Source organism: Sutcliffiella horikoshii, assembly GCF_008180725.1.
Lineage (GTDB): Bacteria > Bacillota > Bacilli > Bacillales > Bacillaceae_I > Sutcliffiella_A > Sutcliffiella_A horikoshii_B.
Window position 1 is genome coordinate 114,373 of sequence record NZ_VTEV01000003.1, and the last position, 461,373, is coordinate 575,745.

General features: G+C 40.9%; 441 protein-coding genes, 1 tRNA gene, 1 other RNA gene, 2 pseudogenes, 2 riboswitches and 9 other annotated features (2 of these 456 cut by a window edge). Of the genes and pseudogenes, 82 read left to right on the forward strand and 363 right to left on the reverse strand.

The features are described 5' to 3' along the window. The 25 genes from FZC76_RS07450 to FZC76_RS07575 form a co-directional block, all read right to left on the reverse strand. Positions 1-154 carry the beginning of an acyl-CoA dehydrogenase family protein gene (locus tag FZC76_RS07450; RefSeq protein ID WP_148987634.1) on the reverse strand. It extends 986 nt beyond the left edge of the window, so only the first 154 of its 1,140 coding nucleotides appear in the window; the start codon lies at positions 152-154; the stop codon falls past the left edge of the window. Between the two features lie 148 nt (positions 155-302). Next, positions 303-830, reverse strand: a complete 528-nt coding sequence (locus FZC76_RS07455; RefSeq protein ID WP_148987635.1) for a hypothetical protein — start codon at positions 828-830, stop codon at positions 303-305. A gap of 127 nt (positions 831-957) precedes the next feature. Next, positions 958-2,082 carry an RNA polymerase sigma factor RpoD gene (gene rpoD / locus FZC76_RS07460; RefSeq protein WP_060665046.1) on the reverse strand — a complete coding sequence of 375 codons (1,125 nt, stop codon included), beginning with the start codon at positions 2,080-2,082 and terminating at the stop codon, positions 958-960. A 45-nt stretch (positions 2,083-2,127) separates the two neighbouring features. Then, positions 2,128-3,942, reverse strand: a complete 1,815-nt coding sequence (dnaG, locus tag FZC76_RS07465) for a DNA primase (protein WP_148987636.1) — start codon at positions 3,940-3,942, stop codon at positions 2,128-2,130. Positions 3,943-3,973: 31 nt separating this feature from the next. After that, positions 3,974-4,444, reverse strand: a complete 471-nt coding sequence (locus FZC76_RS07470) for a YaiI/YqxD family protein (RefSeq protein WP_148987637.1) — start codon at positions 4,442-4,444, stop codon at positions 3,974-3,976. A 681-nt stretch (positions 4,445-5,125) separates the two neighbouring features. After that, positions 5,126-5,935 carry a pyruvate, water dikinase regulatory protein gene (locus FZC76_RS07475; RefSeq protein WP_148987638.1) on the reverse strand — a complete coding sequence of 270 codons (810 nt, stop codon included), beginning with the start codon at positions 5,933-5,935 and terminating at the stop codon, positions 5,126-5,128. Between the two features lie 14 nt (positions 5,936-5,949). After that, entirely contained in the window at positions 5,950-6,579 is a 630-nt protein-coding gene (locus FZC76_RS07480; protein WP_082380827.1) for a helix-turn-helix transcriptional regulator, read from the reverse strand. Between the two features lie 221 nt (positions 6,580-6,800). Continuing rightward, a complete protein-coding gene (gene glyS, locus FZC76_RS07485) occupies positions 6,801-8,882 on the reverse strand; it encodes a glycine--tRNA ligase subunit beta (protein ID WP_148987639.1) in 2,082 nt (693 codons plus the stop codon). Further along, positions 8,875-9,762 (reverse strand): glycine--tRNA ligase subunit alpha, encoded by an 888-nt coding sequence (glyQ, locus tag FZC76_RS07490; protein ID WP_148987640.1) that lies wholly within the window; start codon positions 9,760-9,762, stop codon positions 8,875-8,877. Before glyQ ends, glyS begins: the two co-directional genes overlap by 8 nt. Positions 9,763-10,031: 269 nt before the next feature. Beyond that, positions 10,032-10,209, reverse strand: a binding site (T-box leader). 40 nt (positions 10,210-10,249) lie between these two features. Continuing rightward, complete coding sequence (gene recO, locus FZC76_RS07495) at positions 10,250-11,026, reverse strand: DNA repair protein RecO (protein ID WP_148987641.1); 777 nt, start codon at positions 11,024-11,026, stop codon at positions 10,250-10,252. A 111-nt stretch (positions 11,027-11,137) separates the two neighbouring features. After that, complete coding sequence (locus tag FZC76_RS07500) at positions 11,138-11,278, reverse strand: YqzL family protein (RefSeq protein ID WP_082380828.1); 141 nt, start codon at positions 11,276-11,278, stop codon at positions 11,138-11,140. A 148-nt stretch (positions 11,279-11,426) separates the two neighbouring features. Next, on the reverse strand, positions 11,427-12,344 hold the full coding sequence (gene era / locus FZC76_RS07505; RefSeq protein WP_148987642.1) for a GTPase Era: 918 nt from the start codon (positions 12,342-12,344) through the stop codon (positions 11,427-11,429). Then, positions 12,337-12,735: a cytidine deaminase gene (locus FZC76_RS07510; protein ID WP_060665055.1), complete on the reverse strand. Its 399-nt coding sequence runs from the start codon at positions 12,733-12,735 to the stop codon at positions 12,337-12,339. Before FZC76_RS07510 ends, era begins: the two co-directional genes overlap by 8 nt. A 581-nt stretch (positions 12,736-13,316) precedes the next feature. Next, entirely contained in the window at positions 13,317-13,721 is a 405-nt protein-coding gene (locus FZC76_RS07520; protein ID WP_148988020.1) for a diacylglycerol kinase family protein, read from the reverse strand. Continuing rightward, positions 13,702-14,178: an rRNA maturation RNase YbeY gene (ybeY, locus tag FZC76_RS07525; protein ID WP_148987643.1), complete on the reverse strand. Its 477-nt coding sequence runs from the start codon at positions 14,176-14,178 to the stop codon at positions 13,702-13,704. The genes FZC76_RS07520 and ybeY overlap by 20 nt, the downstream gene beginning before the upstream one ends. Beyond that, a complete protein-coding gene (locus FZC76_RS07530; protein WP_148987644.1) occupies positions 14,172-16,385 on the reverse strand; it encodes an HD family phosphohydrolase in 2,214 nt (737 codons plus the stop codon). Before FZC76_RS07530 ends, ybeY begins: the two co-directional genes overlap by 7 nt. Positions 16,386-16,463: 78 nt before the next feature. Beyond that, positions 16,464-17,429 (reverse strand): PhoH family protein, encoded by a 966-nt coding sequence (locus FZC76_RS07535; protein WP_148987645.1) that lies wholly within the window; start codon positions 17,427-17,429, stop codon positions 16,464-16,466. 3 nt (positions 17,430-17,432) lie between these two features. Further along, positions 17,433-18,620: a sporulation protein YqfD gene (gene yqfD / locus FZC76_RS07540; RefSeq protein ID WP_148987646.1), complete on the reverse strand. Its 1,188-nt coding sequence runs from the start codon at positions 18,618-18,620 to the stop codon at positions 17,433-17,435. Between the two features lie 15 nt (positions 18,621-18,635). Next, positions 18,636-18,920, reverse strand: a complete 285-nt coding sequence (yqfC, locus tag FZC76_RS07545) for a sporulation protein YqfC (RefSeq protein WP_060665060.1) — start codon at positions 18,918-18,920, stop codon at positions 18,636-18,638. 134 nt (positions 18,921-19,054) lie between these two features. Beyond that, entirely contained in the window at positions 19,055-19,645 is a 591-nt protein-coding gene (locus FZC76_RS07550; RefSeq protein WP_148987647.1) for a hypothetical protein, read from the reverse strand. A 75-nt stretch (positions 19,646-19,720) separates the two neighbouring features. Beyond that, positions 19,721-20,710: a flotillin-like protein FloA gene (floA, locus tag FZC76_RS07555; protein ID WP_060665062.1), complete on the reverse strand. Its 990-nt coding sequence runs from the start codon at positions 20,708-20,710 to the stop codon at positions 19,721-19,723. Between the two features lie 20 nt (positions 20,711-20,730). Next, complete coding sequence (locus FZC76_RS07560) at positions 20,731-22,065, reverse strand: NfeD family protein (protein ID WP_148987648.1); 1,335 nt, start codon at positions 22,063-22,065, stop codon at positions 20,731-20,733. Between the two features lie 219 nt (positions 22,066-22,284). Further along, entirely contained in the window at positions 22,285-22,728 is a 444-nt protein-coding gene (locus FZC76_RS07565; protein WP_148987649.1) for a GatB/YqeY domain-containing protein, read from the reverse strand. Positions 22,729-22,743: 15 nt separating this feature from the next. Beyond that, a complete protein-coding gene (gene rpsU, locus FZC76_RS07570; protein ID WP_010196218.1) occupies positions 22,744-22,917 on the reverse strand; it encodes a 30S ribosomal protein S21 in 174 nt (57 codons plus the stop codon). Between the two features lie 156 nt (positions 22,918-23,073). Then, positions 23,074-23,637 (reverse strand): flavin reductase family protein, encoded by a 564-nt coding sequence (locus tag FZC76_RS07575; protein ID WP_148987650.1) that lies wholly within the window; start codon positions 23,635-23,637, stop codon positions 23,074-23,076. 73 nt (positions 23,638-23,710) lie between these two features. Between FZC76_RS07575 and FZC76_RS07580 the strand changes: the two genes are divergently transcribed. Next, a complete protein-coding gene (locus FZC76_RS07580; RefSeq protein ID WP_148988021.1) occupies positions 23,711-24,637 on the forward strand; it encodes a Na/Pi symporter in 927 nt (308 codons plus the stop codon). 656 nt (positions 24,638-25,293) lie between these two features. On the opposite strand, the gene deoC is transcribed toward FZC76_RS07580, so the two are convergent. From deoC to gpr, 13 genes are all read right to left on the reverse strand, one after another. After that, positions 25,294-25,965 carry a deoxyribose-phosphate aldolase gene (deoC, locus tag FZC76_RS07585; protein WP_148987651.1) on the reverse strand — a complete coding sequence of 224 codons (672 nt, stop codon included), beginning with the start codon at positions 25,963-25,965 and terminating at the stop codon, positions 25,294-25,296. A 150-nt stretch (positions 25,966-26,115) separates the two neighbouring features. Further along, complete coding sequence (mtaB, locus tag FZC76_RS07590) at positions 26,116-27,480, reverse strand: tRNA (N(6)-L-threonylcarbamoyladenosine(37)-C(2))-methylthiotransferase MtaB (protein WP_148987652.1); 1,365 nt, start codon at positions 27,478-27,480, stop codon at positions 26,116-26,118. 10 nt (positions 27,481-27,490) lie between these two features. Continuing rightward, positions 27,491-28,243 (reverse strand): 16S rRNA (uracil(1498)-N(3))-methyltransferase, encoded by a 753-nt coding sequence (locus FZC76_RS07595; protein WP_148987653.1) that lies wholly within the window; start codon positions 28,241-28,243, stop codon positions 27,491-27,493. 15 nt (positions 28,244-28,258) lie between these two features. After that, positions 28,259-29,200, reverse strand: a complete 942-nt coding sequence (prmA, locus tag FZC76_RS07600; RefSeq protein WP_148987654.1) for a 50S ribosomal protein L11 methyltransferase — start codon at positions 29,198-29,200, stop codon at positions 28,259-28,261. 45 nt (positions 29,201-29,245) lie between these two features. Then, positions 29,246-30,373 carry a molecular chaperone DnaJ gene (dnaJ, locus tag FZC76_RS07605; protein WP_148987655.1) on the reverse strand — a complete coding sequence of 376 codons (1,128 nt, stop codon included), beginning with the start codon at positions 30,371-30,373 and terminating at the stop codon, positions 29,246-29,248. Positions 30,374-30,693: 320 nt separating this feature from the next. Beyond that, positions 30,694-32,532: a molecular chaperone DnaK gene (gene dnaK / locus FZC76_RS07610; protein WP_148987656.1), complete on the reverse strand. Its 1,839-nt coding sequence runs from the start codon at positions 32,530-32,532 to the stop codon at positions 30,694-30,696. A gap of 188 nt (positions 32,533-32,720) precedes the next feature. Beyond that, positions 32,721-33,320 carry a nucleotide exchange factor GrpE gene (gene grpE, locus FZC76_RS07615; protein WP_148988022.1) on the reverse strand — a complete coding sequence of 200 codons (600 nt, stop codon included), beginning with the start codon at positions 33,318-33,320 and terminating at the stop codon, positions 32,721-32,723. Positions 33,321-33,368: 48 nt separating this feature from the next. Next, positions 33,369-34,400, reverse strand: coding sequence for a heat-inducible transcriptional repressor HrcA (gene hrcA, locus FZC76_RS07620; RefSeq protein ID WP_148987657.1), 1,032 nt, complete (start codon positions 34,398-34,400; stop codon positions 33,369-33,371). Between the two features lie 81 nt (positions 34,401-34,481). Beyond that, positions 34,482-35,621, reverse strand: coding sequence for a radical SAM family heme chaperone HemW (hemW, locus tag FZC76_RS07625; protein ID WP_148987658.1), 1,140 nt, complete (start codon positions 35,619-35,621; stop codon positions 34,482-34,484). A 99-nt stretch (positions 35,622-35,720) separates the two neighbouring features. Then, positions 35,721-37,556 carry a translation elongation factor 4 gene (lepA, locus tag FZC76_RS07630; RefSeq protein ID WP_148987659.1) on the reverse strand — a complete coding sequence of 612 codons (1,836 nt, stop codon included), beginning with the start codon at positions 37,554-37,556 and terminating at the stop codon, positions 35,721-35,723. A 153-nt stretch (positions 37,557-37,709) separates the two neighbouring features. Further along, the gene (locus tag FZC76_RS07635) at positions 37,710-38,060 is read right to left on the reverse strand and encodes a DUF3679 domain-containing protein (RefSeq protein WP_148987660.1); all 351 of its coding nucleotides are present in this window, start codon (positions 38,058-38,060) and stop codon (positions 37,710-37,712) included. Positions 38,061-38,085: 25 nt separating this feature from the next. After that, positions 38,086-39,276, reverse strand: coding sequence for a stage II sporulation protein P (spoIIP, locus tag FZC76_RS07640; protein ID WP_148987661.1), 1,191 nt, complete (start codon positions 39,274-39,276; stop codon positions 38,086-38,088). Between the two features lie 69 nt (positions 39,277-39,345). Continuing rightward, positions 39,346-40,536, reverse strand: coding sequence for a GPR endopeptidase (gene gpr, locus FZC76_RS07645; RefSeq protein ID WP_148987662.1), 1,191 nt, complete (start codon positions 40,534-40,536; stop codon positions 39,346-39,348). Between the two features lie 218 nt (positions 40,537-40,754). On the opposite strand from gpr, the gene rpsT reads away from it, so the two are divergent. Beyond that, the gene (gene rpsT / locus FZC76_RS07650) at positions 40,755-41,021 is read left to right on the forward strand and encodes a 30S ribosomal protein S20 (RefSeq protein ID WP_010196181.1); all 267 of its coding nucleotides are present in this window, start codon (positions 40,755-40,757) and stop codon (positions 41,019-41,021) included. A 521-nt stretch (positions 41,022-41,542) separates the two neighbouring features. Here the strand turns inward: rpsT and holA are convergent. Beyond that, positions 41,543-42,568: a DNA polymerase III subunit delta gene (gene holA, locus FZC76_RS07655; protein WP_148987663.1), complete on the reverse strand. Its 1,026-nt coding sequence runs from the start codon at positions 42,566-42,568 to the stop codon at positions 41,543-41,545. A 322-nt stretch (positions 42,569-42,890) separates the two neighbouring features. Here holA and FZC76_RS07660 point away from each other — a divergent pair, with 322 nt between their 5' ends. Continuing rightward, the gene (locus tag FZC76_RS07660) at positions 42,891-43,025 is read left to right on the forward strand and encodes a YqzM family protein (RefSeq protein ID WP_010196171.1); all 135 of its coding nucleotides are present in this window, start codon (positions 42,891-42,893) and stop codon (positions 43,023-43,025) included. Between the two features lie 139 nt (positions 43,026-43,164). On the opposite strand, the gene FZC76_RS07665 is transcribed toward FZC76_RS07660, so the two are convergent. The 3 genes from FZC76_RS07665 to FZC76_RS07675 all read right to left on the reverse strand — a co-directional run bounded on the left by FZC76_RS07665 (position 43,165) and on the right by FZC76_RS07675 (position 46,789). Next, positions 43,165-45,474, reverse strand: a complete 2,310-nt coding sequence (locus FZC76_RS07665; protein WP_148987664.1) for a DNA internalization-related competence protein ComEC/Rec2 — start codon at positions 45,472-45,474, stop codon at positions 43,165-43,167. A gap of 6 nt (positions 45,475-45,480) precedes the next feature. Continuing rightward, positions 45,481-46,050 (reverse strand): ComE operon protein 2, encoded by a 570-nt coding sequence (locus FZC76_RS07670; protein WP_148988023.1) that lies wholly within the window; start codon positions 46,048-46,050, stop codon positions 45,481-45,483. A gap of 76 nt (positions 46,051-46,126) precedes the next feature. Further along, the gene (locus FZC76_RS07675; RefSeq protein WP_148987665.1) at positions 46,127-46,789 is read right to left on the reverse strand and encodes a helix-hairpin-helix domain-containing protein; all 663 of its coding nucleotides are present in this window, start codon (positions 46,787-46,789) and stop codon (positions 46,127-46,129) included. Positions 46,790-46,871: 82 nt separating this feature from the next. On the opposite strand from FZC76_RS07675, the gene comER reads away from it, so the two are divergent. Continuing rightward, a complete protein-coding gene (gene comER / locus FZC76_RS07680) occupies positions 46,872-47,690 on the forward strand; it encodes a late competence protein ComER (RefSeq protein ID WP_148987666.1) in 819 nt (272 codons plus the stop codon). Positions 47,691-47,772: 82 nt separating this feature from the next. Here the strand turns inward: comER and FZC76_RS07685 are convergent, their stop codons facing one another. Genes FZC76_RS07685 through FZC76_RS07720 form a run of 8 tightly spaced genes read right to left on the reverse strand, consistent with a single transcriptional unit; the run spans position 47,773 to position 52,804 of the window. Beyond that, positions 47,773-48,525: a class I SAM-dependent DNA methyltransferase gene (locus FZC76_RS07685; RefSeq protein WP_148987667.1), complete on the reverse strand. Its 753-nt coding sequence runs from the start codon at positions 48,523-48,525 to the stop codon at positions 47,773-47,775. Between the two features lies 1 nt (position 48,526). Beyond that, on the reverse strand, positions 48,527-48,877 hold the full coding sequence (gene rsfS / locus FZC76_RS07690; protein WP_148987668.1) for a ribosome silencing factor: 351 nt from the start codon (positions 48,875-48,877) through the stop codon (positions 48,527-48,529). Next, on the reverse strand, positions 48,878-49,456 hold the full coding sequence (gene yqeK, locus FZC76_RS07695; protein WP_148987669.1) for a bis(5'-nucleosyl)-tetraphosphatase (symmetrical) YqeK: 579 nt from the start codon (positions 49,454-49,456) through the stop codon (positions 48,878-48,880). After that, positions 49,449-50,015, reverse strand: a complete 567-nt coding sequence (locus tag FZC76_RS07700) for a nicotinate-nucleotide adenylyltransferase (protein ID WP_148987670.1) — start codon at positions 50,013-50,015, stop codon at positions 49,449-49,451. The genes yqeK and FZC76_RS07700 overlap by 8 nt, the downstream gene beginning before the upstream one ends. Before the next feature lie 18 nt (positions 50,016-50,033). Beyond that, positions 50,034-50,327, reverse strand: a complete 294-nt coding sequence (gene yhbY / locus FZC76_RS07705) for a ribosome assembly RNA-binding protein YhbY (protein ID WP_010196148.1) — start codon at positions 50,325-50,327, stop codon at positions 50,034-50,036. Beyond that, complete coding sequence (aroE, locus tag FZC76_RS07710) at positions 50,321-51,157, reverse strand: shikimate dehydrogenase (RefSeq protein WP_148987671.1); 837 nt, start codon at positions 51,155-51,157, stop codon at positions 50,321-50,323. Before aroE ends, yhbY begins: the two co-directional genes overlap by 7 nt. Before the next feature lie 22 nt (positions 51,158-51,179). Continuing rightward, the gene (yqeH, locus tag FZC76_RS07715; RefSeq protein WP_148987672.1) at positions 51,180-52,283 is read right to left on the reverse strand and encodes a ribosome biogenesis GTPase YqeH; all 1,104 of its coding nucleotides are present in this window, start codon (positions 52,281-52,283) and stop codon (positions 51,180-51,182) included. 5 nt (positions 52,284-52,288) lie between these two features. Beyond that, complete coding sequence (locus FZC76_RS07720; protein WP_148987673.1) at positions 52,289-52,804, reverse strand: YqeG family HAD IIIA-type phosphatase; 516 nt, start codon at positions 52,802-52,804, stop codon at positions 52,289-52,291. Positions 52,805-53,278: 474 nt separating this feature from the next. Here FZC76_RS07720 and sda point away from each other — a divergent pair, with 474 nt between their 5' ends. Continuing rightward, on the forward strand, positions 53,279-53,419 hold the full coding sequence (gene sda / locus FZC76_RS07725) for a sporulation histidine kinase inhibitor Sda (protein ID WP_010196138.1): 141 nt from the start codon (positions 53,279-53,281) through the stop codon (positions 53,417-53,419). 200 nt (positions 53,420-53,619) lie between these two features. Here the strand turns inward: sda and FZC76_RS07735 are convergent, their stop codons facing one another. The 5 genes and pseudogenes from FZC76_RS07735 to FZC76_RS07755 form a co-directional block, all read right to left on the reverse strand. Further along, entirely contained in the window at positions 53,620-54,402 is a 783-nt protein-coding gene (locus FZC76_RS07735; protein ID WP_148987675.1) for a phosphatidylserine decarboxylase, read from the reverse strand. 145 nt (positions 54,403-54,547) lie between these two features. After that, positions 54,548-56,323, reverse strand: a complete 1,776-nt coding sequence (locus FZC76_RS07740; RefSeq protein ID WP_148987676.1) for a M3 family oligoendopeptidase — start codon at positions 56,321-56,323, stop codon at positions 54,548-54,550. Positions 56,324-56,863: 540 nt separating this feature from the next. Next, positions 56,864-57,250: pseudogene (locus tag FZC76_RS07745) on the reverse strand (sigma-70 family RNA polymerase sigma factor); the annotation flags it as partial. A 197-nt stretch (positions 57,251-57,447) separates the two neighbouring features. After that, positions 57,448-58,314 carry a DUF7687 domain-containing protein gene (locus FZC76_RS07750; protein ID WP_262372485.1) on the reverse strand — a complete coding sequence of 289 codons (867 nt, stop codon included), beginning with the start codon at positions 58,312-58,314 and terminating at the stop codon, positions 57,448-57,450. Continuing rightward, positions 58,311-58,562 (reverse strand): helix-turn-helix domain-containing protein, encoded by a 252-nt coding sequence (locus FZC76_RS07755; protein ID WP_148987677.1) that lies wholly within the window; start codon positions 58,560-58,562, stop codon positions 58,311-58,313. The genes FZC76_RS07750 and FZC76_RS07755 overlap by 4 nt, the downstream gene beginning before the upstream one ends. A 124-nt stretch (positions 58,563-58,686) precedes the next feature. On the opposite strand from FZC76_RS07755, the gene FZC76_RS07760 reads away from it, so the two are divergent. Beyond that, a complete protein-coding gene (locus FZC76_RS07760) occupies positions 58,687-59,565 on the forward strand; it encodes a DNA adenine methylase (RefSeq protein WP_148987678.1) in 879 nt (292 codons plus the stop codon). A 72-nt stretch (positions 59,566-59,637) separates the two neighbouring features. On the opposite strand, the gene FZC76_RS07765 is transcribed toward FZC76_RS07760, so the two are convergent. The 3 genes from FZC76_RS07765 to FZC76_RS07775 all read right to left on the reverse strand — a co-directional run bounded on the left by FZC76_RS07765 (position 59,638) and on the right by FZC76_RS07775 (position 61,624). After that, positions 59,638-60,153: a hypothetical protein gene (locus tag FZC76_RS07765; protein WP_148987679.1), complete on the reverse strand. Its 516-nt coding sequence runs from the start codon at positions 60,151-60,153 to the stop codon at positions 59,638-59,640. A gap of 98 nt (positions 60,154-60,251) precedes the next feature. Then, complete coding sequence (locus FZC76_RS07770) at positions 60,252-60,644, reverse strand: BRO-N domain-containing protein (RefSeq protein ID WP_148987680.1); 393 nt, start codon at positions 60,642-60,644, stop codon at positions 60,252-60,254. 101 nt (positions 60,645-60,745) lie between these two features. After that, positions 60,746-61,624 carry a hypothetical protein gene (locus FZC76_RS07775; protein WP_148987681.1) on the reverse strand — a complete coding sequence of 293 codons (879 nt, stop codon included), beginning with the start codon at positions 61,622-61,624 and terminating at the stop codon, positions 60,746-60,748. Positions 61,625-61,903: 279 nt separating this feature from the next. Here FZC76_RS07775 and FZC76_RS07780 point away from each other — a divergent pair, with 279 nt between their 5' ends. Further along, complete coding sequence (locus tag FZC76_RS07780; RefSeq protein ID WP_148987682.1) at positions 61,904-62,188, forward strand: helix-turn-helix domain-containing protein; 285 nt, start codon at positions 61,904-61,906, stop codon at positions 62,186-62,188. 65 nt (positions 62,189-62,253) lie between these two features. Here FZC76_RS07780 and FZC76_RS07785 read toward each other — a convergent pair whose 3' ends face one another. The 8 genes from FZC76_RS07785 to FZC76_RS07820 form a co-directional block, all read right to left on the reverse strand. After that, positions 62,254-62,568: a hypothetical protein gene (locus FZC76_RS07785; protein WP_148987683.1), complete on the reverse strand. Its 315-nt coding sequence runs from the start codon at positions 62,566-62,568 to the stop codon at positions 62,254-62,256. Positions 62,569-62,583: 15 nt separating this feature from the next. After that, complete coding sequence (locus FZC76_RS07790; RefSeq protein WP_148987684.1) at positions 62,584-63,027, reverse strand: hypothetical protein; 444 nt, start codon at positions 63,025-63,027, stop codon at positions 62,584-62,586. Next, on the reverse strand, positions 63,027-63,446 hold the full coding sequence (locus FZC76_RS07795) for a phBC6A51 family helix-turn-helix protein (protein WP_148987685.1): 420 nt from the start codon (positions 63,444-63,446) through the stop codon (positions 63,027-63,029). The genes FZC76_RS07790 and FZC76_RS07795 overlap by 1 nt, the downstream gene beginning before the upstream one ends. A gap of 3 nt (positions 63,447-63,449) precedes the next feature. Continuing rightward, positions 63,450-63,749: a hypothetical protein gene (locus tag FZC76_RS07800; RefSeq protein ID WP_148987686.1), complete on the reverse strand. Its 300-nt coding sequence runs from the start codon at positions 63,747-63,749 to the stop codon at positions 63,450-63,452. A 54-nt stretch (positions 63,750-63,803) separates the two neighbouring features. Beyond that, positions 63,804-64,196 (reverse strand): hypothetical protein, encoded by a 393-nt coding sequence (locus tag FZC76_RS07805; RefSeq protein WP_148987687.1) that lies wholly within the window; start codon positions 64,194-64,196, stop codon positions 63,804-63,806. Positions 64,197-64,242: 46 nt separating this feature from the next. Continuing rightward, entirely contained in the window at positions 64,243-64,836 is a 594-nt protein-coding gene (locus FZC76_RS07810) for a hypothetical protein (protein WP_148987688.1), read from the reverse strand. A 13-nt stretch (positions 64,837-64,849) separates the two neighbouring features. Then, the gene (locus FZC76_RS07815; protein ID WP_148987689.1) at positions 64,850-65,080 is read right to left on the reverse strand and encodes a helix-turn-helix domain-containing protein; all 231 of its coding nucleotides are present in this window, start codon (positions 65,078-65,080) and stop codon (positions 64,850-64,852) included. Positions 65,081-65,360: 280 nt separating this feature from the next. Further along, positions 65,361-66,437: a helix-turn-helix domain-containing protein gene (locus FZC76_RS07820; protein ID WP_148987690.1), complete on the reverse strand. Its 1,077-nt coding sequence runs from the start codon at positions 66,435-66,437 to the stop codon at positions 65,361-65,363. 484 nt (positions 66,438-66,921) lie between these two features. Between FZC76_RS07820 and FZC76_RS07825 the strand changes: the two genes are divergently transcribed. The 3 genes from FZC76_RS07825 to FZC76_RS07835 all read left to right on the forward strand — a co-directional run bounded on the left by FZC76_RS07825 (position 66,922) and on the right by FZC76_RS07835 (position 69,457). After that, positions 66,922-67,491, forward strand: a complete 570-nt coding sequence (locus FZC76_RS07825; RefSeq protein ID WP_148987691.1) for a recombinase family protein — start codon at positions 66,922-66,924, stop codon at positions 67,489-67,491. A 324-nt stretch (positions 67,492-67,815) separates the two neighbouring features. Then, the gene (locus tag FZC76_RS07830) at positions 67,816-68,778 is read left to right on the forward strand and encodes a Kiwa anti-phage protein KwaB-like domain-containing protein (RefSeq protein WP_148987692.1); all 963 of its coding nucleotides are present in this window, start codon (positions 67,816-67,818) and stop codon (positions 68,776-68,778) included. 19 nt (positions 68,779-68,797) lie between these two features. Beyond that, positions 68,798-69,457 carry a hypothetical protein gene (locus FZC76_RS07835; protein ID WP_148987693.1) on the forward strand — a complete coding sequence of 220 codons (660 nt, stop codon included), beginning with the start codon at positions 68,798-68,800 and terminating at the stop codon, positions 69,455-69,457. Positions 69,458-69,488: 31 nt separating this feature from the next. On the opposite strand, the gene FZC76_RS07840 is transcribed toward FZC76_RS07835, so the two are convergent. From FZC76_RS07840 to FZC76_RS23430, 5 genes are all read right to left on the reverse strand, one after another. Beyond that, on the reverse strand, positions 69,489-71,009 hold the full coding sequence (locus tag FZC76_RS07840) for a recombinase family protein (protein ID WP_148987694.1): 1,521 nt from the start codon (positions 71,007-71,009) through the stop codon (positions 69,489-69,491). Continuing rightward, the gene (locus FZC76_RS07845; protein ID WP_148987695.1) at positions 70,966-71,154 is read right to left on the reverse strand and encodes a hypothetical protein; all 189 of its coding nucleotides are present in this window, start codon (positions 71,152-71,154) and stop codon (positions 70,966-70,968) included. Before FZC76_RS07845 ends, FZC76_RS07840 begins: the two co-directional genes overlap by 44 nt. Further along, a complete protein-coding gene (locus FZC76_RS07850; protein WP_262372488.1) occupies positions 71,138-71,632 on the reverse strand; it encodes a sigma-70 family RNA polymerase sigma factor in 495 nt (164 codons plus the stop codon). The genes FZC76_RS07845 and FZC76_RS07850 overlap by 17 nt, the downstream gene beginning before the upstream one ends. A gap of 229 nt (positions 71,633-71,861) precedes the next feature. Continuing rightward, the gene (locus FZC76_RS07855; protein ID WP_060665104.1) at positions 71,862-72,098 is read right to left on the reverse strand and encodes a hypothetical protein; all 237 of its coding nucleotides are present in this window, start codon (positions 72,096-72,098) and stop codon (positions 71,862-71,864) included. A gap of 30 nt (positions 72,099-72,128) precedes the next feature. Next, positions 72,129-72,251: a hypothetical protein gene (locus tag FZC76_RS23430; protein ID WP_262372489.1), complete on the reverse strand. Its 123-nt coding sequence runs from the start codon at positions 72,249-72,251 to the stop codon at positions 72,129-72,131. Positions 72,252-72,449: 198 nt separating this feature from the next. On the opposite strand from FZC76_RS23430, the gene FZC76_RS07860 reads away from it, so the two are divergent. Further along, a complete protein-coding gene (locus FZC76_RS07860) occupies positions 72,450-73,337 on the forward strand; it encodes a helix-turn-helix domain-containing protein (protein ID WP_148987696.1) in 888 nt (295 codons plus the stop codon). Positions 73,338-73,371: 34 nt separating this feature from the next. On the opposite strand, the gene FZC76_RS07865 is transcribed toward FZC76_RS07860, so the two are convergent. Both FZC76_RS07865 and FZC76_RS07870 read right to left on the reverse strand, forming a co-directional pair. After that, positions 73,372-74,895: an ABC transporter permease/substrate-binding protein gene (locus FZC76_RS07865; protein ID WP_148987697.1), complete on the reverse strand. Its 1,524-nt coding sequence runs from the start codon at positions 74,893-74,895 to the stop codon at positions 73,372-73,374. After that, positions 74,895-75,848 carry an ABC transporter ATP-binding protein gene (locus FZC76_RS07870; RefSeq protein ID WP_148987698.1) on the reverse strand — a complete coding sequence of 318 codons (954 nt, stop codon included), beginning with the start codon at positions 75,846-75,848 and terminating at the stop codon, positions 74,895-74,897. The genes FZC76_RS07865 and FZC76_RS07870 overlap by 1 nt, the downstream gene beginning before the upstream one ends. Before the next feature lie 171 nt (positions 75,849-76,019). Between FZC76_RS07870 and FZC76_RS07875 the strand changes: the two genes are divergently transcribed. Then, a complete protein-coding gene (locus tag FZC76_RS07875) occupies positions 76,020-76,838 on the forward strand; it encodes a thermonuclease family protein (protein WP_148987699.1) in 819 nt (272 codons plus the stop codon). Positions 76,839-76,887: 49 nt separating this feature from the next. On the opposite strand, the gene FZC76_RS07880 is transcribed toward FZC76_RS07875, so the two are convergent. The 6 genes from FZC76_RS07880 to FZC76_RS07905 all read right to left on the reverse strand — a co-directional run bounded on the left by FZC76_RS07880 (position 76,888) and on the right by FZC76_RS07905 (position 82,439). Further along, positions 76,888-77,121 carry a YrhC family protein gene (locus tag FZC76_RS07880; protein ID WP_148987700.1) on the reverse strand — a complete coding sequence of 78 codons (234 nt, stop codon included), beginning with the start codon at positions 77,119-77,121 and terminating at the stop codon, positions 76,888-76,890. Positions 77,122-77,251: 130 nt separating this feature from the next. Beyond that, complete coding sequence (locus FZC76_RS07885; protein WP_148987701.1) at positions 77,252-78,787, reverse strand: carboxypeptidase M32; 1,536 nt, start codon at positions 78,785-78,787, stop codon at positions 77,252-77,254. A gap of 135 nt (positions 78,788-78,922) precedes the next feature. Then, positions 78,923-80,059: a bifunctional cystathionine gamma-lyase/homocysteine desulfhydrase gene (locus FZC76_RS07890; RefSeq protein WP_148987702.1), complete on the reverse strand. Its 1,137-nt coding sequence runs from the start codon at positions 80,057-80,059 to the stop codon at positions 78,923-78,925. A gap of 1 nt (position 80,060) precedes the next feature. Beyond that, positions 80,061-80,984, reverse strand: a complete 924-nt coding sequence (locus tag FZC76_RS07895; RefSeq protein ID WP_148987703.1) for a PLP-dependent cysteine synthase family protein — start codon at positions 80,982-80,984, stop codon at positions 80,061-80,063. 33 nt (positions 80,985-81,017) lie between these two features. Continuing rightward, positions 81,018-81,719, reverse strand: coding sequence for a 5'-methylthioadenosine/S-adenosylhomocysteine nucleosidase (gene mtnN, locus FZC76_RS07900; protein WP_148987704.1), 702 nt, complete (start codon positions 81,717-81,719; stop codon positions 81,018-81,020). 78 nt (positions 81,720-81,797) lie between these two features. Beyond that, positions 81,798-82,439 (reverse strand): class I SAM-dependent methyltransferase, encoded by a 642-nt coding sequence (locus tag FZC76_RS07905; protein WP_148987705.1) that lies wholly within the window; start codon positions 82,437-82,439, stop codon positions 81,798-81,800. 210 nt (positions 82,440-82,649) lie between these two features. Between FZC76_RS07905 and FZC76_RS07910 the strand changes: the two genes are divergently transcribed. Next, positions 82,650-82,859 carry a YrzA family protein gene (locus FZC76_RS07910; protein ID WP_148979855.1) on the forward strand — a complete coding sequence of 70 codons (210 nt, stop codon included), beginning with the start codon at positions 82,650-82,652 and terminating at the stop codon, positions 82,857-82,859. Between the two features lie 64 nt (positions 82,860-82,923). Continuing rightward, on the forward strand, positions 82,924-83,337 hold the full coding sequence (locus tag FZC76_RS07915; protein ID WP_148987706.1) for a hypothetical protein: 414 nt from the start codon (positions 82,924-82,926) through the stop codon (positions 83,335-83,337). Positions 83,338-83,418: 81 nt separating this feature from the next. Here the strand turns inward: FZC76_RS07915 and FZC76_RS07920 are convergent, their stop codons facing one another. The 10 genes from FZC76_RS07920 to mltG all read right to left on the reverse strand — a co-directional run bounded on the left by FZC76_RS07920 (position 83,419) and on the right by mltG (position 93,164). Then, positions 83,419-83,625 (reverse strand): hypothetical protein, encoded by a 207-nt coding sequence (locus tag FZC76_RS07920; protein WP_148987707.1) that lies wholly within the window; start codon positions 83,623-83,625, stop codon positions 83,419-83,421. Between the two features lie 61 nt (positions 83,626-83,686). Beyond that, positions 83,687-84,652, reverse strand: a complete 966-nt coding sequence (locus FZC76_RS07925) for a nuclease-related domain-containing protein (RefSeq protein WP_148987708.1) — start codon at positions 84,650-84,652, stop codon at positions 83,687-83,689. A 429-nt stretch (positions 84,653-85,081) separates the two neighbouring features. Beyond that, on the reverse strand, positions 85,082-85,780 hold the full coding sequence (locus FZC76_RS07930) for a YrrS family protein (RefSeq protein ID WP_148987709.1): 699 nt from the start codon (positions 85,778-85,780) through the stop codon (positions 85,082-85,084). Positions 85,781-85,873: 93 nt separating this feature from the next. Beyond that, on the reverse strand, positions 85,874-87,649 hold the full coding sequence (locus tag FZC76_RS07935; RefSeq protein ID WP_148987710.1) for a peptidoglycan D,D-transpeptidase FtsI family protein: 1,776 nt from the start codon (positions 87,647-87,649) through the stop codon (positions 85,874-85,876). A gap of 54 nt (positions 87,650-87,703) precedes the next feature. Continuing rightward, a complete protein-coding gene (gene greA, locus FZC76_RS07940; protein ID WP_060665120.1) occupies positions 87,704-88,177 on the reverse strand; it encodes a transcription elongation factor GreA in 474 nt (157 codons plus the stop codon). A gap of 162 nt (positions 88,178-88,339) precedes the next feature. Beyond that, a complete protein-coding gene (udk, locus tag FZC76_RS07945) occupies positions 88,340-88,975 on the reverse strand; it encodes a uridine kinase (RefSeq protein WP_148987711.1) in 636 nt (211 codons plus the stop codon). Between the two features lie 4 nt (positions 88,976-88,979). Then, entirely contained in the window at positions 88,980-90,251 is a 1,272-nt protein-coding gene (locus tag FZC76_RS07950) for a peptidase U32 family protein (RefSeq protein WP_148987712.1), read from the reverse strand. 22 nt (positions 90,252-90,273) lie between these two features. Then, a complete protein-coding gene (locus FZC76_RS07955; RefSeq protein WP_148987713.1) occupies positions 90,274-91,200 on the reverse strand; it encodes a peptidase U32 family protein in 927 nt (308 codons plus the stop codon). After that, positions 91,197-91,862, reverse strand: coding sequence for an O-methyltransferase (locus FZC76_RS07960; RefSeq protein ID WP_148987714.1), 666 nt, complete (start codon positions 91,860-91,862; stop codon positions 91,197-91,199). The genes FZC76_RS07955 and FZC76_RS07960 overlap by 4 nt, the downstream gene beginning before the upstream one ends. A gap of 162 nt (positions 91,863-92,024) precedes the next feature. Continuing rightward, positions 92,025-93,164, reverse strand: coding sequence for an endolytic transglycosylase MltG (gene mltG, locus FZC76_RS07965; protein ID WP_148987715.1), 1,140 nt, complete (start codon positions 93,162-93,164; stop codon positions 92,025-92,027). A gap of 244 nt (positions 93,165-93,408) precedes the next feature. On the opposite strand from mltG, the gene FZC76_RS07970 reads away from it, so the two are divergent. Then, positions 93,409-93,888 (forward strand): RrF2 family transcriptional regulator, encoded by a 480-nt coding sequence (locus FZC76_RS07970; RefSeq protein ID WP_148987716.1) that lies wholly within the window; start codon positions 93,409-93,411, stop codon positions 93,886-93,888. 20 nt (positions 93,889-93,908) lie between these two features. Here the strand turns inward: FZC76_RS07970 and FZC76_RS07975 are convergent, their stop codons facing one another. From FZC76_RS07975 to FZC76_RS22955, 19 genes are all read right to left on the reverse strand, one after another. Then, positions 93,909-94,196: a DUF1292 domain-containing protein gene (locus FZC76_RS07975; protein ID WP_148987717.1), complete on the reverse strand. Its 288-nt coding sequence runs from the start codon at positions 94,194-94,196 to the stop codon at positions 93,909-93,911. A gap of 16 nt (positions 94,197-94,212) precedes the next feature. After that, positions 94,213-94,629, reverse strand: a complete 417-nt coding sequence (gene ruvX, locus FZC76_RS07980) for a Holliday junction resolvase RuvX (RefSeq protein WP_148987718.1) — start codon at positions 94,627-94,629, stop codon at positions 94,213-94,215. Positions 94,630-94,632: 3 nt separating this feature from the next. Then, positions 94,633-94,899: an IreB family regulatory phosphoprotein gene (locus FZC76_RS07985; RefSeq protein ID WP_010196077.1), complete on the reverse strand. Its 267-nt coding sequence runs from the start codon at positions 94,897-94,899 to the stop codon at positions 94,633-94,635. Between the two features lie 268 nt (positions 94,900-95,167). Further along, a complete protein-coding gene (alaS, locus tag FZC76_RS07990; protein ID WP_148987719.1) occupies positions 95,168-97,801 on the reverse strand; it encodes an alanine--tRNA ligase in 2,634 nt (877 codons plus the stop codon). Between the two features lie 53 nt (positions 97,802-97,854). Beyond that, positions 97,855-98,064 (reverse strand) — a binding site (T-box leader). 47 nt (positions 98,065-98,111) lie between these two features. Beyond that, a complete protein-coding gene (locus FZC76_RS07995; protein WP_262372492.1) occupies positions 98,112-99,170 on the reverse strand; it encodes an AI-2E family transporter in 1,059 nt (352 codons plus the stop codon). 60 nt (positions 99,171-99,230) lie between these two features. Beyond that, positions 99,231-100,589 (reverse strand): aspartate aminotransferase family protein, encoded by a 1,359-nt coding sequence (locus FZC76_RS08000; protein ID WP_187441991.1) that lies wholly within the window; start codon positions 100,587-100,589, stop codon positions 99,231-99,233. Positions 100,590-100,812: 223 nt separating this feature from the next. Next, positions 100,813-102,279, reverse strand: coding sequence for a CoA-acylating methylmalonate-semialdehyde dehydrogenase (locus tag FZC76_RS08005; protein ID WP_148987720.1), 1,467 nt, complete (start codon positions 102,277-102,279; stop codon positions 100,813-100,815). Positions 102,280-102,443: 164 nt separating this feature from the next. Further along, positions 102,444-104,051 (reverse strand): PucR family transcriptional regulator, encoded by a 1,608-nt coding sequence (locus FZC76_RS08010; RefSeq protein WP_148987721.1) that lies wholly within the window; start codon positions 104,049-104,051, stop codon positions 102,444-102,446. 166 nt (positions 104,052-104,217) lie between these two features. After that, a complete protein-coding gene (locus FZC76_RS08015; protein ID WP_010196066.1) occupies positions 104,218-104,451 on the reverse strand; it encodes a hypothetical protein in 234 nt (77 codons plus the stop codon). A gap of 68 nt (positions 104,452-104,519) precedes the next feature. Next, positions 104,520-104,756 (reverse strand): hypothetical protein, encoded by a 237-nt coding sequence (locus FZC76_RS08020; protein ID WP_262372493.1) that lies wholly within the window; start codon positions 104,754-104,756, stop codon positions 104,520-104,522. Between the two features lie 17 nt (positions 104,757-104,773). Beyond that, entirely contained in the window at positions 104,774-106,240 is a 1,467-nt protein-coding gene (locus FZC76_RS08025) for an NCS1 family transporter (protein ID WP_148987722.1), read from the reverse strand. A 492-nt stretch (positions 106,241-106,732) separates the two neighbouring features. Next, on the reverse strand, positions 106,733-108,157 hold the full coding sequence (hydA, locus tag FZC76_RS08030; RefSeq protein ID WP_148987723.1) for a dihydropyrimidinase: 1,425 nt from the start codon (positions 108,155-108,157) through the stop codon (positions 106,733-106,735). A gap of 15 nt (positions 108,158-108,172) precedes the next feature. Continuing rightward, positions 108,173-109,459 (reverse strand): NAD-dependent dihydropyrimidine dehydrogenase subunit PreA, encoded by a 1,287-nt coding sequence (gene preA, locus FZC76_RS08035; protein WP_148987724.1) that lies wholly within the window; start codon positions 109,457-109,459, stop codon positions 108,173-108,175. 25 nt (positions 109,460-109,484) lie between these two features. Continuing rightward, the gene (locus FZC76_RS08040; RefSeq protein ID WP_148988028.1) at positions 109,485-110,843 is read right to left on the reverse strand and encodes an NAD(P)-dependent oxidoreductase; all 1,359 of its coding nucleotides are present in this window, start codon (positions 110,841-110,843) and stop codon (positions 109,485-109,487) included. Between the two features lie 132 nt (positions 110,844-110,975). Continuing rightward, positions 110,976-111,866: a nitrilase-related carbon-nitrogen hydrolase gene (locus tag FZC76_RS08045; RefSeq protein ID WP_148987725.1), complete on the reverse strand. Its 891-nt coding sequence runs from the start codon at positions 111,864-111,866 to the stop codon at positions 110,976-110,978. Positions 111,867-112,371: 505 nt separating this feature from the next. Then, complete coding sequence (locus FZC76_RS08050; protein WP_148987726.1) at positions 112,372-112,578, reverse strand: hypothetical protein; 207 nt, start codon at positions 112,576-112,578, stop codon at positions 112,372-112,374. Positions 112,579-112,784: 206 nt separating this feature from the next. Then, complete coding sequence (locus tag FZC76_RS08055) at positions 112,785-112,940, reverse strand: YrzQ family protein (protein ID WP_148987727.1); 156 nt, start codon at positions 112,938-112,940, stop codon at positions 112,785-112,787. A 22-nt stretch (positions 112,941-112,962) separates the two neighbouring features. Next, the gene (locus FZC76_RS08060; RefSeq protein WP_047969446.1) at positions 112,963-113,157 is read right to left on the reverse strand and encodes a hypothetical protein; all 195 of its coding nucleotides are present in this window, start codon (positions 113,155-113,157) and stop codon (positions 112,963-112,965) included. 15 nt (positions 113,158-113,172) lie between these two features. Further along, positions 113,173-113,646 carry a PRC-barrel domain-containing protein gene (locus tag FZC76_RS22955; protein ID WP_187441992.1) on the reverse strand — a complete coding sequence of 158 codons (474 nt, stop codon included), beginning with the start codon at positions 113,644-113,646 and terminating at the stop codon, positions 113,173-113,175. A 186-nt stretch (positions 113,647-113,832) separates the two neighbouring features. On the opposite strand from FZC76_RS22955, the gene FZC76_RS08070 reads away from it, so the two are divergent. After that, positions 113,833-114,432 (forward strand): hypothetical protein, encoded by a 600-nt coding sequence (locus tag FZC76_RS08070; RefSeq protein ID WP_187441993.1) that lies wholly within the window; start codon positions 113,833-113,835, stop codon positions 114,430-114,432. A gap of 76 nt (positions 114,433-114,508) precedes the next feature. Here FZC76_RS08070 and recD2 read toward each other — a convergent pair whose 3' ends face one another. The 6 genes from recD2 to FZC76_RS08100 all read right to left on the reverse strand — a co-directional run bounded on the left by recD2 (position 114,509) and on the right by FZC76_RS08100 (position 121,250). Continuing rightward, positions 114,509-116,911, reverse strand: coding sequence for an SF1B family DNA helicase RecD2 (recD2, locus tag FZC76_RS08075; protein WP_148987730.1), 2,403 nt, complete (start codon positions 116,909-116,911; stop codon positions 114,509-114,511). A gap of 18 nt (positions 116,912-116,929) precedes the next feature. Beyond that, positions 116,930-117,586, reverse strand: a complete 657-nt coding sequence (locus FZC76_RS08080) for a tetratricopeptide repeat protein (RefSeq protein ID WP_148987731.1) — start codon at positions 117,584-117,586, stop codon at positions 116,930-116,932. Positions 117,587-117,672: 86 nt separating this feature from the next. Next, a complete protein-coding gene (gene mnmA / locus FZC76_RS08085; RefSeq protein WP_148987732.1) occupies positions 117,673-118,788 on the reverse strand; it encodes a tRNA 2-thiouridine(34) synthase MnmA in 1,116 nt (371 codons plus the stop codon). Between the two features lie 175 nt (positions 118,789-118,963). Then, on the reverse strand, positions 118,964-120,115 hold the full coding sequence (locus tag FZC76_RS08090) for a cysteine desulfurase family protein (RefSeq protein WP_148987733.1): 1,152 nt from the start codon (positions 120,113-120,115) through the stop codon (positions 118,964-118,966). 47 nt (positions 120,116-120,162) lie between these two features. Continuing rightward, positions 120,163-120,579 carry a cysteine metabolism transcriptional regulator CymR gene (cymR, locus tag FZC76_RS08095; RefSeq protein WP_047969452.1) on the reverse strand — a complete coding sequence of 139 codons (417 nt, stop codon included), beginning with the start codon at positions 120,577-120,579 and terminating at the stop codon, positions 120,163-120,165. 32 nt (positions 120,580-120,611) lie between these two features. Beyond that, the gene (locus FZC76_RS08100; protein ID WP_262372494.1) at positions 120,612-121,250 is read right to left on the reverse strand and encodes a YczE/YyaS/YitT family protein; all 639 of its coding nucleotides are present in this window, start codon (positions 121,248-121,250) and stop codon (positions 120,612-120,614) included. A 208-nt stretch (positions 121,251-121,458) separates the two neighbouring features. Between FZC76_RS08100 and FZC76_RS08105 the strand changes: the two genes are divergently transcribed. Further along, positions 121,459-122,730: a replication-associated recombination protein A gene (locus tag FZC76_RS08105; protein ID WP_148987735.1), complete on the forward strand. Its 1,272-nt coding sequence runs from the start codon at positions 121,459-121,461 to the stop codon at positions 122,728-122,730. A 111-nt stretch (positions 122,731-122,841) separates the two neighbouring features. Beyond that, on the forward strand, positions 122,842-123,543 hold the full coding sequence (locus FZC76_RS08110) for an RsfA family transcriptional regulator (protein WP_148987736.1): 702 nt from the start codon (positions 122,842-122,844) through the stop codon (positions 123,541-123,543). Positions 123,544-123,592: 49 nt separating this feature from the next. On the opposite strand, the gene FZC76_RS08115 is transcribed toward FZC76_RS08110, so the two are convergent. Beyond that, positions 123,593-124,360, reverse strand: a complete 768-nt coding sequence (locus FZC76_RS08115) for a tRNA threonylcarbamoyladenosine dehydratase (RefSeq protein ID WP_060665145.1) — start codon at positions 124,358-124,360, stop codon at positions 123,593-123,595. A 200-nt stretch (positions 124,361-124,560) separates the two neighbouring features. Here FZC76_RS08115 and FZC76_RS08120 point away from each other — a divergent pair, with 200 nt between their 5' ends. Further along, positions 124,561-125,016 carry a sunset domain-containing protein gene (locus tag FZC76_RS08120; protein WP_148987737.1) on the forward strand — a complete coding sequence of 152 codons (456 nt, stop codon included), beginning with the start codon at positions 124,561-124,563 and terminating at the stop codon, positions 125,014-125,016. An 830-nt stretch (positions 125,017-125,846) separates the two neighbouring features. Here the strand turns inward: FZC76_RS08120 and ssrS are convergent. The 4 genes from ssrS to FZC76_RS08140 form a co-directional block, all read right to left on the reverse strand. After that, a non-coding RNA gene (gene ssrS / locus FZC76_RS08125) (6S RNA) lies at positions 125,847-126,036 on the reverse strand. Between the two features lie 64 nt (positions 126,037-126,100). Continuing rightward, positions 126,101-127,873, reverse strand: coding sequence for an aspartate--tRNA ligase (aspS, locus tag FZC76_RS08130; RefSeq protein WP_148988029.1), 1,773 nt, complete (start codon positions 127,871-127,873; stop codon positions 126,101-126,103). Positions 127,874-127,879: 6 nt separating this feature from the next. Next, entirely contained in the window at positions 127,880-129,160 is a 1,281-nt protein-coding gene (gene hisS / locus FZC76_RS08135) for a histidine--tRNA ligase (protein ID WP_148987738.1), read from the reverse strand. A 556-nt stretch (positions 129,161-129,716) separates the two neighbouring features. After that, positions 129,717-129,893, reverse strand: coding sequence for a hypothetical protein (locus tag FZC76_RS08140; RefSeq protein ID WP_060665182.1), 177 nt, complete (start codon positions 129,891-129,893; stop codon positions 129,717-129,719). 132 nt (positions 129,894-130,025) lie between these two features. Here FZC76_RS08140 and FZC76_RS08145 point away from each other — a divergent pair, with 132 nt between their 5' ends. After that, entirely contained in the window at positions 130,026-131,813 is a 1,788-nt protein-coding gene (locus tag FZC76_RS08145) for an SH3 domain-containing protein (RefSeq protein ID WP_148987739.1), read from the forward strand. Between the two features lie 265 nt (positions 131,814-132,078). Here FZC76_RS08145 and dtd read toward each other — a convergent pair whose 3' ends face one another. The 8 genes from dtd to FZC76_RS08185 form a co-directional block, all read right to left on the reverse strand. Next, positions 132,079-132,519: a D-aminoacyl-tRNA deacylase gene (dtd, locus tag FZC76_RS08150; RefSeq protein WP_148987740.1), complete on the reverse strand. Its 441-nt coding sequence runs from the start codon at positions 132,517-132,519 to the stop codon at positions 132,079-132,081. Between the two features lie 20 nt (positions 132,520-132,539). Continuing rightward, positions 132,540-134,738: a RelA/SpoT family protein gene (locus FZC76_RS08155; RefSeq protein WP_148987741.1), complete on the reverse strand. Its 2,199-nt coding sequence runs from the start codon at positions 134,736-134,738 to the stop codon at positions 132,540-132,542. A gap of 383 nt (positions 134,739-135,121) precedes the next feature. Next, on the reverse strand, positions 135,122-135,634 hold the full coding sequence (locus tag FZC76_RS08160) for an adenine phosphoribosyltransferase (protein ID WP_148987742.1): 513 nt from the start codon (positions 135,632-135,634) through the stop codon (positions 135,122-135,124). Between the two features lie 14 nt (positions 135,635-135,648). Further along, on the reverse strand, positions 135,649-137,994 hold the full coding sequence (gene recJ, locus FZC76_RS08165; protein WP_148987743.1) for a single-stranded-DNA-specific exonuclease RecJ: 2,346 nt from the start codon (positions 137,992-137,994) through the stop codon (positions 135,649-135,651). Between the two features lie 652 nt (positions 137,995-138,646). Next, the gene (locus tag FZC76_RS23675) at positions 138,647-138,844 is read right to left on the reverse strand and encodes a hypothetical protein (protein ID WP_392396820.1); all 198 of its coding nucleotides are present in this window, start codon (positions 138,842-138,844) and stop codon (positions 138,647-138,649) included. Between the two features lie 144 nt (positions 138,845-138,988). Further along, entirely contained in the window at positions 138,989-139,879 is an 891-nt protein-coding gene (locus FZC76_RS08175) for a cation diffusion facilitator family transporter (protein WP_148987745.1), read from the reverse strand. 118 nt (positions 139,880-139,997) lie between these two features. Continuing rightward, entirely contained in the window at positions 139,998-142,247 is a 2,250-nt protein-coding gene (gene secDF, locus FZC76_RS08180) for a protein translocase subunit SecDF (protein ID WP_148987746.1), read from the reverse strand. 178 nt (positions 142,248-142,425) lie between these two features. Continuing rightward, the gene (locus FZC76_RS08185) at positions 142,426-142,707 is read right to left on the reverse strand and encodes a post-transcriptional regulator (RefSeq protein ID WP_148987747.1); all 282 of its coding nucleotides are present in this window, start codon (positions 142,705-142,707) and stop codon (positions 142,426-142,428) included. Between the two features lie 166 nt (positions 142,708-142,873). On the opposite strand from FZC76_RS08185, the gene spoVB reads away from it, so the two are divergent. Next, positions 142,874-144,430 carry a stage V sporulation protein B gene (gene spoVB, locus FZC76_RS08190; RefSeq protein ID WP_148987748.1) on the forward strand — a complete coding sequence of 519 codons (1,557 nt, stop codon included), beginning with the start codon at positions 142,874-142,876 and terminating at the stop codon, positions 144,428-144,430. Between the two features lie 52 nt (positions 144,431-144,482). On the opposite strand, the gene FZC76_RS08195 is transcribed toward spoVB, so the two are convergent. After that, a complete protein-coding gene (locus FZC76_RS08195; protein ID WP_148987749.1) occupies positions 144,483-145,145 on the reverse strand; it encodes a DUF421 domain-containing protein in 663 nt (220 codons plus the stop codon). Between the two features lie 132 nt (positions 145,146-145,277). On the opposite strand from FZC76_RS08195, the gene FZC76_RS08200 reads away from it, so the two are divergent. After that, positions 145,278-145,667, forward strand: a complete 390-nt coding sequence (locus tag FZC76_RS08200; protein ID WP_148987750.1) for a TIGR04086 family membrane protein — start codon at positions 145,278-145,280, stop codon at positions 145,665-145,667. A 462-nt stretch (positions 145,668-146,129) separates the two neighbouring features. Here the strand turns inward: FZC76_RS08200 and yajC are convergent, their stop codons facing one another. The 15 genes from yajC to nadB all read right to left on the reverse strand — a co-directional run bounded on the left by yajC (position 146,130) and on the right by nadB (position 160,741). Continuing rightward, positions 146,130-146,393: a preprotein translocase subunit YajC gene (yajC, locus tag FZC76_RS08210; RefSeq protein ID WP_010195975.1), complete on the reverse strand. Its 264-nt coding sequence runs from the start codon at positions 146,391-146,393 to the stop codon at positions 146,130-146,132. Between the two features lie 44 nt (positions 146,394-146,437). Continuing rightward, on the reverse strand, positions 146,438-147,577 hold the full coding sequence (gene tgt / locus FZC76_RS08215) for a tRNA guanosine(34) transglycosylase Tgt (protein WP_148987752.1): 1,140 nt from the start codon (positions 147,575-147,577) through the stop codon (positions 146,438-146,440). A gap of 116 nt (positions 147,578-147,693) precedes the next feature. Beyond that, a complete protein-coding gene (locus FZC76_RS08220; protein WP_148987753.1) occupies positions 147,694-148,221 on the reverse strand; it encodes a GNAT family N-acetyltransferase in 528 nt (175 codons plus the stop codon). Between the two features lie 29 nt (positions 148,222-148,250). Continuing rightward, positions 148,251-149,279: a tRNA preQ1(34) S-adenosylmethionine ribosyltransferase-isomerase QueA gene (gene queA / locus FZC76_RS08225; protein WP_148987754.1), complete on the reverse strand. Its 1,029-nt coding sequence runs from the start codon at positions 149,277-149,279 to the stop codon at positions 148,251-148,253. Positions 149,280-149,608: 329 nt separating this feature from the next. Next, complete coding sequence (locus FZC76_RS08230) at positions 149,609-149,806, reverse strand: DUF2905 domain-containing protein (RefSeq protein WP_148987755.1); 198 nt, start codon at positions 149,804-149,806, stop codon at positions 149,609-149,611. After that, positions 149,806-150,807 (reverse strand): Holliday junction branch migration DNA helicase RuvB, encoded by a 1,002-nt coding sequence (ruvB, locus tag FZC76_RS08235; protein WP_148988030.1) that lies wholly within the window; start codon positions 150,805-150,807, stop codon positions 149,806-149,808. The genes FZC76_RS08230 and ruvB overlap by 1 nt, the downstream gene beginning before the upstream one ends. A 43-nt stretch (positions 150,808-150,850) precedes the next feature. Beyond that, positions 150,851-151,462, reverse strand: a complete 612-nt coding sequence (gene ruvA / locus FZC76_RS08240; protein ID WP_148987756.1) for a Holliday junction branch migration protein RuvA — start codon at positions 151,460-151,462, stop codon at positions 150,851-150,853. 166 nt (positions 151,463-151,628) lie between these two features. Further along, a complete protein-coding gene (locus FZC76_RS08245) occupies positions 151,629-152,195 on the reverse strand; it encodes an intercompartmental signaling factor BofC (RefSeq protein ID WP_148987757.1) in 567 nt (188 codons plus the stop codon). Positions 152,196-152,844: 649 nt separating this feature from the next. Continuing rightward, entirely contained in the window at positions 152,845-153,600 is a 756-nt protein-coding gene (locus FZC76_RS08250) for a YhcN/YlaJ family sporulation lipoprotein (RefSeq protein ID WP_148987758.1), read from the reverse strand. Between the two features lie 100 nt (positions 153,601-153,700). Further along, complete coding sequence (gene nadE, locus FZC76_RS08255; protein ID WP_148987759.1) at positions 153,701-154,441, reverse strand: NAD(+) synthase; 741 nt, start codon at positions 154,439-154,441, stop codon at positions 153,701-153,703. Positions 154,442-154,473: 32 nt separating this feature from the next. Continuing rightward, positions 154,474-155,496, reverse strand: a complete 1,023-nt coding sequence (locus FZC76_RS08260; protein ID WP_187441994.1) for a phosphotransferase — start codon at positions 155,494-155,496, stop codon at positions 154,474-154,476. Beyond that, positions 155,438-156,859, reverse strand: a complete 1,422-nt coding sequence (safA, locus tag FZC76_RS22960) for a SafA/ExsA family spore coat assembly protein (protein ID WP_187441995.1) — start codon at positions 156,857-156,859, stop codon at positions 155,438-155,440. The genes FZC76_RS08260 and safA overlap by 59 nt, the downstream gene beginning before the upstream one ends. 343 nt (positions 156,860-157,202) lie before the next feature. After that, positions 157,203-158,306 (reverse strand): quinolinate synthase NadA, encoded by a 1,104-nt coding sequence (gene nadA, locus FZC76_RS08270; RefSeq protein WP_148987761.1) that lies wholly within the window; start codon positions 158,304-158,306, stop codon positions 157,203-157,205. Between the two features lies 1 nt (position 158,307). After that, positions 158,308-159,153 carry a carboxylating nicotinate-nucleotide diphosphorylase gene (gene nadC / locus FZC76_RS08275; protein ID WP_148987762.1) on the reverse strand — a complete coding sequence of 282 codons (846 nt, stop codon included), beginning with the start codon at positions 159,151-159,153 and terminating at the stop codon, positions 158,308-158,310. Next, positions 159,110-160,741 carry an L-aspartate oxidase gene (nadB, locus tag FZC76_RS08280; RefSeq protein WP_148987763.1) on the reverse strand — a complete coding sequence of 544 codons (1,632 nt, stop codon included), beginning with the start codon at positions 160,739-160,741 and terminating at the stop codon, positions 159,110-159,112. Before nadB ends, nadC begins: the two co-directional genes overlap by 44 nt. Before the next feature lie 143 nt (positions 160,742-160,884). Between nadB and FZC76_RS08285 the strand changes: the two genes are divergently transcribed. Together FZC76_RS08285 and FZC76_RS08290 are read left to right on the forward strand one after the other, a co-directional pair. Next, the gene (locus FZC76_RS08285) at positions 160,885-162,027 is read left to right on the forward strand and encodes an IscS subfamily cysteine desulfurase (protein WP_148987764.1); all 1,143 of its coding nucleotides are present in this window, start codon (positions 160,885-160,887) and stop codon (positions 162,025-162,027) included. A gap of 4 nt (positions 162,028-162,031) precedes the next feature. After that, the gene (locus tag FZC76_RS08290; protein WP_148987765.1) at positions 162,032-162,568 is read left to right on the forward strand and encodes a transcription repressor NadR; all 537 of its coding nucleotides are present in this window, start codon (positions 162,032-162,034) and stop codon (positions 162,566-162,568) included. Positions 162,569-163,375: 807 nt separating this feature from the next. Here the strand turns inward: FZC76_RS08290 and pheA are convergent. The 12 genes from pheA to FZC76_RS08350 form a co-directional block, all read right to left on the reverse strand. Then, positions 163,376-164,236: a prephenate dehydratase gene (gene pheA / locus FZC76_RS08295; protein WP_148987766.1), complete on the reverse strand. Its 861-nt coding sequence runs from the start codon at positions 164,234-164,236 to the stop codon at positions 163,376-163,378. A 56-nt stretch (positions 164,237-164,292) separates the two neighbouring features. Then, entirely contained in the window at positions 164,293-164,736 is a 444-nt protein-coding gene (locus FZC76_RS08300) for an ACT domain-containing protein (RefSeq protein ID WP_010195933.1), read from the reverse strand. A 252-nt stretch (positions 164,737-164,988) separates the two neighbouring features. Next, positions 164,989-166,272: a GTPase ObgE gene (gene obgE, locus FZC76_RS08305; RefSeq protein WP_148987767.1), complete on the reverse strand. Its 1,284-nt coding sequence runs from the start codon at positions 166,270-166,272 to the stop codon at positions 164,989-164,991. A 56-nt stretch (positions 166,273-166,328) separates the two neighbouring features. Beyond that, complete coding sequence (locus tag FZC76_RS08310; protein ID WP_148987768.1) at positions 166,329-166,859, reverse strand: Spo0B C-terminal domain-containing protein; 531 nt, start codon at positions 166,857-166,859, stop codon at positions 166,329-166,331. Between the two features lie 223 nt (positions 166,860-167,082). Next, on the reverse strand, positions 167,083-167,373 hold the full coding sequence (gene rpmA / locus FZC76_RS08315; RefSeq protein WP_148987769.1) for a 50S ribosomal protein L27: 291 nt from the start codon (positions 167,371-167,373) through the stop codon (positions 167,083-167,085). Between the two features lie 12 nt (positions 167,374-167,385). Continuing rightward, positions 167,386-167,712, reverse strand: coding sequence for a ribosomal-processing cysteine protease Prp (locus FZC76_RS08320; protein ID WP_148987770.1), 327 nt, complete (start codon positions 167,710-167,712; stop codon positions 167,386-167,388). Positions 167,713-167,727: 15 nt separating this feature from the next. Then, the gene (gene rplU, locus FZC76_RS08325; RefSeq protein ID WP_148987771.1) at positions 167,728-168,036 is read right to left on the reverse strand and encodes a 50S ribosomal protein L21; all 309 of its coding nucleotides are present in this window, start codon (positions 168,034-168,036) and stop codon (positions 167,728-167,730) included. A gap of 15 nt (positions 168,037-168,051) precedes the next feature. Continuing rightward, positions 168,052-168,140 (reverse strand) — a sequence feature (ribosomal protein L21 leader region). Between the two features lie 58 nt (positions 168,141-168,198). Next, the gene (locus FZC76_RS08330; RefSeq protein WP_148987772.1) at positions 168,199-169,650 is read right to left on the reverse strand and encodes an Rne/Rng family ribonuclease; all 1,452 of its coding nucleotides are present in this window, start codon (positions 169,648-169,650) and stop codon (positions 168,199-168,201) included. A gap of 31 nt (positions 169,651-169,681) precedes the next feature. Beyond that, positions 169,682-170,551, reverse strand: a complete 870-nt coding sequence (locus FZC76_RS08335) for a M50 family metallopeptidase (RefSeq protein WP_316246598.1) — start codon at positions 170,549-170,551, stop codon at positions 169,682-169,684. After that, positions 170,544-171,326: a M23 family metallopeptidase gene (locus FZC76_RS08340; protein WP_148987773.1), complete on the reverse strand. Its 783-nt coding sequence runs from the start codon at positions 171,324-171,326 to the stop codon at positions 170,544-170,546. Before FZC76_RS08340 ends, FZC76_RS08335 begins: the two co-directional genes overlap by 8 nt. A gap of 107 nt (positions 171,327-171,433) precedes the next feature. After that, a complete protein-coding gene (locus FZC76_RS08345) occupies positions 171,434-172,279 on the reverse strand; it encodes a hypothetical protein (RefSeq protein ID WP_148987774.1) in 846 nt (281 codons plus the stop codon). A gap of 14 nt (positions 172,280-172,293) precedes the next feature. Further along, on the reverse strand, positions 172,294-172,803 hold the full coding sequence (locus FZC76_RS08350; protein ID WP_148987775.1) for a prepilin-type N-terminal cleavage/methylation domain-containing protein: 510 nt from the start codon (positions 172,801-172,803) through the stop codon (positions 172,294-172,296). 48 nt (positions 172,804-172,851) lie between these two features. Between FZC76_RS08350 and FZC76_RS08355 the strand changes: the two genes are divergently transcribed. Then, positions 172,852-174,102 (forward strand): PulJ/GspJ family protein, encoded by a 1,251-nt coding sequence (locus tag FZC76_RS08355; protein ID WP_148987776.1) that lies wholly within the window; start codon positions 172,852-172,854, stop codon positions 174,100-174,102. 79 nt (positions 174,103-174,181) lie between these two features. Here the strand turns inward: FZC76_RS08355 and minD are convergent, their stop codons facing one another. The 20 genes and pseudogenes from minD to FZC76_RS08455 form a co-directional block, all read right to left on the reverse strand. Next, positions 174,182-174,982 carry a septum site-determining protein MinD gene (gene minD, locus FZC76_RS08360; protein ID WP_148987777.1) on the reverse strand — a complete coding sequence of 267 codons (801 nt, stop codon included), beginning with the start codon at positions 174,980-174,982 and terminating at the stop codon, positions 174,182-174,184. A 3-nt stretch (positions 174,983-174,985) separates the two neighbouring features. Next, positions 174,986-175,705, reverse strand: a complete 720-nt coding sequence (minC, locus tag FZC76_RS08365) for a septum site-determining protein MinC (RefSeq protein ID WP_148987778.1) — start codon at positions 175,703-175,705, stop codon at positions 174,986-174,988. Between the two features lie 527 nt (positions 175,706-176,232). Next, entirely contained in the window at positions 176,233-176,757 is a 525-nt protein-coding gene (gene mreD, locus FZC76_RS08370; protein WP_148987779.1) for a rod shape-determining protein MreD, read from the reverse strand. Continuing rightward, positions 176,754-177,635, reverse strand: coding sequence for a rod shape-determining protein MreC (gene mreC, locus FZC76_RS08375; protein ID WP_148987780.1), 882 nt, complete (start codon positions 177,633-177,635; stop codon positions 176,754-176,756). The genes mreD and mreC overlap by 4 nt, the downstream gene beginning before the upstream one ends. A 14-nt stretch (positions 177,636-177,649) precedes the next feature. Next, positions 177,650-178,666, reverse strand: coding sequence for a rod shape-determining protein (locus FZC76_RS08380; RefSeq protein WP_010195904.1), 1,017 nt, complete (start codon positions 178,664-178,666; stop codon positions 177,650-177,652). A gap of 193 nt (positions 178,667-178,859) precedes the next feature. Continuing rightward, positions 178,860-179,531, reverse strand: a complete 672-nt coding sequence (gene radC / locus FZC76_RS08385) for a RadC family protein (RefSeq protein ID WP_034774828.1) — start codon at positions 179,529-179,531, stop codon at positions 178,860-178,862. Between the two features lie 72 nt (positions 179,532-179,603). Further along, positions 179,604-180,161 carry a Maf family protein gene (locus tag FZC76_RS08390; RefSeq protein WP_148987781.1) on the reverse strand — a complete coding sequence of 186 codons (558 nt, stop codon included), beginning with the start codon at positions 180,159-180,161 and terminating at the stop codon, positions 179,604-179,606. A gap of 186 nt (positions 180,162-180,347) precedes the next feature. After that, a complete protein-coding gene (locus FZC76_RS08395; RefSeq protein WP_148987782.1) occupies positions 180,348-181,469 on the reverse strand; it encodes a hypothetical protein in 1,122 nt (373 codons plus the stop codon). Positions 181,470-181,634: 165 nt separating this feature from the next. Further along, positions 181,635-182,345 carry a pilus assembly protein PilO gene (locus FZC76_RS08400; RefSeq protein WP_148987783.1) on the reverse strand — a complete coding sequence of 237 codons (711 nt, stop codon included), beginning with the start codon at positions 182,343-182,345 and terminating at the stop codon, positions 181,635-181,637. Next, on the reverse strand, positions 182,342-182,995 hold the full coding sequence (locus tag FZC76_RS22965; protein WP_187441997.1) for a PilN domain-containing protein: 654 nt from the start codon (positions 182,993-182,995) through the stop codon (positions 182,342-182,344). Before FZC76_RS22965 ends, FZC76_RS08400 begins: the two co-directional genes overlap by 4 nt. Next, complete coding sequence (gene pilM, locus FZC76_RS08415; protein WP_148987786.1) at positions 182,992-183,975, reverse strand: type IV pilus biogenesis protein PilM; 984 nt, start codon at positions 183,973-183,975, stop codon at positions 182,992-182,994. The genes FZC76_RS22965 and pilM overlap by 4 nt, the downstream gene beginning before the upstream one ends. 29 nt (positions 183,976-184,004) lie before the next feature. Continuing rightward, complete coding sequence (locus FZC76_RS08420) at positions 184,005-184,547, reverse strand: prepilin peptidase (protein WP_392396826.1); 543 nt, start codon at positions 184,545-184,547, stop codon at positions 184,005-184,007. A gap of 3 nt (positions 184,548-184,550) precedes the next feature. Then, positions 184,551-184,760: pseudogene (locus FZC76_RS23680) on the reverse strand (prepilin peptidase); the annotation flags it as partial. A 22-nt stretch (positions 184,761-184,782) separates the two neighbouring features. Then, positions 184,783-185,181, reverse strand: a complete 399-nt coding sequence (locus FZC76_RS08425; RefSeq protein ID WP_148987788.1) for a type II secretion system protein — start codon at positions 185,179-185,181, stop codon at positions 184,783-184,785. A 95-nt stretch (positions 185,182-185,276) separates the two neighbouring features. Further along, positions 185,277-186,485, reverse strand: coding sequence for a type II secretion system F family protein (locus FZC76_RS08430; protein ID WP_148987789.1), 1,209 nt, complete (start codon positions 186,483-186,485; stop codon positions 185,277-185,279). Beyond that, entirely contained in the window at positions 186,478-187,524 is a 1,047-nt protein-coding gene (locus FZC76_RS08435; protein ID WP_148987790.1) for a type IV pilus twitching motility protein PilT, read from the reverse strand. Before FZC76_RS08435 ends, FZC76_RS08430 begins: the two co-directional genes overlap by 8 nt. 10 nt (positions 187,525-187,534) lie before the next feature. Further along, on the reverse strand, positions 187,535-189,202 hold the full coding sequence (locus FZC76_RS08440) for a GspE/PulE family protein (RefSeq protein WP_148987791.1): 1,668 nt from the start codon (positions 189,200-189,202) through the stop codon (positions 187,535-187,537). Positions 189,203-189,224: 22 nt separating this feature from the next. Continuing rightward, positions 189,225-190,697, reverse strand: a complete 1,473-nt coding sequence (locus FZC76_RS08445) for a VanW family protein (RefSeq protein WP_148987792.1) — start codon at positions 190,695-190,697, stop codon at positions 189,225-189,227. A 708-nt stretch (positions 190,698-191,405) separates the two neighbouring features. Continuing rightward, positions 191,406-193,139 (reverse strand): sensor domain-containing diguanylate cyclase, encoded by a 1,734-nt coding sequence (locus FZC76_RS08450; protein ID WP_262372527.1) that lies wholly within the window; start codon positions 193,137-193,139, stop codon positions 191,406-191,408. A 108-nt stretch (positions 193,140-193,247) separates the two neighbouring features. Next, the gene (locus FZC76_RS08455) at positions 193,248-194,525 is read right to left on the reverse strand and encodes a bifunctional folylpolyglutamate synthase/dihydrofolate synthase (RefSeq protein ID WP_187441999.1); all 1,278 of its coding nucleotides are present in this window, start codon (positions 194,523-194,525) and stop codon (positions 193,248-193,250) included. Positions 194,526-194,706: 181 nt separating this feature from the next. Here FZC76_RS08455 and FZC76_RS08460 point away from each other — a divergent pair, with 181 nt between their 5' ends. Genes FZC76_RS08460 through FZC76_RS08470 form a run of 3 tightly spaced genes read left to right on the forward strand, consistent with a single transcriptional unit; the run spans position 194,707 to position 197,818 of the window. Then, positions 194,707-195,612: an ATP-grasp domain-containing protein gene (locus FZC76_RS08460; protein ID WP_148987795.1), complete on the forward strand. Its 906-nt coding sequence runs from the start codon at positions 194,707-194,709 to the stop codon at positions 195,610-195,612. Then, positions 195,609-196,487 carry an ATP-grasp domain-containing protein gene (locus tag FZC76_RS08465; protein ID WP_148987796.1) on the forward strand — a complete coding sequence of 293 codons (879 nt, stop codon included), beginning with the start codon at positions 195,609-195,611 and terminating at the stop codon, positions 196,485-196,487. The genes FZC76_RS08460 and FZC76_RS08465 overlap by 4 nt, the downstream gene beginning before the upstream one ends. After that, positions 196,484-197,818, forward strand: coding sequence for a bifunctional folylpolyglutamate synthase/dihydrofolate synthase (locus FZC76_RS08470; protein WP_148987797.1), 1,335 nt, complete (start codon positions 196,484-196,486; stop codon positions 197,816-197,818). The genes FZC76_RS08465 and FZC76_RS08470 overlap by 4 nt, the downstream gene beginning before the upstream one ends. A 355-nt stretch (positions 197,819-198,173) precedes the next feature. On the opposite strand, the gene FZC76_RS08475 is transcribed toward FZC76_RS08470, so the two are convergent. Next, positions 198,174-200,822, reverse strand: a complete 2,649-nt coding sequence (locus FZC76_RS08475) for a valine--tRNA ligase (protein ID WP_148987798.1) — start codon at positions 200,820-200,822, stop codon at positions 198,174-198,176. A 214-nt stretch (positions 200,823-201,036) separates the two neighbouring features. Continuing rightward, positions 201,037-201,283: a binding site (T-box leader), on the reverse strand. A 182-nt stretch (positions 201,284-201,465) separates the two neighbouring features. Between FZC76_RS08475 and FZC76_RS08485 the strand changes: the two genes are divergently transcribed. Next, positions 201,466-201,654 (forward strand): hypothetical protein, encoded by a 189-nt coding sequence (locus tag FZC76_RS08485; RefSeq protein ID WP_010195840.1) that lies wholly within the window; start codon positions 201,466-201,468, stop codon positions 201,652-201,654. Positions 201,655-201,803: 149 nt separating this feature from the next. After that, a complete protein-coding gene (locus FZC76_RS08490; RefSeq protein WP_148987799.1) occupies positions 201,804-203,111 on the forward strand; it encodes a globin-coupled sensor protein in 1,308 nt (435 codons plus the stop codon). 19 nt (positions 203,112-203,130) lie between these two features. Here FZC76_RS08490 and ysxE read toward each other — a convergent pair whose 3' ends face one another. The 8 genes from ysxE to hemA all read right to left on the reverse strand — a co-directional run bounded on the left by ysxE (position 203,131) and on the right by hemA (position 212,428). Continuing rightward, positions 203,131-204,171: a spore coat protein YsxE gene (gene ysxE, locus FZC76_RS08495; RefSeq protein ID WP_148987800.1), complete on the reverse strand. Its 1,041-nt coding sequence runs from the start codon at positions 204,169-204,171 to the stop codon at positions 203,131-203,133. Positions 204,172-204,255: 84 nt separating this feature from the next. Then, positions 204,256-205,506: a stage VI sporulation protein D gene (gene spoVID, locus FZC76_RS08500; protein ID WP_187442000.1), complete on the reverse strand. Its 1,251-nt coding sequence runs from the start codon at positions 205,504-205,506 to the stop codon at positions 204,256-204,258. A 455-nt stretch (positions 205,507-205,961) separates the two neighbouring features. Next, positions 205,962-207,251 carry a glutamate-1-semialdehyde 2,1-aminomutase gene (hemL, locus tag FZC76_RS08505; protein ID WP_148987802.1) on the reverse strand — a complete coding sequence of 430 codons (1,290 nt, stop codon included), beginning with the start codon at positions 207,249-207,251 and terminating at the stop codon, positions 205,962-205,964. Positions 207,252-207,516: 265 nt separating this feature from the next. Beyond that, positions 207,517-208,497, reverse strand: coding sequence for a porphobilinogen synthase (gene hemB / locus FZC76_RS08515; protein WP_148987803.1), 981 nt, complete (start codon positions 208,495-208,497; stop codon positions 207,517-207,519). 1 nt (position 208,498) lies between these two features. Beyond that, a complete protein-coding gene (locus tag FZC76_RS08520; RefSeq protein WP_148987804.1) occupies positions 208,499-209,245 on the reverse strand; it encodes a uroporphyrinogen-III synthase in 747 nt (248 codons plus the stop codon). Then, positions 209,245-210,177 (reverse strand): hydroxymethylbilane synthase, encoded by a 933-nt coding sequence (gene hemC / locus FZC76_RS08525; protein ID WP_148987805.1) that lies wholly within the window; start codon positions 210,175-210,177, stop codon positions 209,245-209,247. Before hemC ends, FZC76_RS08520 begins: the two co-directional genes overlap by 1 nt. A 31-nt stretch (positions 210,178-210,208) precedes the next feature. Further along, on the reverse strand, positions 210,209-211,042 hold the full coding sequence (locus FZC76_RS08530) for a cytochrome C assembly family protein (RefSeq protein WP_148987806.1): 834 nt from the start codon (positions 211,040-211,042) through the stop codon (positions 210,209-210,211). Between the two features lie 15 nt (positions 211,043-211,057). Next, on the reverse strand, positions 211,058-212,428 hold the full coding sequence (hemA, locus tag FZC76_RS08535; RefSeq protein WP_148987807.1) for a glutamyl-tRNA reductase: 1,371 nt from the start codon (positions 212,426-212,428) through the stop codon (positions 211,058-211,060). A gap of 250 nt (positions 212,429-212,678) precedes the next feature. Between hemA and FZC76_RS08540 the strand changes: the two genes are divergently transcribed. After that, entirely contained in the window at positions 212,679-213,161 is a 483-nt protein-coding gene (locus tag FZC76_RS08540) for a LiaF transmembrane domain-containing protein (protein ID WP_148987808.1), read from the forward strand. 238 nt (positions 213,162-213,399) lie between these two features. Here the strand turns inward: FZC76_RS08540 and FZC76_RS08545 are convergent, their stop codons facing one another. From FZC76_RS08545 to FZC76_RS08650, 22 genes are all read right to left on the reverse strand, one after another. Continuing rightward, positions 213,400-214,131, reverse strand: coding sequence for an amino acid ABC transporter ATP-binding protein (locus tag FZC76_RS08545; RefSeq protein ID WP_148987809.1), 732 nt, complete (start codon positions 214,129-214,131; stop codon positions 213,400-213,402). Between the two features lie 12 nt (positions 214,132-214,143). Next, positions 214,144-214,806, reverse strand: coding sequence for an amino acid ABC transporter permease (locus tag FZC76_RS08550; protein WP_148987810.1), 663 nt, complete (start codon positions 214,804-214,806; stop codon positions 214,144-214,146). Positions 214,807-214,924: 118 nt separating this feature from the next. Next, positions 214,925-215,704 carry a transporter substrate-binding domain-containing protein gene (locus FZC76_RS08555; RefSeq protein ID WP_148987811.1) on the reverse strand — a complete coding sequence of 260 codons (780 nt, stop codon included), beginning with the start codon at positions 215,702-215,704 and terminating at the stop codon, positions 214,925-214,927. A gap of 296 nt (positions 215,705-216,000) precedes the next feature. Continuing rightward, positions 216,001-217,203, reverse strand: coding sequence for an alanyl-tRNA editing protein (locus FZC76_RS08560; RefSeq protein ID WP_148987812.1), 1,203 nt, complete (start codon positions 217,201-217,203; stop codon positions 216,001-216,003). Positions 217,204-217,274: 71 nt separating this feature from the next. Beyond that, entirely contained in the window at positions 217,275-217,859 is a 585-nt protein-coding gene (gene yihA, locus FZC76_RS08565; protein WP_148987813.1) for a ribosome biogenesis GTP-binding protein YihA/YsxC, read from the reverse strand. Next, positions 217,856-220,180: an endopeptidase La gene (gene lon, locus FZC76_RS08570; protein WP_148987814.1), complete on the reverse strand. Its 2,325-nt coding sequence runs from the start codon at positions 220,178-220,180 to the stop codon at positions 217,856-217,858. Before lon ends, yihA begins: the two co-directional genes overlap by 4 nt. Before the next feature lie 235 nt (positions 220,181-220,415). Then, a complete protein-coding gene (gene lonB / locus FZC76_RS08575) occupies positions 220,416-222,101 on the reverse strand; it encodes an ATP-dependent protease LonB (protein WP_148987815.1) in 1,686 nt (561 codons plus the stop codon). A 157-nt stretch (positions 222,102-222,258) separates the two neighbouring features. Further along, positions 222,259-223,527 carry an ATP-dependent protease ATP-binding subunit ClpX gene (gene clpX / locus FZC76_RS08580; protein ID WP_148987816.1) on the reverse strand — a complete coding sequence of 423 codons (1,269 nt, stop codon included), beginning with the start codon at positions 223,525-223,527 and terminating at the stop codon, positions 222,259-222,261. 306 nt (positions 223,528-223,833) lie between these two features. Next, the gene (tig, locus tag FZC76_RS08585) at positions 223,834-225,120 is read right to left on the reverse strand and encodes a trigger factor (RefSeq protein WP_148988032.1); all 1,287 of its coding nucleotides are present in this window, start codon (positions 225,118-225,120) and stop codon (positions 223,834-223,836) included. Between the two features lie 217 nt (positions 225,121-225,337). After that, a complete protein-coding gene (locus FZC76_RS08590; RefSeq protein WP_148987817.1) occupies positions 225,338-226,342 on the reverse strand; it encodes a tetratricopeptide repeat protein in 1,005 nt (334 codons plus the stop codon). A 512-nt stretch (positions 226,343-226,854) separates the two neighbouring features. Continuing rightward, positions 226,855-226,931, reverse strand: a tRNA-Arg gene (locus tag FZC76_RS08595). A gap of 321 nt (positions 226,932-227,252) precedes the next feature. Next, on the reverse strand, positions 227,253-227,756 hold the full coding sequence (locus FZC76_RS08600; protein ID WP_148987818.1) for a metallophosphoesterase: 504 nt from the start codon (positions 227,754-227,756) through the stop codon (positions 227,253-227,255). Between the two features lie 10 nt (positions 227,757-227,766). Next, entirely contained in the window at positions 227,767-228,369 is a 603-nt protein-coding gene (locus FZC76_RS08605; RefSeq protein ID WP_148987819.1) for an XTP/dITP diphosphatase, read from the reverse strand. Further along, positions 228,362-229,132, reverse strand: coding sequence for a ribonuclease PH (gene rph, locus FZC76_RS08610; protein ID WP_148987820.1), 771 nt, complete (start codon positions 229,130-229,132; stop codon positions 228,362-228,364). The genes FZC76_RS08605 and rph overlap by 8 nt, the downstream gene beginning before the upstream one ends. A gap of 94 nt (positions 229,133-229,226) precedes the next feature. Continuing rightward, positions 229,227-230,315 carry a GerMN domain-containing protein gene (locus FZC76_RS08615; RefSeq protein ID WP_148987821.1) on the reverse strand — a complete coding sequence of 363 codons (1,089 nt, stop codon included), beginning with the start codon at positions 230,313-230,315 and terminating at the stop codon, positions 229,227-229,229. A gap of 139 nt (positions 230,316-230,454) precedes the next feature. Next, on the reverse strand, positions 230,455-231,264 hold the full coding sequence (gene racE / locus FZC76_RS08620; protein ID WP_148987822.1) for a glutamate racemase: 810 nt from the start codon (positions 231,262-231,264) through the stop codon (positions 230,455-230,457). Positions 231,265-231,273: 9 nt separating this feature from the next. Continuing rightward, the gene (locus FZC76_RS08625) at positions 231,274-231,729 is read right to left on the reverse strand and encodes a MarR family winged helix-turn-helix transcriptional regulator (RefSeq protein WP_148987823.1); all 456 of its coding nucleotides are present in this window, start codon (positions 231,727-231,729) and stop codon (positions 231,274-231,276) included. A gap of 407 nt (positions 231,730-232,136) precedes the next feature. Further along, positions 232,137-232,361, reverse strand: coding sequence for a spore germination transcription factor GerE (gerE, locus tag FZC76_RS08630; protein ID WP_047972062.1), 225 nt, complete (start codon positions 232,359-232,361; stop codon positions 232,137-232,139). 117 nt (positions 232,362-232,478) lie between these two features. Beyond that, positions 232,479-232,943, reverse strand: a complete 465-nt coding sequence (locus FZC76_RS08635) for an acyl-CoA thioesterase (RefSeq protein ID WP_148987824.1) — start codon at positions 232,941-232,943, stop codon at positions 232,479-232,481. Positions 232,944-233,369: 426 nt separating this feature from the next. Continuing rightward, positions 233,370-234,137, reverse strand: coding sequence for a succinate dehydrogenase iron-sulfur subunit (gene sdhB / locus FZC76_RS08640; protein ID WP_148987825.1), 768 nt, complete (start codon positions 234,135-234,137; stop codon positions 233,370-233,372). Further along, the gene (gene sdhA, locus FZC76_RS08645) at positions 234,134-235,894 is read right to left on the reverse strand and encodes a succinate dehydrogenase flavoprotein subunit (protein WP_148987826.1); all 1,761 of its coding nucleotides are present in this window, start codon (positions 235,892-235,894) and stop codon (positions 234,134-234,136) included. Before sdhA ends, sdhB begins: the two co-directional genes overlap by 4 nt. 28 nt (positions 235,895-235,922) lie before the next feature. Then, entirely contained in the window at positions 235,923-236,531 is a 609-nt protein-coding gene (locus tag FZC76_RS08650) for a succinate dehydrogenase cytochrome b558 subunit (RefSeq protein ID WP_060664849.1), read from the reverse strand. A gap of 353 nt (positions 236,532-236,884) precedes the next feature. On the opposite strand from FZC76_RS08650, the gene FZC76_RS08655 reads away from it, so the two are divergent. Then, positions 236,885-237,316 carry a YslB family protein gene (locus FZC76_RS08655; protein WP_148987827.1) on the forward strand — a complete coding sequence of 144 codons (432 nt, stop codon included), beginning with the start codon at positions 236,885-236,887 and terminating at the stop codon, positions 237,314-237,316. A gap of 306 nt (positions 237,317-237,622) precedes the next feature. On the opposite strand, the gene FZC76_RS08660 is transcribed toward FZC76_RS08655, so the two are convergent. From FZC76_RS08660 to zapA, 15 genes are all read right to left on the reverse strand, one after another. Beyond that, on the reverse strand, positions 237,623-238,864 hold the full coding sequence (locus FZC76_RS08660; protein WP_148987828.1) for an aspartate kinase: 1,242 nt from the start codon (positions 238,862-238,864) through the stop codon (positions 237,623-237,625). Positions 238,865-239,060: 196 nt separating this feature from the next. Continuing rightward, positions 239,061-239,247, reverse strand: a riboswitch (Lysine riboswitch). A gap of 70 nt (positions 239,248-239,317) precedes the next feature. Beyond that, positions 239,318-241,090, reverse strand: coding sequence for an excinuclease ABC subunit UvrC (gene uvrC / locus FZC76_RS08665; RefSeq protein ID WP_148987829.1), 1,773 nt, complete (start codon positions 241,088-241,090; stop codon positions 239,318-239,320). A 344-nt stretch (positions 241,091-241,434) separates the two neighbouring features. Further along, on the reverse strand, positions 241,435-241,749 hold the full coding sequence (gene trxA, locus FZC76_RS08670; RefSeq protein WP_060664845.1) for a thioredoxin: 315 nt from the start codon (positions 241,747-241,749) through the stop codon (positions 241,435-241,437). Positions 241,750-242,152: 403 nt separating this feature from the next. Beyond that, positions 242,153-243,130, reverse strand: a complete 978-nt coding sequence (locus tag FZC76_RS08675; RefSeq protein ID WP_148987830.1) for an electron transfer flavoprotein subunit alpha/FixB family protein — start codon at positions 243,128-243,130, stop codon at positions 242,153-242,155. A 58-nt stretch (positions 243,131-243,188) separates the two neighbouring features. Then, entirely contained in the window at positions 243,189-243,962 is a 774-nt protein-coding gene (locus FZC76_RS08680) for an electron transfer flavoprotein subunit beta/FixA family protein (protein WP_148987831.1), read from the reverse strand. Positions 243,963-244,027: 65 nt separating this feature from the next. After that, positions 244,028-244,801, reverse strand: a complete 774-nt coding sequence (locus FZC76_RS08685) for an enoyl-CoA hydratase (RefSeq protein WP_148987832.1) — start codon at positions 244,799-244,801, stop codon at positions 244,028-244,030. A gap of 37 nt (positions 244,802-244,838) precedes the next feature. Beyond that, positions 244,839-245,426, reverse strand: coding sequence for a TetR/AcrR family transcriptional regulator (locus FZC76_RS08690; protein WP_060664841.1), 588 nt, complete (start codon positions 245,424-245,426; stop codon positions 244,839-244,841). A gap of 156 nt (positions 245,427-245,582) precedes the next feature. Next, positions 245,583-247,271, reverse strand: coding sequence for a long-chain-fatty-acid--CoA ligase (locus FZC76_RS08695; protein WP_148987833.1), 1,689 nt, complete (start codon positions 247,269-247,271; stop codon positions 245,583-245,585). A gap of 132 nt (positions 247,272-247,403) precedes the next feature. Further along, a complete protein-coding gene (locus tag FZC76_RS08700; protein WP_148987834.1) occupies positions 247,404-248,582 on the reverse strand; it encodes a cation:proton antiporter in 1,179 nt (392 codons plus the stop codon). Then, positions 248,582-249,076, reverse strand: coding sequence for a cation:proton antiporter regulatory subunit (locus FZC76_RS08705; protein WP_148987835.1), 495 nt, complete (start codon positions 249,074-249,076; stop codon positions 248,582-248,584). Before FZC76_RS08705 ends, FZC76_RS08700 begins: the two co-directional genes overlap by 1 nt. Positions 249,077-249,676: 600 nt before the next feature. Next, positions 249,677-250,084 (reverse strand): DUF350 domain-containing protein, encoded by a 408-nt coding sequence (locus FZC76_RS08715; RefSeq protein ID WP_148987837.1) that lies wholly within the window; start codon positions 250,082-250,084, stop codon positions 249,677-249,679. Positions 250,085-250,098: 14 nt separating this feature from the next. Then, positions 250,099-252,456: an endonuclease MutS2 gene (locus FZC76_RS08720; protein WP_148987838.1), complete on the reverse strand. Its 2,358-nt coding sequence runs from the start codon at positions 252,454-252,456 to the stop codon at positions 250,099-250,101. A gap of 28 nt (positions 252,457-252,484) precedes the next feature. Next, complete coding sequence (gene polX, locus FZC76_RS08725) at positions 252,485-254,206, reverse strand: DNA polymerase/3'-5' exonuclease PolX (RefSeq protein WP_148987839.1); 1,722 nt, start codon at positions 254,204-254,206, stop codon at positions 252,485-252,487. 131 nt (positions 254,207-254,337) lie between these two features. Beyond that, on the reverse strand, positions 254,338-254,883 hold the full coding sequence (locus tag FZC76_RS08730) for a CvpA family protein (RefSeq protein WP_148987840.1): 546 nt from the start codon (positions 254,881-254,883) through the stop codon (positions 254,338-254,340). A gap of 5 nt (positions 254,884-254,888) precedes the next feature. Beyond that, on the reverse strand, positions 254,889-255,158 hold the full coding sequence (gene zapA, locus FZC76_RS08735; RefSeq protein ID WP_060664833.1) for a cell division protein ZapA: 270 nt from the start codon (positions 255,156-255,158) through the stop codon (positions 254,889-254,891). A 94-nt stretch (positions 255,159-255,252) separates the two neighbouring features. Between zapA and rnhC the strand changes: the two genes are divergently transcribed. Then, entirely contained in the window at positions 255,253-256,209 is a 957-nt protein-coding gene (gene rnhC, locus FZC76_RS08740; protein WP_148987841.1) for a ribonuclease HIII, read from the forward strand. Positions 256,210-256,830: 621 nt separating this feature from the next. On the opposite strand, the gene pheT is transcribed toward rnhC, so the two are convergent. The 3 genes from pheT to FZC76_RS08755 form a co-directional block, all read right to left on the reverse strand. Next, on the reverse strand, positions 256,831-259,245 hold the full coding sequence (gene pheT / locus FZC76_RS08745; protein ID WP_148987842.1) for a phenylalanine--tRNA ligase subunit beta: 2,415 nt from the start codon (positions 259,243-259,245) through the stop codon (positions 256,831-256,833). 14 nt (positions 259,246-259,259) lie between these two features. Beyond that, the gene (gene pheS / locus FZC76_RS08750; protein ID WP_148987843.1) at positions 259,260-260,294 is read right to left on the reverse strand and encodes a phenylalanine--tRNA ligase subunit alpha; all 1,035 of its coding nucleotides are present in this window, start codon (positions 260,292-260,294) and stop codon (positions 259,260-259,262) included. A 219-nt stretch (positions 260,295-260,513) separates the two neighbouring features. After that, positions 260,514-260,758 (reverse strand) — a binding site (T-box leader). Between the two features lie 51 nt (positions 260,759-260,809). Continuing rightward, positions 260,810-261,568: a TrmH family RNA methyltransferase gene (locus FZC76_RS08755; RefSeq protein WP_148987844.1), complete on the reverse strand. Its 759-nt coding sequence runs from the start codon at positions 261,566-261,568 to the stop codon at positions 260,810-260,812. Positions 261,569-261,686: 118 nt separating this feature from the next. Here FZC76_RS08755 and sspI point away from each other — a divergent pair, with 118 nt between their 5' ends. Next, positions 261,687-261,893, forward strand: coding sequence for a small acid-soluble spore protein SspI (sspI, locus tag FZC76_RS08760; RefSeq protein ID WP_010195705.1), 207 nt, complete (start codon positions 261,687-261,689; stop codon positions 261,891-261,893). A gap of 487 nt (positions 261,894-262,380) precedes the next feature. Here the strand turns inward: sspI and FZC76_RS08765 are convergent, their stop codons facing one another. Together FZC76_RS08765 and FZC76_RS08770 are read right to left on the reverse strand one after the other, a co-directional pair. Next, on the reverse strand, positions 262,381-263,466 hold the full coding sequence (locus tag FZC76_RS08765; protein WP_148987845.1) for a M42 family metallopeptidase: 1,086 nt from the start codon (positions 263,464-263,466) through the stop codon (positions 262,381-262,383). 72 nt (positions 263,467-263,538) lie between these two features. Further along, the gene (locus FZC76_RS08770) at positions 263,539-264,030 is read right to left on the reverse strand and encodes a dUTP diphosphatase (protein WP_148987846.1); all 492 of its coding nucleotides are present in this window, start codon (positions 264,028-264,030) and stop codon (positions 263,539-263,541) included. Positions 264,031-264,145: 115 nt separating this feature from the next. Here FZC76_RS08770 and FZC76_RS08775 point away from each other — a divergent pair, with 115 nt between their 5' ends. Beyond that, positions 264,146-264,538 (forward strand): sigma-w pathway protein ysdB, encoded by a 393-nt coding sequence (locus tag FZC76_RS08775; RefSeq protein ID WP_148987847.1) that lies wholly within the window; start codon positions 264,146-264,148, stop codon positions 264,536-264,538. Positions 264,539-264,550: 12 nt separating this feature from the next. Here FZC76_RS08775 and FZC76_RS08780 read toward each other — a convergent pair whose 3' ends face one another. The 26 genes from FZC76_RS08780 to FZC76_RS08905 form a co-directional block, all read right to left on the reverse strand. Beyond that, positions 264,551-265,138: a TVP38/TMEM64 family protein gene (locus FZC76_RS08780; RefSeq protein WP_148987848.1), complete on the reverse strand. Its 588-nt coding sequence runs from the start codon at positions 265,136-265,138 to the stop codon at positions 264,551-264,553. A 62-nt stretch (positions 265,139-265,200) separates the two neighbouring features. Further along, positions 265,201-265,467: a DUF1294 domain-containing protein gene (locus tag FZC76_RS08785; protein WP_148987849.1), complete on the reverse strand. Its 267-nt coding sequence runs from the start codon at positions 265,465-265,467 to the stop codon at positions 265,201-265,203. 115 nt (positions 265,468-265,582) lie between these two features. Then, positions 265,583-265,942, reverse strand: a complete 360-nt coding sequence (rplT, locus tag FZC76_RS08790) for a 50S ribosomal protein L20 (RefSeq protein WP_148987850.1) — start codon at positions 265,940-265,942, stop codon at positions 265,583-265,585. A gap of 24 nt (positions 265,943-265,966) precedes the next feature. Further along, positions 265,967-266,167: a 50S ribosomal protein L35 gene (rpmI, locus tag FZC76_RS08795; protein ID WP_010195692.1), complete on the reverse strand. Its 201-nt coding sequence runs from the start codon at positions 266,165-266,167 to the stop codon at positions 265,967-265,969. 21 nt (positions 266,168-266,188) lie between these two features. Beyond that, positions 266,189-266,707: a translation initiation factor IF-3 gene (gene infC, locus FZC76_RS08800; RefSeq protein ID WP_148988033.1), complete on the reverse strand. Its 519-nt coding sequence runs from the start codon at positions 266,705-266,707 to the stop codon at positions 266,189-266,191. A gap of 56 nt (positions 266,708-266,763) precedes the next feature. Next, positions 266,764-266,902 (reverse strand) — a sequence feature (ribosomal protein L20 leader region). Between the two features lie 521 nt (positions 266,903-267,423). Beyond that, on the reverse strand, positions 267,424-269,355 hold the full coding sequence (gene thrS, locus FZC76_RS08805; protein WP_148987851.1) for a threonine--tRNA ligase: 1,932 nt from the start codon (positions 269,353-269,355) through the stop codon (positions 267,424-267,426). Positions 269,356-269,574: 219 nt separating this feature from the next. Next, positions 269,575-269,808 (reverse strand) — a binding site (T-box leader). Positions 269,809-269,877: 69 nt separating this feature from the next. Next, the gene (ytxC, locus tag FZC76_RS08810) at positions 269,878-270,714 is read right to left on the reverse strand and encodes a sporulation protein YtxC (RefSeq protein ID WP_148987852.1); all 837 of its coding nucleotides are present in this window, start codon (positions 270,712-270,714) and stop codon (positions 269,878-269,880) included. A gap of 121 nt (positions 270,715-270,835) precedes the next feature. Continuing rightward, positions 270,836-271,735 carry a diacylglycerol/lipid kinase family protein gene (locus FZC76_RS08815; RefSeq protein WP_148987853.1) on the reverse strand — a complete coding sequence of 300 codons (900 nt, stop codon included), beginning with the start codon at positions 271,733-271,735 and terminating at the stop codon, positions 270,836-270,838. Between the two features lie 128 nt (positions 271,736-271,863). Then, a complete protein-coding gene (locus FZC76_RS08820) occupies positions 271,864-273,318 on the reverse strand; it encodes a replication initiation and membrane attachment family protein (RefSeq protein WP_148987854.1) in 1,455 nt (484 codons plus the stop codon). A gap of 75 nt (positions 273,319-273,393) precedes the next feature. Beyond that, positions 273,394-273,855: a transcriptional regulator NrdR gene (gene nrdR / locus FZC76_RS08825; protein WP_060664819.1), complete on the reverse strand. Its 462-nt coding sequence runs from the start codon at positions 273,853-273,855 to the stop codon at positions 273,394-273,396. 24 nt (positions 273,856-273,879) lie between these two features. Beyond that, positions 273,880-274,284: a cytosolic protein gene (locus tag FZC76_RS08830; RefSeq protein ID WP_148987855.1), complete on the reverse strand. Its 405-nt coding sequence runs from the start codon at positions 274,282-274,284 to the stop codon at positions 273,880-273,882. Positions 274,285-274,398: 114 nt separating this feature from the next. After that, positions 274,399-274,773 carry an adenosylmethionine decarboxylase gene (gene speD, locus FZC76_RS08835; RefSeq protein WP_010195679.1) on the reverse strand — a complete coding sequence of 125 codons (375 nt, stop codon included), beginning with the start codon at positions 274,771-274,773 and terminating at the stop codon, positions 274,399-274,401. A gap of 488 nt (positions 274,774-275,261) precedes the next feature. Further along, positions 275,262-276,293 carry a glyceraldehyde-3-phosphate dehydrogenase gene (locus FZC76_RS08840; RefSeq protein ID WP_148987856.1) on the reverse strand — a complete coding sequence of 344 codons (1,032 nt, stop codon included), beginning with the start codon at positions 276,291-276,293 and terminating at the stop codon, positions 275,262-275,264. 200 nt (positions 276,294-276,493) lie between these two features. Next, a complete protein-coding gene (gene coaE / locus FZC76_RS08845) occupies positions 276,494-277,093 on the reverse strand; it encodes a dephospho-CoA kinase (protein ID WP_148987857.1) in 600 nt (199 codons plus the stop codon). A gap of 56 nt (positions 277,094-277,149) precedes the next feature. Beyond that, the gene (gene ytaF, locus FZC76_RS08850) at positions 277,150-277,791 is read right to left on the reverse strand and encodes a sporulation membrane protein YtaF (protein WP_148987858.1); all 642 of its coding nucleotides are present in this window, start codon (positions 277,789-277,791) and stop codon (positions 277,150-277,152) included. A gap of 230 nt (positions 277,792-278,021) precedes the next feature. After that, positions 278,022-278,852, reverse strand: coding sequence for a DNA-formamidopyrimidine glycosylase (mutM, locus tag FZC76_RS08855; protein ID WP_148987859.1), 831 nt, complete (start codon positions 278,850-278,852; stop codon positions 278,022-278,024). Positions 278,853-278,867: 15 nt separating this feature from the next. Continuing rightward, positions 278,868-281,501 carry a DNA polymerase I gene (gene polA, locus FZC76_RS08860; RefSeq protein WP_148987860.1) on the reverse strand — a complete coding sequence of 878 codons (2,634 nt, stop codon included), beginning with the start codon at positions 281,499-281,501 and terminating at the stop codon, positions 278,868-278,870. Between the two features lie 287 nt (positions 281,502-281,788). After that, positions 281,789-282,721: a protease modulator HflC gene (gene hflC / locus FZC76_RS08865; protein ID WP_148987861.1), complete on the reverse strand. Its 933-nt coding sequence runs from the start codon at positions 282,719-282,721 to the stop codon at positions 281,789-281,791. Further along, positions 282,714-283,679 (reverse strand): FtsH protease activity modulator HflK, encoded by a 966-nt coding sequence (hflK, locus tag FZC76_RS08870; RefSeq protein ID WP_392396827.1) that lies wholly within the window; start codon positions 283,677-283,679, stop codon positions 282,714-282,716. The genes hflC and hflK overlap by 8 nt, the downstream gene beginning before the upstream one ends. 777 nt (positions 283,680-284,456) lie before the next feature. Next, positions 284,457-286,226 carry a two-component system histidine kinase PnpS gene (gene pnpS, locus FZC76_RS08875; protein WP_148987863.1) on the reverse strand — a complete coding sequence of 590 codons (1,770 nt, stop codon included), beginning with the start codon at positions 286,224-286,226 and terminating at the stop codon, positions 284,457-284,459. Continuing rightward, positions 286,219-286,947: a response regulator transcription factor gene (locus FZC76_RS08880; RefSeq protein WP_148987864.1), complete on the reverse strand. Its 729-nt coding sequence runs from the start codon at positions 286,945-286,947 to the stop codon at positions 286,219-286,221. Before FZC76_RS08880 ends, pnpS begins: the two co-directional genes overlap by 8 nt. Positions 286,948-287,136: 189 nt before the next feature. Beyond that, positions 287,137-287,613, reverse strand: coding sequence for a MaoC/PaaZ C-terminal domain-containing protein (locus FZC76_RS08885; protein WP_148987865.1), 477 nt, complete (start codon positions 287,611-287,613; stop codon positions 287,137-287,139). Between the two features lie 297 nt (positions 287,614-287,910). Then, complete coding sequence (gene mdh / locus FZC76_RS08890) at positions 287,911-288,849, reverse strand: malate dehydrogenase (protein WP_060664807.1); 939 nt, start codon at positions 288,847-288,849, stop codon at positions 287,911-287,913. Between the two features lie 229 nt (positions 288,850-289,078). Next, the gene (icd, locus tag FZC76_RS08895; protein WP_060664806.1) at positions 289,079-290,347 is read right to left on the reverse strand and encodes an NADP-dependent isocitrate dehydrogenase; all 1,269 of its coding nucleotides are present in this window, start codon (positions 290,345-290,347) and stop codon (positions 289,079-289,081) included. A 114-nt stretch (positions 290,348-290,461) separates the two neighbouring features. Continuing rightward, entirely contained in the window at positions 290,462-291,580 is a 1,119-nt protein-coding gene (gene citZ / locus FZC76_RS08900) for a citrate synthase (protein ID WP_148987866.1), read from the reverse strand. 354 nt (positions 291,581-291,934) lie between these two features. Next, entirely contained in the window at positions 291,935-292,396 is a 462-nt protein-coding gene (locus tag FZC76_RS08905) for a DUF441 domain-containing protein (protein WP_060664804.1), read from the reverse strand. 179 nt (positions 292,397-292,575) lie between these two features. On the opposite strand from FZC76_RS08905, the gene ytvI reads away from it, so the two are divergent. After that, positions 292,576-293,697 (forward strand): sporulation integral membrane protein YtvI, encoded by a 1,122-nt coding sequence (gene ytvI, locus FZC76_RS08910; protein ID WP_148987867.1) that lies wholly within the window; start codon positions 292,576-292,578, stop codon positions 293,695-293,697. 668 nt (positions 293,698-294,365) lie between these two features. On the opposite strand, the gene FZC76_RS08915 is transcribed toward ytvI, so the two are convergent. From FZC76_RS08915 to dnaE, 13 genes are all read right to left on the reverse strand, one after another. Next, positions 294,366-294,824, reverse strand: coding sequence for an SMI1/KNR4 family protein (locus FZC76_RS08915; RefSeq protein ID WP_148987868.1), 459 nt, complete (start codon positions 294,822-294,824; stop codon positions 294,366-294,368). Between the two features lie 171 nt (positions 294,825-294,995). Next, on the reverse strand, positions 294,996-295,505 hold the full coding sequence (locus tag FZC76_RS08920; RefSeq protein WP_148987869.1) for a hypothetical protein: 510 nt from the start codon (positions 295,503-295,505) through the stop codon (positions 294,996-294,998). A gap of 369 nt (positions 295,506-295,874) precedes the next feature. Further along, positions 295,875-296,777 (reverse strand): NAD(P)/FAD-dependent oxidoreductase, encoded by a 903-nt coding sequence (locus FZC76_RS08925; RefSeq protein ID WP_148987870.1) that lies wholly within the window; start codon positions 296,775-296,777, stop codon positions 295,875-295,877. Between the two features lie 142 nt (positions 296,778-296,919). After that, positions 296,920-297,318: an Rrf2 family transcriptional regulator gene (locus FZC76_RS08930; protein ID WP_148987871.1), complete on the reverse strand. Its 399-nt coding sequence runs from the start codon at positions 297,316-297,318 to the stop codon at positions 296,920-296,922. A gap of 265 nt (positions 297,319-297,583) precedes the next feature. Further along, complete coding sequence (locus tag FZC76_RS08935) at positions 297,584-298,498, reverse strand: DUF1002 domain-containing protein (RefSeq protein ID WP_148987872.1); 915 nt, start codon at positions 298,496-298,498, stop codon at positions 297,584-297,586. 39 nt (positions 298,499-298,537) lie between these two features. Further along, positions 298,538-298,933, reverse strand: a complete 396-nt coding sequence (locus tag FZC76_RS08940) for an FxsA family protein (protein WP_010195639.1) — start codon at positions 298,931-298,933, stop codon at positions 298,538-298,540. A 126-nt stretch (positions 298,934-299,059) separates the two neighbouring features. Next, positions 299,060-300,814 carry a pyruvate kinase gene (pyk, locus tag FZC76_RS08945; protein ID WP_148987873.1) on the reverse strand — a complete coding sequence of 585 codons (1,755 nt, stop codon included), beginning with the start codon at positions 300,812-300,814 and terminating at the stop codon, positions 299,060-299,062. 131 nt (positions 300,815-300,945) lie between these two features. Continuing rightward, complete coding sequence (pfkA, locus tag FZC76_RS08950; RefSeq protein WP_148987874.1) at positions 300,946-301,905, reverse strand: 6-phosphofructokinase; 960 nt, start codon at positions 301,903-301,905, stop codon at positions 300,946-300,948. A gap of 353 nt (positions 301,906-302,258) precedes the next feature. Further along, positions 302,259-303,245 (reverse strand): acetyl-CoA carboxylase carboxyl transferase subunit alpha, encoded by a 987-nt coding sequence (gene accA / locus FZC76_RS08955; protein ID WP_148987875.1) that lies wholly within the window; start codon positions 303,243-303,245, stop codon positions 302,259-302,261. After that, positions 303,239-304,102, reverse strand: a complete 864-nt coding sequence (gene accD / locus FZC76_RS08960) for an acetyl-CoA carboxylase, carboxyltransferase subunit beta (RefSeq protein WP_148987876.1) — start codon at positions 304,100-304,102, stop codon at positions 303,239-303,241. The genes accA and accD overlap by 7 nt, the downstream gene beginning before the upstream one ends. 186 nt (positions 304,103-304,288) lie before the next feature. Further along, on the reverse strand, positions 304,289-304,903 hold the full coding sequence (locus FZC76_RS08965; RefSeq protein WP_148987877.1) for a FadR/GntR family transcriptional regulator: 615 nt from the start codon (positions 304,901-304,903) through the stop codon (positions 304,289-304,291). A 3-nt stretch (positions 304,904-304,906) separates the two neighbouring features. Next, a complete protein-coding gene (locus FZC76_RS08970; RefSeq protein WP_148987878.1) occupies positions 304,907-306,145 on the reverse strand; it encodes an NAD(P)-dependent malic enzyme in 1,239 nt (412 codons plus the stop codon). A gap of 159 nt (positions 306,146-306,304) precedes the next feature. Continuing rightward, positions 306,305-309,631, reverse strand: coding sequence for a DNA polymerase III subunit alpha (dnaE, locus tag FZC76_RS08975; protein ID WP_148987879.1), 3,327 nt, complete (start codon positions 309,629-309,631; stop codon positions 306,305-306,307). A 151-nt stretch (positions 309,632-309,782) separates the two neighbouring features. Here dnaE and FZC76_RS08980 point away from each other — a divergent pair, with 151 nt between their 5' ends. Next, positions 309,783-310,118 carry a YtrH family sporulation protein gene (locus tag FZC76_RS08980; RefSeq protein ID WP_010195627.1) on the forward strand — a complete coding sequence of 112 codons (336 nt, stop codon included), beginning with the start codon at positions 309,783-309,785 and terminating at the stop codon, positions 310,116-310,118. 1 nt (position 310,119) lies between these two features. Then, positions 310,120-310,620: a sporulation membrane protein YtrI gene (gene ytrI / locus FZC76_RS08985; protein ID WP_148987880.1), complete on the forward strand. Its 501-nt coding sequence runs from the start codon at positions 310,120-310,122 to the stop codon at positions 310,618-310,620. A 49-nt stretch (positions 310,621-310,669) separates the two neighbouring features. Here ytrI and FZC76_RS08990 read toward each other — a convergent pair whose 3' ends face one another. Continuing rightward, positions 310,670-311,620 carry a DHH family phosphoesterase gene (locus tag FZC76_RS08990; RefSeq protein WP_148987881.1) on the reverse strand — a complete coding sequence of 317 codons (951 nt, stop codon included), beginning with the start codon at positions 311,618-311,620 and terminating at the stop codon, positions 310,670-310,672. A 181-nt stretch (positions 311,621-311,801) separates the two neighbouring features. Here FZC76_RS08990 and FZC76_RS08995 point away from each other — a divergent pair, with 181 nt between their 5' ends. Next, positions 311,802-312,134: a YtpI family protein gene (locus tag FZC76_RS08995; RefSeq protein ID WP_148979694.1), complete on the forward strand. Its 333-nt coding sequence runs from the start codon at positions 311,802-311,804 to the stop codon at positions 312,132-312,134. A gap of 48 nt (positions 312,135-312,182) precedes the next feature. Here FZC76_RS08995 and FZC76_RS09000 read toward each other — a convergent pair whose 3' ends face one another. The 4 genes from FZC76_RS09000 to FZC76_RS09015 form a co-directional block, all read right to left on the reverse strand. Continuing rightward, positions 312,183-313,151, reverse strand: a complete 969-nt coding sequence (locus tag FZC76_RS09000; RefSeq protein WP_148987882.1) for a nuclease-related domain-containing protein — start codon at positions 313,149-313,151, stop codon at positions 312,183-312,185. A gap of 374 nt (positions 313,152-313,525) precedes the next feature. Next, a complete protein-coding gene (locus FZC76_RS09005; protein WP_148987883.1) occupies positions 313,526-314,833 on the reverse strand; it encodes a CBS domain-containing protein in 1,308 nt (435 codons plus the stop codon). Positions 314,834-314,902: 69 nt separating this feature from the next. Further along, positions 314,903-315,145 (reverse strand): hypothetical protein, encoded by a 243-nt coding sequence (locus FZC76_RS09010; protein ID WP_187442002.1) that lies wholly within the window; start codon positions 315,143-315,145, stop codon positions 314,903-314,905. A 92-nt stretch (positions 315,146-315,237) separates the two neighbouring features. Further along, entirely contained in the window at positions 315,238-315,921 is a 684-nt protein-coding gene (locus tag FZC76_RS09015; protein ID WP_148987884.1) for a metal-dependent hydrolase, read from the reverse strand. A 172-nt stretch (positions 315,922-316,093) separates the two neighbouring features. Between FZC76_RS09015 and FZC76_RS09020 the strand changes: the two genes are divergently transcribed. Beyond that, positions 316,094-317,197 (forward strand): M24 family metallopeptidase, encoded by a 1,104-nt coding sequence (locus FZC76_RS09020; protein WP_148987885.1) that lies wholly within the window; start codon positions 316,094-316,096, stop codon positions 317,195-317,197. A 48-nt stretch (positions 317,198-317,245) separates the two neighbouring features. Here FZC76_RS09020 and ald read toward each other — a convergent pair whose 3' ends face one another. Both ald and FZC76_RS09030 read right to left on the reverse strand, forming a co-directional pair. Then, positions 317,246-318,367 (reverse strand): alanine dehydrogenase, encoded by a 1,122-nt coding sequence (ald, locus tag FZC76_RS09025; protein WP_148987886.1) that lies wholly within the window; start codon positions 318,365-318,367, stop codon positions 317,246-317,248. A 161-nt stretch (positions 318,368-318,528) separates the two neighbouring features. Next, positions 318,529-319,347, reverse strand: coding sequence for an SDR family oxidoreductase (locus tag FZC76_RS09030; RefSeq protein WP_187442003.1), 819 nt, complete (start codon positions 319,345-319,347; stop codon positions 318,529-318,531). 78 nt (positions 319,348-319,425) lie between these two features. On the opposite strand from FZC76_RS09030, the gene FZC76_RS09035 reads away from it, so the two are divergent. Further along, a complete protein-coding gene (locus tag FZC76_RS09035; protein ID WP_148987888.1) occupies positions 319,426-320,742 on the forward strand; it encodes a purine-cytosine permease family protein in 1,317 nt (438 codons plus the stop codon). Between the two features lie 15 nt (positions 320,743-320,757). Here FZC76_RS09035 and FZC76_RS22970 read toward each other — a convergent pair whose 3' ends face one another. After that, a complete protein-coding gene (locus FZC76_RS22970) occupies positions 320,758-320,925 on the reverse strand; it encodes a hypothetical protein (RefSeq protein WP_187442004.1) in 168 nt (55 codons plus the stop codon). 152 nt (positions 320,926-321,077) lie between these two features. On the opposite strand from FZC76_RS22970, the gene FZC76_RS09040 reads away from it, so the two are divergent. Then, a complete protein-coding gene (locus FZC76_RS09040; protein WP_148987889.1) occupies positions 321,078-321,392 on the forward strand; it encodes a hypothetical protein in 315 nt (104 codons plus the stop codon). An 83-nt stretch (positions 321,393-321,475) separates the two neighbouring features. On the opposite strand, the gene FZC76_RS09045 is transcribed toward FZC76_RS09040, so the two are convergent. The 8 genes from FZC76_RS09045 to sppA all read right to left on the reverse strand — a co-directional run bounded on the left by FZC76_RS09045 (position 321,476) and on the right by sppA (position 328,623). Next, positions 321,476-322,336: an EcsC family protein gene (locus tag FZC76_RS09045; RefSeq protein WP_187442005.1), complete on the reverse strand. Its 861-nt coding sequence runs from the start codon at positions 322,334-322,336 to the stop codon at positions 321,476-321,478. Between the two features lie 110 nt (positions 322,337-322,446). Then, positions 322,447-323,634 carry an acetate kinase gene (locus FZC76_RS09050; RefSeq protein ID WP_148987891.1) on the reverse strand — a complete coding sequence of 396 codons (1,188 nt, stop codon included), beginning with the start codon at positions 323,632-323,634 and terminating at the stop codon, positions 322,447-322,449. A 198-nt stretch (positions 323,635-323,832) separates the two neighbouring features. Next, on the reverse strand, positions 323,833-324,828 hold the full coding sequence (locus tag FZC76_RS09055; RefSeq protein WP_148987892.1) for a class I SAM-dependent methyltransferase: 996 nt from the start codon (positions 324,826-324,828) through the stop codon (positions 323,833-323,835). Positions 324,829-324,965: 137 nt separating this feature from the next. Then, on the reverse strand, positions 324,966-325,466 hold the full coding sequence (tpx, locus tag FZC76_RS09060; RefSeq protein WP_148987893.1) for a thiol peroxidase: 501 nt from the start codon (positions 325,464-325,466) through the stop codon (positions 324,966-324,968). A gap of 300 nt (positions 325,467-325,766) precedes the next feature. Beyond that, entirely contained in the window at positions 325,767-326,246 is a 480-nt protein-coding gene (gene ytfJ, locus FZC76_RS09065) for a GerW family sporulation protein (protein ID WP_148987894.1), read from the reverse strand. A 20-nt stretch (positions 326,247-326,266) separates the two neighbouring features. Next, complete coding sequence (locus FZC76_RS09070; protein WP_262372503.1) at positions 326,267-326,968, reverse strand: DUF2953 domain-containing protein; 702 nt, start codon at positions 326,966-326,968, stop codon at positions 326,267-326,269. Positions 326,969-327,054: 86 nt separating this feature from the next. Beyond that, positions 327,055-327,600: an RDD family protein gene (locus FZC76_RS09075; RefSeq protein WP_148987896.1), complete on the reverse strand. Its 546-nt coding sequence runs from the start codon at positions 327,598-327,600 to the stop codon at positions 327,055-327,057. Positions 327,601-327,612: 12 nt separating this feature from the next. Continuing rightward, positions 327,613-328,623 (reverse strand): signal peptide peptidase SppA, encoded by a 1,011-nt coding sequence (gene sppA / locus FZC76_RS09080; protein WP_148987897.1) that lies wholly within the window; start codon positions 328,621-328,623, stop codon positions 327,613-327,615. A gap of 177 nt (positions 328,624-328,800) precedes the next feature. On the opposite strand from sppA, the gene FZC76_RS09085 reads away from it, so the two are divergent. Next, a complete protein-coding gene (locus FZC76_RS09085; protein ID WP_148987898.1) occupies positions 328,801-329,601 on the forward strand; it encodes an NAD kinase in 801 nt (266 codons plus the stop codon). Positions 329,602-329,830: 229 nt separating this feature from the next. Here FZC76_RS09085 and FZC76_RS09090 read toward each other — a convergent pair whose 3' ends face one another. The 5 genes from FZC76_RS09090 to FZC76_RS09110 form a co-directional block, all read right to left on the reverse strand. Next, positions 329,831-331,423, reverse strand: coding sequence for an amidohydrolase (locus FZC76_RS09090; protein WP_148987899.1), 1,593 nt, complete (start codon positions 331,421-331,423; stop codon positions 329,831-329,833). Positions 331,424-331,575: 152 nt separating this feature from the next. Then, a complete protein-coding gene (gene mbcS, locus FZC76_RS09095) occupies positions 331,576-333,165 on the reverse strand; it encodes an acyl-CoA synthetase MbcS (RefSeq protein WP_148987900.1) in 1,590 nt (529 codons plus the stop codon). A gap of 639 nt (positions 333,166-333,804) precedes the next feature. Continuing rightward, a complete protein-coding gene (locus FZC76_RS09100; RefSeq protein WP_047972144.1) occupies positions 333,805-334,008 on the reverse strand; it encodes an alpha/beta-type small acid-soluble spore protein in 204 nt (67 codons plus the stop codon). Between the two features lie 91 nt (positions 334,009-334,099). After that, complete coding sequence (gene thiI / locus FZC76_RS09105) at positions 334,100-335,308, reverse strand: tRNA uracil 4-sulfurtransferase ThiI (protein ID WP_148987901.1); 1,209 nt, start codon at positions 335,306-335,308, stop codon at positions 334,100-334,102. A gap of 5 nt (positions 335,309-335,313) precedes the next feature. Further along, the gene (locus tag FZC76_RS09110) at positions 335,314-336,450 is read right to left on the reverse strand and encodes a cysteine desulfurase family protein (protein ID WP_148987902.1); all 1,137 of its coding nucleotides are present in this window, start codon (positions 336,448-336,450) and stop codon (positions 335,314-335,316) included. A gap of 316 nt (positions 336,451-336,766) precedes the next feature. On the opposite strand from FZC76_RS09110, the gene brnQ reads away from it, so the two are divergent. Further along, positions 336,767-338,101: a branched-chain amino acid transport system II carrier protein gene (gene brnQ / locus FZC76_RS09115; RefSeq protein ID WP_148987903.1), complete on the forward strand. Its 1,335-nt coding sequence runs from the start codon at positions 336,767-336,769 to the stop codon at positions 338,099-338,101. A gap of 519 nt (positions 338,102-338,620) precedes the next feature. Here brnQ and FZC76_RS09120 read toward each other — a convergent pair. Continuing rightward, on the reverse strand, positions 338,621-338,926 hold the full coding sequence (locus FZC76_RS09120) for a hypothetical protein (protein ID WP_148987904.1): 306 nt from the start codon (positions 338,924-338,926) through the stop codon (positions 338,621-338,623). A 3-nt stretch (positions 338,927-338,929) separates the two neighbouring features. After that, complete coding sequence (ezrA, locus tag FZC76_RS09125; RefSeq protein WP_187442006.1) at positions 338,930-340,621, reverse strand: septation ring formation regulator EzrA; 1,692 nt, start codon at positions 340,619-340,621, stop codon at positions 338,930-338,932. A gap of 220 nt (positions 340,622-340,841) precedes the next feature. On the opposite strand from ezrA, the gene hisJ reads away from it, so the two are divergent. Beyond that, positions 340,842-341,645 (forward strand): histidinol-phosphatase HisJ, encoded by an 804-nt coding sequence (hisJ, locus tag FZC76_RS09130; protein WP_148987906.1) that lies wholly within the window; start codon positions 340,842-340,844, stop codon positions 341,643-341,645. 38 nt (positions 341,646-341,683) lie between these two features. On the opposite strand, the gene refZ is transcribed toward hisJ, so the two are convergent. Beyond that, positions 341,684-342,313: a forespore capture DNA-binding protein RefZ gene (gene refZ / locus FZC76_RS09135; RefSeq protein WP_148987907.1), complete on the reverse strand. Its 630-nt coding sequence runs from the start codon at positions 342,311-342,313 to the stop codon at positions 341,684-341,686. A 152-nt stretch (positions 342,314-342,465) separates the two neighbouring features. On the opposite strand from refZ, the gene FZC76_RS09140 reads away from it, so the two are divergent. Continuing rightward, positions 342,466-342,954, forward strand: coding sequence for a GAF domain-containing protein (locus FZC76_RS09140; RefSeq protein ID WP_148988034.1), 489 nt, complete (start codon positions 342,466-342,468; stop codon positions 342,952-342,954). Positions 342,955-343,410: 456 nt separating this feature from the next. Here the strand turns inward: FZC76_RS09140 and megL are convergent, their stop codons facing one another. From megL to FZC76_RS09155, 3 genes are all read right to left on the reverse strand, one after another. Next, positions 343,411-344,598: a methionine gamma-lyase gene (gene megL / locus FZC76_RS09145; RefSeq protein ID WP_148987908.1), complete on the reverse strand. Its 1,188-nt coding sequence runs from the start codon at positions 344,596-344,598 to the stop codon at positions 343,411-343,413. 143 nt (positions 344,599-344,741) lie between these two features. After that, on the reverse strand, positions 344,742-346,547 hold the full coding sequence (locus FZC76_RS09150; protein WP_148987909.1) for a sensor domain-containing diguanylate cyclase: 1,806 nt from the start codon (positions 346,545-346,547) through the stop codon (positions 344,742-344,744). Positions 346,548-346,617: 70 nt separating this feature from the next. Next, entirely contained in the window at positions 346,618-347,235 is a 618-nt protein-coding gene (locus FZC76_RS09155; RefSeq protein ID WP_148987910.1) for a hypothetical protein, read from the reverse strand. A 334-nt stretch (positions 347,236-347,569) separates the two neighbouring features. Here FZC76_RS09155 and rpsD point away from each other — a divergent pair, with 334 nt between their 5' ends. Next, entirely contained in the window at positions 347,570-348,172 is a 603-nt protein-coding gene (rpsD, locus tag FZC76_RS09160) for a 30S ribosomal protein S4 (RefSeq protein WP_148987911.1), read from the forward strand. Between the two features lie 46 nt (positions 348,173-348,218). Here the strand turns inward: rpsD and FZC76_RS09165 are convergent, their stop codons facing one another. Together FZC76_RS09165 and tyrS are read right to left on the reverse strand one after the other, a co-directional pair. Next, on the reverse strand, positions 348,219-348,884 hold the full coding sequence (locus FZC76_RS09165; RefSeq protein ID WP_148987912.1) for a GNAT family N-acetyltransferase: 666 nt from the start codon (positions 348,882-348,884) through the stop codon (positions 348,219-348,221). 524 nt (positions 348,885-349,408) lie between these two features. Then, positions 349,409-350,668: a tyrosine--tRNA ligase gene (gene tyrS, locus FZC76_RS09170; RefSeq protein ID WP_148987913.1), complete on the reverse strand. Its 1,260-nt coding sequence runs from the start codon at positions 350,666-350,668 to the stop codon at positions 349,409-349,411. A gap of 57 nt (positions 350,669-350,725) precedes the next feature. Then, positions 350,726-350,957: a binding site (T-box leader), on the reverse strand. 158 nt (positions 350,958-351,115) lie between these two features. Between tyrS and FZC76_RS09175 the strand changes: the two genes are divergently transcribed. Further along, positions 351,116-354,067, forward strand: coding sequence for a transglycosylase domain-containing protein (locus tag FZC76_RS09175; protein ID WP_148987914.1), 2,952 nt, complete (start codon positions 351,116-351,118; stop codon positions 354,065-354,067). 54 nt (positions 354,068-354,121) lie between these two features. Here FZC76_RS09175 and FZC76_RS09180 read toward each other — a convergent pair whose 3' ends face one another. The 3 genes from FZC76_RS09180 to acsA form a co-directional block, all read right to left on the reverse strand. Continuing rightward, positions 354,122-355,345: an MFS transporter gene (locus FZC76_RS09180; protein WP_148987915.1), complete on the reverse strand. Its 1,224-nt coding sequence runs from the start codon at positions 355,343-355,345 to the stop codon at positions 354,122-354,124. 72 nt (positions 355,346-355,417) lie between these two features. Continuing rightward, complete coding sequence (locus FZC76_RS22975) at positions 355,418-355,561, reverse strand: hypothetical protein (RefSeq protein WP_187442007.1); 144 nt, start codon at positions 355,559-355,561, stop codon at positions 355,418-355,420. Between the two features lie 108 nt (positions 355,562-355,669). Further along, positions 355,670-357,388 carry an acetate--CoA ligase gene (acsA, locus tag FZC76_RS09185; RefSeq protein WP_148987916.1) on the reverse strand — a complete coding sequence of 573 codons (1,719 nt, stop codon included), beginning with the start codon at positions 357,386-357,388 and terminating at the stop codon, positions 355,670-355,672. Positions 357,389-357,619: 231 nt separating this feature from the next. Between acsA and FZC76_RS09190 the strand changes: the two genes are divergently transcribed. Genes FZC76_RS09190 through FZC76_RS09200 form a run of 3 tightly spaced genes read left to right on the forward strand, consistent with a single transcriptional unit; the run spans position 357,620 to position 360,117 of the window. Then, positions 357,620-358,252: a GNAT family N-acetyltransferase gene (locus tag FZC76_RS09190; protein ID WP_148987917.1), complete on the forward strand. Its 633-nt coding sequence runs from the start codon at positions 357,620-357,622 to the stop codon at positions 358,250-358,252. Positions 358,253-358,297: 45 nt separating this feature from the next. Further along, positions 358,298-358,942: an acetoin utilization AcuB family protein gene (locus FZC76_RS09195; protein WP_148987918.1), complete on the forward strand. Its 645-nt coding sequence runs from the start codon at positions 358,298-358,300 to the stop codon at positions 358,940-358,942. Continuing rightward, on the forward strand, positions 358,939-360,117 hold the full coding sequence (locus FZC76_RS09200) for an acetoin utilization protein AcuC (RefSeq protein WP_148987919.1): 1,179 nt from the start codon (positions 358,939-358,941) through the stop codon (positions 360,115-360,117). Before FZC76_RS09195 ends, FZC76_RS09200 begins: the two co-directional genes overlap by 4 nt. Positions 360,118-360,168: 51 nt before the next feature. On the opposite strand, the gene motS is transcribed toward FZC76_RS09200, so the two are convergent. The 4 genes from motS to FZC76_RS09225 form a co-directional block, all read right to left on the reverse strand. Further along, complete coding sequence (gene motS / locus FZC76_RS09205) at positions 360,169-360,933, reverse strand: flagellar motor protein MotS (RefSeq protein WP_148987920.1); 765 nt, start codon at positions 360,931-360,933, stop codon at positions 360,169-360,171. Beyond that, complete coding sequence (motP, locus tag FZC76_RS09210) at positions 360,930-361,745, reverse strand: flagellar motor protein MotP (protein ID WP_148987921.1); 816 nt, start codon at positions 361,743-361,745, stop codon at positions 360,930-360,932. The genes motS and motP overlap by 4 nt, the downstream gene beginning before the upstream one ends. A gap of 293 nt (positions 361,746-362,038) precedes the next feature. Further along, positions 362,039-363,037: a catabolite control protein A gene (gene ccpA, locus FZC76_RS09215; RefSeq protein WP_148987922.1), complete on the reverse strand. Its 999-nt coding sequence runs from the start codon at positions 363,035-363,037 to the stop codon at positions 362,039-362,041. A 412-nt stretch (positions 363,038-363,449) separates the two neighbouring features. After that, on the reverse strand, positions 363,450-364,526 hold the full coding sequence (locus FZC76_RS09225) for a bifunctional 3-deoxy-7-phosphoheptulonate synthase/chorismate mutase (RefSeq protein WP_148987924.1): 1,077 nt from the start codon (positions 364,524-364,526) through the stop codon (positions 363,450-363,452). 142 nt (positions 364,527-364,668) lie between these two features. Between FZC76_RS09225 and FZC76_RS09230 the strand changes: the two genes are divergently transcribed. Next, positions 364,669-366,861, forward strand: a complete 2,193-nt coding sequence (locus tag FZC76_RS09230) for a cell division protein FtsA (RefSeq protein WP_148987925.1) — start codon at positions 364,669-364,671, stop codon at positions 366,859-366,861. A 48-nt stretch (positions 366,862-366,909) separates the two neighbouring features. Here the strand turns inward: FZC76_RS09230 and ytxJ are convergent, their stop codons facing one another. The 3 genes from ytxJ to FZC76_RS09245 all read right to left on the reverse strand — a co-directional run bounded on the left by ytxJ (position 366,910) and on the right by FZC76_RS09245 (position 368,288). After that, the gene (ytxJ, locus tag FZC76_RS09235; protein ID WP_148987926.1) at positions 366,910-367,236 is read right to left on the reverse strand and encodes a bacillithiol system redox-active protein YtxJ; all 327 of its coding nucleotides are present in this window, start codon (positions 367,234-367,236) and stop codon (positions 366,910-366,912) included. Between the two features lie 91 nt (positions 367,237-367,327). Then, complete coding sequence (locus FZC76_RS09240; RefSeq protein WP_148987927.1) at positions 367,328-367,840, reverse strand: YtxH domain-containing protein; 513 nt, start codon at positions 367,838-367,840, stop codon at positions 367,328-367,330. Between the two features lie 13 nt (positions 367,841-367,853). Then, complete coding sequence (locus tag FZC76_RS09245) at positions 367,854-368,288, reverse strand: DUF948 domain-containing protein (RefSeq protein ID WP_060664737.1); 435 nt, start codon at positions 368,286-368,288, stop codon at positions 367,854-367,856. Positions 368,289-368,514: 226 nt separating this feature from the next. Between FZC76_RS09245 and FZC76_RS09250 the strand changes: the two genes are divergently transcribed. Continuing rightward, entirely contained in the window at positions 368,515-369,630 is a 1,116-nt protein-coding gene (locus tag FZC76_RS09250; protein WP_088019218.1) for an aminopeptidase, read from the forward strand. Positions 369,631-369,921: 291 nt separating this feature from the next. On the opposite strand, the gene murC is transcribed toward FZC76_RS09250, so the two are convergent. The 5 genes from murC to FZC76_RS09275 all read right to left on the reverse strand — a co-directional run bounded on the left by murC (position 369,922) and on the right by FZC76_RS09275 (position 376,980). Continuing rightward, positions 369,922-371,232, reverse strand: coding sequence for a UDP-N-acetylmuramate--L-alanine ligase (murC, locus tag FZC76_RS09255; protein WP_148987928.1), 1,311 nt, complete (start codon positions 371,230-371,232; stop codon positions 369,922-369,924). A gap of 313 nt (positions 371,233-371,545) precedes the next feature. Continuing rightward, positions 371,546-372,631 carry a nicotinate phosphoribosyltransferase gene (locus tag FZC76_RS09260; RefSeq protein ID WP_148987929.1) on the reverse strand — a complete coding sequence of 362 codons (1,086 nt, stop codon included), beginning with the start codon at positions 372,629-372,631 and terminating at the stop codon, positions 371,546-371,548. 129 nt (positions 372,632-372,760) lie between these two features. Next, positions 372,761-375,154 (reverse strand): DNA translocase FtsK, encoded by a 2,394-nt coding sequence (locus FZC76_RS09265; protein WP_148987930.1) that lies wholly within the window; start codon positions 375,152-375,154, stop codon positions 372,761-372,763. Between the two features lie 108 nt (positions 375,155-375,262). After that, entirely contained in the window at positions 375,263-375,874 is a 612-nt protein-coding gene (gene ytpR / locus FZC76_RS09270) for a YtpR family tRNA-binding protein (protein ID WP_187442018.1), read from the reverse strand. A 296-nt stretch (positions 375,875-376,170) separates the two neighbouring features. Beyond that, positions 376,171-376,980, reverse strand: coding sequence for a DUF1444 domain-containing protein (locus FZC76_RS09275; RefSeq protein ID WP_148987932.1), 810 nt, complete (start codon positions 376,978-376,980; stop codon positions 376,171-376,173). A gap of 660 nt (positions 376,981-377,640) precedes the next feature. On the opposite strand from FZC76_RS09275, the gene FZC76_RS09280 reads away from it, so the two are divergent. Further along, entirely contained in the window at positions 377,641-382,026 is a 4,386-nt protein-coding gene (locus FZC76_RS09280; protein ID WP_148987933.1) for a S8 family peptidase, read from the forward strand. A gap of 58 nt (positions 382,027-382,084) precedes the next feature. Here the strand turns inward: FZC76_RS09280 and FZC76_RS09285 are convergent, their stop codons facing one another. Both FZC76_RS09285 and FZC76_RS09290 read right to left on the reverse strand, forming a co-directional pair. Further along, a complete protein-coding gene (locus FZC76_RS09285) occupies positions 382,085-382,396 on the reverse strand; it encodes a thioredoxin family protein (RefSeq protein WP_060664732.1) in 312 nt (103 codons plus the stop codon). 7 nt (positions 382,397-382,403) lie between these two features. Further along, positions 382,404-383,417 carry a PTS transporter subunit IIC gene (locus tag FZC76_RS09290; RefSeq protein ID WP_148987934.1) on the reverse strand — a complete coding sequence of 338 codons (1,014 nt, stop codon included), beginning with the start codon at positions 383,415-383,417 and terminating at the stop codon, positions 382,404-382,406. Between the two features lie 205 nt (positions 383,418-383,622). Here FZC76_RS09290 and FZC76_RS09295 point away from each other — a divergent pair, with 205 nt between their 5' ends. Then, positions 383,623-385,776, forward strand: coding sequence for a methyl-accepting chemotaxis protein (locus tag FZC76_RS09295; RefSeq protein ID WP_148987935.1), 2,154 nt, complete (start codon positions 383,623-383,625; stop codon positions 385,774-385,776). A gap of 470 nt (positions 385,777-386,246) precedes the next feature. Here the strand turns inward: FZC76_RS09295 and FZC76_RS22980 are convergent, their stop codons facing one another. Next, positions 386,247-386,765, reverse strand: a complete 519-nt coding sequence (locus tag FZC76_RS22980) for a hypothetical protein (RefSeq protein ID WP_187442008.1) — start codon at positions 386,763-386,765, stop codon at positions 386,247-386,249. Positions 386,766-386,941: 176 nt separating this feature from the next. On the opposite strand from FZC76_RS22980, the gene FZC76_RS09305 reads away from it, so the two are divergent. After that, on the forward strand, positions 386,942-387,382 hold the full coding sequence (locus FZC76_RS09305) for a YtoQ family protein (RefSeq protein ID WP_148987937.1): 441 nt from the start codon (positions 386,942-386,944) through the stop codon (positions 387,380-387,382). Positions 387,383-387,393: 11 nt separating this feature from the next. Here the strand turns inward: FZC76_RS09305 and FZC76_RS09310 are convergent, their stop codons facing one another. Both FZC76_RS09310 and FZC76_RS09315 read right to left on the reverse strand, forming a co-directional pair. After that, positions 387,394-387,930, reverse strand: coding sequence for a DUF84 family protein (locus FZC76_RS09310; RefSeq protein WP_148987938.1), 537 nt, complete (start codon positions 387,928-387,930; stop codon positions 387,394-387,396). A 67-nt stretch (positions 387,931-387,997) separates the two neighbouring features. Next, positions 387,998-389,068 carry a M42 family metallopeptidase gene (locus FZC76_RS09315; protein WP_148987939.1) on the reverse strand — a complete coding sequence of 357 codons (1,071 nt, stop codon included), beginning with the start codon at positions 389,066-389,068 and terminating at the stop codon, positions 387,998-388,000. A gap of 245 nt (positions 389,069-389,313) precedes the next feature. Between FZC76_RS09315 and FZC76_RS09320 the strand changes: the two genes are divergently transcribed. Next, entirely contained in the window at positions 389,314-389,625 is a 312-nt protein-coding gene (locus FZC76_RS09320; protein ID WP_148987940.1) for a PepSY domain-containing protein, read from the forward strand. A gap of 37 nt (positions 389,626-389,662) precedes the next feature. Here the strand turns inward: FZC76_RS09320 and FZC76_RS09325 are convergent, their stop codons facing one another. Together FZC76_RS09325 and trmB are read right to left on the reverse strand one after the other, a co-directional pair. Further along, positions 389,663-390,511: a YtnP family quorum-quenching lactonase gene (locus FZC76_RS09325; RefSeq protein ID WP_148987941.1), complete on the reverse strand. Its 849-nt coding sequence runs from the start codon at positions 390,509-390,511 to the stop codon at positions 389,663-389,665. Positions 390,512-390,989: 478 nt separating this feature from the next. Next, entirely contained in the window at positions 390,990-391,631 is a 642-nt protein-coding gene (gene trmB, locus FZC76_RS09330; protein ID WP_148987942.1) for a tRNA (guanosine(46)-N7)-methyltransferase TrmB, read from the reverse strand. Positions 391,632-391,774: 143 nt separating this feature from the next. Here trmB and FZC76_RS09335 point away from each other — a divergent pair, with 143 nt between their 5' ends. Next, positions 391,775-392,053, forward strand: coding sequence for a YtzH-like family protein (locus FZC76_RS09335; protein WP_148987943.1), 279 nt, complete (start codon positions 391,775-391,777; stop codon positions 392,051-392,053). Here FZC76_RS09335 and FZC76_RS09340 read toward each other — a convergent pair. From FZC76_RS09340 to thpR, 6 genes are all read right to left on the reverse strand, one after another. Then, on the reverse strand, positions 392,048-392,848 hold the full coding sequence (locus FZC76_RS09340; RefSeq protein WP_187442009.1) for a phosphotransferase family protein: 801 nt from the start codon (positions 392,846-392,848) through the stop codon (positions 392,048-392,050). The genes FZC76_RS09335 and FZC76_RS09340 overlap by 6 nt on opposite strands. Positions 392,849-393,017: 169 nt before the next feature. Next, positions 393,018-395,168 (reverse strand): type I pullulanase, encoded by a 2,151-nt coding sequence (gene pulA, locus FZC76_RS09345; protein WP_148987944.1) that lies wholly within the window; start codon positions 395,166-395,168, stop codon positions 393,018-393,020. Positions 395,169-395,274: 106 nt separating this feature from the next. Next, positions 395,275-396,216, reverse strand: a complete 942-nt coding sequence (locus FZC76_RS09350; protein WP_148987945.1) for an NERD domain-containing protein — start codon at positions 396,214-396,216, stop codon at positions 395,275-395,277. A 16-nt stretch (positions 396,217-396,232) separates the two neighbouring features. Further along, positions 396,233-396,922, reverse strand: coding sequence for an LrgB family protein (locus FZC76_RS09355; protein WP_262372510.1), 690 nt, complete (start codon positions 396,920-396,922; stop codon positions 396,233-396,235). Further along, positions 396,912-397,307 carry a CidA/LrgA family protein gene (locus tag FZC76_RS09360; RefSeq protein WP_148987946.1) on the reverse strand — a complete coding sequence of 132 codons (396 nt, stop codon included), beginning with the start codon at positions 397,305-397,307 and terminating at the stop codon, positions 396,912-396,914. The genes FZC76_RS09355 and FZC76_RS09360 overlap by 11 nt, the downstream gene beginning before the upstream one ends. Positions 397,308-397,322: 15 nt before the next feature. Continuing rightward, a complete protein-coding gene (thpR, locus tag FZC76_RS09365; protein WP_148987947.1) occupies positions 397,323-397,880 on the reverse strand; it encodes an RNA 2',3'-cyclic phosphodiesterase in 558 nt (185 codons plus the stop codon). A gap of 182 nt (positions 397,881-398,062) precedes the next feature. On the opposite strand from thpR, the gene cysK reads away from it, so the two are divergent. Further along, positions 398,063-399,001, forward strand: a complete 939-nt coding sequence (cysK, locus tag FZC76_RS09370) for a cysteine synthase A (protein ID WP_148987948.1) — start codon at positions 398,063-398,065, stop codon at positions 398,999-399,001. A gap of 288 nt (positions 399,002-399,289) precedes the next feature. On the opposite strand, the gene FZC76_RS09375 is transcribed toward cysK, so the two are convergent. The 3 genes from FZC76_RS09375 to FZC76_RS23435 form a co-directional block, all read right to left on the reverse strand. After that, on the reverse strand, positions 399,290-400,468 hold the full coding sequence (locus FZC76_RS09375; protein ID WP_148987949.1) for an MFS transporter: 1,179 nt from the start codon (positions 400,466-400,468) through the stop codon (positions 399,290-399,292). Between the two features lie 107 nt (positions 400,469-400,575). Then, positions 400,576-401,991, reverse strand: coding sequence for a dipeptidase PepV (gene pepV / locus FZC76_RS09380; RefSeq protein WP_148987950.1), 1,416 nt, complete (start codon positions 401,989-401,991; stop codon positions 400,576-400,578). 235 nt (positions 401,992-402,226) lie between these two features. Continuing rightward, positions 402,227-402,436 (reverse strand): hypothetical protein, encoded by a 210-nt coding sequence (locus tag FZC76_RS23435; protein ID WP_262372511.1) that lies wholly within the window; start codon positions 402,434-402,436, stop codon positions 402,227-402,229. Between the two features lie 297 nt (positions 402,437-402,733). On the opposite strand from FZC76_RS23435, the gene FZC76_RS09390 reads away from it, so the two are divergent. Beyond that, positions 402,734-402,955 carry a DeoR family transcriptional regulator gene (locus tag FZC76_RS09390; RefSeq protein ID WP_010195377.1) on the forward strand — a complete coding sequence of 74 codons (222 nt, stop codon included), beginning with the start codon at positions 402,734-402,736 and terminating at the stop codon, positions 402,953-402,955. 72 nt (positions 402,956-403,027) lie between these two features. Here FZC76_RS09390 and FZC76_RS09395 read toward each other — a convergent pair whose 3' ends face one another. The 3 genes from FZC76_RS09395 to FZC76_RS09405 form a co-directional block, all read right to left on the reverse strand. Continuing rightward, positions 403,028-403,738, reverse strand: a complete 711-nt coding sequence (locus tag FZC76_RS09395) for a pseudouridine synthase (RefSeq protein ID WP_148987951.1) — start codon at positions 403,736-403,738, stop codon at positions 403,028-403,030. Positions 403,739-403,789: 51 nt separating this feature from the next. After that, positions 403,790-405,403, reverse strand: a complete 1,614-nt coding sequence (locus FZC76_RS09400; RefSeq protein WP_148987952.1) for a putative polysaccharide biosynthesis protein — start codon at positions 405,401-405,403, stop codon at positions 403,790-403,792. Between the two features lie 77 nt (positions 405,404-405,480). Continuing rightward, entirely contained in the window at positions 405,481-405,861 is a 381-nt protein-coding gene (locus tag FZC76_RS09405; protein ID WP_148987953.1) for a hypothetical protein, read from the reverse strand. A 125-nt stretch (positions 405,862-405,986) separates the two neighbouring features. Here FZC76_RS09405 and FZC76_RS09410 point away from each other — a divergent pair, with 125 nt between their 5' ends. Next, positions 405,987-407,264: a BaiN/RdsA family NAD(P)/FAD-dependent oxidoreductase gene (locus FZC76_RS09410; RefSeq protein WP_148987954.1), complete on the forward strand. Its 1,278-nt coding sequence runs from the start codon at positions 405,987-405,989 to the stop codon at positions 407,262-407,264. Here the strand turns inward: FZC76_RS09410 and FZC76_RS23440 are convergent. Together FZC76_RS23440 and FZC76_RS09415 are read right to left on the reverse strand one after the other, a co-directional pair. Continuing rightward, positions 407,250-407,372 carry a hypothetical protein gene (locus FZC76_RS23440; RefSeq protein WP_262372513.1) on the reverse strand — a complete coding sequence of 41 codons (123 nt, stop codon included), beginning with the start codon at positions 407,370-407,372 and terminating at the stop codon, positions 407,250-407,252. The genes FZC76_RS09410 and FZC76_RS23440 overlap by 15 nt on opposite strands. A gap of 156 nt (positions 407,373-407,528) precedes the next feature. Then, positions 407,529-407,708 (reverse strand): sporulation protein Cse60, encoded by a 180-nt coding sequence (locus FZC76_RS09415; protein ID WP_148987955.1) that lies wholly within the window; start codon positions 407,706-407,708, stop codon positions 407,529-407,531. A 213-nt stretch (positions 407,709-407,921) separates the two neighbouring features. Between FZC76_RS09415 and FZC76_RS09420 the strand changes: the two genes are divergently transcribed. Beyond that, the gene (locus tag FZC76_RS09420) at positions 407,922-408,533 is read left to right on the forward strand and encodes a hypothetical protein (RefSeq protein ID WP_148987956.1); all 612 of its coding nucleotides are present in this window, start codon (positions 407,922-407,924) and stop codon (positions 408,531-408,533) included. A 39-nt stretch (positions 408,534-408,572) separates the two neighbouring features. Here the strand turns inward: FZC76_RS09420 and FZC76_RS09425 are convergent, their stop codons facing one another. The 12 genes from FZC76_RS09425 to FZC76_RS09480 form a co-directional block, all read right to left on the reverse strand. Then, positions 408,573-409,211, reverse strand: coding sequence for a hypothetical protein (locus FZC76_RS09425; RefSeq protein ID WP_148987957.1), 639 nt, complete (start codon positions 409,209-409,211; stop codon positions 408,573-408,575). 67 nt (positions 409,212-409,278) lie between these two features. Next, positions 409,279-410,268, reverse strand: coding sequence for a nuclease-related domain-containing protein (locus FZC76_RS09430; RefSeq protein WP_187442010.1), 990 nt, complete (start codon positions 410,266-410,268; stop codon positions 409,279-409,281). Between the two features lie 389 nt (positions 410,269-410,657). After that, positions 410,658-410,963: a rhodanese-like domain-containing protein gene (locus tag FZC76_RS09435; protein WP_148987959.1), complete on the reverse strand. Its 306-nt coding sequence runs from the start codon at positions 410,961-410,963 to the stop codon at positions 410,658-410,660. A gap of 106 nt (positions 410,964-411,069) precedes the next feature. Next, the gene (gene leuS, locus FZC76_RS09440; protein WP_148987960.1) at positions 411,070-413,487 is read right to left on the reverse strand and encodes a leucine--tRNA ligase; all 2,418 of its coding nucleotides are present in this window, start codon (positions 413,485-413,487) and stop codon (positions 411,070-411,072) included. Between the two features lie 51 nt (positions 413,488-413,538). After that, positions 413,539-413,782 (reverse strand) — a binding site (T-box leader). Between the two features lie 107 nt (positions 413,783-413,889). Continuing rightward, positions 413,890-414,666 (reverse strand): 3-hydroxybutyrate dehydrogenase, encoded by a 777-nt coding sequence (locus tag FZC76_RS09445; protein WP_148987961.1) that lies wholly within the window; start codon positions 414,664-414,666, stop codon positions 413,890-413,892. Positions 414,667-414,695: 29 nt separating this feature from the next. Then, complete coding sequence (locus FZC76_RS09450) at positions 414,696-416,018, reverse strand: GntP family permease (RefSeq protein WP_148987962.1); 1,323 nt, start codon at positions 416,016-416,018, stop codon at positions 414,696-414,698. 251 nt (positions 416,019-416,269) lie between these two features. After that, positions 416,270-417,640 carry a sigma-54 interaction domain-containing protein gene (locus FZC76_RS09455; protein WP_148987963.1) on the reverse strand — a complete coding sequence of 457 codons (1,371 nt, stop codon included), beginning with the start codon at positions 417,638-417,640 and terminating at the stop codon, positions 416,270-416,272. A gap of 129 nt (positions 417,641-417,769) precedes the next feature. Beyond that, on the reverse strand, positions 417,770-418,150 hold the full coding sequence (locus tag FZC76_RS09460) for a VOC family protein (protein ID WP_148987964.1): 381 nt from the start codon (positions 418,148-418,150) through the stop codon (positions 417,770-417,772). A gap of 509 nt (positions 418,151-418,659) precedes the next feature. Further along, entirely contained in the window at positions 418,660-420,540 is a 1,881-nt protein-coding gene (gene htpG, locus FZC76_RS09465; RefSeq protein ID WP_148987965.1) for a molecular chaperone HtpG, read from the reverse strand. Between the two features lie 167 nt (positions 420,541-420,707). Continuing rightward, on the reverse strand, positions 420,708-421,907 hold the full coding sequence (locus FZC76_RS09470; RefSeq protein ID WP_187442020.1) for an MDR family MFS transporter: 1,200 nt from the start codon (positions 421,905-421,907) through the stop codon (positions 420,708-420,710). A gap of 416 nt (positions 421,908-422,323) precedes the next feature. Then, on the reverse strand, positions 422,324-422,488 hold the full coding sequence (locus FZC76_RS09475; protein ID WP_148987966.1) for a glycogen biosynthesis protein GlgD: 165 nt from the start codon (positions 422,486-422,488) through the stop codon (positions 422,324-422,326). Between the two features lie 15 nt (positions 422,489-422,503). Next, on the reverse strand, positions 422,504-422,767 hold the full coding sequence (locus FZC76_RS09480; protein ID WP_010195299.1) for a YtzC family protein: 264 nt from the start codon (positions 422,765-422,767) through the stop codon (positions 422,504-422,506). Positions 422,768-422,932: 165 nt separating this feature from the next. On the opposite strand from FZC76_RS09480, the gene FZC76_RS09485 reads away from it, so the two are divergent. After that, the gene (locus tag FZC76_RS09485) at positions 422,933-423,892 is read left to right on the forward strand and encodes a TIGR01212 family radical SAM protein (RefSeq protein ID WP_187442021.1); all 960 of its coding nucleotides are present in this window, start codon (positions 422,933-422,935) and stop codon (positions 423,890-423,892) included. Beyond that, a complete protein-coding gene (locus FZC76_RS09490) occupies positions 423,889-424,461 on the forward strand; it encodes a class I SAM-dependent methyltransferase (RefSeq protein ID WP_148987968.1) in 573 nt (190 codons plus the stop codon). The genes FZC76_RS09485 and FZC76_RS09490 overlap by 4 nt, the downstream gene beginning before the upstream one ends. Positions 424,462-424,562: 101 nt before the next feature. Here the strand turns inward: FZC76_RS09490 and FZC76_RS09495 are convergent, their stop codons facing one another. Further along, positions 424,563-425,633, reverse strand: coding sequence for a tetraprenyl-beta-curcumene synthase family protein (locus FZC76_RS09495; protein WP_148987969.1), 1,071 nt, complete (start codon positions 425,631-425,633; stop codon positions 424,563-424,565). 2 nt (positions 425,634-425,635) lie between these two features. Continuing rightward, on the reverse strand, positions 425,636-426,427 hold the full coding sequence (locus FZC76_RS09500; protein WP_148987970.1) for an alpha/beta hydrolase: 792 nt from the start codon (positions 426,425-426,427) through the stop codon (positions 425,636-425,638). A gap of 81 nt (positions 426,428-426,508) precedes the next feature. On the opposite strand from FZC76_RS09500, the gene FZC76_RS09505 reads away from it, so the two are divergent. The 5 genes from FZC76_RS09505 to abc-f all read left to right on the forward strand — a co-directional run bounded on the left by FZC76_RS09505 (position 426,509) and on the right by abc-f (position 431,199). Further along, entirely contained in the window at positions 426,509-427,027 is a 519-nt protein-coding gene (locus tag FZC76_RS09505) for a gamma carbonic anhydrase (protein WP_148987971.1), read from the forward strand. Positions 427,028-427,227: 200 nt separating this feature from the next. Continuing rightward, positions 427,228-427,770 (forward strand): phosphatase PAP2 family protein, encoded by a 543-nt coding sequence (locus tag FZC76_RS09510; protein WP_392396825.1) that lies wholly within the window; start codon positions 427,228-427,230, stop codon positions 427,768-427,770. A gap of 17 nt (positions 427,771-427,787) precedes the next feature. Beyond that, complete coding sequence (locus tag FZC76_RS09515; protein WP_148987972.1) at positions 427,788-428,930, forward strand: glycosyltransferase family 4 protein; 1,143 nt, start codon at positions 427,788-427,790, stop codon at positions 428,928-428,930. A gap of 122 nt (positions 428,931-429,052) precedes the next feature. Further along, positions 429,053-429,184 carry an RAxF-45 family protein gene (locus tag FZC76_RS23625; protein WP_316246599.1) on the forward strand — a complete coding sequence of 44 codons (132 nt, stop codon included), beginning with the start codon at positions 429,053-429,055 and terminating at the stop codon, positions 429,182-429,184. Between the two features lie 131 nt (positions 429,185-429,315). After that, a complete protein-coding gene (gene abc-f / locus FZC76_RS09520; RefSeq protein ID WP_148987973.1) occupies positions 429,316-431,199 on the forward strand; it encodes a ribosomal protection-like ABC-F family protein in 1,884 nt (627 codons plus the stop codon). A gap of 71 nt (positions 431,200-431,270) precedes the next feature. Here abc-f and metK read toward each other — a convergent pair whose 3' ends face one another. Beyond that, positions 431,271-432,470, reverse strand: coding sequence for a methionine adenosyltransferase (gene metK, locus FZC76_RS09525; protein ID WP_148987974.1), 1,200 nt, complete (start codon positions 432,468-432,470; stop codon positions 431,271-431,273). 177 nt (positions 432,471-432,647) lie between these two features. Further along, positions 432,648-432,814: riboswitch (SAM riboswitch) on the reverse strand. Positions 432,815-433,217: 403 nt separating this feature from the next. Between metK and pckA the strand changes: the two genes are divergently transcribed. Beyond that, positions 433,218-434,804, forward strand: coding sequence for a phosphoenolpyruvate carboxykinase (ATP) (pckA, locus tag FZC76_RS09530; RefSeq protein WP_148988038.1), 1,587 nt, complete (start codon positions 433,218-433,220; stop codon positions 434,802-434,804). A gap of 700 nt (positions 434,805-435,504) precedes the next feature. Here the strand turns inward: pckA and FZC76_RS09535 are convergent. Then, entirely contained in the window at positions 435,505-436,275 is a 771-nt protein-coding gene (locus FZC76_RS09535; RefSeq protein ID WP_148988039.1) for an alpha/beta hydrolase family protein, read from the reverse strand. Positions 436,276-436,398: 123 nt separating this feature from the next. On the opposite strand from FZC76_RS09535, the gene FZC76_RS09540 reads away from it, so the two are divergent. Genes FZC76_RS09540 through FZC76_RS09550 form a run of 3 tightly spaced genes read left to right on the forward strand, consistent with a single transcriptional unit; the run spans position 436,399 to position 438,969 of the window. Beyond that, positions 436,399-437,394, forward strand: coding sequence for an ABC transporter substrate-binding protein (locus tag FZC76_RS09540; protein WP_148987975.1), 996 nt, complete (start codon positions 436,399-436,401; stop codon positions 437,392-437,394). A gap of 11 nt (positions 437,395-437,405) precedes the next feature. After that, on the forward strand, positions 437,406-438,185 hold the full coding sequence (locus FZC76_RS09545) for an ABC transporter ATP-binding protein (protein WP_148987976.1): 780 nt from the start codon (positions 437,406-437,408) through the stop codon (positions 438,183-438,185). Further along, on the forward strand, positions 438,163-438,969 hold the full coding sequence (locus FZC76_RS09550; protein WP_148987977.1) for an ABC transporter permease: 807 nt from the start codon (positions 438,163-438,165) through the stop codon (positions 438,967-438,969). The genes FZC76_RS09545 and FZC76_RS09550 overlap by 23 nt, the downstream gene beginning before the upstream one ends. Positions 438,970-438,986: 17 nt before the next feature. Here the strand turns inward: FZC76_RS09550 and ytkD are convergent, their stop codons facing one another. The 3 genes from ytkD to FZC76_RS09565 form a co-directional block, all read right to left on the reverse strand. After that, complete coding sequence (ytkD, locus tag FZC76_RS09555; RefSeq protein WP_148987978.1) at positions 438,987-439,460, reverse strand: RNA deprotection pyrophosphohydrolase; 474 nt, start codon at positions 439,458-439,460, stop codon at positions 438,987-438,989. Positions 439,461-439,565: 105 nt separating this feature from the next. After that, complete coding sequence (locus tag FZC76_RS09560; RefSeq protein WP_148987979.1) at positions 439,566-439,886, reverse strand: hydrolase; 321 nt, start codon at positions 439,884-439,886, stop codon at positions 439,566-439,568. 73 nt (positions 439,887-439,959) lie between these two features. Beyond that, complete coding sequence (locus FZC76_RS09565) at positions 439,960-440,358, reverse strand: phage holin family protein (RefSeq protein ID WP_148987980.1); 399 nt, start codon at positions 440,356-440,358, stop codon at positions 439,960-439,962. A gap of 146 nt (positions 440,359-440,504) precedes the next feature. Between FZC76_RS09565 and FZC76_RS09570 the strand changes: the two genes are divergently transcribed. Beyond that, positions 440,505-440,741, forward strand: a complete 237-nt coding sequence (locus FZC76_RS09570; RefSeq protein WP_148987981.1) for a DUF6154 family protein — start codon at positions 440,505-440,507, stop codon at positions 440,739-440,741. Between the two features lie 66 nt (positions 440,742-440,807). On the opposite strand, the gene FZC76_RS09575 is transcribed toward FZC76_RS09570, so the two are convergent. Further along, entirely contained in the window at positions 440,808-441,248 is a 441-nt protein-coding gene (locus FZC76_RS09575) for a Dps family protein (RefSeq protein ID WP_148987982.1), read from the reverse strand. 159 nt (positions 441,249-441,407) lie between these two features. On the opposite strand from FZC76_RS09575, the gene ytzI reads away from it, so the two are divergent. Next, complete coding sequence (gene ytzI, locus FZC76_RS09580; protein ID WP_148987983.1) at positions 441,408-441,563, forward strand: YtzI protein; 156 nt, start codon at positions 441,408-441,410, stop codon at positions 441,561-441,563. A gap of 112 nt (positions 441,564-441,675) precedes the next feature. Here ytzI and FZC76_RS09585 read toward each other — a convergent pair whose 3' ends face one another. After that, positions 441,676-442,680, reverse strand: a complete 1,005-nt coding sequence (locus FZC76_RS09585; protein WP_148987984.1) for a TIGR03943 family putative permease subunit — start codon at positions 442,678-442,680, stop codon at positions 441,676-441,678. An 18-nt stretch (positions 442,681-442,698) separates the two neighbouring features. Continuing rightward, complete coding sequence (locus FZC76_RS09590; protein WP_148987985.1) at positions 442,699-443,703, reverse strand: permease; 1,005 nt, start codon at positions 443,701-443,703, stop codon at positions 442,699-442,701. Between the two features lie 225 nt (positions 443,704-443,928). Here FZC76_RS09590 and FZC76_RS09595 point away from each other — a divergent pair, with 225 nt between their 5' ends. Continuing rightward, entirely contained in the window at positions 443,929-445,101 is a 1,173-nt protein-coding gene (locus tag FZC76_RS09595) for an FAD-dependent oxidoreductase (protein ID WP_148987986.1), read from the forward strand. A 34-nt stretch (positions 445,102-445,135) separates the two neighbouring features. On the opposite strand, the gene FZC76_RS09600 is transcribed toward FZC76_RS09595, so the two are convergent. Next, positions 445,136-445,609: an S-ribosylhomocysteine lyase gene (locus FZC76_RS09600; RefSeq protein ID WP_148987987.1), complete on the reverse strand. Its 474-nt coding sequence runs from the start codon at positions 445,607-445,609 to the stop codon at positions 445,136-445,138. A gap of 140 nt (positions 445,610-445,749) precedes the next feature. Here FZC76_RS09600 and yidD point away from each other — a divergent pair, with 140 nt between their 5' ends. Then, positions 445,750-445,977, forward strand: coding sequence for a membrane protein insertion efficiency factor YidD (yidD, locus tag FZC76_RS09605; RefSeq protein WP_148987988.1), 228 nt, complete (start codon positions 445,750-445,752; stop codon positions 445,975-445,977). On the opposite strand, the gene FZC76_RS09610 is transcribed toward yidD, so the two are convergent. Beyond that, positions 445,974-446,540: a beta-class carbonic anhydrase gene (locus FZC76_RS09610; protein WP_063559789.1), complete on the reverse strand. Its 567-nt coding sequence runs from the start codon at positions 446,538-446,540 to the stop codon at positions 445,974-445,976. The two genes, yidD and FZC76_RS09610, sit on opposite strands and share 4 nt — an antisense overlap. A gap of 168 nt (positions 446,541-446,708) precedes the next feature. Here FZC76_RS09610 and FZC76_RS09615 point away from each other — a divergent pair, with 168 nt between their 5' ends. Both FZC76_RS09615 and FZC76_RS09620 read left to right on the forward strand, forming a co-directional pair. Further along, the gene (locus FZC76_RS09615; RefSeq protein ID WP_148987989.1) at positions 446,709-447,893 is read left to right on the forward strand and encodes a GTP-binding protein; all 1,185 of its coding nucleotides are present in this window, start codon (positions 446,709-446,711) and stop codon (positions 447,891-447,893) included. 92 nt (positions 447,894-447,985) lie between these two features. Then, entirely contained in the window at positions 447,986-449,197 is a 1,212-nt protein-coding gene (locus FZC76_RS09620) for a metal ABC transporter solute-binding protein, Zn/Mn family (protein WP_148987990.1), read from the forward strand. A 53-nt stretch (positions 449,198-449,250) separates the two neighbouring features. Here FZC76_RS09620 and FZC76_RS09625 read toward each other — a convergent pair whose 3' ends face one another. Further along, the gene (locus tag FZC76_RS09625) at positions 449,251-450,219 is read right to left on the reverse strand and encodes a CobW family GTP-binding protein (RefSeq protein ID WP_148987991.1); all 969 of its coding nucleotides are present in this window, start codon (positions 450,217-450,219) and stop codon (positions 449,251-449,253) included. A 242-nt stretch (positions 450,220-450,461) separates the two neighbouring features. Between FZC76_RS09625 and FZC76_RS09630 the strand changes: the two genes are divergently transcribed. Together FZC76_RS09630 and FZC76_RS09635 are read left to right on the forward strand one after the other, a co-directional pair. Beyond that, positions 450,462-451,814 (forward strand): cytochrome ubiquinol oxidase subunit I, encoded by a 1,353-nt coding sequence (locus tag FZC76_RS09630; RefSeq protein ID WP_148987992.1) that lies wholly within the window; start codon positions 450,462-450,464, stop codon positions 451,812-451,814. Positions 451,815-451,828: 14 nt separating this feature from the next. After that, on the forward strand, positions 451,829-452,857 hold the full coding sequence (locus FZC76_RS09635) for a cytochrome d ubiquinol oxidase subunit II (protein WP_148987993.1): 1,029 nt from the start codon (positions 451,829-451,831) through the stop codon (positions 452,855-452,857). Positions 452,858-452,886: 29 nt separating this feature from the next. Here FZC76_RS09635 and FZC76_RS09640 read toward each other — a convergent pair whose 3' ends face one another. Beyond that, positions 452,887-453,171, reverse strand: a complete 285-nt coding sequence (locus tag FZC76_RS09640; protein WP_010195229.1) for a DUF2325 domain-containing protein — start codon at positions 453,169-453,171, stop codon at positions 452,887-452,889. 185 nt (positions 453,172-453,356) lie between these two features. Here FZC76_RS09640 and FZC76_RS09645 point away from each other — a divergent pair, with 185 nt between their 5' ends. Beyond that, complete coding sequence (locus FZC76_RS09645) at positions 453,357-453,512, forward strand: DUF1540 domain-containing protein (RefSeq protein ID WP_082380952.1); 156 nt, start codon at positions 453,357-453,359, stop codon at positions 453,510-453,512. 351 nt (positions 453,513-453,863) lie between these two features. Here FZC76_RS09645 and FZC76_RS09650 read toward each other — a convergent pair whose 3' ends face one another. The 7 genes from FZC76_RS09650 to menB all read right to left on the reverse strand — a co-directional run. Further along, positions 453,864-454,757, reverse strand: a complete 894-nt coding sequence (locus tag FZC76_RS09650) for a metal ABC transporter permease (RefSeq protein WP_148987994.1) — start codon at positions 454,755-454,757, stop codon at positions 453,864-453,866. After that, positions 454,757-456,112 (reverse strand): metal ABC transporter permease, encoded by a 1,356-nt coding sequence (locus tag FZC76_RS09655; RefSeq protein WP_148987995.1) that lies wholly within the window; start codon positions 456,110-456,112, stop codon positions 454,757-454,759. Before FZC76_RS09655 ends, FZC76_RS09650 begins: the two co-directional genes overlap by 1 nt. Before the next feature lie 10 nt (positions 456,113-456,122). Then, entirely contained in the window at positions 456,123-456,869 is a 747-nt protein-coding gene (locus FZC76_RS09660; protein ID WP_148987996.1) for a metal ABC transporter ATP-binding protein, read from the reverse strand. 43 nt (positions 456,870-456,912) lie between these two features. Then, positions 456,913-457,839 carry a metal ABC transporter solute-binding protein, Zn/Mn family gene (locus FZC76_RS09665; RefSeq protein WP_148987997.1) on the reverse strand — a complete coding sequence of 309 codons (927 nt, stop codon included), beginning with the start codon at positions 457,837-457,839 and terminating at the stop codon, positions 456,913-456,915. 388 nt (positions 457,840-458,227) lie between these two features. After that, positions 458,228-459,340 (reverse strand): o-succinylbenzoate synthase, encoded by a 1,113-nt coding sequence (gene menC, locus FZC76_RS09670; protein ID WP_148987998.1) that lies wholly within the window; start codon positions 459,338-459,340, stop codon positions 458,228-458,230. Then, positions 459,330-460,826 carry an o-succinylbenzoate--CoA ligase gene (locus FZC76_RS09675; protein WP_148987999.1) on the reverse strand — a complete coding sequence of 499 codons (1,497 nt, stop codon included), beginning with the start codon at positions 460,824-460,826 and terminating at the stop codon, positions 459,330-459,332. Before FZC76_RS09675 ends, menC begins: the two co-directional genes overlap by 11 nt. A 96-nt stretch (positions 460,827-460,922) precedes the next feature. Next, on the reverse strand, positions 460,923-461,373 hold the 3' portion of the coding sequence (menB, locus tag FZC76_RS09680; protein ID WP_148988000.1) for a 1,4-dihydroxy-2-naphthoyl-CoA synthase. Its footprint extends 371 nt past the window's final position; the window shows 451 of its 822 coding nt (coding positions 372-822); its start codon lies off the right edge, out of view — the gene reads right to left on this strand; the stop codon is at positions 460,923-460,925.

The following is a 461,373-nucleotide window of genomic DNA, read 5'->3' on the forward strand; positions in this document are numbered from 1 at the left end:
CCATCATTCCTAATTGTGATAACTGTTGAAACACCTCAACAGGGAATTTTTTATCCCGATCTCGTTGGAGAGCCCCCGGTGCAACCACTTCATCTGAAAACTCTCTAATTGTTTTCTTAATCATCGCTTGTTCTGCCGTTAAATCAAAGTTCAAAATCTTTCCCCCCTTGTTGTTTGGAAAACATTAGCAAGAGCTAGTATTTTTCTTCCATCCTACAATACATTGAATACGCTTTCATTTGTATTATAATAGATATAAGGGAATTTTCACAACTTTTAAAAATAACTTAATAATCAATAAGTTACATTAAAATAATATTTGCGACCAGTAAAACCATCGTTATGATCGCTGAAATGTTTAAATAGTACCATTTCTTTACATAGCCGATAAAAAACCAGATAAGGGTCTGAAAGGTGATGATAATAAAGGTTAACGGCAATTGAATAGATAAAATTTCAAGTAATTTTATGGAAAGAATAAGTATGAGCAATGCGAGCACAAAGACTGGTATATGTATGAAAGATTCTTCTTTTCGAAAAATAAAATATCCGAATATAGAAAGAAGAACGAAAAAAGTTACAAGGAGCATTTGCAAATGAACTGGCATTTCAGTAAAATAAATGACAAGAAATGTTATCGGAACGAGTAAAGAAATTAGACATGCAAAAAAGAGAGGAAATAACTTTTTGCTTCCTTTAGCTGTTTGGTTCACAGCTTCCCCTTCTGTATATAGCGCCAACAGATAGTCACAGTATTGATCTGGCAGGAGACGATTTCTTTTCCAATAGTCAATTTCTTTAATAATGGTTTCTTTTCGATGATTATTCACTTTTGTTAACACTCCAATTACAGGTGTAAATATTAAAAACTGAATATTATAAAAGTATTGAATTGAAAAAAAAGAGAAATAGCTTACTCTTTTCAAGAAAAAGCAAACTATTTCTATATGCCTGATTCTATTCTAGAAAATCCTTCAGACGTTTGCTGCGGCTAGGATGTCTCAGCTTACGAAGAGCTTTTGCTTCAATTTGGCGGATCCGCTCTCTAGTCACTCCAAATACTTTTCCTACTTCTTCAAGAGTACGAGTGCGTCCGTCATCTAAGCCGAATCTTAGTCTTAATACATTTTCTTCACGGTCAGTAAGTGTATCAAGAACATCTTCCAATTGTTCTTTTAATAATTCATATGCCGCATGATCAGAAGGAGATGTTGCGTCTTGGTCTTCAATAAAGTCTCCAAGATGTGAATCATCCTCTTCACCAATTGGTGTCTCAAGAGAAACAGGCTCTTGGGCAATTTTGAGAATTTCACGTACTTTGTCCGGTGTCAGATCCATGTCTTCTGCAATTTCTTCCGGAGAAGGTTCGCGGCCTAAATCTTGTAACAGTTGGCGTTGAACACGGATAAGTTTGTTGATGGTTTCCACCATATGCACAGGTATACGAATCGTTCTTGCTTGGTCAGCAATTGCACGGGTAATCGCTTGGCGAATCCACCATGTCGCATATGTAGAAAACTTGAATCCTTTACGATAATCAAATTTTTCTACTGCTTTAATCAGACCCATATTTCCTTCTTGGATCAAATCAAGGAACAGCATTCCGCGGCCCACATAACGCTTAGCAATACTTACAACTAGACGAAGGTTAGCTTCTGCCAGACGACGTTTCGCCTCTTCGTCACCTTCTTCGATTCGGTTTGCAAGACTGATTTCTTCCTCAGCAGAGAGAAGATCCACACGGCCTATTTCTTTTAGGTACATTCTAACCGGGTCATTGATCTTCACACCAGGCGGAACAGTTAAATCATTCAGGTCAAACTCTTCTTCCTTTGCAAGTTGCTGAGTGTTCGGGTCATCATCAGATTCTGTTTCTCCGATAATTTCTACGCCCTGTTCACCAAGATATTCGTAGTATTCGTCCATTTGATCGGACTCTATTTCAAAGCCAGCCATTTTTTCGGCTATCTCCTCATACGTTAGGACACCACGCTTTTTACCTACTTCGGTGAGTTGTTCTTTTACTTGTTCGATGGTCAATTCTGTTTCCATCTCTTTTGATTGTGCTGATTTTTCAGCCATCAACTGTCCCCTCCTTCCAACATTGAACGCGATAAAGAGGTATATTTATTGTTTTAACTCTTTTTTCATTTGGATTATTTCCATCGCGATTTGTGCAGCACCAAGATAATCGTTTTGTGCTTCTGCTTGTTTCTTTTCTTGTTCTTTTTCTTTTATTGTTAACAATTTTGGGTAATTAAACACCTGTTTCATATAATCATGTAGCACAGCATCACTTAATTCTTCTTCAAGTGTTAGCATACCTAGTTCAGAAATAATTTTCTTGAGCGATTGCTCAGGTATACGCTCCATGAAAATACTGATATTGGGCTCATACCCTTCTTCGTAAAAAGCATATAGATAGGTGGCAATCGCACGGTGCTCTTCTATGATAAAGGAGCCTTCAATGGAAGCTTGCACCTTTTCAGATACTCCCCTATCTTTAAGCATATGTGCCAGCAAATAGCGTTCTGCATTTAAATAAGCAGGTTTTAGCGCTTGCGTAAAGATTTTGGGTTTGTTAGGTATATTTATTCTATTCTGCTCGTTATAATCCTTTTTTTGCATTAAAGATTTATATACTTGAAATTGCTGCTGTTTTAAAGCTTCCAAAGAGATGGAAAATTCATCAGATAACTGACGAAGATAATGATCCCTTTCAACCGCCTTTGACAGCATGCTAATCTCTTTTAGAACATCTTCCACATACCGCATCCGTTCGCCTTCGTCTTTCATATTCCTACCCTTGCGTAAGTACCTGAGCTTAAATGACATGAACGTTAAACTTGCCCCTATTACATCCTGCTTAAATGATTCTGAGCCTTTACTACGGATATAGTCATCAGGGTCCATTTTATCTGGCATCATGGCAATTCTTACGTAACATCCTTGTTGAATGAGGATGTTCGCTGCCCTGTATGCTGCTTCAATTCCGGCATTGTCTCCGTCATAACAGATGGTGACATTTTCAACATGCCTTCTTATAATTTTGGCCTGCTCTTCAGTCAAGGATGTCCCCATCGTAGCAATTCCATTAGGTAATCCAGCAGAGTCTGCAGCAATGACGTCGGCAAATCCTTCAAAAAGAATAACCTGTTCCTGCTTTCTTATATGAGGACGGGCCTGATGAAAGTTGTAAAGAATCTTACTTTTATTAAACAGTGGGGTCTCTGGTGAATTTAAATATTTTGGTTCACCTTCACCAAGCACTCTTCCAGAAAAGGCAATAACATTTCCTTTATGATCGTGGATCGGAAACATAATACGGTTTCTGAAACGATCAAAATATTCAGCTGTATGCTCCTTTTCAATTAAAAGGCCGGCCTTCTCCAACAGTTGCTGGTTGTAGCCCCTTTTCGTCAGAAATTTTAAAGCAAAGTCCCAACTGTTAAGTGCATAGCCAACGCCGAATTTCTTTAACGTATCGTCGGTAAACCCTCTTCCTGTCACATAATCATATGCTTCCTGGCCCTCTTTTGTATTTAACAGTAAATGATGGTAAAATTTATGCAAAAGCAAATGTGCATCCATCATCCATTTCGTTTCTTTCGACTGGCCTGACTGTTCTGTTGCAGTATATTCCGGTACTTCCACTTCTACATTGGAGGACTTGGCAAGTTTTTGGGCAGCTTCTACAAAACTGACACCCTCGATCTCCATGACGAAATTGAAAGCATTACCGCCGGCACCACAACCAAAGCAGTGATAGATTTGTTTGTCTGGGGCAACAGAGAAAGAAGGAGTACTCTCCCCATGAAAGGGACAAAGTCCAAAATAGTTGCGACCTTGCTTTTTCAATTGCACATATTCACTTATTACATCAACAATGTCGGTAGACTGTCTAATTTGATCAATGGTTTGTTCAGGAATTCGATAATTCATAACAACACTCCGTGACTTACTATTTCTATCTCTATTCGGGAATTCCTGCAATTTTCGACAAAGTTTTTTTAAGTGATTGAACAAATCTTTCTCTGTCTTTCATTGAGAAAGCTTTTGGGCCCTTGGAATAGTTCCCTTTTCTCCGTTCTTTCGCAGATAGAAATCTCATATGCAAGCTCAATTCCATTTCACTCTCTTCATACTGTTTTCCACGAGGAGTGAGAACATAAACGTTTTTGGACACAAGCATGCTTGCTAGACCAATATCTTGAGTGACTACTACATCATCCTTCTTTGCATGATTCAAAATATAAAGGTCGGCAGATTCTTTTTCATCATCCACATAGACCCAATTACCTTCTGTTTGATTGGTCATTACATGGGAGTAAGAAGCTACGTAGCACACATCAACTTTATATGTATGACTTACTCTACTTATTTCTTCTTTAACAGGACACGCATCTGCGTCCACCAAAATAATAGGTTTGCGATTATTTTGCATGTTAAATGGTTTCTACATCCCTTCCCAAAAACCTTCTTTTTTCGATATGTTTTTTTGTAGTTGTCGAACGAATTTGTTATATTGCCCTTGACTTATTGCTATTTTTAGTTTATTCGATAATCCATCACTCTAAACCCTATTGAGGAATTTTTTATCACAATTTTTTATTATAATATAAACTTTTCAAATTGACTACTGTTTCACATCGAATATTGAGTAATCTGAAATCATAAAAAAACTGGGCAAAAAAACCGCCCGGTCTTATAGTCGATTGTTTTATAGTCGCTGTTGATTTCCGCAAATGGCTTCGCTTTCCTAGGGGCTGACGAGAGCCTCCTCGGCAAGCCTGGGGGTTCTCCACCTAGCGCTATCTCCCTTGGGACAAGGAAGTCTTCGCCTTTTGCTCCAATCAACAGCTATAAATTACGAGAACGTAAAATTAATGCTTTCTCTAACCTGGATAAATGCCTTTCATAAACCTTTAGGTGAATGAAATAACTTTGTTGATTGAAGCCGAAGGTGCGTAGACGCCCGCGGGAGGAAGGGACAGGTGAGACCACACAGGCTGAAAGCCGAGGAGGCTCACGGACCGCCCGCAGGCAAGCGAAGCGCCTGGAACGGAAATCAACAGGATTTTATTCTTTCTTCCCTTTAGAAAAAGAGCACTTCTAAAAGCGCTCTTTACTTCAGTCGGTTATTATAGATGTTAGAGATAAGGTTCGCCGTTTCTTCTACGGCTTTGTTCGTAACATCTATCACTTCACAACCTATTTTATTTACAATTGTTTCAAAAAATGCCAACTCTTCTTTTATTCTTTCAAGGTTGGCATAGGCAGCTTTATCATTCAGCCCCAATGCTTTCAACCTTTCTTTTCGGATATCATTTAACTTTTCAGGTGAGATCTTTAGACCAAAGCATTTTTCAGGATTCACTTTAAAAAGTTCTTCTGGTGGGTCTACCTCTGGAACTATTGGTACATTTGCCACTTTTAGGCGTTTATGGGCAAGATATTGGGATAAAGGTGTTTTAGACGTTCTAGAAACCCCCACTAATACGATATCTGCTTTAATAATACCCCTTGGATCTCTTCCATCATCATATTTCACAGCAAATTCTACTGCTTCGATTTTTTTGAAATAATCATCGTCCAATTGTCTTACCAACCCAGGCTGGTACTTAGGTTTAACCCCGTATTCCTGCTCCATCAAGTCCACAAGAGGTCCGATGATGTCATACACCTTTACGCCTTCCATTTTTGCCAAATCTACAAGGTGCTTCCTCATTTCAGGGACAACAAGTGTAAAGGCGATAATACCCTGATTAAGTTTTGCAATAGAGACTACTTCCGATAATGTTGCAATGTCTTCTACATAAGGAATTCGTTTGAGATGGAAGTTCGCCCCATTAAATTGGCTGATAGCCGCTTTTACTGCCAGCTCTGCAGTTTCTCCGACGGAATCAGATACGATATATACGGTACGCTTCTCCATAATTCTCCTCCAATCTAGATAATTTCATCGTGTGCCAAGGCAACCAGCACTTTTGTAATATTCGTCTTTGTAATTCTACCAATTACTTCATAACCTTTATCCGTTTGCTTAACGACTGGAAGAGCATCTATTTGTTTTTCAATCAGTTTTTTTGCTACATCAATGATCAAGTCTTCTTTAAAGCAGTACGTAACATTAGGCATTCTTGTCATAATGATATTAACCGGTATAGAAGTAAGCTCCTGTTTACCGATACTGGCCCTTAAGAGATCCTTTCTTGAGAGCACTCCCACTATAATAGAGAAGTTGTCCACTACAAATAGGGTTCCCACATCTTCTAGGAACATGGTGCAGATTGCGTCATAAACGGAAACACTTTCATGGACAACAACCGGTATGGACTGATGGTCATTCACTTGAATTTTATTTATTTTATCGGATAAAAGTTGAGATCCCGTTTTTCCAGTGTAGAAATAACCAACTCTAGGACGGGCATCTAAATATCCGGCCATGGTCAAAATAGCTAGGTCGGGACGAAGGGTTGCCCTGGTCAAGTTTAGTTGATCGGCTATTGCTTCTCCGGTAATCGGTCCTTGTTCTTTGACTATTTGCAAAATAGTTTCTTGCCGTTTATTCAGTTCGATTTTTGTTCACCACCTAATAGGTTATAAGGTGCACTTAGCTGAACGGGTGCCCTCCGCTTTTCTATTTGTGACATACTGTATATGTAAATAATATATACTAATTATACTGATAAACAGAAGAATTGGAAAGAGGCTGACTAAATATTGTGAGGAATGCATTAGTCAGCCTCTTTTGTGTGTTTAACTATTTTACCATAGGGTATTTGGTTTGTCTTTTTTTATCACTTAACGATGATGCCATTTACATTTCCGAAAATGGATATAACTTTTGCCATATCATCCATGAGGGCGAGGCGATTTGTCTTAATTGCTTCATCATCTGTCATTACCATGATGTTATCAAAAAAGGCATCAATAGCAGGTCTTAAGGAAGCCAGTTCCTCATATGCTACGGAGAAATCCTGTTCTGCCGCAGCACGTAGCACAAGATCCTTTTTGTTTATAAATTGTTTATAAAGCTCTTGTTCTTGCGCTTGACTTAGTAAGTTTTCTTGTACTTCAGCAGCAAGAGTTGCTTTTTTGGCAATATTACATACACGACTTAATGATTCCATCGTTTCTTTAAAATCTGCTTCGTTTTTCTTTGATTCAAGCGTTTCTGCTTTTTTTACAGTAGAGCAAACATTCTCAAGTGGCAGCTCCAAAAGCGCATCCACAATGTCATATCGCACGCCACGTTCGGAAAGATTGTTCTTAAGTCGTAATGTAAAGAACACTAAGAGGTCTTCCATGATGGCAGTTGCATCTTTCTTTGCAATACCTTTTTCTACATAGCGTTCAACTACTGAGCGCATGAATGCCTCTACAGAGAAGGTCCACTCTTTGTTCAAGATTGTTTGAATGATTCCCGATGCTTGGCGCCTTAATGCATAAGGATCCTGTGACCCTGTAGGAATAACTCCTATAGCAAAGAAACCAACAATAGTATCCATTTTTTCTGCGATGCTTAGGATTGCACCTACATCAGAAGATGGGGTCTTGTCATCTGCTGATCGTGGCATATAGTGCTCATTAATCGCCTTAGCAACAATTGGGCTTTCCCCTTTAGCCAATGCATACTTTTCCCCCATAATTCCTTGCAATTCAGGGAATTCATAGACCATATGGGAAACGAGATCGAATTTATAGATAGATGATGCACGTTCAACATGTGTTTGCGTTTCGTTGTTCACTTTCACAATTTGCGCCAGGTCAGCTGCAATGGCCTGAACACGTCTCACTTTATCGCCGGTTGTTCCGATTTCTTCATGGAATACGATTTTATCCAACTTTTTAATAGCATCGTCTATTACAAGCTTTTCGTCTTCCTTAGAGAAGAATGCAGCATCAGAAAGTCTTGCTCGCAGTACTTTCTCATTCCCTCTTGCAACATTATCTAAGTTCTCGTGGTTACCGTTTCGTACAGTTATAAAATAAGGCAAAAGCGTTCCCGCTTCACTTTTTACTGGAAAATAACGTTGATGTTCTTTCATAGATGTAATTAATACTTCTTCAGGCAATGTTAGATAGTCAGATTCAAACGTTCCAAACAATGCTGTTGGATACTCTACTAAGTTGTTTACTTCTTCTAGAAGTTCTTCATCCACAGGAATGTTCCAACCATTCTCTTCTCCTATGATGGCTAGTTGTTTCCTGATCGCTTCTTTTCGTTCCACAGCATTCACAATTACATAGTTAGAAAGCAACTCTTCCACATAGCTACCAGCGTCTTTTAATTCGATTTGACCACCAAGGAAACGATGCCCGGTGGATACTCGGTCCGCCTTTACCTTTGCAATCTCTACCGGAATAATCTCTTCGCCAAATAGAGCAATTAACCATTTGATTGGTCGAACATACCTTAGCTCTTCATCAGCCCAGCGCATATTCTTCGGAAAGTGCAGGCTAGTAGCAACAGAAGCAATACTGCCAAGAATTTCCTTCGTTTCTTTTCCTTTTACATGCTTCTCAACATGCACATATTCCACACCATTGATTTCTTTAAAATAAATATCTTCCACTGTAAGTCCTTGGCCTCTAGTAAAACCTTGAGCGGCCTTTGACCACTCACCATCAGCTGAAAGGGCAACCTTTTTGGCAGGACCCTTTGCTTCTATGGTAACATCTTCTTGTTTTTCTACTAGGCCTTCAACCAGCACTGCAAGCCTTCTTGGAGTAGAGTAAGCTTGGATGTTATCATAGGCCAGTTGGTTCGTTTCAAGCCAAGATTTCACTTTATCCTGAAGCTGATTCATAGAATCCGTTACAAAGCGAGCCGGCATCTCTTCTAAACCGATCTCAAATAAAAAGTCTCTCTTACTCATTGGTGCTCTCCTCCTTTTTCAAGATTGGGAAACCTAGCTTTTCTCTTTCCTCATAGAAGGTTCTTGCTACTTTACGGGCTAGATTTCTTACACGTCCGATATAACCAGTTCGTTCGGTAACAGATATAGCACCGCGGGCGTCCAATTGATTGAATGTATGGGAGCATTTTAATACATAATCATATGCCGGGTGAACAAGTCCGTGATCCATCTGGCGGTGTGCTTCTTTTTCATAGATATCAAACAATGAGAACAGCATATCAGGATCAGAGGTTTCAAATGTGTATTTAGAGTGTTCATATTCTGGTTGAAGGAAAATATCACGAACAGTGAATCCTTCTGTCCATTCCAGGTCAAATACATTTTCTTTGTCTTGAATATAGGACGCAAGGCGTTCAATACCATAAGTGATTTCTACAGACACCGGTTTGCATTCAATTCCGCCAACTTGTTGGAAATAAGTGAATTGCGTAATTTCCATTCCATCTAGCCAAACTTCCCAGCCAAGTCCTGCAGCCCCAAGTGTTGGAGCTTCCCAGTTATCTTCTACAAATCGGATATCATGTTTAAGCGGGTCAATCCCTAGTTTCTTGAGTGATTCCAAGTATAGTTCTTGGATGTTGTCAGGTGATGGCTTCATGATTACTTGGAATTGGTGATGTTGGTATAAGCGGTTTGGATTTTCGCCGTAACGGCCGTCTACAGGCCTTCTGGATGGTTCCACGTATGCTACGTTCCATGGCTCTGGGCCGATGCTTCTTAGGAATGTATAGGGGCTCATTGTTCCGGCACCTTTTTCTACGTCGTAGGCTTGCATGAGGATACAGCCTTGTTCTGACCAGTGGTTTTGCAGGGTCAGGATCATGTTTTGGATGTTCATTTTGACACCTTCCTTTTTTTAGTTGTTGCTGGTGACCCTTTCGATTTCCGTTCCAGGTGTTCGCTTTCCGCGGGACGGTGCTTGAGCCTCCTCACAACACTTCAGGGGTCTCAACCAACCGTTATTCCCCCGCTGGAGTCTCACACCTTGCACTCCAATCTACAGGGAAACTAATTCATCGTTATGCCACCACTAATATAGATTTTCTTTTGTTGGCTTAAGGACAAAAAGGAAGAACCTCTTGTCTCTATGCCAACAGTTGTTGTCAGCATAGGGACGAGAGGTTCTCCCGCGGTTCCACCCTATTTGTAAAAAGGGATGCCCTTTTTACCACTTTATCCGTATTGCTCCAGAACGCCTTCCTTACCTCTTGATTCCCTAGCTCTCACCATCCTAGGTTCGCTTTAATCGAGTTTGATAAGTACTACTTTCCTTCAACGCAATCTTTATGAATGTAATTGGATAATAAATGATTTCTTTTGCAAAGTCAATCAGGTTTTTCTTTTTTTTCAGGAAGACTTGCTTTCAATGAGCCTATTTGCTTCAAAAAGCGCTTGGATTTTAACATTATCCCAGAATAGGCTTCATAATATTCATCAATAATGAATCGCAGCTCTTTTCGCGTTTCTTCTTTTAGCGACAGGTTTCCAATTCTATTCAGATCATAATAGTAAAATGTCCGTAATAGTCTCAAGGTAGCTGGAGAGACTTTTATTAGGTATGGGTCCTTGTGAAAGCATCTGTTGCAAAGGAAGCCTCCTTCTTTTATAGAAAAGGCAAATGTTCCTTCTGTTGCACCACAAGAAGCACAGCGATTTAATTCCGGTGTAATTCCGATGACATCACACATCTTCATTTCAAAAATGAACGTCAATATTTCTGCATCGTACCCATCATCAATAAAGTGAAGCACTTGGTATAATAGCTCATAAAGTGCTGGATTCCGCTTCCCTTCATCTGTGGTTTTATCCATCAATTCTACAATGTAAGAAGCATAGGCTGTCAGGAAGATATCCTCTCGAATAGATCTCATGGATTCCAAGATTTCACCTTGCTGAAGACTTCCTAGTCCTGTTCCCCTTTGGAAGACAAAGGTCCCATGGGAAAACAGCTGGGAGACAGCGGTAAATCGGCTGCTAGGCTTGTTGGCACCTCTTGCCATTACCCCTACTTTTCCAAGCTCTTTTGAATAGATGGTAACAATCTTATTATTTTCACCATAGGCATTTGTTCGAATGACAATGCCTTCACATTTATGTAGCAAATCGTACACCGTCCATTTTTCTGTGTTTAATTAATTGTACGTTCTACAAAATAAAAAGGCAATCTACAACACTTACGTGAGTAAACTGCCTTAATAATTGGTCATCTGTCATTATGAAATTGGTAAGTCACGATTCGCTAGCTCTTCTGTCTGTTCGGGTAAATCGCCATTCTCTTTCTCAAGCTCTTTGAAAAGAAGATAGGTATCAATATTACCTGTTTCTTTAAAGACCTTCCAGGTAAAATCCAACATTGTAAACTCCACCCTTTCTGTAGTAAAGACCAGCATGCCTATTCCAATTCCTATATGACTATGATGACCGTAGAAGGGTCAAAACATGTTAGATAAATTTTGTAAATTCAATGCTACGAATTGACTATATTCCGCTCGTCTTTCTGATTTAGTATTCGTCTTCATTAAAACCAAAATCTCTAAGTTGCGACTGCTTGTTACGCCAATCCTTCTGAACTTTCACCCACAGTTCTAAAAACACCTTCGATCCTAGCAATGCTTCAATGTCCACTCTGGCTTTTTGTCCCACTTCTTTTAGGACTTTTCCCTGCTTGCCGATGACAATTCCTTTTTGTGAATCGCGTTCTACTACGACAGTAGCCTGGATATCGACCATGTCTTTGTTTTCTCGCTTCTTCATGGAATCAATTGCTACAGCAATGGAGTGTGGAACTTCTTCTCTTGTGAGATGAAGCACTTTCTCCCTGATTAGCTCCGCAACAATAAAACGCTCAGGATGATCGGTAACTTGGTCGGCCGGGTAATATTGGGGGCCTTCTGGAAGGAATTGCTTAATTTGTTCTAATAAAACTTCTACATTGTTCCCTTGTAAAGCAGAAATCGGAACTATTTCTTTGAAAGGATACAACGCTTTGTAGGTTCCCATCAAGGGCAATAGGTCATCTGGGTGTACTTCGTCAATTTTATTTATTACCAAATAAACTGGGGTTGAAGTCTCCTTCAATTTTTCGATAATAAATTCATCGCCTTTTCCTAGACCTTCTTTTGCATTGATCATAAATAAAACTAGATCAACTTCTTTTAACGTATTTTGCGCCACCTTCATCATAAAATCGCCAAGTTTATGCTTTGGTTTATGAATGCCTGGTGTATCGATGAAAACAATTTGTGCATCGTCTTGCGTATATACACCCTGAATTTTATTTCGAGTTGTTTGTGGTTTGTCACTCATTATCGCAATTTTTTGGCCGATTACTCTGTTCAAAAATGTTGATTTTCCAACATTCGGCCTGCCAATAATGGAGACAAACCCTGATTTATAATTGGTAGTTGTATTGTTATGCATTCAGATCCTCCGGTGAAAAAGCGCCAGGCAGTAATTCAGCTACTGTTAATTCCTGTATATCACCGTGAAGGTTTGTCAGGATTACTTTCGTTTCAGGTGCACATAGCTCAGATATTACTTGACGGCAAGCTCCACAAGGTGGAACAGGTCGTTTCGTATCGGCTACAACAGCAATCGCATCAAATTCTTTGATACCATCTGAATACGCTTTAAAAAGCGCTGTTCTTTCTGCACAGTTACACATACTATATGCAGCATTTTCAATGTTGCATCCGCGATAGACCTTCCCGTCTTTTCCTAATAATGCCGCGCCTACTTTAAACTTGGAGTAGGGTACATAAGCCATTTCTCTTGCTGCTTTTGCTTCTTGGATTAAAGCTTCGATGTTCACAGTTACTCTTCCTTTCTTCTGTAAGCTTCGGGTGCGCGTTACTTATATTTTACCTCAAATCACTTTTTAAATCACCCTTAAATTTTAAAAAATTTTAAATTTTCAATTTATTTAGCGGTAATATGGTGGTGAGTTATTTTTAACCAAATATTGAATACTTATCCACCTGTTGACTGCAGTGCAAGGTGAGAGACTCCAACGGGGGAGAAACGATTGTCTTGAGACCCCGCAGGCAAAGCGAGGCCACTGAAAAACTGATAACGTAAAGTTTTTACGATTCCTAGCTGGTGATTGGAGCAAAAGGCGAAGACTCCTCGAAAATGCTACGCATTTTCTTCGTGCGATGTATCGCTGTCGGAGCCTTTCTTGTCCTGAGGGAGATAGCGCTAGGTGGAGACCCCGCAGGCGTAGCCGAGGAGGCTCTCGTCAGCCCCTAGGAAAGCGGAGCCATTTGCGAAAATCAACAGCGGTGTTTAACAAAACTCTAAAATCAATGGCTTTTTCAGTGGCCTCGGCAAAGCCGAGGAGGCTCAAGCACCGTCCCGCGGAAAGCGAACACCTGGAACGGAAGGAAACAGGAGTTATGGTAATTCACCTATTAAAAAAATTGTAATATAAGGGCCAAATAAGATTACACCAATTATAACAGAGATACAAGCAAAAACTAAGGCCGCAGAAGCAGCGACATCTTTTGCCGTTTTTGCAAGAGGGTGATACTCCTCTGTCACAAGATCTACCACATTTTCGATAGCCGTATTAATAATTTCAATGACAAACATCCCGCCAATTACAAGAAACAGGATGAGCCACTCCACTTTTGTAATCTGAAAAAATAATGACATTCCAATCATTACAACAGCTATAAAAACATGAAACTTGATGTTTCTTTCCGTTCGAAGGACAAACATCAGCCCCTCAAACGCATAGGAAAAACTAGAAGTAAATGACCCTCTGTATCCTTTTCGGTTACAATCGCGTGAGTCCATAGGCATCCAGGATTTCTTTCTGTTTATCAAACATAACTTTTTCATCTGATTCGTTTTCATGATCATAACCTAACAAATGCAATAGGCCATGTAAGGCAAGAAATCCAAGCTCCCGTTTTACGGAATGACCATACTCTTCTGCTTGTTCTTCCGCTTTAGGAATGGAGATGATGATATCCCCAAGCATACGAGGTGCATCTTCATCATAATGGATTTTGATTTCTCCTTCTCCCATCTCCTCCATTGCAAAAGAAATAACATCTGTAGGCTGGTTCTTGTCACGATATTCTCGGTTAATCTCCTGAATCCTGTCATTATCTACAAAAGTCACGGAGAGTTCAGCACCGGTTTGAATAGATTCTTTTTCAGCAGCAAATATCAATAAATTTTTTATATCAACCCACTGTTCCTCTGTCAGTCTTGTTGTTTCATCTAACATATCGATTTCTATCATGATTCTTCTTCCTCTCCTTTCGGGTACTCAATTCTTGAATGGAAAATTCCTTGCAATGTTTCACAGAAGGATTTGCCGATTTCTTCAAGCTCTTTGAATGTCAAATCACAGTCACTATATTGTCCATCTTGAAGACGATCTTTAATGATAGCCTTTACAATTGTTTCAATTTTATCGGGGGTCGGATTGTTCAATGACCTTACCGCCGCTTCTATGCTGTCGGCAGTCCCAACGATTGCTGCTTCCTTGGAAGTAGCTTTTGGCCCTGGATAGCGATATTCTTCTTCTTTAATATTTTCGTTTTGTTCTTTTGCCTTATGATAGAAGAATTTCAATAGTGTCGTACCATGATGCTGTGCTGCAATATCAACGATCTCTTTTGGCATATTATGATCCTTGAGAATTTGAGCTCCATCCGTTGCATGAGCAATAATAATGTTCTTACTCGTCTGAGGGGGAAGCTTATCATGAGGGTTAGCTCTTCCCATTTGATTTTCAATAAAATAATGTGGCCTCTTTGTTTTGCCAATATCATGATAATAAGATGCAACCCTTGCAAGCAGTCCATTAGCACCAACTGCTTCACATGCAGATTCCGATAGATTGGCCACCATTACACTATGGTGATACGTGCCTGGAGTTTCCATTAGTATTTTTCTCAGCAATGGATGATTAGGATTGGAAAGCTCAAGCAACTTCATGGTTGATAGCATTCCAAAGCCCACTTCAAAGAATGGGAGAATACCGATAGTAAGAACAGCTGAAACCACACCGGACCCGACTGCCATCGTCCCATTGATACCAAGTTCTAATAATTCGTTCATGCCAGTTAAGTCTCTGTTTGTCAATAGAATCAACGCAATGACCGTTACCACGTTTATGAATGACACAAAGAGTCCTGTCTGAAGAATTGTAAGTCGTCTGTTATGCTGATTTAAGAATAATACCGATGCCACAGCGGAAATAATCAGATAGGACCCGACTGTATAGTTCATGGCTCCTGGTACCATATTAAAAATAAAACTTCCACAAATCCCAAAAATAATACTTGAAAATATGGCGATGCGATCGTTAATCAGCATTTTTATAAGCATGGCACCCATAGCAACCGGGGCAATATAACCAATTTCAGTCGTATTAAGGGTTTGAAAGAAACTAAAGATTTTGAGTAAGATTAACGTGATGGAAAAAATTAATAAATACATGGTTAAATACGTATTTTTACTGTGGATCGCAGTATCAATGTTTTTAAACAAGTACACCAGCGCAAAGATCATTAAACCAATAATGATTAATAATCCAGCATACGGTGCCACATTGTCAGATTGATCGACAAATCCGGCTGCGGTAAGAAGCCTGTATGTTTCCCGGTCAATAAATTGGCCGGCCTTTACAAGTGTATCACCTTGTGAAATTCGAACAGGTTCAACAGCGTCGATGGCCTGTTGCTTCTTCTCCTGCGTTTGGGCAGAATCATAAATTACATTTTGGATAACGGAAATGCTAGAAATATTAATAATAACACTAGGCACATTGCCAGACTGTGAGAGCTCCGTTCTAGCAAGGTTTTTTGCTTCACTTGCATCTTCGGTTGTATGTATATCTCTAGACATAGCGTTATTAATTGCTGTGACGGATGCGTTTTTATACCTAGTGAGGTCCGCTTCCTTAGAACCAAGCAAGAAGAGCAGATTTTCATCTTCCAGCTCTTTTTCCCAACGGTCTGGGACTTGTCCTTCAAGTGCTTCTTTTAAGAGTTTTAACTTTTCCGCGTCTGTAAGCGTAATCGACTCAGGTTTTTCTTCAGTCTCCGTGGAGTTTGTCTCTCCCTCAGGAGGAGGTGAAGCTTCCGGGACTTTTTCAAGGTCTGCGATCTGATTTTTCGTATCAATCAGTACTTCAAAAAAGTTCTCAACTCTTGCAATTTGCTGATAAACTTTATCCTTGTCTCGAATAAATTGATCAGGGACTTTATCTGCCGCTTCTTTTCTTAATATTTCTGTAGCTTCTCTGTCTTCAAAACTGTGAGGTGCCACAATCGTTTTTTCAGCAGTGCTGAATAATTGTACATTTATCTTCTCAGGCTTAACATTACTAAACATAATACCAAACATGATAAGTCCCAACAGTACATAAATAATGACATGGTAAAACTTAAAAGCCTTTAAGTGTTGAAAAGAAATTTTCCAGGATTTCGATTTCTTTTTCACTGTTATTTGACTCCCTCCATAAACGACATCCCCAAAAATAAAATCCTTTACAAGTGAAATAGCCCCATTAAAGGGGCTTTATTTTGATTCCAGCTTTTCGTAGGCATCGATAATTCTCGCAACCAACGGATGACGGACGACGTCTGATTGTTCGAGTTCGATAAATTGAATGCCTGATGTATTTTTTAAGATATCCCTCACTACTGCGAGGCCTGATTTCATTCCTTTCGGCAAATCCACTTGGGATATGTCACCGGTAATGACCATTTTCGATCCAAAACCAAGTCTTGTTAGGAACATCTTCATCTGGGCTGCTGTTGTATTCTGCGCTTCATCGAGAATGACAAATGCATCGTCCAATGTACGGCCCCTCATGTAAGCTAAGGGAGCAATTTCAATGGTCCCTCTTTCAATTAACCTTTGGGTATGTTCGGAACCAAATACATCGTGCAGCGCATCATATAAAGGTCGTAAATATGGATCCACTTTCTCTTTCAAGTCTCCCGGCAGAAAACCTAAGCTCTCCCCAGCTTCCACGGCAGGGCGAGTAAGGATAATCCGTTTCACCTGCCCGTTTTTTAATGCAGTAACTGCCATAACCACGGCTAAGTATGTTTTCCCTGTTCCTGCAGGACCAATCCCGAAAACAAGATCTTTTTTCCTGATTGCAGAAACATACTGTCTTTGTCCTAATGTCTTTACACGTATAGACTTGCCTTTTACATTCTTTGTTAACTCTTCATCGTATAGTTCTTGAAAAGAGTGCATCTTGTCTTCCTTAGCAAGCTGAATGGCATAGATGACATCTCTTTCACTGATTGTAATGCCTTTTCGTATAACTTCTAATAAATTTTGTATGACGCTATCGACCATTTCCACTTGTTTAACGTCACCGGATACATTGACTGTTTCTCCGCGAGTCACAATGGACACGTTTAATTCTTCTTCAATTCTTTTCAGGTTGACATCTTGATTCCCAAAAAGAGCAATAGCTTCGTTTGGATTAGTTAGTTGTTGATTCATCATCACTAGTTCTTCTGACATTCATTAGTCTCCTTGAATAATTGGTTCGATTTTTACAATATTTTCAATGACTTGGTAATGTATATCTACACTTACTTTACCATTCTCCTTATGAGTGCGCAAAACTTTTTCACCTTTTATCTCTGCATCTTCACCAAGATTGGAAAGGACCTGATTTCTTCCAATCTCCAGAGCTTCCTCGATGACTTCCTCGTCATCATAAATTCGTTCCACAATCTCTTGTTCGTGGACAGTCTTTCCGACATAGGATAATGGCAATTTCCACTTCCAAAAATAGAATGGACGCTCCGCTTCATATTCCTCCTGGCGCTCGAAATCCTCTTGGAAGAAACCCCATACTGGAATTTCCACACTTCCCACCCTCAGGTAATGCTTATTATATGCTTCTCCAGTCAATACAGGGAGTGTGGTCTTAACTGGTACATCCACACTAGTAAGATACCATGTTTCTCCTAGAACCTCTCCAACAGCCGCAATGGATCTTTTGTTATCCTCTCTTCCAATCAATCCAGAAACCAATACTTGCCCTTTATCCACATAATCATTTACTTGAACGAGTGGTTGTCCTTTTTCAACGTAAATCTTTGCGACCATTGCTTTTTTCTTCGCCACCAAGCTTCTCGGGGACAATGCTTCCAACTTTTCTGGTTCATTCTTCTCTACCACTTCAAAATGGTAGGATGTCCCATTTAATACCACACCAATCCAAGTTATTTCACTTATTGTGTCCGTTAAATAGCGTTGAATACTTTCCACATCTTTTATGAAAAATTGAAATTTACCCTTTTTAACCCCGAGCTTGTCTAATTCTTGCATAATCTTGTGCTCTGTAGCAGGTTCTGCACCTTTGATTTCAATACCCCAGACCATATTAGATAATAAGAAAACGGTAAGGAAAGCCGCTATGATTCCAACTATCAACCCACTGTTCTTTAGGGAATACTGAGTTAGAAAAGGCAATCCTTTTCTCGTCAGAAAACGGAATTTGCAATCCTGCTTTTTGATTAATCTCCTCAGTTTACGGACATCTTTCAGAAGCACATGACAAGTGTATGCCTCTTCTCCCAACTTCTTCACTTGCCATACCTGTATCCCGCTTCTTGTGCAGTCGTTAAGGAATCTCTCTACCCCTTTACCATGAATAATTATTTTTACGGTACCAGAAAAAAAGTTCATCCATTGATTTTTCATGCGTATCCTCCTAATTTATTCTTCCAGATACATCACTTGACTAATTTTACCTTCAAGTAAAATTTCTTCTGGCAAGATGGTCCTGATAACAAAAGACTCTCCTTTAACAAGCAGCTGTCCTTGCTTCAATAACAATCGAATTTCTTTATCGGTAAACGTTAATAAACCTCGGTGATTTTCAATATATATATGTATTTGTCCAATCATTGTAATTCGCGGCAGATCCATCATGACATCTGCGGGTAATTCCATATTGTTGGTGATCCAATTATTCATGCGGGAACGAAACTTCTTGAGCATGGAAAAACCCCCTTTCCTTTCATATGTATGAAAGAAGCAGAGGGTTTAATACAGAATTTTTCCGGGGAGGAAGACTGCGGAGGAATAAAAAATCCCTGCACAAAGTTTCCTTCATGCAGGGATTTTCAGATTGATTATTTTCTTTTTGAAAAATGTTCGGTATAAACAGGACGATGAGGATTCCTTGAGCGAGGCTGGCCAAGAATTTCCGACCACATAACCCCTTCCACCACTCTGTTTGGCTTTATGCGGTGCCGGGAAGAAACTACTTTCCCTTCTGAAAGCTGTAGCTCCTGTTTTAGGATTGGACTGTCTTTGGAGATTTCTTGTCCTTTTATCGACAACTCCTTAACTTCGTCTTTCACCTGCTTCTGTATGGAGGTAACTTGTTCTTTCTTTTTTTCTACTTTCTCCCGATAAGGGTTCACTTTGTCCCGGATTTTTTGCTCCAGTTCTTCAAGTTTCCCTTCACCAAAGATATCTATGTCCCAATCGAAACGGGGCTTTTCTTCTTTTTTTGGAGATGGTGCACTTTCACGCCGATAATCTTCATAATCTTCCTGCCTTTGTGGTACCTGTGTGGCAGTTTGCTGTCGCTGGCGTTGCTTTTGCCTTTGTTGCTGTTGTTCTTCTTGTTTACCACCTTTAAATAGGGTAGAGAAGATACCAAGCAAGACAAATATTAGCCAAGGAGCCTGCTGAAGAATATCAAAAATCCATTCCATTTGCACATCATCCTCCCTTCCTTAAAAGGAGTTGCAGGAAAAGCATTAATCTTCTCCCGCTTCATCTTTCCTTGCTTATTTTTCACCGTCTTCTGGCTGATCTGTCAGCTTGCCAATAGAATCTCTCATATCCGTATCAGCAGTAATATTCTTGATATTCATATAGTCCATTACTCCGATGTTACCAGAGCGCAATGCTTCAGCCATCGCAAGTGGTACTTCTGCTTCTGCTTCCACAACTTTCGCACGCATTTCCTCTACACGGGCGCGCATTTCTTGTTCTTGTGCAACAGCCATTGCACGACGTTCTTCGGCTTTTGCTTGTGCAATTTTCTTATCTGCTTCTGCTTGGTCAGTTTGTAATTCTGCTCCAATGTTTTTCCCGATATCAATATCAGCAATATCAATGGAAAGAATCTCAAATGCAGTACCTGCATCCAACCCTTTTGACAAAACGGTTTGTGAAATCATATCAGGATTCTCAAGTACTTTCTTATGATCTGATGCAGAACCAATTGTACTTACGATACCTTCACCAACACGAGCAATAACTGTTTCTTCACCAGCACCCCCGACAAGACGTTCGATGTTTGCACGGACCGTGATACGAGCTTTTGCTTTTACTTCAATCCCGTCCATCGCCACACCGGCAATGAATGGTGTCTCAATTACTTTGGGGTTAACGGACATCTGTACCGCTTCTAAAACGTCACGACCTGCAAGATCAATCGCAGCTGCGCGTTCAAATGTTAATTCAATGTTTGCACGTTGAGCCGCGATAAGGGCGTTTACTACACGGTCAACATTACCACCAGCTAAGTAGTGACTCTCTAATTGATTCGTTGAAACTGCTAAACCTGCTTTATGTGCTTTAATGAGCGGGTTAATTACACGACTTGGAATAACACGTCTTAATCTCATCCCTACAAGTGTGAAAATACTTACTCTAACTCCTGCTGCTAATGCGGAAATCCATAGCATGACCGGCACAAAAGTAAGTAAAACAGATAAAAAGATAATCCCTAGAACAACTGCTAACAAAATAATTAAAGTACCTGGATCCATAGTAAAATTCCTCCTAAATATTATTCAACAGAATGGATTTCCCGTACGACAATACGAGAGCCTTCCGCTTTTACAATCGTTACTTTTTTGTTTGCCCCGATAAAGTTACCTTCTGTCACAACATCAATTCTTTCTTCGTTAATGACAGCGGTACCTGAAGGCCTTAACGGAGTTAATGTTACCCCATGCTGCCCTACCAATTCAATTCGTGATACATTTGATACATATCCTTGCTCTGTATTGGTGGAATCACGGAGTATAATCCGGTCAAATAAACGGATTTTCTTGCCGAATACTGTAAACAACAATACCATCGCAATAATTGTTACAAGCATAGCAATCAATAAGGATAACCCCATTCCTGCAATATCATCTGTTGCCAAAAAGAAACTTGTCACCACAGCACCAAGGCCAAGTATACCAAGTATCCCTCCCGGCACAAAGAGCTCTAAGACAATGAGCACTACTCCTACCACAAACAGAATAATCGTTTCCATTCCAGCAAGCCCAGCTACCATATGTCCATAAAAGAACAACAGCAAGGCACTGATTCCCATCGCACCAGGTATCCCGAATCCAGGGGAGTATAGTTCCAAGACCAACCCTAGCGAACCTATTGATAAGAGAATTGGAACAACAACCGGATTGGTTAAAAACCTAGCCACATTTTCTGCAAATGTAACTTCTGAGGTAACAACTTCGGCATCCTCATAGCCTAATTCACTAAGTAAAGCATCCAAATCGGCTACGGTCCCTTCTGAATATTTAACATCAAGTGCAGAAGATGCCCCAAGAGTGACTAAGTCTCCTTTAGGCGCTCCAACTTCAGGAAGATCTAAATCTTTGTCCGCCATTCCAAGCGCATATTTAGGATCCCGTCCATTAGATTCGGCTGCATTTTGCATTTCTCTTAACCAAAAAGATTGAGCTTTATCCTCTGCTGCACTTCCATCTCCCGTAATAACAGCCGCTGCTCCCATAGAAGCATTCGGCGTCATATAGATTTGATCAGCGTACAAAGCCAAATAAGCTCCTGCAGACAACGCCTGACTGTTGACAAAAGCAACCGTCGGAACAGATGTCCCTTCGAATTTATTTGCTATTTCAGTTGCAGCATCCACTAATCCACCCGGTGTATGGATATCAAAAACTATTAAGTCCGCTCCATCTTCCTCAGCAGTTTGAATGGACCTGTTAATAAATGATAAAAGGCCCTTTTCAACCGTGCCATTTACCGGTATAACATGGACCAGTTTCTCGGCACTGCTTGTGTGTGATGGCAAAAGCGGCAATACCGATAAAATAAGTGCCAGAACAAAAGCGCTAACATAACTAATACGAAGAACTTTTTTCATCGTGTCCTCCTCTCCAAAACCTATTCATTTTATCATCACCGTAACCAGTATGTAATACGCACGATAAATCTCAAAGTTTCACGATGTTGATTTTTTTTGTAAGAAAAATTAAAAAGTGTGGCGGTTATGTGACAAAATGAAGAAGAAATGATAGGGAATATTGTAGTCAACTTGCTTAAAAAATAGCACCTTACATAGGTAAGGTGCTATTTTGGGTTTTTATGAAAGATGTTGTTGTACAAGTTTGTTAACAAGGCTACCGTCCGCTTTGCCTTTAACTTTAGGCATAAGTGCTCCCATTACTTTGCCCATGTCAGCTTTCGAAGTAGCGTTCACATCAGCAATCGTCTGTTGGACAATTGCTGAAAGATCGTCTTCTGATAACTGCTCAGGCATATAATGTTCAACTATTGCAATTTCACCCTGTAATTTATGAACCAAGTCTTCACGACCGGCTTTATCAAATTCTTGGAGGGAGTCTTTACGTTGCTTTAATTCACGAGACAATACGGTAAGTTCTTCCTCTTCAGATAAGTCTCTGCCGTGCTTGATCGATTCGTTCTGAATCGAAGACTTAACCATTCGGAGTACGGAAAGCTTCTCTTTGTCCTTATCCTTCATAGCTTGCTTAATATCGGTATTTAAACGCTCGAGAAGACTCATTCTTACACCCTCTTGTTAAAATTTACGCTTTCTAGCAGCTTCAGACTTCTTCTTGCGTCTTACGCTTGGTTTTTCATAGAATTCACGCTTTCTTGCTTCTTGCAACGTTCCAGTCTTTGAAACTGAACGTTTGAAACGGCGAAGAGCATCTTCAAGCGATTCGTTTTTACGAACAACTGTTTTTGACATTCTAATTCCCTCCCTCCAGAACAACCACTAACATTTTCAGAAAAAACATGATCCCATAAATGCAAAAAAGCATGTATAGAACATGTACTTACCAATTATAATATATTCACTATTGCTGGTCAACAATTATAAGGAAATGCTTTAAAACAATCTTGTTTAACTATTATTTCGATATAGGTTTATCACGTTGGAATCCTTATTTGCCAGCATATATTGAGATCTACCGAGGTATAGGGGAATCGAAAGTTTTTCCCAGTCCGGCAGTCCATTTTCGGCAAATAGACCTTTATCCTTGTAAAATCCGGTCATCTCTCCCACAAACCAGTCATGATCCCCATATGTTTGCTGGTCCATCAATTTGCATTCATAAGCAATATACGCCTCTTTTAAGATAGGTGCCGAAACTGTTTTTCCTTGTTCATACTCTATATTGAGTTCTTTAAATTTATTCTGCTCTTTTCCTGTAAGCATGCCAGACTGTTGTATGTAATGAGCGAATTTTTCAGGTACAAAGTTGATCGCGAAGTCTTTAGAGTTTTCAATAAGGTGATGCGTATATCTTTCCTTTGCAATGGCAACCCCATAGATTGGGGGTTCATATGATATGTAGCTATGCCATCCTGCAGCCATAATATTCTGTTCACCATTCCATTTAGCTGTTACCAGAGCAACCATGCCTGGGTAGCTATGCATGACGGTATTTGTCGTCCACTCCCTCATGTGCGTAATCTCTCCTTTTCTTCTCCTACTTGTCATTCTTGTCCATCACCCGCCATATATTGAGATAGAGGTGATGGGCTTGTTTTCTATTATAACGTTATTAGCTGTTTATTTAGCGATATTTTTAATTGGCATGACCGTTATGAGGTCAGGGTTGCTTCAATTATCCGAGGAGAGGACAAAAGGGTACCTCACCAAATTCACAGATATGCCTTGGAAAGGTTTGTTGATCGGGATATTAATCACTGGACTATTGCAGAGTAGTTCTGCAGTGATGGTTATTACTGTCGGTTTGGTGGCGGCAGGCTATCTAACCTTTTATCAGTCCATTGGCATCATGCTCGGCAGCAACATCGGGTCTACTTTCATAACAGAGCTCATTACTATAGATATTTCACAGCTGATTTTCCCCATGCTCATTATCGGATTCATATTTTTATTTTCTAAAAAGAAATTGCCTTTCAGTTTTGGATCCAGCTTGTTTGGGCTTGGATGTTTGTTTGTGGCGATGAATGGATTTGAATCCCTGGCTATACCCTTGGCTGGTTTTCCTTCGGTGCAGGATATGCTTGCGATGACAAATGACCACCATCTATTTGGTGTAGGGATCGGGACACTCCTTACAGCCATCATCCAATCAAGCTCAGCTACGACGGGGATTAGCATGAGCTTTTTAAATAATGACTTATTATCTCTTTCTGCAGGAATTGCGATTATGCTCGGAGCTAATATCGGAACTTGTGTGACTGCTTATTTGGCTAGTATTGGTTCTATCCGGGAAGCAAAGTTAACGGCGTATGCACATATATGGTTGAATGTGATTGGAGTGGCAGTGTTTTTCCCTTTAATTCCTTGGTTGGGTGGGTTTGTGTCCATGCTTGCTTCTAGTGGGGATGTTCAGTTGGCACACTCTAGCTTGATTTTTAATGTGATTAGTTCTGCTTTGGCGTTGCCGTTTGTGCGGCCTTTCGCGAGGTTTGTGGAGAGGGTGCATGGGTGACTTAGCTTTGTAGAGGGTGGGACATGGGGGCGTTCTCTTTGACCGTTTGTAGAGGTTTGTTGCCTGTTGGGCTTAGAGGATTGTTCTCTACGACTGTTTGTAGAGATATTATAACTATTCGGGCGTTGAGTTTCCTTTTATTTACTTCTATACAACCGTTTGTAAGAGCTCCTCTATACGACCGTTTGCCTTGATTTATGACCTGTTCGGGCTTTTAGAGCTCCTCTATACGACCGTTTGCGTTGATTTATAACCTGTTCGGGTTTTTAGAGCTCCTCTATACGACCGTTTGCCTTGATTTATAACCTGTTCGGGCTTTTAGAGCTCCTCTATACGACCGTTTGCCTTGATTTATAACCTGTTCGGGCTTATAGAGCCCACCTATACGACCGTTTGAGTAGACTTCTACCTTGTTCAGGCTTATAGAGCTCCTCTATACGACCGTTTGCCTTGATTTATAACCTGTTCGGGCTTTTAGAGCTCCTCTATACGACCGTTTGCCTTGATTTATAACCTGTTCGGGCTTATAGATTCCTTTTTTTTCCTACCACGCAACCACCCCAAGGGTTATTTAAACTTCCGGTTAAATAGAACAAGAAAACTAAAAAAGCACTCCCCCAAGCAAAAATGCTCAAGAGAGTGCTTTTTCACACATCTTAGTAATCCGTATCAGCTGTTAATCCTTTAACAATAGCGATACCAGAACTTGCTCCGATACGTGTAGCTCCAGCTGCGATCATTTCTTCGGCACCTTTAGCATCACGTACACCACCGGAAGCTTTCACTCCGATTTCAGGTCCTACAGTTTGTCTCATAAGAGCGATGTCAGCAACAGTTGCTCCTCCTGTAGAGAAACCAGTGGAAGTTTTCACATAGTCAGCTCCAGCTTTTACAGCCAGTTGGCATGCTCTTACTTTTTCTTCGTTTGTAAGCAGGCAAGTTTCGATGATAACTTTAGTCAAAGCGCGACCTTTTGCAGCGTCTACAACTGCGCGGATGTCTCTTTCTACTAGCTCATCGTCACCGTCTTTAAGTGCGCTGATGTTGATAACCATGTCCACTTCAGTGGCACCATTCTCAATGGCGTTAGTTGTTTCAAATGCTTTCACTTCTGGAGTGTTTGCTCCAAGAGGGAACCCAATTACTGTACAAACTTTAACATTGCTTCCTTCTAAAAGTTCTGCAGATGTTTTTACCCAAGTTGGGTTAACACAGACAGATGCAAAGTTGTATTCTCTCGCTTCTTGGCAAAGTACTTCTACTTGTTCTTTTTTTGTATCGGCTTTCAATAATGTATGATCAATCATTTCTCCAATGTTTGTATGCATGTTCATACTCCTTTCAAGTTAAGAGGTCTGACCTCTAACATCATAACATGTTTCAATTACTTTGGCGAGTACAATGTTAGTATTGCCTGCAACTTTTTCTTCACGACAAAAAAGTGACTCCATAATAATGGAATCACTCTCTATATTTTCTTATGAACTGAGACGAATATTTTCTTCTTCAAGTCGTGGCGCATCTTCAAGGACACGAACGAATTGTCCCTCGTTGTAAGGATATCCAGCTTTTACAATTTTTACTTTTACAAGCTTTCCTACCATTTCTTCCGTTGCAGGGAAAACAACCTTTAGATAGTTGTCTGTGTAGCCAACATATAAGCCTTGGTCTGGTGCTTCTTTGTAGATTTCTTCCGGAATCACTTCTAACACTTCGTCTTCAAAAGTGGAAGCATATTCTTTTGCCAGTTGATCAGAAAGTGCAATTAAGCGGTGAACTCGCTCATTTTTCACTTCTTCATCCACTTGGTCCGTCATTCTTGCAGCTGGAGTTCCTGTTCGTTTAGAATACGGGAATACGTGCAGTTCAGAGAATTTATGCTCTTTAATGAAATTGTACGTTTCCATGAACTCTTCTTCAGTTTCACCAGGGAATCCAACGATTACATCGGATGTGATCGCCAGACCAGGTAAGGCTTCTTTCAATCGGTCCAAACGCTCAGCGAAGAATTCCATCGTATATTTACGACGCATTCTTTTCAAGACAGTGTTGGAAGCGGACTGAATTGGAATATGAAGGTGGCGGACAATTTTATCTGAATTGTTCAGTACTTCAATTACCTCATCCGTGATTTGGCTCGCCTCAATGGAAGAGATTCGGATACGCTTTAAGCCTTCCACTTTTTCATCCAATTCACGAAGAAGCATGGCAAAGTTGTAATCCTTCATGTCTTCTCCGTAACCGCCTGTGTGAATTCCAGTTAAGACAATTTCCTTATATCCTGCATCTACCAATTGTTGTGCTTGTGTAACAACCTCTTGCGGGTCACGGGAACGCATAAGTCCACGAGCCCAAGGGATGATACAGAATGTACAGAAATTATTACAACCTTCCTGGATCTTCAGGGAAGCACGTGTACGATCAGTAAATGCCGGCACGTCTAACTCTTCATAGACACGAGCTTTCATGATGTTACCGACGCCGTTGATTGGTTGGCGCTCCTGTTTAAACTGCTCGATATAATCAAGCATCTTCACGCGGTCTTGCGTACCAACGACGACATCGACTCCGGGAATCGCCATGATTTCAGCAGGAGAAGTTTGTGCGTAACATCCAGTCACACAGATAACAGCGTCAGGATTTTTACGGATGGCACGACGGATCACCTGACGACTTTTCTTGTCTCCAGTATTTGTAACGGTACAAGTATTGATGACATACACATCTGCCGTACCTTCAAATTCTGTACGTTCATAATTATTTGCTTTGAAAAGCTGCCAAATAGCTTCTGTTTCATAATGATTCACTTTACACCCTAGTGTGTGAAAGGCAACAGTTGGCATGTTTTCCACCTCACATTAATTCAAAATGATACGAAATTGCGGCAAGCGCATAAAGCGGCGCCGTTTCCGTTCTTAATATTCTAGGCCCGAGCGCACAAGGAACAAATCCATGCTCCACCAGTTTATCTATTTCCTTATCAGTAAGGCCCCCTTCAGGACCGAACACACAAAGAATTGATTCGCCGTGTTGCAAGCTTTTTAACATGTTCGCAAAAGAGGAACGCTCCCCTTGTTTTGCACTCTCTTCATAGGCAACCATTTTATAAGTATAGTCTTTACTTTTCTCTAGAAGTTGGGATAAAGAAGCGGGTTCCTCAACCACTGGCACCATGGAACGATGAGACTGCTCAGCCGCTTCCTTAGAGATCTTATTCCAGCGTTCTACTTTCTTTTTGCCCTTCTTTTCGTCCCACTTTACAATCGAACGAGCAGCATTAAAAGGGATAAACGATTCTGCTCCGAGTTCCGTTCCCTTTTGTATCACTAGCTCCAATTTATCCCCTTTAGGCAGCCCGTTCGCAATCGTAACACGAACTGGAATTTCCGTTTCAGCCTTTATCCATTCTACAATATCTGTTACTACCATATCATTGGTAATTTCAGCAATTTTGCAAAGGGCCGTTTGCCTCGTTTCTGAACAGCTGCATAGGAGTTGATCGTCCTCGTTCATCCTCATAACCCGTGTGATATGATGAACATCCTCCCCTGTTATGGTGATGGATGTTTCATCTATTTGATTGGAGTTAACAAAATAACGTTGCACGATCTTCACCCTCGCTTATTCTTCTTTTTTGGCAATAAATGCGACCCAATCTTCCATCATCATCGTTTCTTGTATTTTAAAACCTGACTTAATAAGGGCATCTTTTACTTCTTGCTTTTTCATACTGATAATTCCGGAAGAAATAAATGTCCCACCATTCTCCAATACGCGGTAAACATCATCAGTGAAACGGACAATAACTTCTGCCAAAATATTAGCAACAACCACGTCAACTGGGCCTTCTACATTTTTAAGCAAGTTGTTCTGTTTCACCGTCACTGTTGGATGTACTTTGTTGAGTTTGATATTAAGTTTAGCAGACTCCACTGCTACATCATCCAAATCCAGAGCAAGTACTTCCTTTGCGTCTAGCATGGCTGCTGCAATACTTAAAACTCCAGAACCAGTCCCTACATCAATGACTTTATCTTGAGGCTTGACCGTTCTTTCAATTGCTTGGATGCAGAGTACCGTTGTTGGGTGGGTACCAGTTCCAAACGCCATTCCCGGGTCAAGCTCAATGATTTTCTCATCGGAGCTGACTGGCTCATAAGTTTCCCAAGTAGGGACGATCGTGAACTTCTCAGAAATCTTGACTGGATTGTAGTACTTTTTCCATGCTGTAGCCCATTCTTCTTCGTTCACTTCACTGATGGAAATGTTGTTCAGTCCAAGATCAATATCATAGACCAAAAGGTTATTGATTGCATCCTTTATGCCCTCTACTGTTTCACCTAAAAAGCTGTTTACAGGCAGGTAAGCTTTCATTACAACGCCTTCTTCAGGGTAATCATCTGGATTGAGTTGGTATATCTCTCCGAATTGATCTTCTCTTTCTTTCGTAAGTTCGAATGGATCCTCAATGACGACCCCACTTGCACCTGCTTCGTGAAGAATATGGGATATCGGTTCCACTGCCTCATTTGTTGTATGGATACTAATTTCTGACCATTTCATACATACCAACTCCAATCCTAGCTTACTGAAAGCTATTGATACTTTTTATTCACCTTTGAGAACACGTTTCACTTTTGAGAAAAAGCTATCTTCTTGTTCGTCCGGAGCTTGCCCGCTTGTTTCGGCAAATTCACGGATTAATTGTTTTTGTTTTTCTGAAAGTTTTGTAGGGGTTACCACTCTGATCTTGATATGTTGATCCCCTTGACCATAGCCACGTACATTGGCAATTCCTTTGCCTTTTAGGCGGAAGTTCGTACCAGTTTGTGTTCCGGCTGGTACTTTCAGTTTCACTTTTCCGTGCAATGTTGGAACTTCTACTTCGTCACCTAAAGCTGCTTGCGCAAAAGTAATAGGCATTTCACAATATACATCATCGCCGTCACGCTCGAAAAATTCGTGTCTGCGTACATGGAAGACTACGTATAAGTCTCCAGCAGGTCCACCGTTCACACCAGCTTCTCCTTTACCTGCTACGCGTAATTGTTGACCTTCGTCCACACCAGCAGGGATGTTGACTTTGATTTTATTGCGTTTTTTCACGCGACCTGCTCCATGGCATGTTGTACATTTGTTAGGGATGGATTTCCCGGAGCCGTTACATTTGGAACACGTTCTTCTGTTAACGATTCGACCAAATGGAGTGTTCTGCTCTACACTTTCCTGACCTGTTCCACGACATTGAGAACATGTTTCCACTTTCGTACCAGGTTTTGCACCTGTACCTGAACATGTATCACATGTCTCTTCCACAGGAATTTCAATGGTCGTTTCTTTTCCGAATGCTGCTTCTTCAAAAGAAAGTGTCATTGTGTATTGTAAATCAGCCCCTTGTCTTGGAGCGTTTGGATCACGACGCCTTCTTCCTCCGCCTTGACCACCAAAAAACGTTTCAAAAATATCTTCAAAGCCGAAGCCTCCGTCAAATCCAGCGCCACCGCCAAAACCTTGGTTAGGGTCTGTATGTCCAAATTGGTCATAGTGCGCTTTCTTTTGGTCGTCGCTTAGTACTTCGTAAGCTTCTTTGATTTCTTTGAATTTGTCCGCTGCATCGTCTGCTTTATTGATGTCCGGATGGTATTGTTTGGATAGCTTTCTATAAGCTTTCTTTATTTCATCTTTCGACGCGCTTTTACTGACGCCAAGCACTTCATAGTAATCGCGTTTACTCATTAAATACCCACTCCCGTTTCATTCACATAAAGGTTATTGTATCACCTGAAAGAGGGAAAAAGCAATAAAAGTTATGTGCTTTAACCCTGTATCTGGTTAACTCCTTGGTACCTTCCGTTTCAGGTGGTCGCTTTCCGGGGGGCGGTGTTTGAGCCTCCTCGGCAAGCCTGCGGGGTCTCAACCTACCGCTACCTCCCGCCGGAGTCGACCACCTTCCACTCCAGGCACCAAGGGAAATTCTTATTTACATAAAAAGAAAGCCAAAGCCATGGCTTCGACTTTCTTTTTATCTTTATCAGAAAAGCCCTAGGACTTTATCTTCACTTTTTATCGTCGTTTACTTCTTCGTATTCTGCGTCGACTACGTTGTCGTCGTTGTTCGTAGCGCCTTCTGCACCTTCTGCTCCTTGAGCGGCTTGTTGTGCTTGTGCAGCCTGCTCATAAAGTTTCATGGAAAGCTGTTGGACGATTTCTTGAAGAGCATCCTTTTTTGTACGGATTTCTTCTAGGTCGCCTTTTTCGATAGCAGCCTTCAATTCTTCTTTAGCGTCTTCTGCTTTTTTCACTTCTGCTTCTTCCACTTTACCTTCTACTTCTTTAAGTGTTTTTTCAGTTGTGAATACAAGCTGATCTGCTTCGTTGCGTAATTCTACTTCTTCTTTACGCTTTTTGTCTGCATCCGCATTCTCTTCCGCTTCTTGAACCATGCGGTTGATTTCGTCCTCGGATAGACCTGAAGAAGATTTGATAGTGATTGCTTGCTCTTTGTTTGTTCCAAGGTCTTTCGCACGAACGTTTACGATACCGTTTTTATCGATGTCAAAAGAAACCTCGATTTGTGGAACGCCACGCGGTGCTGGCGGGATATCCGTCAATTGGAAACGACCTAATGTTTTATTGTCGCTTGCCATTGGACGCTCCCCTTGAAGTACGTGAATGTCTACCGCTGTTTGGTTGTCAGCAGCTGTAGAGAATACTTGTGACTTACTTGTAGGAATAGTTGTGTTTCTTTCAATAAGCTTCGTGAACACACTGCCCATTGTTTCGATTCCTAAAGAAAGTGGTGTTACGTCAAGAAGTACTACGTCTTTAACATCACCAGTAAGTACTCCACCTTGAATAGCAGCACCTAGAGCAACTACTTCATCCGGGTTAACCCCTTTGTGTGGGTCTTTACCAGTTTCTTTTTTGATTGCATCTTGTACAGCAGGAATACGAGTAGATCCACCTACAAGGATAACTTTGTCAAGTTCAGAAGCAGAGATACCTGCATCTTGTAATGCTTGACGAACAGGACCCATTGTACGTTCTACAAGTCCAGCAGTTAAATCATCAAATTTTGCACGGGACATGCTAACTTCTAAGTGAAGTGGTCCAGCTTCTCCAGCTGTGATAAATGGTAGAGAAATTTGTGTACTAGTTACACCGGAAAGATCTTTCTTCGCTTTTTCCGCTGCGTCTTTCAAGCGTTGTAATGCCATTTTATCCTTAGAAAGGTCAATGCCGTTCTCTTTTTTGAATTCTGCTACAAGGTAGTCAATGATCACTTGGTCAAAGTCATCTCCACCAAGACGGTTGTCACCAGCTGTAGAACGTACTTCGAATACGCCATCTCCTAGCTCTAGTACAGAAACGTCAAACGTTCCGCCACCAAGGTCATAAACAAGGATCGTTTGATCTTCGTCCATTTTATCAAGACCGTATGCTAATGCTGCTGCAGTTGGTTCGTTGATAATACGTTCTACTTCAAGACCAGCGATCTTTCCAGCATCTTTTGTAGCTTGACGCTCTGCATCATTGAAGTATGCAGGAACAGTGATAACAGCTTTTGTAACTGTTTCTCCAAGATATTCTTCTGCATAACCTTTTAAGTGTTGAAGAATGATCGCAGATACTTCTTGTGGAGAGTACTCTTTTCCTTCTACTTCCACTTTGTAGTCTGTACCCATGTGACGTTTAACAGACATGATGGTGTTAGGGTTTGTGATGGATTGACGTTTTGCCACTTCCCCTACTTGGCGTTCGCCGTTTTTGAAAGCAACAACAGATGGAGTTGTTCTGTTACCTTCTGGATTTGGAATTACTTTTGGTTCGCCGCCTTCAAGCACAGCTACACATGAGTTTGTTGTACCTAAGTCAATACCGATGATTTTACTCATTTTGTTTTTCCTCCTATTGCAACTTACATTAATATGTAGTTATTTTTATGTTCCATTCACAGTTGATTTCCGTTGCAGGCACTCGCTTTCCGCGGGGCGGACCTTGAGCCTCCTCGCTTCGCTGCGGGGTCTCAACATTGTCGCTACTCCCCCGCAGGAGTCTCGTGCCTTACACTACAATCAACAAGTTATTGCTTTACTTTTACCATAGATGGTCGGATTACGCGGTCTTTGAGTTTATACCCTTTTTGGAACTCTTCCAAAACAGTGTTGGATTCCGCTTCTCCTTCTTCCACCTGCATGACTGCCTGGTGTAGGTGTGGATCAAAAGACTGTCCAATTGCTTCGATGGATTCTAAACCTTCTGATTTAAGTGCCTCCACTAACTGACGGTGCACCATTTCCATGCCTTGTAAAAATGTTTTGATTTTCTCATCCTCTGAATCGACTTTAAGCGCTCGCTCAAAGTTGTCTAAGGCAGGAAGTATATCTGTAACAAGATTTTGTGCACGATATTTCTGTGCAGCTTCTTGGTCAAGTCTCACACGACGACGGTAGTTATCAAAGTCGGCTTGCAAGCGAAGTAGGCGATTTTCCGATTCTTCAAGCTTAGCTTCCAATTCGGAGATTTTTTGCTGTTCAGCAGAAACTTCTACTTCTTCTACTTTTTCCGTCGTTTCTTCCGTTGCTTCTGTTGTTACTTCTTCATTTTCAACTGTTGCTTGTTCGTTCTCGTTTACCAATGGTTTCACCTCCCTCAAAGTGTAAAAATCATGTTGTTTTTCCATGGCGATAGGACGGAGCAAGAACTCCATCCTCTAACAATATTTCCATGCTCAGTCCTTTTGATACAGTTTATTGACGGCCTGTGAAAGGTCGGAACTAACAAGCTGCAAGAGACTGATGACGCGGGAATATTCCATTCTGGTAGGTCCAAGTAATGCGATCGTCCCAAGCTGTTCGGGTCCAATGGAATAACTGGCTGAAATAATGCTGCAGCCCTCCATACCTGGGATATTATTCTCGCTGCCTATCTTAATATGGATGCCAGCTTCTTTTGCACGAATATGCTGAGACAGATCCTTACCTTGGTCGATCAATAACATCAATGAACGAATCTTATTGATGTCATTAAATTCGGGTTGGGCAAGCATATTCGTTTTGCCTCCGAAAAACACCTTATCTTTTTCTTCCATGTAAAGAGTGGAACTCAAGGATTGAAGTATGTTTTCGTAGTTTCCAATATGTGACCTTAAAAGGGTTGCCACTTCTTTATAGAGCTTGTTGATAAGCTCTGAGAGAGGCACTCCGACTAAGCGTTCATTTAAGATATTGACCATTTTTTGTATGTCGGATGAATCCATGCTTGCCGGAAAAGAAAACATACGATTCTCTACATGACCGGTATCCGTTACAATAATGGCAACTGCCTGTTCTGTATTTATAGGGATGATTTGAAGGTTCTTAAGCCTATGATCCCTGACACCCGGTCCAAGGACAATGGATGTGTATTTCGTCAGATCCGAAAGAATCTGCGCTGATTTTTGAACCGTTTTTTCTAATTCATATATTTGCTCGCGAAAGATGGATTTAATTTCAAATACATCCCTCTTTGTGAGCCTTTCTGGAGAAAGCAGGTGATCAACATAATAGCGATACCCTTTTTCTGACGGTACTCTTCCTGAGGAAGTATGAGTTTTTTCGATAAATCCTAATTCCTCCAAATCTGCCATCTCGTTTCGGATAGTGGCTGAACTGAACGAAATTTCATCTTTCTTTGAGAGCGTTCTGGAGCCAACAGGTTGTGCAGATCGGATAAAGTCGTCAATTATGACTTGCAATACTAACAACTGTCGTTCTGTAAGCACTCAGCATCACCTCTGTTAGCACTCCTATTCATCGAGTGCTAATTCTATAAATAAATTACCAAATACCTATTCACATGTCAATCAGATCGCACCAATAAAACCTTGAAAAACTTCATTACCTAAAAATTTTCCTTTTCTTGTAAGGCGTATATGATCGTTTAAATGTTCTAGTAGGCCTTTTTTAAGATTTTCTTCAATCGGATCTTTAAATATTGTGAGCAAATCTTCCTCAAATTTTCGCTTGAATATGGAACAAGAGACTCCCTCATTTTTCCTAAGTCCAAGGAACATTTCTTCTTCCATTTTTTCCGTTTTTGTTACCTTATGCTGATCCTTATACGGAAACCTCATATCTTCTATAGAGTCCATGTACTTTTTCAACGGACCATGATTGGCAATTCTCACTCCATCCATATATCCGTGAGCACCTGCTCCAATTCCATAATAAGCTTCATTGTCCCAATACGTAATATTATGTTTGCTTTCATAGCCCGTTTTAGCAAAATTAGAGATTTCGTATTGCTGATAGCCGTTTTTCGCCATCTCATCCAATAGCACTTCGTACATTTCGGCTTCTTCTTCTTGAGTTGGTAAAGGAAGCTTCCCTTTGTTCATCAGATTATAAAAAACAGTTTTGGGTTCAATAATCAAGGAATAAGCAGAATAATGCTCCATCTCTAAGGAAAAAGCAGTATGCAATGTTTCCTTGAAATCAGCCACTGTTTGATCTGGGAGACTGTAAATTAAATCAATACTGATATTTTTGAAACCTGCTTGTCTGGCATGTTCGATAGACTTAAAAACATCCGCTTTTCTATGGGATCTCCCGATTCTTTTCAAAAGATCATCATTAAAGCTTTGCACACCAAAACTAAGCCTGTTAACACCACCTTCTTTTAGGAGACGGAGTTTATCCAGTGATAGATCACCAGGGTTGGCTTCGAATGTGTATTCCATTTCAGGTTTTACCGGAAAATGCTTTTGAACCGATTCTAGCAAATATGCCAATTGCTTCTCATTTAAAGCAGTAGGCGTTCCCCCGCCGACAAAAATGGTTTGTAGTCCAGTGGCAGGGTGTAATTCTATCGTATTTTTCATTTCTGTATCCATATATGCCAAGTACTCATCAACCGGCTGGTTTTTCAGAAATACTTTGTTGAAATCACAATAGTGACAAATATGTTCACAAAAAGGGATATGGATATAGGCTGATTTAATCATAAGATCACACTTTCGTTTGTTTACTTCGTATCTGTTAGCTTATCACATGTGGCGGTTGTATGAAAAAATACCGCAGATTAAGCTGCGGTATTTTTGTTATTATTTTTTGTTGGCATTGTCGTCCATTTTCAAAACGGCCATAAATGCTTCTTGCGGTACTTCTACAGAACCGACTTGCTTCATGCGTTTTTTACCTTCTTTTTGCTTATCTAAAAGCTTACGTTTACGAGAAATATCTCCACCGTAACATTTTGCAAGAACGTTTTTACGCATTGCTTTAATGTTTGACCTTGCAACAACTTTCTGACCAATTGTCGCTTGGATTGGTACCTCGAATTGCTGTCTTGGAATAAGTTCCTTTAACTTTTCCACAATGATTTTTCCGCGGTCATAAGCAGAATCACGGTGAACGATAAAGGACAGGGCATCGACTTTCTCAGCGTTAAGCAAGATATCCATTTTTACAAGATGTGACGGTTTGTAGCCGATCAATTCATAATCAAATGATGCATATCCTTTTGTATTGGATTTCAATGCATCAAAGAAATCATAAACAATTTCCGCTAATGGAATTTCATAAATAACGCTTACGCGAATATCATCAAGATACTGCATATCAATAAAGTTTCCGCGCTTCTCCTGGCACAGTTCCATAACTGCACCTACGTAATCATTAGGTACCATGATTGTAGCTTTTACATAAGGCTCTTCTACTCGATCGATTGTCTGAGGATCCGGCATGTTAGACGGGTTGTCCACACGCAATTCCTCCCCATCAGTCAAATGTACATGATAGATAACGGAAGGAGCTGTAGTAATCAAATCAATATTGAATTCACGCTCAATACGCTCTTGGATGATTTCCATGTGTAGCAGTCCAAGGAATCCGCAACGGAAACCGAAACCTAATGCTTGGGACGTTTCTGGCTCATATTGAAGCGCAGAGTCGTTTAGTTCAAGCTTTTCAAGGGCTTCTCGCAAATCATTGAATTTTGCAGAATCGATTGGATAAAGTCCACAGAATACCATAGGGTTGAGTTTACGGTAACCTGGAAGTGGTTCTGCAGCTCTATTTTTCGCATGTGTGATCGTATCACCAACACGAGTGTCTCCAACATTTTTGATGGATGCAGACAAGAACCCAACATCTCCGACTGTCAGCTCTTTAAGTTGAACAGGTTTTGGTGTGAATACCCCTACCTCATTCACCTCAAACTCTTTACCTGTAGCCATCATACGGATCTTATCTCCAACTTTGACTGTCCCTTCCACGATACGGATATATGCTACAACCCCGCGGTAAGGATCGAATAAGCTATCGAAAATAAGTGCTTTCAAAGGTGCGTCTGGATCGCCTTGAGGGGCAGGGATTTTCTCCACTACCTGTTCAAGGATTTCACTGATACCAATACCAGCCTTGGCACTTGCCAATACTGCATCTGATGCATCAAGTCCGATTACATCCTCAATTTCCTGACGTACCCTCTCAGGCTCGGCACTTGGAAGGTCAATTTTATTGATGACAGGCATGATCTCGAGTTCGTTATCAAGTGCCAAATACACATTTGCTAATGTCTGAGCTTCAATTCCCTGTGCCGCATCCACAACAAGAACCGCTCCTTCACATGCAGCCAAACTTCTGGAAACCTCATAGGTGAAATCGACGTGTCCAGGTGTGTCAATAAGATGGAAAATATATTCTTCGCCATCATTTGCTTTATATCGTAATTGAACGGCATTCAATTTAATCGTAATCCCGCGTTCACGTTCAAGGTCCATGGAATCAAGCAATTGATTCTTCATTTCCCTTTGTGTCAATGCAGACGTTTTTTCTAAAATACGGTCTGCTAGTGTTGATTTCCCATGGTCAATATGGGCGATGATGGAAAAGTTTCTTATCTTTGATTGTCGTTTTAACCGTTCTTCTCTGTTCATTATCTGTTTCACTCCTACACTTTCGGCAACGTACACTATTTCTGATTATATCAATACGGACAAGAAGATTCAATGAAATTTGAAGGGTTTGGGTTTTCACAGATAAAAAGAAGCTTCCACCTAGGGGAAATGGTGGAAGCTGCACTTTTTATATCATCCTGTTTTCTCTTCGACGGTGTCTTGGACTTTGTTGAAGAGTCCACTCATTATTCCAGAGACTCCGTCCGCTAACTTTTTGCCGGCGGATGAGAAGACATTGTAGGCTTTGATACCTTCTAGCTTTTCTTGTTTTTCTTTCATATCTTGGGTGTCTAGTTGACGACCCAGGATTGTTCCATTATAGCCTTCAGCGGATTCCGCCACATGAAATACTTCTTCTTGAAAAGCAGGATCATCGTATCCCTTCATCTTCCGCATCCCGTCATTGGCCTGTTGCATTCCCAAAAGTACTCCAAGAAACAGCACCAGAGAAATGAATAAACATTTGACCATAAACCTCTTCATCGCACTTTCAGCTCCTTACTATTTATCATTGGGCGTCCCCTTCAGGTGTCCCGTCTACCTTTTCAGCCTGCCAGTAGATTTCACCGAAAACTTCTGCAAAAATCTCAAGGGTTCGGTTCATTTCTTCAAACGTATTATCCACTCCACCAACCTCTATCAACATAGAATTAGGAGAAAGATCTTGATTGTATATGCCATTACGAGTTTCGACAGCTGGTGGAACAAATATACCCTTACTTAAACCAGGGTGCAGCTTTTCCAGTTTATTATGAATCTGCTCAGCTAAGTATTGGTTCTTTTCATAGTTTTGGTTTTTCTTTCCTATTACAAAATACAAACGAGCGTGAGGGACACCGTTAATGTCCATCGTTGTACTTTTTCTCCTACCGGAATCTCGGTGAACGTCAATCAAGTAATTCAGGTCTTGATTGCCTGCCATAGCTTCTTCCACGATTGGCCTTGTTACATCATAGGATTGTCCATACACCCATCCTCTATTTTTCAACGCCAACGCCGTATCAGTTGTATCTATGTCAGTCCCAATTCCACGCCGAATCAATTCCTCCTGAAGTTTTTTGCCAAGCCGTGTCACATTGACTTCAGGGTGACTTGCAGCATTTGGACTTGTCACTCCTTCCAAATATGGCAAAAATGATTCCCTTGAGTGAGAGTGATAGATGAGAACAGTCCTCTTATCTCCTGTTGTCTGAGCAGGCGGAGGTGTATCTTCCCCTTCTTCTTCTTCTTCTACTTCAATAATGGAAGCTTGTCTCTCTTCAAGCAACACTTCCATCGGAGGGGATGATTCCACCGGCATATCTGTGTAATTGACACCTGACCCTGCAACTAGAATTTCTCCATCATAATGAGCAAAACCTGGGATTTCATTACGAATTAGGCTGCGCGGGTCATCTAAGTTGAGACTTGTTGTAAGCTCAAACAAGGCGGAAGCATAATTCGGCGCCTTTGCTTCACTTGAAAGCCCTTGGGTAAAATAGGCGTTAGTATACCCGAATATATGTAACAGCGACTCCCCTGAGAATCGTTTGGAGAACTCATGAATGGAGCTCGAGCTGACTCGATATTCTGGTTTTAGAGAGGTCATGACACCGGATACCGCAAATACGAGAATAAATCCTAAGATCACTGCTACGACTGATTTTTTTAAGCTTGTCCCATTTAATATGATGATGTGTGAGGAGCGGTAGCCCTTCATTTTCTCACCCTTTCACATACTTGTTGCTACTATATGTATGCGAAAGGGAGAAAAGTAGAACTATGCCGTCTAATGAGTATATGCGTCAACATTATCTTGATTCACATGGTAGTGCAGAGCAGCGTTTAACCCTTCTGCTATAACATTTGCCATATCTTCTATAAAATCATCCACTTCTTTTGGCGTTACCATCAAATTATGACCCAGCGGCGAGAGAACCTCGTGGATTAATCTCCTCTTCTCTTCTTCTTCAAGCGTCCCCACAATTCCAAGGAAATTCTTCCGGTGTTCCTCCCCTGGAAGATCCTCTTCGGTAAGCTTCCTTTTTTCTCCGAACGTCATACCAGCAGGTGCAAGAGACCTTGAAGGACTATCTCCTTCTTTCATCTCTTTGCCAAAGTGCTTCAAAATGAAATCAATCGTATCACTTGCCATTGATACAGCATCCACTACAGTCGGAATACCAATAGCAATTACCGGAATTCCCAGCGTTTCCAAACTTAGTTCTTTACGTTTGTTACCAACACCGGATCCTGGATGAATCCCAGAATCGGAAATCTGAATAGTCGCATTTACACGCTCAATTGATCGGGCAGCCAATGCATCAATGGCAATGACAAAATCAGGTTTCGTCTTTTCCACCACACCGACAATAATGTCACTCGTTTCAATTCCAGTAATCCCCATAACACCAGGGATAATGGCACTTACCGGCCTAAATCCATCTTGAACTGATTCTGGCTGCAGTTTAAAAAGATGTCTTGTAATTAATAGATTTTCACATACTAAAGGTCCAAGTGCATCGGGCGTCACATTTGAATTCCCAAGCCCCACGACTAGACAGGTTGCATCCTTAGAGATATTAAGCGAGTTTAAAAAGGCACTAAATTCTTTAGCAAAAACTACCTCTACCTTCTTTTGGAGGTCACTGTCCTTCTGGCGAATCCCCGTTGTTTCAAGCGTGAGATAATTACCAGGTTTCTTTCCAGTCATCTCTGCCCCTTTGTCAGATATGGTGACAGTGGTAATATTAACTCCATCTGTTTGCCTTTCCTTTACCACCACACCCTCAATAGTTGAAACTGGTTGTGATGTTTGATTGCTTTCGTTAGTTTCATTTTGATTTTGCTGGTTCTGGTTTTTCCCATTTTGACGGTTTTGTTTTTCAATCGCCATCTGATTGGCTTCAATCGCCAGATCGGTTCTTACTTCATATTTACTTAAATCCAAAGGTTGTTGTTGGGGTTGTTGTTGAGTCATTTATGCACGCCTCCAGCATTGCCAAATTTTAGTTTTATTTTGACCTTACATTCTTTTTTCATGCATAGGAAAACCCCTGTAATTAACATTCAAGAAAATTCCCTTGACTCCCTATTGCATAATCATTATGGATTTGATAAAATATCACTTGTTCTCATAAGTATAGAAATGTCGAGTTTATATATTCTCGATCGTTGAATTGTATGGAGGTGAAAGATATGCCAAACATTAAATCTGCTATCAAACGTGTAAAAACTAACGATGTACGTCGTGCTCATAACGCTACTATCAAGTCTTCTATGCGTACTGCTGTGAAGAAAGTAGAAGCTTTTGTTGCTAACAACGATGTTGAAGGTGCAAAAACTGCTTACCTAGAAGCTGCTAAACGTTTAGACAAAGCTGCGCAAAACGGTATCATCCACAAAAATGCAGCAAACCGTCAAAAATCTCGCCTAGCGAAAAAAGTAAACGGAGCTACTGCATAATAAAAGGGCGATCCGGACGGGTCGTTTTTTTATTTTTTGTCCTTTGGGGGTCAGACCCCCAAAGGATTTTTTCTATTTATGTCGAATACCTTATGATACTGCGGTTTTCTGCTATTTCAGGTGGTGAGAAGTCCAAATGTCCGAAGAATTTTGGTTTTTGACCGAAGTTTCCGCGAAGTTGGCCGAAGTTTTTGCAAAGTTGACCGAAGATTGGAGCTATTTGACCGAACCGATTTTTTAAATGGCCGAACCCCCATTAATCTTGACCGAACAAGGTGGTGTAATTGTCCGAAGTTCCTTAGAAATAGTTAAATTGTTGACCGAACCAACGAAATATTTGTCCGAACACTTCCAGAGAAGCTCAAAATGACCAAAAACCACCCTCTTTTGTTAAAAAAACGTGTCTCAGCACTCAAATTTAGAATAGCAGTATACACAGTACCCCTAAACAACAAAAAAACCACCGAACACCTAATTGTTCGGCGGCTAGCAGTTATCTTCTTATTCTTATTCCATTTAGTTCATTTCACCGGCGCAAGTTTAATCAGCAGCATTTCCATCGCCAGCTGTTTATCTATTTTCCCGCTCTTCATCAAATAATCAGCCTCAGCCAGGTCGTCGACCATTTTCATTAGTTCCTCTCGATCAAAATATCTTCCTTGTTGGGACGCTAACTTTACACGATACGGATGCACCCTTAAGATCCCAGCCATCTTTTGCTGACTATATCCTTGCTCACTTAAATCTTTCACCTGATACAGCAAACGGAACTGATTGGCAATCAACGCGTGCAATTTGATTGGCTCTTCATTGTTGCGCACCAAATCATAAAACAGCTCCAACGCTTCGTCCACTCGCCTATGTACCATTTTTTCAATCAATTCGAAAACCGAATGTTCAATGGATTTGGCTGCCAACATCTTGACTGTATCAACGGAAATTTCCTGCTCAAATGCGCCAATATACATCGCCATTTTATTAATTTCCTGTGAAAGCACGGACAAGTTGACACCTGCGATCTTCAGTAGTTCATCAGCGGCCGCATCACCAAGATCGGCACCGTTTCGCATCGCTTTTTCCTTCATCCACGCCTTAAGATCCCGCTCCCCCAAAGGTTGAACTTCAATTACCTCTGCCTGCTTTTTCAACTGCTTGAAAATCTTTTTCCGCTCATCCAACTTCTCATAAGATGCCTGTATAACAAATATGGTATAAGGTGCAGCTTCTTGTATGTATGCAAGAAATCGGTCTGTATTATGTTCGACTTTACTTTTGCTTTTTTCTGCAGTCAGAAAGAAAGGATTTGATAAAACCACCACTCTTCTTTCCCCCATGAAAGGCAATGTTTCTGCATCTTCAATAGCCACATCCACTGGTTGTTCTTCCATATCATAAAAAGAAAGATTAAAATCATGCTCTTCCGCGTTTAGTGCAAGCTCTATAATGGAGTCTCTAATTTCTTTCATTAAGAATGTTTCCGTTCCCAATAATAAGTATATTGGCGCAAAATGTTTGGCCTTTATTTTTTTCATTGCTTCGATTCCCATTTTTTTGCTCCCGTCATCTGTTTCTATACACCCTTATCGTACATGAGAATTATGTAGATTGACAAGCATCAAAGCCGTAGGAAAATGCAAAGGAGACTAGTTCTCACCTACAAAGAACTAATCTCCATTTTATATAAACGTTAACGATGCAAGCCCCAGGTAACTCGCCCGTCAACGATTGCCCCGTTTGGGTGTAATACTATGTTCTCCCCTAAATTGCGAACTATTTGTGACAACTCTTGTCAATGGAGGAAAAGCAAAAATGTCTGGTGGATTTTTTTTGCTGTATAGCTTATACTAATGTGTGATAGGAGGGATACTTATGAACGAATTTGAGAAAAGCGTCCAAAGTAAACGTAACGATGCAGTTGATTCTGGTGTCGGTTTTATCGTATCCTTCGGTTTTTTCGCAACAATCTTTGCAATGGCAACATTGATTCAGTACTTAGGATCTTAATGACGGCATAACGATACATACCGTCGCGATTCTTTTCCAAAGCCAGTTGTGAAAAGAATGAGGATAACTCAAAAGCTTCGCTATAAAAGAGACTGCGTCTAACATGGTGCAGTCTCTTTTTCTTTTTTGATACTGTATCCTATGGGATTAGAGTGGAAAACGTTCCTCCCCGATGTGTAAAATCAAAGAGAATTGCACCTTGGAGGTCTGTCCTATACACTTTTGCATCCACCTGTGATAATCGGTCCAGCACCTTTTGATGCGGATGTCCAAACCGATTATTTCTTCCTACAGAGATAATGGCAACATCCGGACTAATAGTATCCAGAAAACTGGCAGTTGAAGAGGTGTTACTTCCGTGGTGACCAACCTTCAGTACATCCACATTAAGGTTTGGATAGTGATGTAATAAATCCCGCTCTCCTTCCTCCCCCATATCACCTGTAAAAAGCCATTTTTTTTTACCCAACACGGCAAAAAGCACGATAGATCCTTCATTTTTACTCTCATAAAATTTAGTCGGATGCAAATATAAAAAGCTCGCTTCGCCCTCCTTCCACCCTGTGTTAGAAACAGCCATTCCAATACTTACTCCCCTGCGCTGCGCTTCTTTTATTATCTCCTGCTCCACTTCATCTTCACCAAACCCTTTAGGAACAATGACCTCCTTTATTCCTACTTCTCCCCAAAGACTTTCCACATTGCCTGTATGGTCAAAATCCCCATGCGTAAGAATCAATTTATCAAGACGCCTAACTCCTTCTGCTTTTAAAAACGGGACCAGAATATCTGAACCGCTATGAAATTCCCTCTTCTTCTTTTCCCATTCTTCTTGAGGAAAATTAAACGCACCGCCAGTATCAATCAGATACTTGCCTTTATTAAACGGCAGTCTTATAAAAATCGCATCCCCTTGACCGATATCCAACACCACTACCTTTCCAAAAGGATTAAAGTAATTGATATTCCAATGAAAAACCATACACAGTAAAAGAACAATCACAGCAGACCGTCGTTGATTCAATTCCCATTTGTAAAAAAAGAAGATGACAGAGAAACCATAGGCTGCCAATAAAAGGATGGGAGGCTTTCCGAACACTAACGTCCCTATTGGAAATTCAGCCATTCGAACTGCAAAAGAATTCATCAACTCTAACGGGTAGGATAAAAAGGGAACAAAGAGGGAGACATGATCTGGAGAAAGTAAAAGGATAAAAAACAGCAAAAATGAAACCGGAAGCACATAAAGGGAATAAAAGGCTACAAATAGTAGATTTAGAAGCGGGCTCCACAAAGAGAATTGGTAAAAGTGGTATAGAAGTAAAGGCAAGGAGGCAACTTGGGCAATTATGGAGACAAAAAATAATTGAGCAACGCCATTCTGTACTTTTTGAAGGCTACCTGATGCCAAAAGTAACGACAGACTGACGGAAAAGGAGAGCTGAAAGCCTATATGATAGAGATAGTATGGACTTAAAATTAAAACAAAGATACACGCCAAACCAATAGTATCAATGGAAAAGACCTTCTTTTTCATCAATAATAAGGTAAGGGCCACTCCTGTCATGGTTGCAGCTCTCATCACAGATGGTGCTCCGCCTGCAAGCAGAACATACAAGGGCAAAAGTAAAAGCAAAAACAGATTCATCCACTGCCTGCTAAGTCCAATTCTGATTCCAAGGTAAAATGTCGCCGCAGTGATGATTCCAACATGCAACCCGGAAATCGCTAACAGATGGACTAGTCCCAACTGCTGATAGGCATCAAGTATGCTTTCATTAAGACTGCTGCGGTCTCCGAAAATTAATGAAATCATAAAACTAGCATTTGTCTGATCCACATAGTTGCTTATTAAATTTATCCCTTGTTGCCTAATTTGTTTCATTGATGTTAAAAAGGATGTTTTTGTTGGTGAGAGGCAGGTTTGCGGAAGTGCATTTAAAGATAGGATCCAGTGGATTTTTTGTTCATATAAATATTTTTTATAGTTAAAAGCGTGAGGGTTACTTGCTCGTTGGGGCTGCTTTAATATTCCTGACCATACACATTTGTCCCCTACTGCCATTTCATTGAGCTGAGATGATTCTTCCTCCCGTTCCAAATAATATTCTACCATCAACACTTCATGAAGATTGCTCTTCATTTGAAAACTAGCCTTGTTTCCATCCATTATAAGTGGGGAATGGACTGTGCCTTGGAATTTAGTTTCATCTTTAACATGCATGGAGAAATTATGATGGTCCACGTAAGTCATATAGCTAGAAAAACCAACAGTGAAAAGGATGGTCAGAAAAAACAATCTTTGCGGTTTTTCATCAATACAATAGATTAGAGAAAAAAATAAAAGAGCAAGGGTGAGCAGCCCCCAATGGAAACCTGACCTGGAGACTGCAATGCCCAAACAGCTGGCAATGGCTAAATAGGCATAAAAGCCTGTCCTTTGTTTCATCGCGCGCTATCCTTTTTTGCTGAATAGATCAGTAGAACGCTCGTACCAACTTTTAATTTCTTCATCACTCGCACCGGAATCCTCCAGTCTTTCAATCAGACTGTTAATGAATCCTAATTTCTCCGGGTCATTCAAACTTACCGCCATTTCAGCCAACTCCACTTGCTCCACTCTCACATCGGCTTGTTCAAACATTTCCAATGCATATGGATGATTTTTGTATTCCATTGCGTAATAGACCGTTTTGATTCCTGCTTGAATGATGGCCTTACAGCAGTGAAGGCATGGAAAATGAGTGACATAAATTTCGGCTCCACTTGTAGGTACACCAAACTTGGAGCATTGAAGCAACGCATTCATTTCAGCATGGATCGTTCGTACACAATGATTGTCAATGACATAACAGCCTTCATCGATGCAATGCACGCCCCCTGCTATTGATCCGTTATATCCCCCTGCAATAATACGCTTATCACGTACAATGGTTGCTCCAACGGCAAGTCTTGTACATGTACTGCGCAATGCCAGCAAATGGCTTTGTGCCATAAAGTATTGATCCCATGATATTCTCGTCATCATCCATCAAGCCTCCAATTTCTTATAACAACTTGCAATAACTCTAGTGTATCGACTCTACTCGAATTTCGTCAATTCAATTCGCAACAGTAATTTCATTTCTTAACTTTTCAAAAGATTTTTGCCCGATTCCGGTGACCTGCATGATATCTTCTTTACTTTTAAACAAACCATTTTCTTTCCTGTAGTCTACAATGGCTTTAGCTTTGGCAGGACCAATTCCGGTTAAGTTTGTCAACTCTTCCTCCGATGCTCTATTAATATTGACCAGCCCGTCAGAGGTTCCAGATTCTCCGCTTTCATTCGTCACTGGTTGCTGAATCACTTCCTTTATCACTTCGCCCTCTTTGGGAACATGAATAACCATTTCATCTACCAACAAGGCTGCTAAATTAACCTTATCTGAATCGGCTCCCTCCACAAAACCACCTGCCTTTTCTACCGCATCGATGATTCTGTCTCCTATTTTCATTCGATAAACGCCAGGATCCATGACTTGACCTTTGATATCAATTAGAATTACTTGATTGACAATCTCCTCTTCCTCAAGCTTGTCCACTTCATCTGAGCTAATTGATTCATTTTCTTCCCCTTGCACTTCCTCAATAAAGCTTATTTGCTCCATAGAAGACACTGCTTCACTCTCACTCAGACTTGACCAACCAAGTATGGAAATCAGCGCTAACACACTGATTGATACTAAAACTTTAATTTTATGGACAGACCATAATTCTTTCATTGCTTTCACCTTATATTCATAATAGTAAGTCTAAAAACATATAGTGTATGAGAAACTTTTTTGGATGGAGGAGGGAATAAACATGAAGATTGGAATGATCGGCACAGGCAACATGGGGAGAATCTTGGTTGAATCATTTGTCGACTCGAAAGCAGTACCTCCTGAGAATATAACGATTACTAATCGATCAATAGAGAAGGCGTTTAAAATACAGAGAAAATACCCTGATCTCCATGTTGCAGAGACCGCCGAAGAGGTGGTTAGAGCATCTGATATTATTTTTTTATGTGTAAAGCCATTGGATATACACCCCCTTTTAACAAAGATCAACAAGAACCTTACTGGCGATAAATGTGTTATTTCCATTACCAGCCCAGTATCTGTAGCACAACTGCAAACATTGGTCACTTGCCAAGTAGCGAGAATAATTCCGAGCATCACCAACCGTGCATTAGCTGGTGTCACTTTAGTGACGTTCGGTGATAATGTAGAACAAGAGTATAGAGAATATTTACTTTCCATATGTTCGCAAATATCTACTCCGATTCATATTAAAGAAAATGTTACAAGGGTTGCCTCTGACATAGTGAGCTGCGGGCCAGCATTTTTCAGCTACATTCTACAAAGATTCATTGACGGAGCAGTAAGCGAGACGGCTATTTCTAAGGAGCAGGCAACGGATTTGGCAAGCCAGATGATCATAGGAATGGGAAAGTTAATTGAAAAGGATATTTATACATTACAGACTTTACAAGAAAAGGTTTGTGTAAAGGGCGGTGTCACCGGAGAAGGGATCAAGGTGTTAGAAAACGAGCTGGGTGATGTGTTTCATCATGTGATTCAGAAGACGCATGAGAAGTTTGATGAAGATATTTCAGAGGTAAAAAAACAGTTTCATTAACTAAGGTATTCGTTACCAATCGACAAATTCCTTTAAGTTTTTATAAATTTTTCATAAAAAAAGGCGTCCTATAAATGGACGCCTATTTTTGTGCCACAAAGAACACTCTTTCTGTATGGTCAGCTATATGGTCGGTAGAATAATCCCCAGTTATAGATTTGACGGTAAATCCTACTTCTTCTAACCACTTTTTATATGTTTCAACATCGAAAGTCCTTTGGAAATGCAATTCGTCAAAACGCAAATAGCGGTCAGTTTCTTCTTCTTTAACAAAAAAGGATAGCTCATGTTCGACACTATTTGGATGCTCTCCAGGAAAACTGTTCCAAATATAAGATACATCCTCTTCTACACTCGTAAAGGTGTTGTTCATGAACACTTGTGTAATTTTATAAAGAGAATGAACATCAAAAAGCAGCAGCCCGCCTTTTTTCAATTGTTTGAAAGTTGATTGAAACGTTTTTCTTACGTCTTCCTCTGACTCTAAGTAATTTAATGAATCGCAAAAAATCGTGATGCAATCTACCTCTTCAAAGCCTTCTAACTCCGCCATATTTTGCTCAAAAAGTGGGATGGAAAGCCCAGAAGCCGAAGCTTTTTCATGAGCGATGGCCAACATGCTTTCTGATAGATCAACCCCTGACACTTCCCATCCTTCTTGGGCAAAACGAATCGCAAGTTCCCCTGTGCCACAACCAACATCTACGACTGAAAAACGATTAGAATCATCAGCCATATACCTTTGTTTAACAGTTTGGACAAAGGAGACCCACTTTTCATAAGGAACATCTTGCATCAATTGATCATATATATGGGCAAATTGTCCGTAAGCCATGTTACGTTAACTCAATTTGAATATCTTCACGAGGAGCGTCTCCCCAAAGACGTTCTAAATTATAATAACCACGTTCATCTTTATGGAATACATGCGCAACGACGTCACCTAGATCCACAAGAATCCAGCGAGCTTCATCAAAGCCTTCCATTCTGCGAACGTGTTGTCCATTTTCTTCTGCAGCTTCTTTAATGGCACGGGCGATTGCCTGTACTTGTTTGTCTGAGTTACCGTGGCAAATCAAGAAATAATCTGAAACAAGGGAAATCCCTTGCATATTTAAAGCTACCAATTCTTCTGCACGTTTATCATCTGCAGCCTTTGCTGCAAGTTGTAATAATTCGTTTGACATTTATGTTAACTTCCTTTCTTTTACCTTCATAGTCATATCATTATAAGCATGAAACGTATCGGGATAGACTGGTTGATTTCGCGTAATTAAGTATGTGATCGTATTCTTCATGGCTTGAATTAGGGCTATATCTAGCGAGCTCTTTGCAGATTCCCGAACTTGATCAACCCCAGGAAAGTCCCTGCCAGGCTCAATATAATCTGCTACATACAAAACTTTGTCAAGAGTACTCATGTTTATCTTACCCGAAGTATGGCAGCGTATCGCTTCAAGAACATCGTTATCAGCAATTCCTGCTTCTTTTTCTACTAGGTACGCGCCTACAGGGGCATGCCATAACTCATCATGATATTGCAATAAATCTTGTGGCATCTTCTGATCGATGATGATTCTGCGCATTTCTTCTTTATCCCGAAACTTGGCGTAATCATGAAAAATTGCTGCAAGCTCTGCTTTTTCCTGATCAACACCATAGCGCTCCGCAAGTTCTATTGCGGTTTCCATGACACCGATTGTATGAACATAACGACGCTCTGTTAGTTGTTCTTTGACCAGTCTTAACGCTTTTTCTCTATTCATATAGGCGTTTCTCCTCTATGATTTCTTTTACCTTATCCGGAACTAAGTATTGAGAAGTCCACCCATCTCGCACACGCTTCCTTATTAAGGTGGAGCTTATGTCCATTTGCGGGGTTTCCACCTCTAGCACAGGGTATGGTGATGAGAAAGAATAACCGGGACGCTTTACTCCTACAAATGTGACGAGTTCAAGCAACTTTTCTATGTTGTGCCATTTAGGCAAGTACTCGACCATATCTGCCCCTATGATAAAATAGAAGCTAGTATCAGGGTACTTTTTTGCTAATAACAATATTGTATCATATGTATAGGAGGGACCCTCCCTTTGAAGCTCAATGGTTTCCACCCGAAAGCTTTTGTTGGACGCAACAGCAGCTTCAATCATTTTAACCCTAATGGAAGTAGGGGTTAAGGATTTATTTTGCTTATGGGGAGGAATATGATTTGGCATAAACCATATCTCATCTAACGCAAGCTTTTGCCTGACATCATTTGCAATCAGAAGATGACTGACATGAGGCGGATCAAAGGTCCCGCCGATTATGCCCACTTTCTTCACGAAAATCCCTCCATCTCATTATCTTGGCAAGACTATTTGTTTGTTTTCTTTGGATTCTTTGTAAAGAATGATTGTACTTCCGATAACTTGTACTAGTTCAGCTTTCGTACCGGCAACAAGTTCTTGGGCCACATCTTTACGGTCTTCATCACAGTTTTGCAACACACTTACTTTCAGTAGTTCCCTTACTTCTAAAGCTTCTGAAATCTGCTTTGTCATATTTTCATTTACTCCGCCTTTTCCTACTTGAAAGATCGGATCAAGATGATGTGCCTCTGCTCTTAAAAATCTTTTTTGTTTACCTGTTAACATGTTTTTCCTCCTAGATGTTCTTTTACTAAGTTTTTCATTCTATCTGTATCGGGTAACTTCCCTGTCCAAAGTTCAAACGCTAAAGCTGCCTGATAGGCAAACATATGGATGCCGTTTTGCGTAACAGCGCCAAGGTCTTTTGCTTCCCGTAATAATTTTGTTTCTAAAGGATTATAGATGATATCACTAAAAACTGCATGTTGTTTAATAGAGTTCAACGCTAGTGGAATATCATTGATTTTAGGGAACATCCCCACCGAAGTGGTTTGAACTACCACATCATACCTATCCAGCTCTTTTGCAGCTTGTTCCACAGTGATACTTCGTGAAATCTGCTCTAATGAAAATTCTCTCACTAAATCTTCTGACTTAGATACGGTTCGATTACAGATATCAACATGTATACCTTCTTCAATAGCCAAAGTGTAAAATATGGCCCTTGCAGCCCCACCGGCACCGATAATAAGTATATGCTTATTTTTAAGCTCCACCACTTCTTTTAGAGCCTCGACGAAACCTCTACCGTCGGTGTTGTAACCAATAAGCTTGCCATTTTTATTTACCACCGTGTTAACAGCGCCAATTTTCAGAGCTGCCTCTTCCACACTATCTAACAATGGAATGATCGCTTCTTTATGGGGAATGGTTACATTGAATCCATTAACACCAAGGGCACGCATACCAGCAACCGCCGTCTCTAACTCACCGGCATCTACATGAAAGGCATGATAATGCGCGTCCATTCCGTTATGAAGAAACGCGTCATTATGGATGAGGGGAGACATGGAATGTGCAATGGGAGACCCGATTACTCCGTAAAGACTCTTCATCAGCCATCCTCCCTTTTAGATTTTAGATCAACGATTTTCTTACCATAACTCCTACGCCTTTTGGTACATGAGCCACCACTTTAATTCCAGGCTCATTGATCGTAACCCAACCAAGACCTGAGAAGACAATATCCGTTTTTTCATCTTTAATTGTAAATTCATGCGCAACAAGTTCAGGGAATGAATCTACAAATTCGTTACCTGGCGGCTGCAATAAATCCCCTAAGTGCTCTTTATATACATTGTCTGCATTCTCAAGCTTGGTACGATGAATATAAAGGTCATTGGACACGTAGCATGTAAAAGAGTTACGCCCGCCTTTTACATAATCAAACCGTGCCAAACCTCCAAAGAATAACGTTTGAGCTTCATTTAATTGAAAAATCTTTGGTTTGATTTCTTTCTTAGGCGAGATGACTTTCAGTTCCTTTTTATCAACAAAATGTGCCATTTGATGACGATTGATAATTCCCGGTGTATCAAACAACGAAGCGCCGTTGTCCAGTGGAATGTCAATCATATCAAGCGTTGTTCCGGGAAACTGAGAGGTTGTGATAACATCTGCCTCGCCAGAGAACTCACGGATAATGCGGTTGATGAAGGTCGATTTTCCGACGTTCGTACAACCAACCACATACACGTCCTTTCCATCCCTGTAGTCTTCAATTGCCTGTGCCAATTCTTTGACACCTGTTCCTTTATCCGCACTGATTAAAAAAACATCTTCCGGCTTCATGCCGAGCTCTTTTGCTGCTTGTTTCATCCAATTGATTACTTTATTTGGCTTAACGGACTTGGGCAGCAAGTCCACCTTGTTTCCAACTAATAATACTTTATTATTGCCGACAAACCGGTGTAAGCCCGGCAACCAGCTGCCGTCAAAATCAAAAATATCTACAATCTTTACCACAAGTCCTTGTGTCTGACCTATGGAGTTCAATATCCGGATAAAATCGTCATCTGTCAAGGAAACATCTTGAATTTCATTGTAATGTTTCAGGCGAAAGCACCTCTTACAGATCACCGCTTCTTTGTTTAAAGAGGAAGGAGGTGCATATCCCAATCCTTCTGGGTTCTCTGTCTGAATGGCCACTCCGCACCCGATACATACTATTTGTTCTTCCATATTCGTTAATCCTCCCAATTAATCATGCCTTTTTGCTTCATCCACGAAAGGATTCGTCTTTCTACACGGCGATTAAATTTTGTAACAAACCCGTCCGTTTGCGCAACCGGAACAACAAGAATGGTGTGTAAACCAATCCGATTGCCTCCAAGCACGTCTGTCAAAAGTTGATCTCCAATCACGACCACTTCTTCTTTTTGAAGCTTCATATCTCTTAGTGCTCTTCTGAAAGCACGTCCCATCGGCTTCCTTGCTCCATAAATATAGTTGATACCAAGTGGATCAGAAAACATCTTCACCCTTTTTAACTTATTATTGGAAACAATCGTTACTAAGATGCCAACCTCTTGCATTTCTTTAAACCATTCAATCAATGCAGGTGTCGCTTCCGGTCGATCCCATTCCACAAGCGTATTGTCTAAGTCCGTAATGATTCCTTTAATTCCCTTTTCTTTCAAGTCCATCGGCTTTATTTCAAATACACTTTTTACGTGCTGTGCAGGCAGAAAATACTTAATCATTTAATCACCCTCAATTTGTTTCTATAGTTATCGTTGTGAACATATATAATAGGACATTTTACGTTCAAATTAACACTTTACCATCTTACCTAAATTCCTTCTCCGTGTTAAGCATATTATTGATATTTCTAGTGTTAGCATGCTTCTGTTTTCAAATAAAAAGTATTGAAAATAAAAATTTTTCGACAAATTCCTGTCGATTTCAACACCTGTGGATAAACTTATCTACATTATACAGTATGCCCTATAACGTTTACTGGTAATTATAAACAATATACCCACATGTTATCCACCGCTAACTGTGGATAACAGAACGGTTGTTCTAACAAAAAATACATGGTAGAGTAATCGTACAACCTACAGAATTTACAATTATATGCATTACAAATGTTGAAAAGAACTAAACCTAAACATAATACTTACAACCATACATAGTGACGTAATAATAGGAGGTGTAGGGCAGAGGCCAATCTGATGAGAAAACTTTCTGATGAACTTTTACTAGAATCCTATCACAAAGCGACCGAGTTGAAACTAAGCACAGATTTTATTTTACTGATCGAGTTAGAGATTAAACGCCGTTCCCTCAGCTACAAAATAAAAGCAACTTCCTAAAAGAGCCAATCATCTGGCTCTTTTTTGTATAAATAGGTTTCTAGCTGTCGATTAGAGCAAAAGGCGAAGACTCCAACGGGGAGTAGGGACATTGTTGAGACCCCGCAACGAAGTGAGGAGGCTCAAGGTCCCCCCGCGGAAAGCGAAGCCATTTGCGGAAATCTACAGCGGTGAAAAAAGAAAGAAAGCTAGTGCTCTCACTAGCTTAGCCATGTGCCGATCTTTTGACCGACCTTTACCTCTTCCTTCTCTTTCAAAGTATCCTCTATCATAAACCCATCTTTCTCAAACAATAAAATAACCGTGGAGCCAAATGAGAAGTATGCCATTTCTTCTCCCTTTACAAGCTGCTCGCTTTCATGTGTCAACTCGATACTATTAACAAACATAGCCCCAACTTTTACAACGACAACATGTTTACCTTCGTGTTCAATTTCTGTCAACCTACGATAGTTTTTTGCCAGAGGTTCTTTTCCGTACTTTAATCCCATCTGATTAACAGGATAAGATTTCCCTCCAAGTGTCCACTGTTTGGTGACATTCCCTGATATCGGTGTATGAATTTTATGATAGTGGCTTGGACTTAAATAAAGAACCATATAGGAGCCACCCATATATTTTTCTGCTAACTTCAGATCTGAAAGCATTTCTCCAACAGAGTAATCGATCCCTTTTGCTCTCAGTTGCAGAGAATCTGTAATAAGCCCTTTCTTTTCGACTACCGCATCAACCGGGCTAACTACTGAGCTTTTTCCAGAATCTATCGGTCTGACATGAGGCTTTAAGTTTCGAATGAAAAATTGTTGCAGGGTTGGAAATGTATCCATCTGTTCCTGCATTTCTTCGGTATTTATATTATATACCTTCGCAAACGAAGGGATAAACCGCTTGCTAAGCTTCGAACTGGCAAAACGCTTAACAGCCATTGAAGAGAGTTTATGATTGGTCAATTCAATAGCCAGTCTGTATATACTTTTCAACAAATTGCATTCCTCCAAGATAATAATCCTATATATAAATGAGTTAATCTGCAGTGTGTGTTCGTCTACCTAAACTCCATGAGTGATATTATAACATTTGAGCACCAGAAAAGGCATCCCTATATTCAGGGATGCCTCTACTATCTACCTATTTGTTTGTAAGTTGTAAAAACTCTTCTACATCTTCAAGCGATTTTTTAACTGCTTTTTCCCAGAAGTCTCGTTGTGTCAGATCGACACCTAAATGCTTCATTGCTAAGTCTTCCACTGTCATGGAAGCTGTATCTTTTAAAAGGGCAATGTATTTTTCTTCGTAGTTCGTACCTTCTTCTAATGCTTGGGAGTAGATGCCCAATGAGAACAAGTATCCAAACGTATAAGGGAAGTTATAGAACGGAACTTGCGTAATAAAGAAGTGCATCTTGGAAGCCCAGAACGTTGGATCATATTCCCCTAAAGCATCGCAATATGCTTCTTTTTGCGCTTCTACCATTAGATCGTTTAACTTTTCCACACTTACCAATCCGTTTTTACGCTCTTCATAGAATCTAGTCTCAAATAAGAAACGAGCATGGATATTCATGTAAAATGCTACACTGCGCTGTATTTTATCTTCTAAAAGAGAGATCTTTTCCTGTTCATCCTTTGCATATTTAACGGCAGCATCGGCCACAATCATTTCAGCAAAAGTGGAAGCTGTTTCAGCAACATTACTTGCGTAAAAACGGTTCAATGTTGGAACTCCGTGCATAGCATGTTGATGGAATGCATGTCCTAATTCATGTGCCAATGTGGAGACATTAGAAAGTGTTCCAGAGTATGTCATAAAAATTCTCGATTGACCGGAAACAGGGAAGCTTGTGCAGAATCCACCTGGTCGCTTTCCTGCTCTATCCTCCGCCTCAATCCAACGGTCTTCAAATGATTTCTTTGTAAATTCTGTTAGTTCCGGGCCGAATTTGGAGAACTGTTCTATTATGAATTCTGCTCCTTCTTGGTAAGAAAGAATGGTTTCTTCAGAAGATAAAGGAGCGGACACATCATACATGTTCAATTTATCAAGTCCTAATAGTTCCGCCTTGCGTTCAAGATACTTCTTCAACGTGCCTTTATGATCCGTAATTACTTGCCACATAGTATCTAACGTTTCTTGCTTCATTCTATTGTTCTCGAGTGGCTCTTTTAATACAGAATCCCAGCCTCTTTGCTCATATACTTGCAGTCGGAACCCTGCGAGATGGTTTAAAGCAGAAGCAATGGTTTCGGCCTGGCTTTCCCACGCTTTTTTCCATGCATCAGAAACATTCTTGCGAACACTTCGGTCTCCATTTGAAAAACGGTTATGAGCTTGCCCAACAGAAAGCTCCTTCACTTCTCCGTTTTCTTCCACCGGTATTTTTATAGTACCAACGATAGAGTTATATAGCTTGCCCCAAGCATGATACCCGTCAACAGCTAATGAAGTTACCAGTTTCTCCTGTGCTGCCGGTAATTTGTCACCAGCTCTGCGTCTTCTTTCATTTAAAACGTATTCTAATGGTTGAAACACGTCTCTTTGGATTAGACTCGCCCACGCTGCTTCATCAATATCAACCAGCTTTTCATCTAATGCACCAAGCTGAACCTGTAATTTGGCATGCAGTTGTGCTACTTTCCCTTGTAGCTGTGAAGCAGTTTTGTCTTTAACATCCTGTGCAAGAAGACAACCGACGAAAGCAGATGCTTGTACCACTTTTTTGACGACGTTCTCATAGGAAACCAAAATACCTTCAAGATTTTCGGTTGAGAAAGCTTCTATTTGTTGCTCAAATGTATGAAGTTCTGATTGTATTTCTTTTAAATATGTATGAAAAGCTTCTGAATTGCTTCCTCCTTGGAAAAATACATCTAAATCCCAAGTTTCACTATATGTTTTCGTTGTCACGTTGTAACTCCCCCTTTTAGTTTCATAGATTAATTATAAACGAAGAGTGTAAATATTTCTACAATTCCAAACTATTTGATTGGCGTAAATTTCGCATTGCGAAGTTTTTCTTTTGAAGAAAAGAAAAAAGCCCATGCTAGAAAGCATAAGCTTATCTGTATAAGTGGTTTTTGCAATAATATGCGCCGCCAATTAGTAACAAGATAAACAGAATCACTAGAAGGCCATATACCCATCCACCATAATAACCAGGTCCGCATGGTCCAGGATAAGGAGGAGGACAACACCCAAAACCTCCGTAAGGGTACCCGTACATACCAACAACCCCTTTCTCCAACTAGGTATCTACACTACTACCATATGCACATCCCACAAAAGAGACAGGGCAAACGCGGAGAAAACCACAATTAAATTTGGGAAAGTTCGTGATATTTTTGTTACAGTAATATTAAATTCCTGTGTGGGGGTCAGACCCCCACAGGTTTTTCGCCCTCCATGCCGAAACCCCTTGGCCGGTTTGATCGCCAAGGGGTTTTTATGTTATTGTTTTTTCTTTTCTTTTTCAGCACGGTAGAATTCGTGGAACATTTTCATGAGGGCACGCTTTTCGATCCGTGATACGTAACTTCTGGAAATGCCTAGTTCTTTCGCTATTTCGCGCTGCGTCTTTTCATCTTTAAGATCAAGGCCAAAGCGACCGACGATAACCTCACGTTCCCTTTCATCAAGCACGTCTATATAAACTTTTATTTTCTCCAATTCCATATTAAGCTGTATGGTATCAATGACATCTTCTGATTCTGATTTCAGCACATCAATCAAACTGATTTCGTTCCCTTCCTTATCTTGACCGATTGGATCATGTAAGGAAACATCCTTCTTCGTTTTCTTTAACGCCCTTAAATGCATCAATATTTCGATTCTAATGTCAATAGAGTGCTAAGTCAACCCCTAAGGTTTGAACAAGCTAAACGTACTTTTTTGCGTACTTATTTAATAACCTATTTGCATTTTTCAAGGCTTGTTGGGAAGGTTCACGTTCAATTGTAACCGTCACGTTTAAATTCTCGAATTTTAATACCTTTCTATTCTGGGTTTTCTCAATAACTTCATATTTCATAAAGTCACCTCTTAAAATAGATTATAAAGTAATTATAAACAAAAAAATGACGCCAAATAATATGACGTCTAAAGATTACTTCGTCAACCAATCCTTTGTGAAGCATATCAATTGTTCTACAAAGATATGAACGTCCCATGTTCCACCAAGTATTATAATCGTCAATAAAGTATATGTGTTTGATATCTCTGTTTGTTTCTCTGCTTATGTCATTCAATTCAAATCCATCTAATTGAGTTTCGTAAATTCCATCAGAAATACGACTTCCAAAAGTTGTTGTATAATAGTATTCTTTGATCTCCCATATTGCTAAAGGATTTTGTGTGCTTGGATAAGCACCGTCAAATCTTCTTGAGAGTGCACCGATCAATTTTTTATCGTCATCTAAAATATAACTTAAACTCATTGGATTATCGTCAAAAAGAACGTCTTTTCCGTATATTAATTCATTATCATTTGCATATCTTCGCAGTGTTCTTTCAGTAATAATATTAATAATTCCCGTAAAATAAGAATAATCTCGTTTTTCGTTTTTTTGTTTATTTAATGGTAATGAACAAGTATAAGAATTTTGCGTATGATATAAAGCTAATTTGCGGAATTCTTCTTTTGCGATATCTTTATCCATGAATTGTTTTTTTACAAATGTGTTCAAAACTGTGGATCTATAATTTAGATATTCAAGCACGTCCTGAATAATATCTGTATCATAGTTTATATCTAAATCTTCCAACTTCTTTTCTGCTTCATGAATGCTATAAAGTCGTAATTCACCACTACCTCTTTTGGAATATCCAAGTTTCTCGGATATTATTTTTACATACGCCCAAAAGGACGAATCTCTTTCTAAAAAACTTGCATTAGCTTTCAAATGAACTTTTCCTCCTCCATCATTTTAAAAAAATTTGCAAGCGAAATTTCTAATGCTTTACAAAATTTATTAATGTTAATCAAAGATAGGTTACGTTCTCCTTGTTCAACGTCACTAATGTATGTTCTATGTAGACCCGTTCTTTCGGCGAGAACTTCTTGGGAGAATCCCTTTTGTGTTCTTAACTTTCTTACAGTTATGCCAAATTTTTTCTTGATTAGTTCATCACTTAAATGGTTAGTCATCATAGGAAAAAAATACTATTTTGCAGAGTATAAGTCCACAGACTATAAGTGACATTTTTTTCTTTTAGTAATATAATTGTTTATGCTATTATGGTATTAATAACTTTGGTTTTGAAAGGAATACATTATGGCATTAAACAAAATTAGTTCTCCTCCGCAGTTATTAAAATGGGTAGGGAACAAACATAAATTTGCAGAAGAAATTGTATCCCATATGCCCGACGAAATAAATACTTACTATGAACCGTTCATGGGTAGTGGTGCAGTTTTGGGAACACTTGCTTCAATGAATCAAAATAGCTTATTTCAAAAATATAAAAAAGCCGTGGGTTCAGACATTCTACCTTTTTTGATTGGTGTCTTTGAATATGTTAAAAACGATCCTCAAACACTTATTCAACACTATCGTGATTGTATAACTAATTACGAGGAAAACCGAGTAGAAAACTATCTTGAAATTCGTGAACGTTTTAATCAAAACTTTAATCCATTGGATTTCGCTGTAATTTCAAGAACCTGTTATTCAGGTATCATTCGCTTTAGAAAAGCGGATGGCTATATGAGTACACCAATCGGACCACATAAGCCGATTTCGCCCGAATCATTTGCAAGTCGTGTTATGGTTTGGAATGAATTAGTAAAAGACGTAGAATTCGTAAATAAGGATTTTAGAGAAGTAATGAAGAATGCAAAAGAGGGGGATTTGGTGTACTGTGACCCTCCTTATACTCATAGTCAAGGGATTCTATACGGGGCACAAGCGTTCAAGATTGAAGAACTTTGGGAAGCTATTGAAGGTTGTAAACAACGAGGGGCTAAAGTTATGCTTTCAATTAATGGAAAACGCAGATCAAAGTCCGAAGATATAAGTGTGGAATTCCCAGAAGATTTATTTGAACGTAAATTATATGTGAATTGCGGAATTTCAATGGTAAATCGACTGCAACGTGCTGGAAAAGCCATGGAAAACGAAGAAGTACACGATAGATTATTATTTACATGGTAATTGTAAAGTCGTCAGTTATGACGGCTTTTTTCATATACAAAAAAAACGCCCCAAATTGGGACGCCGTTATAGTTAAAACTTCGAATGAATTTCCGTTAATTGTTCGCCTAACTTTTCATATAACTTCGCAACTTCTTCTTCCTTGTCGGGATTGCCGTCATTCTTCATGATTTCGTATGCGGTCGTTTGGAACGCTTTGAATTCTTCCGTCATTCCTTTTTCCACAATTTCGTCTTTGAAGTAATTTACATAATGAAGGACGCCATTTGCAATCGTGAAATTAGCGGTTGCGTCGTCTTGATAGCTTCTATATTCTGAATTTGGTTGCCATATGTCGTAATAATAATTGACAAACGTCTCAAGTTCCGTGAATTCGGTTTTCGTTACCGTGAAATCTTCCATTGATAAATTGGGATTTTCGTCTTCCTTCACTATTTCAACTTCTTCTTTTGTTCCAATGTTTTCTTCGGCTTGAACGATCGTTGGCGTAGTATCTTCTGAGAATAGGAACGTAAAGAATAATATTGACATACTAATCATTGAAACACCGACAATACCAACGAACGACCAAATGATTTTACTTTTCATTGCTTTTTGTTTTCACTTCCTTTTCGATTTTCACTTTTATGGTAACATATGACATTATATTTTTGTATATGTAAAAAAAACGTCAATCCCCGAAGGGATTAACGCCTTGCAAGTTCTTCAAGAAATTCTTTGCGATATTCTTCGTCTTCTAATAGTTTATCAATCAATTCGTCGTCCATATACGCCCCATACTTTTCGAGTGAAGGTATTACTTCGTTTTCATAAAAATCCTTATAAAGACTTGCAATTTCGCTTTCACTTTCTAATGCTAACGAATAAAGACCCACTTCATTTATTAGAGTTATCTTACGTTTAGGATTGTTAGGTTTATACATATAAATCTTTTCGTCTTTGTTTAATTGATTGACCGTGAAGAATGGTATTTCTAATAATTCGCAAACGTCCTTCGCAAAAAACAACGTTTCGCCGTCAATTTTGATTGTTTCCACGTTATTAGCAACGAAATTATAAAAAAATTGAACTTTGTTCATAGATATCGACCCCCGTTTTAAATTTAACTTACACTATTAAATGTGCGGTGAAATTAACGATTTGTGACGCCTATAATAAAAAAACGCCCGAATTTGGACGTTTAATTCAATAAAGTTTCGATTGTTTTCTTTCCGTTCATATATCCCTCAATAAAGAACGTCCCAACCTTGCGAACATATTCATGTGAACCATTTTCCGTATATCCGATTATTCTAATTAGGTCTGGACGATTATGACCCGTGACAAAGGGAAGTTCCCAATTCCCAAATATACGGCTTCCTTTTGGTAATTCCCCGATAACATTTCCCTTCATATCGTGAAGGGTAACATTATGTTTCAACGTAGTTCCATAGAAGCCGCCTTTCGTATATGAGAAGTTGCCTATTCGAATATTGTCACAACCATTCCAACCATTTTCTTTTAATTCCGTCCATATCCACGAAAGAAGGGTAGAAGAACGAAGAAACAAATATCCTCGACTTTGATACGGCTGGACGTCGTGGAAAGTATCTTTTTCTTTCATTACATAATATTCTTCGCTAATCAATCCGACTAATTCCGATTGAAGTTTACCTTCAACGAACTTATTTATTTGTTTGAATCTATAACGGGTAACGTTATCTTTCGGATAGTTGTCTATACGTTTAATAGCTTCATTGTTCTTGAAATTCGAAACAAAGAATATATCCCCGTGTTTCAAAGTCGTCGCTACATTATCCGCATTGAATTTGAAGTTTGGTGACGTTCTTAAGTTCATTTCATTCGGTGAATGATATACAAATAATTCGTGATTTCCTTTTTCGTATGGTTTAAATACAAATTCACCTTCGGAAGCATTCGCAATGATCGTTCTTGATCGGTCAAACTGAAAATAAGCGAATAACAACGCAAGTATTACCCAAAATACAAATGCTCGGCGAAAGTTTTTGTCATGCAATTCTAAACGTAATCTTCTATATTTCTGCAAACGGCTCTCCATATATTCAACCCCCAAAAAAATAAAAGATTGTAATAATCGGGAAGACCCCAACGCTTAGAAATGGAAACACATACAAACTATTAAATAACTTTAACCTTTAAAATAATCACCCCTGGTAAACTTGAAAACATGTTTACATTTGACATTTTAATAATTGAACGAAAAACGGTCAATTAATTTATTCCATTTTTTAAACTGGTTTCTTTCGACAAAATCACCTTGAATCTGAACGATATTCGTTTTATCTTATAAGAAAAGACAAGAGAAAGGGGGTCTTTTGTGGTAAACACCTATGAAGTTCGAAGTAATTTGAAGCAACTGATTGAAGAACGTGGGATTTCTGCGAATAAATTAGCGGCGGAATTAAATGAACGACGTTCCACCTTAAACGACCTAATCGCTAACAATAACATGAACAACCGACACATACCCGCACGCCTTATTGCGAAGCTATGTATTTTCTTTGACGTATCTCCTTCGGTTTTATTTTCAATCGTGGAAGTAAACGAAGAAACGGGAGAAGAAGTTATTGTTATCGCAAAGATAAATGATACTAATAAATAAAAACAGAAGCGACAATCTATAATGAATATAGAAAGTCGCTTTTTTCTTATGCTTTCTCAATTAAATTAGTGTGCAATCAATTCTAGAACTACGTCAGCCGTTCCAGCGTTTGTTACGGAATAACCTATTTCAAACGTTCTTTCGTGTAATGGAAACGGCTTTGTTGTGAACTTAAATGAATGTTTTCCGTCTGCGTTAGCAACAAAGACTTCCTTTTGGTCAACTGAAATCGATACGGATTCCCCGACAGTTAAATTCACAATTTCAATCGTGCCTTCAACAGTTAAGCCGTAAGCACCGGTATTTTCGGGAATCTTGTTTAAAATTTCAAAAGAACCATTTCCATCGATCTTTGTTGTAGCCTTAAATAATTTCTTCATAATATTTTTTCCTCCTTAAATCTCAATTGAATTTAGTCGGTCAAGAAACGAATGAATTTCCCGTAGTTCCTTATCGGACAAATTTTCTCCTTCAAGAAATGCGACAACCTTAATTCCCGACAATGCTTCGAATTTGGTTGGCGTTGTTCCGAAGTACTCTAGGAATCGGGAAAGGCGTTCCCGTGCCGATTTATTTCTGTCATGAATTTCTTTCAAGTATTTGGCTTCAAGATCGCAAACAGTCATAATAGGAAGTTTGCAAACGTCCGCAATTTTAAATACGGTATTCCTTGAACGATTCCTTTCCACTTGTTCACGAAACATTCCCAACGCTTGCCGCTTGCGAAGTTCAAAATCTTCCTTTATTTTTTTATCCCAATACTTTCCCCGAACTTTATGAACGGCTTCGTCTATTGGAAAGGTGAAGTCTTCGCTATTAAAAGAAAAAAGACCGTACATTATTCTGCACCGCCTTTGATTACTCGTAATTGACTTTCAATTTCTGCGATTTCTCGGTCAATATCTTCCTGCGTCATATCCTTAAAACGATTGTCTTCGATCGTAGTCGTTTGTTTAACTTCGCTTCTATCGACTAGCATACCAAGCATTTTTACAATTAGCTCGATTGAACGGAAATCACCTTTCTTTGCGTTTCGACGTAAAGCCCCTAAAATATCTGGAACGTCTTCTTGTAACACTTGTAAGGTTCTTTCTTTAATTGCATTCTTTACTATCGGGTTTTGCCTAATTCGATAAAGGTGGCGGTCAGAAATACCTAGTTTATTTGCGATTTCTTCGTAACTTCGACCGCCTTTATTCGCTAATTCTTCGACGACCCTAATTTCCGTTTCATTTAATCCTTTAAAAATATCGTCCATACTTTACCACCCCCATTTTGTTTGTCGTTCTAACCGTTTATCTTGGTCGTCAAGTTCCTTTTGAAGTTTTGCAAGCTGCAATTCAAAACGCATTACTTCAAGTTGTTCTTCCTTTATAAGTGGTCTTGGATTTCTTCGTTCAAGTTCCGCTTCAAGTTCCCAACGTCTTTTTGTCGCTTCAATTACCGCTTCTTGTTCACGAACATTTAATTTTGAAATATCGAAGCCAAATAACATAACATTCGCACGGCTTATAGTTTCTCTATCTTCGTTCCAACGTTTCATATCGTCCTTTGTTGGCATTTGAAATCCTCCAATAAACGTAATAGGCATAACAAATAACAACAGCGACAATCATTAGTTATCGCCGCCGTTTAATTCTGCGAATGCTTTTTGAAGTTCCGCCATGTTTTTTGCTAATTGCTCGAATTTTTCGGAATTAGTTGAAATATATTCTTCGTTTTCCTTCTTCGCTTCGTTATATGGCTTCATATATTCGTTGACTGCTTTTTGCTTTTCTTTGCTTTCCGAATAGTTCTTTGCGTTCAAATTTGCCATTCCAAGCGACAATAATTCGATAGGACTTAAAGAGTTCGGGTCTTGAACGTATCTACTTCTTAACGCTTCAACGCTATCACTTGGAGTATCTTCTTTTACTGGGCTATTCTTTGCGTACCAATCCGCTAGATCATTAAGAGGTTGACGTTTTGCCTTCTGATAATTTAAGTTATCGAATTCGTTATTTCTCATTAGATAACCCCCTTAAAACTTTTTATAATATGGTTAATATCCTCCGTTACTTTTGCAACCAATTCGGAACGCTACCCGCATATATTTGCCTTTGAACATTTTCTTCAACGCCAAGACAATCTCTTTCTAACGTATATCCACCGCTAATAACTGCGATTTCATTAATTGTCGCACCATAAACCGAAGGTTGCTCACCCATTTCAACCATGACGGCATTGAATTCTGCATTTGCTTTGCCTACTTTGTTTTTAACCGTTCCAAGTTCCGCAAGTTTACGAAGGAATTCGTTTCTTGCTTCAATAACTTCCTTTGCCTTGTCGTCATATTCCTTTTGAATTTTTTCTACTTTCTTTTTGCGAGCTTCTTTTACGAATGGAATGGATTCAACAACAACTGTTTTTCTTACAGCCTTAACCTTTGCAATCATTTCTTCTACTTCTTCAATTTCCTTTGTCTTTGCTTCTAGCAACGCTTTTACTTTTTCAACATCCTTCTCGTCAATTTCGCCAAGTGCATAAGCTTCAACAGAACTTTCAACGGCTTCAAGAATTTCGTTTACTTCATTTTGAAGCGTTTCTTTTTTCGCTTCTAATTCACTAATTCGTTCATTTACCTTTGTTAGCTTTTCGTTCTTAAACATATAACCGCCTCCCTTATTGACCTACAATCTTACAAAACTCTTTCGCTTCTTCTTCCGACACTTCAATAAAATCAAGAAATTTCTTAGTGTTTTCTTCCGTTAGTTGTCGAACACCGTTTTCGCAATTCGTAATGAACGGTAATGAAACGTCTAAGGCGTTTGCAACTTCCTTGACCTTCTTACCTTTGGTAATCCGTAAAAGTTTCATAGGCTTTCCATACAATCTGAAACTTGCTTTGTTCACCACTATCACCACCTCTTGAAATTGTTAATATATTTACTTCATATCCAAAAAATAAAAGACGCCTTTTCAGCGTCCTAATTAAGAGAATATAGACCACCACAAGTTCAATAGAGGGTTGCCCGTTTATTGTCGGTATAATTGAAAGAGGTGTTGAAAGGTACACAACCTAGAATGAAGAACGAAGAAGGTAACGGGCGAATCCCTTTCTTCGTCCTTCATGTTAATAATTTTACTGTGACCTAATATGACAAGGTGATAGAGTAAATTTTTAATTTTTTTCTTACAAACTCAATTCCTTATATTCAGCTTCAACCTCATTCAGCAATGCAATAAATTCATCATTGTCGGCTTTATTTTTGCTTTCTAGGCTTATTTTCTGCCCTTCATGACTTTCACCTTTCGGAGAGTTTTGTGACGCCATATCGGGCGAATATTGCGTCCTAAATGCAACAATTTCATGCTCTTTTAAGCCTTTCTTTACCGCTTTTTCTTCACTTTTTTTCGCTTGTTCACGTTCCCTTGCTCTTTGATTTTCTTCGGATATTAGCGCAGCTATTTCCGACAATGATAATCCGTTAGATCGTGCCGCCGTGTCCACTCCTTGCCCCGTATCTTTGATATCGTTTTTATCGGTATTCTTTTCGGTATTATTCGCAACAATATCATTCGGGGTAATTGCGGTATTATCGTTAATTTTATCGCCTTTATATTCGGGTAATTTATTCGTCTTTAAATCTATATTTATATTATCTTTGTTGTCTTTTTCTTCAACAAGATTAGTATTGTCAAAATCTAAATGGTCGCCGCTAGGCGTACTTATATCTTGTTCTATATGGTTTTTGTTAATATTGATTTCGTTAATGGATTTAGTTAGGGTGACATTTTTGTCACTACCTTTTGCCAATTTTGCCACTACCTCTTTACCAGTTTTGTCACTACCTTTGAAGTCTTTTTCACATTGTGAAGCAGATTTCACATTCCTATTTTGACGTGGTGACAAATTTGACACTACCTTACTATCTCCGAAAACCATTCCAGACAAAGGAAGAACCGTGTAATAATTTTTCGTTATCTTTTCACCTTCTCTTTTTGTTTCACGAATTAGAACGGGTTTTCCGTCCACCTTAAAAGCACATATATTATCAATCAATCGAATGATTGTTCGTTTACTAACGCCACAAAGTTCCGCAAGTTTTTCCTGACTTGGGAAGCACTTTCCGTATTTGTCGGCATGAGAAGCGATAACTTGAAGAACTGCGTATTCACGAAGACCAAGTTCCGCAACGATCCCCCCGTGAATGTTCTCAATAGAAACCTTCAAAAATAAATCGTCTTTAATTTCTTCATTCTTTCTCATTGTCGTTACCCCCTTTCAATTTGTATTTTGTTGTAAGAACGACCCGACAATAAATCGTTCTTGGTTAATAATTTATCTAAACTACCTTTTGACAAGGGGTAAATCGAAATTTTCTTCCGTAGACAAAAAAATACCCGCAAGGCTCGAAACCTTACGGGCAAATAAAAACGACCTTCGGCTAAAAGTCGCAAGAAAAAATAACAGCTACATTATACAATATTTGTCATTCGTTGTCTTACGTTTGACCGTACTTTTTCAATTTTGTAGCGTGTATTTTCGAAGGGCATTCTTCGCCGCCAGCTACCCCCTAGCCCCCTCGGTAGTGGGGTCAAATACTTCCGTACCTTTCCGACTTCATATACATATTTTGTTCGATACTTTTTCGTACTCATAACTTTTAAGTTTTGACACCGCATTGACAATGTAATAAAATCAAGGTATCAAACGTATTCATAACTTATACTCATAAGTAAGGGGCGATAATATGAAGTATGGTTACGCTAGAGTGTCAACGAGAGGACAAGACTTAAAGGGTCAAGTTGAAACGTTAAAGGCGGAAGGTTGCGACAAGATATTTCAAGAGAAATTCACGGGAACAACGAAAGATAACCGTCAAGAATTTAATGCTTTGTTGGACGTTATAAAAGAAGGTGATACGTTAGTTGTTACGAAGTTAGACCGCTTTGCTCGTTCTTCAAAGGACGCATTAGAAGTTATTTCTGACCTATTCGAAAAAGGCGTAAAGGTTCACGTTCTGAATATGGGGATTGTCGAAGATACACCAACGGGAAGACTTATCTTTACGATTATGTCGGCATTCGCACAATTCGAAAGGGATTTAATTGTTGAAAGAACACAAGAAGGAAAAGAAATAGCAAAACAACGTGAAGATTTCCGTGAAGGTCGTCCGAGGAAATACAACAAGAAGCAAATAGAACACGCCTTAACTTTGTTGGAAACTCATTCCTACACGCAAGTTGCGGAAATGACGGGAATATCGAAATCAACGCTTATCCGTGCTAAACAAAAAGAAAAAGCAAAGGCGAAGAATTAAGTCGTTCCAAACGAACGGTACGGCTATTATTTTATGTCCGATTGTGATGAATGCTTTCGCCTTATAAACGCTTGATATTATTGGGATTGTTCGTGTTTTATTGATGTGATTTTTCGGACAAAATAGGACGAAAAAAGGGCATTCAGCGGGGATATTAACGTTACTTTAACGTCACCGCTGCTAAAATGAAACGTGATTTCACGAAAATTTTCGCCCTATGGCATAATTTCCATAAAAATTACAATTATACTTGTACACCATTGACGTTTTCTATGATATGGTATAAGTAGTCCGAAAATTATGTCGAAATGAGGGTGAGAAGAATTGGCTGAAAATAGACTTACGAATAAAGTTGACGATTTTTTCAGTAAGGAAATTACTGATACAAAAATATATCTAATCTTTAGAAGTGTTGATGATGAAACAAATGAATATCTATATAGAAGTTCCTACTTCGGCTTTAAAGGGAAGGACTATAAAACCTTTAAAGACGATTATAAGGAATATCTTACGGAATTGGTTAAGAATAGAGAACTAACCGAATATGATATTACCGTTACAGAAAAAGGGTCGATTGAAACAATTCCATCTACTCAAGTACCTAATATCAGTAAGGTTAAAGAAGTGTTGACGCCAGCAGAAAGCCAAACGATTACAGATGATCGAGATTTCGATCCCGTTAGTATCTGGGGATATATTATTGTCATGAAAAATAAAGATGACAAGGTAATGAGGACTTATCGTAAACAAGTCAATGCTAAGCTAATGAAGGAAAGTAAAGTCTTAAACTTTCTTCAAGGTGAGGTAAAAATCATTAAGAGTGATGATAGGCTTATCTTAGATTTTAAAGCTGACGCTATCGAGTTTGATGATGAGTGCTTTGTTACCAACAATCATTATTTCAATCAATTCTTCTCCTATACAGAGGCACATGTGAATTATGCAAATGCTAATTTTGACGAGTTGAAGGAAATTGATATAATCGAAAACTTTGACGACTTCCATTCAAGGTGTGTTGAAAGTGTTACGCTTGTAAAACGTTTGGTTGCAGTTATCAAGGAAGATAGACTAACATGGCTTAAAGATAATTTTAGTAAAGCCAAAAAAGTCGCTACCGATTATGGGCTTAAAATTGACTTTGATGGGGATAAAATAAATTATACAAACAAGAACTGTAATATATCTGACGTTATTACTCTTATTCGGGGTGGTTGCGTAACAGACGCCGTCGATATGGAACGTTATATTGCTTCGTCAGTAAGAAAGGTTGGTAGTACAACGAATTAGTTAAAGGGGAGGGGTGGAGGTGTTAAATAAAAAGAAGCTAAAAGCAAATATTATTTTATTATTAAGTGCTTATATCCCTCTTTATTTAACCATTATTGTCCAAAACTCCTTCTCTTTATGGGATAAACTAAATGCGAAGTATGATATCACTTTTGGCGATTTTCTTGACTTTAGGAAAATAAAAAGTAATATCGGCGAAGTCTTTACATTTCCAGAAGCATGGATTACATCAATATTTATCGCATTTATACTTTTGTTATTTGGTTTAATTTTTCTAATGTTAACAAACACATATAGAACCAATAGTAGCCTTAGCTATGAAATAAAGGTAGTAAATGTTGAAGATAAGAACCACGAATACCTTACGAGTTATATAGCCGTTTATATTCTGCCCTTTATCACATTAAACCTAACTACATATAGCGGATTAGCTCAATTTATTATATTGTTCTTATTTATTGGTTACATTTATTTGAAGTATGAAATGATTTACATTAACCCTATTTTAAACATATTTTTCCGTTTAAATGCCTATGACGTTCATTATGAGGTAGAGGACAATGACAAGACGTATAACACGGTCTTATTATCCAAAAAGGACAACGAGGGATTAACAAAAGGGAAGATTAGGGTAAAAGGTTCGAATGGAATCCTAATTGATCTCGACAAAGTGAAATAAAAAACGTCCCCTTATATAGGTAGGGGAACGTCTATAATCGAATAAACTCTACTTTTCCATTTGAATATATCCTAATTTCTCGGAAAACTTTGCGAAGATAATCTTGTTTACGTTCAATCGTTAATAATTGAGGATTATCTTCACGAAGGTATTGTTCAATCGTTTCGTTTAGAATTTCCTCATTAAATTCTTCGTGTTGACGGTTTTGAAGCATTTCAATAACTTCTTCCTTTAATTTCGTCAAATGTTCCTCTTTACTCTTTAGTTCCTTCATTTGGTTACGAATGTCTTCTTCGTCAACAATATCGGCATTATTAACCATGAAGTTGATAAGGCGTTGTCGTGCCATTTTAATTCGTTCTAATTCAGCTTCAATTCTTTCCAATTCGCCTTGTTCAAACGATTGAGTTTCTTCTTCCTCAACGGTTACCGCCGCTTCTGCAACTACTTGACCTTTTGTTGTCATTAGATTCACGAAAGTATTCCATACAAATTCGTCAAGTTCTTCACATTTTATGCGATTACCACAACCAGGATTTTTTGCACCAGCCGTATTCTTGATATCGGTATATTCTAAGACGTATTTGCCCCAATTCTTTGTACGTCGTCCCGTTAAGGTATTACCACAATCGCCACAACGTAAAAGACCGCTTAACAAATACTTATTCTTGGAATGACCCGCCCAACGTCTTCGAGATTCTTTTAATAGTTTTTGAGCATATTCGAATGTTTCCTTTTCAACAATAGGCGGAACTTCAACGGGAATCCATTCTTCTTTAGGTCTTTTTGTCATTGGAATTCTTTCGTCCTTACCCTTATATTTATTTCCAAGCATTCCCTCGGTGTTCCATTTATTATGATAGTAAACGCCTGAATACGTTTCATTCATTAGAATTTGGCGAACTACTTGCCTATGCCATACGCCTTTACCTTTCTTTGTCGGAATACCCTTATCCATAAGATAGTGTGCTATTCCGTTAATACCTTTAACACGACCCATAGGGTTGGTGAATAATTCGAAAATTAGACGTACCACTTTCGCTTCGGGTTCATAGATTTCTAATTCACCTTTATCTTTATTAAACTTGTAGCCGTAAACTTTGGCGTCCTTTACGACCTTTCCTTGTTTTGCCTTTTCACGTCGTCCCCGTGTCATTCGTTCATTGATTTTTGCTTTTTCGAATTCCGCAATAGCCCCTCGCATTTGATAGAACAACATGCCTTCGGGAGATTTTTGATATTCTGAATTAACGAAAATGAGTTCTGCACGTTTTTCAATTTCATCTGATAATATAAGTTGATTTTTTAACTTACGGGAAAGACGATCGGGGTCATAACAAATGACCTTGTTAATTAAACCTTCCCGAACGTCATTTCGAAGTTTAGTTAAGGCTGGACGTTCGAGGAATTCCCCCGAATATCCATCATCAACGTATTCCATAATTTCATCATTCTTGCCAGCTTTGTCACGACATTGGCGAATTTGGTCTTTAAGGGAATAGCCACTTTTAGCTTGTTCTTCGGTCGATACCCTTGCGTAGAGTGCTATCATTTAAGAATTTCTCCTTTCTGATTAAATCTTTTATAGATTGATAGCAGTCAACTAAGGTTTTGTCTGTTGCATTATCATCAATTATGACGGAGTGTAATTTACTACCAGAAATGAATCCCTTTTTTCGGTTATCTCCATTCTTCATAAACAACGTCCCCCCATACTCTTTTCTTGTTGGTTACATCTAAAAATGTGGTTAGAGTAGGTTGATTTGTGACATTGTTTATTAGATTTTTTTCGTGATTGCAACTTGAAATTGTAACGCAACCTTTTGACTTTACAATTTCATTTTCAATACACCTGGCAGCATAGGTTGCTAGCTTCGTCCCCTTTCCAGAGTGGAAACTTTCAATTGCTTTAATCAATCCGATTGTCCCGATGGAAATTAAATCCTCTGAATCTTCCCCCGTATTTTCAAACTTTTTGACAATATGCGCCACAAGCCTCAGGTTATGCTCAATAAGTAGATTCCTTGCCTCTTCATTCCCTTCTGCCATCAACTTTAGGTATTTCGCCTCATCACCTGATGACAATGGTTGTGGAAATGCATTGTTCTTGACGTAAGAAACTAGAAAAACTAGTTCTTTGATTAAGTATCCTACTGATGCTAATATGCTTGACACACTTTCACCTCCATAAGAAATGCTTAGGCAAGAGCCCAGTAATAATTCTTATGTAGGAAAAGGCCATCATGTGCAAGTACACTTCAAAATAAATCCAAATTTAAATGGCATATTATCAAGTCGTTAAAATGTTATATTTATGTTACAATTCTGACGATTAATGGTACAATTTGATAAAGAGGAACAAATGTTCAAGAAACAAAAAATCTCCCTATTAAATAGGAAGATTTTAATACTTAATATAAGGATACTTTTTCAACTTGGAAGGTATGGTACCTTTACCGACTTTCACCACACTGTACTCTTGGAACAATGTTTCAAACCACTTAGAAACTTCTGCATATGTTTTATTTTTGTAATCTACAAGCTGGGCAACACGGTAATGCCTACGCGCCTTTTGCTCACGATCAACAACGATAAACCAAAAGCATGTAAGCTCAAAAGTGTTTGTGCTAGTAGCCGACATGGTATCAACCTTCCTTTGTTAATTTATTTATTAATATAAAGGCGGTAACTCATTCGTTTTGTAATCATCAGAAGAAACTGCATTAGAAGTAACTGCACTTGCACCAAACAAAGTCAAGGAAACTACTAGAAACGTTAAGATAAACTTCTTCATTATCATTACCTCTTTCTAATTTTTATTTGGATTACTAATAAGCTATCTTTATAAGTATTTTACACTATAATGAAAATTCATATTTTCCTCAATATTGAATGTTATGCCCATATAATCTATGATTTTCTTCTGTTTCCTACGGTTTTCGCTTCAAATTATAACTCTAGGAATATTTTATTAGATAGGATGTGATATATTGTGGATTTTTCTTTAATTGGAAAAGAGATAAAAGTCCTGCGGTCTGCACTAAACTTATCACAAGCTGAGTTGAGTGAGGGGATTTGTACGCAATCACAGATCAGTAAAATTGAGAAAGGAGAAGTATTTCCACTTGCTAATACCTTATATTATATAGCAGAAAGACTTGGTGTGGATATAAATTATTTTTATGATTTAGCAACTAACCCCCAACTATCATATGTAAAAGAGGTTTTTGCACAAGTTAAGGAACTATTAAACCAAAGTGAATTTGAAGAAGTTTACAATATTGTAGAAAACGAAAGAAAAAACCCTTTATTCGTTAATAATAGAAAAAACAAACAGTTCCTCTTGTCTACTGAAGGAGTTTGTGTTTATCATTTAAAAAAGAATAAACGCGAGGCTTTAAGACTATTACAAAGTGCTCTGGACTTAACTAAAATGACTTCTAAGTTGTTAGGAGAGAGAGAAATAGAAATTCTTAATAGTATGGCTATTGTTCATTTTGAAACCAAAAATTGCGAAGAGGCATTAAGAATTTTTAATTATGCCATTAATTGTTACATGAAAATACCTTATCATCATGACCCAACTATTAAAACGAAAATATTATATAATAAAGCAAAAACCCTAACAAGATTAAACAAACTTGAAGAATCTAATGACACATGTAAACTTGCGGTAAAATGGTGTGTAAAACAGAATAGTCTCTATGGTTTGGGTAACTTATATTATCATATAGGTTATAATTATAGTTTATTAGACCATCATGACATAGCAATCGAATACTACAACAAGTCCATTCAAATATTCATGATTCAAGAGAATAAAATTTTCGTCAAGCACATTAAAGAAAAAATAGATGAATTATCTGTCTTGATTGATTAAAAAAACTAGGCCATGCAGCCTAGTTTTTTCATATTTATTCCCCAATCAAGCCTTTCTTCTCTAAAAATTCCTTGGCCACTTCAAAAGTGGTCTTTCCTTCAACGGTTACCTGGTAGTTCATGTCACGCATTTCGTCATCATTTATTTGGTTTTCCAATTGATTTAGTATTTCTTCTAGTTCTGGATGCTCATCAAGGGTATCTTTTCTGAGTAGTGCCGCTCCTTGATAAGGGGGGAAAAGGTTTTTATCGTCTTCAAGAACTCGCAGATTGAATTGCTTAATTTCGGCATCTGTGGAGTAGGCATCCACTAAGTTTACATCGCCATTTTCCACTGCCTGATAGCGCAGTTTTGCTTGCATGGTGGTCAGGTTCGGGAAGGTGATGCCATACACTTCTTGAATTCCTCGATACCCGTCTTCACGGTCAGAGAATTCCAATGTGAACCCTGCTTTAATTTCATTTTTGGCACCGTTTAGATCAGATATTGTATTAATATTATTTTGTTCTGCAAAGTCCTCCGGGATAGCTAGCGCATAAGTGTTATTAAAGCCCATTGGTTGTAGATACACTAGCTCATCTTGTTCCAGCAAGCCTTTTTTGGCCTGCTCAAACACTTCCTCATCATCAATGCTGACAGGTTCCTGTTCCAATAAGGTGACAATGGCTGTACCCGAATACTCAGGGTAGATGTCAATGTCTTTATTTTTCAACGCCCGGTACACAAAACTTGTGTTTCCAAGTGAAGGGCGCAATTCAACACGGAGATCTGTTTCTTCTTCAATCAACAATTTGTACATGTTAATAATGATATCGGGTTCTGCCCCAATCTTTCCACTGATAACAAGATCCGCTTCAGTCGCTTTCATCACTGCAAAAGGAGAAAGGAAAAGAAGAACGACAGCAATTCCTATGATGAGTGCTTTCTTACCCGATCCTTTTCTTGCAGCCGTTTCAATCATACGTAGAATGATATCGAACAATATCGCAAGGAGTGCTGCAGGTATTGCTCCTAGTAAAATTAACGCATTATCGTTCCGGTCAATTCCAAGAAGAATGAGACTTCCTAATCCTCCTGCTCCAATTAATGCGACAATGGTCGCAGTACCGATAATCAATACCATTGCTGTCCGTATACCTGCCATAATAACAGGCAAGGCTAGCGGTAACTCCACTCGAAATAACCTTTTCATAGAAGTCATTCCCATCGCTTTTGCCGCTTCACGCAAGGAAGGATCTACTTCTTTTATTCCTGTATAGGTATTTCTTAAAATCGGGAGCAATGCATAGAGAAATAATGCAATGACTGCTGGAACAAATCCAATCCCAACAAGAGGAATTAATAGCCCTAACAAAGCAAGAGAAGGGATCGTCTGCATGACCGCTGTTATACCAATTATAGGCTCTGCAATACGCTCTTTTCTCGTTAATAACACACCTAGTGGTACAGATATGAACACTGCTATTGCCAGTGCAATTACCGATATTTGAATATGTTCTAATAGCGCGGTCCAAAGCTGATCGCCACGGGCTGCATATAGTTCTTTAAGAAATGTCATTACACTAGCCCCCCTTCTTCGCTGTGCTCATGAAGAAAGTGAAGTACATCTTTCCTAAATAGGACGCCTAAAGGTCGGTTTGCTTGCATAATTGTTACAGCCTCTTCTTCTGCAAAAAATGCAAGGAGTTCTCCAAGTGTTAGCTTACTATCAACTTCTCGGAAAGGCGTTTCTGAAGAACCTATTTTCAAGTCTTCTACTAATTCCTCCAGCGTTTTCCGAAGAACACTGCGTCTATTCCCGATAAAAGATTTCACAAAATCGTTTTTCGGGTTATTGATGAACTCTTCCGGAGTTCCTACCTGTACTGCCTCTCCATCTTTCATAAGGCAGATCCGGTCTCCAAGTGTTAGAGCTTCGTTCATATCGTGTGTGACAAACACAATGGTTTTTTGGATTTTCTTTTTCAAGCTAAGAAAATCTTGTTGTAACTGTTCTCTGCTGAGGGGATCAAGCGCACTAAATGGCTCGTCCATTAAGATGATAGGCGGATTTGCCGCCAAAGCTCTGGCCACTCCTACTCGTTGTTGTTGACCTCCTGATAATTCAGACGGCTTTCGTTTTTTATAGGTTGAAGGCTCCAGTCCTACAAGCTCGAGTAACTCATCCACTCTTTTGGAGATGTCTGCTTTTTTCCAAGATTTAAGCTCTGGAACGATGGATATGTTCTCCTCGATTGTCATATGTGGAAAAAGCGCGATTTGCTGAAGAACATAGCCAATATTCCAGCGAAGTTCATGGATATTATGTTCTGAGATACTCTTCCCGTCAATGAGGATATCCCCATTTGTTACATTATGTAATCGATTGATCATTTTCAATGTAGTTGTTTTTCCGCATCCACTCGGTCCTATTAGGACAAAGAATTCTCCTTCTTTAATTTCTAAATTAATGGATTGGACGGCGGTTGTCCCATCTTCATATGTTTTTGTTACATTCTGAAAGGTTATCAAAACCTTCTCACTCCCCCATACAAGTAATTATTTCTCTACAGTATTTCCTAAAAGCACAAACTATAAATACCCTACTTATTAGAGTGTCAAACTTTGTTTTCAAAATCTCGCAGTACAAGACTTGTTGCATGATATAATGAGGAATACTTTTTGCACCGAAAGGAGACACCTATGAGAATAAAATTATATACATGGTGTTTAATTCTTGTTCTTGTATTGACAGGCTGCTCTTTGGATGATAGTTCCTCCACTTTTATAGAGAATGATTCACCTGAGCAAGTTGATCCATCTGATGAGAGTTCTGTTAAAACCGAAACAGAAAGCCTAGAAAATAAGAAACCTGAATATGAAAGGACGGAGGTTCCTCTCGTTCGTGTCATAGATGGCGATACGATAAAGGTCATAATTAATAACAAAGAAGAGAATATCCGATTCTTGCTTGTAGACACTCCGGAAACGAACCACCCTAGAATGGACGGTCCCCAACCATTTGGACCAGAAGCCAAGAATTTTATGGAGGATTTCATGGAAGGCGGAAAAGTGGAAATAGAATTGGATGTAAGCGAGCGAGACCACTATGGACGAATTTTAGCATACGTATATGTGAATGGTGTGTCAGCTCAGGAAGAGCTTCTCAAGCGAGGTTTGGCGCGAGTAGCTTATATTTTCCCACCTAACACGAGATATGTAGACAGCTATCAAGTTATTCAAAAGAAAGCTCAAACGGAAGGAATAGGCATTTGGAGTGTAGAGAATTATGCACAGGAAGATGGCTTTTATCCTGAATACGTTGAAGACCCTGAAATTAAAGCTCCAGCAGAGGAAAAACCCGTGTCGGACAGCTGTACAATAAAAGGTAATATCAGCTCAAGCGGAGAAAAAATATATCACGTGGAAACAGGAGCCTACTATGACCGAACCATTCCCGAAGCGTGCTTTAACACCGAAGAAGAAGCAAAAAAGGCTGGATATCGGAAGTCGATGAGGTAAGTTTGTGATCAAAGAAGAGGAGCCTCGAAAAAGGCTCCTCTTCATTTTATTATTGTTCATCCTCTTCTTGTAAAATCTTTTTTAACTTTCTCGCTCTCCATACAAAGAACACTGCCCCTCCAAGTAAAACAACAGTGGCACCCATCATCGTAAAGATCTGTAAAGCTTCTTTCCCTGCATGCTGAAAAGCAACTCCAATATATAAAAACACACTGACGGTCGTTAAAATAATGGCATATCTAGTATAATCTTGAATCTTTGCTTGTAATACCTTCGTATTCATCTAGATTCCCCCCATCTACTATTCACTTTAACATAGTTTGCTAGGTTTTCTGGTATGTAATTTCTTCCGGGAAACGTCAAAAGCCTTCTGCAGCTATACAGAAGGCTTTTCCTATTAGTGGATATTATTATTAAAATTGATAGATTGCAGAATATTTCTCTTCTAAGTATCTTACCAAATATTTTGCATCCAGTTCTTCTCCCGTCACTTTCACAATCAATTCGTTTGGAGAATAAAGTTTTCCATATTGATGGATATTCTCTCTTAACCACCCGCGGATTGCCATGAAATCTCCCTGTTCAATCTTGTCATAGAAATCAGGCATTTTCTTGATAAACGTATAGAGAATTTGCGCAGCATACAGATTACCCAGTGAGTAGGATGGGAAATATCCGAAACCACCAAAGGACCAGTGCACATCCTGAAGGACACCAAGCGTGTCTGTTGGTGGCGTAATTCCTAAATAATCTTCCATTTTTTCATTCCATACCTTTGGCAAATCCTTCACTTCATATTCCCCGGCAAATAAACCTTTCTCAATTTCATAGCGAATCATGATATGAAGATTGTATGTTAGCTCATCTGCTTCCACACGAATGAAAGATGGATCTACTCTGTTAGTGGCAGCATAGAAATCTTCCAATGAGACATTTTGCAGCTGCTCCGGAAAATGTTCTTGTAAATCCTTATAAAAATAAGTCCAAAATTCTTTACTGCGTGCTACCATATTTTCTAAGAAGCGAGATTGCGATTCATGAATACCAAAGGATGTCCCTCGTCGAATCACCCTTCCTTCAAATGCAGGATTAACTCCTTGTTCATACATTCCGTGTCCTGCCTCATGGATGGTGCCAAAAATAGCTGAACGAACATTATCTTTTAAGTAGCGGGTAGTGATTCGAACATCTCCAGTATTGACAGATGAAGCAAACGGATGCACTGTTTCGTCCAAGCGACCGCCTTCCATATCAAATCCGATTAGAGGCAAAATATATTGATTAAATCTCTTTTGAGCTTCTATCTCATACTCCTGTGCGAAAATATCTTCTCTGGGTTGGGATTGTGAAGCTTTGATTTTATTTAAAATCTCTACACTTTTTTCACGAAGCTCTTTAAACAATGGATCAAGCTTCTCAACAGTCAATCCCGGCTCAAACTCATTTAGCATCGCATTGTATGGATGCCCTTCATAGCCATAATATTTACCAAACTTTTTCTTGAATGCCAGCACTTTTTCAAGAACAGGTGCGTAAGAGGCGAAATCATTCTTTTCACGTGCTTCTTCCCATGCCTCATTGGCATCATTAACAAGAATGACATATTCTTGATATTCATCTGCAGGGATTTTTATCGATTTGTCATAGTTATTTTTCCTCTCGCCTACACATGCTTTTGTCGCTTCATCCAACTGCTCCCAAACTTTTTCTTCTGTTAAGTATGTTAACAATTCTCCCATTTCTTCTGAGATAGATAGTTTGAAAGCTTCAGTTGATAATGTTCCTCTTGCTTTTCCAAACAAGGAACGTCCTTTTTTAGGTGCTTTTGTTTTAGAATCCCAGCTAAGGAGCCCCAACACATCATTATAATGGCAAAGCTTCTCATCAAGCTTATTGAATGCATCCACTTTTTCTTGAACGTTTTTTTCTAATACAGGTACTGTAGACATGATAATCCTCCTAGTAAAAATAGTATGAAAATTATGTATTATTTTTATATTATATCAGATTTTTACTAGAACGCTAACCACCAGCCGCAAAAAAAGCCCTATAAGAGCAATGCTCTCATAGGACCATAGGTCACTTTAACCTTCAATAGCCTGTTTAAGATCGGCAATAAGATCTTCTACATCTTCAATACCGACTGATATACGTACCAATCCATCAACAATTCCAAGTTCTGCACGACGTTCTGCTGGAATGGATGCATGCGTCATACGTGCTGGAACAGAAATTAAACTTTCTACCGCTCCTAGACTTTCCGCTAATGTGAAGTATTTAATCCTTGCTAACAGCTGATCTGCTTTCTCGGCACTTCCGATATCAAAGGACACCATACCACCAAAACCGCCAGCTTGCTGCTTGGCAACCTCATGGTTCGGATGATCTTCCAATCCAGGATAATAGACTTTTCCTACAAACGGATGGCTTTCAAGGAATTCAACAATACGGTTAGTATTCTTTTCCGTCGCTTCCATACGAAGTCCAAGCGTCTTAATTCCACGCATCAATAACCAAGAATCCTGAGGCCCTAAGATGCCTCCCGTTGAATTCTGAACAAAATGCAGCTCTTCTGCCAATTTCTCAGAGTTAACAACAACAAGACCTGCCACCACATCACTGTGCCCTCCAATGTACTTGGTCGCACTATGAAGGACAATGTCTGCACCAAGATTGATTGGTGTCTGCCAGTATGGTGTGCTGAACGTGTTATCAACAATTGTTAATAGATTATACTTTTTCGCAACTAAACTCGCTTTTTGAATATCTGTCACTTTTAACAATGGGTTAGTCGGTGTTTCAATGAAAAGCGCCTTCGTATTCTCTTGAATGGCAGCCTCAATATTTTCCACCTTACTAGTGTCTACAAAAGTAGAGCTGATCCCCATTCTGTTTAGTACCTTTGTCATAACACGGTATGTTCCACCGTACACATCATCTGTTAAGACCACGTGGTCACCGCTGTCAAACAACATCATTACCGCCGTAATGGCCGCCATACCTGAACCGAATGCAAAGCCGGCTTTCCCATTTTCTAAATCCTTGATTAATTCTTCAAGCGCATGACGTGTCGGGTTTCCGGTTCTGGAATACTCATAACCTTTGAAATTCCCTACACTCTCCTGTTTATATGTGCTCACTTGATAGATGGGAGTGGAAACCGCCCCAGTATGAGGATCACCAAATATTCCACCATGTATCAATTTTGTTTTCTTATGCATATCAAATTCCTCCTTCATAAATCTTTTTGCTTAAATAGCGTTCGCTGCTATCGGCAAAAATCATCACAATGTTGGTTCCCGGTTGGGCTATTTTGGCTTCTTCCAAGGCTGCATGAAGCGCTGCCCCTGATGAACTCCCGACCAACAATCCTTCCTTTTGCGCCAATTCTTTAACGCGTTCAAATGCATCCACATCATACACTGTGTGGATAGAGTTGAAATATGTTTCATCCATGTATCCTGGTAAAAATTCCATCCCGATGCCTTCAGTTTTATGCGGACCGGACTCGCCGCCGTTAAGGATTGATCCCTCCGGCTCCACAATGACCGTTTTCACATCGGGGTTCTTTTCTTTCAGATATTTTGCTGTTCCCATGAATGTTCCACCGGTTCCAGCACCCGCAACAAATACATTCACCTGTCCATCCAATTGCTCCCAAAGCTCAGGACCCAGCGTTTTGTAATAGGTTTCTGGATTAGCAGGATTACCGAACTGCTGTGGACAATAGGAATTAGGAATTTCCTTGTTAAGCTCTTTCGCTTTCTCAATCGCACCCTTCATCCCGAGCGATGTAGGAGTGTGAACAATCGTTGCACCAAGTGCCTTCATGAGCTCTTGTTTTTCCACACTGAACTTCTCTGGCATACATACCATCACCTTATAGCTGGTCCCAACTGCTGCTAGCGCAAGACCAATACCAGTATTACCAGCCGTTGGTTCAATGATGGTTCCTCCTTCTTTCAGCTTACCGGAACGAATCGCATCTTCTAGAAGCTCTTTTCCTAATCGATCTTTAATACTTCCGCCTGGATTGTAAAATTCAAGCTTAGCAAAGAGACGCACCCCTTGAGGCACCTCAAAATTAGTCAACTCCACGACAGGTGTATTGCCTATCAAGCCATGGACATTTTTAAAAACGTTCATCTTTTATCCCCCCGCAGACATAACTTCCGTGTGTTAAGCGTTATTCAGCTCACTCAGCATATTCTCAATCAACATGGAAGAATGCAATGCTGCTTTACTTAGGAATTGATCAAAACTGATATTGGATTCTTTTCCAGCAATGTCAGACAATGCACGAATTACCACAAACGGTACTTCAAACGCATGACAAACTTGTGCAATTGCCGCCGCTTCCATTTCCGCAGCTTGCAGCTCAGGCATCTTTTCACGAACCGCTTCCACACGTACCGGATCATTCATAAAGGAATCCCCTGTTGCAATCAGTCCTTCGACAACCTGCATACCGCTCACATTTTCAGCCGCTTTTTTTGCTACAGCCATAAGCTTTGCATCTGCTTTAAATGCTGCCGGTAAGCCCGGAACTTGTCCGTATTCATATCCAAAAGCCGTCACATCCACATCATGATGACGAACTTCCGTCGAAATAACAACATCTCCAACATTTAATGCTGGCGAGAACCCACCGGCAGATCCTGTATTAATAACTACTTCAGGCTTGAAACGTTCTAAAAGTAAAGACGTACTAAGCGCCGCATTTACTTTCCCAATTCCTGATTTTGAAAGAACAACATCAACGCCATTCAATGTTCCTGTATAATATTCACAACCTGCAACAGTTGTTGTTTCCATACCTTCAATCTTTTCACGCATGATGGTTACTTCTTCTTCCATTGCTCCGATAATTGCTACTTTCATTATGAAATCCCTCTTTTCTTAATATGAGCGGCAGGAACATCCACCTCTTTAGAAAAGAGAACATGTAATGCCCACCTGCTATTGTTTCGTCGCTTCCATTACCCAGACAAAATGATTAAACCGTTGGTACTCCACTTCAAATCCATGCTTTTCAAAAATAGCTGTCAGGACATCTAGTGTTGTATAGTATTCAGTCTTTAAATCATTAGCAAGATTTAAAAACGTATGCTTTTCTGCCTGTTCAATTGTCGCTCTGTACGCCTCTTTATTTTCAAAGACCGTATCAGCAAATACTATTTTACCACCTTTATCAAGTAACTTTCCATAGTGCGCCACCGCTTCTTCCTTTTCTGCGTCCGTTAGATGGTGAAAAGCATACGTGCTGACAATGGATTTAATTGGTTCAGATGGTATTGGAAAGCTTAGAAAATCACCATCTTCAAGGCTGACCGTTTTCGGAAGCTTTTCGGCAGCTTTTTCGCGCATCGTTTTGGAAGGCTCAATAGCAAAAACTTCATGGCCTTTATTAAGCAACTGCGCTGTGAGATTCCCTGTTCCTACACCAAATTCTACGACAGGACTTAATGCCTTAGAGGCCACATCCTTCAAGATATCATCATATCCACGGAAAACCTCCGCATATTCTTGATCCTTCCCGCTTACTGTCGCATCATAATAATTTGCCCAATCATTAAACAGTTCGACGAATTCACGTCCCATAGATGATCACTCCACGAATAATTTATATAATTCCTATAAACATAGTATGTTTTAAAAAAATAACTGTTCTCAATCTAACACATGTTTCTATTTTCTTCAATGAAAATGTTTGGTAGGATATACTTAGATAGTTGGTAGGAGTAGGGTTAGAGCAATTTCAAAAGGGCTACAAAACTATACGAAGTAAACCCGACGAAAGGACTTGGAATGATGAACTTTGAATTTAGTTTATTGGAAGATAAAGTGGAATTCTTTGAAGCGCTTGATTTAAAGACGCTAGAGAAAAAGATAAATGAGCAAATTGATCATAATCGCGCCATTATGCTTGGGGTTCACTCCGTTTCTCATCAGATGCATGTGGATGAGGAAGGCAGACGTTTTTATAGTGCGGTCGTGCATTTTAGGTTGAAGGGAAAATAACTTCTGATTTGTGTAACTTTATGGAAGACCAGTGCGTCTAGTAAGTTAGAAGGAGGCGGACTGAGTGCGTTTATTGGTTTTTGGTTTGGGTGTAGGGATGCTTTTAATTTTGGCCGGATGCGCTGGGATGTCAGGAGCGGTTGACTCAGATCGGATGACACCACCCGAAGCTGTTGTGATAGTTGATGAAGATACATATGAAACGGTGCGAGGGAGCTACTGTTGGAGCAACAATCGTCAAGGAGTGTGTGAAGATCACTCAGGCTCTGTTGACCTATTGGCAGATAAAGAACCAATAATAGTAGCTCCAGGAGAGGAAATAACAATCGACATACCAGATGGACCGGAGCCTAGTGAATATTCGGTGGATTTTTCATTGACTAATCAATATGAGAACTTTGTTGTCTTGGCAGTTAACAACAAGTTCAGTGCACCAACGGAAGAGGGTCTCTATTACTTCTCCTACTTTGCAAGGTGAAAAAATAAAGCATATGACGGAGATGCCTACTACGCATTTCTAATTGAAGTGGACGAAAGCGCTCGAGAGTGAGCGTTTTTTTTAGTAGTAGAGAATTGTAGCTGATAAAAAAATAAAACCCGATAGCAAATATATGTATCCATAGATATTGTTCTTGTTTCTTAACTGATTGATTGCGAACAAAATCAACCCTAAACTTAATAAAAGAACCGCAGATGTAAGATGGAAAAAGACAATGATGATAGATGCAATTGCAAAAAGCAACCCTAATTTGTTGAACATATTCATGTGTGTATAGCCTCCTTTAAACTCCTAGTATTTAATATACGTTTTTATTTTGGTGGAAGTTTCATAGAAAGTATCTCCTATTTTTAAAGCTTCCCTCAAAATTTAACCCCATAGAAACTAAATACTTTGATGTAACTGAAGCAGAAGGTAAATTAAGATAACTTCTTAATTCCCTGTTGTTGATCGTCTCTCCTATTAACAGTTTGTAATCTGTAATCGCCTCTAAATGCGCAGTCTTAGAATAAGCGCTACACATTTGACAACCCCAAACTCCCCTTTTCCTAATCATAGGGGCAGATAAACACACTGTACAGATTACACCTGTTATCAGTTCATTAGCACTTATATTATAATGGTTTAGGAGTAGGAATTGATCTGGCGTATGCTTTTTTATGAGTGTCCTAGAGAGTTTATGGAGGTCTTTAGTACTTAACATGAAGTTTCCTCTAAAGATATTTTGATCAATCTCTTTCAAGCGATTGGGCAAGTTGGTATGGAATGTGACTTTTTTTGTAATAGAAGGAGTTGTCTTTGTGAGGGCGGCGTTATTGTGAGTCAGTACAATTAAACTTACGATAGGAATTGGAGGAAAACCATTCTTTTCTAACCAAAGGGAAAGCTGATGTCGTTGCCTGGAAATCTGTGAAATAGGATCTCCTAGTTTTTCAATATCATCGCTACCTGGCAAATGTCTTAAAAGCTGGTTAGCACTTTCATCAAATTCCAACTTACCAGACATATATTTTGAATCGAGGATAATGCAATGTGTTGGCGCTAGCAATAAACTATCCATTTGAAAATATCTTCTTTTTGGGTCTTCTAGTCTGAGACTATTAAGAATTAAATAGTTATCATTAGGCAGAAAAGTTAAGAAATAATCTAACGCCTCTTCTCCTTTGTGACCGTAAGACAATTTACCGTGTTCTTGCTCTAATATGGGATACTTTGGATGACTTTTAGGAACTCTTCGCATCCCAGCTTCATGGGTCAGTAATTTATGAGATTTTTCTCGTTGTTTTTTTATCATTTTACCCCTCCTTTTTGTCGATTCTTGTTATTTCTCTGTGCGAAGGGTGGTTTCCTGCTAAAAAGTGGATATTTTTTTAAGAAGTTTAGTCACCCGCTTTATGCAGAGATTGTCTTTTGATCAATACTGTCGGAAAACACTCATTTACTGTCGAAGTCAGGGTAAATACAAGCGAAAAATTACGAAATACTGTCCCAAATTTTAAAATACTGTCCAAACAAAGATAAATACATGCCAAACGACAAACTCTATCAAAGTTTGACATCTCTATATCTTGCCTGGTAATCTCACCATGCAACCCATTCCCCTCCCCCACCAAAAGCCCTTCAACACTTCAATCCCTTGACCTCTCCCCCCAAGTTCAAACCCACAAAAAAAAAGACCCACCCCCAATGGGATAGGTCCTCCACCTTTATAAAAATCACATTCTTATAATGCCTTAACCTGCTCCACCTTAGTTGGTTTCCAACCTTTGTTGGTTACCCACTCCAAATAAACTTTGAAGTTCTCGCCGGTGGATTTGTTTTTGATGGACGCTACAGATAAGTGCTCGCTGCCGCCATTACCTAGGAAGTACAATGTGTAATCCCCGCTTTTCAAACGGGTAGCAGCTTCCACGGCTTTCAGCTTTTCATTCCAATCTACATGACCTTCTTCATAGACGGAGGTATGTGGTTCAGATTGGGAAGTTCCAACTGGTCCCCATCCAGGATTGGTCATCGTTTTGATGACATTTGGGTCATCGGAGTTTTCGGAAACCTCTGTCTCGGAATCGTCAGCTTCTTCGGCTTCTTCCTCTTTTTCCTTTTCCTCTTTCTCCTTTTCTTTCTCAGCGGATTCTTCCGCTTCCTCAGATTCTGCTTCTGTTTCTTCCTCGTCAGTTGGAGCAGCTTCCTCGGATTCTTGCTCTGCTTCGTTCTCTTCTGTTTCACTTAATTCCTGTTCCCCTGTAGCCAGCTGATTTTCGTTATCTGTAGCTGGGTCATTCTTTCCGAAGAACAAGGAGGAAGCAAGAACGACGATAAATATGAATACAACACCAATCAGGATGTTCAAGATCATGTTTGTTTTTTTGCGTTTGGTTGTTCGGCCGTAACGTGAGCCACCTTTGTTAAAGTCTAAAGACACGACAGTCCCTCCTAGTCAAAGCCATATATAGTATAATTACAATAGCTTATTGTACCATCAATACTATAAAAAGCACAGTGAAAAGGATTGCCATTATCTTTCTTGGTTTTCCCAATTGTATATTTCTTCGACCATTTTGGAGTACACAGATGAGACATTGTTCTCATCGACCACGTCTAATTCAACCATTACCATGGCATATTTAGGACTTTTGATTGGAAAATAACCTGCAAACCACCTATTTAATAATTCCCGATCATCTTCCGTACGTTTTCCCGTCTGGGCCGTACCGCTTTTTCCGGCAACTTCGTAAGAAAGTCCGTTCATCCTCCAACCTGTCCCTGTTTCCCCTGCCACTACTTCTCTAAGCAAGTGCTGAAGTTGCATAACGGTATAGGATGATAGTTTCTCAATATCTCTATCATGGTCAGGAAAAGAAAATAATGTTGTTCCGTTTTTGTAAAGGATGTCGCTCACTAGCTTCACTTCCTTAGATTCTCCACCACGCGCTATGGTTGCCATCATATTTGCCACAGCGAGCGGAGTTACCTTGACATCTTTTTGCCCAATAGATGTCTGGGCCACCGCGAGGGGAACTCCTTTATCTTCGTCGTTATCCCAAACCACATTCTCTTTTTCACGAGGGATTTGCACAAAATCATTAAAGCCGAACATATCTCCCTTCCATCCAACGGTTCCTGTTAACCCCAACATGGTTGCATACTTATCCAATGTATCTTTATCTTTTTCCACCAACAACTTCCCGATCTCACCAAATGTATAGTTACAACTTTGGGCAAAGCTAGCTTCGAGATTGATCGTACCCATACGCTTCTTTTCATCCTCGAGCAGATCTCCTCTAATATCCAAATCACAATTAAACACCATTTCATTATCCACTAGGTTCTCCTCGATTGCCGCTGCCGTTACGACTGTTTTGAAAACAGATCCAGGAAAATGAGGTTCTAGCATGAAGTTATGTGCACCCGTCCCCTTTGTAGGATTTTCAGGGTCCACCGATGGTTTTGACACCATTGCCACTACTTCATTTGTCTCAATATCAATCACTACCAGCCCGCCCTTTTTCACCTGATATTCATTGAGCGTTTTTTCTGCCAGCTGCTGAATGTTCTTGTCAAGGGTCGTTTGGACAGAAAGAGGATAATAGGGATTGGACGGAGACATATACCGGACATCAATTCCAAATAACGGTCCGCCAAAACGATCGACATGATAGAGTAACTTTGTGGAGCCTTCAGGCAGGATGATTTCATCGAATGCCTCTTCTAAGCCGGAGACCCCAATTGGCGTATGTGGGGAATAGTTTTCTTTCTCCACCTTGTCGGCATAACGCTTCATAAATGTCTCGGCTTTCTCACCAGTAACACCAATAACGTGTTCTGCCGTTTTTTCATTCAGTTCAAACTGGCGATACAGTGCGACTATCCCCGGATATTCAAGGTCGTTAATTTGTTCCATTTTCTCATCAGTTAGACTTTCTGATAAAACGACTGGTTTTTCCGCATCTGCAAGCAGGCTGTCAATCTCGGATGCATTCATCTCCAAAATACCAGCTAGTTCATCCTTTGGCCAATCAAGCCCATTCAGGAATGGAAATAAGATGACACTTGGAAAATAGTCGTGAGTTAGCGGCAGGCCATTACGGTCGATAAATCTGCCACGGCCTTCATCAATCACTAGAGACTGCGTTCTCTGTTTGACGCTTGCTTCAATTAGATTTATATGTTGATCGGTAAAAGATTCTGTGCTGATTAGCTGCACTTGAACAAGCCTTCCGATAAGCAGGCTTAAGAGCAGCACGACACAGATACCGAGTTTATTGATTCTCCCTTTTATTAACCGTTGCATAAAAAAACACCTCATCAACATTGTTGACGAGGTGCCGCTGTTTTAATCAGCTTGTTATTTTACAGAAACAATCTTCACGTTCATTTCTCCGCCTGGAGTTTGGATGGTTACTTCATCGTTTACGCGTTTGCCCATTAGGGAACTTCCCATTGGGGATTCGTTCGAGATGTTACCTTCGAACGGATCAGCCTCTGCGCTACCTACGATGGTGTAAGTTTCTTCTTCGCCGTCTGGCAGTTCAACAAATGTTACCGTTTTCCCAAGGCCTACTGCGTCTGTATCCTTGTCTTCTTGGATGATTTTTGCGTTGCGGACCATTTGCTCAAGAAGCGTGATGCGTCCTTCTACGAATGCTTGCTCTTCTTTTGCAGAATCGTACTCGGAGTTCTCAGAAAGGTCTCCGAAGCTGCGTGCTATCTTAATACGTTCCACTACTTCTTTACGTCTTACGGATTTTAAGTGTTCTAATTCTTGTACAAGCTTGTCTTTCCCAGCTTGTGTCATTGGATATACTTTCTCTTGTGCCATGACTTTTCACTCCTTCTAGTAATTGCATTCCCCAATTTACGTTGTATCTTTATGGCAATATGGTTCAAAGCCTATGTAAATGTGGAAAAAGATGTACCCATTAAATGGAATACATCGTCGCTCCTTCCACAATTGGAAAATTCTCTAGCTTCTCATATGTTATTACAAAATCTCTTTTTGTTCAAGAATTGTTTGAATTTTTGTTACCATCAGGTCGATAGCAACGTGATTTTGTCCACCTTCAGGGATGATGATATCTGCATATCTTTTCGTCGGTTCGATGAATTGATTATGCATTGGACGAACAACTGTCACGTATTGTTCAATGACAGAATCGATCGTGCGTCCGCGTTCTTTAATGTCACGCAGCATGCGACGGATGATGCGCAAGTCTGCATCTGTATCTACAAAAAGCTTTATATCCATTAAGTTACGCAAACGTTCGTCTTCTAATACCAAAATTCCTTCTACAATGATAACATCTTTCGGTTCTACTTCAATTACTTGAGATGATCTTGTATGAATCGTGTAATCGTAGACAGGTTTATTGACTGTATCATAGTTTAATAAATGTTGAATGTGTTCAATCAATAAGTCGTTATCAAATGCCAAAGGATGGTCATAGTTCGTTTGTAACCTTTCTTCCATCGGCACATCTGTCTGGTCTTTATAATAGTAATCCTGTTCCAGCATTAGAATGGATTTCTCGGTAAAATGATCAAAAATAGCTTTTGTTACACTCGTTTTTCCTGAGCCAGATCCTCCGGCTACACCGATTACGATCGGTTTTTTCCCCATGGTATTACTGCCCCTTTCGCATCATGTTGTTCGGATAAATCGGCTTTTCCAATTTAAATTTCACGATTTGTAATGGATGGCGGGCAGCATCTAGCTCATTGCCTTTCTCATCCCAAACCTTCTCTATTTTTTGTGTGAAGTTTTCAATTTCCGGTCCGAAAAATTCTACTACATCGCCTGGTTTAAAAAAGTTTCTTTGTTGCAAGGTCACCATTTGTGTTTCCTTATCATAATCAAGCACCAATCCAACAAAGTCAAAGTCTGTCTTCTTGCTATGGTTGCCAAACATTTGCTCTTTATACCCCGGAACACCTTCAAAGAAAGCAGGTGCTGTTTCCCGGTTTGCACATTTATCAAGCTCTTCCAGCCATTCTTGTTGGATCGTGAAGTTCTCAGGATCTGCACAATAAGCGTCAATTACTTTACGGTACACACTTACTACTGTTGCTACATAGTGGATGGATTTCATGCGGCCTTCAATTTTCAAGCTGTCTATTCCCAATTCAATCATTCTAGGAATGGATTCAATAAGCTTTAAATCTTTTGGACTCATGGCAAATGGTGCATCACCTTCAGCAAAAAGCGCCTTTTCTTTGCCATCATTAAGTTCGTACAAATCGTAATCCCAACGGCAAGACTGGCAGCAGCCACCACGGTTGGAATCTCGTGCTGTCATATGATTACTTAGCGTACAGCGTCCCGAATATGCGATACACATGGCACCGTGAATGAAGGTCTCAATTTCGATGTCCACTTTCTCTTTCATCTCACGAATTTCCTCTGCGCTTGTTTCACGCGCAAGTACGACACGCTCCAAGCCTTCCTCTTTCCAAAACTGAACTGCTTTCCAGTTAGATAGAGATTGTTGAGTACTTAAGTGAACTTCAAGTTTAGGTGCTACTCTTCTACATGTTTCAATGATGAGCGGGTCAGCAACGATAATTCCATGAACCCCTGCCCCTTCAATGCCGCGCAGGTAATCATCAAGTCCGTCCATGTTTTCATTGTGTGCGAAAATATTGGTGGTTACATAGATTCGAGCGCCAAATTTTTCAGCGAATTGAACACCTTCCGCCATTTCATCAAAGGTGAAATTTCCAGCATTGGAGCGCAATCCGTATTCCTGTCCACCGATAAAAACGGCGTCTGCACCATATTGAACAGCTATCTTTAATTTCTCCAGGTTACCTGCTGGTGCAAGTAATTCTGGCTTTTTGACGATTACTCGTCTACCGTCAACTATTTTGGAGATTTTATCATTTACATAGGTTGTCATAAAAGGCTACCTCCTTTTCTTGTTAATAGACTGTTTCTTTAAAGAAGAACCCAGTGTCTAGAGGACGGTGGGCTTGTTGAAGCTCTTCCATTTCGTTTAACAGGTCTTCTTTGATATCTTCGTAGGCTTCTCTGTCATCTGCACAAAGATCGATCGCTTTTCTATATCTTTTTGTTACTTCAACGATATATTCAGGTGGTTGTAGTACCCCGTCAATTTTGAAGCTGTCCACTTCTGCATCCATCATTTCTTCTAGTTCGTCAATGATGCACATGTCATTTGGACTCATGATGTGTGTGCCATTTTCATCTTCATAGACAGGATATTTATTGCTTCTTTCTTTGTCATGAAGGATCATCGCACGCTCTTTGCCTTTCTCCACTTCCATCTGTTTGCCTTGATATTCAAAATAGTGCCCAAGCAATGAACGTTTGGACTGGAACATACAGGTCATGCCATGGACTTGGACTTCTATTTCCACTTCTGCGTTTTCCTTGATTTCAACAATGGCATCCATGTTGATTTCTCTAGCCAACACGGCACGTTTGGAGCCTTTTCTGCCCCAATAATTACAGGTGTAGTAGTTGGTTGCTGTCGTTTCCGTATTCCAATGTAGCGGCATGTTTGAAGCAACTTCTTTTGCTGCCATTAAAACAGCCGGATCTCCGAAGATGACTGCATCCGCCCCTGCTTCATTCAAGAATTGAAGATAGTCGGATAACTCGTCCACTTTTTCATTATGAAACAGTGCATTCATTGCCACATACACTTTTTTCCCGTGTTTATGGGCAAGTTCAATGGCAGCCTTCACTTCCTCTTTTTTGAATTCTCCGGCTAAGCGAAGCCCATAGCGCTCTTCTCCGACAACAAATGCATCTGCTCCTGCATCTATTAAATCCTTTAAATTCGTTAAGTCTAGTGGTGTTACTAACAATTCAGGTTTTTTCAACGTTCTTCACCTCTTTTTTTACTGATTGCAATTCCGTCTCCTACAGGCAAAATTGTGGTGATGTAGTCTGGGTGTTCCATCAACCATCTATTGTATTTGTCTATTTTTTTGACCAGGTTTCTGATTCTTTTCGGTTCGATCGATTCGTGGTCTTCTGCTACCATCCCACGGAAGAGGACGTTATCGGTGATGATGATACCTGCTTGGTTTAAAAGGTTTTCATACATGGTAAAGAACCTTTCATACTGCCCCTTTGCTGCATCAACAAAAATGAAATCAAAAGGCGCTTCCTTTTCCACTTGATCGTATACTTCCAATGCGTCTCCTAAGATCAGTTGAATTCTATCTTGAAGCCCCGCTTGATCTATATGCGCTTTTGCTTGCATGTACCTGTGCTCATCACGCTCTATTGTCACAATGGTCACTTCCGGTAAAGCTTGTGCCATCCTGATAGCGGAATAACCGATAGCTGCTCCTATTTCTAGGATTTTTTTTGGCGTGGAAAGCCTTAAGAGCTGAAGGAGTGTTTCCATTCCGACCAAGTCCATGATTGGGACATTGTCTTTTTCAGCAAGCTTTTCCATTTTGCTGACCAGTTCATTCCTCTGGGGAGTGAGTTTATTTAGGTAGGTAATTACTTTATTTTCATTGGCTTCCAACATTGGACGCCTCCTTTATTCTTGCTAAAAACAAAGAAAATAGAGGTGACCTCACAACGGAGGAACCCTCTTTAAATTTCACATCATTTTAGTTCAAAACAACTCGATATATTTTACCACAAAAAAATAGGGAATGCGAATTAATTTCGCAGTTCCCTATCAGACTTATCCGTTGTCCTGACTTGTAATATATTCATTTTTATCAATGTTGTGCTCTTCTAACGTTTCGTTAAATAACACTTCGCCTTCTGGTGTTGCCAAGAAGTAGTAAAACTCGGTTTCAGCAGGATTCAATGCGGCTTGAATAGATATAAGGCCGGCATTGGCGATAGGTCCAGGTGGCAGACCTTGGTTCTTATACGTATTGTACGGTGAGTCCACTTCAAGGTGCTCGTATAACGTTCGCTCTTTATGTTCACCTAGCGCATATAACACAGTTGGATCTGTTTGAAGCGGCATTCCTACGTCAAGACGGTTGTAGAATACACTTGAAATTTTTTCACGATCTGCTTGCATAGTTGCCTCAGCTTCTATTAAACTTGCCATTGTCAGCAATTCATGTGTTGTTAACTCTTTATTTTCCATACCTATTCGAACTGCGTCATCCTGAAGAACTTCGTTTGTTTTTTGAAGCATTACATCAATAACTTCTTCTGCAGTAGGATTCTCTACATAGAAAGGATAGGTTGCAGGGAACAGATAGCCCTCTAAGGCATATTTTACTTCTTCTTCAAACATTTCATCGGTAATGACTTTCGGATATTTCTTTCTCATTTTATCAAGAAATTCTTTGTCATTTGCTTTTTCCAGAAACTCTTTTTCTGAAAGCCCCATTCTATTTTCAAGGATTACAGCAATTTGCTCCAATTGACGTCCTTCGGGAATGGTAATTTGAAATACCACTTCTTGTTGAACTCGTCCTTCTTTTAAGTGACCGATAATTTCATCCAGATTCATAGATGGACTTAACTCATATTCTCCCGCCATAAATCCTGATTCATTCTTAAACTTTACATAGTAACGGAATACTTTCCCATTATTGATGATACCATTTTCCTCTAGAATCCGACCGATTGAAGTAGGGGACGATCCTATCGGAATTTCCACCGTTTCAGTTTTGGTATCTTCCTTATTCACAGGCTGCAATGCATTTTTTATATAAAAATAACCGCCGCCAATAACTCCAGTCAGGGCTAGCATAAGTATGACAAATACTGTAAAGACAATGCGACGCACAATCTTTGCTTCAAAATGTTTTTCCTTCAATTTTTCTTGAATATAGTCTTTGTTATTTTTTTCAGACAAAAAAATACCCCCTCTCGTACACCTAACAATTATACAACAAATTCTTTATTATTTTGACAAAAAGCATGTATTTTCTCTTTTCCGACACATTCCCACATCATATTTTACCATTTTTTTCGTGATAATCATTACTTTTTTCCTAAATATTTTGAATTTATTAGGTTGTTTGGCTTACAGTCATTTAGTAGTTTTACCATTTTCAATCGGAATAATGGGTATGGTAAAATAAATTTGGAGGTAGAATATGAAACTTACACTATACACTGACTACTCATTGCGAGTTCTATTATATTTAGCAAGTGCACCTGATAACAACAAGCTCATCCAAATTAAAGAGATAGCGCAAGCATATGGGATTTCAAAAAATCACCTTATGAAAGTAACCTTTCATCTTGGAAAGTTAGGATATGTGGAGACGATTCGCGGCCGAAATGGGGGGTTGATGTTAGCACAGGAACCAAAGGAAGTGAATATTGGTGAACTCGTGCGGCAAACAGAAGAAGATTTTCACATTGTGGAATGTTTTCAAGATCATGCTTCCTGCGTAATATCACCTCACTGCAAGCTAAAAGGGGTGTTATATCAAGCGACACAAGCCTTTATTTCCGTGTTGGACCAATATAGTTTAGAGGATTTGATTATCAATAAAGAGCAATTAACCACTCTATTGTTTCCGGATGTAGAAAGTACGGATGGCCAAAATAAAGAGAGCAAACAGGAATAGCCTGCTTGCTCTCTTTTTTCTTACTCTTCTTCTTCTTCTGCTAAGAATGTGTTCAACATTTCTTCAATCATGTCCCACTCTTCATCCGTTTCAACCGGTTGAAGATCGCCACCTTCTTCTGATTCGCTAGGAACAAAGCTTGATGCATGGATTTCGATATCATCCTGGTCATCATTTTCTGCTCCTACTGGGTAATAAAGTACGTAGGATTTTCCAAATTCCTCAGAATCAAATGTGAAAAGCACCTCACATAATTGCTCGTTTCCGTTTTCGTCTACTACTGTAATATTTTGTTCTCCGTGTTCCATTATGCTCACCTCTAATTTATTGTTGGCTGTCCAGATATCCTTGTAAAATGACAACGGCAGCCATCTTGTCTATTACTTGCTTTCTTTTTTTTCTACTTACGTCAGCAGAAAGCAATATTCTTTCTGCTGCTACAGTAGAAAGCCTTTCGTCCCAATAGATGATCGGAAGTCCCGTTTTGGCAGTCAGCATTTCGCCATAATGCTTGCTGGCTTCTCCGCGTGGACCAATGGAACCGTTCATATTCTTTGGTAAGCCGATGACGACTTTTTCAGGCTTATATTCAGCGATGATCTGCTTCAATCGCTTAAAACCCAAGTTTTTTATTGCTTCATCAATTTTTATCGTTTCCAAGCCTTGTGCTGTCCATCCCATTTCATCACTGATGGCAACACCGACTGTTTTGGAACCGACGTCTAAGCCTAAAATGCGCATGTACTACTCCTTGCGGTGCTGTTCTAGGTAAGACTTCACTAATTCTTCAATTAGCTCGTCCCTTTCAATTTTCCGAATAAGCGTTCTTGCTTCTTTATGACGCGGAATGTATGCTGGGTCTCCAGATAGCAAGTAACCAACAATCTGGTTGATAGGGTTATAGCCTTTTTCCTGCAACGCCTCATAAACTGTTATTAATACGTCATCCACATTAGCTTCCAATGCATCTTCCGGAAAGTTAAACTTCATTGTTTTGTCAAAGGAGCTCATCATTTGCACCTCTCTCTTAGACTTCTTTTTATAGACTCCGTCAAAGCCGCTGTTGATTTCCGCTCCGTGCTTCGCTTTCAACTGGGCGCTTGCGGAGCCCCCTCGGCTTTGCTGCGGGGGCTCCTATAAGCGCTACGTCCCGTAGGAGTCTACGCCCTGTGCTTCAATCAACAGCTATGGTATCGAATATCAAGCGATAATCTTTAACTCAGCCTTATCTATCTGCTTGTAAATTGTTACCTATATTGTACACCAAATGTCGGCAATGTTAAACGGATTTTATCCAATCTTCAACAGATTGTAATGCAGAATCGACTTGTTCCGGGTTTTTTCCGCCTGCTTGAGCCATGTCAGGACGACCTCCGCCGCCGCCACCGCAACGTGTAGCCACTTCTTTTACAATCTTGCCGGCATGGTAACCTCTTTCAATTAGATCTTTTGTTACCCCTGCAGAAATGTTTACTTTTCCATCTTGTACACTTGCAAGTACTATGATACCAGAACCAAGCTTATTTTTTAAATCATCCACCATCGTACGCAGGTTGTTCATGTCTGTACCTGCAACCTTGCTCGCTAGCATTGTTACGCCATTGACGTCCTTTGCTTTTGATGAAAGGTTGGATGCTTCAATGTTTCCAAGCTTAGATGCTAAGGATTGATTTTCTCTTTGCAGTTCTTTCATATCGGTTAAAAGAACGTCAATTCTTGTTCCTACTTCCTGTGGTTTCGTTTTCAGCTTAGCTGCTGCTTCTTTTAACAGCTGTACTTGATCATTTAATAAGCGATAAGCGCCTTCACCTGTCACAGCTTCGATACGGCGTGTTCCTGCGCCGATACCAGACTCAGAAACAATTTTGAATAGACCAATCTCTGATGTGTTTGGAACATGGCAACCGCCGCAAAGCTCCAGGCTGTATTCTCCAACTTGAACGACACGAACGATATCCCCGTACTTTTCACCGAACAATGCCATTGCACCCATCTCTTTTGCTTCCGTGATGGATTTGTTCTCAATGACAACATTGATGCTCGCCCATATCTTTTCATTGACAATCGCTTCGATTTTCTCGATTTCCTCTTGTGTCACTTGACCAAAATGTGAGAAGTCAAAACGAAGACGATCAGCCGTCACTTGTGATCCTGCTTGGTTTACATGTGTCCCCAGCACATCTTTTAATGCTTGGTGCAGAATATGTGTAGCTGTATGGTTTTTAATAATCTGTGCACGGTTTTTCGCATGCACTTCTGCTTTAACGGTCTGCTCTCTATTTAACATGCCTTCTTCCACTACAATGGTATGAAGGTTCTGGCCGTTTGGAGCTTTTTGAACATCTTTTACAAATCCTCTTCCAGATTCGGTTACGATGTAGCCGTGGTCAGCAATCTGACCTCCGCTTTCCGCGTAAAAAGGTGTCTCCGCCAACATTACTTGAACCTCATCACCTGTTACAGCTGAATCTGCTAACTCGCCATTTTTAACAATGACAGATAAAGTTGTTTCTGCAGCAAGCTGGTCATATCCGACGAAACTGCTCTCAGTACGGATCTCCCCAAGCACACCTGATTGAACTTGCATGGAACTGGAGTCTTGACGCGCGGAACGAGCACGGTCACGTTGCATTTCCATTTCCTTTTCAAATCCTTCGTGATCAAGCGTCATACCTTGTTCTTCCACATATTCCTCCGTCAGTTCAACAGGGAAGCCGTACGTATCATAAAGTCGGAATGCGTCTGCACCTGAAACTACTGTACTTCCATCCTCTTTAGCTTTTGCAATGACAGTGGAAAGGATCGCCAAACCATCATTCAATGTTTCATGGAAACGCTCTTCTTCGGTTTTCACTACACGTTGGATAAAATTTTGTTTTTCTTTTACCTCTGGGTAGAAATCGACCATGATTTCCGCTACAACTGGTACAAGTTCATACATGAAAGGACGGTTGATGCCGAGTTGCTTAGCATAACGCACTCCTCTTCTTAAAAGACGGCGGAGTACATAGCCGCGCCCTTCATTAGAAGGCAAGGCACCATCACCAACTGCAAATGTCACGGTACGGATATGGTCAGCAATCACTTTAAATGCCGTATCTTTTTCTACGTTTGTGCGGTATTTTTCACCGGACACATTTTCAGTCGCTTCAATAATTGGAATGAAAAGGTCGGTATCAAAGTTTGTCGGCACATCTTGAATAACGGAAACCATACGCTCAAGGCCCATACCTGTATCAATATTTTTCTTAGGAAGCGGTGTGTAAGTATGGTCTGGATTGTGGTTAAACTCAGAGAATACAAGGTTCCAAATTTCAAGGTAGCGCTCGTTTTCTCCACCTGGATATAGTTCTGGGTCATTTAAATCGTTCCCATAACTTTCACCACGGTCATAGAAAATTTCTGTATTTGGTCCACTTGGGCCTTCACCGATATCCCAGAAGTTACCCTCTAAGCGGATGATTCTCTCAGCAGGAACACCAATTACTTCATTCCAGTACTTGTAAGCTTCTTCGTCTTCTGGATGAATGGTGACGGATAATTTTTCAGGTTCAAAGCCAATCCATTTTTCGCTCGTAAGGAACTCCCAAGCCCAGTCAATTGCTTCTTTTTTGAAGTATTCTCCAATGGAGAAGTTTCCAAGCATTTCGAAAAATGTATGATGTCGGGCTGTTTTTCCTACGTTTTCGATATCATTAGTACGAATGGATTTTTGTGCATTGCAAATACGGGGATTTGCTGGAATGACACGGCCATCAAAGTATTTTTTCAGGGTTGCTACGCCACTGTTGATCCATAGTAAGGATGGGTCTTCGTGTGGGACAAGGGATGCGCTTGGCTCTACAGAATGTCCTTTTTCTTTGAAGAAGTCTAGGAACATTTGTCGTACTTGAGCGGATGTTAGATGTTTCATTAGATTTTCCTCCTTTAAATGCTACTAAAAAACAAAAAACTCCCGTCCCTAATAACAGGGACGAGAGTGTTCTCGCGGTACCACCCTGATTATGACAGAGTTCTGTCATCTCTCAGATTGCTTTAACGGTGCAAGCCGGCAGGATTTTACCCTGCTCTCCGGATTAGCTTTCTATTACCCTTCACCCTGGAATTCTTTCAGCCTTGGAATTCCTCTCTTTTCAGGATGGTCTGTAATGTACTTAGATCCTTCTTTGAATTGGTTTATGTAGCTAGTTATGCTTCGATTATATTCAACAGAAAGACCGTTGTCAATGTTTGATGAAATGAGCGGTAAGATGAGTTAGAGTAACTTTCATCACAGCGAATACAGGTACTGCCAAAATCAAACCTACCACCCCTGCCACCTCTCCGCCAATCAATAGCGCCAAAATGATGAATACAGGGTGAATATGGAGACTTTTCCCCACAATTAATGGGGAGAGGATATTCCCCTCTATAAACTGCAGACCAAATATGATGATGATGACTAGAAAGACCATCTTAACAGAAACCGTCGCAGCGATGATTACTGCCGGAAAGGCTCCGATTATTGGGCCAAAATAAGGAATGATGTTCGTAATTCCAATAATTACACCGAGTACAAGTGGATATTTCATGCCAGCCAACCAGAGGCTAGCGGTTGCCAATATGCCTATTATCAAACAAACCGTCAACTGTCCTCGTATATAACTACCCAGTGAGATGTCTACGTCCTTTAAGAAGGCGATTCCGGGCTCCCTCCATTTTCGGGGCGTCAAATACCAGACCGTTTTTTTTACCTGATCATAGTCCTTTAATAGGTAAAACACGATAAAAGGAATGACTATCAAAATAAAAAAGGAGTTCAACAACCCTTTTAATCCGGCTACAACTTTTGTCAGGAGATTGGAAAGCATTGCTTCAAATTCACTAAAGGTCTGATCCACCCTATCGTGTATTCCGTCCGGCCAACCAGATGTAGAACTATGAATCTGCTTGATCCAACCGCTATATGTCTGGGCTAATCGGGGAAAGTTATCTGACAGCTCCCAAAGTTGATCAATAATAACTGGTATCCCTTTGTAGCCTATGAGACCGATTCCACCAAAAAATAAGAGATAGATGATGAGAATAGCTATTGGTCTAGGCATCCCTCGGTTGTGTGTGTATTCTACAACTGGGTGTAACAGGTATGTAATGAAAATGCTGATGAAAAATGGGATACTAATAATAAACAAAACCCTTAAAATGGGCGCCCACAATGGACTCAGTTTCATAAACACATACAAAATAATCATAACGAGTAGAAGTGTACCTAGGCGTAACAGCCATTTCTTCTGATTTTCCAAGAGAAACGCCTCCTACTCGTTATTCTCTATTTAGTTATCACTATTTATACAAGCCTTTTACTACAACTCTGAAATGGAGTCGACCACTGTTTTGATGATAAATTGCAGGTCTTCATCACTTATGGACAATGGTGGTGACAGAGTAAGAACATTATTAAATCCTGCGACAGTCGCTCCGTTCTTCCCGACAATCAAGCCTTTCTTTTTACATGAGGCAATGACACCGTTTATTTTATCTAATTCAATCGGCTCTTTTGTTTCCTTGTTTTTAACAAGTTCCAATCCTACTAGAAGCCCCTTTCCTCGAACATCCCCAACAGACGGATGATCTGATAGACGGGATTTTAGTTCACTTATTAACACTGCCCCTTTTTCTGCAGAGCGTTCTATCAGCTTTTCATTCTCCATTATTTCAAGGTTTTTCAATGCCAAGGCACATGACGCAGGACTTCCGCCAAACGTATTAACATGACGCAAGTAGTCGTACTCCTCAGATCCTTTGAATTGGTCGTAGATTTCTTTTTTAACTGCAGTGGCTGAGAGTGGCAGATAAGCACTTGTAATCCCTTTAGCCATGGTGATGATGTCAGGTTTCACCCCATAATTCATGAACCCAAATGGCTTCCCCGTTCTCCCAAAACCGCAGATCACTTCATCTACTATTAAGAGGGCACCATGCTTTTTACATAATTCAGAGACTGCTCCCATGTAGTTGTCCGGCGGAGTAAGAATCCCTCCACCTGTAATGATTGGTTCCATGATCATCGCTGCAATGGTTTCACTGAGTTCCCATGTCATCACTTGATCCACATCTTTCACGCATCTCATCTGCATAGGATCTTCTGTTTGTGCATCTTCCATCCTATATGTGTCAGGTGGTGGGATGTGTACAAACCCTGGTGCGAGTGGTTCATATTTATATTTCCGTTGAGCCTGGCCTGTTGCTGCTAGGGACCCCATCGTGTTTCCATGATAGGAACGGTATCTGGAGACAATTTTATACCGGTTACTTTCGCCTCGCTGAGCATGATACTGCCTTGCAATCTTAAAGGCGGTTTCATTCGCTTCCGATCCACTGTTGGAAAAGAAAATGACATATTCTTCTCCAAGCCATTCGTTTAGCTTTTCGGCAAGTTTAATGGCTGGGACGTGACTTTGTGTTAGTGGAAAATAAGCCAGTTCTTTCAGCTGTTCGTACGCGGCTTCTGCAAGTTCTGTTCTGCCGTAGCCGACGTTGACACACCAGAGCCCTGACATACCATCTAAATATTGGTTACCTTCTATATCGGTTATCCAAACACCTTTTGCTTCTTTTATTACCATGGTGGAGGAGGGATTGTAAGGTTTCATAGAATGCCATAGATAGCGGTCATCTTGAACCAATAAGTTTTGTTCTTGGGTTTGATTTATTTTAGCCAACGGAAACACCCTTTCTGTATGAGGAGCATTGCTAACTATTCACACTAAGGAATCTTTAAAACACCGCTGGTGATTTCCGCAAATGGCTTCGCTTTCCTAGGGGTGCTGCTGGAGCCTCCTCGGCAAGCCTGCGGGGTCTCCACCTAGCACTAACTCCCTCAGGAGTCTTCGCCTTTTGCTCCAATCACCAGCTAGTAAACTTTTCTATACTCTATACCTTATTTTAAAAATCGAATCTTGATGTGATCATTTTTTTGCGGGTGAAGAAATTGACTCCGTCTTTTCCGTTTACGTGAAGGTCGCCGTAAAAAGAATCTTTCCAGCCGGAGAATGGGAAAAATGCCATCGTTGCAGGTACCCCTACGTTGACACCGATCATTCCTGCATCTGCTTCTTCTCTGAACTGTCTCACTGCCTTGGCGTCTTTTGTATAGATGGTGGCTCCATTACCGAATCGTGATTTCTCGATATGGGACAAGGCTTCATCAAGGTCTTTTGCCCGCAAAAGACTTAGGACCGGTGCAAAAATTTCTTCTTTTGCAATCGTCATTTCAGGGGTAACATGATCAAAAATGGATGGCCCAAGATAATGGCCTTCTGTCATTTCGTCCATTTCTTTTCGACCATCTCGGATTAGAGACGCACCCTCAGAAACTCCCTGTTTGATGTAGCCAAGTACTTTTTCTCTATGACTTTCTCTAATAACAGGCGTCAATAAAACTTCTTCATCCATGCCGTTTCCGATAGTGAGGGAGTTTGCTTTGTTTTTCAGTTCTTCAACAAATTGATCGTTATTTCCAACTACTACAACGGCACTGCATGCCATGCAGCGCTGCCCCGCACTTCCAAAAGCAGATGTCAAAATATGCTGCGCAGCTTTTTCTATATTGGCATCCGGCATCACGACATGGTGGTTCTTCGCACCAGATAGTGCCTGAACCCGCTTGCCATTTTTCGCGGCAGTCTCATACACATATTTTGCAACAGGCTGAGAACCGACAAAGGATATTGCTTTAACATCCTCATGATTTAGCAAACCATTAACCACATCATGTGCACCGTGGACAATGTTCAAAACCCCGTCCGGCGCTCCTGCTTCGGTAAACAGCTCAACCAAACGATTGGCAAGCATAGGCGTCCGTTCAGAAGGCTTTAGGACAAACGTATTTCCGCATGCGATTGCCAGTGGGAACATCCAAAGTGGAACCATCATTGGGAAGTTAAAGGGAGTAATCCCCCCAACCACTCCAAGTGGATATCTATACATACTAGAATCAATATCTTCCGCTATGTTTGATAAGGTTTCTCCCATCATCAATGTTGGAGCACCTGCTGCAAACTCTACACACTCTAACCCTCTTTGGACTTCACCATGCGCTTCCTTAAAAGCTTTTCCGTTTTCAAGTACAATCAGCTTTGCGAGTTCGTCATGATTTTTTGTTAATAGGTGATGGTAGGCATACATAATGCGTGCACGTTTAGGCACGGGCATATCTTTCCATGTTTTAAAAGCTGTTTTGGCTGCCTTGACTGCCTCCGCTACATCTTCTTTGGTTGAAATCGGTACCTTTGCTAAACATTCCTTTGTAGCCGGGTTGATGACTTCCATCTGTTCCGAACCTTTGGAATCCACCCATTTTCCATCTATGAAATTTTGCAATACCCTTGTGTCTTTTGAAGTAATTGTCATGCTTTGTCCTCCTCATCCTTTAATAGAAAAATAGAACTTATGACTATTATCTGACAAAATAGCAAGGCTTTCATTAGACAAAATGTAAAATGGATAAGGTTTCCCTCCTGACATTTTGCCAGAAAAAAAGTTGGCCCCCTTAGGAAACCAACTTTGTCAGCATTTTAAAGACTATACGTTTTACTATCTCCGTCCAAATACGAATTGGTCGTATTCAGATATTCATACACCATAACCATAAATTCAATCACAAGTCTTTTTTCAGAAATCATGAAGTCTTCCCCCAGTAAGCTTTCCAATTTTTGAATCCGGTGATAGAGAGTCTGCCTAACAATATAAAGCTTACTTGCCGTCTCTTTTTTAGAACCATTGCAGGAGAGATAGATTTTTAATGTTTCTAGAAGCTTTCCGTTATGTTTTTGGTCGTAGACAATGACAGGCTCCAAATATTCCATCACGAAATCACGAAGATCATGATGTTTTTGCATAAACGAGATCAAGCGGTAAATGTGAAGGTCCTCAAAAAAAGAGAAATATTCTTCCTTTAGCAGTTGTTCCTGAATTTGCATCGCCTCCCAGGAAGACTGATAACTTTTGGAAAGCTGATCAAGTGGCCACACATATTTCCCTACAGCAAAACGGAGTGAATAATTTCCTTTGTTGTCTTTTTGTTTGCTGTTAATGTTTGCGACTCCTTCTGCTAATCTATCCTTCCAGCCTCGTTCCTCCCTTCTGTTAATGAGAATAACCGTTAACGTATTTTTCATCTCAGTAAAGAATACGGAGAAACCCTGTTGTTCAAAAATGGAGCGAAATAACAGGGTAAGATAGGTTTTATCAAGAGCAGGGGCCTGCTGGTTTTTCTTTTTACAAAGAAGAACCACACCACCTTTATGAAACACCGCATCATTACGACCAAGGAAGTCCCGAATGGATTCTTTGTGCTGACCACCTTCAAGCCAGCTGCGAATCCACTCGCTTTCTTCTAGTCTCCTTTTCTCTTCCACATACAACCCTCTTAAAATATGCTGAGCTAGCGCAGTTATCGTTCGATCTAAAAGTAAATGATCAAACTCGCTCAGTATGCGTTCTTGGGAAAAAATATGAATGACACCATGTTGCTTATCCAGTACCTGAACAGGCTCCATTAAATATTTTTCTTTAAATGAATCAGATTTCATTGAACAGATAATTTTTTTCCGCTCGTGAATAGGAACGTCAGGGATAAAGACCCTCTCTCCTGTTTTATTTTCGTAAATAATTTGAGTTTCCAAGTGTTCTTGAAGATAGTGAAGTATTTCAAATTCGTGGGTAATGGTCAACAGTTTCTTGTTTAACGTTTGAGAGTAGCTTTCTAGTTGAGAAATCATTTGATATTGTTGGTTAATCAACACAGAATGAATATCTTGTGTAATATCTACAAATGACACTTCCTGATGAAAGAGGATGAGAGGGAATGCTCTGGCATTAGCTAGATCAATGATTTCCCGTGGGATGGAGGGGATATAGGTACCTTTTTCAATACATAATCCTGCAGCCTGACAGTTTATGAGTTGCTGGACAAACGACTTGAATTTCTCGGTATTATTTCCAAAAGATACACCGGTCGATAAAATAAGTTCTTGTCCATTCAACAGCTTTTCAATATTGGTTATTTCCACAACATGTACCCATTTTACTTGGCGGTGTATACCTTGTTTTCCTGCTACTACTTCGGATGTTTCAAATTGTTTCCGCTTCATGATCTCCTGTAGAGACAACATGGTTTTCATGTATTCACCTCTTTGTTCAAGATAGATGATCCAATTATGTATGACTAGGTCCTAAAACGATACCTTTATTATAACGTAAGCAGAGTTATAATTTAATTAAATATTCTGACAAAAATACACAAAAGATGACATGTTGAGTAACTATCAACATGTCATCTGTTTTTACTTAATTATTGATTGGAAAATAGAGCTGTATTTCTTGGACCATTTCCTGAAACTCTCCTTCATCGTTGAAATCGCTTGAATCCCAGTTTTCTAAAATCCAATTTACCAGTTCTTCAGGCGAATTAAAGAACTCTCCACTTGAATCTGCTTTACGAATAGTAAACCTGTTGTTATCCTCATCAATTGTTACTTCACAAGGGTAGGCGCTTTCTTTGCATTTCAGTTGATATTCCATAGAATTCTCCTTTCACGATGCAGTTTACCAAATTTTATTCCTAGTAAATTCAAACTATGAAGATTTCGTTAATTTTCTTGCCGTTGCTGTTGCTTGATCAAAAGGGAGGCAAAGTACTTCCTTGAATCTGCATGTTTAATGTGCAGGGTCTCTTCATGGAAAATTTCTTTCTTGCCATCGTGTCGTTCCAGAACAAGAAAGGACCCTTCTAAGTTCTCTTCTACATCTTTAATACGAAACCCTTTATTGATGAAAAAGTCTAACTTTTCTTTTTCTGCTATATATTGTTGATAATCACTCAACATATATTCCTCCTTTCTAATTAGCTCGAAAGCTCTTTAGGTTCCTCAAAAGCATCCGTTTCTTCTACAATCACCCAGTCTCTTCCAACTGTAATACCGAGATACTTCTCATCATCTGGGTCTTCTATTTCTGCCTGCTGATACTTTTTAAAGTACCAATATTTTGCCAGGATGTAATATAACCCTCCACCTACAATAAAGCCGACGATGAAAGAGTAGTTTGCAAGATAATATGCCGCCGCTCCTCCTACAAACCAAGAGATAAATCCTGCTAAATTAAAGCCCTTTGAATATTTGAACTGGCCATCATTTTCGTAAAGGTCATGAACATTCACTCGACGTTTCCTCAATAGATAGTAATCTGCAAACAAAATCCCCACAATGGCAGATAGAATTCCACCGACAATCAATAAAACTGGAATTAATATTCCAAACAAGTTCCACGGTTGTACAACAGAACCTACGATCCCTGCAATGACAACTCCAGCCCAGAACGGAACCTTAGGACCTCCAACATTGGAAAAAATGGTGGCAGCCGGAATAAGGTTGGCTGACGCATTGGTAGACCATTGGGCGAAAATAATCATTAATAAAAGAACACCTAAAACAATACCGCTTGCTGCCTCCTGCAATGCGACAACAGGATCATAGTTTGATACGGCAATATAAGAAACTCCGCCGATGGCTACCATGAAAGTCTGAGTAATAGGCAATGCAATGACGCTTCCAACAATGCTGGATTTGTTCCGTTTTAACCAGTTACGTTCATACTTAGGTGCTTTAATGAAACGTGAGATGGATGGGATATCCGCTGCCAATGTTGCCCAAAATCCCATGTTACTGAATATGACAATCAGGAAAGCCGTTACTGCAGCACCACCTGTTACTGGACTTTCAATCCAAGACCAAACTTCCCTGCCTTGTTCTAACGCTCTGTCAGAAAGCGTAGTGTACATCCATGCAGATATGATGATAATGATAGGTGCCGCAAGATCAGCGAAACGCTCAACCGCTTTAATGCCAAGAGCGGTATTAAGTAGTTGAACAGCTGCAAAAATGAGAAAGCACACAAACCAGTTATCAAAGCCTGTCAGGGTAAAAAGTATGGCATTCATGGCTGTGGCACCGAAATAGGTGTTAATACCAAACCAGAAAGATGCCGCCAAACCACGGATGATGGAAGGGATATGTGTACCTATCGTTCCGAATGGGGCCCTCATATAGACCGGGAATGAGAGTCCGTGTTCAATTCCTATGTCTCCTGTAATGGTCATGAACAAACCAATAGCTATACTACCTATGATGGTAGCAAGTATGACCCAACCGAGGGATAAGCTTTGCACGCCTGCTCCTCCGATTGCAAAAGCTGCAAGTACTACTGCCATGCCGACCCACATGACTGCAAAGCCTAGTGTGCCGATTTTTCTGTTTGAGTGAGAAATTGGCAGCAGGTCTGGTGATTTTAGGTAACTTTCATTCTTTTTCATCACAACACCCCATTTTAATATTTATGGAATCTAGCAACTCTTGCAGATCTCCGTTCCGGGTCAACGCTTTCAGCGGAGCGTGTTCTTGAGCCTCACACTTTGATAGAAGCCACTAAAAAGTCTTGGACTTAAGATGTTGTTTGACTCCGCTGTTGATTTCCGCAAATGGCTTCGCTTTCCTAGGGGCGGTGCTTGAGCCTCCTCGCTCCGCTGCGGGGTCTCAAGCTACCGCTATCCCCCTTAGGAGTCTTCGCCTTTTGCTCCAATCAACAGCTAGAAACTTTTTAGTACATGAGATTTCAATTTTCCGGTCGCCTTTCCAACGCTTCAAGGGACTCAACCTACCTTTACCTCCCGCTGGAGTCTCTCACCCAGCACTTCGAACTGCAAGGGAATAACGCTTATTTTTGATATAACAAATGCTTGACCTAGGGTGATTTTGTAGGTCAAGCATACGGAGGTTGATTGAATAGAATTGTTAGGTTTGTTGGGTTAGATGGACAATGTCTGGTTTTGTTTTAGTTGGGATGTTGCTCCATATTTGTTGCGTTTAATATACTGCCCGTTTCCTGCTTTACCGACAAATTGCTTATCGCGGACGACAAAGTCACCTCGCACCAAGACAGAAACAGGTTCACCGGTTATTTTCATTCCTTCAAACGCATTGTAATCAACGGCCATATGGTGGGTAGAAGCTGATATTACCCTTTCATGGTTCGGATCGAAAATGACGATATCTGCATCAGCTCCAACAGATATGGTTCCTTTTTTAGGAAACATTCCAAACAGCTTTGCGACTCTTGTGGAAACAATGTCGACGAACTGATTGATAGATATCCGCCCTTTTTTCACACCTTCTGAAAACAATATGCTGACTCGGTCTTCAATCATTGGCCCACCATTTGGTATTTTGGTAAAGTCACCTTTTCCAAGGGTTTTTTGACCTTCAAAGTCAAAAGAACATTGATCAGAGCCAAGTGTCTGAAGCTGTCCGCTTTTTAAGGCATTCCATAATACTTCTTGATGCCATTTATCACGCAATGGCGGGGACCAGACATATTTTGCGCCTTCAAAATTCGGTTTTTCTAAATAGGTTTTATCAAGAGCCAGGTATTGCGGACAGGTCTCTCCCCAAATTTCCACCCCTTTGTTTCTTGCTTCAGCAATTTTTTCTACTGCTTCCGCACAGGACACATGAACGACATAAAGCTGAGAATCCGCTAGAGAAGTTAGTTGTGCAGCCCTTCCAGTGGCTTCTCCTTCCACTTCTGGAGGCCTTGTTAGGGCATGGTAGATTGGGTCTGTATTCCCATTTTCCAATGCTTCCTTAGTTAAATAATCAATGACATCTCCGTTTTCAGCATGAACCATGACTAGTGCACCGAGATCCTTTGCTGCCTTTAAGGTATGGAAGAGAGTTGCATCATCTGCTTGGAATACGTTTTTATAGGCCATAAATACTTTAAAAGATGTAATGCCTTCTTTCTCAATTACTTGTGGAAGCTCCTTCAAGACCGTTTCGTTCATTTCACCAATCATTAAATGGAAGCTGTAGTCAATCACTGCTTTATCCTTTGATTTGTCATGCCAAGTTTTAATAGCATCTTGAAGCGGCCGGCCCTTTTCTGTCAGACAGAAATCAATGATGGATGTCGTTCCTCCAAAAGCTGCCGCCATTGTTCCACTTTCAAAATCATCCTTTGTTACAGTGCCTCCGAACGGCATATCCAAATGGGTATGCGGGTCAATTGCACCAGGGAAGATATAACAGCCTTTTGCATCAATCACTTCCGCATCTGCCGAGGAAAGGTTGAACCCGATGGAAGAGATTGTTTCTCCGTCAATTAAGATGTCCGCTTCATACTGATCGCTTGCTGTAACAATAATTCCGTTCTTTATTAATTTTTTCGCTGCCATTTGTTCCATTCCCCCTTATTTAACCGTATCCACTTCACATTGTTTCAATAAACCAAGAGCAGACTGCCTGTCATTCCATGTCATCGGTGGCTGTTCATGCGGAAGCTCCACCATAGTGATTGCATCATCCACCGGACAGACAATAGAACACAGATTACATCCAACACAATCTTCTTCTCTTACCTGTAAGTATGGTTTTCCTGAAGAATCTTTCAGCATATCAATACACTGATGGGAAGTATCCTCACAGGCAATATGACATTTATTGCAGTTAATACAGGTATCCTGATTGATTCTTGCTACGATTTTGTAGTTTAAATCAAGGTTGCCCCAATCCGAATATTTCGGTACAGATTTCCCTACAAGGTCCATGACCCTCGCAATTCCTTTTTCATCTAAGTAATTGTTCAGTCCATCCAGCATGTCTTCTACAATTCGGAAACCATGATGCATGGCTGCGGTACAGATCTGAACACCTGTTGCACCCATTAACATGAACTCCACGGCATTTTGCCAATTAGAGACACCGCCCATTCCGGAAATAGGTACATTTATTCTTGGATTTCTTGCACATTCTCCCACCATATTAAGGGCTATCGGTTTTACAGCAGGTCCACAATATCCACCATGGGCACCTTTCCCGCCTACGTGCGGTATCGTGTTCCAGCTATCAATGTCCACACCAGCGAGGCTGTTTATCGTATTGATCATACTGACAGCATCCGCTCCCCCTCTGACTGCTGCCTCTGCCGTCACCGTAATGTCTGTGATATTTGGGGTCAATTTAACGATGACAGGAGTATTTGCCGCTTCTTTAGCCCAATACGTTTGCTTTTCCACAAGTTCCGGAACCTGACCTGATGCAGAACCCATTCCCCGTTCCGCCATTCCGTGCGGACAGCCAAAGTTCAACTCAAGTCCATCCACACCTACCGCTTCCACCTTTTTCACAATTTCATGCCATTTTTCCTGTTTTGGTTCTACCATCAAAGAGGCAACGACCGCTCGATCTGGATACTTCTTTTTTGTTTCCTCGATTTCTCTTAAGTTCACTTCCAAAGGTCTGTCGGTAATAAGTTCAATATTGTTGAACCCAGCTACTCTCTGTCCATTAAAACTTACCGCTGCAAATCGTGACGACACATTGATGATTGGATCGCCAAGCGTTTTCCACACAGCGCCTCCCCACCCTGCTTCAAAAGCACGCTGTACCTGATAACCAGAATTAGTTGGCGGTGCAGAAGCAAGCCAGAATGGGTTAGGTGCTTTAATGCCTGCCAAATTTATTGATAGATCTGCCAAATGCTTTCCCCCCTCTTATCCTTATTTAGGCCGTCTCCACCTTGTTTTTTACCAGTTTTTCATACAGTGCATATGCGGTAAGTTTTCCTTGTTCCGCAGCAGTTACTACCATGGCCTCCCCTTGACCCTTACCGAACACGACATCACCACAGGCGAATACTTTTTCATTGGAGGTTTGATGGGTATGCTTATCAATTTTCACAACTCCATCGTCGTGAGTGAGACCAAATTCTTCAATTTGACTTGTATATCTTGTCTGACCGATTGCCTTGATGACAGCGTCTACTTGCAGTGTAAATTCGGAGCCTTCCACTTTCACAGGCCTTCTTCTTCCATCAGCACCTGGTGCACCGAGTTCCATCCTTATACATTCAATGGCGGTGACTTCCCCTCTTTCGTTTCCGATAATTTTATTAGGTGCTGTAAGCCAACGGAATTCTACACCATCCTGCTTTGCAAACTCATATTCAAAATCATAGGCAGTCATTTCTTCCTGTGTTCGTCGGTACAATATTTTCACATTTTCTGCTCCAAGCCTAACGGAACAGGTAGCACCGTCAATGGCAGTATTTCCTGCTCCAATGACCACGACATTTTTTCCTTTGAATTTATCTGTAATGCTATTGGTCTTTGTTTCTTTTACAAAGTCAATGGCATCATATACTCCATTCAGATCTTCTCCGTCAATGCCTAGCATCGGAACACTGGCCATGCCAATTGCTAAAATAACACCATCATAATGAGTCAGAATTTCTTTTACTGAAATGTCCACTCCGACTCGTGTATTGGTACGAATCTCCACATCCAAGCTTTTTACCTGTTCAACCTCCCAATAGGAAATACTTTTAGGCAAACGGAAGGAGACTATGCCATACGTATTCAGTCCGCCGGCTTCTTGCTCTGCTTCAAAAACAGTGACTTGGAATCCAAGTAAAGCCAATTCGCGAGCTGCAGAAAGCCCAGCTGGTCCACCTCCGACAATCGCTACTTTTTTTCCATTGGATTTTCCTTTTTGGAAAAGAACTTGCTCATTTCTAATGGCCCAATCAGTTGCATAACGCTGAAGATCGCCAATGATTATCGGTTTTGTATGGTGATTTAGAACGCATGCCCCTTCACAAAGTTCCTCTGTCGGACAAACCCTCGAACAACTTGCTCCGACAGGGTTGGCACTCATAATGGTTTTAGCTGAACCTTTTAAATTACCGGAAGCAATTTTTTTTATAAAAGAAGGGATATCAATACTTGTCGGGCACGCTACAATACATGGTGCATCGTAGCAATATAAACAACGGTTGGCCTCTTCTAGTGCCTCCCTATCTGTCAAACCCGGTTTTGCTTCCATAAAATTAACCGTTAAATCTTCTAAATCAATTCGTTTCATGGCCCCTTTCACATACCCACTCCCCTTTATCCATTTCTCGCAAGAAAAAAAGGTAATCCATATCGACGGATGTGCCCAATATTAAATACTGGAATCAGGTTCACAAACTGCGAATGAATTACCTCTTGTCCTTTACGGCAAAAGTGCGGTCATTTCTTCATATGTCTCCGGTCGTCTGTCACGGTAAAATTGCCACACATCTCTCACTTCACGGATTAATTTTTTATTCATTTCACCTATGATAACTTCATCTTGATCCCTGCTTCCAATGGATACAAACGACCCTCGTGGATCAACTAAATAAGACTGTCCATAAAATTCGCCCATTTTCCATGGACCTTCCACCCCAACCCTGTTGATGGCACCGACATAATAGCCATTTGCTACTGCATGTGCTGGTTGTTCAAGCTTCCACAAATATTCTGATAATCCAGCCACTGTAGCGGACGGATTAAAGACAATCTCAGCACCTTTCAAACCAAGCAGTCTTGCACCTTCAGGAAAATGTCGGTCATAGCATATGTACACACCAACTTTGGCATATGCTGTATCAAAAATCGGATAACCAAGATTCCCTGGTTTAAAATAAAATTTCTCCCAGAAACCATGTCCTTGATCTCCTACCCCAACTTGAGGAATATGTTGTTTGCGGTATTTTCCGAGATATTTGCCGTCCGCATCAATAACAGCTGCGGTATTGTAGTACGTCGCGATGCCTTCTCTTTCATAAATGGGAAGTACAATGACTACCCCAAGCTCTTTAGCAAGGTCTTGGAATAGTTTTGTGGTCGGACCATTGGGAATTTCTTCCGCAGCCTCGTACCACTTAGCATTCTGTTCACTGCAAAAGTATGGACCGTAGAAGATTTCCTGAAGGCAGATAATTTGAGCACCTTTTGCTTTCGCTTCCCTTACAAGTTTAATGTGCTTTTCAATGGCTGCTTTTTTATGTACTTCCACAGCCTCTGAGCCATCCACATCATTGGAAGCTTGAATCAAACCTATCATCACTTTGTCGGACATATATGAACCTCCTTTTGATGATTGCATGCAAAAAATAAATTATTAGAATAATTAGAACTTTATGTATATTTTACTGTCTTTAAGATTCTATTTCACTATACATAATGTCAAATGATACAAGGGTAGGACTGTCCACAATGTAAAATGACAGGAACCTTGTTGATTGGAGTGGAGGAGTGGAGGCGCCCACGGGAGGAAGGGACATGTGGTGCAAAGCCGAGAGAGATGGCTCACGGACCAGACTTGCCCGCAGAAGCGTCTTGAACGGTAATCAATGCTTTTAAACGCTAATAAGCATCTAACCTAAGGTAAATGCCGAAGTGGAAACAGGGTCTCAAATGCTTGAAATATTGGCCTAATCTTGTCTTTACGTTCTATCATGCTTTATGGTTTTTTATCGGCGGAGAAGAATTCTCTTTTCCTTTTTTCTCTTCAATGAGGTCTTCATCACCTCTATGAGGACCTCTCTTCTCTTTTTTTCTCGTTGATGAGGTCTTCATCACCTCTATGAGGACCTCTCTTCTCTTTTTTTCTCGTCGATGAGGTTTTCATCACCTCTATGAGGACCTCTCTTCTCTTTTTTTCTCGTTGATGAGGTCTTCATCACCTCTATGAGGACCTCTATCTTCTTTTTTATCTCGTTGATGAGGTCTTCATCACCTCTATGAGGACCTCTCTTCTCTTTTTTTCTCGTTGATGAGGTCTTCATCATCTCTATGAGGACCTCTCTTCTCTTTTTTTCTATTCGATGAGGTCTTCATCACCTCTATGAGGACCTCTCTTCTCTTTTTTTCTATTCGATGAGGTCTTCATCACGACAATCTAGAAATACCTAACGTTTATACCGCAATTCGATTATATTGTAATTTGCTGCTATACAATGAAAAAACCCGCTCCTGTAAAAGGAACGGGTTCACATTATGAAAACAATCGCTTAGCTCGCTTTCTCATCTTCTTCATATTACGTTTGGAAGTCATATCTCCCAAGAAGTTTTGCACATCATTATTTCGGCTTAGTCGAGTGGCAGCGGCTCCAAGGCCAATCATTAACAAGGATGTCATAGCTCTGTTCATGCGACTCACTCCCAAGTTTTAGTTACATACTAATTTGTCGATCGTCTTCATGAAATAAATCATCCAAAGAACTTAACGTCCCATCCTCTTCCACCTGATGAGTATGGACCATTCCTTTGGATACGGATAGCTCAATAAAACAACCCCAACAATAATACTGATTCACACCGATTTTACCGATATCTTTACTTTTGCAATTAGGACAACAAAGGACCATCATTGACACCTCGCGTTAGGATAGTACAGAAACGACGACGGTATCTTTTCCAATGACAAGATCAGAAGGATTCTTTACAATTTTCTTTCCTTCCGACAAATCTGCAAAAAAACCGTCTGTTACCTCATATCCTACGATTGTGCCCGTTTCCTCCTCGAAATATACATCATCCAACAGCCCAAGCTTATCGCCTTCTCCCGTTATAAAAGATTTCCCTTTTATACCGTGAAAATGATGATAATACACTTGTCCGTCTTTTTTGGTAATTGGGGTAAGAGCATGCTCTCCCACCATGATCCCTTCATCACCAAAGGATTGAATGTATGGAAAGGGTAGAAACTTCGCACGATGGAATATGCCTTTTCCATCGATGATTAGCCCTTTGATGCGCCCTGGTTCTTCGATGCAAAGATCCTTCACTCGGCCTATCTTGTTCCCTGATGCCATATCGTAAATTAGCATCCCAATCACTCGAGAAAATGTTCTCAAAGAATCCACCTCTTTTCGAACATTACTAGCTTTTGTCTGATTGGTTCTCCTGATACGGCGAAAGGTTTTCCATTTTAAAATAGGTGTTTCAATACAAAAACAGGCCAAATTTCTCCACCTTTGACCAAGCAGTATTTCGCACTTCGAATAGTATGTATAGAATTCATTATAAGGAGGTGAAAATGAATGCCAAAATATTATTACTATATGAGTGAACACAGAATGGCTATTGAAGATGACGCAGCAGAATACGACTATAAGTATGATAAAAAAGATCATTGTAAGAAGCATGACAGAAAAGACCATTGTGAGAAACATGACAAAAAAGACCGTAAGAAAGATCGCGCAAAATTTGTGGAATTTGCTTATGAAACATTCGATCCCATTACACCATTAACGTTACCTCTAAACTTCTCACTAAGCACACAACCACAAGTCATTGCAACTGCCACTCTAAAAGATGTCGAAAAAGGAAATGTCGTATGGCTGAATGGACTTTACCACGTGAACAATAACTCGCCTGAATTCGCAGATTTAATAACCAGAATTTATCGTGGCAACATCTCTCCTGGGAATCTTATTTATCAAAGCATTGTAGAAATTGACGCGGAAGGTAACGCTGACGCAACAGAATCAGTTTCTCAGTTCGTGGATGTAATTCCTGGTGATGCAAAAGATGTGACTTATTATCTGACAGCTCAAAAAGGACAGTTTTCTGAAGACTTGAATGTTTTTGTATACGGTCCTATCACCTTCACAGCTGCAGAAATCAAACAAGAAGATTAACTCTAAGAACCCCAAAGAAGCTTGCCCATAGGTGGACAAGCTTCTTTCCCCTTTGTTTTCACCCATTTTTTCCAGACTAATCTTCATCCATAAAATCATATGGACTGACATTTTCCATGCCAATGTTGGCATCTCTCCAAAAAGGGACCTCTTGTAGAACGGGATCAAGGACTTCTTCGTCTGGTAAAGCTTCGGACTGTTTCATTTGAAGCCTTTCTTTTAGAGATGTTTGTCTTGCCATTTCATCTGCACGTTGCACGCCAAGCTTTAATGCTTCTTCCTCGCCACAAAGAATTAAAAAACGCTTAGCACGTGTAACGGCTGTATAGAGTAGATTCCGTCGTAACATTCGGTAATAACTTTTCACTACAGGCAATACGACAATCGGGAATTCACTTCCTTGGGACTTATGTATGGAACAACAATAAGCATGAGTTATTTGTCCGAGATCTTGTTTAGTGTAAGTCACTTCATTGCCATCAAAGGAGACAATGACCATGTCTTGTTTTTCCGTATTTTCTTTTGCATAGAAGATGGATACCACTTCACCAATGTCCCCATTGAATACATTACTTTCTGGTTGATTGACAAGCTGCAGCACTTTATCACCCGTTCGGTATACCACATTCCCGAAACTCAATTCTCGCCGTTGTTCACTTTTGGGATTAAAAAGCTCCTGAAGCATTTCATTTAGTTTATCTATACCGGCAGTTCCTCTATACATAGGGGCAAGCACCTGTATATCACGTGCCGTATAGCCCTTGTTTTGAGCGTTTGCACATACTTTTTTTACAACATCTAATATTTGTGACTGTCCACATTTTATAAAAGAGCGGTCTTTCTGCCCAGATGAAATGTCTGCAGGCACTATACCGTCTTTCATGTCATGGGCTAGCTCAATAATTGAGGAACCATCTGCCTGTCTGTAGATGTCAGTCAGTTGAACGGTAGGGATCACTTTAGATGCGAGTAAATCTTTTAATACTTGTCCGGGACCAACGGATGGTAGCTGATCTTCATCTCCAACCAATACGACCTGTATATCCTCAGGAAGCGATTTAAACAGTTGATTGGCAAGCCAAATATCCACCATTGACACTTCATCCACAATGAGTAGCTTTCCTGATATAGGATTTTCTTCGTCATGTTGAAATCCTTCCGAGCCATTCCAACCGAGTAGCCTATGTATAGTTAACGAAGGAAGCCCAGTTGCTTCGCTCATGCGTTTGGCAGCACGGCCTGTTGGGGCGACAAGCATAATTGGAAATGGATCATCCTTGCTGTAATCATTAGGTTCCAATGAACAACCATGAAGGTCTGCGTACAGTTCTACGATTCCCTTGATAACGGTTGTTTTACCTGTCCCTGGTCCACCTGTCAAAAGAAGCATGGGTGTCATTAATGCTTGCTGAATGGCTTCTTTTTGCGAAGGAGCATACTGAACCTTTAATCTGTCTTCTAATTCACCCAATGCAAGCAAGAACTCTGACTCAGGAAACTGGTCGGCATATTGGGTTTGCTCGAGCACCCTTTTTATATTTGTAACCACTCCTTGCTCAGAAAAATATAGACTTGGTAAATACACTTTTCCTTCTTCCGCTTTAAGCTTTCCTTCTTCGGTCAGTTGCATAATTTCCCGAGAAATGTCAGACTCTGCGACAAGGCCATGCTGCTTTTCATTTAAAAGTCTGACGACCGCTTCCGTAAGCTGAGCCTCATGCACGTAACAGTGACCTTCCTGCATGGAATGCTGTTCAAGCATATACAAACAGCCGGCCCTGATGCGATCTGGATGATTTCCTGATATGCCGAAGTGATTTCCAAGTTCATCTGCTCTGGCAAAACCAATACCCTCTACTGTTTCCACAAGCTCGTAAGGGTTCTTCTGCAATGTTTCAAGCGTTTGATCCTTATAGGCCTGATAAATTTTCATGGACAATTGCGGGCCAAAACCAAACTGGGACAGGGCAATCATGACCTGTTCCAACCCTTGATGTTCCATCAATGTGTCGTAAAGAAGTTTTGCTTTATCACCGGCAAGCTTTGGAATGGAATCAAGTACAGAAGGATTTTCAAGTATTTTTGAAATGGCGTTTTCCCCAAGCGCATCTGCAATTTTCTCCGCCGTCTTCCTCCCGATGCCTGAAAACAGATCACTTGAAAGATACTGGACAATACCGTGTCTTGTTTGTGGAATGTCCTTACGAAAGTGCTCTACATGAAATTGAAGCCCAAACCTGGGATGTTCCTTCATTTGTCCAAAAAATATGTATGTCTCGTCTTCATGAATGCGAGGGAAATAACCAGTGACGACCGCTTCTTTTTCTTTATACGCAACATTCGTCTCTACCACTCTGATCCGCACCACTGAATACATATTAGATTCATTATGGAAGATGGTGACGAGATGCGATCCTTTAATAAATTTTTCATGTTCCTCGAACAAATCGAGGGAGGATTGCTGCTTTTGGTCCTTCATGGGATTTCCCTCCGTTCCCTAGTTTTCTTCTGTGAGAATTTTTTTCGCATGTGCAGCCAGCATGTGATCTGCTTGTACGTCCAATGCTTTATCCAGATTCTCCAACGCTTTTTCCCTGTTTTCTTGGTAAGCATAAGCAACACCCAAGTTGTAATAAGCATCCGCGTGCATTGGATCTGCATCCACTACCTTTTCAAACTCCATTGTTGCTTCTTTAATCAGGCCTTGGCCTGCTAAGCAAAGTCCGTATTGAAATCTTGCCTCCGCATCTTCAGGTTTTAATTCTACAGCACGTTGAAAATATGGCAGAGCAAGCTTCGGCTGTTCAAACTGCAATAAAGTCATTCCAAGCATAAAGAAGATATCACTGTCATTTACACCTTTCTTCATCGCAAGTTCAAACTGATCTTTTGCTTCATTCCATTTTTCAAGCTGATAATAGACATTTCCAAGCCCATAATGAGCAGTTCCGATTGAATCGTCTTTTTCCAAAGCTCGTTCAAAAAACTTCATTGCTTTCTCAAGTTCACCAACAGCACTTAATACATTTCCAAAATTCACATATGCTACCGCATTATCCGGATTCTCTTCAATCTCTTTCGAAAAAGCTGTAAGTGCCTCTTCGTATTTTCCTTCTTGAAGGTATTGAATACCTAATGCATTATTATCTTTCATTGTACGTACACCTCATCTATTTTCTCAGTCTTTTTAGTATATCATAGAGAAAACCTCCATTCCTTATGGAATCGAGGTTTTCTCTTTTATCCTACATACCAAAGTTTTTCATTGTTTTTGAACACATGATCAATCGTTCCCCCACCAAGGCATTCATCACCATTATAAAAGACAACTGCTTGTCCAGGAGTGATCGCTCGAACCGGCTCATCAAAGATAACCTTCACTTTATTATCTTCTAAATGCTGAATCGTCACTTTGTTATCTGCTTGACGATAACGGAATTTAGCCGTGCACTCTGTACCATCTGCCGGTGGGTTGTCAGACACCCAGCTGATATCGGTAGCAGTGATGGAATCAGAATATAACAATTCGTTATGGAAGCTTTGTCCTACATAAAGGACGTTCTTTTCTAAATCTTTTCCGATAACAAACCAAGGATCCCCGCTTCCACCGATCCCAAGACCGTGACGCTGTCCAATCGTATAATACATCAATCCATCGTGCTTCCCTTTCACTTCTCCGTCCATTGTCAACATGTTGCCAGGTTGAGCTGGAAGGTAACCGCTTAGGAATTCTTTGAAATTGCGTTCTCCGATAAAACAGATACCTGTGCTGTCTTTTTTCGTTGCAGTTGCTAAGTTGGCACGTTTAGCAATTTCACGCACTTCAGATTTTTCGATATTGCCAATTGGGAACATTACTTTAGATAGTTGTTCTTGGCCCAATTGATTCAAGAAATAGGTTTGATCTTTGTTGTCATCAAGGCCGCGAAGCATTTTGTATTCGCCATCGCGGAATTCTACTTGCGCATAGTGGCCTGTTGCCAAATAGTCTGCTCCAAGGTCCAATGCATGCTCAAGGAAAGCCTTGAATTTTATTTCTTTGTTGCACATTACATCAGGATTTGGCGTACGTCCTGCTTTGTATTCATCTAAGAAATATTGGAACACTTTGTCCCAGTATTGTTTTTCAAAATTTACCGCGTAATAAGGGATACCGATTTGGTTGCAGACACGGATGACATCATTGTAGTCTTCTGTTGCTGTACAAACTCCGAATTCATCGGTGTCGTCCCAGTTTTTCATGAAAATGCCGATTACATCGTAGCCTTGTTCTTTTAAAAGAAGTGCGGCTACGGATGAATCTACTCCACCTGACATTCCTATTACTACACGGGTATCTTTTGGTGCTTTTGTCATCTTGATCACCCCGTATTTCATTTATTTATTCCGTTTACCTCTGTAGATTTCCGTTCCAGGTGTTCGCTTTCCTAGGGACGGTGCTTGAGCCTCCTCGGCTGCGCCTGCGGGGTCTCAACCTACCGTTTTCTCCCCTAGGAGTCTCACACCTTGCACTCCAATCTACAGGGAGATCTTATCTACTATTTCGTGTTAGCCGTTTTACTACTTTGGCTGTTTCTTTGGCAGCTTGTGTGATGTCTTCGATTGTGTTTCCCAGTCCAAAGCTGAATCGAATGGAGGAAGCAATTTTGTCTGAGTCTTTTCCGAACATGGCTACTAGGACATGAGACGGATCGATGGACCCTGCGGTGCATGCCGATCCGCTTGACACTGCAATACCTGCCAAATCCATATTAACCAATAAGGACTCTACATTGGTCCCTGGAAAATATACATTCAGCACATGGGGTAAAGTTTCTTCTGAACCGCTGTTAACTTCAAAAGACACATCTTCATCGCGCCAAACTTGTAGCATCGTTTTTTTAAAGCTATTATACAAAGCCACTTTTTCTTTGGCTTGCTCCATACTTAATTCAATCGCTGTTTTCAATCCAACGATTCCAGCAACATTTTCGGTGCCTGCTCGTCGTTTGCGTTCTTGTTCGCCACCATAGGTCAAGTTGGAGAATGTTGTCCCAGACCTTGCATATAAGAAGCCGACTCCCTTAGGACCGTTTATTTTGTGGGAGGACATGGAAAGAAAATCAATGCCTTGTTCTTTTACATGGATAGGAAGAAGTCCGAAAGCTTGTACAGCATCTGTATGAAAATAAGCTTGATGTTCCTTCAATAAATCGCCAATTTCGTTAATAGGCTGAACCGTGCCTACCTCATTATTTCCATACATGATGGTGACAAGAATGGTTTGGTCGGTAAGTGCAGCTTTTAAATCAGCTAATTCTATCTGTCCATGTTGGTCGACAGGCAAATACGTTATTTCAAAGCCTTCTTTTTCTAATTGCTCACATGTATGAAGAACCGCATGGTGTTCAATTTGGGTTGTAATGATATGATTACCACGCGTTTTGTTGGCTCGAGCAACCCCGATAATGGCTAAGTTATCCGCTTCTGTTCCGCCACTTGTAAAAATGATTTCTGTTTCTTTCGCACCGATGGAAGTGGCTGCAACGTGCCTTGCTTCATCAACGAGATGTCTTGTTTTTCTTCCAAATCCATGGATACTGGAAGGGTTTCCGAAATCCTCTCTCATGACAGGAAGCATACTATCGAGGACAGCTGGGTGCATGGGTGAGGTTGCCGCATGGTCTAAATAAATCTGTTTCAATGAGGACGCCTCCTTTCCTACTAGTTAATGTTCCCCTGTTCCACTGCTTAGATGTAGAACATATATGCTTCTTGATCTCCGCCTTCATAATTGGCTAAATCATCAAGTGTTGTACTATCCAATACGTCTTTAACCGCATCACGGATCCGAATCCATAGCTCTCGTTTCGCTGGTTCTTCATCGTCAATTACTTCAACCGGGCTAATTGGGCCTTCAAGGACACGAATAATATCTCCAGCCGTAATTTTCGTTGGTTCATCAGCTAAAATATAACCACCATACGCCCCTCTTATACTTTTTACAAGTCCAGCGTTACGAAGTGGTGCAATTAATTGCTCCAAATAATGCTCCGAAAGGTCATGCGTTTGCGCAATCGTTTTTAACGAAAGTGGACCTTCTCCCACATTTTTTGCAAGTTCAATCATAATGGTCAATCCGTAACGTCCTTTGGTTGAAATTTTCATCTCCGAACACCTCTACTCTTTCTATTCAGTTTCTATATTTGAAAAGTTACCTTTTTATCTTTTTTATGTTGAATTTTATCAAGTAATGAGTCCGTAGCCCTTTGACAGGCAGGCAACGTCAGGCCGACGATGCTTCCGATGGTTAGACTGAATAGTATGGTACCGATAAAGACAGGTCCACCTAAAAGCCAACCTAAACATAATACTACTAATTCCATTCCTAATCTAATATATTGCACTTTCCACCCTGTCACTTCCGTCAATGCAATCATTAGACTATCTCTTGGCCCTGCACCACAACGGGAGGAAATGTAGACACCAATTCCAATTCCGATTACTACTACACCTAATAACAGCATGGCAAGCTTCCCGATAAACAGTTCTGGCGTGTGCAATTGTGGGATCATCATATACAAATCAATGAAGATTCCGACCATCAGCATATTCAAAAAAGCTCCTAATGGAGGCAATTTTTTCGTAATCATAGTAGAAATCATCAAAATAAAAAAGCCCACAATAATGGACCAGGTACCAATCGTGAGTCCAATTTGGTAGAAGAGTCCAATGTGAAAGACATCCCATGGCGCACTGCCCAAGTCAGCACGTATCATTAAGACAATTCCAAAGGCCATAATAAACAGCCCGATAAAATAGATGGCCCATTTTGCCATAAACAACCTTCTGCCTTTACTCCGCTCTCCTTGCATGCAGCCTCTACCCTTCTGTCTTTGCTTGTTTCTGTATCTTATTAAAATCTATCCTATTATAGCATAATTGCAAAGGATTTACATTTTGTCTGTTTTGTTTTAATGCATGATACTAATTATGGTACAGTGGGTATGGGACACTAGATGTCATTGTACGCAGGAAGGTGTTTAAATGAACAATAAACCACTGGCCTTTCGGATGAGGCCTCGCACCATAGATGAAATGGTAGGTCAGGAGCATCTTGTAGGAGAAGGGAAAATCATTCAACGAATGGTAAAAGCAAAACATCTCTCCTCTATGATTCTTTACGGGCCACCAGGAATAGGAAAAACGTCCATCGCCACAGCTATTGCCGGCAGTACACAATATGCATTCCGGACATTAAATGCGGTGGTACATAATAAAAAAGACATGGAAATTGTAGCAGAAGAAGCAAAAATGTCAGGCAAGGTCATTCTTATTTTGGATGAAGTGCACCGACTTGATAAGGCGAAACAGGACTTTCTGTTGCCTCACCTTGAAAATGGACGAATCGTATTGATTGGAGCCACTACAAGCAACCCTTATCATGCAATCAACCCTGCCATTCGTAGCAGATGCCAAATTTTCGAGCTGCATCCTTTGTCTGTAGCGGAAATCAAACAAGTCATCACGCAAGCGCTGCAAGACGAGGATCGCGGTTTAGGTGACTATCAAGTTGAACTGGATGACAGTGCATTGGAGCATTTTGCAAATGGTTGCGGCGGGGATGTTCGCTCTGCGTTAAATGCATTGGAGCTAGCCGTACTTTCCACTACTCCAGATGATGATGGAAAAATAATGATTGGGGTTGAAACGGCTGAAGAATGTCTACAAAAGAAAAGCTTCTATCATGACAAGGATGGGGATGGGCATTATGACGTATTATCCGCGTTTCAAAAGTCCATTCGCGGCAGTGACGTAGATGCAGCTCTTCACTATTTAGGGCGTTTGATTGAAGCTGGCGACCTAGTCAGCATAGGAAGACGGCTGCTTGTAATCGCTTATGAGGATATCAGCCTGGCCAATCCGCAAGCAGGAGCACGAACTCTCTCTGCAATTGAAGCGGCAGAAAGACTTGGATTCCCAGAAGCAAGGATCCCTTTGGCAAATGCGGTTATCGAACTTTGCCTGTCCCCTAAGTCAAACTCCGCTTATAAAGCGCTGGATGAAGCCTTGGCTGACATTAGAAAAGGACTAGTTGGCGAAGTTCCTGCCCATCTTAAGGACGCACATTATAAAGGGGCAGCCGCACTTGGCCGAGGCGTTGAATATAAATATCCGCATGACTACCCTAGCGGATGGGTTGCTCAGCAATACTTACCGGACAAACTGAAACATAAATCCTATTACAAACCAAAAGACACGAGCAAATTCGAAACTGCCCTTGGGCAAATATATGAAAAAACGAAGAAGAAAAGATAAGGGGGACGCGTTTTCCCCTTATTTTTTATGTTAATCTAGTAAACTTCCGTATATTCCTCTTCTTTTCTGGAAAAGATGGTAGAAAACGACCGTTTTAAGGAGTGGATTATAATGAAAGTAAGACAAGATGCATGGTCCCATGAAGATGATTTATTGCTTGCTGAGACTGTTTTACGATACATAAGAGATGGTGGTACGCAACTTGCAGCCTTTGAAGAAGTCGGGGATGCCTTAAATCGAACATCCGCCGCATGTGGATTCAGATGGAATGCAGAAGTCAGAAAAAAATATGAACCTGCTGTTGCTATAGCAAAGAAACAACGAAAAGAGAAAAAACGAGCACAAGAAAAGCTAGCAAAGCAACAACCAAAAAGCGAATCTGTTACACAAAAGAAAGCTACCAATCAACCAATTGAAATGGAATGGCTGCCTGCACCAAAATTAGATTCTAATGAAAAGGACAGCCTATCATTTGAATATGAGATGGAAGAAGACGAAGAATACGCACCGCTTCCAGTGCGAAAAGAACAAGCAACTATGGCTGCATCTTCTTCCATTACCCTTGAGGATTGCATTCATTTTTTACAAAATTTTCACCAACACCAGAATTCCGATTATCGCTTGCAGTTGGAAAGTGATAGACTTCAAAAAGAGAATCAATTGCTGAAACAGAAAAACCAATCCCTTGAAAAGCAGCTTAAGAATTTAGAAGAACAACAAGTTGCGATAAACGAAGACTATGAAATGCTTGTCCAGATTATGGATCGTGCAAGAAGATTGACCGGCAACAACGTGCAAGATGAAGTGATGTGAAAATGAAAAGAAGGCCTCGTCATCAGTTGACGAGGCCTTCTTTCTTTTATTATTGCTTTCCACCGACACGTTGAATTTTTACATCTTTCAATATGTCATTGATTACGTATCCACCAAGGATAAGTCCCGCAACAGATGGAACAAATGCATTGGAGGAAGGTGGCATTTTTGCTTTGCGAATTTCTGCATTATCATTTCCTACCGTTTTACGAACATCCTCACGAATCACGATTGGGCTTTCATCTGAAAATACCACTTTGATCCCACGGTGTATCCCTTCTTTACGAAGGCGTGTGCGGATGACTTTTGCAATTGGATCTGTATGCGTCTTGGAGATATCCGCCATTTTGAAACGGGTTGGATCCATCTTGTTTGCCGCTCCCATACTGGAGACCATTGGTATCTTGCGTTTTAGACACTCTTTCATTAAGTGAATTTTATAGGAAATCGTATCAGAAGCATCAATCACATAATCTAGGCCGTAGCTGAAGAATTCTTCGTACGTCTCTTCTGTGTAGAACATTTTAAGTGCTATTACTTCACAGTCAGGATTGATGTCCTGGATACGTGCTTTCATCAGATCAGCTTTTGGTTGACCAACTGTGGACATAAGTGCATGAATCTGACGGTTTACATTGGTGATATCCACATCATCTTTATCGACTAAAATAAGACGGCCTACACCGGAACGCGCCAACGCTTCTGCTGAGAAAGAACCTACCCCGCCAATACCTAAAACTGCAACCGTGCTATTTTTAAGGGTTTCTAAACCTTCTTTACCTATTGCCAATTCGTTTCGTGAAAATTGGTGTAACACTGCATATCAACTCCATTTATCGCTTGTTTCATTTTTCATGTCTTTTAAAGATTGTACCCGAAATCGAATATAACATACTTTGGGTGAAAAGCAAGTAGTCGGATAGGAATTTTTCTTTTTTACGAATTGGGTTTCAATACCTTATAATAAAGGGAATAGTAACTGAATATTATTTTTTTATTGAAAGCGGGGAGTTTGTATTGAAGAATCTATTAAAGGCCTTATCTTACTTCTTAGTTATTGGCAGTGGTTTAGTAACAATCTTTCGCTTGAACAAAACAAATAAGCAGTTAATGGCAAGGGAAACAACATCTTTTCAAGTGAAGCAAACGTTGGAAGCGATCGCTGCAACATTGGAGAAAACTCAGGAAAGCGAGCGCAATACTTTAGCGGAAAGCAAACAAAGTACGTTGGATCCTGTTAAAGATGAAGATCTGACCGTTTTGACTCCAAAAGAAGATTTAGAAAAAGATGACGAAGTAACGGAAGAGGAACAGCAAGAGGCTCCCCCATTAATAAAAGCAAACAAGAATGCGCGTGGTGAATACATTTATCACGTTCCAGGCGGCGTTTTCTATGAGCGCACGACTCCGGTGGAATGGTTTCATACAGAAGAAGAGGCGCAGGCAAAGGGGTACAGAAAGTCGGCAAGGTAGAGTATATGGTACAACCTTCATTTGGAGTGAGGGTTGTTTTTTTTGTACTTTTTGGAAGGCGAAGGTGATATGAGGACAATGTTGTCGGGGTTTCACTGTCTCGGGGAGTCATACGAACCCTATGAGGACAATGTTGTCGGGGTTCCGCCTTCTCCGGGAGTTATAGGGCCCCTTTGAGGACAATGTTGTCGGGATTACGCCTTCTCCGGGAGTCATACGAATCCTATGAGGACAATGTTGACGGGATTCCGCCTTCTCCGGGAGTCATACGAGCCCTATGAGGACAATGTTGACAGGATTCCGCCTTCCCCGGGAGTCACACGAGCCCTATGAGGACAATGTTGACGGGGTTCCGACTTCTCCAGGAGTCATACGAACCCTATGAGGACAATGTTGTCGGGGTTTCACCTTCTCCGGGAGTCATACGAACCCTATGAGGACAATGTTGACGRGATTCCGCCTTCTCCGGGAGTCATACGAACCCTATGAGGACAATGTTGACGGGGTTTCACCCTCTCCGGGAGTCATACGAACCCTATGAGGACAATGTTGACGGGGTTCCGCCTTCTCCGGGAGTCATACGAACCCTATGAGGACAATGTTGACGGGATTCCGACTTCTCCGGGAGTCATGCGAGCGCTATGAGGACAATGTTGTCGGGATTCCGCCTTCTCCGGGAGTCATGCGAGCGCTATGAGGACAATGTTGACAGAATTTTAGCTACTCCGGGATTCGTACAACAAAATAAGCACTTTTTTAAATCACTATAAAGACACAAAAAAACCGGTATGCCGCATTAAAGCGAGTACCGGTTTTTGATCCGTATGTAGGCAAGTCCCAATCGTGCCGTCGTCGATGCCTTCGTTTTGATCCCCGCTCACAGCAGGTGGGTGCTCTGTTTCATGCGTGTAGTAAGTCCTCACGAGGAAGGCATTTACGCAGCGACGAAAACTCTGAGCTCCCGTATAATCTATTGTTCGGTCAAAACAATAGGTTATACGACGAACACATCAGGACTTGCGACTTCTTGAAATAATATTAACACACAGGGTATAGGTTTTCAACTTTTACCGTATGGGAAAATCTACTCTTTTTTGACAGCTAGCGACAAATGTAACTCGTCTAATTGCCCACCTGCAACTGGACTTGGCGCTTCTGTCAGGATGCAGCTTGCACTTGCCGTTTTAGGGAATGCAATCGTGTCACGAAGATTCGTTCTTCCTGCCAACAGCATCACTAAACGGTCTAAACCAAGCGCGATTCCACCATGTGGAGGAGTTCCGTATTCAAATGCTTCTAGAAGGAAACCAAACTGCTCTGTTGCCTCTTCTTTACTGAAACCAAGTACTTCAAACATTTTTTCCTGAATGTCACGTTCGTAAATTCGTAAAGAACCTCCACCTAACTCATAACCGTTCAATACTAAATCGTAGGCTTGAGCACGAACTTCACCTGGGTTTGTTTCAAGCATTGGAAGGTCTTCGCGAACCGGCATCGAGAATGGATGGTGAGCGGCAAAGTAGCGGCCTGCTTCCTCATCGTACTCTAGTAACGGCCAGTCAGTTACCCATAAGAAGTTGAATTTGCTTTCGTCAATCAGACCAAGCTCTTTTCCAAGCTTTAAGCGAAGAGCACCTAGTGCATCTGCAACAACAGATTTTTTATCTGCCACAAAAAGGATCAAGTCCCCTTCTGCAGCATCTAGGGATTGGATGAATCCTTGTTGTTCTTCTTCATTGAAGAATTTTGCGATTGGTCCCTTCAAGCCTTCTGCTTCTACCTTTAACCATGCTAGACCTTTTGCCCCGTAAACAGCAACAAATTCAGTTAAAGCATCAATGTCCTTGCGGGAATATTTGCTTGCCGCATCTTTTACATTGATTGCTTTTACTTGACCTCCATTATTAACAGCTGCGCTGAACACTTTGAATCCACAGTCAGCAACTTGCTCGGACAGGTCAACAAGTTCCATTTCAAAACGAGTATCCGGCTTGTCAGATCCATATCTGTTCATGGCTTCCTGATACGTAATACGAGGGAACGTTTCTGGTACATCCACATTTTTCGTATTTTTCATTACCATTCTCATCATATCTTCCATCATACCGATAATTTCTTCTTGTGATAAGAAGGAAGTCTCAATGTCGACTTGTGTGAATTCAGGCTGTCTGTCTGCACGAAGGTCCTCGTCACGGAAGCAACGGGCAATCTGGTAATAGCGCTCCACACCTGAAACCATCAATAGTTGCTTAAAGATTTGTGGAGACTGTGGCAACGCGTAAAATTCACCTGGGTGTACTCGGCTTGGTACTAGATAGTCGCGTGCACCTTCTGGCGTGCTTTTAGTCAAAATAGGCGTTTCTACTTCCATGAACTGTTGATCGTTCAAAAATTCTCGGATAGAACGTGTTACGTCATGACGCATTTTCAACGTGTCAAACATAACAGGACGGCGAAGATCCAAGTAACGATATTTCAGACGGATATCTTCGTTCACTTCTGTCTTGTTGTCCAATACGAATGGTGGTGTTTTGGCAGCATTCAAAACTTCAATTGCCTCTGCATGCACTTCAATTGCACCTGTTTTCAAGTTAGGGTTTATTGTTGCTTCGTCACGGGCAACCACTTTTCCTTTAATATACAAAACGTACTCGTTACGTACACTTTCAGCAGTTTTTAAAGCTTCTGCGGAAACGTCTGGATTGAAAACAATCTGCACAAGTCCTGTACGGTCACGGAGGTCTAGGAAAATAAGTCCTCCAAGGTCACGGCGCTTTTGCACCCAGCCTTTTAATTCAATTGTTTCACCGATGGATGTTTGTGGAACTTCGCCACAGTTATATGTTCTACCTTGCATCATCATTTATCTCTCCCCACTTTTCTTTGCTGATAGGAATGCTACCGCTTCTTCAAAAGCAACTTCCTGCTGCTCGCCTGTTTCCATTTCTTTGATCGAGACGACGCCTTTTTCTAACTCATCATCACCAAATACGATGGTGTATTTTGCTTGCAGGCGGTCGGCCGCTTTGAATTGTGCTTTCAGTTTTTTATCTTGATAGTCTTTTTCGGCTACAATTCCTGCTCTTCTTAAATCAAAAAGTAGCTTTACTGCAGTTTCTTTTGCTTTGTCTCCAAGTGCGACTACATAACAATCAATAGAATCTTCAAATGGAAACTTCACATTTTCAGCTTCCATAGCAGATATTAAGCGCTCAATGCTTAATGCAAATCCGATACCAGGTGTTTCTGGTCCACCGATTTCTTGGACCAACCCGTTGTAGCGTCCTCCACCACATAAGGTTGTGATGGCACCAAAACCTTCTGATGTGCTCATGATTTCAAATGCTGTGTGGTAATAATAATCAAGTCCGCGGACCAAATTTGGATCAATTTCATATTGAATGCCTAGTGCAGAAAGATAAGCTACCACTTTATCAAAATAAGCTTTGGACTCTTCATTCAAGTAATCTAGGATAGATGGTGCAGTTGCCATCAATTCATGATCGCGGTCCTTCTTGCAATCAAGAATTCTGAGAGGATTTTTCTCGAGTCGTCCTTGGCAATCCCCACAGAACTCGTTGATTCTTGGTTGGAAGTGATTGATCAACGCATCTCTGTGAGCCTGACGACTTTCCTTATCACCTAAGCTGTTGATCACAACTTTTAAGTTTTTGAGACCTAAGCTTTTATATAATTCCACAGCCAAAGCAATCACTTCTGCATCAATGGATGGATCATTGCTTCCAAGTGCTTCAATACCGAACTGAACAAATTGACGGAAACGCCCAGCCTGTGGACGTTCGTAGCGGAACATCTGGCCAATATAATAAAGCTTTGTCGGTTGCGTAGGTGAACCAAACATTTTGTTGTTTACATAAGAACGCGCTACTGCAGCTGTTCCCTCTGGGCGAAGAGTAAGGCTTCTTCCACCTCGATCTTCAAATGTATACATCTCCTTCTGTACCACATCAGTCGTATCCCCAACACCTCTTAAAAACAACTCCGTGCTCTCAAAAATCGGCGTCCTGATCTCCTTAAAATTATATAACTCACAAATCTCCTTCGCCTTCGTCTCAATATACTGCCACTTCTCCACCGTCCCAGGTAAAATATCCTGCGTACCACGCGGTATCTGAATCGCCATTTACGGTTCCTCCTTATAAAGGGGTCAGACCCCTCTTTCGTTATTTAAAGTGGTAAAGAGGGGTCTGACCCTCTCTACGTTAATTCGTTATATCAATAAAGCAATTTACATATAAAAAACTCCCGTCCCTTGTTTAGAAACTAAACAAGGGACGGGAGTTGTATGTCCCGTGGTGCCACCCTAATTGAAGTAGTTTGAAGGCTTAGCATAGCATGTTAATTAAGAATTAAGATGCTGTGTGCCTATGGTTACTTCCACTCAAGCAGTTAACGCCTGCAACGTCCATCTCCTAATAGAGCGTTTTTCACGGCCTGCCTACAATACCAATTCGGCAAACAAGTGAAATGATGCTTTTTCAGAGCGGATCCTACGGAGTGTTCATTCATTAGGTCATCAAGGGGAAATGCTTTCAGCCCAGGGCATTTCTTCTCTTTCCATGTGGTTCCCAACTACTGTTCTCCATCATCGGTATCTTATATTTTAGTCCATTAACGCGACTAGTTGTTATGTAAGATACTTGCTAGTATATATACTTTCAAATCAAATTGTCAAGGCTTTATTGAATTCGGTTCAATTGTTTTTTTAATGACTTAACATCGCGCATCGTAATACCGAACTCTGATGCCAGTTCCACGTATGTGGAATCTTTCTCTTTTTCAATGAAATCATGAAAACTTACCCCAAAAACATCTCTACTTCCATATGCACGATTATGTTTTTCACTAAATTTCATCTTTTTACGCTCCTTTTTTGCTACACTAGTATTTATCCTGTCCCTTTTTTACCTGTTTCTTTCAAAAATAGCAGGAATTTTTTTCACTTTTGTAGAAAAAGACGTTTGAACTATAAATGAGGAGGACAAAATTTGGGTCACAAAGTACATATTTTTCTTATTGCACTCTTATTATTTTCTACCATCTTTTCTTTTTTTGACCCTTCCGATGTGCAAGCAAATAGAACGGTCGTAGTGGCAACCGATGTATTGAACGTGAGGGAAACACCGGATGCAAATGGTACCATCATTTCCAAAGTACAACGTGGTGAATCTTACCCTGTTGTGGAGAGCCAAGGAGAATGGTTAAAGATTCAAGTTACTTCATCCAAAACCGGGTGGGTGGCGTCCTATCTTGTAACTGAAAGCAGTGAAGGCGCTCGCTCCACTGCATCCAGATCAAGCGATGACGCCAATGTACAAATTCTAACCGATGACCTTCGCGTCCGATCAGGTCCAGGTACAAATTTTTCTGTAGTCGGTTTCCTTCATACAAACGCGGCATCGGTGCAATATCTTGAGGAAAATGAAAACTGGGTAAAAGTTCATTCCGATGGAGTAGAAGGTTGGGTGGCAAAAGAATTCGTTACGATTCTTGCTAAAAAGAAGAAAGAACAACAGACCGAAACACCAGAAGAAACAGAACAAACAGAAGAACCAGGAGGGCAAAGTGCCACGATCACAACAGACGGCTTGAACATTAGGAGTGAACCTTCAACCCAAAGCGAAGTGCTTGGCTCTTTATCAAGTGGTCAACAAGTAGAGGTACTTGCCATTCGTGGAGAATGGTTGAATATCTCATATAACGGGACGGTAGGCTGGATACATAGTGATTACGCGAACATCATAAATTCCCCTTCTGGCACACAAAATTCAGGGGGTTCTACAAAAGTGGAAGCAACCATTAAAGTTGCCGGCCTTAATGTAAGAAATGAGCCCACTCTTAACGGTAAAGTGTTGGAACAACTTCCAGAAGGTACAGTTGTCATGATCATCAGTGAGAGAAATAACTGGTGTGAAATAGAATATGATAATGGGAAGACGGGGTGGATTGCTGGTTGGTTTCTAGAAAAAAGCGGTGTTTCATCGCCGCCTTCATCTACAAGCAGCGACGGAACCATTGTTATCGTGGATGACGCCACCAATATCAGAAGTGCGCCTTCCACCGACTCTAAAGTGATATTGCGAGCAGACGAAGGAGAAGAATTCTCTATTGTAGGAGTGGAGGACAACTGGTATAAAATTAAGCTGCAAGACGGATCAGAAGGGTTTGTTGCTGGATGGATCGTGGCAACAAAAGGAAACACCACCAGCATAAATAGAGCTGGTGCTGAACAATATTTATCCAATAAGGTGATAGTCATCGACCCTGGTCACGGGGGACGAGATGTGGGGGCAATCGGAGTGCAAGGAACGTTTGAGAAGGATTTAACACTTCGAACTTCTCTTCTTTTACAAGACAAACTGAAAGCAGCAGGCGCCACCGTGTATATGACTAGAATGTCCGATACATCGGTTCCTTTGCAATCCAGACCGCAAATGGCAAACTATCATGGCGCAGACGTCTTTTTGAGCCTCCATTATGATAGTATTAATGATCCAAGCGTTACCGGAACGACTACTTATTATTATGGCGCATCTGATCAGGACCTGGCGGATAGTGTCCATTCCTCTCTTGTACAATTTACAAATTTACGAGACAGAGAGGTACGCCAAGAAAACTACTTAGTATTGAGAGAAAGCATGCAACCTGCCCTTCTTTTAGAGTTAGGGTATATCAGTAACCGCGGAGAGGAAATTACTATCCTGACAGGTGATTTCCAGGAACGGGCATCCACTGCTATCTATCAGGGGTTGGCTCAGTATTTTAGAGGGAATTGACTAATTATACGGAATGAATGGAGGACCTATAGAAGTGTGGGGTCCTCTTTTTGTTGTTTCAGACGTGTACACTTTTGTTATTGTAACTTTTTCGGAGGTTATTGTAACTTTTTCTTTAGCGATTGCAACTTTTTTCAAGCTTATTGTAACTTTTCCAGCAGTTATTGTGATAATGGTACAATTTGACTACCATCTTGTCCCACAATTCCACAAAAAAAGCCGGCCACTCACCTCCAAATAAAGGCATGCGACCAGCTTCCAATAATTATTTACTTTCCACAATCAATGTAACAGGTCCGTCATTGACAAAATCTACGTCCATCATGGCACCGAACCTACCCGTCTCCACCGTCACACCTTTGCCGCGCAACTCCTCGTTAAACGCTTCATAAATGGTTTCTGCATGATCAGGCCTTGCAGCGTCCATAAAATTAGGACGGCGCCCCTTCCGGCAGTCGCCATATAAGGTGAATTGAGAAACGGAAAGAATTTGACCTTTCACATCAAGTAAGGAAAGGTTCATTTTATCCTGCTCATCTTCAAAAATACGGAGGTTTGCCACTTTTTCCGCAACATATGCCGCATCTTCCGTAGTATCCTCATGCGTGACACCAACGAGTAGCATTAATCCGCGATCAATTTTTCCTACTACATCGCCGTCCACACGTACTTCCGCTCTTTTTGCTCTTTGTAAAACAACCCTCATCCTAACAAAACCTCACTAACTTACTGCATTATTCTTCGAACAGCATAAATATCGGAAATCTGTTTGATTCGCTCAACCACTTTATGCAAATGGTTGATATTATGAATCGCAATAGCCATATGGATGGTTGCCATTTTGTTTCGATCAGAACGGCCGGAAACTGCCGTAATATCGGTCTTCGTTTCGTTAACCGCCTGCAACACTTCATTTAACAAGCCGCGACGGTCGTAGCCTGTTATTTCAATTTCCACATTGTATTCGCGGTTGTCTTTCACATCGCTTTCCCAGTCCACATCGATAAGGCGGTCGTTCGTACCTTCTGCTTCAACGTTTGCACAATCTGCACGGTGAACGGACACACCACGTCCTCTTGTAATGAAACCAACAATCTCGTCTCCCGGGACAGGGTTACAGCACTTCGAAAGGCGTACCAGCAAGCTGTCAATCCCTTGTACGACAACACCTGCGTCTTTGCGCTTTTTGACTGGAGCTGTTTTCTTTTTCTCGGCATTCTCCGTTATATCTGTAATTTGTTGTTCTTTATCACGCTGACGACGCTGTTTTTCAGTCAAACGGTTTGCCACCTGGAGAGCGGTAATTCCGTTATAGCCGACTGCGGCAAACATATCATCTGCTGTCATAAAGTTAAATTTTTCCGATACGCGGGTAATGTTTTCAGCATTCAGAATTTCCTTCAGGTCAAAATCCATTGCCTTGATCTCTTTTTCAACAAGGTCACGGCCTTTTTCCACATTTTCTTCACGGCGCTGCTTTTTGAAGAACTGACGGATTCTGTTTTTCGCCTGAGAGGTCTGGGCAAGCTTTAACCAGTCCTGGCTTGGACCATAGGAATGCTTGGACGTCAGGATCTCAATGATGTCACCAGTTTTTAACTTATAATCCAATGTGACCATTTTCCCGTTCACTTTAGCACCAATTGTCTTGTTGCCAATTTCAGAGTGAATACGATAAGAGAAATCAATCGGTACAGATCCGCTAGGAAGCTCAATTACATCCCCTTTTGGAGTAAAAACGAACACCATATCAGAGAATAGATCAATTTTTAAAGACTCCATGAACTCTTCTGCATTAGTGGCATCATTTTGCCATTCAAGTATTTCACGGAACCATGTTAATTTTTCTTCAAAAGATGCGCGGTCGTCAGCTTCTTTGTCCTCTTTATACGCCCAGTGTGCGGCAATCCCGTATTCTGCTATCTGGTGCATGTCACTTGTGCGGATTTGCACTTCCAAAGGATCTCCCTTGGGACCGATAACGGTTGTATGAAGCGATTGATACATATTCGGTTTTGGCATGGCAATATAGTCTTTAAAGCGACCTGGCATGGGTTTCCAGCATGTGTGAATAATTCCAAGGACGGCATAACAGTCCTTGATGCTGTTCACGATAATCCGCACAGCTAATAAATCGTAAATCTCGCTAAACTGCTTGTTTTGTTTAGCCATTTTACGATAGATGCTATAAATGTGCTTAGGACGCCCAGAAAGCTCAGCAGTAATTTCTACTTCTTCAAGGCGGTCGTTTACTTCATCCATAACCTCGGAAATATACTGTTCACGTTCTGCACGTTTGCGTTTCATCAGGTTAACGATGCGATAGTATTGTTGTGGGTTCAGGTAACGAAGTGCGGTATCCTCCAGTTCCCACTTAATTTTACTAATCCCCAAGCGATGGGCAAGCGGCGCAAAAATTTCAAGGGTTTCGTTGGAGATTCGTCGTTGTTTTTCTTGCGGAAGGTGCTTTAATGTCCTCATATTATGAAGACGGTCTGCAAGCTTAATCAAAATCACGCGGATATCTTGTGCCATCGCTACAAACATTTTTCGATGATTTTCCGCTTGCTGCTCTTCCTGAGACTTGTACTTAATTTTCCCAAGCTTTGTCACGCCGTCCACTAGCATTGCCACTTCAGCATTAAAGGCTTCCTTGATCTCCTCCAAGGAAACGGACGTATCTTCGACAACATCATGAAGAAACCCAGCCGCAATGGTAGATGGATCTAGATCAAGGTCCACAAGGATTCCTGCGACCTGTATGGGATGTATAATATAAGGCTCACCGGATTTTCGATACTGTTCTGCATGAGCGTTTTTCGCAAACTCATACGCTCTCTCTAAAAAGGCAATATCCTCACCCTTTAGATAGCGTCTTGCATTATCTATCACCTGGTCTGCAGTTAATACTTGCTCATTTGCCATATTTCTACTCACCTTTTTGACTTCTTTTTTTATTTTTACTAAACGAATCCTATTAGAAAAGCGCAAGCGCCTAGTGTAATCATTTTAATTTTTCTTACCATTATGGACAGATTTCTTTCGTTCTTTACTTGAATAGAACAAAAAAGTATATTGTTTTTATTATCGTGAAATTTTATGTAGATGTAAAGAGATTATGAGGGAAAAATAAAGATTTGTCGACAGATTTTTCAGGAATTGGTGTAAAAAATATACTTTTCTAATAAAAGCAGTCTTTTTTCCTATCTTTTTATTTTATTTATGAGAGCAGAAAATAGTACTAGGCCGTTATCATCATATATGAAAAAAACTAGAGCAATGCAATTGCCCTAGTCATTTAAAAAAGATTAATATTTCATTAATGTAAGAATATCGAATCCGTCTAATTTGCTGCGTCCATCCAAGTAGGATAACTCGATAAGGAATGCGATACCGGCAACCACCCCGCCAAGCTCTTCAACAAGCTTGATCGTCGCTTCGATTGTACCGCCTGTAGCAAGCAAATCGTCTGTAATCAATACGCGTTGCCCCGGCTTGATCGCATCTTTATGGATAGTCAGGACATCTTTGCCGTACTCTAAACCGTATTCTACACGTGCTACTTCACGTGGAAGTTTCCCTTCTTTACGAACCGGCGCAAAGCCAACTCCTAGAGAATACGCTACTGGACAACCAATGATAAATCCACGTGCTTCCGGTCCAACAATTAAATCTACTTCTTTATCACGAGCATATTCAACAATTTGATCTGTTGCATAACGGTATGCATCACCATTGTCCATTAACGTTGTAATATCCTTGAACTGTATACCAGGTTTTGGCCAATCAGGAACGATTGTTACGAATTTCTTTAAATCCATCTTCTATTTTCCTCCTATGAATGAACAGTGCATTGCTTGGTTAGATGCTGATCAAACCACGCTTTCAATTGTTTATATGATGAGTATAAAAACAAGTTTTCAAGCATCACTTGCTGTTGCTTTTTACGATAAGTTGGAGACTCTTCAAAGTCCCGTTTTTTCGCTGCATGGTTTAATGCGATAAAACCCTTGTCTATTGTAACAAATTCTAAGTCAAAAAACACCTGTGATATGAAATCCACTGTTTCTTTTGACCAGCCGCGGTGCTTAGCAATATCTTCAGCATGCTTTCTCAAGTCAAAAGAACCTTTTTTTGCAAGTAATGCGTAGAACCATTTAAAGTGTTCTCTTGTCGGAATCGTAGAGAAGAAATGATTCTCCTTTTGATAGAAGGAGGCATATATGCGGTCAGGTGTACTGTTGTGTAATAAATGGGACAGGTGCGCTTCTTCAGATGGGATATCCAAAATGACAACGTATTTTTCTGTCAAATCTACATTAGCATCCTCTGTTACCATACTTGCAAATGGACGTAATTCATTGTGCAGATTTATTTCTTCCAAAGTATTTTCATTAAAATATAGGATGTGGAGTTTCGTTTTATCTATTCCATTTAATGTTTGATTTAACTGTTTAATGGAACGAATATCGAAAAGCTGCCAATCTGTCACTCTTATATCTTTCAGGAAAAGTTGAGGCTTGCGGAAATTGTTCCACTCATTAATAGAGAGTTCCCCTAATACGTCAAGGGATGCTCCAGGGGCCACGTGATGATAGGTTTCACCAAAGCCAAAACCCACGCAATCCAGCGAACTTCCTTCCTGTTCAATGACCAGTTTAAGATGGTTGCTCTTGTTTCCAATCTGGCGAATCTGCTGCGGCAGAACATCTTTGACCAGCACTTTCGGTTTCGGATTGGCCACTCCGAATGGAGATAGCATTTCCAACTGCTCAATTGTTGAAAGTGTTACCTCCTCCACCTTGCACTCCATATCCACTTCTGTAATGGGAGTGAAGTCTTCTTCAGTCAGGATTTCTAACGCCTTTTGATTCATTCTTTGTCTTAGTTCTGTTACATCTTCTATTTTTAACGTCATCCCAGCTGCCATTGGATGACCACCAAAATGAGGCAAAATATCACGGCATTTTGAAAGATTCTCAAAAAGATCGAAGCCCGCAATGGAACGTGCAGATCCTTTTGCCAACCCTTTATCCTCATCAAGGCTCAACACGATAGTCGGTCTGTAAAAGCGATCTACTAGACGGGATGCGACAATTCCAATTACTCCTGCATTCCAGTTGTTCCCCTCTACTATAATGAAACCATTATCTTCAGGCGGGTATTTCTCTTCCACTTGTTGGATGGCTTCTTCTGTAATTTGGGTCACTATTTGCTGTCTCTCTTTGTTGTAACTTTCCATTTCCTCTGCAAGCATCTTAGCTTCTTCTGGATCATTTGTCATAAGCAGATGAACCGCCGGGTCTGCATTATCCAGTCTTCCTACCGCATTAATTCGCGGTCCGATCGAGAAACCAACCGTCTCTTCTGTTACCGTATGCAATTCCACTCCGCATTTTTGCAAAAGTGCTTTCAGTCCGACACGTGTGGTCTGTTGCATCTTTTTAATTCCTTTAGAGGCAAGCAATCGGTTCTCCCCTACTAATGGGACCAAGTCTGCAATAGTACCAATAGCAGCCACATCCAGCAGGTGCTCTGGATTTTTACCTAGGAGTGCATGTGCAACCTTATAGGCAACACCAACACCAGCGAGGTCATCAAATGGATAGGAGCAGGTTTCTTTTTTAGGATGAATGATGGCAAAAGCATCAGGCAATTCCGGTCCCGGCTCATGGTGATCGGTGATGATCAAATCCAAGCCTAGTTCTTTGGCAACTTTCGCCTCATAGAGGGCTGAGATACCTGTGTCGACTGTAATAATCAGAGAATACCCGTTTTCTTTTGCCTGTTTGAAGGCATTTTCATTTGGTCCGTATCCTTCTGTAAAACGATTTGGGATATAGAAATCTACCAGCGCGCCGACTTCACGAAGCGCAGTAACCATGACGGTCGTGCTGCTGACTCCATCTGCATCATAGTCACCAAACACAAGAATTTTCTCTTCATTTGCAATCGCTTGATTTACTCTCTCCACAAGCTTATCCATATCCTCCATTAAAAAAGGATCATGAAATTCTTGATCATTTGTATATAAAAATTCTTTTGCTGCATCTATTGTGTCAAACCCTCTGTTCACCAAAAGGGAAGCAATAAGAGGGGCAATTTCCAATGATTCTGCTAGTCGATCAACTAGCTCTCTATTCGATTCACTAATACTCCACCTAGATTTAGAAGCTAACAAACTAATTCCTCCCTTAGCCTAATTAATTATACAAGAGAGTTGTTCTTGCTTCAATGGGTGTAGATAGGGTACCTGACCCCAAAGACTAACAACCTATGTAACTTACTAGACAAAATGCTGGGGTCTGGTACCGCACTTAAGCTCTTAAGTCTATTTTTCAAATTTTTTTGCTGCTTTTGAGCATGCCTTTGAGCAAATGTCCGAAGTTTTTCCGAAGTTGACCGAAGTTTTTTGAAAGTTGTCCAAAGATTCCGCAAAATTGACCGAAGATTTTCAAAAGTTGACCGAACCAAAATTTCAATTGGCCGAACCCCCTACCAATTTTGACCGAACCACCCATCCAAATGTCCGAAGATCCCAAAATCTCAGCAATATATGACCGAACAAAGAACATAAATGTCCGAACCAAATTTCCACAACAAAAAAAGGTGTATTTTATAAAAAAAACACACCTTTTCTTGCACCACCAAGGTACCTGACCCCAAAAACAAACAACCTATGAACTAACCACACCCAATGCTGGGGTCTGGTACCTCCCAAAAACAGATAACTAAAATTTCCACATCACTAATTAGTGGAGTCTGGTACCTCCTCAGGAGTCTGGTACCGCACTTAAGCTCTTGTAACGCACTCACAAAAAAACACAGGCGCTCTACCGCGACCTGCGTCTCTCTCCAACGGTCTCCACCGTATTTTCTTTGTCTGTTACCGGCTCAGAAGATACCGGTTTTTCCGTTGATGTCCCCGCATGCTTCTGCTGCATCCGTCTTTTCACCATAACCACCTGGTAAATTCCAATTGACCCAGCAATAACAATACCCATCAAAGTTGAAAATAATATGACCAACACCAGTGGCCACTCCGCTGTCCCGAATAAATAGTTCACCTCAACCGGTGCAACATTTAATACCGCAAAAATGGCAACAACGATAGTGAAAAGTACTCCCGCTAAAAGATACCATTGCGTCTTTATCTTAATCTCCCCCTTATTTTCTTATTCAGAGTATGGATTGATATGCACAAACACATCCTGAACTTCTTTATTTTCAATGAGTTTTGCCTTCACGTTTTTACCTATTTTATGACCATCTTCCACGGTGATGTATGGGTCCACGGAAATTTTTAAATCAATAATGACATAGTGGCCATGTTCCCTTGCATGCAGACTGTCAATTTTCATAACTCCAGGTACAGTTAGGACAACATCTCTAAACTCTTCCGTGTCTTCTTCATGCATGACATGGTCCATTGTATTGTGTATGGACTCCGAACCAAGCTGCCAAGAAATCTTGATAATCATGAGTGCTACAACAATTCCTGCTACTGGATCGAGATAGACTAACCAATCGACTCCGATATAACCTCCTAAGACCGCTCCGCCAATTCCTATTAAAGCTGCGATGGAGGAAAAAACGTCTGATCGATGTTCATAGGCATTGACAATGATGGCATCGCTCTTTATTCTTTTTCCCAAGTTGTACTTATATCGAAACATAATTTCTTTTACGATGATGGAAAAGACAACTACGTAAATGGCTAGAGCTTTTGGTGCCTTAATCGGTTCGAAGAATGCTTGAAAAGAAGATTTACCAATTTCAAATCCGACAATTAATAAAAGGACCGCGACAATTATTGCAGCAATATTTTCTGCTTTCCCATGACCGTATGGATGATCTTCATCAGGGGGTTGCTTTGCTGCTCTCAAACCTATGTATACAGCCAAAGACCCAGCAACATCTGATGCAGAATGAACAGCGTCTGCAACGAGCGCCCGACTGTTAGCGACAATTCCGGCCCAAGCTTTCAATGCAGCTAATACGACGTTCCCGACTACTCCGACCAATGCTGCAAACTCGGCTTTTTTAAACCGCTCATTATGTTCCATAACGTACACCCCTTTTGCATTCTCTTCTTCTATTGTACCCGAAATAGAGCATATCCCTCTCAAAAACTTAATAAATAAAAATGTCACAGCACCTAAACAGGCACTGTGACAGTAACAATTATACTTCTGGCTCTGGATCTTCTACAGGAGCCTTCTTTGGTTTACTGATTTGTTTATACTTCCAGTTCATCCACAGCTGTGCTGCAATAAATAGCGAAGAATACGTACCAACAATCAACCCTACCAACAGTGCAATGGAGAAATTAGTTATCGATTCACTGCCGAAAATAAGCAAGGCGATGACTGCGATAACTACAGTTCCAACCGTATTTAGGGATCTGACGAAGGTTTGCTGTAAGCTTTTATTCACAATATCTTTTAAGTCTTCATATGTTTTAACCCGTTTTTTCTTTTTCAGGTTTTCACGGATTCGGTCAAACGTAACAATTGTGTCATTGATAGAATAACCAACAATCGTTAACAAGGCAGCAATGAAGGTAATGTCCACTTCAAGCCTTGTTAAACTGAAGAACGCAACGATAAAGAAGGCGTCATGGAACAATGCCACGATGGCAGCAAGTGCGAACATCCACTCAAATCGGATGGTTACATAGATGATGATTCCCACAGCAGCTATCAGAATAGCAAAGAAGGCATTCCTTGCTAGCTCTTGTCCGACAGTAGGAGAGACCGTACTAACACTAGGCTCTGAGCCATACTTATTTTGGACATACTCTTTCACTTCCGCTATCTCAGTCTGTGAAAAATCATCCACATATCTTGCAACGGCAATTTCATTATTGTTTCCTGCAAGTACCACATCTTTTGGCTCCAAACCAATGGATGTCAATTCTTCTGTAATTCCTTCGGCTGTCAGACTTGTCTCACTTAAGATTTCCACCCTTGTCCCGGCTGCAAAATCAATACCAAGATTCAAGCGGAAAACTGCAAGAACAATGATTCCCACAACCACCAAAGCACCTGAGAGCATAAAGAATTTTTTGCGATGCTTCAAGAAATCCCAGTTTTCAAATCTATTAGGAGGCTCTGTATTTTCATCTGTCATATTAATATCAAGGATATCCTCTTTTTTCACACCGAATAGATGTGGCTTATTATTCATAAATCTACTGTTCACCCACAGGCCAAGCAAAAGTCTTGATCCGAAAACAGCTGTAATAAAGCTCAACAGGATACTTACTATCAACATGGTCGCAAAGCCTTTAACAGAACTAGTTCCGTAAACAAACATGACTCCAGCTGCTAGAAGTGTTGTCAGGTTGGCGTCTAGAATAGTTGAAAACGAGTTTCTGCTTCCTGCTCGGAAAGCTGACATGGCAGATCTGCCAAGCTTAAGTTCTTCTTTTATACGTTCATAGGTAATGATATTGGCGTCCACGGCCATACCAACCCCAAGTATCAACGCTGCAATACCCGGTAAGGTAAGAACCCCGTTCATCAATTCGAATACAAGTAGAATTAAGAAAATATACGTACTCAAAGTTACAACCGCCACCAAGCCTGGCAAACGGTAATAGACAAGCATGAAAATTAGGATCGCACTAATACCTATAATCCCTGCTAGTACTGTTTTCTGAAGAGCTGTTTCTCCAAATTTAGCTCCAACTGACGTGGAATAAATCTCTTCCAGCTCTACAGGTAAAGAACCTGCATTAAGAAGGTCTGCTAACTCCTTAGCAGATTCAATCGTAAAGTTGCCCGTAATCTGGACGTTCGTGTCATTAAATACACGATCTACACCAGCAGCAGAAAGGTATTTAGGATCTTCTTTTCCTGCTTCCGCTTGATAAGAGTCCACACCTTCTTCAAAATCCAACCAGATAACCATCAGATTTTGTCCGATCCCCATATCTTTCACCTGACGGGTTACGTCTGCAAATTGTGAAGCAGAACGAAGCGTCAGTGCAACACTAGGTGCATTATTTTGGTCAAAGGACTGACTTGCTCCTCCCTCTGCCAAGGCTGAACCATCCATGAGTAACTTGTCATTTACATCACGGAAGGTTAACTTGGCTTCTGTGGATAAAAGTTCCCTCGCCTTGGACTGGTCTTCTACTCCGGCAAGCTGGACACGGATACGGTCATCGCCTTCAATTTGGATGTTTGGTTCACTAACACCTAAAACGTTGACACGTTTATTCAGTGCACTGACCGTACTTACAAGTAAATCACGATCCACTTCACTATTTTCATTGATAGGTTTTACTTTATAAAGGACCTCAAAGCCCCCTTGGAGATCAAGACCAAGTTTAATATCTTTTGTAATTGGGTTCGTAAACACTCCAATTGTACTTCCAATCAAAATAAGAAGTAAAAAGAATGCTACGATCCGTCCTCTTTTGACCATGCGTGAAAAATCCTCCTTCTGCACTTACAATCGATGAAATAATTTCGGTTTTATGGACACCAGGGCTTCAATCATGATTCCAATAATAATTATGTAAAATGTTTAATAAAAGCCGTTGCAATGCCATCATGTACCATTATGATTCATCCATTAATGCCTGTCAATTTTTGCTGAAAATTTAATCTTTTTGTGAGGTAAAATAGTTTGGAGCTTTGTACGCTTCAATGGTGATGTAGCTCATGTAGTCGGTGACAGATAAGCTGTATACATCATTGACTAGTTCAAACAGTCTTTTGGTTTCGGGACGCTTCCATTTCTTTTTTGTCAAGCATTCCCACAATTCATCCTCTGTAACGGTGTCATAGCCAAAGAGTTGAAATTCCTCCAGCTTGCTTTGCAGTACTGGCCCTAGGTCGTACCGGAAAAGGTCATAAGCATGTTCATTGGTTTCCTTTTTCATTGTTCATTGAACCCCCATTCAATTCACTCTTTCTTTGTAATGCTTATTTCTAAAACCCTCTTTCCCTCTCACTATCACCTTGATAATACTTGTCATGCTTGGCCCACTCCTGTGCATATAGATAATTGTATATGATAAGTCAGTAATTGAGAAGGCAGGGAATGGGATGACAAAGCAAACATTTTTAAGAGGGACCTTAATTTTAATAATTGCCGGATTGATTACAAGGGCTTTAGGTTTTGTCAACCGGATTGTAGTAGCAAGGTTTATCGGAGAAGAAGGCGTGGGACTGTATATGATGGCGGTTCCTACACTTGTACTTACCATAACTATTACCCAACTTGGCTTGCCTGTTGCCATTTCCAAATTGGTCGCAGAGGCCGAAGCCCAAGGGAATCACCGGAAGATCAAAAAGATTTTGGTCGTATCCCTTGCCACGACTGGAGCGCTCAGCATTGTCTTCACTCCCGCCATGATACTCCTCGCTCCATATTTATCCAATCATTTATTTACAGACCCAAGAACCTATTACCCATTGATGGCTATCGCACCCGTTGTTCCCATTATCGCCATATCCTCTGTCCTTCGAGGCTATTTCCAAGGTAGGCAGAATATGAAACCATCCGCCATTTCACAAGTCATTGAACAGGTGGTCCGTATTTCATTAGTTGCCGCTTGTACAAAAGCATTGCTCCCATACGGGATTGAATATGCAGCAGCAGGCGCCATGCTTTCCGCAGTTGTAGGAGAACTGATGTCCTTGCTTTATATGCTATTTATTTTCAAAAATAAAAAATCCTTTCGTTTGCGCCGTAAGTTCTTTAACTATGTTGGCGAAGGAAAAGAAACATTTCGTGACTTGATGCGTATAGCCCTTCCTACAACAGGAAGCAGGATGATTGGATCTGTTGCTTGGTTTTTTGAACCAATTGTCGTTGCACAAAGCCTGGCTATTGCCGGTGTGGCCACAGCCATGGCTACCAAGCAGTACGGGGAACTGGTCGGATTTGCCCTTCCATTGATGATGTTACCGTCCTTTATTACTTATTCCTTATCCACGGCGCTCGTTCCTGCCATTAGTGAAGCGGCAGCTAAAAAAAACAGCATCCTTATCGAGCATCGACTTCAACAAGCATTGAGGCTTTCCTTTGTCACAGGTGGACTAGCAGTGGTACTTCTCTTCGTTTATGCAGAGCCTATTATGTTATTGATGTATGGCAGCAGCAAAGCGGCCATTTATATAAAAGTGATGGCCCCATTCTTTTTATTTTACTATTTCCAAGGACCTCTGCAGGCTACGTTACAGGCATTGGACCTTGCAAAGGCAGCCATGATCAACAGCTTCATTGGTGCGGCGGTGAAAACAGCTGTTATCTTTGTTTTGGCGAGTAAGCCTGCTTTTGGGATAATGGGGGCGGCACTTGGGATTGTCATTGGAATGATGCTTGTCACCTTATTGCATATGGCAACCATTATGAAGGCTCTTAACTACTCGCTATATATCCGTGATTATGTAAAAAGCTTTATTACCATGGGGATATGCGTAATCGCAGGAATGTGGATGGTCGACCATTTCATGCTTGGCTTTGGCGTGGGGCAACGGAGTGGTTTGATGATAATCCTGACATGCCTTTTGTATTTGGTTCTTTTATTGGCTTTTGGATTAGTAAAAAGAGAAGAGCTTGCAAGGTTGCCATTCTTAAAAAAGTGGCTGGCGAGGTAACAATTATACCATTTCGGGGTGTCTGGATTTCATTTCTGGACACCCCATTTGTTTATTCATCAATCAAATCAATAAAAAACACTCCATTATCGTAGCTGCAGTAGGAAATATTTTGAATTTCTTTATATCCAAGCGTTCTGAGTTGTTGTCTAAGCCAAAGATTCGTTTTACCGATATTTTTTAAATGTTCTTCTTGGATGACTCCATCCATCACGAGCGGCAGGTTCATGGAGTCTTCTTCTCCTGCCAATGTCGCCTCTTCCCTCTTTTTTTCAAATACCGATAGTTTTCCTGAAGGTTCAAGAATGGCAAACTCAACATCTGCCACATTTTTCACATTCTTCTCCCTGAGCTGCACAAGGAGGTCATCAAAGTTATATCTTTGTTTCTTCATGGCTTCTTCATCAATCTTCCCCTTATTTATGATCACACTGGGTTTCCCGTCAATCAGATCTCTGACACGTTCGCTTTTGAGCGATACAAAGGCGAGCATAATCTGTATACCCATTAACAAAAACATTGGAAGCAACGAATGGATTAGTGGGTCTTTCGGATTTTCAATTGCCATGACAGCCATTTCAGCAATCATGATAAACACGACCAAGTCCAAGACACTCAATTCTCCTATTTCTCTCTTTCCCATCACTCGGAAGATGAATAGGATAAGGAAATATAGAAATATGGTCCTTGCGATGATCAATATGTATTCTTCCATCACATCCACCTCCCCTGAAAATAGACAATAGTATCTTTAGTTTCCACCCAAAAAATATTTATATTCTATAATGACTCTCTAATGAATATGCTTGTATTACTTAGCATGTACTATGAAAGGGGAAAAGTGCGCATGGAATCAAAACGACTTGGTTTAGCTATCATGTATGGCTTGATAACCGTTTTTATGTTGGCAATTGTCATCAGTTTTATATTTTCTTTACTTTTGCGGTTCACTTCGCTTCAAGAAACTAGCGTAGCATGGATCATTGTGACCTTATCTTTTATTACGCTGTTTATTGGTGGGTTCATTTCAGGAGGGAGAGGAAAAGAAAAAGGATGGCTGCTAGGTGGAGCAACAGGCGGAGCCTACACACTTGTCATTTTTCTTTTTCAGTATTTAGGGAATGATTCCTTGTTTACCCTGCAGCAAATGCTGTTTCACCTTGGCTTTATCGGAATAGCCGCTCTTGGCGGTATTATCGGAGTGAATATCAGCGGGGGACACACATCAAAGGCCTAGTAAGTAAAACCGGGCTAAAACCGCCCGGTCCTTTTTTAGTTGCTTGGTTATTCTCCGCTGTTGATTTCCGCAAATGGCTCCGCTTTCCTAGGGGCACTGCTGGAGCCTCCTCGGCTTCGCCTGTGGGGTCTCCACCTAGCGCTATCTCCCTTAGGAGTCTCCGCCTTTTGCTCCAATCAACAGCTATAGATTACTAGAACCATACGTAAGTGTTCTTAAAGATAACTCAGGTAAATACTCTCCTTCAACCCTTAAGTAAATGCAGTTACCAAGTTGATTGAAGTGGAAGGCGCGTAGACGCCCGCGGGAGGAAGGGACAGGTGAGACCCCGCAACGGAGTGAGGAGGCTCACGGACCGCCCGCAGGCAAGCGAAGCGCCTGGAACGGAAATCAACTAAATTTTTTACTTTCTTATTCTTTAAAAAAGAGCATGAACCCAACAGGGAACATGCTCTTTTTTCATTAGTCTTGAACTACATCTCTAACCGCTTGTCGGTCGTATGTAAGACGAGAACCGTCTCCTGCTTTGATGACAATCTTGTCCTCATCCAATGCATCCACGATACCGTGTAATCCACCGATTGTAACAACTTTGTCCCCTTTTTGCAGGCTAGTTTGCATTTCACGAACTTGCTTTTGACGCTTTTGTTGTGGGCGAATTAACAAGAAGTAGAAAATAGCAAACATTAATACTAAAGGTAAAATAGCACCAGCCATTCCTTCCATGTTGTAACGCCTCCTTTCTCATCAGTCATGTATGGGAAGAGATTTTAGAAGTTCTTAGCATTCGGTTTATTGAATCCATATTTCTCAAAAAACTCTTCTTTGAAGTCCCCCAGACGATCTTCGCGAATCGCTTGTCTGACATTCTCCATTAATTTTACCAGAAAATAAAGGTTATGGTAAGTTGTAAGCCTAATTCCCAAAGTTTCGTCACATTTGATTAGGTGACGGATGTAAGCTCTGGAATAATTTGTACAAGTATAGCAGTCGCACTCTGGATCAAGCGGTCCAAAGTCACGTGCAAACTTCGCATTTTTGACAACCAATCTACCTTCACTTGTCATTAATGTCCCATTTCGGGCAATTCTAGTCGGCAATACGCAGTCAAACATATCAATTCCGCGAATCGCTCCATCAATTAGGGAGTCAGGAGACCCTACACCCATGAGGTAACGCGGTTTGTCTGTCGGCAACCACGGAGTCGTGAATTCAAGTGTGCGATTCATGACATCTTTCGGCTCTCCTACAGATAATCCCCCAACTGCATACCCAGGAAAATCCATAGATACGAGGTCTTGTGCACTTAACTTACGCAGATCCTCATATTCCCCACCTTGAACGATACCAAACAGGCCTTGGTCATGTGGACGCTGGTGTGCTTCTAAGCAGCGTTCCGCCCAGCGAGATGTACGTTCTACTGATTTTTTCATGTATTCATGTGTAGCAGGATATGGCGGACATTCGTCAAATGCCATCATGATATCAGAACCAAGGTCGTTTTGGATGTGCATCGCTTTTTCCGGCGATAAGAAAAGCTTGTCTCCGTTCATATGGTTGCGAAAGTGTACCCCTTCTTCTTCAATCTTACGTAGGTCGCTCAGACTGAATACCTGGAAGCCCCCAGAATCAGTAAGAATGGCGCGATCCCAGTTCATGAATTTGTGAAGCCCGCCCGCTTCTTTGACGATTTCATTACCTGGACGCAGCCATAGGTGATAGGTGTTGCTCAGGATGATTCCTGCACCCATTGCTTTGACGTCTTCTGGGGACATTGTTTTTACGGTGGCAAGTGTTCCTACTGGCATGAATACTGGTGTTTCAAAGCTTCCGTGTGGTGTGTGGACAATGCCAAGGCGCGCGCCTGTTTGTTTACATGTTTTGATTAGTTCATATCTGATTGCTGTCATTGTATTCTCCTTAGGATTTCTATAAAGCATTTCATTGATTTGGCAAACTCCTGTAGAGTTCCGTTCCTGATGTTTTCTGCAGGCAGTATATAAAGCTTTTTGTGACATTGGTCAAACTAAAGCGACACTTCTAGTTGCACATCCTTAGGCTCTCTATCATAAATAGGCTGGTGAATTTCTTGAGCAGGCAAACAGCCCATTTTTTTGTAAAAATGCTGTGTTTCGACCGCTGGATGAGCACCTATATAAAGTTTGTTCGCCCCCATCTCTCTTGCTTTTTCCATCGTTTTTCGGAAAAGCTTTTCTCCTATCTTTTGTCCTCTATAGTCTGCAGAAACATGGATAAAGGATAGTTCCAGATAGGTTGATTCCGTTCCAAATTGATCTGGTTCAATGACAGAAAAGCCTAGTAGCTTTCCGTCTTCTTTCACACAGATTACTGCTCCACCTTTTTCGGCTGTTTTTTTAAGATGTAATGCGATGTTCTGTTTCTGTTGCTCGTTCCAATCATCTACAAAGGCATCCTTTTTTTTCAGCAGTTGATCGTTATCCATCACATAGACATCCTTCGTTTCCTGATACCGCTTAAAGCCTGATAGAAAATTCCCGGTAATCTCTTTTTGATCAAGGATAAATATGTTCATTCTTTCTGCTCCCCTTCAAGAGAGTTCCATTATAAAATCAGCATTGCATCGCCAAAGCTGAAAAAGCGATATCGTTGTTTAACGGCTTCTTCATATGAGTGCATAACGTGTTCGCGGCCGGCAAGAGCGCTGACGAGCATGATTAATGTGGATTTTGGAAGGTGGAAGTTTGTTATCATGCCGTCAATGGCTGCAAACTTATAACCCGGGTATATGAATATGTTTGTCCATCCGTTCGCCTCTTTAAACTCTCCATGATCGCGTGCAATTGTTTCAAGTGTTCGTGTCGAAGTGGTGCCTACTGTGATAATTTTTCCACCATTGCTGCGAACCTCGTTTAAAAGTCTTGCAGTGCCTTCTGACATCTGATAAAACTCTGCATGCATATCATGCTCTTCTACGGAATCCACGCTAACTGGCCGGAATGTACCAAGGCCTACATGAAGGGTAATGAAAGCAGTGTGTACTCCTTTATCCTTCAATGCATCTAGCAGTTCTTCTGTAAAATGGAGACCTGCTGTCGGAGCTGCAGCTGAACCAGTTTCCCTTGCAAAGACAGTCTGATAACGGTCGCGGTCTTCTAGTTGTTCTTTGATATATGGAGGTAGCGGCATTTCACCTAAGCTATCTAATACTTCGTAAAAGATGCCTTCATAGCGGAAATCAAGTTTTCTACCGCCATGCTCGCTTTCACCGGTGCAAATGGCAGTTAAACGACCATCGCCGAAGGATACCACAGTGCCTTCTTTTACACGTTTAGCAGGCTTAATGAGGGTTTCCCATGTGTCACCTTCTATTTGTTTCAATAGTAGTACTTCAATTTTTGCCCCTGTTTCACTTTTGACGCCAAAAAGACGTGCAGGCAATACTCTTGTATCATTAAGGACAAGGCAATCGCCTTCATTTACGTAGTCCAAGATGGAGCGGAAAGTGGGTTCGTGTGTTAGTTCTCCGGTTTGTTTGTTTAGTACCATTAGGCGTGATGCTTCTCTTTGTTCTAGTGGAGTTTGTGCGATCAGTTCTTCTGGTAAATGGAAATCAAATAAATCTATCTTCATAGTGTCACCTTTTCTTGTTTGCTATCTTAGTATATCGTTGACTCCTGTATCCTTCCGTTCCAGGTGTTCGCTTATCCAGAGGACGGTGTTTGAGCCTCTTCATTGCGTTGGTAACCACTGAAAAAAAAACCTAATTAAAGTGTTGTTTATACACAGCTGTGGATTTCCGCAAATGGCTTCGCTTTCCTAGGGGCGCTGCTGGAGCCTCCTCGGCTTCGCCGAAAATGCGTAGCATTTTTGAGTGGCTTCCTTCATTTGTGGGTCTCAAGTAACCGTTTCTCCCGGAGGAGTCTTACACCTTGCACTTCAGTCTACAGGTGGATTCTCTTTTATCTAAAGCGTCCGATGAAATAAAATATAAGACTGAGTACGATGCTGATGATGATGGAGGTTACAATTGGGAAGAAGAAGGTTACATTGCCTTTTTTCACAATGATGTCTCCTGGGATTTTTCCGACCACTTGCCAGAGAAATCCTACGATTAAAAGCGCCGCTCCAATTACCATCAGCATTTTAGGCAATTCCATTATTCTTTTGGCACCTCCATATTAAAATGACGGTACACTAAGTCTGTCACGACCCGGCCGCGTGGAGTTCGTTGGAGAAACCCAATTTGCAGGAGGTAAGGCTCATACACATCTTCAATGGTATGAGATTCTTCTCCTATGGTTGCTGCGATTGTATCCACTCCAACCGGACCACCACGGAACTTTTCAATGATGCCCATCAGTAGCTTATGGTCGATATGATCTAATCCAAGTTTATCTACCTGCAAGCGATCTAACGCTTCTTTTGCTAGAGATGCACTAATTGTATCTTTTCCTAATACTTGGGCAAAATCCCTCACCCTTCGCAGTAGCCTATTAGCAATACGCGGGGTTCCCCTTGCTCTTCTGCTTATCTCTGTTGCGGCGTCCTGCTCTAATCCAATCTCCAGGATCTGTGCAGTGCGAAGGCAGATTTCCGTTAACTGCTCTTCGTTGTAATACTCCAACCTGCTCAGTACTCCAAAGCGGTCTCTAAGAGGTGCTGTAAGTAAGCCCACTCTTGTAGTGGCCCCAACAAGCGTGAAAGGAGGAAGATCAAGACGGACAGATTTGGAAGTTGGCCCCTTCCCTATCACGATATCCAAACAATAATCCTCCATCGCAGGATAAAGAACTTCTTCAATAGAACGATGAAGACGGTGAATTTCATCAATGAAAAGGACATCGCCCGGTTCTAATGCAGACAAAATTGCTGCAAGGTCGCCTGGACGCTCAATGGCAGGTCCTGCTGTGGTGCGAAGTTGAACCCCCATCTCATTCGCTATGATGGCTGCAAGTGTCGTTTTCCCAAGTCCAGGAGGTCCGTAAAGCAGGACATGATCCAAGGTTTCCTGGCGCATTTTTGCTGCTTGTATAAACACTTCCAGGTTTTCCTTCACTTTATCTTGTCCAATATATTGCTGCAGGGTTTGTGGCCTTAAACTATACTCTAAAGAATGCTCCTCTAAGGTTGCATCCTGTGAAACCATCCGATCATCCATCATGTGGTTCCCCCTTTCCTAAGTCAGTGTGTAATGTCCCATATTATTTCAATAGGAGCTGTAATGCTCTTTTTACATATTGATCTGTAGATAGATCTTCTTTTTTCAATGCAGGCACAATTTTTTTGATTTCCCGGTCACCATAACCTAATACTTTCAATGCCTCTAAAGCTTCATCCAATGCAGAGCTGGAAGTTGTCGTGACATTTACCTCTACATCAGGCTGAAAAAGATCTGGAAAAGCACTTGGTACTAGGTCGTTGAGCTTGCCTTTTAGATCTAATATTATTTGTCTTGCTGTTTTTTTCCCCACACCCGGGAATTTGACGAGGAATTTTTCATCTTCATTTTCTATAGCATGTACAACCTGTGCCGGCTGACCAGATGCTAAAATGGCAAGTGCACCTTTTGGACCGATGCCTGTAACGTTTAAAAGCTTCATAAACAGATTTTTATCTTCTCTCGTTTTGAAACCATATAGGGCCAAAATATCTTCCCTGACATGCTGATATGTATAAATGGTCACTTCTTTGTCGCGGTTCACTTGATAAATGAAAGGGTTTGGCGCATTCACCTGATAGCCCACTCCCATCACTTCCACCACAACGTATTCCGGTGACACGTATTCGACAAAACCTCTAATAAAATCGATCAACGTAAAAATACTCCCCTTTTCGTTCAACTTCTACTCTCCATTTTACCATGAATAGAAGAAACTATCGGCTCAAAAGAAAAAGATAGCATATTTTAATGCAATTGTTAAGGTAAATTAACCTTGACCTGACCAATGCGAAAAACAGACCAGCAAGATGCCGGCCTGTTCATTGTTTTTTGGTCGTATAAGGCTTGAATGTCTCCAATACTTGTACATAATCATCTTTGGTGCCCACTTTAATTCCACCTTTTAATTGCTCGTGCTGGTGGCTTTCCAATTTTCCTACATCAATCTGGAAAAAGGATTGGATAATCTTGGATGCCTCTGTTGGCTTTCCTTCATATATGGTTAGAATTCCATCATCGGTGATTCCAAAGTATCCATTGGATTTCAATAAAGGTGATATGTCATCAATGTATTGTTGAAACACAACTTGTTCTCCATCCAGATCGATAACCTGCCAATCTTCGTATTGAGCCCAAAAGTCTTCCATTGCCCAAACGGTCTCATCCAGAATTTCCTCACTGACCTCGCCATCGAGATAGATTCGCTCCAACACAACCTTCAATGTCAATGGACCGTTTACTTCAAACGCATCCTCAAGTACTTCTTCATCCACATATTCATTCTCATCTGCTGCACCTTCATAAGTGGCAAACGTATAAAACAATCCAGATGCGGCAACGAAGACAACTACCAGTAGGATCCACTTTTTAAGTATGATGGGTTTCATTGTTACATTGCCCCCTCACATTCTCTTTAGTTTAATTTCTATCCCAACAAATTATTGGTCTTATCCTTTTTTAGTTTGACCATATTTAGAAATATTAACCATGAGTAAGTGGAAAATTTAATCACAGAAAAAAAGCACTTACCCTCTGGTAACTGCCAAAATGAAATAATGGTCGTCACTAAGGTCTTCATAACCACCATGAGGACCTCTCTTCTCCTTTTTCCTCGTCACTGAGGTCTTCATAACCACCATGAGGACCTCTCTTCTCCTTTTTCCTTGTCACTGAGGTCTTCATAACCACCATGAGGACCTCTCTTCTCCTTTTTCCTCGTCACTGAGGTCTTCATAACCACCATGAGGACCTCTCTTCTCCTTTTTCCTTGTCACTGAGGTCTTCATAACCACCATGAGGACCTCTCTTCTCCTTTTTCCTCGTCACTAAGGTCTTCATAACCACCATGAGGACCTCTCTTCTCCTTTTTCCTCGTCACTGAGGTCTTTATAACCACCATGAGGATCTCTCTTCTCCTTTTCCCGTCACTGAGGTCTTTACATCGTCTATCAAGAATCCCCTGAAGACTATAGATCCATTCAATAATCTCCTATGTAGAAAAAACAGCCCCTATCTTAAGAGGCTGTTCCCAAAAAGTTATCTTGTCATGGTGCGATAAATTCCACGCATTGTTTGATCTAGATCTTGCAAATGCCATTCTCCATTACGCAAGTCATTGTCCACACTTCTGACTGTACTGTACACACTTGCATCAACGGCAACGCGTACGTCTTTATTTTTCAGCAGCGGATTAACTGCTTCACGCACTTCACGTTTTATTTGACGTGTATCATCTGCTCCATTTTCTGGATTTACCGCAACAAGCACTTCATCCCCATTGATTAAAACACGGGCATCATCGACTCCATCCACCTTAGAAGCACGTTTTACGACCCGATTTGCAAGGTTCCCATCATAATTATTGTAATACGAAGGATTCCCGACATTCTCGATCCCGTTTAGATGTCCGTGATAGTTCTGATCTGTCCGACTGTAATGTGGCGTATCATACCCAATATTCAAATCCCCGCCATCAAAATTACGGTTTGTTTCATTTCTGACTCCATTTTCTTTGTTACGTCTTACTCTGGTTTCGTCGTAGATCACAGATCGGTCCAAAATTTCATTCAAAGGACCATCATTATCCTCCAGAAGACGGGCATTTCCCCTTTCTTCCGGTTCGCGACGTGTACGGTCATTGTTTACATAAGGATTGTGTTCGCTTGTATAATACCCAATAGGTCTTGTTTCCTCATAATACCTATTGTCTGTTGCACTTTCCTTTTGGCCGCATCCCGTAAGACCGCCTACTAAAAGTGCCGCAGAGGTTACAGTGAATAGTGACTTCCTCAATGTAAAAACCCCCTAACGAGTCAGTTGAGTACAAAAGATGTACTCTCCATTAGGGTGACATGTTAAGGGGTGTTTTATTTTGTTAGTTCTCTCCAAGCTTTTAAAATTTTGGAGGTCCGTATGCCAGTTGACGTTTATGCTCTGTACGTTTATGCATTCTATCAATGATTTGCTTATCTTTTTCAGGAATTTCCTCGCCCTTAAGATAGCTGTCGATCATGTTGTAAGTTGTACCCATCTCATTTTCATCCGTCTGGCCTTCCCACAATCCTGCACTTGGCGGCTTACTGATGATGCTGTCTGGTACTCCGAGTACTTTCGCCATTTCACGAACTTCGCCTTTGGTTAATTTCACAAGTGGAACTAAGTCTACTCCACCGTCTCCATATTTAGTAAAATAACCAGTATGCCATTCTGCCGCATTATCAGTACCAACTACCAAATAACCATAATTGTTAGCCACTGCATAAAGGGTTGTCATACGAAGGCGTGCACGTGTATTTGCATCACCAAGTCTGGATGTTTCTTCGTTCCATTCGCCTTTTTCCTTTAGCTGTTTTTCCATTGCAGAAAAAAGAACGGTGTGTGTCTCAGAAAGGTCGATAGTCGTATGAGAAATTCCACAGCTCTCGATAACATCTAGCGCATATTCTTGATCTTTCGGATCACTTTTACAAGGCATAATGACGCCTAGAGAATCTTCAGGAAATGCCCTTTTAATTAAATGAGCGACAACAGCGGAATCGATTCCACCGCTTACCCCAACAATTGCTCCATTCAGTCCTGCATCTTTTACTTTTTCTTGTATCCATTGTACCAACTTGGAAATTTTTTCTTCCATTACGTATTCTTCCCTCCAATTAGCAATATAAGTTATTGTATCAGATTGTTGTAATTCGTCAAAAATTGTTTGCGCAAATCCCAAGTAGAAATAAAGTAGGAAAGGTTGGCAAAGCTGCTTGGCATCCTTGTATCGCCGCTTGAGTGTGAAAAGTGGTTCCCTTCTCGTAAAATGTCCATTGGAAAAGACAGCGCCGTCCTAAACCAAGGCTGTCCTTTGCCCAATTCAATTAAAAAGGCATGAGGTTGAAATAAGCTACTATTCCATTTTATAAAAGGAAGTATTCTGCTTGCATATTGGATATAATCCCACTCCGCACTTCCAACTGAAAGTAAATCATAATCAATTAAATACACCTTATTGTCTGCAGCTCTAATAAAATTATGACTCGCCACATCACCATGAAGTACCACTTTCTCTGTTTGCACATATTCTTTCATCAACTCATTCAGTGCAAAATGACTATAGTATACAATTTCACCGATTACATGGGGGTTAAACCACTTTGCTAAAAATGGGACATGACTTTCAAAATTTTCAAGTCGGTTTTGCCATTTGACAACCGTGTTTTCTTGCGGCAACTCAGATGGCAGATTGGATAGGATTGTTTTACTGTATTGATGAAAATTTTGCAGGGTATTCAGTCCATCTGTTCTATCCTCTGTCTTGGAAAAGCTGAACTTTCGCTTAGGAACTATATACTTTAACAACACCCATACTAATCCTTGGTCTACAAGAAAGAATTGACCATCATTAAATTTTTCGTACATAAGCCCCGTATGAAAACCGTTCTTATGTAGAAGATGGCTAAAACGTATGATGGATTCCAGATTGCCAGGTTCCGCGTAGCCCTTTAAAATATATAAACCTTTTTCTGCTTGTATTTTATAGAGATTATTTTTTATTTTACTGTAGGAATGTATTGCAAGCTTTGTTTCCCGGGAGAGACGAAAGAAAAGACGATTTCGATTGAAATCGTCTCTAAAGATCGGTTGATCAGTTTTCATCATCAATTTCTGGACCTTCAAAATCTGATCCTTCATTTCGCTCTTCATTTGAAACCCCGTACCCATAACCTTGAGGATTATAATAGCCCGGAGCAACAGGATAGCCATAAGGAGCATAACCATAAGGAACATCGTTTCGATAACCTTGAGGTGCTCCACAGCCACAATCTCCACCGGAGCTTGCTCCTGCAACTTGCTGCTGATTACCGTCCATTGGTCCGAATCCTGAACCTGGAGATACTGGCCCCATCGGATAGCATGGATACCCTCCCATTGGTCCCATAGGCATTCCTTGTGGCATCATTTGTGGCATGCCCATTCCTGGCATCATTCCTGGCATGCCCATTCCTTGCATTCCTGGCATCATTTGTGGCATGCCCATCCCTTGCATTCCATTTTGAGCCATTTGATCTTGAACACCCATTACGGCACTTTCCATCTCTTCATTGCTCATGTTCGGCATTTGGCCCATCTGTTGCAGCTGTTGCATTTGCTGCATCATTTGTTGTTGCATTTGCCCGTAATCAACATCAGGAGACTCTTCGCCTTGTTGCACTCCCATTACTTGTGATCCATCCATTCCTTGCATTCCAGGCATCATCCCCGGCATTCCCATTCCTTGCATTCCTGGCATCATCCCCGGCATTCCCATTCCTTGCATTCCTGGCATCATCCCCGGCATTCCCATTCCTTGCATTCCTGGCATCATCCCTGGCATTCCCATTCCTGGGCCACCCCATCCTGGTCCCCATCCGTGATGGTGATGATGGTGTGGTGGATATGGAGGGCATAATCCGCTTCCTGGCAATACAGGTGATACTGGATAGCATTCTTCCATAGCTGGTTGTTGCACTCCCATTACCTGTTCAGGACTTTCAGGACTCTCTTCTTTAGGCTTTGGTATGTTTACAGGCATGTTCACATTTGGCATGTTCACATTTGGCATCTTTATGTTCGGCATTTTTGCGTTCGGCATTTTGATGTTCGGCATCTTCGGCATTTTTTCATTAGGCTGCTTGTGCGGAACATTAACCGTCAAATAATTATTTACATCCACTTCGGGAAAATACGGCTTCAATTGCGGCATTTTCGGAGTGTATGGTGTTTTCTGCGCTTCTTTTACTGGTTGCTCTTTTACTGCAGGCTTTTTCGGCATCTCCTTATAAGGATGTTGCGCTTTAGGCGCCTGTACGCCCATTACTTGCTTTGGCGCTTCTTTCGTCACACCCATCACTTGGCTTTCTTTCTTGACAGGTACCCCTGCCATCGGCACTTTTATTTTCATTCCAGGCATAATCATGTCAGGATTGCTTAGTTGTGAATTCGATTTCTTTAGTTCTTCGAAGTTCACATTGTATTTCTGGGCAATCTTCCACAATGTATCCCCTTTTTGGACAATATGGATTTTCAAGGATTTTCCCTCCTTAGCAAAGTCTTTACAGTCTATGAGTTGTGTAGGCATTTTGCCACTATTCTTCAACTCAACTTATGCGTCAAAAGGGGAGTTTATGATAAAAAACATGGACACCGCAGGGAAAAATAAATTTTTTCCGACGGTGCCCATTTTTATGATTTGCTTAAACACCGCTGTGGATTTCCTCAATTGGCTTCGCTTTCCTAGGGGCGGTGCTTGAGCCTCCTCGCTGCGCTTCGGGGTCTCAAGCTACCGCTATCTCCCTCAGGAGTCTCCGCCTTTTGCTTCAATCCACAGCTAGAAACTGCATTCTTTAAAATTAAACCTTAACTGTACTTTTTTATGCGTGTTCGAGCATTTTGTTTAGTGCTGAGATGGATTGTTGTGCTACATCTTGTTCGACTTGGATCCTGTTGATGATTTGTCCGCTTTCAATGGATTCCAGTGCCCATAGTAGGTGGGGAAGGTCGATGCGGTTCATGGTGAGACATGGACACATGTTTGGATTAAGCGAAACAATCTCCTTGTCTGGGTGCTGTTGGATAATTCTGTTTACCAAGTTCATCTCTGTCCCGATTGCCCACTGGCTGCCGGCTTCCGCTTTTTCTATTGTTTCAATGATATATTTCGTACTTCCTGCGAGGTCACTTTTTTGGACCACTTCCCATGTACACTCTGGATGTACGAGAATCTTCATCTCAGGTTTATCTCTTCTCAACTGCTCAATATTGCCAAGGGTGAATTTTTCATGAACAGAACAATGCCCTTTCCAAAGGATTACTTTTACCTTAGATGGGTCACCGTCGTATTCCAGTTCATCTGTTATCGGATTCCAAACAGCCATTTCTTCTAAAGGAATCCCTAAATCATAAGCTGTATTTCTACCCAGATGTTGATCTGGTAAGAATAAGATTCTTTCTTTTTGTGTGAATGCCCATTTCACCATTTTGTGCGCATTAGAGGACGTAACAGTAGCCCCTCCCCTTTTTCCGCAAAAGGCTTTAATGGCTGCAGTGGAGTTCACATACGTCAATGGCAGCATTGTCTCGCCAAAAACCTTTTCAAGCTTTTCCCACGCCCGCTCCGTTTGATGAATATCAGCCATATCCGCCATGGAACAGCCTGCCCTCATATCTGGCAATACCACTACTTGATTTTCATTCGTCAAAATGTCTGCAGTCTCCGCCATGAAATGCACGCCGCAAAAAACAATATAGCTGGCAGTAGTGTCCGCTGCAGCTTGTGCAAGTTGTAAGGAATCCCCTGTCGCATCAGCAAATTCAATTACTTCATCTTTCTGATAGTGATGTCCAGGAATAAAAAGATCCGCTCCAAGCTTCTCCTTTATTTCCTTAACTCTGTTTCTCATTTCCTCTGTCGTCATATCACGATATTTGGCAGGCAACAGCCCGTTATCTTTTTTCACTAAATCTAGTATGTTCATCTTAGTTAACTCCTTTCGCCCCAACGTTGAAACTAATATCTAATGATTTTGCTGAATGGGTCAGCAGTCCTAACGAGATGTAATCAACACCTGTGTCCCTGTAGGATGCGAGGTTTGTTAGATTAATACCGCCTGATGCTTCTGTTGTAATATGCATTGGCACATGCTCGATATAATCTTTTATTTCTTCCGGTGTGCGGTTATCAAACATGATGACGTCTGCACCAGCCTCCACAGCTTCCTGAACCTGTGCCAGCGATTCTGTTTCCACTTCAATTTTGACCATATGGCCGACTTTTTCACGCACACGTTGAACAGCGTTTGTGATGCTCCCGGCAAACTCGATATGATTATCCTTAATCATCACACCATCATACAATCCAAAACGGTGGTTGTATCCTCCACCGCAAGTAACAGCATATTTTTCCAACATTCTTAAGCCCGGAGTCGTTTTTCTTGTATCACAGACTTTTGTATGGTTGCTACTAAGCTCTGAAACCGCAGCTGCAGTCAACGACGCAATTCCACTCATTCGCTGCATCAAATTCAACGTCACTCTTTCTGCACCAAGTAAAGCCCTCATCTTTCCTTCCGCTTTTGCAATTACTTCCCCTTTTTCCAGTTTGTCTCCATCTTGTTTAAAAAGAGTGACCTGGACTGCTGGGTCTAGTAAGCGCATAGCTTCGATAACAATCTGTTCACCTACGAAAATACCATTTTCTTTTGCAATAAACGTCCCTGATCCTATTTCATTTTCAGCAAAAAGCGCCTCAGAAGTTAAGTCTTTTTCCCCTATATCCTCTTTATAAAAATGACGCAGCATCTCTTGCAGCATGATTATATTCATCTATCTCGTTCTCCTTTCCCAATGCGCTCTCTCTCTGTTGAACATGCAAAATCCGGACCTGTCTCCAAGATTCTTTAGCTACTGGAAAATCAGAACGAAAATGAGCTCCTCGACTTTCCTTTCGTTGAAGGGCAGCTTCCGTAATCAAATAGCATAACTGAAGCATGTGGATGGTCTCTATTTCCTTTATTTGTAAAATATCTGTTAGTTGATTTATCGCCTTGCAGTATGGTTGGAAAAGTTCGAGCCAATCCTTTAACTCCACTAACCCTTCCTCATGCCGGACAATTCCAGCGTGCTTCATCATCATGTGTTGAATTTCTTCTTTTGATGGAAGTGGCACTGCCCTCTGCTGAAGCAAATCCGTATCTATTTTGTCCGTAGATGTTTGGTGACAAAACAAATGATGGCTTATGACTTTCCCTGCTAAAAGATGATCGGCAAGCGTCTTTGAAAAAACGATGGTCTCAAGCAAGGAGTTACTCGCCAACCGGTTTGCTCCATGCACCCCATTACAGGCAGCTTCTCCAACAGCATACAAGCCTTGTAGCGTCGTTTCTCCGTGTACAGTTGTATGAATACCGCCCATATAAAAGTGAGCTCCCGGTACGACTGGGATGAGATGGGTCTTTAAGTCGATCCCATGCTTTGTGCATAGCTTCGTGATGGCAGGAAACCTTGTCTGGAATTGCTCCACGTTGGAGATATTCAAATATACTTTTTCGTCATTGTCCAACTCTTGAAAAATGGCACGGGAGACCACATCTCTTGGTGCCAAGTCTTTCATTGGATGTACATGTTCCATGAACCGATGGCCTTTACCATTTTGGAGAAATGCTCCTTCCCCTCGAACTGCTTCTGAAACAAGTCCGACCGCTATTCCGTCTACAGACAGCATCGTAGGGTGAAACTGCATGAATTCCAAATCTGTCAATGTCGCTCCCGCCTGATAAGCGAGTGACAGTGCCATGCCTGTAATGCTCTCATTATTTGACGTATAAGGATACAGGGACCCCGCTCCACCTGTTGCCAAAATCACTTTTGTGGCAAAGTAATTGGTCCGTTCTCCATTAGAATTAAGGGTTTGAACTCCACAGCATTGATCATTTTGGACATGCAACTTGATAACGGTTTCATGTTCTACCATTAATACTTTTTTAGAAAGCTTGGAATGGAGCCATTCCATCAATTCCTTGCCGGTTTGATCTCCACCGGCATGAAGGATTCTTCTTTTTGAATGAGCACCTTCCATACCAAGTGAAAAATCACCAAGAACATCACGATCAAACTGCATCCCATTTTGGATTAATGCCTGCAACTCACCTGGCCCACATTTTGTCAGTAATTCCACCGCATCTTCCTCATTGTGGTAACACCCTGCAGCAAGCGTGTCTTCGTAATGCAATTGCCAAGAATCTGTATGTTCGATAGCACAAGCAACTCCTCCTTGTGCAAGAAAAGAATTATTATCATTTTTACTCGACTTTGTGAAGATAATCACATTCATATGTTCACTTAAATAATTTGCAGTCAACAAAGCAGATAGTCCACTTCCGACTACAATCACATCTCGCTGTAAACTAGACACAAAAAAACCTCCTGTGTATATAAGTGTCTTGACACCTATATTTACATATTTCTATACTAATGACAAGAGATTTTTTCAAAGACCGAAAGATTGCTAGATATTACTAGATTTAGCAGTCATCTAAGGGGAGGGAGTTTTCTAACATGATCTATCTCGATTACGCGGCTACTACCCCCATGAGCAATGAAGCCTTGGAGGCCTATCAGCACGTGGCACGGAATTATTATGGAAACAGCAGCAGTTTACACGACACAGGCACCACCGCAGCGGATTTATTGGAAACCTGCCGAGGCGAGCTTGCAAGGCTGATTTCTGGGCAAAAAGAAGGTATTTATTTTACTAGCGGCGGAAGTGAGGCAAATCTTCTTGCCATACGCACCTTGTTAAAAGGGTGTGGACAAAATGGAAAGCATATCATCACCACCGCAACAGAACATGCTTCCATTCATTCCCTATGCAAGACATTGGAAAAAGAGGGCTATGAAGTTACGTGGTTACCCGTGGACTCCAATGGAATTATTGCTCTTTCCCAATTAAGAGCAGCATTACGCGAGGATACTTGCCTTGTGTCGGTCCATCATGCTAATTCAGAAACTGGAATCTTACAGCCGCTTGAAGCAATTGGGGAACTCCTTAAGGAGAAAAACATCCACTTTCATAGCGATTGTGTCCAGACATTTGGTAAAATACCAATAGACGTGGAAAAGCTCCACCTTACAAGTATCTCGATATCATCCCATAAAATATATGGACCAAAAGGCGTCGGAGCCTTATATATCGATCCAAAAGCAACTTGGAAATCCATTTACGAAGGCGCTAGTCATGAGAAAGGAATGCGCCCCGGCACAGTAGACATCCCGGGTATCGCTTCATTCCTAACTGCTGCCCAACAAATGGAGGCATCCATGGAGGATATAAAAGAAAAATATGAAACGATGCGGATCCACTTTCTCAGACTGATTCAACAATCCTGGCTTCCCGTTGTTGTCGAAGGGGAACGTGTACAAGGCCTTCCACATATCCTCGGCTTGAGAATACCAGGTATCGAAGGACAGCACGTCATGCTTGAATGCAACCGAAGAGGTATTGCGATCTCTACAGGAAGCGCTTGTCAAATGGGATCCCAATCGCCTTCAAGAACAATGATTGCCACCGGTAAAACACCAGATGAGGCACGGGAATTCATCCGCCTTTCATTTGGAAAACAAACCACTATCAGAGACCTTGAACTTGCTTTCGGGGCACTTAAGGAAATCATAGAAGAACAGATGAAAAGGAGCGGCTAAACTTATGACACAAGAAAAGAAAGTACTTGGGGAAGAACGACGAAATCTCCTTTTGCACTGGCTGCAAACAGAAGACAAGCCGCTTACAGGCGGAGAATTAGCGGGCCGAACCAATGTAAGCCGACAAGTCATCGTCCAGGACATCTCTCTCTTAAAAGCAAAAAACGAACCGATCCTTGCAACCAGCCAAGGCTACGTCTACATGAAACCTTTCGGTGAACAGGTAAAAAAAGAGCGAATTATCGTGTCCTTCCACGAACCCCAACGGACGAAAGAAGAACTATATATCCTCGTCGACCACGGCGTAACAGTCAAAGACGTGCGAATCGAGCACCCTGTCTATGGCGATTTGAACGCATCTGTCATGGTGTCTAGCCGCGCGGAAGTAGACGCTTTTATCCGGAAAATTAAGCAAACGAATGCTTCTTATTTGTCGCAGTTGACGGATGGCACGCATTTGCATACGATAGAGGCCGATTCTGAGGAGAAGCTTGATGCAGCGTGTGCGGCGTTGAAGGATGCTGGGATGGTTGTGGAATAGGGAGTGGGGTTATGAAGCTGTTTTAGGGCTTGAAGCAGGATACAAAGAGTCTCTTTTACCTTTTTGCTGTAAGCGCGGTGGGTTCCGGCGGAAAGACAAGTTTCTATTGGACCTTACACCTGCTTTTTCCCCCGCTTCGGGCGTATAGAACCGTTCTATTTGACTTTTCCTCCTGCTTTCACCTCGCTTCGGGCTTATAGAACCGTTCTATTTGACTTTTCCTCCTGCTTTCACCTCGCTTCGGGCATATAGAACCGTTCTATTTGACTTTTCCTCCTGCTTTCACCTCGCTTCGGGCATATAGAACCGTTCTATTTGACTTTTCCTCCTGCTTTCTTCTTGCTTCGGGCTTATAGAACCGTTCTATTTGACTTTTCCTCCTGCTTTCTTCTCGCTTCGGGCTTATAGAACCGTTCTATTTGACTTTTCCTCCTGCTTTCTTCTCGCTTCGGGCTTATAGAACCGTTCTATTTGACTTTTCCTCCTGCTTTCTTCTCGCTTCGGGCTTATAGAACTGTTCTATTTGACTTTTCCTCCTGCTTTCACCTCGCTTCGGGCTTATAGAATCGTTCTATTAGACTTTTCCTCCTGCTTTCTTCTTGCTTCGGGCTTATAGAACGCTTCTATTTGACTGTTTACCCTACTTTCTCCCGGCCTCGGGCGTATAGAACCGTTCTATTTGACTGTTTACCCTGCTTCTTCCTCTCTTCGGTCGTATAGAATGCGCGCCCCCACCAACAACAAAAAACCGCCCAAAGATGCACCTAACTTCAGCACCCCTAGACGGGTTTTCCTAACAAAACAACACTATTTCAATAAATAACTATTATATCTCCCCAACACTTTCACCGAACACCCAAGTGCCTCCAGCTCCTCAATCGCTGGCGGAATCAACGGATGAGCCGCTTCCTCATTAATATCAATAATGAAAAAATAATTACCCAAACCCGTTTTCATTGGGCGGGACTCTATTTTTGACAGGTTAAGCTTTCTCCATGCAAATACGGATAACACTTGGTGAAGTGCGCCGGATTGGTCCGTTGGGAGCGACACCATTAGTGTAGTCTTCTCTCCAACATTACCGTATTCTCCATTTTGAAGCATCACTGTCTCATCGCGATGCAGGATAATAAACTTGGTATGATTGTTGTCATAGTCATGAATGTTTTCTTGCAATACACTTAAGTTATATTCTTTTGCAGCAAGCGAATTTGCGATGCAGGCGGCCTTTTTGGAAAGCCTGTGATCGGAAATCAGTTTTGCGGCAGCGGCAGTGGAGGACGTGGTTTCATACACTGCATTCGGATAGTTTTTATGTAAGAATTTATGGCATTGGGCAATTGCGTGGGAGTGGGAATAGATTACTTCCAGCTCTCCGCCATTTTTTATATGATCAGGATGAACTAATAAATGCTGACTAATTGGAATGGTCAGTTCGCCGACAATCGGCAAAGGACAGTCGTGAATAAGGTAATCAAGCGTCACATTGACAGATCCTTCAATTGCATTCTCAAGTGGAACGACCGCCATGTCGACCTTGCCTTCTAACACTGCATCCATGCACTCAGGTATTGTGGAAAACGCTTTTTTACTAGACTCTGGAAAAAATTTTGTAACCGCCATATCAGTAAAGGTTGCTTTTGGTCCTAAAAATCCAATTCTTGTCATGCTCTCTACTCCCCTATCTCCACTATGCTTCCTTAGGGTAACACATGTACTAAAACTTAAGCGCCTGTCCCTAAGATCTCTACTTTATCTACAAATTCTAATCGCTTCAGCATCGAAAGTAAAGCGTTGATATCACCTTTTAAGCCAGACATATCAAGGGAAAGCGTCACATTTGCCTTTCCTTGCAGTGGAATGGTCTGGTGAATGGTCAACACATTACAGCCGACAGTTGCTACCGTTGCAAGAAGTTGCGATAACGCACCTGTCTGATCTTCTAGGTGAAAAAACAAGGTCATGATTTTTTCTTTTACCATAGTGTGAAACGGAAAAACGGTGTCACGATATTTGTAAAAGGCACTGCGGCTGAGGTCCACTTTTTGAACCGCTTCAGCGATGGAATCCACTTTGCCGCGTGCAAGCATTTCTTTTACTTCAATCGACTTTTTCATCGCTTCTGGCAGGACGTCCTCCCGCACTAAAAAAAACTTCTCCTCTAACATCGGATATCTCTCCTTTTTTTAAGGGATATTCTTTCAATTATCTCGTTAACTTCCTGTTGACTTTAGCTCTAGGTGTTCGCTTTCCTCGGGGCGGTGCTTGAGCCTCCCCGGCAAGCCTGCGGGGTCTCAAATCTACCGCTACCTCCCGCCGGATTCTCACACCTTACGCTACAGTCAACAGGAGGTAATCACTGCAAGTATTATGTATATGTAAAGAAGAGAGGATAAAATGAATTATCCCCTCTGGCCAATCTATTCAACAAATTCGAATTCGTATTTCTGTAGACGTACGATGTCGCCGTCTTTGGCACCGCGTGCACGCAATGCTTCATCAACACCCATACCACGAAGCTGACGGGCAAAACGTTTGATGGACTCTTCATGGTTGAAGTTGGTCATTACAAACAGTTTTTCAAGTTTTTCACCTGACAAGACATAGGCACCGTCCGGATCACGTGTAATCATAAATGGAAGTTCTTCTTCCTCGTGCTTATAAACCACGCGTTGCTCAATTGCTTCTTCTTCATATAATGGATATTCTGGAGCATGTTCAAGCTCATCCGCGACTGCATATAAAAGGTCACGCAGACCGCTGCGAGTTAGCGCAGAGATAGGGAATACTTTTACATCATCGCCTACTTGCTGCTTGAATGTCTCAAGATTTTCTTCTGCATCCGGCATGTCCATCTTGTTTGCTACAACAATTTGCGCACGCTCTGTCAGACGCAGGTTATATTCTTTTAACTCTTCATTAATCGTTTTGTAATCTTCATAAGGATCGCGGCCTTCTAATCCGCCCATATCCACGACATGGATGATGACCCTTGTACGCTCGATGTGACGAAGGAATTGATGTCCAAGCCCCACACCTTCATGTGCCCCTTGAATCAATCCAGGTAGATCGGCCATAACAAAGCTGCGGCCATCTTCGGTTTCTACTACCCCAAGGTTAGGTACGATCGTAGTAAAGTGGTATTCCGCAATTTTCGGTTTTGCTGCAGAAACTACGGAAAGAAGTGTGGATTTCCCTACACTTGGGAATCCTACAAGTCCTACATCCGCAAGCACTTTCAACTCAAGAACAACATAGCGCTCTTGACCTGGTTCCCCGTTTTCAGCAACTTCTGGAGCAGGGTTTCTTGGTGTAGCAAATCGTGTATTACCGCGACCTCCGCGGCCACCCTTTGCTACTACATATTGCTGGCCGTGTTCTGTTAAGTCAGCCAATGTTTCTTTTGTATCATCGTCCATAACGACAGTTCCCGGTGGAACCTTTACAATCATGGCTTCCGAATTTCTTCCGTGCTGGTTTTTGGACATTCCATGTTCTCCACGGTTTGCTTTAAAGTGACGCTTGTAACGGAAATCCATTAGTGTGCGTAAGCCTTCTTCTACTTGAAGAATGACGTCCGCTCCTTTTCCGCCATCACCGCCGGCTGGTCCTCCATCCGGTACATATTTTTCACGACGAAAGGCAACCATTCCGTTCCCGCCGTCGCCACCTTTTACATAAATCTTGACCTGATCGACAAACATTGATTATTCACTCCGATATGTCAAAAGGTTGATAAAACACCTTTTGCGTTCATTTTTTAAAGCTTGTAAGACACTTGGATAGTACTTTGCTCTTGGGTTATTTCTTGTTCAACCACTGAGAAGCTCTCCGGCTGTCTTTGCAGCCACTCCGTTAAAAAGTCTGTATCTTCTAGTATTCCATTTATATCAAAAAAGAAACGAATTTCCGCTTCTTCTATATGCAAACTTAAAAACAAATGGTTATCTGCTTTTTTGTTTACCGCATTTTCCAGGTCGGTAAACAAAGAAGAAATCCATTTGTACAATAGCTCATCCGCTTTTGACAGATTTACAGGCTCTCCGATAATTTCATATTCCAACGAAAATAGTCTTGGTTCCCAATGGAATGTAATCAGATATTCCGCAAATGCAGGGGCTTGTAAATTCGTCAAGTTGGATTCGTGATTGGCCTCAAGCACAATCTCCTCTATCAAATTATTCACTCGCTCCAACCGTCCAAGCGACAAATTCGCCTTAATCAACTGAATCCGATTAAGCCAATCATGCCTCGAATGACGCAACACATCCAACGTCCCTCTATTTCTCATAATACCGTACTCCTAGTCCAAACTTTAATACCAATACCTTCTTGACTATGTCGATTATAGCACAAAAAAAGAAGAAAAGGGGGTCAGACCCCTAAAGGATTTTAGCCCTTTATGTCGAAGGGGATCACAAAGCGCTATATATAATCGCTTATAATCAAATCAACCTAAAATCGCTTGCATTAAAAAAACTCTAACCTAAACATAGGCTAGAGTTCCTTTGGAATTATGCTTCTTGAGCAACAGGATATACGCTAACTTGTTTGCGGTTACGGCCTAGGCGCTCGAAACGAACGATTCCGTCAACCTTCGCGAACAATGTATCGTCTCCTCCACGTCCAACGTTTGCTCCAGGGTAAATTTTAGTACCGCGTTGACGGTATAAAATAGAACCACCAGAAACTTGTTGACCGTCTGCACGCTTAGCGCCAAGACGTTTGGATTGAGAGTCACGACCGTTTTTAGTACTACCTACTCCCTTTTTGGAAGCAAAGAACTGAAGATCTAATCTTAACATGTATTCCACCTCCTACTTAGAAATGGTTATATAATTTCCATAGTCACGTTCAATCGTCTCTAAAGACACAACCATACCTTCTAGCAACAGTTGTACTTTTTCAAATGTCGACTCATCCAAGTCGGATGGGACCGAACACTTTAAAAATCCATCTGCCCCTTGCTCAATATCAGGAGTAACCTGACATAGTGACATAACAGCGTTCACCGCACCGAAAGATACAGCAGAAACACCGGCACACACAATATCTGCACCCTTTTTGGCAAAGTTAGCATGTCCAGTTATGGTAAACGATTGGATCAGCTTGTGATCGTCTCGTTTAATTGTAACTTTAATCATCCGATCACCTTTAAATTACAGGTTGATTGCATCAACAGTAACTTTTGTGTAAGGTTGACGATGACCTTGTTTTTTACGGTAGTTTTTCTTCGCTTTGTACTTGAATACAGTAATCTTCTTCGCACGACCTTGTTTCTCAACTTTAGCCGTTACAGTTGCTCCCGCTACTAGTGGGCTACCAACTTTAACATTGTCGCCACCAACGAAAAGAACTTTGTCGAAAGTTACTACATCTCCAGTAGCACCATCAAGTTTTTCGATGTAGATCGTTTGACCTGCTTCAACCTTGATTTGCTTACCACCTGTTTCAATAATTGCGTACATTCTCTTGCACCTCCTCAATAGACTCAGACTCGCCAGTGTCAGGTATATGTAACGAATTCACGCCCATATTTCATGGAACCTGGACTGTGCGGTTGTAGCACGGGTGCTACAAACTAACAAAGAACATCTTAGCATATTCCAAACCCTTATGTCAATAAGGTTTCACAGCGTTTTTACCCTTTCTTTCGCATCCTCGACAGAACCGGCAAAACGCACTTCAAAACGTGGTACCCCGTCGTTTTCTATAAAATAAATCTGGATACCACTTCGCTCCATTATATCAGGCAACCCCATCAGCTTGTCCACCACTTCCGGACTTGCTTCCACAACAACAGCTTCTACATCGCTTCCTTTAAACTCCAACAGTTCTCGTTCCAGCTGGTAGGTGACGGTATCTACTGAGAATACCACACCTTTCCCATCACAAGGAGAACATGGCTGCAACAGCATCTTCGTCAACGGCTCACGAACTTTTTTACGCGTCAACTGCAGCAAATTTAATTCCGTAAATCCAATTACTCTCACATGTGAGCGGTCTTTCTGTACCGCCCCCTTAACTTGACGTAGCACCTGATCTCGATCCGAACCATTAGCCATATCAATGAAATCAACAATAATGATACCACCGATCTGCCTTAGGCGAAGCTGTCTAGCAATTTCCACTGCAGCCTCGAGGTTGGTTTTCAACACGGTCTCTTGAAGCCCCGTCTTCCCTATGTATTTGCCTGTGTTTACATCAATGACCGTCATCGCTTCGGTATGTTCGATTATGATATATCCGCCGCTTGGCAGCCAAACAATCCGTTTCAACGCTTTCTCAAGCTCCTGTTCCATGCCTCTTCTTTTAAATATGCCTTCTTTACCTTGATAAAATCGGACAGGATAGCCCTTCTTTTTCAAAAACTGCGAAGTCCCCGCATGATCTACCTCCACAAGTTTTACCTCAGCAGGTGGAATCTCCCGAATTATTTTGGATAAAAAATGATCCTCTTCGTGGACTAGTGAAGGCACCTTTACTGATGCACTCTGTTTCTCCAGCACCTCAAGGAACTGTCGCTGTAACTCTAGCAGTTCTGCCTCTACAACATCTGCCGCAACATGCTCGCTTGCCGTTCGTAAAATAACCCCTTCATCCGAAGTCAGCCATTCTTGCAGAAGCTTTCGCCATTCCTGTCTTTTGGCATCCGACATTTTCTTGGAAATTGCTTTGTACATTCCAAAAGGCTGATACACGATATGTGTACCTGGAAACTCTAGAAGCCCAGTTAATTTTGCGCCTTTTGTTCCCTCGCCCTCCTTTACCACCTGCACAAGAATCGCTTCCCCTTGGTGGACAAAATGAGAGATCCCTTTCTGTTCTTTTTCCGCTTTAGAAAGTGTGGAGGTTTGATAGGAACACAAATGGTCGCGGTGAAGATATCCCGGCTTCTTTTGTCCAAATTCAACAAAAGCGGCTTGCATGCCTGGCAGGACATTCACAACGCGACCAATATAAATATTCCCTTCTATCGGATGCGTTGTCGGCCGGTCTATCAGCAGCTCAACAATTTTATCATCCTCTTTTATCGCGACTCTTTTTTCTGTCGCTTTCATATCCATAATTAACTCTATCAATGAAATAGCCTCAGCTTTCGAAGTGAAGTTTTTAGTATGAATACAGGATATCTCCTATATCAATTGTCGTCAACTTCTCCTTGAAATAAGCATGCAGCAGTTCATTTTCATCAAGCGGAGGCTGTTTGTCCTTCCCCTTCATTACAATAATATTATGCTTGCAGTCTCGCTTAAACTTCTGAAGCACCTGGTGAATCTTTTCTTTTTCATCCACAACAATCGGAGTAATCGTTGAAAACGAATTATTCTTTCCATAATAACGTTCCATCAAAAAGCGCATAAAGACAAAGTGCCGCTGCTTCCACTCTGTATATAAGGAAAAAAACAGGAACACTGTGATGATCCAAATATTAATGTGTAACGGGTCAATAACCAGATATGTTGCACAAAAAAGCGCCAAGAACACAAAGGAAGCTTGCAACGTTCGCTCATGAGCCTGTGCAAAAGCGGACGTACGACTAAACAGCAACCCCATGATTTTCCCACCATCCAACGGCCAGATCGGCAATAGGTTCACGAGGAAAATCATGATATTAAAAGTAAAAAACAGTTCCCACATGCCACCAGAAAGATAACCAAGCTTAAAAAGGAGGAATGCGCCTGCTGAAAGCCATACATGCTGCAGGGGACCAGCAAGCGTCACAACCAGCTCCTCTTTTAATGGACGGTTTCCATGCTCCTCCATCTCGGCAACCCCGCCAAATGGCAGCAACAACACCTGTTTGATGCGCCAATTATAGTGAGTTGCCGCAATCCCATGGCCCAATTCATGGATAAATACAATAAAAAATAAAATAAGCAGCTCCCGGAAATTCGCCGTTAAAATGGCCAACCCGGCGAGAAACCACATTAGTGGATGTACATGAATTTTTTGTAATAGCCTCAGCCATTTATTATTCAAATGAGATCACCTGCATAGGGTCGATAAATTCATTATCTTTTTGGATGGCAAAATAAAACATCCCTTTGGAACCATCTTCAAGGACCGTGGTCTTGCCGAGCACATCGCCCGTTTCAATAAAATCAAACAGCTTCACTTCCACTTCTCCAAGCTGACCATACCACGTATAACTATCATCGGGATGCTGGATGATAATCGTCTTGCCTGTATCCTCTCGGTTCCCCACAAACGAAACAAACCCACCATTCATAGCCTCCACATTGGAATGGGCCATCGTTTCCACCATTACACCCTGCCCATTCGCTTCAAAGCTTTCGAAAACTCGTCCAGAAGCCGGTATGACATAATCATCCACATTGACGTTTGGCTGATCGGCACTTTTCGGCAATGGCAACAACGCCAACGATTTTCCAAATTTCTCCTCATACCATGAAGTGAACGCTGCAAATTGAAAACTCTGCTCCATCGTTTTAGAAACGAACTGACGCGGCTTTTCGAAAGTACTCGTAGGATTCTGGAACATAATGGCTACCACCAGCACAAGAATGGCCGATGCCAAAATTTTAAACAGGAAAAGCTCCTTGTTAAATAACGGATGCCCCCCGCCTCCATCTGGTCCCCCTTCATAAGAGGTATAACTAGAACCCCCATATCTTTCCTCATCACGCATTAACTGTTGCGTTGATCCTATGTTGTTCCGTTTCGGCAACTGATTCTGCCGCTGACGTCTTCTCTTTGCGGCCCTTCTTCTTATTTCCGCTATCCGATCATTCATACAAACACCCTTCCCGCAAATAGGTTTGTACCATTTTATGACTTGTCCGGGGAGGATATGACGGGGGTGTTGTGCAAAAAGAAAAACTTTCCCTATGAAGAGAAAGTTTATTTGTATTCTTGTTTATTAACTTTTATACTGCCGTTGCCTTTTCTTGATGGTGGTTTATCAAATTGTACCGAGCCATCAATAATTATTTTTCCATTACCTCTTACAAAGACATTCTCATTAAAATGTATGGATCCGAATATATCTAAATTACCTTGACCTGCAATATCAACTGATTTCCTAAAAACGACGGATCCATCAATCTCAAGCGTAGCCTGACCAGTTATTTTTATCGGTTCATCAATAACAAAGCTGCCTTTTAGATAGCAATATGTTTTTCCTGATAGATGTATTTTTCCGTTTTTACTGTTGAGGTCTAAGCAACCTCTATCATTTCCACCAGAAGGAGGAGGGTTTTCTTCATTTTCTTCTTCTTCCCCACCCTCAGGTGATCCAGTATACTTTAAACGATAAGTTTCCACTTTGTCATCCATAGCATCATTAACAAAGGCTTCACTTTTATAATCTATCAAAATATAGTTGGTATCCTCAGGATCATATCTTACCTCATTTATATACCCCACTCGATACTTCATCGTTCCACTGTCTGTGCCTAATGGAATTAATTCTGCTTCATCTATCTTTTTTAACGCAGCCATAATCTCATCAGGACTCTTCGATGTAGTCATGCCGCCAGCTGTAATATTTTTCGCCACATCATTTCTAAAATAACGAATTCCCATCTCAGTTAGATTCTCAAGTTGCACATTTTCTTCTGTTTTTTGATTTTGAAGGGAACTGCTCATAACGCTGTTAATTAGCGGTGGAGCTATTAGTCCAATTACAACAATTGTAAGAAGAACAATCAGAATGGTATAGCCTTTATCATTCCTAAGTACATTCAACTTAAATCCCCCTTCTATTCAAACAGATTTACATATTGATAGGTCTCATAGATAAATCGATCTTGACTAGCATTATTCATAGATTGATATGTTTTAATATGTACCCGGTGCAGACTTAAATCAGTTTCCTCTGCCGATTGACATATGGTAACATATGAGTAGTAAGTCCTATTATTTTGGGTAAAGAAAAGTTTTGTTAAATCTGGAGGGTAGGTTTGCCATTCATCTTGAGGGTCTTGATCTGCAATGTATGATACTAAAGAATGAGGTTCCGCATCACACGAGTATGTATTGGCACTTAGAACTGATTCTATTGTACTACTTCCTTCGACATAATACAAAATTCTTTCTGAAATATTTACACCAACTAGATTATCCTCTTCTTTGACAGAAAAAAGCAATGCTTGTGAGAAAAAGCTTAAGAATGTTAAAATTATAATGCTTAATATGACAATAGATACCAATACCTCCAACAAAGTGAAACCACTGTCATTATTTATCTTTTCCCTAGTGAATTTCAACATAACCAACCTACTATTCTTTTTAAAATTTGTGGATAAAGTGGTGATAATATGAAAAAGTATGTTCAAAATGAACGTGGCCTAACGCTAATAGAGTTGCTTGCAACCATTGTAATTGGCGCGATAGTTATTGGCCTTGCAACAAGTGTGTTTGTTTCTGCCGCTAAGCAAAACAAAACGACCTATGAGCACAATGCCCTAAGACAAGAAGCTAATTTAATTATTACCAAATTGCGACAAATACATCAAGAGCCAGATTCAAATGAAGGGCCTTATTCCTATTCTTTGTGTTACGAATCTAATGAAAAGATATATTTAGACACTACTTTAACTAATTCTTTAGGAAATGAAAACTATAAATTTAAAAACGTAGAATTTATTAATGCAATTGAGAACCCTGACTCTTACAAAACAATAGATAGCACGAATGATTGTATAAATAGTGTAGATATTTATTCTCCACTCTTGGTGAAATTCACACTCGTAAACGAACATGGCCAAGAATTTAACATGAATACAGCTATTGCGAGGATTACACCTCTAGATGAAGTAATTAGGGAATGGGAGGAAAATGAAGAAGAAAATCAAGTTGAAGCTCCAAATCCAGGAGAACCACCTATGGAAGAGGTGGTATTCGAGGACATTGCAAACGATAATTTTAATCAATATATAAATATTGACAAACCTCAACACTGTCCGTGGAAGGATATTAACAAAAGTTTCAAGTTAAACAGCTCTCTTGATTTTAAACCTAACAACGGTAGTAAGTGCCGTGGTGCTGAGACTTTTTTAAAGAGCTTATATTTGAACGGACTTGTGGTTACATCAGGTGAATCATTAACCATAAAAGAGAGCTTCTTTAATGACGGAAAAACAGAGTTAAAAGAAAATTCAACACTTAATGTTTTGTCTAACGCAAGACTTTCGGGAGACCTCGATATCAAGGATGGAGCCTCCCTGATAGCGGGTAATAGATTGCAGGTCCAAAGAACCACCTTAGAAACAAACGCTGATATATATGTAGGTGATTCTGCAAAGTTTACAAGTGATCTAACGTTAAAAGACAAAACAGAACTTTATGTGGAAAACAACTTATTCGCTCAAAAGACAACAGTTGGAAATGGTGCCAGAATAATTGTAGGAAACTCTGCTATTTTTGAAAAACCTATTACACTGAATAACGGAAGCATATGTGTAGAAGGAAATGTTTCATTTGGGTTCAAGCCAGAACCGACCGTTGTCCAGGCTGACTCATGCGCAAACCCTTCTAAAAATAGTATTACTGTAGTGAAAAAGCTCTGAGGTAAGCCAGCTCTAATTCAGAGCTGGCTTTTTCATTATAAAAAACCGCCCCTAAAAAAGAGACGGCTTCATCATGTCCTTAGCGTACACCAAAGAACTTCTTAATTTTAAACATAACTCCCTTGTTTTCATCTTCAAGGGATTGAAGTGGTACGGATTCACCTAGGATTCGTCTAGCAATGTTGCGGTAGGCAATAGATGCTTTGCTAGTTGTATCCATGACGATCGGTTCGCCACTGTTGGAGGCACGAATGACACTGTCATCGTCTGCCACGATTCCGATAATATCGATTGCCAGGATGGATACAATTTCATCAACATCGAGCATTTCACCGTTCTTCACCATGTGGTTGCGGATACGGTTGACGACAAGCCTTGGTGGTTCCATGTTTTCTTCTTTTTCAAGCAGGCCGATAATACGGTCTGCGTCCCTAACAGAGGAAACTTCAGGTGTGGTCACGACAATTGCTCTGTCGGCGCCGGCAATGGCGTTTTGAAAGCCTTGTTCGATTCCTGCAGGACAGTCTATGATGATATAGTCATAGTCTTGTTTTAGCTCTGCCACCAGTTTCTTCATCTGTTCAGGTTTTACCGCCGACTTGTCACTCGTTTGTGCAGCCGGCAGAAGTTTTAAGCATTCAAATCGTTTATCATTAATTAAGGCCTGGTGCGTTTTGCAACGTCCTTCAATAACGTCCACCAGGTCATAGATAATACGGTTTTCAAGTCCCATGACAACATCGAGGTTTCTTAGCCCGATATCTGTATCTACTAAACATACTCTTTTTCCTTGCAAGGCAAGAGCCGTTCCTATATTTGCAGAAGTTGTTGTCTTGCCGACTCCACCTTTACCAGAAGTAATTACGATAGCCTCTCCCACTTGTTACATTCTCCTTTCAAGCCGTGTTAACATCGGTCTTAGTTGTGAAAGCAATTGTAAGCGGTCTATGACAATTTGATCTTGATCATTTATATAGGCGCACTCCATTTCACTGCTTCCTTCTAGTTGCTCACTTAAATCTGGAGCGCGGTTTATCGTGTTATCGATTGACAGCAATGTTGGCTTCATCAAGCTCGCTGCAATGACGGCATCTTTTTTTCCTTGAAGTCCTGCATACGCGCTGCCGCGCAATGCACCAAGTACAAAGATATTTCCGCCTGCCTTCACTGTTCCACCGGGATTCACATCGCCAATGAGTAGAAGGTCTCCCTCTACCTCAAGGACTTGTCCTGAACGGATCATCCGTGCAACGGGAACAATTTCTGATTCCTTTTTCCACTGAATGGCCTGTTCTTTTGTGACGACATTGCTTTCGATGTCTTCTACGATAAAATTTTTCTTGCTTCGTATTACATCTCGTAGTTTTTCTTGTTGCTTATTGGTTAGAAAACGATTCCCTACTTTTAAACGTACTCCTAGGAGAGGGGTTTCGTCTGGATTGCTATTCGACGTTAGTTTTGCTTCTATTTCAGCTAAAAGCTCTTGAAATGAGCATGTATCATCGAGATGCAGGGTTAGGCCCTCTTTTGTGCCCTTAATGGTTACATACTGTTGTTTTTGTCTATTCACGACGTTCACCTCAACAAGTATATAATTCGACATTGTCCTTCTATTTCCTTTTTCCTATACTCATAAAATAAAAAAAGATTGCTAGAATTAGTATGTAATGGAAAAGCCCGTCCCTTTTTATAGGGATTGGGCTTTTTTAGGAAACTCCTAAATTTATACGATTCCATTTTACTCCTGTAGATTTCCGTTCCAGGGGTTCGCTTTCCACGGGGCGGTGCTTGAGCCTCCTCGGCTTCTCCGAGGACACTGAAAAAGACTTTGATTTTAGAATTTCACTAAAACACCGCTGTTGATTTCCGCAAATAGCTTCGCTTTCCTAGGGGCACTGCTGGAGCCTCCTCGCCTGCGGGGTCTCCACCTAGCGCTAACTCCCTCAGGAGTCTTCCCCATTTGCTACAATCACCAGCTAGGAAACATAATAAACTTTACGTTATCGGTTTTTCAGTGGCTCGCTTCGCCTGTGGGGTCTCAAGTCTACCGCTACCTCCCTTAGGAGTCTCACCCCTTGCACACCAATCTACAGGGGAATCTTTTAAACTTTAATAGAATCACTTAAAAGATCAAGTCAACTCATCTTTCTGCTCGATTGCCAGGCGTTCCATAAACAGTTTGATTGGAAAGAGCAGGAGTAATGCGATGATGGCATTGAAGATGAGTGTTGGTACCATGCGCATGGATAGGAAGTCGGAATGTGTCAGTTCAGTGGTTCCGATTAGGGAGTGAATGCCAAATACAAGATGTTCGGTAATGGAGATGGACACCAGCACCATTAGGAAGGAGATCAAGTAGTTTGTATTCACAAATCGTAAGATACTAGACACGATATAGACGGATATTCCAAATGCAAACAGGTACACACCTAAAATTTCTGTGTAAACCACATCGTACAAAAAGCCAAAGAGCATCGCACAAATCAAACCTACATATGGGCTTGTATAAATGGCACACAAAACAATGACAATCAGCATAAACCTTGGCACAATAATCCATTCTTCATGAAAATTGTGCAAACCAAAGAAGTCGACACTCATGCTTTCCAGGATAAACAAGAAAAGAAGCAGGGCTGGTAAGACGTATTTTCTCACTCAGAGCCCCCCTCTTCAGATGCTTCCCCTGATTCTTCCTCGGAAATTAGTGTTCGCTTAACAATCATTACATGGTTGATGTCATAGAAATCAGCTGCCGGCTTCACATAAGCCATTTGCGTTAATCCATACTCATCTGCCACTACTTCTGTTACTTCCCCAATCATTAAACCTTCAGGGAATACACCACCAAGACCAGAGGATAGAACGGTTTCCCCTTCTTTTACTTCTGCTTGGTGAGGAATTCTTTTTAATAGCAGGGCACCTTTTTCTTCATCATATCCTTCAATCAATCCGAAGATATCTTCTTCCCCTTGTATGTATGCAGAGATTCGATTCTTAGGATCCAATGAACTCAACAATTGCACAGTGGAAGTGAAAGCATTTGCCTGCTTAATTTTACCGATTAGACCGCCTGATGTGATAACGGCCATATCTTTTTCCACGCCATTTTGCTTACCCTTATTCAAAGTAATTTGTTCGACCCACTGGTCTGGATTTCTGCCAATTACTGTGGCTGGTTTTGGTTCAAAATCGCTCAGTGAATCGAGCTCGCCGATTACTTCGCGGAATTCTTCATTTTCTTGTTCTAGCTTTTGGACTTTCGTTTCCAAGAGAGCATATTCTTCTAGTCTAGCACGGAGCACTTTATTCTCTTCATACGTATCCTTTAGATATCCTACATTATCAAAGAAACCCGCGACAACATGTGCGGGCCTATAAAAGATAGATTGAACAAAGCCTGTTGTGTCTTTTACAAACTGTTCAGGCCACGTCAAATCGTCCCGTTCTTTTAAAGAGAAACCAATCAATGCCACCAGAAAAATTAAGCTCACCAACAAAATAATCAACCTTTTATTGAGGAAAAATTGTGGCATGACTTAACACCTACTTAGCGATAATCTCTTGATTTCTTTTTAAACTCATCAATATAATCTAATGCTTTCCCTGTTCCGATAGCTACACAATCCAATGGGTTTTCAGCAATGATAACCGGCATTTTCGTTTCTTCACTGATCACTTTATCTAAGTTGCGAAGTAAAGCTCCGCCCCCAGTAAGAACGATTCCACGGTCCATAATATCAGACGCTAATTCTGGTGGAGTGCGCTCTAATGTCGCTTTTACAGAATCAACGATAGCCGTTACTGTATCTTTTAACGCTTCTCCCACTTCTTTAGCAGTGATTTCTACCGTTTTAGGTAGACCAGTCAATAGGTCGCGGCCACGGATATCCATTGGTTCAATGCCTTCTGGATCTCCTGCAGAACCAACTTCAAGCTTCAATGCTTCTGCTGTGCGCTCCCCGATCATCAGGTTATAATTTTTGCGGATATACGCGATGATTGCATCATCCATTTCATCACCAGCAACACGGATGGATTGGCTGGTAACAATTCCACCTAGTGAAATGATGGCAACTTCTGTCGTACCGCCACCGATATCTACCACCATGCTTCCTGTTGGTTCCCAAACTGGAAGATTGGCACCAATTGCCGCTGCAAACGGCTCTTCGATTGGGTACGCGTCACGAGCTCCGGCTTGGCGAGTCGCATCAATTACCGCTCTTTCCTCTACCGCTGTAATTCCGGATGGTACACATACCATCACATATGGCTTGCGGGAAAAGGAGCTTTTGTTTTTTAACGCTTGTTTAATATAATATTTCATCATCGTTGCCGTTGTTTCGTAGTCCGCAATAACTCCGTCTTTCATCGGACGCAATGCGACAACATTCCCCGGCGTACGACCGATCATGTTCTTTGCGTCGTTTCCGACCGCAACAATGGATCTTGTGTCAGTTTGAAGCGCCACAACCGACGGCTCACGCACAACGATCCCTTTTCCTTTAATAAAAACTAATGTATTGGCTGTTCCCAAGTCAATACCAAGATCTCTCGTTCCAAACATATAAGTGTATCTCCCTTTCTGATACTAATGCGTAATAGTGGTAAATGAAAAGTGATAAAAAGGACGAAGCATGCCCATATATTTTCATTAACATGTGGATAACGTTTATTGTAGAAATTTGATGGATTAAGAAGGTTGTCCTTCCAAACTCATGAGTAATATTATAGCGTAGGATATGAAAAAAGCATAGTACTTACACATAGCCTTTTTCTTTCAAACTGATGAATTTCTGATCACCAATGATTAAATGGTCCAAAAGCTCTATGCCAATTAGCTTTCCGCATTCGCTGAGACGTTTCGTCACGTCTATGTCTTCACGACTAGGAGCTGGATCGCCGGATGGGTGATTATGGATACAAATGAAGGATGCCGCTGACCGTCTGAAAGCTTCCTTGAACACCTCGCGTGGATGGACGATGCTCGCATTTAAACTTCCGATGAACACAGTTTGCTGGTGAAGAACCTGATTTTTTGTATTCAAGTAAAGGCAGACAAAGTGTTCTTGTGATAAAAAGCGCATATCTTCCATGACAAAATTCGCTGCATCTTCAGGCGAACGGATAACATACCTGTCCTCATATTGCAGCCGGTGAATTCTTCTCCCAAGCTCCACCGCTGCCATTAATTGGACAGCCTTTACCTTCCCAATACCTTTTGTGTCCGTAATCTCTTCAATAGAAGCATCTTTTAACAATCTCAGCCCTTCAAAGTTCACCAACAACTTGTTAGCAAGCTGTAGAACCGATTCCTCTTTGGATCCTGTACGAAGCAAAATTGCAAGTAGCTCATGATTAGACAGACTTTTTGGTCCATCCTGAATCATTCTCTCTCTTGGCCGTTGATCTTCAGGGTAATCTTTAATCATCAGTGCTGTGGATTTAGTGGATTCCAATTCATTTTCCTCCTTAAGTAGATGGAGGGTCATGCAACGGTCTATTTATCGAAAACTTTTCAATTCACGAACCGTTCTTGAAAGCGGAAGCCCCACAATAGAAAAGTAATCTCCTTTAATTTCTTTTACAAAAAGAGCTCCTACTTCTTGAATACCGTAAGAACCTGCCTTATCCATCGGTTCTCCTGATTGAATATAGAAATTAATATCCTCATCCGTCAGTTCCCAAAACGTAACAGATGTCTTTTCATAAAAAGTTACATCTTTTTCCTTACTGAGAATAGCCACTCCACTGATGACATGGTGGGTGTTTCCACTTAATGTTCTTAAGGTAGCTCTTGCTTCTTCTTCACTTTCCGGTTTTCCAAGAACTTTATCACCAAGGACGACAATTGTATCAGAGCCGATCACAACGGCTTCTTGATTTTCTTGGAACACACTTTGGGCTTTTTGGTAGGCAAGAGTGGTGGCGATTTCTTCTGGTGTTAATTCTGGGTCAAATGTTTCTTCGATGTTGCTTACCTTCACTGTAAATGGGAGATGTACTTGTTGGAGAAGTTCCTTTCTTCTGGGGGATCCTGAGGCTAAAATAAGAGGTTTCATGTTTTATCACCTTCCGCAAATAGTTAGAAATTTCGAGAGATACAGGTTAATCCTAACACAAAGAAAGTCGTAGGAACAAATATCTTATAGCGTTTTATAAAGATTGTTTTTTGACCAGAAAAAAAGCCTCAAAATTTTGTTTTTGAGGCTTCCCTTATTCGTTAAACACTCCAATCCACTTATTATCTAATATAAAAACGCTGTGGCATCTAAGAGTTTTTGTTGGGCATTCCATAGGGTTTGGGCATCTTTAGAATCTTGGTAGGATTTTAGGTCTTGGTAGGCACCGTCAAGGGATGCTTTCCATCCTTTTGTTGCTTCTGACAGTTCAGCATCTTTAATGGCTGCCACTTTTTCAAAGGAAGCATTTAGACTTTCTGCTGTTGCGCTGTCTAGTGAGCCGCCTTGTAATAAAAGAGCTGTCGCCACCGTTAACTGATTGTACAGTGTCTGTCCCTCTTGCAGTAACTGCGTATCTTGTTGCGTAAGGGAGTCTATTGTTTTTTCTGATAAGGATATTTCTTTTGCAAAAGGTTCAAATCCTTTATCTAGGACTCCAGTTGCAATCTGTTTCATTCCATCTACACTGTGTCCTACCGCCATCAAGACAAAAGTTGGTTCAGACCCGACAGCAACTGCAGGTAAACCAGCAGCTTTCAGTCTGTCCATTTCTGCCTGTGTACCATCCTGAGTAAAAAAAGCACCCGCCTGGAGAACGGAAATATTTTGAGCAGGAATGGTAGCACTGCCATCCCCATTTACAGCTGCTGGAGTGTCTGTTGGTTCATTTGATCCTGTCGGAGCCGGGGCAGCTGTAGGCACTGAAGGATTGACTGGTGATTCTGACATGTTCATGACTCCTAAAATGAGAAAACCGAGACAGGTTCCAATTCCGATTGCCATACCAATGGAAACTAATAATTGTTTAGAGAAAGATGGAGGGACTAATTTTTTCTTTTTTCCAAACGGGGCTGGCCGCGCTTTCGATCCTTTTCCTTTTTCCTTGTTCAGCTGGCGGAGATCTTCAATATAAGAGGGCTTAGTTGAAGAATCTTTACTGTTATTTTTTGGTTTAGCTGGTGTTTCTTCTGGAAGGACCCACTCGAATTCTTCCTCTTTTTTCTCCGCTGCGGCTGCAGTCTCATCTACAATGATGATTGGCCTTTCTTCTTCCGGGAAATCATCTTTTACCGGAACATCCTTTTGCTCTGGCTGTACTTTCTCCTTATTGTGCTTGTTTTTCTTTTTACCATAGCCGTACGAGTTTTCTTTTCCGTTTATTTTTATTTTCACCTGGTGATTGTCCACTTTTCCCACCTCCGTGTACATTTGACAATTTTTGTCTTGGTCAGATTTGTTTCATCCTATCATAGGCCATAAAAAAAAGAACAAGACTTTTGTCGTCTTGTCCTAATTCTTTTCCGACACTTTCTTTGACGGACTTACTATTTCGACCATTTCCACGGAAATAATTTAATCATTGTCGATAAATGGATTAATTCGGTTAGCAGGTTCAGGGACTGATAAAGGAGGAAGTTCCTCCATTAGATCTTCCAACTCTGGATGATAAAAAGCTGAAAGCGTAACTGAATAAGTTAATGGTTGCAGTTCCTGATCTGTTGAAGTGACTTCCGGCTGACCAGTGAAACTTACCGATTCGATCTGTGTAATTCTAGTTAAACTTTCTAATGAACTTAGAAAGGTGGACAAATCTTCATATACTTCCGATTCAACGGACAAGTTGACCGTCACTTTCTTCAATCCTTCCGGAAGATATACCTCTTCTTCTACTGTCTCGTCCTCTTCATCATGCATCGTTTCATACTCTTCTAAGGTAGTAGAAGCAGGGACAAATTCCCCTTCTCCAAAAGACATATTTACAATGGTACTTTCTGATAATACTTCTGCTTTTTCCAATTCCAAAATAAGTTGTTCTAGAAAAGGAGTAACAGGAATTTTTCGTTGCAGCTCCACTGTTGTATTTCCATTTGCCTGTGCGGTTTCTTCTTGTTGTTCCAACACTTGAATAAGCTGCTCTTCAATTGCTTTTTCTTGTTGAAGTTGTTCAGCTCGTACTTCTTTTGGTGCATAGGATAAATAATAGAAGCCTGCAATTCCCAATACAATAAGGAGAACACAGGAGCTAAGAAGAACATAATGTTTGCGCTCTAATTCAATCATCATAGTCCTTCGCCTCCATCCTCGTCCGTTTCTGTATCAGTTTCAGTTTCCGTTCCATCTTCTGTTTCTTCCTCTTCTAATTCATCCATTGCTTGAAATGCAGTTTTGTCAAACCCGAGGGTATATTGACCAACATATCTAGGCAGTACATCGACCGATTCTTCATCGCCTACTTCAACGGTTGAAATAGAAGAAAGATCAATCGAGTGATATTGAGGAGACTCATTTAAATGATAGAGAAAATAGGCCGCGTCTCTTGACTCGTCGAACTGAACGGAAAGATTTAATAATCCTGTTTCATCATAAGAAAAGCTTTGTATAAATCCGCGTTCTGGTAGCAACCTGATCAAGTCCTGCATGACGGGCACCATTTCAAGCGGGTACTCTTCAGCCCAAGCTACCGTATCTTCTAGGCGCTGTGCGGAAGAAGAGTTTTGTGGACGGTTCATCGCCTCTTCTTTTGCAATTCTAAGTTGCTGAGTCATCTCTAAATCCTGTTCAGCGGTCTCCACATCATTATTCACCATATTAGAAAATGTAAAAAGAATGATTGCCACAAACAATAGGAAGAAGGCACAAATCCCATATACTAGAGGTGTGGTGATATTTCGTGATTTTCTCTTTGGTAATAAGTCGATATCAACTAGCATCATTGCACCTCTTTTAATGCCAACCCTAAGGAATAGTAATATTTTGGGTCAACCGTCTCTTGGTCTTGTGTATAAACATCCTGCTCAAACGTATCTACTTTTACAGAAATCTTTTCTCGGAGCTTTGACAATATTAACGGGAAGTTCGGATGATCGCCATGAAGGAGAATTCTGTTAATTTCTTCATTCCCTTGATTTAAGGAGTAACGGAAGAAGTTCATGATTCGCTCTACTTCGACGATGAAATCCTCTAAGAAGACATTAAATTGAACAATATCCCCGGCCCACTCCAGCTGCGTATTGGTAACCGATACTTCCCACACTTTCATGTCCTGAGGAAAAGCCACAGTGCGCATAAACACAGGAACATGGTTCACGAATATGCTTAGAGTAATACAGCTTACATCAAAATGAACGACTAACAAGTGATCCTGTTCATTGCGCTGACCAAATTCATAATAAAGGCGGTACAAACATAGGGCAGAAACATCCGCTGCGGCTGGTTTTAATTTACTTTCTTCCAGTAAGGTGGACATCTGAGTCACGACTTCTTCTGGGGAAGCAAAAAGGACAAGCTCCGTCTTTTCCGAACGATGAAGTACATGTACATCAAATACCGGATCCTCAAAAGGCAAGTGAATGGTGGAACCTAACTCCAAATACAAGTGACCAATAATCTCATCGTCCATAATGTTAGACGGGATGGTCAGTTTTCGTGTGACAACATATTGATCTGGAACGACAAAACGGACATGCTTCCGCTTCAGGCCCCAATCTTCCACACATTCCTCTAAAATCAGACGAAAAATATTTTCATCGACAATCTTTCCATCACGCACAATATTTGGCGGCAAAAATCGCTCATTTGTGCGTTTAACGGTGAGAGGATCCAAACTCTTCAACTCAACCATTCGAATAACATGGTCACGGATAATAATATTTATGAAGTTGTTTTGCTTTGGTTGCAGAAACGAAAATTCCATCCAGAAAGCTCCTTATGTAAGATGATTTACTAGAAGAGTAAAGTAAAATACCAATGCAGTATTTGTTCCCCTTTAAAATATGTAATAAGTGCAGCGAGTGCGATAGAAGGCCCAAACGGAAACGGGACACCCCTTTTGACTTTTCCAAACATCATCCCTACTAGCGCTGCAATCATGCCAATGAGGGAGGATAGGAAAAACGTTAGAATCACAAGTTCCCACCCTAAAACAAACCCCAATACAGCAAACAGTTTGACATCGCCTCCACCCATACCGCCTTTTGAAATGATGGCGACCAAAAAGGGAATCAAGAACCCCACTGCCATTCCAATGAGATGCTCAGGTATAGGTTGGTACGGAATGAAAAAGCGTTCTAAGATGAATAGTCCTAAGAAGAAAAGTAAAATCTTGTTTGGGATAATCATATAATGCAAGTCTGATATAACAATAATAATCAACATAGAAATGAAGGTCCATGCGACGATTAGTTCATACGTCCATCCCATTAGAATCGGAGCTAGGACAAAAAGCACAGCCGTTAAAAGCTCGAATAATGGATAAATAGGAGACACGGACTTTTGACAGTGCCGACATCTCCCTTTAAGAAATACATATGAAAGGACGGGAACTAAATCTAGCCCCGTCAATGTGGTCTTGCAATTCGTACAATGTGATCTTGGTGTGACTATTGACTCACCCTTTGGAATCCGAAGGCCTACTACGTTGTAGAAGGAGCCTAGGAGGAGGGCGAAGACAAAGACTAATAAAGTAGAGTAATTATTCATCAATAATATCCGAATAAAAATATTAATCTTCTTCTATTTCAGTAGTTGTCTTTGGCTCAACAGTAATTGCTGATTTTCCGGTAGGTGTTAACACTACACTTGTAACTTTATCACCTGAAATGTTAATAACAATAGAACTGTATTCAGAGGAATCGAAATTCTCTAGATACTCAGTTATATCTGCAATATCTAAAGTTGTACCTGTAGCTAAAGCTGGTTCATTAATTAAAGCAAGTCTTGCAGCACTCATTACTTGTTGAGCTGAAGCTTCGTGTGCATCTTCTCTTGAATTTTCAATAATGTTACTAATACTAGGTATAGCAATCGCAGCAATAATCCCCAAAATAACAACAACAGCAAGTAATTCGATCAAAGTTAATCCTTTTTCGTTTTTAAGCATTTTTCTACATTTTTGTAACATCGTAATTTTCCTCCCTATATGGAAATATGTAGTATTCGAATCTAATATAATTCTATTATACTATCTTTCAAATTTCAATAAGATTTTACACGTTTCTACATCTGAATGTGGTTAAAAATATCGAACATTGGAACTAGAATGGATGTGACTATAGTCCCTACTATGACAGCGAGCACAACAATCATTAATGGTTCTATTAGACTCTTTAATCTGTCGGTTGCATAGTCTACTTCCTTCTCATAGAACTCAGCGATTTTATCCAGCATGGAATCCAATGATCCCGTGCTTTCTCCGATAGTGATCATTTGCGTAACAAGTGGTGGGAATGCCCAATGATCTTTCATGGGACCTGTAAGAGACTCCCCTTTTTCTAGTTCTATTTTACTAGCAGCTAGCACTCGCGCAATGACTTCGTTCTCGACAATCTTCTCAACAATCGATATAGCCTGTAGAATAGGCACCGAACTGGAAAATAAAGAACTAAGTGTCCTTGTTAATCTGGCAATAACCGCCTTTTGTAACAGCGGCCCGAAGATAGGAATTCGCAGTAAAGCATAGTCAATATAGTATTTGGTCTGTTTCTGTTTACTCATTGCACTTAAGCCCACTACAGCTGCTAACACAATTAGAAGAAACAACCACCAAAAGCTCTGCATCCATTCACTTGCCCCAAGGACAAATCTCGTAATTAACGGAAGATCAGCTCCAAAATCACTGAACATCGCCACGAACGTTGGTACTACGCCTACAAGTAAAAAGATAACGACTCCAATGGCGATAACCCCAAGTACAAGCGGATAAGTTAAGGCAGACACGATCTTTTGTCTTGTCTCGTTCTGCTTTTCAAACTGTGTTGCGAGGCGATCTAACGTATCGTCCAGAGCACCGCTTGCTTCCCCCGCTTTGATCATATTGATGAACATAGTGGAAAATACCTTTGGATGCTTGGCTGCCGCCTCTGATAGCGGATTCCCCTGTTTCATCTCTTCTTCCACATCAAACAATACCCGCTTCAACGCCTTACTGGAAGTTTGTTGTGCCAGAACATTCGTCGCCTCTACCACTGATATTCCCGCACGGATCAGGGTGGAAAATTGGCGCAGAAAGATGACAAAGTCACGAAGCTTAACTGGGTTCCCGATGGTAATTTCTTTTGTAAAAATGGATTCTGGAACTTCCTCGAGATTCATGACTCGAATCCCTTTTTCTTTTAACGTCACAATCGCTTCCCTGCGTGAGCTGCTTGTGATGCTTCCTGTTTGCTTGCCGGCTGTATTTCTGCCGGTATAGGTGAACCTAGGCATGATGCATCGACTCCTGTAAGAAGCTTTCGGCTGATAATCTGCTTATATCGCCTTGTTGGATGAGCCTTTTAATGCTCATATCCAGTGTGTGCATCCCTTGCGCCTTGCTTGTCTGCATCACATTTTGGATTTGATGAATTTTTTCGTTGCGGATAAGATTGGCCACTGCCGGTGTATTGACTAAAATCTCCGTGGCTACCTTTCTTCCCTGTCGGTCAATGGTTGGAAACAAACGTTGGGAAACAATAGAAACCAATACGGACGCAAGTTGAATGCGAATTTGCGCCTGCTGTGGGCCAGGAAATACATCAATAATACGGTCAATGGTGGATGGTGCACTTGTCGTATGTAGAGTACCTAAAACAAGATGTCCCGTTTCTGCTGCCGTTATCGCTGTCTGTATCGTTTCTAAGTCACGTAATTCCCCTACCAAAATGATGTCTGGATCTTGGCGCAGAGATGCGCGTAAACCTGATGCAAAGCTTCCGGTATCAATGCCGACTTCACGCTGGTCAATCATACATTGATTATGGCGATGCAAATATTCAATCGGGTCTTCGAGTGTAATGATATGTTTTTTCTGCGATCTGTTCATAAAATCAATCATCGATGCTAGAGTGGTCGATTTCCCACTACCTGTAGGTCCTGTTACGAGAATCAATCCTTGAGGCTTGTCCATCAATGATTGAAGGATTGACGGCAATTGCAGTTCTTCCAATGACGGAATTCTTGTTGGAATAATACGTATCGCTATCGCTACAGAGTTACGTTGTCTGTAAGCATTCACACGGAACCTCGAAATTCCCGGGACACTATAGGAAAAGTCCAGATCCCCTTTTTCTACAAAGCGGTCCCACATAAATTCGGGAATCATTTGCTTGGCCAATGTTTCCGTGTCTTCAGGAGTCAGGGTATTTTCTCCATATCGCTTTAGCTCTCCATTGATACGAAAGACAGGCGGCACTCCGACCGAGAGATGAATGTCTGACGCTTTGAATTCATATGCGGCATGAAGCCAACTATTTATCTTTTCTATCATCGTCATTCACCTACTCTGATAAAGCGACACGCAAGATTTCCTCTGTTGTCGTTAGTCCCATTTTTACTTTTTCCAACCCATCATCTATTAAAAAGACGGTATCTTGTTCATATGCTAATTCCCGAATGTTGGAAACAGATTCGTTGTTCATGATCATCTTTTTCATTTTGTCATTGATGACTAAAAGCTCATGGATGGCAAGACGACCTTTGTACCCTGTCATATTGCATGTTCCACAGCCTTTTCCGCGCGGTACCTTTTCGACGGTTAAGCCGCGTTTGGCAAAGATCTCAATCTCCCTTGCTGTCGGTTCTTCCATTTTGGCGCAATCACGGCATACTTTTCTTACCAAACGCTGGGCAAGCACTCCATTGATGGAGGAAGCCACAAGGAATGGCTCTACCTTCATATCAATTAATCTTGTGATGGTACTGATAGAATCATTGGTATGCAGGGTGCTCAATACCAGGTGACCTGTTAAAGAAGCACGAATGGCTACTTCTGCTGTTTCTCTGTCTCGGATCTCCCCTACCATGATTACATTCGGGTCTTGTCGGAGAATGGCACGAAGCCCTTTGGCAAAGGTCATGCCGACATTTGTATTCACTTGAATTTGATTGATTCCTTCTAACTGATACTCTACTGGATCTTCGACGGTAATGATGTTGATTTCTTCACTGTTTAAGTGATTTAATGCTGCATAAAGCGTAGATGACTTTCCAGATCCGGTTGGACCGGTAATCAGAATGATCCCAGTTGGTCGATGAATCAAGTCCATAAATCGCTCGTTGTTCTTTTTATTGAACCCCAGCTGAGAAATATCGTTCAATGCGCTGCTCATATCGAGAATACGCATAACGATTTTCTCTCCGAACACGGTAGGCAATGTGGATACACGAACATCTACAGGATGAAAATCAATATTCGTTTTGATTCTACCGTCCTGCGGTACACGGTGTTCGGTAATATCCATTTTTCCAAGTATCTTAATTCTTGCTATCAATACGTTTTGTGTATGTTTTGGTAGTGTCCTCTCGGTGCGAAGTACGCCGTCAATACGGTAGCGAACGACCACTTTCGTTTCATGAGGATCAATATGAATATCACTGGCTCTTTGTTGGACTGCATTTTGAAGGAGCTGATTCACAATTCGTACGATTGGTGAGTCATCCTCTGTAATACTCTCTTCCTGCACCTTCATTTCCACATTAGGTTCGAAACCATCTAAAAGTTCGTCCATGGAGTCAGTTGTTTCATAATATTTATTGATGGATCGCAGTATATCATCCTTGGTTGCAATAACCGGCTCCACTTCAAACCCTGTGGATAAACGCAGGTCATCCATGGCGAAGAAATCCATCGGATCTGCCATTGCAACAAACAGTTTATCTTGTTCTTTTTTCAACGGAATGATTAGGTTTCTCTTTGCAAAATCCTTGGAGATTAAATGAATTAATTTTTCATCTAGCGGATAACGGTATAAGCTGACATGCGGTATTCCTAATTGGAATTCTAACACCTCAATCAGCTGCTGTTCCGTAATATATCCTTTTTGAAGCAGGACATCTCCAATTTTCTGATCACGTGTTTTTTCTTTTAATGCGCTCTGCAATTGACTTTCTGTGATGATCCCGGCATCAACTAGCAGGTCACCAAGTCTTTTTCTGATTTGTACCATTGGATTCATCCTTTTGCGTTACTTATTTACCGTTATAGCCACTGCCAGTTCCCGGATTATTATCATCATCGTTAGAATTCCCGTTACCTGAACCTGTGTTGTTAGTATTGTTCGTGCCACCTGTATTGGTATTACTATTCGTTGTGCCACCGGTGTTCGTATTTTGGTTTCCAGTTGTCTGGTTATTTGTACCAGAAGTATTTGTATTAGTATTAGTATTTGTATTGCCAAGGTTTGTGTTCGTCCCAGTATTGGTATTCGTTCCGGTATTCGTATTCGTCCCGGTATTCGTATTCGTCCCGGCATTATTTCCAATTGTATTCGGATTCGATGTATCCGTTGTAACGACCGGTTTGGTCAATGCGTGTAATTCCACGCGCTGGATTGGGGCATAGAAGTCTTCACTATAAACGATGGTTTCTGTAATCTGCCCTGATGCATCTGTTGCCGTTCGAACGAGCTGAACATATGCACCATTTTTGCCTGACTCTTTTACACGCGTTCCGGATCCCGGTATAGACGCCGAATACTGGACGACCGTTTTAGGTGAAAGAGTCTGCATTTCCACTTGCTCCACTTCATAGGTGTATGGAAGTGGCCCACCCTTTAGTTCCCCTGTAAGGGATGCGCCATTGACTGAGACGGAAATGGTATATTCACTCGTATTTGGGTTAGTAAAAGCAAAATCCATCTTTTCTTTTTGGTAACGTGCTTCATAGCCTTCAGATGCCCAAATAGGAAGTTCTTTGGAAATATGTCGCTCTACTACGTCAAAGTTGGTAGGTGCAATTAATTCGAATAGCATGGAAGCAAACATGCTCGCAGCCTCATCAGATAGAGTAAGCTCTTCATTCTCTAACCAAGTCTCCACTGAGAACCCTTCATTTCCTCGAAGTTTAATTTCCTTTCCGTCCAATGTTTCTTGTAACTCTGTCATACCCGTTTGTCCTGCAATATTCAAAGTGATTTGAAGATTTGTCTGTTCCATCACTTCATCATCCACAAGGTAATCAGAAAATGAAAAAGTATGGTCTCCTTCTTTGAGGTGAGAAGCTACAACTTCTACATCCTTTTTCAGTTTTTCTGTATCCATAGCAGCAAATATATCGGAAGTTTGAGAGAGTAGTTCAATCTGTTCCAGCAATGTTCCATTAGGAAGTTCTACCTTCAACGGATTATGAGAACCATCCTCTGCAAGCTCTATAGATTCAGGAATGTAAAAGGTGAATACTTCTTTTGAAAGAGGTTGCAGCTCTCCCGCCCATTCTAAATAAATCGTTCCATTAGATAACCAACTGTTTTTAGCAGCCTCCACCTTCTCTAATGCATCTGTTTTAGATGTATTGCTCACTTCTGCATTTGCAATAAGCGTTGCTTCAGAAAATGAATTGGTGTGCGGCAACCACTGATTCGTGACCAGGGTTCCCACTTGTGAAAAACCAAAAATAAATAATGTACAAACTAGCAAAGCAACCAAGAGTTTAATACTTTGCATCCCATTCCCTCCAAACAATCACCTAATCTGTTTTATAAATTCTATCAAGAGTTTTCTAGTAGTCTTTCGTTGACCGGCTAGTTATGCTATTTTTTTGATCCATTGTGTGTTGTTTGTCTGTTGTAGTTATGAATAATGGCAATCTTTGAAGAAGAATAGCGGTAAGCAGCAGAAGAAGTATCATTGATAGTATGCTATGCCATAGAGTGAGAAGTTCAAATATGTATATTCCTAACACGCTGACCACAAATGCGATTGTGGGAATGACCCATTTTCCTATTTTAGAAAATTTCTTTGGAAATAAAAAGAATAGTGCCAATAGTAATAGAAGTGCCAGACCGGCAAATAGATAGTCCCCCAATTCGTCACCGCTTTCTGTGTATTTTTACGTATCTTGTAGAAGTTAGTAGACTATTGTAATTGTATAATAAAGCCAGGTAATTTGAAATAGTAGATTACAAGATAAAACATTTTATTGAAAAAATTGTTTATTAGGGATGTTACATTAACGCCCTGTTTCTTTTTGTTTCAGGTGTTCGCTTTCCTAGGGACGGTGTTTGAGCCTCCTCGCTACGCTGCGGGGTCTCAACCTACCGCTTTCTCCCTAAGGAGTCTCCCACCTTGCTCTTCAGTCAACAGGGGAGATTTTTTATAAAATCTCATAATGTAATGAAAAAACTCTCGCCACGATTAACGAGAGTTTTTTATTTATGAAGTTTTCCGATACTCCGCAACTTTATTCCTGCCAGCCTTCTTCGCCCCAACATACATCGCTCTGTCTGCGTGGCGGATCAAGTCAAGTGTGTCTTCGGCATCATCTGGTGCTGTGGCAAACCCGATGCTTGCCGTTACTTTCACCAGCTGAGCTCCCTGGGTTTCTCGGATATGCTGTTTCAATGCAAAGGATCTTGTCGCAAGGTTCAACCTGATGCGTTCGGCGAGTTCAAAGCATTGTCCACGTTCCATGTCAGGGAGTAAAATGACGAACTCTTCTCCCCCATAACGAGCAACTGTCCCTTTACTACCAACAAGAACGGTGAGCCTTTCAGCGACCTGCATGAGAATCTCATTGCCGCTCTGATGTCCATACACATCATTAATTTTCTTAAAGTGATCAAGATCTAACATCATGAGGGACAGAGATCTTGAATGTCCTTTGTTTAGTTTATCGAATTCTTTATCTAGTACACTTTCAAAAAAGCGATAGTTGTATAGTTTAGTTAATGCGCAGCGTTCACTTTTCTGTTTGGTCTCTTGATAGTGGCGAGCTTTTTCCATTGCCACCCCAAAGTAAGAACATAGAATGTCAACAATCATTAATTGCGATTTATCATAAGTCCGTTTGGATGTGCTCGCTAACAACACAAGCCCTTCAATCTTGTGATTTCGGATAACCGGAACACACATAAGACTCTCAATATTTGGGGGAAGATGCGATTTAGACATATGCTTCCACTCTTTTTTAGTCAAATAGCATACGCTTTTTCCACGTTTCAGCATATAAGCCAGAAGTTCTTCATCATCTGTATGCAAAATAGCATTGGTCTCCACACTGTTCTGCTTGTCCATGACGCGAAGGATTTTCATGATTTTTTCTCCATTCACATCAATGATGGCAGCATAGTCCACCTTAAAGAGCGTCGATATTTTATCTAGGAAGACATCTAGAACGCCTTGAGTATCAAGTCTTTCCGTCAACTGATGTCCTACATCCGCTGCTTGCTGTAAGTGTACATTTACCTTTTGACTAGAATGATAGAGTTGAAGAATAAGCGTAAGGATGACAAAAGGCAAACCTACGTATAGTAGTGCTATTGGACCAACTTGTTCATATAGAATGTATAGGATCAAGCCCACCGGCAAGACCATGATACTAGTAACAGCATCCCATTTGGTGTCAGGTGTGATGAATTTGCTTTTACGTTCATAGATTTGTACTTGTATAAAATAAAGTGCCACTGTATTAAGCGTAAAATAAACTAGTTCATGGGCAAGAATCGGAGTGATGACACCGATGTTCAATAGTCTCGTATCTCCCGGGGTCCCCCCAAATAAATAGAATACGAACCCTGCAATTAAGGAAATGCTTGAAAACATGAGCATATTGATAGGAATCCTTAGTCTATTTTCCCTATTAAAGCGCATATAAGCCATCAACGCTAGGACGGAGACTAAGGTCACAATCATTTCAATGAATATACCGAAGGATAAGAGGGCTGCCAAGGAAACACCCTGTGCCAGAAACAAAGGTACCTCTCCGACGACGATTGGGATAAGGGCGAGTATGATAGCCAACGCCAGAAATCCAATAAGATGCCACATCGGCAAATCTTCTAACACAACAGGAGAAAGCTGATATCCGAGCCATAAAAAGATTGGAACCAGGACAACAAAGCTTGTCCAGATTACCACTTCTTTTTGGCGACTAACTGCTTGACCCACCAAACTAACCCCTCCCTTCTTTATCCTTTTTTCGACAACACTTTCACAATAATTAAATATTATCAAATTTTCTAACATTTGTCACAACAAAAATAGGATAATTATCCCTTATTTCTTTTCCCTACCTTTTGTGAGTTTAGTCCTAATTTCTGAGATGAAATATAAGGAACCGGTAATCAGCAACACAGAATTGTTCCCAATCCTTGATATAGCTGTCTGTAACGCCATTCTCCAATCCTCTTCAAACTCTCTTCTATGATGGTCGCTCACTTTACATATATCCTCTGCACGAGCCGCCCTCGGAAAATCAAAGGAAGTGAAAATAATTTCATCCGCGATATGTTCCAATTTTCCAACCATCATTTCAATTGGTTTATCTTTCAAGGCACTGAAAAGTACTACTATCTTTTTTTTGGAAAACTTCCTATCTATTGAATTCACTAACGCGTCAATAGCCTCTTCATTATGGGCACCGTCAAGAATAATAAGAGGTTCTTTTTGGAAGATCTCAAATCTTCCAGGGTGCACAGTTTTCAATAGCCCAGCTTTTAACACACTCTCATCATATTCCAGCTCCAACTTTTCTATTAATAGTGTATAAGCCATGATGGCCAATGAAGCGTTGGCTGCCTGATGATCTCCATACAGCGATAACTCTAATTCCTCCACGCTTTTCCTTGCAGATCTAAAAGAGAGCCTTTCACCTTCTTCCAATTGATAGAAAAAATCTTCTTCCATAAAATAAAGTGGACTTTCTTTCTGCAAAGCTTCTTTTTGAATTACTTCTTTTGCCGCAGACTTTTGTTCCCCGGAAATAATCGGAACTCCGCTTTTGATGATACCTGCTTTATGATAGGCAATTTCTTCAACTGACGATCCAAGGAATCCTATATGGTCATGTCCAACATTAGTGATGATGCTAAGCACTGGGGTCATCACATTCGTGGAATCCTCTCTCCCCCCAAGTCCTACTTCAATCAACGCGATATCGACTTTTTGGATCGTGGCAAAATAATAAAAAGCCATGGCCGTTTGCAGTTCGAATTCCGTTAACCCAGCTTGATCTAACCCATGTTTAGTAAACACCTGAATAATTTCTATCATTTCTTCATCTGTTATGTGTGTTCCATTGACAGAGATTTGATCATTGATGAATTGATAAGCTGGTGAATGGAACACCCCTACCTTTAATTCAGCTTCTATTAATATCCCCTCTAAAAAACGCAAAGTGGATCCTTTCCCGTTTGTTCCTCCGATATGTACCACCTGAATTTGATCTTGCGGATTACCGACTCGCTCTAAAAACTGGACAATTCTGTCCAAACCGAGGTTTATTTCATTTTTTAACGTAAAATTCACTTGCTCTTGCAAATCTTTAAATGACAAAAACATATTAATCTCCTTTTTGCTAATAGGCATATTCTAATCTTCCCTGTTAGGTTAAAATTAATAATAAATATTATCGGGTACTAGCTTTTTATTTTCCTTCTCAAACTATATATTAATAAAACATTTGGATACAACTGTTTTCAAGAATAGTTATTTTAAGAATTTTGGAGGATCACACATGAAACATATAGTATGCTGGATTATTTATAATGGAAATCTCCCTGAGCAAAAATTTATCGAACTGGCAGAATGGTTTGATAAGGAAGCTAGAAAACACCATTTCTCCACTAAGCTATTGAAAAATAATGAACTGTTTCCGAGCGTGACTGATGGGAGAGCAATATTGGAAGGCACTCATAATCAACAGGAGCTGCCAGATTTCGTTTTTTTCCTTGATAAAGATGTGTTACTTGCCCGCCACCTCGAAAAGATGGGTATCCCCGTTTATAACAGTGCTGCCTGCATTGAGATCTGTGATAACAAATCGCTCACATTTCAAACTCTTGCAGATCACGGGATACCTATGCCGAAAACTCTGTTAGCACCAATGGTATTTCACGCTCATGAGAATGTAGAACCCTTTTACCATGCCGCAGAATCTCTAGGTTTTCCACTTGTCGTAAAGGAAGCTTACGGTTCATTTGGCATGCAGGTTTATTTGATTCAAACAATAGATGAACTGCTATTGAAAGTGAAGGAGTTAGGAAATCGACCATTTCTTATGCAAGAATTCATCTCTTCAAGCAAAGGCAAGGACATACGCCTGAATGTTGTGGGAGATAAGGTGGTTGCCTCCATGATGCGTGTCTCCGAAACTGATTTCAGGGCTAACGTGAGTAACGGGGGAAGGATGTTTAGGTATGAACCAACAGACACTGAAAAAGAAGTTGCGATTAAAAGCGCAAAACTTGTCGGTGCAGACTTCGCTGGGGTAGACCTCCTATTTGCTGAAGATGGCTCCCCGCTTGTCTGTGAAATTAACTCCAATGCTCATATCAAAAATATCTTTGATTGCACGGGTATTAATGTTGCGACCTATATTGTTCCGCATATTTTGCAGAAGTGGAGAGAATCCAAGCAATGAGAACGAAAGGCTGGCTTATTTACGAAGCAAAACATGCAAAAAAGAATCAAGGTTTTATTCAATGGTTTTTGGATGAGGCAAAAGAGCTGGAAATGGAGTTAGATTTCATCCTGCAGTCCAGAATATCTTTTGGAGTTCAAAATAATGAATTGGTCATTGTGCTAGATGGAGAAACAATGGCCCCCCCAGACTTTGTCATCATGAGAAACATCGATCCACTTTTTAATGAACAACTAGAACGCATGAACATTCCTTGCTTCAACTCCAACCACGTTTCAGTCATTTGTAATGATAAGGCGAGGACCCATCAATACTTGGCAGGCAAAGGGCTACCGATGTTGGATACGTATTTCACTACAACTGAGGAACTCCTGTCAGGAAACCTGCCTATCCCATTCCCGTTTATCATAAAAGCACGGACAGGCAGGGGAGGCGGGGATGTTTTTATGGTGGAGGGGGTTGAACAGTTGGAAGCAGTCCATACGCAACTATCCGATCGTTCCATTATCCTTCAACCACTTGCCGGATCACCTGGTAAAGATTTACGAGTGTATGTATTAGGGCAGACCATCGTTGGAGCTGTACTTCGATCTAATTCCAAAAGCTTTAAAGCCAACTTCACATTAGGTGGTCAGGCAGAAGCATATACACTGAATGAATCGGAACGTACTATTGTATATAAAATAATTCAACAGTTTGATTTCGGTCTCGTTGGCATTGATTTTTTGTTTGATGAAAACGGTGGTCTCCTATTCAATGAAATAGAAGATGTGGTTGGTTGTCGAACATTATGCTTAACAAGTGACATCAATATTGTCAAAATGTACTTAGAATTTATTTTACAAAAGCTTGGATATAGAGTGGAACCTACATGAAATTTCTAACAATGAAGGAAGCTGTTCCTTATATCTATTCCTCACTGCTTAAAGCAAAGCCCTTTCAACAGGAGGAGAATGATGCGCTAACACGGGCGCCCCACTTAACGAAGGAACTATTGCACACTCTTGACCTTATCCCATCCAGTGACAAAGTAATTCTTGTCACCGGAAGTAAAGGAAAAGGCTCCACCTCACGTATGATGGCTGCCATCCTTAGAAAGATGGGATTGAAAGTTGGATTATTCACCTCTCCCCACCTGATTAATTATAATGAACGCATTCGGGTGAATGGAAAAGCAATATCCGATGAAGCGTTTTTAACCTATTTAAACTCTCATGGATCTACCATTGATAACATTACCGCTTCCATTGAAAATCCCCAACATTACCTTGGGCCGACGGGAATCTTGCTATCTATCGCTCTTGCCCATTTTCAATCAGAAGCCACCGACATCAATGTCATAGAAATAGGCCGCGGCGGCACATATGACGACACGAATGTATTGGAAAATAATTGGGCTGTTGTATCAAAGGTCATGGAAGAACATTTAGGTTTCTTAGGGCACTCTTTGGAGGATATCATTAGGCATAAAGTTGGGATTGTGAAAGAATGTACGAAATATGCGGTGATTGGGAAACAGTCCGAGGAAGCATTGGAGATGATGCGTGAGTTGCTTAGCGAGTCAGCGGCTTTTTGGGGTGAGGAATACATGCCTTCTAATGTGTCTGCTAGCTTAAGTGGAAGTACGTTTACATTACAGACCATGTTTTCGAGGTATGAGGATCTCTCCCTCCCATTATTGGGATCCTTTCAAGTGGAAAATGCGGCACTAGCGATTCAGGCGTGTGAAACAGTGATTGGAAGAGGGCTGCCGAGCGACTTATTGAAAGAAGCATTAAGGGAGTTAAGATGGCCTGGTAGACTAGAAGTGGTTGCTGATAACCCTACTGTAGTGTTGGACGGTTCCATCAACCGTGTTTCTGCTGCCTATTTAAAGGAAATCCTGCCACTCGTAGATTCCAAGAAGGTCGTTACTATCATTGCGGTACCTTCGAATAAAGATTATGAAGGAGTTATAAAGGTGTGCAGTGAGTTTTCGGATGTATTGATTGTGACGACGCCGGATAACTCGCATAAAACGTTTCCTGCTGATGCACTTGAGGTTGCCCGGAAATATCAAGCTGGGGCTATGGAAGTTGGCTTGCTATCAGAAGCTGTTGAGTTGGTGCAGACGTTTGAGCCCACTCTCATCTTCATTGTTGGAACACAGTCGATGATTGGAAGTGCCAAGGAGATTTGGAAGGATTCATTGATGGATATTGGATAGTTTGCCGCTTCGGCTACCTCTTTGAGGGTCGCCGGAGCGTTTTTTTTAGTTGGAGAGTCTTTATAGGAGGAACTTTGGAGACTGAATTTCTTGGTGGTTCTACATTTCCCGGATGACCTTCTACATTTCCCAAAGGAGGTTCTACCGTTTTGACGGAACCTTCGACCATTAACTGGCTAGGTTCTACCGTTTTCCAGCCACCTTCGACCTTTCAACATTTTTCGACACTCCACCACCGACACCCCTTACCGCAGTCAAACCTCCGACAATCCCCACCCTCCCCAAACAAAAAAAATCCTAAGCAGACATCCCATCAAAAAGGACATCCACCCAGGATCTATCTCACAAAAAGCACTTATCCCTTCAACTCATCAATGCGAGCTTGAACAGCATCACGCTTTTCTACATAATCTTTCTCTTTCGCTTTTTCTTCTTCAATAACATTTGCAGGTGCTTTCGCGATGAATCCTTGATTGGAAAGTTTCTTCTGCACGCGCTCTACTTCCTTATCAAGCTTCGCAAGCTCCTTGTTCAGACGGGCAATCTCCTCGTCTATATTGATTAGTCCAAGCAAAGGAAGAATCAATTCCGCTCCAGTAACAACTGCTGTCATCGCCTTCTCGCCGCCATCTAAGGCAACATCCGTTCCTATTAACAGCTCGCTTGGGTTACAGAAGCGCTCTAGGTAAGAACGGTTGCCCTCAAGCTTCTCAGCAATCTCAGAAGTTTTAGCTTTTACAAGCAATTTAACCTGTTTACTCATTGGCGTGTTTACTTCTGCACGAACATTACGTACGCTACGGATGATGTCTACAAGTAAACGCATATCTGCTGCCGCTTCCTTGTCCGTTAACTCATCGCGAACTTCCGGCCATTTTGCAGTCGTGATGGACTCGCCTTCGTGAGGAAGCTGCTGCCAGATCTCCTCAGTGATGAATGGCATGAACGGGTGTAACAGGCGCATGGTGTTATCTAGTACGTAAGCTAAAATAGAACGTGTTGTCTTTTTCGCGGTTTCATTTTCGCCGTACAATGGGATTTTCGCCATTTCGATATACCAGTCACAGAAATCATCCCAGATGAAGTTGTAAAGGGCACGGCCCACTTCACCGAACTCATATTTTTCAGCAAGCTTCGTTACTGTTTCAATTGTTTCATTCAAACGAGTGAGAATCCACTTGTCTGCAACGGATTTTTCTCCGCTCAAATCAATATCCTCAAACTTCATATCGCCCATGTTCATCAAGGCAAAACGGGATGCGTTCCAAATCTTGTTGGCAAAATTCCAAGTGGACTCTACTTTATCATAGCTGAAGCGTAGGTCTTGACCCGGCGAGCTTCCTGTTGATAGGAAGTATCGCAGAGAATCCGCACCGTACTTTTCGATAACTTCCATTGGATCAACACCGTTACCAAGAGATTTACTCATCTTGCGGCCTTCTTCATCACGAACCAGTCCGTGGATGAGAACATCTTTAAATGGACGCTCGCCAGTGAATTCAAGTCCTTGGAAAATCATACGGGAAACCCAGAAGAAAATGATATCGTAACCAGTTACTAAGGTACTTGTCGGATAGTAACGTTGATAGTCCAGAGATTCTGTTTCCGGCCAGCCCATGGTAGAGAACGGCCATAACGCAGAACTAAACCATGTATCAAGAACGTCTGTATCTTGCTCCCAGTTTTCGATATCTTCCGGTGGGTTATGGTCAACATGGATTTCTCCTGTTTCTTTGTGATACCAAGCCGGAATTCGGTGGCCCCACCATAGCTGACGGGAGATACACCAGTCGCGGATATTTTCCATCCAACGCATATATGTGTTCTCAAAACGGTTCGGTACAAAATTAACCTTGTCTTCTTGAGATTGAAGGTCAATCGCTTTATCCGCAAGTGGCTGCATTTTAACGAACCATTGTGTAGAGAGATATGGCTCGACTACTGCGCCGCTGCGCTCACTGTGACCAACAGAATGCATGTGCTCTTCAATTTTGAAAAGAACGCCACTTTCTTGAAGGTCTTTTACAAGCTGCTTACGGCATTCAAAACGGTCCATTCCATTGTACTTGCCGGCATTCTCGTTCATACTGCCGTCTTCATGCATAACCAGGATGCGCTCTAAGTTATGACGATTTCCGATTTCAAAGTCGTTCGGGTCGTGGGCAGGAGTGATTTTAACTGCACCGGAACCGAATTCCATGTCTACATAATCATCGGCAACGATTGGAATCTCACGGCATGTGATTGGAAGTGTTACCATTTTCCCGATTAAGTGCTTGTAGCGTTCGTCTTCCGGATGAACCGCAACCGCTGTGTCACCAAGCATTGTTTCAGGTCGCGTTGTTGCAATTTCAATGTGGCCAGAACCATCCGTCAGCGGGTATCTCATGTGATAGAAGGCGCCTTGAACATCTTGGTGGATTACCTCGATATCAGAAAGAGCCGTCTTTGTAGCAGGGTCCCAGTTGATAATGTATTCACCACGGTAGATAAGACCTTTTTTGTAAAGCGTTACGAACACTTCGTTAACCGCTTTAGATAGCCCTTCGTCCAATGTAAAACGCTCGCGGCTGTAATCGAGGCCAAGTCCTAGCTTGGACCATTGCTCTCTAATATGTTTTGCGTATTCGTCTTTCCACTTCCACGCTTCTTCCATGAATTTTTCACGGCCAAGGTCATAACGATTGATTCCTTGGTTGCGAAGCTTCTCGTCTACTTTTGCTTGTGTCGCGATTCCTGCATGGTCCATTCCTGGTAACCATAGAACGTCAAAGCCTTGCATGCGCTTCATGCGAGTGATGATGTCTTGCAGGGTGGTGTCCCATGCGTGACCTAGGTGAAGACGGCCCGTTACGTTTGGTGGCGGAATAACGATTGTGTATGGTGTTTTGTCTTGGTCGTTTGTCGCTTCAAAAAAGCGGCCGTCCAACCAGTATTGATAACGGTTTTTTTCGATTGTTTGTGGATCGTATTTTGTCGGAAGGTTTACTTCATTCATTTCCATCCTATTTCTCCTCCTGTTCTCATTTGTGGTTCTGTTGGACTCCGCTGTTGATTTCCGCGCCAGGCTTCGCTTTCCGCGGGGCGGTGCTTGAGTCTCCTCGGCTTCGCCTGTGGGGTCTCAAGTCTACCGCTACCTCCCGCCGGAGTCTCCGCCTTTCGCTCCAATCACCAGCTGTGAATCTTTCGAACCAAATAAAAAACTCCCTTCATCCAAATAAAAGGACGAAAGGAGTTAAGTTTCGCGGTACCACCTTTTTTTACAGGGTGAAAATAGATAGACTATCCCCTGTACACTCAAATCTGTTAACGGCTCTCCACCGGTTTCAACTACTAGACGCAGTGCGTTCGCTGAAACTACTCAAGGGCGACCTTCCAATCCGACGTTCCTGAGAAACCTTTCAGCTGATGGTTTCCCTCTCTAAAGGGGTCTGCAATTGTACTCTTCCCTGTCACTGTATTTGATCCTTATCTTATTACCTTACTATGTTACATAAAGGATATGCTAATAGTCAATAAGCTTCTCCAATTTTTTAATAAGTTATGCACAAAAAGAAATATTTGTTCCGAACTGGGCACTATTTTCCGCACCAAATCATATCTTAGGTATATATACATCGAGAAAAGTGTGCTTAAGGAGGTACCATATGCGAAAATATAACCCTTATTCCTTGCCGCCATGGTTGAGACAGGTTCGAGGGGTATGCGCACAATTCATCATTCCTATCTGCGTCTTTCAAGGAATACGTACCATCTTTCTTCCCACTACCTTTGACGTTCTCATACTTGCCATCTGCATCGTGGTTGCCATTTGCTTTCATTTGGAATGGATCTAGGCCACCTGAAAAACTGCCTCCAGATTGTCTGAGGCAGTTTTTATTTGGTTTTTCGACACATTCCCTATAGCTTATTTCCTAAAAATCATCCATAATACTACATAAAGATATGAATTTTCTACCAATTTCGACTTTAAAAGGAGACGTCCATGATTTCATTTATGCAAAAACCTAAAAAGATTCTTTACACTGCTGAGATGCAGTTTCCGGAAAGACAAGAAGTTGTCGGCCATTCAAAGGATACGGATTTGGCAAGCCGACTTTATTATATGGGTTTCACAAAGGAACATCTGCAAGCTTTACAAAATGCAAAACCCGTCATATTTGAACTACTAGATGAAGTACTTGAAAAGGTACTAGAACATTTATATAAACAACCTCCGATGAAACAGGTTGCCACAAGCAACTCTAGTAAGGAAAGACTGAAGGCCGTATTTGTTCTCTATTTTCAAAGTTTGTTAAGCGGAAAACTTGATGAAGACTTCTATAAGATGCGAAAAAGAATCGGACAAACTCACAACGGGGTACATCTGCCTGTCACATGGTTTTTGGCGACCTATTCTGCCATGCAGACCCTTCTCCTTCCGAAAGTGGTGGAGTTGCTTCAGGACAGCCCAAAAGACCTTGTTACTACGCTAACCGCGTTAACACATATTATAAACTTGGACTCACAGCTTGTCGTGGAAGAGTATATCCATGTGCGTATTGACTTGCTTGAACAAGCAAATGAAGCAAACCGGATATTGCAGGCTGAGCTTACTAAAATTAGTGAAGAAGTTGCCGGTACCGTGACAGAAACGGAAGAGACGATTCAAACTGTAACCTTAAAAGCTGAAGAAGTTTTGAAGGACACCGATCTCACACAAAAAAGCAGTCAAAACTTGCTGCACCTAACTAATGACAATGAGATGCAGATGGAGAAAATGGTAGGAAATTTTGAGGAAGTCATGAAGGAAGTCAGTCAGTCACTTGAAGAAATGCACACATTGAAATCGGTATCAGAAGAAATTATCACGATGACACAAGGAATCGACAATATCGCCGATCAAACAAACCTATTGGCACTGAACGCTTCCATTGAAGCAGCACGTGCCGGTGATGAAGGACGAGGATTCGCGGTTGTTGCGAGTGAAGTACGCAAACTTGCCGAAAGCTCGAAGGAACTTAGCAGCAAAATCAAAGTACTTATTGATAAGAGTGATCAGCAAATCACCAATGTGACGAGCATGATGTCATCTATGCACAAAGTGACTGAGCAGTCTCAGCAGAATATCGTCCAAGTGAAGGGTGGCATTGTCACAGTCAAAATGGAGATGGATAACTATTTGGACCGTTTCAACAAAAACAAAGCAGACCTTGATATCATTGTTAATTCTTTTAAAGAAATTAATCAATCGACAGTCAACTTGTCGGTGTTGACTGATGCGTTGCTGGCAAAAGCCGTTCATAAAGCATAAAAAAGCAGGCCCATCCAGCTTAACTGGTTTGGGCCTCTTTGTTTTTATTCTGCTCTTCAATCTGATTGATCCTGCCTGCTACATATTCAATATTTTTGGCAAGCCAATAGCTTCCCTGAATTCTTTTCACTAACTCCCGCTCCGAGTGTGCTCTTCTTTGGTTTGGAATAGGAGGCTGTTGAAACTGCGTTACTGCCTGCATAAAGGACGCGGGATGCGAAAGATAACTGAGCGTAAGATCTTTTTCATAATCTTGCAGGCTGAATCCCTTTTGATATTCGTAGAACCAGTCAATACAGTCGTCACAAAATAGTGGATATGTTCGTAAATATCGTTGATAAAAGGAGATAAGGTCGTTTGCAGGTGCGGCTTGCTTTGCTCTTTCCCAGCTTATAAAATAGCCCCTGCCCTCTGTATCTTTTACAAAGTGGTGAAACGATACCCTACCATGTGTCATAGCCACACGGTGTTTTTTCGTTTCCTTCACCGCCTCCTGCCAGTTTTCCAGTTTTTGCAGGGAAAATTTCTGAGCAAGTGATATTTCATGGGCGTAAGTGCAAACTTGAAGCTCAAACGGGGACATATACAGCTTTTTCTCACATACATCCACAAACTTCTCTAAGTCCTCTTGCTCTTTCGTCCATTCCTCCGAAAGCCGGTCGTAAAATGAGGTAATCTCCTTTTCTGGATACTCCTTTTCTTGAACCGTCATGTTATGAAGTTTGGCAAGTTCTTTGAACATCAAGCTGTCCTTGAAATCCAGCTCCCGCTCCTCATTGTCCTCAATCCAAGGCATCAAGTAGTATGCATCAGAGTAACTTTCAATAAAATAATACCCTTGCCTTGTCTGATAGATGGGAACCACCGTTTTGATTCCACGCTGGAAGAGAGAATGAATATTTCGGAATAATGGATATGCATGTTGTTTCTTAATTTTCTTGAGGGCAAATGCTCCTTTATTCGTTGCAACTCTCCAAACCCCACTATGCTGTTCTATATATTCTGGAACGATGCCATATTGATACACTAACTCTTCTACGCTTTGCTCATTTGTCTGCATCGCGAAAACTCACTTCCTCTGATATTTTCAGGTAAAAAAGAAGTGAGAAAAGGTCACCCCTTCCTCACTTTCCTCCAAAGCCGGTTATTGACTCTTAGAGGAAGCCTTTACCGGAATATATAACAACTGCCCCTCATTGATGTGGTCATCTGTGGAAAGCCTATTGACTCTGATCAACTGCTGAATGGAGACATCGTATCGTTCAGCAATATGGTCCATCGATTCTCCTTGCTGCACAATACATATTTTCAATTTGGTGAAATCATCTCCACCTTCATCTGCAAAAATCTTGGTCAGGGATAAATCATTCTCATCCCTTGGCTCATCGGAATAGTTCTCATATTGCTGCGGATCTGCAACCGCCTGTTGGCCCTGCCTTTTATCAAATAGGGAAACAACGTTTGATGCTTCATCCTCGTTTTGATAGTGTTTACCTGCATGTAAAGAATGTAGTGGGGCATACGCATCCTCTTCTTTATTTTGATAAATAAAGTCTGCAGGATTATATGGTGCTTCTTCTTCTACTGCAGGCGTTTTTCGTGCCTCTACTTCAAACGGGGCATAATCGCCTTCTTCATTGTAATTGTATTGCATGTTTCTATCTATCTCATCTTGATTAAGAATCTCTTCTTCTTCGTCTTCATCGTCCTCTGTATAGTACTGGTAGGTATCTTCTTCGTATTCATTATCGGAGTTTGCACTGCGATACATTGGTTCGTATTCGAAAGCTTCTTCTTGCTCTTCTTGCTCTTCTTGTGTAGCTTCTGTTTCTTGTTCTGTTTCAGTTTCTTCTTCGTAAAGATGTGATTGGTTTTGTGAAGCATATGATTCTTCATGGTCCCGGTTAGGTTCCACTTCATATTCAAATGATTCTTCCTGATCCTCTTCCCAGGCCGGGGCGCTTTGCTGATGCCCGTATATTCCAGAGATGGACAACTCCGCGTCCAATTGCAGGCATCCTCGAGTTGGGACGCTGTAGTCGAATGACTCTATCGCCACATAAATATCGTCTAAACTCTGAATTCTGTTCTTTGGTATCGTAATATCGACCGGAAAACGATGGTTCAATACGCAGACGCCATCTTCTCGCTGCTCTACTTCCTGTACAACACGGGCTTGAGGTTGATACTCTTCCTCATCATCCGCCTCCGCATTCACATGATATTCCCCCGCTAATAATAAAGCTCCACGTATGGAAACATATTGGTCCTGCTCATAAATTTGTATATCAGGATCTAACGCAATGGAGATAAGCTCAGATACTTCCTGTCCCTTTTGAAACCATATCGATTCCTCTACTGAAAACCGCAAGCACGATTGCTGTTCTGAAGACAAAGGGGTTCCTCCTTTCACACCTATCAAAAATTTACTATATCAATAAAGATGTATGATGAGATTTGGGAGAATATGAATAGTTAAGAGAAAAATTTGAAAGGGGGGTCAGACCCTTGCAGGAGATTTGCGGTGTGTGTAGAAGGGAAATTTGAATTTTTGGCGTGTTAGTTAGATTGTATGATTCGGGTGGTGATTTGATGTTAGGTTGTTTGGTCTTGGTGGAATTCTGGTAGGGGGTTTGGGATAAGTGTAGAAGGTTTCGTATAAACGGTAGAAGTGTGGCTGGGAAATGTAGAAAGTGTCTTAGGAAATGTAGAAGGTATCTGGGGAAATGTAGAAGCTCGCCTGAAAAATGCACAACATCTATCTTCAAGAATAAAACAGAAATCAAAAAGCCCACCCCAATGCATTCTCATGCATGGGAGTGGACCTCACCTCAAAAAGAAAATCAATTATTATCCTTTTATCGCAGAAAACGATTTTTCAATCGCTTCTAATGTCTTTTCAATATCCTCATCACTATGAGCTGTGGACAAGAACAATCCTTCGAACTGGGATGGTGGCAGGAATACTCCGTTGTTTGCCATCTCACGGAAAAACTTTGCGAAATAACCTAAATCTGAAGACTTTGCCACATCATAGTTTACTACTTCCTCACTATTGAAGAAGAAACCAATCATGGACCCTGCTCGGTTTACCGATACAGGCACATTGTATTTCTCACCTAAAGCAACAATTCCCTCTTCTAAGCGATCCGCTTTTTTGCCGAACTCTTTATACGTTTCAGGAGTCAGTTGAGCCAAAGTTTCAAATCCAGCTGTCATGGCAAGTGGATTACCAGACAATGTTCCGGCCTGATAGATTGGTCCACTTGGAGCAACCTGTGCCATGATTTCGGCTTTACCGCCATATGCACCAACAGGAAGGCCTCCTCCGATTACTTTACCAAGACAGGTTAAATCAGGTGTTACGCCGTAAAACCCTTGTGCACAATGGTAATCCACACGGAAACCAGTCATTACTTCATCAAAAATCAACACAGCGCCATATTCCGTGGTTACCTCGCGTAAGCCTTCCAAGAAACCTGGTTGCGGTGGAACCACTCCCATGTTACCAGCTACAGGTTCCACAATGACACCAGCGATGTCGTCTCCGAATTCCTTGAATGCATAACGGATGCTCTCCAAGTCATTGTAAGGTACGGTAATCGTGTTTTGCGCGACACCTTCAGGCACACCAGGGCTGTCAGGCAATCCAAGCGTTGCGACACCAGAACCGGCTTTAATCAATAGGGAATCGCCATGTCCGTGATAGCAGCCTTCAAACTTGATGATTTTGTTACGTCCTGTATATCCACGTGCTAAACGAAGCGCACTCATCGTAGCTTCTGTTCCGGAGCTCACCATACGGACTACTTCGATGGAAGGTACTCTTTCAATAACTAGCTTTGCGAGTTCGTTCTCGATAAGTGTTGGAGCACCAAAGCTTGTCCCTGATTCTGTTACTTTTTTAATTGCTTCTACTACGCGGTCATTGGAGTGGCCATGAATTAGTGGTCCCCATGAAAGAACATAATCTATGTATTCGTTTCCGTCCACATCGTATATTTTAGAGCCTTTTCCTCGCTCCATGAAGATTGGGTCCATGTCTACTGATTTAAAGGCACGTACTGGGCTGTTCACGCCGCCTGGCATCAGTTTGGACGCTTCTATAAAAGCTTCTTTAGAATTTTCATAACTTCTCATTCTTCTATCATCCTTTCTTTTTCTGAAATGGATTACAAATTAATTTAATCGTTCATTTACGCTGCAGGCACTGCTTTCCATAGGCGGTCCGGAAGCCTCCTCGGCCTCACCGAAACCACAGAAAAGTCTTTTTACTAAGATATTGTTAAGACACCGCTGTTGATTTCCGCAAATGGCTTCGCTTTCCTAGGGGCGCAGCTGGAGCAGCCTATGGGGTCTTCCCTGTGCCTTCCGCTCCAATCCATCATTCTAGGAAACCAAATTGTTACTTCTCATCCAACCAACGCGCCACGTCTTTTGCGTAGTAGGTGATGATCAAGTCTACACCTGCACGCTTCATGCCGATTAGTTTTTCCATCACCACTTCTTGTTCGTTGATCCATCCGTTCATGGCTGCCGCTTTGATCATAGAGTATTCGCCACTAACATTGTAGGCTACGACAGGAACATTGAAGTTGTTTTTTACATCACGGATGATGTCCAAGTATGCCATGGCAGGCTTCACAATTAGGAAGTCCGCTCCTTCTAGCAGGTCAGACTCTGCTTCGCGAAGTGCTTCTTGACGATTGGCTGGGTCCATTTGATACGTTTTTCTGTCTCCGAATTGAGGAGAGCTGTGCGCTGCATCACGGAAAGGGCCGTAGAATGCGGAAGAATATTTCACTGCATAGGACATGATTGGTACATTTTCAAAGCCGTTCTCATCCAACCCTGCGCGGATTGCCGCTACGAATCCATCCATCATGTTGGACGGAGCAATGATGTCCGCACCTGCACGCGCTTGGCTAACTGCTGTGCGCGCCAACAGATCAAGTGTTGGATCATTTAAAATCCGACCCTCTTCCACAATTCCACAATGTCCGTGAGATGTATATTGGCACAGACATGTGTCTGCAATAATTACAAGCTCCGGGAAGCTTTCTTTAATTTGTGAGATTGCCTGCTGCACAATGCCATGGTCATGGTAGGCTTGCGTTCCTACTTCATCTTTTTCTTTCGGCACACCGAACACGATAACTGATTTGATTCCGAGGTCCGTAACTTCCGCCATTTCAGCATTCAACAGGTCCAAGGACAGGTGGTATACGCCTGGCATAGAAGGAACTTCCTTCTTAATGTTTTCCCCTTCTACCACAAAAATTGGGTAGATGAAGTCTTCCTTATGTAGGTATGTTTCACGCACCAATGAGCGCATGTTATCTGAATTTCTTAATCTGCGATGACGAGTAAATTGCAAGTCTTTCATATTATGTATCCTCCCTTTTAAAATATTGCACAATTTCTTCTAAGAGACCGTCCATTGTATACTCAGATGGACTGATTGCCACATTAATTCCGGCTTTTTCTGCAGCATTTCTGGTTATCGGACCAATGGTTGCCACCGGACCTTTTGGCAGCCCGAAAAGTTTCATATAGTTATGTACGGTTGAAGGGCTGGTAAACGTGTATAGGTCAACTTTTCCCTCTTTCAACCATTTCCATTCCTTTTCCTCTGGTACTCGAATCCTGTTTTCATATACGACTATCTGCTTAACATTGTACCCTATTCTACTAAGTTCTTCACGTAAAAGGGGCCGAGCAAGATTGCCTTGAATGAGCAAAATGGAACTGATTGTCTCTTTTGCAAAACTATCTATCAAATCTTCTGCAGAAAACCTACTTGGGACAAGGTCCACTTTATATCCAAGCACTTCCAATGCTTGTTTTGTTTTTGCTCCGACCACTGCAATCTTGTTTGGCAAGCGACCTTGATAGAGTTCAAAGAAATACTTCACGCCATTTACACTCGTAAATACAATCCACTCATAGTCTGGTAAGTTAGACTTAATATCCTCAGCGACACTTTCGTTATCCGAAACATGCTGAAATTGAATAAGAGGGACTTCAAGCGAGGTCCCTCCGAGTGACTGGATCTGCTTGGAAAAGTACCTTGCCTGCTCTTTGCTTCTTGTAATAAGAATGCGTTTATCGGCTAAAGGCAAAGTACGATCCATTACTGATCCAGCTCCTTTTTCACATCATCAATTAATTTTTTTCCACCCTGTGCAGTCAGACTCTCAGCAGCTTCCAATCCGACCTTCACAGCATCTGTTCCTGTAATTCTTTCTTTATATAGTACAGAGCCGTCTGGGGCACCTACGAGTACTGTCAGCGTGATGTTATCATCCTGTCCAACAGAGGCATATCCCGCGATAGGCACTTGGCATCCACCTTCCATTTTATGAAGGAAAGCACGTTCTGCTGTGACTGCTTTTTGTGTCACAGAATCCGTGAACAAACTTAAAGCTTCAAGCAATTCAGCATCATCTTCACGGCATTCAATGGAAAGAGCCCCTTGTCCAACAGCTGGCAAGCATAGATCTTCATCAAGGAATTCTGTCACCACATCTTTTGACCATCCCATTCTTGCAAGGCCTGCTGCTGCTAAAATAATCGCATCATAGTCTTCATTTTGAAGCTTTGCGAGACGTGTATCAATATTTCCTCGAATCCATTTGATTTCAAGATCCGGACGTTTTGCTAGTAGCTGTGCACCACGGCGCAGGCTACTTGTTCCCACAATAGACCCGCTTGGCAGATCTGCAAATTTCACATGGTCCTTAGAAATAAATGCATCGCGGTGATCTTCACGGAAAGGAATGCATCCAATCGTCAAGCCCTCCGGTAAAACAGCTGGCATATCTTTCATGCTGTGAACGGCCATGTCTATTTCTTTATCAAGCATCGCTTGTTCGATCTCTTTAACGAAAAGGCCTTTTCCACCAACTTTAGATAAGGTGACGTCAAGAATCTGATCTCCCTTAGTGACAATTTCTTTTACTTCAAAATCAAAAGGCGCACCTAATGCCTTCAGTTGATCGATGACCCAGTTCGTTTGGGTTAAAGCAAGCTTACTTCTTCTAGAACCTACAACTATTTTTCTCATATTTCCTCCTTACCCAAAGCCGATGGGATTCCTATAAGATCCAAAAATGAAAATTTGATAATCTGCCAAACAGGAAAAAGTTGATGAGGACGACTAGAAACGCAGCAATATTCCAGTTCGCTATCCCCTTCCCACTAATTCCTTTTGCAAGTCTTTGATAAAAATAATAACTGTATGCTGTAATGACAATGAAAGAGCCAATCACTTTCATGTCATACCATTGAAATTCGGACAATTTAACAGACGCCCAAATGCTACCTAATATTAACGAAAGCAATAGCATCGGCACTCCGATTACATTCAAAACATAGGACATATGATCAAGTTTGGCCAAATCCTGAATCCGCAATAACCGTTTGCCCCACTTTTTCTCCTTTAACAGCCGATATTGAATGACATATAACAAGGAAAATACGAAAGACAGGGAAAAGGCACCATAAGACAGGATTGCCATTGTAATATGAATAATGAGTAACTCGGATACTAAGGCTTGGGCAACCACTTGGGATTCATGCTGTACAGGTGTGAATGTGTGCAATGCCAATACTAAAAATCCTATCACATTTGTAAAAAACACAATGAAGTCAACGCGTAAGATTCTGTTTATGATGAGAGAAAAGGTAATCAATACCCATGTATAGAAATACATCCCCTCATAAAGCGTCAATATTGGGAATCGTCCGGTATCAAGCATACGTAAAAATAAGAAAACCGTTTGCAATACCCATACAATTGCAAGTAACCAGAAGGCTGTTTTATTTGCCTTCTGGTTATGTTGAAGAAAATCAATAAAATATAAGAGCACGCTTAAGGCATAAAGAAGAATCGTTAATTCATATAGCCTTGCGATTGTCATCTCTAGCATAGTTAACAGCCTCTCTTACGACCTGTATGTCGCAGCTTGAGGAAGCGGAATTCCTACAGGAGCCGAAGAACTCTTCTCCTTTTTCACAGTATAGTACTGTGATTGAACTTCTTGTTGAACCGCCTCTTCGATATTAAAGATTTTAGTGAACAGTTCTAGAGATTCTTTTGCGTCAGATTCGGCTGAAAGTTCTTTCGCTCGTAAAATCGGGTCGCGCAACATCTGGTTGATGATGCTCTTCGTATGTTTATTTAAGACCTTAATCTCACGCTCCGAAAGATGAGGAAGTTTTCGTTGGATACTTTGCATCGTTTCGGATTGAATATCCAGCGCCTTTTGACGTAATGCGGAAATGACCGGAACCACACCAAGTGTGTTCAACCAGTGTTTAAACTCCACAATCTCCTCTTCGATGAACAGTTCAATCTCTTCTGCCGCTTTTTTGCGTTCTGCCAAATTGGCATTGACGATTCCCTCAAGATCATCAATATCGTATAAGAAGACGCTCTCTAACTTATCCAATTCCGGGTCCAAATCCCGTGGAACCGCAATATCCACCATGAAAAGTGGACGGCCTTTTCTCATACGCTCAACATAGGTCATATCGTCTTTAGTTAAAACATAGTCTTTGGCACCGGTAGAAGAGATAAGAATATCCGCTTCTACCAACGCACAGGAAAGCTCCTGCATGGACTTTGCCTGGCCTGCGAAACGATTCGCCAGGTTTGTTGCTTTTTCCAACGTACGGTTGATGACCGTAACTTTTTCTACCCCGTTGCTGTGAAGATTCTGGACGGCGAGTTCTCCCATTTTCCCTGCGCCTAAAATTAATACATGCTTGTTTTTCAAATCCCCGAAAATCTTTTTCGCAAGCTCCACCGCTGCATAGCTGACAGAAACGGCATTGGATCCGATATCAGTTTCGGAATGTGCCCGTTTCGCTAAAGTGATAGCTTGTTTAAATAATTGATTAAAAATGGTTCCGACCGTTTTATGTTCTTGTGCGGCAAGAAAACTTGTACGGATTTGACCAAGGATTTGTGTTTCCCCAAGCACCATGGAATCCAATCCACAGGACACCCGGTACAAATGCTCAATTGCCCCGTCATGTTCATATATGTTCAAGTAAGGAGAAAACTCTTCCTTGTCTAAACCGAACCAGTCTGCAAGGAAAGCTTTAATATAATAACGTCCAGTATGCAACTGATCGACTACTGCATAGACTTCCGTACGGTTGCAGGTAGAAACAATGATGTTTTCCAAGATGGACTTTTGGTCCTTCAGAGCTACCATTGCTTTATTCAGATCAGCTGGATTAAATGTCAATTTTTCACGTATTTCAACAGGGGCCGTTTTATAATTAACACCGACTACTATGATATGCACTTGTTCGTACACCCCCACAAAAAATAATATCATCTACTAAAATTATAACATGACTAATGCTAGATACTTTTGTTAAAATGTGAACAAATAGTTTCCAATTTAATAATTAGGATACATGAAAATACACCGTTTTCATGGTTTCTCTTAGTTATATATTACAAACATTACAATTCTTTTATTCACCAACTTGTACATTAACAGAATTTCATTGTAGAATCAAGGTTTCAGCCTCGATCTCAAGGAGGAAAATATGAAGAAAAATAGCTTTCTGCCTGGGTTGCTTTTATTATTTTTTGGTGCATATTTCCTGTTACAACAATTAAACATTGTGTTGTGGGAAGGGATGTTGCACTGGTCCACTATCCTCGTCATTGCAGGAATTGCACTTTTATTACAAGCTTATAAACAGAGTGATTATCCTAACATCCTCCCTGGCTTTGTATTACTAGGTATTGGATTGCATTTTCAGCTTAAGGATAAGGTAGATGTCTGGCCCGATCACTTTGCTGTTATCATTTTGATTATCGGCATTGGCTTTATTCTTCGTTCGCAGAAGACGAAGGGCGGTATGTTTGAGGGAGTCCTGTTGTGCATACTTGCTAGTTTCTTTCTTTTCTACGATACGTTTATGGAGATGCTAGGTGTGGTAGAGACTGGTGTTGCTAGTTTACATACTTTTTGGCCGGTTTTGTTGATTTTGATTGGTGCGTTTTTTGTTTTTAAGAAGAAATAATGGAAGACCTACAAGCAATGGAGTGTTATTCCGTTGTTGTAGGTCTTTTTGTTTGTACACCTATGTTTACTCCCTGTTTTCTTCCGTTCCAGGTGTTCGCTTTCCGCGGGACGGTGCTTGAGCCTCCTCGCTGCGCTGCGGGGTCTCAAGCTACCGTTATCCCCCGTAGAAGTCTCACACCTTGCACTCCAGGGAACAGGGGAAATCTGTATCACCAAATTGCCAATTTGATTACTGGTTACAGAACAGCTTCCAGGAAGTCTCTTGTTCTCTGGTTTTTAGGATTGTTGAAGAGGTCCTGTGGGGGGCCTTCTTCGACGATTTTGCCGTCGTGCATGTAGATGACTCGATCGGCGACTTCTTGGGCGAACCCCATTTCGTGGGTGACGACAACCATGGTCATTCCTTCTTCGGCGAGTTCTTTCATGGTTTTTAGTACTTCTCCTACCAGTTCAGGGTCAAGGGCGGATGTTGGTTCATCAAAGAGCATGACATCCGGTTTCATGGCAAGGGAACGAGCAATGGCCACACGCTGCTTTTGTCCGCCTGAAAGCTTTTCGGGATAAACATTCTCTTTATCTGACAAGCCCACTTTTGCCAAAAGATCGGATGCGATTTTTCTTGCGTCCTCTTTCTTCAGCTTCTCGACCTGTACAGGAGCTTCCATAACATTCTCTAAAACTGTTTTATGAGGGAAAAGATGAAAATGCTGAAACACCATGCCGACTTTTTGACGGACTTTATTTAAATTGTCTTTTTCTACGTCGACTTCCTTGCCGTCTATGACTACAGTGCCGCTATCCTTCATTTCAAGAAAGTTCAAACAACGCAGAATTGTACTTTTACCGGATCCGCTGGCACCAATCAGACAGACAACTTCTTTATTTTTTACGGTCAAAGATATATCTTTTAAAACATGTAGGTCTCCGAACGATTTATTTAAGTTTACGACTTCTATTTTGTTACTCATTATCCCTACCTCCTATCTATCACTAACTGAGAATTTACGTTCTAACAGATTAACAAATATTCCAATCAACCCTACAAGGAATAGGTAGTAAACAGAAACTACCAACAAGTACGTCATATAGTCAAAGCTGTTTGCACCTTGTGTTTGCGCTACATTGAACAGTTCGTAGAAACCGATAAATGCAGCTAAGGATGAATCCTTTAAACAGATGATAAACTGATTTCCAAGTGGCGGCAGTGCCCTTCTGAACGCCTGTGGCAATATAATTCTTCTCATCGCCAGATTGCGTGTCATACCCAATGAGCGTCCAGCTTCCATTTGTCCTTTGTCAATCGATTGAATGGTTCCACGGAATATCTCGGCAATATAGGCACCATTATGGAAGGCCAGCGCCAATGTGACGGACCAGAATGCAGTGATTCCCATCTGCACCAATCCATAGTAGAATACAAAGATTTGAACAATTAATGGGGTTCCCCGTACAAGGTATATGTAAGTATTGGCGATCCACTCTAGTACTATAATCTTGGATATTTTAAGAAAGGCAAAAAATAAGCCGACAAAAAGTGCAATAACAATTGAAATGGCTGTAATTTGAAGGGTTTTTAGCATCCCTCTTAAAAACATGTCATATGAACTGAAGAATACATCAATAAAATGTGCTAAACTGGGCATACTTTGCTTCACTCCCTTGTGCTGATGTGTGCTATTGTGATATTTAATGCTGATAAAAAATGTGTGGTGAGTGAACACCACACATTTCAGAGACAGGATAGATTATTCTAATTCGGTATTACTCACCCGGGTCTGAAGTAATGTCTTCACCAAAGTACTCTTCACTTATCTCTTTTAGTTTTCCGTTTTCACGTAATGTTTCAAGCGCTTCATTAATCGCTTCCAATAGGGCTTCATTACCTTTTGCTACTGCTACAGCCTGTTCACTGCGATCTAATAGCTCGCGAGCCTCCAGTTCCATTCCTGATCCGATTGCTTCACGACCGGTAACAAAATCCGTTACCACTGCATCGTGACGGCCATTGTTAAGTGCCTCTAACGCCACAACATCGCTATCATAGTTTACGATATTATCAGATACACCCTCCACTAAATCTGCATAAGTGGAGCCTCTGGAAACGGCGATTTCCATTCCCTCTAGATCATCCATGGTTTGGATGTCACTGTCAGGACGCACAAAAATTTGGGCGCCAGAATAATAGTATGGTGTGGAGAAGTCCACTTCTTTTAATCTCTCTTCCGTAATGGTATGACTCGCAACCGCAGCATCAAAGCGGCCATTCTTTACTCCTTCAACAATACTCGCAAAAGTGTACTTTTCCTGCTCTGGTTCCAACCCAAGTTCAGCTGCAATAGCTTCCCCGACCTCGATATCAAACCCAGTCATGTTTCCGGAACCATCTGTTACACTAAATGGCGCAAATTCTCCTGAAGAAGCAAATATAAACTTATCTTCCTTTACTAATTCATACCCTTCACTTGTTGTTGTTTTACCACCGCATGCTGCCAGAATGGTAGACAACAAAAATAACGTGACTAACAATACCCTTTTTTTCAATTTCCAAAATCCCCCTTAGTGTCCATTTTTTCGTCTCCCTTTTATGTTAACAATTACGGAAAACTACCACAAATAAGCTTTAAATTCATATTTGTTAATAATTCAGTAAATTCCAACTTTAGAAGACTTCACTACCTATGTATCGTATGTATGCTCGGAATTGCTCCTTGTACATCCTATTCCCTAATTTTCCAATCTAATAAACATATTTTTCGAAATTTTTCTTACTTTTTACTAATAAAAAAATAGATTTCATAGCTACTATTTCATTTAAGCTATGAAATCTATTCTACTCTTTAATCGTTTAATAAAAGATGTGTTATTTTTTCTAACACTTCTTCCCCAGTTAGCGCTGTTTCTCCCCCACCTTGGACGAAGTTTTCTCTACCGCCACCTTTTCCATTTATGAAGGTAAAGACTTTGTTGGCTACATACCTCATATCAAGATTTGAGTTGCTTCCTCTAGCGCCGACAAATTGCAGCTTTCCTCCATTTTCAGCGAAAAGAAACACGTTAATATCGTCTTTAGCTGAAACTAATTTCCGTGCCATACTTTGAAGTTCTGCCATTTCCTTATTTTGAAGCACAGATTTTATTATTGTCCGACCTGCAACTACTTCCGTTTGAGAAGAAAGAGCAGTTGCTTCGTATTCTAGAAGCTTTTCTTTCATGTCTTTTAGCTCTTTTGCCTGTTCTTTACTTTGCCCCAATATTCTTTTCACTGCTTCTGCCATGCCATTCTGAGGAGCATTCAATAAGGAGGATAACTCCGAAACTACCTGCTGTTTTTCATGAAGTTGTTTTAACACTCTATTACCTGCAACAAAGGATACACGGATCATGTTCTTTTGTTTTTCTAAAGAAAGAGTCTTAAGAGAAGCTACTCCGCCAGTTGAATGAGGGTGTGTTCCTCCACAGCCGTTATAGTCAAAATCCGGGATGATGACTAGGCGGATATCTTCCGATACTGACAGTTCTTTTCTTAATGGATAGTCTGATAGTTCTTCTTGTGTTACCCATTTGGTCTCTATTTTACGGTTCTCAAGGATTATTCTATTAACGAGTGTTTCAGCTTCTAGGATTTCCTCGTCCGTCAACTCAGTAGTATCCAAATCAATGGTGCACACTTCTTTGCCCAGATGAAAACTTTTGGTTTTATAGTAAAATAGCTCTTCAAACGCAGCAGATAAAAGATGCTGTCCTGCGTGTTGTTGCATATGATCATATCTTCTTTCCCAATCAATGATGCCCTTAACTTCCTTTGATGTTTCGGGCAGTTTGTCCTTAAGGTAATGTCTGATTTCCCCGTTAATTTCTTGTACCTCTATGACAGTTTGGTCATTTAGGCTACCAGAGTCATACGGCTGCCCTCCGCCTTCTGGATAAAAGGCGGTTTGTTCTAGTATGGCATACCATTTTCCCGATTTGTCTTGTGATTGTCTCACCAGCGTTGTTGTAAATGTCTGTAGGTATGGGTCTTTGTAAAATAATTTTTGCACCTAAGTCACTCCTCACTTTAAACCAAAAAACTGCGTTCAGAGTATTCTTTCTCTGATTCGCAGTTTCGGTTTTACTTCATTCTTTTTTGCAACATGCCCCAGACTTCATCTTTGCCTTGTCCTGTTTCGGAGGAGAAAAGAATTAGTTCGTCTTCTTTATTCATTCCGAGGGTTTCTCTGATTACTTTTAAGTGTTTTTGCCATTTCCCTTTAGGGATTTTATCCGCTTTCGTCGCAATGACTACTACTGGAAGCTCGTAATGCTTCAGGTACTCATACATCGTGACATCATCTTTGGATGGCGGATGGCGAAGGTCCACTATTTGCAGAACGGCACGTAGCTGTTCTCTGCTTGTCAAATAGGTTTCCATCATTCTGCCCCATGCATCACGCTCGGATTTCGGGACTTTCGCGAAACCATAACCAGGCACGTCGACGAAATGCAACATCTCATTGATCAGATAAAAATTCAATGTCTGTGTTTTCCCTGGTTTGGAGGATGTTCTCGCAAGGTTTTTGCGGTTGATCATCTTATTGATAAAAGATGACTTTCCTACATTTGAACGGCCCGCCAAGGCGAATTCCGGCAAAAGCTCACTTGGGTATTGTTCTGGTTTTACGGCACTTATTACAATTTCTGCTTGTGTTACTTTCATTTTTTCTCTCCTGCTAATGCGTGTTCTAACACTTGATCTAAATGTGATACTAAAACAAACGTTAAATCTTTTCGCACACTTTCTGGAATATCATCCAAATCTTTTTCATTCTCTTTAGGTAGTATAACCTTTTTTAAGCCAGCGCGGTGTGCACTCAGGGATTTTTCTTTCAGTCCGCCGATTGGTAGCACACGTCCTCTTAACGTGATTTCACCTGTCATTCCAACATCTCTTCTGACCGGTCTGCCAGTTAATGCTGAGATTAGGGCAGTGGCCATTGTAATCCCGGCGGATGGACCGTCTTTTGGAACAGCACCTTCTGGGACGTGAATATGGATATCATTCTTCTCATTGAAATCAGGGTCAATATTCAATTCGTCCGCTCGTGAGCGGATAAAGCTAAATGCTGCATGGGCTGACTCTTTCATCACATCCCCAAGCTTACCGGTCAACATGAGCTTTCCTTTACCTGGTGATAGGGATACTTCAATGGATAATGTATCGCCACCAACGGTTGTATAGGCAAGGCCTGTTGCCACGCCAACCTGGTCTTCCTCTTCCGCCTGTCCGTAACGGAATTTCGGCTTACCAAGGAATTCGGCAAGGTTTTTATCCGTAATGACTACCCTTTTCTTCTCACCGGAAACGATGAGTTTGGCTGCTTTCCTGCAGATAGAAGCAAGTTGTCTTTCCAAACTACGTACCCCTGCTTCTCGGGTATGGTGACGGATAATGGACATTAGCGCTTCGTCTCTGACTTGCAGAAGATTCTTTTGTAAACCATGCTCCTTTGCCTGACGAGGTAGAAGATGGTCTTTCCCTATATTTAACTTTTCTATTTCTGTGTAACCTGCAATCGTAATGATTTCCATTCTGTCGCGCAGAGGTCCAGGAATGGTAGCCAAGTTGTTTGCTGTGGCGATGAACATGACATTGGATAGGTCATATGGTTCTTCGATATAGTGGTCACTGAAATTAAAGTTTTGTTCTGGATCTAATACTTCCAGTAATGCAGAGGAAGGATCTCCCCTGAAGTCATTGGACATTTTATCAATTTCATCTAAAAGAAAAACCGGATTGATGGTTCCCGCCTTTTTCATACCTTGGATGATTCGTCCCGGCATTGCCCCTACATAGGTTCTTCTATGGCCGCGGATTTCTGATTCGTCGCGAACTCCACCAAGGGAGACGCGGACAAATTTGCGATCCAGTGACTTTGCGATAGAACGTGCCAGAGAGGTTTTACCTACACCAGGAGGTCCTGCTAAACAAAGGATCGGGCCTTTTAAGGATTTCGTCAGTTGTTGGACAGCTAAGTATTCCAACACACGTTCTTTCACTTTTTCCAATCCAAAGTGATCTTCGTTAAGAATTTCTTCCGCTCTGATAATATTCAATTGGTCTTCTGTTGCTTCTGTCCATGGAAGATTCAATAACCAGTCAATATAGTTCCGGATAACAGAACTTTCAGCGGAACTGGAAGGGATCTTTTCATAACGGTCTATTTCCTTCAATGCAGTCTTTTTCACATTTTCCGGCATGCCGATCTTTTCAAGTTTCTCTTTAAGATCCTCAATTTCTCCGCCTTTACCTTCCTTGTCGCCAAGCTCTTTTTGGATTGCTTTCATCTGCTCACGAAGGTAATATTCCTTTTGTGTACGTTCCATGGAACGCTTTACTCGCAAACCGATTTTCTTCTCTAATTGGAGTACTTCTTTTTCATTATTTACATGCTTGATCACTTTGTTCAGACGCTCTTTCACATCTCGCGTTTCGAGAATATCCTGTTTTTCTTTCATGTTAACAGGTAAGTGGGATGTAATGATATCGGCCATTCTCCCAGGCTCTGTTATATCAGAAACGGTATGATATGTTTCGACTGTTGTCTTTTTAGAGAGCTTTGTGTATGTATGGAAATAGTCCAGCAAAGTTCTCATTAAGGCTTCGTCTTCCGGATCTTTCTCTTCTGTATCCGGATAGGTCAAAAGTTTGGCTTCCCAATGTGTATCTTTTTCAATAAACTCTTCTATTTTTGCACGTTCCAGCCCTTCAACCAGGACACGGACCGTTCCATTTGGAAGCTTTAACATTTGTTTTACTTTTGTCAAAGTACCCCAAGTGTAAAGGTCCTCTTTTGTAGGATTGTCGGTTCCCACTTCTTTTTGTGTAGAGAGAACAACAATGTCGTCTCCTAGCATCGCTTGCTCTAACGCCTCTATCGACTTTTCTCTTCCGACATCCAAATGTAACACCATTGTCGGAAAGACCATTAACCCTCTTAAAGGCAATAATGGAACATGATATTCCTTATTTGTTGCCATGGTAACACCCCCGTACGCTCTTCCTTTATGTATCTTTGTTCAATTCTATCCTAATTAAATAGCCCTGTCTAATTAAAGAGAAACTTATAAAAGAGTTTGTTTTATTATCTTTTACAACTTTGCCTAACTTAATATAGAAATGGTAGTAAAAATTTTACCTTTTTCCAGGCATTAGTGCAATCAGTAAGGCTTCGTGATGTAAAACAGGCAGACCATCGCAAGGCCTGCCCACCATTTACATGGATTCTGTTTTCGGAATGCTCATTGGAGCATGCAATATGCTTTCTACGTTCGTTTCCGTAATCTTTTCTCTCAATAAGGTCAGATCCAGGACTTCTTGGAACTCTTTTACTGGAATGACTTCAATGCCGTCGATTTCTTTTATAATCGATTGCATGTTTTCAGCTGGAATGATGACTTTCTTTGCTCCAGCCTGTTTTGCCGCTTTTATTTTCGGAATAACTCCCCCAATTGGTTTAACAGTTCCGTGGATGCTGATTTCTCCTGTCATTGCGACAAGATTGCTGACTGGAATTTTGAAGATGGCAGAATAGATTCCCGTCGCCATTGCAATTCCTGCAGAAGGTCCGTCAATCGGGATACCCCCTGGAAAATTGACATGGATATCATAATCAGCAGCAGGAACGCCTAACTTTCTTAATACGGTAATAACGTTCTCAATGGAACCTTTGGCCATACTCTTTCTGCGGACGGATTTGCCGCCTTGATTGCCCATGCTTTCTTCTTCCACAATTCCTGTGATGTTCACAGTCCCTTTTTTCTCTTCGGTAGGGATTGCTGTCACTTCTATCTCAAGAAGCGCACCTGAGTTTGGTCCGAATACCGCGAGGCCGTTCACAAGTCCAGGCTGTGCAGCTTCTTTGATTTTGTTTTCATATTTCGGCGCCAATTGACTGGAGTGGACCACCCATTCAATGTCAGCCACCTTTACAGTATCGCGGTCTTCTGTGATAGCAAGTCCACATGCTATCTGCATCATATTTACCACTTCTCGTCCATTTCTTGTATAAGAGGCAAGCAGGCTGATACCTTCTTCTTCGACCATCATATTGATTTTAGAAGCCGCATTCCTAGCGACAGCTTCCAACTCCTCTTGATCTAACTCACGGAAGAAAACTTCCATACATCTAGATCGAATGGCAGGAGGTATTTCATTCGGCGTTCTGGTGGTTGCCCCTACAAGGCGGAAATCCGCAGGCAGACCATTTTGAAAAATATCATGAATATGCGTTGGTATTTGGTTATTTTCTTCACTGTAATACGCGCTGTCTAAGTACACTTTCCTATCTTCCAACACTTTAAGTAATTTGTTCATTTGAATAGAATGAAGTTCACCAATTTCATCGATGAAAAGCATTCCTCCATGCGCATGTGTTACAGCTCCTTGTTTTGGTTGCGGTATACCTGCTTGCCCCATTGCGCCAGCACCTTGGTAGATCGGGTCATGTACTGAACCAATTAACGGATCCGCAATCCCTCTTTCATCAAAACGAGCCGTTGTTGCATCCAATTCAATAAAAACGGCAGACCCTCTAAAAGGAGACTTTGGATTCCTTTTGGCTTCTTCAAGAACAAGCCTTGCAGCAGCAGTTTTCCCTACTCCTGGAGGTCCATAAATGATGACATGCTGAGGGTTCGGCCCACAAATGGCCGCTTTTAATGCCTTGATTCCATCCTCTTGCCCGACGATTTCTCTGAAGCTTGTTGGTCTTACTTTCTCAGCAAGTGGCTCTGAGAGTGAAATACTTCTCATTTTTCTTAGTTGTTCCATTTCTTTTTTCGATTCTTTATCAATCGTTACTTTTTGCGTCCGTTGGTTTTTGAGCAGGTTCCAGAAATAAAGGCCAATGATGACCCCGAAGAAAAGCTGTATGAACAGTGCTATACCTGTAAAAGACATAGAAACCCTCCTGCATTCTTGATGTGATTATATGGTAGTATCTCCGTGGGATTGGCTAATAATCCAATAAAAAATATTTGGTTAAAATAGGCTTTTTGCGAAAAGATTGGAGGGTATAAAAAAAAGCACTCTCCCGAAGGAAAGTGCTCTCTTGTGGTTATGCAGAAGTCTTTTCGTCTTGTTTCAACTCAGACCCATCATCTAAAATCAACTTAGGCGCAACATTGTCAGCAACCGTTTCAGCTGTAATCACACACTTCTTGATATCCTCACGAGAAGGTAGCTCATACATAACATCCAGCATAAGTCCTTCAATGATAGATCTCAATCCACGCGCACCAGTTTTTCTTTCGATTGCTTTCTTCGCAATCTCAGATAATGCACCATCTTCAAACTCAAGTTCCACATTATCAAGATCAAGCATCTTTTGATATTGCTTCACAAGTGCATTCTTAGGTTTTGTAAGGATTTCAATTAGCGCATCCTCATCTAGCGGCATTAAGCTCGCTGTAACAGGAAGACGACCGATGAATTCCGGAATTAAACCGAAACGAAGTAAGTCTTCCGGCAATACTTTTCCAAGCAATTCTTTTTGCTCTAGATCATCCGCTTTTGTTTCAGCAGTACCGAAGCCAATAACTTTCTTACCTAGACGGCGTTTGATGATTTGCTCAATTCCGTCAAATGCACCACCGCAGATAAATAAGATATTCGTGGTATCGATTTGAATGAATTCTTGATGCGGGTGCTTACGTCCACCTTGAGGCGGAACGCTTGCAACAGTTCCTTCAAGAATTTTCAATAGTGCTTGCTGTACACCTTCACCAGATACATCACGGGTGATGGACGGATTTTCAGATTTACGCGCTACTTTATCAATTTCATCGATGTAAATGATACCTTTTTCAGCTTTCTCTACATCATAATCAGCAGCTTGAATCAGTTTTAGCAGAATATTTTCTACATCTTCCCCAACATAACCAGCCTCTGTTAAGGAAGTAGCATCTGCAATCGCAAACGGTACATTTAAGATTCTTGCAAGTGTTTGAGCAAGAAGTGTTTTACCGCTACCAGTCGGTCCGATCATCGCAATATTACTCTTTGCAAGCTCTACATCATCAATCTTACTATTGGAGTTAATACGCTTATAGTGGTTATACACCGCTACAGATAAAGATTTCTTAGCAGACTCCTGACCAATAACATATTCGTCTAAAATATCGCGAATTTCTTTTGGCTTTGGAACGTCTTTAAATTCTACTTCTTCCTCTGTACCCAACTCTTCTTCTACGATTTCCGTACAAAGTTCAATACATTCATCACATATGTATACGCCTGGACCTGCTACAAGTTTACGAACTTGGTCTTGTGTTTTTCCGCAGAAAGAACACTTCAATTGTCCTTTTTCGTCATTAAATTTAAACAAATTGTTTCACCCCTTATCATTTCTCTCTTTTCCCATCCATCGGCTGGTTTCCTAAAAAATGAGAAAATCTCATCATTTTAAAAAATAGTTATGTACTGCATTTTACCACATTTAAGCCTAACATTTCTAATAATAATACTTTGGTTATGTATGGATATTTTAGAAGATGGGTCCGTACTATTGTATCCATGAATTCATTTTACTAACACAGTGTTGAATGGAAAAAGCGGAAAACTTTACTTTTAAAAAGGTCTAGATGGTACAAAACAAGGCACGATCAAGTCGCGCCTTGTCTCTTATACTCTATTATGCAACATCTTTGCTGTTTTCTACAAGGAAATCAATTGCTTTTCTGATTTTCAAATCTTCTTTAAGACCTTCCAAGCTACCTAAAGCTTGCTTGATTTGGTCAACAGACATGTTGTACATGCCAGCCATTTTTTCGATCTCTTCGTTTGCTTCTTCATCTGTTACTTCGATGTTTTCAGCTTTAGAGATTGCTTCAAGCGTAAGGTTCATTTTCACACGCTTTTCTGCATCCTCTTTCATTTGAGTGCGAAGAGCTTCTTCATCTTGACCGGAGAACTGGAAGTAAAGCTCCATGTTCATACCTTGCATTTGAAGGCGTTGTTCGAATTCACGAACCATGCGGTCTGTTTCAGTTTTCACCATTGCTTCAGGAATTTCCACTTCTGCATTAGCAGCAGCTTTGTCAACTAGCGTGTCGCGTAGGTGGTTGTCAGCTTCAGTCTTCTTCGCTTCTTCAAGGCGAGCTTTTGTTTTTGCTTTAAGCTCTTCAAGCGTTTCAACTTCTTCATCTACATCTTTCGCGAACTCATCGTCAAGTGCAGGAAGTTCTTTTGTTTTGATTTCGTGTACAGTTACTTTGAATACTGCAGGCTTACCAGCAAGCTCTTCAGCATGGTACTCTTCAGGGAAAGAAACTTCTACTTCTTTCTCCGCTCCAGCTGCAAGACCTACTAATTGCTCTTCGAAACCTGGGATGAACGTGTTAGAACCGATTTCTAAAGAATAGTTCTCTGCTTTTCCGCCTTCAAATGCTTCGCCGTTAACGAATCCTTCAAAGTCCATAACAACAGTATCGCCATTCTCAACAGTTCCTTCTTCTTTCACAGCAAGCTCAGCTTGACGCTCTTGAAGGCCTTTTAAGTCAGCTTCTACATCTTCGTCTGTAACGTTAGCATCTAGACGCTCAACTTCTAATCCTTTGTATTCGCCAAGTTTAACTTCAGGCTTAACGATCACTTTAGCAGTGAAAACAAGCTTTTCGTTTTTAGCGATTGTTTCGATATCGATTTCTGGTTGATCAACAGGCTCAATTCCAGTTTCAACAACTGCGTTAGAGTATGCAGTTGGAAGAATGATATCAAGAGCATCTTGGTATAAAGATTCTACACCAAAACGTTGTTCGAACATTCCACGAGGAATTTTCCCTTTACGGAAACCTGGTACGTTTACTTTAGTAACTACTTTTTTGAATGCTGCGTCAAGACCTTGATTAACTGTTTCCGCATCAACTTCAACTGTTAATACGCCTTGATTACCTTCTAACTTTTCCCATTTAGCAGACATAATTTTCCCTCCAACATCTATTTTCAAAGAAGATAATGATGACACACTATCTAATCTGATTAACCACACATGGTGGTTGTTGTTTTCTACATTTTGCTGCAAGTACACAGTCTTAAACACCCCTTGTTACAAGAGGTTAATCTAAGAACCTATATCGTATATACAGTTTACAACCCTTACATTATAACATAATCCCAGATGAGTTCAACACATAGCCTCATAATCGTAAATATGAAAAATCTTCAAGCTTATTGATCTCGCGTGTGACCAACTTCACTTCTAGACCAGAAACGTGGTATTGCTCTGCCAACTCTTCGTCGCTTGCATCCAAACCAAACAGTTCCACCCCTGCTCTATGCAAGCCAGCGGCCCATACTTCCGGTTTGTCTGGAGTGAAAGGCATCGGAAATTGAACAGTATGTATTCGGACAAGCATTTCTTTTAATCCTTCGTATAATGTGGGGTTGTCACTTTCCACTTTATCTTCCAATATAGAAATTATTTTGTTTAAAAAAGGATCTTCTTCACCACTTTTTAAATTGGATGGAACAACGGTGGTTCGTTGTCCCATTTTGCTTACTTCTGTTTCCTTGTCCCAGCCTTGTTCAATAAGAATGTGAAGCAAGAAGGTTTTTAGGACCGGGTGCTTTAGTTCATCCTCTAAGTATTGTTGAATCTCAGGGATAAGCGGACGAATGTTGCGGTGCTTCAACGATTGGATGAGTTCATATTGTTTTTGGACAGTCCCTTCATGAAGCAAAAACAATTCATCCTCTTGATCGTTATAATCAGGTTCCATTGATTCATTTTCTTCTGAAGGCAGCATCTTTCTAGCAAACTCCAAGAGCTGATAGAAATTTTGCGCATATTGTGCAGGCAGCTTATCTTCTTCAAGGATTGCTTCAATCGTGGATTTGACCTCCGCATACTCTTTTAATTGAATAAGAACTGTTATGTATATCTGAAGCACATGAAAATAATCACCAACATCTTCCCTAAGCATTTTTTTGCATCGGTTTTTTGCCTCTGTTAACTGACCAAGTTCCATATAGCAAACTACCATGCCAAGCTCCACTTCCGCATAGGCATAGTCATTTTCCCGGGCCTGTTCAAATAGTTCCAACGCCTCTGAAAACTTTTTCTCTTTCATCGTTTGCATCGCTTTTTCCAGCAGTCGCTGTTTTAGATTAGGGAACTCTACTATCTTTTTTGGTTTTTTCATATGTATAGCCGTCCTATTTTTATTGTGAAAATATTTGAAACAAGTTTATCAATGTTTGGAGGGGAGCACAAGTGAAAGCGTGGGATAATACGTTTTTGTAGATCTTCTATTGGACAGTTTGGGGTTGGGGGATACTTCTTTGTCTTTGACCGTACGGGTATTTAACACTGCTCTTTTGTCTAATACGAAAGCTCTATTTGACCGTACGGGTATTTGACATTGCTCTTTTGTCTAATACGAAAGCTCTATTTGACCGTACGGGTATTTGACATTGCTCTTTTGTCTAATAGGAGCGCTCTATTTGACCGTACGGGTTTTTAACACTGCTTTTTTGTCTAATAGGAGCGCTCTATTCGACAGTACCCCGATTGTTAAATAGAAGGGCTCTATTCGATTGTCCAAGCTTTGGTTATGGTTTACCAAGGTAAAAAACAAAAAACACCATGCCTCATTTTTATGAACACTCTTCATAGAAAGTGTTCATAAAAATGTACATAGTGTTTTTAAATAAGTGGCGTCCCAGGAGGGATTCGAACCCCCGACACACGGCTTAGAAGGCCGTTGCTCTATCCAACTGAGCTACTGGGACATAATTTAGAATAGGATAACTTTAGTTTTTCTTTATACCGTCGTCCCAATTTTGCTAGGACGATAACTCAGGAAGTGGTCAAAATCGGTACGCTGAAGTTAAATCAGGCAGCATTTTCGATCGTGCTCTATCCAACTGAGCTACTGGGACATAATTAAATTATGTACTAACCGATAAGAAATATTTACTAATTATCAGCAGCGACAAGATTTATTATATGAGATACATACATTAAAGTCAACAGTTTTTAAAAAACTTTTCTTAAATAATTTTAAGCAGCTAATCTTCTTTAATAGAGAGAGAGGAACCCCCTCTCTCTTATCACTTCTCGAATGTGTGGGAAGAAAGTTTTTCTCCCTTTTCATTATAGTAGTGTACAAAATAACATGATTCTTTTGCATCTAGTATAGCATAGGTTTTATTCCGTGTCATACGCGGAAGATCAATGCTTCCTGGGTTGATAAACAGGATCCCATCAAAATATTCTGCCCCGGCAATATGAGAATGACCGAAACATACAATATTTGCACTTTCTTCTTCAGCAGCATACTTTAATGGCAATAAAGAAGATTTCACCTGATACAAATGGCCGTGTGTAGCAAAAAGTCGTTGGTTGCCGATTTCCTTGGTTAATTGTTGAGGATAATCATCGTCAAAATCGCAGTTTCCCCTTACTCCGTAAAAGCCTTTCATTTCTTCGCTTGTAGAAGGAAGTTCAGAATCCCCACAATGGATGAATAAATCCACTTCCCCCTGATGACGGGCTTTTATTTGCCGTAGCACCTCTGCTTGTCCATGATTGTCGCTAACAATTAAAACTTTCATGCTTCCACTCCTAATTTTTGCGGGAAAGCAACTCCCACTGATTGGTTAACTCTTTAATAGCATTTCCCCTGTGACTAATCTCACTTTTTTCAACCTTAGAAAGTTGAGCCATGGTCCTCTGTTTCTCTTTTACATAAAAAATAGGATCATAACCGAATCCATTTTCTCCAATCGGTTCCCTGGCAATGGTTCCTTCACACGTTCCGCGAACAGTAAATTTTTCTCCAGAAGGATCTACAACTGCAAGGACGCAAACAAATCTGGCCGTACGTTTTTCATCCGAAACCCCTTCCATCCCTTCGAGTACCTTTTGAATATTTTTCTTATCATCCTTATCCATACCCGCATAACGTGCGGAGTACACACCTGGTTCACCATTTAATGCATCTACCTCGAGGCCGGAATCATCTGCAAGCACGATCTTTCCAAGGTGTGCTGACACTGCCTCCGCCTTTAATAAAGCATTTTCTTCAAAAGTTATACCAGTTTCTTCCACGTCAGGTATTTCTGGAAAATCAGCAAGAGATTTCACTTTGAATCCTTTTGGTTCCAAAATCACTTGAAAATCCTTTACCTTCCCCGGGTTATTGGTTGCGATAATTATTTCAGTCATCTTTATTTTCTCCTTTTCCATTAACGATGATACTTTGTGCCAAATTTCCCAACGCTTTCTTTTGCTCTTCAACAAGATGTAATACACCTTCTTCAGCCAAGTCCAATAATTCATTAAGCTGTTTTCTTGAAAACGTCGATTCTTCTCCGGTTCCCTGCAGTTCTACCAGATCCAATGAGCCGGTCATGATGACGTTCATGTCCACCTGGGCAGTGGAATCTTCTATGTAGTTTAAATCAAGTAAAGCTTGACCATCTTCCATGACGCCAACGGATGTTGCTGCTAAAAAATTCGTAACAGGGAGACTTGCTATCTTCTTTGCTTCGACTAATTTTTGAAAAGCTAGAACCATCGCCACAAATGCCCCTGTGATAGACGCTGTTCTTGTGCCTCCGTCCGCCTGAATGACATCACAGTCAATCCAGATGGTTTTTTCGCCTATTTTGTCCAGCTCTACAACAGAACGTAGAGCTCTGCCGATCAACCGCTGGATTTCCATTGTTCTGCCGGTTACCTTGCCCTTAGTGGATTCCCGCATCGTTCTTTTTTCGGTCGCCCGCGGAAGCATGGAATACTCCGCTGTTATCCACCCTTTTCCCCCGCCGCGCATAAAAGGGGGAACTCTGTCCTCTATCGTGGCTGAACAGATTACTTTTGTGTCCCCTACACATATTAATACCGATCCTTCAGGATGTGTAATGTAATCTGTAATTATTTCAACCGCTCTTAATTGATTTTGCTCTCTACCATCTGATCTCGACATTCTTACAAGCTCCTTTTGTCTCCAATAAAATAAAGAAGAGGCAGCATAGCACCTCTTCTAATCATTCTTTCCTTAGTATAGCAAATTTCACACGTTAAAACCTGCCTGTGTTCACTTTTTCTGGACGTGCAACAGGCTCTGAAATGTTTGTTCCATCCGTTGCCATCAAATCGCCTTCTCCATCGACAGTAATCGCAATGCTGTCCACTCCAGTTTGTTCTGTTAATGTCAGCACCAGCGAATCTACAATGGATTTTGAGACAATTCTACCTTCAAGTCCAAGGATAGCCTCATTAAAGTTCAATACCAAATTTCCATCAACCAGAACCGGCTCATCCAGAAGTGCCACTTCATTCGACAAGTCATTTGTTAAACCTGAAGTATGGGAAGGACCATTAATCAGCGCATCTACAATCGCAGAAAATTTGTCTTTACCTTCCAAGCTTAGACGTGATGTTACAGGTACATAATACGGCTCTCCGTTACTGCTTTCTGCCATAAAGTACAATGTAACAGCACGTGAACTCATTAGATCTACCGCTTCAGCAGTATTAAAATTGATTCCATTCGCTCTGCTCACGCCATCACCAATTGGCGTTTGATTTACTGGCATCACTGTTTGCTCATGTCCGTTCACCATGATTTGGACTTTTTCCACATTTTCAAACTGCGTCAGCGTCCAAGTGATGGCTTGCAGAATTCTTTCTTCGTCTGCACCATCATAATTAGCGAATTCCTTGGAGAAGTCGGCAACGATGGTTCCGTCTTCTTTAAGGTTTACGTCCACTTCCGTCCCAGCAGGTAATACGGCTCTAAAGCCATTTGGAAGCAATTCATCCACCGGACCTCCGGCAACTAAGTATTCTAATGCCTGCTTCGCGACTTCATTGGTTTTTGGGAGCTCTAATGTTTGCGAAACAACATATCCATTACTATCAATTAAGTATAGTTCTCTTTGCACATTTTCTGAAACAGTCGCCTCTTCCCCATCCGTTTCTTCACCAGTTGTTTCTTCATTCTCTGCACCGGTTTCACTTGCAGCATCATCTACATATGAAACATCTTGCGGAATATCCTCTTCTTTTTCTGCCTGCTCGTCACCTCCAAATAATCCACATCCGGATAACAATACAGAAGAAGCAAGCACAGCAGCAGCAGTCAATTTCACTTTTTTATGAGACATAGGTTTCCCTCCTAAGACGGTTTGTACTACTATGTATACGAGCTATTCCAAAAAATAGACCGAGCTTTAGAAAAAGTTTTGTCCCAAAAATGAGCGCAAAAAAACAGGACGAAAAGTTTGCGTCCTGTTTTCAACATTCTTATATCCCAATCGGATCCAACACAATCGTCTTAACATTCTCAATTGGCTGTTCAAAAAGCTTACTTGCTATCTTTTCAAAAAGCTCTTTTGAACCAGTTGTGTAAAACTGATGATTTTCTGTACGCTGTTTTTTATTCAACAGCTTTTTGAAGTTGAGGATGGTACTCACTTCTCGTGCAGTTTCATCACCAGAACTAATCAATTGAATGCCTTTCCCCATTACCGCCTGAATGGTAGGCGTCAATAACGGATAATGCGTGCAGCCAAGAATTAGCGTATCAATTTTCGATCCTTTAAAAAGGTGAAGGGTATCTTCTACAATTTCCCTTGCACGTTCACCTTCAAATTCGCCACTCTCTACTAATGGTACAAAGTTTGGACACGCTAAGCTTTCTACTTTTACTTCATTGTTAATGGATTTCAAGGCATTGGCATAGGCACCACTGTTGATCGTCCCTACAGTCCCGATGACACCAACCTGATAATTGGATGTAACCTTCAAGGCGGTTCTCGCCCCAGGATCCACTACTCCTATTACCGGTATGTCTAATTGCTCCCGTATCTCATCCAATACGACAGCCGTTGCTGTGTTACAGGCAATAACAAGCATTTTTATATCATGAGTCAATAAATATCTTGTCATCTCCCATGTATAGAGACGAACTTCATCAACAGGCCTAGGTCCATAAGGGCAACGCGCTGTATCTCCTAAGTAAATAATGCGCTCTTTCGGCAACTGACGCATAATTTCCTTCGCAACGGTCAACCCGCCAACACCAGAATCAATAACTCCAATTGGTCTTTGCAACTAAATCCCTCATTCTTTCATTTCTAGATGTAATCGTGCTAAACACTTTTCTAACATGAAAATTTCATCTTTGGAATAGTTCTTTAGTATGTTTTGCAAATAGTCCTGACGTTTTTTTATTACTTCCGCAATAATGCGCTCTCCTTCTTCTAAAAGATGAATTCGAACCACGCGGCGGTCGTTAGGATCTTTCACACGTTGAACAAGTTCATTCTTTTCCATACGATCCACAAGATCAGTGGTCGTACTGCAAGCTAAATACATCTTTGTAGACAATTCACCAATTGTCATATCTCCACCCTCTAAAAGCCATTGCAACGCAACGAACTGTGGAGGGGTAATCGTGTAATTGCTTAATATTTCACGACCTTTTTGTTTCACTAAAGTCGCTATGTATCTTAACGATTTCTCAATATCTGCAACTAATTGTGGATCCTGCAATACTGCTTCATTTTGATTTGTCATTCCCGACCCTCTTTCTTCCCTTTTTCTTTTTATCTAAGCTCTTTTCTTAAGATTTTGTTGCTAATCCTCGTAAAAAGTCGGCAATTGGACTTTTTACCGTATATCTACCTTAATTTAAGCATGCAGCTATTCTCGTTATTAACAAGAAAAGAGCACGACAGTAAGGAGTAGAACGAGTTACTTATTAATGCGACAAACAACAAAGTTACGAAAACAGCCTTATCTGAACATAGATGTCATGTAGTCATTGTGTCAGTTAAGTATATTTTCTTATGTTTTCATATAAAATGCAAGATGTAAAGGCTTATAAACATATTTACCCACATAGAAATACTTGGGTTTGTTCATGAATAAATAACCGACTACCACTCATAACTGTATGGTTAGAAGATAGTCGGCGGTTTAAGTTAAAGCTCTAATTCTCCCATGCGAAGAAGCTCGACAACTGCTTGGGAACGCCCCTTCACTCCCAGCTTTTGCATAGCATTTGAAATGTGATTCCGAACTGTCTTTTCACTGATAAACAACTCACCAGCAATCTCTTTGGTTGTCTTATCCTGAACTAACAGCTCAAATACTTCTCTTTCTCTTTTGGTAAGCAATGGCTTTGGTTGAAACTCTTTCTCCTTCAATAATTGTAACCCTCCTTGCCTTAGCCAGAGCTGAACTAGCGGATGGGTGTATATTTAGTCATGGTATAATATGTTAGAAGGAGGGCGGGAGTTACATGTATTTAGTCGGTTTTCTTATTATTTTTTCAATGTTTCTCGGGAAAGAAAGAGATTTCGTTGTTCGTCACTCCAAGGCTCCCCTTTTCCAGTGTGCTTATTAAGTTGTACCATACGTCCTCTTCCAACAAAACAAGGCTCGCCGTTTCCCTTTTTACCTAGGTAATGCAGATCAACAGAAGAGGTTCCTACTTGCTGTGCTTTCACGCAAACCTCCAGTTCTTCTCCAAAATAAACCTGCTGTAGGAAATCGCATTGCAGGTCCGCTACGACTGGAATGGTGTTGCTGCCTGGTTGTGTCCAGTCTTGCATAAAGCCGAGGCTTTTAAAAAATTCGATTCTAGCTTCCTCGAAATAGACGAATGGTACTGTGTTGTTAAGGTGACCGAACATATCAGTTTCGGAAAATCTAACTTTTACAGCATGACTGAATGAGAACTCATTCATCCATTGTTGCAAATCTTCTATATAAGCTGTTTTTTTCATAACTATTCTCCCCATTATTTAAAAATATTGATGTTCGGTAGAACTCCCTGTTTCCTTTCGTTCCAGGTGTTCGCTTTCCGCGGGACGGTGCTTGAGCCTCCTCGGCTTCGCCTGTGGGGTCTCAACCTACCGTTATCCCCCGCAGGAGTCTCACACCTTGCACTTCAGTCAACATGGGGAACTACTTTAGTGTTATAAAAATTGAAAGGAACAACCTAGTTGATTGTAGTAGAAGGCGCACAGACTTCCGTTGGAGGAAGTGACACGGGAGACCCCGCAGGCTTGCCGAGGAGGCTCCCGGACCGCCTGCAGAAAAGCGATGCGCCTGAAACGGAAATCAACCATCGTTTAGACCATTCTGAATTTTCTAACATATATTTTTGTAAAAAAACGCCCCTTTTAGGTAAGAGGCGTTCTGATAATTTTTTAGCCTTGGTCGGAACCAAAGAAGTTTCTGAACATCTGAACCGTCGTGTCGCGGTTAAGCGCAGCGATAGATGTAGTTAGAGGAATACCTTTCGGGCAAGACTGCACACAGTTCTGTGAGTTACCGCAGTTTGCGAGGCCTCCGTCTCCCATGATTGCTTCTAAGCGCTCAGATTTGTTCATTTCCCCAGTTGGATGCGCATTGAAAAGACGCACTTGGGAAAGTGGTGCAGGACCGATGAACTCGGACTTGCTGTTAACGTTCGGGCAAGCTTCTAAGCAAACTCCACATGTCATACATTTGGAAAGCTCATAAGCCCATTGACGTTTTTTCTCTGGCATACGAGGACCAGGTCCAAGATCGTATGTTCCATCGATTGGGATCCAAGCTTTTACCTTTTTCAAGGAATCGAACATGCGGCTTCTATCCACTTGAAGGTCACGAACAACAGGGAATGTGCTCATTGGCTCAAGAACGATTGGTTGCTCTAATTGGTCCACAAGCGCCGTACAGGATTGACGCGGCTTGCCGTTGATGACCATGGAACACGCACCACATACCTCCTCCAAACAGTTCATATCCCAGTTTACAGGAGTTGTCTCTTTTCCATCTTTATTGACAGGATTACGACGAACTTCCATTAATGCAGAGATTACGTTCATGTTCGGACGGTAAGGTAATTCAAAAGTTTCATAGTAAGGGGTTCCCTCGGGACCATCTTGACGCTTCACTTTAAACGTTACAGTTTTAGTTTGTTCAGCCATCATTCTTTACCCCCTTTTTTCTTAGAGTAGTCACGCTTACGCGGCGGAATCAAGCTTACATCTACATCTTCATAGAAGAATTCAGGTGCAGATTTAGGACCTGTGAATTTCGCCATGGTTGTTTTTAGGAATTCCTCGTCATTACGTTCAGGGAAGTCCGGTTTGTAGTGCGCTCCACGGCTCTCGTTACGGTTGTAAGCACCGATTGTGATAACACGAGCTAACTGAAGCATATGTTGCAGCTGACGAGTGAACGCCGCTCCCTGGTTGCTCCACTTCGCTGTATCGTGGATGTTGATATTATCATAACGCTCAAGAAGCTCTTGGATTTTCTCATCCGTTTGCTTCAGCTTGTCGTTGTAGCGTACAACTGTTACGTTGTCTGTCATCCACTCTCCAAGCTCTTTATGAAGCACATAAGCATTCTCTGTACCGTTCATTGTCATGATCTTGTTCCACTTTGCTTCTTCTTCTTTTACATAGCGATCGAAAAGAGAGGAAGAAAGGGAATCTGTGGATTTTTCCAATCCATTCATATATTCTACTGCTTTTGGACCAGCTACCATACCACCATAGATTGCAGATAGTAAGGAGTTCGCTCCAAGACGGTTTGCACCATGCTGAGAGTAATCACACTCACCTGCAGCAAATAGTCCAGGAATATTGGTCATTTGGTCATAATCGACCCAGATTCCGCCCATAGAGTAGTGAACAGCAGGGAAAATTTTCATTGGAACTTTACGTGGATCGTCTCCCATGAATTTTTCATAGATTTCAATGATTCCACCAAGTTTGATATCCAGTTCTTTGGGATCTTTATGAGAAAGATCCAAGTACACCATGTTTTCACCGTTAACACCAAGCTTTTGATTAACACACACGTCAAAGATTTCACGTGTTGCGATGTCACGTGGAACAAGGTTTCCGTATGCTGGGTATTTTTCCTCAAGGAAGTACCAAGGCTTACCGTCTTTATATGTCCAAACACGTCCACCTTCTCCACGAGCTGACTCACTCATCAGACGAAGCTTGTCATCTCCCGGAATGGCTGTCGGGTGAATCTGAATGAACTCACCATTCGCGTAGTAAGCACCTTGCTGATACACAATGGATGCTGCAGAACCTGTATTAATAACAGAGTTTGTTGATTTACCGAAAATGATACCAGGTCCACCAGTTGCCATAATAACAGCATCTGCAGGGAATGATACAATCTCCATGCTTGTAAGGTTTTGTGCGACAACTCCGCGGCAAACGCCATCGTCATCGATAACAGAACCTAAAAACTCCCAGCCTTCATATTTCGTTACAAGACCAGATACTTCGTGGCGACGAACTTGCTCATCTAATGCGTATAATAGTTGCTGACCTGTTGTTGCGCCAGCAAATGCGGTACGGTGATGCTGCGTTCCGCCAAAGCGTCTGAAATCTAGTAATCCTTCAGGAGTTCGGTTGAACATAACTCCCATGCGGTCCAAAAGATGGATGATTCCTGGTGCCGCTTCACACATAGCTTTTACTGGAGGCTGATTTGCTAAGAAATCTCCCCCATAAACAGAATCGTCAAAGTGTTCCCAAGGAGAATCCCCTTCTCCTTTCGTGTTTACTGCCCCGTTAATTCCACCCTGAGCACAAACTGAGTGAGAACGTTTAACTGGTACTAATGAAAATAGATCAACTGGTACGCCAGCTTCAGCGACTTTGATGGTTGCCATCAAGCCCGCAAGTCCACCGCCGACCACGATAACTTTTTTACTCATGTGTAACTCACTCCTTAATAGTTGCTAATTAGACGAATGCTAGAATTGCACGTACCCCTACGAAAGATAATGCAAAGAAAATCCCGATTGTTACGTAGGTTGCAATAAGTTGAGAACGAGGAGTTACTGTAATTCCCCAGCTTACACAGAAAGACCAAAGTCCATTTGCAAAGTGGAAGATTGTTGCAATTACCCCAACAAGGTAGAACCAGAACATGAACGGACTAGATAAGATGTCTGCCATCATGTTGTAGTTAACGTCCGCACCAAGTGCAGCTGCGATTCTCGTTTCCCATACATGCCATACGATAAAAATTAATGTAACGATTCCTGTAAAGCGTTGAAGCATAAACATCCAGTTACGAACAAATCCATACTTGCTTACATTGTTTTTTGCTGTAAAAGCAATATATAAGCCGTAGATAGCGTGGAATAGGATTGGAAGAAAGATTACAAAAATTTCTAGTGCATAACGGAACGGCAAGCTTTCCATAAAATGTGCCGCTTTGTTGAATGATTCTGGTCCTTTTGTCGCAAAGTGGTTGATAACCAAATGCTGAACCAAGAAAAGACCAACAGGAATGACTCCTAGTAACGAGTGGAGTCTACGAAGTAAAAATTCACGTTCAGTTGCCATCACTTAACCCCCTTTTTCCAAGTAAGAAAATAGATTAGATGTTTTGTAAGTTCTTTTTTTCACTATCTATTATAGTAAAAAATCATTGAACTCTCCATCTTGTTTTTTAAACTTTCAATAAAATGAAAGCCTTTGCAGATTTATCGACAAATATGTGACATATTTATTTTACTCCCCTATATGTGTAGCGTCAAGAAAACGCGACCAAAAATTGCACTTTTAAAAAAACTTCTACAAACCTTTAATTATCAGAAAAATATAAAAATATATTAATAGAATAAAATACTCCATACGTTTCATTTATTAACCCGGTTGGATGGTATATAATGAACGTAGAGAAAGAGGGGAACTAAATGACTGAATCGAACAACCAACAACAAGTGATGGACACACAAATTCAAGTCTCTATCTTCGGGTACGAACTGATCCGCGATATGCTTCTACCTGACCTCTTGGGGAAAGATCATACCCAGGTCATCTATTGGGCAGGCAAACAGCTCGCACGCAAGTTTACCATTGATACTCAAGAGGGAATCGGCCAATTTTTTAAAGAAGCAGGCTGGGGAGAGCTTGAATTATTGGAACAGAACAAGCATGAAGTTAAGTACGTGATCCGCGGGGAAATGGTGACGCGCCGCCTTGACTTGAATAAAGACGCGACTTTCCAACTGGAAGCTGGATTTCTTGCCGAACAGATTCAACGTCTTAAAGGCAAAACTGCGGAAGCGATTGAAGAACAAAAAAAGAAAAAAGAGATACTGATCACAGTACAGTGGGATAAGTAATTATAAGTTTTTATGTTGCTGCCTCCAGGGTGGTTGGCCTAAGCTAGGTTGCTTGGGTGATACTGCCTTACGGGTGGCAATTCAATAGAACATGTCGTTCTTTGTCGAACGGCATGTATTTTTTATTTTTGGACAGTATTTGGGTGAGTTTCGCTCGTATTTTCACTTTATGGACAGTATTTTGCCTAGTTTGGCTCGTATTTTTATTTTACGGACAGTAAATAACCCTTCGCATATTTTAACCCCACAAAAAAGCACCCCCTCCACTAGGAAAAGGGTACTTCACAAACAAAAACTACTATACTCTTAGCTTAATACTCTCTCAACAGACTCTTCTCCTAGCTTAAATGCCACATGAAGTGCCTCAACCGCACGGACCATCTCTGCAACATCCACCACCGTAGAAACTTTGATTTCTGATGTGCTTACCATTTTAACGTGGATGCCCTCTGTAGCAAGGACTTGGAACATTTCCGCTGCGACCCCGGGATTGGAAACCATACCCGATCCAACAATAGAAACTTTCGCTAAACCGCTCTCCTGCTCGATACCAGTGAACCCGAGACGGCCTTGATGCTGTTCTAACACTTCAATTGTTTCTTTTACGTCTACTGTTTTAACAGAGAACGATATATTCGTAGTATCTTTATCCATGCTAGTTTGAATGATAATGTCCACATTCAAACTGTGCTGAGCTAATGTCGTGAAAATGGTGGATAATGTATGTAGTTCATTTGGCAAGCCACATACCGTAATGCGGGTGATTTGGTCTTCGAATGCTATTCCTCTGACAACTAGATTTTTTTCCATGGATACTTCCTCCTCAATGATCGTTCCTTCTTCCTCTTCCATACTGGACCGTACAACCAGCTGTACGCCATAGTTTTTTGCAAATTCAACCGCACGCGGGTGAAGCACACCTGCACCTAAGTTGGCCAGTTCGAGCATTTCATCATATGCAATTGCCGCAAGCTTTCTTGCACCTTTCACAAAACGGGGGTCTGTCGTGAATACTCCCGTCACATCTGTATAAATATCACATTTCTCCGCCTTCAAAGCAGCAGCTAATGCAACCGCTGTTGTATCCGAACCGCCACGGCCTAGTGTCGTAATCTCGTTATTTACAGTGATACCTTGGAAGCCCGCAACAATGACAATTTTTCCAGAATCCAGGTAGCTTTTTAATAGATCTGTTTCAATATGCGTAATTCTGGCGTTTCCGTGTACAGGCTCAGTGCGGATCCCTGCCTGCCAGCCTGTAAGGGACACTGCTTCATGCCCTCTAACTTGCAATGCCATTGCCAATAGGGAGATGGTAATTTGTTCTCCTGTTGTCAAAAGCATATCCATGTCGCGCTTACTTGGGTGGGGGTTAATCGCATTTGCTAGCGTTAAAAGTTCGTCGGTTGTTTTGCCCATCGCTGATACGACGACAACCACTTTGTGTCCGTTTTCCACTTCATTGATGACTCGACTGGCTACGTGCTGAATTCGTTCAACCGAGCCCACTGATGTTCCTCCGAATTTCTGTACAACAATCGTTGACATGTGCACCATTCCTTTTTCATTAGTTAGTTCTGTAAAACGCCGCTGTTGATTTTATTTACAGAATCTGTAGTCTCATCATAATGTTAGATAGTTCTCAGTACGCATTAAGCCATGCAGCTTTTTTTTTGGATATAAAAAAACAGCAATGAGCTAAGGTCTCATTGCTGTGATTGGTAAAATAAAGAATCCGTTCACGCGGTGAGATAGCTCTCCAGGCAGCACAAAGACAACCTGACAGTCCTACATTTCTTAAACGCAGAACCAGTAAAAAAAAGAAAAAGAGACTTTTTTTTACTTCGGCGATCCTCCCCTTTCCGTAATCATCTCGGAAGCTCTTTCTTCTCCGATTACATACTTTTGAAGTTCGCACCTCTATCATCACTTCATCGATTTGAAGTGGCACATTATGAAATTAATAGTGATTATATCAGACAATAAGAATCCTTACAACACCTATTCGTGAAGTTTTTTAAAAATTTCTTCAGCTACCGCTTTCGGTATTTTAGCAGCTTGTATCTCCTCCACCGATGCATCTTTCATTTTTGCAACTGATCCAAAGTGCTTCATCAACGCTTTCTTTCTTGTCGCGCCAACTCCACTGATTTCATCCAAAATTGATTGAAAAACACTTTTACTTCTAATTTGACGATGAAAAGTAATCGCAAATCTGTGAACTTCATCTTGAATTCGTTGCAAAAGATAAAACTCCTGGCTTGTCCTCTCAAGCGGAACAATCATGGCATCTTCGCCTGCAAGAAGGTTGCTCGTTCTATGTTTGTCATCTTTGGCAAGGCCGACAATCGGAACAAATAAGTCCAATTCATTTTCCAAGACGTCCCTTACAGCACTCATATGGCCTTTGGCACCATCGATTACGATCAAGTCTGGGAGCGGTAAAGATTCTTTTAGAACTCGGGTATACCTTCTTCTGACTACTTCTCTCATGGATTCATAATCATCAGGTCCTTGTACGCTTTTGGTTTTATATTTCCGGTATTCTCGTTTCTCTGGTTTTCCATCAATAAATACTACCATCGCAGAAACAGGATCCGTTCCTTGGATATTCGAATTATCAAATGCTTCAATGCGGTGAGGGGTCATAATTCCGAGGATTTCCCCGAGATTCTCGACAGCTTTTATCGTTCGGCTTTCATCCCGTTCGATCAATGAAAACTTTTCTCCGAGGGCCACTTTTGCATTCTTGTTTGCCAGATCCACCAGTTGCTTCTTTTTCCCACGCTGAGGCTGAAGCACATTGGTTTGCAATAGTTCTTGGGCAACCGGCAGATCAATTTGACTGGGAAGCATGATTTCTTTTGGGACAAAATGATTTTGCTTGGAATAGAACTGCCCGAGGAATGTTAGAAAATCCTCTTCCGGTTCGTTGTAAATCGGGAACAACGAGACATCCCGTTCAATCAGTTTACCCTGACGGATGAAAAACACCTGAACACACATCCATCCCTTATCAAATGCAAATCCGAAAACATCCCTGTCGACAAAATCATTCATCTCCATTTTCTGCTTTTCCATTGTCGCTTCAATGTTGATGATTTGATCCCGAAATTCTTGTGCCCGTTCAAATTCCAGGTTCTCAGAGGCTTTTATCATTTTATCCGTAAGCTCGTTTTTGACTTCCTTATAACCCCCGTTAAGAAACCGAACAATTCCATCCACCATTTGTTTGTTCGTTTCTTCAGATACATGTTCCACACATGGTGCAAGACATTGACCCATGTGATAGTAGAGACATACCCTGTCTGGAAGGGTCATGCATTTGCGAAGCGGGTAGATTCGGTCTAGCAGCTTTTTCGTTTCATTTGCCGCTTGAACATTGGGGTAAGGTCCAAAATATTTCCCTTTATCCTTCTGCACTTTACGGGTGATTAAAAGACGCGGATGCTTTTCCGCTGTAATTTTAATAAAAGGGTATCGTTTGTCATCTTTCAGCATGACATTGTATTTTGGGTTATGTTTTTTGATAAGATTCAGTTCCAGTATGAGCGCTTCGATATTGGAGGAAGTCACAATATATTCAAAATCCACAATTTCATTTACAAGCCGAAGCGTTTTTCCATCATGGCTACCTGTAAAATAAGAGCGGACTCGGTTTTTGAGCACCTTCGCCTTTCCGACATAGATGATGGTTCCTTGACGATCCTTCATCAGGTAACATCCCGGTTGGTCAGGCAGTATGGCAAGTTTTTCTTTTAATGATTCGTTCAATGTATTTTTCCTCCCAACCAAAGATTTTTTTGTATGTATACTATTATACCTTGTTTCGTACGTATGTTCCATTTGGAAGTATTAGGATTGTGGGAGAAGGGATGGGACTGGGGTCTAGCATGGGTGGGGAGCGTTTTCTCGATATATCGTGAGTTTTCTTGATATATCACATTTCTTCTTGATATCCCCCTGACTTTTCTTGATATATCACATTTATTCTTGATATCCACTTGACTTTTCTTAATAAATCCTGAGTTTTCTCGATATCAGCCACCTTGCCCTATGAGTAAGACCTAAAATAAGCAAAAAGCCCGGTCACAGGACCGGGCTTTTTCCAAAACGCATTAAGCGTGCTTGTTTAATAGTTCAGCCAAAGCTTCTTTCGGTTGGAAACCTACTGCTTTGTCTACTACTTCACCGTTTTTGATAACAAGTAAAGTTGGGATGCTCATTACGCCGAATTTTCCAGCAGTTTCTTGGTTCTCATCCACATCTACTTTCACGATTTTTACTTTGTCACCCATGTCTTGATCTAATTCTTCAAGAACTGGAGCGATCATTTTACAAGGTCCGCACCAAGGCGCCCAGAAATCAGCAAGAACTAAGCCTTCGCTAGTTTCTTGTGTAAAGTTTTGGTCAGTTGCATTTGTAATTGCCATAATAAATTCCTCCTAAGCCTTTTATCTCACAGTTAACAATATATGCTGTTAATGTGTTCTCTGACAGATGGTAAATCTTTCAGAGTTTTACTATAGCTAAAGTATAGCATCTACGACATAGTGTTGCTAATTATTTGCTTCGTTATAGGTTTACCCTTTTCCGGCCATTTTATTTCAGGCTAAAATTCCTTGAAACACCGCTGGTGATTTCCGCAAATGGCTTCGCTTTCCGCGGGACGGTGCTTGAGCCTCCTCGCTGCGCTGTGGTGTGGGGTCTCAAGCTACCGTTACTCCCCCGCTGGAGTCTACGCCTTTTGCTCCAATCACCAGCTAGGTTATCCCTAATCCATCACATCAAAAACAGCCAAGCACCACACGTGCCTGGCTGTTTGTTGATTTAATCTTAGTTCGTCACCAATAGCTTTTTGAATTCAGCTGTTAACATCGGAACCACTTCAAACAGGTCACCGACGATACCGTAGTCAGCTACTTTGAAAATGTTTGCTTCTGGGTCTTTATTGATTGCTACGATTACTTTGGAGTTGGACATACCAGCAAGATGCTGAATCGCTCCGGAAATACCGCATGCGATGTAAAGGTCAGGAGTTACAACTTTACCAGTTTGACCGATTTGGAGAGAGTAATCGCAATAGTCTGCGTCACACGCTCCACGGGAAGCACCAACTGCCGCTCCAAGTACGTCTGCCAATTCTTTTAGTGGCTCGAAGCCTTCTTCAGATTTCACTCCACGTCCACCAGCTACTACTACTTTCGCCTCAGAAAGGTCTACACCTTCCGTTGCTTTACGAACAACTTCTTTAATGATTGTGCGAAGATCCTTAACATCAACATCAAGGGAAGAAACGTCACCTGTACGTGACTCATCTTTTTCAAGAGATGCAATGTTGTTTGGACGTACCGTTGCAAAAATTACGCCATCCGTTACAATTTTCTTTTCAAATGCTTTTCCAGAGTAGATTGGTCTTGTGAAAACTAAGTTTCCACCAACCTCTTCCACCTCAGTTGCATCAGAAATCAAGCCGGAATTTAATTTGGAAGCCAATTTAGGGGACAAGTCTTTTCCTAAAGCTGTATGTCCGAAAATAATTCCTTCTGGGCTTTCCGAATCAATAACTGCCATTAATGCTTGGGAGTAACCATCAGATGTGTACGCTTTCAAGTTAGCGTGTTCAATTGTTACAACACGGTCTGCACCGTAAGCGATCAGTTCTTGAGCAAGTGATCCTACGCCTTCTCCAACTAGTACAGAAACTACTTCGCCACCTTCTGCTACTGTTTTCCCTGCTGCAATTGCTTCAAATGATACATTACGTAATGCGGAATCACGCACTTCTGCTAATGTTAATACTTTTCTTGCCATGTTTGTCTCCTCCTGTCCATGTATCTATCTATAATGATCTTTCAACGACGGGTTTAATTTAGATTACTTTCGCTTCGTTTCTTAATGCGGAAACCAATTCTTTTACCTGTGCATCTAACTCACCTTGAAGCACGCGACCTGCTTCTTTTTTCGGCGGAAGGTAGATTTCAAGCGTTTTTGTTTTCGCTTCTACATCATCCTCATCAAGGTCTAAATCATCTAATTCTAACTCTTCAAGAGGCTTTTTCTTTGCCTTCATAATCCCAGGTAGAGATGGATAGCGCGGATCGTTCAATCCTTGTTGTGCTGTTACAAGCAATGGAAGGGATGTTCCAATAACTTCGGAATCACCTTCAACATCGCGTACGATAGTAGCTTTTCCGCCTTCGATTTCTAGCTTTGTGATTGTTGTTACGTAAGGAATATCTAATAATTCCGCCACACGAGGCCCAACTTGTCCAGAACCACCGTCAATAGCTACGTTACCGCCGATAATCAAGTCTGCATCTTTATCTTTTAAGAATTCAGCCAAGATTTTCGCCGTTGTAAATTGATCTCCGTTTTCTACGTCATCTTCTGTGTTGATTAGCACCGCTTTATCAGCACCCATCGCAAGCGCCGTACGAAGTTCTTTTTCTGCCTCTTCAGAACCGACTGTCACAACCGTTACTTCTCCGCCATGTGTGTCTCTTACTTGAATCGCTTCTTCCACCGCGTACTCGTCGTATGGGTTGATTATGAATTCTGCACCATCTTCATTTATGCTGCCATTTGAAACGGTTAGTCTTTCCTCAGTATCAAATGTTCTTTTTAATAAAACAAAAATATTCATCACAGTACCTCCTGTTTAAACATTGATTTTATTAGTAATATTCAGATTTTATATTATAAAAAAAATTACTTCCCTTTAAATTCGGGAGCTCTTTTTTCCATAAACGCTGTAATACCTTCTTTGCCATCTTCTGATGTGAAGACTCTCCCAAATAATTGCGCTTCTCTTTCTACGCCTTGATAAAATTCTTCATGCTTTGCAAAGCGGGACAACTCAATGACAGAAGCAACCGAGATTGGTCCTTTTTGTGCAATCTTTTTCGCCATCTTAAAAGCTTCATCCATTAAAACTTCTTCATCGACGGCTTTGTTTGCTAGTCCCCATTGAACAGCTTCTTCCCCTGTTAATGTGTCACTTGTGAACAGCATTTCAAATGCCTTGGCAGAACCAACTAATTTCGGTAAACGCTGAGTTCCAGCAAAACCAGGGATTAGCCCCAACTGCAATTCCGGCAGACCAAGTTTAGCTGTTTTTGTCACTAAGCGGATATGACAACCCATTGCTAGCTCAAGGCCTCCGCCTAAAGCTGCACCATGGATGGCTGCAATTATCGGCTTTGGAAAGTTCTCCATTCTTTCAAAAAGATCCTGACCGAATTTCGCAAGTTCAGCAAATTCTTCACCGGTTTCTACCGTGGTGAATTCTTTGATATCCGCTCCTGCAGAGAAAAATCTTCCTTCTCCGTGAATCAGAACGACCCTAACATCTTCTTGCTTTTCTAAGTCATCCATCAATAATGTAAGCTCTTTCAAAACTGCGGATGACAAAGCATTCGCGGGGGCTTTGTTGATGGTGATGAGAGCAATTCGTTCTTCTACTTTCATTTGCAAAAATTCCATTAATAATCCCCTCCTTATGTATAGAACACAGAGCTACTTAAGGGGTAGCTCCAAACCCTTTGATTAATAGTTCATGTACTCTTGGTGCGATGGAGGTCAGGTCGTACTTTTGATCATTCATGACCCAAGTAGTAATTGTTTCATCGATCGTACCAAACACCATTTGCCTTGCTAGGCGGACATCTAAATCGGAACGAAGCTCACCGTTCTGGGTACCAGCCAGTAGAATTTCATCTACAACATGTAAATACCCTTTTAACACCTCATTAATCTTCAGCCGAAGCTCTAAATTGGATTGTCTTAATTCCAATTGGGTTACAATGGCGAGATGGTGATCTTCAGCTAGCATGGAAAAATGTTTTTCTATCAACGTTAATAATTTCTCTGTTGATGTCGATTTTCCTGCAATTTCTTGACGAATCTTTTCGACGAAGAGTCCCATTTTCTCTTGAAATAGTGAAATCAGGATGTCTTCCTTATTTTTAAAATAAAGATAGATGGTCCCGTCGGCTACCCCGGCTTGTTTGGCGATTTTGGAAACCTGTGCTTGGTGGTAGCCATTTTCCGCAATGACAATGACTGCGGCATCTATTATTTGTTTATATTTAGGTTTTTGTTGTTTCAACCTTTTCGCTCCCTTTTAAAAATGAATGAATAATCATTCATATTTTCATGATACTGTACCATGAATGAACTGTCAATCATTATCTTATCATAATTTTCGTACAAATTACTATAAAAAAAGAGAGAGAGGTAACTTACATCTCCCTCTCTATATTTATCACTTCGCTATTTTCTGCTTTTCTTCTTCCACCAATGCTCTTCTGAGGATTTTTCCGACTGCGGTCTTTGGCAGTTCGTCTCTGAATTCATAGGATCTTGGCACCTTGTAGGCAGCAAGGTGTTTTCTTGTATATTGGTCCAATTCTTCTTCTGACAAATTGGATCCGGCCTTTTTCACGATGTATGCTTTAACGGTTTCACCACGATATGGATCAGGAATTCCTGCGACCACCACTTCTTGAATTTCTTCGTGTTCATATAATATTTCCTCAATTTCTCTCGGGTAGATATTGAAGCCGCCGGCAATAATCATATCCTTTTTGCGATCTACCACATAGAAATAACCGCGCTCATCCATATAACCTAAATCCCCGGTAAGGAGCCAGCCATCTTTCAAGACAGCTTCGGTTTCTTCTTTTCGGTTCCAATACCCTTTCATGATTTGTGGACCTCTTACAGCAATCTCTCCAATTTCTCCGGTCGGTGCCAATTCTCCATTTTCCATGGAAAGAATGACGGATTCCGTATTCGGCCAAGGTATCCCAATGCTTCCTGATACCCTTTCATCCCAGAGGAAATTAGCATGTGTAACCGGCGACGCTTCCGATAGACCATAGCCTTCTACAAGCTTTCCTCCTGTTACACGCTCAAACTGCTCCTGCACTTCAACAGGCAGGGCTGCGGATCCACTGATACATGAATCTATAGAAGATAAATCATACTTCTTAATATCAGGGTGATTTAAAAGGGCAATATAGATGGTCGGTGCTCCTGGGAATAAGGTAGGCTTTTCCTTTTGAATAGTCTTCAATGTGGTTTCAGGGTCGAATTTTGGTAAAAGGACCATTTCAAATGCCTGCATAATGGAAAGGTTCATCACTGCCGTCATGCCGTACACATGGAAGAACGGAAGAATACCGATTACTTTTTCTTGCGCCTTTTTGCATCTATACATCCACTTGACACTCATGATTGTGTTGGAGACAAGGTTCATATGAGTCAACATGACGCCTTTTGGAAATCCGGTGGTGCCCCCCGTATATTGCAATAACGCGAGATCTTCCTTAGGATCGATCGGAACATCAATTGTTTGTGCTTCTGATTGTTTTATGATTTCGGTGAACAAGTGGTTTTGTCCACTATGCTCCACCTTTACTACTATTCCGTACTGTTTTTTCTGAACAAAAGGGTAAAGCATATTTTTTGGAAATGGTAGATAGTCCTTTATCCCCGTAACGATAACATGCTTTAGATTTGTTAGCGCTTTCACTTTGGACACTCTAGGATAGAGGATATCTAACGTGATGATGATCTCGGAACCGGAATCATTGACTTGGTATTCCAGTTCACGTTCCATGTAAAGTGGATTTGTCTGCACAACAATCCCGCCGGCTAAAAGAACGCCATAATAGCTGATGACGGCTTGAGGGCAGTTTGGGAGCATGATAGACACTCTGTCGCCTTTTTCAATTCCAAGTCCTTTTAAGTAGTTTGCCAGTTTTAAAGATTGATCATAAACTTCTTCAAATGTTAATTTTTTGCCGAGGAAGCTGATAGCCGTTTTTGTTGGGTATTCTTCCGCCGCTTGTTTCAAATAAGACTGCAGTGTTCGCTCTTCGAAGTTGATCTCTTGAGGTATTTCTTCAGGATAAAGTGATAGCCATGGCTTATTCACTATTTGCTCCATACCATTCCCTCCTCTTTATCGGCCTGTACTACTACAAAAGGCCCATATCTGTTTGTTATAGTATATCAGCAATTCTATAAAAATTATAACATTTTTTTGATTTTTGCAAAAAATGATGAAATATGACAACACTTAACTAGGAACCTTCAACTTTATGTTCTTTTTTATCCTCTTCTTTTCATAAAACATATTCGTTAATTTTGGCGCTAAAATAAATAGCACGATTCCAAGTATCGCGGAAACCAGGATGAACACGCTACTAAATAATTTGGTAGCTCCAGTAGCAATAGATGCAATAACCACGGAAAATTCTCCTCTTGGTGTGAGTGAAAAACCAGCTCGTAAAGCAACCCTCTTTGTAAGCCCGTACCATCTACCTCCAAGCATTCCGACCAAGATTTTTCCAAGCAAAGCCCATCCAATCAATGTAAGCAATAATCCAACATAGGGAACTCCTTCCCCAAGGTCAATCGTCGTGCCGAAATGCATAAAAAATATTGGTAAAAGTAAATCTCTCACAGGTAAGGTAACCTGCTCGATATCTTCTGAGCGCTTCGTTTCGGCAAGCATGATACCTGCTAAAAATGCGCCTAATACTTCTGACAGCCCAAGTAACAAGGCAATGCCGGCATAACTAAGGGCAATTCCGACTGTAAGCATGATGAAAATATCACTTCCGACCAATCGCTCAAAAAATTTCTCCAAACGAGTGAAGCCATAGCGACCAATGATCATCGCACCTGAGGTTAACAACATGATCTTACCTAAAAGAATCACAAAGTCCATCCCTGTTATCCCGCTGTCCGAGGCCAATCCAATTAGAACTGCAACAATGATGGGTGCCACAACATCTTCAAAGATGAGAATTGCAAGTATGTATTCCGACTCTGCATTGGCCAATCGTTTCGTACTCTCCAGAAGCTTGGCAGAAATCGAGGAACTTGTGGCATATAGGACACCGCCTATTAAGAAGGAAGTTAGAAGATCTAGACCAAAGAAGAGACAAATGAGAGTAGACATTCCAAAATTTAAGGCTACATCCAATAACCCAGGTTTCCATACCTTGAATGCCATATTTTTTAATTTTTTAAGGGGGAAATCTAAACCAAGCAGAAAAAATAATAGTACAATGCCTATTTCACTAGCAGTATGCAATAATTCGTTTTCAGTTATAAATGATCCGATGCCAAGTCCTAAAAATATATATAGTATGACGCCGGGGATCTTCATTTTTCCTCCGACATACCCCATAACAAATAGAACGAGTAGTATGACTCCTATGCTTACAAGTATTGGAGTACCTTCATGCATCAGGTAGCAGTCCCTCCCTCGCAAAGCTTGGTCAGTTTTTCAATTTGCGCTTGTTTGCCACAAACCATCAATATATCCTTTTCATGGAGCTTTACATCGACATCTGGTACAGCGATGTTATCCTCCCCTTTTACAATTCCAATAATGGATGCACCTGTTTTGGTTCTTATTTTCGATTCTCCTATCGATTTTCCGATTAAGGAGGAAGCTTTTTTCACTTCGATCCACTCAATAATGATTTGTTTCTTAAATATTTTCATCTTATCCATATCTACAGGTTGATAAATAGCACCTAGCAGCTGGGCACCAAGTTCTCTTGTTTCATCTGAGGTCAATGAGATGGAGAAATCTGCTTCATCATGATCTGGGTCTTCAAAAAAATACATTTCCCGTTTTCCTGAATGGTGAACAACCAAGACCACCATATTCCCCTCAGCCGTCACAAACGATAGCTTCTTCCCAATCCCCGGTAGCTCTGTCGTTTTAAATTGCATACCAACAACCCCTTCCTTACTACCTATATTCTCCGACTCTATCCATTCTCCCTGCTGAACAACTTTTTAATGTAAGAAAAACTGGGAAAGAAACTCGCCCTGTACTAATACTAATTTGGATAAATTGGTTAATTGCCGCTGTTCCTTTCCGCAAATGGCTTCGCTTTCCTAGGGGCGCTGCTGGAGCCTCCTCGGCTTTCGCCTGCGGGGTCTCCACCTAGCGCTATCTCCCTCAGGAGTCTCCGCCATTTGCTCCAATCCACAGCTAGAAATTACATGGACTTATTGTTGACTCTTTTTCCGGTAACTCTTTTACAACTCTTCTTGTAATACTATTGGTGAATGAAATACCCAAGTTGATTGGAATGGAAGGCGCGCAGACGCCACGCAGGCAAGCGAAGCGCCTGGGACGGAGATCAACAGTATATTATACTTTATTGTCCTTTAAAAAAAGGAAGAAGCAGCAATGTGAAACTTGCTTCTTCTTCCTTACTGTTATTAACTCTTTATGCAATAAAAAGATAAATGATTCCTATTATGACAAACACTATACAACAACCGATCAACACTTTTGCTAAAGTTTCCAAAATTCCCTACTCCTTATCCAATACTTGCCCCAATAATAAAAGACAAACCTACAGAAATAACAAAGGAAATAAATCCGACAGCCCAGTTCCCTTTTTCTATTTCCTTATCAATGTTAAAGCTTGGTGTCAAAAACTCAAAGATAAAGTAGGCAAACAACAACAAGACAAATCCAACCGCTCCCCAGCCAATCATCGTCAACAACGTATCATGATCGCTGATAGAGTACCTGAAAATGTTGGCGATACCGAGTATTTTACCGCCTGTTGCCATCGCTACAGCAAAATTACCTTTTTTAATTTCTTCCATGTTTTTATACTTTGTCACTAGTTCAAAAATAGCCAGAAACAGAACAAGACATAGTACCACCACACTAAAGTTGGCAGCCGTTCTTACTAATTCATTTTCCCAAAAAGCAGACATATCAGGCTCCCCTCTTATTTCAGTTCGACGACGGTAACACCAGTGCCACCTTCAGACGCCTCACCAAATCGATAATTTTTAACGGAGCGGTGGTTCTTCAAGTAATTTTGCACCCCAACTCGCAGTGCTCCCGTTCCTTTACCATGAATGATAGATACACGGTGATAACCTGCTAATGTAGCATCATCCAAGTATTTTTCCACTCTCATGAGTGCATTTTCAAACCGTTCGCCACGCAGGTCAAGCTCTATGCTTACATGATAGTCTTTCCCTTTGATGGTAGCGAGTGGTTTCGTTTCCACAGGCTTTGGCCTGCTCACATATTGAATGTCCTTCGTTTTCACTTTCATTTTCATGATACCGATTTGGACTTGCCATTCTTTGTCTCCCGTTTTTTGCACGAGATGCCCTTTTTGGTTTAGGCTCAATACCTTCACTTCGTCACCAGGCTCCAGCGTTTGATTGCTAGCTTCCTGTTTTTTCGTAGCAGCAGATTTTTTTACAGTAGGCACAGCGCCTTCCAATCGTTTTTTTGCATCGATTAACTCGTGCTCTTTTACATTGGCGTGCTGTTCCATACGCATCTTGCGCAATTCACGGATAACCTTTTCTGCTTCTTCCTTCGCATCCTCCACCATCTTCTCGGCTTTTTCCGCTGCTTTTTCGTACAGTTTATCACGTTGTTCGTTCAGCTCCAGCATTTGCTGTTCAAGATCTTCGTGCAATTGCTGTGATGTTTTTCTTATTTTTTCTGCTTCTTTCCATTCTTCTTCCGCTCTTTTTTGGGAAGCCTCCAAAGAAGCGATCATATTCTCCACTTTGTTACTATCCTCACTGACAAAGCCTTTCGCCCGGTCGATGACTTCCATGCTCAACCCTAAACGTTTAGAAATTTCAAACGCATTACTTCTACCAGGTACCCCGATAAGTAAACGATAGGTAGGACTTAATGTATCCACATCAAATTCGACACTTGCATTTACCACACCTTCCCGGTTATAGCCATAAGCCTTCAGCTCAGGATAGTGGGTGGTCGCAATCACACAAGCCCCGCGTTGATAGACTTCATCCAAGATGGAAATAGCAAGGGCGGCCCCCTCTTGAGGATCTGTCCCTGCTCCTAATTCATCAAAAAGAACAAGGCTTTCATGATCGACCTTTTTAAGGATATCCACAATATTAACCATGTGGGACGAAAATGTACTTAAACTTTGTTCGATAGATTGTTCATCACCGATGTCTGCATACACAGCGTTGAACACACCTACTTCCGATCCGTCTTGAGCGGGTACATACAACCCGGATTGCGCCATAATTGTTAACAAACCAAGTGTTTTTAACGTTACGGTCTTACCACCAGTATTGGGACCAGTTATAACGATAGAGGTATAATCTTTTCCAAGTTCAATGGTGTTCGGGACCACCTCATCCTCATTAATGAGAGGATGTCTCGCCTGGACAAGCCTGATATATTTATCTTCATTAATTTCAGGTTTTGTTCCGCGGATATGCTTTCCATACTTCGCTTTGGCAAACATAAAATCTATTTCCGCTAGTATATGAACATTTCCAAGAAGATCACGGGCAACTTCTGCCACTTCGGCTGACAGTTCAGCAAGTATACGATCTATTTCAAGCTTCTCTTTTACCTTCGCTTCTTGAAGAACATTGTTGAGATCTACCACCTGCTGCGGCTCAATGAATAATGTCGCTCCTGAGGAGGATTGATCGTGCACTATCCCACCATAAGAACCGCGGTATTCTTGTTTTACCGGTATGACATAACGCTCATTGCGGATAGTGATGATAGCATCTGACAACATCTTCTGTGCGTTAGAAGAACGAATCATGCTCTCTAATTTTTCTCGTACCCTGGACTCTGTGGACCTTAATTGCTGACGGATACCTCTTAACTTATCACTCGCCCCATCCAGAACTTCCCCGTATTCGTCTATACAATTTTTAATATTGCGTTCAAGTTCAGGATATATGATTAACTGATCCATATATTCTTTTAAAATAGGAATGGATATATCTTCTTCTAGTACAGATTCCACAAAACGGTCTAGCTTTCGGGCTGCATAAATGGTTCCTGCGATATCCAATAGTTCATGAGTGTTCAATGTCCCGCCAATCTCCGCACGTTTTACATGTGCACGGATATCAGTGATCCCTCCTAGCGGAACTTCCCCTTTTAATCGGAGCACAGTTGCTGCTTCATCTGTTTGCAGCTGTCTCTTTACCACTTCTTCATAATTGGTGGCAGGCGTCAGCTGGGCCACTTTTTCTTTCCCTAAGGAGGAGGCGGTAAAAGTAGCCAATTTATCTTTTACTTTATTAAATTCCAATACCTTTAAAACCCTCGGTTGCACGGTACCATAACTCCCTTCTGTCTTTACATTACGTATGGTGTCGTGTTAAAAATTTCTTTAACTCGTCCAGTGACCATGTATTGATTACATTGTCTTTTTTGATCCAGCCTTTTCTTGCCGCTGCCACTCCCACTTCCATATGATCGAGCATGTCGATGCTGTGGGCATCTGTATTGATGACAAGCTTCACTCTAGCATCTTGTGCGAGTCGAACATAATGGCTAGCAAGATCCAAACGGTTCGGATTGGCATTGAGCTCAAGCGCCGTATCTGTTTCTTTAGCCAGCTGAATCAACATTTCCACATCCACATCATATCCTTCCCTGCGTCCAATCAGGCGGCCTGTAGGATGTGCGATTATATCTACATGATTATTTTCCAACGCTTTTCTCAAGCGGTCCATGATCACTTCTCTTTTTTGTGAAAAACTTGAATGAATCGATGCGATGACAATATCCATCTCTTCCATTAATTCATCATCATAATCAAGAGAGCCGTCTGGAAGGATGTCCATTTCCACACCGGATAAAATCGTAATATCATCATACTTTTCATTCAGTTTCTTAATTTCTTCCTTTTGCTGTCTAAGACGTTCTGGCGTCAATCCGTTTGCTACTTTCAGATATTGGGAATGATCAGTAATCGCCATATATTTATACCCTTTTGCACGGTTTGCTTCTATCATCTCTTCGATTGTGTAGGCACCATCGCTATAAGTGGAGTGCATATGAAGATCTCCTCTGATGTCATCTAGTGACACTAATGGTATCTCACCATGCTCTAATGCATAATCCACTTCCGTCCCATCTTCTCTTATCTCGGGCGGTATAAATGGAAGATTAAAATGACGGAAAAACGCTTCTTCCGTTTTGAAATGTTTCATTTCTCCTGTTTCCACATTTTCCACACCATACTCACTGATTTTCTCTCCGCGGTCTTTTGCAAGCTGGCGCATACGGACATTATGGTCTTTTGATCCAGTAAAATGATGCAGAGTTGTTGGGAAGCTTAAAGGTTCCACCATCCGGAAATCAACGGACACATCATAATCATATTTTAAAATGATGGACACTTTTGTATCACCATTTGCAATGATTTCTATCACCCTATCCATTTTCACAAGCTGCTCCCGTACTTTGGTAGGTTCTGTTGTGGAAATGATAAAGTCCAAATCTTTAATTGTTTCCCTATATCTGCGTAGACTTCCTGCACGCGAATATTCCTCTATTCCATCCACGGTTGCAAGGAAATGTTCGATCTGCTCTGCAATCGGCGTCATAAAGGAGATCGGCAAACGATCTGGACGTTTTCCGACTTCCTCTATTGCAGCAAGGATTTTCTCTTCTGTCTTTTTCCCAAATCCGGCAAGCCCCTGGACTTTTTCTGCTTCACACGCTTCTTTTAAGCTTGTCATATCTACTACGTCTAGCTCTTGATAAAGTTTCGCTATTTTTTTGCCGCCAAGCCCAGGCAATTTTAATAACGGAATCAAACCTTCTGGAACTTCTTGTTGCAGCTCCTCTAAAACGGAGGATTTCCCTGATTCCAAGATTTCATGAATGACAGCTGCAGTCCCTTTTCCGATGCCACTTATTTTTGTGAAATCTTCTATTTGACTTAAGCTTCTCTCATCATTTTCAAGTGACAGCGCAGCTTTTCTGAACGCCGAAACTTTAAAGCCATTCTCGCCCTTTAACTCCATATATGTCGCAATGGTTTCAAGCCATTTTACGATTTGTTTTTTATTCACGTTCTTTCACCTGACCTTATGTAGACTTATCTTATTAAATCATACAAATAAATCAGGCAAATGTACAATCGAACAAACTGTTTCCACAAAAAAACAGGCCCAAAGAAGGCCTGTTTTATCGTTTGTTTGTATTATTGCTTGCTTGCCAAATAACCGGACCATAATTCTTGTAGCTTTTCTGAGAATATCGGTGTATTTTCCACAATTCCCTTTGCCATCGACGAATCGCTGATCGAGGTCTGCACCATCTCCAGAGGAACCAATGCTCCTATGTATAAGAAAATAAACACAATCAAGTAAACTTCCACAAAGCCTAACACTGCACCTGCCCAGCTGTTCACCTGTTTTAAGATCGGCAAGTGGGAGAGGAAATCCAGCATAGATCCGATAATCTGCGCAGCAATCCTTGTTCCAAAGAAAAGAATGGCAAAAGCTACAGCCCTATAATAAGCCGTATCTAGACTAATCGTCTCAAAAAACATGGAAAACTCAGCATTGCCAAAACTTGGCATCGGCACCCAAAGTTTTAATTTAGGTGCTAAGTCAGCATAAAACATATACGCAACCACAAAGGCTGCTATAAAGCCGGAAAGATGGACAATCTGCATAATGAATCCCCTGCGGATTCCAACAATCAGTCCCATAATAAATAGAAAGATAATAATCAAGTCTAACATCGTACTCAACCCTTTTTCTTTAATTCTCTCTCAAGCATATCGTATTCGTCTTTTAATTTGATATAATCATGTACAACATTCACCGCAGTAAGAACTGCCAGTTTACTGATGTCCAAGTTTGAATTTTTGCTATTGATTTCTCTCATTTTTTCATCGACAATGGAAGCAACAAGTCGTATGTGACTAATACTTTCCGTACCAACAATCGAGTATTGTTGTCCATATATGTCGACAGTTGTGCGAGTTTTATGCTCTGACAACGTGTATGCCCCCATTCATTAAAATCCTAATCTTTATAATACCACGAAACGTTCTAAAGTGGAAAAGAAACATGGAAAAATGTAAAAATTTGTAGTAGGAGTGAATTAATTGTCATATCAAGTCATCCAGGTATCTGGAACTATTTTAAACAAAATCGAAAGTTTCTATAAGGAACATAAAATAGATAAACTTCCATCAGGGGCTGTTTTTGTCGCCAAATCGCCTACTTGTAATATTACCGCATACAAGTCGGGAAAAGTGCTATTCCAAGGCAAAGGGGCGGAAGAGGAAGCGAACATTTGGAAGGGATTCGGAGCAACGGACGCGCCGTCTAAATCTAGCAAAAAAGCAACCTCGGTCTCATCTTCAGAAAGCAAAGTGAAATCCTCCTTGCCTGCAGGATTTGCATCCCTTTCTGTCATCGGATCTGATGAAGTGGGGACAGGAGATTACTTTGGGCCGATTACTGTTTGTGCCGCTTATGTAAAAAAAGAGCACATGGATAAATTGAAAGAACTGGGTGTGCAGGATTCGAAAGCATTAAATGATGAAAAGATTGTGCGGATAGCAAAAGCAATCTTGCCGCATGTTCCGTACAGCCTATTAGTTTTACATAATGAAAAATATAATGAACTGCAGCAGAGTGGGATGAGCCAAGGAAAAATCAAGGCGTTGCTGCATAATAAAGCATTGCAACATGTATTAGATAAAATCTCTCCAGAGAAACCTGAGGCTATCTTGATTGACCAATTTGCTGAATCTGGGATCTACTATCGCCATGTGGCTCAGCAGAAGAAAATTGTTCGTGAAAATGTTTATTTTCATACCAAAGCGGAAGGCCTGCACCTTTCCGTGGCAGCGGCGTCCATTATTGCAAGGTACTCATTTTTAAAAGAGATGGATAAGCTGAGCGAATTAGCAGGGATCACGATACCAAAAGGTGCGGGTTCTAAAGTGGATAGTGCAGCTGCAAGGGTCATTGAAAAGCATGGTGAAGGATTTTTGAACAAAGTAGCGAAAGTCCATTTTGCCAACACGTTGAAGGCAAAAAAACTGGTCAGATAACTTTACCAATGGAAAGTTCGTTTACAGTTGGTTGTCTTGTGCTATAATTTGTGTATACACATGATTGAGGAAGCCAAAGTGTTGGACGCACTTTGACTTAACAGTATAAGTTCCGCAGAAGCACGGCTACTGTGGAGTCGAACGTAATAAGTAACTCACCCGACTGCCTAACAGCGAATTAGAAGTCACGGGTGGGTTATTTTTTTGTCATTTCTTTTATTAACACGATTACTAGATTTACAAACGCAAAGAGGAATAGTCCTGATGTGAGGAATAGCTGCATCTCGCTCATACGGTCACCCCCGTTCTCCACAGGGATTCACCGCACCACCCGTTCCTATTATACTGTCCACTCTATTATACCATTCTATCGAAAAAACAGAACACACGTTCTTATAAATCATTCGAAATACCTAGTTTTGCATTAACGGTTGATCTTCGTTCCAAGCGCTTCGCTTTTCTGCGGGCGGTCCGGGAGCCTCCTCACTCCGTTGCGGTGTCTCCCCTGTCCCTTCCTCCCCCGGAAGTCTACGCGCCTTTCACTACGATCAACTAGGGTTTTCCATTTTCAGTTAGACGATAAAAAAAGGGATCCCATTCGGAATCCCTTTTTTGTTTATTTTAGCTTCTTAGTACTGCTTCGAATTTTTCTTCGACTGCTTGAAGCACTTTTGTGTGGACTTTTGTTACTTCTTCATCTGTTAGGGTGTGTTCTGGGTGGTAGTAACGTAGGGCGAAAGCGACTGATTTTTTGGTTGAGTCGATCTTGTCTCCTTCGTATACGTCGAATACCTGAACTTCTTTCAATAAAGAACCACCTGTTGTCTTGATGACTGCTTCTAGTTCACCTGCTGGAGTTTCACGGTCCACTACAAGCGCGATATCCCGGCTGATGGATGGGAAACGTGGAATTGCTTCGTATTGAATTTCTCCGATACTTTCTCCAAGTAGTGCAGATAAGGAAAGCTCGAATACATATGTTTCAGGCAGGTCTAGTTCATTTAATTTCTCTGGATGAAGTTGACCGATGAAGCCGATACTTTCTCCGTTGAGTAAGATTTCCGCTGTACGACCTGGGTGTAAACCGTCTTTTTCAGAGCGAGTGTAAGTAATAGCTTCACTCACACCAAGCATGGAGAATACGCCCTCTAGAATCCCTTTAGCTACGAAGAAATCAACCGCTTTTTTCTCTCCTTGCCATGGATGTTGCTGCCAAAGGCCAGTTAATGCACCTGCAAGACGTTCTTTTTCTTCAGGTAGCACTGCGCCGTCTTTTCCAATGAAAACAGAACCAATTTCATAAACTGCATTTGCTTGTAAAGAACGAGCAATATTGTGTTGAAGCGCTTCTAGAAGGTGAGGCACAAGGCTTAGACGCAACGTGCTTCTCTCTTCACTCATTGGCATCGCCAGGCGAATCGCTTTTCCATCTTCAAGGGCGAATTGCTTCGCGCGCTCATCGCTTGTCAGGGAGTATGTGATGTTTTGGATTAGACCAGCACCCTCCAGGTAACGGCGAACTTTACGACGTTTTGCTTGATATGGCGTCAACACACCAGGCGTTGCAGCACTTACAGGCAATGTTGTTGGGATGTTGTCGTATCCGTAAAGACGTGCAACTTCCTCTACAAGATCCTCTTCAATCGTGATATCCCCACGACGAGTAGGAACCGTTACCGTAAAGCTTCCATTGTCTTCTGTTACATCGAATTTAAGCTTTGTGAAAATATTTTTCACTTCATCAGTACTAATAGAAGTACCTAAAACAGAATTTATCTTTTCTACAGTAGTCGTTACCATTGCAGATTCTACTTTTAATGTGTTTACTTCCACAGAACCTGCGACCACTTCACCGCCAGCATATTCTGCCATAAGTGCAACGGCTCTTTCTGCCGCTTCGTGTGTACGGTTCGGATCAATGCCTTTTTCATAACGGGCACTTGCTTCACTGCGAAGACCGTGGTCTTTCGAAGCTTTACGGACAGTAACTCCGTTAAAGTATGCGGACTCCAATAGGATCGTCGTTGTATCAGATTGAACCTCAGAATTAGCTCCACCCATGACACCGGCAAGCGCAACTGGCTCTGAGCCGTTTGTGATCACAAGATGGTCTTCTGTTAACGTGCGCTCTGCATCGTCAAGGGTAGTGATTTTCTCATCCTTGTAAGCACGGCGTACAAGAATTTCCTTGCTGCCAAGACGATCATAATCAAACGCATGTAATGGCTGACCATATTCTAATAAAATATAGTTTGTGATGTCGACCACATTGTTGTGTGGGCGAATTCCCGCTGCCATCAGACGACCTTGCATCCAAAGCGGTGAAGGACCGATTTTCACGTTTTTCACTACTTTAGCTACATATAATGGGTTGTCTTCAGAAGCGTCCACATTTACGGAAATATAATCAGACGCTTGCTCACTGTTTGCTTCATATTCAGTAGACGGCCATTTTACGTCACGGCCAAGGATAGCGCCAACTTCATAAGCGACACCCAGCATACTTAATGCATCTGAACGGTTTGGTGTAAGCCCTAGTTCCATCACTTTGTCGTTGCGGTTTAAATAATCTAATGCATCTGTACCAACTTCCACATCATTCGGGAATACGAATATCCCTTCAGAAAATTCTTTGGCTACAAGCTTAGAACCAATACCCAATTCCTGCAGAGAACAAATCATTCCATTTGATTCTTCCCCGCGAAGCTTGGCACGCTTTATTTTAAAATTACCAGGAAGCACTGCCCCAACAGTTGCCACTGCCACTTTCTGGCCTTTGTCTACATTTTTAGCTCCACAGACAATTTGTGAAGTCTCTCCGTTTCCCAGGTCCACTTGGCATACGTTCAATTTATCCGCATTTGGGTGCTGTTCCTTTTCTAATACGTGACCGACTACAACACCTTTGATCCCGTCGTTCAGCACTTCCACGCCTTCTACTTCAATACCGCTTCTTGTAATCTTCTCTGCCAAGTCTTCAGCAGAAATATCATCTATATTTACGTAATCTTTTAACCAATTGTAAGATACTAACATGATTTCCCCTCCTCTTAAACTCGATTGAATTGCTTCACGAAACGTTGATCGTTCGTATAGAAATGGCGGATATCGTCAATGCCGTAACGAAGCATCGCAATACGCTCAGGTCCCATTCCAAAAGCAAATCCTTGATATTTTTTCGGATCATAACCCGACATTTCAAGCACGCGCGGATGAACCATACCAGCTCCAAGAATTTCAATCCAGCCAGTTCCTTTACACATGCTGCAGCCCTTACCTCCACATTTCGCACATGTTACGTCAATCTCGACAGACGGCTCTGTGAACGGGAAGAAACTTGGACGCAAACGAATTTCGCGGTCTTCACCAAACATCTTTTTCGCAAACGTTTCAAGCGTTCCTTTAAGGTCGCTCATGCTGATGTTCTCGTCAATAACAAGCCCTTCAATTTGCGTGAACTGGTGGGAGTGGGTCGCATCGTCATCATCACGGCGATACACTTTACCAGGGCAAATGATCTTGATAGGTCCTTTTTCTTTATTCGCTTCCATTGTTCTTGCTTGAACAGGGGAAGTTTGGGTTCTTAAAAGCACCTCATCTGTAATGTAGAAAGAATCTTGCATATCACGAGCAGGGTGATCCTTCGGCAAATTTAATGCTTCGAAGTTGTAATAATCTGTTTCCACTTCTGGACCTTCCGTGATCGTGTAGCCCATTCCCAGGAACAGATCTTCGATTTCTTCAATGACTTTTGTTAACGGATGCGGGTTCCCTGTAGGTGCCGGACGGCCAGGCAATGTTACATCAATTGTTTCAGATGCAAGCTTCTTTGCTACCTCCGCTTTTTCAAGCTCAGCTTGTTTCGCCTCAATTTTCTCCGCAACATTTCCTCGCACAACGTTAGCAAGTGCTCCCATTTTCGGGCGTTCTTCTGCAGACAGCTTACCCATCCCTTTTAAAATTTCCGTGATAGGACCTTTTTTTCCAAGGTACGCCACACGGACTTCATTTAGTGCTTTTAAGTCTTGTGCTTGTTCTACTTGCTCAATGGCAAGTGTCTCTAATTCTTTCAATCGTTGTTCCACATCTATTCCTCCTTGGTTCATTTTTAAATAAGGTTGTTGAAAATTCCAGCTGTTGATTGGAGCACAGGGCGAATACTCCGGAGGGAGGTAGCGGTAGGTTGAGACCCCGCAACGAAGTTAGGAGGCTCAAGCACCGACCCTCGGAAAGCGAAGTCCAGTGCGGAAATCAACAGTGGCGTTTAACAGTTCCTATAAATAAACAAAAAAACTCGCCCCTCAAAAAGGGACGAGATATTCGCGGTACCACCCTAGTTAACAAAGACAAAATTACTCTTTGTTCGCTCTGTTCCAGATAACGGCTATCTAACCGGTCCACCTTTACAGCATCGCTTAAGCCTGCTGGTCCAAGTGTCACTCAAGAGGTGAAATGTTCACTCTTTCTTCCTTAAAGATGCTTTCAGTCTGCGGCACCTTTTCCCTGATAAGGTCTGAAACGAGCTACTTGCCTCTCTCATTGCTTTGTTCAGTATGTAACTATTTTTATATTATATTGAAAACATGTGGCAGATGCAACTCTATCCGCGTAAATAATACATTAAAATTCCCGCTGCTACCCCGACATTCAATGATTCACTTTGTCCATGGATAGGGATATAAAGGTTCTGGTTTGTCATGTCGAGATGTTCTTGGGCCATTCCTTTTCCTTCATTGCCAAGAACAAGCGCAAAACTTTCAGATGGTCGGACTTCTTGAAAAGGCACACCGTTCTGTAAGGAAGTTCCGTAAACAGGTGTGTTAAGCTCTTTACAGTGCTTGATATAGCTTTTGAGATCTCCTCTTACTATTGGCAAGTGAAAAATTGATCCTTGGGTCGAACGAATGACTTTGGAGCTGTAAAGGTCTGCGCATCCCTCTCCTAAGATTACCATGTCCATTCCTGCAGCGTCCGCTGTTCTTATCATGGTGCCCACATTTCCCGGGTCTTGAACATTATCGAGTAAAAGAATTTTTTGGTTAGGTTGGATAGTGTGTGTATGTTGTGCCGGAATTCTGCAAATTGCAGCGACTCCTTGTGGTGTTTCCGTTTCACTGATTTCTTTTAACACATTGGGAAAGGCATATATTAACTCCACATGGTTAAGGTCCCACTCATTCGGGATGATACGATCTTCTGAAATGATGATTTCTTCCACCAGATTGTCCACTTTCAATGCTTCTTCAACCAAGTGAAATCCTTCAATGATGAAAGTTCCGGATTGTTCACGTTCTTTCTTTTTCTGCAACTTTTTCCACTGTTTCACTTTATTATTCTTGATGGATTCTATATGTTTCAATACTTGTTTCTCCTTTTCCGCTACTCAATACTGCTATTATACGCATTTTGTACACATAATTAAACCATCTAATGGACATGCTAGGTGTTGATACTATTTTCCCTACGAGGTGATAAGGATGAATTTAAATTTACGTCATGCGATACGTCAGAATGTGGAAGGAAATTCTCAAGACCAGCTTAGAGAGACAATCTTAGATGCCATTAATAAAGGCGAAGAAAAAATGCTTCCAGGTTTAGGCGTGTTGTTTGAAGTAATATGGGAGAATTCTTCTGAGCAGGACAAAGCTGAAATGCTCTCAACTTTAGAGGATGGATTGAAATAGTATTGGATTGAGGCAGCTCCTTTGTGGGGGGCTGTTTTTTTTGTGTACTTAATAATGAGCATATTAAGACCTCTCTCCTCGCATTTCCACCTAATAGAGGTCCTCATACCATTCATGAAGACCTCTCTACTTGTATTTACACCTGACATAGGTCCTCATACCATCCCATGAAGACCTCTCTCCTTACATTTCCATCTGACAGAGGTCCTCATACCATCTATGAAGACCTCTCTCCTTACATTTTCACCTAATAGAGGTCTTCATACCCTTCATGAAGACCTCTCTCCTTACATTTTCACCTGACAGAGGTCCTCATACCATCTATGAAGACCTCTATCCTTACATTTCCACCTGACAGAGGTCTTCATACCCTCCATGAAGACCTCTCTACTTGAACTTCCACGTGACAAAGGTCTTCATTAACCATGCCTGTTGTTTAATAAAAAAACCGCCCACAAAAGTGAGCGGCGAGCCTTCCAAAAATCTATCAATCAAACGTCAATCTGCTTACAGTGTCCGTATCTAACTTCTTAATAACCTCTGCAATTAACTTCACCGCATTCTCATAATCATCGCGGTGCAACATTGCTGCGTGAGAGTGGATGTAGCGTGTTGCAATCGTGATAGAAAGTGCAGGTACACCTTGAGCTGTCAGGTGGATGGCACCGGAATCTGTTCCGCCTCCTGCAACAGAGTCGAACTGATATGGAATTTCCATTTCATCAGCTACTCCTGTAACGAAGTCGCGTAAACCTTTGTGGGAGACCATGGATGCATCATAAAGGATGATTTGTGGGCCTTTCCCCATTTTGCTTAGTGCTTCTTTTTCGGTAACGCCTGGAGTATCTCCTGCGATCCCTACGTCCACACCGAATCCGATGTCAGGTTGGATTAAGTTTGCGGAAGTTTTCGCACCACGAAGGCCAACTTCCTCTTGTACTGTACCTACTCCGTACACAACGTTTGGATGGTCGGCGTCTTTTAACTGCTTCATCACGTCAATCGCGATGGCACAGCCGATGCGGTTATCCCAAGCTTTTGCAAGTAGCATTTTTTCGTTATTCATGACTGTGAATTCGAAGTAAGGAACAACTTGGTCGCCAGGTCGAACTCCCCATTCTTGTGCTTCTTCACGGCTGGATGCACCGATGTCGATGAACATGTCCTTAATGTCTACCGGCTTTTTGCGAGCTTCAGGAGGCAGGATGTGTGGTGGTTTAGAACCGATCACACCTGTTACGTCGCCTTTAGAAGTTACTATTGTAACGCGCTGTGCTAGCATAACTTGTGACCACCAGCCGCCAACTGTTTGGAAGCGAAGGAATCCGCGGTCATCGATATGTGTAATCATGAAGCCCACTTCGTCCAAGTGACCGGCTACCATCACTTTCGGTCCGTCTGCTTTCCCAACTTTTTTAGCGATTAAGCTTCCCAGTCCGTCTGTGAATACTTCATCAGCGAATGGCGTTATGTATTTTTTCATTACGTCACGTGGTTCTTTTTCGTTGCCGGGAATACCCTTGGCATCTGTTAGATCTTTCAACATTGTTAATGTTTCATCTAGCTTTGTCATGTATTTCGACCCCCTTAATAATTATCAATCCAACAATTATTATACAGAAAACTCTTACTAATGTAAAAAGGATTAGTAACCTTGCTGTTGCCTTTCATGATTGATCTGATTTTTTTCCAAGTAGGCCTGCTCTACTTCCTCCCATACAAACCCTAGCATTTCGCCCAATTGAATATAGGAATCCAGTAATAGATAGTAATTTTCCTCAGAAAGATCGTCTTTAAAAATAGAGACTAACTGAAAAACTCTATTGAATTGTTCTGTTAGCGAGGCTGCCTCTTCCGCAAGCCCTCTAGAAGCTTCTGGACCTTTATATCCAAAGGTCAATCCAAGAGATAAGATAAAATGCAAACCGTCCACATACTCTTCCAGTATTACTCCGCGTTCTGCAGGAGGCTTCACACTCCAGAATTTAAAGCAACGAGTTTCATTGGCCAATTCACCAAGCTCTACAAGCAAAGCCAATATTTTCTCATCAACCAAATCTTCTTTTTTTAACCCATGTTGTGTTTCAATTTTGTCATCAAGTTCTCTTTGCATGTCGTATAAACGTTGTAAATTCAAAAAAATCGCCTTCCTTTTAAAAAAATTTTATAAAAAAATGAAACCTTATGATACCTACACCCGTATATAAGGTATTTTATAATACAAACTGTATTTTTGCGAAGGAGTAGCAAATATGTTTATGATTCTCATTCGTCTTGCTTTACTTGCACTTTTTGCTTTTATTATTTATTCCATTTTTAAGTATCTCTTGAATCCGAAAAGGAAGCTCGAGATTGCGCATGAAAAGAAGAACTTCTACCTTCTTGACCAAAAAAGCAATGTACGGAAGAATTTTCTTCTGACCTATAAAGGGGTCATGTTTGAAGGGGAAAAATATTTGGGGACTACAGATAGAGCGTTTGAAGTCATCTCCATTTTTATCTGGCCTAAGAATCCTGAAAAGCTGCAAGGGTTAAGGAAGCATGACTTTGAATTTATCCAAAAAGAGGTTCGAAAGCAATACCCAGATGCTTTGATTGATTGGAAAAGTCCAATTAAAGAGTTCTTAAAAGAGGAAAGAGGATAACGCTATTACGCGCTATCCTCTTTTATATTGCTTTTCTTTATGAAAGAATTGTTCCCACTTCATGACGACAACTTTTTGTCTCATTACAAGCATTAGGAATAGAAGGCCTATAAGTACTACAACCATGGCAGTTGGGGAAAATTCCGTGATAAATTGGCCAAAGACGGTATAGATAATTGCGAGAGGAATATTGGTCAGGAGAGAAGCTTTTGCATAGCTGGAAAAGCTTTTTGTTGTTTCAATCAAGCAGAGAGAAAGTAAGTGGAAGTGTATGAATGGAACAAGACGCATGACAGTAATCTGTCCAACCGAAAAGTTTGCTCTGTTGCCAAACAGTCGTTCTTTCATTTTTAAAATCTTCCCAAATATGCCGGGAAACTGTTGATATAAAAAGTAGAAAAATAAACTAGATAACGTTAAGCCTGCGACAGAGTAAATGCTGCCGATTACTCCACCAAACAGGGCTCCTCCGGCAATGCAGATGATGACCACCGGAATGAATAAAACTTGTCTTAATATATGAAAAAGAATAAAACCAAGAGAAGCCAGCCACCAGTGACTTTCAATCACGACAAATAGTACGTTCATTTTTTCGTCCATTTTGGCTTGCCTCCTAGTTTTTAATAAAGCTTATTCAACTATCAATAAATTATGTTAACTTATCAGGCTATCAGAATATACCCCCAAAACCCGATATGTATAAACGTTATGAATGGTAGACCTATCCGGAATAACAGGCGCTTTGTTTTATGACGGAAGGTTTGCATTCCCATCCAGGTACCAAGTGCACCCCCAAGCAACGCAATTCCCCATAGGTGTAATTCTGGCACTCTCCAGCGATGCTCGATGGCCCTTTGTTTATCCACTTTCATAATAATAAAACCTACAATGTTGATAAAGATATAATAACCGACGAGTACTTCCATCATATCCTCCGATGTTCGAATGTGTGCACACATTTTGTTGACTGACTTCTCAGTCTCAACAATATTCTATCAAAACACAAAAGAGGCTACCAAATGTTAGCCTCTTTTGTTTAGGTAATTATTTATTTAAGCTGTTTTTCGCAGCAGTTGCCAATTCAGCAAATGCTTTTTCGTCGCTAATTGCTAGCTCAGCTAACATTTTGCGGTTTACTTCGATACCAGCTACTTTCAAACCGTGCATTAGACGGCTGTAAGAAAGACCGTTCATGCGAGCCGCTGCGTTGATACGAGCGATCCAAAGCTTACGGAAGTCGCGTTTTTTCTGGCGACGATCGCGATAAGCGTACATTAGGGATTTCATTACTTGTTGGTTAGCTACTTTATATAAAGTGTGTTTAGAACCGTAATAACCTTTGGCTAATTTAATGACTTTTTTACGACGTTGGCGTGTTACTGTACCGCCTTTAACTCTTGGCATTATGAATACCTCCTATAAAAAATATTATCTTAAGTTGTCTAACATGTGACGGATGCGTTTGAAATCACCTTTGCTGACCATAGCTGATTTACGCAATTTACGCTTTTGCTTTTGAGACTTGTTAGCGAATAAGTGACTTGTGTATGCGTGAGAACGCTTTAAGCTACCAGATCCAGTTTTCTTGAATCTTTTCGCTGATCCGCGATGAGTTTTCATTTTAGGCATTGGAGTTCCTCCTCATATGAATTACTTTTCGTTTTTAGGTGCCAAAATTAAGAACATGCTACGTCCATCCATTTTAGGATGAGACTCAACTGTTGATACTTCTGCACATGCAGCAGAGAAACGATCTAGCACACGCTGACCGATTTCTTTATGTGTAATTGCACGTCCTTTGAATCGGATCGATGCTTTTACTTTGTCTCCTTTTTCAAGGAATTTAATTGCATTGCGAAGCTTCGTGTTGAAGTCATGCTCATCAATTGTAGGGCTTAAACGAACTTCCTTTAAGCTGATTACTTTTTGGTTTTTACGCGCTTCTTTGTCTTTCTTCTGTTGCTCGAAACGGAACTTTCCGTAGTCCATAATTCGGCATACAGGAGGTTTCGCATTAGGCGCAACCATTACTAAGTCAAGGTTAGCACGTGCTGCTATTTCTAGAGCTTCGACTTTTGACTTAATTCCTAGCTGGTCTCCATTTTGACCGATTAGACGTACTTCACGGGCACGAATGCCATCGTTTACCATCATGTCCTTGCTAATAATTAGCCACCTCCAAGGTTTATTCCGAACACCGTTTGACGAACAATTTACTCTTTTGTACAAACAAAAAAGTGTGGATGTACACATACACCCACACTTTACGATTACATAAGTAAAAGATAGAATCTTTCTCGTAAAACCTGCCAACTGCATCAGATGCGTCAATCAGGTGAGAAGCGGGTGCTTCTTCTTGTCCTCAAACAAGTATTCAATTTGACCTTGTATAATATATCATTAATGATGATTGATTGTCAAGAATTCGTATCAAATGAAACAACGTTTTAAATGATATCAGATAAATTGCGATTGTGCAATAGTTTTTTTATTCGAGTGTAAACTCCCTGCCTCCTTTCGTTCCGGGTGGTCGCTTTCCGCGGGACGGTGCTTGAGCCTCCTCACTTCGTTGCGGGGTCTCAACCAACCGTTTTCCCCCTGGAGTCGACCACCCTGCACTTCAGTCGGCAGGGGGAATTTGTAAATACATTCAGGCTTAGCTTACTGTCGAAAACTACCCATTTATTGTCCATTCGGAGGGAAATACTGTCCGAAATGTAAAAATACGATCCAAAGTAGGACATTTACTGTCCAAACCACCTGAAATACATGCAAAACGACAAATTTAGTTGATTTTCGACACGCCAAACGTAGCCAGTAATCACTCGAAAAAAAGGGAATGCCCTGGCATCCTCAGAGCCAAGGCATTCCCCCTTCAAAAAAGCTTATCTCTTTGCTTCTTTCACCAAGTTATCCACAAATTTCTCTAGTGAGATTGTCTCGGATTTTTGTTCGCCGTATTTGCGGACATTTACTGCGCGTTCTTGTATTTCATTGTCTCCTAGCACTAGCATGTATGGAATCTTTTGCATTTGTGCTTCACGGATTTTGTAGCCGATCTTTTCGTTTCTTTCGTCCATTTCCACGCGAATTCCTTTTGATTTTAGAAGGTCTTGCACTTCTTTTGCATAGTCGAAATGCGCGTCAGGTGATACAGGGATCACTTGCACTTGTACTGGCGCCAACCAAGTTGGGAATGCACCTTTGTATTCTTCAATCAGGAATGCTACAAAGCGTTCCATTGTGGATACAACACCACGGTGGATAACAACCGGGCGGTGCTGCTTGCCGTCTTCCCCAACATAAGTGAGGTCGAATTTCTCTGGTAATAAGAAGTCAAGTTGAACTGTGGATAGTGTCTCTTCTTTTCCAAGAGCAGTACGTACTTGAACGTCTAATTTAGGACCGTAGAATGCTGCTTCGTCGATTGCTTCAAAATAATCAAGACCAAGCTCATCCATCGCTTCCTTCAACATGCCTTGGGCTTTTTCCCACATTGCATCGTCATCAAAATATTTCTCTTTATTTTCAGGATCACGGTAGGAGAGACGGAAAGAATAGTCATCCAGGCCGAAGTCTTTATATACTTCAAGAACTAGGTTCACAACACGCTTCAGTTCATCTTTGATTTGATCAGGACGAACAAAGATGTGGGCATCATTCAGAGTCATTCCACGTACACGCTGTAGTCCTGCAAGCGCACCGGACATTTCATAACGGTGCATTGTGCCAAGTTCGGCAATACGTACAGGAAGCTGACGGTAACTGTGGATGCTGTTTTTGTACACCATCATATGGTGCGGACAGTTCATCGGACGAAGAACAAGTTGCTCGTTATCCATTTCCATTGGAGGGAACATGCCGTCTTGATAGTGGTCCCAGTGCCCGGAAGTCTTGTATAGCTCTACGCTACCCATTACAGGAGTGTACACGTGGTCATAACCAAGTTCCACTTCTTTATCGACGATATAGCGTTCGATTACGCGGCGGATTGTTGCACCCTTTGGTAACCATAGCGGCAATCCTTGCCCAACCTTTTGGGAGTTAAAGAAAAGGTCAAGCTCTTTTCCAATTTTACGGTGATCACGTTCTTTTGCCTCTTCCAACAGGCGAAGATGCTCATCAAGATCTGCTTTTTTGAAGAAGGCAGTTCCGTAAATACGTTGAAGCATTTTGTTTTTGCTGTCGCCTCGCCAGTATGCACCTGCAATGCTTAACAACTTGAACTCTTTAATTTTCCCAGTGGATGGTACATGTATTCCACGGCAAAGGTCAAAGAACTCGCCTTGTTCGTAGATAGAGATAGTCTCTCCTTCTGGCAGTTCGCGGATCAATTCAAGCTTCAGCTCATCATTCAGCTCTTCGTAGCGGCGCAATGCTTCTTCTCTGCTCACTTCCACACGAACAACATCCAAGTTTTCGCTGACGATCTTCTTCATTTCTTTTTCGATTTTTTGAAGGTCTTCTGGAGTTAAAGATTCTTCCATGTCGATATCATAGTAGAACCCGTTCTCGATTACAGGACCGATTCCCAGTTTTACGTTGCCGTATAGGCGTTTGATCGCTTGTGCCATCAAGTGGGCAGTACTGTGTCGCATGATTCCAAGCGCTTCGTCGGAGTCTTGCATGATGATGCTGATTTCTCCGTCTATTTCGATTGGGGAACGCAGGTCGATGAGTTCTCCGTTTAGTTTTCCAGCGATTGCTTTCTTTTTCAGACCCGGACTGATGGATGCAGCGATATCTTCTGTTGTCGTACCACGTTCAAACTCCTTTACCGCTCCGTCTGGAAATGTGATCTTCATTAATTCCGACATCTCTGTCACCTCTTCTTTAGAATTTTTTAGGTTCTGTTATACACCGCTGTTGATTTCCGCAAATGGCTTCGCTTTCCTAGGGGCGCTGCTGGAGCCTCCTCGGCTTCGCCTGCGGGGTCTCCACCTAGCGCTATCTCCCTTAGGAGTCTTCGCCTTTTGCTCCAATCAACAGCTAGAGATTAACTGAACCAAAATAAAAAAACCCGCCCCTTATATAATATAAGGGACGAGTTTAATATCCGTGTTTCCACCCAAGTTCCCATCTTTTAAAGATACTAAAAGACGGCTTCATTATTTCATAACGAGGGATTTCCCCGTCAACAGCTACTGCGATGTTCACCGTTGAAGTTCAGAGGTGGTTAGGGTTTTAATCGTGATAGGAAGCTTACAGCCGGTGACTTCCCTCTCTAAAATCCGTTTTTAAAACACTCATGTCCTCATCGATACTTTTTGAGCTATGAAGTTAAAATTGATTATGTAGGTTATTATATTCTCCTGTTAGAGGAAAATCAAGTGGTCACTTTAATCAATTTTACTTTTATTTTGCCCAAAATAGTGAAAAGGTAAAACAACGGCACGCTCTTCAAATATATTTCGGATTGTCTCCACAAGCTGATGCTCTGTATTATCCGTGTAGAGAAACAGTTTTTTAGGCGCAATAGAAACCAGTGGAGCAAGTACGACCGAGTCTATATAATACGAATAATTGTTAAAATGAGTGCGGTTCATAAATTTGATGAGCTGATTTTTTGGAATATGCGAGAAAGACTTATCATAAAAATCGAATTGATATTGATAAACAAGGTGCAATTCGTCAAGCTTTGAATCTGTGGTCGTCAGTAATTCCCGTAGTTGATGGACAAACGATTGATACTCCTGTTCCAGCTTATACTCATCAATTGCCGCTTCCACAAATACTTGCAATCCTTCAAAGTATTCTTTCAACCGGAATGTAATAAAGGAGTCAAATGAAAACGATATGGGCTTTTGAAAAAAGGACTGCATGACAGATTCCAACTGGGCATCACGTTGCTCTAGAGCCGGGAGATTCGGTATATCAGACCGTTCTCCGAGCAGAATGGATTGCAGAATACAGAGAATCTGTTCCTGTTCTTCTTCTTCTTTATAGTAAAACGTATTTGCCAATACCGACAATATCCATTCTTTTTCTTTAGTACGGTGAATGTAATACTTCAGCACCGGGACAATGGTATTTCTGTAAAAATGAACATCCTTTGATTCCACGACGATTTTTTCTTTATGTAAAGAAAGGATAGAATCACTCTCAGGATTTTTCTCTAGTATATTCATATATATAGCAGTTGCGTCCGATTCATTTCGAAAGGAAATCTCAAACAAGTTTGTCCCCCCTTTGGTACACCTAATTCAATGTATATGGGATGGAGGTTGGAAAAATGAATAAATATAAAAAAATATGCGCCATCCCCCCTAAAGAAAGGACTAGCGCATCTCATAAATCTTACGAAAATGGAAAATCACCTACGAGAACTTCCAAATGATTAGGAAGAATGGAGACAGTAGAAGGTGTATGGTAGGTTTTTTCACCGTCTGTATCGATTTCTTGATTGGGAGTTGCCTGTATTCTCAATTCTTTTGCACGGAAGTAGACAAGATCGTCGTTGCCTTCTGCTGGGAACTCTTTTTGAAGTCTGGTCTGCATCCATGTCCAAAGTTGGGCAATGGAGGTTTGCTTTATGATCAACACATCCAGTTCACCGTCCTGTACGCTTGAAGAAGGGAAAAACGATTGAATACCGCCCAGAAAAGAACCATTTCCGATCAGCAGCATGACAGCATCCCCTTTATAGGATTTTGTTTCACTTTCTATTGTAAGCTGAAACGGTTCCTCCTCCATTACCGTTTGTCCAGCACTGATGTAATAAGATAGTTTCCCGAGAAGCTGTTTGGTCCCGCTGTCAATGTTGCCTGAAACCTTGGAAACTAAACCGATTCCCCAGAAGTTCAAGAAATACTGATTGTCACTTTTGCCGACGTCCACTTTTTCTGTACGCTTTTCTAGAATTTGCTCCACTGCTTTTAACGGGTGTTGCGTGATTCCAAGCGTTCGAGAAAAATCATTACAGGTTCCTCCTGGTATGATAGCAAATACCGGCCTTTTTTTAAGAGGAGCCAATGCGTTTATTAATTCGAAGATGGTTCCGTCCCCGCCAGCCCCAATAATAAGGTCTACGTGCCCTGCCAGCTCCTCAACGAGTTTGGCACCGTCACCTTCTTTTTCGGTCGGATGGATGGTGACTTCCTCAAATGTGTTCGATAACATCTCTTCTATCTGTTCGATGGAATTAATTAATTTCTTGTTCCCGGCATTTGGATTAACGATCACCGCTACTCTCTTCAAAGGTTATTTCCCCTTTTCTTTAGTCTTATAATAGACGATACCCTTTTTTTGTAGTATTAACATCTTTTCAACATATAGCATCCAAAAAAGAAGGCCGCATCCCCTAAAAGGTACATGCAGCCTCTTTTTTATGGATCCAACCTTATTTTTTTCTCTTTCATTTTCGCTAAACGTTCCATCAGCTTCTGCTTTTCGTCTTCTTCTACTTCCTTAAACTTATCAGACTGACTACTTGTAGCATCCGACTCCGTCGCCGCTCCATCCGAACTGACAAAACGATTGCGCACCACTTTCCCTGCTTGGGCTTTAGAGGTGCTACCTCCACCAGTACCCTTAGAAGCTGGCTTTGTGTCCGCCCAATTCTGGTACTGACGGTGCTCTTCTTTTGCAAGTTCCATAGCTTCACTGACGGTTTTCACCTGTTTACGTGCCCAGTGACTTGCAATCTTTTCGACGTATTTCCGGTTAAGCTTCATATCTGTTTTCAACAACACATAATAAAGCAACACATTTACGACTCCTGGTGTCAGTTGTTGTTTGAACAGGACGTCTTCAACAATACGAAGGTCAGAGGCAGAAGGTTCCGATCCACCAGAGAGATCCGTTAGCATTTGCTTTGGAGAGACATTCTCCAACTGTTGAATGAGTTGTTCATCCTTTGTGGCAGGCTTTTTGTCCGTAAACTGTCTTAAGTTCAGAGGCTGTGTTTTTTCCACAAGTCCCGGCAATGTATCTTGGTATTCCAGCTGATACCAATCCCTTGCCGCCTTGCGGAGTTTTTCCAGATCTACTTTTTCGTCTACATCAATCACATTCATCATTAGGTTTCGCATGGATATTGGATCAATGGTATAGATGAAAGATAGTTTGACAATCGCTTCCTTCACTTTAGCGGTGATCGATTTTTTTGGAATGACCACTTCTGACAGTCCTGCAAAAAACAGATCAAAGTCAAAGGTTTCTTGGGCTACCTTTGGCTCGCTTCCTTTTTTACGGTCCATCCACTCTTCACCTTCAGCCAACGGCAGTTCTTCCATCATTTCCTCGTTCGCTGCATAGGCCATATTTTCCGACTGAACGGAATGGAAGACATCACTGAAACTTCGTGTCACTTCCTGGTAATCATCTACAGGAAGTACCTTGTCGGAAAAGTATTTCTTTACACTTGCGTATTTATTTTTCCCTAGTCGATTATATAAGTAGATAGTTAGCATTGGTTCTGAAAAGAATGCTTCCGGGGAAAGTGGAGGTTGAAGTTCATAAATGAAAGTGCGAAGCTGATCATCTTCCTTGACCCACGTCTTTAATAGGCCGATGCCTTCAAGTTTTATTCTTTCCTGATGGATATCTTTTAAATTGCATTGCATCGTTGTCATAATTCCATGATGCGTTGTCTCTCCGCCCCATAAGCGATCTTGGTCCAGTTCACTCCAAAGGGTCATGTACAAACTGAATCCCCTGAAACCAAGCAACGGCTGATAAAGCATGGTAAGAATTTTTCGGTCAAACTGCTGGAGCACTCCATTTGAACGGACAATATACCGGTCTACAGGGACCAGCTCTTTCCAATGGCGATCAGACATGATACATCCAAACCTTTCTTTTAAAAAAATAATCGAAAAAGAGAGGCATATGTTTCCTCTCTCACTTAGGGTTGCTTATTTTCGTTCCTTATCAATGATTTCCTTTAATTCATCCAAGAAGACATTGATATCCTTAAATTGACGGTATACAGAAGCAAAACGTACATATGCTACTTCATCTATTTTTGACAATCTTTCCATTACCATTTCACCGACCATATCGCTTTTCACTTCTGATATGCCGATATTTCTTAATTCTTTTTCTACTTCCATCACAATGTCTTCGAGTTGCTTTAGGGCAACTGGTCTTTTTTCGCATGCTCGTATTAAGCCTCTCAGCACTTTTTCCCTGCTGAATTCTTCTCGTATTCCTTCTTTTTTCACAACGATAAGCGGCATTTCCTCCACTTTTTCAAATGTTGTAAAACGGTAGGAACATGACTCGCATTCTCTTCTTCTTCTAATGGATTTTCCCTCTTCTACAGGGCGTGAATCTAACACCTTCGTCCCATTATGGTGACAGGCAGGACATTTCATGATGGTTTCCACTCCGTTTCCAATCTACTTTTTCTCCGAATTCAGCCCGGATCCAATATAGATCATCGATTTATCAATCCGTTCATACATCTGTTTGATCAGCTGACGACTGTATCCAAAATCGAAAGGTAGCTTGGTTTCTGTTGTAACGGAAAAATCAACTGCCGTTTCAAAAGGTCGGACAGATATAACTGTGACAATGACAAATGCTTTTCTGCCTTTGTTCACTTGCAATGCCATTTCCCCGTGCTCTTCAGAGACAGACTTTACCGTTACCCCTTCCATCTTGTTAAACAATTCTTGTAAAGCCTTCATTGCGTTCTTATTGGTAGTTTTATAATACCGGCTACGAAGGGATTCTTCTGTATGATTTTCCCGTGTTTCCGAGTGATTGGTCAATATACCTTTCAGCTTTTGTATCGCTCCCACTTTAGCCTGACAACCCCTTAAATTGTGTTTTTTATGTATGATATATTTTTGAGTATAATAAAAAGAGGTGCATGCTATACACCTCTCTTTATTTTAATGCATTTAGTTATAATTTTAAAGAGCTTTTGCTTTGTTTACTTGAACAGGACCCATTCCACGTGGAAGTTCGATTGTTTCACGCGTCTGAGCATTTAAAGCAGTTGCAATATAGTCAGCTGAAATATTAGGATCTAATTCTCCGCATGTATAAACATCGATACTTGCATATCCGTGCTCTGGGAAGCTATGAATCGTTAAGTGGGATTCGGAAATAATAACTACTCCGCTTACCCCTTGAGGAGCAAATTTATGAAAAGCTACCTCTCTTACTTCTGCACCTGATTTTAATGCAGCATCGACAAAAGTTTTTTCGATGTAATCCATATCATTCAATTTGTCAAAATCGCAACCCCATAATTCTGAAATAACGTGACGACCTACTGTTTCCATCTCACGTTCCCCCTTTTCATTTTTTAAAATACATGAATTCCTCAAAGGTGAAGAGTGATTGATGTATTACTACCACGGGGGAAAGTTAGTCCAGAGAGGTCCTAACCCTTTAAGTAGCCACATAATCGTTTCAAGAAGTTCACGAAAAATAGTATAATGCTTTTATTTTAGATTTGCAACAGGCATTTGAGACTTTTTTTCTTGTAATCTATGAATTTATTAGAAAAACCTAGTTGCTTGGTTATGCACCGCTGTTGATTTCCGCAAATGGCTTCGCTTTCCTAGAGGTACTGCTGGAGCCTCCTCGGCTACGCCTGAGAGGCTCCACCTAGCGCTATCTCCCTTAGGAGTCTTCGCCTTTTGCTCCAATCAATAGCTAGAAATTACTAGAAAAAATAATTCTATTTTCCGACACATGCAAAAAAGCGGTTAACACAAAATGTTAACCGCTTACATTTATTTTAGTATAATATTGTTTCAGGCAAAAATTAACCTGCCATTACTTCTTTAGCTTCTACCATTTTTTCAGCCACGAACTGAACAAGATCTACCACTCGGCAAGAGTAACCCCACTCATTATCGTACCAAGCCAATACTTTTACCTTTGTATCGCCCATCACCATCGTGGATAAACCGTCGATGATTGCAGAATGCGGATTAGTGTTGAAGTCCACAGATACAAGCGGCTCCATTGTAACCCCTAATATACCATCCATAGAACCGATGGAAGCACTCTGGAACGCATCATTCACGTCTTCTACCGTAACCGGTTTCTTTAAGTCTACCACTAAGTCCACAAGCGATACGTTGGGTGTCGGAACACGTAACGCCATTCCGTGAAGTTTACCCTTTAAGTGTGGAAGAACTAGAGATAATGCTTTTGCCGCACCTGTAGAAGTTGGGATGATGGACTGACCGCAAGCTCTTGCTCTGCGAAGATCTTTATGCGGGTTGTCAATATTTTTTTGGTCGTTTGTGTAAGCATGAACGGTTGTCATTAGTCCGTTTTCAATTCCAAATTGTTGATCTAACACTTTTACAACTGGAGCTAGGCAGTTTGTCGTACAAGAAGCGTTAGAGATGACAAAATGCTCATTCATATCTAGTACTTCTTCATTTACACCCATGACAATCGTTACATCTTCGTTTTTGCCAGGAGCTGTCAGTACGACCCGCTTAGCACCTGCTTGAAGATGAAGTGCCGCTTTCTCGCGAGAATTAAATTTCCCTGTTGCCTCGATAACGATATCTATATTCATTTCTTTCCAAGGAAGCTCTTCTGGGTTACGGTTGCTTACTAATTGAATGCGCTTACCATTTACGATTAAGGCATTGTCTTCAGCGTATACATCCGCATCGAAACGTCCATGGTTTGTGTCGTATTTAATAAGGTGAGCTAGCGTTTCCGCTGGATAGCTCGCATTGATTGCAACGATATTTAAGCCTTCTTCTTGGATGGCGCGTCTGAATACCATTCTCCCTATTCGTCCAAACCCGTTAATTGCAACCTTTGCCTTCATGAAAATTCCCCATTTCTGTATATATGTTATACTTATTAATCTGTTATCCTGCAATTAGTATAACATAATTAAATTCTATATGTCATGTGAAAAATAAAAAAAGGGCATATCCCTATTTTTGGATATGTCCTTAGTACTATTAACCTATTAGTTTTTGCATTTACAGTTGATATCCGTTTAGGCACTACGATCAACCGGGGTTACTGGATATGCCATTGTTCTAGTATTTGGTTTAATTGTTTTTTTGTTTTGGTGATGGTTCCGTTGTTGTCAATGACGGCGTGGGAGAGTTTTACTTTTTCAGAAAGGGGCATTTGTGATTGAATTCTGTCTGTTGCTTCCTTTTCGGATAAGTCGTTTCTCTCCATTAAACGTTTCAGTTGTGTTTTTTCCGTAACATAGACGAGTAGTGTTTTATCTACAAGATGGGTCAGCTTGCTTTCGAAAAGTAAGGGAATATCCATGACTACCACATCATGTCCCTTTTCTATGTAGTTTTTTGTCTTTTCTTTCATGCTTGTCCTGATACTTGGGTGCATGATGTTGTTCAGACTTTGCCGCTTTGTTTCATCTTGAAAAATAATGCTACCGAGCTTTGGTCTGTTCAACGTTTTGTCATCATTAAGTATGTCCGTTCCAAACTCACTTACTAGTTTCTTATATGTATCTGTACCAATTTCTACGACTTCCCGAGCCACCACGTCAGCATCCACAATTGGTATGTTTTTTTCCCTCAGCATATTGGCTACTGTGCTTTTACCACTCGCAATTCCGCCAGTAAGTCCTATAATTAACGGCATGTCCACTCCTCCTTTTTAAAAGAGAGGCTGCGCTAAACAACCTCTGGTGTTTCTTTTTACATTTTAATAATCCCGATAACGATAAGTAATACGCCCGGTAAAAAGGAGAACTTATTAATCCACGAAACGGTGGAAAACACCCTTCCCAATTTTATACCGGTGATGACAAATAACGAACTCATCACGGCTACTGAAACTGCCATAACCCCGGGAGAGTAACCAAGCAAAGCTGCACCGATTCCCGCACCAAAAGCATCAAGGGAAAGAGCAATACCTAGAAAAAAAGCCTCTAATCCAGTGATGGATCCGGAACGGTCAAAATCAGCTTCCGTTGGCTTTCTCAAAATGTTGATGACCACACCTAGTGATTTGATTTCAAGATTGAACAGTATACGTTCGTCTGCAAAAGAAGTACTATCTTCGGCTGTACTGGCACGGAAAAACTGGTAGAGAACCCACATTCCTAAAAGAATGAGAATACTTCCACCAACTGTCTCTGCAAAAGCAGGGGAGAGAAATTTCATAAGTATGGTGCCTACTAACATGGCAAGCAGAAGCGAGACGGCCGAACAACACGCAATGATAGTGATTGATTTAAGCGGCATATGCATTTTTCTTAGGCCATATGTCAAGCCAACACTGAAGCTATCCAGACTAACGGCAAAGGCTAGTAGGATAAGTGAGATGTATGGAATCATTAAGAGCTCCTCCCTAACTATCACTACGATAGTATATGGCAGGAGCCCATTCGATGTGTTCTAAATATTTTTTAGCTCTGACTCCCTTTTGCCTTTCGCTCCGGGTGTTCGCTTTCCGCGGGGCGTGTGCTTGAGCCTCCTCGCTGCGCTCCGGGGTCTCAACCTACCGCTACCTCCCGCCGGAGTCTCACACCCTGCTCTTCAGGCAAAAGGGTAGATTAAGTGGACTCTTATGGCTTTGGCTGGCATTTGGGGCAGGTGTGGGTTCCTCTGCCGGCTACGACTGTTTTTTCAATTTCTTGGCCGCATTTTCTGCAAGGTTCTCCTTTTCGGCCGTAGACGAAAAGCTCGAGTTGGAACATACCGATTTGACCTTGGGAGTTTACATAGGAGCGGATGGTGCTTCCACCTTTGTCGACAGCTTCCTGAAGAGTCAGGACTATTTCGCGTTGCAGCTCTATAAGCTCCTCCTCGTTCAAACTGCTTGCCGTTCTTTCTGGATGGATTCCCGCTCTAAATAATGCCTCATCCACATAAATATTCCCTAAGCCCACCACAACTGTTTGGTCTAATAAAACAGCCTTGATGTTTCGGTTTGTTTTAGCAAGTCTTTCTTTAAGGAGATCAAGGTTGAACTCATCCTCAAAAGGTTCTGGTCCTAAACTGGCAAGCGATTTAGCTGCAAGTTCCTCGCCTTTTTTATAAAGATGAAGCGTGCCGAACTTCCGAACGTCCTGGTAGCGAAGTTCGGTGCCGTCTTCAAAATAGAAGAACACGTGGGTATGTTTATTAGCCGGCTCTTCTTTTTGATAAAGGCCATATTTTCCTTCCATTCGCAAATGAGAGACCATGCAATAATCGTTAAGGTAAAAGAGGAGAAACTTTCCTCTTCTGCCGATTTCCACAATCTCTTGGCCAATCAGCATTCCCTCAAAAAGAGCAGCATCATCTGGCTCTTTTATCATTTTAGGCCATAAGACTTTCACGTGTTTGATTTTTTTTCCTTGTACAAGTTCAACCAGTGTTTTTCTGACCGTTTCAACCTCAGGTAGTTCTGGCATGGTAACACATCCTCATTATTTCGCGTCGTACCATGTAGAGCCGTATGAATAATCCACCTTAAGCGGCACCTTCAATTCCACTGCTTGCTCCATTACTTCTGGTACAATCTTCTTTAATTTTTCTATTTCATCTTTAGGGGCCTCAAATACAAGTTCATCGTGTACTTGTAAGAGGACTTTCGATTTCATATTTTCTTCTTCTAGTTTGTTTGCCATGTCAATCATTGCTCTTTTTATGATATCAGCGGCACTACCTTGAATCGGTGTGTTCATCGCTGTTCTTTCAGCAAAACTTCTCAAGTTAAAGTTGCTGCTTGTTATCTCTGGGAGGTAACGGCGGCGATGCAGAAGAGTTGTAACGTATCCCTTATCCTTTGCATCAAGGACGCTATCTTCCATGTATTCTTTCACTCCAGGGAAGCTTTCCAAGTATCGATCGATAAATGTTTTCGCATCTTTTCTTGTAATACCCAAACTCTGTGAAAGACCATAGTCACTAATTCCATAGACAATTCCAAAGTTTACGGCTTTGGCCTGACGGCGCATATTGGAAGTGACTTCATCTTCTGATACATGGAATACATCCATTGCCGTTTTTGTATGAATGTCCGCATCTTCTTTAAATGCTTCAATCAGTTTTTCGTCATTTGCAATATGAGCAAGAACCCTTAGTTCGATTTGGGAATAGTCGGCAGCAAAGATAACCCAATCTTCATGGGATGGAATAAATGCCTCTCTTATCTTTCTACCTTCCTCTAGACGAACAGGAATATTCTGCAGGTTTGGATCAATCGAACTCAAACGACCAGTCTGTGTTAACGCCTGATTAAAGCGTGTGTGTATTTTATGCGAATCCTCATGGATCACTTTTAATAACCCTTCAATGTATGTTGATTTCAGTTTACCTAATTGACGATAGTGTAAGATTTGCTGAATAACCTCATGCTTTTCTGCTAATTTTTCCAACACGTCAGCAGAAGTCGAGTACCCTGTTTTTGTCTTCTTTACAGGCGGTAATCCAAGCTTTTCAAAAAGAATGACACCAAGCTGCTTTGGAGAGTTAATATTGAACTTTTCGCCTGCCAGGTCAAAAATTTTCTCTTCAATTTTCTCTAGCTTCTCGCCAAGTTCTGTTCCCATTTCTTCTAATCGTGCTTTATCTACTTTAATACCGAGCGCTTCCATTTCTGCCAGTACCAATGTCAATGGCATTTCCAGTTCCTCAAATAATTCCAACTGCTCATTGTCCTTTAATTCGTGAATGAAGGACTCTTTCATTTCCTGCATGGCGAAAGTCTTTCTCACCAGATGGTCTGCCACCTTCTGTTGATCCGGTATAGCACGCTTGGCACCTTTTCCGTAAACAGCTTCATCTGTTTCAATCTGATAATAGCCTTTTTTACGGGCAATTTCGGCAAGGTCAGTGGATGTCTCCGACGGATTCACGATATAAGATGCAATGATAAAGTCAAAGTCAATTCCGTTCAGTTCAATCCCTTTCCACTTTAGTGCTACGATTGCTCTTTTTGCATCAAAAACAGTCTTTTTTCTTTTATGATCTGAAGCAAATGCTGCGAACTCTTCTGACTGCAAAGCCACATCTGTAGGGATAAAATAGTTCCCAGTCTCATTCACAAGTGCGATTCCTTGAATGTCTGCACGGTGATAATTTTCATCTAACACTTCTACCATAAAGAAGTTTTCTTTGGCAAAGTGCTCCTCTTTTACTTCATCCAGTATTTCAAAGGAAATATCCTCTAAATCCTCTGATATCGTTTCTCCATCTTCTCCAAGCTTGTCTAAAAGGGAGTTAAAACTAAGTTCTTTGAAGATATCTACGACTTTCTTTTTATCAAAACCTTCATAAACAAGTTCTTCTACCGTAATTTCTACCGGCGCTTCGGTCATGATAGTTGCGAGTTGCTTGCTCATGATTGCCTGCTCTTTATTATCTTCTAGCTTTTCTTTCAACTTCTTCCCACTTACCTGGTCAATGGACTCAAGAAGTGTTTCAATGGTACCAAATTCCTTTAACAGTTTAATGGCTGTTTTTTCACCAACTCCAGGTACACCTGGGATATTATCCGACGAATCTCCCATAAGGCCTTTCATGTCGATGATCTGATCCACATTCAGTCCGTATTTTTCTTCAATGAATGAAGGTGTGTAAGAATCTACATCTGTAATACCTTTTTTTGTGATATCCACCGTGATTTTTTCTGTGGCTAGCTGTGTTAAATCTTTGTCTCCTGATATGATTTTCACTTCATAATCATCTTTGGCAGCTTGTTGAGCCAATGTCCCGATAATATCATCGGCCTCATATTCAGGCAGTTCGTATCTTTTTATGTTGTATGCGTCCAGTAGCTCTCTAAGGAAGGAGAATTGTTCGGACAGTTCAGGTGGAGTTTTTTGACGTCCCCCTTTGTATTCTCCGAACGTTTTATGGCGGAATGTTGTTTTGCCTGCATCGAATGCCACAAGCATATGGGTAGGTTTTTCTTCTTCTAAAATGCGCATCAACATCATGGTAAATCCATAAATAGCATTGGTATGTATTCCTTTTTCATTGCTTAATAGCGGAAGTGCAAAGAAAGCACGATAGGCGATGGAGTTTCCATCAATCAATACTAGTTTGTTTGTTGCCATAGTCATAACTCCTCCTTTGTTTCTTAATCATATTTCTTATGTAAAATCCCAACTATAAAAAGCCACAATTCTTCTTCTATTCTATCATGGATAAGAACAGAAACAAAAATTGTGGCTTTGTTGTTGAAGTGGAGAATCTAGCTTATGAGCTTGGCCGTTCCTTTCCGCTGCAGGCACTCGCTTTCCGCGGAGGGTTGCTTGAGCCTCCCTCACAACGCTTCTGAGGTCTCAACCATCCGCTACTTCCCCGCAGGAGTCGAGTGCCTTCCATAAAAATTTTACTCTTTTTATTCCATTCCGCCCATTAGGAGTTTGGCGTATGGGGAATCCGAAGGAAGGACGATGACAGTTTCTCCATCAATGGTCTTTTTATAGGATTCGAGTGTGCGGTAAAGCTCATAGAATTCAGCATCTTTAGAGAATGCGTCATTGTAAACTTTAGCTGCTTCTCCTTCTCCCTGACCACGGATTGTATCTGCATCGGCTTCCGCTTTCGCTAGTATTTCTTTCACTGCACGGTCTGTATCTGCCATGATTCTGTTTTTATCGGCATCTCCACGAGAAAGGTATTCTTGAGCAGTTGATTGACGCTCTGAAATCATTCGTGTGAACACGGCAGCTTCATTTTCAGGTGGCAGGTCCGTTCTTCTCATGCGCACATCGGTCACGACAATTCCGTAATTATCTCTTGCCAAAAGTTCATTTACTCTATCCGTTACTCTGTCATTCAAGCTTCCTCTTGATGACTTCTCATCATTGATAATATCATCATAATTTAATTGCCCAAGTTCTGTTCTGACAACAGAGAATACAAACTCGGACATCTTGGTTTCTGCATTCACAAGACTCGCTAGGTTACTGATCATTAATTCTGGATCTTCCACTCGCCATACCACATAATTATCAATTAGCATCCGCTTTTTATCGCGAGTGTTTATTTCAGCACCGGCTTCATCATAAAGCATTTGATATTTTGGAACAGTCGTTACGGATTGAATAAATGGAGTTTTGAAATTCAAACCAGGCTCTTCCACAATCTTCACTACTTCTCCAAACTGTCTAACAACCTTATATTCACCTTCTTTTACGACAAAAACATTCGCAAGGATTACACCAAGAACGATAAGTACTACCGCTCCAAATATTCCTCCGCGGATGATGGTTTTCCATTGTAAGTCAGGTTTTTTCTTTTCTAAATTGATGATGTTTTGATCACTCATTGTTCCCACTTCCTTCCGAGTTCGCTGGTGGTTTTGGAGCTGGATTTTCGGTTCGGAGCGGGAAATATTTCATCGTATTGCCATCATCATTCATAATGTAGATCTCGGCATACGGTAATACTTCTTCCATCGTCTCTAAAATAAGACGCTTTTTCGTTAATTCCGGAGCGTTCACATATTCGTTATACAAGGAATTGAATTTAGCTACGTCTCCACGAGCACGCTCAATTCTTGCAGCCTTTTCCCCTTCCGCTTTGGAAATGATGGCATCTTTCTCCCCTTCTGCTTCATTTAGACGTTGGTTTTGATATCTTTTCGCTTCATTGTTCTTCGTGTTTTCCATTTCCCGTGCATCTGTTACATCTGTAAAAGCTTTACGAACCTCATCATTGGGTAATTCCACATCCTGAAGATTGACAGATGTAATGGAAATACCAATATCATAGGTCTCCATCAGGGAAGTAAGTAAGTCATAGACCTCCACTTCAATTTGTGCTTTTCCTGAAGTTAATGCTTCATCTATCTTAGTGCTACCGATAATACTTCGTAGTGAAGCGGATGTAGCATTATAAAGAACAGCCTGAGGATCATCACTATTAAATAAGTATTTTCCTGGATCGGTTATCTTCCACATGACAACCATATCGGCCAATACGATATTTTCATCACCTGTTATCATTTTTGTATCATTCGTGTATTCAACTATCTCTCCATCTTTTTCTTGATAGCCGAACTGTAAACTGAAGGTCTCCTTGGACATTGTTTCAACTGTTTGTATTGGCCAAGGCATCTTAAAATGAAGTCCTGGTTCACTGATTCCTTCTTCTACTTTTCCAAATGTCATAATCACAGCTTGTTCTGATTGATCTACTGTGTACCATGACGTTAAAGCAACTGACCCTATGACAGCAGCAAGTATTACAAGAAAAATGGTCGTGTAAATACGCTTTAAACTCATCAAAGTTGTCTTCTCCCCTTTTTTTGTTCTCCATAACTAATACGTATGAAGGTGGGGAAGGTTTCAGTATTTATATGGGTTTTTAGTTTCTTGGTAATGCTCCGCTATTGATTGAAGGTCTTCCGTATCCGAGAAGAAGACCTCTCTACTCCTTTTTTCTCGTCACTGAGGTCTTCATCCCGTCTATGAGGACCTCTCTACTCCTTTTTTCTCGGCACTGAGGTCTTCATCTCGTCTATGAGGACCTCTCTACTCCTTTTTTCTCGGCACTGAGGTCTTCATCTCGTCTATGAGGACCTCTCTACTCCTTTTTTCTCGTCACTGAGGTCTTCATCTCGTCTATGAAGACTTCTCTACTCCTTTTTTCTCGGCACTGAGGTCTTCATCCCGTCTATGAGGACCTCTCTACTCCTTTTTTCTCGTCACTGAGGTCTTCATCTCGTCTATGAAGACTTCTCTACTCCTTTTTTCTCGGCACTGAGGTCTTCATCTCGTCTATGAAGACTTCTCTACTCCTTTTTTCTCGGCACTGAGGTCTTCATCTCGTCTATGAGGACCTCTCTACTCCTTTTTTCTCGTCACTGAGGTCTTCATCACAAGAATCAAGAAATACCCTACCGAATATCGTTCCATAAATTCTATAATTCCCCAGACAACAAAAAGAAGGAGAGAGCAGGGTAGGCTCTCTCCTCTTCCAAAATTGGCTCCTTGGATGAAGGGGTTTTCATAGATTATATTAACAAAAGTTTGTAAAGTGACTATGAAAGACGTGTAAAGCTATTGTAAATCTTCATTTTCTTTAGACAACTTCACCGTAAAGGCAGTCCCTTTATTCAATTCACTCGTAACAGAAATACTGCCATGATGGGCTTCCACGATATGCTTTACAATAGCAAGACCTAACCCGGTTCCACCTGAATTCCGACTTCGTGCCTTATCCACCCGGTAAAACCGCTCAAAAATCCTTGGTATCTCATGCTGCTCCATACCAATACCAGTATCGGATACAACAATGATTACCTCTTTCTCTACCTCTTCCACCTTCACCTTAACTTCTCCACCGGCTGATGTATAAGCGATGGCATTGTTAATAAGATTAATGAAAACCTGTTTAATCCTAGAGGTATCAGCAAATAAATACAGCTGTTTTTTAGGTTGCGATAAAACAAGATTTATTTCTTTTTCTCTTGCCTTTCCTTCCAATATTACAAAGATTTCTTCCAACAGATCGTTGATTTCCACATACTCAGGGTTTAGTCTAAAACCTTGTTTCTCTATTTTAGAAAGGTCCAGCAAATCTTCAATAAGTGACTGCAGTCTGTCGCTTTCTTTTAGAATGATGGATAAGAAATACTGCAATGTATCTTTATCATTCATCGCTCCATCCAACAATGTTTCTGAAAACCCTTTGATAGATGTGATTGGGGTTTTTAACTCATGAGATACATTAGCAACAAAATCTTTTCTCATTTGCTCAAGCTTCTTTAATTCTGTAATGTCATGGAACACAAGGACAATGCCTTTCCACTCATCATTGATGCCGATGATCGGTGCTCCATACACTTCAAAGTGTCTGCGTTCAATCTTCAAAGGAAGCAAGATTTGCTTTCGCAAACTCACCTCGGTCATAAAGATCTCTTCAATCAACGAGACAACTTCTTTCTGCTCTATGGCTTCATAATATAGCCTATAAAGATATTCTGCAGGATCTGCATCAAATGTATCTTTATAGGCACGGTTGATGAGATTTACGTAGCCTCGACCATCAATTAATATCAATCCACTTCCCATGCTCTCAATAAGAGTCCGGAGACGATCCTGCTGCATTTCTTGCGCTTTGGTCATATCCTGAAGGTTTCGTGCCAATATGTTAATGGACTGACTTAACATTCCTGTTTCATCAACATGTTCCTCAAATGTCCTAGCTTTATAGTTTCCTTTGGCAAGCTCCGTTGCCACTTTGGTGGCAGCTTCAATCGGCCTGGTGTATTGAGATGTAATCCTTACCCCAAGAAGCAAAATAACCACAAACGCTGCACCAAGGCTTGCAATTAATAATCCCCAAATTTGTTGATTGACTCTTTGGAGAGAATCTATTGGGGTACTTAGCATGACATATCCATCTTTAGATCCGTTTCTTGTAATGGAGTTTCCGTAATAATACATTTCATCATTCTGCTCATAGAAAATCCTGTCACGGTTCTTGTTGTTTTTAACCGCATCTTTTATAATCTCCTCTTGAGATTCTATCCCAGATACAGTCGGCCCAGTAGTCTCATATAACACCGTGCCATCCTTATCGGTAATGCTGACCCTTGCTGCTAAAGTGTTGCTAACATCATTGAGATGTTTTTGCAGTATAGGTGTCACACTGGTCTCCTCTTCCACCAGCATCGTTACCAGTTCTGTTTCTTTGATGAGCCTCTGATTAAAGGTATTTAAATAAAAGCTTTTAAAGAGCTGACCAAGCAAAAGCCCTAGGCACACAAGCACCACGATGATTAAGGTGATAAGTGCAAAGAGCAGTCTTGAGCGGAACCTATTCATGTAATTTCTGTTCCTCCAGCTTATAACCTAGCCCTCTAATTGTCTTTATATATGTAGGTTTTTTCGTATCCGTCTCTATTTTTTCCCTTAAGTGACTAATATGAACATCCACAATCCGAGTGTCTCCGGCAAAATCATAATTCCACACCGCGCTCAACAGTTGATCGCGAGTCAACACTCTTCCCTTATTCTTAGATAAGTAGACCAAAAGCTCAAATTCCTTTGGCGTAAGTTCTAATCGTTCATCACGAAAATAGGCTTCATAGTGCTCAGGCAGTATTTTTACATCTCCGATTACAATCTTTTCCGAAGTGTCCTCTTCTACTTTCTGCGCCTCCGTGTTACCTGACATCTGCTGCATTCTGCGGAGGATAGCCTTTACTCTAGCTACGACTTCTCTTGGACTGAAGGGTTTGGTCATATAATCATCAGCACCTAACTCTAGTCCCAACACCTTATCAAACTCATCATCCTTTGCGGTAAGCATGAGGATTGGTGTATGAACTTTGTGCTGTCTTAACTCTTTGCACACTTCTATTCCATCTTTCTTAGGAAGCATAAGATCGAGAACGATCATATCAAATCGTTCTTCCATTGCCTTATTCAGACCTTCTTCTCCATCCATTGCAACGGAAACATCGTAACCTGCTTGCTGTAAATTATACTGTAACAATGTTACGATTGATTGTTCATCATCTACTATAAGAATTTTTTTATTCATTCTTTTCCTCCACCAAACTGTTTTGGAAAACCCATTTTGTTGTTCATCCAACTACCAATTGTTTTTTCTTTATCATTACTTTTCCATTTTACACGTATTCATTATTCATCACAATAAAGAAAAGCTTTCCATTAAGGACGTCATCGTAAGATTTAGTTTTCAAAAATAAAAAAGAGCCTAAGCTCTTTTTTAGAAGTTTTCCATCGCACTGCTCTCCATCGGTTCAAGACGATGAGGAGGACAAACTGTGATGGAGCCTTTTGCAACAGTATGATTTTCTTCATTGGTACCATGAACACTCATTACGATGCAATGGTCTTTTTCGTTGATTTCCACCACTTCAAAAAGAAATTGAACACTACCATAGTGGAAGACTGGTTTTGGAAAAGTAATTTCTTGGTGTACAACATGACTTCCTGGTCCAGGTAAATACTTGGATACGGCTGAAGTAATAATCCCAGTTAACATGATGCTAGGTACGATTGGTTTTTTAAATGGTGTTTGGGACGCGTAGTCGTGCTGAATATAGAGTGGGTTCGCATCATTCGTTAACCCTAGGTATAATAATAGGTCTTTGTCTTCTATTTTTTCGGTTAGCTCAAGCTTTTCTCCCACTTGAATTTCTGCGAGTTTTCTTCCGAGTTTTCTCTTTTTGCCTAGTAACATACATACACCCCCTGATGATGTTGGAAAATACCCCTTGTTTCTTGTAAACGTTTACAATAGTGTTTTTAAAATAAGGGGATATAACCCCCTTATTAGTTACATTTTTGCAGGTGAGATATCCTGCTATACACCGCTGGTGATTTCCGCCTAGGGCTTCGCTTTCCTAGGGGCGCTGCTGGAGCCTCCTCGGCAAGCCTGCGGGGTCTCCAGCTAGCACTATCTCCCTAAGGAGTCTTCGCCCTAAGCTCCAATCACCAGCTAGAAGTTCTTAATACTTTCTACATTTTCTTTAAAGTTTTAGGATAGGACGTTCATGACGTTTTTGACGGATTCGACGGATTTGGAGAGTGCTGCTTTTTCATCTTCTGTTAGTTCTAGTTCGATGATTTTTTCGATGCCTCCAGCACCAAGGATTGTTGGTACTCCAAGGTAGATTCCGTCGTGTCCATATTCTCCTTCAAGATAGGCGATGGAAGGTAGGATGCGGCGTTGATCTTTCAGTATCGCTTCTACCATTTCCACCATCGATGCTGCAGGAGCATAATAGGCACTACCATTGCCAAGCAGGTTGACGATTTCCCCGCCGCCTTTTCTTGTTCTTTCCACAATCGCATCTAGGCGATCTTTAGGAAGTAGTGTTTCTAGCGGGATTCCACCTGCGTAAGAGTAGCGAACAAGCGGCACCATGTCATCTCCATGACCTCCGAGAACGAAGCCAGTAACATCTTTCACAGAAAGATTAAGTTCCTGTGACACAAATGTGCGGAAACGAGCTGTATCTAGCACGCCTGATTGACCGATAACGCGGTTTTTCGGGAAGCCGGACTCTTTGAACACCGTGTATGTCATGGCATCTACTGGATTGGTCAACACGATGATATAGCAATCAGGAGAATGTTTTACCACTTCTCTTGTTACGCTTTTCATGATGTTTTGGTTTGTGGTTACCAGATCATCACGGCTCATACCTGGTTTGCGGGCGATTCCTGCTGTAATGACAACGATATCGGAATTGGCTGTATCTTCATAGTTGGATGTTCCTGTAATGTTTGCATCAAATCCTTGAACTGGACCTGCTTCTAACATGTCTAAAGCTTTCCCTTTAGTAGGGTTCTCCATTTGTGGGATATCTACTAGTACAACGTCTGCGAGTTCTTTTTGTGCTAGTAAGAATGCTGTTGTTGCGCCTGTGAAGCCTCCACCGATTACCGATACCTTTTTACGTCTCATTGTCATATTCATTCCTCCCTAACCCTTTAATGTCTTCCTAACACCGCTGTGGATTTCCGCAAATGGCTTCGCTTTCCTAGGGGCACTGCTGGAGCCTCCTCGGCTTTCGCCTGCGGGGTCTCCACCTAGCGCTAGCTCCCTCAGGAGTCTTCGCCCTGTGCTCCAATTCCCAGCTAGTGTACTGCTTTATTTTCAAAAAGCAAAAACCCATCGAGAGTTTTTGCTTTTTTTGAAATTACATGTTTTTGATTAGTTCGTCACCAAACTCGGAGCATTTTACTTCTGTTGCGCCGTCCATTAGACGTGCAAAGTCGTAAGTTACTACTTTAGAAGCGATGGATTTTTCCATAGCATCTACTACAAGTTTAGCAGCTTCTGTCCAGCCAAGGTGCTCAAGCATTAATACACCGGAAAGGATAACAGAAGATGGGTTTACTTTATCAAGACCAGCATATTTCGGAGCAGTACCATGTGTAGCTTCGAAAATTGCGTGACCAGTTTCATAGTTAATGTTTGCTCCAGGAGCGATTCCGATTCCACCTACTTGAGCAGCAAGTGCATCAGAGATGTAGTCACCGTTCAGGTTCATTGTTGCAACAACATCGAACTCTTTTGGACGAGTAAGAATTTGTTGTAAGAAGATATCAGCGATAGAATCCTTTACTAGGATTTTGCCTTCTGCTTCTGCAGCTTCTTGCGCTTTGTTTGCAGCATCTTTGCCTTCCGCTTCCGCGATACGGTCATATTGTGCCCAAGTGAATACTTTATCGCCGAATTCTTTCTCAGCTAGCTCGTAACCCCAGTTTTTGAAAGCACCCTCAGTGAACTTCATGATGTTTCCTTTGTGTACTAGTGTTACAGATTTGCGGCCATGCTCGATTGCATAATTGATTGCACCACGAACAAGACGGGAAGTACCTTCTTCAGATACCGGCTTGATTCCGATACCGGAAGTTTCAGGGAAACGGATTTTGTTAACTCCCATTTCCGTTTGAAGGAAGTTGATTAGTTTTTCTACTTCCTCAGAGCCTTTCGCATACTCGATTCCAGCATAGATATCTTCTGTATTCTCACGGAAAATAACCATGTCAGTATCTTCTGGACGTTTAATAGGAGAAGGAACTCCTTGGAAATAACGAACAGGACGTAAGCATGTGAAAAGGTCCAACTCTTGACGTAATGCAACGTTAAGAGAACGGATTCCGCCACCGACTGGAGTAGTCAGAGGTCCTTTGATTGCAATTATGTACTCACGGATATCATCAAGTGTTTGACTTGGCAACCATTCACCAGTTTGGTTGAATGCTTTTTCTCCAGCCAATACTTCTTTCCAAACAATTTCCTTTTCACCATTATATGCTTTTTCAACAGCTGCTTCTAAAACACGGGATGCTGATGCCCAAATGTCAGGACCAATTCCATCTCCCTCAATGAATGGAATAATTGGGTTGTTAGGTACGTTTAGTACGCCATCTGTAACAGTAATTTTTGTTCCTTGTGTCAAAGTAAAAACCTCCTAAGAAATATGATGACATTAGATGTTTGGGAAAGGGATTTCCCCTCCCCTTTATTATAGCAAAAATTCAATCAATGTATCTTGTTGTAGCGTGAAGTTCCCTTAGCTACGTTTTTCAAGTGGTACATAGTCCTGCTTGCCAGGGCCAGTATAATCTGCACGCGGGCGAATTAGACGGTTGTTGGAATATTGCTCAAGAATATGCGCCAACCAACCGGATACACGGCTCACAGCAAAAATTGGTGTGAATAAGTCGTGATCGATTCCTAAAGAATGGTACACAGACGCACTGTAGAAATCAACGTTTGGTGGAAGTGGCTTCTCGGAAGTCACGATTTCTTCCACTTTCACGGACATTTCATACCATTTAGGTTGTCCTGTCAGATGAGTAAGTTTCTCTGACATTTCACGCAAATGTTTCGCACGAGGATCTCCCTGACGATATACACGGTGACCAAAGCCCATGATTTTTTCTTTATTTGCAAGCTTTTCACGGATATAGCTTTCCGCGTTTTCTACTTCTCCTATTTCAGAAAGCATCTTCATAACCGCTTCGTTTGCTCCTCCGTGCAATGGGCCTTTTAACGCTCCGATTGCAGCAGTAACACCAGAGTAAACATCAGATAATGTCGCTACACATACACGTGCAGTGAAAGTAGATGCATTTAATTCATGATCAGCATGAAGAACTAATGCTTTATTAAATGCTTCAATCGCAACCTCAGATGGCTCATCTCCAGTTAACATGTATAAAAAGTTAGCTGCCATTCCTAGGTCAGTTCTAGGAGCAATCGGGTCTAACCCTTTACGGATTCTTGAGAACGCTGTCACAATTGTCGGCATTTTTGCTTGCAGGCGAACTGCTTTGTGATAATTTACTTCAGGATCCATGTTATCTGCTTCTGCATCGTAAAGACCTAATAGTGATACTGCCGTACGTAAAGCAGCCATAGGGTGAACTTTATCAATTGGATAAGTTTTAAAGTGATTGATGACTTCATCCGGAAGTGCAGCATTTTCAGCTAATTCTTTCTTCAGTGAAGCCAACTCTTCCTTGTTAGGCAATTTCTGATGCCATAAAAGATAGATTACCTCTTCGAAGCTAGCATGGTCTGCTAAGTCATCAATGTTGTAGCCAACATACGTTAGTGTGTCATCAATAATGGAACTGATAGCGGAAGTTGTTGCTACAATTCCTTCAAGACCTTTAGTTGTTGTCATTTCAAACCTCTCCTTTATGTGAAAATTTCTTCAAATCCTTATCTACCATTGTCCACCCGAACGCTTGCTCACCATAATGATAAAAATTAATGATCTGTATAAATATTAAGAGTAATTCATTAATTCAGAATCTAGCAAACTAAGAAAATGCTTACATTTCCATTCATAAAAATATGCGCCATATCCACTATGTTCATGGGTGTGCGCGCATTTTCGGCGAACAATGTTTCTCTTGCTAAGTAGGAAGGAAGTGTCCTTGTCCCTATTATAAACAATTATCTGACTTTTGTGAATGAAAAGAACGAAAGTCCTGCAAAAAATATTATCACGAAAAAATAATTTGTGAAAAATCCCCTATGTGAAATACTCCACTACCTTCATCGCAAGATAAGCTATTCCTGCACCAATCAACGGGCCTACAGCCACTCCATTAAACAAGGAAACCGCAAGAATCGTACCAAAGACCAATGCTGTTGTAATATGCGGATCATTGGCAAGCAATGTTAACCCGCTTTTTGCAATTAGAGCCACAGCTATACCAGCTCCGAGCGCCACCCATGCATAGGAAGACTTCAACGCTTCTTGTAATTGCTTGAATCCTATATCTCCTGTAGCAATCGGAACTAAAACTGCAATGGTTATGATCGTGACACCCCAATTAATTCCTTTGGACTGTAGATAGGGGAATACTTTATTGTCCAGACCAATAACTTTAATAACAAGCAATACTGCCACAGCAAACATCAATGATGGATTCTTAGCAATAAAGCCGATTAATAGAAGTATTAGTAAGAACACGGTAGCTTGACTTATCATTCTGTTTCATCCTTCCAAAACCAGACCCTTTTTCCATACTACCATAATAAAATACGAAAGAAAAAGAATTGAAACCGTACAGAATTTTCCTAATTTTTAAATATAAAACTATGAAAACAATAAGTCAGGTTGTAAAATATGAAGTAAGGGAATTCCGGTACTCATAAGGGGTGTTATGCTTGAATTGGAATTATGTACATATCGTTTTTCGTCTCCTTCTTGTGCTTCTCATCATCACGATCGGTCTTGTTTCATTTTTTCATCTCTTCTCCATTGCCTATCCTTTCATCATCGCATTAGTTCTAGCTTTCTTAATTAACCCGCTCGTTAATTTACTAGAAAAGAACGGAAAACTTCCAAGAAGTTTAGCCGTTTTCCTCTCCATCATGGCTTTGTTCGCAACGGTTGTAGGTGTCGTCACATTATTAATTGTTGAGATTGTTTCTGGAACTGAGTATTTGGCTAAAGTAGTGCCGGGACATTTTGAAACGTTGGTTGTCTATATGGAGCAGTTTGTCGTAACTAAAATACTTCCTTTGTTCCAGCAGGTTAGTACCATGTTTCATAGTTTGGAGGAGGATCAGCAACAATCTCTATTGACAAATATTGAAGATATTGGCGGAACGGTTGCCAGCACAGTCGGTGAGTTCATCCAATCCTTTTTAACCAATCTTCCAAAACTCATCACATGGATTCCAAGTGTTGCCACAGTCTTGATTTTTTCCTTATTGGCAACTTTTTTCATCAGCAAGGATTGGTACAAGCTTAAAGGAAGACTGAAGAAAATCACTCCAATTAAAGCGCAAGGAAGTCTTACAAAAGTTTTTGTAAGCTTAAAGAAGGCCTTCTTCGGTTTCATGCGGGCACAGGCCACGCTAATTTCGATCACTACCATCATTGTATTAATTGGATTATTAATATTACGGGTTGAATACGCCATTACCGTTGCCTTAATCATCGGATTGGTAGACTTGATCCCGTATCTTGGAACTGGGCTCATTTTTGTTCCGTGGATTATCTTTTTAGCTATTAGTGGGAATTTACCATTAGCTATTGGACTTGGAGTCCTTTATTTAATTGTCATCGTGCAGCGGCAACTTATGGAACCAAAGATATTATCATCCAGTATCGGCCTTGATCCTTTGGCGACATTAGTAAGTTTATTTGTAGGTTTCCAATTGATAGGCTTCCTTGGCCTGATTGTCGGGCCTGTGACAGTAGTCATTTTTAACACCCTTTGGAATGCAGGCGTGATAAAAGATATCTATCTATTCATAGTCGGTAAGAATAGGGTGGTTTAATTTTTGTTGTAAGGTTAACTACCGCTGTTCCTTTTCGCTAATGGCGTCGCTTTCCGCGGACGGTGCTTGACCCTCCTCACTTCGTTGCGGGGTCTCAATCTACCGTTACTTCCCCGCTGGAGTCTTTGCCATTTGCTCCATTACTAGAAAATATGCTAATAACAAAGAACTCAATTAGAGATCAACAGGTTCTGATACTTGTCACAAAAAGAAGCTGCATAAAAAATTTACAAAAAACTAAATTACAGGGCATATCACATTTAAAATCATGACATTTTCCACATCAAAAAGGCTTAGAGAGTTTTCCCCTCTAAGCCCTTTTACTTTATTATATTTTTCAACAACTCCAATATAGCTTAGGTATCAGGTATTTGAAACCTTTCTTTTTTTAAACGATAGTACAATTGCCATAACAAACAAAATTAAAGAAATGAGAATTGTTGTTCCTGAACCAATAGGTGTAGAAATTCCTAGAATTATTATTATGATTCCGAATATAATTAAGCTCGTAACCAATATTATTCCTCCTTCTTCAAATTTGCTTTATATCGTCGTGCAGTTTCACTTCTAATTCTACAATCGCTCCCAGATTATTTATTATTACTGTAAATCACTCTCATATTCAAAAGTCTTTCATGCCATAATAGGTCCATTCTTTAAGAAGTTAACTAGTAATTTCTAACTGTTAAACCATTTAAGAATGCTTCAAAATTAGGAGCTAATTCTATAATCTGTTCATCATCAACATCAATGAAAATAACAGGTGGTTCAATTTTGTTTTTTCTATAATCAAATGCGATCCAAGAATGTCCATCCCCAGAGATTAGTACAACATTCTTGGGCAAACCCCATTCTTGAATTAAATACTCACTTTCTAAAATTCCTTTCTCCTTATCCAGTCCTATCCCAAATATATGGTCAACATTAACATGGTCATCAGCCCATGACGTTGGTTTATTTGTAGGGTGTGAATTGAATTTTATATAACCACCATTTTGTTGTTTTAAGATATTTATGTAGGAATTCGGTAACCTTACTTTTAATTTTTCTTCAGCTTTTTTTAAAGTCTCATCTGTTAAGGGTTTTAATTTGCCATAATCATTATCCTCTTCCCAAATACTTCTCACACTAAAGTCCTCCTTGAAAATTTAATTGGTTACCTTCTATCATTTTACAATTTAAGATTAAATCGTATCATAACGATAAAAAATATTACGAGCGGTGATCCTTATTACAGGAAACTCCTAGATTGTTGAATATAGAATTTGTTATTTTAAGTATCCACCTTACCTCCAAATTTATCTATTTACTAAAGTTAAAGAATTTGCAACCTTAATCAACTCTTCTTGTGAATACAGTTCCTTTCCTTCTTGATGAGTAAAAACAATGATGCTATAGTTTAATCCTTCGTCGTTTAGAGTTAAAGTTTGTTTGTTATTGACGTATGAATATAACCCTTCTCTACCACCACTTAAAACTATTTGTTCTGCACTTAAATGATTTGAATTTCTATTGTTAGGTGGTGTCATTTCTATAAAGATAAGTTCCTCGGAATAACCACCAATTCCAATTGATAAAGCAAAATCATTGGTTTTGGCATCTGCTAATCTTTCAGGCAACTCTTCTATAATTTGAATGTAGTCATACACCCTTACTTCCTTTACATCATAAGGTAAATAAGTCGGTAGTTTAAAATCATATGGAAATTCTTCAATACCCTTTAAATTATGGACTATTGGGTGTTGGGAAACTTCCTGATTACAACCTGATAATATAAATACCAAGGCTATTATTATTTTTATTCGCATAAATACCCCCTAAGAAACCTTTTTCTTCCAAAACCCTTCCCAACTGCTTAATTCCAATTATTTCATAATCTAAAAATTCCTACAATATGAAATTCTTTTGGCCACGACAAAAATGGCGCGGATCCTTGTTCCTGGATCGCGCCTATAATTGTATACCCTTATTCTAAAAGATCGTTAAATAGTTGCTCTGTTGTAAGTATTGTAGCAAATTCATCATCATTGTTATTGTAAAGACCTACTCTTCCTCATATTGATAATGTCCTTTAGCAAGAAAACCAAGGAAATAGATTTTTAATTATACAGTCTAAGAAAGAACAAAATAGTGGGCTAACTTCCATATACTAAAACAAACTTTTAAAGGTTTTGATGTCATTCAAACTCTTCTTCTGTTAAATCCATATTAACAGTCATAGCAGTACGGCTCCCATCAGCTGCTGCAAAAACCACTTGAGATGGTTTTACATAAGAAGCATCTCCAGCAGAATACAAACCAGGTATTGAGGTTCTACCAAATTCATCTGTTTTGATCCCACCAGACTTTGTCATTTCATACCTCAGTTGTTCTCTGAACGGTGCGCTTTGAATAAATTGTGGCATTACAAAGCCACCAGCTCTTGCAGTATGCGTTCCATCAGTAAAGCGAACATATTCCAATCGACTGTTTTGCCCGATAAAGGCTAAAATGGGTTTCTCTATCACAGTAATCCCTTTTGATTGCAGTTGCTTTTTTTGCACTTCCGATAAGAGTGAAAGACCATTTGTACAAACAATCAAATCTTTACTCCAATTGAAGAGAAGTTTTGCCGTATGGAAGATAGACGGATTTTCGGAAATAACGAAAATCGGCTGATCTTGCAGTTCCCATCCATCACAATAAGGACAATTAAACAAACTTTTTCCATATAACGAATCAAAGCCCTCGATGGGAGGAAAAATTTCTTTTAACCCTGTTGCCACAATTAATTTTTTTGTCTGAATACGAATTCCTGATCTATCAAATACATCAAATCCCAAAGCTGTTCTGTTGACTGTGACTATCTCAGTTTGTAGATGATTGACAGAAGGATAATTCAACAATTCTTTATAAGCAATACGACGAAATTCGGTCGGTGATATACCATCTCTTGTAATAAACCCGTGAGAAGCATGTGCAACAGAATTTCTAGGCTGATTATTATCAATCAATGCTACACTTCGTCTGGCTCTCCCTAGTACAAGGGCTGCATTCAAACCTGTTGGGCCTCCACCAATAATTGCACATTCATAAATCATAAACTGCACCACCTAAATAGATAATATAGATGTATTATATCTGTAATTAAACATAAGATTCCGCTTTTGATGAATTAATGGTATTTAGATTGTTGATGCTCTTAAGAGTGTAGAAAGATTCATCATTCTTCCATAAAGCATGTTATACTCCCATTTGCTTTTGAGCTATGTCCACTAAATTTATTTCTTTTAAATGTTTCTTCATCTTCTCTTCTGCTACTTTCATTTCAGCTTGAATTAAGCATTCATCTCCATGAACAAAATCACATTCAAATAAGGAAGCTGTACCTTCTATGGCGTGAATGATATCTAAAAATGTAATATCATCTTTTAGACGAGATAATCGATAACCTCCATGAGCTCCAGAAATTGATTCAATTAATCCTGCTTTTACGAGCTTGGTTAAAATTTTGGACAAATAAGTTGTTGAAACACCTTGGGATTCTGCCAGTTTCTGGACACCTATAGGCTCAATCGAAGAAGCACTAACGAGAGAAAGCATGGTGTGTAAAGCATAATTAGTCGCTTTTGAAAATTTCATGTTAACACCTCTATTATAGATTTATTATATCTACAATATCCTTAAATATATTTATCTGTCAAGACTACTGCATCCTAAATAAAAATGTAGAAGAACAAATCTTCACAATTTTGACCCTATATTTTAGTATAAATCTTCAATCTGGCCCGTTAATGAGGCTCACGGACAGCCCGCAGGCAAGCGAAGAGCCTGGAACGGAAATCAACTAAGCATAACCAATACACAAAAAAGGCTGACCAGAGCGGACAGCCTTTTTCATGTATTCCTATTTAAACAAATCAGCAATAGACTGAAACAGGTTACGGAAAAAGTCTTGAACTCCCTGCCAGAAACCTTCATTTCCGACTACTTCGTCAATTTTATTCTTTATGTCCGTAGAAATTTGCTCTAGTTGATTTTTTACACTATCAAAGTTGATATTCAACTCACGCATTTTTTCAAAGAGATCAATCAATAGCTGTCGGTCTTCTTCACTTAATTCAATATTCAACTTAGCTAATTGTTCTTCTACAATTTGTTCAACATCTTCTCTTGTTGCAGGGTTTTGCTCGGCAATCTGCTTTTTGATTTCCGTCAGTAACTCACTGACTTTTTCACTATCCATGCCTTCTTCTTCTGCAAGCTTAGTTGCAATGGACAATTCTTCGTTTGCCACTTCCATACGGTCTTTATTAAGTGCTTCTCCGCTTACTTCATAAGCTTTGTATATTCCCACAAGTGCAGAATGACCACTAACCTTAACAGGAGATGCAACGATTACTTCTGCATCCTCAATTCCTGCAGTCAATAGGGCATTTGCATACATATCATCTGTTACTTGTGTGATGTTTTCTGGAGTGGCTCTTGTAATTACAAGCCCTTCTCCTTTTTCTTTTCTCGTAATTTTAGCAGAAGAAAACATGCGGGCATTTCTGTCTTCTCCCTCGATATAGGTAACAAGGTCTTCACCAGTTACTGTGATTTCCTCGACCATTTCAGGGTTCTTCACATTTAGATGCTCGCGCACTTCCTGTTTTTGGTCATCATTCAAGGTACCGCCGTATACGACAATAGGAAGACCGAACTTTTCGTTAATGCTCTCCTCTTCATCTTCCCCGCCAGCAGCTTGTACAACATTTGATAATGTAAGGCCAGATAAAACCAAGGTCAACACTAGCAACCATTTTAACCAATGTTTCATTACATTTCCCCCAAACTAATATGATCAATTGCTCTCTCTTTATCTTCTATTAATAACAATAAATTGCCCGCGATCCATTCTGTTTCTAATTGCTCGCATGATGGACGGTTTAATCAAATTCCTTGTCGGTGGCAAAAGCAAAGCAAAACCGATTGCATCGGTGATAAATCCAGGAGTTAACAGAACAACACCACCAACTAAAATACATAAACCGTCGATAATCACATCACCAGGCATCTGGCCGCTGTTCATTTTTTGCTGAGCACTTCTAAGAGCGGAAACACCCTGATATTTTGCAAGCCACGCTCCCAAAACTCCAGTAAGGATAATCAATATGATTGTAGGAATCGCCCCAATCAGCTTACCGGCTGTAATAAGAAGCCAAATTTCCAATGCTGGTACAACTATAATCAACGCTAATAAAATTCTAAACATAATAGGACAACCTCATTTCTAGTAAAAACAAGCTACCAATCAATTATAGCAAATGTGAAAGAATTACTCTAATATAAACAAACCCCTCTCCCAGCATATGCCAGAAAGAGGGGTTTATGTCCTATATTATAATACGTTTGCGTGACCTGTATAAATAGTACCGCGGGAAGAATCAACCGTGATTTCTTGACCGTCTTCTAGAATAGATGTAGCTCCTTCTACTCCAACGATGACAGGAATGCCTAGGCTTAACCCTACTACAGCAGCGTGACTTGTTAGACCGCCTTCTTCTGTGATAAGCGCAGATGCTTTTTCTAATGAAGGCATCATATCTTTATCAGTACCAGTTGTTACGAAAATAGCACCGTGTGTCATTTTTTCAGCAGCTTCTTCTGCAGTTTTTGCAACAACGACTTTTCCGTAAGCAGATTTTCTGCCAATGCCTTGTCCGCTTGCAAGAACGTCACCAACTACATGGATCTTCATCAAGTTTGTTGTACCTTTTTCTCCAACCGGAACACCTGCTGTAATAACAATTAGGTCTCCGTGAGAAACGATGCCAGTGTTTAATGATTCTTCAACTGCTACTTCTAGCATTTCATCTGTTGAAGTTGCTTGACGACCGATGCGAGGGTAAACACCCCATACAAGCGCAAGTTTACGGGATACCGCTTCACAAGAAGTAACTGCAACAATCGGTGCTTTTGGACGGTACTTGGAAATCATGCGTGCAGTATGTCCACTTTCAGTTGGCGTCACGATTGCAGAAACATCCAAGCTGATTGCCGTGTAAGCAACAGATTGTCCGATGGAATCTGTTACTGTAAGCGCAGCTTGCTTGCTGTGCTTTGTAAGGATCTCACCGTATGCTAAAGCTTGTTCTGCTCGGGAAGCGATGTTGTGCATTGTTTGAACAGCTTCGATAGGATAAGATCCAGCTGCTGTTTCACCAGAAAGCATGATTGCATCTGTTCCATCAAAGATTGCGTTCGCTACGTCACTTGCTTCTGCGCGAGTTGGACGCGGGTTGCGTTGCATGGAATCAAGCATTTGGGTTGCTGTGATGACAGGTTTACCAGCAAGATTACATTTTTTGATAAGGTCCTTCTGTACAAGAGGTACCTCTTCTGCAGGAATTTCCACACCAAGGTCTCCACGAGCCACCATCAAGCCGTCAGATACTTCCAAGATTTCGTTGATATTGTCAACACCCTCTTGGTTTTCAATTTTAGGGATGATTTGAATGTCTGTAGCATTATGTGCTTCCAGTAACTCACGAATTTCAAGAACGTCAGACGCACGACGTACGAAAGATGCTGCAATGAAATCAACACCTTGCTCAATACCAAAACGAATGTCGTTAGCATCTTTTTCTGTGATTCCAGGAAGGTTCACTTTTACACCAGGAACGTTTACACCTTTTTTATTTTTTAATGTACCGGAGTTCAGGATTTTTGTTCTGATTTCGTTGTTTCCTACTTCAAGAACTTCTAATCCGATAAGACCATCATCCAAAAGAATGCGGGAACCTGGATGTACATCTTCCATTAGTCCAGGGTACGTAATGGAGAACTTATCAGTAGTACCAATTACTTCTTCCATGGAGATGATAATTTCATTTCCTTGTACTAATTCAATCGCACCATCTTGCATCGTATGCGTTCTGATTTCCGGACCTTTTGTATCTAAAAGAATTGCTACATTTTTCCCTGTGCGTTCTACCGCTTCCCGAATATTACGGATACGAGCTCCATGCTCTTCATAGTCACCATGTGAAAAGTTCAGACGGGTAACATTCATCCCTGCTTCCATCAGCTGAATTAACGTTTCGACACTTTCACTAGCTGGTCCAATCGTACAAACAATCTTGGTTTTTTTCATGTAAAATTTCCTCCTAGTTATATACCGTTCTTTTCAATCGTCCTTTTATATTATAAAGCAATAGAGTGGCATTACACCAACGATAGCCTCAGTAACCTGGTAATGAAAACGATTCCAATGTGCTTATCATATTAAATGGATAGCTCTTTAGAAAGGTCGTACATCTTCTCATCGATTGTGTGTGTTTTAGAAAGTGCTTCAATGATATCATGGTCAACCAGCTCATTACTTTGGATTCCCACACATCTGCCGCCTTTACCTTCCATAAGTAGTTCCACTGCACGTGCACCTAATCGACTTGCCAAAACTCTATCAAATGCCGTTGGTGATCCACCGCGTTGGATGTGACCAAGTACACTTACTCTTGTTTCGAAATTTGTCTCGTCTTCGATTCTCTTTCCGAACTCCACTCCGCTGCCTACTCCTTCAGCAACGACGATGATACTATGCTTTTTCCCTCGCTCCGTTCCGCGTTTCAGTCTTGCAATTACTTCTTGCATATCATCCTTCGCTTCAGGGATAAGAATGGTTTCCGCCCCGCCTGCGAGACCTGCCCAAAGTGCAATATCTCCTGCATGGCGTCCCATTACTTCAATCACGTATGTACGCTCATGGGATGTGGCAGTATCACGAATTTTATCTATGGAATCGATAACTGTATTTAGTGCCGTATCAAATCCAATTGTAAAATCAGTGCCTGGGATGTCGTTATCAATTGTACCTGGCACACCAATACATGGATAGCCGTGTTCCGTCAACTTTTTAGCACCTTGATAAGAACCGTCCCCACCAATTACAACTAATGCTTCAATACCATGCTTTTTCAGGTTTTCAATTCCCTTAAGCTGACCTTCTATTGTTTTAAATTCTTCACATCTCGCAGAATATAACATGGTTCCACCTCGATGGATGATATCACCAACAGAACCTATTTCAAGCTTTTTGATATCTCCATCAATCAATCCAGCATATCCACGAAAGATTCCGAATACCTCGATATCATGAAAAATAGCCTTTCTTACTACTGCACGGACCGCAGCATTCATTCCTGGTGCATCTCCACCACTTGTCAGAACGCCTATTCGTTTCATTCTATTTTCACCTCTTGAGCTAATTTACCTATAAACGTATACCCAAACATATATTTTATTAGAAGAATGAGTATCATGTAAAGCCTCTTTATTCAAAATTAACATGAAGGTATGTCGAAAACAACTGAAAATTGTCAATGAAAAGTTTTGGATGCGCTGTCATTTTCCATTGTTGACATTTTGGTCAATTTTATTATGTATATCTGTATATTCTATAGGTATTCACAAACTTTTAGCTCTTCCATTAAGATACCCAGCTTATTCCTTCCTATCCAAAAGAAAACAGGAGGAAAATAACCTATTCCCTCCTGCTGAAAATTCTTTTGTGTTGTATATGGAATATCTAAGAATATCTACTGGTTGATTTTTTCAGGCTTAAGTTGCTCTTTAAACGAGAATGCACCAATTCGTTTATATTTTGCATAGCGGTGTTCGATTAATTCTTCTGCAGTCAGTGGCATGAGATCTTGAAGGGACTCTTTCAATATCTCTTTAATTCCTTTTGCTTGAACATCTACATTTTTGTGGGCACCGCCCTTAGCTTCTGGAATAATTTTATCAATGATTCCTAAATCGTGCAGATCAGGTGCAGTAATCCTCATAGATTCTGCTGCTTTCTTTGCGAGACTGGCATCTTTCCAAAGAATAGCGGCCGCTCCTTCTGGTGAAATAACAGAATAAGTAGAGTTCTCAAGCATGTGTACATGATTCCCCACACCAAGTGCAAGGGCTCCGCCGCTACCTCCTTCACCGATGACAATACAAATAACCGGCACTTTCAAACCTGCCATTTCAAACAGGTTTTTGGCAATGGCTTCACTTTGTCCACGCTCTTCCGCAGCTTTTCCAGGGTAAGCACCCTTCGTATCAATGAAACACACGATTGGACGATTAAATTTTTCAGCTTGATACATCAATCTTAGTGCTTTGCGATATCCTTCCGGGTGCGGCATACCGAAGTTTCTGCGGATGTTTTCTTTCGTATCCTTTCCACGCTGATGCCCGATGATGGTGATAGGCACGCCGTCAAATTTTCCAATTCCACCTACAATTGCTTCATCATCGCCATAGTATCGGTCTCCATGTAATTCTAGAAAGTTCGTAAAAACACGTTCAATATAATCCAACGTGGTGGGGCGTTCGGGATGTCTGGCTATTTGGACGCGATCCCACGGACTTAAGTTTCCATAGATATCTGATTCTAGTTTTTCTAGTCTTACTTCCAGTTTCTCAATTTCACTAGTAAGATCCATGTCGCTATTTTTTGTGAACTCTTTTAATTCACCTATTTTCTTGCGAAGTTCTACAACCGGTTTTTCGAATTCCATTTCTCCTACCATCTCGTCTCCCCTCCTCCCTGGTGTATATCTAATACATTTGTTAAGGTTTCTTTTAACTCAAGACGAGGAATAACGGCATCTAATTGACCACATTTCAATAAAAATTCCGCCGTTTGAAAGTCTTCCGGAAGATCCTCCCGAATGGTTTGCTCAATGATACGTCTACCTGCAAACCCAATTAAAGCTTTCGGTTCTGCAAAATTATAATCTCCTAATGATGCAAAACTTGCAGATACACCACCAGTAGTTGGATGAGTCATCACCGAAATGATCAACCCGCCACTTTCACTATGAAGTTTTAGGGCACTACTAGTTTTCGCCATTTGCATCAAACTTAAAACACCTTCCTGCATTCTTGCACCACCAGAAGCAGTGAAAATAAGGAATGGCACTCTCTTCTCTTTTGCCTTTTCAATGGCACGGGTGATTTTTTCACCCACTACCGATCCCATGCTTCCCATACGGAAAGTAGAATCCATTACAGCAACGACAAGCGGGAAACTATTAATCGTCCCCTCACCAGTTACAACCGCCTCATTAATTCCGGTTTTCTTCCGGTCACCTTCTAGTTTCTCCAAATAGTTTGGAAAATTTAGAGGGTTTTCAGAAACCATATCCACATCATATGCGGTAAAGCTGCCTTTATCCAATAAGCTTTGAATTCTTTCTTTTGCATTCATAGGATGATGATGGCCACAGTGTAGACAGACCTTCAGATTCTTCATTAACTCTTTTGTATACATTATTTTTTTACAGCTTGGACATTTGGTCATAATTCCTTCTGGTACATCTTGATTTGCTTGTTCCGATGGAATGGATGCATATTTTTTCTTCTTTGTGAACAAATCCTTCAACAAAACAACAGAACCTCCCTTTAATCCAGAAACTTGTTACTTAGTTTTGGTATTTGGTACTAATAACAGGTCAAAATATAGGTAAGTAAGGCTGTTAACATTATTTCAATAAACAAATTCCTTTACTTACCTTTATACTCATACTGTTAATGTAACGGAAACTCCACGATGGATGTTGTAGATTCTTGTCTACTTTTTATCGACAATTTCCGTAAAATGTTTTTCATATAGCTTTATCACTTGTTCCGCTTGCTTCTCTCTCATCGCCTCTAGTAACTCTTCCAAAACACCACTCTCTATCATATTATCCTTTGAGATAATCTGTGCATAACTATTGACAAGCGTCCAAATTCTTAGCATCAAACTGTTGTCTACTATCGTCACAATCCCTTTGAAAAGTTCTGTCCTAGATATGGGAGCTGAAAGCATTTCTCTCAGTTTCTCATGATCTTTTACGGAAGCTTTTTGCATAAATAGCTGGATGCATGATTTTTCTATCTCCAGTTTGGTTTCTATTAAATCATTTTTGGTCTTATCCTGCTCCAAAATGAACGTACCTAATAGCTCTACCAGGTGGTGTTCTTTGAAATCTTTAATAAATGTTCCTTCTCCACGTCTTGTCTCGATAAGGCCCAAGAGCTCCAGTGCCCGAAGTGCTTCTCGAACAGAAGACCGTCCGACATTTAATCTGTCGGACAGTTCACGCTCGGAAGGAATCTTGTCGCCTGCTTTCAAGCCGTCTGCTACAATGATGGCCCGAATTTTTTTGACGATCTCTAGATACATTTTCGTAGGTGTTGTCATAGACTATTCACTTTTTCCAATAATGGCGGTCCGTCTGGTTTTTTCTGCTACCTCTTCTGGATCCACTTTAATACGGGCAACTCCTGTTTCCATTGCAGCTTTTGCGACAGCTGCTGCCACAGCAGGAGCTACACGTGGGTCAAAAGGAGCTGGAATGACATAATCATCACTTAGCTCATCATCAGATACCAGGCTTGCAATGGCTTCGACTGCAGCTATTTTCATTTGTTCGTTAATATGAGTGGCCCTTACATCAAGCGCACCACGGAATATTCCTGGAAAAGCCAAGACATTATTTACTTGGTTAGGGAAATCCGAACGTCCAGTCCCTACCACACTGGCACCTGCAAGCTTTGCTTCTGCCGGCATGATTTCCGGGTTTGGGTTGGCCATGGCAAAGATGATGGCATCCTTGTTCATGCTTTCAATCATCGCTTGTGTCAAAGCACCTTCAACAGACACCCCTATGAACACATCAGCGTTTTTCATAACATCAGCCAATGTCCCTTCCACTCTGCTACGGTTTGTATAGGTAGCCACTTCGGCTTTTACACTATTCATTCCATAAGGGCGCCCCTCATAGATGGCACCTTTAGAATCACACATCGTAATATCCCTTACACCATATCGATATAATAATTTGATGATGGCAATTCCTGCTGCACCTGCACCATTCGCCACCACTTTAATTTCTCCGATATTCTTTTTCACTAGCTTGAGGGCATTTACTAGGCCTGCGACCGTTACAATTGCTGTACCGTGTTGATCGTCATGGAAAATAGGGATATTTGTTTCTTTCTTCAGACGCTCTTCCACAACGAAACAGTTTGGAGCAGCGATATCCTCAAGATTCACTCCTCCAAAAGTAGGCTCAAGAAGCTTCACCGTTTCCACAATTTTATCTACATCCGTCGTGTTCAAGCAAATCGGAAATGCATCCACTCCAGCAAAGCTTTTGAACAATACCGCTTTTCCTTCCATTACCGGTAAAGCTGCTTCAGGACCGATGTTGCCTAGTCCCAATACTGCTGTCCCATCAGAAACGACAGCTACCATATTGCCCTTCATCGTATAATCATAGACTTTGTTTTTATCATCATAAATTGCTTTACACGGCTCAGCTACTCCAGGAGAATATGCCAGGCTTAAATCCTTAGCATTTCTTACGGGAACTTTTGATTTTGACTCCAATTTCCCCTGGTGAATCTTGTGCATATGTAATGCTTCTTCTTTTAAAGACATGATACATGTCCCCCCTGCTATTTTTGTCATCCTCATTACCTTTATTACAGTAGGATCTTGTGATGACTTCCATTTAATATATTTACCATTTCATTATACTAAAAAAAACAAGGAAAAGGTGGTCTGACCACCTCCTTGTTAACTATATCATAATATTAATCATTGTAAAGATTTTTTAAACACTACATTCTCATCGCCAAGGATGGTTTTCAGCTTGAGCAAACATTCTTCGGTAGGTGTTACATACAAGGACGGCTGAAGCTTTATCGTTTTTTTCGCTTGCGTATAATGGACATACACTGTTGATGGGCCATGATGCGTTTTTAGCACTTTTTGCAGATGTTGAAACACTTCTTGCTCATGTTTTTCTTCGTCAATTTGTAAAAAAAGATCACCAATTAAATGTGCATATTGTTCTATCAGTGTATCAATTTCGATGATATTTTTTATGATCAGCTGTACTTTCCCTTCCCGTTCTTCCAGATTTCCTTCTACCATTAACGTTTCCCCAGTTTTCAACAGATGAGAAAATCGTTTATAAAGTTCAGGAAACGCTACAGCTTCTAAGTCACCCGATTGATCAGAAAGAGTAAGGAATGCCATGAGATCTCCCTTTTTCGTTCGAATAACCCGTTCATTTGATATGAAACTTCCGACTCTCACCTTTTTCGATGTTGTGGACGGAAGGTCAAGAATAAGGGACGCACCACCGAGCTGAAAGTAAGCTGCAAAAGGTTCTGTCGGATGTTTGGAAAGATAAAAGCCCAAGGCATCTTTCTCTAATTGCAATTGTTCCGTCAATTGTAACGGTTCCACCTTTACATACTTCGGTTTAATATTGAATTCTTCTTCTAAGAAAAAGTCAATTTGATCGTCATCTGAAGGCATGACAAGTTCTGCATGTTGCATGGCTACATCCAAAGTTGCTAGAAGCGTAGCCCTGTCCTCCCCAAACTCGTCCATGCTCCCACCAAAGATCAGCATTTCGATCGTCTTCCGATTGATTTTGGAAGAAGCCCTGTTGCAAAAATCAAATAGATCACTAAAAGGCTTTTTTCTCCGCTCCTCTATTAGAGCTTTTATAGCCTGCACTCCCACTCCTTTAATCGTTAACAAACTGAAGCGTATACCTGCCTCTTCCACCTGAAATGCAATTCCACTTTTATTGATCGAGGGTGGAAGGACTTGTATGCCTTTCCGTTTTGTTTCCGTGATATATTGAGAGAGTTTCTGCTCACTTCCCATCACACTGGAAAGAAGTGTCGCCATGAAAATTTTTGGGTAGTTTGCCTTTAGGTAGGCAAGCTCATAAGATATCATACTGTAGGCAACAGCATGACTTCGGTTAAATCCATAGTCGGCAAATCGGACAATCAAATCATAGACATAGTTGGCAACCTTCTCCTCATAGCCTTTTTTCAGGCATCCATCCACAAAATGCGCTCTTTCTTTTGCCAAAACTTCTTTCTTTTTCTTTCCTACCGCTCTTCTTAACAAATCTGCTTCGCCTAAAGAGAATCCTGCCATTACGGCCGCGATTTGCATGATTTGCTCTTGATACACAATAACCCCAAACGTCTTCTCCAAAATAGGAATCAGGTCTGGATGCGGATATTCCACTTTTTTCAGTCCGTGCTTACGTTCAATAAACAAAGGAATTTGTTCCATTGGACCCGGCCGGTACAGGGCGTTAACCGCCACGATATCTTCTAGGTTTGAAGGCTTAAGCTTTGTTAGAACCTTTCTCATCCCAGGTGACTCTAGTTGAAAGATCCCGGACGTATCGCCTTCACTTAAAAGGCGGAAGGTTGCTGCATCATCAAGCGGGATTTCTTCCATGTGGTGATTTGTTTCTTTTTTCACTTGATAACGGATGCTTTGAATCATTGTTAAGTTTCTCAGTCCAAGAAAGTCCATCTTAAGCAACCCAAGCTCCTCAAGGGTTTCCATCGTGTATTGAGTGAGGTAAATGTCTTGTTGACCAGCTTGTATCGGAATTAATTCTGTTAGAGGCTTATGGGTAATGACCACCCCTGCTGCATGTGTAGAAGAATGACGAGGTAGCCCCTCCATTTTCTGCGCTGTTTGAAAGGCACGCTTTCTTTCCTTTGTCTCGTTTATCGCTCTTTGCAATTTTTCATTCTCTTGATATGCCTCATCAAGCGTAATACCAGGCCTTGATGGGATCATCTTAGAAATCATCTCAAGTTCTTTCCCTGAAAGGTTTAAAACCTTAGCAACATCCCGCCATGCCGCCTTTGCAGCCAAAGTACCAAATGTGATGATTTGGGCAACATGGAGCTCTCCGTACTTTTCCGCCACATAACGAATGACCTCATCACGCTTATTATCTTGAAAATCGATATCAATATCCGGCATGGTGATACGCTCAGGGTTAAGAAACCTTTCAAAAAGAAGATCATGTGCAATCGGATCCACATCAGTGATGAAAAGGGAATAAGCGACCAATGAACCAGCAGCAGAACCACGGCCGGGTCCAGTCAAGATCCCTGCATTTCTGGCAAAATACATAAAGTCCCAAACAATTAAAAAGTAGTCACTGAACTTCATCCCTTTAATTACTTGAAGCTCATAGGACAGGCGAGCCTTATACTCTTCAGACGGTTCCCCGATCCTTTTTTGAAGTCCTTCCCAGCAGGTCTTTTCTAAATAATCGTCTGCAGTCTCCCCCTCAGGAACCGGATAACTTGGGAGAGCGGCTTGCCCAAACTCCAGATCCACGTGACATTGGTTACTAATCTTCCAAGTATTCTCCAATGCATCCGGGATATCTTCAAATAACTGTGTCATTTCATTAGATGCCCGTAGATAATCTGGAGCCTCTTTAGGCAGGGATTCAAGCTTCGTGCCTTGTTTGATGCTGCGTAAACACTCGTAAACAAAGACATCCTCTTTGAAAAGATAATGCACTTTGCTTAAGGCCACGATTGGCAACTCGCTATGTCTTTTCCGTGTAGCTTCTGAACGTTCATGTGCGAGAATGGAATTGCGATCAATCCCCAGATATACACAATCTTGCTCAAACATTTCAAGGTATTCTTCCGCAGTTTGCGCTTCTTTGTGCGCAAGTTCGGACTCGGAACCAGACAAAATTGCAATCAGTCCTTTGGTATAATGCTTCAACCATCTTTTCGGAACCCCTTGAGGCGATTTGGTCTGCACCACACTTGATAACTTCATTAGGTTCGTAAATCCCTGGTTATTTTTCGCCAAAAGAATGACAGGATACCTTGACTCCTCGTCCTTCTCATCCGACAAGACAGAAAGCGTCAGACCAATAATCGGCTTAATGTTTGCGGCTTTACAAGTTTTATAAAAATCCACAGCCCCATACATCACATCTTCGTCTGTAAGCGTAAGGGACTTTAAACCAAGCTCATTGGCACGTTCAACAAGCTTAGAAAACCGGACAGAACTGTTCAAAAGACTATAACTGCTTTTTATATGTAAATGAACCACACTCATTAATCATCACACCTTATTTAACGCTTCCATTTTATATATTCATTATAGGGTTTATACTGTTCCAAACACAATGAAGAAACTTCTCCATTAACATCACATACTTACAACTTCCTGTCCATATATATGAATAAGGACAGAAAGGATGATGAAAATGGACGTAAAAGATCCATTCGTCGCTACCCTTATTTTCAGTTTTTTCATTGCAGTCGGGGTAATACTTGGAGGAGCAATCATCGGTGGAATTGCCGCATTTCTAGTAGGGGATCCACCCTTGACGAGAATGTGGAGCTTGGCCAAAAGTTTGAAGATATGGGCAATCGTAGCTGCAATCGGAGGTACATTTGATACTTTTTATAATCTGGAAAAAGGATTGTTCAACGGCGAAACAAAATTCTTAGTAAAACAATTGCTATTAATTATCTCCGCAACCGGTGGCGCCCAAACCGGCGCACTCATTATCAGCTGGCTCACACAGGAGACTTTATAACATGAGGGTTCCTCCATATAACCGCGATCCCGGGTGGCAACGTTTTTTTTCCGGAGTGGTGTTGGGTGCAATCGTAGGCTGGCTGATATTCATGCTTATGTACGGCGTCACTTTGGAAAAGAATATCGGCGATCTCATTAAATATAAGGAAGAAGTGAGAAGCTACAAAAACAGAATTCATATTCTGACAGAGGACAATGATAAATTAAAAGAGGAAAAAGACCAATTAAAAATAGAAGATTTTAAAATATCCATCATTAATCATGAAAAGTACATGCTCAACTCGTTCAGCCGTTCCTCCATCATTGCAAGGATTACAGAGGATCTTAACGACCAGGTTTCTAAAGATGTCGCGAGCATTAAAGACAATCGTCAATTGCTTATAAAAGTCATTGAAAACAAAAGCTACACACTTGATGACAAACGATACTACTTCGAGGTCGACTTTCTTTATATAGACACGACGATTGAAATGGACTTGTTAATTGTGAAAATGGAATGAGGAGAGGAAGCGACTGCCTATTGTTGTAGCCACTTCCTCTTTTACTTTCCTACTCCCCTTGCAATTGTGCTCGGGAAGCTTCGATAAGGTCAGCGAGAACATGGTCCGCCTCTTCCCATTTATAGATAGATGCCCCTGACGCCAACGGATGACCTCCACCGTTGTACTTCTTGGCAATTTCATTGACGATCGTCCCTTTCGAACGAAGCCTCACCCTGATCTGATCTGCTTCTTCAATAAAGAAAGCCCACGCCTTAATCCCTTCGATGTTACCAAGCATCCCAACCAATTGTGACGCCTCAGAAGGAAGAGCGTTATATCGTTGCAAAATATCAGGTGTAATCTTCATCGAAGCAATCCCATTCTCATGCATGGAGAAATTCTCAAGCACAAATCCGCTAAGTTTGGCAATGTGCAACTTCGTTCGGTACAGCTCATCATAAAGCTCTGTCATAGAGAATCCGTAGCTCAATAGTTCACTCGCATATTGAAATGTCTTCGTATTGGTGCTTTGGAAAAGGAATCTCCCCGTATCTCCAATTATACCCGCGAATATAAGTCTTGCAGCTTCCTTTGTCATCACCCATCCCTGGTTTTTCCCGGCAAGATACAATTCGTATATCATTTCACTCGTCGAACTCGAATCCGTATCCACCCACATCAAATCCCCGTATCTGTCCTCATTCGGATGATGGTCTATCTTTATCCACTTAGCCGCCAACTTGTAGCGTTTATCACAGATACGATCCGTATTGGCCGTATCACAGACAATCACAAGCGCCCCATCGTAACTGGAGTCCGGGATCTCATCAAGCTTGCTCAAGAAATTTAACGACTCCTCCGCTTCTCCAACGCGATACACCTTTTTTTCCGGATAACTCTCCTTAATCAACTCAGCCAATCCACATTGCGACCCATACGCATCTGGGTCCGGCCTAACATGACGGTGAATAATGACCGTATCATGCGCCTTAATTTCATCGATAATCTGCTGCCTCATCGTATGTAACCCTCTTTCACCTGTTTCTTTTCTTTTATTTAATCACAGTTTCCCTGGTTCTCAAAGAAATATCATTTTCGTGGAAAAGTAGAATTTTGTTCACGAACACGTTACAATATAGCTTGTATGCGTATGGTAAAATATTAACTATCATGTTTGAATTATAAAGGAGTGTGTCCTTTTGGCTATTTTTGTTTTTCTCATTATCTTTTCATTAATGTTCTACTTAATGTATAAAGTAAAATACTTCCGCACCCAATTGCCAGCCGAAAAGAAATGGCTAAGTGCAAAATCCAGCATCGCTCTGGGAAGTTTCGTTTTCTTTTTTGGCGTTAATTCTCTCATTAATCCACTATCCACGGTTGCCATCGTTGTCGGAATAATCTTGTTGGTTGTAGGATTAGGAAGCATCTGGGCGGGCTACAAAGCCTACCGTTTCTACCTGCCATTTGCCATAGAAGAAGCAGAAGCAGTGAAGGAAGCAGAAATGAAAGAGAAGACAGTTACGGATTGAGGTTGAGTGGAGAGTCGTTCCTTTTTGGGGGCGGCTTTTTTGTTTGATTTATAATTTGAACTGAGTCAGTAGGTATTTGCGGCCTTTGTTGGTCCCCTGTACCGGGAGTTCCAAGGAATTTAAAAGATAGTTTGCTACACTTGGTGAAGGAAGCAGAAGGAAGTCTCTTATTATTCTGTTGGTTATCATATTACCAACTAGTAACTTATAATCCATGAGATTCTCTATATGAGCCGTTTTAGAATACAATCCGCAATTTCTACAAATCCAATTCCCTTGTTTTTGTAGCATAGGCAGGTATGCACAACCTGGACAAACAACTCCCTTTTTAAGTTCATGATATGGAATTCCATAGTACTTTAACAAAGAAAATTCATCTGGTGTATGCTTTTTAATAAGAACCTTTGCTATTTTTCTAAAGTTGGATTTGTCAAGTAATGGAGGGTATTTAAAATTATCAATAGTTTGTAGCTTATTTGGAAGGTTTGTATGAAAGGTGACTTTTTTCATTAACGATGGGGTCGCTTTAGTTAAGGTGGCATTCGAGTGAGTAAGAACTATTTGGCTAGCTATCGGTAAGGGTGGAAAATTATTTTTATCCAACCATAGAGAAAGTTGATATCTTTGCCGTTCAACCTGAGACAACGGATCACCAAACTTTTCCTTCTCTTCCCCTCTATGCCTAATCAATTGATTTGTCGTCTCATCAAATTCCAAGGTACCAGAAATATACTTCGAGTCTAAAATTAGGCAATATGCTGGAGTTATCAATAGTGTATCCATTTGAAAGAATCGATTTAGGGGATCCTCTATACGAAGTCCGTGTAATAATTGGGAGTTTTTATTGGGAAGGAAAGTGAGGTAATAATCAAGTGCTTTTTCTCCGACAAATCCGTAATGCAATCTAGCGTGTTCCTTCTCTATTTGTTTATATTGCGGGTGCTCGAGGGGAACTCTTCTCATTGCAGCTTCCAATGTTAATAGTCTTACTGACTTTTCTCGTGGTTTCTTTATCATTTCATCTCTCCTTAATATGACCTGTAGGATATAATTCGATAAAGAGGCATAAAATCCTTCAAGAGTGTGGAATTTGCGGAGAGATATTTGGGATATCGAGAAAAATCGGATTATATCAAGAATTCTAGGGATATATCAATAAATTTTGGGATATATCAATAAATTTCAACTTTTATCAAGAAAAAATACAATATATCAAGAAATCGAGAAGTTACGACAAAATCCGCACCCCTCCCCCAGCCCCACCACCAAAAGCCCTTCAACACTTTAATCTTTGCCCTTGACCTTCGTTCTCCGCCAAACCACAAAAAAGCCCCCACCCCATAAGGTGAGAGCGTTCCACGCCTTTACCGCGCGTCCCTTAATCAAACCAGCTACTGTATCAACTGCACCATCATCATTGCCTTGCCCACAACATTGCCTTCGTGATAAACTTCCACATCTACTTTACCGAACTTACGGCCGACCTCGAGTACTTTCGGACGAATCTCAATCGTGCTGTCAATCTGTACTGGCCTGATAAAATAAATCGTGATGTTCTCCACGACCATATCACTCTTTTTCACATTACGGATCACACGCTTAGCTGCTTCCGTCACAATCGTTGTGAATACTCCGTATGAAATCGTTCCGACCGAGTTGGTCATCTGTGGGGTCACTTCACTTTGGTAAGCCTCTTCCCCTTTTGATTCTGTGACATCCATAAATTGATTGGTCACGATGTCATCAAGGGTTTCACCGACCTGCGGCTGCCTTTGGATCATCTGCAACGCCTTCAATACGTCCTGACGGCTGATGATTCCTAGTAGACGGTGGTTCGGGTCAACAACAGGCAGCATCTCGATCCCTTCCCACACCATGATATGGGCTGCGGATGCGACAGAAGTCTTCCCATTAACGGTAATTGGATTTTTTGTCATTACTTTTTCAATAGGCGTCGAAGAATCCTTCCCTAGAACATCCTTAGAAGTAACCACACCCTGCACCTTCAAGTTTTTATCAATAATTGGAAAGCGGCTGTGCTTGATTTCTTCATTTACCCTATACCACTCTGCAATCGTGTCCTCCGTTGTTAAATAAGTCGTCGCTTCGATTGGTGTCAAAATATCCTCGACCAACACAATTTCCTTTTTGATCAACTGATCATAGATGGCACGGTTAATCAATGTTGCAACAGTGAACGTGTCATAGCTGCTGGAGATGATCGGAAGTTTCATTTCATCGGCTAATCGCTTTACCTCATCATCAGTATCAAATCCACCGGTAATCAACACCGCTGCACCAGCTTCGATGGCAAGCTTATGGGCGTTGTAGCGGTTTCCGACAATCAACAAATTGCCAGCTTCCGTATATCGCATCATCGCCTCTAGTTTCATCGCACCAATGACAAATTTGTTCAATGTCTTATGAAGTCCTTCTCTGCCACCAAGAACTTGTCCATCCACAATGTTGACCACTTCGGCAAATGTCAGCTTTTCGATATTCTCTTTCTTTTTCCGCTCAATACGAATAGTACCAACGCGTTCGATGGTACTAACATATCCTTTATTTTCGGCATCCTTAATCGCTCTGTATGCCGTACCTTCACTCACCGTCAATGCCTTGGCAATTTGTCGTACTGATATTTTTTCTCCAATAGGAAGTTCTTCAATATATTGGAGAATCTGTTCATGCTTTGTCACACTCTTCACCCGTCCACATAGTTATTTGTACCTTTATTATACGGGTGTTAGAGCTTGTATTCAACGTGTTTACTGATATTGACGCAATCGGACCTTTTTGACCTCTGCCAATTTCGCTTTTCGGACCATACGGTTTCGCTTTGGCAAATACATGATTGCTGCAATATTACCTCCAACTGCCATTAAGGCTAGCACCAGCCATGCAACGCCAAACCATCCTGCAAGACCATCTTCGGTCACCGGCAAACGCGGAACTGCAACGTATAGCATGGCACCGATACACAATAACGATAATAAAAGTCTATTCTTCAACACTTGACACTCCTTCCAAACTCGATAGCTTGTATCAAGTATATTCGGCACAATAAAAAAAAGAAGCAAATCTGCTTCTTTTTTAAAAGCCACTATAAATCTATAGCTTCCCCTACTTCTAGCACTCTCCCCACACCTTCAGGAAGTTTGGAAACAAACTCATGTGGATTTTGTTCAATGACAGGGAACGTATTAAAATGAATTGGTACTACTGTTGAAGCATCCAACCACTTTGCAGCCAACACCGCATCATCCGGACCCATCGTGAAATTATCCCCAATTGGAAGGAAGGCCACATCAATATTATTTAACTCGCCGATTAGCTTCATATCAGAAAATAGTGCTGTATCTCCGGCATGGAAAATCGTCTTCCCATCAATGGTCAACAAGATTCCACTCGGCATTCCTGTATAGACAATCGTTTTCGTTTCATAATCTGTATAGCTAGAGCCATGAAAAGCCTGCGTCAGTTTCACCTTACCAAAATCGAACTCATGCGCTCCGCCAATATGCATTTCATGTACCTTCACGCCTTGCCACCCTAAATATTCGGCAAGTTCAAATGGCGCTACCACCAGCGCATCATTCTTCAAGGCAAGGTCAATCGTATCCCCAACATGGTCATTGTGTCCGTGTGTTAAAAGAATTACATCCACTTTTACGTCTTCTGCTGTTAAATTTGTCAAGCCATTTCCCGTAATAAACGGATCAAAAAGAATGGTCTTTCCGTTAGCCTCTACTTTTACTACAGAATGTCCATGATAGGAAACCTTCATTCTAACAACCTCTCCTTCTCCAACTTAAATTCTTCCACCCAGTTAATCTTCTCTTTTTTAACCAAAAATCCTTCTAATAAAATTTACACAAGTATGATTCCCTGATACTCTTAATGTAAACGTATTAAACTTCGTAACTAGAAGTAATTTATCCAATAAAGGAGTGGCTGATTTGAAAGAACATCGTCTGCAACAACTGGTGGAATGGCTGAAACAGGAGGACTTGTCCGGTTGTTTCTTAACGTCTACCCCGAACATATTTTACATAAGTGGTTTTTACACAGATCCACACGAAAGGCTGTTGGGACTAGTTGCTTTCCCAAACAGCGAGCCTGCGATTGTCTGTCCGAATATGGAAGTCGAGCAGGTGAAGAAAACCGGTTGGGCCTACGGCATTGTGGGTTACAACGACACGGACGATCCGTGGCAAAAAGTCCAAGAGTATGTGAATCAACAAGGTTTAAGTATAGAAAAGCTGGCAGTTGAGCAGGAACATATGACTGTGGCTCGTTTACATAAGTTAGAGGAGATTTTCCCGGGCGTAAAACTTGCCGCTGCAGAAGATAAGATGTATCAGCTTCGTCTAGTAAAAGATGAAGAAGAGGTTTCCATCTTGAGAGAAGCAGCTAAACTTGCTGATTTCGGAGTGGAAGTTGGAGTTCATCATCTAAAAAAAGGTGTTACCGAGCAGGAGCTTGTTGCCACCATCGAGTATGAGCTAAAGAAAAAGGGCATCAGCCAAATGTCCTTTTCAACCATGGCGCTGACAGGATTAAAAACCGCCGCTCCTCATGGGAAGCCAGGCTTGGATCAAGTGAAGGAAGGAGACCTTGTGTTATTTGACCTTGGTGTTGTATTGAATGGATATTGTTCAGATATCACAAGAACGGTTGCCTTTGGTAGTGTGGACGAACAACAGCAGGAAATCTATGAAACCGTATTGAAAGCACAGCTTGCTGCCGTGGATATTTGTAAACCAGGAGTGGAAATAGGGCAGATTGATCGAACAGCTCGTTCCATCATAACGGAAAGTGGATTTGGAGAATTTTTCACCCACCGCATTGGTCACGGACTTGGAATTGAAGTACACGAGTATCCATCCATGAATGAAACTAATTCAATGAAACTTCAAAAAGGAATGGCATTTACGATTGAGCCTGGAATCTATAAACCAGGAGTCGGTGGTGTACGAATCGAGGATGATATTCTAGTAACGGACGGCGGAATCGAATTGTTAACAAGCTATCCAAAAGACCTACAAATCATTAAGCCATAATAAGAAAAACAGGTACCCAATTTGAAAGGGTACCTGTTTTTATAATCATTAGTTTTTCACTAAAAGATTACCTGCACTCTCATATGCCAAGCCATGAGACTCTGCCACTGCCGCATATGTTACATAACCGTCAAGCGTGTTAATACCTTTTAGTAACGCTTCATTATCTAAGCATGCTTGTTTGTAGCCTTTGTTTGCAATTTGCACCGCATAAGGTACCGTTACATTCGTTAATGCGATTGTGGATGTTCGCGGAACTGCACCTGGCATGTTTGCAACTGCATAATGAACAACTTCATGTTTCACATATGTTGGGTCATCATGCGTGGTGATGCGATCTGTCGTTTCAAAAATTCCACCCTGGTCGATAGCGATATCCACCACAACAGATCCTGCACCCATGGATTGAATCATTTCCTCTGACACAAGCTTCGGCGCTTTGGCACCTGGAATAAGTACCGCTCCAATGACAAGATCAGATTCTTTTACTGCGATTTCAAGGTTCAACGGGTTACTCATTAGCGTCTGGATGTCTTTACCGAAAATATCATCCAGCTGACGAAGACGATCTGGGTTTAAGTCAAGGATGGTCACATCCGCACCAAGTCCGATTGCCATCTTCGCAGCATTCGTACCAGCGACACCTCCACCGATAATCGTTACCTTCCCGCGGCGAACACCAGGAACACCACCTAATAGGATACCTTTGCCACCTTTGATTTTCTCAAGGAATTGAGCTCCAATTTGTGTAGCCATACGACCGGCTACTTCACTCATTGGTGTTAATAATGGCAGCGAGCCATTTGGAAGTTGAACGGTTTCATAAGCAATTCCCACTACTTTGTTATCAATAAGTGCTTTTGTTAACTCAGGTTCTGGAGCAAGGTGAAGATACGTGAAAAGGATTAACCCCTCACGGAAATAGCTGTACTCAGAAGGAAGTGGCTCTTTCACCTTCATGACCATGTCCATGGACCATGCTTCTTCTGCTGTTTCCACCATTTTCGCACCAGCTTGTACATACTGCTCATCCGTAAAGCCAGATCCGATCCCAGCTTCTTTTTCTATGTATACTTCATGTCCGAAGCCAACAAGGTTCACTACCCCTGCAGGTGTCATCGCAACACGGTTTTCATTGTTTTTTATCTCTCTAGGTACTCCAATTCTCATGGATTAAATACCTCCCTCATCATAATCACAAAGCGTTAAGACGTAACTAATATAACATTAAACTAGAAAATGTAAAATAGTTTTTTAAGCATTTTTGTAAGCGCTTTAAAACAGGCGGAATTATCAATATTATCTAAATTTAATGATGAAAAATACTTGGATTAACGAAATCGGTTGATAACATCTACTCCCCCAGTTACTTCCAGAACGGCTCCTGTAATCATATCAGAGTTTTCTTCACATAAAAATTCAATTGCCCTTGCAATATCTTCCCCTGTCCCGGAACGGCCGACAGGGGTATCCTTAGAATCCTCCAACTCTCTGGACTGATCAATGGTCGCTTCTTTCATTTCCCCCACAATATTACCTGGGCAGACCATATTGGCCGTGATGCCATGTTCTGCTTCTTCAATAGCAATGGATTTTGTCAGCGATACAAGTCCAGCCTTCGCTGCTGCAAAAGCAGATCGATAAATCCAACCTGGAGATGATTCGGCCCCTTGAAAACCGTATGTAATAATGCGCCCGAATCTTTGTTCCCTCATAACAGGGATGGTTTTACGGAAAAGGTGGAAAACGGCACTAAGATTTCCTTCTATCATTTCATACCATTCATCATCCGAGTAATCAGCCAATTTTTTACGTTCAAAAATATAAGGTCCTGCGTTATTGATTAAAAAATCAATTCTACCGAAGCGTTGGATCACTTCGTCTATGAATTGCTGCATCTGTTCTTTTTTCGTTACGTCTCCTTGAAAAAAATGCAGTCTGTTTTCTCCGATGTGGCTCCATTCTTCTTTAAATTTTTCAATAGCTTCTGTGTCATTTCTATAATTTATTGAAACAGAACATCCTTTTATCAACAGCTGTTCCGTCACTTTTTTTCCAAGTCCTTTGGAACCAGCTGTTATTACGGCATGTCTCAAACTGGATTCCCCCTTAATAGAATTGCTTACCTCTATATTTTCTTGTAAATTCATTAAATTTACAACATATAACCCGTTAAGATACGATAAAATGATTGTTAGGTACACGAAAGAAAGGAGTATGACCTTCTCATGTCTAAAGCACAAACTGTGGCACTTCCTCCTCAAAGCCGGATAGAGCGGTTCGGTTTAGATGCCGTTCCACAAGAATTAAGGCAAACACGTTGGTATGAATATTTAATTATACAGGTTGCATTTTCGGTCAATGCGGGAAATTTCCTTGTCCCTGCACTTGCTGTAATTCAAGGGGGTCTCAACTTTTATGCAGCCTTTATCTCCACTATATTTGGCGCAATACTCGCCTTTTTATTTGTTTCTTATTTATCATTGCCTGGTGCGGAGCGGGGAATTCCTTCTCAATTTGCCATACGGTCTATCATTGGCATAAAGGGATCCAGGTATATCTCCTCCCCCATTCGCACCCTCACGTCTCTCTACTGGTTCTCTGTACAGACCATAGGCGGTACGTTGGTGGTACAATTTATTCTTGAGAGAGCATTTCAGTTTTCATTGCCATTTTACATAATTGCCATGTTATTAGCCTTCATCATGAGCGGCCTTGCACTTGTCGGATTTGATGCTGTAAAAAGGGCAACCAAGTACTTTATGCCATGGCTGATTCTCGGGCAGCTAGTAATGCTATATCTTTTGCTCACTAAAGGAATGAGTGTGGAATCTGCTGTAAAAGTAGATGGTGGGTGGAACCTTCCGACCATGGGCTTTTTTGCAAGTCTTGCTTTTGTTCAATATGTATCTGGTGTGTCTTCTTCAGCAGATGTGACGAGGTACGCCATTACTTCCAGACAGGGATTCTGGGGGTTGTTTACCGGAAATGCCCTAGGCTTTATTCTTACTGCTTTTTTCGGAGCTTACACAGCCAGTCTGACAGGAAATTATAATCCGTTTATTGCAACCAGCGAAATGACCAACTCCGGTCTATTAACCGCGATCATTTTAGGTGCGGCCATATTATCGATGGTTTCCATCAACTTAAGCAATGCCTATACAGGTGGATTCAGTTTATTGAATTCTTTACCCCAACTTGGAAGAATAAAAAGTAGCATATTTTTTGGAGCTGCTGGAATACTATTATCCCTATCACCTGCATTGGTGGAAGAAGCAGAAAAATATATATCTTTTATTGGGGCATTCGTCATCCCTTTATCCGCTGTCATTATCACTGATTTTCTATTTATAAAAAGGAAGCAAATTGACATTAGTGAGGGGTTACCTTCCTATAACAAAATCGCTTTTATTTGTATTGGAATTGGAATAGGCGTTTATTTACTTTTGCCCGAAAACTTATCCCCTGGTTTCTTGGCTTTCCTTTTTACAGGAGTTATTTATTTATTCTTTATAAAAAAATCACAAAAACAGGTGCCCTTTTGACGGCACCTGTTTTTCTTATTCGTGGGAAGTATGTTCACTTTCTCCTTCTACCGGTTGGTATGCGTTTGAACTGTATTGCTGTCCAACTACTCCGCTTGAATATGCATCCGTAATTTGATTGTGAACCTCATTTACCGCATTATCATCATAAGAGAAAACTTCTTTTGGATCTTTTTTCTTCATAGTGGTTTCCACCTTTCAACTAAGTATCCATTCTAGTTTGCGTCGCGTGACAAACATTTAAAGGTGGAAAAAATTACAGGGTAAATGGATAGAATGTTCTTGTTAGTTATTATACAATGAGTAAAAACGGGGAGAAAAGGAAGGAAGTAGCGATGTTTTCTTTTGTAAAAGATCCAAGGCTTGGAATATCTTTGCCACAGCTGGATTTAGAATGGACTCAATATAACAAAGAAACACAGCAGGATATCTTATTAAAGTGGGAAAAGATACGCGGGAGTATACCGGACCGGATTAAAGAGTTAGAAGGAGAAATTAATGATAAGCAGGCTCAATTGAATGATGAAGCAGATTTTGAACGGTCATGCGAACTAAATTCGGAGATTGCTGGTCACGCTAGTGTTATCAATGATTTATGGCTTTGGTATCGAATGAACCAGCATGTTTCATCATCTAAAATACACTCATAAAAGACGAATATCCGCTATGGATATTCGTCTTTTTCTTGGACACCTCTTTTGCTCCAAGCAACTGCTATATTTTCCATATTACATTAAAACATCTCACATTCCGATTCATCTAGTTCTCCGTTTTCTACTAGGTGTCTCATCATGTAGTAGTAATGGGAAAATTCTGAGACTTCTTTGGTCCAGTAATAGTTGGTTCCTGCTGCGGTTATCATGCCGAGAAACGGGACATTGTTTACTTTTTTACGTCCTATTATTGCGACAAATAATAATTTAATCAGGTGCATTAAAGGTTGTTGTAGCCATACGGTCGGATGATCTTTATCTGTTAACACGTCAAAATAATGATCAACATCCTGTCCAAGTTCACTTTTCAATGTTTCCCAACGCTCATGCTGATATTTTTTTGGAATGGTCGCACCATAGAATAATTGTAATGACTTTACCATTTCAACCGGCGTACTTGCCCTATAGCCGTAAGACATCGCAATTAGCTGTGTAGTACGAATATTTAGTGCCGCAAAAGCTGGGATGTCAATGGCAAGGGTAGACAGTTTTGCCGTTCCTGTCATCCCACCCTGAACCACCGAATAAAGCTTTTGCGTGGCAATCTGTTGCTCGGCGATGAATGCTTTTTGTGATAAGGGCAGTTCTCGTATATCTTCAATCCTTTTAATGTCATCCCTATAGCTACGTGCCATATGGACAATCCGTTCTTCTGCTTGCTGTTGGAAGGAAGACTGCTGAATGATGCCGTGTAAATGAAATAACCATGTGTCGATTTGGGCAAAAAATACCTGCTTTTTATCGTCTGACAGTAGATCGAAGGCCTTGTCCACCCAATGATCCAGTGTATCTGAAAATTGGGATGGTTCGTATGTATATAGTTTTTCTTCCCATTGTGAAAGTTTATGTTTCCATTGTTCTTCCTGACTTCTATTGGACACAATTCTTCCCCTCACTTTTCCAACTGCTAGTTTTCTCCATTATACCATAGTAATTCTGTACAAAAAAACAGTCCCCGATCTGTTGAATTAAACTGATCGGGGACTGAAAATTATAATGCTATTTTCATTACATCTCTTGCAATCATTACTTCTTCATTCGTAGGAATGACGATGACTTTAACTGGAGAGTGCGGGTAGTTAATAAATGCTTCTTTACCACGAACCTTGTTCAATGCTGGATCCCAGTAAACGCCCATAAACTCAAGTCCTTGAAGAACTCTTGCACGGATAACATCACTGTTCTCACCAATACCTGCAGTAAAGATGATTGCGTCCACTCCGTACATTCTTGCAGCATAGGAACCAATATATTTATGGATACGACCTGCGAATACTTCTAATGCAAGTTCAGCACGCTCGTTACCTTCAGTTGCAGCAGATTCAATATCACGAAGATCACTGGAGAATCCTGAAACTCCAAGGATACCACTGCGTTTGTTCAATACTTCTAATACTTCATCGGCTGTCTTGCCTGTTTTCTCCATGATGAATGGAATCAAAGCCGGGTCAATATTACCAGAGCGAGTTCCCATTGCTACACCTGCAAGCGGTGTGAAGCCCATGGAAGTATCAATGGATTTTCCGCCTTCGATTGCCGCAATACTGGCACCGTTCCCAAGGTGACAAGAAATCAGGCGAAGTTGCTCAACCGGTCTGCCAAGTAATTCTGCAGCACGCTCGGAAACATATTTATGAGAGGTACCATGGAAACCATATTTACGGATGCCATAGTCTTCATAGTACTCGTAAGGCAAGCTATAAAGGAATGATTTTTCCGGCATGGATTGATGGAATGCTGTATCAAAAACAGCCACAGCCGGTACATTCGGAAGAATTTCCTTGAATGCTTTAATTCCTACGAGGTTTGCCGGGTTATGAAGTGGTGCAAGCTCTGAAAGTTCTTCTAATTGACCTAACACTTCATCTGTAATTAGGACAGAATCATTGAACTTCTCTCCACCATGTACAACACGGTGTCCTATTCCTGTGATTTCATCAAAGCTTTTGATGATGTTAAGGTCGATTAGTTTTTTCAATAAAATTTTAACAGCTACCCCGTGTTCTGGAATGTCTGTGATTTCTGTTACTTTTTCACCGTTCACAGAGATGGTGAAAACAGCATCGTTTAAGCCGATACGTTCCACTAACCCTTTTGTAATAACATTTTCACTAGGCATTTCGAACAATTGAAATTTAAGAGAAGAGCTTCCTGCATTTATTGCAATAACTTTTGACATGACGATACGTACAACTCCTTTTATATGGTCACACTTGGATGGATGATTAAATGTTTTTACACTCTACCTATCTTGTGCAAAGTTCCGATATTATATATACCTTTTTCATTTAAACACCGTGATACTGCATTTGCAAGAGGCTTCCCTATATGGTAACGCTTACCTTATATATTCGTTATTTTCTGAAGAATAGCATAGTTATTTTGTATTCTTTTTCTCAGAGAACCAGTGGTTGATTTGAGCCATGATTTTTTCCATTGCCTGCATGTTGGAGAAGCTTGGCAGGTTTACTAATAGAGCTTCTTTAGGAGGCTCAATGCCTATTCCTTTTTTCTGCAAAACAAGGATGCTTTTTGCATGGTTTTTGTTTTGGAACATGGTTTCCGGAAGTTGAAGCATACCTTGAATATACGCTTCATCTTTTATTAGAGAGTTGACTCTTTTGGCTTCCTCTTCTTCAAACATAGAGTTTGGAACCAAGAATAACAGGTGTCCGCCTGGTTTGGTGTAACGCAAACCTTGTTCGATGAAAAGATAATGTGCATAGGAATGGCCTTCTTCTGCTTTTAACTTGAAGTTGGCAGCATTGTTATCGTCAGGATAATAGCCAACCGGAAGGTCACTCACTACCACATCAACTGGCTCTACAAATAAGTTGCTTAAGCCATCTTGGTTGAATAAACTGATTGCCTGCTCTTGCAGGTTGGCGTTATTATAGGCAAGCTTCACTAACAGGTCGTCCACATCCACACCAAATGCCTCTAGTTTTTTGTTAGGCTGGTGGTTAAGGACAGCTGTAAGAAGGTTTCCTGTACCGATGGCAGGATCCAACATTGTCATCTGTTGCAGATGTGAGGTGTATTTTCCGACGAGGTATCCCATAAACATCGCGATCGCATCAGGAGTCATTTGGTGATTAGCTTGAACGGCATCTTTCATTCCTTTAAGGATTGCTAGTTGGAACCCTTTTCTGATTTCTTCTTTTTGAAGGGAAGCGATGTGTTGTTTGCTGTATTCTTTTTCAAGTCTGCGTTTGGTCACTTCTGATACTTCTTCTTGGATGACTGCTCCGTGGAAGAGGTTTTCTGCAGTTTCTGCTAGTGCTTCTAGGTATGTACAGTCTAGTTCTTCTTGTAGGATTTGTGCGGTTGTATCAAATAAGGAAAATGTATTTTCTAGTTTTGTTATGGACATTGTGCCACTCCTTTTCTTGGGGAACTGCTCCCAACCAATTTTCAGTATTCCTATTTTACATGGAGATTGGGCAAAAATAAAGCAGACTGCTATTATCACAGTCTGCTCGTCTTGGTGCAATGATTTTGAGTAAGGTATTATTCAGCGGATTTTACTGCTTCGATTGCCGCTTCGTAGTTAGGGTGGTCAGTACCTTCCCCTACGTATTCAACGTAAGTTACTTTGTCGTTGGAGTCCACAACAAACGTAGAGCGGGCAAGTAGACGTAGTTCTTGCATAAGTACGCCGTATGCTTCACCGAAAGAAGCATCACGGTGGTCAGATACTACCTCAACATTGTCAAGCCCACTAGCTGCACACCAGCGTTTTTGAGCGAAAGGCAAGTCCATGCTAACTGTAATAACTTTAACGTTATCAAGCTTTGCTGCCTCTTCGTTAAACTTACGGGTTTGTTGATCACATACCCCTGTATCAATGGAAGGGACTACGCTGATTAGTTTCTTGAATCCTTTGTAGTTTTCCAATGTTACTGGAGATAGGTCGTTTGCAAGAACGGAGAAGTTTGGAGCCTGGTCGCCCACTTTCACTTCGCTTCCAAGTAGTGTCATTGGGTTACCTTTAAATGTTACGTTTGCCATGTTAATTTCCCTCCTCAAATTGTATGTACACTTGTAATAATAGCTATGTTTTTTTAGTTTTGCAATTAATCAATCTTTATTTGTGTAGAGGGGGAAGTGTTGGTTTTAATAAGGGCTCTAAGTTTGTCAAAATGTGTAGATTTATTGATATTTCTTGAGTTTTCTTGATATCCACGAGAGTTTTCTTGATATATCCCGAAGTTTCTTGATATCCGCCCGAAATCCCTTGATCCCCTCACACTCTCCCAATAACCAAGCAAGCAACCAAACAAAAAGCCAACTGCTGTGCAGCCGGCAATTTTAGAAATCTAAATCCTGTTTATGGTTGTTGTAAGAATGTTCAGAGTGATTTCCACTGTTATGTTTATTGTTATTCAACATTTGTTGCACTTTCTCAACTGCCTGTGGAGCCAGATCCAGTAATCTCTCATAGATACTTGTGCTCTCATCAAGGTGAAGCATTTTCACTCCTTGCGAATTTACAATCAAGAAAGCGATTGGAGTGATGGAAACTCCACCCCCACTACCTCCGCCAAAAGGAAGCTTGTTACCTTGGCTTTGTTGATTGCCACCGCCATCGTGTCTTTCAGGTCCTGAAGAACTCCCGCCTTGGAACTCACTTCCTCCTGCTGCGAACCCAAATCCGACTTTGGAAACAGTCAAAATGACACTTCCATCTGGCGTTTCTACCGGGTCACCGATGATGGTATTAACATCAATCATATCTTTTAAATTTTCCATCGCTGTTGTCATAAGACTCTTAATTGGATGTTCAGACATATTGATCCTCCTTATTGCTGTTACATGGATTTGTGATTATCCTCTTTGGATAACACGGATAAAGGACGAGTTTTAAACTTTGGTCTACCGCCCTTCCAATATTTAACGATTCTTATTCCTGCCAACATAGCATGCCCGATTCGAAACCGAATCATACACTTAAACATTGTCTGGGAAACAGCATATTGGAAATAAGGGGTGATGGAGAGTTCCGGCTGAGCTCGGAAGTCTGTATAATTGCTTAAAAAACCAACAATTCCTCCTTTAATCGACCAACCTGCCCCAACAAACATTCCAGTATGGGCTGCATCCCCTAATCCAACGTTACTATGCCATTCCAAGTGATTCACTTCCATTCTTGAAAGCAGTCTTCTTACAATCTCATGCATCCCCACAACGTGGCGCACCAGTTCGTATGTATCTTCAAAACTCTGCCATATCTCTTTTGGAGAAAAATCTTTCTCTTTTTGTTTTCCTTGAGACGGATTTCCGCCTCCAACTTTGGTTTTTTCCTCGACATGAATGGATGCTGTTTCTTTATCCACACTGATTAAAGGTACATCAATGGTGTACCGCAACAACCCGTACCATGCACTTAGTTTCACTGTCATCTGATCATTATCTTGTTGATGATGGTAGTAAAATTGGATGGTAATTTTAGTGACGAGAACCATGATTAAGAGAAGAATGATGATGGCAAAAATTATTATGGCCCAAATCACACTATCACACCCTTTCCTCCCCCTTCCATTATCTCCTAGCATAAAAAAAATAAACCTAAAGTCACGATGGACTTCAGGTTTATTGGTTATTTTTCATGAACGACTGTCGTGTCAGCAATAAAGTCGTGCACACCTTGCTTTTTGCTTGTAAAAGCTGCCACAAGAAATACGATGTAGGTGATAGGTGCATAGACTAAAGCTATATAACGTCCTACACCTTCTCTAAAGAAAATGGTTTTCCAAGAAAGCTCATCAGCCTTTAGGTCGACCACCCGTAAACCAAACACCATTTTTCCTAACGTCTGTTTAAAATACTTTGTCATAAGAATAAAATATCCATATAGCACAATGGTGGTGGCAATAGTTGCAGGGGAGAACATGAAGCTTTGATTAGTCGATACCCCTAGTAGTCTAAAAATCGGGAATATCACGATAGCTCCGATGCTCCAAATGATTAGTAGATCTAACAGAAATGCCCAAAGTCTCATCCAAAACCCTGCATAGCGATATTCGATGACCGCAACTTCCTTCGAAGGAAAGATCGTATCATTGCTAGTTCTGTGTTCAACTGCGTTCACGTCTTCATCTATTACATTCTCATTTGTATACTCATTATTTTGCTCATCTCTCATTTCTTCTCCCTCCTACTCTGCATACAAGTACATTAGTCTTGGAGAGTTAGGTTGATTGATAAGCCTTGCTAACATCTGCATTTCAGACTCTGGCTTTAATAGAGCTTGAGCGTTCATAACGAATAATGAACCTAAGCCTAGGTTTTCTGTGTATTGAACAACTTGGACGTTCCCCATATCATGGTCTTTCTTCATTGCCTCAATAACGTCTTCAAAATAACCAAGCTCATCGACTATGTTGATATCTTTCGCTTGTTGGCCATCATAGATTCTTCCGTCAGCAATTCTTCTTACTTCCGATTCACTCATTCCTCGGCCTTCCACAATAACCTCTACAAATTGATCATACATATTGTCTACCATTGATTGAAGAATTTGACGCTCTTCCTCAGACATATCTTTTGTCGGGGACATAATATCTTTGTATGGCCCACTCTTGATGGTATCAAATTTCACACCATATTTTTCAGCAAGCTCTTTGTAATTAATGCCTTGCATGATAACACCGATGGAACCCGTAATGGTCTCAGGTGATGCAAAAATTTTGTTGGCAGGTGCAGCAATATAGTATCCACCTGAAGCTGCCATTGCGCCCATAGAAATATAAATTGGCTTCTCTGATTCTTCTTTAATCTCCACCAATTTTTTATGTATCTCTGCACTTTCAGAAACGCCACCACCCGGTGTATTGACTCGCACGATAATTCCCTTAACTGAATCATCTTCTTTGGCTTGATCAAGCATTCTTAAAAATTGACGGTGGTTATATCCTGGAGATTGGAATACAGAAGTCACGTCGCTTCCTGTATCTTGGATAACACCATTAACTTCTAGAACAAGGATCTTGCGGTTTGGACTTCCGTCTTCTATTACTTCCTCAATAAACTCTTCTTTTCCTCCGAAAATATCTGAAAAAGAATCAGATGTGGAGCTTTCCGCAGGTCTTGTTGCAAAACTCGTCATAATTGACACAAAAAACAATAATCCCGCAATACCTAATGCAGCCCAACGCTTTCCGCTCATATCTAAACCTCCTAGTTGTACGTACAGTAACTATACGTTAAATCGTTTCAAAAAGTTTCATCAAAATGGTAAACTTATCACAATATAGAATTGTACTAAAATTTTTTCCAAAAGGATAATGTTTTTGGATATTTTTTGTTTAAGTTCCATTTTTTATTATAAAGAGGAGGAAAAACAATGACAGAACGCCGTAAAATATTTTTCTTTTATAAAAGGGAAGAAGAGCTAGTTGCAAAGGTTAAAAAGCTTGAACAATTGGCGGTACAAAATAACTTTGAAATACTAAGCGATTACCGCAATGCGAACATTATTGTAGCAGTCGGAGGAGATGGAACCTTCCTTCAAGCCGTTCAGAAAACAGGTTTTAAGGATGATTGCCTTTATGCTGGAATCAATACGGGGGAAACTTCTAGCTTTTATTGTGACTTCCATATCGATGATACAGAAAAAATGGTAGAGGCTATGGCATTTGAACAGATTGAAGTTAGAAAGTATCCTACTATTGAAGTGACAATTGATGGTACTTCTTCCTTTCAATGTTTAAATGAATGCTCCATCCGCTCTGCTATCATAAAGACTTTTGCCATTGATGTGTACATAGACGAGCTCCACTTTGAAACGTTCCGTGGTGATGGAATGATTGTATCCACCCCTACTGGCAGCACTGCTTACAATAAATCAGTGCATGGTGCTGTTGTGGACCCGATGCTCCCTTGTTTTCAAGTAAGTGAGCTTGCCTCTATTAACAATAACAGCTATCGCACCCTTGGATCGCCGTTTATCATGGCAGGTGCCAGGAAATTGACTCTAAAAGTAATTCAAGATGGGAATGACTATCCTACGATTGGCATTGATAATGAGGCACTTAGCATTAAACATGTCGAGAGGTTGGATATTCAGCTTACTGATAAAAAAATTAAGACTGTGAAATTAAAGGATAATTCGTTTTGGGAGAAGGTCAAACGGACATTTTTATAAAATACACCACCATTTATATCAACAAAGGACACCGTATGAACGCGGTGTCCTTTTGTATACGCTATAACTCCGCTGTTAATTTCCGCAAATGGCTTCGCTTTCCTCGGGGAGACCTTGAGCTTCCTCACAACACTTCAGGGGTCTCAACAATGTCGCTACTTCCCCCGCAGGAGTCTACGCCTTTTGCTCCAATTATCAGCTATATATATCCATACCATGCTTGCTATTCTTACTCTCTCTCGTACACAACCGTACCGTCTACTATTGTCATTAGTACGTTTGTTTCAAGGATACCATCTTCTGTTGCTTTGAAAAGGTCGGTATCGAGTACTGTGAAGTCTGCGTAATAGCCTGCATGGATGATTCCTTGTTTATGTTCTTCTGAAATAGCTTGTGCGCTACCTTTTGTAAAGAGACCGATTGCCTCATACATGGAAAGACGTTGTTCTGGTTGATAGACTGTTCTTTCTTTGTCCCAAGGTGTTTGCCTTGTAACTGCAGCGTGAATTCCCAATATCGGATTAACCGGTTCAATTGGAGCATCAGAACCACCTGCACAAATGAGACCTTCATCCAGAAGTGTTTTCCAGGCATAGCAATAGTTGAGTCTTTCCTCTCCTAAGCGTTCAATAATCCAAGGAAAGTCTGTTGCCACAAAACGCGGTTGAATATCTAAAATGAGTGGCAGTTTTTTCGCACGATCAATCAGGTCCTTCGTTAAGATTTGTGCATGAATAAGTCTATCTCTTTCTCCCTCTGGAGCAGGATAGTTTTCAATCGCATCTAACATATACTCAAATGCAAGATCACCGATGGTATGAACCGCAACGGTCATTCCATATTCTCTTGCTTTTTTTACTAGACTCTTAAGTTGTTCTTGTGTATGGATAGCCACACCGGATGTCTCAGGAGCATCATTATAAGGACGACTTAACAAAGCAGTCCTGCCACCCAGTGCTCCATCTGCAAATATTTTCATGGCACCAAGAGTGATGAAGCCTGTTGTTTCTTTAAACTTATGACCTTCTTCATGCATATCATCCACTACTTCATGATGAACCAACAAATGGGCACGGTACTTTAACTTGTCCCGTTCAATTACATTTTCAAACGCTCCAAATGTTTTAGCAAAACTGCCATAATAACTTAAATCTTCACTGTGACTGCCTACCAATCCGAGGCGTAAGCAATCTTCAATAGAAGTTTTTAAAGCATTGTATAAATAACTTTCACTCGCTTTTGGTATCTTCTTTTTTACTAATTCTTGTGCTTGGTCAAGCAAGTACCCAGTTGGTTCGCCATAGATATCTTTAACAATCACTCCTCCCGGAGGATTTTCTGTTTCTTTAGTAATGCCGGCAAATTCTAATGCTTTGCTATTGACTAAAACAGCATGACGGCAAACTCTTGATAAAATCATGGGGTGATTGGAAGTGATTTCGTCAAGCTCGGTTATGTGGAAAATTTTCCGGTCAACAAAATTATTCTCATTCCACCCCTCTCCGAAGATCCATTCGCCTTCAGGGGTTTCTTGCACTTTTTTCAATAAGGCTTTTTTTACCTGTTGGGAGGATGTGTAGTTTGATAAATCAAGTCGTAATAATTTCTCACCGTGCCCTATCAGGTGCATATGACTGTCTGTAAAGCCGGGGTACATAACTGCCCCTTTTAAATCTTGCGTTTGTGCATTATGGTATGTAGAGAAAAGCTCTTCTTGCGTGCCGATGTCTTTGATGAGTCCATCTTCCGTATACACAGCTTCGACTGTTTCCAATTCTGATTTCATTGTGTAGATTGTTCCGCCGTACCAAATTTCTCCCATGGTGATCTTTCTCCTTCTTTTTATAAAATTACATTTAGATTATCATTTGTGAAGGTCTGGCACAAAAAAATTGCATTAAAAAAAGCAGTATAGGTAGGGTCAAGGAATCTAAGCCCCACCCTTACTGCCTTCCCTTCATAAATTTATCTTTATTAGGATTGTGCCGCTTGCGAGAATTCTTGCTGCCTAAGTTCTATTCTTCTTATTTTTCCAGAAGTAGTTTTCGGAAGCTCAGCAACGTACTCGATTTTGCGAGGGTACTTATATGGAGCCGTCAATTCCTTAACATGCTCTTGAAGCAGTTTAGTCAGTTTGTCTTCCTCTTGCTCTACTCCATCCTGAAGTACAACAAACGCCTTGACTACATTACCTCTGATTTCATCCGGACTAGCTACTACTGCACATTCGCGTACCAACGGATGCTTTACTAATGCATCTTCCACTTCAAATGGTCCAATCGTGTATCCGGAACTGATGATAATATCATCACTTCTTCCCTCGAACCAGAAGTATCCTTCTTCATCTTTCTTTGCTTTATCTCCAGTTATATAATAGTCTCCTCTAAATTGTCTGGAAGTACGCTCAGGATCTTTGTAATAGTGCTTGAAAAGTGCAGGTGTCTCTACGTGTACTGCGATGTCCCCAACTTCCCCCACTGCACACTCTTCGGCATCCTCATTAATGATGGTTACCCGGTTGCCAGGTGTCGGTTTTCCCATGGAACCAGATTTGATTTCCATTCCTTTTAAAACACCAAGTAATAGCGTGTTTTCCGTTTGGCCATAGCCGTCTCGAACATCAATTTGGAAATGTTTTCGGAAAGTGTCAATTACTTCACGATTTAGTGGTTCCCCGGCTGATACTGCACTGTGAAGATGTGGCAGCTGATAAGCGTTCAAGTTATCCACTTTCGCCATCAGACGATACTCTGTCGGTGTACAGCAAAGGACATTCACTTCATGTTTCTCCAAAAGCTTCAAGTAGGTATTAGGATCAAATTTCCCATGATAGACAAAGCCTGTTGCTCCAGAACCAAGCGTGGATAAGAACGGACTCCAAATCCATTTCTGCCAACCAGGACTTGCTGTCGCCCATACTACATCATTGTCTTCGATACCAAGCCAATTTTTGGAGGTGGTACGAAGATGCGCGTAAGCCCAACCATGCGTATGAACTACGCCTTTAGGGTTACCTGTTGTACCTGATGTATAAGAAAGGAAAGCCATATCATTTTTTGAAGTGGAAGCAAATTCAAGTTGATCTGATTGTTTTTCCATCGCTTCCTGCAGGTTTGTCCAGCCTTTTTCCGCTAAACCACCAACACTAAATCTTACCAGGTTGCCTACTTCTTCTAATTTATCTGCCTGTTCCACAAACGGTTGATATGTAATAATCCCTTTAACATCTCCGTGTTCAATACGGTAAGCAAGATCTTTTTCCCTTAACATTTCAGAGCATGGAATAACCACAATACCTGCTTTCAATGCACCTAAGTACACTTGATACGATTCAATAAGCCTCGGCATCATGACAAGAACTACATCCCCTTTTTGCAGTCCTTCAGAAAGTAAAGCGTTTCCAATTTTATTTGCAGCTTTCATTAATTGTTGATAGGTTACTTGTTCCTTCTCCCCTTGTTCACTTTCCCAAATGAGTGCGAGCTTTTCGTTGTCTTGTGTGTACTTTTCCACTTCTTCAACCAGATTGTACTTTTGCGGTGCTAAAAGTTCTTCTCTTTTCATATGAAGTCATCCCCTTTGTAATAGTACTACCTCTATATTACAAAATTTTTTAAATAATTTGAATTATTTTGTGGAATTTTTTATTATTTTTGGGGTTAAATGTGGAAACTTTAGAAAATGTCCGAAGTTTTGCGGGAAGTTGACCGAAGATTTTTGAAAGTTGACCGAAGATTTCGCATAATTGACCAAAGTTTTTCTAAAAGTGACCGAACTAATTTTTCAAATGACCGAACCTACTAAAATTGTTGACCAAAACTCACCTCTAATTGGCCGAACCACCTTTATTTTTCATCAACAATTGTCCAAACAAAGGAGAAAATTGACCGAATCAATTTTCCACATCAAAAATAAGGGCATTTTCTTGTAAAAATACAGCATTTTTGAACGTAGATCCACTACCACTGTATCTACCTCCATTAATAAAACCCCTCAAATTAAAAACACCTTCCCAAAAAGAAGGTGCCCTAAAAAATTTTACTGCTCGTTTGATTTAACCGCATGCTTTGGCTCATTGCGGCGTTTTCTCCCCTGTTTCTTCTGTTGTTTTTCTACTTGATTTTGCTCCTTCATTAAAAAGCACCTCCAAGATAAGAATAGAAGAAAGGTGGGGTTTCCCCCACCTCGTAGCCATTTTATATATTATTTTTGGTAACCGCCACCGAAGCTTTGTTCAGCCATTTGAACTAAGCGTTTAGTGATTTCTCCACCAACGGAACCGTTAGCGCGAGCAGTTGCATCAGGACCAAGTTGAACTCCAAATTCAGAAGCGATTTCGTATTTCATTTGGTCAAGAGCTTGTTGTACACCAGGTACAACTAGTTGGTTTGAACTGTTGTTTGCCATGTGTTTTCACCTCCTTGTGAATATAGAATGTGTAAAAACACATGGCATCATTCATATTTTAAATATGGTAATTCTTCACAGTAACAAACTGTTAAAATAAATCATTGATAATACTGTCTTCTTCTTTCTTTTTCCCTGTTATTAGTAGCTTTTCTGTACGTTCCACTGCATCATTCACCATTTTATCTATATCGAAGAAACTTTCGTAAAAATTGATTTTTTCCTTTTTGGGCTTTGTTTTTGGTGCAGACGGGGTGAAAATGGTACAACAGTCTTCATAAGGGCGGTTGGAAATTTCCAACGTATCAATTTGTCTAGCAATATCCATGATCTCTATTTTGTCCATCGTAATGAGCGGGCGAATGATTGGAGTGGAAGTTACCTCATTTATAGTCGACATGCTTTGCAACGTCTGACTGGCCACTTGCCCCAAGCTTTCTCCAGTAATGATGGCAAGCCCTTGCTCTTTTTCACAGATTTTGTCCGCAATTTTTAACATGAACCTTCTAGTGGACGTCATCGTATAGTTTTCCGGCACTTGCTTTTGAATTGCTACTTGAATATCTGTAAAAGGAACAATATGCAAATTAATGGAGTGTCCGAAATCAGTCAATCTTTCTGTCAGTTCCACTACTTTCTGTTTCGCACGTTCACTTGTATACGGAGGGCTGAAGAAGTGGACAACCTCCAGTCTAATGCCACGCTTCATTGCTAAATAACCTGCTACTGGACTGTCTATCCCGCCAGATAGCATGAGCACACCGGTACCACTAGTCCCGACCGGTAGACCTCCTGCGCCGGCAATATCCTTACACGTAATATAAGTGGCTTCTTCTCTGACTTCCACCCTGACATTAATATCCGGTTGCTTTACATTCACTGTCAAGTCTTCGGTATTACGCAATAGATGTGATCCGATCGCATGGTTCAATTCATTGGTATCAAGTTCAAAGTTTTTGTAAGCGCGTTTTGCAGTCACTTTAAAGGTTTTGCCTTTGTAAGGTAACGCCTCGAGAGCAAATAATGCTCCATTTTTCATTTCTTCTATTTCTGTTTTCGTTTTGACAGCAAGGCTGAAAGAGTGGATGCCAAAGATACTTTGAAGTCTATCCAAAATCTGTTCATGAGGCTCCCCATTTAATTTAATGAACATTCTGTCCCTGTTTTTTTCAATCGAAACATTCGGGAAGTCTTTGATTTTCTCTAAAATATTGTAACTAAGACGCTGCACAAACTGTTTACGGTTTCTTCCTTTTGTAGACAGCTCACCAAATCGTATTAATATGTGATCATAGTTCATGTTTTTTACCTCGTTACTTCTTTTATTGTGTTTATGGCTTGTATAAGTTCTTTTATAAGTAAGCGTAGTTCTTCTTTGGTTGTACTGTAGGTCATACTTATCCTAATAGCACTTTCCGCCTGCTGTCTCGTCACACCCATCGCCATTAAGGTTTTGCTTGGTGCTTTTCGCTTGGAAGAACAGGCAGAGGTGGTGGATACATAAATATTCTTATTGCCTAATGCATGTACCAGTACTTCCGACTTTATGCCCGGAACGGAAAAATTGACAATATGCGGAGCGCTTTGAATATTGGGTGTATGAATATATACTCCATGTATCTGCACTAATTCATCAAGAAGATAATCTTTCATCGCAGTTAAATCTGACAAGCAGTTTTCACTATTCTCTAAGGTCATTCGCAGTGCTTTGGTCATGGCAACTATCCCAGCCACATTCTCTGTTCCAGAACGTAACGTCCATTCCTGATCTCCTCCGCTAAAAAGGGGATGAAGCTTGACTCCATTTTTGGCAATAAGTACACCGTTTCCTTTTAGCCCGTGAAACTTATGAGCCGAAAGTGAGCAAAGGTCTATTACATCCATTCTTAACGGAACCTTGCCGATCCCTTGTATATGATCAACATGGAAGCTTACATTGGGGTAGTTTATAAGAACTTCTCCTATTTCTTCTATAGGTTGAATTACTCCAGTTTCATTATTCACATGTATGATTGAAACCAACACCGTTTCTTTCCTTAACGCATCTTCCACTTGCTTTACAGTAATTCTTCCTTCTTTATCAACAGGAAGGATTGTCACTTCAAAACCTTCCTTTTCTAAATCTTTCATCGCATTTGTTACGGAAGGATGCTCGATAGCGGTTGTGACGATGTGTTTACCGATATTTCTCTTGCTTAAGGCACATCCTTTAATCGCCAAATTGTTGCTTTCTGTTCCACCTGAAGTGAAAATGACTTCCTTATGATGAACCTGCAGCAAGGATGCTATAGTCTCCCTTGAACGGTTAAGGAGCATTTCTGCCTCGCCGCCAAGGGAATGAAGCGAGGATGGATTTCCAAAATACTCTGAGGACACCTTAAGAAAAGAATCCAACACTTCTTTATATGGTTTAGTAGTTGCGCTATTGTCTAAATAGATCATGGTCATCCTCCATTTAGCATGATGAGGAATTTGAATCATCAATTTTTAATATAGATAATATTTTCTTCTAAGCGAATATTAATGTTAGCACATTTTATATCTGTGGAAAAGAATTGCCTCCCCTTATAGGGATAGGTGAAAGGTATTTATTAGAAATAGTTCCTTTTCCCTTTCTAAACATGTATAGACATGTTAAACTAATAATTGTTTTTCTAATATATTGAATTGTTGAACTTTTATGTTATTCGACAAATTTCATCAAAATTATGATAGGATGAAAACGTATTCATTTCATTTTCTCATCAGGAGGATTTTCATGCAAAATAAAGTATATACAAATAAGGATATATTGGTATTGGGACTAATGCTGTTTGCCTTATTTTTAGGGGCCGGGAATATGATCTTCCCTCCATTACTTGGACAAGCAGCCGGTGATAACGTAGGAATCTCTGTTATAGGTTTCTTAATTACAGGAGTTGGCCTGCCACTGCTTGGAGTAATGGCCATTGCTTACACAGGCGGCGACCTTCAAACACTAGCTAATCGTGTACACCCAATTTTCGGAATTGTTTTTACTATCATTATGTATTTAGCGATTGGACCATTCTTTGGTATTCCGCGTACAGGTACTGTAGCCTTTGAAATTGCTGCAACACCTTTCTTGCCTGAATCGGTTAATCCACAAGGCCTGGCACTCTTTCTATTTACATTAGTATTCTTTGCTATTACGTATTATCTTGCATTAAATCCAGCAAAACTTGTGGATCGGATAGGGAAAGTCTTAACACCGATATTGTTGCTGGTAATTGGTATTCTGGTTGTCAAAAGTATTATCACTCCAATGGGTGCTATAGGTGCTCCAACAGAAGCATACCAAAGTTCCGCTTTCTTTAAAGGCTTCCTTGAAGGATATTTAACAATGGACACCATTGCAGCTTTAGTTTTCGGAATTGTTGTAATTTCTGCAATAAAGGATAAAGGTGTAACAGATAGAAAGACGATTACTTCCCTTTGTTTAAAAGCAGGATTTATTGCTGCCATAGGCTTGACTATCGTCTATGCAGGTTTATCTTATCTAGGGGCAACTAGCCTTGATGCAGTAGGAGCTGCAGGAAATGGGGGTCAAATATTATCAGGTGCTGCCAATTATCTGTTTGGTTCTATCGGAGCAGTTATCTTAGGACTTGCAATTACGTTTGCATGTTTAACGACATCTGTCGGACTTGTGTCTGCGACAAGCAAATTCTTCTCTAAAATTATGCCTTCTGTATCATATAAAGTATTTGTGGCAATCTTGTCGATCTTTAGTTTAGTTGTATCTAACGTCGGCCTAGAGCAATTGATTACGATTTCGTTGCCTGTATTGATTATGGTTTACCCATTAGCAATTGTATTGATTATTCTTTCGTTTTATCGTTGGAGAAATGAGTCTTTTGTTTATGGGTTTGCGCTGTTGTTCACTGGTATTGTTAGCTTCGTGGATGGATTGGCAATGGCTGATATCCAATTAACTTTCTTACAAGACATTTTCAGCATCCTTCCTTTTTATAATGAAGGGGTAGGTTGGTTGGTTCCGGCAGTGATTGGTGTGTTAGTTGGGATGGTTGTTGGTGCTTTAACTTCAAAGCAGTCTAATGAAAGTATCGCGTAATACTATAAAAAGAACCGGGCAAAACCGTCCGGTTCTTTTTTAGTTGCTTGGTTATTCTCCGCTGTTGTTTTCCGCAAACGGCTGCGCTTTCCTAGGGGCTGACGAGAGCCTCCTCGGCAAGCCTGCGTGGTCTCCACCTAGCGCTATCTCCCTCAGGACAAGGAAAGCTTCGGCAGCGAAACATCGCACGAAGAAAATGCGTAGCATTTTCGAGGAGTCTTCGCCTTTTGCTCCAATCAACAGCTATAAATTTCGAGAACAATAAGTTAATGTACTATCAAATTAACCTGATCAATACTTTTTCTTATACCATAAGGTGAATGAAACCATCTTGTTGATTGAAGTGGAAGGCGCGTAGACGTCCGCGGGAGGAAGGGACAGGTGAGACCCCTGAAGCGTTGTGAGGAGGCTCACGGACCGCCCGCAGGCAAGCGAAGCTCCTGGAACGGAAATCGACTGGATTTTATACTTTCTTTATTCTTTAAAAAAAGGCTTGGATTTGAGAATCCAAGCCTTTTTTTATGGTTTCTTTTTTTCTAGTAGAGATAGTAGGCGGTCGATGCTGATGCGTTCGTCCTCTAGATTCCACTCATTGACCATTTGAAGAGTGAGTCCATATGGAGGAATGTATGGGATATTAACTTTCTCAACCTTACCTTGATCTGCTGAAGGAGGAGCACCTGTTTCCTCTTCTTGTGAAGGAGAAGAAACAGCAGGTTGTGCAACCTCCTCTCCCTTCTCCTGAAAGGTTGTATAAAAACTGTACCATATAAAGGTCCCACTGATGAGTAGGATGGCTACAAGTAAAGTCTGCGCGTACTTCACTTGTTAGTTTTCCTTTTCAAGTACTTTTTCTATTTTTTTTAGTACACCTGGTTCTACTTTTTCTAGCGAAGTAGCCGCTTCTTCCAACGCACTCTTATATTCGTAATTTCTAAATAACTGTTCTGCTTCTACTAAGCTTTGATGCACGGTAGGATGTTTGCTGCGGTATCTATTTCCATACTGGATAATACTTTCTGCTAAGTAAGCATGATCAAGGATATCCAGTGCTTCTTCATGGCATTTCTCCACACTTGTTACTGCTTCGTATAACACAGCATTTACTTCCACAATATTTAACGGTTTTTCTTCCAATTTCCCAGTTACAGCCTTCAGCTGATCATTCGCCATGGATAGCTCTTGATATACGCTCTTTGGTAATCCAGGAATATTACTTTTTTCTATAGAACGTTTTACTTCAAACAGCATTTTTCTTAAAGAGTTCAACTGTTCTCTTGCAGCCATTTCATCTTTTCGCAATGCCATCAAGCTTTCCGTATATTGTTGATGGATGTCCTGAAGAGAGTTGATCTGTTCACAGATGTCCTCCAACTCCTCTTTTAAAATGCTGAAGGCAATGGTCTGATCAAGAAGGTGGCCACTCAGTTTCTCATAGCGGTCATTGAGTGCCATCATGGATTCTTCTATTTTCTGTTGCGTTTGAATGTCTTCCTGCTGTAGCTGATAGCTTTCCTGCACCACGTAGGTTTCTTGCTTTGTCTTTTCACTTGCAGATGATAAAGCGATCAGGATGGCTTCAACAGATGGAAGTTCTTTTACAACATAGTGTTTTGCCAAGACTTCTTTTTCAATCTGATCATAAAGATCATCCATTTCCGTTTTAATAAGCTCGATTCCTTCTTTAGCTTCCAATACCTTAGTTTCCATAAGCAACTTCGTAGACTGCTTGAGTTTATCTTGAAGACTAGCAATGCTTTTTTCCAAGTTTACATGATCTAGTATGTACCCTTCTGCAAGCATTTCCTTATAGCCTGTTTCCACTTCGGCAAGTTGACTAGGAATCACAGACTGGCATTCAATTAACAGCCCTGGAATATGTTCTAATTTGCTTTCAAAAGCTTCTAGATCTTTCTCGATTTTTACAATCAACTCTCTTGCAACTAGATAATCTCCATTGGATATGGATTGGTGAAATTCTGCGAAAAGCTGTTGAATCTGTTCCAGTTCTTTCTCCAATAAAGGGGTTGTGCTTCCATATTGATGGCGTTGGTTCAGCAGCTGCTTTTTATAATTAGAGTATTTCGCTTCCAATTTTTCATTTTCTTCAGCACTTTTTGCTTGGCTGCCAATCAGCTCATCTAATTCATCGTATATCGCTTTAATTTTCAATTCAATATCCTGAAGCTTACTGTCAGCTAATGACAACACATCTTTTGCTTTTTTGAAGCGATATTTATCAACGAAATCTTCCGCATCAAAAAGGTATTCTTCAATATTTACAAGTTCTGTTGATAATATATTATCCCATTGATAACGCCAGTTCTCAAAAAGCTGTTCCGTCTGACCGGTCATGTTTAAATCTTTCACTTTAGAAAGTTCTTCTGATACCGGTTTGTTCATGATCGACACTTTCCAATTTTCTAAGCGGTCCACTTCTTGATAAATTTTCTTCCTTCTAACAAAACTAATGCTGATAAAAATAACTACTAGTGCTAAAATCCCAATAATATACTCCATACCTAGTCCCCTTCTACCCGGATGGTGGTTCCTGTCTTCTATGTACATTTTTTCATCTTAATCAATAACTCTATATGTATAAAAAAGCTAAATGGGTCGATATATATTCCACGCCCATTTTATTTATATTTCAATGTTTTTATGATACCATGTAAACGACATTTTTTGACCAATATTTTTAATTTTTTTACATATTTCTTCTAGTATCGGAGGGTTTTTCTTGATTATCGACAAACATGTCCATACCCCCTATTGTCCGCATGGTAGCACAGATACGATAGAAAAGTATATTAAACAAGCTTTACAACTAAAATACAAAGAGATTTCCTTTACAGAACACGCCCCACTACCTAAATCATTTACCGATCCAGCTCCTGACAGGGATAGTGCCATGGATTGGGACAGCATTCCTGGTTATTTTGAAGAATTGAAGAAAATAAAATCCTTTTATGCACCTGCCATAAAGATCAACATAGGTTTGGAAGTGGATTATATTGATGGATACGAAAAAGAAACACGTGAAATTCTAGGAGAACTGGGACCCCATTTGGATGACAGCATATTATCTGTTCATTTTTTGAAAAAAGAGGATCTGTATTATTGCTTAGATTTCAGTGAGGATGAGTTTGAAAGAATTATCGGGGTTTTCGGAGGGCTTTCAGCAGTTTATGAATCTTATTTTTCCACTCTCTTAACATCCATCAACTCTGATTTAGGCCCATACAAACCAAAAAGAATCGGCCATATTACTTTGGTAGAAAAATTCACAAAGCGCTTTCCAAACACTAGACCCATCCAAGAATATGCCGACCCAATACTGGCTGCAATCGCTCTAAAAGGGTATGAACTGGACTATAATGGTGCTGGATTTGTCAAACCTTTATGTGGAGATTCCTATCCCCCAATATCCATTGCAAAAGAAGCAAAAAAAAGAAAAATCCCCCTTGTGTACGGATCCGACGCACACGCAGCAAAGGGACTTGGGCAAGGATATGAATTTATTGATAAAGACTTGCTCATTTGAAGGAGAGCACACGAGAGAGGGCTATCCTCCCTCTCTATTTATAATGCAATTTTCTCTAACTGCTCTTGCTCCACAAATATAAACTGCTCTAACCACTGAACAATAACCTTCTCATACTGATCCACCGCAGACGTTTCATACGGCATAATATGCCAAACCTCCGCTAAATACTGAGACTGCAAGAACGGCGTACTAATCATACTCTTCAATTGCATGACAGCCATCAGAACAGACGGAACATGAAACTCCTTCTTTTTATGCCCTTTTTCTAAAATTGCTTTATAGTAATACTTCTCCTTCGTCAAATACGTTGACATAATTTCTCTTACAAGAATTGTATCAAACGTAAGCTCTCGGTAAACGTACCTAGCCAATTGACGATTTTCACGATGAAACTCCATGGTTTTTTCCACACATTCCAAAAGGCATTCCTTTGCCGTGTAAGAGGACATTTTTTTGTAAACTTTCTCTAATATGGAAACGTACTGATCAAAGAAACTAGATAATAGATGTTCTTGCAGACCTGCTTTATTATCAAAATAATAGGAGATGTGCCCCACGTTTACATTTGCTTTCTTAGCAAGCTCCCGTACAGAGGTGCCATCAAACCCTTTTGTATTAAAAAGAATGATTGCTGCATCAATGATTCGTTGCTTTGTCTTTTCCATCTTCTTCACCCTTTCTGGTGATTTCGATTCTTAATTATTGATTTCGTGAAGATGAACGTATATCCTTTTATTAAATGTCGACAACTTCATTAGGTATTCTACTTTTGTTGTTGTTTTTCCACAATTAGCTATGAAAATGCGAGGGGATTATGATGTTTCAAGTCGAAAACTATAAAGGCACAAGAGAAGAAAACTACGAACTTGTGCTAAAACAACTGCAAGCTCTTATTGCCGATGAGCCTAATTTCATTGCCAATCTTTCCAATGCGTCCTCTTTGTTAAATGTTTTTTTAACGGAAGTGAATTGGGTGGGCTTTTACTTAACAGATGAGTCTAAACAAGACATGTTGGTGTTGGGACCGTTCCAAGGCTTGCCTGCATGTGTTAGAATTCCATTTGGTCGTGGTGTATGCGGAACGGCTGCATCTTCCATGGAAACACAACTTGTTGCTGATGTGCATGCTTTCCCGGGCCATATCGCTTGTGATGCTGCATCACAGTCAGAGATTGTTGTTCCGATGGTAGTAGATGGGAAGGTTATCGGAGTTCTTGATATTGACAGCCCAATCAAGGATCGTTTTGATGAGCTGGATAAAGTATATCTGGAGAAATTTGTTTCTATTTTGCTTGCTGATGCATAATAAAAATCCAGAAAAAACCGTCCGTTCCTATCTAGTAAAAAAACATTAGTTAGTAGTTAATAGCCGCTGTTCCTTTCCGCAAATGACTTCGCTTTCCGCGGGACGGTGCTTGAGCCTCCTCACTTCGTTGCGGGGTCTCAACCTCCCGTTACTCCCCCGCTGGAGTCTCCGCCATTTGCTCCAATCCACAGCTAAAAATTACTTAGACCTATGTAATGCCTTTTCAAAAACCCTTTTATACATGAAGCCACCTTGTTGATTAGAGTGGAAGGCGCGTAGACGCCCGCGGGAGGAAGGGACAGGTGAGACCCCGGAAGGCGAAGCCTGAGGAGGCTCACGGACCGCCCGCAGGCAAGCGAAGCGCCTGGAACGGAAATCAAAAAACTTATATGCTTTCTTATTCATTAAAAAGCGTCTAACCCAAATACTCAGGGTTAGACGCTTTTTCTATGTTTCTTATAAACTATCTAATGCTTGTTTGAGGTCTTGCCAGATGTCTTCTTTGCCTTCCAGGCCTACAGAGAGGCGCAGCAGGCTGTCTGTTATCCCCATCAATTCTCGGTTTTCTTTTGGTACAACCGCATGGGTCATCGTAGCCGGATGCTGGATTAAGGTTTCCGCATCTCCTAGACTTACTGCAATTTTAATCAGCTGCAATGCATTTAATAGCCTTTGCGCTTCTTCCTTTCCACCTTTAATGGTAAAAGAAATAAGCCCCCCACCCTTTTTCATCTGTTTTTGCATGATTGGATAAGCTTCACTCTTCTTATCACCTGGATAAAAAACCTTCTCCACCATAGGATGTGCTTCTAGTTGTTCAAAAATATATTCGGCATTATCACAATGACGGTCCAAGCGGACGTGCAAAGTCTTCAGGCCACGAATCAGTAGCCACGCATCAAACGGAGACATGACACCACCAATATCTTTTAATGTAGTCATGGATATTTCTGTAATCATCTCTTTAGATCCGACAATCAAGCCAGCGATCACATCTCCATGTCCGCCAATGTACTTAGTCGCACTGTGAATCACAATATCACACCCTAGATCTAGCGGTTTCTGCAAATAAGGAGAGCAGAAGGTGTTATCAACGACTACCTTAATATTTTTCTCTTTAGCTATGGAAACGATAAGTTCCAAGTCTATTAATGCCATGGTTGGATTGATTGGTGTTTCCACATAGATGCATGTCGTCTCTGGTTGGATGGCTTCTCTAATTTCCGATTCTGTCTGCATCGTACAAAAGCTATGTGACACATTATATTTATCTTTCAATAATTGTAATAGGCCAAACGTGCATCCGTAGATCCCTTGTGAACAAAGGATGTGGTCGTTGCTTTTCGTTAACGCGATCAATACAGCGGACACTGCTGCCATACCCGATCCGAATGCAAGACCTGCTTCGCCGTTTTCAAGGGTTGCTATCCGCTCTTCTAGCATTTTTACTGTCGGATTTCCAAGTCTTGAATAAATGTAGCCCTCTTCTTCTCCTGCAAACCTGTTTTCCCCTTGTTGTGCTGTTTGAAAGGAAAAAGTAGAAGTTTGAAAGATTGGCGGTGCCAAGCTTCCTTGATAGATGGAACTATCATATCCATGATGAATAACTTCCGTCTCAAACTGTTGTTTTTTCTGCTTATCCATAAAAATTTCTCCCTTCCAATTTCCCATCCATTACTAGCATATGGCAAACAACAGAAAAATGAAAGCGTTTTCTTTAGTGGTCGCTAAAATTAGTTCTAGAATGAATAAACCCTCCATCTGTACCAGATGAAGGGAGCGTGTCATTAGCTTTTAACCTTTTTACTTGTTTCAGAAAAATCCTCTATAAATAATTGGTCTTTCCCTTGATCCTTCGCTTTATAAAGGGCATAGTCCGCTCTGTGAAAGAGATCCCTTGGTGAATCCTGAGTATTCTTGTTCCAAAATGAAATTCCACATGAAACCGTTACTCCCGGATTCGTCTGTTCCCTAATCTTTTCTATAATTCTAAGGACTATACTTTCCCCTAATTTCAAATCTACTTTCGGTAAATAAATGGCAAGTTCTTCTCCACCCCATCTTGCTCCGATATCGGTCTCTCTGATATTTGCCTTTATAATATCGGCGACCTGGATGAGGATTTTATCTCCTACCTGATGGCCAAACGTGTCATTTACAATTTTAAAGTCATCAATATCCAAAAGAATGAATGTCCCATAGGAATCATTTTTCATTGATTTCTCTATTTTATCATCCAAATATTTTCTAGAATAAAGCTTTGTCAAATAATCCGTTATCACGTATTTCTCCAATTCTTCCCGTAGCATGGAGTTATTAAAAGCCAAAGTCGAATGGTGAATAAGTGACTGCAAGAGCTTGAATTGTTCAAAGCTGAAAAAATACGGCAAGGGATGTGTCACAACACAAGCCCCTCTACCCCCATTCGGGATGAGCATGGGGATCACCATGCATGAACAGAAGGGAAGGTCCGATAAACGTTTATGTACACGAAGATCTCCAATAAAAAGAGGTTCCTCATCGGAATATAAAAACTCCTTCATATGCAGCAGATATTCTTCTATGTCATGTTGCTGAAAGAAAGTTGTCGAACCTGGCAAAATCTCCGTGCCTTTTTCTTGATAAAAAACGAATGCTACTTCTTTTGCATGAAAGGACTGAAGAATTTTTTTTACCATAAAAGAGGTCACTTCGGTTAGCCTTAAGTTCGTATTCAATTGATGGGAAGTTTCATTGATTAGTTGCAAATCAGATATAACCTGCTTGGATTGCTCATAGAGTTGCGTATTCTCGAGCGCTGCACCTGTTTCATCTGCAAGTAGTTTAATGAACTTTATTTCTGATTCAGGAAGGGTCGCAGCATCCAAAGAGATAATCTGCATAACACCATAGACCCCTTGTCCGCCTTTTATAGGGATATAAATATTCGACCTCCTATCTTGAATGCAATTTTCATATTGAACCTCGCCTGTCACATAGGCATTCATGGCACACATATTGTTATCTTCAAAATCCAATTTTTTTATGGGAAGATGCTTAAGATCATCATTATCTGAAGTAAGTAAGAGAAGGTAAGAAAAGTCCTCATACATTCTTTGTAACAGTTTAATCACTTCAGATAGGATTCCGTCTACCTTCATAGACGAATGAAACTTAGAAGTGATCGTGTACAATTCTTGATATTGTTTTTCTTCATTTCTTTTATGTATGTATTGATTATAATGTTGAAAAATAATTGAGAGTTCTTTTGACATTTGATTGAAGCTATCTAATGGAAGAGGTACAGGAGATTGAAAATGCAGGTCAATTTTGCCGATTGCATGTTCCTCTTCAAAAAGAGGAATGATGACATTTTCCACATCACTACCTTCACCTGAATGAATAGTATAGGAGATTGCCTGCTCACAAATAATAGATTGTTTCTGTGGAAGGAGATCCCCTTTTAACGTTACAATAGCCTGTTCTGCTTGGAGTTCTTCTTTCAATAACAGCTGTAACTGTGTGAGAAAAGTAGTTTGTGTAAGATTGGAAGACGAAAGGAAAAAATCAAATATTCTGCTTTTAATTTCGAGCATCTTGTTATTGGATTCCATTTTTTTCACCTTTTATATTACTTATTACCTATATTATAACGGTAACAGGTAACAATTTCCTAGTATTATTTTACGGAACTAATAAAATCGTGTCTTTTTCAAATAAAACAAACCAAAGATCTTTCTGTTCAGAAAGTAGAACGACGGTAATTGGTTCTTTATCAAGTTCCTTTTTTAGTACAGTTCCATCTTCATTATGAATCTGTAGTTCATACCGTTCAGAATCCACTTCATTAATATTCACTGAAAATGTTGGCTCTTCCTTATTAATATGTTGTTCTTGCCTTTTCGCTTGCCGCAGTTGTGAATCATAATAGGTCCAGGTGTTGTCTGTCTTCAACCAAACCCCATCAGAGACTTCATCCCGTTTTATATCGGTCGGCGCGTCTTCTAAATTCACGGCGTACTGTGTTTCAAAACGATAGTTGTTTTCAATATCTACTTTATAGATAATTAGCATTGGTTGATTTTCATGTTCTTTTACCATGGCTAGCACTGGAGAATGATGTTGTATATTGAATTCTTGAAGAACGACAGCCAGTTGTTTTACCTGTATTTTTTCTGGTTGAACAACAACCACTTCGTTAGTAGGAGTATATTGACTTACAAATAGATAGAGTGTTACCGCAGCAATTGCTGAAATAATGCTGAATCGGATCATTTTTTCCTTGCCTGTTTCTTTATACATCTTCATTCCACCTTGATATAATTCTGAAAAAATTATATCATAAACATCTGCTACTTTATCCTATTTAATAGTCCGCATTTTTTAAGTCCCCAACCTTTTCTAAACTATCCTTGACTTCTTATCCATTTTTCCGATATAATAGCCTTTGTGTAAAATATTGCAGCCTATGTGGTATGCTATGTTGATTCATTCTGTTCCCCGTAACATTTTTACGGAGGTGTATCGTGTAACTCTTTGCTGCAGAGCGAGGATACATGAAAACAAAATGGTCAAGTAGATGAGTCACATCTGTTATTATTTTACAACAAATAATAACATGAAGGAGGAGTCATTCATGGCTCGTTATACAGGTCCAAGTTGGAAACTCTCTCGCCGTCTAGGCATTTCATTAAGCGGTACAGGTAAAGAATTAGAAAAGCGTCCTTACGCACCAGGACAACACGGTCCTAACCAACGTAAAAAGCTTTCTGAGTACGGCTTACAATTACAAGAAAAACAAAAATTACGTCACATGTACGGCGTAAATGAGCGTCAATTCCGTAGCATTTTCGATGCTGCTGGTAAAATGCAAGGTAAACACGGTGAAAACTTCATGATTCTTTTAGAATCTCGTTTAGACAACCTAGTTTACCGTTTAGGTCTTGCTCGCACTCGTCGTGGAGCTCGCCAATTAGTTAACCATGGTCACATCACGGTTGATGGATCTCGTGTAGACATCCCATCTTTCCGCGTGAAGCCTGGTCAAGTAATCGCAGTTCGCGAAAAGTCTCGCAACCTAAGCTCTGTTAAGGAATCTGTAGAAGTAAACAACTTCGTACCAGAATACCTAACTTTCACTGCTGACGCTTTAGAAGGTACGTTCACTCGTTTACCTGAGCGCTCTGAATTAGCTGCTGAAATCAATGAAGCACTAATCGTTGAGTTCTACTCTCGTTAATAGTGATGACCTAGAAAACAGGACGGAATTTACCGTCCTGTTTTTTTTATGCTCTAAAAGGATTTTTCCATTCCATCAACGTGGCATGGTTGCGTGAGTCTTCGTCTTCGAGATAGTTATTGACCACTTTTACAGGGGTTCTTCCACAGTGTAAGAGGAAAGAAATAACGGGGTCTTTGATGTCGCCGTTAACTACTTTTTCTAGGTAGCCTTCTGCTGACATTTCAGCTTCATATTTATGATAGTGCGGCATCCTTCCTCCACCCAATAAGCGTTCTATCCCCAGCTGAATGACCACTTCATACATGGATTGCATGAGCAACTTTCCAAGTCCAAGCTTTCTGTAAGTTGGACGGACGCTAATATCCACTACATACAAAGTGTTACCTTCAGGCTGGTGGTTACGAATATAGCCGTTATCCGTAATTTGTTCCCAACTATGATCAGGTTCACCTGGAGTGTAGATTACACACAAACCCGTCATGGAGCCAGCAATTTCCCCATCAATTTCTACACATAGTGCTCCTTCTGGAAACAAATCCACATGATTCTTTAGCTGTACCTCATTCCACCACAGCTCTGACGGAAATGGTGGCGGAAAACATTCCTGCTGTACGCGGATTAATTGAGCAAAGTCCTTTTCCAGATAGTTACGGATAACAGCTTTTATCGGTTTGTCTTGATCAAAAACATACATTTCTTTTCGATACATTCCCCATCCCTCCTAAAGGTTCATCCACATACAACTAAGTTTACCACCTATTAAGCTAGAGGGTGGAAAAAATGACTGCTTTATCACGTTTGCGATTACTGATACTTTCTATGAAGACTTCTCTTACTTCATTTGCATGTCCTTGAGGTCTTCATACCGTCTATGAAGACTTTTCTCACTCCATTTGCTTGTCCTGGACGTCTTCATACCGTTCATGAAGACTTCTCTCACTCCATTTGCATGTCCTGGAGGTCTTCATACCGTTCATGAAGACTTCTCTCACTCCATTTTCACGACACGGACGTCTTCATAACCTCCATGAAGACTTCTCTCACTCCATTTTCACAACACGGACGTCTTCATAACCTCCATGAAGACCTCTCTCACTCCATTTTCACGACACGGACGTCTTCATAACCTCCATGAAGACCTCTCTCACTCCATTCCGCCTTCACTGAGGTCTTCATCAATAAAGTTTGCGCTAATAAAAAAAGACTGCCCAAGCGGACAGTCCTCACAAAAGATTAGTATTTAATAAGGAAGTATTTCTTCTTCCCTCTTCTTACAACAGTAAATTGCCCCTCAATGCGGTCGCTTTCCCCAAGCACATACGCAAGATCTTGTACTTTCTCCCCATTAATGGAGATAGCACCATTAGAGATATCTTCACGCGCTTGACGCTTAGAAGGTGCGATCTTACTTGCAACCAACAGTTCCACTAATGCAAGCTGCTCCTCGTTCTCCACTGTAAAAGAAGGAACATCTGCAAAACCTTGTTTAATTTCATCAGCAGAAAGTTCAGAGATGGATCCGCTGAACAATGCTTTAGAAATGCGGATTGCCTGTTCTAAAGCAGCCTCACCATGCACCAACTTCGTAACTTCTTCTGCCAGACGTTTATGTGCAGAACGTTTCTCTGGTGCTTCTTGCAGTTCTTTTTCAAGCTCCAAGATCTCAACGCGCGACAAGAACGTAAAGAACTTTAAGTATTTCACAACATCACGGTCATCTGTGTTGATCCAGAATTGGTAGAACTCGTATGGAGATGTCTTCTCGCGATCTAACCAGATTGCGCCGCCTTCTGTTTTACCAAATTTCGTGCCGTCCGCTTTTGTTACAAGCGGAATCGTCAGACCGAATGCTTTGGCATTTTCTTCGGATTTACGGATTAACTCCATACCTGCTGTGATATTTCCCCACTGATCACTTCCGCCAATTTGAAGCTTACACTTTTGATCTCTGTATAAATGCAAGAAGTCCAAGGATTGAAGAATCATGTAACTGAATTCCGTGTAAGAAATACCTGATTCAATACGAGATTGAACGGAATCTTTTGCAAGCATGTAATTAAGACCAAAGTTTTTCCCCACATCACGAAGGAAAGAGATAACGTTCATTTCCCCAATCCAGTCATGGTTGTTTGCAATCACGGCTGGATTTTCTGACGCTGTGAAATCCAAGAATTGAGATAGTTGTCCTTTAATTCTGTTGGACCACTCTACTACGATGTCAGATGTATTCAACGTACGTTCTGCTTTCTTACCGCTAGGATCGCCAATTAAACCAGTTGCCCCTCCAACCAATGCGATAGGATGATGCCCTGCCTGCTGGAATCTTCTCAAAGTAAGAATCGGCAGCAAATGTCCGATATGCAAACTATCCCCTGTTGGATCAAAACCAGAGTACAACTTCACCTTTTCCTCTGTTAAAAGCTTCGTCAATCCCTCTTCATCCGTAATCTGATTCACTAACCCTCTAAACTGCAAATCTTCTAATAAACTCATCGTAATATCTCCTTTTTTGTTTAAATAGAACACAAAAAAACCCATCCCTCCTGTAAAAGAAGGGACGAGTTTATACGCGGTACCACCCTAATTGAAAAGCAGACAAAGCCGCTTTCCCACTCAAAAATGTAACGGTTCTCACCGTCTCCTGCTACTAAGCCAAAGTGCGGCCTTTCCCAAAAGATGCTCGAGGAGGTAATTCATCCAAACAGGTGTACTGATTCTCACCAACCATCAGCTCTCTTTAAGCATGCCTATTTGTACTACTTATTCCTGTCTTAGCACATTCTATAACTAATCAAAAATTTATATAAAGTCTTTTTACCATAAAAAAGAGTATCATGTCAACAGAAACACAAAGAAAATTTTGGAAGAAAACAAAAAGTTTGTCGCTATAAAACCGCAATATGCTATAATTAGTATGATTTGCCGGGGGGTAGATAAAATATGTCAAACTACGACAAGTTCAAAGAAAAATCACAGACCTTTTTTCAACTTTTCATAAATAATAAGACGAAAAAAGGCGCCAACATTACATATTTAGTAGTGTGGAATCTCATTCTTGTTTTTCTCGTCATCGGAGTGATCGGCGTATCATTCGCTGGCGGTGCAGGTGCAGGTTACTTTGCAGCTCTCGTCAAAGAAGAGCCAATCCGTTCTTACGAAGATTTGAGAAAAAACATTTACAACTACGAAGAATCTACAGAAATGTATTTTGCCAATGACGTTTATTTAGGAAAATATCGAGCAGATCTACTTCGTGAAGAAGTGTCCCTAGATAACGTATCAGAGCATTTAATTAATGCACTTGTCTCTACAGAAGATGAGTACTTCTATGAACATGAAGGGGTCGTACCAAAAGCCATCGTTCGTGCCCTTGTTCAGGAAGTAACAAATTCCGCTAATCAAACTGGTGGAAGTACATTAACACAACAGTTGATCAAGAATCAAATTTTAACAAATGATGTCTCTTTTGATCGAAAAGCGAAAGAGATACTCCTTGCCCTTCGCCTGGAGAACTATTTCTCGAAAGAAGAGATACTTGAAGCTTACCTAAATGTTTCTCCTTTTGGTAGAGATTCAAACGGTAGAAACATTGCCGGAGCTCAAACAGCAGCAGAGGGGATTTTTGGTGTTGACATCAGTGAATTGTCCATTCCACAAGCTGCTTTTATTGCAGGACTTCCACAAAGTCCATTTGCCTATACTCCTTTTACTCGTTCAGCGGAAGTAAAAACTCCTGAAGGACTAGAAGCAGGTCTTGATAGAATGCGATATGTACTTTACCGTATGCACGCAATGGGACATATTGATGATAATCAGTATGAAGAAGCACTTGCTTATGACATCACAAAAGATCTAGCAGATCCTACTAGCAGTGCCATTGAAGAATACCCGTATGTTGCATTTGAGATAGAACAACGTGCGCAAGAAATCATTGCAGAGCAACTGGCTTTAAACGATGGCTACGAAAAAGAAGAGTTAGACAGTAACGAACAATTACTTGGAGAATATTTGCAGTTGGCGGATACAACGCTTAGACAAAAAGGCTATGTTATCAAAACAACAATCAATAAAGACATTTATTCGAAAATGAGACAGATTACACAGGAGTTTCCTTACTTCAATGAAACAAAGGTATATTCTTATGAAGAAGAGACTGACCCTGAAACAGGAGAACTGGTAGCAAAAAACGCAGAGCAAGTAGGGGCCTTGTTGATGAATAACAAAACTGGCGCAATCATCAGTTTTGTAGGAGGAAGAGATTTCAAAATCAAGGACTTAAACTTCGCCACCAACACTTGGCGTCATAATGGGTCTACTATGAAGCCGTTACTTGGATATGCACCTGCTTATGAAATGGGGACACTCCAACCAGGTAGCATACTTGCGGATACACCGTTGACCGTGCATCTTCCAGGGCAAGATCCGTGGTCACCGAACAACTGGAATAACCAATTCAACGGTCTTCAAACAGTACGACAATCTGTGGCACTATCCCATAACTTAGCGGCTATTCGAGGATATATGGAAATTCTACCTCAACGTCCGATGGAATACTTATTCAAACAAAACTTTTCAAAACTAACCCAGGCCGATGCTGCAAACATCTCGGCAGTTCTTGGATCACCTTCTGTCGGGGTTAGTGTAGAAGAAAATACGGCAGGTTATGTAACATTTGCAAATGGTGGAAATTACGTTGAACCATACTTAATCGAAAGTATCAAAACAAAAGATGGGGAAGTCATCTATGAGCATAAAGTAGAACCTGTCGAGATTTATTCTCCCCAGACTGCATATTTAATGATAGATACTATGCGTGATACTTTTAGAAGAGGTACTGCAAACGTAGCAAGAGACCATATGCAATTCAGTTCTGATTGGGCCGGAAAGACAGGTACCACACAGGATACACATGATATATGGATGATGGGTTCTAATCCAAATATTACCTTTGGTCTATGGATGGGGTATGACGAGAGACATGTATTAAAATCAAATAGCGGTAGAACCCCTACCCAAAGAAGCCAAATACTCTGGGCACAGCTACTAAACGGTGCCTACGACATCAACCCTGAATTAATCGGCCCTTCCGGACAGTTCCAAATGCCAGGCGGAATCGTTCGCCGCAGCTATTGTAAACTGTCAGGTTTGCTACCATCCACCCTTTGCCAAAAAGCAGGTCTAGTTGGAGAAGATATTTTCAATGCAAAATACGCTCCTACGAAAACGGATGATAGTTTAACAACAGGAAAATATGTTCGAATTGGGGACATTGCCTATGCACCTTTAAGTTCAACACCTTCTGAATTTGTAAAAGAAGGACCAATGATTAAACCGGATTTCTTGAAGAAACTTCAACTGGATAGCTTGGAAGAACTCGCTAAATACATGAAAGATAAAACTCTCTTTGATGGATTGACGGTACTTTCTGAGGATCCTCTACCAGCTAACGGTTCGGCACCGAAACAAGTTGGGGGTGTGAACGTATCCGGTTCCACTTTAACGTGGGCAGCAAGCTCACAAAAAGACGTTATTGGTTATTACGTTTACTATAAAGAAAACAGCGCAAGTTCCGCACGTAGAATTGCTTCCGTGCAAGCTGACAACAACATGAGCACCAAGATCTCTCAAAAATCCGGATTTTTCTATGTCACTGCAGTTAATGCCAGTGGTAAAGAATCTTCTCCATCCAGCTCAGCAAAGCTTGGAGACCCGGATAAAAAAGAAGAACCGAAACCAAAGCCAAAGCCAGATCCTAAACCACCTTCCAATGGTGGTGGCGGTAATGGAGACGGTGGTGGAAACGATGGTGGAGGTAATGACGACGGTGGTAACGGCGACGATAACTCTACAGATCCTCCACCAGATGATAGTGGAGACGACGGAGAAGATTAATTCTCTGCGATAAACCTAAAAGGCACTTACCCACATGGGTAAGTGCCTTTTTCATTATGTCAAAGCTGCGTTTTGTCTTTTCTTATTACTCCAGTTGCCAGCTACAATAAGAATTACTAATGACGTTGTTATGAGAGTTCCGTGCAGAATGAGTACCATCTGCGGCATTGTAAGACCTTTTAACAAAATTGGGGCAACGACAAAACCAAGCGCAAACCCTAATGACTTCAGCAGCATCCCTACGGCAAAAACCCTCCCTCTTATGTAATTTTCCGACTTCTGAAGAATGCTTGCATGTAAAGTAGTAAAACAAGCATCAAAAATCCCTGTAAAAAACGCAAAAATTAATATAACGCTAACAATTGTATTCGATAAGAAAATAATAAAGCCGAGTGACATGAACATAGCCGATAAGAAAAATACAGAAAAAATTTTTTCACTTCTAATAATTTTTAGTTTGGGTATGGTGTACGTTCCAAGAACCGAACCTATTCCCCAGACACCCCAAATCATGCCGTAATAGAAGCTTTGACGATCTCCATTTATCTGTTCCGCTAATAAAGGAATCCCCAGATTATGTGAGCTACCTGCAAAAGCACCTACCAGAAATACCACATTAATCATTAAAAGCATTGGTGCTAATTTCAGGTAACGGTACACCTCCCTTGTATCCCTGAAAACGGACAAAATATTATTTCTAAATCCGCTGACAATCTCCTTGTTTTTCTTAGCTGCAGTAGCATCCCACTTCATTCTCCAAAGCACAAAACCAGATAACAAATATGTACCTGCATCAATTATCAACGTATACTTATATCCTAAAACTTCCGTTATAACACCTGCACCAATAAATCCAGTAACAAGGCTTATGGATGTCAATCTCGCAATAAGCGAGTTCGTTTCAAGAATTTTATCTTGGCCGAATATTTGCGGAACCTCCGCACTAAAACTGACCATAAAGAAGCTACTGATAAATCCGATTAAAGCAGATACCACCAGAATCATTACTGGATCAGGAAAGGGGATTAATAGAAGAATCAGACCCGCTCTCAAGATGTCCGTCACAAGCATGATGGTCTTTCTATTCCATTTATCTGCCGCTACTCCACTAACTAAGCTGGCCAGAACACCCCCAATTGTTCTAGCCGCCATTGTTGCAGCCAGCCAGACAGGACTCCCAGTTGCTGCATATACGACTACATTCAATACAATCAAATCCATAAATGAACCGAAGTCAGATAATGCTTTTGTGTATAAAAATAATTTGTGTTTTCCCATCACGGTTTCCCCTACTCTCTCTGTTCTGTATCTATAGTACTCTTGTTGAGGTTTATTTCGCAATACGAAATTTTAAAAATTGTATAATTTTTTAACTACCTTTTTTATAGGGAGAGCTTCTACCAGTTTTGTACGACCTTCTACCTTTTCTGGATAACCTTCTACAACTTTCAAGCGACCTTCTACCTTTTCCAAATCACCTTCTACAATTTTCACGCAACCTTCTGCCTTTCAACAAGGTCCGACACACCGTACCTTCCCCAAAACAAAAAAAACAACAACCCACCGCTAAAACGGCAGGTTGTTGTCTCCAAACAAAACTTATTAATCCTCCATCGTAGACAAATCACCAGTTGGCAGATCTAGCTCCCATGCTTTCAACACACGACGCATAATCTTACCACTACGAGTCTTTGGAAGCTTGTCGCGGAATTCAATTTCACGTGGTGCCGCATGTGCTGCAAGCCCGCGTTTCACAAATTGACGAATCTCCTCTTTCAGTTCGTCACTAGCTGTATGGCCGTCACGTAGTGCAACGAACGCTTTAATGATTTCACCGCGGACCGGGTCTGGTTTCCCGATAACTCCAGCTTCTGCAACAGCAGGGTGCTCCACAAGCTTGCTTTCCACTTCAAAAGGTCCGACACGCTCACCTGATGTCATGATAACATCATCGATACGGCCCTGGAACCAGAAGTAGCCTTCTTCATCCATATAAGCCGAATCACCGGAAACGTACCAGTCACCTGGCATGAAATAGGACTCGTACTTCTCTTTGTTGTTCCAGATCGTGTGCATCATGGACGGCCAGCCTTTTTTAATAGCAAGATTGCCCATGCGATATGGTGGAAGTTCGTTTCCTTGATCGTCCACAATTGCCGCTTCAACTCCCGGAATAGGCTTGCCCATGGATCCAGGCTTGATTTCCATTGCTGGATAGTTACAAATCAATTGTGCACCTGTTTCAGTCATCCACCATGTATCGTGGACGCGGAGATTAAACACTTTTACGCCCCAACGGATTACTTCAGGGTTTAACGGTTCGCCGACACTCAGGATATGGCGAAGAGAAGATAGATCATACTTTTTCACCACTTCGTCTCCTGCTCCCATCAACATACGGAATGCTGTTGGTGCGCTGTACCATACAGATACGCCATAATCCTCAATAGTCTCATACCATGCTTCCGGTCTGAAACGGCCGCCAACAATAACATTGGATGCTCCTACAAGCCAAGGTCCGAAGATACCATATGCCGTTCCTGTTACCCAACCTGGGTCAGCCGTGCACCAGTACACATCTTCTTCTTTAAGATCCAATACCCACTTAGCTGTTTGGTAGTGCTGAATCATGGCATTATGAACATGTAGCACTCCTTTTGGCTTCCCAGTGGATCCGCTTGTATAATGAAGCACCAAGCCGTCTGTCTTTTCCACCCATTCCACTTGAAGCTTTCTGCTTGCTTCCTTCATACGGGAGTTGAAATCGATGAAAGGTCCTTCCTCTTTCACATTTTCCCCTACTAGCACAACATGCTTCAGTGCAGGCAGATCATCTAACGGAATACGATTTAGCAGTTCTGGTGTAGTAATGATAACTTTTGCTTCACTGTCCTCTAATCGGTCCTTAACTGCGCCTTCCATAAATGCCTCAAACAATGGACCGACAATCGCGCCAAGCTTGATCGCTCCAAGTGCTGCAAAATATAATTCAGGGGAACGTGGCATGAAAATAAAGACACGATCTCCTTTTTCCACATCGCAAGTCTGTTTTAAAATGTTACCTGCTTTGTTGGACATATCTTTCATTTCCTTGAACGTATACTTTTCATCACGTTCCGGATCACGGTAATATAGTGCTACTTTATTTTTTCGAGCAGATTCTGCGTGACGGTCGATGGCTTCATGAGCGACATTCACTCTTCCCGTTTCAGAAAAACTGAAGTTTTTTTCTACCTCTGACCAGTCAAAATTTCGGTAGGTTTGTTCATAGTCTTCTAGATTGTAGTTCCCCTTCGTTACTGGTAACGCTTCCACTTTCATCCACAAACACCCCTTATGTATATTTCTACAACACTATTATAGTACAGAAAGAATTTTTTCTCAATTTTTTAAAAATTAATAGTATTGCATGAATAATTTTGTGTTTTCTAGTAGACTAGAGATAGAGTGAGATGAAAGCGTTTTAATTCACTTGTATTTTTCTAGTAAAATGAGAAAATATCATTAGAAGATTACTAATATTCTTGTAGGTAAAAGTAGGTGGAGAGTTAGATGGAACACAGAAAAACGTATAATGCAAAGGAAATCAGAACGAAAAATAGCCGCTTGATCATTGAAGGACCAGTAACACCCGAGAAGCTGGCAAGCTATGAGTTTCATAAAGACCTTGTTGCATTTAGACCTCCGGAACAACAGCGTAAGGCCTTGATTGAAATTGCAGGCCTTCCAGAGGGACGAATCATCATTGCAAGAACACACGATACCATTGTAGGCTATGTTACCTATCTCTATCCTGATCCGATGGAAAGATGGTCAGAGGGGAAAATGGAAAACCTTATTGAACTTGGTGCCATTGAAGTAGTGCCGGAAGTTCGCGGTAGTTCAGTTGGTAAATCCCTGCTTCAGGTTTCTATGATGGATGACATGATGGAAAACTATATTGTGATAACAACCGAATATTATTGGCACTGGGATTTAAAAGGTACGGGACTTAATGTCTGGGAGTATAGAAAGATAATGGAGAAAATGATGAATGCCGGCGGTTTGGAGTACTATGCAACCGACGACCCTGAAATCAGTTCCCATCCTGCCAACTGTTTAATGGCCAGAATCGGCAAAAATATTAACCAGGAATCTGTACAGAGATTCGATCAACTTCGCTTTCACAACCGTTTTATGTACTAGCATATAATGTCTTAAACGTAACTTGTTTTACAAGGAGGAAAGACCATGATTGTAGAAAGAATTATGAAGAAAGATGTTCATACATTACTGCCCACAGATACGGTGGAGCAAGCTCTTCATCTTATGGAAGAAAAGAATATCCGTCATATTCCTATTGTAAATAATAATCAGCAGTTGGTTGGGATAATATCTGATAGGGATGTTCGAAACGGGCTCCAGGCAGCATTATATGAAAATAGTGCCCAAGAGGACCTACAGCAGCCTCTATCCAAAGTAATGAAAACAAATCTATTAACAGGACACCCCCTGGATTTCGTTGAGGAGGTTGCCGCGACTTTTTATGAATATAAGATTGGTTGCCTTCCAATCATACAAGAATCCAAACTCGTAGGAATTGTTACAGAGACGGACCTGCTCTATACATTTGTACAATTAACAGGAGCAAATCAGCCGGCATCACAGTTCGAAGTAAAAGTCGAAAATATTGCCGGGAAGCTTGCAGAAGTAACCTCCATGTTAAAGAAACGCAAGCTAAATATCCTTAGTGTGCTTGTCTACCCTCATCAAGATGAGCAGTTCAAAATTCTTGTCTTCCGTGTTCAGACGATGAATCCTACAGGTGTCATTCATGACCTGCAGGAAGAAGGCTATGAAGTACTGTGGCCAAACTTGCCGGGTGTAACCTCATGAAAAAAGCGGTCTTTGTGTATTCGGATGATTTTCAGACCTATAAGTTCAATGAAAACCATCCCTTTAATCAACTAAGAGTTAAACTCACTTATGACTTGCTACAAAAGAGCAACCTGCTCTCTAGTCAAGATATCGTTCCACCGAGAATGGCTACTGATGAGGAATTAGCGCTCATTCATGATCCGCGCTATATTGAGGCTGTTAAATTGGCTGGAAAAGGGTTATTGCCTAAAGAAAAAGCAAACAACTATGGGCTCGGTACAGAAGATACACCTATATTTCCTAATATGCACGAGGCCAGTGCACTGCTTGTCGGCGGAACGTTAACAGCTGTCGATCAAGTCATGACAGGAAAATCCGAACATGCCTTAAATCTAGGTGGCGGGCTGCATCATGGTTTCAGGGGAAAGGCATCAGGATTTTGTATTTATAATGACACTGCCGTGGCCATTAAGTATCTTCAGGAAAAGTATGGAGCAAGAGTTCTCTACGTAGATACAGATGCCCATCACGGCGACGGTGTGCAATGGGCTTTTTACGAGGATCCCAATGTCTGCACCCTTTCCATCCATGAAACAGGACGTTATTTATTCCCTGGGACGGGTAATGTGAATGAACGAGGGCAAGGGGACGGATATGGGTATTCTTTTAATATACCCCTCGACGCCTTTACAGAGGATGACTCTTTCTTGGAGGTTTATGAACAGTCACTTACAGAAGTGGCTAATTTCTTTAAACCAGATGTCATTTTAACCCAAAATGGTGCTGATGCTCATTATTATGATCCACTTACCCATCTGTCCACTTCTATTAAAGTGTATCAAGAGATTCCAAAGCTTGCTCATAAAATAGCCCATCAATATTGCAAAGGGCGATGGATTGGTGTTGGAGGAGGCGGCTATGATATTTGGAGAGTCGTTCCAAGGGCATGGTCTCATATTTGGTTAGAGATGATGGAAAAGAACAGTATGCACGGTTCATTGTCAGAAGATTGGATAAACGAGTGGAAAGAAAAGGCACCTGTTCCGTTGCCTTCCACATGGGAAGACCCTCAGGATCTATATAAACCCATTCCACGAAAACAGGAAATTACGGAGAAAAATAAACAGCTCCTATCAAAAGCACTATATCCTATAAGCCACCTGCGGACTGATAATAATTCACAGATTGGATAAAGAAAAACCAGCACTACGCCGATTAGCGTGAAGAGCTGGTTTTTCACATGTTCAGTTTACAATTTCTTCTTTTTGAGGATCGGAAATGACGATCTCTACTCTTCTATTCTTCTGATAGTTAGCATCTGACGTATTCTCTACAATCGGCCTTGTATCGCCATAACCTACGGCAATAAAGCGCTCAGGATCTAAGTCATGGGAGTCCACCAAATATCGAATGACACTACTTGCCCTCGCTGCAGATAGTTCCCAGTTAGAAGGGAACTTTTCTGTTGAAATCGGTCTGTTATCGGTATGTCCTTCTATTTTGACCAAGTTAGGAATTTTGGTTAATAATGTTCCTACTTTATCGAGGAAAGGGTGCGCAATAGGAAGGATTCTTGCTTCAGCTGTCTCATATAAAACTTTTTCCTCAAGCACAAGGACAATCCCGCGCTCTGTCCTGTTGGCTACTACTACATCCTCGAGGTCATTTTCAGCTAAAAATGTTTGTACTTCAACAAGCAATTCTTGCAAACTATCTTCATTCGCTTGTGCTTCTTCCTGGTTTTTTGAAACATCTTCTTGGTTATTGGTCGATTCTGTATTTACAGAGAAATCTGTCGGGTGCTCAAATGGTACAGCGGAAGGATTATAATCCAAGATGTTCACTTGCTTGAACGACTCTGCTACAGCTTTAAATTTCACCAAGTCTATTTGTGACATAGAAAATAATAAAATGAAAAATACTAATACAAGCATAAAGAGGTCGGAAAACGTGACCATCCACTTTGGTGCACCACTTTCAACAGACACCTTTCTTTTACGGCGCTTCATTGAAAGTTCTCCTCCAATGTTTCAGCTACTGCTTCTTCTTTTCTTTCCCGATCTTGATTGGAAAGGAAAGCAGATAGTTTTTCCTCCAAAATTTTAGGATTCTGTCCAGATTGAACGCCGATAACCCCTTCAATAATAATTTGTTTTAAAAATACTTCTTTTTCTGTCTTATTTGCAAGTTTACTAGCCATCGGGAGAAATACAAGATTTGCTAAAAGTGTTCCATACAACGTAGTCAGAATAGCAATGGCCATATTTGGTCCAAGGGTGGTGGGATCGTTTAAGTTTTTCAACATTAGGACCAATCCAATCAACGTACCGATCATCCCCCAAGAAGGAGCATAATCGCCTGCTTTTTCCAGGATGCTTCTTCCCTTCATATGTCTTTCTTCCATTGCTGAGATTTCAGCATTCATGATGTCATGGATTACTTCAGGTTCCACTCCATCCACTGCAAGCAGAACGCCCTTTTTAATAAAATCATCTTCTACATCTTCAAGTTCCGCCTCGAGAGCTAATAGCCCCTCTCTTCTAGCTCGATCTGATAATCGGACAAATGTCTGAATTAAGTTTGGCAGTTCATTTTCTTGTCGGGAAAATGCTGCTTTCATTACGGTAGGCATTACTTTCATTTCTTTTAGGTTAAAGGTAATTAGTAGCGCTCCAAGTGTTCCTCCAATTACGATTAGAAACGAGGGAAAATGCAAGAAGCTGCTTGCACCGCTGAATCCAGAGTTGTTAATGATGCCGAATAATATCATTGCTAGACCGAGAACGAGACCTATTGGTGTTAACATATCAAACTTTTTCATACTTTCTCCCCTGACCTTAAACGCTCTTGTTTGTTTTTTATTGATTTACTACACTAACTCCCAGTTTCCTTCCGTTTCAGGTGGTCGCTTTCCGCGGGACGGTGCTTGAGCCTCCTCGGCTTCTCCTGTGGGGTCTCAAGCTACCGTTACTCCCCCGCTGGAGTCTCTCACCTTACACGCCAGTCAACTGGGGAAAGTGGATTAATCAATTGATTGACATTTTTAGATAAAGAAAGAGGACAAACTTTTTTGGTGGTTGTCCTCTTCTTTTACTATCTATATCGACAGTTTTTTTATTTTGTTGAGCGTCTAAATTCAATTCTATGTGGAAGTACGACAGTTTGATCTTCCACTTTCTCTTTATTCATAAATTTCGTAAGTAGTCTCATGGCTACTGCCCCGATGTCATACATTGGTTGTACAACTGTAGAGAGCTGCGGACGGACCATCGTAGCAAGTCTTGTGTTATCGAATCCAATTACTTCAATGTCTTCCGGGATGTTCAATCCGTTGTCTTGAGCACCATGGATGACTCCTAAAGCCATTTCATCCGTTCCAACAAAAATCGCAGTTGGGCGGTCTTTCAATGCGATAAGTTTTTCTACCGCTTCTATTCCGGAATCGTACGAATAGTCACCTTCTAAAACAATCTCCTCATCATAAGAAAGACCCGCATCTTCTAGTGCGCGTTTATAACCAGTCAGTTTTTTCTCTCCATTGATCGGTTCTTCAAAAAGACCTGACACGTAGCCCACTCGTTTATGCCCTTTTTCAATTAATGCGGTTACAGCATCAAAAGAGGCTTGTACATAATCAATAGTTACAGATGGCACTTTGTTGTCTCTTTCAATGGATGCAGCCAATACAATTGGAACTGGTGATCTTTCAAACTCAGCTGCCAACTCTTCTGTTATGTTCCCACTCATGAAAACAATTCCATCCACTTGTTTGCCAAGCATCGTGTTTAACAGGTGTAATTCCTTGTCTACATTTTGGTCGGAGTTGCTTAAAATGATATTGTATTTATACATCGTTGCTATATCTTCAATTCCGCGAGCTAACTCTGCATAGAAGATATTGGAGATATCAGGGATAATAACTCCTACTGTTGTGGTTTTTTTGCTTGCCAGTCCTCTTGCTACTGCATTTGGACGATATCCAAGCCTTTCAATCGCTTCCAATACTTTTTTTCTTGTGGTTGGTTTTACATTCGGGTTCCCGTTTACTACACGGGATACCGTTGCCATGGATACATTCGCTTCTCTGGCAACATCATAAATTGTTACATTCATTCACACACACTCTCCTTCTATATACATGCATCTATGTAGGGCAATATTTAATAATTTGTTCTGTAGAACACCGCTGTTGATTTCCGCAAATGGCTTCGCTTATCCAGGGGCGACCTTGAGCCTCCTCGGCAAGCCTGCGGGGTCTCAATATTGTCGCTACTGTCCCGCCGGAGTCTTCGCCTTTTGCTCCAATCAACAGCTGGGATACTTCAACAACTTCCATAACACAGCCAATAAGATAAATTTGGCAAAATAACGCATTTATCTAATAATCATACGTTATTCTAAGCAGACAAGCAATGAATTTACTATACTCCTGCTTATATCTTTTGCTAAATGTAAACTTTTTATGAAAACTAATGAAAACAGACAAAGACGAGCGTTTAGCGCGCTCGTCTTTGTTGAAAATCGATTAAGATTTGTATGCGTAATGACTGCGTAGTTCCGTAATGAATTCGTTGAACTGATCAATGTCCATTTGTTGTGCAGCATCAGAAAGTGCTACTGCTGGATCAGGATGAACTTCAGCCATAACTCCATCTGCACCTATTGCAAGTGCAGCCTTTGCCGTAGGCAATAGAAGATCTTTTCTACCAGTGGAATGTGTTACATCCACAAATACAGGTAAGTGAGTTTCTTTCTTTAAAATTGGTACTGCAGAAATATCTAATGTGTTACGTGTCGCTTTTTCGTAAGTTCTAATTCCACGCTCACATAAGATGATTTGATCATTACCTTGAGCGATAATGTACTCAGCTGCATTGATGAACTCATCAATCGTAGCTGCAAGTCCTCTTTTTAGAAGGACCGGCTTTTTCACTGCACCAGCTGCTTTCAGTAGCTCAAAGTTTTGCATGTTACGGGCACCGATTTGAATGACATCTACGTAATCGCATGCAACTTCAATATCAGCTGGGTTGATGATTTCACTGATAATTGCCATATCAAACTCATCACCAACACGTTTTAAAATTTTTAAGCCTTCCAATCCGAGTCCTTGGAAGTCGTATGGAGAAGTTCTTGGCTTAAATGCTCCACCACGTAGAAGTTTTATTCCTTGTGCTTTTGCAGCTTGAGCCACTTGGGCAACCTGTTCATAACTTTCAACGGCGCAAGGGCCAATGATGAAGTTTTGAGATCCATCGCCAATTTTTACTCCTTTTACTTCAACCACCGTATCTTCTGGTTTTTTCTTACGGGAAACGAGCAGTGCTTTTCTGTGATCATCTTTTTGCAGTTCAAGTCCTGCTTTGAATATTTCTTTGAATATATGCTGTAAAGTGGAAGTTTCGAAAGGTCCATCGTTATGTTCCGTGATTAAGTCTAACATTTTTCTTTCACGGACTGGGTCATATCGATTCACACCTTGCGCCTCTTTAAGCTTTCCAATCTCTTGGACAAGCTCACCGCGCTTGTTGATAACCTCTAATAGTTGTAAGTTTAGTTCTTCGACTTGTTTTCGCAAGGCGTCTAATTCGTTATGACTCATATAATTTCATCCTTTCTGTATTTATAACAGTACCGAGTTGTGGTACATTTCTATTATTAATTAGTTATTATAAACGATGACTTTCTGATTGTCACGGATTTTTTCTTTATTAATTAAACGCTTTTAAGCGGTAAAGTATTATATGATGCTACATAGGGATGGTGAATCTTTTTTGATTTTCGCATTAGATATTGGGACAAGATCAGTAGTTGGCCTGCTGTTAGAACAAGATCAGAGTAAGTTCCGTATTAAGGATATAGTAGTAAAAGAGCACGAAGAACGGGCCATGTTAGATGGTCAAATTCATGATATTTTGGCAGTCTCAAAAGTAATTACATATGTGAAAGAAAAGTTAGAAGAAAAACATGGACCATTAAAAAAAGTATGCGTCGCTGCAGCAGGACGGGCATTAAAGACTCAAACAGCCTACGCGATACAAGATATAAAAGGAAAGGCATTGTTTACGGAAGACGATATATTCTTATTAGAACTTTCTGCTGTTCAAGAGGCGCAAAGAAAGTTACTCCAAGAAAGTGAAATTGACTATATTAATCAGTATTTCTGCGTCGGATATTCAGTGCTTAGGTATTACTTAGATGAAGAAGAAATAGGCAGCCTGCTCGATCAAAGGGGGGAAAAAGCATCAGTTGAAATCATTTCGACCTTCTTGCCTAAAATTGTAGTAGAATCATTGATTTCAGCCCTCCAACGCTCTGATCTTCAACTTGAGGCACTGACACTTGAACCAATTGCGGCTATTAATGCTCTCATTCCTCCTTCTATGAGAAGATTGAATGTTGCCTTAGTAGACATTGGTGCTGGAACATCTGATGTCGCAATCTCTATGGATGGGACCGTCACTGCATACGGAATGGTCCCTGTTGCAGGAGATGAAATTACGGAAGGTTTGAGTGATGCATTTCTATTAGACTTTCCACAGGCGGAACAGGCAAAACGAGACTTGCTCCATTATGAGGAAGTTACTTTTACCGATATTCTTGGCTTTCAACAAACCCTTTCCAAACAGGAAATGGTAGATCAGATTTTCTCATCCATTGAAAAACTCGCATCCTCTATCACAAAGGAAATAAAGAGGCAAAATAACCAGATAGCACCCAAGGCAGTCATGCTTGTTGGAGGCGGAAGCCTAACCCCCTCCTTGCCTTCTCTCATCGCAGAAAAACTGGGCTTACCCGAAAATCGAGTGGCAATTCGTGGAGTTGATGCGATCCAACAATTGGATCAAACAGACATTCCTGTACAAGGACCTGAATATATCACACCTGTAGGGATTGCCATTGCCGCAAAGGAAAAGCCAATTGAATATGTTTCTGTTACTGTTAATGAGCTCCCCGTTCGTTTATTTGATGTAAAAAAATTGACCATCGGAGACAGCCTTTTAGCTGCTGGTATCAGTATCAACAAATTGGTTGGAAAGCCAGGCTTGGCATTAATGGTAGAAGTGAATGGAAAAAGTATGACATGCCCAGGAAGTTTTGGAGAGGCACCTAAGATATTAAGAAACGGGCAGCCTGCTCAAAGCTTCGATCCAATTGAAAACGGCGATGTCATTTTGGTGGAAAAAGGTGTGGATGGAAAATCAGCCGCTCTAACTATCACGGAGGTTATAGGGTCAGCGTTACCTACCATTTCAGTTTCTGTGAACGGCCTTTCTAAAACGATCAATCCCAGCATACTCCTTAACGGTCAACCTACTGCTTTAGAACAACCACTCGCAGACCGTGACAAGGTTACTTACGCTTATCCGGATACCATAGGAGAGCTCCTTATACAAAACTGTAATATTGCAGAGCAAGATCTAGAACCGTTTTACCTATTCATCAATGATGAAAAAACCAACCTATCACCCTTTTCTGTCCAAGTTAAAAAGAATGGAAAACAAGTGTCAATAGATGATCATTTTTCAACTGATGACAATATCGTATGGGAAAAAGGAAGCACACCTACAGTAAAAATGCTTTCAATTGTTCAGCAGTATGAAACAAAAGAAGAAATAGCAGTAACTTACAAAGGGAAAAAAGTTGTTTTGAGTAAGGTGTTGCTTGAATTTTATCGAAATGGGCAGTTGCTTTTAGAAGAGGATTTATTAAACAGAGGCGATCATTTACAAGTGATGGTCAGACGCAAGGAGCCATTCATTTTCCAAGATATGTTTCGCTTCGTAGACATCGACAGACCACAAGGGGCCGGATCCTTTATATTAAAGAAAAATGGAACGGAAGCCTCCTTCTACGATTTTATCGATCATGGAGATGAGTTAGATATAGAGTGGAAAAGCAAACTTCTTGAAGCGAACATAAAAGATAAAGTTTGATCATTATTAGTCCAAAATAAAACGAACGTGCAAAGTCGCACGTTCGTTTTATTTTACATTCTCTTGAAGGGAAGAATAAGTTATCTTCCAGTGAGATGCATTCCAAGCAACTTTTCCATCTTTAAAAAGCAAAGCTTGCGGTGATTCATGCTTAACATCAAATGTCTCCGCGATGTGATTGGAGAGCGGTCTAGCTTCTTGGACATTCAAATAAAAACATGGAACCTGATTTTGGTCTGCTACAAAGTTCTCGAATTCTTCGAATGCAGCATGACTGATTGGACAAGTTGTACTGTTTTTGAAAAACAAAAAAGTCTTATTTTCTTGGACGATTTGATCGAATTCTTCTACAGATTGTACGATGGTTTTACTCATACTTGACACCCTTTCTATATGAATTATGTAAATTAAAAACGGCGAAGTTATCATACCACTTCGCCGTTTTATTCTCAAGTTATGAGATTGCTTATTTTTCTTCTTTGTCCTCTTCGCTTGCAGATAGCTTTTTCTCTACGTCTTCTAACGCAGCTTTTGTATCTTCAAGTCGCTTCTTCACTTCATCCGTCATTTCATCAGATTCTGTTTCGATAGCAGTAGCCGCTTCTGAGATGATATCTTGAACCTGCTCTTGCAGCTCCATGGATACATCGCCATTTTTATCACGCAATTGTTTTACCTTATCCATCACTTGTTGTGTTTGATCAGTAATGGCCTTAGTCAACTGGTTTTTCTTATCTTTTGCAGTTTCAGCTAATTCAGTAGTATATTCAGTAGCTTGAACCTTCCAGTTATCTGTTCTTTCTTTTAATTGAGTCGCCTGGTCCGTGATATCTTCACGAAGCTCTCTACCGGATTTTGGAGCCAGGAACAATGCAGTTGTAGCTCCCACAATTCCACCAATAAGTGTACCGATTAAAAAGTCCTTCGTATTAATACCGTCAGTGTTCGTGTTCATCTCTTTCTTGTTCTCTTCGCTCATTTCCGATTCCTCCTCAAATTTTGTTGATTTTGTTTTTCTGTTTTCTCTCATTCCATTTGTCAACAAGCTCCATTGCTACATTGGACCACTGAACTACTTGCGACACCTTATCTTGGTTTTGATCTAGTTGTTGTGCAACATTATTAGATAAACGTGAAACGGAATGATTAAATCCTTGAATGGAAGTTCCAACATCCTTTACAGCAGTTACAACCGTATTAAGTTGTTGCGACTTGTCTTGAATGTCGTCCATTAATACATTGGTTTTATGTAATATCTGCTCAGTCTCGGATGTAATCCCTTGCATCTGTTTTTCAATTCCACCTAATGTACCGGCAACTTGATTTAAAGTGCCTTGCACGGAAAGAAGTGTTTTTGAAACAAAAATAACCAATATTAAAAAAGCAATAGCTACAATAATTGCGCTAATGTAAAGCAACTCACTCAACGTGACACCTCCTGGCTGCTGACCTACATACTTACTATTTACCCCACTTACTACAGTTTAAACATTCTATACTCTGTTTTATTCTAGGACAAAAGGAAAATCCCTTCAAAAATTTAAAGAAAAATAAAAAAATATTACTAATATTTTTAGACAAAAAATTCAACAAAATACGCGTAATCGGTTACAATAGTGATGTTACATAACCATTTTCTTAGGGGGCAATACAATGAAGGATCCTCGGATTCAAACACTTGCAAAAAACTTAATTAACTATTCTGTTCGTCTTCAAAAAGGCGAAAAGGTATTAATCGAAAACTTTGGACTGCAAAGAGAACTTGTTGTCGCACTTGTTGATGAAGCATATAAAGCTGGCGGATATCCATTCGTATCATTAAAAGATGTTCAGGTAGACCGCGCCCTATTAATGGGAGCCCAAGAAGAACAATATAGCATGAAAGCAGATTTTGAAGCAAATGTCATGAAAAATATGGATGCTTATATCGGGCTTCGTTCTGGCGACAACATCGCAGAATTGTCTGATGTTCCTGATGACAAACAAAAAATCCAAGGCAGTACGGTAGGAAAGAAAGTGCACCGTGACATCCGTGTTCCTAAAACAAAATGGGTCGTTCTTCGTTATCCAAATGCCAGTATGGCGCAGCTTGCAAAAATGAGTACAGAAGGTTTTGAGAACTTCTATTTCGATGTATGTAATCTTGATTATGGAAAAATGAGCAATGCGATGGATGCTCTTGTTGAATTAATGAATAAAACAGACAAGGTACGAATTACCGGAGAAGGTACAGATCTTACATTCTCTATTAAAGATATTCCTGCAATTAAATGCGCAGGTGAAATGAATATTCCAGACGGTGAAGTATATACAGCTCCTGTAAAGGATTCTGTTAACGGTACGATTACGTATAATACACCATCTCCATACCAAGGCTTCACATATGAAAATGTGAAATTGACTTTCCGCGACGGAAAAATTGTGGAAGCAACAGCCAATGATTCCGACCGTATCAATAAAATCTTTGATACAGATGAAGGTGCACGTTTCATTGGTGAATTTGCTATCGGTGTGAACCCTTATATCCAACATCCGATGCAAGATATCCTGTTTGACGAAAAAATCGATGGAAGCTTCCATTTCACTCCTGGTCAGGCATATGAAGATGCTTGGAACGGCAATAATTCCGATATTCATTGGGATATGGTAATGATCCAACGTCCTGAATATGGCGGAGGAGAAATCTACTTTGATGATGTTCTGATCAGAAAAGATGGAAAGTTTGTTGTTTCGGAACTTGAGGGATTGAATCCGGAGAACTTGAAGTAAGGTTTGAACCATCCGCAAAGGAATTGCGGGTGGTTTTTTATTATTGCTTTAGACTTCTTTAATGATTTGCACCCTTGTCAAGACCTCTCTCTATCCATTTTCACGCTACTGAAGTCTTTATACCTCTTCTCACGACCTCTCTCTATCCATTTTCACGCCACTGAAGTCTTCATACCTCTTCTCACGACCTCTCTCTTCCCATTTTTACGCTACAAAGGTCTTCATTCAATTCGACAAAATAAAAACCGGCTTCCCCTCTACCTGAATGAAAGCCGGTTCTTATTTTCATTTTTATTCTACTTCATGCTGAAGTGACTTCTCATATGCTTCTTGGAATTTGGTAACATCACCGGCTCCCATGAAAATAATGACGCTATTTTCATGCTTTGCCAACAATTCTGTTCCTTCTTCTGTCAGAATTTCTGCACGATCTATTTTCTCCAACAGATCATTAATCGTAAGCTTTCCTTGATTTTCGCGGGCAGAACCGAAAATATCACATAGATATACATGATCAGCTCCGCTTAGACTTTCCGCAAATTCATTCAAGAATGTTTGAGTTCTTGTAAAAGTATGTGGTTGGAATACGGCAATCACATCGCGATCAGGATATTTTTGGTTGGCTGCATCAATTGTCGCACGGATCTCAGTTGGATGATGGGCATAATCATCAATCAACACTTGAGAGCCTATTACTTTCTCTGAAAATCTTCGTTTAACTCCTTCAAAAGTCAGCAACTGGCTTTGAATCACATCGACAGGAATTTCCTCGTAGTGACATAACGCAATTACAGCCAAAGAGTTCATAATGTTGTGGTCACCATACCCATTTATTTTAAATGTAGCATAATGGTTATTACGTACATATACATCAAATGTGGTACCTTCTGTTGATTTTTCCACATGACGTGCTTGGAAATCATTCTCTTCCCCGAAACCATAGTAGATTACTGGAACTTTTGCTTGGATTTTTTGCAGGTACTCGTCATCTCCACATGCAATGATCCCCTTCTTCACTTGCATTGCCATCTCTTGGAAGGCAGAAAACACATCATCAATACTGCCAAAATAATCAGGATGGTCAAAATCGATATTTGTCATGATCGTGTAATCAGGAAAATAGGATAAGAAATGTCTTTTGTACTCACATGCTTCAAATACAAAATATTCACTACCCTCTACTCCACGCCCTGTGCCATCTCCAATAAGGTAAGATGTAGGCTTCGCCCCTTGAATGACATGAGAAAGCAATCCTGTTGTAGACGTCTTTCCGTGCGCTCCCGTTACGGCGATACTGGTGTATTTCTCCATAAATTGGCCCAGGAATTGCGGATAGCGTATAACTGGGATATTTAGTTCTTTTGCCGCTTCTATCTCCTCATGTGTGTCAGGAAATGCATTACCGGCAATAACCGTCATATCTTCCGTAATATTGTCCTTGTCAAAAGGGAGGATGGTAATCCCTTTTTCTTCAAGGCCTTTTTGCGTAAAGAACCTCTTTTCAATATCCGACCCTTGTACTTGAAAATGCATATCGTCCAATATACCGGCAAGGGCACTCATTCCTGATCCTTTAATACCAACAAAATGATAAATGGTCATGAAAAAACCTCCAACATTTATCTATATATAATTCGCTTATTCATGCAAACGAACTGAATAATAGTTTTTATTTTTTTACCAAACGTAGTTTTCTCCGCATAGATAATCCATTATATGATTAGCGTCTAAAAATGCTAATTCCCTTATGTTTAGGGATTAAAACCATATGTAGAAAAGACTTTTCTTAACAACGACCTATTATAGCACTAATTCAATAATTCCTCTACCGTACTCTTATGTATCGGACCATCACAGGAAAAACTGATAGACCTTCTTCCTAACAGTTTCTCCATATCCCACGCATTGGTATACTCTAATCCACTTTTTCCAGTCGTTCATTGAAGCGGTATTTTCGTCCCGCCTTTGCTTGTGGTTCCCCGTTTAACACAACATTATCTCCAGTAAAACCAATATGAATCTTCAGCAAGCTTCCTCCCACACCATAAATATCAACCGGCACGTTCTGCTCTTCGAATTCTCTGATGCGTTGCTCACTGAATCCACCGCTTACGACAATCTTCACATGTTGGAATCCTTCTTTATCCAATGCTTCACGCAGTGCGAAAACAAGTGGAGCATTTACCCCACGTGGGTCAAAGGTTCCCAGTACATCTTGATGGCGAATGAAATGCTGATCGATCATGGTTCTCGATGTATCGACGCGGACTCCCTTTAACTTATCACCGAATTCTCTTGCCACTCGCAATGCATCTGTTATGACATCGTTGTTGTAGTCTACCAACACCAACAAGTCATCCTCAGGGAATTTCGCATGGTAAGCTTTAGAAGCCTCTACAACATCCCCATTAAATAGCTGGATGAGGGCATGCGGCATCGTGCCCATCCCTTTTTTCCCCCACCATTCATTCATCGCATGGGTTGCTTGGGCCGTGGAGCCTCCAATATGCGCTGCATATCCGTCTCCCGCTTGTTGGGTATAATGATCATCACGATCTCCCATAAATATGACTGGTTTTTGTCCTGCAGCTTTCACTACATTATAAACATTCGTAGACACCGACGTTCTTCTGGCCAGAATACCATCAATTACTCCTTCTAAGAATCCAAAATTCTGATAAGGGCCCGTAATGGTTAAAACTGTTTCAAACGGAGCAATTTTGTCTCCATCTTTTAAGGAATAAATCTCCAGTGATTCCGGGTCATCAGCGAAAGTCTTAATTAATGCAATCACTTCGTCTGTTCCACACAAAACCGCATGATCTTTTTGGAAAAATTGCATCGTCACAATGTTATCTGGTTTAAACTCTTTAACAATTTCTCGTGTTTTCAAAAAATATACAGCTGAAAACCATCCTTCTTTTACACGCTCATCAAATTTAAACGTGCGATTGGTCAGCCTTTTAATTTTACCTTGCAGCTTCAACTCAATTTCTTTCATCCTCTTAAAAGCTCCTTAAGACCCTGTTTTTGGGTTACTGTCTTGTCGGATAGACCGACTCCTATTGTTTACTAGTATTAATAATAATAGAAGATTGTATCCATTTACAACAACTTCAGTTAAGGAGCATTAAAAGTCAGAATCTTGCATACTGACAAGCTCCTCTTCTGAAACAAGTACATCTCTTGGTTTACTACCCTTTGGACCCGATATAACACCTTGGTCCTCCATCATTTCCATCAATCGTGCAGCTCGGTTATAGCCGATACGGAACCTTCTTTGCAAACTGGAAGTGGATGCTCCATTTTGGTCAATTACATATTGGCAAGCTTCCAAAAAGAGCTCATCTTCCTCTTGTATGGTGCTCTCTTTTAGTAATTCGCTCTGCTCAAACAAATAATTAGGCTTTTGCTCCTTACGAACATGGTCAACAGCTCTCTCTATCTCTTCATCTGATACAAAGTTACCTTGTACCCTGATTGGTTTAGGAGCACCATTTTCAAGCAACAGCATATCCCCACGCCCAAGAAGGCGTTCAGCTCCACCAATATCAATGATGGTTCTGGAATCGACTTGGGATGAAACAGAGAAGGCAATTCGTGTTGGAATATTTGCCTTGATAAGACCTGTAATAACATCTACAGACGGACGTTGTGTGGCAATCAATAAATGCATCCCGCAAGCACGTGCTTTTTGGGCAATCCGACAGATTGCCTCTTCTACGTCGCTTGGAGCAACCATCATCAGGTCAGCCAATTCATCAATGATGATGACCATATATGGCAAGGTTTCTTGGTTATGCTTTTTCGCAGTTTCATTGTACTTTCCAATATCTCTTACGCCTGCATGAACAAACAACTCATAACGGCGTTCCATCTCTTCGACTGCCCATTTCAACGCAGCTGTTGCTGCTTTAACATCTGTGATAACCGGGCTTACAAGATGAGGAATGTGGTTGTATGGTGTAAGTTCTACCATTTTGGGATCTATCAATAAAAGTTTCACTTCGTCCGGAGTACTTTTATATAACAAACTCATAATGATAGAGTTTACACAGACGCTTTTTCCAGATCCCGTTGCACCGGCAATCAATCCGTGAGGCATTTTCTGCAAATCCAATACGACAGGTTGACCTGAAATATCCAACCCTAAAGCTACAGTCAATGGAGAATTATTCTGGATAAAAGATGGGTGTCGAATAATTTCTCGGATAAATACGGGCTTACTTACACGATTAGGAACTTCAATTCCAATCGTGTTTTTCCCTGGTATTGGTGCCTCCATCCGAATATCACGCGCAGACAAGCTTAGTTTAATGTCGTCACTTAAATTAGTAATTTTGTTTACCTTTACACCAGGTTCTGGTTGTACTTCAAACTGAGTAACAGATGGCCCTTGTGTTGCTTTTACTACTTTGGCACCTACCCTGAAATGATGTAAGGTTTCGTCTAGTAATTGTTTTTGCGCTTCTACCCAATCTTGGTCACCTTGCGAATGCTGTGGTGGGATGGCTAGCATTGTTATAGGTGGCTTTCTGTAAAATGGTTGGGATACTTCTGCTTTAGCCAACATCTGTTGTTTTTTCTCCAAAGAACGTTTATCCTGCTTAAGCATAATTACATTAAAAGGAATGTTCTGTTTAGAAGATGACTCTTTTTTACGAGTTACTTCTGGTTTTGAATGTTCTACCCTTTCCTCTTTAGGCTCGCTATATTGCATAGTTGCAGCTGATTCCTGTTGAGAAATAGAAACATCTTCATTTACTTCATCCATATCTTCTATTACTTCAATATCTTCTATAACTTCAATTGATTGATCTATATCAGCTTCAAAGTGTTCTTCGCTGACAGCTCTATCTATCATTGAAGTGATCGGATTCTCCCTTTCCCAGCTATCCTCTGAGGTATCCTTCTCTTCTATTAACTCTTCACTAAAAGCTTGTACCTTTGATTTGTCTCTATCTGTCATTTCTTCAAAGTTTACACTAGCGTAGCTTTCAAGTGGGTTCCATTGGGTTGCCTCATTAGAGATTGGTTTTGGTTCTTTACTGTACAGCTCAATCTCAGGGATAAATTCTTCTTTCTTTTCCGTAAGTGGACGAGGTTTATATCCATAAATAGGGGACACCACCTCTGTTGGATGGAAGGGTTGTTTATTTTTATTTGTTACTTTTTCGAATGCTCTTGGTGTACTTTTTTTCTTTGTTGTTTCTTTGGGTTTTACTGGCTCTTCTGTCGCTTTTTCTTGTTTCACTTTTATTGATTTTGGCTTGTTTTGTTCTGCTGATTTAGGTTTATTAGGATGATTAGCTTTAGCTTGTTGTCTTCTTTCCTGTCTTGGCTGCTGTTCTTTTTTTCCTTCATCCGGAATAAGAGGAAAGCGAAATTTACCTGTAGGATATTGATAAGTCACTTTTGCTGTAGGTTGTTTTTGCTTATTTTCCGGTTTCTTAGCGTAATCTTGCTCAATGGTCCTTTCTTCCTCATCACTTAGCTGAGCAAACAGCTTTTTAAACCAGTTCACATTCATCACACTCTTTCTTTGTTGTTCGTAACCTGTTCTCTTATCAGGTTCAGTAGGCAAAAAACCACTAGAGAACATCTAGTGGTGAAAAAGAAAGTCATCTCGAAATTAACCTGAAAACGGTTGGCCCGCCTCATATTTCTCGGTTTCTAAAACAAGGATACCTTTTTCTGCCGGTGCATTTGGAAGGTCTAGTTCTTTCGCAGAACAAATCATCCCTGAGGATGCAACGCCTCGCAGTTCTGCATCTCTAATAACAAGTCCACTAGGCATGACTGCTCCAACCTTCGCAACTACGACATATTGTCCGTTATCTACATTTGGGGCGCCACAAACAATCTGAAGTACTTCTGTCCCTACATCTACTTTACATACACTTAGTTTGTCTGCATTTGGATGTTTTTCTTTTTCTATCACATGTCCAACAACAAACTTCGGGCTAAGATCAGGATTGAGGGTTTCTTTCACTCCATTTTCCTCTAAGGCTTGATTAAGTTTTGCAATTAGGTCTTCTGTTAGGTTGACTGGGCCTTTGAAGTCGTCTACTGCTATATATTGGGATGCGTTAAAAAGGTTGTATCCCGCTATTTCTTTTGTTTCTTTATCTATAATCTTCGCAATGTCTCCGGTTTTTTCTACCATTCGATTGTTTAAATTGATTTCTTTTATGTAGATTAGTAGTGTGTCACCTATGCCTTCTTGGTTATAGTACACGTTTATGGTCATGTTTTTCTTCCTTTCTTTTTTTAGGGTTAGGTTTAACCTCCAGTTTCCTTACGTTTCAGGGGTTCGCTTTCCGCGGGACGGTGCTTGAGCCTCCTCGGCTTTGCCTGCGGGGTCTCAAGCTACCGTTTCTCCCCCGCTGGAGTCTCACCCCTTGCACTCCAGTCAACTGGGGGATTTGTTTACCTTTAAGTTATCTCTATAACTTCCGGTTTCCTTACGTTCCAGGGAATCGCTTATCCAGAGGACGGTGCTTAAGTCTCTCACCTTGCACTACAGTCAACCTGGGAGATTTATTTACTTTTCTTATTGTCTTTTCCTAGGATAAATATTGGTTCTAGTTCTCCTTCTTCATAAAGGAAGGATAGCGCAGTAATTGGAATTTTGCCGTTTACGAAAAAGCTCATGTTCAATTCGGCTAGAATGTCATAGCCTACTTCATTTTGAATATCTGAAAGTATTAAGACATCTTGATGGGGAACAGATACCGTCATCGTCCCAGACACTTGCTTTTTAAACGAATCCAAGAATGAATCATTTAATATTCTACTTGCATCGTAACCATCGTTGGAACGGACAAAATAAAAGGTATTGCCTGCCACCACATCTTCTTTCATATTTGTCGGAAGCGATCTTACATTAAACATGGCCATTTCTTTGATGGTATTTTTAGTTAAGTTTTCTCTTTGAAGAAGTTGCTCATCAATCAACTTATAAGATTTCCCTAAATCTACTGCGTAGTAAATTCTTGTTTCCGCTGTATGTTCATCATAAACCAACGGAATGTCATTACTTGTCGTTGGGAATGAAGTAGAGCGAATAACAGGATAAATATGGCGTTCAGCACCATTTAATTGTACAGGTATTTTCATGCTTGTTAGCGCTTCTTTGACATAATACACATACTCTTCAATAGCATTTATATCATTTGTTTGTTCGTATTTTGAAAGCACACCCTGGAGTGCGATAGAGATTCCTTTTTTTGTTTCCTTATCCTCCACTCGTAAGGATTCTTTTTCTCGATCATATGTAAATACCCAGTTAGGATGGGATAACTTCTCTTCCATTAATCGTTTTATTTGTAGTACTGTCATTTTTCCCATGAGAAACAATCCTTTCTCTTCATTGCTTACCCTTTATTGTACAACAAATCTATGGAAGAATGTAATTGTCGAAGTCTGTTTTACAGAAAGAATGTCCCACATGCCATGTTCCACCGTTTTTTCTCTATACATAGACTTGATACCCCTTTCCACCTTCCGTTTATCCACCAAAAGACCTTCATTGCATATTTATTAGCTGAACCTTAGTGCTCATATTGGCTTCCTTTATTCTTTTAGGAATAGGGTGTCTAGTAGATTTTGCTTGTTTTTTTATTGGTTGTCATTTAATTGCACCCACTGGGACATTTCCACTATTACCCATCAACTTGTTATTTAAGACTATAAATAATAGAAAACCCTTTAAAATAGAATTTTTTAACAATTTTACTTCGTTTTGTCACTTTTTATCCAACCTCTACCAATTTACTATTATGAAAAACCTGTCTCAAACCAACGGACTATTTTTAGAATATTCTGATACTTTTCTTTCTTTTTCGACACTATTCTTCTACACACTTTATTAATCTTTAATTGTCACCGAGATACTCCTACATAGCGAAAGACTCTACCTTCCGTAGTGGCAGGTGGACATTTTCTTAACAAAAAAAGGGGGGAAGATTCGTCGGTTTTTTTGTATTTCATTTTAAAGGGGGATGTTGAATGAGTAGGAAGAACAAGCGTAATTTTGCTAGAGTATTCAGTATCATTATGTGTTTATTACTGATCGCCCCAAGCTTTAACTTTGGTACAGCTTCTGCACAAGGGACAAAAGCTTCCGTCTCTTTGGGGGAATCTAAAGAAGTGATGGCAAGTAAAATAACGGATCGTTTATCTACACAGTTTTCTAAAGATGGGGAAAAAGTTACCTTCCTTATCAAATTTAAAGAACAGGTAGATACGCAGGCAGTAGCTGCTAAAGCTGTGAAAGCAGCAAAGGTTCAAAAAGCTTCTGCTGGACAAGAAAAACTGATGAAGCGTAATGCTGTTGTATCTGAGTTAAGAGCAACATCAATCGAAACCCAAGCAAATGTAAAAGAGTATCTTGAAAAAGCGGTAGCAGAAGGGAAAGCAAAGGACATCCAATCCTTCTATGTAGTAAACGGTATGGCCGTTACTGCTACGAAAGAAGTAATGGAAGAGCTTGCTAGATTCCCAGAAATCGAAAAACTTCTACCAAACGAAGTACGTCAGTTGGATCCATCAGCAGAGGCAGCTGCGACAACTGAAATTGAAGTAGAAGAAAAGCCTGCTGCAAATCTTGAGAACATCGAGTGGGGCGTTGCTCAAATCGGTGCACCTCAAGCATGGGAAATGGGTGTTGACGGTCAAGGGACTGTAGTCGCAAGCATTGATACTGGTGTCCAGTGGGACCACCCAGCATTAATGGAAAAATACCGTGGCTACAATGGTGGTAGTGCGGATCATGAGTACAATTGGTTTGACGCTACTCCGGCAAACCAGTCCACTCCTTACGATGACGACGGTCACGGTACCCACGTAACAGGTACAATGGTCGGTGCTGAGCCAAATGGATCTAACCAAATTGGGGTTGCTCCTGGAGCAAAATGGATTGGCGTTAAAGCATTTACTCCATCCGGTGGTACGGACGTTGCCCTTCTTGCAGCTGGTGAGTGGATTCTAGCTCCAAAAGATGCTAGCGGAACTCCAAACCCTGCGATGGCTCCGGACGTTGTGAACAACTCTTGGGGCGGCGGACCTGGCTTAGATGAGTGGTATCGTCCAATGGTTCAAGCATGGGTTGCCGCTGATATCTTCCCTGCATTCGCAGCTGGAAATACGCGCATCGGAAACCCTGGTGGTCCTGGGTCAGTTTCCACTCCTGGTAACTATCCGGAATCTTTTGCCACTGGTGCAACGGATGTAAACATGAATCTTGCTAGCTTCTCTTTACAAGGTCCATCTCCTTATGATGAAATCAAGCCTGAAGTATCCGCACCTGGAGTTGGAATTCGTTCTTCCTTCCCTGGAAGCGAATATGGTGCTGCAAGTGGTACTTCCATGGCAAGCCCGCACGTAGCTGGTGTGGTTGCGTTACTAAAGCAGGTTAACTCTAGCCTGACTGTAGCAGACATCGAGGAAATTTTGATGACTACTGCAACGGCAAGAACTGATTCCAACTTCCCTGACTCTCCAAACAACGGATATGGACATGGTATCATCAATGCATTTGATGCTGTTTCTTCCATCATTTCCGGTCTTGGAAAAATCAAAGGGCAAGTTGCAAAGGATGGAGAAGATAGCGAAGCTCCAACCTTCGAACATACAGCACCTGCTGAAACGTATGCTGGTATGAGCCTTCCTTTAAGCATTCATGTGCAGGATAATGTAAGTATTTCTTCTGTAACATTGCAATATCAAAACACTGCTGGTGATTGGGTAGATCTTGCCGCAGAACGTGCATCTGGTTCTTACAATGACGCTACTTACACAGCATCCATTCCTGGTGATGACATTGGTGAACCATCCGTATCTTACCGCTTTCACATTGTCGACTTCGGTGGCAACGAAGTAACATCTGATACGTACGAAGTAAGCGTTCAACCTGGTATTTCCGTTGGATACTCCACAGACTTTGAAACAGATCCTGTGGGCTGGTATTCTTTCGGAGCTGAAAACACATGGCAATGGGGCGTACCTTCTGCTGGTCCGGCTGAGGCAAACTCCGGTGAAAAAGTATATGGAACAAACCTTGAAGGCAACTACGGAAACCGTGCAAACATGACACTTGTGATGCCTCCTATCGACCTACCTGAAGATAGTGGTGCATATCTTCAGTTCATGAACTGGTTCAACCTGGAGACTCGTTACGATTTCGGTCATGTATTCGTTTCTACAGACCAAGAGAACTGGACTCAACTTCTGCGTTTCGATGGTATCAGCGAAAGCTGGACTGCTAGGGAAGTTGACCTTTCTGCATATGCTGGTCAACGTATTTACATCGGTTTCAACGTTACAACAGACGGTAGTGTTGTACGTACAGGTTGGTACATTGATGATGTAGCATTATCTGCAGAATCTAATGCAACTGAGTCTGCTTCCACTCAGCTGGAAGTTACGAAAGAAGAGAAAGTGGAAGTAAAAGAGGAGCAAGTAAATCCTGATAAAATCCATCCGGTTGCTACTCCTGAAAAAGAAGAAGCAGTGAAAGAAGATGTTAACCCGGCGGCACTTCCATTACATGCACAAGTGACTGTATTGGAAACAAACCGTTCTGTTAACACAAACCCTGCAAACGGACAATACGAAATGTTACATGCAGCAGGCACATTCACTGTAGAAGCTGCAGCTTATGGATATCATCCAGCTCAACAAACAGTTGACATCCCTGCAGACGGTGAGGCGGTTGCAAACTTCGTACTAGACGAAATTGCACAAGGAACCGTTACTGGTACTGTAACTAACAGCGCGACAGGTGAACCTGTTGCCAACGCAACATTGATGCTTGTTGAGGATGCAGCTATTGCACCTGTAACAACTGATGAAAACGGAAACTTCTCTATTACTGCTTATGAAGGCGACTACACGCTACGTGTAATGGCTCCTTCTTATTACAGTGAAAATGTGGAGATTTCCATTGAAGGAGATGCTACAACAGAACTTGACATCGAATTACGCCCATTCATTGGATATCCTGGCGAAATCGGCTATGACGATGGTACAGCTGAAAATGCCCGCGCATTCTATGATGCCGGAAACGGTTGGGCAGTTAAAATGTCTCTACCTGAAGGTCAAAACAGTGCTCTGGTGACTGGTGGATTATTCCGATTCTGGGATACTACATGGCCAACTCCTGGTGGTACAGACTTTAAAGTAGAGGTTTGGGATGCATCTGGCACTGATGGAGCTCCCGGATCCAAGCTTGCTGGACCATTTGATGGAACGGCACTTCGTACAGGCGAATGGACAACTGTTGACTTAGCTGCGCATGGAATCATCGTAGAACAAGACTTCTACATGGTTTACATCCAGTCTCAACCAAATCCAAATGCTCCTGGACTTGGAACTGACGAAGATGGACCAAACGCTGGCCGTAGCTGGCAATATGTAGGTGGTGCATGGTCTCCTGCTCCTGAAGAAGAAGGAAACTACATGATCCGTGCTTTGGTTAACTTTGAAGTAACACCACCTACTATTACTTCTCCTGCCGATGGAACATTCACTAATGAATCTACTGTAACGGTGGAAGGTAATGCATCCCCGACAACAACGGTTCATGTAATGAACAACGGTGAAGAAGTTGCAACTGCTACAGCTTCTGAAGAAGGAACGTTTGCAGTGGATATTGAGCTTGCTAACGGCGAAAACGTGTTAACGGCTAAATCTTCCACTGAAACAGGCGTGACAGAAGAATCTGCACCTGTTACAGTTGTTCTTGATAAAGCTAAACCTGAGCTTGCCATTACAAGTCCTGAAGATGGTTCCAAAACGAACCGTGAAACGGTTACCGTAACAGGTACAGTAGCAGATGAAAACCTTGATTTTGTAAAAGTCAACGGGAAGAAAGCTTCTGTTGAGGATGGCACATACTCTTTAAGAGTAATGCTTGAAAACGGAGAAAATAACATCCGTGTAGTTGCTCAGGACCTAGCTGGCAACCGTAAGAGACAAGATGTAACGGTTTATGCGAACTATGATGCGCCTGAAATTACAAACCTAAAACCAGAAGAAGATAAGCACTTAAGTGCCGGTGAATCTGTGAAGATTGAATTTAACAGTGCAGAAGGCCTGCGTGCAACATTCTCTATCCGTATGCCATTAACAAATGCTTCTATGATGATGCAAGGCAACGATGTTAACTATAATTTAAACAATGCAGTTGAACTTCCTTTGATGGAACAATCTCCTGGCTATTATGTAGGATATTGGACTGCAACTTCTAGCGTCGTAGCGAGCGGAGCAGAAATCGAGGTTAAAGTATCTGATGACTTCGGTAATGTGACTCGTGCCATTGCAGATGGTAAGCTGTTCATCAATGAAGGAAATGATGGTAGTAAAAAAGATAAAAAGAAAAAGAAAAAGAACTAAGTAGTTGAAAAGGAGCAGGCAACCCACGGGACACCGTGATTGCCTGCTCCTTTGTGAATTATAATGAAGCAACAAAAGCTTCAATCTCTTCTTGGGTTTTACGATCCTTGCTTACAAAACGCCCTGCTTCTTCTCCATTTTTAAACCCAACAAAGCTTGGAATTCCAAATACGCTTAACTCGGCGCAAAGATCAATAAACTCGTCTCTGTCCACGTAAATAAACGTATACTCATTAAACTTCTCCATAATTTCAGGCAATACCGGTTCAATGACACGGCAATCTGGACACCAGTCCGCAGAAAACATAAACACAACATTCTTCTCACTTTTCAATTGGTTGAATTGCTCTATCGATTGTAACTTTTCCATTAAAACGTCACCCTCCAATATTTATTTTCATGTCGCCTTCTTTAATGAAAGATTTCTTTCTCATCCACTCTGATACAGCTAAACTTACCACAGCAGGACCCAAAATGTGAAGCAACAAGACTTTTACTAGGACTGACACAGAGAACCCCATAGAAGCAAAGGTCATAATCTGACCGACCAAACCGCTTGTCCCCATACCAGCCCCTTCTTTTACATTCGTCATTTGAAAAATTGTCGTTCCTAACGGGGCAAAAATTATTCCCGCAATCGTTGGCGGGATAATAATCATTGGATTTTTAATAATATTCGGCACTTGCAGCATGGAAGTTCCAATACCTAATGCTAATAGCCCAGACATTTTATTTTCGCGGTAACTGCTAACAGCAAATCCAACCATTTGAGCTGCACAACCAATTGTTGCCGCTCCTGCTGCAATTCCTTCAAGCCCCAACATCAAAGCAATTGCCGCACTTGAAATAGGAGCCGTTAATGCCCAACCCATCAATACGGCTACTAAGATACCCATTACAATAGGCTGTTGTTCAGTGGCCCACATGATGACAGATCCTAATGAATTCATCCCGGCATTTATTGGAGGACCTATAAAGGTTGCAACAAGAAATCCTGTGAGTATTGTTACAAAAGGCGTCACCAGGATATCCACTTTTGTTTCTTTTGAGACCATCTTTCCTACTTCCGTAGCCAATAATGCTGCAACAAAACTACCGGCAGGTCCTCCTAATTGGGCCCCGGCTGCCCCAGCAATAAGTGCAGAAAACAACACTAAAGGAGGCGCTTTCAAGCCATATGCTACTGCTGCCCCAATTGCCGGACCCATCATACTCATTGCCAATATTCCCATATCTGTGAAGAAAGTCCAGCCTGCTTGATCCCCAACTGTTTTAATAATCAGGCCAATTATAAGCGAGGAGAAGAGTCCAAGAGCCATATAACTCAGGCCATCAATAAAGTACACCCTTGGAGAAAGGGTCACTCCTTTTTTATGTAAAAAAGATTTCATATTCTCACTCATTCCTTTTTATTTTTCCTACCTCTATTACATTAATAATACCGAAACATAGTCGATATATACTAGTAGAATATTCTAGCTTTTGTTAAAAGGTTGTTGTGGATTTTGTAGAATTATGTCTATAATTACTTTAAAATATCAGACTTTTAACAAAACATATAAAATTCGAAAGTCTTTTATGTTTTAGGGGGGTAACATGAAAACAATTAGAGGTAGAGTTAGATTTATTTTATTGACTGCCATTACAGGGCTCATCATCGTATTGCTATTTAATTTCTTTTTCTACTTTACGCAATCCAACGCAAAAGAGCAAGAAGCCGCTCTATTTGAAGCTGTGAATGGTAGTAAAGAAATAAAATTCGGTTTCTCAGACACTAGGAAAAATGAGCAGGAGTTCTTACGGGTGCCAAGTGACGAAACTTCCGCCGTCATGAAGGAAAACCTTGAAAACATTAAGCAGGAAGCAGCAGAAATGCAGAAGCAGTTCGCAGAATATGAAGAAATTGCTAGTCGGTTTGCACAAATTGAAACAGCAGCTTCCGATTATATGAACGAATTTGTCCCTTTAGAAGAGCTGTATAAAGAGATAGGTTATACAGAGTTTACGGGGCTTCAAGGGGAAATGAACGGTGTCATCCGAAATTTGGTTATTAATGTACGAGGTGCCAATCGCGAGGATCTGAATGCTACACTTATGAACCTTCGCCTTTTTGAACAACAATATATGGCGACAAAACAGGAAGCAAGATTTAGAGATTTCATGAAAAGTGCTGAGACATTTAAGGAGCAATTGGACGCAACCGATTTGCCAGATTCACAAAAAAATGGTCTATTGGAGCTCTACAATCCTTATGTACAGTCAATGACTAACCTTTATAATAACTACAACTCTTCATACGGCTTTATAAGAAGTTTTGAAGAAATCAGTAATGGGGTTGAACAAAGCGTAAATGAAGTGGAAGCTGCGGTGATGGACGTACAATCAAGTCTTCAAGAGGAATCAAATCGCAAGCTTCAGACCATTATGTTGCTAACCTTAATAATAAGCGGGCTATTATTAGTGTTTTTAAGTTCTACAGGCTATTTCCTAAATAGAAAAATAGCTTCTTCTATTCGTTCGTTAAAAGATGGTGCATCCAAGATCGGAGAAGGCAATTTTGCTTACAGAGTACCAATTACAACGAAAGATGAAATGGCTGACTTAGCAATAACATTTAATAGTATGGCTGAAAAGGTACAGATTTCACTTTTAAAAGTTATGGAAGCGACTGATAAGCTTCAATCCTCTTCCCAAAACCTTGCTGCAATTTCTGAAGAGACGACCGCTCAGTCCACAGAAGTGAACGAAGCCATCAAACAAGTAGCCATAGGTTCAAGTGAACAGGCACTTCATCTCGATGAAAGTACAGAAATCCTAAAGCGAGTAAAGGCCGCAGTAGAACAGGCGAATCAGTTAAGTATAGATATTAAGAGTAAGGCCGATCATGCAAGAACAATGGGAGAAGACGGGCTAACAGTAGTAAAGGATTTATATAACTCTTCTGAACAATTTCTTAATCTGGCCAACCACCTAACGGAACGTGTGCAACAAGCTACAAAACAGTCGCAACAAATTAATTCTATTGTCGCTACCATTCAGGAAATCGCCGAAAACACAGACCTGCTTGCACTTAATGCTGCCATTGAATCAGCTCGTGCAGGGGACGCTGGTCGTGGTTTTGCCGTGGTTGCACAAGAGGTTAGAAAATTGGCTGAACGCTCCAAGCATGAAGCGTTGTCTATTAAAAAGCTAGTAACAGAAATGGGCAAGCAAATGGGTAAGCTTTCAGATGACGCCCTACAATTTAACGAATACAGGGATCTCCAACAGGAGTCGGTAAATCAAACGAAAACCTCTTTTGAAAAAATTGCCGGAAATGTTATGGAGATTAACAATAAGGTAGACGATGTGCAGGAAGCAATTGTACATGTAACAGAATCAAACAAGCAGCTTGAAGAAAAACTATCAGAAGTCCATTATATTTCCGAAGAGGCAGCCGCAACTTCAGAACAGGTAAGTGCTTCGAGCGAACACCAAATAGTCGCTATTGAACAAGTGAACGAAGCAGCTATCTCCCTATCGGATATAGCCATTGAACTTCAAGAAGAAGTCAGTCAGTTTACGGTGGAAGATGAGAAAGAACTTTCAGTAGAAGAGTCTGACCACACAGATGAAAACCTACAGTACGAGGAATTAGAAGAAGACACCGTTTCTTACCATTACGATGACGAAGAAACTCAAAAAGAAAACTGGATACACCAAGAAGCAGCTGCCTCTATTGAACAAACTGAAGAAAAAGAAAATAAATAAATGTAAAAAAGGTTTGCCTTCTTCACGGAGGCAAACCTTTTTCATTTATTAGAGGCTCAGTTAAAACCCGCTGTTCCTTTCCGCAAATGGCTTCGCTTTCCTAGGGGCCCTGCTGGAGCCTCCTCGGCTACGCCTGTGGGGTCTCCACCTAGCGCTATCTCCCTCAGGAGTCTTCGCCTCTTGCTCCAATCCACAGCTAGAAATAACAAGAACAATAGAGTTCATTCTTTCAGTTAACTCAAATACCTAATTATAAACCTTATGTTTAATGAAGAAACCTTTGATTGAAGTGGAAGGCGCGTAGACGCCCGCGGGAGGAAGGGACAGGTGAGACCCCGCAACGGAGTGAGGCTCACGGACCGCCCGCAGGCAAGCGAAGCGCCTGGAACGGAAATCAACTGGATTATCTGCTTTCTTATCTTTTAAAAAAAGATTACTCCAGGTTTCCCCTTCGTAATCTTTACTCACACTTATTTAATTTTCACAGAAGAAATAATCTCCATCATGCTCTTCGTACTAGCTTCCATATTGCCCGTTTCTGTTACCGTTGTCATTTTTACTCCACCCAAGCCCACTGTCACTTCGTAAAGCTCTTCCTCTTCCCCATCAACAGGAGAAACCAGCAAGTAACCTAAACGACCTTCATCAGGTACGGTATGATCTACTAATATATCAGAGAGATTCACTTTTGTAGAATCATATAATACCTCTGAATCTTTTGGTTCAAATGGGTTTACAAACAAAAGGTAAGTTTGTTCGTCCTCTGTAAGAACAATATTGTTCTCCGATTCCGAATCAATGGTAAACCCAGTGGGTAAATGATAAGCAAATATATCTGTATCCTCAGAAGTATCTAGTGGTTGCGCTTTAAATGTGTCCTCAAAAGTATCAACAGATTTTTGTGCGGCGTCTTCAATAGACACAGAGCAACCTGTTAAAAATAGTAATGATAAAAATAAAATAGAAATAATGGCTCTTCCAAATGTCAAACTCTCCACTCCTTTTAGTACAAGTACAATAAGACCAGAAAATACACACCAAACTTATCATACCTATAAATCTTCACCCTTGACAAGGATAAGTTGGAATTGTCACTTAATTCCCCTATTTTATGATAGACTAGAAAATAGGTAAATAACAAGAGGTACTATTTGGAGGGATTGTAATGAAATTTACTGTTTACCTTGCTGGTGAGATCCATACTAATTGGAGAGAAGAATTAATAGACAAAGCACAAGCACTGGATCTTCCTTTACAGTTTGTAGGACCAATGACAGACCACGAGCGCTCAGACAACATAGGAGAAGCGATTATGGGTACACAGCCTAGCTCTATTGCAAAAGATGAATCCGCATCTCAAATCAATAATCTTCGTACGGAACTCTTAATGAAAAAATCTGACCTTGTTATCGCCCTATTCGGAGAGAAATATAAACAATGGAACACTGCGATGGACGCAAGTGCCGCCATTAGTCTACAAAAACCGCTTATTTTAATTCGTCCGGAAAACCTTCATCATCCGTTAAAAGAGTTATCTAATAAAGCAAATGTAACCGTAGAAACAGTCAACCAAGCCTTAAAAGTACTTACCTATGTATTAGAATAGAAGCAGGCTCCTTAAGCCTGCTTTTTCTCATTATATATCCATTGTCCAATCAATAGCTTACTAACATGTTGGAACATTTCTATCCTTGAAACAGCACCTTCTGTGAAAATTCCCAATGCTCCTTCATGTTTCCTAATGTCTTTTCGCTGACAGTACTCATCCATTATGTCACCCAGCTCTTTACCTGTTAAAATCTCCTGTTTAAAAGCATCAGGAAGAGGTATTCTGGCACCACCAGCTATGTATTCCATACCATCTTTAGCAACTAGAGCCCCCCAATTACAGACCATTACACTAGCGGATGGTGTGGAATCAAGAACCACGCCACCTTCAAGTCCGATGGCAAAGTCGGCATCTTCTATTTCTTTTAGAGCTCCTCTCGCACGATGCAATGCCCCTTCAATCGTTTCTTGATCTGTCATGGGTTGTTTACTTACACCAGATTCTACCTCTAGGTTAATTGTTTCAGCTTCCATCTCAAGCTCTCTCATTGCATTATGCACAGCCTTGTATTTTGCTGGGTTTCTTGAACCGACTACCACTTTCATCTTAATCTCACCTTTCAATTAAAAGAAAAACGATGGGGATCCCCATCGCTTCCCAAATATAATATAATTATCTGCTTCTAATGGAGTCTACTGTGGACTGGTCCGCAGATTTTACAAGTTTGACAATGAGCTCTCTTGCCGCGGCATAATCATCCACATGAACCATGGAAGCGTGTGTGTGAATATATCGTGAACAAATTCCCACTACCGCTGAAGGAACTCCCTCATTGGATGTGTGGACACGACCGGCGTCTGTGCCACCTTGAGAGATAAAATATTGATAAGGAATGCTGTTAGATTCAGCCGTATCCAAGACAAAATCTCTCATACCAGTGTGAGTTACCATAGAGCGATCATAAATACGCAATAATGCACCTTTGCCTAAATGGCCGAATTCTTTCTTATCTCCAGTCATATCGTTTGCAGGTGAAGCGTCAAGCGCAAAGAAAATATCAGGCTTAATCATGTTAGCAGCTGTCTGTGCTCCACGTAAACCTACTTCTTCCTGAACCGTAGCTCCTGAGTAAAGGATATTTGGTAATGTTTCACCTTGAAGATCTTTCAATAGTTCAACGGCAAGTCCGCAGCCATAACGGTTATCCCAAGCTTTAGCCAGAATCTTCTTCTCATTTGCCATGGGTGTGAACGGGCAGATAGGCACAATCTGTTGGCCTGGTTTGATGCCGATGTTAATTGCGTCTTCTTTATTGTCGGCACCGATATCGATTAACATATTTTTAATGTCCATTGGCTTGGCGCGTTTTGCTTCATCTAAAAGATGCGGAGGAATCGATCCAATAACACCAATAACTGGACCATTGTCTGTCATTACTTGCACACGTTGAGCAAGCAAGACTTGGCTCCACCAGCCGCCAAGTGTTTGGAATCTTAACATTCCGTTTTCTGTAATGGAAGTGACCATAAAGCCGACTTCATCCATGTGGCCTGCGACCATGACTGTTGGGCCAGTTTCGTCGCCTTTTTTCACTCCAAATATACCACCAAGTCGGTCTTGGACCACTTCATCTGAGTACTTTTCCAATTCACTGCGCATAAAGCGGCGCACATCATGTTCAAAGCCAGGTGCCCCTTGCAGCTCCGTTAATGTTTTAAATAAAGTCAATGTTTCCTGATTCAACTAAGTCAGCTCCTTTTATCAAAACCTATATGTAGAATGATCTTTTATATTTCGTTAGATTATCGAAATATTTTAACTATATTGTATCGAACTTTCTCTATTGTTTCCAGCTTTAGCATGACATTTATTTGTTTTACAAGTTATACTATTAGTAAGATAGGCAGAATCAATTCAACTCATCAGCTACTCCCATTTGAAAAGGCTTACTTAGAAAACGAGTATGATATATGGAAGGATGATACGAAATGAAATGGAAAGCACTACTAATTGGTGCTGGAATTGGTGCAGCAGCCGCATATCTTTTTACGGAAGCATCAAAGCAGCAAGCCATAAAACCTGAAAAAGCGTTAAAAATTGCCAAGGAAGCTTTTAAAAAGCGAGGCCCTGTTGATGGCTCCTGGATCCAGATGGTGCCGGAAACGATTATTCGAAATGATATGTCCTACTCCATCTACAGAGGTGGAATTTCTCGTAGAATAGAGGACGTCTTGGAGCAATATGAATTTATTGTCGACAAGAATACGGGAGTCATATTGGATGTTAGTCAATTAAAATGAACTCATGCCTGGCAGCTAAAAAGCTGCCAGGTCTTTTTTATCTTATCCGTTCTATTTTTTCGTGTATTTCAAAGGATTCATTCCATTTTACTGCACGGTAAAATGCATCATGATAAAAGGTAAACCACGCATTCCTTCTTATTCCCTCTTTAATCCACTTCTCTTTCGCTTCTATTGACGTCATTGGAAAATCATCATAGGCAAGGACCCATAAGGACGGGGAATGGGCGTGGGTAGGCATGAGATCTGCCATATGAATAAGGCTTTCCTCCCCTTGTGTCATTTCAATGATGGCATGTCCATCACTATGTCCGCCGGTATGTATCATTTTTATCCCATTGATGATGGTTGTCTCACCTTGAAATGTTTTTACCTGATCTTCAATTCCTTGCCAATTCATCTCCCAATACGTATTTCTTGAACGTATATTAGGGTTTCTCATTTCATTCCATTCAACCTCTGTGGCATATATGGTTGCATTTGGAAATACAGATGCGTACTTGTTTTTTTCTGCATCCCATTTGGTCAGTCCACATACATGGTCAAAATGAAGATGAGTCATAATGACGGTGTCTATGTCTTCTGGTGTCAACCCAATTTTGTGTAGATCTTCCTCCACCGACGACTCTTCCGTTGCACCATAGTTTCTTCTTTGTTTTTCAGAGAGCTTCCCCTTCCCAAGTCCTGCTTCAATTAGAATATTGCGTTCCTCTGTTTGAACAAGAATAGGATCCGTTCTAAGCTCTATCTGATTTTTGTCATTCACAGGATACCTTTTTGACCATAGAGCCTTCGGGACCACTCCGAACATTGCACCACCGTCTAGATGCGTTACTCCACCGTTTAACCAAGTCAGCTTCCACTTACCGAATGTTAGCGTTTCCATATCAGCCATCTCCCTCTTTGTACAATTTTTATGTATGTCTTTATTGTATCAAAAAAAGAGAACTTTTCGCGAACTTACTGGCGTATCAATTTCAAGAAAATAATCTCATCGCCTTATCAAGTTTAATATAGACTTCATCCACCTTATGAAGACAATTCCGGAACAAAATCTAAGCTGACATTGTCTTCATCTACCCTATGAAGACAATTTTATAGTAAAGTCCAGCCTGAGATTGTCTTCATTCACTTTATGAAGACAATTTCGTCATAAATATTAATATGAGATTGTCTTCATTATTCTTCTTACTTGTTTAATGAGGCTGTTGATGCCCTAAAGCTATGTCTCCAACGTTTCCACAGGTTGGTCTTCAGCGCCAGTCAGGCTCTCGTAGGAAGTCGAAGGTTCTTAATAAGAAATCAACCACTAAACAACAAAAAAGCGCCCTTCCACTAAAAGAAAAGGACGCTTCGCCATTTATTCATTCTGGATATTTTACCTCACAACGATAAATAGGGAATCCCTTGCTAGAAAACTTCTCCTCGTATTCCGTCATGATATTGCCTTCAAACTCACTATTATGAAGGTCTAGACTAACATATTTCAATAATAACCCATACTCAGAAAAGCTCATCAACGAATACTCAAAAAGTCCACGGTTATCTGTTTTAAAGTGAATTTCACCTTGTGGAACCAGTACTTCATTATACAGGTCCAAGAACCCTTTGTAGGTTAACCTTCTCTTTTCATGTCGGGTTTTTGGCCATGGATCAGAAAAGTTCAAATAAACTCTGTCCACTTCACCGGCCTCAAAATATTCAGATAGCTTTTGTGCATTGACATTTAACAGTTTGACGTTTGGAATATCAGCTGCTACTGCTTTTTCCAATGCTTTTACAATAACACTTTCAAATAATTCTATGCCGATATAATTTATGGAAGGATTAGCTTTTGCCATTTCCGTAACAAATGTTCCTTTTCCCGTTCCCACTTCAATGTGGATCGGGTTGTCATTTCCGAAAATTTCACTCCACTTCCCTTTTTTGCTTTCAGGATCTGGAATGCAGTAATAGGAATTATCGGCAATAAAATCTGCTGCCCATGGTTTGTTTCTGAATCTCATGTCGTTTGGTCACCTCGGTGTTTTATTAGTTTATAGTCGATGACAGAAAAAAACCGATCGCGATGGACCGATTCTTTTGTCGTGTATAAGAATGATAAATAAACAAAGGCTAGTACATATATAAAATAAAGGAGTGCTGACAAATGCCGTTAAATTATCATGATCAAATACATCTTCTAAAGGATATTTTGGCGGATCATCAAATTGATTGCTGCGGTTCTGTTGCTGAATACGAGCAGTTGGAGCGCGTCATCAAATCATTAATGGTCAATAATGAGATCGATCATAATGTAAAGAATATCTTGCAGGATATCTATACTTATAGCCAAGCAGGCATCAATTCCAGCAACGATCATGATCACAATCAATTGCATCAATCAAAATTCACCAACTGGATCGATAGCATCGATCAATATTCATAGTTCAACCGGTAAAAGTCTTTCCAAATAGTTCAACCAGTTCTGTTTCTCTTTTTCAATATCTTTATGGTGATACCATTGTACGGATAGTATAGTCTGTGCTATCACATACCAGTGCATACGGTGGCGCAAATCGTCTGTAAGTGGTATCCCATAAGTGGAAAGCCAGTCATTCCACTCCTGTTCTGGAATATACCAATATAATAACATGCATAAGTCTATGGCTGGATCCGCTATAACAGCTCCATCCCAATCAATTAAGAAAAGCTCTTGATTATCGGAAAGCAACCAATTGTTATGGTTAAGATCACAATGGCAGACTACCTTATCTCTGAACTGAACATTTTTAATTTCCTTTGTAAGAAAATCGAGTGATTTTTGAATCACGTCCAAAGAAAAGAGATCTAAAGCCATCCCATTCTTAATATCTTCCAGTATAGTCGATGGCTCCACAGGTTCTTTGCCCAATCGAGTAAGCATATCAAGCAACTCTTTGGAGTGGTGAATCTTGTGAAGAAGCTGAGCCACTGTTTCCATATTCATGTCGTTTGGTTTAAGTTCTCTTGCACTTATCCAGTGCTGAGCCGTAATGACATCTCCATTTTCCAGGCGTTTCGTCCAGACCAATTTGGGGACAATTCCCTCTGCTGAAAGAACAGCCAAAAATGGCGATGAATTCCTTTTAAGGAAGAGCTTTTTCCCTTCATTTTGAGCGAAATACGCATCTCCCGTCAAACCACCCGCAGGACTGATTTTCCACTCATCACCTAATAAATGTTCCAACCATTTCACCTTCAATTTCAACACAACTTTTCATTATCAAATATTAGAAAAGCGCAAGCGCTACATAAGAATTTTCATATTAATAACTTTTTTAAGCAAAAAAACAGCTATTGAACAATTTCGCAATAGCTATCTTTTAAATTTTATCGTTATTTCCCAATTAAATCAAGTCCTTGTGTAACAATTAATATTGTGCCAATACAACCGTGCTGATGGGTGGCACTTGTACTTCATTGTTTACTTTGCGGATTGGTAAATCGCTTGCTGTACTGCCTTCTGCAAGAACTTCCCACTCTCCTGAAAATGGAATGGTTACGTTTTCCGTATTCGTACCGTTATGGAAAATAATCAGTAAATGGTTGTACTTTCCATACTGTTTCACATCATTAAGGTGATACATGAGCAGATTTCCTTTATCTAGCGGAAAACGCACATGTCTTTTTACTTCCGTAACTGTCGATAAACGAAAAGCTTTATGTGCTTTTCGAAGCGAGATTAGCCCCCTCACATAAGCCACATTCTCTGAGTAACGATTTTTTCTTTCCCAATCTAAGCTATTGATAGAATCTGGAGATTTATAGCTGTTCTCTTCCCCGCCTTTTGTCCGGAAAAACTCTTGCCCTGCATGTAAAAATGGGATGCCTTGAGATAGGAGTGTGACGGAAGCGGCAAGGCGATGACGCTTTATTCTTGTTTCTTCATTTTCATGGCTATTGCAGACAGCTATTTTATCCCACATTGTATGATTATCATGGGATTCAATATAGTTGATTGATTGAGCAGGATCAAGGAATAGTCCTTTATGGTTCGGATCAATTTGTACACTACCTGCAAGCGATTGTTTTAACAGAGCAATTTTGTGGGTATTGCCAAGCGCAAATCCCCTGTCGAATAAGTTGAACGTACTACCTTTTACCGAATCGCGAACCATGTCATTAAAGAATGCGATTCCAGGCATCTTCTTTGCATTGAGTATCATTGCTTTACGGTCAGCGGCTAAAGGGGTGTTCAGTTCCCACCCTTCTCCAAGGATGATGGCTCCTGGTTTGATGACAGATACCGCCTCTTTTACTTCATTTATTGTCTGAACGTCTAATATTCCCATCAAGTCAAATCGGAAACCATCCACATCATATTCCTGCAACCAGTATCGAATGGAATCCAGAATAAATTTACGTACCATTTTCCGTTCGGATGCAATGTCATTTCCTACTCCCGTTCCGTTTGATGGCATTCCATGCTCATCATGGCGAAAATAATAACCAGGCACTATTTTTTCAAACGAGGAGTCCTCGCGGATATACACGTGATTGTATACAACATCCATAATGATCCTTAAATCTTTATGGTGCAACGTATTTATTAGATTTTTCAGTTCCAATATTCGAGAGTAAGGGTCATTTGGATCTAGCGCATAACTTCCTTCAGGTACATTAAAAAGTAGAGGGTTATACCCCCAGTTATAGTCCTTATCAGGTTCTGCTTCGTCTACACCGCCAAAGTCATTCAATGGCAATAACTCAATATGAGTTACTCCTAGACTTTGGAGATAAGGAACGCCTGTCATTCCGATTTCGGACACCTCTACAGGATCCTCTGTAAAAGCGGCATATTTACCCTTATGAACCATTCCGCTTTTTGGATGAGAGGAAAAGTCTCGAACATGCAGCTCGTAAATAATGGCATCTGTTGCATCGTTAAAAGGAAGCATTGACACTTTTGGAACGTTTATTCTCTCTTTATCTACAATCACTGCAGACTCACTATTTATAGTAGAGGCAATCGCATACGGATCGACGGCTTCCCGCCATACAAGATTCACGCAAACCAGGTATGTGTAATAAAAACCTTCTAAATCTCCCTGCACCGTAATTCGCCATATCCCCTTTTCCTCACGAATTAGGCTATAGAAAATGCTCTCCTTACTTTTAGGAGCTACAAGTTTTATTTTCACTGCAGATGCCGTCGGCGCCCAAAGGGTAAAGGTGGTTTCCCCCTTTTGATATTGCGCCCCAAGGTCATCCTTTTCATAATAGAATGCTTCATCAAATGCTTGAGAGCGGATAACTGCCCCGATTTGCAAATCTGTTTTCCTACTATGTTCATCTATAATCATATATTTGGAGCCTATGGTGATTGGCATATTTGTTTTACATATATATTTAACGGAGCTCTGGAGCGTTTTTCTGTCTATAATTTCAAGCGGGTAAGTTGATTTTTCATCTGATAGGGTAAAGGAAGCTGATTCTCCATTAAAACTTCCGTTAGGCAAAAGAATAGTGATCTGATCCATTTCATCTAAATAAGCCTCGAATTCTCTTTTGATGAAAATCATGCATTTCCCTCCCTGTCTCCTAAAAGTGCGATTCTTTTAGAACTGACCATCTTCTATATTATTCAAGCATGGTCATGACCTTGACATATATTCATACAATTCTTCATTATTGCCATTCTGGTCTGTCTATATAAGTGGACTGACAATGAGAAAGCAACGCCCCAGCCGCTTTTAGCTGACTATGTTTTAATGGAAGTTTGTTAGCCCGCATTTTCTCAAACCATTTTACATATGTACGTTTATCTACCACTTGTACATCTGCTGGCCCATCCGTTATGTCAATATACCCTTTTGGGTGCAACAATAGCTTAGTAACAGGCAAGCTCACATCATATAGTGGAAGAATATTTTTAATAATGGACCCCATCCTGTTGAGACTAATCGTTGGATTTACTATTTTTCTTTCCTTTTCTTTTTCCCGAATGGACCAGAAGCGGTCATTATTTCCTAAAACCACACTCTCTTCTTGCTCCTCCATGTAATAGAGACCGATAATTTCGTTTGGGGTAATAAGGATGATTTCAAGTTCCACTGGTGCATGCTTCACTAAAAAGATAGGTTTATACATCACAAAAAACGTATCCGGGAACCTTTGCAAAAAATATTTCAGTAACCATTCACGTTTATAATTCTTCTGCAGATAGGACATTTCTCTGATGGTGGAACTTGCCCATTTTAGCTGGAGCGGAAGAATGGAATCAAGAAATTGTTGTTTTCTCTCCTCAGGCGTCTTACTGCCTGAGACATGGGGAAGTTCCCACTCTTCCTCCTGTTCGTCATCAACTTTTAGGATGTTACCAGTGAACAGCTCATCTTCTTGTTCTTTTTTCCTGAAGGACTTCATAAGGCTGATTAACCTGCCATCTTTTGAGGATGTTATCTCCGTTTGATCATTAGGAGAAGGACTCTTTATATCAACCGGGCTTCTTAACATCTCTTGGTAGGTATTCCATTGTTGCTTTTTTAACCTGATATATTGGTTTGGATAGCGATATATATCGGCTTCATAACGGGTGATATAATCTTGTAATTTTATTAATTGTGCCAATGGCGGTCACTCTTTTCTATAATAAATAATGAATGGCTGCAGGTAATATTATGGCGTATAGTAATGCAGATAGTGTCATGCTGATGGAACTGAATGCCGCTTCCTCTTCTCCATATTCCATGGCTTTAGCAGTCCCAATCCCATGTGCAGCGCACCCAAGCCCCACTCCAACTCCTAAATAGTGGGTTATCCCAAGTCTTCTCATCAAGACTGGCCCAAACAATGCACCAAAGATGCCACTTAGTATGACGAGCGCTGCCGCTAAGCTTGGTATCCCCCCTGTAAGGTCAGCAATTTCCATAGCGATAGGGGAAGTCACGGATTTCGGAAGGAACGATGCGGAGTATACGGAAGGAAGACTAGCCACCTTTACATACAAGAAGCCAGAAACCATGCCGGCAACTATTCCAGATAATAATCCTGCAATCAACGGGATTCGATAACGGATAATTTTTGAACGTTGATGGTATAGGGGGTAAGCAAGCGCGACAACCGCCGGGCCGAGCAACTCCTGAATCCACCAACCTCCCAGCATATATGTATCATATGATATATCAGTCAAAAGCAAGCCAATAATAATTACTAGAGTCGTAGTGGCGACAGGATTGAAAATAGGCATACGAAATCGGTTATAAATATGTCTCATTGCCAGAAAAACTAGGAAGGTAGTAAGGATGAACAAGAAACTAAACCAACTATTCATCATCCATCACTCCTGTTGCTTCTGTCTTATTATCGACAGATGCTGCCGTTTTTTGAGCAACCAATCCCGAACATACCAACACGATAATGGTTCCTACTAAAAGAGCAAGCAACATAATCATTCCTTCTGTTCCTGATAGAATGCTAAAGTAGTCCATCACTCCTACAGTGGCGGGCACAAAAAACAAAGGGAGATATGTAAGCAATACATTCGCTCCGTCTTGCAAATACCTCTCCTTTGCTACACCTGTCAAAAGCAGCATAAGCAGAAAAACCATTCCAATAATACTACCTGGGACCGGGATGTCACAAGTACTTTGTAGTACTACACCAATTTTGTAAAACAAATAAAATACTGCTACTTGAATTAATAATTTCATTCCCCTCATTTTCAAATCCTACTCCTATACTAAAGAAAAAATTTCCTTTTCTTCATATTTGGGCAATCTGTTTAGATGTGTTTCATATAAAATGATAGTGTTCACGTTAAACGTCTCTTTCTGCGAACTGTGGACAGGAATCAGATCATGATTAATGGATCCTGGTCCCTTCCACTTCCTTGCAATGGTGATATGAGGATGAAATGGCCGTGAGTCAAGCTGGAGTCCAACCACCTCACAAGCATCATATACAGATTTTCGCAACTGATTAAGTTCCATTGACTTTTCGATACCGTACCAAAAAATTCGTGGTGACTGAGGGTTCCCAAATGTGCCGAGCTCACTTAATGTGACCGAAAAATGTTGATGATTTGCGGCAGTTTCTGAAAGAAAGGCTGTCAATTTTTCTTTTTGTCCTTCTTCCAAATCACCTAAAAATGCGAGCGTGATATGAAGGTCTTCCGGATGCACCCATCTTGTAAACGGAAAGTGACTCTTTAATTCTTTGATATATAAATGAAACGCTTCCTTTAACGGTTGTGGAAGAGGTACAGCAACAAAATAATGAGTTTGTGTTGTCATTTTCTCACCCTTCTTATTTTACCAGATATCTTCTATTGTCTTGCATATTATCTTAGCACCAAACAGACGATATAGTTAGTTTTATGTTAATCCCATAATAAGCTATGTGCTTAGTCCGTTTAAATATTTTATGATACAATACGGATTATTAGAGTCATGTAAGAGAAAGGTTGTGCGTAGTCGTGAAAGTTGTTTCAAATATGGCTGATTTAATTGGAGATACTCCGCTTGTCAAGTTGAACCGTATTGTGCCTGAAGGAGCGGCAACAGTTTACTTAAAATTAGAATTTCAAAACCCTAGCGGCAGTGTAAAAGATAGAGCTGCGTTTAATATGATTATCCAGGCAGAAAAGGATGGCCTCATCAAACCTGGTGCAACCATCATTGAACCAACTAGCGGTAATACCGGGATTGGTTTGGCGATGAATGCAGCAGCAAGAGGATATAAAGCGATATTGATCATGCCGGATACGATGTCTAAAGAACGGATTAACCTTTTGAAAGCATATGGTGCAGAAGTAGTATTAACACCAGGCGATGAAAAAATGCCAGGTGCTATTAAAAAAGCCCAGGAGCTTGTTAAAGAAATACCTAACAGCTTCATGCCGATGCAGTTTGAAAACCATGCCAATTCTGATGCACACAGAAAGTCTACGGCACTCGAAATTATTGATGGCATGGAACAAATCGGCAAGCCATTATCCGCTTTCGTAGCCACTGCTGGTACTGGCGGAACCATTACTGGGACAGGAGAAGAGTTGAAAAAGCATTATGAAGGGTTGACTGTCCATGTCGTGGAGCCTGCAGGATCACCTGTCCTTTCCGGCGGGAAGCCTGGCAAACATAAGCTTGTGGGAACTAGTCCTGGGTTTATTCCGGATATCTTGAATCAGGAAGTATATGATGAGATTTTCAAGATTGAAGATGAGGATGCATATGAAATCACTCGTAAGCTTGCTCGTCATGAAGGGATTTTGGTTGGACCATCTTCTGGTGCTGCTTGTTATTCTGCGATTGAGGTGGCCAAAAGGTTGAATCCTGATGATGTTGTGGTGTGTATCGCATGCGATACGGGGGAAAGATATTTGTCTACGGACCTTTTTGATTTTGAGAATGAATAAAGGAAAAGACCCTTGGCTGAAGTAGCTGAGGGTCTTTGTCATTTATTTCGCTGCTGGCACTCGCTTTCCGCAGTGCGCTGCTGGAGCCTCCTCAGCTCACGCAAAGGCCTCTGAAAAAGTCTTTGAATTTAGATATTATTTAGACTCCGCTGTGGATTTCCGCAAATGGCTTCGCTTTCCTAGGGGCTGACGAGAGCCTCCTCGGCTTCGCCTGCGGGGTCAGAAGTTTACCACTACCTCCCGCCGGAGTCGAGTGCCTTCCGATCCAATCCACTCATTTTTATGAACTTATGAAGCTTTTGCGAGTTGTTTTTTATCTGCTTGGTTGATCATCAGGATGAACACTAGTCCGCACATGGTTAGAAGGCCGAAGAACAAATAGACATGTGCAACGGAATAGTACTCTGCAATAAAGCCGCCAAAGAACGTACAGAACCAACTGCCTAACCCATTACCGATGGCAGTGTATAGAGAAACCGCCGTTGCACGAGCAGAGGTTGGGGCGATATCCCGTACAAACTGCAGCGCTGCAGGTATGAAGAGGCCAACAGAAAAACCTTGGGCAATCGTAGTTGCATACACCACATACAGTGGCGGTTCAAAGAAATAAAGCACCCAACGAATCATCGCAATGGACGCCGCACTGATCATGATTGTATGAAGGCCAAAGCGCGCAATCCACTTGCCTGCCACCCTCATAAAAGGGGCCTCACTTCCGGCAGCAAGTAAGAAGGCAATCCCTACTCCGGTAACAGTGCCTCCTATATCAGTAATAAACAGGCCAAAGTAAAAGTTGTTGGCAAATACGGGACCGAATACAAGAAAAGTTGTTACAAGGAACATCACAAACTTAGGCAACTTCATGAGCGTTCCGATACCATCACGGACATTGACACTGATTGTCTGACTTTCCTTCGGTAAAAAGCTCGACACGACCGTGCCAATCAATAAAGCTATCGCAAAGGTAAAGAATATTACTTTTAAGGAGAAGAAATCAGAAAGCCATCCCGCAACTAGAACAGCCACAGCAAAACCTATCGCTCCCCATAACCTGATGGAACCATAATTCCCTTTTGTCCTTTGAACATAATTAAGGGTAATGCTGTCTGAAATGGGTACAAGGGCGCTTTGCGTAACAGCCAACAGAAACGCGACAGCCAGCAAGGCGCCATAGCTCTCCATAAATGAAAAAGCAATACCTGTTACTGCTGTAAGAAAAAGCGTCCAAAGCAGGATCTGTTTTGGTTTTTGGGTATAGTCGCTAAAGACTCCCCACAATGGTTGTACGAATATCATCACAACAGGACTGATCGACATGATCATCCCGATTTGGGATCCACTCAGCCCCACATCTTCTTTCAAATATACGGTTAACAATGGGAATAGAGCCCCAAAGCTGAAAAATGTTAAAAAGTAAAAACTGTAAAAATAGCGAGTTGTTTTGTCTTTTATTGAGGCATTACTCATGATTTATCCTTCTTTCTTCTCGTCAAATAAAGGAAAAAGTAAAAGGCTACCGCCCCATAGGGAAGTAACCTTTACATTCTACCATAATTATATTTCGGATAAATATGTTATTTTGCTAATTCATGGATTGCTTGTGCATAAATGGCCGTCGCCTTGATGAGGTCCTCAATGAAAATATGTTCATCTTTTTGATGCGCCACATCCTCCCTGCCAGGAAATAACGGACCAAAAGCTACACCAGCTTCAAGCGATCTGGCATATGTCCCGCCACCGATGGACAATAATTCCGCTTTATCTCCAGTCTGTTCTTCATAAACCTTTTGAAGAGTTTGGATAAGCTTGTGATCCTGTGGCACATGGTGTGCAGGGGAAACATTGAATTTTTTCACGTCAAAGCCATACGCCTCTGCCTCTTTACGCAACTGCTCTTCCACTTTCTTCGTATCGCATGTAACAGGAAAGCGAATGTTTACCCCTAAAGTGCCGATAGATGCTTCGCGGTTATAACGGAAAACACCTGTGTTGATGGTTAGGTCGTCGGTAATCTCGTCGTGGAAATTGATGTTAAGCTTTTTCCCACGTGAATCAAATGCAAGCTTTTCACTGATAAAACCGACATAAGATGCGCCAATTGCATCTAATCCTACAGACTGGAGGAAGGACGCTAAGTGGTATCCTGCATTTGTCCCATTGTCCGGCTCCATCGCGTGAGCGGACACACCTTTAATGCTAAGGAACAAAGCATTGCCTTCCTTCGTATAGCCACCCTCGATACCTTTTTCTGAAATGTATTCATTAAAAGCGTGCGTGATTTCTTCCATTTCTTCTGTCACTTCAAGTGACGCTTTAGCATGATCTGGCACCATGTTCAATCGGCGACCTGAATCAAACGTTAACAAGGTGACATTTGAAGATGGCGTCTCACCTTTGAATTCAAACCCTAGCTGAATATCACCTATTCCTTTTTCCGCATAGATGATTGGGAAGTCCGCGTCAGGAGCAAATCCCATAGTAGGCATTTCTTCATGTTTAAAATAATGATCGACACACTGCCAGTTGCTTTCCTCGTCTGTACCGATAATGATGCGTACACGTTTAGATAGAGGTAGGTCCAGCTCTTTTACTATTTTTAGAGCATAATAAGCCGCCATTGTAGGCCCTTTATCATCCATCGCTCCTCGTGCGAAAATTTTTCCGTCACGGATGGAAGCACTGAACGGCTCATCTGTCCAGCCGTCTCCCTCTGGCACTACATCAACATGACATAAAATTCCAACTAATTCTTCACCCTGGCCATGTTCGATATGTCCTGCATAATGGTCGACATTTTTTGTAAGAAAGCCGTCCTCTTGCCCTTTATGTAATAAATATTGTAGCGCCTTTTCTATTCCTTTGCCAAAAGGGGTCTTAGGGCTCGCTTCTTCTTCATTCAGCACACTGTTGATTTGTAAAAATTCCTGTGTATCTTTTATCAAGGATTCTTTTCTTTTCTCTACTTCTTCCAACCAATTAATATGTCCCATTTAATTATCACCTCATTAGAAAATGAAAAAGCGTATTCATCATAAGCACAAATCCTACCAATCCTACAGCGGGATAGTACAGCCATCTTGTAACAAGATTTTGATAGTGTTCTTGAATCAGCTTCTTCCCCTTATGCATATTCAAAAATGGATGTCCCACCAATTCATCATATACTATATTTAACCACTCTTTTAGAAAAAAGAAAAACGCCATAAACAAGCCAAATGGAAGTTTTTAAAGCAATGGAATTAAACTCGGAAAAATATCATAAATCATGGCTGCAACGCATATTAATGTAAGGAAAATATAGGCTAGGATCGTCCTACGGTTTGGACCAATCAGTCCCACCATCTCACCTTTTGACACTGTAAAATCAATATTCTGCACGACAGACATTTCATCATCATACCCTGCTTTTTCTAAATGTAATGTGAGTAATTCCATATAAGCTCTCTCCTCTCACCTGTTTCATACGATGTTTTAGGTCAAAAGTTTCATATTTTTCAAAAAATTACTAGCAGAATATTGTCGAGTAGTGTAAAATAATGTATATAGACTCATAATCCAATCATTTACTCTTAACACATCCAAGACTAAATGTTAATATTGTGTAAATTGCATCATTATTCTAGAATTTTTTCCACAAAATCGTGTACAATATAAACTAACTTAATACCTAACACCTATCATTAAGAATTTAGCGAGTAGTACCATGTTAAATACCGGATAAGGAGTGGTTTTTTGAAGCCTTCAACTAACCGTATGCTAACCCGTATTAAAGCCGTCTACATGTTTATTCATGAAAAGGGAACTGTCTCTACACAGCAGTTGGTCGATGAATTTGGGATTACTCCCCGAACCGTCCAGCGTGATTTAAATGTGCTGGCATTTAATGACCTGGTTCAAAGTCCAACGAAAGGTAAGTGGACTACTACGCAGAAAAAAGTTAGGTTGACTTCATAAGACTACATATAACATTAATCAGACCATAATAAAGCCCCATTCCTTTTTTACTCGGAATGGGGTTCTTCGTTTTTATCTTCGCTGCAATAGTTCCAACTCTTCATCCGTCAGCTCACGGTACTCTCCAAGCTCTAGGTCCTCATCAAGCTTTAATTCTCCCATACTCAAACGCTTCAGGTAGGTAACCGTTTTTCCAACTGCTTGGAACATCCTTTTCACTTGATGGAACTTTCCTTCAACGATGGTAATCTCGATTTGAGATTCCGGACCAGCCTCAAGTATCTTCAGTTCAGCAGGCAAGGTTTCATAGCCATCATCTAAGGTGACCCCTTCTTTGAACGCTTCAATATCCTCTACTGTTACCTCACCATCAATTTTCGCATAATACGTTTTCGGTACATGTTTTTTCGGGGACAACAACTGGTGTGCAAGCTGCCCGTCATTTGTCAGAATAAGTAGACCTTCTGTATCTTTATCCAAGCGTCCAACTGGGAATGGTTCAAACATCTTATCCTCTTCTTGCAGGATATCCACTACGGTTTCTTGGCGGTAGTCTTCCGTTGCAGATAATAGTCCAGGTGGCTTGTGCATCATCAAGTAAATGAACTCACGGTATTCCACGATATCATCATGGACAGTTACCTCCTGCACCTCCGGATCTACATGCACCTTCGCATCCTTTACCACTTTTCCATCCACTTTTACCACACCAGTTTTCAAAAGCTTTTTCACTTCTTTTCGCGTTCCAAAACCACTGTTGGCAAGCATTTTATCCAATCTCATACTTTGTGTCGCTCCTTTCATAGGGAAAGAGGCCCCTTTGACTTGAGACCTCTATCCTCTTTCTTGTCTATTTAAAAATGAAAAACGGTTTCCGAACAGATACATTAATAAATTACTTCTGTAGCTGAGTAAGAAGTAGATGCCGGCTCCCACTAGACCACTGACAGCCACTACGATGATGGCTTGTATGCGACCTTCGCTATATGGGACAACGCCTTCTAATAATTGAAGCACTACTAGGACTGCAACAATCATGATTCCGTTGAAGATGGTCATGAGAAAACCACGTCTTAGTACCATGGAGTAATCAAATTTAGTAAACTTCTTAATAGCCCATAGATTTATCACAACACTGGCTGTATAGCCAATTGCCGTGGCAACAATAGAACCTTCCTCACCCATCAACAGGATAAGCGGATAATTCAGGACCAGTTTCAATAGCAGTCCAATCGCAAGTCCTACAACCGTATATTTCTGTCTGTTGATGCCTTGTAATACGGAGGCGGTGACTGTGAAAATTGCCAATGGTATAGCGGTCGGCGCATACCAAGTCAATAGCTGTCCACCTAAAGGATCATAAGAGAAGAATGCGGCATAAGCTGGACCTCCAAGAAGGGATAGTCCAATACAAGCCGGGACAGTCAAGAAAAGCAATATTTGCAATGTCACACTAAGCTGTTTTTGCAAACTTTGATGCTGTCCATTAATAAACGATTTTGTTATGGCAGGAAGCAGACTCAAGGCAAAAGCTGTCGCTAGTGTAATCGGAATCATGATTAATTTTTGACCGTAAGTATTGATGATTCCAAAAGCGGTATCTGCATATGTTGCAGTAAATCCTGCTAACACCATTGCATCATTGAAAGAAAATGTATCTATTAATTGATAAAGAGGCATCGCCAATCCAACGAAGACGAATGGCATTGCATAAGAAATTAATTCCTTATACATATTTTTATAAGAAAGTTCCACTGTCTCTGGGTCTTTTTCCAGCATGGAGTCCAAATTCTTTTTCCGACTATACCAGTACCAAACTAATACGACAAGACCTCCAATGGCACCGATAAAAGCAGCAAATGTTGCAAAGCCAATTGCAACAGTCATATCCCCATTTAAAACTTCCAGTATAAAATATAGACTTCCCAATAGGAAAACAATTCTTACTAGTTGTTCTACAACTTGTGATATTGCAGTTGGTCCCATGGATTCATACCCTTGAAAAAACCCACGAATCAAACTCATAACAGGAACCACCAGCAAAGCCACGCTTACCATTCTAACGACAAATGTAATATCTTCATAACTATGCTTACCTTCTTTTATGATCATAGGAGAAAGATATGGCGCCAACAGAAACAACGTTAAAAATGAAACCACTCCTGTAATACTCATGATCATAATACCCGAACGGAAAAGCTTCCTCCCCACACTATACTCACCCAAAGCATTATACTTTGCGACAAACTTGGAGACTGCGAGTGGTACTCCAAGTGTAGCGATGCTTAAGAAGACAGAATATATCACATAGGCATATGAATAAAGAGCTCCACCATCATTACCAACCATGGCATGAAAAGGAAAAATATAAACTAGACCGAGTACCCTTGACAGCATTGTTCCCACTGTCAAAATCAAGGTACCTCTCAATATATTAGATGTTGACATAAAATCCCTACCTACTATTTGTAACTTTTTGTCTAACCTTTGTATTTTAGCACACTTCTTATTGCAGAAGCACTATTTTACCATCCCGCCAGTAAACTTCTAGAGAGTGAAATCTTTGGAAAAGATAGATATGGCGTGTCGTCTTTCAAATTTTCCAGGTGTTCTTTGGTTACAACCAGTGTGAATTCGGCATTTGCATCAGCGTCCAGTAAGAGCACACCTGCTTCTTTTTGACTGAAGATAAGCCCGAATTCTTCTTCATTATTTAGGCGTATACAAAGAACATAAGCATTCATCTCTTTTTCATAGAGCCATGTATACGAGAATTTATGTATATTAGTGTTCATTTTTACTGGAATGGTTGGGACGGAAAGCAACAGGACTGGGGTTCCATTTTCCTCAGTCCAACCACCGTCATATGGAATATGTGCTTCTGAAAGATTCGGTGAATATGTCATAGGATACCCCTTTTCTTTAATGTAATCTACTTGAAATCATACGGAATGTAGCTCTTTTTGTCCAACAAGAGATTAGAGGGTATAATAGTCAACATGTACGCAAAATATAGTTGGTTGGTGAAAAAATGAAATACGATGTAATTATCATAGGCGGCGGTCCATCAGGGCTTATGGCCTCCATCGCTGCAGCAGAACAAAAAGCAAGAGTATTACTGATTGATAAAGGAAATAAACTTGGGCGGAAGCTTGCCATTTCAGGAGGCGGCCGCTGTAATGTGACGAACAGGCTTCCTGTAGACGAAATCATCAAACATATCCCTGGTAATGGGAGATTCTTATATAGCGCATTTTCGGAGTTTAATAATGAAGATATCATCAAATTTTTTGAAAAGCTTGGGATACAGTTGAAGGAAGAAGATCACGGTAGAATGTTTCCTGTTTCAGACAAAGCACAAAGTGTGGTTGACGCGCTGTTGAATAGAATGAAAGAGTTGCGGGTGGAGATGCGAACCAATACTTCTGTAGACACGGTGGAATATGATGAGGAGCGTACCCGTGGCGTGTTGTTAAAGACCGGTGAATTTTTGGAGTGCAGTTGTGTAGTCATCGCTGTTGGTGGAAAATCCGTGCCACATACCGGTTCTACTGGTGATGGATATCCTTGGGCACGCAAAGCCGGGCATACCATTACCGATTTATTCCCGACAGAGGTTCCGTTAAATTCACAAGAAAAATTCATACGTGATAAAAGATTGCAAGGTCTGTCCCTGCGTGATGTAGCTTTAAGTGTCTTAAATCCTAAAGGAAAAGTGGTAAAAACACATCAAATGGATATGATTTTCACTCACTTTGGAGTATCCGGGCCTGCAGTTTTACGCTGCAGCCAATATGTTGTAAAGACAATGAAGAAATTCGGTGTGGATCGAGTAACGATGAATTTGGATGTTATGCCTTCATTAAATGAAGAACAAGTATTTCAGCAGCTCTACAACGCTTTGAAGGACGAACCAAAAAAAGCCATTAAGAATGTGCTTAAAGGGCTTGTACCTGAAAGATATTTATTATTTTTGTTGGAAGTTTGCGGGATTGATGAACAGGAGATCGGCGCAACCTTGGCTCACGAAAAAATAAGGGAACTTGCAAAAATGTGCAAACAGTTCCGTTTTGAAGTATCTGGAACCCTTTCCATTGAAAAGGCATTTGTAACCGGAGGCGGCGTTTCTGTGAAAGAAGTTCATCCGAAAGAGATGTCTTCCAAAATGAAAGACGGTTTATACTTTTGTGGAGAAGTACTTGATATCCATGGATATACTGGTGGTTACAATATCACCTCGGCCTTGGTGACAGGAAGACTTGCAGGCCTGAACGCCGGGAAAAAGGCGGCAAGCCTACGTCGTTACTAGTAATACGAAAGACATTACAAATGCTAGTCCTACTCCATACATGCCAAACTCGTTGATAAATGATTTACTTTCTTCTTGAAGTACCTCGTTTTGTGTGTGGTGGTTCATAGTGAATACATCCTTTCTGTTTTAGTTTCTGTTTATATGACCTGTTACTAATTAGACGAGTAGTGTTACAAAAATGTTTCAATTATTTATGAATTATTTTAGATATTTATCAATACCCACAAAAAAGAACCTGATAAACATCTTTTAGGGAAGTTTTCAGGTTCTAAATATTACCATCGCTGAAAAGCAATAAATCTGGTCATCCTCGTCGTTGATACACCCAACTTGATACTTGATGTCAATTACATCCCTGTCAGACAACCCTTTAAGAAAATCATTAACCGCGTCCTCCAAGTCCCGCTCATGCTCCTCATCAAAAACCCTAATCTGCACCAACCCCGACACCCTCCTTATAGCCTGGTGTATAGATAGCTCGTATTCTATTACTATGTATAGGTGGAAAGTTTCGGTTTTATACTTTGGTTTGGGGGAAATGGAGAAAAAATGAGAAAAAAAACCCTTTGGGGGTCAGACCCCCAAAGGGTTTTTGCTCTTTACGTCGAATATAATAGAGTTAGAGAATTTTATTGATTTGAAGGGGTAATGTGAGTGAAAGAAGTTTGGATTTCAGAAGATGGAGATTTTAGTGAAATAGAGGGTGATGGGTTTTATCGTTTTTATCTTTATAGGATTGAAGATGTGGATTATCAGGAAGAAAACAAGCAGTTGCTTTTAGATTTTATTGGGAAGCTTAATATTTTCCCTTTAAATGTATTGGTTGAAGGATATGATGAGGAAGAAAAAATGAGGCGGATTTTTGAAGGCTTGGGTTTCTCCTATTCGGTTGACTATTTTACCGATAAGCGAATGTATTCCACGGGAGGCAAAAACTTTACCTATCATCCCCCATTTTTTCAAATCGAAGCCTCTTCCATAGAAGAGCTGCAATTAATCATGACAGAAACCTACCACCTAGCAACACAAAATCAATTTTACGGTATATCGTTTAAAAATATCGTTCAACTTATATCTCGAAATGGCTACTCTTTTCCTAAGCTATGTAGAAATAAAGATATTGCCGCGTTGAAGGTGAGCCATGATGGGCAAGGGTTCAATTTTTATTCAAATATGAACTCTCTACAGAATATGGAACAAGTGATTAACATGCTTCCACAAGGATATGTCGTAACCCAAATAAACGATTGTGTGATTGAAAAATAAAAGGAGCTTCGCTGTTAATGAGCGATGCTCCTTTTATGTTTAGAATCCAAGCAATTGCATGCTCCCAATGTATATAGCGATTGCTGAGATAATCAGTGATATTTTGTTGAATTTGAAGAATGAGATAGGTGGCCTTTCCTCCCGAAGGTCCCCCACTACTTCATTTATGAAATCCTTATCGGCAAAATTTTGGAATTCCACCTCCAAACCACTTGTTTCAAGATCTTTCCACTTTATTTTGATGGTTTGATTAGAGTCATCTAAATAATACTTCGTGATATAGTTGCTGCTGATATAATCTTCATTTGCTTTGACGTCTTTATTAAAAGAATATCTTTTGTCGTTAAGTTTCTTCTCTAAAATATCCATGACTTTCTGGGGTTCATACTTCTTTATATGTATCTCGTCTTTTTTTCTTTGCATGATCATTATGATAAATGGCACAAGTATTGGACTTAGTGCCAAAAAGAGAGAGTTAATATCCCAATATTTATTAGAAGTCGTGTAAACCAATAATCCAAGTGTTATGAGCCCTGTAATTAGTATTCCTTGAAATCTATTACCAGTGGAAATCTTTGAAACTCCTTTTTGTTGGAAGTTTGTAATTGCATCCATGAAGAGTAATGCACCTATCATAAGAAGAAAAAGTGGAAAAATGTTTTGGTCGATGAAGTCCATGGTTGATGTGGCCTCCTTTCTGGCGGATGGTGTATATATCAATATACGACTGAGTTTGGGAATGGTTTCAAGTTTTTATAAGAAGTGGGGTGAGGTTGTAGGTGCGGGATTTGGTGTTGCCTTCTCCTTTTATTTCTAATTTCTTTAACAACCTTCTAATAATATACTTATCCTCAATACGTAAAAATCTCTTCAGCTCCCTCATAGTAATTTCAGAGCTGATTAATAAAGCGTAATCTTTCAGAGTTTCAACATATGCATCACCTGAAATCAATGAGCAAGTAGTACATTTCCATTTCCCATGGATTTTTCCCATCACTACATGAGGAGAACAATTTGGACAAAATACTCCTGTTCTTATGTCTATCGGTCTAACTTTATATTGTTCAATCGGAGAGCTTTGAAGCGGAGTATGATCTTTAATTAATAATCTGGAAATTTTGTTTAAAGTTTTTTTATCGTAGTAATGGGTTGAATTTCTTTTATAGAGTGGGATTACTTTTTCGGAAAGAGCCGGACTTTTTATCACATGTTTTTCTACAATGCTTGGGGAAGAGAGGACTTTTACGATAACTTTTGGGTTGGTTAACACAACCAGCTTTTCACAAGGGGCCTTTGGGAGATTTTTATGTTTCAACCATGAAGTCAGTTTAAAACACTGGTTGCTAACTTGAAGTATGGGGTCTTGTAAAGCTTTAAGCGGCTTATCCTCTACCTCTTGTATAAGTTGATTGTTTTTAGGATCAAAGTATATGATTCCTCGTAAATATTTTACCTCGAGGAGTAAACAAAAATTTGAAAATAAAATAAGAGTATCTATTTGAAAATGAGAGTCTCTATATGGGAGCCTTAAATCATGGAAGATATAATATGGGGTGTCTGTTTCGGGAAGGAGTTTAAGGTAATAATCGAGAGACTGTTCGCCATAGATACCTGCTTCTTTTATACCTAGTTCCATCAATAAATCTTCGTATTTATCGTGGTTTGGATGTACCCTCCTCTTCATTGCTCTTAAAATTTGCGCTCTTAAGGGAATTGTTCTTTGTTTTTTTATCAAAAGATCACCTCTACTTTGGTATGCCATTACAATTAGACACCGTTATACATAATTCCTCCTTTTTCTACACAAAAAATTGAAACGAATATTCTGTATAAACCACGAAGCATCTCACTTCTGTTGTGATTGTAACTTTTCAAAGCGTTATTGTAACTTTTTCCAATGGGATTGTGACTTTTTTGATCGGTATTGTAACTTTTTCACTAGTTATTGTGATATTTCGAATTGCGGTGCAAGATACCTCCTTACTCCCCCCCCCCGTTGCAAGCCCTAATTACCTATTTTTTAGAGAACCCAACCCCCAATTACCTACTTTCAAAAAAACCAAAAAAACCACCAACCAGCGGCCCATTTCTCGCCCACTGGTCAGTGGTCTCACAAGTATCAAATTATTCTACGTCGCCTTCCCACTCTAACATGCCGCCTTCCATGTTGCGGACTTTGTAGCCTTGGTCTTGCAGGTAGTGGCAGACGTTTTCGCTGCGGCGACCAGAGCGGCAGATTACAATGTATTCTTTGTTTTTGTCTAGCTTGTCCAGGTTTTCTGGGATATCACCCATGCGGATGTGTTCTGCTTGTTTGATTTTGCCCATTTCGATTTCTTCGTCTTCGCGGACGTCGACGAGGTGAAGTTCTTCGCCTGCGTCAAGTTTCTTCTTCAACTCATCAGTGGTAATTGTTTGGATTTCTGACATGTGTGAAAACCTCGATTCTATGTAGTGTAATGTAATTACCTCTATTTTAACAAAAAGAAAACAAGACTGCCAAACCGGACGGCGGCAGTCTTGCATTTATCTATGATTAGTTCGCTACAATATTCACAAGCTTCCCTGGAACAGCAATGACTTTGCGTACTGTTTTGCCTTCGATGCTTTCTTTTACCGTGTCATCGGCAAGAGCGATTTCTTCCATTTTTTCGCGGGTAGCGTCGGATGGAACGTAAAGTTTCGCTTTAAGCTTACCGTTTACTTGGACCACGATTTCGATTTCATCTTCTACTAGTTTGGATTCATCGAATGTCGGCCATGCCTCATAAGTGATAGTGCCTTCGTTACCAAGCTTTTCCCATAGTTCTTCTGCAATATGTGGGCAGACTGGTGAAAGCATTTTTACGAAGCCTTCGACGTAATCTTTAGCAATGGTGTCTGCTTTGTACGCTTCATTGATGAAGACCATCATTTGTGAGATAGCCGTGTTGAAGCGCAAGCCTTCGTAGTCTTCCGTTACTTTTTTCACGGTAGCATGGTACGTTTTCTCTAATGTGTCTTCTTCTGTCACTTCCACAACTTTGGAGCTTAATTTGCCGTTTTCTTCCACAAACAATCTCCACACACGGTCAAGGAAGCGGCGGGATCCGTCTAGTCCGTTGGTGGACCATGCGATGGATGCTTCAAGTGGTCCCATGAACATTTCGTATAGACGAAGTGTGTCGGCACCGTGGGATTCCACGATGTGATCAGGGTTTACGACATTCCCTTTGGATTTACTCATTTTTTCGTTATTTTCGCCAAGGATCATTCCTTGGTTGAAAAGTTTTTGGAATGGCTCTTTCGTTGGAACCACACCGATATCGTATAAGAATTTATGCCAGAAGCGAGCGTAAAGTAAGTGAAGGACGGCGTGCTCTGCTCCACCGATGTAGATGTCGACCGGCAACCATTCTTTTAGTTTTTCAGGGTCAGCTAATTTATCGCTGTTTTTCGGGTCGATATAGCGCAAGTAGTACCAGCAGCTTCCGCCCCATTGCGGCATAGTGTTTGTCTCTCGACGGCCTTTTTTACCTGTTTCAGGATCTACGACATTCACCCAGTCCTCAATGGCAGCAAGCGGGGATTCGCCTGTACCTGATGGTCGGATCTCAGATGTTTTCGGTAATACAAGCGGCAGCTGATCTTCCGGTACCGCTGTTGTTGTGCCATCTTCCCAATGGATGATTGGAATCGGCTCGCCCCAATAACGCTGACGGCTGAACAACCAGTCACGAAGGCGGTAGGATACTTTCTTTTCGCCTTTTTCGTTAGCTGCTAACCAATCGATCATGTTGGAGATTGCTTCTTCTTTTCCAAGACCATTCAAGAAATCGGAGTTAACGTGCTCCCCGTCGCCTGTGTATGCTTCTTTGGTAACATCGCCACCTGCAACTACTTCTATGATTGGAAGCTCGAATTTAGTTGCGAATTCCCAGTCGCGCTCGTCATGCGCCGGTACTGCCATGATGGCACCAGTCCCGTAACTCATCAACACGTAATCGGCAATCCAGATTGGCAATTTCTCTCCGTTAGCAGGGTTTACTGCGAAAGCACCAGTGAACTCACCGGATTTTTCTTTGGAAAGCTCGGTACGTTCAAGGTCGCTCTTGCTTTGAACTTTTGCGATATACGCTTCTACTGCATCACGCTGTTCATCAGTTGTGATTTTTTTCACCAAAGGATGCTCAGGAGCAAGTACTGCGTATGTTGCACCGAAAAGTGTGTCTGGACGTGTTGTGAAAACGGTGAAGTTCTCATCCGTACCGTCGATGCTGAAATGTACATTCGCACCTTCTGAACGTCCGATCCAGTTGCGTTGCATATCTTTTAAGCTTTCCGGCCAATCCAATTCGTTTAAGTCTTCCAATAGACGATCTGCGTATTCGGTAATTCTAAGGATCCATTGTCGCATTGGACGGCGTTCTACCGGATGACCTCCACGTTCGGATTTCCCGTCAATTACTTCTTCGTTTGCTAAAACTGTACCTAATGCAGGGCACCAGTTTACTGGAACTTCATCCACATATGCCAATCCTTTTTCGTAAAGCTTTAAGAAGATCCATTGTGTCCATTTATAGTACTCGGGATCAGTTGTGTTTACTTCGCGATCCCAGTCATAGGAGAAGCCTAGGGACTTGATTTGTCTGCGGAATGTGTTGATGTTTTGTTCCGTAAATTCTGCTGGGTCGTTTCCTGTGTCTAAAGCATATTGCTCTGCAGGTAGACCGAATGCATCCCACCCCATTGGATGAAGGACGTTTTGTCCTTGCATTCGCTTCATACGGGACAGGATATCTGTTGCTGTATATCCTTCTGGGTGACCTACGTGCAGGCCTGCTCCAGATGGATATGGGAACATGTCTAGTGCGTAGAATTTTTCTTTCCCTTTTTCTTCTTGCGTTTTAAATGTTTTGTTTTCTTCCCAATACTTTTGCCATTTTTGTTCAATGGACTGATGTTGAAATGACATCTTTTCTTCCTCCTGTTAACTCAAATAAATACAAAAAACCCCTCATCCCAATAAAGGGACGAGAGGTTTGAATATACTTAACCTACCGCGGTACCACCCAGATTATTATCACAAATATGATAATCACTCGAATCCTTAACGCGGATGATACGGCGAAATATTACTGCCTTCCATTTAGAAGGGTTCACACCTGCTACTCCAAGGCGAGTTCATGTCCGATCGTTTGTTGACTTCCACCACCCGTCAACTCTCTATGCTCGTTTCGTCCACTACTAATCCTTTTCAACGTAAAAGTTTTAGTTGTTAGTTTGTATTGTAATGAATTTAGTAAAAAACTGCAAGGGGTATTTTCACTAATATTCATTATGGACGTTTTTTGAAATAGTATACAGCAGCTTACTTTTATTGCACCGTATACCCACCATCAATCACGACTGCCTGACCGGTAACGCCGCCAGCAGCGTCACTGCTTAAGAACATTGCATAATCGGCTATTTCTTTTACATCTAGCAGTCTCCGCTGTGGAACCAATGGGTAAATGACTTCTTCCAGCACTTTTTCCAAAGGCACCTTTCTTGTTTCTGCAAGATCCTTCAATTGACCTCGGACAAGCGGAGTATCGACATAGCCAGGACACAGTGCATTGACAGTGATTCCATCTGCTGCCCCCTCTAAGGCAGACACCTTTGTCAGACCAATCACTCCGTGTTTTGCACTGTTATATGCCGCTTTCCCGGCAAATCCAACCAAGCCATTAATGGAAGCCATGTTCAATATCCTTCCGAATCCTTGAGCTTTCATTACAGGAAAAGCATGCTTTGTCGCGACAAATGGTGCGACGAGCATCACGCGAGTAAGGAGCTCAAACTTTTCAGTCGGGAAGTCTTCCAACATAGAAACATATTGAAGTCCCGCATTATTAATCAATACATCCAACCTTCCGAATTCAGAAACCGTTGCATCAATTGCAGATTTGAGCTCTTCTTCAGACGTTACATCGCAACGCAATCCTCTAGCTGTCAAACCAAGGCGATTTAATCCTTCTCCGGCCTCCACGACATTCTCTTCATGCAGATCCGTCAGCACGACCTTTGCACCAGCTTCGGCAAATTGTTTTCCTATTTCGTATCCTATTCCTTGGGCTGCTCCCGTAATGAGAACAACTTTATCTTTTACCACTGCTCCAAACTCCTTTCAGGAAAAAAATATTAGATTCCTAGTCCCATAGAGAATAATGCGATAGCAATAGCCAATCCAATCAACGGAACGATGACCGTCAATGCTGCAACTGGCCCATATGCCGCCTGATGCGTTTCCCCACAGATTGCTCGGACGGTCGTTACAACATAACCGTTATGTGGCAAGGAATCGAGCGCACCGGAAGAAATTGCAACAGTACGGTGAAGTGCCTCGGGATTTACGCCCATGTCCATATAATGTGGGGCAATTAATGGCAAGGCAATTACCTGGCCGCCAGAAGCTGATCCTGTCATACCTGCGATTACGCTGACTGCAATTGCTGCACCTATTAACGGGCTGCCCGGGATGTTGGTCATTGCCTCAACGACCGTGCCGAATGCAGGCACCGCTTTGGCGACTCCGCCAAAACCTACTACTGCAGCAGTGTTACCGATAGCAATCAAAGCACCCATTGTCCCTTCTGAAATTGCATTCCAAAAATCCTTAAAGTATTTTCTGCCAAGTACATAAGTTGTGATGATACCGCCAAGTAAAGCGATAATTAGAGCAGATTGCTTCAAATCATCATGGAAAATGAAAGAGATAATTAAAACTACTGCTAATGGAATAAAACTCAATAAAGGATTCGGAAGTGGCCTATTTCCATCAATTGTAGGGTCACTATCTCTAGAAACAAACGTCTCTCCTCGACCAACCGCTTTGGTAATCATTCGTTTCAACCACCAATATCCGAAAATCATCATAAACACCGCAACAAGCACACTTACTTCCCAACCTGCATATGGGGTTGTATCCAAGTACGGAATTGGAATCCAGTTCTGAATTTCTGGAGACCCTGCAGAAGTCATCGTAAAAGTTACAGATCCAAATGCCAGTGCAGCCGGAATAAATCGGCGCGGCAAGTTAGCTTGTTTGAACAAGCTGATTGCCATTGGATAAACGGAGAATGCAACAACGAACAAGCTTACTCCTCCGTAAGTTAAAATCGCACAAGCAGCAACAATAGCTAGAACAGCAAATTTCATGCCCAGCTTATCCACAACCAATCTGGAAACGGAATCTGCCGCTCCGCTATCCTCCATTACTTTTCCGAAAATGGCACCAAGCAAGAACATAAGGTACCAGGAAGTCACAAAGGACGAGAAGCCGCCCATATAACTACTGACAAAGTTGACTTCCCCTTCAGCTACTAGTTGTGGAAATAACGGCATTCCACTTAAAAGAGCGACAAATAATGCTGACAGAGGACCTACTACAAGAAGGTTCATCCCTCTCATCGTTAAAAAAATTAATAATGCCAAACCACCAATAAGACCGATCATGCTCCACATTTTTCTTTCCCCCTTTTTCTCCTTTTGGTAAACGCTTACAAAATGTCGTAAACTTTTTACCTATTATTTTTCTTTCCGTATTTATCAATGCAAGAAGCGTGCCAACTAAATAGTTTAATTGTTTCAATATTTCGAACAAAAAGTTTTTCCGGAAATCTGGACAAAACAGACGAACTGCTATAAAACAAAGGAGTCCAGATATCTGGAATGTTTTCCGGAAATCTGGACTCTTAAACCAAAAGTCTTGATGGCTATTTTATCTCGTATTTCTTTAACTTTTCATAGAGGCTTGATTTACTAATACCAAGTTGTTTCGCTGTAATCAACTTGTCCTGTTGGAACTTTTCTAACGTTTGAAGGATAGCCTGTCTCTCTGCATCCTCTAACGTTTCTTTTAACGGTTTGGAGCCAATTGGAATGGTATAGGAATCTCTTAAGTAATCTGGAAGTGCTTCCGATGTCAGTTTTTCACCTTTGGATAAATGTACAGCAGCTTGAATGACATTTTCAAGTTCCCTTATATTCCCCGGCCACCTGTAACGCAACAATGCATTAAGTGCTTCCTCAGTAACAGATGTCACCCTTCTACCTGTCCGTTTACAAATCTTTTGAATAAAATGCTCAACAAGCAGCGGAATATCTTCCGTTCTCTCTCTTAAGGAAGGAATTTGAAAAGGTATAACATGAATGCGATAATAAAGGTCCTCTCGGAACCGCTTTTCTTCCATCATCTTTTCTAGCGGTCGGTTAGTCGCTGCAATCACACGCACATTCACTTGTATCGGCTTTATAGCACCAACCGGCTCCACTTCTCCTTCTTGCAAGGCACGCAAAAGCTTAATTTGCATAGGCAGGGACATGTCCCCAATCTCATCAAGAAACAGCGTACCACCATCAGCAAGCATAAATTTCCCCTTTTTCCCGCCTTTTTTGGCTCCTGTAAAGGCTCCTTCTTCATATCCAAACAATTCGGATTCCAAAAGATGCTCTGGGATCGCAGCACAATTCAATTTGATAAAAGGCATTTGACTTCGGTCGCTTAGCTGATGGATGCTATGCGCAAACAGTTCCTTTCCCGTTCCGCTTTCTCCCCTAATGAGGATGGATACATCACTTGCGGCAATCTGCTTTACCTTCTCTTTTAACAGTTTGATAAGCTTTGAGTTTCCGATAATATCCTCTAGCGTGTACTTCACACCTGTTTGTTGCTCGTATTCTTGTAGATAGTTTCGGATTCTCCCGAGCATGCTTTTCACATGACTGTTCATTTTATCCCATTCACTAGTGTCCCTGAAAATTACCGTACCATATGCACCAATTACTTCACCGTTTTTATTAAAAATAGGCACACGATTGGCTATCATGTAGTTTCCTCTTATATATTGAAGGTCGGCTAGCTCTTCCTTTCCCGTCTTGACCACTTCATGCATCCTGGTGTTTTCTATGACTTGTGTTACGTGCTGTCCTATGACTTCTTTATTGTCTACCCCGATAAAATCACAATAACTATCATTCATGTAGATAATTTTACCTTCATGATTGACCACCACGATCCATTCAAAAGCGTTGGCAATAATGGTATCCATCATTTCATCTGTAAGTAAGCTTTCTTTTACTCCCATCTATACCCCTCCTGCTTATCTGAAATAAATATATCACAAAAATCAGATAGTAATGAGAGCGATTTCATAAATAAAATAAAGCCGATGAAGCGAAAGTACTTCATCGGCTTTATTTCATGTAGGTTCTGATCAGCAATTACATACCATGACTACATTACCATCGGGATCTTTAATGTTAAACCACGCTGTCTCTCCTACCCACTCTATCTCCCGTGTCACTTCAATGCCTTTTGATTGGATATATTGATAAGCTTCATCAATGTCTGGTGCATAAAAATTGAATAAAGGTGCATTGCTCGGAACATGCTTAAATCCTGGATCAAAGGTGTGATCATCTAGTGTCAACGAACTGCTTCCTACTAAGGGGATGTTGTACACAGGCGATTGTACCAATTCTGGGTTGAGGTCCAACCCAAGTAGATCAGAGTACCACTTAGCGGATTTACTTAGATTAGATACGTGAATAAACACACCATTCATTTGATTTTTAATTGGCAATGTTTTTTGCATGTTTCTTCGCCCTCCTTTTAGGTTCACTTGATTACTATTCGGTATTTTATGTAAAATCCCTTTGAAAATTTGGAAGCTTGTAAGCAATAATGAAAACCGAGCAATTGGCATTTCTATTTATCTTATAAACTTTTGCTTATTAGATAAACGTCGCTGTTGATTTCCGCAAATGGCTTCGCTTTCCTAGGGGCACTGCTGGAGCCTCCTCGGCAAGCCTGCGGGGTCTCCACCTAGCGCTATCTCCCTCAGGAGTCTTCGCCTTTTGCTCCAATCAACAGCTATAAATTTCGAAAACTAAGAGTTAATGCTTTATCAGTTAATCTAGATAAATACCTCTTCATAAACCCTTCATTGAATGAAGTCATCTTGTTGATTGGAGTGGAAAACGCGTAGACGCCCGTAGGCAAGCGAAGCGCCTGGAACAGAGATCAACTATATTAAACTCTTCCTCAATTAACAAAAAAACCAATCCCACTCATTAAAGAGCAGGGTTGGCCTGTATTATTTTCTTACACCATTACTTTGCAGATATCATTTGTAAACTCAACAGGATCTTCAAGTGGCAAACCTTCAATCAATAATGCTTGGCTGTACAATAGGTTTGTGTACAACGCAAGTTTTTCACGATCTCCCTCATGCGCACTTTTCAACGCAGTAAACACTTCATGGTTTGTGTTTATTTCCAGTACCTTATTAGCCTTGATATTTTGGTTATCCGGCATCGCACTAAGGATTTTTTCCATCTCAATGGTTACTTCTCCCTCAGTTGAAAGGCAGACTGGATGTGTTTTTAAACGCTTAGATACCTTAACCGCTGAAACTTTATCAGCAAGGATCTCCTTCATCGCTTCAAACATTTCTTTGTTAGCTTCTTGCTCGGATTCCGTTTGCTTGTCATCTTCTTCAGATTCAATTCCAAGATCGCCGCTTGATACGTTTTTGAACTCTTTCTCTTTGTAATTCATCAGTATCTTGATAGCGAACTCATCAATATCTTCTGTAAAATAAAGCATTTCATATCCTTTATCCGATACAAGCTCTGTTTGAGGGAGCTTTTCAATTCTTGCTTTGGACTCACCCGTTGCATAGTAAATATACTTTTGGTCCTCTTTCATGCGGGAGATATACTCATCTAATGTCACAAGTTTTTTCTCTGTGGAAGAATAGAACATGAGCAAGTCTTGTAACTGCTCTTTGTTAGCTCCATATTCCGCATAAACTCCATACTTTAATTGACGGCCGAACGCCTCAAAGAATTTCTCGTATTTCTCGCGCTCGTCTTTCATCATGCCAAGCAAGGCACTCTTAATTTTCTTTGCCAAGTTCTTCGCGATGAACTTCAGCTGACGATCTTGCTGCAGCATTTCACGAGAGATGTTAAGGGAAAGATCTTCAGAATCTACCAACCCTTTCACAAAACTGAAATGGTCAGGCAGTAAGTCCGCACACTTGTTCATAATTAGTACGCCACTCGAATATAGCTCCAACCCTTTTTCGAATTCTTTAGAATAGTAATCGAATGGGATACTCTCTGGAACATATAAAATAGAGTTATAGCGAATTGTACCATCTACACTAATATGAAGATGCTTTAACGGCTTGTCGAAACCATAGTGCTTTTCATGATAAAATTTCTCATAATCTTCATCAGTCAATTCTGATTTGTTTTTACGCCAGATCGGCACCATGCTGTTAATGGTTTGCTCTTCTGTTACTTCTACTAGTTCCTCTTCGTTGTCCGCTTTCGGTTTGGACGTCGTAACATCCATCTTAATTGGGTAGCGAATAAAGTCGGAATATTTTTTGATGATGGACTTTAATCTGTACTCTTCAAAGTACTCGTCATAGCTTTCGTCTTCTGTATTTTCTTTTATTTTCAAAACGATTTCGGTACCGACAGAGTCTTTTTCGGCAGGCTGAATTGTATACCCATCCGCACCTTCTGATTCCCATCTGTACGCCTCATCGCTGCCAAGTGCTCTACTTGTCACCGTCACTACATCCGCAACCATGAATGCCGCATAGAAGCCAACACCAAATTGTCCGATGATGTCATGTCCGTCTTTGATTTCATTTTCTTTTTTAAATGCCAAGGAACCACTTTTTGCAATAACACCAAGGTTTGCTTCTAGCTCCTCTTTTGTCATCCCAATACCTGTATCCACAATGGTTAAGGTTCTGTTTTCTTTATTTGGGATAACTTTTACAAAATAGTTGTCTTTTTCGAATGTAAGAGAATCATCTGTTAATGCGCGATAATAAATTTTATCCATTGCATCACTTGCATTGGAGATGAGCTCACGTAGAAATACCTCACGTTGGGAGTAGATGGAGTTGATCATCATTTCTAGCAGTCGTTTAGATTCAGCTTGGAATTCTTTTTTTGTCATGTTCTGATTTCTCCTTCCAAATATGTATGACTATATTTTAGCACTCTCAAACGACGAGTGCTAATACTCTATAAAATAATTATCATATTTGGATATTTTATGTCAATAGAAATGGACGAAAAAACGGTGCGATTCGATTATTTGAATCACACCGTTTAGTTGCTTGTTTAGGATGCACTTTTAGACAACTCAGGTACATTTGTTGCAGAGGCTTTTAATTTTCGATCATAAATGGAAGTGGTGAAAATGGCGATCAGCATAAAGGCCATCAGCACTCCAAACAACATCCCCATGCCGGAGAGGTCCACCAATACTCCACCCATGAAAGGTCCAAGCATTCGTCCTCCTGTTGCCGTTGAGTTCACAATTCCTTGATAGAATCCTTCACGCCCCTTTGGAGCAAGCTGATTCGCGACAGTTGGAACTGCCGGCCAGACAAACATCTCTCCAATTGTAATAATGATCATCGCTACTACAAAGGCTGTGTATTGTTCTGCTACGCCAACGACTGCAAAAGAAATAATGAAGATAACCAAACCGACGATGATTTGTGTTTTCAGCGTTTTGGTATATTTTTTGACAATCCACGAGATGATAGGTTGCGCCAACACTATCAATGCCCCGTTGATCGTCCACAAAATGCTGTACTGTTTAAGGGAAATGCCAAGCGATTGAGTATGTGTAGCAATGGTCGTCTGCCACTGGACATAGCCCATCCAGCACAGTAAATAACCGATACATACCGTTAACAAAGCGTAAAGTTTAGTATGATCTTTTATTTTGCGCTTTTGATCCAACACCGAAGTCTGGCTAGTAGGGTTTGCTTGGATTTTCCGATAACCGAATAATGCTATAGTGAAAAAGACCGCATATGTGACCGTATTCGCTAGGAATATGTAGTCAAAGCGGATGTCTGCAACAAGTCCACCTAACGCAGCTCCAATTGCGACTCCGAGGTTTTGCGACACATACATGGCATTAAATGCTTTGCGCCCTCCCTCTTTCCAGACAGAACCGGCCATTGCATACATGGATGGAAAAACAATACCGGAACCGAAACCGATGATGGTGAGATACACCACATAAAAAGTCCACGAGTGATTGATGGTCATCCCAATTAATGCTGTGATGGTGATGGTAATCCCCAACAGTATCGACCGGTAGCCACCAATTTTATCAAAAAGGATGCCCCCGATCAGGTTACCAATGACACTTGCTCCGGCATTGACCATCAAAACAAGGCCCGCTACAGAGAGAGATTTTCCAAGTATGTCATGAATGTATATTGTATTTAACGGCCATAAAAAAGAAGCCCCTGTTACGTTTATTGCCATTCCAATAACTAATAACCAAAGGGCTCTGGGCATTTTTCGCATCACTGCATGCCCTCCTTCAACCAATTATTTCGAAATCCAAAATAATTGTAATCCGTTTTGAAGGGAGTTTCAATATAAATATCTTGAAATTTGAAAGTGTATGTATTCTGACTTTTGGGATGAGCTGGAGGGGGATGGTGATTATTAGAGCGTTATTGTAACTTTTGCAGAGGTTATTGTGACTTTTGAAAAGTGGATTGTAACTTTTTCAGAGGTTATTGTGACTTTTCCGAGGGTTGTTGTGACTTTTTCAAAGTGGATTGTAACTTTTTCAAGGGTTATTGTGACTTTTGCAAAGACTATTGTAACTTTGCACATTTTTATCTAGTATGCGGACAGAATGCAACATTTCTCACTTATCTAGAAGACTCAAATTGCATGTAAAAAAGCAGCACTAAGGCTGCTTACTACTCGTTTTCGCTATGATTTTTAGAACGGACAGGCTGGGACTTTTTCAGATTTTTTTGCTTTACTTCCCTTACCGGATTATATTCTGCTCCCATTTCGACTGCAGTGTTCTCTGCATTTCTCGTTTTTTGTTCCGGGTTATTTTGCTTAGAACGTTTTTTCATTGATGGTAGCCTCCCTTAATGTCTCAATAAAGTCATTTCATTTTGCAGGTTTTGCAATTGAAGACGCATGCGGTTCAATTGCTCACGTTGCTGTGCGTTACAACTTTGGGAAAGGTGCATTAAGTCATTATACGTTGCCTCAATCTGCTCTTGAGCGCTTGTAAACTCTGTATCATTGTAGTGTTCCAATTGTTTTGCTTCTGTGTACTGTGCATGTGCATTGCGCAATGCATCTTCACATTGCTGTATAAACTGTTCAACCGATTCTCTTGTTGCCATGATTCCATTCACCCCACATTTTTTCTGTGTACTCGGCTTTATTTTGCTCATTTTTCTTTAGACCATGCTAAAAAATTGAGGAGCATTGAAGCAGAAGCAATTTACATGCTAAAATGGTTTGTTAGCAATAATGGATAAAAAAGAGGAGGAGTACGGATGAACAAAATAAATGCGCAAAATCCGTTTCCATATTCCGTTGAAGATAAACGATATCACACTTGGAATTATCATTTACGTAACCATTTTGGGCATAAGGTATTTAAAGTCGCGTTAGATGGCGGCTTTGATTGTCCGAATAGGGACGGTACGGTGGCACATGGCGGCTGTACTTTCTGCAGTGCCGCCGGTTCTGGTGACTTTGCAGGAAATCGAGCTGATGACCTGATTACACAATTTAATAAAATTAAAAATAAAATGCATCACAAATGGAAAGACGGCAAATACATGGCTTATTTTCAAGCTTTTACCAATACGCATGCACCTGTTGAAGTTCTGCGGGAAAAATACGAAACCGTGTTAAAACTAGACGGTGTAGTCGGACTTTCCATCGGAACACGTCCAGATTGCTTACCGGATGATGTGGTCGAATATCTGGCAGAACTGAATGAACGCACGTATTTATGGGTGGAGCTTGGCCTCCAAACCGTTCATGAGCGTACCGCACTGTTGATTAACAGAGCACATGACTTCCAAACGTATGTAGAAGGTGTCAATAAACTGCGTAAACACGGTATTCGTGTATGTTCACATATCATTGACGGGCTGCCGCTTGAAGATAATAAAATGATGATGGAGACTGCAGAAGCTGTTGCAAAGTTAGACGTTCAAGGTATCAAGATTCACTTGCTGCATCTTTTGAAAGGCACTCCGATGGTGAAGCAATTTGAAAAAGGGATGCTTGAATTTCTGTCTTTTGAGGATTACATCCAACTTGTTTGCGACCAGCTTGAAATCTTACCGCCAGAGATGATCGTCCACCGTATTACAGGAGACGGTCCTATTGATATTATGATTGGTCCCATGTGGAGTGTGGACAAGTGGTCTGTACTAAATGCCATTGATGCAGAGTTGAAAAAACGAGATAGCTGGCAGGGGAAATATTATAATAGTGGTGATGGACGATGAAATTAGAACGAGTATTGCCTTATAGCAAAAAGATCATGAAGCTCGCCTTATCTGAGGGGGATATAGCTGTGGATTGTACGGTCGGAAACGGCCATGACACCCTTTTCCTTTCAGAGCTTGTCGGGGAAACCGGCCATGTGTATGGCTTCGATATACAGGAAGAAGCACTGTCGAACACGAAAACTTTGCTGGCGGAGCATGGGTTGGAGGCACGAGTCACCCTTTTTGAAGACAGTCATGCCGAAGTGTTGAAACGAATTCCTTTGGAAAAACATCGACTAATCAGAGGAGCCATTTTCAACCTCGGCTATCTTCCTGGTGGCGACAAAGACATTGTGACAGTTCCAGAAAGTACGATACAAGCCGTCGACAACCTATTATCTGTGATGGAAAAAGAGGCAGTGATCGTCCTCGTCATCTACCACGGACACCCAGAAGGACAAGTCGAACGCGACGCACTTCTAGACTACGTCACCAAACTCGACCAAAAAAAAGCCCACGTCCTTCAATACCGCTTCATCAACCAAATCAACAACCCACCATTCATCATCGCAATCGAAAAAAAATAAAGGAACCGGCAGAGATGCCGGTTCCTTTGTTGCATTAACGCATTGAGGGTCAGACTCCTCTTCAGTTCTCTAAACCACTAAAGCCTTCCCCTCTCCACGCTTTACGCCCCCCGCCAGCTTTGAAATTTGCGGTAAGCCCGTCCGTTCATGTAGAAGAAGTAGGCGGTGCCGCCGCTTGCTTTGATGATGCTTTTGGCCATGGAGGAGATGTCTTTGCATTCGTGGACTTTACGGTCTGAAAGATAGACTCCGAGCAGGCCGCGATTTATCAGGCGGTGGAATTTCTCAAATGGCAATCCAGCTGTATAGGCATCTGCCTGATCCATAAAATGCTGTAATCTGTCCATAAACACAGACTCACTTTCATAATAAGTACAAAAATTGAGATCCCCACCATCTATATCCTCTTCCTGGTCAATGAAATAATCCAACAGAATATGTAGCCCCTGAATATAAGGGAAATAACCACCTACTATTTTCTCGGCATGTTGGGAGGTGAAGGATTCGCGGTATGCTTGCGAAACCAAACAGAATATCCCAAGAGTGGATCCTGTACAAGCCGAGAATTCATACCATTCCATGGGAGGCAGCTCCTCTTTATAAAGAGAGAACCATTCTTCCAGCCTCGGCACGCGTTCTTCCTCAATCACATGCTTATGTACCTGCAAATCACAATAATAGCCTGCAAGCCTAACTAGATGCGGAGCTATTAATTCATAATTACGATGAGACCTTAACACTTCCTGACAGGTCGTCACCAAACTTGCGAGATACCCCCCATCATCCTGTTCAACCCGAAATCGGTAATACTCTTTCAAAGGTTCTCCGACCGTCAAAGCGTCCGGCATGGACTCATGCAGTGCTTCAAAGTCTTTAGGATCCAACGATGTGCTTCTGTCGCATAAGTTATCCAAATAGTCACTGATAGTCTGATATGCAACAATGAATTTCACCGCATTACGAAAATCAGCACCTGCAAGTAAAGACAGGATCCCTCCCCCTTCACAATGGAAAGCTTTCGTCTCAATACTTGCCAGTGCCTGCTTGCGAAGCTCCTCATCTGGAATAACAGAAGCCCTCTTTTTCCAAAGCTCCAGCTCCTCATATACAACAGGAAACACATCTCGATACACTCTTTTCATCAAAGAAAAAGGATGGGTGGGTACCTTCAAATTCAGTCACTTCCTTCTAATTGTAAGTCCACAAAAGCTTTTGCATAACGGAAAACACGTGCACGCTCTGGTTCATTGAAAATTTCATGGTAAAGTCCTTCCCACTCCTTATACGTTTTCTCTTTGGCAGAAAGGGAATTAAACCATGTTTCTGATGCAAATTTGTCCACAACCAAGTCCTCTCCTGCCTGCAAAAGCAAAACAGGAACATCCGGGAATTTTTCAATGCCCGTAAAAGCCTGATTCATCGATTGAACAAGTTCACGATACCATCTAACAGACACTTTCGTGATGTAAAGCTCATCTCCTGCAGCAGTTTTTCGTATTTCTTCATTTCTTGTAGCTTTATCTATCGTCAAACCCGTTTTAAACTTTGTTTTCGGCAAGATAAAGTTAAGCCCTTTAGAAAGGACGTCGAGCCCTTTGGTTGGATGATGCAACAGTTTCAAGCATGGTGAAGATAAGATAACACCGTCGACCATCAACGGCTTCTTTTCTTGAAGTGTACGGATAACTGCCAATCCTCCCATACTATGTCCGATAACAAAGACAGGTGGTTTCAAGAGGTATGCTTCTTTGATCCACTTTTCTACTTCTTCTATATACTCATCAAAATTATCGATATGCCCTCTTCTCCGTGTGGAAAGACCTTGCCCAGGCAAATCCCCCATAATGACATTATACCCGTTTGTTTTCCACTGATCTAACAACCACGTGTATCTCCCGTGATGCTCCTGAGCTCCGTGGACAATGACGATGGTGCCTTTCGGATTTTCAGCCTCCCATTTCCACATTTCAAACACTCCCTTAAAAATATAAAATTCTTTCTGATATAATAAAATAAAACAATCAATTCTTACAAGCTGGAGGAACACATGTATAAAATATACCCATATCTAGATAAAAAACCACAAATTGATGAGACAGCCTATTTGGCAGACTTCTCCGTGATCACTGGTGATGTGACCATAGGAAAAGAAAGCAGCATATGGTTTCATACTGTCATTCGCGGAGATGTTGCGCCGACCATTATCGGGAATAGAGTAAATATACAAGATCAATCCCTATTACATCAAAGTCCGAATAAGCCTTTGATAATAGAAGATGATGTCACAGTTGGGCATCAATGTACACTACATAGCGGATTTGTTCGCAAAAACGCCTTAATTGGCATGGGCTCCATCATTTTAGACGGAGCTGAAATTGGAGAAGGCTCCTTCATCGGTGCCGGCAGCCTTGTTCCACCTGGAAAACGCATTCCACCAAATTCACTTGCATTTGGCCGCCCCGCCAAAGTAGTCCGCGAACTAACAGAAGAAGACAAACTAGACATGGCCCGCATACGAAGAGAATACGTCGAAAAAGGCCAATTCTACAAATCCATACAAAGTTGATTTTTTGATTAAAGGTCAATCATTAATGCAAAATATATATCCCACACACCACCCAAAAACCGGGTGGTGTTTTTATTCTAAAATTTCTGTAAATTTTCCATCACCAAATTCTTACCCATTCTTTACATAGTCTTATAACTTCCTAAATATTCTCCATCTAAAATATAAATAAGAATAAAACCTAGCTAAAAGGAGTCCTAATGATGGTCAAATTACTAGCTAATTTCTACGAATTTGAATGCAATTTGTTTCGCAGTGTGAATCGTCATTTTGACAGAAAGTATGTGAATTTCTTTTTTCGCAACATTACTCATGTTGGCGGAGCCACTTTTACCATTTGCACCCTCTTACTTTTCATTATCTTCAGCAATCATTCCCTAAAACATACAGCTATTGCAGCGGGGCTATCATTGGCGCTTAGTCACATACCTGTAGCTATTGCAAAAAAACTATATCCAAGACGCCGTCCATACCTAGCGCTTGCTGAGATCAAAGTGGCCACAAACCCGCTTAAAGATCACTCCTTTCCATCTGGTCATACTACTGCCATTTTCTCAAGTATAATTCCTTTTGTCCTATTTCTTCCGCCACTGGCAATCCTTTTAATACCTCTGGCGTTATGTGTAGGCATTTCAAGGATTTATCTTGGACTTCACTATCCATCGGATGTTGCAGTTGGAATGATACTCGGAAGCAGCACAGGAATATTTTCCTTTCTACTAATCATTCCACTATTTTCATAAAAAGAAGGAGGCTCACTATGAAAATTGCCATTTTCACAGACACTTTTGCACCAGATGTCAATGGTGTCGCAAAGACGTTAAAACGTTTGACCAATTACTTGGACAACAAAGGATTGGAATACCGAGTATTTGCACCAGAAAGTACGAACAAAGACCTTTTTTCCAGCCAGGTCCACCGCTTTGCAAGTCTTCCATTCTTCTTATATCCCGATTGCCGACTTGCATTACCGAATATACTGTCCGTGAAGGCCGAGCTAATAAAATTCAAACCAGACCTCATTCATGTTGCAACCCCATTTAATATCGGCCTTTGCGGACTTCACTATGCAAAAAAACTCGACATTCCAGTTGTGGGTTCTTACCATACGGACTTTGACAAATACCTCGAATACTACGACCTTCAATTTCTGACAAAAGTACTTTGGAGCTATATGCGTTGGTTTCATCGCCCATTACGCAAGATTTTTGTTCCATCCACTGACACCCAGAACCACCTCAAGAATCACGGATTCACCAATACTGCTATCTGGCCTAGAGGAGTTGACTGCTCAGTATTCTATCCAGGTACATCCTCTCAACTCTTAAAAAACAAATTTAATATAAAAGAAAAATATATCCTATCCTACGTTGGCAGACTTGCCCCTGAAAAAGATGTGGCCTTACTTCCAAACATTCAATCTTCCCTGCCTGAAACAATACGTCATGATGTGCACTGGCTTATAGTAGGAGACGGACCAATCAAACAAGAATTACAAAACAATGCCCCCACCAATATGACTTTCGCCGGCTTTCAGTCTGGACAAAACCTGGCAGAGATCTATGCCGGTTCTGATGTATTCGTCTTTCCTTCTGCAACCGAAACCTTTGGGAATGTCGTCTTAGAATCCTTGGCATCTGGGACACCTGTAGTGGGTGCTAATGCTGGAGGTGTCCAGACAATCATTAAACAAGGGGTGACAGGGCATCTGTGCAACCCAAATGACGCTATTTCTTTTGCGTCTGCCATCACTAGTCTCATAGAAGACGAAGAAAAACGAGAACAAATGGGTTATGCGGGCCGCCACTATGCTTTGGAGCAATCTTGGGACTCTGTTTTCGAAAGACTGCTTCACGATTACCAAAGTGCTTTAACACCACAAAAACTACAAATACTTGCATAAGAAAAGGAGGCCACTGCGCCTCCTTTTCCTGTTAAAACGAAGAAATTATTAAAAGATTTGCAACTTTAAAATGGAATATTATATAATATATTTATCTTACTTGTTCGGAAGGAGGGAAAAAGATGTTACTATCTGTAAATGCTCGCACTCAATATATGTCATACTTGCATATTTGTCGTGCAATTTTTCATGATTCAGCTATCAACGGGACACGTATGTCCTTTTTTAGACAGCTGAATAGAAAAGACAGATAGTAAGAGATCTTTAGCCCCACACACACCAGATGCATCGTGTACTTTGCGTCTAGATAAAAACCATGGGAAAGAAGGCTTCTTCTTACTCATGGTTTTTTTGTGCGTTTAAATTCTGAAGGAGTGAACTTAATATGATGATATGTACATTAAATAATATAACTAAAAGCTTTGCAGGTACGATGATTTTTGAGAATGTTTCTATGGAAATCCAGGCAAATGACCGAATTGGACTTGTTGGTAGAAACGGAAGCGGAAAGACGACAATTTTCCAACTGATTAGTGGATTGGAAGCTCCTGATAATGGAGCTATTCATATAAAAAAAGGCGCAAAAATCGGTTACCTTGCCCAAATCCCCTCCTATCCTGATGGGACAACAGGAGAAGATGTATTACTTTCCGCATTCAGAGAAACTGTGGAACTGCAGCATAAGTTAAGGTCTTTAGAAAAACAAATGGCGGACGTTGTGGAAGAGAACGAGTTAAGCAAGATTATGCATGAATACGGAGTACTGCAAGAACGCTATGGTTTTATGGGAGGGTACGAAATGGATGCCTCCATTCAGCGGATTGCAAACGGACTAAAAATCACCTCCCTACTTTCTCAGCGATTCTCAAGCTTGAGTGGCGGAGAGCAAACAAAAATATGCTTAGGATTTATCCTGTTGCAAAACCCGGATGTATTATTGCTGGATGAGCCGACCAACCATCTTGATATTTTTTCAGTAGAATGGCTCGAGCAATATTTAAAGGATTATGATGGTACAGTTGTTGCAATATCACATGACCGCTATTTTCTAGATGAAGTTGCAACTAAAATTATCGATTTAGAAGACGGGGAGATCCACACGTACCACACTAACTACAGTGGTTTCCTTAAGGAGAAAGAAGAACGATTGCTGTTGGAATTCTCCGCGTTTCAAGAACAGCAGAAAAAAATCAAGAAAATGAAAGAAGCTATCAAACGCCTGAAAGAATGGGCGAATCAAAGCAATCCACCTAATGCTGCCATGCACCGTCGTGCGAAAAGCATGGAGAAAGCCTTGAATAGAATGGAAAAATTAAAACGTCCTATCCTAGAAAGAAAGGCAATGGGTCTTCAATTTGATGCCACAGATCGTAGCGGAAAAGATGTGGTAATAATGGAAAGTGTACGTAAATCATTTGATACAAAAGATCTTTTCAAAAACATCGATCTTGCGGTTTATTTTAAAGAACGGGCTGCAATTGTTGGTCAGAATGGTACAGGGAAATCTACTCTTCTAAAAATACTTCTTGGGGAACTAGAGGCAGACAGCGGTTTAGTGAAACTTGGCAGTAATGTAAAAATAGGATATCTTTCTCAGCACATCAAGGCCGGTAATCCAAGCCAAACATTAATTGAAGCTTTCCGTGAAGACATTTCTATCACACAGGAACAAGCAAGACATGTGCTAGCTAAATTCTTGTTTTATGGCGCATCTGTATTCAAAAAAGTCGAGAATTTAAGCGGCGGCGAAAAAATGCGCCTCCGTTTGGCTCAGCTCATGCACCAGGACATCAATCTGCTAATATTGGATGAGCCGACCAACCACCTTGACATAGATTCCCGTGAGGTGCTAGAAGAAGCACTGGAAGAGTTTGACGGTACCATCCTCGCCGTCTCCCATGACCGATATTTCTTAAATAAATATTTCGAAAAAACATGCTGGCTAGAAGATGGGGTACTCGTTACCTATGAGGGGAATTATCAGTATGCGCGTGGAAAGCGGGAGGAGTTAGAGAGGAAAAAGGTTGCTGATCTTCCTAAAGTTGTCGAGATAGAGAAAAAAATAAAGCATTCCACTCCAACCTCTGAAAGTATTGGTTTCGAAGAGGTTGAAAAAAAATTAGAGGATTTAGAAACAGAGATAAATGAGCTGGAAACGCTAATGAACAATGAAGAGGATTTGCTAACACTTCAAAGGCTACAAGAAGAGCTCACTCTTTTAGAAACGAAAAGAGATTCATTATATGTAAAATTAGAAGAAATCCTATAAAACTAAAAACCGCCCATGAATAAAGCTCTCAAAGAGCCTCATTTCCGGGCGGTTTTTCTTATTAACATATATTAAGCGTTCGCTTGCTCTTTCAAAGCATCAGCCTTATCTGTTTGCTCCCAAGGAAGATCCAGATCATTACGTCCAAAGTGGCCGTAAGCTGCAGTTTGCTTGTAGATAGGACGACGAAGGTCTAGCATTTTGATGATTCCTGCTGGACGAAGGTCGAAGTTGTTGCGAACCAATTCAACTAATTTTTCTTCAGAAACTTTACCAGTTCCGAAAGTATCAACTGCAATAGATACTGGTTGAGCAACACCGATCGCATAAGCTAATTGAACTTCACATTTGTCAGCAAGTCCACTTGCTACGATGTTTTTAGCCACATAACGCGCAGCATAAGCACCAGAGCGGTCTACTTTCGTTGCATCCTTACCGGAGAATGCTCCACCACCATGGCGAGCGTATCCACCGTAAGTGTCAACGATGATTTTACGTCCTGTAAGACCTGCATCCCCTTGTGGTCCACCGATCACGAAACGGCCAGTTGGGTTGATGAAGTATTTTGTGTTCTCGTCAATCAATTCAGCAGGAACTACCGGCTTGATTACGTATTCTTTGATGTTGCGTTGGATACGCTCCAAGGAAACCTCAGGGTGGTGCTGAGTAGAGATAACGATAGTATCAATACGAACCGGTTGGTCGTTCTCATCATATTCTACTGTCACTTGCGTTTTACCGTCTGGTCGTAAGTAAGGAAGAACCTCATCTTTTCTTACTTCCGTTAAACGGCGAGAAAGCTTGTGCGCCAATGATATTGGTAATGGCATTAATTCTTTTGTTTCATTACAAGCAAATCCGAACATTAGACCTTGGTCCCCAGCTCCAATTGCTTCGATTTCTGCATCAGACATTTGACCTTCACGAGCTTCTAGAGCTTGGTCAACACCCATTGCGATGTCAGCAGACTGCTCATCGATGGAAGTAAGTACTGCACAAGTTTCCGCATCAAAACCGTATTTTGCACGAGTATAACCGATGCCTTGGATTGTTTCACGAACGATTTTCGGGATGTCAACATACGTGGAAGTAGTGATTTCACCAGCAACCAACACCAATCCAGTAGTTACGGAAGTTTCACACGCTACACGTGCATTTGGATCATTTGTAAGGATTGCATCTAGGATTGAATCAGAAATTTGGTCACAAATTTTATCCGGATGCCCTTCCGTTACGGACTCAGAAGTAAATAAACGACGTTGTTTAGTCATTAAAAAAAGTTCCTCCTTTTTACTTATGAAAAGCGTTTGACTTCTCTTCATGTACAGCAGTTATATTTGATACGGATCTCAGTTCCTATTGTGATGTTCTATGTTATCTTGTGTAAAAATAGAAAAAACCTTCCCACAAAATTGAGGAAAGGTTTGATGTCGAGAATTAGCCTTTCACTCTTATCGGTCAAGGTCAAAGCCTTGCTCAGGTTTAGCACCTTTTCTCAAGCGACCAAAAACTTGGCCTAATACAAAACAGCGGCGTGCTTTTTTGCGCTCGCTCATCCTTTGAGCAGGTTGCTGGGTTTCATAGGGCCTGTCCCTCCACCAGCTCGGAATAAGAGTATCCGTTCAAGGTTTTATATTAGCGTACTAAAACCTTTTATGTCAACAAAAAAGAGAAAAAATTCGACATCAATTTACAGGAAATAATTGCTTTCTTATAATATAGATCTTCTCTCTTGAAAATCTCTTTATCATTTCCTTTTACTTCTGGATGGCAAGGTTTATAATGAGATAGGACGTTTGGTGAAAATTTTAGTGGACAGGCATAAAATGATAACGCTTTCATTTTATGAATATTAAGCTTTTCCAGTGGGATAAGCCTCTTTTTCACAAAATGTTAACGAATTCCTATTAATTTTCATAAAATAAGCTAATTAGTATGGACTATTAAGTTAAATGTGTTATACTTTTTAACAGATGAGAAAAAAAGCAAATTATATAATTGAAGGAGAGTTATCCATGATGAAAACGGTTGGAATTGATAATGGGTTAACAAAATTAATTTACGGAAGCAACACACATGTTCAACTGTCTGTTCCTCAATTGGTAGAAAAAATATTAAACCGTAACGAAGGCTGCTTGACCTCAACTGGTGCAGTACTCGCAACCACTGGCAAATACACGGGTCGCTCCCCTAAAGATAAATTTATTGTAGAAGAAGAAATTAGCCGAGATAAAATTGATTGGGGTACCGTCAACCGCCCTATCTCTGAAGATGTATTTGATCGCCTATATAACAAAGTTCTCACATACTTAGAAAACAAAGATGAAGTGTTCGTGTTTAAAGGATTTGCAGGTGCCGATGATAAATATCAACTGCCAATTCAAGTAATCAACGAATTCGCTTGGCACAACCTTTTTGCACAACAGTTATTCATCAAGCCAAATGAAGAGCAATTGGCTAAACATGAAACCGCATTCAGCATTGTTTCTGCTCCAAACTTCAAAGCGGATCCTGCAGTGGACGGGACAAATTCAGAAGCATTCATCATGATCTCCTTCAGCAAACGAATTGTGCTGATTGGTGGGACTGAATATGCCGGGGAAATGAAAAAGTCCATTTTCTCTGTTATGAACTACCTTCTACCAGAAAACGGAATTATGCCAATGCACTGCTCTGCGAACGTAGGACGTGAAGGCGATGTAGCATTATTCTTTGGACTATCCGGCACAGGTAAAACAACACTATCTGCCGACCCTAACCGCAAGCTTATCGGTGACGACGAGCACGGCTGGTCTAACACAGGTGTATTTAACATTGAAGGCGGATGCTATGCTAAGTGCATCGGTTTGACACGTGAAAAAGAACCACAAATCTTTGATGCGATCCGTTTTGGATCAGTCCTTGAAAATGTAGTCATTGACGGTCAATCCAGAATTGCTGATTATGAGAACTCTACGCTAACTGAAAATACACGTGCAGCTTATTCTCTGGATGCAATGGAAAATATCGTTCAGCCGAGCATTGCTGGTCACCCGAATACCATCGTCTTTTTAACAGCCGATGCAACAGGTGTATTGCCTCCAATCTCTAAGCTTTCTAAAGAACAAGCTATGTTCCATTTCCTAAGTGGTTACACAAGTAAACTTGCAGGCACAGAGCGCGGAATCACATCACCACAAGCTACTTTCTCCACTTGCTTTGGCTCACCGTTCCTGCCGCTACCTGCTACGACCTATGCAGAGATGCTTGGAAAGAAAATCGATGAGCACAACGTACAGGTCTACCTTGTTAACACAGGCTGGACTGGCGGAGAATATGGCGTTGGAAGTCGCATGAAGCTTTCCTACACAAGAGCAATGGTACAGGCGGCACTAGAAGGCGACTTGACTAATGTAGAAGTAGAAAAAGATCCATACTTTGGCGTTTCCATTCCAGTACATGTTCCTGGTGTACCTGATGAAGTGTTACAACCAAAGAAAACATGGCATAACGAAGAGAAATACGATCAATCTGCACGTGAGCTTGCAGGCAAGTTCAAAATGAACTTCAAGAAGTTTGAAAATGTACCTGCGGAAGTCCTTGAGTTGGGCGGACCTACGGTATAATTGGTAAAATATTTGAGCCAACCAAGGCTGTGAGAGACTTGGTTGGCTTTTTGGTTTATTGGGGGCGCTAAAAGATCACCCTATTTGACTGTTTCCATTTGTTCAGCGGCGGTCGGGGCATTTAGGGCCCTTCTATTTGACCGTTTCTCTCTATTTAACCCGCATTCGGGCTTATAGAGCTGGTCTATTTGACCGTTTCTCTCTTTCTAACCGGCGTTCGGGCTTATAGAGCTGGTCTATTCGACCGTTTCTCTCTTCCTAACCGGCGTTCGGGCTTATAGAGCTGGTCTATTTGACCGTTTCTCTCTTCCTAACCGGCGTTCGGGCTTATAGAGCTGGTCTATTCGACCGTTTCTCTCTTCCTAACCCGCATTCGGGCTTATAGAGCTGGTCTATTCGACCGTTTCTCTCTTCCTAACCGGCGTTCGGGCTTATAGAGCTGTTCTATTCGACCGTTTCTCTCTTCCTAACCTGCGTTCGGGCTTATAGAGCTGTTCTATTCGACCGCTTCTCTATTTTTTCATGGGACCTGGCGTATAATTTGCTTCCTCTTCTACCGTTTTCTGTTTCCACAATGCGTTTCGGGCGGAGAGAACCCCTCTCTCCTACTGTTTTCCCTCCCCACATTGTGTTTTGGGCGGTGAGAGAAGCCACCTCTCTGACTTAGGAAGCTGAAGCCCCTGCTGCCTCGCTCACTCCATCACTGCTCCTTCATCCACCTCGTCAACCGCTCAACAATCCTCCGATTTTCCCTAGGCGGAAAATAATGCGTGTACTCCGGATAATACCACGCCTCCACCTTCTTCCCCATCTCCTTCGCACACTTTTCCAATCTATAAGAATGCTCAATAGAAACGTTTTTGTCCTGCTCCCCGTGGATAATTAAGATTGGAGCAACCAACCTTTCAAGCTCGAACAGTGGTGTCCTCCACTCATATCGCTCTGGATATTTATTCGGAGTCCCTCCAATTACGCGCTTCATCATACGGCGCAGGTCCACTCTCTCCTCATAGGTGAGAAACATATCGGAAACACCGCCCCAGGAAACAACAGAACATACTTCAGGAAATTCAATACCTGTCATGAGAGCCATCACACCGCCGCGAGAGAAACCGAAGACATGAATACGATCAGCCTTCACTTTCTCATGACACGCTAACAACTTATAAGCAGCAAACGCATCCTCCCTATCATCTCCAGCAAAATCCTCATTCCCCTCGCCGCCCTGATTTCCACGGTAAAATGGCGCCATCACCACAAAGCCTTCAGAGGCGAATTGAACGATACGGCCAACACGAACTTGTCCGACATTTTTTATGCCGCCCCTTAAATATAAAAATCCATCATACTTCCCTTCCGCTTTCGGTTCAGCAAGCAGGCCCTTTACCTTCAAACCATTGCTTAAATAGGTCACTGAAAAAACACTGATATACGGACTGGGCGATGGAAATGGAGTCTTTTCAATAATCATCCCGTCTTGCAAAATATTGCCCCCTTTTGACGCACTAGGCATTCACACATATTTAGCCCAAATCATACGCTAATCTATAAAAACATACAAAGCATATGCCCACAATTTCTGAGGAGGTAGGACATGAAAGGTTTAAGAATTACGTTAAGTATTTTATTATCTTTTGCTTTAATCGCTGCGCTTGCAGCTTGCGGTGGCGGCAAAACAGAAAAGGTTCGGATTGCCGAAGTTACCCGCTCTATTTTTTATGCTCCCCAATATGTTGCGATTGAAAAAGGCTTTTTTGAAGAAGAAGGTCTTGAAGTGGAACTTACCACTACTTGGGGTGGGGATAAAACCATGACCACCTTGCTCGCTGACGGGGCGGATGTGGCATTAGTGGGTTCTGAAACGTCTATTTACGTGTATGCGCAAGGCTCCAATGACCCAATTATTAACTTTGCCCAACTAACACAGACTGATGGAACTTTCTTAGTGTCCAGAGAAAAATTGGATAATTTTGAGTGGGATGATTTAAAAGGCAGTACCTTCCTTGGGCAGCGTAAAGGCGGCATGCCTCAAATGGCCGGTGAGTTCGTCCTAAAAAAGAATGGGATTGACCCACAAAATGATTTAAACCTGATTCAAAACGTGGACTTCGCCAACATCCCTAGCGCCTTCGCTTCCGGTACAGGTGAGTTTGTGCAGTTATTCGAACCGCAGGCTAGTATTTTTGAAGCGGAAGGCATCGGCTATATTGTCGCTTCTTTCGGGGAAGAGTCAGGTCACTTGCCTTATACGACATTCATGGCAAAGGAAAGTTATCTAAAAGAAAACCCTGAGGCAGCAGAGAAATTCACCCGTGCGCTCTACAAAGCACAACAATGGGTGGAGAATAACCCTGCTTCTGAAACTGCCAAAGTCATCCTTCCATACTTTGAAGATACGTCAGTAGAATTAATTGAAACCGTTGTGGACCGTTACAAGAGTCAAGGTTCTTTCGCCACCAATCCAATCCTGGATCAAGATGAATGGGATAACCTGCAAAACATCATGGACACAGCCGGGGAGCTTCCACAATATGTGGAATACGGCACATTAGTAAATACAACCATTGCAGAAGAGGTAATGGAAGAATAGGATGATGAACGATGAGTTTATTATCAGTTAATCATATAAATCATATCTATTTTACTCCTGAACGGGCTACAAAGGTACTAGAAGACATCTCCATCTCTATTGAGGAAGGCGAGTTCATCTCCTTCCTTGGCCCTAGTGGCTGTGGGAAGACAACACTTTTATCCATTATTGCGGGTCTCCTTAAACCGACAGAAGGTACCGTATTGTTAGGCGATAAACCTTCCAAAGAATGCGTCTCCAATATTGGCTATATGCTTCAACAGGATTATCTTTTTCCATGGAAGACTATTGAGGAGAATGTACTTCTTGGGTTGAAGATTGCAGATAAACAGACGAAATTAAATATGGAAAGAACCTTACAACTGCTTAAAGAAATGGGACTGCCGGATGTTGAAAAGTTATATCCTTCTCAGTTATCTGGTGGAATGAGGCAACGCGCAGCACTTGTCCGAACACTTGCCACCGATCCTCAGCTCCTGCTTCTTGATGAACCATTTTCAGCTCTGGACTACCAGACGAAGCTTAAGCTTGAGGATTTAGTCTTCACCACACTCAAGTCCTTTAAAAAAACCGCTTTGCTCGTCACCCATGACATCGGGGAAGCCATCGCAATGAGTGACCGCATCTTTCTGTTAAAAGCGAACCCTGGACGGTTGGCGAAAACGTTCATCGTTCCAGAAGAATTAAGAAACATGATCCCATTTGAAGCAAGGCAGCACCCTGACTTCTCCTCCTTGTTCCAAAAGATTTGGAAGGAGTTGGAGCAACTTGAACAAGAAAGCGAACATTGACCTTCTTCACCAAGGTTATTTAAAACAGCTTAAAAAGGTAACTTATCAAGTAAGGTTATATCAGCTAATCATCTTTATTGTCTTTTTTTCCGCTTGGGAGCTTGCCGGGAAAAACAGCTGGATTAATCCATTACTGTTCAGCTATCCAAGTCGGATCTGGAATCTGTTCATGGAGAAAATAAAAGACGGAACGCTGCTTTCCAATATCAGTATCACAGTAACCGAAACCATCTTCGGATTCATTCTCGGAACACTCATTGGAACGATCTTGGCTGCCATCCTCTGGTGGTCACCCATGATTTCTAGAGTGCTTGAGCCTTATTTAGTCATTCTTAATGCAATGCCTAAAGTCGCGCTGGGCCCTATTTTAATTGTAGCTATTGGGCCTAATATGGGGTCGATTATTACAATGGGCGCTATTATTTCCGTCATTATCACAACCATTGTTGTTTATACCGCCTTTAAAGAAGTAGATGATAACTATCTAAAAGTTCTGAGGACCTTCGGAGCAACCCGCAGACAACTTTTCCAGCAAGCAGTTCTCCCAGCGTCCTATCCTACTATTATTTCTACCCTTAAAGTGAATGTCGGTTTGGCTTGGGTCGGAGTCATTGTCGGCGAATTTCTGGTCAGTTCCAAAGGACTGGGGTATATGATTATCTATGGCTTTCAAGTATTCAACTTCACCCTCGTACTATTGAGCTTATTAATTATCGCAGTATTTGCGACCATCATGTATCAACTAGTCGAGTATCTTGAAAAAAAGCTTGTTAAACATACGTAAAAAGAAAGAGCAACCCCTCAAATGGAGTTGCTCTTCTTTATTTTATCAAGACAATGCGTTAGAACATCGTCCTTCATAATGAAACTAAATCGGTTATCTTTTCTTATGTTTGCTGGTATCTCCTTCAAGAGGACAGGACCATTTGTTTCAAAGTATGTAGACTGCTTTTCTAACTTATCAATTACTGCAAAATATACATTTTTAACAATGACTTTTTCTCTTCCGTCCACTTTATACTGCCCTATGTATTTTAACTGGGACACATGTCCACCTGTTTCTTCCTTTACTTCTCTAATCGCACCTTGGTCGGCGGTTTCCCCATCTTCTACTTTTCCACCTGGAAACTCCATTCCCCTGTTCTTATGACTGGTCAACAGCCAATGATTTTGGTAACGGCAAATGACCCAGACGTGTTTGGGATTTTGAGAAAAAGGATGGTCTTCAAAGGATAACATCACTCGGTTGTTATAAATATCTTCAAACTCATACATACTATCGAAACTCCAATATCTCTTTTTTCTTATTTATCTTATCATAGTAGCATCGAAAATGTGAGAGTCAAGTACCCTATTTAGACCATCATTGGTAAAAAACATCTATTCGATTAGATCTTCCATTAATCCCTGATCTTTAATATGGCTCTTAGTTGCTTCATCCCCAAGCTCATATATCATCTTGAACGCCTGTTGCAATCCGTTATCATATGCATCATTTGTTTTGTCAAAATGATATTGTACATACGGTATGTGGGCCCGCCAAAAGCCTTGCCAATCAGAAGAATAGTTTTGATCAAAAATTTCCCTTAAATGTGTTATTTCATCATCTGTTGCCTGTATTTGATAGTCCCAAGAAGATGCTGTACTCACTTGTGAAATTGAACCCTCTGCTAGTGAAATGTAGTACGTTTTACGCTCCATGTATCTTCACCCTTTCCAGTATCTTCTCTTATTTTCACACAAAACCTGTGCTTTATTCTTTTAGATTCACTAGTTATGGGTCCGCCTTTTTTTTAATGGCATCAATAACTTTTTTCAAGATGTTCGGTATTGGTACACCCATTCGTGACGCGTTCTCCATAATGGAAATAAATTCATTTACCAAATAAAATAAAATCGTAACGTCTTTAATTAAATTAGTACCTAATATAATGTCCAACACATGCGCAATGCTAACTAATGCAAAAATAAATACCTTTTGTGCGATACCCTTAAAACCCACTCGACTCGAAAGGCGCTTTTCAACAAATGCCGCCATAATCCCTGTTAAATAATCAACGACTACAAACATAATTAAAAACATTAATAGTGAACTAAAGCCTCCGTAAAAAATAGAAGCCATGGAACCCACTATTGATGCAATTCCAAAACAAATTAAATTGTACTTGTCCATGACAAATCCCCCTGCACCTCACTTTTTTCTATAATCCATATTATGCAAAATACTAATAGCCCGTTACGAAATAGTAGGGTTTTGTGTATGAACTTAACAAATTGGAGGAAACTAATCATTATTTTACTAGAGGAGATAGAAGAAATATGAAGACTTTTGAAACGTTCGTTAATAAATATCATAAAAAATGGATTCGGGATGATGAAGATATTGATGCAGTTGCGTATTCTATCGTGAACAGTTTTTCAAGAGAGCAATGCATCGATCTTATAGCGGAATTATCAGATGAAGACCTCCATCAAGTGGTGGCAGAATTGGTGATGGAGCAGGTAAAAGAGTTGTTGATTAGTGGAGGTCATGGCGACCAAGGTCTGCTTCATTAACCTTTGTCAGAAAAAAAAGCCTGATGCAAGGACTTCGGAAAAGTCCTTCCATCAGGCTACTTGATTTTATTTTCCTAAGAATGCATGCAACATCCAGTTGTGTTTCTCCACGCTTTGGTGGATGGCAAGAAGCATATCACCAGTGGTTTCATCTCCCACTTTGTCCGCAATCTCCATGCCTTCTTTTAACTCTTCGATAAGGGTAGAGAAGTCGCTTGCAATGGATTGGACCATTTGCTCTGCCGTTTCTTTCCCTTCCGCTTCATGGATAGTGGATATCTCCAAAATCTCTTTCATTGTTCCAACAGGAGTTCCCTCAATTGCTAATAATCGCTCTGCCAATTCATCAATATGAGTGGCAGCCTCCCCATATAACTCTTCAAACTTTGCATGGAGTGTGAAGAACTCCGGCCCTTTTACAAACCAGTGATAATTATGTAACTTGATATAAAGAACACTCCAGTTTGCTACTTGCTTATTTACTACATCTGTTAATTGTTTAGACATTTTGTTCCATTGCCTCCTTTAAATATTCCAATATAATATATAGGTTATTTACCCCTTATAGCGTCCCCCTAAACAATGGACTTATGCCTTGATTAGTTTTTGTTAGAGGGTAATAATGATAGATAATGAATATTAAATTATCCGGAGGTATACATCACCATGATGACCATATTAATCATCTGCATCATCATCGTACTTGTCGTGCTATTTCTCACCCTACTCTCCACCAACAAAGCCTACAAATACGAACACACCATAGACCCAATCGAACCAACACAAAACCAAAAAGACCCCGTTGATGAGGAGAAGAAATAAAAAAATTCCCTTTAGGGGTCAGACCCCTAAAGGAGTTTTGCACTTAACGTCGAAACCCCCTGAGCGTCAGGCTCAGGGGGTTTCCTACTTTTAATTTTCTGGTTTAAGATAATTAGTAGTATTCATAGATATATGGTGATTCTGGTTGTTCGACTTTTTCAAGGGTTTCTACTTCGACGTATGGAAGGGTCCAGTTATTGTATTGAGTGGTTGTCAGGGTTCCGCTCACTTTCACCCAGTCATCGTTTTGAAGGTCCCCTGCTCCGCTTATAGTAGACAACGTCCCATAAACACTGGCATCTGCTACGCAACAAGACAATCCAAAACGCGCGACAACAAACTGGTTCTCCGTAAAGTCGGCTTCGCGATATACAAACCCAACCATTTCAATTTTCTTTCCGACAAATTCATCAATGCTCATGTCTATGATATTCATCATTGGAATGTATCTCTCATCATCCACGACAATGGTGTCCATCTCAAGCATCTCAGCTTTCAATTCTTCATAATATCCTTCCGGCGGTTCTTGCAATTCAAACCCTTCTGGATGCTCTAAAGGTGCGTCCGCCAGTTGTTCATCAATGGTCGGTGCACCGCTTTCTTGATCCTCCATATACCCTTCAGGATCATCCAAGTAAGCTTCCGCCCTTGATGTGTCAGACTCTCCGCTTCCATCATTTGAAGCAGTACCACCTGCTGGACCATCAAATGCCCCAGCTTGCTCACGCTGTTCCACAATCATCTTTGAATTTGTAAAACCTCGTTTATCAATAATGGAACTGTCCAAAATATTTTCCGGGAACATGAATCCTGTCACAACAGGCAACACAAACATGGAATAAATCAAAATTGATTGAATGGGAGTGGATGACTCCCCGTGGTCAAATCCACAATTACACACCAGTTCTTCTTTATCTTTAGAGCCGCTGCGCCAAATCTGCACAATACCAAGAATAAACAAAGTTCCTGCTGCAAAATACATGAACGGCATCATCCGTGGTGCAATGAAATTCGTTATATTCCCAGTGGCCAGAAGCTTAAAAAACAAGAGAGTAAATCCCAGCAGTATGATTCCACGCAAATAAATATGAAACCCATAATCACGATTGCTTTCCATCTATTATCATCCTCTCTCCTACAGCACAAGCTGCTGGAAAATAAGTATCGCGGCGAACACGACAATGGTTACAACTGCCATAAAAACAAGTACAAACTTTGTACGGAAATAGGCAAAAAGCATAAATGTATTTTTCAAGTCTAGCATTGGTCCATATACCATGAACGCTAATAAAGATCCCACTGTAAAAGTTGAACCAAATGATGCGGCGACGAAGGCATCCGCTTCTGAACAAAGCGAGAGCACAAATGCAAAAGCCATCATGACAGCTGGAGACAATACTTCATTCTGTCCTAGCGCCATTAATACATTACGATCAAGGAAAGTCTGGAATAAGCTCGCGATGAACGCACCGGCTATCAAGTATTTCCCCATATCAAAAAACTCATCACTAGCGTGGTAGAAGGTCGCTTTCCATTTATTCTGCTGTAGAGCCGGCTCCTCCATTTCTTGTCTGCCTACCAGCTCACTTTTCGACCAACGAAGCTGGTTTTTATTATCAAAAAGCAACAACATCAAAAAGCCGATAACCATACATAAAATAAAGGCAAGTCCGAATCTACCGTATAAAATAGTGGGGTCCCCGTTGAAGGCAAAGTATGTAGAAGCAACAACTACCGGGTTAAGAATAGGTGCACCTACAAGCAACACTACCCCAACATGAAGCGGCATCCCTTTTTTAATTAATCTGCGAACAACTGGAATAATGGCACATTCACAGATTGGTAGAATAACCCCAAGTAACGCTGCCGGAATAATGGCACCTATGGGACTCTTAGGTAAGTATTTTTTTATTTTTTCCTCTGACACGAATGTTTGGATCAATGCAGAGGCGAAAACACCAAGTAAAATAAACGGTATAGCTTCAATGACAATACTTAGGAAGATCGTATTTACATTCAGCCATGAGCTTGGAATATCAAGAGAGATTTCCTTGAAGTCTATAAAAAAGAATAGGTATAGGAACACTCCAATTAAAGCAAGCCCGATCAAATCCTTCAAAAGACTACTGCTTTTCCTCATTCTTCTACTCCTATCATATTTTCTATTTTGTATTATAACATATCAAACTTTTAAAACTTTATCTTTGTTACTAGCAATATATGTCTAATCTATTAACAGTATGATAGAAAAGTATGGAAAACTAGTTCGCGTTTTTGCTTCTTGATTCCTTTTGCATATTCCTATACTATATGAAATATCTATAATCGTAATGATTACTATTTGCAAGGAAGAGGAGTGTTTACTATGCTTCAATGGATTATCATCGGGGGTGGCATTCAAGGTTTAACCGTTGCCACTTTTTTACTAAAAAAGAATAAAACCACTATTAATAAATTGAGAATCATTGATCCAAATCCAAAGCCTTTGGAAAATTGGAAAAGGTGTACATCTACCATTTCCATGCCGTACTTAAGATCGCCCTCTGTTCATCATTTGGATAAAGAACCATTTAGCTTGCAAGCTTTTTCTAAAAAAGAACATAAATATCAACCTAACACAGACTTTTATGGTAGGTATAAAAGGCCATCCTTACAAATGTTCAATGATCATTGTGATCACCTAATAAATGATTTAGATATCCAACAAGCTTATGTCCCATCAAAGGTCCGTCATGTAGAGAAGGGCGATGGGTATTGGAAGGTATATCTTGAAAATGGAGAAGTGTTAAGAACGGAAAAAGTCGTCATTGCCATTGGAATCAGTGATCAGTTGCATCTCCCTGAATGGGCTAGCAACCTAAAAAAGGAACGTACAAATTCTTTATTTCATGTTTTTGACAAAGAGCTTCCTCCTTTTGAAGAAATGGATGGACCGTTTGTAGTGGTCGGTGGTGGAATAACAGCCACACATTTAGCAATCAAACTGGCAAACATGTTTCCAGGTAAAGTGACGATGCTAAAAAGGCATCCTTTTAGAGTCCATGACTTTGACAGTAATCCAGAATGGCTGGGTCCTAAAATGCGACAGCCATTTGTCAAAATGAAAGATTATGAAAATAGGCGCAAAGCAATAAAATCTGCAAGGCATAAAGGCTCCATTCCTTCTGAATTAAGAAACAAAATTAATCATCTCGTTCGAACAAAAAAATTAACCATTAAGAATGGAGTTGTAAATAATTTCCTGATTCAGCGCAATGGTGTACAGCTGCTGCTTGAAAATGGAGAAACAATTACAGGCAGCTCGATTATTATGGCAACAGGCTTTGAACAAGGTCTTCCAGGCAGAGAATGGCTGGAGCCTGTCATAAAACAAGAAAACCTTCCATGTGCAAAGTGCGGCTATCCCATTGTTAACCACATGTTGGAATGGGCACCTAATCTCTATGTAAGCGGCGCCCTGGCGGAACTTGAAGTTGGCCCCATAGCACGCAATATTTCTGGTGCCAGAGTAGCAGCAAACATCATATCTTCCATTTAAAAAAGGATGACCCAGATTGAGTCATCCTTCCCTTTTAACCAAATACTTTTTTCAAATCTTCTTTATCCTGCTCTAACCAGAACTTCATCAAACGCTTCGCACCTTCAAGGTCATGAAGCTTTGCTTGACCGCACTGTTTTTCGTTTGCAGCCGGAATTTCTTCAATTTTAACTGCATCCTTTAACGTGTCTTCCATCAAATCAACAATTTCATCTACTGTCGGTTCGCCGCTTACCACTAGATAGTAGCCAGTTTGGCAACCCATTGGAGAAATGTCGATAATATCAAAATGGCTGTACTTTTCCGCATGTGTACGGATGTTAAATGCCAATAAATGCTCCAAAGTGTGAATAGCGTCTGGCTTCATCGCTTGTTTGTTTGGTTGGCAAAAACGAATATCATATTTATTAACAACACCGTCTGTCCCTACTTTGTGTACTCCACAATGACGAACATAAGGAGCTTTTACCGCATTATGATCTAGTTCAAAACTTTCTACTGAAGGCATAATAGCACTCTCCCTTTATTTAAAAGTTATTTACAGTATAACACAAATTCAATTCCAATTAAATTCATCTGATTTATACGAATTTAATAAATTTTTGGTTTCCCTAATTTTCGATTATAATTTACTTGAGGTGACAGTAAATGAAGCATGTCTTTTTATACATCATTCGTTTTTATCGAAAATTCATTTCCCCATTAACGCCGCCAACTTGTCGATTTTATCCAACATGCTCTCAATATGGAATGGAAGCAATTGGACGTTTTGGAGCAATTAAAGGCGGTTGGCTGACAATAAAGAGAATTCTAAAGTGCCACCCTTTTCATCCTGGGGGCATTGATCATGTTCCGGAGAAGAAAGACAAATGTTAATTTTTTTCATATCCATTAACAACAAGATCGAGCTTGCCTGTGTGCGGGTCAATAACTAGTCCATGCACAGGTACACCCTCTGCCATAAGTGGATGGTTTGCAATCATATCCACACTTTCACGGACGCTTTCCTCCACGCTGTCAAACCCTTTTAAGAAACCTGCTACATCAATACCTGCATATTTCAAATCATCAATCGTTTCTTTTGTTACTCCCCTTGCTTCCATCTTTTCACGCATGCCCTCGGGATTGATTTTTCCCATTCCGCAATCGTGATGTCCTACAACTAATACTTCATCCGCTTGTAGTTCAAACACGGCAACCAAGATACTTCTCATAATACTTCCAAACGGATGCGATACAATAGCTCCGGCATTTTTAACAATCTTCATATCACCATGCTTTAGATTCATCGCTTTTGGTAACAGGTCCATCAACCTTGTGTCCATGCATGATAATACTACTAATTTTTTGTCAGGAAATTTAGTGGTCTGGTATTGAATGTATTCCTCTTTTTCAACAAATCCAGTATTATGTTCTAAAATTTCATCCAGTAACTTCATTCTTTTTACCCTCTTTCTGAATAATAGTTTAGATTCCCTTCTTTCAATATGACAAACTCAAAACAAAATGACAATAAAAATAGCTTGTTTTCTTTTTATGTTTTTAGTAATATTTTATAAGTAAATCGTAAAGGTTACGTTTTAAACAAGAAAGGAAGTATGTATTTTATGAAAAGGAAAATACCTGTAACAGTGCTAAGCGGTTATCTTGGTGCAGGAAAAACAACCCTGTTAAATCACATTTTATCCAATAGAGAAGGTTTGAAAATTGCAGTAATCGTTAACGATATGAGTGAAGTAAACGTTGATGCTGCACTTATCCAACAAGGCGGTTTCTCCAGAACCGAAGAAAAATTGGTGGAAATGCAAAACGGCTGCATCTGCTGTACATTGCGAGAAGACCTCATGAAGGAAGTGGAGCGCCTAGTTGATGAAGGGAACATTGACTATATTGTGATCGAGTCCTCCGGCATAAGTGAACCAATCCCTGTTGCCCAGACTTTTACTTACTTAGATGAGGAGTTCGATATTGATCTCACAGAAAAGTGCCGCCTGGACGCGATGATTACCGTAGTGGATGGTTTCCGCTTTTATGATGACTATCAATCTGGCGAAAGCTTACTAGATCGCAAACAGGGAACAGATGAATCGGATATACGCGAAATATCTGATTTATTGATAGACCAAATTGAATTTGCCGATATTCTGTTATTAAATAAAACTGATTTACTAGAAACACAATATGTAGTGGAATTAGAGGCACTATTGAAGAAATTGAATCCGGAGGCAAGAATAATTCAAACGGTGAATAGCCAAGTAGAATTGGAAGAGATTCTGAACACAGGGTTATTCGACTTTGAAAAAGCGAGCCAGGCTGCTGGTTGGATTAAGGAATTAAACGAAGAGCACATTCCTGAAACGGAAGAATACGGAATCACTTCCTTCGTGTACCGCCGTAGAAAACCCTTCCATCCAGTGCGTTTCAAGAACTGGCTAGATAACTGGCCGGAAGAAATCGTTCGTGCAAAAGGTTTCTTCTGGCTTGCTTCTAGGAATGATATGGCTGGACTAATTTCTCAAGCAGGTGCCTCCATCATGATTCAGGGTGCTGGAGAATGGGTTGCAAGTTACAGTGAAGAGGAAAAACAGTTAACATTACAAGAAGAACCTGAATTACTAGAAAGATGGGACGAAACATATGGAGACAGAATGACAGAACTAGTCTTCATTGGCATTGAAATGGAACAAAAGCAAATCGAACGTTCACTGGACACCTGTCTTCTTACAGAAAAAGAAATGAATGAGGACTGGTCCAAGCTTGCAGATCCTGTACCTGCTTTTATCGTAGAGTAATTGTAAAAATTTTATAACATTTGACTTTTTAGTTCTCAAATCGTAATAGTTACGATATAATGTGTTGGGATACAAAACGAGAGGAGAAAACAATGAAAACTAAATCTATTTTTATCGCAATGATGTTAGTAGTTTTTACATTCCTTGTGGGATGTAATTCAGATAATCAGGCTTCTGACGGTAGTGAAAAATTGACTGTCTATACGACCATCTTCCCTTTAGAGGACTTTACAAAGAAAATTGGTGGCAATCATGTCGAAGTGAAGTCTGTCTTTCCACCTGGTTCAGATGCACACACGTTTGAGCCATCTACAAAAACAATGAGCGAAATGGCTTCTGCTGATGTTTTTATTTATACAGGTGTTGGAGTAGAAGGTTTTGCTGATAAAGCAAAAGATGTGTTGGAAAATGAGGATGTTCCTGTTGTAGCAGCTGGTAATGGAATTGAACTACGTGGTGAAGAAGAGCACGGTCACGAGCATGAGGACGAAGCTCATGAAGAAGAGCACGATCACGAGCATGAAGACGAAGCTCATGAAGAAGAGCACAATCACGAGCATGAGGACGAAGCTCATGAAGAAGAGCACAATCACGAGCATGAGGACGAAGCTCATGAAGAAGAGCACAATCACGAGCATGAGGACGAAGCTCATGAAGAAGAGCACAATCACGAGCATGAGGACGAAGCTCATGAAGAAGAGCACAATCACGAGCATGAGGACAAAGCTCATGAAGAAGAGCACAATCACGAGAATGAAGGACATGAAGGGCACGATCACTCAAATGGCGATCCGCACGTTTGGTTAGATCCTACACTTTCTATTACACTTGCTGAAAACATTAAAAACGCACTGGTGGAACTAAAACCAGAAGCCAAAGAAGATTTCGAAGCTAATTTTGAATCCTTGAAAACTGACCTTGAAAAATTAGATTCAGAATTCAAAGAAGCATTGGATAGCGCGAAAACAAACAAAATCTTAGTTAACCACTCAGCATACGGTTACTGGGAGAATCGTTATGGCTTGGAACAAATCAGCGTTAATGGTTTATCTCCAACCCAAGAGCCATCACAGAAACAATTAACAGAAGTTATCCATACTGCAAAAGAAAATGACATCAAGTACGTTATTTTCGATCAAAACATCAGCGGGAAAATTGCCGAAGTGGTAAAAAATGAAATTAAAGCAGAAGCGCTGGTCCTTCATAACTTAGAGGCAATTACTGAAGAAGATGCAGAAAATGATGAAGACTATTTCAGCTTAATGCGTAAGAACTTAGAGACTTTGAAAAAAGCGTTGAATTAACTTAAAAAAGAAAGAGGCAGCCGAATGGCCTGCCTCTTTCTTTTTTAGTTCTCCTATTCCCCTCTCAATGCTTCACAAAACTTCTCCACTTTCTTATCATCAATTTCTTTTCCTATTAGTATAATGGAAGGCTCTATGTCGGTTTTCTCGATTCTGTTCATTACCAAAGTAGATGCAGCATACTGAAACTCGTAAAAGCCTGGCGTTTCATCAAGCCGTACAATTCCTTTGGATCTTACCACGTTTTTAGATAGCTTTTTCAATTGTTTCTCAAGAACCACACGATTAATCGGCTCGGAAAACGTCACTTTTACAGCTTCAATGTGATGGTGGTGATGATGGTGGTGGTGACCATCATGATTATGTCCAGCACCTTCTCCATGCTTATCTACCTTCACTTCTCTCCATTGCATTCTCTTTTCCAAAAGGATCTCCAATGGAACCTCCCCATAGCTAGTCCTGTAAACAGGAACATGATCATCAAGCTCATCTGCAAGCTTAGACTCGACTTTAATCAATTCTTTCTCCGAGACGAGATCCATCTTATTCAGCACCAACAAATGAGCAGATGTGACTTGTTCCTTCAACAAACCTCTGATCTCTTTAGAGCTATTAAAGAAGCTTTGATACTCAAGATAGTGACTGGCATCCACGAGACTAATCATGGACTGCAGTTCAAAATAATTCATATAGAGAGGGTTCAATAAAACATCTTTGATTTCAAGTGGATTTGCAACACCTGTTCCTTCAATAATCAAAACATCTACCTTTTCACCTACATACTGATCAAGAGTAGATTTTAAATCATCTTGAATGGTACAGCAGATGCATCCATTGAGAAGTTCTACTACACTTTCTCCCTGAAAAAGATGAGATTCCACATTTTCATCCCCAAGTTCATTCAAGATAATCCCTGGTTTTAGTCCCTGACTCTTAAAGTGGTTTAACATATGTAAAAGCACGGTTGTTTTTCCGCTTCCCAAAAACCCGCTGATAACGTAAACTGGTACTTTTTTTGACATTATATTAGCACTCCTTACATTTAACTTATTATCCTAATACCCATTATACAATGGACTCAAAAGCAAATACACCGACAATAAATCGTAATCATTACGCTTTTTATTTTATAGCTAAAACCTTTTTTATTCAAGTTATTTACCCTTTCAGCTAAATCGTACAAATTCAATTAGTAAAATATGTATAATTGGTGGAAAAATGTGGACTCTAACGTTATATAAAAGCACGAAGGGACGTAGCCAAAATGGAAGATGTAGTAATTGCTCGGTCATTGTTTGGAACTACAATGGGATTTCATATTATATTTGCAACACTGGGCGTTGGGATTCCTTTAATGATTCTCATTGCCGAATTGATGTATCAAAAAACGCAAAACCGTGAATATGCGATTATGGCAAAAAGGTGGACAAAAGCAAAAGCGGTGCTACTAGGGGTTGCAATCCCTACTGGTACAATTGCCGGAGTTCAACTTTCCCTTTTGTGGCCTGGATTTATGGAGGTCATCGGTAAGGTCATGGCTCTTCCGTTTCAGATTGAAATATATGCGTTTTTCATTGAAGCATTATTCATATCCATATACGTGTATGCTGCAGACCGCATTTCACCCTGGATGCGCATTTTAAGTGTGACACTTGTTACAATCGGTGCGGCAGCATCTGCCGTACTCATCACAAATGTCCATGCGTTTGAAGGAACACCGGCAGGCTTTCGGATTGAAAATGGTCAGATTGTCGACGTGGATCCTTGGGCCGCTTTTTTCAATCCTAGTTTCGTCGTTACGGCTGCGCATGTGGCAGTCTCTGCCTTTATGACAGGGGCCTTTGTCATTGCCTCTGTTGCAGCCTATAAAATGTTACGAAACAAACATGATGAGCGGGTATATAAATTTCACCGAAAAGCACTGATCATGGGACTTGTTGTAGGAGGGATTTTTTCGTTTATGACTGCTATAAACGGACATGAATCTGCCCAACAGTTGCACCAGTATCAACCAGAAAAGTTAGCAGCAGCAGAAGGACTGTTTGAAACCCAATCTCATGCACCTCTTGCAGTGGGAGGATTCACCGATCGAGAAGCTAAAGAGGTTAAATGGGGAATCGAGGTTCCATGGGCACTAAGCTTTTTGGCGGATGATCGTTTTGACACGGTAGTTGTCGGTCTGGATGATTTTCCTGAAGAGTATTGGCCGCCATTGTTTGTACATACCCTTTTCAACGCAATGGTTGGAATTGGTTCACTACTGATCATGCTCTCTTTAGTAGGGTTCTTTTGGAGTAAGATTCTCAAAAAAACAACCTATCCCAAATGGCTTATGTGGCTGTTTGTCGCTGCAGGTCCACTCTCGATGTTGGCTATAGAATTTGGATGGATTTTCGCGTGTACCGGAAGACAGCCATGGGTTATCTATCGCGTGATGTTAACGGAGGATGCAGTTACTGGAAACCAAAATCTCGCCGCATTGTTTATAGCGTTTGCAGGTATTTATGTACTTCTAGGTGTTGCAGTGGTAATGGTCCTTCGCTATTACTTCAAGCGACATCCAATTGAGGACGAGTTGAACGATATTCCCCCAACACCTACTGGGGTTCAAGCATAAGGAGGATCACCTTCATGACAGACGTAATATTGGCAATTACGGTCCTATGGGGTTTCATTTTTATCTACGCCGTCATGGCGACGATGGATTTCGGAGCCGGTTTCTGGTCTATGCTCTATATAAAGAATGAAAAAACAAATGCCACCAATATCGCCAACCGATATTTATCCCCTACGTGGGAGGTCACCAATGTATTTGTTGTCGCTGTTGTGGTGGCTATATACAGTTTCTTTCCAAGCGCCGCCTATACACTCGGAACTGTTCTTTTAATACCAGGAAGCATCATTCTACTTTTGCTTGCAGTCCGTAGCGGATTCCTTGTGTTCTCCCATATTGTCGACGATTATCATAAACCGCTAACGTACGTATCAGGAATCAGTGGATTTATAATACCAGCCTTTTTAATACTTGTTTTGCCCATTACACATGGTGGATTTGTGGATAACATCAATGGGGTGGATACATTAATGCTTGGCCGGTTATTAACCAGCCCACATGCCCTTTCTTTCATCTTGTTTGCGGTTAGCAGCACTTTGTTTTTGTCTTCCTTGTTACTTGCGGATTTCTCTAAGGTTGCAAAAGACAGACATGCGTATGCTATTTACAGAAGGGATGCCTTAATCTTAGGTCCTGTCTCATTACTAGGCGCTCTACTAATCATGATTACCATGCGATACGAAGCAACATGGTTATTTAATGGGATGATGGACTATCTTGTATGGTTATTCATTTCAGCTGGTATGTTCGTCGTGACAGGAGTTGCACTTGTTATACCTGGAAAGGATGGATGGAACGGCCTGCCAAGGTTAGGAGTTGTTTCTGCTTTTATACAGTATGCATTGGCTAGTTACGCATATGGGCGCGCACATCTTCCCTACATCGTCTATCCAAATGTCACAATCCAAAACGGATTTACAGATCCAGCTTCCTTTCGGGCGCTCTTCATTTCTTATATTGTCGGATTTATCATCTTGTTTCCAGGTTTTATCTACTTCTGGCGATTGTTTATGAAGGATGAAAAATACATCAAAAGTGAAAATTAAGGTCAGGAGTATATTTTCTCCTGGCTATTTTATTTCGAAAAATTACAAAGCACTTTTTGGATGGAACTCCAGGAACGCTTACAGTAGAAAACTGGTTTATTGCTCTCTTTTGCTTTTTGTTTGATCACTTTAGCAAGGTTATGGTTAATATAATCGGTTAGAACCAAAATAATATCGATATGCTCCGGAATGCTTCTTTTTACTACTTGCACCTTTCTTCCATCAATATGTAGGACATTTTCAAATCCTTGTGTGACAAGCTTTTCTTGAATATTGCCTAAATGATCTGCACCAACTACCATAAGTGAAGCCATCTTTTTCTACTTCCTTTCTATCGCTTAATTGAGAATCGTTCTCTCTTATAAGTCCATAATAATTGAGAATGATTCTCTTTGTCAATAAAATTATAGAATATACCTATTTTTATCATGAAGTATGAAATTTTTTTTATGGCAAACAATAGGAACGTATCTTCTGTACAAAAAAGGAGGACGTTATAATGGCTAAAGAAGTTTTGTGTGAAGTGGAAAACTGTAACTACTGGGGACAAGGAAACATTTGCCAAGCAGATGCTATTTATGTGGTGAGCCATAAAGGGAACACTGCACACGATTCGAAGGATACCGACTGCAAAACTTTCAAACCTGCTCATTAATGTAAAAAACAAAAAGCCCAAGAGCTACGCGGCAGGTAACTCTTGGGCTTTTATATGTTAAAAATATAGATATTTGTAAACCGCATGATCTTTTTAAATCAAAGTAAAATTAGTTGTTTGGTTAATCTCAGCTGTTGATTGGAGCAAATGCGAAGACTCCTGAGGGAGATAGCGCTAGGTGGAGACCACGCAGAAGCCGAGGAGGCTCACGTCAGCCCCTAGGAAAGCGAAGCCATTTACGGAAATCAACAGAGGTGTTTAAAAAAATTCTAAAATCAAAGGCTATTTCTTTGACCGGAACGGAAATCAACCGTAATAATATACTTTTATAACTTTTGAAAAAGCCCCCATTTACTGGAGGCTGTTGCTTTCTTTCGATAAATTTCTTCTAAAGAACCATTTCATTACCAAACCATGCTTTGGCGATAAGAAAAAAGTTAAAACAAACAATATTCCTGCCATGGAAGCCATCATACCAGATATTGAAACATTAAATAAGGACGCCGCATAATATCCAAGAACTGCTGAGGCAACCCCTATACCAGCACTTAACAAAAGCATGATACTTAGTTTATCAGTCAATAGGTAAGCACTTGCTCCTGGCGCAATAAGCATCGCAACCACTAATATTGCTCCTACGCTATCAAAAGATGCAACTGTTGTAATCGAGAGCATCCCCATTAATAAATAGTGCATGAACATGACTGGAATTCCAATGGCAAGGGCCATTTCTGGATCAAACGAGCAAATTTTCAATTCTTTATAGAAAAGTAAAAGAACTGCCAAATTGATGACAAGAACAGCTCCAAGCATCCATACTGCCCTTGGACCGACATCCATCCCTGCAATAATTAACGTATCCCAGGGAACAAACGCAATTTCCCCCATTAGTGCATGATCTACATCTAAATGAACTCTTCCTGCAAATAAGGAAACTAAAATTACCCCTAGGGCAAATAAGGAAGTAAATACAACTCCAATTGCTGCATCAGATTGAACTCCTGATGAATGCAGCAGCTGAATGAAGAATGCCGTCAGTAAACCCACTATCAATGCGCCGGCAAACATATAGATACCGTCTAGACTGTTTGAAACAAGGTAGGCTGCCACAATACCTAGTAAAACCGTATGACTAATTGCATCTGCAAGCATTGCCATTCTTCTTAGAATGAGAAAACAACCGGTAAGACCGCATGTTATGCCAACTAAGGACCCAGTTAGAATAATCCACCCTTCATAACTCATCAGCCTTCACTCCCTCCTACTGCAGAATGGAAGCCTTTGTTCCCTATATTTCTTTTCTTTTTATATAAAAATAGGCCATTAGGTTCTCTACCAAAATCCTTGAGTAAAGCCCTAAGTTCATCAATTATTTCTTTTGGTCCATTTAAAAGGTCCATGCTTCCCTCTCTCCAGTTCGAAACAGGGAACTTGCTTTCAAACATAAGATACATATCCATTAACCTGTTTTTTAGAACAATATCATGGGCCATCTCCAGCCCTTTTTCCGTTAGCATTATACGTTTATTAGCCTGATCTTCGGCTAATAATCCTTCCTTTTTCAATTCCTTTACCACTGCATGCATCGTGAGCGTCGATATCGGACGCAGCTCCACCACTTGTTGGTAGGGGTAACTTCCAATTTCTTTACCTTCTGACTCTTTCAACTTCGTCTCACTCAACTCATACAAACTAGATAAAATATTTTCCCTAGTTACTAGGCGTTTCACCTTCCATTGCTTGATCATTTTAGGCAATAATCCTTTTTTCGTACCGAAAATAAGGGAGAACACAAACAATATGGTCGCTGCCAAAATAATTAATGGTCCTGTCGACATCCCGCGGGATAGTGTACTTAGCAAAGTCCCAACAACACCTGAAACTCCACCTACCACTCCAGCCAAAACAACCATATAGTCAAGCCGTTCTGTCCAATACCTTGCAGTAATAGCCGGCGTGATTAACATAGCTGCCATTAGAATAACGCCAACTGCCTGCAGCCCAATGACAACTGCTCCGACAATCATAGTCATTAAAAGACCATTCAGCCACTTAACTGGAAGTCCTATCCCTTGAGCAAACTGAGGATCAAAGGTTATAAGCTTCAATTCTTTGAACAAGATGAATGTGATAAAAATTAAGATAAAGGCTATTACACTAATGATTTGTACATCTAAACCAACAATAGCCGCCGCTTGCCCAAAAATAAATGAATCCAGTCCAGCCTGATTACCGCTTCCATACTGCTGAATATAGGTTAATAGAACGATACCAAAGCCAAAAAACACAGATAAAACGAGACCGATTGCAGTATCTTCTTTTATCCTGGAGTGTTTAATAATGGCTTGAATACAGTAAGTTCCGATTAATCCTGAGATGGACGCTCCAATCAATAACCATGACATCGACTTTGCTCCAATCAGTAAGAAAGCAATACATATTCCCGGCAAAGCTGCGTGTGCCATTGCATCTCCAAGAAGGCTTTGTTTTCTCAACAAAGCGAAGCTACCAATGACACCACTTGCCATTCCTAGTAAAATGGTCCCTAGCAGTACCCACTGCACGTTCGGATCTTGTAGCATATTGAGAACCGTTTCCATACTGTCACTCCTATTGTTCGACAATGGCATGATTTTGGTCTAAAAATGCCAACCGACCACCATACGTTTTTTGCAAATTATCCATTGTAAATACTTCTTCTGTCGGACCGATGGCAATCTTTCTAAGGTTAAGCAACAACACCCAGTCAAAATACTCTTTCACTGTCTGGAGATCATGATGAACTACCAATACAGTTTTTCCTTGTGCTTTAAGTTCATTGAGAATGGTGATGATTGCTTTTTCTGTTGCAGCATCTACCCCTACGAAGGGTTCATCCATAAAATAAATACTCGCATCCTGTGCAAGTGCTCTTGCCAGGAATACTCGTTGTTGTTGTCCACCTGAAAGCTGACTAATTTGTCGTGTTGCATATTCTTTCATTCCAACTTTATCCAAGCATTCATAAGCAAACTCTATATCCTTTTTGTTCGGTCTCTTCACCCAACCAATATGACCATATCTCCCCATCAGTACAACATCCAATGCGTTCGTTGGAAAGTCCCAATCCACAGACCCACGCTGTGGAACATATCCAATTAATTTACGCTGTGATCGATATGATTTTCCATAGATTGATATAGTACCAGACGCCTTTGGAATTAATTCCAAAGCCGCCTTGATTAATGTAGATTTACCGGCACCATTCGGTCCAATAATCCCGATTAGTTTTCCTTCCGGAACGCTGAAACTAATTTCTTTTAATACAGGTTTACGATGATAAGCTACTGTTAAATTTTCTATTTTGACCGGCTGCATATTCGTTCACCTTGCTTTCTAATTTGCTTTACCCATGAAAGAACTATTTTAACGCCTTTACGATTGTATCAATATTATGTCTGAACATTCCTAAGTATGTTCCTGTTTCTGTTCCAGCAGCTCCCATTGCATCAGAGTATAGTTCCCCACCTATTACAACTGTGTGGTCCTTGCTTTCAGCTCCTTGAACCACTGCATTTATGGAGTCTTCCGAAATGCTGCTTTCAACGAATACTGCTTTAATGTTTCTTTCTACTAAAAGATCTACAATGGAACGCACATCACTTAAACCAAACTCTGCGTCTGTACTCAATCCTTGCAAACCCGTCACTTCCATTCCATATGCTTTACCAAAGTACTGGAACGCGTCATGAGCCGTTACTAATACTCTACTCTCTTCAGGGATAGTTGCAAGTTGTTCCTTCGCGTAAGTATCTAATTCTTCCAATTTCTTTATATATGCTTCCGCATTCTTTTCATATAAATCAGCGTTCGCCTTATCTTCTTTAATTAATGTCTCTTTCACTTCTTCCACTGCATACACCCATAAAGAGATATCAAACCAAACATGAGGATCCTTTTTATCTGTTTCTCCTTCAGCAATTAACAACTTATCCGTTGGAACAGACTCAGCTACAGGAACCGTTGCTTTTTTATCCTTCATTTTACTAAGGATTTCTCCCATTCTTCCCTCTAATTTAAGCCCATTATAGAAGATAATATCCGCTTCGTTTAATTTTTTCAAATCTCCTTGAGAGGCTTTATACAAATGAGGGTCAATACCTGGCCCCATAAGACTTTCCACTTCTACTTTGTCTCCACCAACATTTTCAACGATATCTGCTATTTGTGCAATAGTAGTGGTAACCTTAATTGTTTCATTCTCATCACTACTTACTCCTGAAGAACAAGCAGTCAATCCCAAACTGATAGCTCCTAGCAATACCAATTTCCCCAATAGTTTTTTCATTTTCTCTCTCCTCTTCTCAAAGTGTTTGTACTAGTCAACAAAAGTTTGTCTAGTGCAAATTTTATGGTAAAAAAAATACAAACGTTCTTATCTTTCTCCTAAATCACTGTATGTAGAAGAAGATAAAAATGTGATTCAACTTGACCAACTACAGTAATTTAAGCCTACACTCAAAAAGTTGCCCTCATACAAAACTTAAACCCTAAGCAAACTTTTGTCAAGAACGAAAAAGCGCGAAAAAATAGAAAAAAAGAAAGAAAGGGGGTCAGACCCCTCTAGGAATTTCGCTCTTTACGTCGAATATATATAAAGTTACCGTAAAAAAGCCCTGCAGCGCTGGGGCTTCAGAGGCTTTTTTGTTTTTTATTATATTGTCGGAAATTTTATTTTATTTTTTTGTAGGAAAGCTTGCTTTTCGCTTACTGATTTTCTTTATAAACGCTTCATCCACTTCAAAGCCGATACCTGGTCCATCTGGTACAGGCAATCTCCCATTTTTCACTACCACTTCCGGCGTTATTACATCTTTTTCCCAATAACGGCTTGATGAAGAAAGATCTCCTGGGATCGTAAAATTGGGTAAAGAAGCAAGGGCGATATGGAATGCTCTCGAAATTCCGGTTTCCAACATACCTCCACACCAAACAGGAATTCCATGTTCCGCACATGTATTATGGATGTCAATGGCGTTTGCCAGTCCGCCAACCCGACCGATTTTAATGCTCATCACTTTACAGCTTCCAAGCTTGATAGCGTTTCTGGCATCCTGAATGGAAACAATACTTTCATCCAAACATACCGGTGTAGATAAAACTTGTTGCAGTTCCGCATGCTCCACAATGTCATCAGCAGCAAGAGGCTGTTCGATCATCAGCAAGTTTAGTGCATCTAACTTTTTAAGCCGCTTCGCATCCCGAAGCGAATAGGCGGAATTTGCATCTACTAATAAAGCAATATCAGGAAACGCATCTCGTATCTTTTTTAATATCTCATAGTCGTTTGCTGGGTCTACTTTCACCTTAATCCGCTCATAGCCTTCTTTAATTCTATGCTCGATGGTAGAGAGCATCCGCTCAGGAGTATCCATGCTCACTACTACCCCAGCTTTCACCTCTCTGCTGACACCACCAATATACTCTGCCAAAGAGACCCCCGCCTGCTTGGCAAATAGATCCCAGATTGCCATCTCTACTCCAGCTTTAGCCATCTGGTTACGCTTCCAATGTAAAAGAGCCTCGTTCACTCCTCGCGGGGATTCCCACTCTTGATGTAAAACAGTTGGAATGAAAAACTCAGTCAACATATGCCAAGCAGTTTCAATGGTTTCCTCTGTATACCATGGAGAAGAAAATGCAACCACTTCCCCCCATCCGGAATTCCCAGAACCATCTGTTGCTTTAATTAAGATGCTCTCCCTATCTGTGACGGTTTCCTGGTGAGTTCGAAACGGTTGAACTAATTTCATAGAAGTCAGGAATAAATCAACCTTCTCAATTTTCATTACTGTCCTCCCAATCGGGCAACATTTTTAATAGCTCTCTGCGCATTAACTTATTGGAAGCATTTCTCGGCAAACTTTCCACAAAATAAATTTGTTTTGGAACTTTGTAACCAGCCAACTGCTCACGAACAAAAGACAATAATTTTTCTTCCATCCGTTCTTCTTCCCTGGCAGTAACAACAAATGCTACTGGAATCTGTCCCCATCGATCATCCGGCATCCCTGTAACCCCCGCCTCCTTTATAGAAGGGTGAGAAACCAAAACCGCTTCGATTTCTGCAGGATAGACATTTTCCCCGCCTGATATTATTAAATCACTTCGTCTGTCCACAACAAACAAAAACCCGTCCTCATCCACATAACCTAAATCGCCAGTGTACAACCATCCGTCTTTTACTGCCTCAGAAGTACTCTCTTCCCGGTTGTAATACCCAGCTGTTACGTTTGGACCCTTCACGACAATTTCACCTGTTTCCATAGGACCAACTTCCACTCCATCGACCATTACTTTAAGCTGACAAGGAAAGAGCGGTTTCCCAGCAGAACCTAGTTTAGACATGGCAAAGTCCGGAGAGAGTGTGACAATTTGTGAGCAGGTTTCCGTCATTCCATACGTTTGATAGACCGGAATAGTTTTACTCATGCACTCTTCCAAAATGGATTTGGGTACAGGCCCTCCACCAACAAGCATGCATCGAAAGGCTTCCGGATAGGTCTTCGAACCGAGTTGCTCCAACAAGTTACTTAGCATTGTGGTCACGACTGACATAATACTAACTTTCCGTTCCATCAAGTCCTGATGTACTGCTTCCGCTTCAAAACGCCTATGGATGATCACTCTCATTCCATAAATAACGCTTCTCATCAAGATGGATAATCCACTTATATGAAAAATCGGCACCGCTAACAACCAACAGTCATCTTCATGCAGCCCCATATTTAGAGCAGAGCCAGTAGCACTCCAAAAGTGATTGCCATAGGACTGCTTCACTCCTTTAGGAAAACCCGTCGTGCCACTTGTGTACATAATGGTATCAATTTCTTCAAGGGAGAACTCCTCTACAATAGAAATGTCACTGCCTTTTAAAGAAAGTAACTTAGAAAAGGAGACAATCTTCTCGGTTCCCTTAAACTCTTTACTTTTCTGAAGCCCGGGTTCTTGTTCATAATCCACCAAAATAAATCGGGATGCTGCGTCCTCTACTTGATAGGACAGCTCCTTAGATGTTAATCGCAAATTATGTAATACAGTGATTGCTCCAAGATTTTTCAATGCGAACAGTAATTCTACAAGTTCTATGCTATTGGCCATAAAGACAGAAATCCGGTCCTCTCGCCTTACACCCAATTCTACTAATTTACCGGTCAAGATCAATGAACTTCTGTATAACTCTGAAAAAGTCACCGTTCTATCTTCCATTTCAAGTGCTATTCGGTCCGGAGTCAAAGCAGCCCGTTTCATTAAAAAGTTTGGCAATACTGTCATCGAAATAACCTCCCTACACCTGTTTTCCCATAAAAAGAGAGCAATCCAAAAGCCAAAAGCTCTTAGATTGCCCTCCAATCACCATAAATCTATTTATTAAGGGAAACGAGGGAATTGTCCAAAGTCCGGCTTTCTTTTTTCTTTAAAAGCATCGCGACCTTCTTTTGCCTCTTCCGTAGTGTAATACAATAATGTAGCATCACCAGCGAACTGTTGGATACCAGCCAAGCCATCTGTGTCTGCGTTCATGGCAGCTTTCAAGAAACGTAGAGCAGTCGGGCTGTTTTCTAACATTTCTTCACACCATTGTACTGTTTCATCTTCTAAACGCTCCAAAGGAACAACCGTGTTTACTAGACCCATATCAAGTGCTTCCTTCGCATCGTATTGACGGCACAAGTACCAGATTTCACGGGCTTTCTTATGTCCAACGATACGAGCAAGGTATCCGGAACCGTACCCCGCATCAAAACTTCCCACTTTAGGACCAGTTTGACCAAAGCGTGCATTGTCAGCAGCAATTGTTAAATCACATACAACATGCAAT

Coding starts and splice junctions, on each gene's coding strand:
- rpoD (WP_060665046.1), bottom strand. CDS start 2,082: ATGGCTGAAAAATCAGCACAATCAAAAGAGATGGAAACAGAATTGACC.
- dnaG (WP_148987636.1), bottom strand. CDS start 3,942: ATGAATTATCGAATTCCTGAACAAACCATTGATCAAATTAGACAGTCT.
- FZC76_RS07470 (WP_148987637.1), bottom strand. CDS start 4,444: ATGCAAAATAATCGCAAACCTATTATTTTGGTGGACGCAGATGCGTGT.
- FZC76_RS07475 (WP_148987638.1), bottom strand. CDS start 5,935: ATGGAGAAGCGTACCGTATATATCGTATCTGATTCCGTCGGAGAAACT.
- glyS (WP_148987639.1), bottom strand. CDS start 8,882: ATGAGTAAGAGAGACTTTTTATTTGAGATCGGTTTAGAAGAGATGCCG.
- glyQ (WP_148987640.1), bottom strand. CDS start 9,762: ATGAACATCCAAAACATGATCCTGACCCTGCAAAACCACTGGTCAGAA.
- FZC76_RS07500 (WP_082380828.1), bottom strand. CDS start 11,278: ATGTTGGATTTTACCTGGAAGGTCTTTAAAGAAACAGGTAATATTGAT.
- era (WP_148987642.1), bottom strand. CDS start 12,344: ATGCATAACAATACAACTACCAATTATAAATCAGGGTTTGTCTCCATT.
- FZC76_RS07520 (WP_148988020.1), bottom strand. CDS start 13,721: ATGGACTCACGCGATTGTAACCGAAAAGGATACAGAGGGTCATTTACT.
- FZC76_RS07535 (WP_148987645.1), bottom strand. CDS start 17,429: ATGTCAGAAGAACTAGTGATGATGAATCAACAACTAACTAATCCAAAC.
- yqfD (WP_148987646.1), bottom strand. CDS start 18,620: ATGAAAAATCAATGGATGAACTTTTTTTCTGGTACCGTAAAAATAATT.
- yqfC (WP_060665060.1), bottom strand. CDS start 18,920: ATGCTCAAGAAGTTTCGTTCCCGCATGAATAATTGGATCACCAACAAT.
- FZC76_RS07550 (WP_148987647.1), bottom strand. CDS start 19,645: ATGGAATGGATTTTTGATATTCTTCAGCAGGCTCCTTGGCTAATATTT.
- floA (WP_060665062.1), bottom strand. CDS start 20,710: ATGGATCCAGGTACTTTAATTATTTTGTTAGCAGTTGTTCTAGGGATT.
- FZC76_RS07560 (WP_148987648.1), bottom strand. CDS start 22,065: ATGAAAAAAGTTCTTCGTATTAGTTATGTTAGCGCTTTTGTTCTGGCA.
- FZC76_RS07565 (WP_148987649.1), bottom strand. CDS start 22,728: ATGAGTCTTCTCGAGCGTTTAAATACCGATATTAAGCAAGCTATGAAG.
- rpsU (WP_010196218.1), bottom strand. CDS start 22,917: ATGTCAAAAACAGTTGTTCGTAAAAACGAATCGCTTGAAGATGCTCTT.
- FZC76_RS07575 (WP_148987650.1), bottom strand. CDS start 23,637: ATGAGGGAGTGGACGACAAATACCGTCATGCATAGCTACCCAGGCATG.
- FZC76_RS07580 (WP_148988021.1), top strand. CDS start 23,711: ATGGGCTTGTTTTCTATTATAACGTTATTAGCTGTTTATTTAGCGATA.
- deoC (WP_148987651.1), bottom strand. CDS start 25,965: ATGCATACAAACATTGGAGAAATGATTGATCATACATTATTGAAAGCC.
- mtaB (WP_148987652.1), bottom strand. CDS start 27,480: ATGCCAACTGTTGCCTTTCACACACTAGGGTGTAAAGTGAATCATTAT.
- prmA (WP_148987654.1), bottom strand. CDS start 29,200: ATGAAATGGTCAGAAATTAGTATCCATACAACAAATGAGGCAGTGGAA.
- dnaJ (WP_148987655.1), bottom strand. CDS start 30,373: ATGAGTAAACGCGATTACTATGAAGTGCTTGGCGTCAGTAAAAGCGCG.
- dnaK (WP_148987656.1), bottom strand. CDS start 32,532: ATGAGTAAAATCATCGGTATTGACTTAGGTACAACAAACTCATGTGTA.
- grpE (WP_148988022.1), bottom strand. CDS start 33,320: ATGGAAAAACAACATGATTTTTACACTTTGAGGGAGGTGAAACCATTG.
- hemW (WP_148987658.1), bottom strand. CDS start 35,621: ATGATTAAATCAGCCTATATCCATATCCCTTTTTGTGAACATATTTGT.
- lepA (WP_148987659.1), bottom strand. CDS start 37,556: ATGAACAGAGAAGAACGGTTAAAACGACAATCAAAGATAAGAAACTTT.
- FZC76_RS07635 (WP_148987660.1), bottom strand. CDS start 38,060: ATGAAGAGGTTTATGGTCAAATGTTTATTCATTTCTCTGGTGCTGTTT.
- spoIIP (WP_148987661.1), bottom strand. CDS start 39,276: ATGAAGGGCTACCGCTCCTCACACATCATCATATTAAATGGGACAAGC.
- gpr (WP_148987662.1), bottom strand. CDS start 40,536: ATGACTCAACAACAACCCCAACAACAACCTTTGGATTTAAGTAAATAT.
- rpsT (WP_010196181.1), top strand. CDS start 40,755: ATGCCAAACATTAAATCTGCTATCAAACGTGTAAAAACTAACGATGTA.
- holA (WP_148987663.1), bottom strand. CDS start 42,568: ATGGGAATCGAAGCAATGAAAAAAATAAAGGCCAAACATTTTGCGCCA.
- FZC76_RS07660 (WP_010196171.1), top strand. CDS start 42,891: ATGAACGAATTTGAGAAAAGCGTCCAAAGTAAACGTAACGATGCAGTT.
- FZC76_RS07665 (WP_148987664.1), bottom strand. CDS start 45,474: ATGAAACAAAGGACAGGCTTTTATGCCTATTTAGCCATTGCCAGCTGT.
- FZC76_RS07670 (WP_148988023.1), bottom strand. CDS start 46,050: ATGACGAGAATATCATGGGATCAATACTTTATGGCACAAAGCCATTTG.
- FZC76_RS07675 (WP_148987665.1), bottom strand. CDS start 46,789: ATGAAAGAATTATGGTCTGTCCATAAAATTAAAGTTTTAGTATCAATC.
- comER (WP_148987666.1), top strand. CDS start 46,872: ATGAAGATTGGAATGATCGGCACAGGCAACATGGGGAGAATCTTGGTT.
- FZC76_RS07685 (WP_148987667.1), bottom strand. CDS start 48,525: ATGGCTTACGGACAATTTGCCCATATATATGATCAATTGATGCAAGAT.
- rsfS (WP_148987668.1), bottom strand. CDS start 48,877: ATGTCAAACGAATTATTACAACTTGCAGCAAAGGCTGCAGATGATAAA.
- yqeK (WP_148987669.1), bottom strand. CDS start 49,456: ATGAATAGAGAAAAAGCGTTAAGACTGGTCAAAGAACAACTAACAGAG.
- yhbY (WP_010196148.1), bottom strand. CDS start 50,327: ATGTTAACAGGTAAACAAAAAAGATTTTTAAGAGCAGAGGCACATCAT.
- aroE (WP_148987671.1), bottom strand. CDS start 51,157: ATGAAGAGTCTTTACGGAGTAATCGGGTCTCCCATTGCACATTCCATG.
- yqeH (WP_148987672.1), bottom strand. CDS start 52,283: ATGGAAGAACAAATAGTATGTATCGGGTGCGGAGTGGCCATTCAGACA.
- FZC76_RS07720 (WP_148987673.1), bottom strand. CDS start 52,804: ATGATTAAGTATTTTCTGCCTGCACAGCACGTAAAAAGTGTATTTGAA.
- sda (WP_010196138.1), top strand. CDS start 53,279: ATGAGAAAACTTTCTGATGAACTTTTACTAGAATCCTATCACAAAGCG.
- FZC76_RS07755 (WP_148987677.1), bottom strand. CDS start 58,562: ATGATGACTAACCATTTAAGTGATGAACTAATCAAGAAAAAATTTGGC.
- FZC76_RS07760 (WP_148987678.1), top strand. CDS start 58,687: ATGGCATTAAACAAAATTAGTTCTCCTCCGCAGTTATTAAAATGGGTA.
- FZC76_RS07765 (WP_148987679.1), bottom strand. CDS start 60,153: ATGAAAAGTAAAATCATTTGGTCGTTCGTTGGTATTGTCGGTGTTTCA.
- FZC76_RS07770 (WP_148987680.1), bottom strand. CDS start 60,644: ATGAACAAAGTTCAATTTTTTTATAATTTCGTTGCTAATAACGTGGAA.
- FZC76_RS07775 (WP_148987681.1), bottom strand. CDS start 61,624: ATGGAGAGCCGTTTGCAGAAATATAGAAGATTACGTTTAGAATTGCAT.
- FZC76_RS07785 (WP_148987683.1), bottom strand. CDS start 62,568: ATGAAGAAATTATTTAAGGCTACAACAAAGATCGATGGAAATGGTTCT.
- FZC76_RS07790 (WP_148987684.1), bottom strand. CDS start 63,027: ATGTACGGTCTTTTTTCTTTTAATAGCGAAGACTTCACCTTTCCAATA.
- FZC76_RS07795 (WP_148987685.1), bottom strand. CDS start 63,446: ATGGACGATATTTTTAAAGGATTAAATGAAACGGAAATTAGGGTCGTC.
- FZC76_RS07800 (WP_148987686.1), bottom strand. CDS start 63,749: ATGCCAACAAAGGACGATATGAAACGTTGGAACGAAGATAGAGAAACT.
- FZC76_RS07805 (WP_148987687.1), bottom strand. CDS start 64,196: ATGAGAAATAACGAATTCGATAACTTAAATTATCAGAAGGCAAAACGT.
- FZC76_RS07810 (WP_148987688.1), bottom strand. CDS start 64,836: ATGTTTAAGAACGAAAAGCTAACAAAGGTAAATGAACGAATTAGTGAA.
- FZC76_RS07820 (WP_148987690.1), bottom strand. CDS start 66,437: ATGAGAAAGAATGAAGAAATTAAAGACGATTTATTTTTGAAGGTTTCT.
- FZC76_RS07825 (WP_148987691.1), top strand. CDS start 66,922: ATGAAGTATGGTTACGCTAGAGTGTCAACGAGAGGACAAGACTTAAAG.
- FZC76_RS07840 (WP_148987694.1), bottom strand. CDS start 71,009: ATGATAGCACTCTACGCAAGGGTATCGACCGAAGAACAAGCTAAAAGT.
- FZC76_RS07845 (WP_148987695.1), bottom strand. CDS start 71,154: ATGAAGAATGGAGATAACCGAAAAAAGGGATTCATTTCTGGTAGTAAA.
- FZC76_RS07855 (WP_060665104.1), bottom strand. CDS start 72,098: ATGTCGGCTACTAGCACAAACACTTTTGAGCTTACATGCTTTTGGTTT.
- FZC76_RS23430 (WP_262372489.1), bottom strand. CDS start 72,251: ATGAAGAAGTTTATCTTAACGTTTCTAGTAGTTTCCTTGACTTTGTTT.
- FZC76_RS07865 (WP_148987697.1), bottom strand. CDS start 74,895: ATGACATTTCTTAAAGAACTATATGCAGCCCGTGGCGATCAGCTTTGG.
- FZC76_RS07875 (WP_148987699.1), top strand. CDS start 76,020: ATGAGAATAAAATTATATACATGGTGTTTAATTCTTGTTCTTGTATTG.
- FZC76_RS07880 (WP_148987700.1), bottom strand. CDS start 77,121: ATGAATACGAAGGTATTACAAGCAAAGATTCAAGATTATACTAGATAT.
- FZC76_RS07885 (WP_148987701.1), bottom strand. CDS start 78,787: ATGTCTACAGTACCTGTATTAGAAAAAAACGTTCAAGAAAAAGTGGAT.
- FZC76_RS07890 (WP_148987702.1), bottom strand. CDS start 80,059: ATGCATAAGAAAACAAAATTGATACATGGTGGAATATTTGGTGATCCT.
- FZC76_RS07895 (WP_148987703.1), bottom strand. CDS start 80,984: ATGAACGTTTTTAAAAATGTCCATGGCTTGATAGGCAATACACCTGTC.
- mtnN (WP_148987704.1), bottom strand. CDS start 81,719: ATGAAAGTAGCAATTATCGGAGCAATGGAAGAAGAAGTAACCATCATG.
- FZC76_RS07905 (WP_148987705.1), bottom strand. CDS start 82,439: ATGGGACGTGAATTCGTCGAACTGTTTAATGATTGGGCAAATTATTAT.
- FZC76_RS07910 (WP_148979855.1), top strand. CDS start 82,650: ATGAACTTTGAATTTAGTTTATTGGAAGATAAAGTGGAATTCTTTGAA.
- FZC76_RS07920 (WP_148987707.1), bottom strand. CDS start 83,625: ATGAATATGTTCAACAAATTAGGGTTGCTTTTTGCAATTGCATCTATC.
- FZC76_RS07925 (WP_148987708.1), bottom strand. CDS start 84,652: ATGATAAAAAAACAACGAGAAAAATCTCATAAATTACTGACCCATGAA.
- FZC76_RS07935 (WP_148987710.1), bottom strand. CDS start 87,649: ATGCAACGGTTAATAAAAGGGAGAATCAATAAACTCGGTATCTGTGTC.
- greA (WP_060665120.1), bottom strand. CDS start 88,177: ATGGCACAAGAGAAAGTATATCCAATGACACAAGCTGGGAAAGACAAG.
- udk (WP_148987711.1), bottom strand. CDS start 88,975: ATGGGGAAAAAACCGATCGTAATCGGTGTAGCCGGAGGATCTGGCTCA.
- FZC76_RS07950 (WP_148987712.1), bottom strand. CDS start 90,251: ATGACAACCTATGTAAATGATAAAATCTCCAAAATAGTTGACGGTAGA.
- FZC76_RS07960 (WP_148987714.1), bottom strand. CDS start 91,862: ATGTTGGAAGCCAATGAAAATAAAGTAATTACCTACCTAAATAAACTC.
- FZC76_RS07970 (WP_148987716.1), top strand. CDS start 93,409: ATGAAACTTACACTATACACTGACTACTCATTGCGAGTTCTATTATAT.
- FZC76_RS07975 (WP_148987717.1), bottom strand. CDS start 94,196: ATGGAACACGGAGAACAAAATATTACAGTAGTAGACGAAAACGGAAAC.
- ruvX (WP_148987718.1), bottom strand. CDS start 94,629: ATGCGCATTTTAGGCTTAGACGTCGGTTCCAAAACAGTCGGTGTTGCC.
- FZC76_RS07985 (WP_010196077.1), bottom strand. CDS start 94,899: ATGAGCTCCTTTGACAAAACAATGAAGTTTAACTTTCCGGAAGATGCA.
- alaS (WP_148987719.1), bottom strand. CDS start 97,801: ATGAAACATCTAACATCCGCTCAAGTACGACAAATGTTCCTAGACTTC.
- FZC76_RS08005 (WP_148987720.1), bottom strand. CDS start 102,279: ATGACAATTACTTCAAAAGACACAAGGGTATTGCAAAATTTCATAGAT.
- FZC76_RS08010 (WP_148987721.1), bottom strand. CDS start 104,051: ATGAAAACCATGTTGTCTCTACAGGAGATCATGAAGCGGAAACAATTT.
- FZC76_RS08015 (WP_010196066.1), bottom strand. CDS start 104,451: ATGGAATATCAACTGAAATGCAAAGAAAGCGCCTACCCTTGTGAAGTA.
- FZC76_RS08020 (WP_262372493.1), bottom strand. CDS start 104,756: ATGTTGAGTGATTATCAACAATATATAGCAGAAAAAGAAAAGTTAGAC.
- FZC76_RS08025 (WP_148987722.1), bottom strand. CDS start 106,240: ATGAAAAAGAATGAAAGTTACCTAAAATCACCAGACCTGCTGCCAATT.
- hydA (WP_148987723.1), bottom strand. CDS start 108,157: ATGGCAGCGAAAAAATTAATAAAGAACGGAATTATTGTTACAGCAAGC.
- FZC76_RS08040 (WP_148988028.1), bottom strand. CDS start 110,843: ATGAAACGAATTGATTTAGAAGATTTAACGGTTAATTTTATGGAAGCA.
- FZC76_RS08045 (WP_148987725.1), bottom strand. CDS start 111,866: ATGTCCGACAAAGTGATGATAGGTTTGATTCAAGCTTCCAATGATGTG.
- FZC76_RS08050 (WP_148987726.1), bottom strand. CDS start 112,578: ATGATGAAGACCTCATCAACGAGAAAAAAAGAGAAGAGAGGTCCTCAT.
- FZC76_RS08055 (WP_148987727.1), bottom strand. CDS start 112,940: ATGAACAGAGCTATGACATCCTTGTTAATGATTGGCCTTGGAGCCGCT.
- FZC76_RS08060 (WP_047969446.1), bottom strand. CDS start 113,157: ATGGTCCTTTGTTGTCCTAATTGCAAAAGTAAAGATATCGGTAAAATC.
- FZC76_RS08070 (WP_187441993.1), top strand. CDS start 113,833: ATGCCAAAATATTATTACTATATGAGTGAACACAGAATGGCTATTGAA.
- recD2 (WP_148987730.1), bottom strand. CDS start 116,911: ATGAAGGACCAAAAGCAGCAATCCTCCCTCGATTTGTTCGAGGAACAT.
- FZC76_RS08080 (WP_148987731.1), bottom strand. CDS start 117,586: ATGAAAGATAATAATGCATTAGGTATTCAATACCTTCAAGAAGGAAAA.
- mnmA (WP_148987732.1), bottom strand. CDS start 118,788: ATGACAAAAGCACCAAAAGATACCCGTGTAGTAATAGGAATGTCAGGT.
- cymR (WP_047969452.1), bottom strand. CDS start 120,579: ATGAAAATTTCAACCAAAGGACGTTACGGATTGACCATTATGATTGAA.
- FZC76_RS08100 (WP_262372494.1), bottom strand. CDS start 121,250: ATGGCAAAATGGGCCATCTATTTTATCGGGCTGTTTATTATGGCCTTT.
- FZC76_RS08105 (WP_148987735.1), top strand. CDS start 121,459: ATGAACAATAAACCACTGGCCTTTCGGATGAGGCCTCGCACCATAGAT.
- FZC76_RS08110 (WP_148987736.1), top strand. CDS start 122,842: ATGAAAGTAAGACAAGATGCATGGTCCCATGAAGATGATTTATTGCTT.
- aspS (WP_148988029.1), bottom strand. CDS start 127,873: ATGCAAGGTAGAACATATAACTGTGGCGAAGTTCCACAAACATCCATC.
- hisS (WP_148987738.1), bottom strand. CDS start 129,160: ATGGCGATTCAGATACCGCGTGGTACGCAGGATATTTTACCTGGGACG.
- FZC76_RS08140 (WP_060665182.1), bottom strand. CDS start 129,893: ATGAAATTTAGTGAAAAACATAATCGTGCATATGGAAGTAGAGATGTT.
- dtd (WP_148987740.1), bottom strand. CDS start 132,519: ATGAGGGTTGTTTTACAAAGAGCAAAAAGAGCGGAAGTACGTGTGGAC.
- FZC76_RS08155 (WP_148987741.1), bottom strand. CDS start 134,738: ATGGCAAATGAGCAAGTATTAACTGCAGACCAGGTGATAGATAATGCA.
- FZC76_RS08160 (WP_148987742.1), bottom strand. CDS start 135,634: ATGGATTTAAAGAAATTCGTAACAATCGTTCCTGATTGGCCAAAACCT.
- FZC76_RS08175 (WP_148987745.1), bottom strand. CDS start 139,879: ATGGAACATAATGAGCGGTTTAAAAAAGCCGAGTTTGCAGCATTGGTC.
- secDF (WP_148987746.1), bottom strand. CDS start 142,247: ATGGTCAAAAGAGGACGGATCGTAGCATTCTTTTTACTTCTTATTTTG.
- FZC76_RS08185 (WP_148987747.1), bottom strand. CDS start 142,707: ATGAAAAAGGAAACCAATGAACATGCTTATGACCTTTTCCGGTACGAC.
- spoVB (WP_148987748.1), top strand. CDS start 142,874: ATGACAAAGCAAACATTTTTAAGAGGGACCTTAATTTTAATAATTGCC.
- FZC76_RS08195 (WP_148987749.1), bottom strand. CDS start 145,145: ATGGAAGAATACATATTGATCATCGCAAGGACCATATTTCTATATTTC.
- FZC76_RS08200 (WP_148987750.1), top strand. CDS start 145,278: ATGGAATCAAAACGACTTGGTTTAGCTATCATGTATGGCTTGATAACC.
- yajC (WP_010195975.1), bottom strand. CDS start 146,393: ATGGAAGGAATGGCTGGTGCTATTTTACCTTTAGTATTAATGTTTGCT.
- tgt (WP_148987752.1), bottom strand. CDS start 147,577: ATGACAGCAATCAGATATGAACTAATCAAAACATGTAAACAAACAGGC.
- FZC76_RS08220 (WP_148987753.1), bottom strand. CDS start 148,221: ATGAACATATTTATCCTTGATCAAAAAGAGATTACCGGGAATTTTCTA.
- queA (WP_148987754.1), bottom strand. CDS start 149,279: ATGAAGATAGATTTATTTGATTTCCATTTACCAGAAGAACTGATCGCA.
- FZC76_RS08230 (WP_148987755.1), bottom strand. CDS start 149,806: ATGGAATTGCCTAAAATGCTGATGGTAATTGGAGCGGCGCTTTTAATC.
- ruvB (WP_148988030.1), bottom strand. CDS start 150,807: ATGGATGATCGGATGGTTTCACAGGATGCAACCTTAGAGGAGCATTCT.
- FZC76_RS08245 (WP_148987757.1), bottom strand. CDS start 152,195: ATGAAACCCATCATACTTAAAAAGTGGATCCTACTGGTAGTTGTCTTC.
- nadE (WP_148987759.1), bottom strand. CDS start 154,441: ATGGAAGAAAAAATTTCCAAGTTGGTACAATGGATACAAGAAAAAGTA.
- FZC76_RS08260 (WP_187441994.1), bottom strand. CDS start 155,496: ATGAAGAGCGAAATGAAGGATCAGATTTTGAAGGTCCAGAAATTGATG.
- nadA (WP_148987761.1), bottom strand. CDS start 158,306: ATGAACATACTAGATTTAGTGAAAAAAGATAACGGGCTGTTGCCTGCC.
- nadC (WP_148987762.1), bottom strand. CDS start 159,153: ATGAATATAATCATGCTGCAAGAGATGCTGCGTCATTTTTATAAAGAG.
- FZC76_RS08285 (WP_148987764.1), top strand. CDS start 160,885: ATGATCTATCTCGATTACGCGGCTACTACCCCCATGAGCAATGAAGCC.
- FZC76_RS08290 (WP_148987765.1), top strand. CDS start 162,032: ATGACACAAGAAAAGAAAGTACTTGGGGAAGAACGACGAAATCTCCTT.
- pheA (WP_148987766.1), bottom strand. CDS start 164,236: ATGACAAGAATTGGATTTTTAGGACCAAAAGCAACCTTTACTGATATG.
- FZC76_RS08300 (WP_010195933.1), bottom strand. CDS start 164,736: ATGTTAGAGGAGAAGTTTTTTTTAGTGCGGGAGGACGTCCTGCCAGAA.
- obgE (WP_148987767.1), bottom strand. CDS start 166,272: ATGTTTGTCGATCAGGTCAAGATTTATGTAAAAGGTGGCGACGGCGGG.
- FZC76_RS08310 (WP_148987768.1), bottom strand. CDS start 166,859: ATGAGAAATAGAGGGACGTTGGATGTGTTGCGTCATTCGAGGCATGAT.
- rpmA (WP_148987769.1), bottom strand. CDS start 167,373: ATGTTAAGATTAGATCTTCAGTTCTTTGCTTCCAAAAAGGGAGTAGGT.
- FZC76_RS08320 (WP_148987770.1), bottom strand. CDS start 167,712: ATGATTAAAGTTACAATTAAACGAGACGATCACAAGCTGATCCAATCG.
- rplU (WP_148987771.1), bottom strand. CDS start 168,036: ATGTACGCAATTATTGAAACAGGTGGTAAGCAAATCAAGGTTGAAGCA.
- FZC76_RS08340 (WP_148987773.1), bottom strand. CDS start 171,326: ATGAATGATCGGATAGCGGAAATAAGAAGAAGGGCCGCAAAGAGAAGA.
- FZC76_RS08350 (WP_148987775.1), bottom strand. CDS start 172,803: ATGTTGAAATTCACTAGGGAAAAGATAAATAATGACAGTGGTTTCACT.
- FZC76_RS08355 (WP_148987776.1), top strand. CDS start 172,852: ATGAAAAAGTATGTTCAAAATGAACGTGGCCTAACGCTAATAGAGTTG.
- minC (WP_148987778.1), bottom strand. CDS start 175,705: ATGTCGAATTATATACTTGTTGAGGTGAACGTCGTGAATAGACAAAAA.
- mreC (WP_148987780.1), bottom strand. CDS start 177,635: ATGCCACAATTTTTCCTCAATAAAAGGTTGATTATTTTGTTGGTGAGC.
- FZC76_RS08380 (WP_010195904.1), bottom strand. CDS start 178,666: ATGTTTGGAACGAGAGATCTTGGTATTGACTTGGGAACAGCCAATACA.
- radC (WP_034774828.1), bottom strand. CDS start 179,531: ATGATTAAAGATTACCCTGAAGATCAACGGCCAAGAGAGAGAATGATT.
- FZC76_RS08390 (WP_148987781.1), bottom strand. CDS start 180,161: ATGAAACCTCTTATTTTAGCCTCAGGATCCCCCAGAAGAAAGGAACTT.
- FZC76_RS08400 (WP_148987783.1), bottom strand. CDS start 182,345: ATGATGATTGAATTAGAGCGCAAACATTATGTTCTTCTTAGCTCCTGT.
- FZC76_RS22965 (WP_187441997.1), bottom strand. CDS start 182,995: ATGATGCTAGTTGATATCGACTTATTACCAAAGAGAAAATCACGAAAT.
- pilM (WP_148987786.1), bottom strand. CDS start 183,975: ATGGAATTTTCGTTTCTGCAACCAAAGCAAAACAACTTCATAAATATT.
- FZC76_RS08425 (WP_148987788.1), bottom strand. CDS start 185,181: ATGTTACAAAAATGTAGAAAAATGCTTAAAAACGAAAAAGGATTAACT.
- FZC76_RS08430 (WP_148987789.1), bottom strand. CDS start 186,485: ATGCCTAGGTTCACCTATACCGGCAGAAATACAGCCGGCAAGCAAACA.
- FZC76_RS08435 (WP_148987790.1), bottom strand. CDS start 187,524: ATGATAGAAAAGATAAATAGTTGGCTTCATGCCGCATATGAATTCAAA.
- FZC76_RS08440 (WP_148987791.1), bottom strand. CDS start 189,202: ATGGTACAAATCAGAAAAAGACTTGGTGACCTGCTAGTTGATGCCGGG.
- FZC76_RS08445 (WP_148987792.1), bottom strand. CDS start 190,697: ATGCAAAGTATTAAACTCTTGGTTGCTTTGCTAGTTTGTACATTATTT.
- FZC76_RS08460 (WP_148987795.1), top strand. CDS start 194,707: ATGAAACATATAGTATGCTGGATTATTTATAATGGAAATCTCCCTGAG.
- FZC76_RS08465 (WP_148987796.1), top strand. CDS start 195,609: ATGAGAACGAAAGGCTGGCTTATTTACGAAGCAAAACATGCAAAAAAG.
- FZC76_RS08470 (WP_148987797.1), top strand. CDS start 196,484: ATGAAATTTCTAACAATGAAGGAAGCTGTTCCTTATATCTATTCCTCA.
- FZC76_RS08475 (WP_148987798.1), bottom strand. CDS start 200,822: ATGGAAATGAATGAAGTAAACCTTCCGACAAAATACGATCCACAAACA.
- FZC76_RS08485 (WP_010195840.1), top strand. CDS start 201,466: ATGCGAAAATATAACCCTTATTCCTTGCCGCCATGGTTGAGACAGGTT.
- FZC76_RS08490 (WP_148987799.1), top strand. CDS start 201,804: ATGATTTCATTTATGCAAAAACCTAAAAAGATTCTTTACACTGCTGAG.
- ysxE (WP_148987800.1), bottom strand. CDS start 204,171: ATGCAGACAAATGAGCAAAGCGTAGAAGAGTTAGTGTATCAATATGGC.
- hemL (WP_148987802.1), bottom strand. CDS start 207,251: ATGAGAAGTTATGAAAATTCTAAAGAAGCTTTTATAGAAGCGTCCAAA.
- hemB (WP_148987803.1), bottom strand. CDS start 208,497: ATGAAAGACTTGCAATTTACTCGTCATCGCAGATTAAGAAATTCAGAT.
- FZC76_RS08520 (WP_148987804.1), bottom strand. CDS start 209,245: ATGGATCGTACTTTGCCTTTAGCCGATAAACGCATTCTTATTACAAGA.
- hemC (WP_148987805.1), bottom strand. CDS start 210,177: ATGAGAAAAATAGTTGTAGGTTCTAGAAGAAGTAAGCTTGCTTTAACC.
- FZC76_RS08530 (WP_148987806.1), bottom strand. CDS start 211,042: ATGCTAGAGATGACAATCGCAAGGCTATATGAATTAACGATTCTTCTT.
- FZC76_RS08540 (WP_148987808.1), top strand. CDS start 212,679: ATGAAGAAAAATAGCTTTCTGCCTGGGTTGCTTTTATTATTTTTTGGT.
- FZC76_RS08545 (WP_148987809.1), bottom strand. CDS start 214,131: ATGAGTAACAAAATAGAAGTCGTAAACTTAAATAAATCGTTCGGAGAC.
- FZC76_RS08550 (WP_148987810.1), bottom strand. CDS start 214,806: ATGCCCAGTTTAGCACATTTTATTGATGTATTCTTCAGTTCATATGAC.
- yihA (WP_148987813.1), bottom strand. CDS start 217,859: ATGAAAGTAACACAAGCAGAAATTGTAATAAGTGCCGTAAAACCAGAA.
- lon (WP_148987814.1), bottom strand. CDS start 220,180: ATGGCAACAAATAAGGAATATCATGTTCCATTATTGCCTTTAAGAGGG.
- lonB (WP_148987815.1), bottom strand. CDS start 222,101: ATGTCTTTTACAGGTATAGCACTGTTCATACAGCTTTTCTTCGGGGTC.
- tig (WP_148988032.1), bottom strand. CDS start 225,120: ATGTCTGCTAAATGGGAAAAGTTAGAAGGTAATCAAGGCGTATTAACA.
- FZC76_RS08590 (WP_148987817.1), bottom strand. CDS start 226,342: ATGAAAAAACCAAAAAAGATAGTAGAGTTCCCTAATCTAAAACAGCGA.
- FZC76_RS08600 (WP_148987818.1), bottom strand. CDS start 227,756: ATGAAAGTTTTAATTGTTAGCGACAATCATGGACAAGCAGAGGTGCTA.
- FZC76_RS08605 (WP_148987819.1), bottom strand. CDS start 228,369: ATGACTGAAATAATTATCGCAACCAATAACCCGGGGAAGGTAAAGGAT.
- rph (WP_148987820.1), bottom strand. CDS start 229,132: ATGTCGAGATCAGATGGTAGAGAGCAAAATCAATTAAGAGCGGTTGAA.
- FZC76_RS08615 (WP_148987821.1), bottom strand. CDS start 230,315: ATGTCTCATAAAAAAGTGAAATTGACTGCTGCTGCTGTGCTTGCTTCT.
- FZC76_RS08625 (WP_148987823.1), bottom strand. CDS start 231,729: ATGACAAATCAAAATGAAGCAGTATTGCAGGATCCACAATTAGTTGCA.
- FZC76_RS08635 (WP_148987824.1), bottom strand. CDS start 232,943: ATGAAAAAAACAGCTTATATAGAAGATTTGCAACAATGGATGAATGAG.
- sdhB (WP_148987825.1), bottom strand. CDS start 234,137: ATGATGGCTGAACAAACTAAAACTGTAACGTTTAAAGTGAAGCGTCAA.
- sdhA (WP_148987826.1), bottom strand. CDS start 235,894: ATGAGTAAAAAAGTTATCGTGGTCGGCGGTGGACTTGCGGGCTTGATG.
- FZC76_RS08650 (WP_060664849.1), bottom strand. CDS start 236,531: ATGGCAACTGAACGTGAATTTTTACTTCGTAGACTCCACTCGTTACTA.
- FZC76_RS08655 (WP_148987827.1), top strand. CDS start 236,885: ATGACTGAATCGAACAACCAACAACAAGTGATGGACACACAAATTCAA.
- FZC76_RS08660 (WP_148987828.1), bottom strand. CDS start 238,864: ATGTCAACGATTGTTGTACAGAAATTCGGAGGAACATCAGTGGGCTCG.
- trxA (WP_060664845.1), bottom strand. CDS start 241,749: ATGGCAATTACAAATGCAACTGACCAAAACTTTACACAAGAAACTAGC.
- FZC76_RS08675 (WP_148987830.1), bottom strand. CDS start 243,130: ATGGCAAGAAAAGTATTAACATTAGCAGAAGTGCGTGATTCCGCATTA.
- FZC76_RS08680 (WP_148987831.1), bottom strand. CDS start 243,962: ATGAATATTTTTGTTTTATTAAAAAGAACATTTGATACTGAGGAAAGA.
- FZC76_RS08685 (WP_148987832.1), bottom strand. CDS start 244,801: ATGGAATTTTTGCAAATGAAAGTAGAAGAACGAATTGCTCTCATCACC.
- FZC76_RS08695 (WP_148987833.1), bottom strand. CDS start 247,271: ATGGAGCAAATAGTGAATAAGCCATGGCTATCACTTTATCCTGAAGAA.
- FZC76_RS08700 (WP_148987834.1), bottom strand. CDS start 248,582: ATGCATGAAGGTACTCCAATACTTGTAAGCATAGGAGTCATACTACTC.
- FZC76_RS08705 (WP_148987835.1), bottom strand. CDS start 249,076: ATGCAATTTAAAACGACAGAGCTACCGGGGATTGGGAAGAAGCTATCG.
- FZC76_RS08715 (WP_148987837.1), bottom strand. CDS start 250,084: ATGTCTGCTTTTTGGGAAAATGAATTAGTAAGAACGGCTGCCAACTTT.
- FZC76_RS08730 (WP_148987840.1), bottom strand. CDS start 254,883: ATGTTAGACTTGATTATTATCTTTCTATTTATTATGGGACTGATTGTT.
- zapA (WP_060664833.1), bottom strand. CDS start 255,158: ATGGGGGCATACACGTTGTCAGAGCATAAAACTCGCACAACTGTCGAC.
- pheT (WP_148987842.1), bottom strand. CDS start 259,245: ATGTTAGTATCTTACAATTGGTTAAAAGATTACGTAAATATAGATGAT.
- sspI (WP_010195705.1), top strand. CDS start 261,687: ATGAATTTAAATTTACGTCATGCGATACGTCAGAATGTGGAAGGAAAT.
- FZC76_RS08765 (WP_148987845.1), bottom strand. CDS start 263,466: ATGACAAAGCTAGATGAAACATTAACAATGTTGAAAGATCTAACAGAT.
- FZC76_RS08775 (WP_148987847.1), top strand. CDS start 264,146: ATGTTTATGATTCTCATTCGTCTTGCTTTACTTGCACTTTTTGCTTTT.
- FZC76_RS08780 (WP_148987848.1), bottom strand. CDS start 265,138: ATGGACGAAAAAATGAACGTACTATTTGTCGTGATTGAAAGTCACTGG.
- FZC76_RS08785 (WP_148987849.1), bottom strand. CDS start 265,467: ATGATGGAAGTACTCGTCGGTTATTATATCTTTATCAACATTGTAGGT.
- rplT (WP_148987850.1), bottom strand. CDS start 265,942: ATGCCAAGAGTTAAAGGCGGTACAGTAACACGCCAACGTCGTAAAAAA.
- rpmI (WP_010195692.1), bottom strand. CDS start 266,167: ATGCCTAAAATGAAAACTCATCGCGGATCAGCGAAAAGATTCAAGAAA.
- thrS (WP_148987851.1), bottom strand. CDS start 269,355: ATGTCGGAATTAATGAAGATCACATTTCCAGACGGAGCGGTAAAGGAG.
- FZC76_RS08820 (WP_148987854.1), bottom strand. CDS start 273,318: ATGTCTGATCGCCATTGGAAAGAGCTGGTCCCTGTAGACCGGTATATT.
- nrdR (WP_060664819.1), bottom strand. CDS start 273,855: ATGAAATGTCCTGCCTGTCACCATAATGGGACGAAGGTGTTAGATTCA.
- speD (WP_010195679.1), bottom strand. CDS start 274,773: ATGGAAACAGTAGGTCGTCACGTTATTTCAGAATTATGGGGTTGCGAT.
- FZC76_RS08840 (WP_148987856.1), bottom strand. CDS start 276,293: ATGAAGGCAAAGGTTGCAATTAACGGGTTTGGACGAATAGGGAGAATG.
- coaE (WP_148987857.1), bottom strand. CDS start 277,093: ATGCCGTTAATTATAGGACTTACTGGCGGAATTGCGAGTGGTAAAAGC.
- ytaF (WP_148987858.1), bottom strand. CDS start 277,791: ATGATTCCATACATCTCACTTATCCTACTAGCCTTTGCCGTTAGTCTG.
- mutM (WP_148987859.1), bottom strand. CDS start 278,852: ATGCCAGAACTACCTGAGGTTGAAACGGTCAGAAAAACACTGGTTGAA.
- polA (WP_148987860.1), bottom strand. CDS start 281,501: ATGGCAACAAACAAACTAGTATTGATTGATGGAAACTCCATCGCCTAT.
- hflC (WP_148987861.1), bottom strand. CDS start 282,721: ATGAGTGATCAAAACATCATCAATTTAGAAAAGAAAAAACCTGACTTA.
- hflK (WP_392396827.1), bottom strand. CDS start 283,679: ATGAGTTTAAAGCGTATTTACACGACCATTTTTCTTGTAATACTTGCT.
- pnpS (WP_148987863.1), bottom strand. CDS start 286,226: ATGAATAGGTTCCGCTCAAGACTGCTCTTTGCACTTATCACCTTAATC.
- FZC76_RS08880 (WP_148987864.1), bottom strand. CDS start 286,947: ATGAATAAAAAAATTCTTATAGTAGATGATGAACAATCAATCGTAACA.
- FZC76_RS08885 (WP_148987865.1), bottom strand. CDS start 287,613: ATGTTACTAGGCAAAAAGAGAAAACTCGGAAGAAAACTCGCAGAAATT.
- mdh (WP_060664807.1), bottom strand. CDS start 288,849: ATGACAATGAGACGTAAAAAGGTATCGGTAATCGGTGGAGGCTTCACA.
- citZ (WP_148987866.1), bottom strand. CDS start 291,580: ATGACAACAACTAAAGGTCTTGAAGGAATTGTAGCAACAACTTCCGCT.
- FZC76_RS08905 (WP_060664804.1), bottom strand. CDS start 292,396: ATGATAAGTCAAGCTACCGTGTTCTTACTAATACTTCTATTAATCGGC.
- FZC76_RS08920 (WP_148987869.1), bottom strand. CDS start 295,505: ATGCGAATAAAAATAATAATAGCCTTGGTATTTATATTATCAGGTTGT.
- FZC76_RS08925 (WP_148987870.1), bottom strand. CDS start 296,777: ATGATTTATGAATGTGCAATTATTGGTGGAGGCCCAACAGGTTTGAAT.
- FZC76_RS08930 (WP_148987871.1), bottom strand. CDS start 297,318: ATGAAATTTTCAAAAGCGACTAATTATGCTTTACACACCATGCTTTCT.
- FZC76_RS08935 (WP_148987872.1), bottom strand. CDS start 298,498: ATGAAACATTGGTTAAAATGGTTGCTAGTGTTGACCTTGGTTTTATCT.
- FZC76_RS08940 (WP_010195639.1), bottom strand. CDS start 298,933: ATGTTTAGAATTTTATTAGCGTTGATTATAGTTGTACCAGCATTGGAA.
- pyk (WP_148987873.1), bottom strand. CDS start 300,814: ATGAAAAAAACCAAGATTGTTTGTACGATTGGACCAGCTAGTGAAAGT.
- pfkA (WP_148987874.1), bottom strand. CDS start 301,905: ATGAAACGAATAGGCGTTCTGACAAGTGGTGGAGATGCACCAGGAATG.
- accA (WP_148987875.1), bottom strand. CDS start 303,245: ATGGTAGGAGAAATGGAATTCGAAAAACCGGTTGTAGAACTTCGCAAG.
- FZC76_RS08965 (WP_148987877.1), bottom strand. CDS start 304,903: ATGACAACACCTACGAAAATGTATCTAGAGATCGTCAAAAAAATTCGG.
- FZC76_RS08970 (WP_148987878.1), bottom strand. CDS start 306,145: ATGTCTTTAAAAGAAGAAGCATTACATATGCACAAGATTCACCAGGGG.
- dnaE (WP_148987879.1), bottom strand. CDS start 309,631: ATGAGTGTGGTTCATTTACATATAAAAAGCAGTTATAGTCTTTTGAAC.
- FZC76_RS08980 (WP_010195627.1), top strand. CDS start 309,783: ATGGACGTAAAAGATCCATTCGTCGCTACCCTTATTTTCAGTTTTTTC.
- ytrI (WP_148987880.1), top strand. CDS start 310,120: ATGAGGGTTCCTCCATATAACCGCGATCCCGGGTGGCAACGTTTTTTT.
- FZC76_RS08990 (WP_148987881.1), bottom strand. CDS start 311,620: ATGAGGCAGCAGATTATCGATGAAATTAAGGCGCATGATACGGTCATT.
- FZC76_RS09000 (WP_148987882.1), bottom strand. CDS start 313,151: ATGATAAAGAAACCACGAGAAAAGTCAGTAAGACTATTAACATTGGAA.
- FZC76_RS09015 (WP_148987884.1), bottom strand. CDS start 315,921: ATGAAGGTTTCCTATCATGGACATTCTGTAGTAAAAGTAGAGGCTAAC.
- ald (WP_148987886.1), bottom strand. CDS start 318,367: ATGAGAATTGGAGTACCTAGAGAGATAAAAAACAATGAAAACCGTGTT.
- FZC76_RS09030 (WP_187442003.1), bottom strand. CDS start 319,347: ATGAATTTACAAGAAAATATAGAGGTAAGCAATTCTATTAAGGGGGAA.
- FZC76_RS09035 (WP_148987888.1), top strand. CDS start 319,426: ATGTCTAAAGCACAAACTGTGGCACTTCCTCCTCAAAGCCGGATAGAG.
- FZC76_RS22970 (WP_187442004.1), bottom strand. CDS start 320,925: ATGAAGAAAAAAGATCCAAAAGAAGTTTTCTCTTATGATGATAATGCG.
- FZC76_RS09040 (WP_148987889.1), top strand. CDS start 321,078: ATGTTTTCTTTTGTAAAAGATCCAAGGCTTGGAATATCTTTGCCACAG.
- FZC76_RS09050 (WP_148987891.1), bottom strand. CDS start 323,634: ATGTCAAAAGTTATTGCAATAAATGCAGGAAGCTCTTCTCTTAAATTT.
- FZC76_RS09055 (WP_148987892.1), bottom strand. CDS start 324,828: ATGTCCATAACAAAACTAGAAAATACATTTTCCTTATTTGATACAACC.
- tpx (WP_148987893.1), bottom strand. CDS start 325,466: ATGGCAAACGTAACATTTAAAGGTAACCCAATGACACTACTTGGAAGC.
- ytfJ (WP_148987894.1), bottom strand. CDS start 326,246: ATGTCTGAACATCCAATTAAGAGTCTTATGACAACAGCGATGGAAAAT.
- FZC76_RS09075 (WP_148987896.1), bottom strand. CDS start 327,600: ATGAGAGATGAGCAAAATAATGAGTATACAAATGAGAATGTAATAGAT.
- sppA (WP_148987897.1), bottom strand. CDS start 328,623: ATGAGCGGAAAGCGTTGGGCTGCATTAGGTATTGCGGGATTATTGTTT.
- FZC76_RS09085 (WP_148987898.1), top strand. CDS start 328,801: ATGACAGAACGCCGTAAAATATTTTTCTTTTATAAAAGGGAAGAAGAG.
- FZC76_RS09090 (WP_148987899.1), bottom strand. CDS start 331,423: ATGGGAGAAATTTGGTACGGCGGAACAATCTACACAATGAAATCAGAA.
- mbcS (WP_148987900.1), bottom strand. CDS start 333,165: ATGAAAAGAGAAGAACTTTTAGCACCGCAAAAGTACAATCTGGTTGAA.
- FZC76_RS09100 (WP_047972144.1), bottom strand. CDS start 334,008: ATGGCAAACAACAGTTCAAACCAACTAGTTGTACCTGGTGTACAACAA.
- thiI (WP_148987901.1), bottom strand. CDS start 335,308: ATGAACTATGATCACATATTAATACGATTTGGTGAGCTGTCTACAAAA.
- FZC76_RS09110 (WP_148987902.1), bottom strand. CDS start 336,450: ATGATCTATTTAGACAATAGCGCAACTACTAAACCATATAAAGAAGTG.
- brnQ (WP_148987903.1), top strand. CDS start 336,767: ATGCAAAATAAAGTATATACAAATAAGGATATATTGGTATTGGGACTA.
- ezrA (WP_187442006.1), bottom strand. CDS start 340,621: ATGGAGTATATTATTGGGATTTTAGCACTAGTAGTTATTTTTATCAGC.
- refZ (WP_148987907.1), bottom strand. CDS start 342,313: ATGGAAAAGACAAAGCAACGAATCATTGATGCAGCAATCATTCTTTTT.
- FZC76_RS09140 (WP_148988034.1), top strand. CDS start 342,466: ATGTTTCAAGTCGAAAACTATAAAGGCACAAGAGAAGAAAACTACGAA.
- megL (WP_148987908.1), bottom strand. CDS start 344,598: ATGGATAAGCAGAAAAAACAACAGTTTGAGACGGAAGTTATTCATCAT.
- FZC76_RS09150 (WP_148987909.1), bottom strand. CDS start 346,547: ATGGAATCCAATAACAAGATGCTCGAAATTAAAAGCAGAATATTTGAT.
- FZC76_RS09155 (WP_148987910.1), bottom strand. CDS start 347,235: ATGTATAAAGAAACAGGCAAGGAAAAAATGATCCGATTCAGCATTATT.
- rpsD (WP_148987911.1), top strand. CDS start 347,570: ATGGCTCGTTATACAGGTCCAAGTTGGAAACTCTCTCGCCGTCTAGGC.
- FZC76_RS09165 (WP_148987912.1), bottom strand. CDS start 348,884: ATGTATCGAAAAGAAATGTATGTTTTTGATCAAGACAAACCGATAAAA.
- tyrS (WP_148987913.1), bottom strand. CDS start 350,668: ATGAGTTTATTAGAAGATTTGCAGTTTAGAGGGTTAGTGAATCAGATT.
- FZC76_RS09175 (WP_148987914.1), top strand. CDS start 351,116: ATGTCAAACTACGACAAGTTCAAAGAAAAATCACAGACCTTTTTTCAA.
- FZC76_RS09180 (WP_148987915.1), bottom strand. CDS start 355,345: ATGGGAAAACACAAATTATTTTTATACACAAAAGCATTATCTGACTTC.
- acsA (WP_148987916.1), bottom strand. CDS start 357,388: ATGAAAGTGGAAGCGTTACCAGTAACGAAGGGGAACTACAATCTAGAA.
- FZC76_RS09190 (WP_148987917.1), top strand. CDS start 357,620: ATGGAACACAGAAAAACGTATAATGCAAAGGAAATCAGAACGAAAAAT.
- FZC76_RS09195 (WP_148987918.1), top strand. CDS start 358,298: ATGATTGTAGAAAGAATTATGAAGAAAGATGTTCATACATTACTGCCC.
- FZC76_RS09200 (WP_148987919.1), top strand. CDS start 358,939: ATGAAAAAAGCGGTCTTTGTGTATTCGGATGATTTTCAGACCTATAAG.
- motS (WP_148987920.1), bottom strand. CDS start 360,933: ATGAAGCGCCGTAAAAGAAAGGTGTCTGTTGAAAGTGGTGCACCAAAG.
- motP (WP_148987921.1), bottom strand. CDS start 361,745: ATGAAAAAGTTTGATATGTTAACACCAATAGGTCTCGTTCTCGGTCTA.
- ccpA (WP_148987922.1), bottom strand. CDS start 363,037: ATGAATGTAACAATTTATGATGTTGCCAGAGAAGCGAATGTATCCATG.
- FZC76_RS09225 (WP_148987924.1), bottom strand. CDS start 364,526: ATGAGTCATAACGAATTAGACGCCTTGCGAAAACAAGTCGAAGAACTA.
- FZC76_RS09230 (WP_148987925.1), top strand. CDS start 364,669: ATGATGCTACATAGGGATGGTGAATCTTTTTTGATTTTCGCATTAGAT.
- ytxJ (WP_148987926.1), bottom strand. CDS start 367,236: ATGAGTAAAACCATCGTACAATCTGTAGAAGAATTCGATCAAATCGTC.
- FZC76_RS09240 (WP_148987927.1), bottom strand. CDS start 367,840: ATGAGCGAAGAGAACAAGAAAGAGATGAACACGAACACTGACGGTATT.
- FZC76_RS09250 (WP_088019218.1), top strand. CDS start 368,515: ATGAAGGATCCTCGGATTCAAACACTTGCAAAAAACTTAATTAACTAT.
- murC (WP_148987928.1), bottom strand. CDS start 371,232: ATGACCATTTATCATTTTGTTGGTATTAAAGGATCAGGAATGAGTGCC.
- FZC76_RS09260 (WP_148987929.1), bottom strand. CDS start 372,631: ATGAAAGAAATTGAGTTGAAGCTGCAAGGTAAAATTAAAAGGCTGACC.
- FZC76_RS09275 (WP_148987932.1), bottom strand. CDS start 376,980: ATGGGAAAAATGACAGTACTACAAATAAAACGATTAATGGAAGAGAAG.
- FZC76_RS09280 (WP_148987933.1), top strand. CDS start 377,641: ATGAGTAGGAAGAACAAGCGTAATTTTGCTAGAGTATTCAGTATCATT.
- FZC76_RS09285 (WP_060664732.1), bottom strand. CDS start 382,396: ATGGAAAAGTTACAATCGATAGAGCAATTCAACCAATTGAAAAGTGAG.
- FZC76_RS09290 (WP_148987934.1), bottom strand. CDS start 383,417: ATGAAATCTTTTTTACATAAAAAAGGAGTGACCCTTTCTCCAAGGGTG.
- FZC76_RS09295 (WP_148987935.1), top strand. CDS start 383,623: ATGAAAACAATTAGAGGTAGAGTTAGATTTATTTTATTGACTGCCATT.
- FZC76_RS09305 (WP_148987937.1), top strand. CDS start 386,942: ATGAAATTTACTGTTTACCTTGCTGGTGAGATCCATACTAATTGGAGA.
- FZC76_RS09310 (WP_148987938.1), bottom strand. CDS start 387,930: ATGAAAGTGGTAGTCGGTTCAAGAAACCCAGCAAAATACAAGGCTGTG.
- FZC76_RS09320 (WP_148987940.1), top strand. CDS start 389,314: ATGAAATGGAAAGCACTACTAATTGGTGCTGGAATTGGTGCAGCAGCC.
- FZC76_RS09325 (WP_148987941.1), bottom strand. CDS start 390,511: ATGGAAACGCTAACATTCGGTAAGTGGAAGCTGACTTGGTTAAACGGT.
- trmB (WP_148987942.1), bottom strand. CDS start 391,631: ATGAGATTCAGAAACAAACCATGGGCAGCAGATTTTATTGCCGATAAT.
- FZC76_RS09335 (WP_148987943.1), top strand. CDS start 391,775: ATGCCGTTAAATTATCATGATCAAATACATCTTCTAAAGGATATTTTG.
- pulA (WP_148987944.1), bottom strand. CDS start 395,168: ATGATTTTCATCAAAAGAGAATTCGAGGCTTATTTAGATGAAATGGAT.
- FZC76_RS09355 (WP_262372510.1), bottom strand. CDS start 396,922: ATGATGAATAGTTGGTTTAGTTTCTTGTTCATCCTTACTACCTTCCTA.
- FZC76_RS09360 (WP_148987946.1), bottom strand. CDS start 397,307: ATGAGGGGAATGAAATTATTAATTCAAGTAGCAGTATTTTATTTGTTT.
- thpR (WP_148987947.1), bottom strand. CDS start 397,880: ATGACAACACAAACTCATTATTTTGTTGCTGTACCTCTTCCACAACCG.
- FZC76_RS09375 (WP_148987949.1), bottom strand. CDS start 400,468: ATGAGTAATGCCTCAATAAAAGACAAAACAACTCGCTATTTTTACAGT.
- pepV (WP_148987950.1), bottom strand. CDS start 401,991: ATGGGACATATTAATTGGTTGGAAGAAGTAGAGAAAAGAAAAGAATCC.
- FZC76_RS23435 (WP_262372511.1), bottom strand. CDS start 402,436: ATGGAATTACTCACATTACATTTAGAAAAAGCAGGGTATGATGATGAA.
- FZC76_RS09395 (WP_148987951.1), bottom strand. CDS start 403,738: ATGAGATTGGATAAAATGCTTGCCAACAGTGGTTTTGGAACGCGAAAA.
- FZC76_RS09400 (WP_148987952.1), bottom strand. CDS start 405,403: ATGTCAACATCTAATATATTGAGAGGTACCTTGATTTTGACAGTGGGA.
- FZC76_RS09405 (WP_148987953.1), bottom strand. CDS start 405,861: ATGACATATTCACCGAATCTTTCAGAAGCACATATTCCATATGACGGT.
- FZC76_RS09410 (WP_148987954.1), top strand. CDS start 405,987: ATGAAATACGATGTAATTATCATAGGCGGCGGTCCATCAGGGCTTATG.
- FZC76_RS23440 (WP_262372513.1), bottom strand. CDS start 407,372: ATGAACCACCACACACAAAACGAGGTACTTCAAGAAGAAAGTAAATCA.
- FZC76_RS09425 (WP_148987957.1), bottom strand. CDS start 409,211: ATGGACTTCATCGACCAAAACATTTTTCCACTTTTTCTTCTTATGATA.
- FZC76_RS09435 (WP_148987959.1), bottom strand. CDS start 410,963: ATGTCAGAAATCCAAACAATTACCACTGATGAGTTGAAGAAGAAACTT.
- leuS (WP_148987960.1), bottom strand. CDS start 413,487: ATGTCATTTCAACATCAGTCCATTGAACAAAAATGGCAAAAGTATTGG.
- FZC76_RS09450 (WP_148987962.1), bottom strand. CDS start 416,018: ATGTGGAGCATGATCGGTCTTATTGGTGGTTTGGCATTATTAATTTTT.
- FZC76_RS09455 (WP_148987963.1), bottom strand. CDS start 417,640: ATGGGAGTAAAAGAAAGCTTACTTACAGATGAAATGATGGATACCATT.
- FZC76_RS09460 (WP_148987964.1), bottom strand. CDS start 418,150: ATGCAAAAAACATTGCCAATTAAAAATCAAATGAATGGTGTGTTTATT.
- htpG (WP_148987965.1), bottom strand. CDS start 420,540: ATGACAAAAAAAGAATTCCAAGCTGAATCTAAACGACTGCTAGAAATG.
- FZC76_RS09470 (WP_187442020.1), bottom strand. CDS start 421,907: ATGCCCAGAGCCCTTTGGTTATTAGTTATTGGAATGGCAATAAACGTA.
- FZC76_RS09475 (WP_148987966.1), bottom strand. CDS start 422,488: ATGAAAAAACGTTCTAAGCAAAATAACCCGGAACAAAAAACGAGAAAT.
- FZC76_RS09480 (WP_010195299.1), bottom strand. CDS start 422,767: ATGGCAACAAGAGAATCGGTTGAACAGTTTATACAGCAATGTGAAGAT.
- FZC76_RS09490 (WP_148987968.1), top strand. CDS start 423,889: ATGAAATTAGAACGAGTATTGCCTTATAGCAAAAAGATCATGAAGCTC.
- FZC76_RS09500 (WP_148987970.1), bottom strand. CDS start 426,427: ATGTGGAAATGGGAGGCTGAAAATCCGAAAGGCACCATCGTCATTGTC.
- FZC76_RS09505 (WP_148987971.1), top strand. CDS start 426,509: ATGTATAAAATATACCCATATCTAGATAAAAAACCACAAATTGATGAG.
- FZC76_RS09510 (WP_392396825.1), top strand. CDS start 427,228: ATGATGGTCAAATTACTAGCTAATTTCTACGAATTTGAATGCAATTTG.
- FZC76_RS09515 (WP_148987972.1), top strand. CDS start 427,788: ATGAAAATTGCCATTTTCACAGACACTTTTGCACCAGATGTCAATGGT.
- FZC76_RS23625 (WP_316246599.1), top strand. CDS start 429,053: ATGTTACTATCTGTAAATGCTCGCACTCAATATATGTCATACTTGCAT.
- abc-f (WP_148987973.1), top strand. CDS start 429,316: ATGATGATATGTACATTAAATAATATAACTAAAAGCTTTGCAGGTACG.
- metK (WP_148987974.1), bottom strand. CDS start 432,470: ATGACTAAACAACGTCGTTTATTTACTTCTGAGTCCGTAACGGAAGGG.
- pckA (WP_148988038.1), top strand. CDS start 433,218: ATGAAAACGGTTGGAATTGATAATGGGTTAACAAAATTAATTTACGGA.
- FZC76_RS09535 (WP_148988039.1), bottom strand. CDS start 436,275: ATGATTATTGAAAAGACTCCATTTCCATCGCCCAGTCCGTATATCAGT.
- FZC76_RS09540 (WP_148987975.1), top strand. CDS start 436,399: ATGAAAGGTTTAAGAATTACGTTAAGTATTTTATTATCTTTTGCTTTA.
- FZC76_RS09545 (WP_148987976.1), top strand. CDS start 437,406: ATGAGTTTATTATCAGTTAATCATATAAATCATATCTATTTTACTCCT.
- ytkD (WP_148987978.1), bottom strand. CDS start 439,460: ATGTATGAGTTTGAAGATATTTATAACAACCGAGTGATGTTATCCTTT.
- FZC76_RS09560 (WP_148987979.1), bottom strand. CDS start 439,886: ATGGAGCGTAAAACGTACTACATTTCACTAGCAGAGGGTTCAATTTCA.
- FZC76_RS09565 (WP_148987980.1), bottom strand. CDS start 440,358: ATGGACAAGTACAATTTAATTTGTTTTGGAATTGCATCAATAGTGGGT.
- FZC76_RS09570 (WP_148987981.1), top strand. CDS start 440,505: ATGAAGACTTTTGAAACGTTCGTTAATAAATATCATAAAAAATGGATT.
- FZC76_RS09575 (WP_148987982.1), bottom strand. CDS start 441,248: ATGTCTAAACAATTAACAGATGTAGTAAATAAGCAAGTAGCAAACTGG.
- ytzI (WP_148987983.1), top strand. CDS start 441,408: ATGATGACCATATTAATCATCTGCATCATCATCGTACTTGTCGTGCTA.
- FZC76_RS09585 (WP_148987984.1), bottom strand. CDS start 442,680: ATGGAAAGCAATCGTGATTATGGGTTTCATATTTATTTGCGTGGAATC.
- FZC76_RS09590 (WP_148987985.1), bottom strand. CDS start 443,703: ATGAGGAAAAGCAGTAGTCTTTTGAAGGATTTGATCGGGCTTGCTTTA.
- FZC76_RS09595 (WP_148987986.1), top strand. CDS start 443,929: ATGCTTCAATGGATTATCATCGGGGGTGGCATTCAAGGTTTAACCGTT.
- FZC76_RS09600 (WP_148987987.1), bottom strand. CDS start 445,609: ATGCCTTCAGTAGAAAGTTTTGAACTAGATCATAATGCGGTAAAAGCT.
- yidD (WP_148987988.1), top strand. CDS start 445,750: ATGAAGCATGTCTTTTTATACATCATTCGTTTTTATCGAAAATTCATT.
- FZC76_RS09610 (WP_063559789.1), bottom strand. CDS start 446,540: ATGAAGTTACTGGATGAAATTTTAGAACATAATACTGGATTTGTTGAA.
- FZC76_RS09615 (WP_148987989.1), top strand. CDS start 446,709: ATGAAAAGGAAAATACCTGTAACAGTGCTAAGCGGTTATCTTGGTGCA.
- FZC76_RS09620 (WP_148987990.1), top strand. CDS start 447,986: ATGAAAACTAAATCTATTTTTATCGCAATGATGTTAGTAGTTTTTACA.
- FZC76_RS09625 (WP_148987991.1), bottom strand. CDS start 450,219: ATGTCAAAAAAAGTACCAGTTTACGTTATCAGCGGGTTTTTGGGAAGC.
- FZC76_RS09630 (WP_148987992.1), top strand. CDS start 450,462: ATGGAAGATGTAGTAATTGCTCGGTCATTGTTTGGAACTACAATGGGA.
- FZC76_RS09635 (WP_148987993.1), top strand. CDS start 451,829: ATGACAGACGTAATATTGGCAATTACGGTCCTATGGGGTTTCATTTTT.
- FZC76_RS09640 (WP_010195229.1), bottom strand. CDS start 453,171: ATGGCTTCACTTATGGTAGTTGGTGCAGATCATTTAGGCAATATTCAA.
- FZC76_RS09645 (WP_082380952.1), top strand. CDS start 453,357: ATGGCTAAAGAAGTTTTGTGTGAAGTGGAAAACTGTAACTACTGGGGA.
- FZC76_RS09650 (WP_148987994.1), bottom strand. CDS start 454,757: ATGAGTTATGAAGGGTGGATTATTCTAACTGGGTCCTTAGTTGGCATA.
- FZC76_RS09655 (WP_148987995.1), bottom strand. CDS start 456,112: ATGGAAACGGTTCTCAATATGCTACAAGATCCGAACGTGCAGTGGGTA.
- FZC76_RS09660 (WP_148987996.1), bottom strand. CDS start 456,869: ATGCAGCCGGTCAAAATAGAAAATTTAACAGTAGCTTATCATCGTAAA.
- FZC76_RS09665 (WP_148987997.1), bottom strand. CDS start 457,839: ATGAAAAAACTATTGGGGAAATTGGTATTGCTAGGAGCTATCAGTTTG.
- menC (WP_148987998.1), bottom strand. CDS start 459,340: ATGAAAATTGAGAAGGTTGATTTATTCCTGACTTCTATGAAATTAGTT.
- FZC76_RS09675 (WP_148987999.1), bottom strand. CDS start 460,826: ATGACAGTATTGCCAAACTTTTTAATGAAACGGGCTGCTTTGACTCCG.